The organism is Enterobacter sp. SM3 (assembly GCF_009811935.2).
GTDB classification, from domain to species: domain Bacteria; phylum Pseudomonadota; class Gammaproteobacteria; order Enterobacterales; family Enterobacteriaceae; genus Enterobacter; species Enterobacter asburiae_D.
In genome coordinates this window covers 2,346,830-2,808,202 of the sequence record NZ_CP099971.1, presented here as the reverse complement: position 1 = coordinate 2,808,202, position 461,373 = coordinate 2,346,830, and the positions used below count along the sequence as shown (strand labels likewise).

The following is a 461,373-nucleotide window of genomic DNA, read 5'->3' as shown; positions in this document are numbered from 1 at the left end:
TGGGTGCGTCAGTACGCCGGGGTGGAGTTTGAATGGGAAACGCGGGTGATCCTGCGTGAAGACGCGGTGCAGGGCACCACGCTCGGCAGCAATGGGCGATTAGGCTATAACACCTGGCTGGGCCTTCAGCCTCAGCCAATCCCGCGTGGCGATCTGGTGTATTGCGCAGAGCGATAATTTTTCTAACGCATTGTTATCAATGGAACCGAACATGTCAGAAATTAGCCGTGCCGTGCTTTTCGGCAAACTGGATACGCTGTTATTTACCTCTCTGGAAAGCGCCACTGCGTTCTGCAAGCTGCGCGGCAACCCCTATGTTGAGCTGGTGCACTGGCTGCATCAGCTGATGCAGCAGCAGGATGGCGATCTGCAGCAGGTCATCCGCCACTTTGCCCTTGATGAACAGCAGCTGACGCGCGATATCGTGGCGGCGCTGGATGTCCTTCCGCGCGGGGCGAGTTCCGTCTCCGATCTCTCCGAGCACATCGACAGCGCCGTGGAGCGCGCCTGGGTCTTCGGCTCGCTGAAGTTTGGCGTCAGCCGCATTCGCGGCGGCCATTTGCTGATCGGCATGCTCAAAACCTGGAACCTGGCGAACGTGCTGAAAAGCATCTCGTCGCAGTTCACCCGCCTTAACGTCGAGGTGCTGATTGAGCAGTTCGATACCATCTGCGCCAACAGTAAAGAGACGCAGCAGGCCGCTGCCGCCGTCGATGCCCCGGCGGGTGCGGTTCCGGCTGCGCAGGGGACGCTGGCCCAGTACGGCCAGGACCTGACCGCCCGCGCCCGCGACGGGAAGATTGACCCGGTTGTCGGGCGCGACGAGGAGATCCGCCAGATGGTGGATATCCTGATGCGCCGCCGCCAGAACAACCCGCTGCTGACCGGGGAAGCCGGGGTCGGCAAAACGGCGGTGGTGGAAGGGCTGGCGCTGCGTATCGCCGACGGCGACGTCCCGGAGCCGCTGCAAAACATTCAGCTGTGGCTGCTGGATATCGGCATGCTGCAGGCAGGCGCAGGCATGAAAGGCGAGTTCGAGGCCCGTCTGCAGGCGTTAATCAATGAAGTGCAGTCCAGCGCCACGCCAATTATTCTGTTTATCGATGAGATCCACACCCTGATTGGCGCAGGCGGTCAGCAGGGGACCGGCGATGCGGCGAACCTGCTGAAGCCTGCCCTGGCGCGCGGACAGCTGCGCACCATCGGGGCCACCACATGGGCGGAATACAAAAAGTACATCGAGAAAGACCCGGCGCTGACCCGTCGTTTCCAGACGGTGCAGGTTCACGAGCCGGACGAAGCGAAAGCCATTCTGATGCTGCGCAGCACCGTGTCGCCGCTGGAGACGCACCACCAGGTGCTGCTGCTCGACGAAGCGGTCAGCGCGGCGGTGAAGCTGTCGCATCGCTACATCCCGGCGCGTCAGCTGCCGGACAAAGCCGTTGCGCTGCTCGATACCGCCTGCGCCCGCGTCGCGGTTAGCCAGAGCGCGCCCCCTGCGCAGCTCGAAGACTGCCTGCGCCACCTTGCCGCGCTGGACGTGGAAATTGAGATCGCTGAACGCGAAGCGCGCGTGGGAGCCGGTGACGCCGAGCGCGTAACCGCTTTACTCGCCGAACGCGTCGCGTATGAAACAAAACGCGAAGCCCTGTCCCGGCGCTGGGAAGAAGAGCGCAGCCTGGTGCAGGAGATTATTCGCCTTCGCGCGGCGCTGTTCGCGGCGGGTGATGAAGATAACGCTGAGCTGCGCGGCCAGCTGGCGGAACAGCAGCAGGCGCTGAACGCCCTGCAGGGTGATGAACCGCTGCTGTTTGCGGCGGTGGATGAAAACGTGGTTGCCGCGGTGGTCTCTGACTGGACCGGGATCCCGCTGGGCCGGATGGTGAAAAACGAGATCGACGCGGTACTCAACCTCGCCGACACGCTGAACCAGCGCGTTATCGGCCAGCGTCACGGTCTGGATCTTATTGCCCGCCGCGTGAAAACCTCGCGGGCGAAGCTCGACGATCCCAACAAACCGGTGGGCGTCTTTATGCTGTGCGGCCCGTCCGGCGTCGGTAAAACCGAAACCGCGCTGGCGCTCGCCGAATCCCTCTACGGCGGCGAGCAGAACGTTATCACCATCAACATGAGCGAATTCCAGGAAGCGCACACCGTTTCCACCTTAAAAGGTGCGCCTCCGGGGTACGTAGGGTATGGTGAAGGCGGCGTGTTAACCGAGGCCGTGCGCCGCCGCCCGTACAGCGTGGTGCTGCTGGACGAAATTGAAAAAGCACACCCGGACGTCCACGAGATCTTCTTCCAGGTCTTTGATAAAGGCTGGATGGAAGACGGCGAGGGGCGCCATATTGATTTCCGTAACACCATCATTATTCTGACCTCCAACGTTGGCACCGACCTGATTAGCGCCATGTGCGCCGATCCGGAGCTGATGCCGGAGCCTGACGCGTTAAGCGGCGCACTGCGCCAGCCGCTGCTGGAGGTATTCCCGCCGGCGCTGCTGGGCCGCCTGCTGGTGGTGCCGTACTACCCGCTCAGCGACGAGATGCTGGGGCAGATTGTTCGCCTGCAGCTCAAGCGCATCCAGCGTCGTCTGGAAGAGAATCACAGCATTATTTCTGAGTTTGACGACAGCGTGGTGGAACAGATTGTTCAGCGCTGTACCGAGGTGGAGTCCGGCGGCCGCATGGTGGACGCTATTCTGACCAACACCTTGCTGCCTCAGATGAGCCAGATATTACTTACCGCCAGCCGCAGCGACGAGCAGTACCGACGTCTGCACGTCACCTGCGATCAGGGCGAGTTTCACTGTCAGTTTGCCGCGTAATAATCATCAAGAGAACTGTAAAAGATGACGGATAATGATAACAATCGGACTGTCCCAAACGCGCTCCCGGTCGGGTACCGCTTCAACGAGTTTGAAATCAAAGAGGTGATCGGCGGCGGCGGTTTTGGCATCGTCTATCGCGCGTGGGATCACCAGCTCGAACGCACTATCGCTATCAAAGAATTTATGCCTTCCTCGCTCGCGGTGCGCGGCGACGACATGACCCTGGTGCTGCGCAGCGAGCGCTTTGGCAAAGCATTTTCCGCAGGCCTGAACAGCTTCATTCAGGAAGCCCGTCTGCTGGCGCGCTTTAACCACCCGAACCTGCTGCACGTCCTGCGTTTCTGGGTGCAAAACGATACGGCCTACATGGGGACGCTGTTTTACAGCGGCACCACGCTTTCTCGCCTGCGCGAAGAAAAGCCGGAGCTGATCAACGAAGCCTGGATCCGCCGCACGCTGCCGATGCTGTTCGGTGCGATCAAGACCATCCACAACGAAGGCTACCTGCACCGCGACATCTCTCTGGATAACATTCAGATCCAGGATAACGGCCTGCCGGTGCTGCTTGATTTCGGCTCCGCGCGCCGCACCATCGGTAACCTTTCCGATGAAACGGAAACCATGCTGCGCCCGGGCTTTGCGCCGATTGAGCAGTACACCGACGATAACGAAAGCGAGCAGGGGCCGTGGACGGATATTTACGCCCTGGGCGCCGTGCTGCGTACCCTGATTGTGGGCTCTCCGCCGCCGGTCAGCGTGGTGCGCTCTATTCAGGATACCTGCAAACCGCTGGTGGAAATCATGCCGCAGGGCTATTCCATTCCGCTGCTGCAGGCCATCGACCGCGCGCTGGCGCTGCACATGGAGGACCGTCCGCAGTCAATCGACGAGTTCGCCGCGCTGATAGAGATGCCGGTCGCCGGGATCAACGACGTGCTGACGGCGAAAAAGCCCGGCACGATGCTGGTTCCGGTCGAAGACGAAAAACCGGCTTCGCTGCTCGACTGGCGTCGCTACAAGATCCCGGGCATGGTTGCTGCGGGCGTGCTGGTGGGTATTGTCGCCGGGGCGATGCTGTTCAGCGGCGGTAACGATGCACCTGAGCAGGCTGCACAGGCACCGGCAGAGACGCGCCCGGCTGAAACCGCCGCGAACACGCCAGACGTGAAGCCGGAAACGGCGAAGGTGAGCGAGCAGGCAACGGCCCAACAGACTCCACCGCCTGTCGACACCAGCCCGGTCGCGCTGGTCTATATCCGTATCCAGGACGGCGAAACGTTGAAAGTGAACGGCGAGCCAAAAGCACTGCGTCCGGCGACCAATGGCTATGCATCGCTCAAGCTGCCAGCCGGTGAAGTGAAGATTGAACTGCAGGGCAACGGAAGAACGCGTGGCCAGACGCTGGATATCACCAAGCCGGGCACCTGGCTGGTGAATCCTTAGAATTACGCTCAGTCACAGATGCGAACCTCTTTTCTGAATCGCATAAGCTAGATGGAATAAAGATTATGCTCAACCGAATTACCGTTCAGCTCCCGGTGGAGGGGCTTCTGTTCTGGAAACTGACGGGCCGCGAGGCGATGTCCGAGTCGTTCGCGCTGACGCTGACCGTGCTCGGCACGGACGCGCGCATCGACCGCAGCAAGCTGCTGGGCCAGCCGGTCACGGTGACCATCCCGACGCAGAATCTGCTGACCTCCCGCTATGTTAACGGCAAGATTACCCGCGTGGCGGTCAGCGCCGTTGAGCTGACGGGCACCCGCTATGCGGTCTACCAACTGACGGTGGAGCCGGACCTGTGGCCGATGAAGCGCGACCGTAACCTGCGTATTTTCCAGGGGCAGACGGTGCCGCAGATTGTGAAAACCCTGCTCGGTGAGCATCAGGTCAACGTTGAGGACAAACTCACCGGCAGCTACCGGGTGTGGGACTACTGCGTGCAGTATCAGGAGTCCAGCCTGGACTTCATCAGCCGCCTGATGGAGCTGGAGGGGATTGCCTATCACTTCAGACATGAGGCGGATAAACACACCCTGGTTCTCACCGACGCTGCCACGCAGCATCAGCCGTTCAGCGGCTATGAGGTCATTCCTTACCACCAGACGCCGTCAGGCGGCAGCACGGATGAAGAGGGCATCAGCCAGTGGGCGCTGGAGGACAGCGTGACGCCGGGGATTTACAGCCTCGACGACTATGACTTCCGCAAGCCGAACGCGTGGCTGTTCCAGGCCCAGCAGAACCCGGCGTCGCCGAAGCCGGGCAGCATCGACGTGTACGACTGGCCGGGGCGCTTTGTGGATAAAGGGCACGGGGAGTTCTATGCCCGTATCCGTCAGGAGCGCTGGCAGGTTGAGCATCAGCAGATTCAGGCCACCGCGACGGCGGCGGGGATTGCGCCAGGGCACACCTTCACGTTAACCAATGCGCCGTTCTTCAGCGACAACGGTGAGTATCTGGTGACGGCAGCGGGTTACCACCTCGAAGAGAACCGCTACGCCAGCGGCGAGGGGGAGACCATTCACCGCACCGATTTCACGGTGATCCCGTCGGCGGTGGTGTACCGTCCGGCGCAGACCACGGCGTGGCCGCGCACCTACGGCCCCCAGACCGCGAAAGTCGTGGGCCCGAACGGCGAGAGTATCTGGACGGACAAATACGGTCGCGTGAAGGTGAAGTTCCACTGGGACCGCCTGGCGAAGGGCGATGACACCAGCTCCTGCTGGGTGCGCGTGTCGAGCGCGTGGGCGGGCCAGGGCTACGGCGGGGTGCAAATACCGCGCGTCGGCGACGAGGTGGTGGTGGACTTTATCAACGGCGACCCGGACCGTCCGATTATTACCGGTCGCGTGTACAACGACGCGAGCATGCCGCCGTGGGCGTTGCCGGCAGCGGCCACGCAGATGGGCTTTATGAGCCGCTCTAAGGGGGGCTCCGTGGACAACGCCAACGCCCTGCGCTTTGAGGACAAGGCGGGCGCAGAGCAGGTGTGGATCCAGGCCGAACGCAACATGGACACCAGCGTTAAAAATGATGAAACGCACAGCGTCGGCGGGGCGCGCAGCCATTACGTGAAGAAAAATGAACTGCATCGCGTGGAAGCGAATCAGACCCAGGCGGTGAAAGGCGGGACCGAGATCCTGACGGGGAAAGGCAAGCTGGATGCAGCGGTGGAGCAGTATGTGATTGCTTCCGGGACGAAGCTGCGGCTGGTCTCCGGTGAAAGCGCGATTGAACTGAATGCTAACGGCAAGATTAACCTGATCGGCAAAGAGTTTAACTTCTTCGTGGAAGGGGATGGGTATATCACCACGGGCGGTAAGCTGCACCTGAATACCTCGGGAACCAAGCCGGGCACTACAGCACCGGGTTCTGAGCATAAAGGGGATATTGATGCGGCGGTGCAGGAGAAATTTGCGCCGGGAAAGGAGAGTAAGGCTGGTGTGGCTGCCAGCGCACCTGCCGAAACTTCTAAAAACGCTACGCCTCAAGCATCCAATGTTCCTTCAAGCGGATATGGAAAGGATGTTGATAGTCTTGTCGATAAATCACCTACTATGAAAAATGACATAGCTACGTTAAAGAAACGAGGCTGGACATTTGAAGAAGGTGAAGCAGGCAAGGGGACGTTTGCCAATCGTCAAAAGCGCGTTATTACCGTTGATAAAAATGAGCTCGGTAACCCGAATGCAGTCGTTCAGTCTCTGTCACATGAAAGTGGTCACGCTTTATATGAACCCAACATTGATTTTTCTTCGCGCGACGCCTATCTGAACAGCACACTCAGTGATGAAGGCGCTGCAACGTTGAACAATATCCGGGTCCAACGCGAAATCATAGCCAACAAGGGCGGGGATATCGGTATTGCAGGCAATCCAGCAAATCAGACACAATATAATCGTATCTATGATTCTCTCGAACGTGGGGCTATAAAGGAAAGTGAAGCGCGTACGCAGATAGGCCGTATCTTTGGCAAAGGCGAACAAACGTCTACCACAGGGCAATATTACGAAGATTATTATGGCGGTTGGTATGATAAAAATTATCCATAGTCTAAAAACGGGTGCGGTGCTTGCGGCTTTATTAACGACGGGAATGGCAGGTGGTAACATGCAGAAACAGGATCTTTGGCAGTTCATTTCAGAAATGAGCGCATCACTCAAAACGTTGTCCGTTAACAGTCTGGATAACGCTCCGTTGTCATTCAAGCTAACGAAACAGAATGAATATATCAATTTCTACAATGCCGACGATATCAAACTGGCGGATGGAACGAACATTACTGCAATTGATTTACGTTTAAGTAAAGAAAGTGACGGTATGGCGCCGTTACTGAATTTTTCACCGTCCGGCCAGTGCATCACTCTCGACACTGTTAAAAAACATTATCCGCAACTGACGTTAACTGATTATCCACGAGGCCGTTCGGAGAACGAAGTGACCAGTTATACAGCGCCAAAGGATATGAATGGACAAAAAGTAAGCTTCAGTTTCACGGTAAAAAAACCTGACTGCTTGGGTGGGGTCGCTATTAGCGCTGACTAAAAATGCCTATTTCATTACTCACCGCTTTTTAAAGTGGTGAGTAGCATAATATTTATCCAGCAAATGACGATTAACGTGAAAAAACGCCTTTCTGTCTCTCTTTTTTTTACCCTCATGTCTACCTTTCTGAGCAGTTATGAAGTAGTGGCTCAGACTATGCCGCCCATTCTGGCTAAAGAGGATTTTTCTCTGCAGATAAAAGACCAGATTGTGGCACTGGGCGATAGATGGACTTCTGAGGTTGCGCGTAAAATTGCAGTTTCTGTGGAAGGTAGTTTTGTCGGTGAGGTTCTTTTTGACGGAACGAACTATAAATTCTACCAGCATCAGAAGACTGGTTTAAAAATATTCAGTTCCAATCTCTGGTGGGATAAAACCGAGCGAAGTGTTGATGAATATATTGTGGCGCAGATAACGCTAACTGCTCCGGAAGGCAAAACAGTTCGCGGGATCCATATTGGTTCAACAATAAATGAACTTGATAAAGCTTATGGTGGTGGCCATGTCGAAAATGACTCCGGGGAGCAGTGGGTTTCGTATGAATTGGGTAAGAAAATACTCTCTTTTGAGGTTAAGGACAGTAAGGTTGTAAAAATAACAATGAATTACGATAATGGTTCTTCAGAGTGACTTATGACCAAAAAATATCTTGCAGTCGTATTGTTCACCGCTTTATTGACAGGCGTCGTTGAAACGTCAACAGCGCTTGAATTATCGCAATACAATAAGCTTGATACGGTAAGTCGCATCGTTAACGATAGCGAAGTGAAAGACAATCTCAGGAAGACGCTGGGAAATCATTACCAGACCTTTATTGATAACTTTGATGTCTTCGGTGAACCGCATACCACCACAGGTGGAGGATTGTTTGTCGAAGGCTGGCTAAAGGATCTCTACCAGGAGAATGCGTCAGCGCTGGTCATCAATCCTGACGGCAAAATCTTTGCGGCCTGGGTGGTTCCGGAGTCGGACGTTATTCATTACCAGTCTTCTGATAATAGCCCGGTTATTCATGCCGATATACAGCAATGGGCCGCCAGATTCAATGCGATGCATTTTGCAACGAACAGCCAATCAGGCCTCGCGTTTGACGGAGAATGGGCTGGCGAGTACGAGAACGACTCAACGTTAACCCTGCGGTTAGCTGAATCAGGCAACCGTATCACCGGGACTTATTGCTATATCACCCAGAGAGGAAACCGTATAGATTGCCCGGAAGATGATGAGCGTAATCTTAGCGGTACGATCGCAGGCAATCGTGCCAACGTTGAGTTCAACTCATCGTTTGGCGGCGTAGGCGGACGGGCTGTTCTGGAAATAAAGGGGAGTGAAATGGAATGGCGCTTAGTTACTCCTCCTCATAAAGGAAATTATTATGCTCCGCTGCGTTATACGTTACGTAAAGCCGCTTCGGTTCATAGCGCTGAAACCAGAAATCTCGACACCGAAAAGTTCTCTATTTCGCTGATAAATACGTGCGGTCATTTTGATAGCGAATGTAACCAGATGGCTTATCTCGGCGTGCGTAAAAGCGATAACAGTACGATCTCCTTAAGGGGAAAAACGTGGCACGACTCCGCAGGTAAAATAATCGGCTCAACGTACAAGAATGGCGAGACCGTTTACACCGTGACGTATGCACCCGCGAAATTGGTTGTCAGCAAAGGCAGCCATGTTTTAGTCGAACAGTCAGGCCAGTGGCTTAAATAATAAAAAAGCCAGCCAAAGGGCCAGCATGGATTGGCCTTCTTGTTTCTCACCATATTAATCATCCCGAGTTCACTTATGAAATACACCCTCCAGGAAGGTTCGTTTTCCCTTTTTCCTGCTGCCTGGCAGGATAACAGCATGAACATTATTCGCGATGACGAAAGCGGGCTGTCCGTGGTAGTCAGTCGCGGCGTTATCCCGGATGGCAGCAACTATGAACAAGAGTTTCACCGCCAGTGGGATGTGCTGCGTCCTCAGATGGGTGAAATTGCCCAGAGTGAATTCCGGAACGTAAAGGCCGGGCCTGACGGAAAAATTAACGGGCTGGAAGTTGAAACCACCTTTGACCGTAACGGCCAGCGCCTGTGGCAAAAACAGCTGGCCATTCAGACGCCGGGCAAACCGGTATTGATGATTTTTACCCTCTCGGCACTCAGAGCATTCACCGAAGAGGACGAGGTGCGCTGGAGCGCGCTTAAGCAGAGTCTGACGCTAAACGACAACCGGAATGTGTAAGGCATGAGCGATAACAACGCGGCCCGTAAGGGCGACGAGATTATTCACTCCAGCATTTTTGCTGACATCACCAGCATTGTTGCGGAAGGTGCCGCCTATGCGGTGATCGGCGCGGCGGTGGGCGCAGCAGCAACCGTAGCGGCGCCATTGCTGGGGGCGGGGGCAGCAGCTGCAGGCGTGGCAGCAATTGGATCCAGCTGTCTGTTAAGCGGCATCATTGGCGGCGTGCTGGCGAACGTCGCGGGGATCACCGACGATATCAGCAACGCCGCGGAAGGGTTAGGCAATGCGCTTTTCCCGCCGTCGCCTGCGGGTAAAATCACAACCGGTTCCAGCAATGTTCTCACCAACGCAATCCCCGCCGCGCGCGCGGCAGGCACGCTGACGCCCGCCGATACACCGTCCCCTGAGCCGCAGTCGCCGGGCAGCTTTGCCGATTACGCGGGCATGCTGCTTTCCGCCGCCGGACAGTTTGGCAGCGAAATGTGGCAGCCGAGCGTGGCCTCTGCCGCCGCGGGAACCTCGCCGCTGGAAGAAGACAAGGTGGCGTGCGAAAAGCACTCCGGGCCGCAGTATCTGGCGGAAGGCTCTAAAAGCGTCTTTATCAACGGGCAGCCCGCGGTGCGCGCGAAAGATCGCACTACCTGCGAAGGTACCGTTTCCGACGATGTCTCCCCGAACGTGATCATAGGCGGGGACACGCTCACGGTCCGCGATATCAAAAGCGGTAAAACGCCGGGTCTGGCGCTGGGGATGATTGCGCTCTCTCTGCTGCGCGGGCGTCCGGGCAAGATCCTGAAAAACATGCCCTGTGCACTGGCTTCAGCTGGCGGCGGGATGCTGGCCGATATGGCGGTAAATGCCGTGTTTGGCTCCTCGCACCCTGTTCACGCCGCCACCGGCGTGAAGGTGCTGAATGACGAAGACGAACTCGATTTCTCGCTGCCGGGGCGCTTCCCGCTTCACTGGCAGCGCAGCTACAACAGCCTGACCACCCGCGAAGGGCTATTTGGTCTGGGCTGGGCAACCACCTTTGACAGCTATCTGGCGCTGGAAGAAAACAATGCCACCTGGTTCGATGAAACCGGGCGCGAGCTGAGCTTCGAGCTGCCGCCTGTCGACCGCGCGTTTTACAGCATCAGCGAAGGCATCATTATCCGCCGTAATGAGAACGGCGACGTGGCGATTGCCGACGATGACGGTGCGGTATGGCGTCTGTATAAACCGACCCGGGCGAATCCATCCATCCTGCGTCTGGCCTCCCTCAGCGATGAATACGGCAACGCGCTGCTGACGGAGTGGGACGAGCATGGCAGGCTGGTTGGTCTTCACGACGAGCCGCGGGCGATAGACGTCACCCTGCGCTATGAAGATGAACGATTCCCGCAGCGCGCTACCGCTGCCAGCCATTTCGACGGCAACCAGACATGGCCGCTGATGCAATGGGGCTACGACGCGCGCGGCCAGCTGGCAAGCGCGACGGATGCCTCCGGCGTGGTGACGCGTGAATACCGCTATAACGACCACGGCCTGATGGTCTGGCACCGGATGCCGGGCGGCCTGGAGAGCGAATACCGCTGGAAAAAATTCGATCACTGGCGGGTGGTGGAAAACCGCACCAGCACCGGCGACGGGTGCCGCTTTAGCTACGATTTAGCTGCCGGGTTAACGATCGTTGAGCACTATGATGGTCAGACGCGCCGCCACTACTGGAACGCGCAAAATCTGATTGTCCGCTACGTTGACGAGCGCGGTGAAAACTGGCGCTACGAGTGGGATGACAACGAGCTTCTGACGCGTCGCATCGATCCGCTCGGAAACGCCGTCACCTTCGTCTATGACGAGATGGGCAACCGGGTCCAGGAGACCGATGCCGACGGCAATACCCGCACTACCACCTGGCTGGAGCACCGAGCGCTTCCTGCGGCCATTATCGAAGCCGACGGCAGCGCCACCCGGTTCTGGTACGACGAACATCACGGGCTGAAGCGCGTGATGGACCCGATGGGACAGACCACGCAGCTGCGCCGGGACGCGTTCGGCCAGGTCGTCGAAGAGGTCGATGCCGCCGGAAACAGCCGCTACCAGGAGTACAACGAGGCCGGGCAGATCGTTCGTGCGACGGACTGTTCCGGGCGTATTACCCGCTACCGCTATCATCCGCTGGGCTGGCTGGTCGCCGAGATGAGCGCAGACGGTGAAGAGACCCGTTATCGCTACGACGCCGCAGGGCGTCCGGTACAGCTCGATCGTCCGGAAGGCTGGACGGAATCGCTCAAATGGAACGAACGTGGCTTGCCGGTGAAGCATGCTGGCGCCGACGGTAAAGAAAGTGAGTTCAGATACGATGAGGCAGGGCGCTTAACCGCGACGCGCAATACCCAGGGCGAAGAGGTGCGTCGCCGCTGGGACAGCCGCGGGCGTCTGATTGCCCTGGAAAACGAAAACGGCGAAGCGTATCAGTTCCGCTGGGGCGCGGATTCGCTGCTGCTGGAAGAGGTAGGGCTCGATGGCGTAGCCTCGCAGTATCGCTACGACGCCTGCGGGCGCACGATAGCGCGCACGTTTGCCGCCGATCATCCGGAGGCCATTACCCACGCCTTCGTCTGGAGCGCGAGCGGCCAGCTGGTCGCCCGTACCACGCCGGAAGGGCAGACACGCTACCACTACACTCCGTCCGGGCTGTTAAGCCGGATAGGGCTGCATCCTGCGCTTTCAGTCGACGCGTGGACCACCGAGGCAGAGCAGGAGCTCGCCTTTGACTATGACGCGCTTGGTCGCGTCACGCGCGAGGCGGGCGATCACGGCGAGCTGGCGTGGGAGTATGACGCGCTGGGCAACCGCACCTCCGTCACGCTGCCCGATGGCCGCGAGCTGAAGCAGTTCTACTACGGCAGCGGGCATCTGCTCAGCATTGCTCTCGATAAGCTGTCGGTCTCCGATTTTACCCGCGACGAACTCCACCGGGAGACCAGCCGCACCCAGGGGCTGCTGACCACCCGCAGCGAATACGACCGCCTTGGTCGGCTGCATCGCCGGGATGTCTTTACCGGCAATGCCCAGCGCCCGTCGCCGCGCCGCTGGTCCCGCCGCTGGGATTACGACTATCGCAATAACCTGGTCAGGGAAGAGCGGGACGATAATCCGTTCAGCTGGTACCGCTGGCAGTACGACAGCGCCGGGCACCTGCTCGTTCAGGACGGGACGCTGCCCGGACAGGAGCAGTGGCGCTGGGACGCTGCCGGTAACCCGCTCGAAGGATCTGCTGAGAAGGTCACGCACAACCGCCTGACGCAGATGAACGGCATTCGCTGGCGCTATGACATCCACGGCCGCACCGTGGAGAAAGATAACGGCCAGACCCGCTGGCACTACCGCTACGACGGTGAACATCGCCTGACGGAGGTCATCAGCCAGCCGCGGGACCGCAACAAGCCGCAGACGCAGGTCAGCTTCCGCTACGATCCGCTTGGTCGCCGCATCAGCAAAACGCGACGCCAGATGCTGGGCGGACAGCCAACCGGTAAGCCAGTGACCACCCGGTTTGTCTGGGAAGGATTCCGCCTGCTGCAGGAAGTTCACGGGGATGTGCCGCTCACCTACGTCTACAGCGATCAGGACAGCTACGACCCGCTGGCGCGTATTGACGGCGTGGAAGCGCCGGAGATTTTCTGGTTCCACTGCCAGCCCAACGGCACGCCGGAGCGGATGACGGATATCGAAGGGCAGGTGCGCTGGGAAGGGGTGAACAGCGCCTGGGGCAAGCTACTGCGGGAAAGCGAGACGCAGTTATCAGGATATTCTCAGAACCTGCGGATGCAGGGGCAATACCTGGACCGTGAGACAGGGCTGCACTACAATCTGTTCCGGTATTATGACCCGGACTGCGGGCGGTTTACGCAGCATGACCCGATAGGGCTGGCGGGGGGGATAAACCTTTACCAGTTTGCGCCGAATGCGTTGGGGTGGGCAGATCCATTAGGTTTACGATGTGGGCGAACTAATACCTGGAATGATTTCCAGCGGCAGCATAAAGGTCGTTTCAAATCATCAACTGAAGCGGCTTCTGCTTATAAAAAATTAGTTAATGAACAATCGCCTTGGCCATTAAATGAACCTCCTTTAGATGCAACATTAGTTCCGGGGACTCGAGTTAAAATGGCCGTATCTCCAGGGCAGCCAGCGACAAGACCTGGAGGGTTTGCTACATTTGACGATATTCCTAATGCTTCATACGTTAGAAATGAGCTCGCTGTGAAGATGGAATGGAAACCTGATATTGATAGAGTAATAACGTATGAAGTTAAGAAACCATTACCAGTTAAAATTGGTGCAGTTGGACCTCAAGTTGATAAAGGTGCAAATGTGTATCTGCCTGGCGGCGGCTCACAAGTCGAAATGGCCGTGCCACCTGCAGAACGCATGAATTATTTGGAAATTATTGACGAATCGTTACTCAAGCCCTAATTTATAAAAAAGAGTTGAAAATGATTAACAAAATTATCTGTGATAAAGAAAAAAATACATTGCATTGGATATATAATGCGCACCAAGTCACTGTCACTATAGATGATTTAGATCTGGCAATGATAGATGAAAGGAGAGAATTAATTTTTGTATTGAGCAAACCATCACCATTACCAGTATTATTAACTATTTTAAATAATGACGGAGTTTTGCTTTCAACATTTACCCCTCCAGAAGGTGCATCTTTTTCTTACTTGACCTTAAATCATCAAAAAGAAGTTTTGATTGTTTGCTCCTTTTCTGAAAAGATGAATGGTTGGTATGATTGGCATTATTCTTTAGATTTGGATAGAAAAGAGTTAATAAGAATTGCTCCTTCTTATTAGAATCTGGTAAAGCAATTTTTAATTTTGCATTATAACCCATAAAACGCACGATAAGTGTGTTGGTTTTTGCAGTGCAAATAAAATATCTGATCAGCATGGCGTGGCAATTGACTCACCGACTGAGAATGTACCAATTGGTGAAAAGCCGATTCAATTCTATAAAAGTGCTATATAATATTTAGAAAGCATAGTTAACTATTATACTTACTAGGCCGGGACATATATTCTGGCCTTTTAGTTTTTTTGGGTGCGAGGGGCTGGGTTATTTATTCTATCGCAACGTGTGATGATTAGCTTTTAAAAGTATACGTTTAAAAAGACTGGGTGTCGGATGGTTATTTTCACTGTGCCCATTATTAAAAATTTGAAACTATCTGGGAAAGATCAACGGTTTCATTGCAAGAAAAAATAGAATAAATTACTTATCTGGAGATGCTGTGGAACCTTTGAAAAAATCCACAGTTATTGCTCATATTGTGAATAATAAAGGAAAATGGGGCAAAGGTTTTGTTCTGTCCCTTTCAAATAAATATCCTGCTGCAAAGAAACACTATCTCAGTAGCTTTAAAGAAAATAACATCCCAGAATTAGGGGTGATTGATTGTGCCAAGGTTGATGATCAAGAGTAAATATTTATTGCTAATATGTATGCGCAGGATGGTATAAAGAAAAATGTCAATGACAAAAATCAATGCGTATGTTATTCATCCCTGGATGTTTGTCTTGAAAAATTATCTGAATTTGCTTTGGTGCACCGGCTTTCAATACAAATGCCAAGGATAGGGGCAGGCCTCGGCGGAGGTGATTAGAATATAATAGAGGAATTAATACAAAAAAATATTTGCTATAAGATGATTGATTGCAATGTAATAAATTTATAATCTGCAATCAAAATTTAGCAATACACTTTATTATATTTGATTTTTGTTTAAGAAAAGATTTTTAATTTAAATGGGTAAGGGCTTTAGTATGCAAATATCTATAACAAATACAATTGAAAAAGGAAACGAGTTTCACGATAACCAAAAATACGCCGAAGCTTTAGAGCAATATCAAAAAGCCTGGCAAGCTCTTTCTGAGCCAAAGTTCGAATCGGAACTTGCTAACTGGATCGCTACGTGCATGTACAGCGTTTATTTTGATCTCGCGGATTATGCGGAGGCGAAGAAATGGGGAGAGGCGACGTTGCGCACACGTGGATCGGATATAGACACTGCACCCTTAATCGACCTCGGCATGGTTTGTTACGAGTTGAATCAATTCGATGAAGCGTATAAATATTTTAACGTTGCTTATAACTACGGCAAAGAGCGTGCGTTTAAGCATAGGCCTAAAAAATACCTTGAATTTTATTTATGCAAAAGAACGTGAAGTCCTCGCTGTTTTACATTATTTAGACAGAAAGAATAAGCGTGTTTAAAATAATTACATACGAAGAATAATCATTAAGCCACATACTCATGAATAATATCATTAACTGTGAAAAAAAGATTGGACGTGCAGATATTACTAAAACGGAAGAGAAATTATCTATTACTCTTCCGGATGATTTTGTTTCACATTATCTGCAATTTAATGGTGGCACTCCTGAGAAAAGTTGGTGGGACGGTGATGACGATTTTGAGCCAATAGAGGTGGCAGGGTTTAAACCGTTTGTTTATAATAGTCAGACAAATGATGACCCTAGATCTTTAATCGACGGTTGTTATATCAGCATGTTGGATAGGGAAGTGATTCCTAAAAACCTGCTCCCTTTCGCAAATGATTGGGGAGGGAATTTCTTCTGTCTAGATTTAGATAATTACTCAATTGTATATTTTGCTACAGATTCTTTTGATGAGGATTTGACTATGCAAGAGAATCACAGAAAACTTCAAAGATATCTGACAAATTCATTTGCCAATTTTGTTAACGGATTAGTAGCAGAAGAGGATCTTTCTTAAAGAATATTTAAAAATTTGATCGATTTATTTAATTCGATTGCTGTTATTTTGGTATTCATATTTTTAATAAAGCTCTGTGAAACAAATCATAGGGTTTTATTATAAAACAGCATGACAGGCTTGGTGATATGAAAGTACCTAGGATCCCATGTAGAATAAATCTGGTTAAAACATGAAGATATCCCAGTTAGCAATATGGAAGTTAAATAACATTAATTGGTTTGTTAATCTTGGTGTGGCGACAACACTCCCCGGGGTTATCCAGGCTCAGTCCTTTAGCTTATGTATAAAAGGCTTGAATAGCGATGAATGGGAAAATACCACCTTGGAGGCTGGTAATGAAATAACGGGTTATCTCGCAAAAAAACACACTAACAAATATCAATACTACTGGAACTCCTTGGTCAAAGAAGCTAAGAATGTTGTGGAAAATGATATTATCCCAAAAATAACCTTCCCGGAGTCTGAGAAAGGCTCAATGACTGAGAACTTAAAATGGGACCTTGTGAATTACTTACTTGAAGATGCGTATAGTAATTTTCTTCAAGAGCCATTCTTTTTTGACGGATTAATTAATGTTTATGAAGCTGGGCATATGCCCTGTGGATGGTCAGGTACTTGGCCAGTGGGCAAACTCGTTATCTATTGATAGATCACGCGCAAAAAAATCCACGCCTAAGCGTGGATTTTTTTCATTCAAAACAAATCAGACGTTAAACAAGAAGTTCATCACATCGCCATCTTTAACGATGTAATCTTTCCCTTCCGCACGCATTTTGCCTGCTTCTTTCGCACCTTGCTCACCCTTGTAGGTGATAAAGTCTTCAAACGCGATAGTCTGCGCACGAATAAAGCCTTTCTCGAAGTCGGTGTGGATCTTACCGGCCGCCTGAGGCGCAGTCGCACCCACAGGAATCGTCCACGCACGCACTTCTTTCACGCCAGCGGTGAAGTAGGTCTGCAGGTTCAGCAGCTCATAGCCTGCGCGAATGACGCGGTTCAGGCCCGGCTCTTCCAGACCCAGCTCGGCCATGAACTCTTCACGGTCGGCGTCGTCCAGCTCAGCGATGTCGGATTCAACGGCAGCGCAAACCGCTACAACTACAGAACCTTCAGCCGCTGCGATTTCGCGCACTTTATCCAGGTAAGGGTTGTTCTCGAAACCGTCTTCGTTAACGTTGGCGATGTACATGGTTGGCTTCAGGGTCAGGAAGCTCAGGTATTTGATCGCCGCCTTGTCTTCTTCAGTCAGGTTTTTCAGCGCGCGCAGCATGCCCGCGTTTTCCAGCTGTGGCAGGCATTTTTCCAGCGCAGCCAGTTCCGCTTTCGCGTCCTTGTCGCCGCCTTTGGCTTTCTTCTGCACGCGGTGAATCGCGCGTTCGCAGGTGTCGAGGTCAGAGAGCGCCAGCTCGGTGTTGATGACGTCGATGTCGTCAGCCGGATCCACTTTGTTGTTTACGTGGATGATGTTGTCGTTCTCGAAGCAGCGCACAACGTGGCCGATCGCTTCGGTTTCACGAATGTTGGTCAGGAACTGGTTACCCAGGCCTTCACCTTTGGATGCGCCTTTTACCAGGCCCGCGATGTCCACGAATTCCATGGTGGTTGGCAGGATGCGCTGCGGCTTCACGATTTCCGCGAGCTGGTCCAGACGCGGGTCCGGCATTGGCACAACGCCGGTGTTAGGTTCGATGGTACAGAACGGGAAGTTCGCCGCTTCGATACCCGCTTTGGTAAGCGCATTAAACAGGGTGGATTTGCCCACGTTTGGCAGACCGACGATACCGCATTTGAATCCCATTTCTAAATCACCTTAATATCTTGATAATCAATCCGTTAACGTTAACCGATTGATGAAAAGTAAATAACTACGCCTATTATACACGTAACCCGCATGACGCGCGGTAAAAAAGCCGTATCGGGCGGATTATTGCGCTTTGAAAGCGTGCAAGCGGTTTGTCGCTTTGGTTAACCCATCTTTCAGCCAGATTTCGGTGCAGCGCGCCGCTTCGTCTACCGCCTCGTCAATCAGTTTCTGCTCAGAAACCGGGGGCTTACCGAGTACGAAACCGACAACTTTGTTTTTATCGCCCGGATGGCCGATTCCTACGCGCAAACGGTGAAAATTCGGGTTATTACCCAGCTTGCTGATGATGTCTTTAAGACCGTTATGGCCGCCGTGCCCGCCGCCCAGTTTGAATTTTGCCACGCCGGGCGGGAGATCCAGCTCATCGTGGGCCACCAGAATTTCATCCGGATTGATGCGATAAAACGTTGCCATTGCCGCCACGGCTTTACCGCTCAGGTTCATAAAGGTGGTGGGCACCAGTAAGCGAACATCCGCGCCAGCAAGGTTGATACGTGAGGTATACCCGAAGAATTTAGGTTCTTCACGCAGGGGAGCACGTAACCGCTCGGCCAGCAGATCGACGTACCATGCCCCGGCATTATGGCGTGTGGCCGCATATTCTGCGCCCGGGTTGGCGAGGCCGACAATCAGTTTAATCGTCACGATTCAATTCCTAATGGGTTCCAGATCTGGCGCGTAGTTTACTGTCTGGCGCGCCGCTTGACAAAATTCTGCGATCTTCTCAGCGAAATACGAATAATTTCTGATTTGAACAATTAGAATTTCAAGCTGTTCAAAGTCTTATTTGTAAACTTTTGTTTGGGAGTTATCTGTAATTGTGATCATTCACGCAACTCATAAAAGGGGCGTTGTCTATACTTTACACACAAGGATTAGGGGCTTTTCCCCTGACAACCCAAAGTTCCGGAGGTGACACATGAAACGCAAAAACGCTTCGTTACTCGGTAACGTGCTGATGGGATTGGGGCTGTTCGTGATGGTAGCCGGCGTGGGTTATTCAATTTTAAACCAGTTACCGCAGCTTGACCTCCCGCAATACTTTGCGCATGGCGCGATATTGAGCATCTTCGTTGGTGCGGTATTGTGGCTGGCAGGGGCTCGCGTGAGCGGCCATGAGGAAGTCTGTGACAAATACTGGTGGGTGCGCCACTACGATAAACGCTGTCGTCGCGACCAGCATAAGCACAGCTAGTGCTACGATAAAGAACACCGAAACGGCTCCCGAGGGAGTCGTTTTTTTTTGCATCAAGGGTTGACCCTCACGTAACGTAAGGCTCCAGAGTGGCGCCACTGGCAAAGAAAAAGGAGCAGTTATGTTGATTCAGGTGGGTGAGCTGGCGAAACGTGCCGGGATCACCGTGCGGACTTTGCACCACTATGAGCAAACAGGGTTGTTGCTGCCTTCTGCCAGAAGCGCGGCAGGTTACCGGCTTTACAACCTGGCGGATGTCCAGCGTCTGCACATGATCCAGGCGCTGGCAAAAGCGGGGCTGGAACTTGCTGAAATCAGGGATTTCCTGGAACAGGAGTCGCTGTCGTTAACCGAGTTACTCGATGCGCAAATCACGCTGCTGGATAAACAGCTGCGCAGCATATATACGCTGCGCGACCGTCTGGTGGAGCTGCGGACCGGGCTTATCGACGATGCGACGCCGGATCTGGAATCCTGGCTACAGACTCTGGAGTTAATGAATATGTACGATCGCTGGTTTAGCAAAGAAGAGTTACAGCAGCTGCCGTTTGCGATGCAGAAGGATGCGCTGACGGCTATCTGGTCGGGGCTGGTTACAGAGGCCAAAACGCTTCTGGAGCAACATATACCCGTTATGGACGCGCGAGCCATGGACCTGGCGACGCGCTGGATGGAACGTCTGGAGCAGGACACGGCGGGCAAGCCGGAGTTTCTCACCCGGCTGAACGAGATGCACAGCGTTGAACCGCAGATGCAGGTGCAGACCGGTATCACGCCTGAGATGACGGATTACATCACGCGCGCGTTTGCGGAATCTAAGCTCAGCATATGGGAGAAGTATCTCACTGCCGAAGAGATGGCCTTTACCCGGGCACACTACTTTGACCGCATGATGGAGTGGCCGCCGCTGGTGGCGAAACTGCATCAGGCGCAGCGGGAAAATAGCGATCCTGCCTCGGAGGAGGCGCAAAAGTTGGCTGAAAACTGGCTGGTATTGTTCCAGTCTTACGCGGGCACGAACCCGGAGACCCAGCAAAAGTTTCGCACTGCCATGCAGCAGGAGGCGCACCTGATGAAAGGAACATGGATGACGCCTGCCGTGATTGCATGGCTCCAGCAGGCGATCGGGGTGATGATGCAGAGACGTTTCTCTGCATCAGGTCACTCACAGATCCGCTAACGCGGCTTCACGGTTAGGGTAGAAGGAGAGTCGGCCAGGGATAGGCTGCACGCCCGCGCGCGCCATGGTGCGCAGCGGCTGAAACTCCAGGTTACTCACCCGCAGCTCGCAGCCTTCCGGCAGACGTGCCACAAAGCGCTGGAAGGCATCCAGGCCGCCTGCATCCAGCACCGGTACAGCATCCCATTTCAGCACCGCAACCCGTTTGCCCGCGATGCGGGACTCCAGATCGCTAAACAAACCTTCCGCCGCGGCGAAGAACAGCGGGCCAATCACGCGCAGCACCAGCACATCGTCAGGCACCTCGACGTTAACCGGGGAAAGGCGCGTCATCTGCGCGATGCGGCGCATAAACAGCAGGGACGCCAGCACGATCCCGACGCTGATGGCGATAACCATGTCGAACAGCACGGTCAGCGACATGCAGATCAGCATCACGATGATGTCGTCTTTCGGCGCGCGACGCAGCAGGTTCACCACCTTATGCGCCTCACTCATGTTCCAGGCCACCATCAGCAGCAGGGCAGCCATGGCGGAAAGCGGCAGCCAGGAGAGCAGCGGGGCGAGGATCAGCAGGGCGAGGATCACCAGTACGGAGTGGATAACCGCCGAAACGGGTGAGGTTGCCCCCGCGCGCACGTTGGCAGCAGAGCGGGCGATGGCTGCCGTTGCGGTAATACCGCCGAAGAACGGCGCGACGAGGTTGCCTAATCCCTGACCGACCAGCTCGCTGTTGGCTTTGTGTTTGGTGCCGGTCATACCGTCCAAAACGACGGCACAGAGCAGGGATTCAATCGCCCCCAGCATCGCCATAGAGAACGCGGCGGGAAGCAGGGCACGGAGGGAATCCCAGCTTAGGGTGAAGCTGGAACCGGGCATGTCCCACGGGAGCACCAGCTGCGGCAACAGTTGCGGAATGCCGCTGCCCTGTGAACCGTCCGCCAGAACATAGTGAAACTGCGAGCCAATAGTCGCGACATGGCCACCGAACATATTGACGAGGGCCATCACCGCGCAGCCCAGCAGCAGAGCGGGTAAATGGCCCGGCAGACGGATCCCCAGACGTGGCCAGACGATCAGCGTACCCAGCGTTACAATCCCGATGGCGGCATCGCCCAGGTTGGCCGTCGGCAGCGCCATAAACAGCGCCCCCACTTTTTGCAGGTAGTGCTCCGGTACGTGGGACATCTGCAGGCCGAGAAAGTCCTTGATCTGCATGGTTCCGATGGTGATACCAATCCCCGAGGTGAATCCCAGCGTCACGGAAAGGGGGATGTACTCGATCAGCCGCCCAAAGCGTGCCAGGCCAAACAGAATCAAAAAGACGCCGGACATCAGGGTGGCGACCAGCAGGCCTGCCAGACCAAACTGCTGCGAAACCGGGTAGAGGATCACCACGAAGGCGGCGGTCGGGCCGGAGACGCTGAAGCGCGAGCCGCCCGTCAGGGCGATGACGATCCCGGCAACGGCCGAGGTGTACAGACCGTACTGCGGCGCAACGCCGCTGCCAATCGCCAGCGCCATCGCCAGCGGGATGGCGATAATGCCGACGGTGATCCCGGCAATCAGGTCACGTACAAAGCGTGACGAGGTATACTTCTCTTTCCAGCAGGCGTCGATGAGGGCGCGAAAGGGCAGAACATGTGAGGAGGTTACGTTTTTCACAATTATCTATCATCCGTATGCGCATCATCTGTCATGTGAATGGCAGGTGAAGGAGGCATTAATCATACAAATAAAACCCAGAGACAAAAAAACCCGCCGCAGCGGGTTTTTCGGCCGTGTTCGATTAGTGTTCGAACATTGCTGAGATAGATTCTTCGTTGCTGATACGACGAATCGCTTCGGCCAGCATCCCGGACAGGGTCAACGTACGCACGTTTGGCAGTGCTTTGATCTCGTCGCTCAGAGGGATGGTATCGCATACCACCACTTCGTCAATGACGGAGTTGCGCAGGTTGTTTACCGCGTTACCGGAGAAGATCGGGTGAGTTGCGTAGGCGAACACGCGCTTAGCACCACGCTCTTTCAGCGCTTCAGCGGCTTTACACAGCGTACCGCCGGTATCGATCATGTCGTCAACCAGCACGCAGTCACGGCCAGCAACGTCACCGATGATGTGCATCACCTGAGAAACGTTAGCGCGCGGACGGCGTTTGTCGATGATCGCCATGTCGGTATCGTTCAGCAGCTTAGCGATAGCACGGGCACGTACCACGCCGCCGATGTCCGGAGAAACCACGATTGGGTTATCCAGGTTCAGCTGCAGCATGTCTTCCAGCAGAATTGGGCTGCCGAATACGTTATCAACCGGGACGTCGAAGAAGCCCTGGATCTGCTCTGCGTGCAGGTCAACGGTCAGTACGCGGTCAACGCCGACGCTGGACAGGAAGTCAGCGACAACTTTAGCGGTGATTGGCACACGTGCGGAACGGACGCGACGGTCCTGACGGGCATAGCCGAAGTAAGGGATTACAGCAGTGATACGGCCTGCTGAAGCGCGACGCAGGGCGTCGACCATAACAACCAATTCCATCAGGTTGTCGTTTGTTGGAGCACAGGTGGACTGGATGATGAAAATATCACCACCGCGTACATTTTCGTTAATTTGTACGCTGACTTCGCCGTCGCTAAAGCGACCTACGGCGGCGTCGCCGAGGGAAGTGTACAGGCGGTTGGCAATACGTTGTGCTAGTTCCGGGGTGGCGTTACCAGCAAAAAGCTTCATATCAGGCACGAGAAGAACCTCAGGCATGCGTCCAGTGGTGGATAGCGTTCGCCGCAAACTGTGCGGGCCAGGCAAATGCTATCCAGGCGGTGTATTAAAGAGCGCGATGCAACGTCTGGAACAGGGTGACGTTGTCACCGAAACTCAGTCTGCGCCAGAATGGCCTGCTGTAGGGGGGAAATGTTCATCCCACGTGCTACAAAACCATGCAGCCAAACCGGCGCTTGCTCAAGCACCTGACGAGCGGCGGATTCGGTGTCAAATTCAGCAAAGACACAGGCCCCTGTACCAGTCAGGCGCGACGGCGCGTATTCTAACAGCCAGGAAAGCACCGCATCAACCTCGCGAAAACGTTTTCTTGCGATAACCTCGCAATCGTTGCTGAATTCACAATTTAATAACGTTTCTATTGACCGAACCGGGGTATTCCTTTTCAGGTCAGGATCTTTAAAGATGACCGGTGTCGGAATGCTCACGCCAGGGTGGGCAACCAGATACCATTTCTCCGGCGGTTCAGCCGGGGAGAGGATCTCACCCACGCCCTCAGCAAAGGCCGCATGACCGCGAACAAACACCGGGACATCAGCCCCCAGCGTCAGGCCCAGGGCTGCCAGTTCGTCCTTCGACAGCCCGCAGCCCCAGAGGTGGTTCAGCGCAACCAACACGGTGGCAGCGTTGGATGAGCCACCGCCCAGACCGCCGCCCATCGGCAGGCGCTTCTCGATACGGATATCCGCACCGCTTCCCGCAGGCAGACGGCCCGATTCCGCTGCGGCTTTCATCAGCAGGCGCGCGGCGCGCACGATCAGGTTGTCTTCATGCGCCACGCCGTCGACCGGCGTGAGCAGGCAAATCTGCCCGTCCTGGCGCAATTCGATGGAGATCGTGTCGCCATAGTCAATAAACTGAAACAGCGTCTGCAGGGTGTGATAACCGTCAGCACGCTGGCCGGTGATGTATAAAAAAAGGTTCAGCTTTGCCGGAGAGGGCCAGTGGGTCATCATTTAACGATCCAGTTGTCCATTTTCAGCTTGATACGCTGGCTGCCCTGAGTCAGTTCCATATTCGATGGCAGCGACGGTTTACTCTTACTGTCATAGGCGCTGTACACCACTTTCCAGGTTTTACCGTTCTGCGTGTAGTTCACCTGGCTCAGACGGTACTGGTCGTCAAGGCTGTAGTCAGTAGCCTCACCCGGCAGGCCAAGGATCCACTGGCGCAGGCTGTTGAGCGGGATAGGCATCCCGGTCAGCTTGCCAATCATCTCTTCGGCATCGGTCGCGGTATAGTGCTGGCCTTTGTTATCGGTGATCTGCGCTTCACCCGGTTTCGCGATAAGCTCCAGTTCGGTGCTGCCCAGCGGGTTCAGCAGCAACAGGCGATAGTTGTCCTGACCCGTCTGCTGCCAGAAGAAGCGGGCATAAACCTTTTGTTCGTCAGAGAGATAAGCGAAAGCGCCGCGGGTCTGGTACTGGTTCAAATTACGGACGTCCTGCTGGTGCTGACGCCACTGCGGTGAATCAGGGCTTTTGCCCGGGCCTTTTGGTTGAGTGACGGTACATGCGGTCAGAACCAGTGCTGCCAGCGGCAGCAGGCGAATCAGTCGGGTCATAATGAGGACAAATCCTTGAGATACGTTGCAGTTATAACTGTTAATGCTAGCGTCGAAGGGGGCTACCGTCTACGTTCAAATTATCTCAAAGGGTTGTATCTACCCTAAATAATTCAAGCTGCATGAAGGCGGCAAGAGAGTGAATCCCCATGAGCATAGATAACTATGTGATTGGGGTGAACGAGCGCAGCCAACGCGCATGCAGCTTGAAGTATGACGGGTATAAGCTATTACTCCGAAAGGGGGCAGTCCCTTTTATTGATCTCGCGCATCCTGTATGATGCGTTCTGCTAACCTTATTAACGCTGGTACTACTCCCGCTCAACATGACCCTATTAGCACTCGGCATCAACCACAAAACGGCTCCGGTTTCGCTGCGAGAACGCGTGACGTTTTCGCCGGATACGCTTGACCTGGCGCTGGACAGCCTGCTTGCACAACCGATGGTGCAGGGTGGCGTGGTGCTCTCGACGTGCAACCGTACCGAGTTGTATTTAAGCGTGGAAGAGCAGGACAACCTGCACGAAGCGCTGATCCGCTGGCTATGCGACTACCACAATCTCAACGAAGACGAGCTGCGCAACAGCCTGTACTGGCATCAGGACAACGATGCCGTCAGCCACCTGATGCGCGTCGCCAGCGGGCTGGATTCGCTGGTGCTGGGCGAGCCGCAGATCCTGGGGCAGGTGAAAAAAGCGTTTGCGGACTCGCAAAAAGGGCATCTGAAGGCCAGCGAGCTGGAGCGTATGTTCCAGAAGTCGTTCTCCGTGGCGAAGCGTGTGCGAACCGAAACCGACATTGGTGCCAGTGCGGTTTCCGTTGCTTTCGCGGCCTGCACCCTTGCACGCCAAATCTTTGAATCCCTGTCTACCGTCACCGTGATGCTGGTGGGTGCGGGCGAAACCATCGAACTTGTGGCGCGCCATCTGCGCGAACATAAAGTGAAAAAGATGATTATCGCTAACCGCACCCGCGAACGCGCGCAGGTGCTGGCGGATGAAGTGGGCGCAGAGGTGGTTGCCCTGAGCGACATCGATGAACGCCTGAAAGAGGCGGACATTATTATCAGCTCTACCGCCAGCCCGCTGCCGATTATCGGAAAAGGGATGGTGGAGCGTGCGCTGAAGTCCCGTCGCAATCAGCCGATGCTGCTGGTGGATATCGCCGTCCCGCGCGATGTTGAGCCGGAAGTGGGCAAGCTGCCTAATGCCTACCTCTACAGCGTGGATGACCTGCAAAGCATCATTTCGCACAACCTCGCCCAGCGTAAAGCGGCGGCGGTGCAGGCGGAAACCATCGTTGAGCAGGAAACCAGTGAGTTTATGGCCTGGCTGCGCGCGCAAAGCGTCAGCGAGACCATCCGCGAGTATCGCGGGCAGGCGGAGCAGGTGCGTGATGACCTGACTGCCAAAGCGTTAGCGGCCCTTGAACAGGGCGGCGACGCAAATGCGATTATGCAGGACCTGGCGTGGAAACTGACCAACCGCCTGATCCATGCACCAACCAAATCTCTTCAGCAGGCCGCCCGTGATGGGGATGATGAACGCCTGACCATTCTGCGCAACAGCCTCGGGCTGGAATAGCGCCCTATACCCATTTTCTAAGACAAGGTGCACTTACGCCTATGAAGCCTTCTATCGTCGCTAAACTGGAAGCTCTGCACGAGCGCCATGAAGAAGTACAGGCGCTCCTCGGGGATGCCGGGACCATCGCGGACCAGGAACGTTTTCGCGCGCTCTCGCGTGAATACGCGCAGTTAAGTGATGTTTCTAAATGCTTTACCGACTGGCGACAGGTTCAGGAAGATATTGAAACCGCGCAGATGATGCTCGACGATCCTGAAATGCGCGAGATGGCGCAGGAAGAGTTGCAGGACGCGAAAGCGCGTTCTGAAGAGATGGAGCAGCAGCTTCAGGTGCTTCTGCTGCCGAAGGATCCGGACGATGAGCGTAACGCGTTTGTAGAAGTGCGCGCCGGTACCGGCGGTGACGAAGCGGCCCTGTTTGCCGGGGATCTGTTCCGCATGTACAGCCGCTACGCCGAATCGCGTCGCTGGCGCGTGGAGATCATGAGCGCCAACGAAGGCGAACATGGTGGCTACAAAGAGGTTATCGCCAAGATCAGCGGCGACGGCGTGTACGGTCGTCTCAAGTTTGAATCCGGCGGTCACCGCGTGCAGCGCGTACCGGCCACCGAATCTCAGGGACGCATTCACACCTCAGCCTGTACGGTAGCGGTGATGCCGGAGCTGCCGGAAGCAGAACTGCCGGACATCAATCCGGCGGACCTGCGTATCGATACTTTCCGCTCCTCTGGCGCGGGTGGTCAGCACGTCAACACCACCGACTCCGCCATCCGTATTACCCACCTGCCAACCGGCATCGTTGTCGAATGCCAGGACGAGCGTTCACAGCACAAAAACAAAGCCAAAGCGTTATCCGTGCTGGGCGCGCGTATCCACGCAGCGGAAATGGCGAAACGCCAGCAGGCGGAAGCGTCTACGCGTCGTAACCTGCTGGGCAGCGGCGATCGCAGCGACCGTAACCGCACCTATAACTTCCCGCAGGGCCGCGTGACCGACCACCGCATCAACCTGACGCTGTACCGTCTGGACGAGGTGATGGAAGGGAAGCTGGATATGCTGATCGAGCCTATCGTGCAGGAATACCAGGCCGACCAGCTGGCGGCACTGTCCGAGCAGGACTAATGGATTTTCAGCGCTGGTTACGTGAGGCGGCCGGAGAGCTTGCAGAAAGCGAAAGCCCGAAACGCGATGCCGAAATTTTGCTTGAGCATGTGACGGGTAAAGCCCGTACGTATCTGTTGGCTTTTGGCGAAACCGAACTGACCGCTGAGCAGGAAGCGCAGCTCGCCGCGCTGCTTGCCCGTCGTAAAACCGGCGAGCCGGTGGCACACCTTGTCGGTGAACGTGAGTTCTGGTCGTTATCGCTGTACGTCTCGGCGGCGACGCTGATCCCGCGTCCGGACACCGAGTGTCTGGTTGAGCAGGCGCTTGCGCGTTTACCGGCGGCGGCCTGCAGCATTCTCGACCTCGGGACGGGGACCGGTGCTATCGCGCTGGCGCTGGCCACCGAGCGGCCCGACTGCGCGGTGACGGCGGTGGACGTAATGCCCGACGCGGTGGCGCTGGCGCAGCGTAACGTGGAACGTCTCGGGCTCCGCAACGTGACGGTGCTGCAAAGCAGCTGGTTTGCCGCGCTGGAGAATCGCTCATTTGCGATGATTGTAAGCAATCCTCCTTACATCGACGAACATGACCCGCACCTTGCGCAGGGAGATGTTCGCTTCGAACCGCTCACGGCGCTCGTGGCCGCCAACGCGGGATTAGCCGATCTTGATCACATAGTGACAACGTCACGGGAACATTTATTTCCCGGCGGCTGGCTGCTCGTGGAGCATGGCTGGACGCAGGGAGAAGCCGTGCGGGCACTGTTTACGCAAGCAGGTTACGCCGCAGTCGAAACCTGCCGCGACTACGGCGGCAACGAACGCCTGACGCTGGGGCAGTGGCCATGAAAACAGGCTATCTGCCATTTACTGATAAAGGCGCATGGCTGACTGAAAAGCTGTTTGGCGTTATCATCTACATCGTTTTGAGTTTTATCGCGCCTGAGCGTCATTGTTCGCTTAGTCGTTACTGGGGTAAGTCATGAGGTCCTTAGCCGATTTCGAATTTAATAAAGTGCCGCTTTGCGATGGCATGATCCTGATTTCTGAGATGATTCGCGACGATTTTACGTCGCAGTTTGTCTACGATGAGCTGGAGAATCTGGTCAGCCTGGCGCGTGAAGAGATTAATCAGGCTCGCCCGCAAGACTGGCAATTAGAGAAGCTGCTGGAGCTTTTCTACGGCGAATGGGGTTTCTGCGACACGCGGGGCGTATATCGCCTGTCTGACGCGTTATGGCTGGACCAGGTCTTAAAAAATCGTCAGGGCAGCGCCGTGGCGCTGGGCTCTATTTTGCTGTGGGTCGCGCACCGTCTGGATATTCCGCTGGTCCCGGTCATTTTCCCGACGCAGATGATCCTGCGCGCGGAGTGGCTGGACGGCGAAATGTGGCTCATTAATCCCTTCAACGGCGACACGCTGGATGAACATACGCTGGACGTGTGGCTGAAAGGCAATATCAGCCCGGTGGCTGAGCTCTTCAACGAAGATCTCGACGAGGCGGATAACGCAGAGGTGATTCGCAAGCTGCTGGATACGCTGAAGTCCGCGTTAATGGAAGAGCGTCAGATGGAGCTGGCGTTGCGCGCCAGTGAAGTGCTGCTGCAGTTCAACCCGGAAGACCCGTACGAAATTCGCGATCGCGGGCTGATCTATGCGCAGCTCGACTGCGAGCACGTGGCGCTGAATGATTTGAATTATTTCGTCGAGCAGTGTCCGGAAGATCCCATTAGCGAAATGATTCGTGCGCAGATCAACGCGATCTCGCACAAACAAATTACACTGCATTAATCTTAATTCCGATTCACACCTGAATAAGGCGATCCTATGAAACAAAAAGTGGTTAGCATTGGTGATATCAAGGTAGCAAACGACCTGCCGTTCGTACTGTTTGGCGGCATGAACGTGCTGGAATCCCGCGATCTCGCCATGCGTATCTGCGAACACTACGTGACCGTGACCCAGAAGCTGGGTATCCCGTACGTGTTTAAGGCCTCTTTTGACAAAGCCAACCGCTCCTCCATCAACTCTTACCGTGGCCCGGGCCTGGAAGAAGGGATGAAGATTTTCCAGGAGCTGAAGCAGACCTTTGGCGTGAAAGTGATCACCGACGTGCATGAAGCCTCACAGGCGCAGCCGGTGGCAGACGTGGTGGACGTGATTCAGCTCCCGGCATTCCTGGCTCGCCAGACCGACCTGGTTGCCGCGATGGCCAAAACCGGTGCTGTTATCAACGTGAAGAAACCGCAGTTCGTGAGCCCTGGGCAGATGGGGAACATCGTCGATAAGTTCATCGAAGGTGGTAACGACAAGGTGATCCTGTGTGACCGTGGCGCAAACTTCGGTTACGACAACCTGGTTGTCGACATGCTGGGCTTCAGCGTGATGAAAAATGTCTCCGGCCAGTCTCCGGTGATTTTCGACGTGACTCACGCCCTGCAGTGCCGCGACCCGTTCGGCGCCGCATCCGGTGGCCGTCGTGCCCAGGTTACCGAGCTGGCTCGTGCCGGTATGGCGACGGGTCTGGCAGGTCTGTTTATTGAAGCGCACCCGGATCCGGCAAATGCGAAATGCGACGGCCCATCTGCGCTGCCGCTGGATAAGCTGGAGCCGTTCCTGAAACAGATCAAAGCGATTGACGATCTGGTGAAGAGCTTCGACGAGCTGGATACCAGCAACTAATAAAAAAACCCGCTTCGGCGGGTTTTTTTATGGGGCATATTGCCGGGTGGCGCTGCGCTTACCCGGCCTACAAAACCCGTAGGCCCTGCAAGCGAAGCGCCGCTGGGCAAAAAAGGCTACGCAAAAATCGTCATCAAATAGGCAATAAACAACGCCATATGCGCCGCGCCGTTCAGCACGTTGGTACGCCCGGTAGAGAACGAAATCTGGCACAGCAGTAACGAGGCGACCATCACAATCATCTCCGGCGCGCCCAGCGCAAACTGCAGCTCGTTGCCCGTCATAAAGGCAATCAGCGTTACTACCGGTACGGTAAGTGAAATTGTCGCCAGTACGGAGCCGAAGAACAGGTTCATTGCGCGCTGCACCTGATTATTCAACACCGCTTTCAGCGCCCCCAGCCCTTCAGGGGACAGGATCAGCAGGGCCACCAGGAAGCCGGTAAACGCTACCGGCGCGTTCAGCTCGGTTAGCAGCGTTTCCAGCGGGTTGGCATTCATCTTGGTGACCGCAATCACCGCAATCAGATGCACGATCAGCCAAACCGTATGCCACGCGCTGCTGTGGGCTGACGGCTTGCCGTGGTGCGGGTCATCGTCGTCGCCGTCATCTTCATGCTCGTACACAAACAGGCTCTGGTGCGTTTTGGTCTGAATCAACAAGAACACGCCGTACATGGCGGCGGAAATGAGCGCAACCAGCAGCGCCTGACCGGTAGAGAAGTTTGCACCCGGCAGCGCCATCGGGAAGACCAGCACGATAATGGCCAGCGGGAAGAGGGCAATCAGATACTGTTTAATGCCGAACAGGTTCATATACTGGGTCGCGAACTTGCGGCCGCCCAGCAGCAGAGAGAAGCCCACCAGGCCGCCCGTCACAATCATAATGATCGAGTAGAGCGTGTCGCGCATCAGCGTCGGCGCGGCATCGCCGGTCGCCATGAGCGCGGAAATCAGGCTAACTTCGAGGATAACGACGGAAAGGCTGAGAATTAACGATCCGTACGGCTCGCCCAGACGGTGGGCCAGGACGTCCGCATGGCGAACGACGCTAAATGCGCTGGTTAAGATGCCGACCAGGGCAAGAATATTGATACCAACCACCACTGGCAGTGACTGACTGCTTCCCCAGAAGAGCAGCACAGCCAGTGCCAGAACCGGGAAAATGAGTGACGTCTCCTTGTGGCGGGTCTTTACCGCCTCGTGTGTTGCTGTCATGTGCTTCTCCATCAATGCAGGTGCTTGTAATTATAGATAGATTTTTGAGGTCATTAAACTAACAGATCTCTGTTAAACACCCTTTATTTTTTACTTAATTTTACCCTTTGTCATGATTTTTCTGTTTGATGTCTATAATTTGCTGTCTCTATTTAATATTCATTAAATAACAACGAATTATAAATAGTATGTATTCATAAATTATCGCGGAGTGGCACGCTGCCATATCGTCGTCCACACTTATCTCTTTAGCCAAAAGAGAGGTCAGTGATGCCCTATAAAACGAAACGCGAATTACCCGATAACGTGCAAAACGTGCTGCCCGCCCATGCGCAGGATATCTACAAAGAGGCGTTTAACAGCGCCTGGGATCAATACAAAGATAAGGACGATCGCCGGGATGATGCCAGCCGTGAAGAGACGGCGCACAAAGTCGCCTGGGCCGCCGTAAAACATGAATATGAGAAAGGAGACGACGATAAATGGCATAAAAAGAAATAGCCGTGAAATAATTCGCTGCCTTCATTTTGACTTTTCAGGCGGTTGAACTTCCGTTGTATTGCAACTGGTCCGCTAATTGCTTATCGTTATTTAACTGCTGGCAAAATGACCAGCACATAATGCCGGGAAGGCGAATTACAGATGTCGCAAGGAAGCATGCAGTGGCGGAGGTGGAAAGTGTTAACGCGTGATTTCTTAATGAAGGCAGATTGTAAGACGGCATTTGGTGCTATTGAGGAATCGCTTCTCTGGTCAGCTGAACAACGTGCGGCGTCACTCGCTGCCACGCTTGCCTGCCGCCCGGATGATGGCCCGGTATGGATTTTTGGCTACGGCTCCCTGATGTGGAACCCGGCTCTGGAATTTGTCGAATCGGCAACGGGCACGCTGCCTGGCTGGCATCGCGCATTTTGCCTGCGCCTGACGGCCGGACGCGGCAGCGCGTGCCAGCCGGGGCGCATGCTTGCACTGAAAGAGGGCGGGCGCACCACGGGCGTGGCGTATCGCCTTCCGGATACCACGCTGGAAGAGGAGCTCACGCTGCTCTGGAAGCGCGAGATGATCACCGGCTGCTATATGCCGAGCTGGTGCAAGCTGGAACTGGACGACGGTCGTACCGTCAATGCGCTGGTGTTTATTATGGACCCGCGCCATCCGCTGTATGAAGCGGATACCCGTACGCAGGTGATTGCTCCGTTGATTGCCGCCGCGAGCGGGCCGCTGGGCACCAACGCGCAGTATCTCTTCTCCCTCGATCAGGAGCTAACCCGCCTCGGCATGAAGGACGACTGTCTGAATGAGCTGGTGGTGAAGGTGAAGGCACTGCTGGAAGGGAACCCGCTCAACGGCACGCTGCGAGCAGGCTTTGCCTGATAATACGCCCGGCTCGCCGGGCGTTTAATCTTATGCCGCCACGTAGCTGACGGAATGCTCCAGCGACTGACTGTGGCTGTCGATCAGCACATCCCACGTGCCGGTATACGGTACGGTAAGCCACGCTTTATCATCCTGCACGGTCAGAATATCCGCCTGGGATTGTTTTTGTGCTTTCGCACTCATCAGATGAATACGGCAGCGCTCTGAGCAACGCACCACTACCGTATCCCCGCCAAACAGTTTCAAACTTGTTTTCACCAGTGCCATTTTTTACCCCGTCGATTTTGCCCATCCCGAGCGTGATATTGTTCACAAATTACTCATTGCATAACACCAAAGCGGGGGGCGAGGGATGATGATTTTGATCAAAAAATGGCATAACGTTTAAACAAAAATGACAAAATGCCTGAAAGCATTCAGCTGGCGCGGGTTTTACCCGAAAACCCGCGCCGGAATAAAATTAAATGCGGAAATGGCCGGCTGTTTCAGCAAGGTCGCCCGCCTGGCTCTGCAGGGCACCCGCGGCGGCGGCGGATTCCACCACCAGCTCGGCGTTCTGCTGCACCATGCGGTCGAGATGGGTCACCGCGTGGTTGATCTCGTGAATGCCTTTCATCTGCTCGCTGGTGGCGATGGAAATTTCGCGCATGATGCCAGAGACGCTGCCGATGCTGGAGCGGATCTCATCCATGCTTTCCCCTGCAAGATGCACGTAGCGGGAGCCGGTTGCCACGCTGTCGGTGGTGGAATCAATCAGCGATTTGATCTCTTTCGCCGCCTGGGCGCTGCGGCTCGCCAGGTTACGCACTTCGCCTGCGACGACGGCAAACCCGCGCCCCTGCTCACCGGCACGCGCCGCCTCGACGGAGGCGTTCAGCGCCAGAATGTTGGTCTGGAAAGCTATGCCGTCAATCACGCTGGTGATATCGCCAATTTTTGCCGACGCAACTTCGATGGACTGCATGGTGCTGATCGCCTGCGACACCACCTCGCCGCCGCGCGCCGCGGCCGCTGAGGCTTTGCTCGCCTGATCGTTGGCTTCTGCTGCAGATTCATTCGACTGGGTCACGGAGGCGGTGATCTGCTCCACGGCGCTGGCCGTCTCGCGCAGGCTGGATGCCGCCTGCTCGGTACGTCCGGAAAGATCCTGGTTACCCGCGGCAATCTCCTGCGCCGCGTTTTTCACCGATTCACTGGCATCCCGGAGCTGCACCATCACCACCGACAGCTTATCGCTGAAGGCGTTAAAGGCCTGGGCAATCTGCGCGACTTCGTCCTCGCCGCTGTCCGGCAGGCGCTGGGACAGATCGTTAGTCCCGTTGGCAATGTTGTGCATCGCGTCGCGAATGTCGGACAGACGCTTCAGCAAGCGGGCAATCAGGAAGTGAACAATGGCCGCGCTCAGGAGTGCCAGGATCACCAGTGAAATCGCCGATGCTTTGAGCAGGGAACGCATGCCGGAGGTGGCGTCACCGTTGTCGAGCGCGACGACTAACAGCCAGTTAGTGCCCGGTACGGCTGTCGCCACGAAGGTTTTTTCAGCGTCGTTCAGCGTTCCGTCGACGAGGTTACCGCTTTTCAACGCAGCAAAATCAATGCCTTTGATCGTCTCAGCAAAGGGTTTGAGCGTCAGGGCCGGATCGTTAGCCGCAATAACGCTGCCGTCGCTGTTCAGAAGCAACCCGCTGCTGGCCGGGGTAGGATGGATCCCGCGCACGTTAGCCACCACGCTGTCCATGGCCACATCGCCTGCCACAACCCCTTTCAGGGTGCCATTTTCCTTCACCGGCACGGCAAACGTCACCACCAGCTTACCGGTCCCCGCGTCAACGTAGGGTGCGGTGACAACTGGACCGTCCGTGCTGACCACCTGCTGATACCACGGGCGAATGGTCGGGTCATAATCCGCCGGGACGCCCGCCGGCTCAGAGAATTTCGCCGTTTTGCTGGCGTAGCCAACATAGACGTTGGTAAAACCACCCGCCTGCGCAAGTTGTTTAAACACCGGAACCGGATCGTCACTCAGCGCAACGGTCTGCGCAGAGGCAATCACCGTCATCTTGCTTTTGACCCAGTCGGCAATCGCCATGTTATGGCTGGCGCTGGTGCTGGTCAGGATATCGCGCTGAGACTGCTGGTTATCCTGACGTGTTACCTGAAAGTTAATAACGGTATTGAGGAGAAGGGCGACGACCAGACAGCCTGCCGTCGCAGCGATGATGCGTGCACGAATCGATCTGAACATAAGTGAAATACCTGCTGTGTTGTTTCCATGCCTATCGGCAACCCCGCAGGTAAACTTGATGCTGAAACCGCGTCCATAAGAAAATAATATTTTTACGAGTTTATTATTAAAAAGTTAATACTTTATCTGCGGACAGCGTCCACTCCGCCAGTTCGACCAGCGTTCCGATTTCCACGCCATCAATCAGCGGCAGTCCGGTAATGCCGCGCCCGTCGGTGCAGGTTTTGCACAGCTTCACCGGCACGTTTTGCGCGGTCAGAATCTCCAGCATCTGCTGAATGTTATACCCCTCTGCCGGTTTTTGACCCTTCAGCCCCGCGGTGACCGCATCCGACATTAAAAAGAGCCGTAACGCCAGGTCGCTCTCTTTTTCACGCAGCGCAATCGCCAGGCGCAGGCTGTTAAAAAGAGATTCGCTGCCGTAGGCCGCACCGTTGGCGACGATCACAATCTTCTGCATGTTGACTCCTGTTCTTATAAAGGCACGAATATTGCTTAATTCTTCCGAGTTTCGCTGTCCGGGAGAGTAAGCATGACATTAATGGCTGGCATTTCGCCAGGCGCTGCAGAATGGCTCACGCGCGCAAAAATGATGCGTCAGGAGCAGTTCAGCAAGCTGGCACAGCTGGGCGTACTTGTGCACGGCATTAGCCAACTGGTGCACATGTTACAGTGCGAGCGCGGGGCGTCCAACGTCTGGCTCTGCTCACAGGGTAAGCTGTACGCCCCCGAATGCAAAGCCAGCCGGGCGCTGGTGGATGAAAATCTCGCAGCCCTTTACGGCATTCTTGAAACACAGTCGCCGATCCCGGGAAGTACCGTCTGTGAACGCATCGGCGGCGCGCTCCTGAGTCTGGATACGCTTCCCGCGCTGCGTGACGGTGTGATTCAGCAAACGGTAACGGCACCGCAGGCGATGGAACACTACTCCCGCATGCTTCGCCATCTGCTCAGTATCGTGCCGCAACTCAATGACAGCATTGACGATCCGCAAATCGCAGGACGTTTTGTCGCGCTTTATAGCCTGATGCAGGGCAAAGAGCTGGCGGGACAGGAGCGGGCGCTGGGGGCGATTGGCTTTACGCAGGGCTTTTTCGATGAGGTGACCCGCCAGAGGCTGGTTGACCGCATTGACGGGCAGCAGGCCTGCTTTGAGATCTTTCTCTCGCACAGCTCCGCTGACGTTCAGACCACCTTTTCAATGCACTGTCAGCCCGATCGTGAAACGGAGCAGCTCCGGCGCGTGGCCTGCACCCGCCAGCCTGCCGCAGATGATGGCCTTACCGCGCTGAACTGGTTTGCTCTGCAAACCGCGCGCCTTGAGCATCTGCGCACGCTGGAGGAGACGATCATCGCCGATCTGATGGTCGCGGTGGACGAATGCATTCACCGTGACGATGAGTACGCGCTCCCCGCCGATGAACAGGATGACCCGCCGATCCGCTATCCGGAAAAACCGTTGCTCACCCTGGTTCGCCAGCAGGCGCGCGAGATAGACCAGCTCTCCCGCCAGCTGGCATCACTCCGCGATACGCTTGAAGAGCGCAAAATTATTGATAAAGCGAAAAGCGTGCTGATGACCCATCAGAATATGAGTGAGGAACAGGCCTGGACCGCGCTGCGCAAAATGGCGATGGACAAGAACCAAAGGATGGTGGATATCGCCCGCGCGCTGCTCATGGTGAAGAATTTGTGGCAGGTAACACCAAAGGAGTAACTGCACGGTCAGTGGGCATTTTCTGCATGATTGCGGTGCGTAAAGCCGAGGGAATTACGGTAAGCGCCGCAAAAAAACAGTGCGTTAAAACCTGGCATTTACTTTGCATTATCAGATTAACCATTTTTGACGATGCGCCAACGGCGGTGCATCCGTCTTCGGGATAAAGGCGTCCACTGGTGCTTCGGCACCGTGGGCGCTTTTTTTTGATTTTTTATCAGGAGTGGTCATGGCGGATTTGTCGAGACGGCGTTTTTTGCAGGCCAGCATGCTGGCGAGTGGCGCAATGCTGTTGCCGGGTGTCATGCAGGCCGCATGGGCGGCAGGCTCGGATAAACCGGAGCAGGAAACGGTGCGCATCGGGTTTATCCCGCTGACCGACTGTGCTCCGGTGGTTATCGCTGCGCTGAAAGGGTTTGATAAAAAATACGGTATTACCATCGTGCCCACCAAAGAGGCGAGCTGGGCGGCGGTGCGCGACAAGCTGGTGGCGGGCGAGCTGGATGCCGCGCACATTCTCTACGGCCTGCTGTACGGACTGGAGCTGGGCATCGCCGGTAAGCCACAGCAGATGGCTAACCTGATGACCCTCAACCAGAACGGTCAGGCCATTACGCTCTCCAGCGATCTGGCAGAGAAGGGCGTTCGCGATCTCGATGGGCTGAATAAGCTGATTGGGCAGCAGGCGCCCGGCACTTATACCTTCGCGCACACCTTCCCGACCGGGACGCACGCCATGTGGCTCTACTACTGGCTGGCCAGCGCGGGCATTAACCCCTTTGATGACGTGCGCACGGTAGTAGTGCCGCCGCCGCAGATGGTGATGAACATGCGTATTGGCAACATGGTCGGCTTTTGCGTCGGCGAGCCGTGGAACGCGCGAGCCATCAACGACCGCATCGGTTTTACCGCCGCCACGTCACAGTCTATCTGGGCCGACCATCCGGAAAAAATTCTCGGTACGCGTCGCGACTGGGTGGAGAAAAACCCGCACACCGCGCGGGCGCTGGTGAGCGCGGTGCTGGAGGCGGCGCGCTGGATTGAGGCGTCCCCGGAAAACAAACGCGAAACCGCGCAGATCCTCTCCCGCCGGGCGTGGCTCAACTGCAAGGAACAGTATCTCACCGGACGCATGCTCGGCGAGTACGACAACGGTCTGGGACAGCGCTGGCAGGATGCGCACCCGATCCGCTTTTTCAACGAAGGGGCCGTCAGCTACCCGTATCACTCCGACGGCATGTGGTTCTTAACCCAGTTCCGCCGCTGGGGCTTGCTCAAAGCCGCGCCGGACTATGCGGGCATCGCACAGCGCATTAACCAGACCGCGGTCTGGCAGGATGCCGCCACGGCGGTGGGGGGCATTACCACACCGGCTTCACCACTGCGCAGTAGCACATTGATGGACGGCACCGTCTGGAACGGTACCGACCCGGAAGGATACGCCAACCGTTTCGCCATTCATCGTAAAGGGGCCTGATTATGCCGCATCTGCAAAAGACGACATCACAAGAGACACCGGTGAGTGGGGAAGTCATCCCCCTGCCACCCGTGCAGGTTCGCCGCCGTACGCCGACGTTTGCGCGTCGGATCAACGCGGTCCTTCAGCGCATCATTCCGGCGTTTCTGGGGCTGGGACTGCTGGTCGTGCTCTGGCAGTTGGCGGCGATTAACAGCAAAGGCTTCCCGACGCCGCTCAGCACGCTCGATTCCGCCATTACCCTGTTCGCCGATCCGTTTTATCGCGACGGGCCAAACGACATGGGTATCGGCTGGAACGTGCTCGCCTCATTACAGCGTGTGGCGGTGGGCTTTGGCCTGGCCGCGTTCGCCGGGATCCCGCTCGGCTTCCTGATTGGCCGCTTCACCTTTTTTTCGCGCATGTTCGGCCCGCTGATCGCGCTGTTACGCCCGGTTAGCCCGCTGGCCTGGCTGCCCATCGGCCTGCTGCTGTTCCAGAAAGCGGAACCGGCTTCCAGCTGGACCATTTTTATCTGCTCCATCTGGCCGATGGTGATCAACACCGCCGAAGGGGTTCGCCGCATTCCGCAGGACTACCTTAACGTCGCACGGGTGCTGCAGCTTTCCGAGTGGACCATCATGCGCCGCATTCTCTTCCCGGCGGTGCTGCCCGCGGTGCTGACCGGGGTGCGCCTCTCCATCGGCATCGCCTGGCTGGTGATTGTCGCCGCCGAGATGCTGACCGGCGGTTTAGGGATCGGCTTCTGGATCTGGAACGAGTGGAACAACCTCAACGTCGAAAACATTCTCATCGCCATCGTCATCATTGGCGTGGTCGGGTTGCTGCTGGAGCAGGGGCTGATGCTGATCGCCCGCCGCTTTAGCTGGCAGGAAAAATAAGGAGCGAACATGAAACCATTAATTCAGGTCCAGGCCGTGAGCCAGCGTTTTTCCACCGCCAGCGGTGAGTTTCTGGCGCTGCAAAACGTCTCTTTTGATATCCACGAGGGCGAAACCGTCAGTCTGATTGGGCACTCCGGCTGCGGCAAATCGACGCTGCTGAACCTTATCGCTGGGATCACGCTGCCGACGGAAGGCGGGCTGATTTGCGACAACCGCGAAATCGCCGGGCCGGGTCCGGAGCGCGCGGTGGTGTTCCAGAACCATTCCCTGCTGCCGTGGCTCACCTGCTTCGACAACGTGGCCCTGGCGGTCGATCACGTGTTTCGCCACAGCATGAGCAAGGTGGAACGCAGAGAGTGGATTGAGCACAACCTCGACCGCGTGCAGATGGGGCACGCCCTGTATAAGCGCCCGGGGGAGATTTCCGGCGGCATGAAGCAGCGCGTCGGGATTGCCCGCGCGCTGGCGATGAAGCCGAAAGTCTTGCTGATGGATGAACCCTTCGGCGCGCTCGACGCCCTGACGCGCGCCCATCTGCAGGACTCGGTGATGCAGATCCAGCAGGCGCTGAACACCACCATCGTGCTCATTACCCACGACGTGGACGAGGCGGTGCTGTTCTCCGATCGGGTGTTGATGATGACCAACGGCCCGGCGGCCACCGTCGGGGAGATCCTGCGCGTGGATCTGCCGCGCCCACGTAACCGGGTACAACTGGCCGACGACAGTCGCTATCACCACATGCGTCAGCAGATCCTGCATTTCCTCTACGAAAAGCAGCCGAAAGCGGCGTAGCGAGGGGGCTTTGATGCGACTGGTCATTATCGGCAATGGCATGGCGGCTACGCGGCTGATTGCCGCGCTCACCGGGCGTGCCCCCGATCGTTTCGCTATCACCGTCATCGGTGACGAGCCGGAGCATGCCTATAACCGTATCCAGCTCTCGCCGGTGCTGGGCGGTGAAAAAGCGGCGGCGGGTATCTGTCTTCAGGATGACGACTGGTACCAGGCGCGCGGCGTGACGGTGCTGCGGGGCGAAAAGGCGATCGCCATGAACGTGGACACGCGCGAAGTGCGAACCACCGCCCGCACGCTGGGTTGGGATGCGCTGGTGTTCGCCATCGGGTCAACGCCCTTTATTCCGCCAATTCCCGGCTGCGATGCACCGCATGTCTTCACGTTCCGCACCCTGGAGGATACCCGGGCCATTCAGGCGATCGCCGGTCCGGCGGTGGTGCTGGGCGGCGGCGTGCTCGGGGTTGAGACGGCGGCAGCCCTGGCGCGTTCAGGTGACAACGTCACGCTTGTTCATCGCGGTCCGTGGCTGATGGAGCAGCAGCTGGACCAGCAGGCGGGCATGCTGCTCGAAGAGGCGCTGGCGGCGCGGGGCGTGCGCTGTGAGTTCGCCTCTGGCATTACAGCGATAAGCGAAAATAGCGTGACGCTGCTCAACGGGCGCAGCGTCGCCGCCGCTCGCGTGGTGCTGGCGACCGGCGTGCAGCCTAACGCTGCGCTGGCGCAGGCCAGCGGCATTCGCTGCGCGCGCGGCATCGTGGTGGATCACCAGATGCAAACCTCCGCGCCGGACGTCTACGCCATTGGCGAGTGCTGCGAAATTGACGGCCAGACGTTTGGCCTCGTCGCCCCCTGTCTGGCGCATGCGGATATCCTCGCCGCGCGGCTGGCCGGGGACGTCACCGCGCCGTTTGTCCTGACCGACAGCGGCGTGCGCCTCAAGGTGACCGGCGTGGCGCTGTTCAGCCTCGGTCGCGCGGCAGAGCAGGAGGGCGACGTGGTCTGGAGCGCATGGGATCCGCTGACCCGCCACTATCGTCGTTTACTGATCCATCAGGGGGCGCTGGCTGGCGTGCTGCTGATGGGGGACTGCCGCAGCGCGGCAACATTTACCGATTTACTGGCAACGGCTGCGCCCGCCCACGCGGATTGGCTGTTCGATCGTTTCACTACGCAACCGCAGGTTGCAGGACAGAACGCTATGACAAAACCTACTCTGGTGGTGGTTGGACACGGTATGGTCGGCCACCATTTCCTCGAAGACTGCGTTAACCGCAATCTGCATCAGCAGTATCAGATCGTTGTCTTTGGCGAGGAGCGCTATGCCGCCTACGACCGCGTGCATCTGTCGGAATATTTTGGCGGGCGCAGCGCGGAGTCTCTCTCGCTGGTGGACGGCGATTTCTTTGCCGACAACGGCATTGAGCTGCGCCTGTCGCAGCAGATTGTCGCAATCGATCGCGATGCGCATGTGGTACGTACCGCCAGCGGGCATGAAACCCACTGGGACAAGCTGGTGCTGGCGACCGGCTCATATCCGTTTGTCCCACCGGTGTCGGGCAACGATCTGCCGGGCTGTTTTGTTTACCGCACCCTTGACGATCTGGACAACATTGCGGCGCATGCGGAGGGCTCACGCCGCGGCGTAGTGATTGGCGGCGGCCTGCTGGGGCTGGAGGCGGCAAATGCCCTGAAGCAACTCGGGCTGGAAACTCACGTGGTGGAGTTTGCGCCCAATCTGATGGCGGTCCAGCTCGACAACGACGGCGCGGCGATGCTGCGCAAGAAAATCGAGGCGCTGGGCGTCGGCGTCCACACCAGTAAAGCGACGACGGAGATCGCCACCGCGGACGGCGGGCTGGTGCTGCGCTTCGCCGATGGCGAACAGCTGGAAACGGACATGGTGGTCTTCTCTGCGGGTATTCGTCCGCAGGACGCGCTGGCGCGCAGCAGCGGGCTGGCTGTCGGCGAACGCGGCGGGATTTGCATTGACGACGGCTGTCACACCTCCGATCCGGACGTGCTGGCCATTGGCGAGTGCGCCCTGTGGGAAGGGAAAATTTTCGGTCTGGTCGCGCCGGGTTATCAGATGGCGCGGGTGGCCGCCGCCGCGCTGGCGGGTGAGGAGAAAACCTTCACCGGGGCAGATATGAGCACTAAGCTCAAGCTGCTCGGCGTGGACGTGGCGTCCTTTGGCGATGCTCACGGGCGCACGCCGGGGGCACTGAGCTACCAGTGGACGCACGGCCCACAGCAAATCTACAAGAAAATCGTGGTCAGCCACGACGGTAAAACGCTGCTCGGCGGCGTGCTGGTGGGCGACGCCAGCGAATACGCCACGCTGGTGCAGATGATGCTTAACGGGATAGCTCTGCCAAAAGAGCCGGAAACGCTGATCTTACCTGCCTCGTCAGGCAGTGCGCCGAAAGCGCTCGGCGTGGCGGCGCTGCCGGAAAAAGCACAGATCTGTTCGTGCCATAACGTCAGCAAAGGCGATATCTGCCAGGCGGTGAGCGCGGGCGCTACGGATATCGGTGCCGTTAAGCAGTGCACTAAAGCGGCGACCGGCTGCGGGGGCTGCAGCGCGCTGGTGAAGCAGGTCATGGAGTTCCAGCTGGCGGCGCAGGGCGTGGAGGTGAAAAAGGACATCTGCGAGCACTTCCCGTACTCGCGCCAGGAGATTTACCACCTCGTGCGCGTCAACCATATCCGCACCTTTGACCAGCTCATCAGCCGCTACGGTCAGGGGCACGGGTGCGAAATTTGTAAGCCGCTGGTGGGGTCGGTGCTTGCCTCTTGCTGGAACGAGTATCTGCTGAAACCGGCACACCTGCCGCTGCAGGACACCAATGACCGCTACTTCGCCAATATCCAGAAGGACGGTACCTACTCCATCGTGCCGCGCATGCCCGCGGGGGAAGTGACCGCCGATGGGCTGATCGCCATCGGCCAGATTGCGAAACGCTACAGCCTGTACAGCAAAATCACCGGCGGCCAGCGTATCGACCTCTTCGGCGCCACCCTCGAACAGCTGCCGGAGATCTGGCAGGCGCTGGTGGAAGCTGGGTTTGAAACCGGGCACGCCTACGGGAAATCCCTGCGTACGGTGAAATCCTGCGTCGGGTCGACCTGGTGTCGCTACGGCGTGCAGGACTCCACCGGCCTCGCGGTCAGGCTCGAGCACCGCTACAAGGGCCTGCGCGCGCCGCACAAAATCAAAATGGCCGTCTCAGGCTGTACCCGCGAATGCGCCGAGGCGCAGAGTAAGGACGTGGGGGTCATCGCCACGGACAAAGGCTGGAATCTCTACCTGTGCGGCAACGGCGGGATGAAGCCGCGCCACGCGGATCTCTTCGCCAGCGATCTCGATGATGAAACGCTGATCCGAACCGTTGACCGTTTCCTGATGTTCTACATTCGTACGGCGGATCGCCTGCAGCGCACCAGCACCTGGATGGACAACCTGGAAGGCGGTCTCGACTATCTGCGGGAGGTGATCCTCAACGACAGCCTGGGCATCGCCCACGAGCTGGAGCAGGAGATGATCCGTGTGGTAGAGACGTATCAGTGCGAATGGCAAACCACGCTTAACGATCCCAACCGTCTGGCGCTGTTCCGCACCGCGGTGAACGTCGCGCCGTCGGATGAAAGCAAGCGCTGGCAGGAAATCTGCGGCATCGACGATATCCCGGAGCAGGCGGGAATCGGCGCGCGGCTTGGGCGTAAGCCGATCGCGCTGTTCCGCTTTGGCAAAACCGTCTATGCACTTGACGATCGGGAGCCGGGCAGCAGCGCGAACGTGCTTTCACGCGGCATTCTTGGCGATGCGGCGGGGGAGCCGGTGGTGATCTCTCCGCTCTACAAGCAGCGTATTCGCCTGCGCGACGGCTGTCAGGTGGAAAACGGCGAACCCGCGGTACGCGCCTGGCCAGTCAAAATTGAGAACGGCAAAGTGTGGGTTGGAAATGATGCCCTGGTGATACGTGCGGAGGCCTCATGACGGAAACCCGGACAACGTGCCCCTATTGCGGGGTCGGTTGCGGCGTGGTCGCCCGCGTGGAAGGTGAAGCGGTCAGCGTTCGGGGAGATGAAACCCATCCTGCGAACCTGGGTCGCCTGTGCGTGAAAGGATCGGCCCTGGGGGAGACGACGGGATTACAGGGGCGGCTTTTGCGCCCGGTCGTTGACGGCCTTGAAGTGGACTGGGCGCAGGCGCTGAACGCGGCAGGCGAGCGCCTCAAGGATATTATCGACAAATGGGGGCCGCAGGCGGTAGCGTTTTACGCGTCCGGGCAATTGCTTACCGAGGACTATTACGTCGCCAATAAGCTGATGAAAGGGTTTATCGGCGCGGCGAACATTGATACCAACTCCCGGCTCTGCATGTCATCGGCGGTCGTTGGCTATAAACGCGCCTTCGGTGAAGACGTCGTGCCTTGCAGCTACGAGGATGTGGAAAACAGCGATCTGGTGGTGCTGGTGGGATCAAACGCGGCCTGGACGCATCCGGTGCTGTATCAGCGGCTGGTGCAGGCAAAGCACAACAATCCGCAGATGAAAGTAGTAGTAATCGATCCGCGCAGAACCGCCACCTGTGATATTGCTGACCTGCATCTGGCGCTTGCGCCGGGGAGCGATGCCGGATTATTTGTCGGCCTGCTGAACCTGATTCAGGGAACGGATGAGTGGCCCGTTGAGCGCGTGGCGGCGTTTTGCGGCCTCTCGCCTCAGGATGTTGGCACGTTTTACGACTGGTTTATGACGGCACCCCGGGCCATCACGCTCTACACCATGGGAATCAACCAGTCCTCCAGCGGCAGCGACAAGTGCAGCGCCATCATTAACGTTCACCTTGCTAGCGGGAAATTTAACCGTTCGGGCTGCGGCCCGTTTTCGCTGACCGGACAGCCTAACGCGATGGGCGGAAGGGAAGTGGGCGGGCTGGCAAATCAGCTGGCGGCGCACATGAACTTTGAGCCGGACGATCTTTCGCGGGTGGCGCGTTTCTGGGGAACGGAACGGCTGGCGCAAACCCCGGGACTGATGGCGGTGGAGCTGTTTGACGCCATTGCCCGCGGCGAGGTGAAGGCGGTGTGGATCATGGGCACCAATCCTGCCGTCTCGCTGCCGGACAGCCACGCGGTGTGTCAGGCGCTGGCGAGCTGCCCGCTGGTCATTGTCTCTGAGGTGATGAACGATACCGACACCAGCCGGTTCGCCCATATCCGTTTTCCGGCACTGGGCTGGGGAGAAAAAGACGGCACGGTGACCAATTCTGAGCGGCGCATTTCGCGCCAGCGCGCGTTTCTGCCCGCGCCGGGTGAGGCAAAGCCAGACTGGTGGATCGTCGCGCAGGTTGCAAAACGGCTGGGCTACGACGAGGCCTTTGCCTGGCAACATCCGCACGAGATTTTTTGCGAGCATGCGGCGCTGACGGCCTTCGAAAATGACGGCGCGCGGGCGTTAAACCTTCATGACCTGGCTGCGCTAACCCGTGAGGAGTGGGAGCGGCTTGAGCCCTGGCAGTGGCCGACGGGGGATTTTCCGCGCCGAAACATTGTTCCCGTTAACCCTCTGCCGCACGGTGCGACGGTCAGCGCGTTATACCCGCTGATTCTCAACTCGGGGCGCATCCGCGATCAGTGGCATACCATGACGCGAACAGGGTATGTGACCAGGCTGATGCAGCATATCGCCGAACCGTTTGTTGAGGTTTGCCCCGGAGACGCCGTTCGGTTTTCCCTGTGCGACGGCCAGCTGGCGCGCATCAGCTCGCCGCGAGGCGTCATGGTGGCAAGAGTGCGCATCAGCGACGGCCAGCGTGAAGGGAACTCTTTTGTCCCGATGCACTGGAACACTGAGTTTGCCCGCCAGGGAAAGGTGAATGCGCTGGTGGAAGGGCGCTGCGATCCGGTTTCGGGCCAGCCGGAGAGTAAACAAACCGCCGTCAGAATCATGCCCTGGCAGCCCGCCTGGCAGGGGGAACTCTATGCTCGTGAATGGCCGGAAATTCCCTCTTCGGTTAACTGGTGGCGTAAAGCTTCACGCCAGACGGTGGCGTGCGATAAACCGCTGCTGTCGTGGGTAATGGAATACGCCAGCGGCCGGGGCTGGCAGCTGCAGGTTGCTCAAGCCGGTGAACGCAGCAGCGTGCTGGCCTGGCATGAAGGCCAGTTGATGCTGGGTTTCTGGGAAGGTACCGCGTTACCGGCGCTGGCGCATGCGGTGATTGAAGCCGCTTTTCATTCACCACCCGTGCTGCCCACAGAACGCCACGCCTTGTTGAACGGGCAGAGCGTCGGGAAGGTGGCGGATCCGGGACGCATTATCTGCAGCTGTTTCAGCGTCGGGGAAAAGGCGATACGGGAGGCTATTGCCGGAGGGTGTGACTCCGTCAGCGCGCTGGGGGTGAAGCTGCGCTGTGGTACGAACTGCGGCTCCTGCGTGCCGGAGCTGAAAGGGCTGTTTCAGGATAATCCTGAAATGTCCGCCAGGACTGTATTTCAAGGCTTATCGCGTTAACATAATAAGAGTTTATTCATAAACACAGGTTCTTATTTACGACGTTGATGGCTGTATCGTCCCGCATTCGTTTGCTGTTATTACTCCCCCTTCTTACGGCAGGAGCCGTTCACGGTGCGCCGAATTCCTTTATCCAGCAGGCACAACATCCCTTCGATAACAATGGGGATAGTTTGCCTGACCTCGGCATGGCGGTACCAACGGGCGAGGGGGAGAAGCATCTGGCCGAAATGGCGAAAGCCTTCGGTGAAGCCAGCATGACCGATAACGGCCTTACAACGGGCGAGCAGGCGCGTCAGTTTGCGTTTGGTCAGGTGCGCGACGCGGTGAGCGGCGAAGTGAACCAGCAGATTGAATCCTGGCTTTCGCCCTGGGGGAACGCCAGCGTGAACTTGCTGGTAGATAACGATGGCAAATTTAACGGCAGCAGCGGGAGCTGGTTTATTCCCTGGAACGATAACAACCGTTATCTGAGCTGGAGCCAGCTTGGCCTGACCCAGCAGACGGATGGGCTGGTGAGTAACGCTGGAATCGGTCAGCGCTGGGTCGCCGGAAAATGGCTGCTGGGTTACAACACCTTTTACGATAACCTCCTGGATGAAAACCTGCAGCGTGCCGGACTGGGTGCGGAAGCGTGGGGGGAAAATCTGCGCCTGTCAGCTAACTATTATCAGCCCTTTGCCGGCTGGCGCGACCGCTCCGACGTCCAGGAGCAGCGCATGGCGCGCGGATATGACGTCACCGCTAAAGCCTGGCTGCCGTGGTTCCATCATCTCAATACCAGCGTAAGCTTCGAGCAATACTTTGGCGATAACGTCGACCTCTTCAACAGCGGAACGGGTTATCACAACCCGGTAGCGGTGAATCTGGGGCTTAACTATACCCCCGTTCCGCTGGTCACCTTGACCGCCGCGCATAAGCAGGGCGAAAGTGGCGCGAGCCAGAATAACCTCGGATTGAAGCTCAACTATCGCTTTGGCGTGCCGCTGGTTAAGCAGCTTTCCGCCGGTGAAGTTGCCGCCACGCGTTCCCTGCGCGGAAGCCGCTATGACTCGCCGGAGCGCAATAGCCTGCCGGTGATGGAGTTCCGCCAGCGTAAAACGCTGTCCGTGTGGCTGGCAACGCCGCCGTGGGATTTGAAAGGGGGCGAGACCGTTATGCTGAAGCTGCAGGTTCGCAGCGCGAACGGTATTCGTCAGATCCACTGGCAGGGGGATACGCAGGCGCTGAGCCTGACGTCGCCGACTAAAAGCAACAGCAGCGACGGCTGGAGCGTGATTATGCCTGCCTGGGATGACCGCGAAGGGGCGACAAACCGCTGGCACCTGTCGGCGATGGTGGAAGATGAGAAAGGCCAGCGCGTCTCGTCCAATGAGATCGCGCTGACCGTCGTGCAGCCGCTGGTCGCATTGCCGGATAACGATCCGCGCTGGAAGCTTCTGCCGGAGGAGTAATCCCTAAAAAATACGTTCTTGGTGCACCCACACCGCGGCTTCAACGCGGGATTTGAGCTTCATTTTCTTCAGCATATGCTTCACGTGCACTTTGACCGTGCTTTCGGTGATGTCCAGGCGGCGGGCAATCATTTTGTTCGGCAGCCCCTGAGCAATGAGTTTGAGAATATCGCGCTCGCGCGGGGTTAACTGACTCACGTCACGGTCAGAGGTGGCGCGATTGGCGCGCAGGCTGGCGGCCAGCACCGGCGTTAAGGCTTCGCTGAGCACCATCTCGCCCGCCGCTGCCTGCTGCAGCGCCTTAAGCAAGTCTTCCGGCTCCATATCCTTCAGCAGATAACCATCCGCCCCGCGCTTCAGCGCCGTGACCACATCCTCTTCATGGTTTGATACGCTAAAGACGACGATGCGCCCGGAAAGCGATTTTTCCCGCAGCTTGTCGAGGGTTTCCAGCCCGTTCATGCCGGGCATATTCAGATCGAGCAGGATCAGATCGGGATCGAGAGATTCGGCAAGCTCAATGCCCTGTTCACCGTTGCTGGCTTCGCCAACCACGGTGATATCGGGTGCCATGCTGACCAGCTGTTTTACGCCAGTACGCAGCATCGGATGGTCGTCGATCAACAGGATGGATGCCGGTTCCTGATTAGTCATGGGTTTCTCCTTGAGCAGTTGTAAGCGGTTTCTCGGGAATAAAGGTGACGACAACTTCCGTGCCGCCCGTCTCTCTCCGGCGAACCTGGCAATCACCGCGCAGGCTTTGGGCGCGGTCTCGCATAATAATTAAACCATAGTGGTTAGTGCGTTCGGCATTTTCCGGCACGCCGCGGCCGTTGTCGTGAACCGTGAGCTTCACCTGATTGCCGTGCTGGCTAACGGTGACCGTTACCGCCGTCGCGCCGGAATGCTTGAGCACGTTGCTCAGCGCTTCACGGGCAATCTGCAGTAAATGTATGGCCTGGTGGGAGGGGACAAACCGCGGCGGTAGCTGGTAGTCCAGCTTCACCGGGAACCCCAGCCGGGCGCTAAATTCTTGACAGCTGGCCTCCAGCGCCGGGCGCAGGCCCGGCTCGGTCAGCTGCAGGCGGAAGGTGGTCAGCAGCTCGCGAAGCTGTATCCAGGAGGTGTTCAGCTCGTTGCGGATCTGGCTGAGCAGCTGCTTGTTGCTTTCTGGCATCTCCGCATCCTGCATCTGCAGGCAGCTCACCTGCATTTTCATACAGGAGAGCGACTGGGCGATGGAGTCGTGAAGCTCGCGGGCAATAGTCGCGCGCTCTTCCATGACGATCAGCTGCTGCTGCTTTTCCTGATGCCTGTCGAGCGCCAGCGTGGCCGTGAGCTGTTCGACCAGCGTATCAACCAGCTGCTGCTGGTCGTGGCTCAGGTGACGCCCGGCAGGCAGCGTTGCCAGCAGAATACCGTACTGGGTGTGGCTGTCGGTCAGGCGCCACTTCAGGGTGGTGCCGCCGGACGTCAGCGGCGGCAGGCCGCGAGGGCAAAGATGGCAGCCTTTGTCATCGCAGGACATATCCGACTGACAGGTAAATTCCTGATGGTTATCTTCGTCTTCCACGTCGTAGACGCGCAGCTCAAGATCGTGCAGCAGGGTCAGATTTTGCAGGCCGTTCAGCACCGGCGAGAGGCGTTCGCATAGCGGCACCTGCATGTGCAGACGACGGTTGGCCTGCCACAGGAAGGAGAGGATCTCGTTTTTCTGCTCCAGCCCGGCCGTTTTTTCCTGAACGCGCTGCTCCAGCACCGCGTAGCTCTCGGAGAGCTCTGCCGACATGGTGTTGAGCGCCTGGCCGAGCATGGCCATCTCGTTGCGCCCGCTGATGTGCGTGCGCTGGGTAAAATCGCGTGCGGTGACCGCGCGGGCCATTGCAAGCAGCTGTTTCCACGGGTTCAGCAGCCGCGCGCGGAGCCAGACGATGGTGAAAATCAGCAGCAGAGCCATAAACAGCGCCATCGCGCGGTGCACCATCACCACCCGATCGATGCGGAGTTCGGTGGTTTGGTCAAAAGAGGAGACCAGCGCATCAATGCGCGAGACGAATCCCGCCACGTCCTGCGCAACGGTTTCTGTGCTGCGCGCCTGTTTCAACCCGGGCTCTAGCTGGGCGTGCCAGTAGCCCTGAAGGGCATTAAGCTGGGACTGCTGACCGGCGCGGATGGCCGCGTTTTCCAGTTCGGGGCTGAAGACCGTGCGCTCCATTTCATCAATCAGGGGCCGATCGTCCTGCGTCAGGGGAACCGATGCCAGCAGGCGATAACTCTGCATGCGTAGCGAGCCTGCCTCGTTGATGGCATGCGCATTACCCTGTACGCCCTGCACCAGCCAGCCGGAGATCGCCATGCCGGTCACGCCAATGGCGGTGGACAGCAAAACAATCAGAGCGAGCTGATTCACGAGTGTCAGCGGAGATAAACATCTTTTTAACATAGAGGTGGCGTGCTCCTGACGTGGCCTGCTTGCAGGAATGGCGCTATTCTGGTGCATACCCTGGAGTATACCCATACCAATAAAGGATTACCCCTAAATTGCCAACGGAGTAGAGGGAAGGAGGTGGGGGTAGCCAGGAACCGTCAGTGCCGTGAAAAACCACGTCTTTTTTACCGAATTAGCCTACTCACTAAGGGTGAGGCCTTATTTTGCGCCGCAAATCCCCCCACTTTTCCTTTGATTTATATCAACTTACCGCCGCCCTAAAACCCTAATGTTTGCAGCATCATTCGAGAATCAGAGGTGTCTATGAGTCACTCATCCGCTCCCGAAAGGGAAAATGGTGCCGTTATTACAGACTGGCGTCCAGAGGATCCGGCGTTCTGGCAACAGCGCGGCCATCGTGTAGCAAGCCGGAATCTATGGATTTCCGTGCCGTGTTTGTTATTAGCATTTTGCGTATGGATGTTGTTTAGCGCGGTGGCGGTCAATCTGCCAAAAGTTGGGTTTACGTTTACGACCGATCAGCTGTTCATGCTGACCGCGCTGCCGTCGCTGTCAGGCGCGCTACTGCGTGTGCCTTACGCGTTTATGGTGCCGGTGTTTGGCGGTCGTCGCTGGACGGCGTTCAGCACGGGCATCATGATCGTCCCTTGCGTGTGGCTCGGCTTCGCGGTGCAGGATACCTCTACGCCGTTCAGCGTGTTCGTGATTATCTCCCTGCTGTGCGGTTTTGCGGGCGCGAACTTCGCCTCCAGCATGGCGAACATCAGCTTCTTCTTCCCGAAAGCGAAGCAGGGCGGCGCGCTGGGCATTAACGGCGGTCTGGGTAACATGGGCGTGAGCGTGATGCAGCTGATTGCCCCGCTGGCGATCTCGGTCTCCATTTTTGCAGCCTTTGGCGGCGGTGGCGTTGAGCAGGCGGATGGTTCTTCCCTCTATCTGCAAAACGCAGCCTGGATCTGGGTACCTTTCCTGGTGGTCTTCACCCTCGCAGCCTGGTTCTTTATGAATGACCTGTCCGCGTCGAAGGCGTCGCTGAGCGAACAGCTGCCGGTGCTGAAGCGTGGACACCTCTGGGTGATGGCGCTGCTGTATCTGGCCACTTTCGGCTCGTTTATCGGCTTCTCTGCGGGCTTCGCAATGCTGTCGAAAACGCAGTTCCCGGAGATTCAGATCCTGCATTTTGCCTTCTTCGGGCCGTTTATTGGCGCCCTGGCGCGTTCGCTGGGCGGCATGGTGTCTGACCGTCTCGGCGGCACCCGCGTGACGCTGGTTAACTTCGTCGTGATGGCAATCTTCTGCGCGCTGCTGTTCCTCACGCTGCCCGTCGACGGACAGGGCGGTAACTTCATCGCCTTCTTCGGCGTGTTTATGGTGCTGTTCCTGACGGCCGGGCTGGGGAGTGCGTCTACCTTCCAGATGATCTCCGTGATCTTCCGTAAGCTGACCATGGATCGCGTGAAGGCGCAGGGCGGGAGCGAAGAGCAGGCGATGCGCGAAGCGGCGACGGATACGGCCGCTGCGCTGGGCTTTATCTCTGCCATCGGGGCGATTGGCGGCTTCTTTATCCCGAAAGCGTTCGGTATCTCTCTGGACCTGACCGGCTCACCGGCCGGTGCCATGAAAGTCTTCCTCGTCTTCTATATCGCCTGCGTAGTGATTACGTGGCTGGTATATGGCCGAAATACTAAGAAAAATAAGTAAGTGTGATTATCCGTTTACGCGGCCTTCGGGCCGCGTTTTTTTTAGCCTGAATAATAGTTACAACATACTTACGGCTTTTACGGCAGACGCCTGCGGTGACACTGTGAACGCCATCGCTTTGCAGGTGGGTCTACCCCTTAATACCTGAGATGTTAAATTTTGACCTGCTTTTTGTACGATAAAATAAAAAATTCCCATATATTTCATATACATATGGATTTTTATAAGATACCGCTTTGGTGGTATTCGGTATAACCCCTCGCCTGAAAGTCCCTCCTCGTCTTGATCGTTATCAATTCTCCCCCTCTTTCAGGGCGTTACCTTCGCTGCAAATCAGCAATGTCGATTTAGAGAGCCACAGGCTCCACACAGGAGATACCCGATGAGCAAATTTTTGGACCGGTTTCGCTACTTCAAACAGAAGGGTGAAACTTTTGCCGATGGGCACGGCCAGGTTCTGGATACCAACCGGGACTGGGAAGACGGTTACCGTCAGCGCTGGCAACATGACAAAGTCGTCCGTTCGACCCACGGCGTGAACTGTACTGGCTCATGCAGCTGGAAGATATTCGTAAAAAACGGTCTGGTGACCTGGGAAATGCAGCAGACCGACTATCCGCGCACCCGCCCGGATATGCCAAACCACGAACCGCGCGGCTGCCCGCGTGGCGCCAGCTACTCCTGGTATCTCTACAGCGCTAACCGTCTGAAATACCCGCTGATGCGCAAGCGCCTGATGAAGATGTGGCGTGAAGCGAAAGTGCAGCACAGCGATCCGGTGGATGCCTGGGCATCCATCATCGAAGACGCGGACAAAGCAAAAAGCTTCAAGCAGGCTCGCGGTCGCGGTGGTTTCGTTCGCTCTTCATGGAAAGAAGTGAACGAGCTGATTGCCGCCTCCAACGTCTACACCGTCAAAACCTACGGTCCTGACCGCGTGGCGGGCTTCTCGCCAATCCCGGCGATGTCGATGGTCTCTTACGCCTCCGGGGCGCGCTATCTGTCGCTGATCGGCGGTACCTGCCTGAGCTTCTACGACTGGTACTGCGACCTGCCGCCTGCGTCTCCGCAGACCTGGGGCGAGCAGACCGACGTGCCGGAATCCGCGGACTGGTACAACTCCAGCTACATCATCGCCTGGGGCTCTAACGTTCCTCAGACGCGTACGCCGGACGCACACTTCTTTACCGAAGTCCGTTACAAAGGCACCAAAACCGTAGCGGTGACCCCCGACTACGCGGAAATCGCCAAGCTTTGCGATCTGTGGCTGGCGCCGAAACAGGGTACCGATGCCGCGATGGCGATGGCGATGGGCCACGTCATGCTGCGTGAATTCCATCTTGATAAGCCAAGCCAGTACTTCACCGACTACGTTCGTCGCTACACCGACATGCCGATGCTGGTCATGCTGGAAGAGCGTGAGGGCTACTATGCCGCTGGCCGTACGCTGCGCGCCGCCGATCTGGTGGATTCGCTGGGTCAGGAAAACAACCCTGAGTGGAAAACCGTTGCGTATAACAGCAATGGCGAGCTGGTGGCGCCAAACGGCTCTATCGGCTTCCGCTGGGGCGAGAAGGGCAAGTGGAACCTTGAGCAACGCAACGGCACCACCGGCGAAGAGACGGAGCTGCGCCTGAGCATGCTGGGCAGCCAGGACGAGATCGCTGAAGTCGGGTTCCCATACTTCGGCGGTGAAGGTTCAGAGCATTTCAACAAGGTTGAACTGAAAAACGTTCTGATGCACAAACTGCCGGTTAAACGCCTGCAGCTGGCCGATGGCTCTACCGCACTGGTCACCACCGTTTATGACCTGACCATGGCGAACTATGGTCTGGAGCGCGGTCTGGGCGATGAAAACTGCGCAACCGGCTATGACGACGTGAAAGCCTACACCCCGGCCTGGGCGGAGCAGATCACTGGCGTTCCTCGCGCGCACATTACCCGTATCGCACGTGAGTTCGCAGAAAACGCGGACAAAACGCACGGCCGTTCGATGATCATCGTCGGTGCGGGTCTGAACCACTGGTATCACCTCGATATGAACTATCGCGGTCTGATCAACATGCTGATCTTCTGCGGCTGTGTCGGTCAGAGCGGCGGCGGCTGGGCGCACTACGTGGGCCAGGAAAAACTGCGTCCGCAGACCGGCTGGCAGCCGCTGGCGTTTGCCCTCGACTGGCAGCGTCCGGCACGTCACATGAACAGTACCTCCTACTTCTATAACCACTCCAGCCAGTGGCGCTACGAAACGGTCACCGCGCAGGAGCTGCTGTCGCCGATGGCGGATAAATCACGCTACAGCGGCCACCTGATTGACTTCAACGTGCGTGCTGAACGCATGGGCTGGCTGCCGTCTGCGCCGCAGCTGGGCACCAACCCGCTGCGCATTGCGGAAGCGGCGAAGAAAGCGGGTATGTCACCGGTGGATTACACCGTGAAATCCCTGAAGGATGGCTCAATCCGCTTCGCGGCAGAACAGCCGGAGAACGGTAAAAACCACCCGCGTAACCTGTTCATCTGGCGCTCCAACCTGCTGGGCTCGTCCGGTAAAGGCCACGAGTACATGCTGAAATACCTGCTCGGTACCGAAAACGGTATCCAGGGGAAAGATCTCGGCAAGCAGGGCGGCGTGAAGCCGGAAGAAGTAGAGTGGAAAGACAACGGTCTCGACGGGAAGCTGGATCTGGTGGTGACGCTCGACTTCCGTCTGTCCAGCACCTGCCTGTACTCCGACATCGTGCTGCCAACCGCGACCTGGTACGAAAAAGACGACATGAATACCTCGGATATGCATCCGTTTATTCATCCGCTGTCTGCGGCCGTTGACCCGGCGTGGGAATCGAAAAGCGACTGGGATATCTACAAAGACATCGCGAAGAAATTCTCCGAAGTCTGCGTAGGTCACCTGGGTAAAGAGACCGACGTGGTGACGCTGCCAATCCAGCACGACTCTGCCGCCGAACTGGCGCAGCCGCTGGACGTGAAGGACTGGAAAAAAGGCGAATGCGACCTGATCCCGGGCGTGACCGCGCCGCACATTATTCCGGTTGAACGCGACTACCCGGCAACCTACGAGCGCTTTACCTCTATCGGCCCGCTGATGGAGAAAATCGGTAACGGCGGGAAAGGGATCGCCTGGAATACCCAGAGCGAAATGGATCTGCTGCGCAAGCTCAACTACACCAAAGCGGACGGTCCGGCGAAAGGCCAGCCAATGCTGAACACGGCGATTGATGCGGCAGAGATGATCCTGACCCTGGCCCCAGAAACCAACGGCCACGTTGCCGTGAAAGCCTGGGCAGCACTGAGCGAGTTTACCGGCCGTGACCACACGCACTTGGCGACGAATAAAGAGGAAGAGAAAATCCGCTTCCGCGATATTCAGGCGCAGCCGCGCAAGATTATCTCCAGCCCGACCTGGTCAGGCCTGGAAGATGAGCACGTGTCTTATAACGCGGGCTACACCAACGTTCACGAGCTGATCCCATGGCGCACCCTGTCCGGTCGTCAGTCGCTGTATCAGGATCACCAGTGGATGCGCGACTTCGGTGAAAGCCTGCTGGTCTACCGTCCGCCAATCGACACCCGCTCCGTGAAGTCCGTGATGGGGGCGAAATCGAACGGTAACCCTGAGAAGGCGCTGAACTTCCTGACGCCGCACCAGAAGTGGGGTATTCACTCCACCTACAGCGACAACCTGCTGATGCTGACCCTGTCGCGCGGCGGTCCGATTGTCTGGATGAGCGAAGCGGACGCCAAAGATCTGGGTATTGAAGATAACGACTGGATCGAAGTGTTCAACAGCAACGGTGCCCTGACGGCGCGTGCGGTGGTGAGCCAGCGCGTACCGGCCGGGATGACCATGATGTATCACGCGCAGGAACGTATCGTTAACCTGCCGGGGTCAGAAATTACCGAACAGCGCGGCGGGATCCACAACTCCGTGACCCGCATTACGCCGAAGCCGACCCACATGATCGGTGGCTATGCGCAGCTGGCCTACGGCTTTAACTACTACGGCACCGTAGGATCGAACCGCGATGAGTTCGTGGTGGTACGTAAGATGAAGAACATTAACTGGTTAGACGGCGAAGGTAATGACCAGGTACAGGAGAGCGTAAAATGAAAATTCGTTCACAAGTCGGCATGGTGCTGAATCTGGATAAATGCATCGGCTGTCATACCTGCTCGGTCACCTGTAAAAACGTCTGGACCAGCCGTGAAGGTATGGAGTACGCCTGGTTCAACAACGTGGAAAGCAAGCCGGGCACCGGCTTCCCGACCGACTGGGAAAACCAGGAGAAGTGGAAGGGCGGCTGGATCCGTAAAATCAACGGCAAGCTGCAGCCGCGCATGGGGAACCGCGCGATGCTGCTGGGTAAAATCTTCGCTAACCCGCATCTGCCGGGCATCGACGATTACTACGAGCCGTTTGACTACGACTACCAGAACCTGCACAACGCGCCGGAAAGCAAACACCAGCCGATCGCCCGTCCTCGCTCGCTGATCACCGGTCAGCGCATGGACAAAATAACCAGCGGTCCAAACTGGGAAGAGATTCTGGGCGGCGAGTTCGAGAAACGCGCCAAAGACCAGAACTTCGAGAACATGCAGAAGGCGATGTACGGCCAGTTCGAAAACACCTTCATGATGTATCTGCCGCGCCTGTGCGAGCACTGCCTCAACCCGGCGTGCGTGGCGACCTGCCCAAGCGGCGCTATCTACAAGCGTGAAGAAGACGGCATCGTGCTGATCGACCAGGACAAGTGCCGCGGCTGGCGCATGTGTATTACCGGCTGCCCGTACAAAAAAATCTACTTCAACTGGAAGAGTGGCAAGTCTGAGAAGTGCATCTTCTGCTACCCGCGTATTGAAGCCGGGATGCCGACCGTCTGCTCAGAAAGCTGCGTAGGCCGTATTCGCTATCTCGGCGTGCTGCTGTACGACGCGGACGCGATTGAAAATGCCGCGAGCACCGAGCACGAGAAAGATCTGTATCAGCGTCAGCTGGACGTCTTCCTCGATCCGAACGATCCGAAGGTGATTGAGCAGGCGCTGAAGGACGGCGTGCCGCAGAGCGTCATCGACGCGGCGCAGCAGTCTCCGGTGTACAAAATGGCGATGGACTGGAAGCTGGCCCTGCCGCTGCATCCGGAATATCGCACGCTGCCGATGGTCTGGTACGTGCCGCCGCTGTCGCCGATTCAGTCTGCCGCGGATGCGGGTGAGCTGGGCAGCAACGGCATTCTGCCGGACGTGGAAAGCCTGCGAATCCCGGTTCAGTACCTGGCTAACCTGCTGACCGCAGGGGACACCCAGCCGGTGCTGCTGGCGCTGAAGCGTATGCTGGCGATGCGTCACTTCAAACGTGCGGAAACCGTAGACGGTGTTACCGATACCCGCGCGCTGGAAGAGGTCGGTCTGACCGAAGCCCAGGCGCAGGAAATGTACCGCTATCTGGCGATTGCCAACTACGAAGACCGTTTCGTGGTGCCGAGCAGCCACCGTGAACTGGCCCGCGAAGCCTTCCCGGAAAAAAATGGCTGTGGTTTTACCTTTGGCGACGGTTGCCACGGGTCAGACAGCAAATTCAATCTGTTCAACAGCCGCCGCATCGATGCCATGGATGTGACCAGCAAAACGGAGCCGCACCAATGATTGAACTCGTCATTGTTTCGCGTCTGCTCGAGTACCCGGATGCTGCGCTTGCGCAGCATCAGCAGGAACTCTTTGATGCACTCGCGTCATCTGAAAACCTGGATAAAGACGATGCCCAGAAGCTGGGCGTCTTCCTCCGCGATCTGCTGGCGCGCGATCTGCTCGATGTCCAGGCGGACTACAGCCAGCTGTTTGACCGCGGGCGCGCTACGTCGCTGCTGCTGTTTGAACACGTGCACGGAGAGTCCCGCGATCGCGGTCAGGCGATGGTGGACCTGATGGCCCAGTACGAACAGCACGGCCTGCGGCTCGACAGCCGCGAGCTGCCGGATCATCTGCCGCTGTATCTGGAGTACCTGGCGCAGCTGCCGAAAGAAGAGGCGCTGGGCGGTCTGCAGGACATCGCGCCGATCCTGGCGCTGCTCGGCGCGCGTCTTCAGCAGCGGGAGAGCCGCTATGCGGTGCTGTTCGATCTGCTGGTGAAGCTGGCCAACGCCGCGGTCGACAGCGAAAAAGTGGCGGAGAAAATTGCGGATGAAGCCCGCGATGATACGCCACAAGCGCTGGACGCGGTCTGGGAAGAAGAGCAGGTGAAATTCTTTGCTGACCAGAACTGCGGCGAGTCTGAAATCTCCGCTCACCAGCGTCGTTTTGCCGGCGCGGTTGCCCCGCAATATTTGAATATCTCTAACGGAGGACGGCACTAATGCACTTCCTGAATATGTTCTTCTTTGACATTTACCCGTATATCGCGGGCACCGTGTTCCTGGTGGGAAGCTGGCTGCGTTACGACTACGGCCAGTACACCTGGCGTGCCGCCTCCAGCCAGATGCTGGATCGTAAAGGGATGCATGTGGGCTCTAACCTGTTCCACATCGGTATTCTGGGGATTTTTGCCGGTCACTTCCTCGGGATGCTGACGCCGCACTGGATGTATGAAGCGTGGCTACCGATTGAGGTGAAGCAGAAGATGGCGATGATCGCCGGCGGTGCCTGCGGCGTGATGACCCTGGTCGGTGGCCTGCTGCTGCTGAAGCGTCGACTGTTCAGCCCGCGCGTGCGTGCAACGACAACAGCAGCGGACATCCTGATCCTCTCCCTGCTGATGGTGCAGTGCGCGCTGGGCCTGCTGACCATTCCTTTCTCGGCGCAGCATATGGACGGCAGCGAAATGATGAAGCTGGTCGGCTGGGCGCAGTCCGTGGTGACCTTCCACGGCGGAGCCTCCGCGCACCTGGACGGCGTGGCGTTTATCTTCCGCGTTCACCTGGTGCTGGGGATGACGCTGTTTGTGCTGTTCCCGTTCTCTCGTCTGGTGCATATCTGGAGCGCGCCGGTAGAGTACCTGACGCGCAAATACCAGATTGTGCGCGCTCGCCGCTAATTCACCGTTTTGACACTCACCCCGCACTCGCGGGGTTTTTTTTCGCCCCAGCCCAGATTGTTGCCCGCTGCAGCAAACAGGATCAGCGCGCCGCCCGCGAGCTGCGTCAGGTTCAACGAGTGTCCAAACACCAGATTATCGACAACGATCGCCACCACCGGATAGATAAACGACAGGGAGCCGGTTATAGGCGTCGGCAGCTTCTGAATTGCGCTGTAGAGCAGCTGGTACATAATGCCGGTATGGACGATGCCCAGCGTCAGCAGGATCGGCCAGGGGAAATCACCGGAAAATGACGGCATGCTGGCAAACGGTAAAAGCATCACGACGCCCGTCAGCACCTGGATAAAGGCAATATGCTGCGGTGCGATTGTTTTCAGTTTGCGCGCAATAATTGCCGTCAGCGCGTAGAAGAAGGCCGCGGCCATGGCCAGACCGATTCCTGCCTGCCATTCAGTGCCGTGGGCGCCTGTCAGCTCGCTGGAGAGCAGTATTACAACACCGCCAAAGGCAAGGAACAGCCAGCCCCATTTCACAAGGCTGACGCGCTCGCCTAAAAACATCCCCATTAAGACCAGCATAAACGGCTGGGTGTTATAGACCACGGTCGAAAGCCCAATAGAGATCCGCTCATAGGCTGCGAAGAGCAGCAGCCAGTTCACCACTAATGCCACGCCGCCGAGAATGGCCAGCAGCAGCGTGGTGCGGGTGAGGGGACTAAAGGGCTTCTGACTTATCCGGATAAGAATTAAAAGCGCCATTGCCCCGATAAGACAGCGCCAGAACACCACTTCCGTTACCGGCAGACCGCTGAGTAAAACAAACGCACCGATAGAGCCGGAAATTAACATCGCCAGGCTCATTTGCCAGACGCCTTTATGTAAATCACGCATCATCCACCTCCTGATTAGTGACGCTATTGTCGAAAATAGCTGTCAGGTTTTACAGGGGTGAGATAAGGTAAAATACAGTAATGGGTTTTTAAAATTAGGTGAAAGCGATGGAATACCTTCTCGATGATATCGACCGACAAATTCTGGCCTGTCTGGTCGAGGATGCGCGCATGTCTTTGAAGGTGCTCAGCGGACGCATCGGTCTGACTTCCCCCAGCACGGCAGAACGCCTGAAAAGGCTGGAAGAGCGCGGTGTGATTCAGGGGTATGGCGCACGGGTGAACCTGGCGGCGCTGGGGTATACGCTGCAGGCGCTGGTGCGCGTGCGGCCTTTGCCGGGGCTGTTGCATAAGGTGGATAAGTACATTCAGGCGATGCCGGAATGCATTGAGAGCGACAAAGTCACCGGGGAAGATTGCTTTGTGATTAGGCTGGTGGTGCGGTCGATAGAGCAACTGGATACGTTGCTGGACGGTCTGGCAGAGCATGCCCAGTGTAATACGTCGATTGTGAAAAGTTCGCCGGTGAGGCGTCGTTTGCCTCCGATGTAGGTTTCTGTCGCCGGGTGGCGGCTACGCCTTACCCGGCCTACAACGACGGATTCGGTTTTTATGTTGGGGAAGGATTACTCGGCGCGTTGCGCCTCGCCCTTCGGGTCGTTGCCTGCGGCAACGCTTTCTCGCTACGCTCGAATCGAACCTTAGTCGAAGCTTCTCATCCTTCCCCGTTACGGAAATGCATGATGCCTGGTGCGAACAAAAGATTTGGAGTTATTTGGAAGTGATGGTGGTGGGGGAAGGATTCGAACCTTCGAAGTCGATGACGGCAGATTTACAGTCTGCTCCCTTTGGCCGCTCGGGAACCCCACCAGGGGTAATTCAAATTTTGAGGTCGTGCTGAGAGATGGTGGTGGGGGAAGGATTCGAACCTTCGAAGTCGATGACGGCAGATTTACAGTCTGCTCCCTTTGGCCGCTCGGGAACCCCACCACGGGGTAATGCTTTTAACTGGCCTGCTTCCTGCTGGAAGCGGGGCGCATCATATCAAATGAGACGCCCCTGTAAAGCATTCCTTTAGGGAAATGAAGCTGTTTGCCTGCTTTTTATCCGTAAAGGCGCAAAGCTAATCAATTCATTTTCCGAAAGATTAAAGAATGATGGTTCTGTTGCCGTAGACAAAGACACGCTGCGCCAGCACCTGATACAGCGCACGACTCAGCACGTTCTTCTCAACGTCACGCCCGGCGCGCATCATGTCCTCGGCCGTGTAGGTGTGATCCACGTGAATCACGTCCTGCATGATGATTGGACCTTCGTCCAGGTTGTCATTCACGTAGTGCGCGGTCGCACCGATGATCTTCACCCCGCGCTCGTACGCCTGGTGATAGGGACGCGCACCGATAAAGGCTGGCAGGAACGAATGGTGAATGTTGATGATCTTGTTCGGGAAACGCGCTACGAAGGATGGCGTTAACACGCGCATATATTTCGCCAGCACCACGTAGTCAGGGCTATGCGCTTCAATGGCCTGTGCCATCAGATCGTCGTGTTCTTCACGGGTATGGCCTTCGTGGCTCACCAGCTCGAACGGAATATCAAAACGCTCAACCAGCGTGCGCAGCGTCTCATGGTTGCCAATAACGGCTGCAATTTCAACGTCCAGACCGCCGTAGTTTGCTTTCATCAGCAGGTCGCCAAGACAGTGTGCTTCTTTGGTCACCAGGATCACGATGCGGCGTCGACCTGCTGGGGTCAGTTCGCGCACGGAACCTTCCGGCAGCGCGCTGTCCAGATCGGCAAGCAGGGTGGTGTCGTTGAAAATACCTTCCAGCTCGGTACGCATAAAGAAGCGGCCGGTACGGTGGTCAACGAACTCGTTGTTCTGCACGATATTCAGTTCATGTTTGTAGCAAATGTTGGTAATTCGTGCGATCAGTCCTTTTTGATCGGGACAGATGGTGCGCAGAACTTTACGTTGTAATGATTGCATCGCCGGGAAATCCTGTTTGTATTTGCGAAGTCTGGGCTGTCAGGCATTACTGCCCGCAACACTTTTTAAATTTTTTACCTGAACCACATGGGCAGGGATCGTTACGACCAAACTGTGGGCGCGTTCCGTCAATATAATACCACTGCCCGCTTTCCTTTAAGAACCGGGAACGCTCGATAATGGCACCAGGTTTATTATTCTCGGTAAAACGGGCAATAAAGCTGACGTAACCTTCATCAGCATGACTGCCTGTTGCGGATTCATAGACGGTAAGGCCGAGCCACTGCGTGTTCGCGAACCCGGCTTCGATGTCCTGTCTGAATTCGTCAGCGTGGCAGGAGGGATGCCAGGTTTTGAGCAGGTAGTCTGCGTCTTTGATCACAAAAGCAGTGTAACGTGAACGCATGAGGTGTGACGGGTCTGGTGCAACCTGATCGCCAGACAGATATCGCTGGCAACATAGGCTATACTCCAGAGCGCTACCACAGGGGCAGAGTTGAGACACGATTCTCTTCCTGGAACAAAAAATAAAGGCGTTAAACGCTTCGGGTAGCACTATGTTAACTGAGCTATTGCGTTGACGCTATGTCAGGAATCCAGGGGAAGTAAAACAGGACTAATGAGAAAGGTTAAAATTGGACTGGCGCTGGGCTCAGGTGCAGCCCGGGGATGGTCACACATCGGCGTTATTAATGCCTTAAACAAGATGGGCATTGACGTTGATATTGTCGCAGGGTGTTCAATCGGATCGCTTGTCGGCTCCGCCTACGCGTGCGGGAAGCTTCCGGAACTCGAGACGTGGGTGCGCTCCTTCAGTTACTGGGACGTGCTGCGACTGATGGACCTCTCGTGGCAGCGCGGTGGGCTGTTGCGCGGCGAACGCGTATTTAACCAGTTCCGCCAGGTTATGCCTCTCGAAGACTTCACTGATTGTCAGATGCCCTTTGGCGCCGTCGCGACGAACCTTAGCACGGGACGCGAACTCTGGCTGACCGAAGGGGATATTCACCTTGCCGTGCGTGCCTCCTGCAGTATGCCGGGGCTCATGGCGCCTGTCCCACACAACGGCTACTGGCTTGTCGACGGTGGCGTCGTGAACCCGGTCCCCATCTCTTTGACCCGAGCAATGGGGGCAGACATCGTGATTGCCGTCGACCTGCAGCACGACGCTCACCTGATGCAGCAGGACCTCATGCCGGTCAATCTCCAGAGCGAAGATGCCGAGGGCGAGAAACTGGCCTGGCATGAACGCCTGCGCGGAAGAATTGGGCGTATGGCCGCACGTCGATCGGTTGCTGCGCCGACGGCGATAGAAATCATGACCACGTCAATCCAGGTACTGGAGAATCGCCTTAAGCGCAATCGTATGGCTGGCGACCCGCCAGATATTCTTATTCAACCCTACTGTCCGCAAATATCTACCCTTGATTTCCATCGGGCTGAGGCCGCCATCGCAGCGGGCTCGTTAGCCGTCGAAAAGAAAATGGACGAGTTGTTGCCTTTTGTGCAAGCAGCACGTTAAGCACCTTTTTTTGATTACTTCAGCAAAATCTGACAGGCGATAGTGCCGATAGCATGCCACTATTTAGTTACTGTCAGCCAGGGGAGGAACCATGACGCAGCCATTGGCCGGAAAACACATTTTGATTGTTGAAGACGAGCCCGTTTTCCGATCTCTACTGGAATCGTGGTTATCCTCGCTGGGAGCAATCACTTCTCTGGCTGAAGATGGCATCGACGCCCTGGAAAAAATGATCAGCATTACGCCCGATTTGATGATTTGCGACATTGCGATGCCGCGCATGAATGGGCTGAAGCTGGTTGAACATCTGCGCAACGAAGGCAACCAGACGCCGATTCTGGTGATCTCTGCCACAGAGAATATGGCGGATATTGCCAAAGCATTACGTCTTGGCGTACAGGACATTCTGCTTAAACCGGTCAAGGATCTGAACCGGCTTCGTGAAACGGTCTTAGCGTGCCTTTATCCCAATATGTTTAATTCCCGGGTAGAGGAAGAGGAGCGTCTTTTTCAGGACTGGGATGCCCTGGTGAGTAATCCGCCTGCCGCAGCGAAACTGTTGCAAGAACTCCAGCCTCCCGTACAGCAAACTATTTCACACTGTCGCGTAAATTATCGCCAGCTGGTGACGGCTGACCAGCCAGGATTGGTGCTGGATATCGCGCCTCTGTCTGATTCCGACCTTGCATTTTATTCTCTGGATGTCACCCGGGCGGGGGATAATGGTGTATTAGCCGCGTTACTTCTTCGCGCGCTATTTAATGGTTTGCTGCAGGAACAGTTATCGCATCAGGGACAACGGCTGCCGGAGTTAGGCAGTTTACTCAAACAGGTAAACCAGCTTTTTCGCCAGGCCAATTTACCCGGACAGTTCCCGCTGCTGGTCGGCTATTACCACAGCGGTTTAAAGAATCTGATCCTCGTTTCAGCAGGTCTCAATGCTTCACTGAATACCGGTGAACATCATATTCAGGTAAGTAACGGTGTGCCGCTTGGGACATTGGGAACGGCGTATCTTAATCAAATTAGCCACCGCTGTTCCTCCTGGCAGTGCCAAATTTGGGGCGCCGGGGGACGGCTACGCTTAATGTTGTCCACGGAATAAGCAATTGGATCTTAATTTTAAGATTGCTTTACCTGTGTTTTGTGGGGAGTGCTACTATCGCTGCCCAGTTTCATGCGTATTTATCCTAATTGATCGGCAACGCGTTCTTTTCAGACCCGGACTGCGGGGCGAGGCTGATATACTCAACGCGTTATTTATTGCATAAAAGTTCAAAACTTGAACAGCTCAGGAGAATTTGAATGGCTGCCCTAAATTCGAAAGTCAGAAAGGCCGTCATCCCGGTAGCGGGATTGGGGACCAGGATGTTACCAGCAACGAAGGCGATTCCTAAAGAGATGCTGCCTCTGGTTGATAAGCCATTAATCCAGTATGTCGTTAATGAATGTATCGCAGCTGGCATCACTGAAATTGTGCTGGTTACGCATTCATCAAAAAACTCTATCGAAAACCATTTCGATACAAGCTTTGAACTTGAAGCCATGCTGGAAAAGCGTGTTAAGCGTCAGCTGTTAGAAGAAGTTCAGTCTATTTGCCCGCCACACGTTACTATTATGCAGGTTCGTCAGGGCCTGGCGAAAGGTCTGGGCCACGCTGTTATGTGTGCGCATCCTGTTGTGGGTGATGAGCCTGTCGCGGTAATTCTGCCAGACGTTATTCTGGACGAATACGAATCCGATCTTTCTCAGGATAACCTGGCTGAGATGATCAAACGTTTCGACGAAACCGGCAGCAGCCAGATCATGGTTGAGCCTGTTGAAGACGTGACGGCATACGGTGTGGTTGACTGCAAAGGCGTTAACCTTGAGCCGGGCGAAAGTGTGCCAATGGTTGGCGTGGTAGAGAAGCCTAAAGCCGACGTAGCGCCTTCAAACCTGGCCGTCGTAGGCCGCTACGTTCTGAGCGCGGAAATCTGGCCTCTGCTGGCGAAAACGCCTCCAGGAGCGGGTGATGAGATCCAACTGACGGATGCCATCGATATGCTGATCGAGAAAGAGACCGTTGAGGCTTACCATATGAAAGGTAAGAGCCACGACTGCGGTAATAAGCTCGGTTATATGCAGGCGTTTGTTGAATATGGTATTCGCCACAATACCCTTGGCGAAGAATTTAAAACCTGGCTCAAAGAGAGCGCTGGTTTTAAGAAATAAGCCAGGGCTGAAAATGTTCGAAACCGGTGAGGCGCTGCCCACCGGTATTTTTATGTCCAAAACACCCCGGAATCAGCGTGGTTGTAAGCGTTGTGAAATAGCCGAATAACACGTTATGACAGAGTGTAAGGGGATGTTTGCGACAAATTTTGGTTAAAAAAAATCCCGCATTACGCGGGATTTTTCTGAATGTGGCGTGATTAATCCTTGATCAGGAAATCATCCAGCTGTTTACCTTGCTCATCCATGGCTTTCTTGATAACAGCAGGAGTACGACCCTGGCCAGTCCAGGTTTTAGTTTCGCCGTTCTCGTCAACGTAGCTATATTTAGCAGGACGAGCAGCACGCTTGGCTTTGGTACCGGTTTTAGCGGCAGCCATGCTGTTCAGCAATTCATTTGGATCGATACCATCAGCAATCAGCATTTCACGATATTGCTGCAGTTTACGAGTACGCTCTTCGATTTCAGCAGCAGCAGCGCTTTCTTCTTCGCGACGTTCATTAACTACAACTTCTAATTTTTCCAGCATTTCTTCAAGCGTTTCGAGGGTGCATTCTCTTGCCTGCGCACGAAGAGTACGGATGTTGTTCAGAATTTTAAGTGCTTCGCTCATTGTAGTAATCTCAAACTTATAATGGGGGGTGGTTTGTTGACCTAATAATAGAGCCATAAATTCAGATGTGCAATAGCCAGGAATGTAAGGAATTCAAAAAATACTAAATAATGTCACTATTATTAATTACGCTAACTTAAATTTCATCACCCGACTGTCTCGCCTGATATCACGTTAACCTGCTCAACCCGGCCGATTGCATCTTTTTTTTGTGACATTTACCGCAGGAATTATAGTTGCGGCGGATAAATATCAGCCTTTTGTATTAGTTCCCACCCGTGATGTTAAGACTGAAATAGTTAATAAATGGTGAATTTTAATGAACGGTGATTCCACTATAAAAAGAAGTGTTATGTTTGGCTGAACATATAACATATTGACCTGGCTGAATGCGTTTACTTCATGTTTTAACGGATTATTTTCGCAAACAGTAGGCGCTGAACTCCGCGCTGAACCGCTTCCTCTGTGCGCTGTATCGCTGATGACCTGACAAAATATGGTACAATGACTCATCGGGAATATTACACATTGATTGGGGTTTTTACGGCCAATGGCACAACTTTATTTCTACTATTCGGCGATGAATGCCGGTAAATCCACCGCGTTGCTGCAATCCTCGTACAATTACCAGGAGCGCGGGATGCGTACCGTTGTTTATACAGCTGAAATTGACGATCGCTTTGGCGCAGGGAAGGTGAGTTCAAGAATAGGGCTCTCGTCGCCTGCCAGGCTGTTTAACCCGAAGACCGATCTGTTTGAAGACATTCGCACAGAACATGCTGCTCAGCCCATTCACTGCGTCCTGGTCGATGAGAGCCAGTTTCTGACGCGTGAACAGGTTCACGCCCTTTCTGAGGTGGTTGATGAACTCGATATCCCGGTGCTTTGTTACGGGCTGCGCACGGATTTCCGCGGTGAGCTCTTTGCCGGGAGTCAGTATTTGCTTGCCTGGTCGGATAAACTCGTCGAACTGAAAACGATCTGTTTCTGCGGTCGCAAAGCCAGTATGGTGCTTCGTCTCGACCAGGCCGGAAAACCTTATGCAGATGGTGAGCAGGTGGTGATAGGCGGTAATGAACGCTATGTATCGGTATGTCGTAAGCATTACAAAGAAGCGCTGTCTGTAGGCTCGCTGACGGCGATTCAGCACGACAACAGGAAATAAGGTTAGCCTTATTATTAAGACATAAAAAAACCCGCCATAAAGGCGGGTTTTTCATTTGCTGTCAGTTAAGCGCTTTTCTTCGCTTTCTTGTCAGCTTTGATGACAGGAACTTCTGTTTTCACAGCGGCAACGTCATTTTCTTTGAACTCACGACCGTAGAAGGTATCCAGCAGAATCTGTTTCAGCTCGGAGATCAGTGGGTAGCGCGGGTTAGCACCAGTACACTGGTCATCGAATGCATCTTCAGACAGCTTGTCTACGTGAGCGAGGAAGTCAGCTTCCTGAACGCCTGCTTCACGGATAGATTTAGGAATACCCAGTTCAGCTTTCAGGCTTTCCAGCCATGCCAGCAGTTTCTCAATCTTCGCAGCAGTACGGTCGCCCGGTGCGCTCAGACCAAGGTGGTCTGCGATTTCAGCATAACGACGACGCGCTTGCGGACGGTCGTACTGGCTGAAAGCAGTCTGCTTGGTTGGGTTGTCGTTAGCGTTATAACGGATAACGTTGCTGATCAACAGGGCGTTCGCCAGACCGTGAGGAATGTGGAACTGAGAACCCAGCTTGTGCGCCATAGAGTGGCAAACACCCAGGAAGGCGTTCGCAAACGCGATACCAGCGATGGTTGCTGCACTATGAACGCGTTCACGCGCTACAGGGTTTTTAGACCCTTCGTTATAGGACGCTGGCAGGTTTTCTTTCAGCAGTTTCAGCGCCTGCAGGGCCTGACCGTCAGAGAACTCAGACGCCAGAACAGAAACGTAAGCTTCCAGGGCGTGAGTTACCGCATCCAGACCACCGAACGCACACAGTGACTTCGGCATTTCCATGACCAGGTTCGCATCAACGATGGCCATGTCTGGGGTCAGTGCATAGTCAGCCAGTGGGTATTTCTGACCTGTTGCATCGTCTGTTACAACCGCGAATGGGGTCACTTCTGAACCGGTACCGGAAGTGGTGGTTACCGCGATCATTTTCGCTTTTACGCCCATTTTCGGGAACTTGTAGATACGTTTACGGATGTCCATAAAGCGCAGCGCCAGTTCTTCGAAGTGGGTTTCAGGATGCTCGTACATGACCCACATGATTTTCGCGGCGTCCATTGGGGAACCACCACCCAGTGCGATAATCACATCTGGTTTGAAGGAGTTAGCCAGCTCAGCACCTTTACGCACAACGCTCAGGGTAGGGTCAGCTTCAACTTCAAAGAACACTTCAGTCTCAACGCCAGCCGCTTTCAGCACAGAGGTGATCTGGTCAGCGTAGCCGTTGTTGAACAGGAAACGGTCAGTCACGATGAGCGCACGTTTGTGGCCATCAGTAATCACTTCATCCAGCGCGATTGGCAGTGAGCCACGGCGGAAGTAGATAGATTTCGGAAGTTTGTGCCACAACATGTTTTCAGCTCGCTTAGCAACGGTTTTCTTGTTGATCAGGTGTTTTGGACCAACGTTTTCAGAGATGGAGTTACCACCCCAGGAACCACAACCCAGAGTCAGGGAAGGTGCGAGTTTAAAGTTGTACAGGTCACCGATACCACCCTGAGAAGCAGGGGTGTTAATCAGGATACGTGCAGTTTTCATCATCTGACCGAAGTGAGCAACACGTTCTGGCTGGTTATCCTGGTCGGTGTACAGACAAGACGTGTGACCGATACCGCCCATGGCAACCAGCTTCTCGGCTTTCTCTACCGCGTCTTCGAAATCTTTCGCACGGTACATTGCAAGCGTTGGAGACAGTTTTTCGTGTGCAAACGGCTCGCTTTCGTCGACAACTTTCACTTCACCGATCAGGATTTTGGTTGTTGCCGGAACGGTAAAGCCTGCGAGTTCAGCAATTTTGTACGCTGGCTGACCCACGATAGCGGCGTTCAGCGCGCCATTTTTCAGGATGATGTCCTGAACCGCTTTCAGCTCTTTGCCCTGCAGCAGGTAGCCGCCGTGGCTGGCGAAACGTTCGCGAACGGCGTCGTACACGGAATCGACAACAACAACAGACTGTTCAGATGCACAGATCACGCCGTTATCGAAGGTTTTAGACATCAGTACAGACGCAACGGCACGTTTGATGTCAGCGGTTTCGTCGATAACAACTGGGGTGTTACCGGCGCCAACACCGATGGCAGGTTTACCGGAGCTGTATGCGGCTTTAACCATGCCAGGACCACCGGTCGCCAGGATCAGGTTAATGTCCGGATGATGCATCAGGGCATTGGAGAGCTCAACGGAAGGTTGGTCGATCCAGCCAATCAGATCTTTAGGTGCGCCAGCAGCGATCGCCGCCTGCAGGACAATATCCGCAGCTTTGTTAGTCGCGTCTTTCGCACGTGGGTGTGGAGAGAAGATGATTGCGTTACGGGTCTTCAGGCTAATCAGTGATTTGAAGATAGCAGTAGACGTTGGGTTAGTAGTCGGAACAATACCGCAGATGATGCCGATAGGTTCAGCGATGGTGATGGTACCGAAGGTGTCGTCTTCGGACAGCACGCCACAGGTTTTCTCATCTTTATAGGCGTTGTAGATATACTCGGAAGCAAAGTGGTTTTTGATCACTTTATCTTCCACGATACCCATGCCGGATTCGGCAACGGCCATTTTAGCGAGAGGGATTCGAGCATCTGCAGCAGCCAGTGCGGCCGCGCGGAAGATTTTATCAACCTGTTCTTGGGTGAAATTGGCATATTCACGCTGGGCTTTTTTAACGCGCTCGACGAGTGCGTTCAGTTCAGCGATATTAGTAACAGCCATAATGCTCTCCTGATAATGTTTAAACTCTTTTAGTAAACCAGCGCTCGATACGTCACACAGTATAGACAGAGCCGATACGACTTGCGTAACACAAAGTAAAACAAAGAGTTACTTTCTGCGTCAGCACACTAATTTACTAAAAGAGCCTTACCTTAGCATCATCCCTTTATGTCAGGCGATCTCCCTGGGGGCGTAACCAAGATTACTCACTTCTGAGTACGGAAATCATGATCTGCGTCAATTTTCCCCCAAGCTGATACCTTTCAGCAGGGTTATTTCGTTGAGATTTTTCCAGTGTTAAATAATTACGTAAGTATTGGAAGTGGCGCTATCATTGATTATACATATGTTTAACATCCTGAAATGATAACGTTTTGCCACAGATTTCGAGTGAAGTGTGCTAATAAAAAGGGTATCTTCAGCGCGATTTCTCACAACAAATTGTCAGTCCCGGGCATGTGTATAAGCGGAGCAAAACGTGATCCAAACGCTCTTTGATTTTCCAACGTATTTTAAATTTTTTATTGGTTTGTTTGCCCTGGTCAACCCGGTGGGGATCATTCCTGTCTTCATTAGTATGACGAGTTACCAGACGGCGGCGGCCAGGAATAAGACCAACCTCACCGCTAACCTGTCAGTGGCTATCATATTGCTCACCTCCCTTTTTCTGGGTGACGCCATTCTCCAGCTCTTCGGGATTTCGATCGACTCTTTCCGCATTGCGGGTGGGATCCTGGTCGTGACCATCGCCATGTCCATGATCAGCGGTAAGCTGGGCGAGGATAAACAGAACAAGCAGGAGAAGTCAGAAACCGCCATCCGCGAAAGTATTGGCGTGGTGCCGCTGGCCTTACCGCTCATGGCTGGCCCCGGCGCCATCAGTTCAACTATTGTCTGGGGCACGCGTTACCATAGCCTGATGCACCTGATTGGTTTTTCCATCGCCATTGCGCTTTTCGCGCTCTGCTGTTGGGGCGTATTCCGCATGGCACCCTGGCTGGTGCGCCTGTTGGGGCAGACGGGCATTAACGTCATAACACGTATCATGGGCCTGCTGCTGATGGCGTTAGGGATTGAATTCATCGTGACGGGTATTAAAAGCATTTTCCCCGGTTTGCTGCACTGATATTTCGTATGAAAGAACGGAGCGACGGCTCCGTTTTTTACGTCATTATCAGTAAATCCTATAACTAAAGTTGAAATGCTCACATATCATAATAAATTCTACTAATAATGTTCATTGCTTGTATTTCAACAAGTTATTAATTCCCCTAAAACCCGCCTGCGCAGAAAATCTGCGATCGCTCTGTTATTTTACTCACATGATACTCTTGGGCTTGCTGAGCGATAACCGAAATGATATTAGTAATTTCAACATTCCCCTAGATGAATGTGCTAAATAATAACCAGTTGTTAAATTTTTGTACAAAATCATTCGAAGATAGCGCAGCGACGCGCTTATAGAGAAAAATTTCTCTATCTCGTTGAATATCATGTTTTTTATGTGGTGTTCGATGTCCGGCAGGGCTGCCCTCAACGATGCGGTACTCACCGTAAAAGAGAATTGCTTAACAAATTTGCAAAATGTATTGGCGCGCGTTTACGCCATTTGATACTTTCCGGCCTAATATTTTGCAGCATAAAACAAGCAGATGAGAATTATTTTCATATAGTTCTCTTCTCAGATATCCAGCGCAGGTCTCAAACAGGGGAGGCCTGTAAAGAATCGACGCAAGACGGCCATACGAGCGGTCAGTAATAAAAAAGTCGGTGATAGCAAGCAGTAAAAGAAGAACCTGACAGCAGCAAAAAAAACTCCTGCGCTGTACAGGCCCCAACAGGGGATTACACAGCTGGCGAAGGCCAGTCATTATAATGAGTGGAGTACCAACACAATGTCCATCATCACAAAAAAAAATCTGGTAGCGGCGGGGATTTTAACTGCGCTAATCGCAGGCAACGCTGCAATGGCTGCGGACGTTCCTGCAGGTGTTCAACTGGCTGAGAAACAGACGCTGGTGCGTAACAACGGTGCAGAAGTTCAGTCTCTTGACCCGCACAAAATTGAAGGTGTTCCTGAGTCTAACGTTAACCGCGACCTGTTCGAAGGCCTGCTGGTGACAGACGTAGACGGCCACCCGGCGCCGGGTGTTGCAGAAAAATGGGAAAACAAAGATTTCAAAGTCTGGACCTTCCATCTGCGTAAAGATGCGAAATGGTCCGACGGTACACCGGTCACAGCCGAAGATTTCGTATATAGCTGGCAGCGTCTGGCAAACCCAAACACCGCCTCTCCGTATGCGAGCTACCTGCAATATGGCCACATCGCCAATATTGATGACATCATCGCGGGCAAAAAGCCGATTACCGACCTGGGCGTAAAAGCGATCGATGCTAATACCTTTGAAGTGACGTTGAGCGAACCTGTTCCGTACTTCTATAAGCTGCTGGTTCACCCGTCCGTCTCCCCGGTACCAAAATCCGCCGTGGAAAAATTTGGTGAGAAATGGACGCAGCCTGCCAACATCGTAACCAACGGTGCCTATAAGCTGAAAGACTGGGTGGTCAACGAACGTATGGTGCTTGACCGTAACCCGCAGTATTGGGATAACGCGAAAACCGTTATTGACCAGGTGACCTACCTGCCAATCTCTTCTGAAGTGACTGACGTTAACCGCTACCGCAGCGGTGAAATCGACATGACCTATAACAACATGCCGATTGAACTGTTCCAGAAACTGAAAAAAGAGATCCCTAAAGAAGTTCACGTCGATCCGTACCTGTGCACCTACTACTACGAAATCAACAACCAGAAAGCACCGTTCACCGACGTACGTGTACGTACTGCGCTGAAGCTGGCACTGGATCGCGATATCATCGTGAACAAAGTGAAAAACCAGGGCGACCTGCCGGCGTACAGCTATACCCCTCCATACACCGATGGCGCAAAACTGACCGAGCCAGACTGGTTCAAACAGACTCAGGAACAGCGTAACGCCGAAGCGAAGAAACTGCTGGCCGAAGCGGGCTACACCGCAGATAAGCCGCTGACCTTCAGCCTGCTGTACAACACCTCCGATCTGCACAAAAAACTGGCTATCGCCGTCGCCTCGATCTGGAAAAAGAACCTGGGCGCGAACGTGAAGCTGGAGAACCAGGAGTGGAAAACCTTCCTCGACAGCCGTCATCAGGGCACCTTTGATGTGGCACGTGCTGGCTGGTGTGCGGACTATAACGAACCGACCTCCTTCCTGAACACCATGCTGAGCGACAGCTCGAACAACACCGCTCACTATAAGAGCCCGGCGTTCGACAAGCTGATTGGCGACACGCTGAAAACCACTGACGAAGCACAGCGTACAGAACTGTACTCTAAGGCCGAGCAGCAGCTGGATAAAGATTCCGCGATCGTTCCGGTTTACTACTACGTTAACGCCCGCCTGGTGAAACCGTGGGTAGGTGGGTATACCGGTAAAGACCCGATGGATAATATCTACGTTAAAAACTTGTATATTATCAAGCATTAATGGCAATGAGTGGGGCGGGCGTGCTCGCCCCACGGTGTCTAACCAACGTCACATAATATAGGCACACGCCAGAAGGTACGGGCAATGTTGAAATTTATCCTACGTCGCTGTCTTGAAGCGATTCCAACGCTATTTATTCTCATCACGATTTCCTTCTTCATGATGCGCCTTGCGCCGGGAAGTCCATTTACCGGTGAGCGTACGCTGCCGCCTGAAGTCATGGCGAATATCGAAGCGAAATACCACTTGAACGATCCTATCTCCACCCAGTACTTCAATTACCTGAAGCAGCTGGCCCACGGCGATTTTGGACCGTCATTTAAATATAAAGACTATTCCGTTAACGACCTGGTTGCGTCCAGCTTCCCGGTTTCGGCTAAGTTGGGTGCTGCGGCATTTATTCTGGCCATCGTTTTCGGCGTCACCGCAGGCGTTATCGCCGCGCTCAGACAAAATACCAAATGGGATTATGCCGTAATGGGGGTGGCAATGACCGGGGTAGTGATACCCAGCTTCGTTGTCGCGCCATTACTGGTGATGATATTTGCCATCACGCTGAAGTGGCTGCCTGGCGGCGGCTGGAACGGCGGGGCATTGAAGTTCATGATTTTGCCGATGGTGGCATTATCTCTGGCGTACATCGCCAGTATCGCGCGTATCACCCGTGGTTCAATGATCGAAGTGCTGCACTCGAACTTCATTCGTACCGCGCGCGCTAAGGGGCTGCCGATGCGTCGGATTATCTTCCGCCACGCGCTCAAACCGGCGCTGTTGCCCGTGCTCTCCTACATGGGACCGGCATTCGTCGGGATCATCACCGGCTCTATGGTTATCGAAACAATCTACGGTCTGCCTGGCATTGGTCAGCTGTTCGTTAACGGCGCGCTCAACCGCGACTATTCGCTGGTACTGAGCCTGACGATTCTCGTCGGTGCGCTGACCATTCTCTTTAACGCTATCGTCGATGTGCTGTATGCCGTCATCGACCCGAAAATTCGTTACTAACGCTGGAGCACGCCATGATGTTGAGTAAGAAAAACAGCGAGGCGCTGGAAAACTTCAGTGAAAAACTGGAAGTAGAAGGTCGTAGCCTCTGGCAGGACGCGCGCCGTCGCTTTATGCACAACCGTGCAGCGGTTGCCAGTCTGATTGTTCTGGTGATCATCGCGCTGTTTGTGACCCTGGCGCCGATGCTGTCGCAATTTACCTATTTCGACACCGACTGGGGCATGATGTCCAGCGCGCCGGATATGGAATCAGGGCACTATTTCGGCACGGACTCCTCGGGACGCGACCTGCTGGTGCGTGTCGCTATCGGTGGCCGTATCTCGCTGATGGTCGGTATTGCTGCCGCGCTGGTGGCGGTGATCGTGGGTACGCTTTACGGCTCACTTTCCGGCTATCTTGGCGGCAAAATAGACTCGGTAATGATGCGTCTGCTGGAAATCCTGAACTCCTTCCCGTTCATGTTCTTCGTCATCCTGCTGGTGACCTTCTTCGGCCAGAACATCCTGCTGATCTTCGTGGCCATCGGGATGGTGTCCTGGCTGGATATGGCGCGTATCGTTCGCGGCCAGACGCTGAGCCTCAAACGCAAAGAGTTTATCGAAGCCGCGCAGGTAGGCGGTGTATCTACCGGGAATATCGTGGTTCGCCATATCGTTCCTAACGTGCTGGGCGTGGTGGTGGTCTATGCCTCACTGCTGGTGCCAAGCATGATCCTGTTTGAATCTTTCCTGAGCTTCCTGGGTCTGGGTACACAAGAGCCACTGAGCAGCTGGGGCGCGCTGCTGAGCGATGGCGCAAACTCGATGGAAGTTTCACCGTGGCTGCTGCTTTATCCGGCGGGTTTCCTGGTCGTCACCCTGTTTTGTTTTAACTTTATCGGCGATGGCCTGCGTGATGCCCTCGACCCGAAAGATCGTTAAGGAGCGCCGTCATGACAATTATTGAAACGGCCACTGCGCCACAGGTGCAACAGCAGAACAATCTTCTGCTGGATGTGAAAGACCTTCGCGTGACCTTTAAAACGCCGGACGGGGATGTTACCGCCGTCAACGATCTCAACTTTAACCTGCGTGCGGGTGAAACGCTGGGGATCGTGGGTGAGTCCGGTTCCGGAAAATCCCAGACTGCCTTTGCGCTGATGGGCCTGCTGGCCTCTAACGGCGTGATTGGGGGTTCCGCTAAATTCAACGGTCGTGAAATCCTCAACCTGCCGGAACACGAGCTGAACAAGCTGCGTGCCGAACAGATCTCGATGATTTTCCAGGATCCCATGACCTCGCTGAATCCGTATATGCGCGTAGGCGAGCAGCTGATGGAAGTCCTGATGCTGCACAAAGGCCTGGGCAAAGCGGAAGCCTTCGAAGAGTCGGTCAAAATGCTGGATGCGGTGAAAATGCCGGAAGCACGCAAGCGTATGCGCATGTTCCCGCACGAGTTTTCAGGCGGTATGCGTCAGCGCGTGATGATTGCGATGGCGCTGCTGTGCCGGCCAAAGCTGCTGATCGCCGATGAACCTACCACCGCGCTGGACGTTACCGTTCAGGCGCAAATCATGACCCTGTTGAACGAGCTGAAGCGTGAGTTCAACACGGCGATTATCATGATCACCCACGACCTGGGCGTGGTGGCGGGCATCTGTGACAAAGTGCTGGTGATGTACGCCGGTCGTACCATGGAATACGGCAAAGCGCGCGATGTCTTCTATCAGCCTGCGCACCCGTACTCGATTGGTCTGCTGAATGCGGTGCCGCGTCTTGATGCGGAAGGGGAATCCCTGCTCACCATTCCGGGCAACCCGCCAAACCTGCTGCGTCTGCCGAAAGGCTGTCCGTTCCAGCCGCGCTGCCCGCACGCGATGGAAATCTGCAACAGCGCTCCGCCGCTGGAAGAGTTTGCACCAGGCCGTCTGCGCGCCTGCTTTAAGCCGCAGGAGGAGCTGGTATGAACGCATTAGATGAAAAACGCAACGTGCTGCTCGAAATCGCCGACCTTAAAGTGCATTTCGACATCAAAGACGGCAAACAGTGGTTCTGGCAGCCGCCTAAGACCCTGAAAGCGGTGGATGGCGTCACGCTGCGCCTGTACGAAGGGGAAACCCTGGGCGTGGTGGGAGAGTCCGGCTGCGGTAAATCGACCTTTGCGCGAGCCATTATCGGCCTGGTAAAGGCTACCGACGGAAAAGTGGCCTGGCTGGGTAAAGATCTGCTGGGCATGAAACCCGACGAGTGGCGCGAGGTGCGCAGCGATATCCAGATGATTTTCCAGGATCCGCTGGCGTCGCTTAACCCGCGTATGACCATCGGCGAGATTATTGCCGAGCCGCTGCGAACCTATCATCCGAAGATGTCTCGTCAGGAAGTGCGCGATCGCGTTAAGGCAATGATGATGAAAGTCGGCCTGTTGCCTAACCTCATCAACCGCTATCCGCATGAATTCTCCGGCGGTCAGTGCCAGCGTATTGGTATTGCCCGTGCGCTGATCCTCGAACCGAAGCTGATTATCTGCGATGAGCCGGTTTCCGCGCTGGACGTCTCCATTCAGGCCCAGGTGGTTAACCTGCTGCAGAAGCTGCAGCGCGAAATGGGGCTGTCGCTGATCTTCATCGCGCATGACCTGGCCGTGGTGAAACACATCTCTGACCGCGTGCTGGTGATGTACCTGGGTCATGCCGTGGAGCTGGGCACCTATGACGAGGTGTATCACAATCCACTGCACCCTTACACCAGAGCGCTGATGTCCGCGGTGCCGATCCCCGATCCCGATTTGGAGAAAAATAAAACCATCCAGCTTCTGGAAGGGGAATTACCCTCACCGATTAACCCGCCGTCGGGCTGCGTCTTCCGCACGCGCTGCCCAATGGCCGGGCCGGAATGTGCGAAAACGCGACCGGTTCTGGAAGGCAGTTTCCGACATGCGGTTTCCTGCCTGAAAGTAGACCCGTTATAATCGCAAGGGCTGACATGATGTCAGCCCTTATTTTTTGCGAGGTCACTGTGTCGCGTTTATTCACGTCAGCCCGTCGGCGGCTATATCATTTTTTATTCGATCCTGAAACGGTAACCGGACGACGCTTCGAAGGTCTTTGCGGTTTATTTGCGCTCCTCAGCGTGGTTGTCATCTTTATTGAATCGGGTGCCGGGACGCAATACCACCTGACGTTTGATGAATGGCATATCTTTGTCTGGCTCGAGCTGGCGATTACCCTGGTCTTTACCGCTGAATATCTCCTCCGGGTAATAGCCTGGCCCAACCCGGCCAGATATGTTTTCAGCTTCTGGGGATTTATCGATTTAGCCACCATCCTGCCGCTCTACGTGATGTGGCTGTGGCCGGAGATCAGCCTGAGCTATGTCTTTGCCTGGCGAGCGATGCGCGTGATTCGGGTATTACGTATTCTGAAATTACTGCGTTTTATGCCGTCATTACGCGTGTTCTGGAGTGCCATCGTCAGCGCGCGGCATCAGCTTATTCTGTTCTACTCGTTTATTGCCATCGTCATGATTGTTTTTGGCGCGCTGATGTATTTAATAGAAGGGCCGAAGTATGGCTTTACGACGCTCAATGCGTCCGTCTACTGGGCCATCGTGACCGTCACTACCGTGGGTTACGGTGATATCACGCCCCATACGCCACTGGGTCGCATTGTGGCATCAGTGCTGATTTTGATTGGCTATTCGGTGATTGCGATCCCGACGGGACTGATTACCACGCACATGAGCAGTGCCTTTCAGAGCCGCAAGCAGCAGCGCAAATGTCCTCATTGCCAGCAGGGTGAACATGAACACAGCGCGCGATTTTGTTACCGCTGCGGCAGTGAATTGCCGGAGTAAATAAAAAAGGCTGCAATCGCAGCCTTTTTTATTATTCGCGCCAGAGTATATGACACAGCTTGTGGTCTTTCTCACGACATAGCAGGACGCGAGCGAAAATATCGTTAATTTCGCCGCCATCTTCATCGGCCAGCCCAATCACCACTTCGGCAAAGAAGTCCGGATTCAGGTCGAAATCCACATGCTCAGCCCAGTCTTCTGAAGGGTCGAACAATTCAGCGCCGCCGCGCTCTTCGAACTGCAGATTAAAGAGGATCACGTCTGCGGGATCGAGGTTATCAACCGCCAGTTCGAGAAAAATGTCATAGGCCTGCTCGAGCGTTTCGTCTTCGGTCAGGCGATTGTTCAGATCCATTTCCATGTTGACTACCTGTTTAACATCGTTGGGCACGTTTTACAGCAACGGACTAAAGAAGTAAAACAGTCGTTCGGCAATTCTCTGCCACAGCGGACGTTTTACCCACAGTCTGGCATCCAGTAGCCGCGAGCGGGAGATATAATCATCCTGCACCGCGGCGAGATCGCCGCCAAAGCCGGCATCATCAATGACCAGCGTAATTTCAAAGTTTAGCCACAGGCTGCGCATATCCAGGTTGACCGTTCCCACCAGGCTCAGTTCACCGTCGACGAGAACGCTCTTGGTGTGGAGTAACCCGCCTTCAAACTGGTAAATTTTCACCCCGGCGGCCAGCAGTTCGCTAAAGAATGCCCGGCTGGCCCAGCCTACCAGTAGGGAGTCATTTTTACGCGGCAAAATGATGCTCACATCGACACCGCGCTGCGCGGCGGTACAGATCGCGTGCAGGAGGTCATCGCTGGGGACAAAGTAGGGTGTCGTCATGATCAGATATTCACGCGCTGCGTAGGTTGCCGTCAGCAGCGCCTGATGGATTAAATCCTCCGGGAAGCCCGGCCCGGAAGCAATGGTATGAATAGTGTGCCCGCTGGCCTCTTCAAACGGCATAATATTGCCGTCCGGCGGCGGCGGCAGGATACGCTTGCCGGTTTCAATCTCCCAGTCGCAGGAATAAACGATGCCCATCGAGGTGGCAATCGGCCCCTCCATTCGCGCCATCAAATCTACCCATTGACCCACGCCCGAGTCCTGTTTGAAGAAGCGCGGGTCAACCATGTTCATACTGCCGGTGTAGGCAATATAGTTATCGATCATGATCATTTTGCGATGCTGGCGGAGATCCATCCGGCGCAGAAACACGCGCAGGAGATTGACCTTAAGCGCTTCAACCACTTCGATCCCGGCATTACGCATCATGCCCGCCCAGGGGCTACGGAAAAAGGCCACGCTACCCGCGGAGTCAAGCATCAGGCGGCAATGAATGCCGCGACGTGCGGCAGCCATCAGCGACTCAGCGACCTGGTCAGCCATCCCGCCGGGCTGCCAGATATAAAAAACCATCTCGATATTATGACGCGCCAGTTGGATATCGCGGATTAACGCCTGCATGACGTCGTCGGATGAGGTCAGCAGCTGCAGCTGGTTACCCTTAACACCGCCAATCCCCTGGCGGCGCTCGCACAGCTTAAACAGTGAGGAGGCGACGCTGCTGTTCTCCTCGGCAAAGATATGCTTGCAGGCTTTAAGGTCGTGGAGCCACTTCGCGGTTGAGGGCCACATGGCACGGGCCCGCTCGGCGCGGCGTTTACCCAAATGAAGCTCGCCGAAAGAGAGATAGGCAATAATTCCCACCAGCGGGAGGATATAAATGATCAGAAGCCAGGCCATGGCAGAGGGTACGGCTCTGCGCTTCATCAGGATGCGTAATGTCACACCCGCGATTAACAGCCAGTATCCCAAAATGACCAGCCAACTCACCACGGTGTAGAAGGTTGTCATAGGTAAAAAAATCCTTTTGAAAGCGTATTGTTATGAGTGTACGCATCAGGATTCATCTGGCAAATAAAAACGCCAGGTAAAAGCGCTGGTTTGCTGCCGGGTTGGGTTTATAATGGCGACTCTGTGAGTTAAAGAGTTGTAGACATGAAGCGCAGTAGAACTGAAGTAGGGCGCTGGCGCATGTTGCGACAGGTGAGTCGTCGCAAGGCTCGTTGGCTGGAAGCACAATCCCGCCGCAATATGCGTATTCACGCCATCAGAAAATGTGGAATGACCCGGCACCGTAACGCGTTGCTGTTCGCAGTCCAGGATATCTGAGTACCATGAGGGCACCGTAATGGTGCCCGCTGATTTTATAGCGTCTGATTTTTTGGGAATAGCGTATTTGCAGCGTTGTTCCTGCTGTGTTTAGCAAAAGGAGGGAGAAGTGTTTGCGGAGTTTGGCGTACTGAATTTCTGGACGTATGTTGTTGGTGCGTTTTTTATTGTGCTGGTGCCAGGGCCGAATACCCTGTTTGTGCTCAAAACCGGGATTGGTCACGGCGTTAAAAAAGGGTATCTCGCCGCGACAGGCGTATTTATCGGTGATGCGGTACTGATGTTTCTGGCCTGGGCGGGCGTCGCGGCATTAATCCAGACCACGCCGGTACTGTTCAATATCGTGCGCTATCTCGGGGCCTTCTATCTGCTCTGGCTGGGGGGCAAAATGCTCTGGTCGGTGGTGAATCGTCAAAAAAGCGCGCATGAGAGCGGCCCTGAACCTGCCAGTATGATCATGAAACGTTCGCTGGTATTAAGCCTGACCAACCCCAAAGCGATTCTGTTCTACGTATCGTTCTTCGTTCAGTTCATTGACGTGAATGCACAAAGTACCGGCACTTCTTTCCTGATCCTCGCCACGACGCTGGAGTTAATAAGCTTCATGTACATGAGCTTCCTGATCTTCTCCGGCGCGTTTGTCACACGTTACCTGAAAACCAAAAAGAAACTGGCAAAGCTGGGGAACGGTCTGATAGGGCTGTTGTTTGTTGGATTTGCGGCGAGGCTGGCATCGCTGCATTGATGAATGAAAGGCTCCTGAGGGAGCCTTTTTATTATGTTTGACAACCCCTCACCATTTAGTTGTATAGTACAACTAAATGGTGAGGACTGAACATGCACAGCGAAACCCCGGTAGTCAGTGTTATTCGACGTTCCTCGCGCCTGATGGTGCGAGAGTTAGGTTTTATGGCCTCGACCCTGGCCTCAACAAACTACTCCCCTTCGGCAGTCCATACCCTGGTCGAAATCGCCTTACGCAAAGAGATGACGGCGAGTCAGCTGGTGCAGCTGCTGGGCCTGGAAAAGTCCAGCGTCAGTCGGATGCTGGCTCGTCTGATTGCTGCGGGCGAACTTGAGGAGGTGACTTCACCTGAAGATGCGAGAGCGAAGAGTCTCAGGCTGACCGCGAAAGGTCATGAGACGGTCAGTAAAATTAATACCTTTAGCAATGAGCGCGTGGTCTCAGCAATAAAGCGTCTTGCTCCTGCCCAGCAGCAGACCATTTCTGAGGGACTCTCCCTCTATGCCAACGCGCTGCTGGCGTGCCGTGAAAAGGGCAATGACACGCGCCCCGACGAGCTTACGATAGTTAAGGGGTATATTCCCGGCATGATTGGCCGTATCGCGGAGATGCACGGGGTTTATTACGCGCGTGAGCACCATTTTGGCCGCTTTTTTGAGGCCAAAGTGGCTACAGGTGTTGCAGAATTTAGTGACCGCCTGGATAAGCCATGCAACCAGATCTGGCTGGCGGTGATGAACGACAGGATAGTGGGGTCGGTGGCGATAGACGGCGAGGATTTAGCGCCGGGTGAAGCCCATCTTCGCTGGTTTATTCTTGATGATGGCTGTCGGGGACACGGGGTGGGGAAAAAACTGCTGACCGAAGCGATGCGCTTTTGCGACAGCCTTGGTTTCTCTGCCGTGCATCTCTGGACATTCAATAAGCTGACCGCCGCACGACGTTTATACGAATCGTTTGGATTTACGCTCGTCAAAGAGTGGGAAGGCGACCAGTGGGGAAGCCTTATTACAGAGCAGCAGTTTACCCGGTATAAAGACGCCTAACCGCCGCGATAAAAAAGGCTCCTTTCGGAGCCGCTTTGGTATCAGAACACTTTCTTATACGGTCGAACCGTCACTTTCGCATACACACCTGCTGCAACATACGGATCTGCGTCAGCCCATGCCTGAGCGGTTTCCTGAGATTCAAACTCAGCAATCACGGTGGAACCGGCAAAACCGGCGGCACCCGGATCGTTGCTGTCTACTGCAGGCATTGGGCCGGCGGTCAGTAAACGACCCTCATCCTGGAGCAGCTGCAAACGTGCCAGATGTGCAGGGCGCACGGCCTGGCGTTTTTCGAGCGAATCAGCAACATCTTCAGAGTAAATCACGTAAAACACGGCGAAGCTCCTTAACCGGTAAAAGTGTCAGTTACGTTATGTGAAAGGGCAAACGACTGCAATGTAAAATAAAAACAATGTTAATACCCTGATCTGAATGCGCCTTTTTTGGCCTCTCATGCGCTAAAGTTGCGTCAGAACAAAGTGTCTTATTGAATATGATTGCTATTTGCATTTAAAATCAGGGTTCGGTTTTTTAACGTTGATGATTATGACTTCGATGACCCTTGATTTACCTCGCCGCTTTCCCTGGCCGACGCTGCTTTCTGTCGTGATTCACGGTGCTGTTGTTGCGGGTTTGCTGTATACCTCGGTTCATCAGGTTATTGAAATGCCCGCGCCCGCGCAGCCGATTTCGGTGACGATGGTCTCGCCAGCGGATCTCGAACCGCCGCAGGTTGCCCCTCCGCCGCCTCAGCCGGTAGCTGAACCTGAGCCAGAGCCCGAGCCTGTTCCGGCGCCACCGAAGGAAGCGCCGGTGGTGATCCACAAGCCTGAACCGAAGCCAAAACCTAAGCCGAAGCCAAAGCCGGTGAAGAAGATCGAGGAGCGTCCAAAACGCGAAGAACGTCCGGTTGAACCGCGCGCGACCCAGACGGTCGAGAATGCGGCGCCTTCGCGTCCGGTGATGAATAACACCGCAACAGCGCCTAAGCCGACAGTCAGTGCCCCGGCAGGCCCGCGCGCGCTGAGTCGCAACCAGCCTCAGTATCCCGCACGCGCGCAGGCCTTACGTATTGAAGGCCGCGTACGGGTAAAATTTGACGTCACTGCGGATGGCCGCGTGGATAACGTGGAAATCTTGTCCGCTCAGCCTTCTAATATGTTTGAGCGCGAAGTGAAATCGGCGATGCGCAGATGGCGCTATGAAGCCGGAAAACCGGGCAGCGGACTGATTGTGAATATTGTTTTCCGCCTGAACGGCGGGGCGCAGATGGAATAAAAAAAGCCTCCTGACGGAGGCTTTTTTTTGCCTGTCGATCAGGCCTGCGGAAGTTGACGAGGTTTACCCTGACTATCCACGGCGACATAAATAAACAGCGCTTCGGTGGCCTTATAACGCTGCCCAATAGGTTCAGAAGAGACTTTCTTAACCCATACTTCGATGTTGATTGAAATAGAGGTGTTGCCGCGTTTGACGCAGCGCGCGTAGCAGCAAACCACATCTCCCACGGCAACCGGGCGCAGGAAGGTCATGCCGTCCACTCGCACAGTCACCACGCGCCCGTGGGCAATCTCTTTTGCCAGAATTGCGCCGCCCATATCCATCTGCGACATCAGCCAGCCGCCAAAAATATCGCCATTGGCATTGGTGTCAGCGGGCATTGCCAGTGTGCGTAAAACCAGTTCGCCCTGCGGGGCGTTATTTGTTGTCATTGTTTTAACTCGTAACGGAAGACTTCAGGCGGGATGCTACTATGATTTCACAGCGGAGAGAATAGACCAGAACGCCAGTCGTTGACGTTCTGGTCAGTCATTACTCAGTGCTTGTCGTCCTGCGGCATGTGGCGATAGATGTATACACCGCTTAACAGCGTGAAGATAAGCGTCAGCGCGGTCAGGCCGAAGACCTTGAAGTTGACCCAGATATTCTGCGGCAGCCAGAAGGCGATATAGATATTGGCAAGACCACAGAGAATAAAGAAGACCGCCCAGGCGATATTCAGACGGGACCAGACTTCCTGAGGCAGCGTCAGCTCTTTGCCCAGCATGCGCTGGATCAGCGGCTTTTTCATGACCCACTGGCTGATTAACAATGCGCCCGCAAACAACGCGTAAATAACGGTCACTTTCCACTTAATAAATTCATCGTTGTGGAAGAACAGCGTAAGCCCGCCGAACACGGCGACCAGGACGAACGTTATCAGCGCCATCTTTTCGACTTTACGATAGCGCACCCAGCTGTAGATCAGTACAACAGCGGTCGCAACGATCAGCGCAGTGGTCGCGGCATAAATGTCATACAGCTTATAAAAAGCAAAAAAGACCACGAGCGGTAAAAAATCAAGAAACTGCTTCATTCTGTGATTCCATCTTCTGAGCGGGGCGGGAGGCTGCGATGCCCCCGCCTCAGGATTACTGACGAATTAACATATACAGGCGGAACAGATAGACCAGCAGTACCGCTGAAATCAGGTTGCTCAGCGTATTCGCCACTACCGCGCCAACATTTGGCGTTAATACCGCGAAATTCGGTGCAAACAGCAGCAGGAGCGTTTTGGCGAGCAGCCAGCCGATCACGGCGGGAGCCACCAGACGCATATTAGTCCACGCCAGTCTGATGCTGCTGCGCATCGCGGTAAAAATCCCCATCTTATCTTGCACGACCATCACAGGCGCGAATGAGAGCACGATAGCCAGTAATACGCCCGGCACCACAACAAGCATAATCCCCATTTGCACCAGCATGGTGGTTAAAAAGATCAGGATAAACAGCTTAGGTAAGACTGGCGCACTGGCACCAATCGCCCGTAAAGCGCTGACCCGGTGACCTGCCGATACCAGCTGAATCATCAGCAAAACGCCGCCCGCCAGAACCGCATTACCAATCAGGCCTGAGAACGTGGATGCGGCAGACGCCCGCAGCAGAATTTGCTGCTGTTCCGGCGTCATGTTTTGCACCAGTTCAAATAGCCCCACGCTTCCGGCAAGGTGGTCGCCCTGACTCAGGCTGGCAATCTGTTCATCACTCGGTGAGAAGGCATGGCCCAGCACCACCGTGATAAAGGCACATAGCAACGCGATCAGTAAAAAGGTTATGAACTGATTGCGGAAAAAGTTTCCCGTGTCACGGTAGACAGACTTCGCCGTGATAGACATGCACTCTCCTTGAGTATTGCAGGTGTTAATTAGCCGGCAATTGTACACCGGATGCGCCTGCTGTGGCAGCATCAAGGCTTGTATGGAAAAGCATATCTTTGTAAAGCGGCGGTAATCCAACGCGTGCCCGGGCGCGATTGCAGGCTACGTTGACCTGCCCATCTTCCCCCGACATGGCAAATTCCCGACACGGGCTGGGCCGATCCTCATAGATAGAACATCGGGTAGAGACCCCTGGCTCACCCTGTAGCGCGACGCAGCGGACCTGCTTTTGGTTGGTGCCGCTCATGCAGCGCAGAAAAGGCGTTAGCGGCTCTGTTAGATGAACCGGAACGGTACCGCCGCCATCGCTGGCTTCGGCCCAGTAGAAAGAGACTCGAAAATACGCACAACAGGCTCCGCACGTCATGCACGGGTTGATATCACTCATGGCACACCTGCTAAAGAAGAACGCATCAAATCAATTTGTGAGAGCGATAAATTATCCAGCCGCCTGAGGAAGAGCAAGAGGGGGAAAAGGGAAAATTTTGTAACTGTGAAATGCCAAAAATTGACATGGAAACAACTTATCGCTTTTGGATGCGTAACAAAAAATTAATCCAGATCAATGAATGTTAAGTTACTGGTTTTAATGTGATCTGTAGCAGATCACTTATTACTCATTTGTGAGTATATTCTCACCCGCGATTAAAACCACAACGATGGAGCGGATATGAAAAAATTAGCGGTGGCAGCCCTTGTATTAAGCAGTCTCTCTGGCGGCGCGTATGCGCATGAAGCAGGCGAATTCTTTATTCGTGCCGGTTCGGCTACGGTTCGCCCAACTGAAGGATCGGATAACGTGCTGGGTATGGGCGGTTTTAACGTCAGTAATAACACCCAGTTAGGGTTAACGTTCACCTATATGGCGACGGAAAACGTTGGTGTTGAGCTTCTGGCTGCAACGCCGTTCCGTCATCGCGTGGGTCTGGGCGCAACCGGTGATATTGCTACGGTTCACCATTTACCGCCAACGCTGATGGCGCAATGGTATTTTGGTGATGCCAGCAGCAAGGTGCGCCCTTATATTGGCGCCGGTGTGAACTACACCACCTTCTTTGACGAGAAGTTTAACGATACCGGTAAAGAGGCCGGTCTGACTGACCTCAGCCTGAAAGATTCATGGGGTATGGCGGGGCAGGTCGGTCTGGATTATCTGATTAACCGCGACTGGCTGATCAACGCCTCGGTCTGGTACATGGATATTGATACGGACGTACGCTTCAAGGCGGGCGGTCAGCAGCAAAGTATCAATACGCGCCTGGATCCGTGGGTGTTTATGTTCTCTGCGGGTTATCGTTTCTAATCCCACCGTTCAATGCGCCCCGACGGGGCGCATATCATTTATCACTTCTGAATCAAATAGCGAATGGTCGGGCCATCCTGCTGGATATCCAGCACCGTGTAGCCGTGGTTTTTTGCATCCAGCGGAATGTTGTTAATGGACTGCGGGCAGTCGCTGACCACTTCCAGAATTTCCCCTTTCTTGAGCTGCGGTAGCGCTTCAAGCGTGGCAACAGCCGGATAAGGGCAGGGTTCACCGACCATATCCAGACGGTAATCGGGCACGATCTCTTTCATGCAGCATTCTCCTGGGTTTCTGTTTTAACACTCGCACGACGGAAGAAGCGTTTCTCCTGCGCGACAACCAGTAAAAAAGCGACCAGCAGCAGGGCGTAGGTAACGAGCAGGCCGCCGAGGGGGCCGAAGGTGCTCAGCAGGTTGACCTTGTCCCAACTCGTGGCAAGCGCCGGAGACAGATCGTCCCAGAAGTACGCCAGGATCGTCGAGCCGATCACATTTCCCAGTCCCACCCACCAGTAATGCACCTGACCTTCAACGGCGCGGTACATCCAGCCGGTTTCGCATCCGCCAGCCAGTACGATCCCGAACCCGAACAGCAGGCCGCCAATGACCGCGTTAGGACCGGCCCACATGATTTTCGGTTCGACGCCGAGCTGAACATAGCTGAAGATACCGATGGCGCTGACCGCCATTCCGGCGATAATCGCCTTCGCCATCATCGTCCGACCGGTGATCCACATATCGCGAAACGCGGAGGTAAAGCAGATCTGCGCGCGTTCAATGAGCAGACCAAAACTCACGCCGAACAGCATCGCCAGGCCAAGTTTGGGCTGGTTCATCGCAGTGCACATTGCCCAGGCGACCATAGCAAAAAAGACCAGCATACCGAGGCGGAAACGGCGACGCGCCTGAGAGGGCTTTTGGGTTAACGGAGACGCTGCGCTGACTTTTGTCATTTTCACCGGAATGCGGAACAGCGGCAGCAGGGTGAATTTTGCGCCAAAGTAAGAGCCGATGGCCGTGGCGACAGCAAAAAACCAGGCGTGAAGCGAAAACTGAGGAATCCCCGTAAAGAAAGCGGCCAGGTTACAGCCCATCGCCAGACGGGCCCCAAACCCGGCAATGATACCGCCGACCACCGCCTGCATTATGCGAATCCGGCTTTTGGGCATACGCAACTTAACGTTGTTTGCCCACAGCGCCGCCGCGAAACAGCCGCCGAACATGCCGATGATCATCATCCCGTCGATGCGGGTAAGCGGCGTGCCGTCCAGATGAATGAGTTTAAAGTACCCCCACTCTTCGGTATGCACGCCAGCGAGCTGCAGCAATTGACCACCCCAGCGGGTGAACTCGCCGGTTACGGCCCAGAAGGTGCCGGTAATGCCGAAATAGAAGGTAGAGAGAATGCCTGCCGCGATAACGGCCGGAACGGGTGACCAGAACTTAACCAGGTAAGTCTGTTTGAAGTATTGCCATGACATGAATAAGCCTCTGAACTCAGAAGGATTAAAGATAAAAAAGAGTCCAGATCATACGCTTACATGACAGTTTGAAAAGCCATTCATACCGAAAATATCGAAAGGATCAATTTTGACGTAATCCTTTTTAGATGGTGGGGAAGAAAGGGTAACCGTCTGGCTGAGATGCCAGACGGCAGAAGGATTATGCTTTACGCGTCGCCGCTTTCATTGCGGTCACAAATGCTTTCAGCTCGGCCAGCATCTGCTCTGGCTTGTCCACGTTCTTTTCAATGATCTTCACAATCGCGGAGCCGGAGATGGCACCTGCCGCCTTAGCGTCAATCGCTGCGGTGACCTGATCCGGGGATGAAATCCCGAACCCCTGCAGCGGAGGTGCGGCATGGTACTCGGCCAGCTTCTCCACCAGATGATGCAGCGGCAGTGCGGCTTTATTCTCGGTACCGGTCACGCCTGCGCGGGAGAGCAGGTAGGTATACCCGCGTCCGTAAGAGGCAATCTGGCGCAGCAGTTCGTCATCAGCGTTCGGTGGGCAGATGAAAATCGGGGCGACGTTATGGCGCATTGCCGCCTGACGGAATGGCGCAGACTCCTCAACCGGCACGTCTGCCACCAGAACGGAGTCGACGCCCACGCGAGCGCACTCGGCGTAAAACTCATCAATACCGCGGTTGAACACCAGGTTGGCGTACATCAGCAGGCCAATCGGAATGGTCGGGTGCTTCTGGCGAATCGCCGCCAGCATCTCGAAGCACTGGGTTGGTGTTACGCCCGAAGCAAATGCGCGCAGCGTTGCGTTCTGGATGGTCGGGCCATCCGCCAGCGGGTCAGAGAACGGAATACCCAGCTCCAGCGCGTCGGCGCCGGCTTCAATCAGGGTGTCGATAATCTTCAGCGACTGTTCCGGGCCCGGATCGCCCAGGGTGACGAAGGGAACGAACGCGCCTTCCTGGCGGGATTTCAGCTCTGCAAATACATTATCGTAGCGTTCCATCAGATTTCCCCTCGTGCTTTCAGAATATCGTGAACGGTGAAGATATCTTTGTCACCGCGGCCGGAAAGGTTCACCACCAGCAACTGTTCTTTTTCCGGGTTTTCTTTAATCATTTTCAGCGCATGCGCCAGTGCGTGCGAAGACTCCAGCGCCGGGATGATCCCTTCGCTGCGGCACAGCGTTTTAAAGGCTTCCAGCGCTTCGTCATCGGTAATGGAGACATAGTCCGCGCGGCCGGTACTGTTCAGGAACGCATGCTGTGGCCCGACGGACGGGAAGTCGAGGCCGGCAGAAATAGAGTAAGACTCTTCAATCTGTCCCTCATCGGTTTGCATCATCGGGGATTTCATACCGAAGTAGATCCCTACGCGGCCATGCTTCAGCGGCGCGCCGTGTTCACCCGATTCAATGCCGTGACCGGCAGGCTCGACGCCAATCAGACCCACGCTGGTGTCGTCGATAAAGTCTGCGAACATGCCGATGGCGTTAGACCCGCCGCCAACGCAGGCGATCACCGCATCCGGAAGGCGACCCTCTTTTTCAAGGATCTGCGCTTTGGTCTCTTCACCGATCATGCGCTGGAATTCGCGCACGATAGTCGGGAACGGGTGCGGGCCCGCCGCGGTACCGAGCATATAGTGTGCGGTGTCGTAGCTGCCAGACCAGTCCCGCAGCGCTTCGTTACAGGCATCCTTCAGCGTGGCAGAACCGCTGTGTACCGGGATCACTTCTGCCCCCATCAGGCGCATGCGGAAGACGTTCGGAGACTGACGTTCAACGTCTTTCGCCCCCATATAGATGCGGCATTTCAGGCCGAGCAGGGCGCTGGCAAGCGCAGAGGCCACGCCGTGCTGACCTGCGCCGGTTTCGGCGATGATTTCGGTTTTACCCATACGCTTCGCGAGCAGCGCCTGGCCCAGCACCTGGTTAGTTTTATGCGCACCGCCGTGCAGCAGGTCCTCACGCTTCAGATAAAGCGTGGTTTTGGTGCCTTCCGTCAGGTTACGGCATTTGGTCAGCGCGGTCGGACGACCGGCGTAATTTTTCAGCAGGTCGGTAAATTCCGCCTGAAACGCCGGATCCTTCTGCGCGCTGACAAAGGCTTCTTCCAGCTGGCGCAGCGCGGGCATCAGGATTTGCGGGACGTACATCCCGCCGAACTCACCAAAATACGGGTTAAGTAATGTCGTCATCTTCTCTTCCTTAATATGCACGCAGAGTTTTAAAAACCGAGGCCAGCTTGTTGGCATCTTTAATACCCGGTTGGGACTCTACGCCTGAATTGAAATCGAGGCCTGCGCAGCCGGTTTTGGCGGCTTCTACGCAGTTATCCGGGCTTAATCCGCCCGCCAGCAGGACGTTGTCCAGTTTTTCGCCGTTCAGCAGCGACCAGTCAAAACGCTGGCCGGTGCCGCCCTGGCCGTTATCAAGGACGTATCTGTCCACATGGTTGAGGTTACGCGAGGGCAACGTATCGCCGACGCTTTGTGCTTTCCAGATCTGTACCTGGGGTGCCAGCGCGGCGCGCAGGGCATCGATGTAGCTCTGGTCTTCATCGCCGTGGAGCTGCACCGCGCTCAGGGATAACGCGTCGGCTTTGGCCGCAACGTCTGCAATATCTGCGTTGCGGAAAACGCCCACGTAGCTGAGCGGAGCCGCTGCGATGACCTTACGCGCCTGCTCTTCGCTGACCGCGCGTGGAGAGGAATCCACAAAGATCAGCCCGCCGTAAATCGCCCCGGCTTCATACGCGGCTTGGGCATCCTGTTCGCGGGTTAAGCCGCAGACTTTGTTTTCACCCAGCAGCACGCGTCGCACGGCCGCGTTGAGATCGTCATGCTCCATCATGGCGGAACCAATCAGGAAACCGTTGGCGAAGTGGCTCAACTCGCGCACCTGGGCATAGCTGTTAATGCCGGATTCGCTGATCACCGTCACGCCAGAGCCCAGACGCGGCGCCAGCTGGCGGGTACGATTCAGGTCAATGGACAGGTCACGCAGGTCGCGGTTGTTGATCCCGACCACTTTGGCTTCCAGCGCAATCGCGCGTTCCAGCTCCTCTTCGTTGCTCACTTCGGTCAGCACGCCCATGTTCAGGCTGTGCGCCACGGCGGAAAGCTGGCGATACTGCTCGTCGTTGAGCACCGAGAGCATCAGCAGGCAGGCGTCGGCCTGGTAAAAGCGCGCCAGCCAGATCTGATACGGGTCGATAATAAAGTCTTTGCACAGGATCGGCTGCGGCGCGATACCGCTGACGATCGGCAGGAAATCGAAGCTGCCCTGAAAATATTTCTCATCCGTCAGCACGGAGATGGCTGACGCATGATGCTTATAAATGCCGGCAATACGCGCCGGGTCGAAATCGTCACGAATAACGCCTTTAGACGGGGAAGCTTTTTTGCACTCAAGAATAAACGCGGTGCGTGCACCCTGCAGGGCATCATAGAAACGTCGTTGGCTTGGTACGACGTCATTCTGGAAACTGGCAAGCGGCTGCTGTTGCTTGCGGGCTTCCACCCAGATGGCCTTATCGGCAACGATTTTCGCTAAAACGGTCTGCATTCTTTACCCTCTTGCCGCAAGTGCGGTAACGCGATCGTAAGCTGCACCGGAGCGCAGTACATCCAGAACTTTTTGAACGTTGGCCTTCAGGTCTTCCTCACCGTGCAAGCGCATCAGCATGGCGACGTTGGCCGCAACGGCGGCCTCATGAGCGACCTCTCCCTTACCTTGTAATAAGCGCGTCAGAATGTCACGGTTTTCTTCCGGCGTACCGCCAGCCAGCGCTTCCTGGTGATACGGCGCGAGGCCGAAGTCGGCAGCGTCCAGCTGATAGCTGAGGATTTCACCATCGCGCAGTTCGGCCACCAGCGTCGGCGCATGAAGAGAAACCTCATCCATACCGCCGCTGTGCACCACGGCGGCACGTTGGTAACCCAGCACGCGCAGCGTCTCGGCAATCGGCAGAACCAGTTCCGGGCTATAGACGCCAATCAGCGCCAGCGGTGGATGCGCCGGGTTGATCAGCGGGCCGAGCACGTTAAACAGCGTGCGGGTTTTAAGCTGCTGACGAACCGGCATCGCGTGGCGGAAACCGGTGTGATACTTCGGCGCAAACAGGAAGCAGACGCCCAGGTCATCCAGCGCTTCACGGGAACGCTCGGCGTTCATATCGAGATTAATACCGAATGCGGCGAGCAAATCGGAAGAACCTGACCGGCTGGAAACGCTGCGGTTACCGTGTTTTGCGACCTTCAAACCACACGCCGCCGCCACGAAGGCGCTGGCGGTGGAGATATTGATGCTGTTACTGCCGTCTCCCCCGGTGCCGACAATATCGGCAAACTGATAGTCCGGGCGCGGGAACGGGGCGGCATTTTCCAGCAGGGCCGTAGCGGCACCGGCGATCTCCTGCGGGCTTTCGCCGCGCACCTTCATGCTCACCAGCGCGGCCGCCAGCTGTTCAGGCTTCAGCTCACCGCGAACCACGGCGGAGAAGAGCTGGTGGCTCTCCTGCTGGCTCAGGGTCTGCGCCTGGTACAGTTTTTCCAGAATCGGCTGCAGGGTATTGGTCTGCTCCAGCTTCTGTAACGCCCAGTCGAGCGTCTGCTCCAGCAGGCGGGCGCCGTGGGAGGTCAGGATAGATTCCGGGTGGAACTGCAGGCCGCAGACGCGGTCCGCATCGTGGCGCACCGCCATCACCATGCCTTCAAACGAGGCGTTGATGGTCAGCCCAGCTGGAATATTGCTGCCAACCAGCGAGTGATAGCGCGCGACCGGGAGCGGGTTCGGCAGCCCGGCAAACATTGCCTGGCCGTCATGTTCAATGCTGGACGCTTTACCGTGCAGGATCTCGCCCGCCTGGCCAACGTAGCCGCCATAGGCTTCAACGATCGCCTGATGACCGAGGCAGATGCCGATAATCGGCAGCTTGCCGCGCATACGGGTCAGCAGCTCCGGCATACAGCCCGCTTCGCTCGGTGCGCCTGGCCCCGGAGAGAGCATCAGCACCGGGTTTTGCATGGTGGCCAGACGGTCAATCAGGGTCTGCGCCGGTACGTGGTTGCGATAGATAACGACGTTATGGCCATTCGCACGCAGCTGATCTGCCAGGTTATAGGTAAAGGAGTCGATATTATCGAGCAGCAGAATGTCAGCCATCAGAAAATCTCCTGTGCATGGTGTGCGGTAGCAATGGCGCGAAGGACCGCACGGGCTTTACTGCGCGTTTCGTCAGCTTCAGACTGCGGAACAGAATCAAGGACAATCCCGGCACCCGCCTGGACGGTGGCAATACCGTCTTCAACATAGGCGGAGCGGATCACGATGCAGGTATCCAGGTCACCGTGGGCCGTGAAGTAACCCACCGCGCCGCCGTAGCTGCCGCGACGGCGTCCTTCAGCGGCGGCAATCAGCTGCATAGCGCGCACTTTCGGCGCGCCGCTCAGGGTGCCCATGTTCATGCAGGCGCGGTAGGCGTGCAGCACGTCGAGGTCGTGGCGCAGCTCACCGACCACGCGGGAGACCAGGTGCATCACGAACGAATAGCGGTCAACTTTAGTCAGGTCCGCCACGTAGCGGCTGCCTGGGGTGCAAATGCGTGCCAGATCGTTACGCGCCAGGTCAACCAGCATCAGGTGCTCGGAGAGTTCTTTGTGGTCGGTACGCATTTCGAGTTCGATGCGGCTGTCCAGATCGCGATCCAGGGAGCCGTCGGCGCGACGTCCGCGCGGACGGGTTCCGGCAATCGGGTAGATCTCAATCTGACGGCTGGTGGCATCGTACTTCAGCGAGCTTTCCGGCGAGGCGCCGAACAGCGTGAAGTCGTTGTCCTGCATGAAGAACATGTACGGGCTTGGGTTACTCTTTTTCAGCACGTCGTAGGCTGCGAGCGGTGACGGACAGGGAAGGGAGAAGCGACGGGAAGGTACGACCTGGAAAATTTCCCCGGCGCGAATTGCCTTTTGCATCTGGCGAACCACGGCGCCGTACTGGTCGTCAGTCTGGTTAACGTCGCATGTCATTTTTTCCACTCGCTGCACCGGAAGTGCAGGCGGCGCTTCCGTCATCTGCTGCTGCAGCTGAGCAATGCGGTGCTCAAGACGATTTTTCTCAGCGGGAGAGGGCGTGAACAGGCTTGCCTGGATGCGGGTGTATTGCTTCTGGTGGTCGATCACCAGCAGCGTTTCAGCCAGATAGAAACAATAGTCCGGGCAGCGATTACCCTGCTCGGTTTCAGGCAACTCTTCAAATCCGGCGACCAGGTCATAAGCGAACAGCCCACCAAAGAACATCGCCTCACGCTCGTCTTCCGGCACGGTGACCAGGTTCTGCAGCAGGCGGAAGGCATCGAAAACGGACAGGGAGCAGAGGCGCGCGTCTTCGTCCAGCAGCTGGCTCACCGGCGGGAAATGCAAAATGCGCATTTCTGGATGACGTTCGTTTTCAATGCCTGAAGGCAGGGCGGCATCCAGCAGCGGCAGCAGCGATGCGCCATTGTCTGACAGCGCCTTGATTGTGACGGTGTCACCTAGAGCGGTAATGCGCAGCGCGCTGTCGACCAGCAGCAGGCTCTTGAGATCGTCTTTACTGTCGATATCCGCAGATTCCAGCAGCAGCGTTGCCGGACGGGCACCGCAGACCTGATGAAACAGCGCGGTGGGGTTGTGGCGATAGGCCGCCTCGCAGGTCAGCAGTTCGAGGTGTGGTTTGGCTGTTTGCATTATTTTGTTCTCATTTTCTGTTCAAAAAAAAGCCCGCTTGGAAGCGGGCTGGGTATCTGTTTGCATTTCGCAGACGCGTGACACTGCCCGAGGATCAGGAAGTACGCCACCAACAGTGCAGAGTGAAGTGTGCTGTCATTTTCAGATACCTTTCTCGCGTGAACTTGTGTACTAGTTAACTAGTTCGATGGCGAGTTGTCAACCCTTGATTTCAGAATTTCGCGTTAAGTCGGTATCATGGTGTTTTCGGATGTCTCCAACCTGTTATGGGAAGTGCTTTGAGCGATACCACCTACGCCATTATTTATGATTTACACAGCCATACTCAGGCCTCTGATGGCCTGCTGACACCCGAAGCCCTGGTTCATCGTGCCGTTGAAATGCGCGTCGGCACGCTGGCGATAACCGATCACGATACGACAGATGCCATTCCGGCGGCGCGCGCCGAGATTGCCCGCAGCGGGCTGGCGCTGAATCTGGTTTCCGGCGTTGAGATTTCAACCCTCTGGGAAAACCATGAGATTCATATCGTTGGCCTGAACATCGATATAGACCATCCGGCACTGACGGCATTTTTGCAAGAACAAAAAACGCGCCGCACTCAGCGTGCAGAGATGATCGGCGAGCGTCTCGAAAAGGCGCATATTCCGGGCGCGCTGGAAGGTGCGCAAAAGATGGCGAACGGCGGGGCGGTCACTCGCGGTCATTTCGCCCGTTTTCTGGTAGAAGCCGGCAAAGCGACGAACATGGCGGATGTCTTTAAAAAGTATCTGGCGCGCGGGAAAACCGGATACGTTCCGCCTCAGTGGTGTACAATAAAACAAGCTATTGATGTGATTCATCATTCTGGCGGTAAGGCCGTGCTGGCCCATCCGGGACGGTATAATCTTTCTGCTAAATGGCTGAAAAGGCTGCTGGCACACTTTGCCGAATGCGGTGGCGAGGCGATGGAAGTCGCCCAGTGTCAGCAGGCGCCCAACGAGCGCGCGCAGCTCGCGACCTATGCCCGCCAGTTCGGCCTGCTTGGGTCACAGGGGTCTGATTTCCATCAGCCCTGCGCCTGGATCGAACTGGGGCGCAAGCTCTGGTTGCCCGCTGGCGTTGAGCCGGTCTGGCAGCTCTGGGAACAGCCGCAGCAAATTGAAGAGAGGGAAGTATGAGTCAGTTTTTCTATATCCATCCGGATAACCCGCAGCCACGTCTGATCAACCAGGCCGTGGAGATCGTCCGCAAAGGCGGCGTGATTGTCTACCCGACCGATTCCGGCTACGCGCTGGGCTGCAAAATTGAAGATAAAGGGGCGATGGAACGCATATGCCGTATTCGCCAGCTGCCGGACGGCCATAACTTTACCCTGATGTGTCGCGATCTCTCTGAGCTGTCGACCTATGCCTATGTTGATAACGTGGCGTTTCGCCTGATTAAGAACAACACGCCGGGTAATTACACCTTCATCCTGAAGGGGACAAAAGAGGTGCCGCGCCGTCTGTTACAGGAAAAACGTAAAACCATTGGCATGCGCGTGCCGTCGAACCCGATTGCGCAGGCGCTGCTGGAAACCCTCGGCGAACCGATGCTTTCTACCTCGCTGATGCTGCCGGGAAGTGAATTTACCGAGTCCGACCCGGAAGAAATTAAAGATCGTCTGGAGAAGGTGGTCGAGCTGATTATTCACGGTGGCTATCTCGGCCAGCAGCCGACCACCGTGGTCGACTTAACCGAAGATGCGCCGGAAGTGATTCGTGAAGGCGTGGGTGACGTAAAGCCTTTCTTGTAAATAAGGTTTTTAATGCCTGAAATTAAGGGAAGAGTAGAGGCTGGATCTCTCCAGCCTTTGTCAGTCATCTCACTTTCTTGAATATGAGCAGGATCAGAGGGACACAAAACACAAATCCGTAAATTGCTGCATCGAAAACTATGCCTGTGGCTTGAAGGATTGAATCAATCGAAGCATGGTATTCATTCAACGGTACAGGGTTAGAAAATTGCATACTTTCATTCTCGCTGAAAGCAGAAAATGAGAATGTAGCTAGCGCCAATCCGATAAAGTAGCAAAGTGATACAATGCCGATTCCGCCCCATCGGAGAATAGTCTTAGTTCTACTTGTCATCGTCATAAGAACCGCCTAATACTCCGCCCAGAGTGCCGCCTGAATATGGAGAAAATGAATCTCCAATAGCCGCACCATCTGCAACCATATGCTGAAATTTCCCACCGGGAGTTTCCTGGAATGGCTGCAAATTACCTGAATTAGGGTATCGCTCTTTAAATATACTTGTCATCTCAACGACAAGCATTGAGGACATGTCTCCACCTTTTGAGATGAGAAATCTTTGCAGTGATACAGGAATGGTAAAATCCTCCTCTGCATCGATAGGCAGCTGTGTCGTCGTCGATGTGTAACCTTGCTCGAATACCTTTGAGCCTGCAAACTTGATCCCTTCGACTGAATGTGTGGTGCAGTTTCTGCCAGTCACATCATACCCGTCAATGGTATGACCTCTTCTCCTGGTGGTTGCTTTCATGTTTGACGTTTGGATCGAGGGTTTACTGCTGTTCCATAGGTCTTCGAAGAACTTTCTTGTCAGTTCTGGATCAGCATCATCTATTTGGAAGACACGAGCACCCATTTCATAGAGTTCAGAACGATAGTATACTCTTGCATCCTCATCTTGCAGAAAGTTGAGAATGCCATCGCCCGTAAACCCTCCAGGATTGGTTCTACCGTAGCGTCCGTAGGTGTAAAGGTAGACATGATTATTCTCATGCACAGAAACGAAAGCGTGACCTGCGTTTTTTGTTTCAGTCCATATGTAAACGCCGTTCAGTAACGTGTTATCTTCTGGCTTGCAGGGGGCAGCAAAGCTATTTTGCTTCTTATCACCCTGTGCATAATGTTCAGGATCTGGTGCTGGCAGAAATGCTGATGGCAGTACCGCTGTTGTTACACTTGAATGTCTTAGGGACGAGACAGTTTCTTGTTCATAACAGTCGGGAATGGTAGGGATGAACCTGGCCTTGCACGGACAGGAACTGACGCTGTCCAGTGTTCCCGCCAGTCTTCTTCCATCGTTCCACATGTCAGATGTGCCACCCAATATTTTATATGTCCCCGGATGCTTGCCGCATGACACGAGGTCACCTTCTCGTGCTCCGGCTACACCATACCAACTTAGCGATTCATCCCCAGTCAGTATCTTCCCTTTGCAGGTAGTCGGATCACCTATCCTTAGATAGAAGCCTATTGCCATAAATCCCTCTACTTTATATGAATATAACCAACCTGACTATTTTACACGCAGTAATTTCATGGGCAATAATGATCGAACGAAAGTAAATTATATCAATGCCCAATTCACGCTTTTGGGCAAGAGGGATGTTTCGGGAAACCGGGTTCGTACTCAAGAACCTGATCCAGCTTGCCAGTTGCTGGACTTAAACTAAAGAAACGTGAAGAAGCATTCCTAACGAAGTTAATGTAATATGTCAGGCCACGTTTGTGTGGGTGTCCTAATTGTGATGCCCTTTAATGTAATAAGTACTTATATTACAATGAGATGCTTTTTAGCTGGCTCATTGTTTCATAAAGTACACCAGACGCCTGTGAAGGCGACACCTGAGGAAGCTCAATGAGCGAGAAGTTACAGAAAGTGCTGGCGCGCGCCGGCCACGGCTCACGCCGTGAAATCGAAGCCATTATTGAAGCGGGCCGCGTGAGTGTGGACGGTAAAATCGCCACGCTGGGTGACCGCGTTGAAATCGTACCGGGGCTGAAGATCCGCATCGACGGTCATCTTATCTCCGTGAAAGAGTCTGCTGAACAAATCTGTCGCGTACTGGCTTACTACAAGCCGGAAGGTGAGCTGTGCACCCGCAACGACCCGGAAGGTCGCCCGACGGTGTTTGACCGTCTGCCTAAACTGCGTGGCGCTCGCTGGATTGCCGTCGGTCGTCTGGACGTAAACACCTGCGGTCTGCTGCTGTTTACCACCGATGGTGAACTGGCAAACCGTCTGATGCACCCAAGCCGTGAAGTGGAACGTGAATACGCGGTGCGCGTATTTGGCCAGGTTGATGAGAACAAACTGCGCGATCTGTCGCGTGGCGTTCAGCTGGAAGACGGCCCTGCGGCGTTCAAAACCATTAAGTTTACCGGTGGGGAAGGCATTAACCAGTGGTACAACGTGACCCTGACCGAAGGACGTAACCGCGAGGTGCGTCGTCTGTGGGAAGCGGTAGGCGTCCAGGTAAGCCGTCTTATCCGTGTCCGTTACGGCGACATTCTGCTGCCGAAAGGACTGCCACGCGGCGGTTATACCGAACTGGATCTGACCCAAACCAACTACCTGCGCGAGCTGGTCGGCCTGACGCCGGAAACCACCTCAAAAGTGGCGGTGGAAAAAGACCGTCGTCGCATGAAGGCGAATCAGATCCGTCGTGCGGTGAAGCGTCACAGCCAGGTGAGCAGCAGCCGCCGCTCCGGCAGCCGTAATAACAACGGTTAATATAAAAGCCCGGTGAATTCACCGGGCTTTTTTCTTTTAGTAATCAACACCAATTTGCGCTTTGATGCCCGCATCAAACGCGTGTTTGACCGGACGCAGCTCGCTGACGGTATCGGCCATTTCCAGAATATCCCGATGACACCCGCGCCCCGTGACGATAACCGTCTGGTGTACAGGACGGTTCTTCAGAGCATCCAGCACGGCTTCCAGCGGCAGGTAGTCGTAGGCGACCATATAGGTGATCTCATCCAGCAGAACCATATTCAGCGAGGGATCGGCCAGCATTCTCTTTGCATGCTCCCAGACGGCGAGACAGGCGGCGGTGTCCGTTTCCCGGTTCTGGGTATTCCACGTAAACCCGGTCGCCATGACCTGAAACTCGACGCCGTGAGGCTCGAGCAAATTCCGCTCGCCGTTGGGCCATGTGCCTTTAATAAACTGGATCACGCCCACTTTTTGCCCGTGACCGACGGCGCGTGTCGCCGTGCCGAATGCGGCGGTGGTTTTCCCCTTGCCGTTGCCGGTAAAGACGATGACGATCCCACGCTCGTCCTGTGCCGCCGCGACGCGCGCATCGACCTGTTCTTTCAGACGCTGCTGGCGCTGCTGATGACGTTCTTCACTCATTGCGAAATTCCTGGTTTACGGCCCGGCTGGGCGTCAAAGGTCATCCCGGTTTTGCGGCGGCTGTCGTCGCCCATCAGCCAGAGATAGAGCGGCATAATGTCTGCCGGGGTTTTCAGCTTCTGCGGATCTTCGCTCGGGAACGCGCTGGCGCGCATTTTGGTGCGCGTACCGCCCGGGTTAATGCAGTTTACGCGCAGATGGCGGCTCTGATACTCCTCCGCCAGCACCTGCATCATGCCTTCGATCGCGAATTTTGATACGGCATAGGCTCCCCAGTTAGCGCGACCCTCACGGCCAACGCTGGAAGAGGTAAAGACCAGGGACCCTGCCTCGGATTTCAGTAATAAAGGAAGCAATGCCTGTGTGAGGAAAAACGTGCCGTTGACGTTGACCTGCATCACCTGCTGCCAGATATCAGGATCCTGTTCATCCATCGGACGCACTTCACCTAACAAGCCGGCGTTATGCAGCACGCCGTCGAGTCTCGGATAGTGGGCGCCGATGCGCTGGGATAACTCCTGGCACACCGCGGGCGTGCAGGTCAGCAAATCCAGTGTATACCACGGGGCCGGCGTGCCGCTTACAGCCTCAATCTCCTGAGCGACGTTTTTCAGTTTTTCTTCGTTGCGCCCAATCAAAATAACGTTTGCGCCGTATTCGGCGTATGTCAGGGCCGCCTCGCGGCCAATCCCGTCGCTGGCACCTGTGACAAGAATGATCCGGTTTTGCAGCAGATTTTTTTGCGGTTGATAATGCACGGTGACTCCTCAGGCGACCGGTAACGCAATGGCGCCTTTATGATGACTTTTCGGCTTTATGCCCGAATTAGCCTAATAATTCAATCAGTCTACAGGACGCATTACTGTAAAATTAACAATTTGCAAATATTTAAACTCCAGGGCGGGGATTCCTGAAGGCGGCTCGCAGAGGTAATGTCACGAGCGAGACGCATGGGCAGGGCTGTTGTACACTGCCGTGAAAGATTCGTGGTTAAATCAAGGTGGAACGCGTGGAATTACTTTCTCAATATGGGTTGTTTTTGGCCAAAATCGCGACGGTGGTGATTGCCATTGCGGTGGTTGCCGTTCTGATTGTCAACCTGACGCAGCGCAAGCGTCAGCGAGGGGAGTTACGCATCACCCGCCTGAGTGAGCAGTATAAAGAGATGCAGGAAGAGATGTCTCTGGCGCTGCTTGATAGTCATCAACAGAAACTCTGGCTGAAAGCACAGAAGAAAAAGCATAAACAGGAAGCCAAAGCGGCAAAGGCAAAAGCAAAGCTCAATGCGCCGCAGGATAAGGCTACGCCACGTGTCTATGTGCTCGATTTTAAAGGCAGTATGGATGCGCATGAGGTTTCCTCTCTGCGGGAGGAAGTGACTGCCGTTCTGGCCGTGGCGACGCCGCAGGATCAGGTTGTCGTGCGTCTTGAAAGCCCGGGCGGGGTGGTTCACGGTTACGGACTGGCCGCCTCACAGCTGCAGCGCCTGCGTGAAAAACAGATCCCGCTGACCGTGGCGGTGGATAAAGTGGCGGCCAGCGGTGGCTACATGATGGCCTGCGTGGCGGACAAAATTGTTGCCGCGCCGTTCTCCATTATTGGCTCGATCGGCGTGGTCGCGCAAATTCCGAACTTTAACCGCTTCCTGAAAAATAAAGAGATTGATATCGAACTTCACACGGCGGGTCAGTACAAACGTACCCTGACGCTGCTAGGGGAAAACACGGAAGAAGGGCGTCAAAAATTCCGTGAAGATCTCAACGAAACGCATCACCTCTTTAAAGATTTTGTGCACCGTATGCGTCCGACGCTCGATATTGAACAGGTCGCGACGGGGGAGCACTGGTACGGCGTCCAGGCGCAGGAGAAAGGGCTGGTGGATGACGTCGGAACCAGCGACGATCTGCTGCTCAACCTGATGGAAGGCCGGGAACTGGTGGGCGTGCGCTTTACCCAGCGTAAGCGACTCCTTGACCGCTTTACCAACAGCGCGGCGGAAAGCGCGGACCGCCTGCTGCTGCGCTGGCTACAGCGCGGACAAAAACCGCTGCTGTAAACAAAAACGCGAGGCACATGCCTCGCGTTTTGCATTAATCGACCAGGTGATATTTCTCGGAAAGCGTATGCGCCAGGTATTTGAACATGTTAAACACGGCGGTGCTTTTCGGGGTCGGCAACCCCTGCTCGTCAAGGAAGTATTCGCCGCTGAAAATCAGCACACCATTACGCTGCTCGACGCCGGTGGCTTCAATGCCAGCCAGCGTATCTTCATGGTCACGAATAAGCTTGTTTGCTTCGATAAGCAGAGAGGCTCGGTCAATAGGTTGGGTCGTATTCTGCATAATCCACTCCTTAAACAGTGACAATAGTCTACGCCGAGGGCGCTTTGGGGGCAAATTTTCCCTGTAATGTGAGGGGATAAGGTGCAGGGGCCTGGCTGGCGGGATTTGCTTTTGCATGCTAATAAAGTTGCGTAACGAATTTTATCAGGTAGAGTGTGCGCTTTCGTCATTCTGGCAACAGAATTGCTTGACATTCAACCGGGAATTCGTCACGAATTACACGAGATGTGAGAAAAATACCCGAAAACTCAATCACCTGGGCGTCTTTTCTTTAACGCCCGGTAAGACAAAGGGGTTGATATCTCCTGACGCAGTCGCAATATCATTGGCTCGTCGTCAGCGGAAGGGAAATCAACGTGCGGCGTATTCCTGGAAGAATTAAATTAGGTAAAGGTGAATATGGGTAAAGCTCTCGTCATCGTTGAGTCCCCGGCAAAAGCCAAAACGATCAATAAGTATCTGGGTAATGACTACGTGGTTAAGTCCAGCGTGGGTCATATCCGCGATTTGCCGACCAGTGGCTCAGCCAGCAAAAAGAGCGCAGACTCTACCTCCACCAAAGGGGCTAAAAAGCCTAAAAAGGATGAACGTAGCGCGCTTGTCAACCGCATGGGTGTGAACCCATGGCACAACTGGGATGCACAATATGAAGTGCTGCCCGGGAAAGAAAAAGTCGTTAACGAGCTGAAGCAGCTTGCTGAAAAAGCTGACCACATCTATCTCGCAACCGACCTTGACCGCGAAGGGGAAGCCATTGCGTGGCACCTGCGGGAAGTGATCGGTGGTGATGACAAACGCTACAGCCGTGTAGTGTTTAACGAAATTACGAAGAATGCGATTCGTCAGGCGTTTGAGAAGCCGGGCGAGCTGAATATTGACCGTGTAAACGCACAGCAGGCACGTCGCTTTATGGACCGCGTTGTGGGCTACATGGTTTCTCCACTGCTGTGGAAGAAGATTGCCCGTGGCCTGTCCGCAGGTCGTGTGCAATCCGTCGCCGTGCGTCTGGTCGTTGAGCGTGAGCGCGAAATTAAAGCCTTCGTGCCGGAAGAGTTCTGGGAAGTTGATGCGAATGTGACCACGCCGGGCGGTGACGCTCTGCCGCTGCAGGTCAGTCATCACAACGATAAGCCTTTCCGTCCAGAAAACCGCGACCAGACCATGGCCGCCGTAGCGCTGCTGGAAAAAGCACGCTATCAGGTACTGGAACGTGAAGACAAACCGACCAGCAGCAAGCCGGGTGCGCCGTTTATTACCTCTACGCTGCAACAGGCTGCAAGCACGCGTCTGGGTTATGGCGTGAAGAAAACCATGATGATGGCGCAGCGCTTGTATGAAGCGGGTTACATCACTTACATGCGTACTGACTCCACCAACCTGAGCCAGGACGCTGTGAATATGGTTCGCGGCTATATCAGCGACAATTTCGGCAAAAAATATCTGCCGGAAAGTGCGAATCAGTACGCCAGCAAAGAGAATTCCCAGGAAGCGCACGAAGCAATTCGTCCTTCCGACGTCTCCGTCCTCGCGGAATCGTTAAAAGATATGGAAGCGGATGCGCAGAAGCTGTATCAGCTGATCTGGCGCCAGTTTGTCGCTTGTCAGATGACGCCTGCGAAGTACGACTCCACAACGCTGACCGTCGGCGCGGGTGATTTCCGCCTGAAGGCGCGCGGTCGTATTCTGCGCTTCGACGGCTGGACGAAAGTGATGCCTGCGCTGCGTAAAGGCGATGAAGACAGAACGCTGCCGGCGGTGAACAAAGGTGACGAGTTGTCGCTTGTCGATCTGGTTCCTGCACAGCACTTCACCAAGCCGCCTGCGCGCTTCAGTGAAGCGTCCCTGGTGAAAGAGCTGGAAAAACGCGGTATTGGTCGTCCGTCGACCTACGCGTCCATCATCTCGACGATTCAGGACCGTGGCTACGTACGCGTTGAAAACCGTCGTTTCTATGCGGAAAAAATGGGTGAGATCGTCACCGACCGTCTGGAAGCTAACTTCCGCGAGTTGATGAACTACGATTTCACCGCGCAAATGGAAGACAGCCTCGACCAGGTTGCCAGCCATCAGGCGGAATGGAAAAAGGTACTCGACAGCTTCTTCAGCGACTTTACCGACCAGCTTGAAAAAGCGGAGAAGGATCCTGAAGAGGGCGGCATGCTGCCTAACCAGATGGTTCTGACCAGCATCGACTGCCCAACCTGCGGCCGCAAGATGGGGATTCGTACCGCAACCACGGGCGTGTTCCTTGGCTGCTCCGGGTACGCACTGTCACCAAAAGAGCGCTGCAAAACCACCATCAACCTGGTGCCGGAGAACGAAGTTCTCAACGTGCTGGAAGGTGACGATGCGGAAACTAACGCTCTGCGTGCCAAACGCCGCTGCAAAAAATGCGGCACGGCAATGGACAGCTACCTGATCGATCCAAAACGTAAGCTGCACGTCTGCGGTAATAACCCAACGTGTGACGGGTATGAGATCGAAGAGGGTGAGTTCCGCATTAAAGGCTATGACGGCCCGATTGTGGAGTGCGAGAAGTGTGGCTCTGAAATGCACCTGAAAATGGGGCGTTTCGGTAAGTACATGGCCTGTACCAACGACGAGTGTAAAAACACGCGCAAAATTCTGCGTAACGGTGAAGTCGCTCCGCCGAAGGAAGATCCGGTTCCGCTGCCAGAACTGCCGTGCGAGAAATCCGACGCGTACTTCGTGCTGCGTGACGGGGCTGCAGGTGTCTTCCTCGCCGCCAACACCTTCCCGAAATCGCGTGAAACGCGCGCGCCGCTGGTTGAAGAGTTGCACCGCTTCCGCGATCGTCTGCCTGAGAAACTGCGTTATCTGGCCGATGCGCCACAGCAGGATCCGGAAGGCAACAAAACCGTGGTACGGTTTAGCCGTAAAACCAAGCAGCAGTATGTTGCGGCCGAGAAAGAGGGTAAAGCGACCGGATGGTCAGCTTTCTTTGTCGATGGCAAATGGGTTGAAGGCAAGAAATAATCTTCCCTTACCGTAACTTACCTGTAAAAGGGCCGGATTTCCGGCCCTTTTTTATTGCCTTGTTATTATTTTTTGTTCCGTACTATACAGTCAGGCTATAAATGATATAGTGGTTATAGTTAACCTGTTTCTTATTATTAAATCGTCTTAAGCGATTGACCGCATGCGCTAAATCGGATGGTCTGGCATGAAATTACAGCAGCTTCGTTATATCGTTGAGGTGGTGAATCATAACCTTAACGTCTCTTCAACCGCCGAGGGGCTATATACCTCGCAACCGGGCATCAGCAAACAAGTTCGTATGCTGGAGGATGAGTTAGGTATCCAGATATTTGCCCGCAGCGGTAAGCATCTTACCCAGGTGACGCCTGCGGGGCAGGAAATCATCCGCATTGCGCGGGAAGTCCTCTCCAAAGTCGATGCGATTAAGTCAGTGGCAGGGGAACATACCTGGCCGGATAAAGGTTCGCTGTATATTGCCACGACGCATACCCAGGCGCGCTATGCGCTTCCCGGTGTTATCAAAGGCTTTATCGAGCGTTATCCTCGCGTCTCTTTGCATATGCACCAGGGCTCGCCAACGCAAATTGCTGAAGCCGTTTCCAAGGGTAATGCAGACTTTGCCATCGCCACCGAAGCGCTTCACCTGTATGACGATCTGGTCATGCTTCCATGCTATCACTGGAACCGTTCTATCGTGGTGACCCCGGATCACCCCCTGGCGAGCAAAGGGTCGGTCTCTATCGAAGAGCTGGCGCAATATCCGTTGGTGACGTATACGTTTGGCTTTACCGGCCGGTCCGAGCTTGATACGGCCTTTAACCGGGCAGGGCTAACGCCGCGTATTGTCTTTACCGCGACGGATGCCGACGTGATTAAGACCTATGTGCGGCTTGGTCTGGGGGTGGGCGTCATTGCCAGCATGGCGGTGGATCCGGTGTCAGACCCTGACCTGGTGCGTCTTGATGCGCACGATGTTTTCAGTCATAGCACCACAAAGATTGGATTCCGTCGCAGCACCTTCCTGCGCAGCTATATGTATGATTTTATTCAGCGCTTTGCCCCTCATTTAACGCGTGATGTGGTTGATACCGCCGTTGCATTACGCTCAAATGAAGATATTGAAGAGATGTTTAAAGACATCAAACTCCCCGAAAAATAATCACACCCGGTATCTTTCCCTTACGGAAAGATACCGAAATAACGCCTCAAAGCTAAATTAGAATTATCATCATCTACGCACTCCCTGTCATATAATGTCATTATCCATTTAACCTGTAAGGTTATAATGTCGTGAATTGGCGACAAAAGTAGAAACTAATTTACGCCTTCGCAAATTTTTCTTTTCAATTATTTATTTCTGGTCAAAAGATTGAATATTTCATACCTCCCGGTGCGTAAATTCACTGGCTTTTCGGCTAAAGTTTCTTTAGGATTTATCTCAACAGATGATTAATTGTACCAATTGTTTGGTCCTAAATGATAAGCGATATCGATTGTATGAGGTTAGCAATGCCTTCAGGAAGTGAAGAACCGCAAAGGGATCCTGCGCTCAAGCGTAAAGCCTGGCTGGCGGTCTTTCTCGTCTCTACCCTGTTTTGGGTGGTGGTTGCTCTCCTGGCCTGGAAATATTGGGGTTAAATATGGCAGTGACGGTACGTACAGAAACGGTTAAACAGATGTGTCAACATCGTGACAACGGCCACAGAGGGCGTAAAGCACCTGCGACTGTTGTACCCGCGTCCTGGAAACTGACGCCGCAGCAGCAAGCGTTTATTGATGTGTTCGCAGAAGACGAACCCAAAAAACAATAATTTAGTTAATTGCGTAATGATGCAAATAGTCTGAATATCGACTCTGCACTTTTGTACTCTTTAATAAATACACATCAGCAATATAGCACTGAGGACCCACCTCGGAACTTTTTATAAATAATGCCTGGTGTCCCTATGATGAATAACATGACGTCTCACAAATACTGGTCATGGATCGGCGTTTTTACCGTGTCGATTCTGTTCTGGAGTCAGCTCATCTGGTTGGCCCTCCACTAAATTGTAAAACCTCGCTACGGCGGGGTTTTTGTTTTCACATTCTGGACCAATCCTAAATTTATCAATTTGGGTTGTTATCAAAACGTTACGACATCTTTGTGTTATCTTTAATTACGGCCCTGATGATTGTCGGGGCATCTCTGTGATTAAGGAGGAGCTTATGTCGTTAACCCTACGCGAAGCCAGTAAGGACACATTACAGGCAGAAAACAAAACCTGGCATTACTACAGCCTGCCGCTGGCTGCCAGAACGCTTGGGGACATTTCGCGTTTACCCAAGTCATTGAAAGTTTTACTGGAAAATCTGTTGCGCTGGCAGGACGGTGACTCTGTCACCCTCGACGATATCCAGGCGCTGGCAGGGTGGCTTGAAAAAGCCCATGCCGACAGAGAAATCGCCTACCGCCCGGCAAGGGTGCTGATGCAGGACTTTACCGGTGTCCCTGCCGTCGTTGATTTAGCCGCGATGCGCGAGGCCGTTAAGCGTCTCGGCGGAGATACGGCCAAAGTGAATCCGCTTTCCCCTGTTGACCTCGTCATTGATCACTCCGTAACCGTTGACCGCTTTGGTGATGACGACGCCTTTGGCGAGAACGTGCGTCTGGAGATGGAGCGTAACCACGAGCGCTACGTGTTCCTGAAGTGGGGCCAGCAGGCATTCAGCCGGTTTAGTGTGGTCCCGCCAGGTACCGGTATTTGTCACCAGGTTAACCTTGAATATCTGGGTAAAGCCGTCTGGAGTGAATTGCAGGATAAAGAGTGGGTCGCCTATCCGGACACGCTGGTGGGCACGGACTCCCATACCACCATGATCAACGGTCTGGGCGTGCTCGGCTGGGGCGTTGGGGGTATCGAAGCGGAAGCGGCGATGCTCGGCCAGCCGGTGTCCATGCTTATCCCTGACGTGGTGGGCTTCAAGCTCACCGGCAAGCTGTCTGAAGGCATTACTGCCACCGATCTGGTGCTGACCGTCACCCAGATGCTGCGTAAGCATGGTGTGGTGGGCAAGTTTGTCGAATTCTACGGAGACGGACTGGATTCACTGCCGCTGGCCGACCGCGCTACCATTGCCAATATGGCGCCGGAATACGGCGCAACCTGCGGCTTTTTCCCCATTGATGATGTCACGCTGGAATACATGCGCCTTAGCGGGCGCAGCGAAGAGCAGGTCGCGCTGGTGGAGGCCTATACCAAAGCGCAGGGCATGTGGCGAAACCCGGGCGATGAACCGGTCTTCACCAGCACGCTTGAACTCGATATGGGGAGCGTCGAGGCGAGCCTCGCCGGGCCAAAACGTCCGCAGGATAGGGTTTCGCTGAGTGACGTGCCAAAAGCCTTTGCCGCCAGCAATGCGCTGGAAGTGAACGTGGCGCAGAAAGACCATCGTCCGGTCGATTATGTTCTGAACGGACATCAGTATCAGCTCCCGGATGGCGCGGTGGTTATTGCCGCCATTACCTCCTGCACCAACACCTCGAACCCCAGCGTATTAATGGCGGCCGGTCTGTTGGCGAAAAAGGCGGTAGAGCTTGGGCTAAAACCTCAGCCATGGGTCAAGGCCTCGCTGGCGCCGGGTTCCAAAGTGGTGTCGGATTACCTGGCGCAGGCCAAACTGACGCCGTACCTTGACGAACTGGGCTTTAACCTCGTGGGCTACGGCTGTACGACCTGTATTGGCAACTCCGGTCCGCTGCCTGAACCCATTGAAACGGCGATCAAGCAGGGCGACCTGACGGTAGGCGCGGTTCTGTCCGGCAACCGTAACTTTGAAGGGCGTATTCACCCGCTGGTAAAAACCAACTGGCTGGCCTCACCGCCGCTGGTGGTCGCTTATGCCCTGGCAGGGAACATGAATATCAACCTGGTGACCGACCCGATTGGCCACGATCGCAAGAATGACCCTGTCTACCTGAAAGATATTTGGCCATCTTCGCGTGAAATCGCGCTGGCTGTTGAAAAGGTCTCAACCGAGATGTTCCGCAAAGAGTATGCGGAGGTCTTTGAAGGCACGCCGGAATGGAAAACCATTAACGTTATTGGCTCAGATACCTATGACTGGCAGGATGACTCGACCTATATTCGTCTGTCGCCGTTCTTTGATGAGATGCTGGCCGAACCTGCACCGCTTAAGGATATTCACGGCGCGCGCATACTGGCGATGCTGGGGGATTCTGTCACAACTGACCACATCTCTCCGGCAGGGAGTATCAAAGCCGATAGTCCGGCGGGTCGTTATCTGCAAAGCCGGGGCGTCGAACGCCGTGATTTTAACTCCTACGGATCGCGTCGCGGCAACCATGAGGTCATGATGCGCGGGACGTTTGCCAACATCCGCATTCGTAACGAAATGGTGCCGGGCGTAGAAGGGGGCATGACGCGCCATCTGCCGGGAACGGAAGTCGTTTCGATTTATGATGCAGCGGTCAAATATCAACAGGAAGGTACGCCGCTGGCGGTGATCGCCGGGAAAGAGTACGGTTCCGGCTCCAGCCGCGACTGGGCGGCGAAAGGTCCGCGCCTGCTTGGCGTTCGCGTGGTCATCGCCGAATCGTTCGAACGTATTCACCGCTCGAATCTGATCGGTATGGGGATCCTGCCGCTTGAGTTCCCGCAGGGTGTGACGCGTAAAACGCTGGGGCTGACCGGGGAAGAGCAGATTGAAATTAGCGGTCTGCAAAACCTGCAGCCGGGTAAAACGGTGCCGGTGAAGTTAACGCGGGCAGACGGGAAAACCGAGGTGCTGGACTGCCGGTGTCGTATTGATACGGCAACCGAGCTGACCTATTACCAGAACGACGGCATTTTACATTATGTGATTCGTAAGATGCTGGACTGATGAAACAAGCCCGGCGCGCGTGCCGGGCTTTTAGCATCACTCTTTCAGCAGATGGCCCATCTTGGCGGCTTTGGTATCAAGGTAGTGAGCGTTTTTCGGGTTACGGCCGACAATCAGCGGTACGCGCTCGACGATGTTGATCCCCGCTTCGGTCAGGATCTCCACTTTTTTCGGGTTATTGGTCAGCAGACGAACTTCGTCCACGCCCAGCAGCTTGAACATATCGGCGCACAGGGTGAAGTCGCGTTCGTCAGCGGCAAAGCCGAGCTGATGGTTTGCTTCAACCGTATCGTAGCCCTGATCCTGAAGCGCGTAGGCGCGGATTTTATTCAGCAGACCAATATTACGACCTTCCTGACGGTGATAAAGCAGCACACCGCGACCTTCTTCTGCAATATGAGACAGGGCGGCTTCCAGCTGGAAACCACAATCACAGCGCAGGCTGAATAGCGCGTCGCCGGTAAGACACTCTGAATGGACGCGGGACAGCACCGGCGTCTGCCCTGAAATGTCGCCAAACACCAGCGCGACATGATCCTGTCCGGTTGCCAGTTCTTCAAAACCCACCATCAGGAAATCGCCCCATGGGGTTGGCAGTTTGGCTTCTGCCACACGTTTAAGCTGCATGTGATTCTCCAGAGTAGGCTGACACGTTTCGTGCCTTTGCCCTGTTTTGCTTTCTGTATCAGTTCATTTTGCCACAAGCTCAGCAGGTTCGCCTAATGGGCACCATGCTATATGAACGTTAAACGCACGATCCGACATATCCACCCAAAGGATTAATTTCAGTTATGATTGTGACGCTTAGCGAAAAAGGAGAAGACATGCTTTCAATCGCCAGACGTACGGCAGCAGGCGCGGCCATTTTACTGATTATGCCTTTGGCCGTTTGGGTATCCGGCTGGATGTGGCAGCCCGGGCAGAATGCTACGTGGCTTAAAACATTGTATTGGGTTACGGAAACGGTCACCCAGCCCTGGGGCATTATTACCCACGTCATCCTCTGCGGCTGGTTTCTGTGGTGCCTGCGCTTTCGACTGCGTGCGGCGCTGATGCTCTTTGCCATCCTCGGTGGGGCAATCGTTATTGGTCAGGGCCTGAAGTCATGGGTAAAAGACAACGTTCAGGAGCCAAGGCCGTTTGTCGTCTGGCTGGAAAAAGCACACCATGTTCCGGTGGATGAGTTCTACACTTTAAAGCGTAAAGATCGCGGCGCGCTGGTGAAAGAACAGCTTGCGGAACAGGAAGATATTCCAAAATTCCTGCGTAAACACTGGCAGAAAGAGACCGGGTTTGCGTTTCCTTCCGGTCATACCATGTTTGCGGCCAGCTGGGCGCTGCTGGGGGTCGGGCTGCTTTGGCCGAGGCGTCGCACGATCACCATCGCGGTGTTACTGGTTTGGGCGACAGGGGTAATGGGCAGCCGCTTGCTGCTGGGGATGCACTGGCCGCGGGATCTGGTGGTCGCCACGCTGATCTCATGGCTGCTGGTGACGCTGGCCACCTGGCTTGCTGAACGATTCTGCGGCCCGCTAACGCCACCGCCGGAAGAGAAAGAAGAAATAGCCGAAAGGGACCAAACCGACGCTTGACGGTTGATATTCCGCATTTTGCCCATAGATCCATGACCTGCGCGTCACTTTTTCCGTTTCGCGCTCGTCGCTAAAATGGTAGTTTATAAGGCTGATTGCGGTGAATTGAACACACTTTATTCGCTTGAACCACATAACGGGAAGTAATGTGAAATATTTACTCATTTTCTTACTGGTATTGGCGATTTTTGTCATTTCAGTCACGTTGGGTGCACAAAACGATCAGCAGGTGACGTTTAACTATCTGCTGGCTCAGGGTGAGTATCGCGTCTCGAGCCTGCTGGCGGTCTTATTTGCTGCTGGCTTTGCCATTGGCTGGCTGGTTTGCGGTCTGTTCTGGCTGAAAGTCCGTGTTTCTCTTGCGCGCGCTGAACGTAAAATTAAGCGACTCGAAAATAACATTGCCCCTGCGTCTGACATCCCGGAAAGCTCTGGTGTGCCGGTCGTGAAGGAATAATCGACTATGCTGGAGTTGTTGTTTCTGCTTTTGCCTGTAGCCGCAGCCTATGGCTGGTATATGGGCCGCAGAAGTGCGCAACAAACAAAACAGGATGAGGCCAACCGTCTCTCCCGCGACTACGTTGCGGGGGTAAACTTCCTCCTGAGCAATCAGCAGGACAAAGCGGTAGACCTGTTCCTCGATATGCTAAAAGAGGATACGGGGACGGTTGAAGCGCATCTCACCCTGGGTAACCTGTTCCGCTCGCGCGGCGAGGTCGATCGCGCCATTCGTATTCACCAGACCCTGATGGAAAGCGCCTCGCTGACCTACGATCAACGTCTCCTTGCGGTACAACAGCTGGGGCGGGATTACATGGCCGCAGGGTTGTACGATCGCGCAGAAGATATGTTCGCGCAGCTGGTGGACGAAACAGATTTCCGCATCGGCGCGCTGCAGCAGCTCCTGCAGATTTATCAGGCCACCAGCGACTGGCAGAAAGCCATTGATACCGCCGAACGTCTGGTGAAGCTGGGTAAAGATAAGCAGCGCGTTGAGATAGCCCATTTCTACTGTGAGCTTGCGCTTCAGCAGATGGGCAACGACGACATGGATAAAGCCATGGCACTGCTGAAGAAAGGCGCCGCCGCGGATCGCAACAGCGCGCGAATCTCCATCATGATGGGGCGCGTCTTTATGGCGAGTGGCGACTACGCCAAAGCCGTTGAAAGCCTGCTGCGGGTTATCGACCAGGACAAAGAGCTGGTCAGTGAAACGCTGGAAATGCTGCAAACCTGCTATCAACAGCTCGACAAGCAGGAAGAGTGGGTAGCATTCCTGCGTCGTTGCGTGGAAGAAAATACCGGCGCCACCGCTGAACTGATGCTATCAGACGTTGTTGAGCAGTATGAGGGAAGCGACACCGCGCAGGTTTATATTACGCGTCAGCTGCAGCGCCATCCGACCATGCGGGTGTTCCATAAGCTGATGGATTACCACCTGAACGACGCAGAAGAAGGGCGCGCCAAAGAGAGCCTGATGGTGCTGCGCGACATGGTTGGCGAGCAGGTGCGCAGCAAGCCGCGCTATCGTTGCCAGAAGTGTGGTTTTACCGCCTATACGCTCTACTGGCACTGTCCTTCCTGCCGCGCCTGGTCCACCATTAAGCCAATTCGAGGCCTGGACGGGCAGTAATTTTTTAAAACATCCCATTTTAGTTACAACATACTGATGGCTTTTACCACACGCCGTGCATCGTGCGGTTTGCCGGCCTGGCAGGCGCGTAAATGGATCCTGTCAATTTGCGGCGTCGGCAGGTAGAATGCTGGCCGTTTATCTGTTCCGCGCCGCTGCGCGCCCATAGACGAAAAGGGCTGGTCATGACGTCTGTTACATCCTCCACTTCCCGCGTAATTACGGATTCTCCTGTTGTTGTTGCGCTTGATTACAATAAGCGTGACGCCGCACTGGCGTTTGTCGACGGCATTGACCCTCGCGACTGCCGTCTGAAAGTTGGCAAAGAGATGTTCACGCTGTTTGGACCGCAAATCGTTCGCGATCTGCAGCAGCGCGGCTTTGACGTTTTCCTCGATCTCAAATTCCACGATATCCCGAATACCACGGCGCACGCCGTTGCCGCAGCCGCAGAGCTGGGCGTATGGATGGTCAACGTCCATGCATCGGGTGGGGCCAGAATGATGACGGCCGCCCGTGAGGCGCTCCTGCCGTTCGGTAAAGATGCACCGTTGCTGATTGCGGTCACCGTGCTGACCAGTATGGACGAAAACGATTTACGCGACCTGGGCGTGACGTTGTCACCCGCCGAGCATGCCGAACGTCTCGCGCGTCTGACGCAGCAGTGCGGCCTGGATGGCGTTGTTTGCTCCGCGCAGGAAGCGGTACGTTTCAAATCAGCGCTGGGCAAGGATTTTAAACTGGTCACGCCGGGGATTCGTCCTGCAGGCAGCGACGTGGGCGATCAGCGCCGCATTATGACGCCTGAGCAGGCGCTGGCTGCCGGTGTTGACTACATGGTTATTGGGCGTCCGGTGACGCAGTCTGCAAACCCGGCTGAGACGCTTAAAGCTATCAACGCATCGCTGAAAAAGGGGGCGTAATGACCGATTCCAACAGCCGTCTGGTCTATTCAACCGATAGCGGGCGTATAGATGAGCCGAAAGCGAAAGTGGAACGTCCTAAGGGAGACGGCATCGTTCGGATCCAGCGCCAGACCAGTGGACGAAAAGGGAAAGGGGTTTGCCTTATCTCCGGCATTGACCTGGATGATGCGGAACTGGCAAAGCTGGCGGCCGAATTGAAAAAGAAATGCGGCTGCGGCGGTGCCGTGAAAGACGGCATTATTGAAATCCAGGGCGATAAGCGCGATTTAATAAAATCTCTGCTGGAAGCCAAAGGGATGAAAGTCAAACTGGCAGGCGGCTAAAATAAATGAGCCACGGCAAATGCCGTGGCTCGTGTTATATACGTGCGTATGTCAGACCTGAAATGCGTTCAAATATCTCAATGCCGGGGAAGGCTTAGATAATAATTATTTGCCAACCTGGTGACCGATAATACCACCGACAGCAGCGCCACCTAATGTACCCAGCGTACTACCATCCGTTAATACTGCACCACCGAGAGCACCGGCACCGGCACCAATCGCGGTGTTACGGTCACGTTTAGACCAGTTAGAGCACGCGCTCAGGGACATTGCTACAGTGATTGCCAGAACAGCGGCGGCTAATTTTTTGCTGGTTAAGGTCATAATACTTTCTCCTGAATTATCGATTCACGGAAAGATGTACACGTTAAGTATAGACGAATCGAATACTTAATTCTGTTCTCCGTGAAAGCTGGTCGCGCAGGCGTTACGTAATCACGCAGGTGATAGTCACTTCCTGTTATATCGCTAACATTAATTTTACGACTTTAATGCAGGTTAAACAGGTAAAAACTCTTAAAGAAGTACCAGGAATCATCTCAGAGAAAGAAGGGCGTGTGCGCCCGAAATTCGGGCGCGGAGGGGACTCAGGCGGTCGTTTTAATAATATTGACGATCAGTCCGTCATCTTCCAGCTTATTACGGTGCGCGTCGCTCAATCTTTCGTCGGTAATCACGCGGCTAAAGCGTGAAACGGGGCCCATCGTATAAGGATGAACGGCGCCAAATTTAGAGCTGTCGGTGAGCACAATGGCTTCACACTCTTTTTCCAGCACGGCATTCACGACGTCAGAGCGCATCATATCCCGGCCGGTAAAACCTGTCTCCGGCTGCCAGCCGTCAATTCCGATGAAGGCCTTGCTGAAATGAACCTGCTGGACATACTGACGGGTCAGCGGGCCTACCATGCTTTCACTTTTTTTCTGGTAAATACCGCCGAGCAGAATTACCTCGCAGCGCGTCTCTTTGAGCAAATGCGCGATATAGCTGCTGACGGTAATGATAGTAACGTCCTTTTGATCGGCAAGCGTGCGCGCCAAAAGGGCATTACTGCTGCCGTTTTCAATAAAGACGGTCTCACCGTTGTTCACCAGGGACGCGGCAAACTCCGCCAGTTCACGTTTGAGAGCGTAGTTATTCATCATGCGCGTCTCCACGTCATCGCTGTCCAGCGGGACAGCATATCCGTGCGCGCGACGCAGGTAGCTCTGTTTTTCCAGCAGATTAAGATCCTGACGGATTGTGACTTCAGACACGCCGGTGGTTTTAGCGAGATCGACTACGCTTACGCGTCCCTGATCGATGACCATCTGCAAAATGAGTTGTTGTCGGGAATTCATAGCATCCATTTACTAAAGCGAAACGAGGTCGGAAACGGTGGGATTAAACTTCCCACGGCGCTTTTGGCTGTCTGTTTTCAGGCACATTGTCAGCACCATTCTGAGCAAGAAGTTCAGACTTCAGGATCTCGAGATTACGGATAGCAGAGTGATAATCGCCCGCCACCAGGATATCCAGCACGGTATCAATTCGTTGTGCTACAGCTTGTGCGTCAATAGTAGACATAATCTCACCCCAGGCGCGAAAAGTTAATATTTTCAATGATGCAGAAATTAGGTTCAAAAGAGAAGGGAAAAAATGCAATAACTAAATTACATAAACGTAAGTGATAAATTTATTCCCCCTCATGCAGCGGGCTTATTGAGTGGATTAGTCTAAAACTGCGCGCAAGGCGCTTTTTTATAAGAGGAATTAGACTATGACAGTTATCAATCAGCCTACCTGCACACTGTTTACCGATACTGAACGGTTCACGCAGCTGTCAGGGTATTACGAGGCGGAGCGTCACACGGTCTGGATGATGCTGCGGGCTCAGCCACGCCCTTGCTTTAACCATGCGTTAATTGAGGAGATCATGAACTTTTCATGGCTGGTTCGCCAGTCAGGTTTTGCGGTTGATTTTTGGGTAACCGGTTCGCTGGTTCCTGAAATGTACAATGTGGGCGGTGACTTACAGTTCTTCGTCGAGTGCATTCAGAACGGACGTCGGGAAGCGTTACGGGCGTACGCTCGCGCCTGCGTTGATTGCGTCCATACGGCCTCACGGGGGTTTGATACGGGGGCCATCTCTCTGGCAATGGTCGAAGGCAGTGCGTTAGGGGGCGGGTTTGAGGCCGCTCTGGCGCACCATTTCGTCCTGGCTCAGCGCGATGCCCGTCTGGGTTTCCCGGAGATTGCCTTCAACCTGTTTCCGGGTATGGGGGGATATTCCCTGGTTGCACGGCGTTCAGGCATGAAGCTGGCGGAGGAACTCATCTACAAAGGGGAATCCCATACGGCTGAATGGTACGAACAGCACGGGCTGGTGGATGTCCTGTTTGAACCCGGACAAAGCTATGTCTCCACCCGAACCTTCATCGATACGCTGCGGCCAAAACTGAATGGCGTCAGGGCGATGCTGCGCGCCCGTACGCGCGTTCTGCAATTGCCCCGCAGTGAACTGATGGACATCACGGAAGACTGGGTAGATGCTGCTTTCTGCCTGGAGCCGAAAGATATCGCCTACATGGAGCGTCTGGTCACGCTGCAAAACCGCCATCACGCGGCGGGCCTGCATAAAGCCAGTTAACGTTGATTTCGCGCTTGATATCGTTTTAGCCATCGCTCGAATGCGGCAGCGGGCATCGGCTTAGCAAACAGAAAACCCTGCCGTTCGTTGACGCCGTTCTTGGTGAGAAAGGCGTCTTCTTTTGCACTTTCCACCCCTTCGGCAATCACCTGCAGATTTAACGCCTGCGCCACCGCGACGATAGCACGCACCAGAGACTGGGAGATGGACTGCTTATGAATATCCCTGACAAAAGATTGATCGAGTTTAATGGCGTCGATAGGGAAGCGGGCCAGTTGAGAAAGGGAAGAGTAGCCGGTGCCAAAATCATCCAGATGAATTTGCGCCCCGAGTCGGCTGAACTGCTGGATCACGGACAGCGCCAGCTCTTCGTTCTCAATAAGACAGCTTTCGGTTAATTCGACGTCGACAGGGCAGTATTCAAAATTCAGATCCTTCAGCGCCTGCTTTAAGTCACTGAAGATGGTCTGGTCGGCCAGCTGGCGCGCAGAGACGTTCACCGCCACGCGCAGGTTTATTCCCTTATCGCGCCATTTCGCCACCTGGCGAACCACGTCGAGCATCACCCAGCGCCCCAGGGGCACAATCAACCCCGACTCCTCGGCATAAGAGATAAACTCCAGCGGCGGGATCAAACCGCGCTCTGGCGATTGCCAGCGGACCAGCGCTTCGAGGCTTCTGACTTCCCCGCGCCAGGTTATTTTCGGCTGATAGTGGATCAGAAGCTGATCGTTATCCAGGGCCTTACGCAGGTTGGTATCCAGCCAGAGATACTCAAACACGCGCTGGTTCATCTCGGGGGAGAAGACGCAGAACTTGCCCCGGCCGTTCTCCTTGGCGGTGTACATGGCGGTATCGGCGTTACGAATGACGCTTTCCCGGTCGTTCCCATGCTGCGGGGCGAGGGCGATACCCAGGGAGCAGCCGGTATAAATCTCAATCAGCCCGATTCGGAACGGCTGACGCAGACGGGTTAAAATGCGCGACGCCATCGCCTCCAGAGAGCCCTGCGAGGTATTGGTGGCCATGACGATAAACTCATCACCGCCAAGTCGCGCCAGCACCTGTTCCTCGTCCAGACAGCTTAAAATGGCGAGGGCGACGGCCTGTAACAGCTGATCGCCAAACATATGACCGTATGCGTCGTTGACCTTTTTAAAGTTATCCAGATCGAGATACACCACGCCCACCTGCGTGTCGCCACGGTTGTCGATGGCGTCAGAAATCAGGTCGTGGATCGCATTGCGGTTTGGCAGGCCGGTGATGGTATCGGTATTGGCCAGCACGCGCAGCCGCTCCTGAGCGCGGCGCTCCTCGGTAATATCGGTCCCGGAACAGATAAGGAAAATTTCATTTTTACCGCTGCCGCTGTGCACGAATTTGTTTCTGAACAGAAACAGACGCTGCCCTTTACGCGTTTTGATCCAGCGTTCGACTTCGTAGGAGCTGCCGTTGCGAAAAAAACCGGTAATGTTGCGCTTTGAAGCGGCCGCTTCGCTGCGGCTCATAAACAGCTTAAACACGTTCTGGCCAATGACTTCCTGCTCTTTCAGGCCGGTGTACTCTTCGCTAAGCCGGTTAAAACGCTGGATATTGCCGTGCCGATCGAGAATAACAATGACGGAATTAGCCTCAGAGACAACCTGTTCCGCAAATGAGAGCCCCTGGGCCAGATCGCGTGCCACGGAGGGCGTATCGTTCCAGGCGGAAGCGGTTCCGGCCCACTCGTTACGGGTAATTTTACGGCCCACAAGATGAACCGGAACATCTTCCCCGTACAGGGAGAGCGACATGGAAATGCTGGAGGTAATAACGGTTAAATGACGGATGAGATCGGCCTGTTCATCGCCCAGCGCCACGACCTGAGTGACATCGGCATTTTCGCTGGTGGAAAGGTGCAGAGCGTTGCTGTCGGCTGACAAGCGCCACCACGGGCTGTGAGTTCCCATGTAGCGAAACAGCAAATTCTGCTCCAGATCGTCCATCATGTTTTCTCCCGCAGCTTTCATTAGCGCACAAATTATTCATTTGCTGTCGACTTTTCCGTTGAGAAACAGCGGCAAAACCGAAGTGAACTTATTGTTTTTCCCTGTTTTCTTATAATAAAACGAGACAGGTTAAAAAGGATACTGAGCGTATAAAAATTCACGTAACCGAATATAACAACACTCTTTTACTGTAGATAATTATGGCGGGTTTGGGCGAAGGGAGGCTGAAAATAGTAAGGAAAAATAATGATTTTGTGGCGGGGGTAAAAAGAAAAATTGTCGGCCCTTCCGGAAAGGAAATGACCGACAATTGAACCGGTTATCAGGCGACAGGGCGCGCGATAATACTGCGGGTTTCCATGCGAACTTCAGCGATAGTTACGTCAATCACGTCGGTGACTTTGTAAACTGTTTCACCTTTAATTTGCACGGTACCGTTTTCCTGACTACAGACCATTTCGTCACGAACCGCATGCAGGAACGGCGCAGGAATAAACGCGACAGCACCGTTATCGACCAGGCGGACGCGCATGCCCCCGCGGCTGATATCGATGATCTCTGCGGCGAAACGGGTATCCGTACCGGCTTTATCCTGCAGGAAGCGTGCGTACAGCCAGTCTCCAACGTCACGTTCCGCCATGCGGTTCAGGCGGCGGCGATCGGCCATCTGCAGCGTGGTGTCCTCCTGAGGACGGGCAATGGTTTCACCTTTGATAATCGCTTTCAGCAGACGGTGGTTAACCATATCGCCATACTTACGGATCGGCGATGTCCAGGTGGCGTAAGCTTCGAGGCCAAGACCAAAGTGCGGGCCCGGCTCGGTACTGATTTCAGCGAAGGACTGGAAGCGACGAATGCGGCTGTCCAGGAAGCCCGACGGCTGCGCGTCCAGTTCGCGGCGAAGCTTGCAGAAGCCCGGCAGCGTCAGCACTTCTTCCGGATCGACGTGCACATCGTGATTCTTCAGCAGGGCCGCCAGCGCTTCGGTATTCGCCGGATCAAACCCTGTGTGGACGTTGTAAATGCCAAAGCCCAGCTTGTCGCGCAGCACGCGTGCGGCACAGATGTTGGCGGAAATCATCGCCTCTTCAACGATGCGGTTCGCAATGCGTCGCGGTTCGGCCACGATGTCCAGCACTTCGCCTTTCTCGCCCAGAACAAAGCGGTAGTCCGGGCGGTCTTTGAACACCAGCGCGTGGGTTTTACGCCACTCGCCGCGGTTCAGGCAGATGCGATGCAGCAGACGGATTTGCGCGGCAATGGCGTCGGATTCAGGTTTCCAGCTACCGGTATTTTCAAGCCAGTCGGAGACGTTATCGTAGGCCAGCTTGGCTTTCGATTCGATAGTGGCGGCAAAGAACTCGATGTCATCTTCAATCGCGCCATCTGCGGCGATGGTCATGCGGCAGGCAAGCACCGGGCGCACTTCGTTTGGACGCAGCGAGCAGAGATCGTCTGACAATTCGCGCGGCAGCATCGGAATGTTGAAGCCCGGCAGATAGTTGGTGAACGCACGGATTTTCGCCGCGTCATCAAGCTTGCTGCCTTCGGCAATCCAGGCGGTGGGATCGGCAATGGCCACGGTCAGATGCAGTTTGCCATCGGCGCTCTCTTCTGCGTACAGCGCGTCATCCATATCTTCGGTGCTGGCGCTGTCGATGGTGACAAACTCCAGCGAGGTGAGATCGCGGCGCGTCAGACCTTCGTCCTGCATCTCGGTCGCGACGCCGTTCGGCGCTTCTTTTTCAAGATTATGGCGTGCCAGCGTGACCCACCATGGTACGAAATGGTCTGCGCCAAAGGTGATGAACTGGGTCAACTCGGCATAAAAACCGCGATCGCCTTTCAGAGGATGACGGCGCATTTCTGCTACGGCCCAGTCACCTTCTTTAAAATCATGCTCAACGCCACGGGCGGCGCGGCAGGGAATGGCATCTTTCAGCAGGGGATGATCCGGCACGATAGAAAGACGATCGTTTTTTCCCTGCACCTTACCCACAAAACGGGTCAGGAACGGTTCGATCAGTTCTTCCGGCTCGGCAGACTCTCGGTCCTTCTCGGTATGAATGACGGCCATGACGCGATCGCCATGCATCACTTTCTTCATCTGCGGTGGCGGAATGAAGTAGCTTTTCTGCGCGTCAACCTCAAGGAAGCCAAAGCCCTTTTCCGTGGCTTTTACGACCCCTTCTGCACGCGGCGTCTGGGAATGCAGTTGCTGTTTAAGCTGCGCTAGCAGCGGGTTGTCCTGAAACATAATGTTCTATTTTCGTAGCCATTGAGCGGCTGACAGTTTTACGCGATTCTCACTGTCTCAGCAAGCGGTCTTTGGGTAATTAGTATGGTTATTCCTCTTTACCAAACGCGACTTTCAGACGATTGAGCCAGCCGTCAAACGCACTCTGGGTAAGCAGCGTGATGGCATGTTCGCCGGAGAGTCCTTGATCCGTGAGAGGGGTAAACTGCGCGGCGCTGAAGCGGTCCGGAGAGCGCGTCAGCAGTTCAACAGCAGCCGAAAGTGCGGGGGACGTCAGCGTGATCTCTTCACGGCTGTTTACCAGGATCTCTCCGGTCAGGTCGAGCAGCGACGGCTCATGGCAAAGGACCGGCGTCAGCGCCTCCAGCGCGGGTTCTGCCTGCCAGCGAGACAGCGACTCAAGCTGATGCGCACTCGCATAGCGCAGCTCGACGACGGGCAAAAGCGGCACCCACGCGGCGTGGCGCGCGGGCAGCGTGTGCGGCTGAATATGATGGCCTGGCAACCAGCGAACAGGATGTCCCAACAGCGCCTGAAAAATCGCGACGACGCGCGCCTGAAACCCGATAAACCCGATAATCTGGTTTATCACCACAATGTCATACGTTGACAGGCCCACCTCATCAAGCTGGCTCTGCGCTTTATCATCAATGACATCAGGGGAGCTGGCGAGCTGGCGGGCATACTGCGTAATTTGCGCCAGACGTCGGTTACTTTCGCGGGAGGAGTCCGGGCCGGGAAGCGGGGCGAGGAGGGCGGCGTAATGGTTACAGAGCCGCTGAACGCCACAGGCCTGTGCGACCGTTAGCGCGGTGCTGAGCCGATCGTAGGCGCTGAGCGTATGCAGGCGGTTCACGGGAATCGAGAGCGGAAACAGCTGGTGGCATAAGGCCCTGGCAGGGGTAAGCCAGCCAGAACAGGCGGCGACAATCTCATCAGGCAGGGCTAAATCGAGCAAAAAACGATCGTCGACGTTAGCGGCTTCGGGCACCAGAGGCAGAACATCTGTCTGCGCGTGGTTTGACTGGGTTTCGTGATACCAGTGGCCTTTGCCGGAAAAACGGCGTTGTTCCATGTGCGTTCCTTGATCTCAAAATGGCGATCAATATCCTGGCGTAAGGCAGATAAAGGGAAAAATATTGTTAGGTGATAACAAATAGCAGAACGGAATAACGAAGGGGTGGTGCGGGGGGAAAACTCTCTTCCCGGGCGGGAAGAGAGTCACAGCTTATTTGATTTCCAGCTCGTTCATTGCAGCGATGTTGAAGCCGCCGTCAACGTGAACCACTTCGCCGGAGATACCAGCGGAAAGGTCAGAGCACAGGAATGCTGCAGAGTTACCCACATCTTCAATGGTAACGGTACGACGAATCGGGGTAACCGCTTCGCAGTGTGCCAGCATTTTACGGAAATCTTTAATACCGGAAGCGGCCAGGGTGCGGATAGGACCTGCAGAGATGGCGTTAACGCGCACGCCTTCAGGACCCATTGCGTTCGCCATGTAGCGTACGTTCGCTTCCAGAGACGCTTTAGCCAGACCCATAACGTTGTAGTTAGGGATAGCACGTTCAGCGCCCAGGTAGGACAGGGTCAGCAGGGCTGCGCCCGGGTTCAGCATCGCGCGGCAGGATTTCGCCATCGCCACGAAGCTGTAGGAGCTGATGTCGTGAGCGATTTTGAAGCCATCACGGGTAACCGCGTTCACGTAGTCGCCGTCCAGCTGGTCGCCAGGAGCGAAGCCAATGGAGTGAACGAAACCGTCGAATTTCGGCCATGCTTTTGCCAGCTCAGCAAACATGCCGTCGATGCTTTCGTCTTGTGCAACGTCACATTCCAGAACAATGCTGGAACCCAGCTGCGCGGCAAACTCTTCAACACGGCCTTTCAGCTTGTCGTTCTGGTAGGTGAACGCCAGCTCAGCGCCTTCGCGATGCATTGCCTGTGCGATACCGTATGCGATGGACAGTTTGCTGGCAACGCCAGTTACCAGAATGCGCTTACCGGAAAGAAAACCCATAGCTTTAATCCTTATATTCATTGCTTATTTTGCCTTGTAATTCATAGCGTTACAGGCAGTATTTCAAAATCATTCGAAATTAGCTCGAAATTATAGCCCACTCACAGCCCCTTGTGTCACGATATTTCTCGCACTTCTCCGCAGACGCCAGCCCCGAAGAATGCACCGCGGAGTCGCGGGGGCTCAAAATTTCAGCATTCGTCCAGTATATCACCCGGCAACAGCTTCACCTCATCCAACCAGAGAGGGAGCGCGATTCCACCAGGGTATTCACGCTTTCCTGATGTTGTCGACAAAACGCGCAATGACGATAAAGAAAACCGGTACGAAAAAGATCGCGAGAAGCGTACCGCTGATCATGCCGCCAAATACGCCGGTACCGATGGCGTGCTGCGTACTGTCGCTCGCACCACTGGCCAGCATCAAGGGAACAACCCCTAAAGTGAAGGCTAACGATGTCATCAGAATGGGGCGCAGGCGCTGGCTGGCGGCGTGAACGGTTGCCGCCAGCAGGGGTTGCCCTTCGCGATGGAGCTGCCTGGCAAATTCAACAATCAAAATGGCGTTCTTGGCCGACAGGCCGATAAGCGTAATCAGGCCGACCTTGAAGAAAACATCATTCGTCATGCCGGCAACAGACACTGCTATCACCGCGCCGATAAGGCCCAGCGGAACGACCAGCATGACCGCAAAAGGAATAGACCAGCTCTCATACAGCGCGGCGAGAACCATAAATACGACCAGTATCGACAGGACGATAAGGCCCGGCAGCTGAGACTCCGATTTTCGCTCCTGCAATGAACTCCCGGCCCACTCGCCCGCCATACCCTGAGGTAAATCTCTGGACAAACTCTCCATAACCTTCATTGCGGTGCCGCTGGACTCTCCCGGGGCCGCACTTCCGGTAATGCGAATAGCAGAATATCCCTGGTAACGCGTCAACTGCTGCGGCGCAACGTTCCAGGAAAGCGTGGCAAACGTCGATACCGGTACCATCTGACCCATCCGGTTTTTCACTGATAACGTCAGTATCTGCTCAGGCTGCATTCGGTAGGGCGCATCGGCCTGAATGATCACCTGCTGAACGCGGCCGCTATTCGTATAGTCATTGACGTAATTTGAGCCCAGGGTGACGGAGAGCGTCTGGTTGATTTCATCAAATGAGACGCCCATCGCTTCCGCCTTTTCTCTGTCCACCTGGAGCGCAAGGCTTGTTCCTTCCGGAAGACCGTCTATATACACGTCACTCAGTTCAGGACGCTCATTGGCTTGCAGGACCAGCGCGTCGGCCGCGCGTTTTAGCGCCTCATAGCCCAGACCCGCTCTGTCCTGCACGTACCAGGTGAACCCCGAGGAGGTGCCCATATCCGAGATGGCCGGCGGGAGCAGGCTCATCGTGACGGCATCAGAGACGTTCGTCATGCTGGCCTGTATATGGTCGGCTTCGTTCTGGGCCGTCGAGCCCTGCCGGTTTTTCCAGTCCTTCAGCGTGGTGAACGCCATAGCCGAATTCGGCCCTGAACCTGAAAACCCAAACCCCAGGATCATAATGTTGCTTTCAATATCCGGCCGGGCTGCAATTTCCTCTTCAAATTTTTTAACCACGCTGAGGGTGCGCTGCATCGTGGCATCAGAAGGCAGCTGGATTGAGGACATAAAGTAGCCCTGATCTTCCTCAGGCAGAAAGGACGACGGTAACGAAGACAATCCTAAAAACAGCGCAGCACAAAGCGCAACGTACAGGAGCAGCATACGTCCGGTTCGCTTCAGAACGGCACCCAGACCTGCTTCGTAACAGACGGTGAGCGAACGGAAGCGCGCGTTAAACCTGGCCGCGAACCGTCCACTTCCGCTCTTTCCTGCCTTGTGCGGCTTGAGTAACGTTGCGCACAGGGCAGGGGTCAGCGTCAGGGCAAGAAACGCGGACAGCAGTATGGATACCGCCATGGAAATACAAAATTGTCGGTAGATAATCCCGACGGATCCTTCAGCAAATCCCATGGGGATAAAGACCGCGGTTAGCACCAGCGTGATCCCTATAATCGCCGGGGTGATTTCCTGCATGGCTTGCCGCGTGGCGTCACGCGGGGACAGGCTTTTTTCCTCCATCAGCCGTTCAACGTTTTCTACGACCACAATGGCATCATCAACGATAATCCCTATTGCCAGCACCATGCCGAACATCGTCAGAATATTGATGGAGTATCCGCTCAACAGCATCACCGTGAAGGTGCCAAGAAGTGCGACGGGAGCAACAATCGCCGGGATAAGCGTACAGCGTATCTTGTGCAGAAACAGCAGCATAACCAGGAAGACGAGGACCATCGCTTCCACAAATGTCTGAACAACCTTCACGATAGAAAGTTTCACAAACGGCGCGGTATCGAAGGGAACCGTAAACGTCATTCCGTCGGGTAACACCCGGGAAAGCTCGTCGATGCGCGCGCGCACGCCTGAAGCCGTACTCATTGCGTTGGCGCCTGGCGAAAGCTGAATTGCCGCCGCCGTTGCGGGCACGCCATTTTCGCGAATACCAAAGGCGTAGCTTTGCAGGCCAGATTCAATCCGTGCAATGTCGGACAGTTTCAGGCGGGCGCCGGATGCGTCAGATTTCAGGGTGATATTCCTGAACGCCTCGACCGAGGAGAGTTGTCCCTTCACGGTGATGGGATACGTTACCCCTTGTCCTGCAGCTGTGGGCTCATCTCCCGTTTTACCGGGCGAAACCAAGGCATTTTGCTGGCCAACGGCGGTAAGAACATCACTTACCGAAAGCCCATAGCTATGGAGCTTCATGGGATCCAGCCAGATGCGCAGCGCTTTTTCGCCACCAAACAGCTGAACTTTCCCTACGCCGGGCACGCGGCGAAGCTCGTCACTGACGTTTCTGGCAAAATAGTCACTTAAATCAGCTTCCTCAAATTGACCTGTCGTGGACTTCAGCCCCACCATCATCAAAAAGCCAGAGTTAGCGGCCTCGACGTTAATGCCGTTTTGTCTTACCGCCTGAGGAAGACGAGGCTCGACGATCTTAATCTGATTCTGCAGGTCCATCTGCGCCAGCTTGATGTCCGTGCCCGGTTTAAACGTGACGGTAATCGATGCCGAACCGGTTGTGTCACTGGATGATTCGAAGTAGAGCAAGTTATCGACTCCAGAGATTTCGCGCTCGATTAACGACACCACCGACGTATTCATGATATCGGGGCTGGCACCCGGGTAACTGACGGAAATAATGATTCCCGGCGGTGCCACCGCCGGATACTGCGCAACCGGTAAACGGGGAATAGACAGGAGTCCCGCCAGAACGATAAACAGCGCCACTACCCAGGCGAAAACGGGGCGTTCGATAAAAAAATGAGGCATTAAATTAACGTCCAGTTACGTGAATTTCATCATCAGTGGATACGCGTTTACCGATATCCCTGAGCTGCGAAAATTTCTCAAGAAGCTGCGGTGCGTCATCGAGGCTCGTCGCGAACATCCACATGTAGGTCATCACGGAATAAATATGCCCGGCGGTGATGCCGGTTGAGCGCGTCATCCAGACGATGGTCAGTGTAAAAAGCGCGGCAACAAGTACGCCAACCCACAAATAGCCCCACGCCTCGCGGTCAGATAATGCGATACGTAAACGCGCCAGCGTGGCGTAATGTCGGTGAAGGGTCGCCGTGCCAGCCTTATGAACATAATCCACTTCTTTTTCCAGCCGATTATTCAGGCGCATGAATAGCCATTCATTTTTACGGGCATATCCGGAGACAAATCCGAGCAGGATAAATACAATCGCAAAGCACATGACGCCGGCCCAAAATTCAATAAACAGCAACATGATGGCGGCACCAAAAAGTGAGCTCAGCGATGTAATCAGCAGGGGAAGGTGCATTTCAAAGAAATCCACATATTCGCGCGAGAGCGTGACTCTGGCGGCGATTGCCGAATGGTTTAGCTGATATTTGCGCTGTGCCAGGACGACGGATACCGCGAGTCCGGCATAAATGCGTGCAAACGTGCGCGTGTCAATGCTGCGTCTGGCCGCGCCGATGAACCACATACAAAGTACCATCAGGCCATACAGCGCGGCGTTAAGCGTCTCACCTGCGAGGATGGCATTTATCGCGATGCCTGCCAGAACGGGATAAAGTAAAAACGTCACGTTTTCGGCCACCACCAGGAAGAAAGTGACAGCCAGTTTTTTTCGGTGTCGTATCGCGAGTTTTTTAAGCGAGTGCATCACACCGGCAGGTTCAGAAGAACGAAGATTATTATTACGGTTCATCATTATGGGTAAGTCGTGTCAGACTTTTCAGTGAGTTATTTTTGTGCAAAAAAATGAGATAGAGAGTCTATCGCGAGCCTGTTTAGCTGACATGGGCGGTTTATGGAGGACGTGTGGAGCAGCGGCTCAAATCATTCTCATAATGAGGTACAGCGGTGCTCCGCCAAAAAAAATGATCAAATAACACTCGTAGTAAAAGACCAGATCCTCGAGATCGGGTATCGCGTTTAACAGCACGGTGAACGTAATAATGAGATAGACAAAAATCACTATTAGCCAGAAGGCGATGACAAGCAGCTCCGTCAACGCGCCAGCTTTATTTTGGATTATTAAAGAGACCACCGACAATGCGATGCAGCCATAGATAATAGGTGAAGAGAGCAGCGTCGAGGCGACTTTTTCATCCATTCTGTGCACCAGCACCAGCCAGGTATAAAGTAATCCCCAAGACAGCAGCAGAAACAGGGAATATATGCCCAGTTTTTTAGGAGAGAAATATTTTGAAAGTTCCATGTTCATTATTTCAGCCAACTTCATAAAATCTTTAAGAAACAGTGGTAATTTGCAACGCGCAATGCACAAAGGGCTATGCCTCAATAGCGATTATGAGCGGACATTGTCGAGTCTTTATTGACTGAATGTGTAGGCTGTGTGGAGAAATAACCGGGCATTTAAATCAACCAGGAAATTTTCGTGACCACGGCACTTTTTCGCGGAGGCTGTGTCTTATTGTGCTAAAGATATCTGATAGCGTGCTCAAAGGGATTTCACCCACGGAGATAAAATGCACAAAAATACGCTGATCCTTATTGTTGAAGATGAAGACGAAATCGCCGATATACTGATGAGCTACTTAGAGCGTTCGGGAATGAAAACGCTCAGAGCCAGGCAGGGCGAGCAGGCCATAACGCTCAATCGACTCCATAAACCGGATCTCATATTGCTGGACATTCACCTGCCCGTATGTGACGGCTGGAGCGTACTTACCACGCTTCGTCAGGAAAGTTCTGTCCCGGTCATTATGGTTTCCGCTCTCGATCAGGATGTCGATAAGCTCATGGGGCTGAGGCTGGGCGCGGATGATTACGTGATCAAACCCTTCAACCCTTCTGAGGTTGTCGCACGGGTTGAGGCGGTGCTGCGCAGAACAAAAACTGCGCTTCAGCAGGCGGGTTCCCTGCCGCTCAGAACGCCCTTTATTACGGTCTATCCGGATGATTTCTACGTGGAAGTCACCGTGGGAGAAGAGGTTATCTCCCCGGTATTAACAACGACCGAATTTAAATTACTTACCTGGCTGATGCGATATCCGCGAAAGGTCTGTTCCCGCGAAGAGTTACTCAACGCGTGTCTGCCGGAAGGTGACGCGCTCGACAGAACCGTCGACAGCCATATGAGCAAGCTGCGTAAAAAACTGGAGCTTGCCGGTCTTCACGGTGTTCCCGAGAGCATCAGAGGCATGGGCTACCGGCTTGGGGAAAAGAAATGAATAGAGAGTCTGTCCTGAGTCGTCAGATCTTAACGTATATGCTGTTGCTGACGTTTACGATAATTGCCATCGCCATACTCGGCTCCTGGTTTTTTTACTCCTTTATTCTGGATCACCTCCCGGGCGGCCCTGCTGCGGGCGATGACGAGCAGATGACGATGTGGGACTGGGTGTGGATTGGGACCGCGACTACGATCAGTATGATTATTGCCCTCTTTTTCACGGTCAAACTTTCATCGCGGATACTCACCCCGCTAAACGCGGTAGCGTCCAGCCTGAAAAGGATTTCTCAGGGCGATCTGGACGCCAGGGCATTTTGCGCCAGTTCCCGGCTGGGTGAGATCAATCACCTTGTGACGGATTTCAATGAAATGGCGGAAAAATTACAGACGCTGGATATTCAGAGGAAATCCTGGAATGCCGCTATTGCGCATGAGTTGAGAACGCCGGTAACGATCTTACGCGGACGGCTTCAGGGGTTGGTTGACGGTGTTTTTACCCCGGACCCGGTTCTGTTTAATAATCTTCTCAAACAGACGGAAGGGTTAACCCGTCTGATTGAAGATCTCCGGGTTGTCAGTTCGAATGGCGGGGCGGGATACACGCTGTGCCAGTCAAAAACGGATCTAAAAGGGACAATACAGAATGCACTCGATACATTCATGCCCGAGTTCAACCGTAAGGCATTTACCGTCAATACAGAACTGAGGGAGCAGCAATGCGTATTCGATCCGTTACGCATCAATCAGTGTCTGACCGTTTTATTTGACAATGCCTTACACTATTCAACCTCGCGCAAACTCATCGTGAAAAATGGCGTTTCTGATAAAGGCAATTATATCCTTATTCAGGACGGGGGACCGGGCATCCCCAGAGAGTTTCATGATTCCTTATTTCAGCCCTTTCAGCGCGATAATGGCGCCAGATGTGTGAACCCGGAAGGCTGTGGTTTGGGCTTGTCGGTGGTAAAAGCCATCATGCTGGCTCATGGTGGCGATGTTACCTATACCTTATCGACGCAAAACCACTCGATATTTAAGCTCACCTGGCCCGACTCGTGAGTTTCAGCTGCAGGTCAAATGCGCCTGCCGGCGATAAATGCCATATTTTTCCTAACTTAGCATCCCATTCCTGCGGGGTAATCGTCAGTTTACCGCGTCTCGGGCTTAGGGTTATTTCACTGAAATAGATTTCATCTTTCTTTAGCATCAGGTCAACGCGGCAGTAGTCAATTCCATCCGCCAGCTCCTGGGACGCCAGCAATGCCTGTCGGAACAAGACCGGTTCGCCTGGATCTGCTGAAGTATTCGGATATTCCATCTGAAAGGGTTGTAAGTTCCAGTGTCTGTCATAAACGTTGATAAAACCGTTGCCGTTATCATCCGTAAAATCCGCTTCAACATAGTGGGCAACGCCGTGAAAGCAATGGATCCGCAGCATTTCGGGCGTAGTGTTCCTGTCACCATCATCGAAGAGATCGACAAACGGCTCGCAAAGTATACTCGGCGTAATGTTTTTGTACTGCCATTCGCGCGTGGTGTAGTAAAGATTTTTCTTTAACGCGAGGCTCAGTTTTTTACACGCTTCCCTGTCATTAAATTGCGCTTTGTTTGTACATATTATTGTGCTGCCGCTGTCATGGTTGCACTTAAGGACGAATTTATCAGGGAGTACTGAAAAATCAATCTGCGACGGCCGGGAATAAACGCCAATTAATGGCACCGTTTTCACGCGCGTTGTTCTGGAGGAAACGTATGCCCGAACGGCGAGCTTATCGGCGAGCATCGTGTAGAGGTTATTATGGTCATAAACCAGACGATGACATATTTTTTCACTCAACGTCGTGGGTGATTGAATGTCAGGGGTTTTCCCGGATGTTTTCCTGAGCCTCACCGTATGAAAGTGCAGGTCCGTCATTAAAAATGAGCGGCATTTTCTGATGAGATACTCGGTGTATTTTAGAACGTAAGTGGTGGTGTTCATTTCTTCTCCTCCGTAATGTCCGGATATTCTGAAGAAGAACTGTTGATTTATTTTGCTTAGAATATGGAGCAGGAGTGGAGATGAAAAAGTTAAAGGATTAAACAGCGTGTAAAAGCTATTTAATCCTTATTGAACAGTGCAGCGTTTTTTTAACGGTCTTTGCGCCATGCATCGGCGGTTAATGCTTCGCCGAAATGACCGGCTATCAGTCGTTTCGTTAGCTCATGAAGCGGGGAGGCCATCACATCCGCCGTGCTGCCGCGCTCGACAACTTCTCCCTGGTGCATGACCATCACCTGATCGCTGATGTGCTTCATCATTCCCAGATGTTGGGTGACGTAGATATACGAGATCCCCTGTTTTTCCTGCAATTCCAGCATCAGGTTAATCAGCTGTGAGCGCATTGACATATCCAGCGAGGCAAGCGCTTCATCCGCAATGATCACTTTTGGCCGCAAAATCAATGCACGCGCCAGACCCAGACGCTGTTTCTGGCCGGGGGCCAGCATATGCGGGTAGTAGCTTTCGTGATCCGGTAACAGCCCAACCATACGCAGGGTTTCAAATACGCGCTTACGGCGCGCCTCCGGCTCCAGGTCGGTGTTCAGACGCAGCGGAAAATCGAGGATCTGCGAAATACGCTGGCGCGGATTAAGCGAGGTAGACGGATCCTGGAAGATCATGCGGATGCGCTGGCTGCGGAAAGAGTAATCGCCGAACGTCAGAGGATAATCGTCAATCAACACTTCGCCTGCAGTCGGTTCAACCATGCCGGCGAGCATTTTCGCCAGGGTGGATTTCCCGGAACCGTTCTCGCCGATGATCGCCAGGGTCTGTTTTTCACGCAGCGTAAAGCTCAGCGGCTTCACCGCATCGACAGTTTGACGATGAAACAGCCCCGTGCGGTAGCGAAAGGTCTTACTCAGGTTGCGAACTTCCAGTAAGGTTTCGACCATTTCACTCTCTCTCCATGTTCAGCGGGAAATGACAGGCGTAAAGATGATTTTTGGCACCGGTCAGGCGCGGCGTCTCGATACATTTACGCTGAGCATAAGGGCACCGCGGCCCCAGACGACAGCCTATCGGCAGGGATTCCAGCAGCGGGATCGCCCCCGGCAGGGTATTCAGGCGGCTTTTATGCGGCATGGCGCTGCCAAAATCCGGAATGGCGCGGATGAGCGCCTGCGTATACGGATGATGCGGGGCGTTAATCAGATCTTCACTCGGCGCGGTTTCGACCGTTTGCCCGCAATACATCACGTCAATTTTATCCGCCCATTTGCTGAGCATTTGCAGGTCATGGCTGATCAGCAAAATGGTGGTGTTGTTATTCTGGTTGAGGCGCGACAGCAGGCGGAAAATTTGCGCCTGCGTGGTGGGTTCCATCGCATTCGTCGGTTCATCCGCAATCAGCAGACGCGGCTGATTGGCCAGCGCGATGGCAATCATCACTTTCTGACATTCGCCGTCGGTCAGCTCATAAGGGAAGCTGCGCATCGCATCTTTGTGATCTTTAATCCCAACGCGGTGTAAAAGCTCAATGGCGCGACGCTTGCGCCAGCCAACGCGTTGCCACCAGCGGCCTTTATAGGTCCAGCCGGGAATGTTCTGCATAAGCTGCTTACCCACGCGTTCGGACGGATCGAGACAGGACTGCGGTTCCTGGAAAATCATCGAGACGTTATGTCCGACCAGCTTACGCCGCTCGCGGGGGGAGAGGCGCAGCAGATCGATATCATCAAAACGCATACGGTCTGCGGTCACGCGCCAGTTGTCTTTCGCCACGCCGCAGATAGCCTTGGCAATCAGGCTTTTTCCCGAGCCGGATTCCCCCACCAGCCCGCGAATTTCACCCTCCGCGAGGGTGATGCTGATGCGATCGACGGCTTTAACCCAGCCTTCACCGGTTTTGAATTCGATGGTGAGGTTGCGAATATCAAGAAGCGGCATTATTGCACCCCCGCGTTAATTGCACGGCGAATACCGTCGCCCAGCAGGTTGATGAGCAGCACGCTCACCATAATGGCCGCACCCGGCAGCATGACCGTCCACGGTGCCACGTAGATGAGTTCCAGCGCGTCGCCGAGCATCGCACCCCATTCGGGTGACGGCAGCTGTGCACCGAGGTCGAGGAAGCCGAGCGCCGCGATGTCCAGGATCGCCATCGACAGGGCGCGGGTGATCTCGGTGACCAGCCCGGCGGCGATGTTAGGCAGCACGGCAAACCACAGAATGTTGAAGGTCGTGGCGCCGTCCAGACGGGCTGCGACGACGTACTCTTTTTCCAGCTCATCATGCACCATGCTGTAAACCGAGCGCACGATGCGGGGCAGGATAGCCAGCCAGACGGCGAACATGGCATGCGACAGATGCGGACCGGCAAAGGCAACAACAATGATCGCCAGCAGCAGGGACGGGATCGACAGCAGCGTATCCAGAATGTGGTTAAGCACCGCCGAACGCAGGCCGTGCGTGGATCCTGCAAAAATACCAAGCGCCAGCCCACAGATCGTTGCCGCGAGCGTCACCACAAATGCGCCGCCCACCGTCGGGGCTGCACCGCTCAGCAGACGGCTCAACACGTCACGTCCAAGGTCGTCCGTTCCCAGGAAGAAAGAGACTTCGCCGTAGCGCGACCAGGACGGCGGCAGCAGCTGATAGCCAAGGAACTGCTGGTCGATGCCGTACGGCGCAAACCACGAGCCAAAGACGCAAAGCAACACCAGGCCGGCACAGCCGTAAAGGCCGATCATTGCGGTGGTATCACCATAGAATTTACGCCACACGGTGCGCAGCACACCGGGCGTGCGCTTTTCACTGTATACGCTATCGTAAGGCATACCATTCCTTATGCTTCAATGGGTTGGCCATGGCACCCAGAACATCGGACAACACGTTAACAATAATCACTAGCGAACCAATCACCATCACACCCGCAGAAATCGCGGCGTAGTCCTGCTGGCGGATGGCGTTAATCAGCCATCGCCCCAGGCCTGGCCAGCTAAAGACCATCTCGGTGATCATGGCCAGCGTCAGCATGGTGGAAAACTGTAATCCCAGACGCGGAATAACCGGCGGCAGCGCGTTGTGCAGGACGTTGCGGCGCAGTATGGTCAGGCGTGACAACCCGCGCGTGGCGGCGGCTTTGACGTAGTTCTGGTCAAATACCTCAATGGTGCTCAGGCGCATCAGGCGGATCACTTCAGTTGTCGGCGCAACCGCCAGGGTCAGCACCGGCAATACCATATGGCGCAGGGCGCTGACGATCATCTCATGGCGCCACACCGAATCGGACAGCCACGCGTCAATGATGGCAAAACCGGTCACCGTTTTAACCGTATAGAGCAGGTCAAAACGACCCGAAACCGGCAGCCAGCCCATCGTCAGCGAGAAGAACAGCGTCAGCAGCAGCGCCAGCCAGAAGACCGGGATGGAGAAGCCGAGCAGGGCGAGGGCGCTGATAAACTTATCCTGCCATTTATTGCGGTAGATCCCGGCCAGCATGCCCACGGGAATGCCAACCATCAGGGCAAATCCGAAGGCCAGAATGCACAGTTCCATCGTGGCCGGGAACACCTCTTTCAGCTGCTGGGAAATCAGCTGTCCGTTAATGCTGGACACGCCGAAATCCCAGTGCAGCAGCCCGTTAAACCAGAAGAGCCAGGCATCCCACAGGGACGACCCCTGGAGTGGGGCGTGGGGCGTGAAATAGCTCAGGCTGAAGCCGACAAAGTTCAGGAAAAAGAGCGTCACCAGCAGCAAAAGGAGCCGACGTAAGGTAAAAATAATCATGGTTTTTTCACCTCTTGTTCTTTTTCACGCGACACGCCGGCGAACGAGGCGTTGCCGAACGGACTCAGCACCAGACCTTTAATATCATAACGATAGGCCTGAAGACGCAGGGAAGAGGCCAGCGGCAGCACCGGCAGTTCCTGGGCAAGGATCTTCTGCGCTTCATCATAGGCGTCGATGCGTGAGGCCAACTGCTGGGAAGCCAGCGCTTTTTGCAGCACGGCGTCAAATTCCCGGTTACACCAGTGGGCGTAGTTGGTCTGCGAGTTTATCGCCGCACAGCTCAGCAGCGGCCGGAAGAAACTGTCCGGATCGTTACTGTCGGTCGCCCAGCCGGTCAGGGTTAAATCATGATTCATGTCCATCAGGCGCGCCTCCTGGAAACGGCCCTCAACCGGTACGATGATCACTTTCACGCCCACCTGCGCCATATCCGCCTGCAGCAGTTCGGCGGTCTTGAGCGGGCTCGGGTTCCACGCCTGGGAACTGGTTGGCACCCAAAGCTGCAGCGTGAGGTTTTCCGCCCCCAGCGCCTTCAGCTGTTCACGCGCTTTTGCCGGATTGTATTCCGTAATTTTAGCTTCACCGTCATAGGCCCACGAGGCGCGCGGTAAAATTGAGGCGGCGGTTTCCGCCGTGCCGTAGTAGATCGACTGCATCAAACGCTGGTTGTTAATCGCCAGCGCCAGAGCGTGACGAACGGCAGGATTATTCAACGGCGGCTTATCGGTGTTAAAGGCCAGATAAGCGATATTCATGCCGGGGCGCAACGTCAGACGCAGGCGCGGATCGTCGCGCAGAATGGTGAGCTGGCTGGCCGCGGGCCAGGCGAGCACGTCACATTCCCCTGTGAGCAGTTTCGACAGACGTCCTGTTCCACCTGAACCGAGATCGACTACCACCTGCGGCATCAGCGGGGTGCCGCGCCAGAAATGCTCATGGCGCTGCAGGCGAATATACTGCCCGGCGCGGTATTCGGCCAGCTGGAACGGACCGGTGCCGACCGGCTGACGATCGAGTAACTCCTGGCGATCCTTTTTCGTCAGGTTCGCGGCGTACTCAGCGGACATGACCGACGCATAGTGGGTCGCCAGGTGCCAGAGGAAAGAGGCATCCGGGCGCGTCAGCGAAAATTCTACCGTGCGGTTATCCAGCTTGCGCACGCTCTTGACGGTGTCGGCAAACTGCAGGCTGTCGAAATAGGGGAAGTTGCTGCCGTTAACGTTATGCCACGGGTGGTTGCGGTTAAAGATGCGCTGGAAGGTGAAGACCACGTCATCTGCGTTCAGCTTGCGCGTGGGGGTAAACCACGGTGTGCGCTGAAACGCGACGTCATCGCGCAGGTGAAAACGGTAGGTTGCGCCGTTATCCAGCACTTCCCAGCTTTCCGCAAGCTCAGGCACCAGACGATAGGTGTACGGGTCAACATCAAGCAGACGGTCGTAAAGCTGTGCGGCCAGGGTATCCACGATCAGGCCGCTGCCCGCTTTTTGCGGGTTGAAAGTATCCACCTGGCCGCTTACGCAATAGACGAAGCCGCTGTCACGAATGTCAGGCTGCGGAGTTAGCCCGGGCGCGGCAAAGGCCAGGCTGCTAAACAGACCGAGTGCAAAAAAGGACGATAAAACCAGACGCATAATTTTTAAGGTTTTTAGGTTCGATCTGCAAAGTGTATCGCACTTACGCCTGCTTCGTAAAAATGTCTGCGGGTAAGTGCTGATATTGTCAGCGCATTTGATGCTTTTTAAGCAATGCCCTTAACTGATGGTAGGTCAGACCCAGCAGTTCAGCCGCCCGTTTCTGGTTATATTTTGCCGTCTTCAGGCTTTGCTCCAGCAGCTGTTTCTCCTGGTCGTTCTGGAACTGGCGTAAATCAAGGGGGAGAGTAGAGAGATCGCCTGAAGACGTTGGTGCGGACAGCGGCGGCACGCTGCGCTGGAAAGGATCGATAATGATGTTGTCCAGCTCCGTCTCGCTGCTGCCGTGGCGATAGACGGAACGCTCCACGACGTTTTTCAGTTCGCGGATATTTCCCGGCCAGTGGTAAGCAAGCAGCGTCTCCTGTGCATAATCGCTGAAGCCGGGGAACAGCGGCAGTCCGAGCTCGCGGCACATCTGAATCGCAAACTGGTCTGCCAGCAGCATGATGTCGCTTTTGCGCTCGCGCAGCGGAGGAAGCTGAACGACGTCAAAGGCCAGACGGTCAAGCAGGTCGGCACGGAATTTCTCCTCCGCCACCATCTCCGGCAGGTTGGCGTTCGTGGCGCACACCAGACGCACGTTAACCTGCAGCGGCTGGCTACCGCCGACGCGCTCCAGCTCGCCGTACTCAATCACACGCAGCAGTTTTTCCTGCACCAGCATGGGCGCGGTGGCCAGTTCATCAAGAAACAGCGTACCGCCGTCGGCGCGCTCAAAGCGCCCGGGATGGCGCTTCTGGGCACCGGTAAACGCGCCCGCTTCATGGCCGAAGAGCTCGGTGTCGAGCAGGTTTTCATTCAGCGCCGCGCAGTTAAGGGAAATGAAGGGGCCGTCCCAGCGCCCGGATAAATAGTGCAGACGGTTGGCTATCAGCTCTTTCCCCGTTCCGCGTTCACCGATGATCAGCACCGGTTTGTTGAGCGGCGCCAGGCGAGAGACCTGTTCCAGCACTTCAAGGAAACTGTTTGCTTCACCAAGTAAATTGTCTTTGTATCCAGGCATGATGAAATTAACCACTCCTTAGCGATATTCACCAGGAAAGGATAGTTCTTCACTGCATGAAAATCAATCAGTGTCAGTGAAATCAATAAGATAAAAAGTTGGCATGATGTTTGTATTATCTGTACAGCAGGGCATAGCCCGATAACAGAACTATGAGGATTTGATTATGGGTATTTTTTCTCGTTTTGCCGACATCGTGAACGCCAACATCAACTCACTGCTTGAGAAAGCGGAAGATCCGCAGAAGCTGGTACGCCTGATGATTCAGGAGATGGAAGACACGCTAGTTGAAGTGCGTTCTACCTCCGCCCGTGCGCTGGCGGAGAAAAAACAGCTTACGCGTCGTATTGAACAAGCTACCGCTCAGCTGAACGAATGGCAGGAAAAAGCGGAACTGGCGCTGCGCAAAGATAAAGAGGATCTGGCCCGTGCGGCGCTGATCGAAAAACAGAAGCTGGCCGATATGGTCGCGACGCTCGAGCATGAAGTGACGCTGGTGGATGACACGCTCACCCGTATGAAGAAAGAGATTGGTGAGCTTGAAAACAAACTGAGCGAAACCCGCGCGCGTCAGCAGGCGCTGACTCTGCGTCACCAGGCGGCAAGCTCTTCCCGCGATGTGCGTCGTCAGCTGGACAGCGGTAAGCTTGATGAAGCGATGGCGCGTTTTGAATCGTTTGAACGTCGTATCGACCATATGGAAGCCGAAGCCGAAAGTCACGGCATCGGTAAGCAGAAGTCGCTGGATCAACAGTTCGCCGACCTGAAGGCCGACGATGAAATCAGCGAGCAGCTGGCGGCACTGAAAGCCAAAATGAAGCAAGACAACCAATAATAATTCCTGCGGCACCTGAGCGTGCCGCATCGTAAGACAAGGAGTACACATGAGCGCGCTTTTTCTGGCCATTCCCCTGACAATTTTCGTGCTGTTCGTTTTGCCGATTTGGCTGTGGCTGCACTACAGCAACCGTTCTTCACGGGGTGAACTTTCCCAGAGTGAACAACAGCGTCTGGTACAGCTCTCCGATGAGGCGAACAAAATGCGCGAACGCATTCAGGCGCTGGAAGCCATCCTGGATGCTGAACATCCAAACTGGAGGGACCGTTAATGTCTGGACTGAATCTGAACAAAAAGCTGTGGCGTATCCCCCAGCAGGGCATGGTGCGCGGCGTTTGTGCCGGACTGGCTCATTATCTTGATGTCCCGGTCAAACTGGTGCGCGTGGTCACGGTGCTATCGATCTTCTTCGGTCTGGCGTTTATTACCCTGGTGGCATACATCGTCCTGTCGTTTGTCCTTGACCCGATGCCGGAAGGAGAACTGGCTGCGGAAGGCGCCCCTACCAGCAGCGATCTTCTCAATGCGGTTGATGAGCAACTTGCCGCCGGTGAGAAGCGGCTACGGGAAATGGAACGCTATGTCACGTCGGATACCTTTACGCTGAGAAGTCGTTTTCGTCAGCTTTAAGAGAGAGATGAGATGAAACAACACTGGCAACAGGCCGGTCAGAAGGTAAAACCCGGCCTGAAAATCGCAGGTAAACTGGTCCTGCTGACCGCGTTAAGGTTCGGCCCGGCAGGTGTGGCGGGGTGGGCGATTAAATCCGTTGCCCGCAAGCCGGTCAGAATGGTGCTGGCCGTGGCGCTCGAACCGCTGTTGCAAAAGGTGGCAAAACGGCTTTCTCGTCGTTACTTATCCCAATAATTCCCGCTGGCGTTAGCCCTTTCCCTTCCGGGAGAGGGACTGGCGACGGTTAACCGCATTTCTCTTTTCCCCGTGCTTTCTTTGCGGCAGCTCACAATATTGCGCTGAGCTGCTTTGCAAACACCTTTTTCTCCTCCCTGGTCCGTTGACAGATATTTTTCATGGGAGTAGATTGCCACTCCGTGGGACCGCTACCATGGAAAATGAAATGAAGATAAAAATTAAAGATCTCATTAATCTTGTTTACGGGGAAACGTTTTCTGAAGCCCATCTTAATGCGCTTTTGGAAAATATTGAAAAGGCTGCTTCTGTTATTACAGAAAAACGTAAAATGGCCTGGGATGAAAAAGATGTTGTTCTGATTACCTATGCCGATCAGTTTTCAGCGAAAGGGGAGAAGGCACTGCCGGTTTTTACACGTTTTTATAACAAGTGGCTTTCTCATTCTTTTTCTCATGTCCATCTCTTGCCTTTTTATCCATGGTCTTCGGACGACGGGTTTTCTGTTATTGATTATCATGAGGTTGCACCTGACACGGGTACGTGGCGAGATGTTGCTGAGTTAAAACAGTCAGCCAGCTTAATGTTTGATTTCGTCTGCAATCATATGTCAGCCAAAAGCAAATGGTTCGCTAATTATCTGAAGCAAACGCCTGGCTATGACGATTTCTTTATTTCTGTCGATCCTGAAACAGACTTATCCGCGGTGACGCGTCCGCGTGCCTTACCGCTTCTTACGCCTTTCACGCTGCATGATGGCAGCGTGCGACACCTGTGGACCACCTTCAGCGAGGACCAGATTGACCTCAATTTCGCCTCTCCGCAGGTGCTGATCGCGATGGTGGATGTGCTTCTGCATTACCTGATTGAAGGGGCGCGGTACATTCGTCTGGATGCTGTGGGCTTCATGTGGAAAATACCCGGAACAAACTGCATCCACCTTGAGCAAACCCACCAGCTCATCCAGCTTTTCCGCGCTATTACCGAGGCTGTCGCCCCGGGAACGGTGATTATCACCGAGACGAACGTTCCGCATAAAGATAACGTTGCTTACTTCGGTGACGGTGAAAATGAAGCGCAGATGGTGTATCAGTTCTCTTTGCCCCCGCTGGTGCTGCATGCGGTGCATAGTCAGAACGTACGGACGCTGAGCCAGTGGGCAGCGTCGCTGACGCTGCCTTCCACCAAAACCACCTGGTTTAACTTCCTGGCCTCTCATGACGGAATTGGTCTGAACCCGCTACGCGGCATTTTGCCTGAGTCGGAAATCCTCTCGCTTGTGGAGAAACTTCAGGCTGAAGGGGCGTTGGTTAACTGGAAAAATAACCCGGATGGGACACGCAGTCCTTATGAAATTAATGTGACCTATCTGGATGCATTAAGTACGCACGACAGTCTTGATAGCCATAGGATTGCCCGGTTTATTCTGGCGCATGCCGTCCTCTTAAGCTTCCCCGGCGTGCCAGCGGTTTATATCCAGAGTATTCTCGGCTCGCGAAATGATTATGCAGGTGTTGAGCGCCTGGGATACAACCGCGCAATAAATCGTGAGAAATACGCTGCGGGACAAATTGATAGCGTGCTTGAGGATAAAAATAGCCTGCGTTCTCAGGTCTATTTCTCGTTAAGCCAGCTAATCGCGCTGCGTCGGGCGGAAAAAGCATTCCATCCTGACAGTGAGGCTTATTTTAGTGCGTCAGGTGAACATGTTTTAAAAATCGTTCGCGTGGCGAGTTGTGGCGAGAAAATAACGGCGCTGTTTAATTTCAGTGATGGCATTCAAACGGTGGAATCGGATATTCAATCCGGAACGGAGTTGATAGCCGGAAAAGATATTACAGATAAAACGCTGACCCTACATCCATGGCAGGTGTTGTGGATTAAAGAAAACTAAAAAGGACCTTAAAATGAAAATGCCCAAAATTGTGCTGATATCAGCGCTGGTTTCGTGCGCCCTGTTATCGGGCTGTAAGGATGACAAAAAGTCTGCTGTCACCATTGAGTTTATGCACTCATCGGTCGAGCAGGAGCGTCAGGCGGTTATCACGAAGCTGATTGAAAAATTCGAGAAAGAGAACCCCGGCATCACGGTGAAACAGGTGCCGGTAGAAGAGGATGCCTACAACACCAAGGTCATTACGCTCGCCAGAACGGGCGCGCTGCCCGAGGTGATTGAGGTCAGCCATGACTACGCGAAAGTCATGGACAAGGAACAGCTGCTGGATCGCAAGGCTATCAGTGAAGCCATTAAAGCGGTAGGTGAAGGCACCTTCTATGACGGCATTTTGCGTGTTGTTCGTACAGAAGACGGTTCTGCCTGGACGGGTGTGCCAGTCAGTGCCTGGCTATCCGGCGTCTGGTATCACAAAGATGCGCTTGCTGCGGCGGGTATCCAGGAGCCACACAACTGGGAACAGCTGCTGAAAGCCAGCCAGCGCCTTAACGACCCGGCCAAAAAACGTTACGGCATTGCGCTGCCCACCGCGGAAAGCGTGATGACAGAGCAGGCATTCTCCCAGTTTGCGCTTTCCGGCGGCGCGAACGTTTTTGATGCCAAAGGGAACGTCGACATCGATACCCCTGTAATGGCAAAGGCCCTGGCGTTTTATAAATCCCTGGCCGCGACCACCATGCCGGGTTCAAACGACGTCATGGAGATCAAAGATGCCTTCATGAACGGCTCCGCGCCGATGGCGGTTTACTCCACCTACATCCTGCCGGCGGTATTCCACGACGGAAACCCTGCCAACCTGGGCTTCGTCGTCCCAACAGAAACCTCTTCTGCTGTTTACGGCATGGTCACGTCGCTGACGATTACCACCGGTCAAACCGAAGATGAAACTCAGGCGGCTGAAAAGTTTGTCACCTGGATGGAGCAGGCTCAAAACGCAACCGACTGGGTCATGATGTCACCGGGTGCGGCACTGCCGGTGAACAAGCTGGTGGTGGGCACTGATACCTGGAAAAACAACGATGTGATTAAAGCGTTTGGGCAACTGCCTTACGAACTGATTGCGCAGTTCCCAAATGTGCAGGTCTTTGGCGCCGTGGGCGACAAAAACTTCACACGCATGGGCGATGTAACCGGGTCCGGCATCATCAGTTCCATGGTGCACAACGTCACGGTGGGGAAACACGATCTCAGCAGCACGCTTAGTGACAGCCAGAAGCGACTGACTGATCTGATTTCACAACGATAGGAGCGCTCTGCGGAAGGAAATTATGAAGACGTTGTTTTCTGGTCGTTCAGATATGCCTTTCGCCATGCTGCTGTTGGCCCCCAGCCTGATTTTGCTGGGGGGCCTGGTGGCCTGGCCAATGATTTCCAATATTGAAATCAGTTTCTTACGTCTGCCGCTTAACCCGCGTATTGATGCGGTGTTCGTCGGGCTCGATAACTACATCCGCATTCTCGGGGATGCTGCGTTCTGGCACTCGCTGTGGATGACGTTCTGGTACACCGCGCTGGTCGTGCTCGGCAGTACCGGGCTGGGGCTTGCCGTCGCCATCTTCTTTAACCGGGAGTTTCGTCTGCGGAAAACGGCGCGTTCGCTGGTGATTTTATCCTACGTAACGCCGTCCATTTCGCTGGTGTTTGCATGGAAATACATGTTCAACAACGGCTACGGCATTGTGAACTACCTGGGCGTTGACCTGCTGCATCTGTATGACCAGGCACCCCTGTGGTTCGACAATCCTGGCAGCAGCTTTGTACTGGTGGTGCTGTTCGCCATCTGGCGTTACTTCCCGTACGCGTTCATTTCGTTCCTGGCGATTTTGCAGACCATTGATAAGTCGCTGTATGAAGCGGCGGAAATGGACGGCGCGAATGCCTGGCAGCGTTTTCGAATCGTTACGCTGCCCGCGATTATGCCAGTGCTGGCAACGGTGGTGACGCTTCGCACTATCTGGATGTTCTATATGTTTGCGGATGTCTACCTGTTGACTACCAAGGTCGATATTTTGGGCGTCTACCTCTACAAAACGGCATTCGCTTTCAATGATTTGGGTAAAGCTGCGGCGATCTCCGTCGTGCTGTTCGTGATCATCTTCGCGGTGATTCTGCTGACCAGAAAAAGGGTAAACCTCAATGGCAACAAATAAACGCGTACTGAGCCGCATTGGTTTTTATCTGGGGCTGGCGGTATTTCTGATTATCACGCTGTTCCCGTTCTTCGTGATGCTGATGACGTCATTCAAGAGCGCGAAAGAGGCGATATCGCTTAACCCGACCATATTGCCGCAGGCGTGGACGCTGCAGCATTACGTCGACATCTTTAATCCGCTGATTTTCCCGTTTGTGGACTATTTCAAAAACAGCATGGTGGTGTCGCTGACCTCCTCGGTGATTGCCGTGTTTCTCGGCACGCTGGGGGCTTACGCTTTATCCAAACTGCGTTTTAAGGGCCGCACGACGATCAATGCGAGTTTTTACACCGTCTACATGTTCTCCGGGATATTGCTGGTGGTGCCGCTGTTCAAAATCATCACGGCCCTTGGGATCTACGACACCGAGCTGGCGCTGATTATCACCATGGTGACCCAAACGTTACCGACAGCGGTGTTCATGCTGCGCAGCTATTTCGACACCATCCCGGACGAGATCGAAGAAGCCGCGATGATGGACGGCCTGAACCGCCTGCAAATCATCTTTCGCATCACCGTGCCGCTGGCGATTTCCGGGCTCGTGTCGGTGTTTGTCTATTGCTTCATGGTGGCGTGGAACGACTACCTGTTTGCGTCCATTTTCCTGTCCAGCGCCAGCAATTTCACCTTGCCGGTCGGGCTGAACACGCTCTTTAGCACGCCGGACTATATCTGGGGTCGCATGATGGCGGCATCGCTGGTGACGGCGCTTCCGGTGGTCATTATGTACGCCCTGTCTGAACGTTTTATTAAAAGTGGTTTGACCGCCGGTGGCGTGAAGGGCTGAGGCGGCCAATTTTAACAAGGAGTCAGTCATGAAAAAATTAGTTGCGACAGCGCCACGCGTGGCGGCGCTGGTGGAATATGAAGATCGTGCTGTGGAAGCACATGAAGTGAAAATTCGCGCCCGCTTTGGCGCGCCGAAACACGGTACCGAAGTGGTGGATTTCCGCGCCGCCAGTCCATTTATCGACGAAGAGTTCAACGCTGAGTGGCAGATGTTTACCCCGCGTGAAGAGGGGACGGCCCGCGGGATCGAATTCGGTAAGTTCCAGCTGGGCAACATGATTGTTGGCGACATTATCGAATGCGGTGATGACGTCACTGAATATCAGATCGGCGACAGCGTCTGCTGCTACGGTCCGCTGCAGGAAACGGTCATCGTTAACGCGGTGAATAACTACAAGCTGCGCAAAATGCCGCAGGGGGCCTCCTGGAAAAACGCCGTTTGCTACGACCCAGCGCAGTTCGCCATGAGCGGCGTGCGTGATGCCAACGTCCGCGTGGGCGACTTTGTGGTCGTGGTCGGTCTGGGAGCCATTGGGCAGATTGCGATTCAGCTGGCGAAAAAAGCCGGTGCGTCAGTGGTTATCGGCGTTGATCCAATCGAACACCGCTGCGAGATCGCTCGTCGTCACGGTGCGGACCACTGCCTGAATCCAATCGGTACCGATGTCGGTCTTGAAATCAAGAAGCTGACCGGGAAGCAGGGCGCGGACGTGATCATCGAAACCAGCGGTTTTGCAGACGCGCTGCAGTCCGCGCTGCGCGGACTTGCCTACGGCGGCACCATCTCCTACGTAGCCTTCGCAAAACCGTTCGCGGAAGGATTTAACCTTGGCCGTGAAGCACATTTCAACAACGCGAAGATTGTCTTCTCCCGCGCAGGCAGCGAACCCAACCCGGACTACCCGCGCTGGAGCCGCAAACGTATTGAAGAGACCTGCTGGGAACTGCTGATGAACGGTTATCTGAATTGTGACGATCTGATTGACCCGGTCGTGACTTTCACCACCAGCCCGGAAAGCTACATGACGTATGTCGATCAGCACCCGGAACTCAGTATCAAAATGGGCGTCACTTTTTAAGCTAAGGAGAGCACATCATGAAGATCGCGACACAAAACCAGGCCTTTTTCCCAACCAACATCATGGAAAAATTCGAGTACATCAAAGCGATGGGCTTTGATGGCTACGAAATTGACGGCCGCCTGCTGGTGGAAAACCTCGACGACGTAAAAGCCGCTATCAAAGCCACCGGTCTGCCGGTGACAACGGCCTGTGGTGGATACGATGGCTGGATCGGTGATTTCATCGAAGAGCGTCGTCTGAACGGATTAAAGCAGATTGAACGCATTCTGGAAGCGCTGGCTGAAGTGGGCGGCAAGGGCATTATCGTGCCTGCCGCGTGGGGGATGTTTACCTTCCGTCTGCCGCCAATGACCTCGCCGCGCAGCCTCGATGGTGACCGCAAAGCGGTAAGCGCCTCCCTGCGCTGGCTGGATGAGGTGGCGGCTCGCACCGGGACGACCGTCTACCTGGAGCCGCTGAACCGCTACCAGGATCATATGATCAACACCCTTGCGGACGCGCGTCGCTATATCGAAGAGAACGGCCTGAAGCACGTGCAGATCATCGGCGATTTCTATCATATGAACATCGAAGAAGACTCGCTGACGGATGCGCTGCATCAGCACCGCGATCTGCTGGGCCATGTGCACATCGCAGATAACCACCGCTATCAGCCGGGCAGCGGCAGCCTTGATTTTGCCAGCCTGTTCGACCAGCTGCGTGCCGATAACTATCAGGGATACGTGGTGTATGAATGCCGTGTTCGCGCCGAGGATCCGGCTCAGGCATACCAGGACTCACTCATTTATCTGCGTGAATGCTAAGGATGACGAGCGTGATGAGTGCTTCTACACCTTCGCCTCTGCGCGTTGCCATCATTGGCGCCGGGCAGGTCGCGGATAAAGTGCATGCCTCGTATTACGCCACGCGCAGTGATGTTCAGATGGTGGCTGTCATGGACAGCCATCCTGAACAGGCTCGGGCGTTTGCGGAACGTCATGGTATTTCCTCGGCATGGCAGGATGTGCGAGAGATGCTCGAGGCGGTTAAGCCGGATGCGGTGAGCGTCTGTTCGCCTAACCGGTTCCATTTCGAGCACGTCATGGCCGCGCTGGAAGCGGGCTGCCACGTGATGTGTGAAAAACCACCTGCTATGACGCCACAGGAGGCCGATCGGATGCGCATGGCCGCGCGCAGCGCGGGAAAAGTGCTGGCGTATGATTTTCACCATCGTTTTGCTCTCGATACGCAACTGCTGCGTGAGGCTGTGATGAAGGGCGCGCTGGGAGAAATTTATTACACCACGGCGCAGGCGCTACGGCGCTGCGGGGTTCCTGGCTGGGGCGTCTTTACCAATAAAACGCTACAGGGCGGTGGGCCTCTGATTGATATCGGCATCCATATGCTAGACGCCGCAATGTATGTTCTGGGTTTCCCGGCGGTAAAACGGGTGACCGCACACAGCTTTCAGAAGCTGGGAAACCGTAAAAGCAGCGGCCAGTTTGGCGAGTGGGATCCCACGCGGTTTACCGTGGAAGATGCTCTGTTTGGCACCATTGAGTTCTGCAATGGCGGCATTCTGCGTCTGGACACGTCGTTTGCGCTTAACATCCGCGAGCAGTCGATCATGAACGTCGCATTCTGCGGTGAAAAGGCGGGGGCAACGCTCTTCCCGGCGCACATCTACAGCGACGAAGCCGGTGCTTTAGTCACCCTCACGCAGCGTGAAGAGGCTGACGACCAGCGTCATATGCGCAGTATGGATGCCTTCGTACGCCATGTGCTGGGAGAGCCCGCCACGATCGCTGATGCGGAGCAGGGGCTGGTTATCCAGCAGCTTGTCGCCGCGCTGTATGAATCAGCAGAAACAGGGGAAAGCGTGACGTTATGCTAAACGTGTCTGTATTAACCGACCCGGGATTTTGTCCACACAGCCTGAATAAATACGCCTCCATCATGGCCTGCGGTAATGGCTACATGGGGATCCGGGCTGCGCATGAAGAAGATTACACCCAGCAAACCCGAGGCATGTATCTTGCAGGTCTCTATCATCAGGCGGGTCGTAACGAGACCACTGAGCTGGTCAATCTGCCGGATATCACCGGTATCGATGTTGAGCTGGATGGCGTCAATTTCACGCTCCTGTCAGGCGAAATCCTCGAGTGGCAGCGCGAGCTGGCATTTGCCAATGGCGAACTTCGTCGCAGCGTCGTCTGGCGCTCGCCTGACGGGAAACGCTATCGTCTGGAAAGTCGTCGTTTTGTGTCGCTGGACCAGTTGCCTTTAGTGGCCATGCAGCTTTCGATCACACCGCTTGATGCCGCCACGCAGGCCGTGCTGAAAACCGGCATTGATGCAACGCAAACGAACAGCGGCAGACAGCATCTGGATGAAATGTCGGTCAGAGTGTTCGACCAGCAATACATGCAGGGCGTGTATGAAACGCAGGACCGTGCCTCAGAAGTTGTTGTTTCGGCGTTTTGTCAGCTCTCCGCGAAGAGCGACAGCTGCTTCACCGCCAAAAATCGTCGTCTCAGCGTTCATCATTCGCTGACGATTGCGATGGGTGACACTGTCACGCTCGAGAAAATCGTCTGGGTGACGCATCGCAGTGATAAAGCGCTGTCGCAGGCCTCTTTCGCCCGCAACGCGCTGGCCGATCTTAAAGTCTGTGCGGCAAGAGGCTACGACGCACTGCTTGAGAGTTCAGCGTATACCTGGAAAGAGGTCTGGCGTGACGCTCGAGTAGAAGTGGACTCTACGGAGTATCAGGATCAGATGGCGCTGGATTACGCCGTCTGGCATTTGACGACCATGACACCGGCCCATAATGAGCGAAGCAGTATCGCCGCCAAAGGGCTGACGGGCGAGGGGTATAAAGGCCACGTCTTCTGGGATACCGAAATTTTCCTGCTGCCTTTTCATCTGTTCACCCGCCCGAAGATAGCCCGCAGCCTGCTTCGCTATCGCTGGCTTAATCTCTCAGGCGCACGGGAAAAAGCCCGTCGCAACGGCTGGCCCGGCGCGTTGTTCCCATGGGAAAGCGCCGCCAGCGGTCTGGAAGAGACGCCGGAGTTCGCGGCTATTAACATCCGAACCGGCACGCGCCAGAAGGTGGCCTCCGCGCTGGCGGAACACCACATCGTGGCGGACATTGCCTGGGCCGTCGTCGCTTACTGGCAGGCAACACACGATGATGCTTTTATGCGGAATGAAGGCCTCACGCTGCTGATGGAAACCGCTGCGTTCTGGATGGGCCGCGCAACGGAAATCAATGGTCGTCTCGAAATCCATGACGTCATCGGACCGGACGAATACACCGAGCATGTGAACAACAACGCGTATACCAACTATCTGGCCTGGCACAACGTCGCCTGCGCTCGCCGGTTTATGGCGATGTTTGGGCGCGAGGATGACGGTTTTACGCAGAATGCCACACGGTTCCTGCCGCGCTTATGGCTACCGGAGGCCGACGCGGACGGTGTGATCCCCCAGGATGATACCTTCATGGCAAAACCTGCCATCGATCTGAGCCGCTACAAAGCCAAAGCGGGTAAGCAGACCATTCTGCTCGATTATTCCCGTGCGGAAGTTAACGAGATGCAGATCCTTAAGCAGGCCGATGTGGTGATGCTTAATTATCTACTGCCGGAGCGGTTTACACCGCAGCAGTGCGCCGCCAATCTGGCGTTCTACGAGCCCCGCACGATCCATGATTCGTCGCTGAGCAAGGCCATTCACGGCATTGTGGCCGCCCGCTGCGGTGACACCGAAGGTGCCTACGCCTTCTGGCGTGATGGCGTCGCCATTGATCTTGGTGATGACCCGCACAGCTGCGATGACGGGATTCACGCTGCTGCGACCGGCGCTATCTGGTCCGGCGTTATTCAGGGCTTTGCCGGTATGCAGATAGTGGAAGGGGAGCTGCATCTTTCGCCCAGGTTGCCGGCCCACTGGCGAAGGCTTGCTTTCCCCCTGCGCTGGCGGAACGCAGCGCTGCACTTTACGTATGAAAACGAGGTTTTAACCATTGAAGCTTCAGCACCGGTCACGCTGACGCTGTGGGGCAAAACGCTACTCGTATCGGGGCATAAAGTTTGCGCCTATAAGGACTTTCTTACACCTGTAAATGGGACCGCTACCACGGAGGTGCGCCATGACGCTTAAGGCTGTTGTATTCGATCTGGACGGTGTGATCACCGATACCGCACACCTCCACTTTTTGGCCTGGCGTGCAGTGGCGGAGGAGATAGGCATCACCTTCGATGAAGTCTTCAACGAACAGCTAAAGGGGATAAGCCGTATGGATTCCCTCCAGCGCATCCTGAAGCATGGTGGGAAAGAGGGGACGTTTAGCGATGAGCAGTGCCTCGCGCTGGCGACGAAAAAAAACGCGCTCTATGTCCAGTCTCTGGCGTCACTGACGGAAGATTCTCTGCTTCCCGGTATTCGCGACGTGCTGGCGGATATTCGTGCGGCGAACGTCAAAATTGGGCTCGCCTCCGTTTCCCTGAATGCCCCCGGCATATTGCGTGCCCTGGGCATTCAGCACGCTTTTGATTTTTGCGCTGATGCCTCCCTGATTATCTGTTCGAAGCCGGACCCGGAGATCTTCCTCGCCGCCTGTGCAGGCCTGAATGTGCGTCCTGAAGAGGCCATTGGCATCGAAGATGCACCTGCAGGCGTTGAGGCGATCAACGCGGCGGGAATGCTGTCGGTTGGGATTGGATCTGGCCTGAACCATGCGGGATTACAACTTCATTCAACGCGGGAACTGACCTGGAAATGTCTGACCGAGTTTTGGGCATCCCGGACGTATTGATAAGGAATTAACAATGGCTCAACTGTCTCTGAAACACATTCAGAAAATCTATGATAACCAGGTCCACGTGGTTAAGGATTTCAATCTCGAAATCGAAGACAAGGAGTTCATCGTCTTCGTCGGGCCTTCGGGCTGCGGTAAATCTACGACGCTGCGTATGATTGCCGGTCTGGAGGAGATCAGCGCGGGGGAACTGGTCATTGACGGAGTGTGCATGAATGACGTTCCCGCCAAGTCTCGCGATATTGCGATGGTGTTCCAGAACTATGCGCTTTATCCGCATATGACGGTCTACGACAACATGGCGTTTGGCCTGAAGATGCAAAAAATTGCGCCTGCGGTTATCGAAGAACGCGTTAACTGGGCGGCACAAATCCTCGGTTTACGCGAGTATCTCAAGCGTAAACCGGGCGCGCTGTCCGGCGGCCAGCGTCAGCGCGTGGCGTTAGGCAGGGCGATCGTGCGCGAAGGGGGCGTGTTCCTGATGGATGAACCGCTCTCCAACCTCGATGCCAAGCTTCGCGTGCAGATGCGGGCTGAAATCAGCAAGCTGCACCAGAAGCTCAACACCACCATGATTTACGTGACCCACGATCAGACGGAAGCCATGACGATGGCGACCCGCATCGTGATCTTAAAAGACGGCATTATTCAGCAGGTCGGTGCACCGAAGCAGGTGTACAACGAACCGGCAAACATGTTTGTCGCGGGGTTCATTGGATCGCCTGCCATGAACTTCATTCACGGCGCTATCGACGACCGCTATTTCGTCACGGAAACGCTGCGTCTTGAGATCCCGGAAGACACGCTCGCTTCACTGAATGCCGCAGGGTACCAGCGTAAAGCCGTGGTTTTTGGGATCCGTCCGGAAGATATTCTCACGCTGCAGAGCAGTGGTGAAAACATCGCGGCGAAAGTCAGCGTAGCCGAACTGACCGGTGCGGAGTTTATGCTCTACGCCACCGTTGGCGGCCATGAGCTGGTTGTTCGCGCTGGCGCCGCGAATGATTATGCCGCCGGGGATAATATCGACATCCAGTTCGATATGAATAAGTGCCATTTCTTCGACGCTGAAACCGAAGCGGCTATTAGATAAGAAAGGTGTTCGCCGAAAATGCAAATTTCCGGTTTTTTTGTTTGTTACTTATAAAGGGAATATTTAATGGGTACTCTACTAAGAAGTGCTGCGCTCGTTCTGTGCGCAGGGGTTAGCTGTGCACAAGCATCAGAAACAGCTAAACAGTGGGAATTTAATATTGGTGCAATGTATGAAATCGAAAACGTCGAGGGGCAGGGTGACGATAAAGATGGATTATATGAACCTTCCGTGTGGTTTAATGCAACCTGGGACGCGTGGACTATTTCGCTGGCGATGTATCAGGAGGGGCCGGTTGATTATAGCAGTATGACCCGTGGAACCTATTTCGACCGTCCTGAATTTGAATTACGCTATCGCTTTATCGGAACCGATGATTTTACTTTCGGTCTGACCGGCGGTTTCCGAAATTATGGCTATCACTTTAAAGATGAGCACGGTGCTAAAGACGGCAGCGCGAATATGCAGCGCTACAAAGTTCAGCCTGACTGGGATATTAAATTAACCGACGACTGGCGTTTTGGCGGCTGGTTTGCCATGTATCAGTTCGCCAACGATCTGGAAAAAACCGGCTATGCTGACAGCCGCGTCGAAACCGAAACGGGCTTTACCTGGACCATTAACGAAACCTTTGCGGCTAAAGTGAATTACTATTTAGAGCGCGGTTTCAATATGGACAGTTCCCGTAATAACGGCGAGTTTTCTACCCAGGAAATTCGTGCCTATCTGCCCATCTCGTTAGGTCAGACCACCCTGACGCCTTATACCCGCCTGGGGCTTGATCGCTGGTCGAACTGGGACTGGCAGGACGATCCTGAGCGTGAAGGACACGACTTCAACCGACTCGGTCTCCTCTACGCTTACGATTTCAACAATGGTTTATCCATGACGCTGGAATACGCCTATGAGTGGGAAAACCACGATGAAGGCGACAGCGACCGCTTCCACTATGCGGGGGTTGGCGTAAACTACGCGTTCTGACCGACGGCACGCCAGGGGCACTACGCCCCTGGTTTTAGCGAAGGGATGCAGCCAACAGAAAGTGGGTATCAACCAGCACTTTTTGCGGGGCGGGCTGACCGGCAATACGCCTGAAAAGAAGATCGCAGCTCTCTTCCCCCAGCTTTCGGGTGGGGATATCAAAGCCGCCAGGTGCGGGCGTTAAAATGAGAGAGAGCATCGGGTCACTGTATCCGGCTATCACCACCTGCTCCGGGATCATCAGATTCAACTCATCCGCCGCGCGATAGAGGCTGAGCAACTTCATGCTGTCGGTAGCAAATACCGCATCAGGCGGCGTGGGTGACGACAACAGTTCCAGAGCCGCCGCAAGCGCACTCTCATGGGTATAACCGCCATCCCTGATCCAGTCCGGGTTAATGGCAATTTGGTGCTTTTCCAGACTGGCTTTATAACCCGCCAGACGATCGATAGAAACATGATAATCAAGCGGCGCATGCAGGCAGGCAATTTTTCGGCGACCGTTTTTTATAAAGGTTTCGGTCAGCGTGGCGCTGTCATGGAAATTATCCGTGTCGACGGAATAAATATTCTGATACTCACCTTCAACTTTGCCGATAACCACTACCGGTACGCCATACGCATCCAGCGTGGTGAAAAAGGATTCATTTGCCGGTGAGCTCAGCATAATGATCCCTTTGATCATCTTCTGTTTTATTTTACTCACACATTTCAGCAGATCGTCTTCGCTGCTTTTTGAGGTCTGTAAAATAACGTCAAAACCTTCTTCTTCCGCTTTTGCCGTAATGGCATGAAGGACATCGGAGAAAAAAGGATTACCGGCGGTGGTTTTGGTTGATCGGGTCGAAATAACCATAATGGCATCGAAGCCAGAAGAGGTCAGGGCGCGGGCCAGTTTGTTGGGCTGATAATTTAATTCGTCAATCGCCTTAAGCACTTTTTCACGCGCTTCGGGAGAAATATTCGTTTGTTTATTCAGAACGCGGGAAACGGTTGATTTCGATACGCCCGCAACCCGTGCGATATCATAGATGGTGGGTGACATACACCTTACTCACTCCGGACTGACAGCAATGCCGTTCATCTTACTGGAGAGAAAACGGCAATAGCAATAAATAAGAATTGATAATCAACGATCTGCCCCCATTTATTGTATTCTGAAGCCATGCATTCAAGGCTTCCAGGCAACGAAGGACGGCGATGAAGCGACTTAAAAACGAAATCAATTCACTGGTGAACCGCGGCGTTGACCGTCATCTGCGTCTGGCCGTGACGGGGCTGAGCCGCAGCGGTAAGACGGCGTTTATCACCGCAATGGTAAACCAGCTCCTGAACCTGCACGCCGGGGCGCGTCTGCCGTTGCTTAGCGCGGTGCGGGAAGAGCGCCTGCTGGGCGTGAAGCGCGTACCACAGCGTGATTTTGGTATTCCACGCTTTACCTATGACGAAGGGCTGGCGCAGCTCTACGGCGATCCGCCTACGTGGCCGACGCCGACGCGAGGGGTCAGTGAGATTCGACTCGCGCTGCGTTTTCGCTCGAATGAATCCCTGATGCGCCACTTCAAGGATACTTCCACGCTGTACCTGGAAATCGTCGATTATCCCGGTGAATGGCTGCTCGACCTGCCGATGCTGGCGCAGGATTACCTCAGCTGGTCCCGTCAGATGACGGGCTTGTTGCAGGGGCAGCGCGCCGGGTGGTCGGCCAAGTGGCGACAGCTGTGCGAAGGTCTGGACCCGCTTGCACCGGCAGATGAGAACCGTCTGGCCGCCATTGCCGAAGCCTGGACGGCGTATCTGCATCAGTGCAAGCAGGAAGGGTTGCACTTCATTCAGCCGGGTCGCTTTGTCCTGCCGGGTGATTTAGCGGGCGCACCTGCGCTTCAGTTCTTCCCCTGGCCGGATGTGGATGGGGTGGGCGAGTCGAAGCTGGCGCAGGCCGACAGGCACACTAACGCCGGGATGCTGCGCGAGCGTTACAATTACTACTGTGAAAAAGTGGTCAAGGGATTCTATAAAAACCACTTTTTGCGATTTGACCGTCAGATTGTGCTGGTGGATTGTCTGCAGCCGCTCAACAGCGGGCCACAGGCCTTCAACGATATGCGCCTTGCGCTGACGCAGCTGATGCAAAGTTTTCACTACGGGCAGCGGACGCTGTTTCGCCGTTTATTCTCTCCGGTGATCGACAAACTGCTCTTTGCTGCCACGAAGGCCGATCACGTCACGGTCGACCAGCATGCCAATATGGTATCGCTGCTGCAGCAGCTGGTGCAGGACGCCTGGCAAAACGCCGCCTTCGAAGGGATCGGCATGGATTGCCTTGGCCTCGCGTCCGTGCAGGCGACGCAAAGCGGGTTGATTGACGTTAACGGCGAGAAAATACCGGCATTACGCGGGAACCGGCTCAGCGACGGTGAACCGCTTACCGTGTATCCGGGCGAAGTGCCCGCGCGGCTGCCGGGTCAGGCCTTCTGGCAGAACCAGGGCTTCCAGTTTGAAGCCTTCCGCCCGCAGGCAATGAGCGTCGATCGGCCATTACCGCACATCCGTCTGGATGCGGCGCTGGAGTTTTTGATTGGAGATAAATTGCGATGACGGAACCGTTAAAACCGCGCATAGACTTTACCGGAACGCTTGAGCAGGACCCTCAGGAGGCGTTCAAAACCGCGCAGAAGTTCAGCGGCACGCAGGCTGATAACTTTGCCCCGGCCCTGACTGAGGAGCCGGGCGTCGAGGACGGTCCGGCGGAGGCGGTTGTGGAAGCCGCTCTGCGTCCAAAACGCAGCCTGTGGCGCAAGATGGTCACTGCCGGTCTGGCGCTGTTTGGCGTAAGCGTGGTTGGGCAGGGCGTGCAGTGGACGATGAATGCCTGGCATACTCAGGACTGGGTCGCGCTGGGCGGATGTGCCGCGGGCGCGCTGATTGTGGGGGCGGGCATCGGGTCGGTTGCCACCGAGTGGCGTCGGCTCTGGCGATTGCGCCAGCGCGCGCATGAGCGTGATGAAGCGCGGGATCTGCTCCACAGCCACGGTACCGGGAAAGGTCGCGCATTCTGTGAAAAGCTGGCCAGCCAGGCCGGAATCGATCAGTCGCATCCGGCGCTTCAGCGCTGGTATGCCGCTATCCATGAAACCCAGAATGACCGGGAAGTGGTGACGCTCTACTCCCATATGGTTCAGCCGGTGCTGGATGCCCAGGCGCGACGGGAGATCGGCCGTTCTGCGGCGGAATCCACCCTGATGATTGCCGTCAGCCCGCTGGCGCTGGTCGATATGGCCTTTATCGCCTGGCGCAACCTGCGCCTGATCAACCGTATTGCGAACCTTTACGGCATAGAGCTGGGTTATTACAGTCGGCTGAGACTGTTCAAACTGGTCCTGCTCAATATCGCGTTTGCAGGGGCGAGCGAGCTGGTGCGCGAAGTGGGCATGGACTGGATGTCGCAGGATCTGGCGGCGCGTCTTTCTGCTCGTGCCGCCCAGGGTATCGGCGCGGGATTATTGACGGCGCGTTTGGGGATTAAAGCGATGGAGGTCTGCCGTCCGCTGCCGTGGATTGATGGCGATAAGCCCCGTCTGGGGGATTTCAGGCGTGAACTGATCGGCCAGCTCAAAGAGACGCTCAATAAAAAACCTGCTCCGTGAGGTTTTGTTCACTAATCGTGCTGGCTGTCAATATTTGTTGACAGCCATCTTCCGGATCACCGTGTTCTGACATATCATTTTACTGTTATTGGCTTAAAACGGTGAATTTCCCATGCGTCTTGAAGTCTTCTGTGAAGACCGTCTCGGTCTGACCCGCGAATTACTCGATCTTCTTGTTTTACGTAGCATTGATTTACGTGGCATTGAGATCGATCCTGTCGGGCGAATTTACCTCAATTTTGCCGAAATTGAATTTAATACCTTCAGTAGCCTGATGGCGGAAATCCGCCGTATCGCTGGCGTTACGGATGTACGCACCATTCCCTGGATGCCCTCTGAGCGTGAGCACCTGGCGCTGAGCGCGCTGCTGGAAGCCATGCCAGAGCCGTTCCTCTCCCTGGATTTGAAAAGCAAAGTTGAGCGCGTTAACCACGCGAGCTGCCAGCTTTTCGCACAGAGCCAGGAGAAGCTCAGCAATCACAACGCGGCGCAGCTGATCCCCGGCTTTAACTTCCAGCGCTGGCTGGACAGCAATCCGCAGAACACGCTTAGTGAGCATGTGGTGATTAACGGGCAGAATTTCCTGATGGAGATCACGCCGGTCTATCTGAAAGGGGAAGGGAATACCCGCGTGTTGACCGGGGCGGTGATTATGCTGCGCTCGACGTTACGCATGGGGCGCCAGCTGCAAAACCTCTCCAGCCAGGACGTTGGCGCATTCAGCCAGATTATTGCCGTCAGCCCGAAAATGCGCCACGTGGTTGATCAGGCGCGCAAGCTCGCAAGCCTGACCGCGCCGCTGCTGATTACCGGAGATACCGGCACCGGGAAAGACCTGCTGGCTCACGCCGTGCATCTGGCGAGCCCGCGTGCGGCCAAGCCTTATCTGGCACTTAACTGCGCCTCTATTCCGGAAGATGCCGTTGAGAGCGAGCTGTTTGGTCACGCGCCGGAAGGCAAGAAAGGGTTCTTCGAGCAGGCTAACGGCGGCTCCGTGCTGCTGGACGAGATCGGCGAAATGTCGCCGCGTATGCAGGCTAAGCTGCTGCGTTTCCTGAACGACGGAACGTTCCGCCGAGTCGGTGAGGATCACGAGGTGCATGTGGACGTGCGCGTCATTTGCGCCACCCAGAAAAACCTGGTTGAGCTGGTGCAAAAGGGGATCTTCCGCGAAGATCTCTATTACCGCCTCAACGTCCTGACGCTGAATATTCCCCCGCTGCGCGATTGTCCGCAGGACATCATGCCGCTAACGGAGCTGTTCGTCGCCCGCTTTGCCGACGAGCAGGGGGTGCCGCGTCCGAAGCTGTCTGCCGATCTCGGCACGGTGCTCATGCGCTACGGCTGGCCGGGCAACATTCGCCAGCTCAAAAATGCCGTTTATCGTGCGCTGACCCAGCTGGAAGGCTACGAACTGCGTCCGCAGGATATTCTGTTGCCTGATTACGACGCGGGGACGGTGTCTGTCGGCGAAGAGGCGATGGAAGGTTCGCTGGATGATATCACCAGCCGTTTTGAGCGTTCGGTGCTGACGCAGCTGTACCGCAGCTATCCCAGCACCCGCAAGCTGGCAAAACGTCTTGGCGTCTCGCACACCGCGATTGCGAACAAGCTGCGCGAGTACGGTTTGAATCATAAGAAAGGCGACGAATAACAAAAAAGCCTCTGCAAAGAGGCTTTTTACTTTACGTTTATTCCTTCGCCATCGGCGTGTTAACGATTTCTGTTTTTGTCTCTCCCTGAATCGACGCAATCCTGCTTTCCACGTCTTTCACCTGCTGCGGGTTGTGCAGCAGGGTATAGGTCAGGTCAAACTGCGCGCTGGCACCGGGCTGCAGCTGCTTAACCCGCTTCTGCTCGCGTTCAATCGTAACGGGGTAGGCGTAGCTGGTGCCTGGCTCAATGCCCGTGACGTAGCCCTGCTTCAGCGTGTCGGTGTTCTTCCATAAGGTCAGCACGGGCAGCTGGCGGGTATCAAACTGTATTGACGCGCCTTTATCTCGGGCTTTATTGACCACCGCCGCGAGCGTTTCGTGGTTATTGTCCGCGAGCGGCTTAATGTTAAAGACCATCTCATCAAAGCCTTTTGTCGGCCCGGCATAGGTTTGCCAGTCGTTAACGCCCGCTTTAGCGTAGTCATTGAATGGGCTCACGCTCACCGCAGGCGCCAGGAAACGGGCGCCTTCTTCGAGGATCGGCGTGCCGAAGTTGCTGTGATAGATGATTTGATAATCATGAGGGTAATCTGCATGGTTTGTCAGAACATCATGCAGGCTGAACTGGTTGGTTCCGGGAACGTAGCGCAGTTCGGTCATGGTTTGCAGATCCGCTTTTTTAAACGTGCTCTCTTTGATCAAACCGCGAACGCGGATCTCATGCGGGGCGGCATCGGCGATTTCAACCTCGACCTGCGAAACAGGGGTATTACCGGCCCTGCCGTGCAGGGTATAAATTTGCCCGTCCGCGGTGACCGGGTGCCCGGTCCACTCATAGCCACAGCGCACCATCATCTCGTTGAAACCATCCAGCCAGCCTAGACCGTTGCGGCTTTCAAGATTGATATAAGCCGGATTAACGACCTCTTTAACGGGGGAATTCCACCCCAGTCGGGTGCCAAAGCCTTCTACGTGCAGAAGGTTCATCCCGCGGGTCGGGCTCAGGGTAATGGTCAGGCCGTCTTTGCTGCTAATAATGATGACTTTGCTGCCTTCCTGTTTACCGCCGTGCAAGACTTTTTGCTCAATGCTGAACGTTTGGTCTTTAACTTTCAGCTCATCACTGGAAATCTTCCAGTTTCCTTTCTCTACGCTGCTTTCAGCGCTTGTCAGCACCCAAGTTTTGGCCGCTGCATGGCCAGAAATCAGTACCGCAAGGAGCGTAAAAGCGAATTTAATCTTCATATATTATCCTTTTTGCTGAAACGATTATTTTCTTTCGTAAGCAAATCTAATGTTTAGACAAAAAGGGAAATGTGATGCGCTTCACTGGGGATGAAAATAGGGAATTTTAACGATTATTATGCGTTATTGATCACGCTCATGTTACATATAGTCTAAGTTATTGCATGATTAATGTGACTTGTGCGTACTTTAGCTTTATCGATTCAGCTTTGGTGCAATAAAAAACCCCGCCGCGGCGAGGTTGAGAATAAGTTGTATAGAATGCTAAGTACTTATTATGCTTTCAGCACGTCCAGCGCGGCAGTGTAGTCCGGCTCGGTGGTGATTTCGTTAACCAGTTCGCTGAAGACGACGGTGTCGTTTTCATCAAGAACCAGTACAGCACGTGCTGCCAGACCTTTCAGCGGGCCTTCCGCGATGCTGACGCCGTATTTCTCGAGGAAATCTGCGCTGCGCAGGGTGGAGAGGGTAATCACGTTGCTCAGGCCTTCGGCACCGCAGAAACGGGACTGGGCAAACGGCAGGTCAGCGGAAATGCACAGCACAACGGTGTTGTCCATTTCAGTCGCCAGCTGGTTGAATTTACGCACGGATGCGGCACAAACGCCGGTATCAATGCTTGGGAAAATGTTCAGTACTTTGCGTTTACCCGCAAACTGAGCCAGTGTGACGTCAGACAGATCTTTAGCCACCAGAGTAAAAGCCTGTGCTTTGCTGCCAGCCTGCGGAATGGAACCTGCAACAGCAACCGGGTTGCCCTGGAAATGAACGAGTTGTGACATAGATATCTTCCTGTTTACATATAGTTAACGTCGTGGCTAGTGTATGCCATCAGCGGATAACACGGCAAACCAAATTTTTCGCCTTTCCGGGCCGCAAGGAGTCAGTGATGAGAAGCGTTAAGGTCTATGAAGAAGCCTGGCCATTGCATACCCCGTTTGTGATCTCCCGCGGCAGCCGAAGTGAAGCCAGCGTGGTCGTGGTTGAGATCGAAGAAGAGGGGGTTAAAGGCGTCGGGGAATGTACGCCTTACCCGCGCTACGGAGAAAGTCCTGCGTCGGTGATGGCGCATATCATGACCCTGGTGCCTGACCTGCAAAAAGGGCTCACGCGCGAGGCGTTACAGCAGCGTTTACCCGCCGGGGCAGCGCGTAACGCCGTCGACTGTGCGCTCTGGAACCTTGAGGCCGCTAAGCAGCAACAATCGCTGACGACCCTGCTGGGCGTGGCGCTGCCGGAGTCCGTCGTGACGGCGCAAACGGTCGTGATTGGTGAGCCGGAGCAGATGGCCGCCAGCGCAAAAGCGCTCTATGACGCCGGGGCCACGCTGTTAAAAGTGAAGCTCGACGATCGCCTGATCAGCGAGCGGATGGTCGCCATTCGCTCGGCGGTGCCCTCGGCCACGCTGATTGTTGACGCCAACGAGTCGTGGCATCCCGAGGGGCTTGCCGCACGATGCCAGCTGCTGGCCGACCTGGGCGTGGCGATGCTGGAGCAGCCTCTGCCAGCGAAGGATGATGCGGCGCTGAAGAATTTTATCCATCCGCTGCCCGTCTGCGCGGACGAGAGTTGCCATACCCGCGAGAATTTGAGCGCGCTTAAGGGGAGCTATGAGATGGTCAATATCAAGCTCGACAAGACCGGCGGGCTGACAGAAGCGCTTGCCCTGGCGGCGGAAGCGCAGGCGCAGGGCTTTTCCCTGATGCTGGGATGCATGCTCTGTACATCCCGGGCGATCGGCGCGGCGCTGCCGCTGGTCAATCAGGTCCGTTTTGCCGATCTGGACGGCCCGACGTGGCTGGCGGTTGACGTTTCACCTGCGCTTAATTTTACCAGCGGCGTGCTTCACCTTTGAGGCTGCCAGCGCAGAAGCTCCATCATCGCTTTTAGGTAAATTTCGCTGGCTTCGTCGGAGGATATCGGCGGGAATTCAGCGGTGATGCAGGGCAGGCTTAAATCGGCGCACCAGCTTCCGAAGGACCCGGGGGTTTCATAGCCCACGCTGGTGACGAGCGGCAGGGCGAAAGCCTGCGCCAGCCACGCGCCCAGTTCGGAGTGACGCGGATCTTCAATACAGGCCAGCGGATCGTGGAAGGAGACAACCCATGCAGGGTGGATCTTATGGATAAGTTGGCACAGCGCCTGCGTTTCTGGCTCGGAACCAGGCTTGTCTCCCGTCAGCAGCACCACGTCCCGCTCCTCGGCGGAGCTGTTCCAGCGATAAACCGTTTCTCCGGCGCGCCAGTTTGCCGCCGGGAAATTACGGTTCAGGTCGACCCCCCTCGCATTCGCCCGTAATCCAAGCTGACAGCCATCCGGATTGACGGCAAGAATCACATGATGGCGTCGCAATGACGGCGTCAGCGTCCGCAGCGCGCAGGAAAGGGTGACGATGGACGAGTTCTCATCTCCGTGCGTGCCGGCAATGACCAAACCGCTGTTGCGATCGGCATCGGGCGCCGGGAACCAGATCAGCGATGCGCCTAAAAATGAGCGGCCATATTGCTCAGCGCCCGGCGGAAAGGCGCCGCGTTCGGCTCGTGGTCGGGTGATTGCCATACGAAATCCTGATAAAGAAGTCTCTACTGGCAGTGTTGTGCAAAACTCGCTGTTAATCAAATAGTTTCCGTGAAGGCTGAGAATTGCCTCAAATCACTATTCCGGACGAAGGTATTTGCATTTCTCTGTTTCGAAACAAATAATTACGCATCTGCTTGTTACCTGAATTCATTAAAGGGGATCTTATGAAGCATCCTGTTTCGCGTCTCTGTGCTGCACTGTACCTGTGCGGACTCTCTACACTCTCGTACGCTGCTGATGTGCCACAGGGCACGGTACTGGCGCAAAAACAGGAGCTAGTCAGGCATATTAAAGACGAACCGGCTTCGCTCGATCCGGCAAAAGCAGTGGGATTACCCGAGATTCAGGTGATTCGCGATCTTTTCGAAGGGCTGGTAAATCAGAACGAGAAAGGGGAACTGACCCCGGGCGTGGCGACGCGCTGGCAGAGCAACGATAACCGTATCTGGACCTTCACCCTGCGTAACAACGCGAAATGGTCTGACGGTACGCCCGTCACCGCGCAGGATTTTGTCTACAGCTGGCAGCGTCTGGTTGACCCGAAAACCACGTCTCCGTTTGCCTGGTTTGCGGCGCTGGCGGGAATCAACAACGCCCAGGCCATTATTGATGGTAAAGCTGCGCCTGACACCCTGGGCGTGACGGCGGTGGATGCCAGGACGTTACGCGTCCAGCTGGACAAACCCCTACCTTGGTTTAGCAACCTGACGGCAAACTTTGCCTTCTATCCGGTGCAAAAAGCGAACGTTGAAAGCGGCAAAGAGTGGACGCGTCCGGGCGCCCTGGTGGGCAATGGCGCATACGTCCTGAACGACCGCGTGGTGAATGAAAAACTGGTTGTCGTTCCGAATACGCACTACTGGGACAATGCGAAAACTGTCCTGAAAAAAGTGACCTTCATTCCGATCAATCAGGAATCATCCGCCACCAAACGCTATCTGGCGGGGGATATTGATATCACCGAATCGTTCCCGAAAAACATGTATCAGAAGCTCCTGAAGGACATTCCGGGCCAGGTGTATACGCCGCCTCAGCTCGGAACTTATTACTATGCGTTTAACACGCAAAAGGGCCCGACGGCCGATGCCCGGGTTCGTCTTGCGCTGAGCATGACTATCGATCGCCGCATTATGGCAGAAAAGGTATTAGGTACAGGCGAGAAGCCGGCCTGGCATTTCACCCCTGACGTGACGGCGGGCTTCACCCCTGAGCCTTCACCGTTCGAGCAGATGTCCCAGCAAGAGCTGAATGCTCAGGCGAAAACCTTGCTCCAGGCCGCAGGCTACGGTCCTCAGCGTCCGCTGAAGTTGACTCTGCTGTACAACACCTCGGAAAACCACCAGAAAATCGCCATTGCGGTGGCGTCCATGTGGAAGAAAAATCTCGGGGTGGATGTCAAACTGCAAAACCAGGAGTGGAAAACCTATATCGACAGTCGTAATACCGGCAATTTTGATGTGATCCGCGCGTCATGGGTAGGCGATTACAATGAGCCGTCGACCTTCCTGTCTCTGCTGACCTCAACCCACAGCGGCAATATCTCGCGTTTCAATGAACCGGCCTACGATAAAATTATCCACCAGGCAACGCTGGAAACCACGGCGAAAGCGCGTAATGCGGACTACAACATGGCGGAGAAAATCCTCATGGAGAAAGCCCCTATCGCGCCAATTTACCAGTACACCAATGGTCGCCTGATTAAGCCCTGGGTAAAAGGTTACCCCATCGAAAACCCGGAAGACGTGGCGTATAGCCGGACAATGTATATTGAGAAGCACTGACGTTTAACGAGAACTGGCGCACTCGCGCGCCAGTTCTGCAGTACGCGGTATCGCTTCATCCGTTCTGCATGGCCGATGCCGGGTCTCTGTTATTCTAACAATGCACTGAACTTCGCCAGCCACTGCGGATGCGCGGGCCAGGCGGGAGCCGTCACCAGGTTGCCGTCTACATGGGCCTGATCGATGCCGATAGTGGCGTAGTGCCCACCCGCGAGGCGTACCTCAGGCGCACAGGCCGGATAGGCGCTACAGGTTCGTCCTTTCAGGACACCTGCGGCAGCAAGCAGCTGCGGGCCATGGCACACTGCAGCAATCGGCTTACGCGCGGCGTCAAATGCCTGCACCAGCTTTAACACGTCCTCATTCAGCCGCAGATACTCGGGCGCTCTCCCGCCCGGGATGAGCAGCGCGTCGTAATCCTGTTCCTTGACGGTGGAAAAATCGGCGTTAAGGGTAAACCGGTGCCCCGGTTTTTCGCTATAGGTTTGGGCTCCGTCAAAGTCATGGATTGCCGTCATGATGTAGTCACCCTTCGGTTTGTCGGGGCAGACCGCATCTACCTGATGGCCAATCATCTGCAAAGCCTGAAAAGGCACCATGGTTTCGTAATCTTCGGCGTAATCGCCAACCAGCATCAGGATCTTCTTGCTCATCATTCCTCACCTTTTTCAATAAAGATGATTAAGATATAGCCTGGCATGGCTGAATTGCCGGAAATAAAAAAGCCCGTCAGAGCACGGGCAACATAAGCAAATGAATAAGTGATTCGTTATCAACATTGTTGGAGGATAACGCCGCGTATTTTACGCGGCAGTAAGGGAAGCAGATACCCGACATATTCGGTAGGTGAAACCAGCGATTAAACGTGCGTTACGGTACGTCGAAGGTTGGGTAAAGGCTATTTTCAAGAAATTCGACGAGATACCAGATCTCTCCGCTAAAAATAAACCATAAGCCAAATATAATAAGGAGTAGAATAATTAAGGTGAGTATTATTTCGGTTTTTCCCATTGCAGCTTTAACCCACCTGAAGCTAATTGATTCGAGGTGGGCATTGTAGCGGGGCTTTCCTGGATACTCCAGTTTCATGCAGCAAGGACTTTATTGCGTCCATTATTTTTAGCGCGATATAGCGCATCGTCCACACGCTTAAACAGCTCGTCAATACTCTCCCCCTGATCGTGCCGCGCCACGCCAATGCTGACGGTAAAGCGCGGTAAGCCCGGGATCGTAATACGGGCAACGGCTGCACGGACTGACTCGGCAATCTGCATCGCGGTGTCGAGAGAGGTGCGCGGCAGCAGGATGACGAACTCTTCGCCCCCCCAGCGGAACACCATATCACCCTCCCGACTACAGGCTTCCAGCGTCCGGGAAAGGGCGATAAGCACCTCATCGCCTTTCAGATGACCGAACAGATCGTTAATGTTTTTGAAATGGTCGGTATCCACCAGCAGCAGGCTAAATTGCTGCTGCGCAGGAAGTTTATTCAGGTTGCTTTGATCGGTAATCGCGTAGAACTGGCGCCGGTTGAGTAATCCCGTCATGGAGTCACGTAACGCCGCATGTTCCAGCTCCTGCTCCAGCCTTTTTTGCTCGGTGATGTCGTGGATGATGCACAGCATCAGTTTGTCACCGTAGATCTCAATGGGCCCTGCATACGTCTGAACATGACGGGTGGAACCATCGGCAAGGCGGTGAACAAAATTGAGCGGCTTATGTCCGCCGGGCAGCGCGGCAATCGCAGTCATAATGGGCATCACATCACGCCCCAGGGTGTTGATTTCCCAGGTATGCTTACTGCACATGTCATCGTTTGAATAGCCATAAAAATTGAGCGCGGCCAGATTCGCATCGACGATTTGACCATCGCGGGCAGGATCGATTAGCAGCATCGGGGCGCTGTTGGTCAGAAAAAAGCGCGCATAAAAACCCTGTTTTTTCCGCCGGTAGGTGGCGGAACGGCTGGCCTTCAATCCTGAGAGTATTTGTTGGGAGACACCCTCGAAAACAATGACATCTCCCCAGGGCGCGTAGTGGGCAAGTGAGAGGCGACAGCTTAACGGCGTATCCTGTCCATCCCGGCTCGTTGTCCAGATTTCGACGATCTCCTGCTCCGTTTTCAGTTCAGGTACATACATCGACAGGAGGGTTTGCGCACTGGCAGAGTAGATCCCTTTGCGCAGGTCATCGAGCGTTTTATCCCCCATGACCTGCGCTGCGGCCACATTCGCAAAAATGATCTGTTCCGACACGGGTGAAATGAGCCACACGGGGGTTTTAATTACATTCAACGCATCAAAACAAGGTTGCGACATAGGCATTTCCTGTTCATTGGCACACTGTGGCCGACAGTCTTGACAGAATTGACTCGCGTGTACTCCTTTGAAACATACTCTACAAAATCCCGTCAGGCATGATTTTTTTGTGAAATAAATGCGGGGTCCGTTTGAATTTTATTGATGGGTATAATTTGCCTGTCGGAGTTTATTTGCAGAAGCAGCCACGGCACCTGTTCGGCAGGTAAGGGACGGGAAAAAAGGTAGCCCTGCAGGTAATCGCAGCCGAGACGGGTGAGGACCGACTGCTGTTCTTCCGTTTCGATCCCTTCTGCCACTACATTCATCTCCATGGTCCGGGCGATACTGATGATGGTTTCAACCAGCTTGTAGCTTTTTTCATTTTCCAGCATCGACGTTACAAAGCTTCTGTCGATCTTGAGTTCTTTAGCCGGAAGCACGCTAAGCATCAGCAGGTTGGAATAGCCCGTACCAAAATCATCAATCGAGACGACGATCCCCGCTTGATTAAACGCATTGAGCAACTCAATGCTGCGGTCGAGATTTTTAAGCGCGGTGCTCTCCGTTACCTCAAGGATCAGCCGCGACGGAGGCAGGTTATATTTTTCCAGCATCGACGAAATGATATGGAAAATGTCAGGCTGTTCGAACTGGACGGGGGATAGGTTGAGCGACAACGTCCACTGGCTGAACCCTTGTTCAGTCCAGAAATGAAGCTGTCGGCATGCCGCTTCAATGGCCCAGTTACCTACCGGAATAATTAAACCCGTTTGTTCCAGCGAGGGGATAAACAGATTAGGCAACACAACCCCTTGCTCAGGATGTCGCCAGCGCAGAAGGGCTTCAAAACCATGAATCGTTTTATCTTCCGCATGCCAGGTTGGCTGGTACCACAGTTCAAACTGATCGCGTTCAAGCGCCTGAGAGAGCTCCTGCAGGAAACCGGGTTTCGCCGGGATCGCCGTTGACATCTCGGCCCGGTAAATCGCCCAGCCGTTGCGGCCATCTTCTTTAACATGATGTAAGGCTGCATCCGCCTTGAGCTTCAGCTCGTGCAGCGTTTCCCCGTCCTGAGGATAGAGACTGACGCCCGCGCTAATCGTCGTGCTCAACGTATGCCCGCAGATAGACAGAGGGCGTCGAACATCCCCGAGCAACGCGGTGAGCAGGGCGTTGAGCTTTTCGTCATCACCTTCAGGCACCAGCAGGATAAAGGCGTCTCCTCCCAGCCTTGCCAGGGTCATCTCACGCGTGAGTCGGGCCGTGATGCGCTGCGCGACGGTGATCAATAGCTCATCACCGACGCTGTGACCCCAGGTGTCGTTAACACGCTTGAAGTGATCGACGTTCAGAAAAATAACGGCAAATGGCTTCTTGCTTAGCAGCGCGCTGCGCAGACAATCCTGCATGCGGAGATCCATCTGGTGGCGGTTTGCGAGCCCGGTGAGCGCGTCAAAACGCGCCTGTAGCTCAAGCTGGCGGTTGAGCTGCTGCAGATTATCCGTCAGCCGGCTGGTGCGCCGGTGGGAATCGATAAGTGAAATGATCAACATTACGCCGAGCAGGCAGAGCGTGGTGACTGAAACCCAGATGGATAACCCCAGCTCGCCAATCCCACCGGGGAGGGTGTGCGCCATTTCCTGAAACTGCGCGGCGCTCATGCCGGTATAGTGCATCGCGCAAATCGCGGCGCCCATGACGAAGGCCGCGAGAATGCGATCGATAAAGACGCCTTTGTGTTTATCCCGCAGGCGGAAAGCCAGCCACAGCGCGGTGCCGGAGGCAACAACGGCAATAATCACGGATACCGCCACAAGGCGGCGATCCCAGATGATGCTGCCATCCAGCATCAGGGCCGCCATACCGATGTAGTGCATACACACCACGCCAGCGCTCAGGATTGCCGTGGCGAGGATCAGTCGTAAGGGAGAACGTTTTTTGCCCGTGACGGCAATATTAAGGGCCGTGGCTGAAGCAACCACCGCGACGCCCAGTGACGCAAGAGTTAACCAGAGGTCATAGCTCATCATCATGGGCATTTGCATCGACAGCATGCCGATAAAGTGCATTGACCAAATGCCAATGCCCAGCGTAACCCCACCGGCAATGCGCCAGAACAGGGCAGCCTTGCGGCTGGAAAGGGGGATCTTTCCGGCGCTGTCCAGCGCCACAAAGGAGGCGATAAACGCCACCAGATAAGAGATAGCGATTAACACAGGGTCCCACGATATATTGAGCATTATGCAATCCCACGCCTGAGAGGGTTACCGATTTCGCCTGCCGGGTACATCTTTATTGGGCAACGAACATGCGCATTCAAACCATATTAGTTATTTATCGTGAACAATGACCAGTCATATTAAAACTCTAAAACTTATTAAGAATATAAAATATATTCTATTTGTTAATGTATTAAGCATTGCTTAACAAAAACGAATAACAGTAGCAAAGCTCCTTAAATATGAGGGCGATCGTATCGTCTCACCGCGGGCGATACTATCGCTTAAGATGGCGGGAGACCAGTATCACAGCATCCTGCGCAGAACATTTTTACTAATACGCTCTTTTTATCTGACTTAAGACAAATCCCAGGATGCTAACTGCGAAACCAAAAACAAGCGTCGTTTGCGATGAAAAACTTCTGAGCCAATGCTATAAGTCTTAATGCCGACCAAAATATAAAATGTGGGTATTATCATGCTAAAAAATATTAGTGTCAGGACCTTTATTATTGGGTTCCTTTTCTCTCTTTTTTTGGTGAATGCAGGTGTCGTTGTTCTATTTTCCAGCAATCCTTCTCTCTTTATTTCGCTTAATGTCATCAACTTCGTTGCGCTATTTTTGCTCTGGGTCTATATGACGAAGTATCTTGTGACGCCGATCAATACGGTGAAGAAAAGTATTGAAGAGGTGACAGCAGGTAACCTTGGCGTCTCTATCCCTGAGTTTGGCAATAACTGTGCGGGCCGACTCATCCCGGGGATCAATAGTCTTTCCGGCAACATTGCGACGCTGGTGCGTGAGATCAGGGCGTCATCGCAAACCGCTATGACCTTATCGGATCAGCTCTCGACACGGAGCGCTCAGCTTTCGGTGAAAACCGAACAGCAGTCTGCGTCTTTAGTACAAACCGCAGCCAGCATGGAGCAAATGGCCGCGAGCACCAGGAACAATGCCGATAACACCCGCCTGGCGAGCGAGCAGGCCACTGTGGCGACGTTACAGGCGCGAAAGGGCGGCGAGCTCATGGGGCAGGTCGCCAGCAATATGCAGTCCATTACCGAATGTGCACAGCAGATGACGGAGATTATTTCGCTCATTGACGGCATTGCGTTCCAGACGAATATTCTGGCGCTGAACGCGGCCGTTGAGGCGGCGAGGGCGGGCGATCATGGAAAAGGGTTTTCTGTCGTTGCCGAAGAGGTAAGACACCTGGCTCACCGCAGCGCAGAGGCCGCGAAGAATATCAAAACGCTGATAGACGTCACCAGCAGTAACGTCACCCAGGGGGCCAGCGTTGTGTCACAGGCAGAGAAAAATATGCATGAAATCGTGACCGGCTCGGGGAATGTCAGCCGGTTGATGGACGACATTTCCGCATCGACGTCAGAGCAGGAGAAAGGAATCTCTCAGATTACGCTGGCGCTATCGGAGCTGGAGCGGGTCACGCAAAGCAACGTGGCAATGGCAGAAGAACTCAACGGTTCCTCTGATGTACTGCGCAATCAGGTGATTGAGCTACAGGCCCGAACGCGTAATTTCAGGCTCGACCCGGGTTCCTCTTCCTTATCATCTACCGGCTCGTCATCCTTCCTTCAGCGGCCAGAGCACTCGCTCTGACAAAACCGCAATCATGTCGCCGCTTTTCTTGCCGGGTGGCGCTGCGCTTACCCGGCCTACACTCTGCAACAATATCAATACATTACCCCTTTCACAGTAGGCCCACGCAAGCGTAGCGCCGCCGGGCAAAACGCACAGCATGTACATTTCCTGAACGATATCAGCGCGATGGGATACATAGTTGTTGCTTAACCCCTGATGACAGCTAGACTGACACCGAAAGAGTTAAAAAGGTGGAGGCGCGGTGGAAAGCATTAAAGGATCTGAACTTAACGTTCCAGACGCAGTTTTTGCGTGGGTGCTGGATGGTCGCGGCGGTGCGCGACCGCTGGAAGATAATGATGTGATCGACAGTGCGCATCCCTGCTGGCTACATCTGAACTACACCCACCCGGACAGCGCTGACTGGCTGGCCTCGACTCCGCTCTTGCCTAATAACGTGCGCGATGCGCTGGCAGGTGAAAGCCTGCGGCCCCGCGTGAGCCGAATGGGGGACGGGACGCTGATCACCCTGCGCTGTATTAACGGCAGCACGGATGAACGTCCGGATCAGCTGGTTGCGATGCGTGTCTACATGGACGATGGGCTGATTGTCTCCACCCGGCAGCGTAAAGTTCTGGCGCTGGATGACATCGTCAACGATCTGAAAGAGGGCACCGGGCCGGTTGACTGCGGTAGCTGGCTGGTGGACGTCTGTGACGCGCTTACCGATCATGCGAGCGAGTTTATTGAAGAGCTGCACGACAAAATCATCGACCTGGAAGATAACCTGCTCGATCAGCAGATCCCGCCGCGCGGTTTTCTGGCCCTGTTGCGTAAGCAGTTGATTGTGATGCGCCGCTATATGACGCCGCAGCGAGACGTGTACGCGCGTCTTGCCAGCGAAAGGCTCAGCTGGATGAATGACGATCAGCGACGCAGAATGCAGGATATTGCCGACAGGCTGGGGCGCGGGCTGGACGAGATTGATTCCTGTATTGCCAGAACGGCGGTGATGGCGGACGAAATCGCGCAGGTGATGCAGGAGTCGCTGGCGAGAAGAACCTATACGATGTCCCTGATGGCGATGGTGTTTTTACCCAGCACGTTTCTTACCGGGCTGTTTGGCGTAAACCTGGGAGGAATTCCGGGGGGCGCGTATCGCTACGGCTTTACCGCGTTTTGTGTCATGTTAGTTGTTTTGATTGGTGGTGTTGCATGGTGGTTGCATCGTAGTAAATGGCTGTAAATTTACGCTTTTTTGTTCTTTTGCCGGGATCAAAACGCTCTTTTAATTGAGCGAAGTCAATAAACATCTACCCCGTAAGGTGCAATATTACTCCCGCAGGTGAATGCAACGTCAAGCGATGGGCGTTGCGCTCCATATTGTCTTACTTCCTTTTTTGAATTACTGCATAGCACAATTGATTCGTACGACGCCGACTTCATAGTCGGCTTTTTTTTGCCTCCTGATTCTCAGCGTCTACCCTAAAAGGGACGACAGCAAATTCTGGAGGGAATGATGAGCATCCTGAACGCTCTGCTAGTGCAACAATCGCGTCAATCCGATCCTATCCCCAGCGATCCGGTGCCAATGCCCGATCCCATCCCGCGCCCACAGCCGATGCCCGACCCGCCGCCAGATGAAGAACCGATTAAATTGTCGCATCGGACCGCGAGATCTGCGAGGATACGCGCCATCTGACCGCAAAGATGACCACGAGAGACTATTGTGACCGCTTTTTCTACCCTGAATGTTCTGCCCGCCGCCCAACTCGATAACCTCAACGAGTTGGGATACCTCACGATGACGCCTGTTCAGGCGGCCGCGTTGCCTGCCATCCTCGAGGGCCGTGACGTGCGCGTGCAGGCGAAAACGGGCAGCGGGAAAACGGCGGCATTTGGCCTTGGCCTGTTGCAGCACATCGATGCGGCGCTTTTTCAGACCCAGTCACTGGTGCTGTGCCCGACCCGCGAACTGGCAGACCAGGTTGCGGGTGAACTGCGTCGCCTGGCGCGTTTCCTGCCCAACACCAAGATTTTAACCCTCTGTGGCGGACAGCCGTTCGGCGCGCAGCGTGACTCACTCCAGCATGCGCCGCACATTATTGTCGCCACGCCTGGCCGCCTGCTGGATCACCTGCAAAAAGGCACCGTCTCATTGGACGCGTTACAAACGCTGGTGATGGATGAGGCAGACAGGATGCTGGATATGGGCTTCAGCGATGCGATTGACGAGGTGATTCGTTTCGCTCCGGCCGATCGCCAGACGCTGCTGTTCTCTGCAACCTGGCCGGACGCTATCGCCGCCATCAGCGGGCGCGTGCAGAAAAATCCACTCACCATTGAAATCGACAGCGTAGATGCGCTGCCCGCCATCGAGCAGCAGTTCTTTGAAACCTCGCAGCAGGGGAAAATCCCGCTTCTGCAGAAATTGCTGAGCCAGCATCAGCCTGCGTCCTGCGTGGTGTTCTGTAATACCAAAAAAGACTGTCAGTCGGTCTGTGATACCCTCAATGCCGCCGGGCAGAGCGCATTGTCGCTGCATGGCGATCTGGAACAGCGCGATCGCGATCAGACGCTGGTTCGTTTCGCAAACGGCAGCGCCCGTGTTCTTGTCGCAACCGACGTCGCTGCGCGCGGTCTGGACATTAAATCCCTTGAGCTGGTGGTGAACTTTGAGCTGGCGTGGGATCCTGAAGTGCATGTGCACCGTATTGGCCGTACCGCACGTGCAGGGAACAGCGGTCTGGCGATCAGCCTCTGCGCACCGGAAGAGGCGCAGCGCGCCAACATTCTCTCTGAGATGCTGCAGATTAAGCTCAACTGGATGAATGCCCCTGCTGGCGTCAGCCTGGTGCCGCTGGAAGCCGAAATGGCGACGCTGTGCATTGATGGCGGTAAAAAAGCCAAGATGCGCCCAGGGGACGTATTAGGCGCGCTGACCGGGGATGTGGGTCTGGACGGGGCGGATATTGGTAAGATTGCGGTCCATCCGGCGCATGTTTACGTAGCGGTTCGCCAGGCGGTGGCCCATAAGGCATGGAAGCAGCTGCAGAACGGGAAAATTAAGGGTAAAACCTGTCGCGTACGTCTGCTGAAATAAAGAATGAAGCGTCTCAGAAAATGTTTCTGAGACGCTAATCGCTTACTTCACTTCAAGCACGTTCAGACGCAACTCTTCAAACTGACTATCATCTTCTTCCGGCTGCCAGCCGGCAGGCTGCATGGGAATATCTTCCCGGTCAAACGCCAGATCGCCGCCATTCACCACGTCTGAGTCATGGTTGATGCCTTTGAAGTCGAACAGTTCAACATCCGCGAGATGGGAAGGGACAACGTTCTGCATCGCGCTGAACATGGTTTCGATACGACCCGGATAACGCTTATCCCAGTCGCGCAGCATGTCGCCAATCACTTGACGCTGCAGGTTCGGCTGAGAGCCGCAAAGGTTACATGGAATGATCGGGAATCCTTTAGCCTGAGAAAAACGCTCAATGTCTTTTTCACGACAGTAGGCCAGAGGGCGGATCACAATGTGTTTGCCGTCATCGCTCATCAGTTTAGGCGGCATGCCTTTCATCTTGCCGCCGTAGAACATGTTGAGGAACAGCGTTTGCAGGATATCGTCGCGGTGATGGCCCAGCGCAATTTTGGTCGCGCCCAGCTCCGTCGCGGTACGATACAGAATGCCGCGGCGCAGACGAGAGCAAAGTGAGCAGGTGGTTTTCCCTTCCGGGATTTTCTCTTTCACAATGCCGTAGGTATTTTCTTCGACGATTTTGTACTCAACGCCCAGCTTCTCGAGGTATTCCGGCAGAATATGCTCCGGGAAACCCGGCTGTTTCTGGTCAAGGTTGACCGCCACCAGCGAAAATTTCACCGGTGCACTTTGCTGAAGATTGCGCAGGATCTCCAGCATGGTATAGCTGTCTTTACCCCCTGACAGGCAAACCATGATGCGATCGCCTTCTTCAATCATGTTGAAGTCTGCAATGGCTTCGCCCACGTTACGGCGCAGTCGCTTTTGCAGTTTGTTGAGGTTGTATTGCTCTTTTTTGTTAATCTCTTGATTCTCTTGCATTGAGTACTACCTTCGGAGCCAGCAGGGGCAAAAATTGTATGCCGCGTATGGTACGGATTCCGGCGGCGAATACCAGCACGTTTTACAGCGGCGTAGAATCTGAAATTGATACTGGATAAAGCGTAGTAGGCTTTCTGTTAGCCATTACGCATCCGGGGCATGAAAACAACTCACAGCTCTGATGCTCTCCTGTGTGCCAAAGCGGGGGTAACTAACATTGTGCTACGTTATTTTATCGGGACGAGTTCAACGAAGGGATTATCTTCATGTAAGAGGAATTAAAGATGAATAGGACGGCATTACGATACGGAATGCGTAGTGTATGAGCCTAATATAGGTAAGCCTGCTGAGGTAGCAGATACAACTCTGCCACGTTATCTCAGCTTACAGCACCTCTACCAATTCAAATTCTTCTGCGATCAGTTCCATCTCTTCAGAAAAATGGCCTTCCCGAAAGAAAAACCGCTGATGCTCTTTCTGCCAGTATTCAAGGCTCAAATCACCTTCACCCTCTTTGCGAGCGAACTCCTCATTAACATCGCAAAAACGCACCAGTCGCATTGAAACCAGTCGGATCACACAGACCGGGATATTCTGGCCATCAAGAATTATGCTGTAGCCGCCTATCCCTGGAGTAGACATATCCTGCGAGAAAGACGCAAAAGATCCGCATGAGGCCGTTTTAATCCCTTGTTTAATCAATCGCGCAAGCTCGGTTGCCAGTTCCGGGCTGTCACCCATTTGGCAGGCATCTGCGCCGGGATATCTCCTTTTAATTTCCTCTACCTCAGACATCGAAACCCCTTCTTGTACATCGATGAAAAAAACGTTATACCGGATTTAATTTGAACTGTCCCGACATGAATAGTGATGCTTTTCTTAGGAAGCTATGGGCCGCTCGGTGACAGCATCGTTATGTCCGAACCAATTCACTACAGGGTGGGGCATTCATTTGTATTAGAACGCCACATTCGCAGAGGGACGGAATAATGACTGATTCACTACATGATAAACCTGCTGCGTTGTCATTAAATATTGGCAATAAGATAAGACGCCTGCGGCAGTCCCGGGGGATTTCTTTAAACGATCTGTCTAAATTGTCAGGGGTTTCAAAGGGGGCATTATCCAAACTGGAGTCAGGGGCCTCAAGCCCTCGCGATGATACGCTGGCAGCTATCGCCACCGCATTACGCTTACCGGTTGGCGATTTGCTGAGTGGCAGCAGCAGGATGTACCCTTGTTTTGAAAAATATCATTCCTCGCAAGACGAGTATTTGCAAATGATGAAATTCCGCATCGGCCCCGGAAATACCTCTGAAATTTGGTTACTACAAATGGATCCGCGGGTAACCATTCACAGTGCCGGACATTCAGACGGGACACATGAACATATTCTTGTTCACAGCGGGATCTTACTATTGCGCTTTAGCCAGCATGAGGTGATCAGATTAGAACCTGGGGATTTTTATGCCTTCTCCGCGGAGGTTGCGCATGCATACATCTCAACGGAAACGGCAATTAGCGCAACGGTGGTGATGTCCCACCTCGAGCCAGGCTAACTCCGCCACGCCATCCTCTTGCAAGGAAACGCAAGATAAAACGCCGGAGTTCCGAGTATTTGTTCACTTAAAGAAACAAAAGCGATGTTCTGAAACGAGGTGGAGAATTTTTTAAAATATAAAAACAATTGAATTCAATACATTGATTGCACGTAGATAAATTTCTGTTTACGTAACCAGGAAACCCGTTGTCCTGCGTGCGCGCTGACTGTATTGTTATTTCGAACAGCCTCATCGCTACATCAATCTTTATTTTTGCCAGGCATTCGACCGGGGAGTGGGCCATCAGACGACCGATTATTCTATAGTCCACTGGAGTCTCTTTCTTGGTCCTGAATATCGTCCTAAAGAATGAGCGACATGCAGTCCGTTATCGGCGCTTTTTTATGACAAAACATATCCACTCAGACTAAACATATAAGACGGAGATAAAGAATGCGTAAAGTTAATTTGAAAGAAAGTTTTAATCTTTTCAGCGAACATTGGAGTCCAAAAATTGTCGGTGATATTAATAACGAGTATGTCAAACTGGCTAAATTCTCCGGAAAGTTTGACTGGCATCATCATGAACATGAGGACGAGCTCTTTCTGGTTGTCAGCGGTCGTTTACGAATGGGATTAAGAACGGGTGATATCATTATTGATGAGGGTGAGTTTATTATTGTACCGAAAGGAGTCGAGCATTGTCCGGAAGCATTAACAGAAGAGTGCTGCGTCGTTTTATTGGAGCCCAAATCGACTCTGAATACGGGCAATATCGTTAATGAACGAACCGTATATGAGCTGGATAACCTTTAATCGTGGATCCTGACGCCATTCAGTGTACAACAAATCGAGATGATTCTTCACATTACCCACGGCGCGCGTCACAGAGTGCGCTGTGGTTTCAGGACCTCCTATAGCATCTTACTCGTACTGGTTTTCCATAATTGTTATATGACGGCAGGGAACTTATGTGGCATAAGAGCGTTAAACGAACATCAAAAAGGAATGACGTTATGCTGCTTTATGACCTCAAAACTGAAGCACTTGCAATACCCGAAACTTGGCACTCTCAAGTATTAGGCCGCATTGGAACTGCAAATCTCAAAGTTTTACGAATGGATGAACGCTCAGTGATTGAAGAGGTTCATGAATATGACGAGGGGTTACTGGTCATTGATGGACGTCTGGAACTGAGCGTGAAGGGTAAAAACATCTCTGTAACGTCTGGACAGCTTTATGTAGCCAAAGCTGGCACTCCCCATACTGTAGAAACAGGCAGTTTTGGCACACTGGTTATCATTGATTTACCCGAAGCGGAAGTAGCCTCACTTTAAGCGGCTTGCGATGAGGTCACAGATTGTCAGGATTGTTCGACGTGCTGATCCAAACTTTAATCAAACTCAACGTTATCAACCCCATCACAACGGCAACAGTGGTTACTACAATATAAGATGTCATAAAATAATCTTTTCTGGTAAGTGTCTTCATTTGACCCATTTCTTTTGCATTAGTTCCTGCAAAGAACAAAACTTTAATGAAAAGAAGTGTCGAGTTTTAGTCTGTGCTGTGTAAATAAAAGCGAGGCAGGGTATGATTTTAGGTTTTAAAAAAACGCCTGCATTTAGCAGGCTTTAATAGTAAGACCTTTTTATTATTTTAATTAAAAAGATAAATCCTAAAGGTGCTCTCTAAAAATACTGGCGATTTTACTGAGGTTTAGCCGGAAACGCATATCACAAATGGTTTCTTGCGGCATCAAGTATCTTCTGAGAGGTGAGTTCTCTATCAGAGGCAACGTAGACAAAGCTGCGATCGCCGGTTAAAGACGGGAAACCTGCAGACATAATCTGAAGGTATATTTCTTCTCCATCCGGATACTCCTGCCTTACGGACGTAACGCCTTGTTGTACCGTGACTACTTTACCAGGTTTCCCATTGAAAAAAACGATGACATTCTTCATAAACCACCTTGTGTTTTTTGGGCACATTCGAAAACTAAAGCAAGCATTTTTTAGCTTTAACGTGTATTGTGGCAATCCGTAAAATCAGGAGATGCCTATGTCTGGACGTAAAAATACACAATCCCATCGAAATCATTTAGTCAAATGTTCATGCCCAAATTGTTCTAAAGATTCAGAGCATAGTTTTAATCGCGTGCAAAAGGGCGCTCAACTTGTCTGCCCGTACTGCCACGCTTTGTTTAAATCTACTCAACGATTCTAAACCAAAGTAGTTGACAAAATGAGTTAGCGTTGAGTTTTAGACCATTCATGCAGCAGTTCTGCACTTCATCACATTGTTTAGCGCACTCGTTAAGAAAATATGCTGACTGTTGATATCAATAACAGTCATATAATCCAGGGCCCGTTTACTCAGAAAACCTCATTGGTAATCACGGGCCATTGATAATATTATCTGTCCAGAAGAATGACATTTGCAGCAGCAGGGCCTTTATCGCCGCTTAGAATCGCAAATTCGACTTTCTGACCTTCAAATAGTGTATTAAAGCTTTCTCCCTGCAGGGCAGAGAAACGAACAAGAACATCTTTACTGCCATCAAGCGGGGAGATGAAGCCAAAGCCTTTATCTTCATTAAACCACTTAACCAGACCTTGAATTCTTGAAGACATACATACTCCTTTTAAAGACTCTTTAAATGATAAGAAATGACAAAACGTATGGACTCAAAAGGAGGGGATATCAGCGATAGCGCCTGGTTATGAGGACTGCCGGGTAAAAAAGGGTATTCGGTATTGCATCGAACTAAATCATTAAGGCACGGACTGAATTGATAAGCAAATGTTATTTTAGCCATCCGGGTGGCTGCTTGGGCTCGTTACAGTCACGTTGAATCTGATGTCAATTCTCGATAAAAAGTCGTCGGCTTGATGTTCGTCTTTGCGAATCCGGGGCAGGAAAAAGGGTTGCACGCATTGACCTTGTGAATATATTTTGATTAGGCTATGTATGTTCGGCACCACGCTTTTTTTTAAAATTTTATCCCATTGGAAGGGTTTTACGTGTTCAAGCTTAATTCATCTCTACTGGCCTTTTTCCTGCTGTCAGGTTGTAGCTCTGATCTGGTTCTCAGTCCACCTCAACAACCCGAATACAAGGTTATGCCAGAAATAACCCAGTCTGTGACGCCATCACAGCAGCGTGCAATCATGGCTGGCGAGAGGCCTGACTGGTCAGAAAGAACGCCCGTCAACGCTCCAAAGCGCTATTAATAAAAACGTATCAGCAGGGCTGCCATTCGGTGGCCTTTTTGTTACCCCTCGATTATGTCGTTTATTGCGCCATGGGCGCGGACCCAATATTCTGGTCTGAACGAAAATTTTCGACGCCTGACATGGTAATTATGAGGTTATCTACCATGATTAAGAAGATGACAAATCAATCACTTCAGCATCGTTGAAGCGGTTACTACACGCTAATCGAGAACCCTAAATGCGCCATGCATCTATCCCCGTAGCTGCAGCCACGGCAATATTTTTGCTGGGCGTTTTTATCATCAATTTACAGGTTTGGTATTCTGCACGGGCTGACAGCCTTGCAGGGGCGCACTATGTCGTGCGGAACATGAATGTCATTCTTAAAGAAGCCCGTCATGCAACTCAGTTGGCGAAGCAACTTGCTGAGAATGAGTGTGATGCGGAAGGACAATATCGGCTAGGCACTGAGGCTGCATTACAGCCTCACCTGAGAACGATCGTTATTCTGAAAAATGAAGCGGTCTGGTGCTCTTCTTTACCAGGCAACCGCGTGTTGTTGGTCAACAGTTCAATACTGCCAGAATCATCATTGCTACTCGTCCCTGCGGGAAGTACCGTCAACGGCCTTCCTGTGCTTCTATACCAGGCCAATCACGCCGGAAGCCGAATCATCGTTAGCATCAGCGACAGCCATATCCGGGATGCACTGGATATGCCATTAAATGGCGTTGAATATTCACTTCGAGTAGGCAATACCGTTTTGGGCCTGACAGGCGATGTGGCGACGGCAGACCATTCGAAGAAAGAGGTATTGACGGTAAAAGCCTCTGCTTATCCTTTCGAGATACAGGTTAACTCTCCAGTCCTTTTCAGCCTTAAGAGATTGCTCAATCGAGCTGGCGGCGTGGTGCTATTCCTGCTGATAATATCGACCCTATCTGCTTATATACTTCAGCGATATCTCTCTAAAGATGTTTCACCAGAAGAATCACTGCGTACCGCCATTTACAGAAATGAAATTACGCCCTATTACCAACCGGTTGTTAGCGGCAGAGAGGGAACCTTGCGAGGTGTGGAAGTGCTGGCCAGATGGAAGCATCCGCAGTCAGGGTTTATTTCTCCCGCTTCATTTATTCCCCTCGCGGAGAAATCTGGCTTAATTATTCCTTTAACCCAGAGCTTAATGCGTCAGGTTGCTGCGCATATGAATTCAATTTCAACCTTGTTGCCAGAAGGGTTTCATGTAGGGATTAACTTCAGCGCTTCTCATATTGTTTCGTCCACCTTTGTGGAAGAGTGTCTCCACTACAAACACAGTTTTATTCGACAGGATCTTAACCTTGTCATTGAGGTAACCGAGCGCGAACCGCTCCACATCGATGAACATCTCGTCAGGACGCTGAATGAGCTGCATAACAACGGATTTGCCATTGCGCTGGATGATTTTGGCACGGGATATTCCGGTCTATCCTACCTGCAAGAACTGCATATTGATTATATTAAAATCGACCAAAGTTTTGTTGCCAGGGTTAACGCCAATGAGGATTCAACCCTGATCCTGGATTCGGTACTGGAACTGGCAAAAAAACTTTCAATTAGTATTGTGGCGGAAGGGGTTGAGACACAAGATCAACTTGATTACCTGATCCGCAATAACATCCGTTTTTTACAGGGGTTCTTCTTCTACAAACCTCTACCTTACAAGGAGCTGGTCAAAGTCCTCTTATCGAAGCCTAAAGTTAAAGTGAGGGTGGAATGAGGTTTATCCAGCACCTGACGAAGATAGGGTATAATGCGTATCCCAAAACCGCTCAACAACCCAGTGACGCATTCAATGACCCTCAATCGCTTTTGTTACTTACTCCTGATATTCGCTGCGCTCGGCAGCCTTTTATCGTCGAATCCTGTGGTCGTCTGGTTTCTGTTGATCAATGTGCTAACAATGGTCATATATGGTGCCGATAAAATGGCGGCGCGTAAGGGGATGCGCAGGGTTCCGGAAGCGACGTTGCTGGTATTTGGCCTGACCGGAGGCTGGCCTGGCGCCATTGCGGGGCAACAGCTTTTTCGCCATAAAACGCAAAAGCAGCCCTTTAAAACCTACTTTTTCTTAAGCATTGTCGTCAGCATCGCCGTGATGGCGGCGGTTTACCATTTCTCTCCTGTTTCTTCGTTATGAGGGTATTGACATCAAGTTAACTTGAGCTTTTAAGATGTCAGCACCACGTTGATAAAGGAGTAACATCTTAAAATGAAAGACATTGATGTAGGTTTCACTCATGTCGCGTTTATGGTCAGGGACTCTGGAAAAGAGTATTGCCTTCTATCGTCGCTATGCCGGTATGGAGGTCATTCATTGGCGTGAACCCGACATGCCTGATGCAAGAAAAGTAGCATGGCTTAGCGACTATACCCGTCCTTTTGCACTGGTTCTGGTACAAGCCGATACCGTGACCGACACGCCGCTGGGTAACTTCGGGCATCTGGGTATTGCCTGCGCGACCCGCGAAGAAATTGACAGAAAAACCGAGATGGCCACCGCTGAAGGTGTGCTTAGGAAGGCGCCTGAGAATGTAGGCGATCCCGTCGGCTACTATGTCTTTTTTGCCGATCCCGATGGAAATACGTTAGAGCTGTCATTCGGACAGCGCGTCGGCCTGGAAGCGATCCGAATGGCCAGTCGGAATAAATAAAGTGAACATACGTTAGCAACAGGAGACAGACCGCATCGCGTATCGTTAATTAACCCTCCATCACTGCCAATAGTAGTAGGACTATTCTTAAGTTGTTGCTGTTTTTTGCACAATCTGAATAATACGTGCAACACCACGGACGATGACATCCCATGAAAATAGTATCTATTATGCTGGCAGTGCTGGCGCTTTTTTCTGCGCCTGCCTGGTCCGCTTTTCAGGAGCGGGAATATAATACCTGGTATATAAAAAATGCGGTGCTTTACGATATGACGCAGACCTCGGCAGGTTATCCCGTCATGGTGAGCGTATCCCAGCCTGGAAGGAAATCCGCTAATTTGCTCGTGTCATATATTACGGAAGGTCGCTGTGGTGAGAATAATCTACCGCTGAATGTGAATGGTAAAGTGCTGCCCGCAAAATATAATTGTGTCCAGATAGGGCAAAACAGAATTGAGCATTTTTCAGTGGTGGATGCGGAAAGCGTCAATAGCATGGTGATGCACCTGAAATCTGATTTCACTATTCTCCTGCAAAATGATATCAAAATTTGGGCGGCAAATATCAAAACGCCAAAATATGGACTGGCACCGAGATTCTAGCTATGAAATGCCTGTATTACGACAGGTGTTTTTTTGGGGATGAAACGCAATCATCTCTAAGTTAATAGTTTTAATGCGTTACTAATCAATGTAAAGGGTAAGTGGCCCTGTTTGTTTACGTATTTAAATGAGCTGTATGCTAAACGGTACTAAACCGCATAAATAATACTTTCTGACGTTATGGATAAAGCGCATTACCAGACTTACGCTTGCTAACGGTGTTTTATCACTGGTAAGGAGCAGAAAATGTCGCAACGTAATAGTCTGGATTTACTAAGCCGTAAAGAAGGAATGTGTCTGTTAGAGCAAAGCATGGGTTTTGTCTGGCAGGCAGCGCTTCGGGCGGTCGCGGTATTAGGTGTCGCAGATCGTCTGGTTGAAGGAAAAAAATCCGTCAAGCAACTGGCGAAGGAATTGAATGTTGACGTTGACTATCTTCATCGAATCATGCGCTTATTGTCCTCTCGTGGAGTTTTCAACGAATTCTCTGAAACTGAATACAGTCTGAGTCATTCAGCACAATTCCTCTGTTCTGAGCATGAATTTTCCTTGCGTGCGGCGGTGCTCATGCTAACAGACCAAACATTCTGGCAGCCAGCGGCTAAAATGGATGAGATAGTGCAAGGTAAACCTGTTTTTAATGAATTGTTTGGCAGGCCTTTTTACGACTACTGGCAGCATGACGATAGTGGGGCTGACAGCAACATTTTTCATGCCGGTATGGCCTCTATGTCATCCGTAGAGAATGAAGTCATTGCGGATAGCTATTCGTTCCCTCAAAACGCTGTCGTTGTCGATATCGCCGGTGGGCTGGGGAATTTATTGCTGGCCGTTTTACGTCGAAATCCGACCTTAACGGGGATCCTTTTCGATCAAAAAGACGTGCTTGAGCGGAATCGACTGCACCTGTTAAAGGATAATCGTCGATGGGAGACCGTTGAGGGCAGCTTTTTTGAAGCCTGTCCTGTAGCGGACATTTACCTGCTTAAGTATATTTTGATGGACTGGCCTGATGAGAAGGCCATTCAGATCCTTCAATGCTGCAGAAAGGCTATGAAAGAAAACGCCCGACTATTAGTTTTTGAGCCGCTTATTAAAAAAGAAAATAATGAGTTGGGACGATTTGAAATTGACCTTCTTCTGTTAACAAGCTTTGATGGGGGACGGGCACGAACAGAGGCTGAGTATCAGGCCTTGTTTGAACAGAGCAATTTGAAGTTGAGCAAAATAATAGACACCCATTCGTATCTGTCGATTTTAGAAGTCGTACCTGTCTGAACTGTTTAAATAATATTCACAGAGCATGTGTCCCGCATTCCGTTTTACCGTATTCCTGCTACGCTTGTTTGTTGTACCAGGAGCATGAATATGAAAAACAAAGATGAACAAACCGGATTAGTGGGGCTGGCGATTGGGGCCGCCGTTATTGGGCTGGTTTCAGCGCAAAAACCGATCCATCGCAACAGCATTGTCGATGAGCTGGTCAGGCTCGGCAGGCAAAAAGGCGATGGTGTAGAAGACGAGGTTTTCGTGAAAGCCGCCGAGCTGGTGAGAAAAGGGGTATAGCCCATGGCTGAAAGACGTAATGCGAAGTGCCATTGCGGCACGGTGGCATTCACCGTTGAGCTTACCGATGGCCTGAACACCGCGCGGCGCTGCAGCTGTTCTTTTTGTCGAATGCGAGGCGCGGTGGTCGTCTCTGCGCCGCTGTCGGGGATTACGGTGACCAAAGGTGAAGATAAGCTCACCGAGTACCGCTTTAACACGGGAACGGCACGGCATTTCTTTTGCTCGGTGTGCGGAATTTACACGTTCCACCAGCGGCGTTCTAATCCTGATGAATACGGCGTGAACGTCGCCTGTTTTGAAAGCGTTTCTCCGTTTGATTTCCCGCAGGTAACCGTGATGGACGGTGTCAACCATCCCACGGATGGGGAAAGTGGAGTATTTGGCTATCTTACTTTTCGCGAGAAAGGGGAAGAGCAGGCATGATTGCCGCCTGGCCACTCTTTAATCAGCCTGGCTATAGTGGAGGGTGGTTATCTGAAACAGGAGAAACTATGCTTTGTGTTGAAAAAGACGATCCGCGTGAGGCCCCTGAGTCAGGGGATAAAAAGCCTCAGCCTGTGAAAAAATAACGCGACCTGTGCGTTTACCCGCCACCGGCACTGCTGGTGGCTTTTTGTTTCCAGGGATAATAGTTAACTACCATCCAGATGGTTTAACAGCGCACCGAGATGCCCGACAATATCACCAAAATCAAAAATTAACGCCATCCACAGCATGGCTAAAAGGGTTAGTACGGTAAGGGATATACGACCAAACAACGCAGTTATCCTTAGTGACGAAAGGGCTATCACCTGAGTTTAACCAGCATTCTTTCAACTTACCCTCAACCAATCCCTTTCTGAAACTGCCTTTTGTGACGGACCTCAAAAAAACAAGCGAGCCCGCATCATAATGCGGGCTCTGACAATCAGAACTGGTAAACCAGACCTAACGCTACGACGTCATCGGTGCCGATGCCGTTGTTTTTGTAGAAGCTGTCATCTTCATCCAGCAGGTTGATTTTGTAATCAACGTAGGTGGACATGTTTTTGTTGAAGTAGTAGGTCGCGCCTACGTCAGCGTATTTAACCAGATCCTGATCGCCCTGACCGTTGCCCAGGTCCTTACCTTTAGACTGCAGGTAGGAAAGGGTTGGACGCAGGCCGAAGTCGAACTGGTACTGCGCGGTCACTTCGAAGTTCTGAGTTTTGTTCGCCACGGCGTCGGTATTATCACCATACGGGGTCATATTGCGGGTTTCAGAATACATTGCCGCCAGGTAGATGTTATTGGCGTCATACTTCAGACCCGCCGTCCATGCATCCGCTTTGTCACCACCCGCTGTGGTATTCATCACCTGCTCGTTGGTTCGGTCAGAAGAGGTATAGGCTGCACCCGCAGTAATTCCCATGCCGAAGTCATAGGTGGTAGAAATACCGAAGCCATCACCATTCTCGTGACGCGTGTCGCGACCGTTGTTGGTGCCTTCCTGATTGTTGCTGGCATCTTCATTCTTGCCCTGATACTGCAGCGCAAAGTTCAGACCCTGCACCAGACCATAGAAGTCGGTGTTGCGGTAGGTTGCCACGCCGTTGGCGCGGCCCGTCATGAAGTTGTCGGCTTTGGTGTAGGAGTCGCCACCGAACTCAGGCAGCATATCGGTCCAGCCTTCCACGTCGTACAGCACGCCATAGTTACGACCGTAATCGAAGGAGCCGTAGTCGCCCACCTTCACACCGGCGAAGGCCAGACGCGTCCAGGACTGATTATCAGACCCTTCGGTGTTGTTGGCCTGAATGTTGTATTCCCACTGCGCGTAGCCGGTCATCATGTTGTTGATCTGGGTTTCACCTTTGAAGCCCAGACGCATATAGGTTTGATCCCCGTCAGCGCCTTTATCGTCGGAGAAATAGTGCAGGCCATCTACTTTTCCGTACAGATCTAATTTGTTACCGTCTTTATTATAAATTTCTGCTGCATGTGCAGAGCCAGCTATTAACAGAGCCGGAATCATCAGAGCCAGTACTTTTCTTTGCATTGTGATATTCCTTTGCAGTTGTTTTTATTTAATTACCTGTTGAACTTTCAGAATGAGAAAGTTGTCTCATGCTAAATCACTCCTGTGTAAGAGTAATAAAATATAATTGTTACGAACTAAGTAAAATCTAAACCGAATAAATCGGCGGAAATGATCATTGATTTGATGAATGATTTAAAGGTAACTATATTAAATTGAAATTATTAATCAGGCGCTAATTAAGGTAATCTTGCTGGCGTTATATGCCTTTAAGATGATTCATCCATAATTAACGTGAATGCTATTAAGGAAACTTAATAGATATTCATTGATTATCTGGATTCGCCCGGTGTGAATACGCCGGGCTTTTTTTATGGCAAAAAAATGCCCGGACAAGCCGGGCAGAGGAACTAGTCGCTGGTCGGTTTTTCGGCTTTACCCGCCATTTGCGCCAGGAAGTCATAGCGTTTTTGCAGATCGGCCGCCGCGTCTTTCCACAGCTGCTCAGCCACTTCCGGCTGCTGCGCGTTAAGGCGACGGAAGCGCTGTTCCTGCATTAACGTCTCGGCCAGAGCATCTGACGGCGGACGCGAATCCAGCGCCAGCGGCAATTTACCCTCGTCAGCACGACGTGGGTCGAACCGGTACAGCGGCCAGAAGCCGGTCGCGGTCAGCTGACGCATCTGGTCGTGGCTGAGCGCCAGGTCGTAGCCATGCTCTTCGCAAGGGCTATAGGCAATGATCAGCGACGGGCCTGGATACGCTTCCGCTTCCTGGATGGCTTTTACCGTCTGGTTAAGCTGGGCACCCAGCGAGATTTGCGCGACGTAAACGTGACCGTACATCATCATGCTCACACCGAGATCTTTGCGCGCCTTGCGTTTACCGTGCTCACCAAATTTCGTCACGGCGCCTAACGGCGTGGCTTTCGATGCCTGGCCGCCTGTATTGGAATAACACTGCGTATCCAGAACCAGGATGTTGACGTTTTCGGTCAGGCTCAACACGTGATCCAGTCCGCCAAAGCCGATATCGTAAGCCCAGCCGTCGCCGCCAATCAGCCAAATTGATTTTTCGACCAGGGCGTCAGCGTCGGTCAGCAGCTGTTCAGCTCCCGCCACGCCCTGAAGTGCCTGACGCAGCTCAGCAACCTGCTCACGACGTTCTTCTGGCGTCGCGACTGCATGAAGCGCGTCATTGAGCTCAGCAGGGATCTGCCCGGCAAACTGCTCCAGCAGGCGCATCACGCGCGCGCGGTGCTGGTCGACGGTCAGGCGGAAGCCCAGTCCGAATTCGGCGTTATCCTCGAATAACGAGTTTGCCCACGCCGGACCGCGACCATTCGCGTCGGTGGTGTACGGAGTGGAAGGCAGATTACCGCCATAAATTGAGGAACAGCCGGTTGCGTTGGCAATCAGCATCCGGTCACCGTACAGCTGGGTAAGCAGCTTGATATACGGTGTCTCACCGCAGCCGGAGCAGGCCCCGGAGTACTCAAACAGCGGCGTAATCAGCTGTGACGTACGAATATCAATACGTTCCAGTTTGCTGCGATCGATTTCCGGCAGATTCAGGAAGAAGTCATAGTTGACCTTTTCCTCTTCAACGTGCTCCAGACGCGACATCATATTGATGGCTTTGATCTCCGGATCCTGCCTGTCTTTCGCCGGACAGACCTCGACGCACAGGTTACAGCCGGTGCAATCTTCCGGCGCGACCTGCAGAACGTATTTCTGTCCGCGCATATCACGGGATTTCACATCCAGAGAATGCAGGCTGGCCGGTGCGGCTTCCATCTCTTCTGGTGACACCACTTTGGCGCGAATAGCAGAGTGCGGGCAGGCCGCCACGCAGTGGTTGCACTGGGTACACAACTCTTCTTTCCAGATGGGGATCGCTTCGGCAATGTTACGTTTTTCCCAGCGCGTGGTGCCCATCGGCCAGGTGCCATCCGGCGGGAGCGCAGAGACGGGCAGGGCGTCGCCCAGACCGGCCAGCATCGCCGCCGTCACGGTCTTAACGAAATCAGGCGCCGCATCGGACACCACCGGAGGGCGATTCGGACTTGCGGCATTCACCGGCTGCAGCGGTACCTCAAACAGCGATTCGCGTGCCAGCGCCAGCGCCTGCCAGTTTCGCTCGACCAGTTCCTGGCCCTTGCTGCTGTAGCTTTTAGCAATCGCCCCCTGCAGTTCCACCAGCGCGCTGTCGCCCGGCAGGATATTGGTCAGGTGGAAGAAGGCCATCTGCATTACGGTATTAATACGCGCAGCAAGGCCACATTCGCGGGCAATTTTTGCGGCGTTGACCACGTAGAAACGGGCTTTTTTCTGGTTCAGCACCGCCTGAACTTCCTGCGGCAGCCGCGCCCAGACTTCATCCGCGCTGTAAGGCGTATTGAGGAGGAAAATACCGCCGGGTTTCAGGCGCTCAGCCATCTGGTATTTATCGATAAACTGCAGCTGGTGGCAGCCAACAAAGTCCGCCTGAGAAATGAGATACGCAGAGCGGATGGGCTGTTCGCTCACGCGCAGGTGGGAAACGGTCAGGCCGCCTGCTTTTTTGGAGTCGTAAACGAAGTATCCCTGGGCGTACCACGGCGTTGAGTTGCCGATGATTTTGATGTTGTTTTTAGTCGCGGAGACGCTGCCGTCGCTGCCCAGACCATAGAACAGCGCCTCAAGTTTGGCGGTCGAGGGCAGAGTATTTTCCGGCAGCGACAGGGACAGGTTAGTCACATCATCATAAATGCCGACGGTAAAGCGCGGCTTGGGTTTCGCTTCGCTTAACTCGTTGAATACCGCCAGCACGCAGTCCGGTCCGAACTCCTTGGAGGACAAACCATAGCGCCCCCCAATCACGCGCGGCAGCGATTCACGTTCGCCCTGATTAAAGGCTTCTGCCAGGGCCGTCATCACATCCAGATACAGCGGTTCCGCCTGTGCGCCCGGCTCTTTGGTACGGTCGAGCACCGCCACAGCGCGGGCGCTTTCAGGCAGAGCCGAAAGCAGATGTTTAGCCGAGAACGGCCGATAGAGACGCACTTTAAGCACGCCAACTTTTTCGCCGCGCGTCAGCAGCTCGTCAACTACCTCTTCACAGGTCCCAATGGCTGACCCCATCAGCACAATTACCCGTTCCGCCTGCGGATGGCCGTAGTACTCAAACGGTTTGTACTCCCGGCCGGTCGCGGCGGCAAAGTCATTCATTGCCTGCTCAACATGGTCGTAAACCGCGTTGTACCAGGGGTTTGTGGCCTCGCGGGACTGGAAATAGGTATCCGGGTTCGCCGATGTCCCGCGAATAACCGGGTGTTCAGGATTCAGAGCCCGGGCGCGATGCGCGTCGATTTCCGCCTGCGGCAGCAGATTCAGGATAGTATCGTCGGCCAGCGGGACGATTTTGTTGATTTCGTGAGAGGTGCGGAAACCATCAAAGAAGTGAATAAACGGCACGCGGCTTTTGAGCGTGGCGATATGCGAAATTAAGGCAAAGTCCTGCGCTTCCTGAACGCTGCTGGCGCATAGCATCGCGCAGCCGGTCTGGCGCACGGCCATCACGTCAGAGTGATCGCCAAAGATAGAGAGCGCGTGGGTAGCAACGGTACGCGCGGCAACGTGCAGAACGAAGGGCGTCAGTTGACCGGCGAGTTTGTACAGTGTAGGGATCATTAACAGCAATCCCTGTGAGGAGGTAAACGACGTGGAAAGCGCGCCGGTCTGAAGCGCACCGTGTACCGTGGCAATCGCCCCGGCTTCAGACTGCATTTCAACCACTCTCGGGACATCGCCCCAGACGTTCTTTAACCCGTTACCCGCCCATGCATCTGCCTGCTCGGCCATGGTAGAACTTGGCGTAATCGGGTAGATGGCGATAACTTCACTGGTGCGAAACGCGACTGAGGCAACTGCACCATTACCGTCAATAGTTTGCATAGGACAACACCCTTACATTGCGCAAAAAATAGGGGTCTGTATAACGGCAACAAACCCTGAATATTATCAGTGTATTCTAGCAAATGCGGGATTTTACGATTTTCGCTTTTGTGTCCTTGGTATTCTCTCCATCAATGAGTAGATCAAACTTTTGGCGAAAAAATTGCGAGAAATTGTTTCTGGAGCGCATAAATACGCACTTCTGCTCTCGACGACACGGGATGTGATGCCTATTATGCATAGGTTTCGCATTATTCATGGGGGAGAGAGCATGCGCTCAGCATTTTTGGTAGGGTGTGCCGCATTATTGTTGTCGGCATGTAGCAGGGAGCCAGTCCAGCAGGCAACGGCAGCCCACGTGGCGCCGGGAATGAAAGCGGCGATGTCCAGTTCTGGCCAGGCCAACTGCGCAATGATTGGCGGTTCGCTGTCTGTCGCCCGCCAGCTTGATGGTTCTGCTATTGGGATGTGCGCCTTGCCAAACGGCAAACGCTGTAGTGAACAGTCGCTTGCCGTTGGAAGCTGCGGTAACTACTGATTATTCTGCACGCTTAAACATCAGCGTTTTATCGGCTGTCGCCAGCGTTAACTGGTCCTCAGTCAGGTCGACCTGCGCCCCTTTGCGCAGCATGTCGCCGATGGCCTGATCCAGCTCATTCAGCTGCGGTTCAGTACAGAGCTTGCGCGTCATGGCCAGCGTTTTAACCTTAAGCTCGCCTTCGGACAATTTCCCCTGTCCGTTGAAGCGGTTACACATCTGGCCAGAAACGCTGATGTTATTAACCAGGCTGATATCTGGCAGCGCGCTAAAACCGATCTCAGGTTGCGTTGTCGCGGTCTTCACGGCCTTACCGTTTACATTTTCCAGCACAAAGCGGTGGTTTTTAAGTTGCTCCGGCTGTACGGAGGCTTTACCCGGATTAACGCACCCGGTAAGGACAAGACTAATAACACTTAACGCAATGAGCTTTTTCATTTTTCTTCTCAAACTATAAATACTGTGAATCTTTTTCCAGTGTAACGATACTCTGCCGTGCGTTAATGGGGTTTATCTGAAAGTGCGGGGGGAAGTACCGGGCAACGCAGCGGTTGCCCGGAATGGCGTTAATGCGATTTAAATCCTGCCGCCGTCATCAGCATACGGAAGAGCATACTGACAGCAGCCAGCGCCAGTACGCTGCCGCCCCAGATAATGGCCAGCCACAGTAATCTTTTCCAGACCGGTTGTTGCATCAGTGATAACCCTCCCCATGCTGAACTTTGCCGCGAAACACGTAGTAGCTCCAGAAGGTGTAGACCAGAATAACGGGAATGATCAACAGCGCGCCCACCAGCATAAAGCCCTGGCTTTGCGTCGGTGCTGCGGCCTGCCACAGGGTGATCGACGGTGGAATAATATGCGGCCAGATGCTGATCCCAAGCCCGCTAAAGCCGAGGAATATTAGCCCCAATGTCAGGATAAACGGACGGCTATGGCTGTCGAGATTATTCAGGCAGCGCCACTGGTACAGGCTAAAAATCACTACCAGGGCGGGGACGGGCAGCAGATAAAACAGATTCGGCAGCGTAAACCAGCGCGCAGCGATGGCCGGTTGCGCCAGCGGCGTCCAGAGGCTGACCGCCGCAATAAACGCCAGCAGCACGATTAACAGCGTTTTCGATACCTCTCGCATCCGCTGCTGCAGCGCGTTTTCGCTTTTCATCACCAGCCAGGTAGAGCCTAACAGCGCATAAGCCACCACCAACCCCGCACCGCAAAACAGGTTAAACGCGGTAAACCAGTCAAAGGGGCCGCCGGTATAGGCCCGACCGGTGACGGTAAAGCCGTTAATGACGGCGCCTACCGTCACGCCCTGGGTAAACGTTGCCAGAATCGAACCGCCTATAAACGCCTTATCCCAGAAGGGGCGGTGGGCCGGCGTGGCTTTAAAGCGAAACTCAAATGCCACCCCGCGGAAAATAAGACCGATCAGCATTAACGTCAGCGGAATGGTGAGAGCATCAACGATAACCGCATACGCCAGCGGGAATGCGCCGAACAGTGCGGCACCGCCAAGCACCAGCCAGGTTTCATTTCCGTCCCAGACCGGCGCGACGCTGTTGACCATCACGTCGCGATCGTCGGCGTTCTGCGTTGCCGGGAAGAGAATACCGATCCCCAGATCAAAACCGTCCATCACGATATACATCAGCGTGGCAAAGACGATAATGACAAACCAGATAATGGAAAGATCGATACCCATTATGGCTGCTCCTTATGTTCAGTTGTGACGGCAGAAAGCGGGCGCGCCGGACGTCCGTCGGACTCGGTGGCGAATGATTCATGCGGCTGCGGGCCTTTTCGGATGAGGCGCACCATATAGCTGTAACCCACGCCGAATACCGAGGTATAGACGACGAAGAAGGCCAGCAGGCTCACGCTCATGTGCAGGTCACCATGGGCAGACACTGCATCCTTCGTTCGCTGGAGTCCGTAGACCACCCACGGCTGGCGGCCCACTTCGGTGGTGATCCACCCGGCCAGGATGGCAATCAGCCCGGTTGGCCCCATCAGCAGCGCAAACCACAGGAAAGGGCGTGACGAATACACGCGTTTTTTGTAGCGCAGCCAGAGTGCCGTTACCCCAAGCAGCAGCATCAGCATGCCCAGGCCTGCCATAATGCGGAATGACCAGAAGACGATGGTGGAATTCGGACGGTCTTCCTTCGGGAACTCTTTGAGGGCCGGAACCTGTTTATCCAGGCTGTGCGTCAGGATAAGACTCCCCAGCGCCGGGATCTCCAGCCCAAAGCGGGTCCGCTCCTGTTCCATATCCGGCCAGCCAAACAGCAGCAGCGGGGTAGGCTCACCCGGCGGATTTTCCCAGTGGCCTTCAATGGCGGCAATCTTGGCGGGCTGGTGCTTTAAGGTGTTCAACCCGTGCATATCGCCAACCATGGCCTGGATGGGGGCGACAATCAGCGTCATCCACAGCGCCATCGAAAACATCGCGCGGATAGCAGGGGTATTATTCCCGCGCAGCAGATGCCATGCCGCCGATGCGCCCACAAACAGGGCGCTGCTCAGGAATGCGGCTATCGACATATGCAGCAGGCGGTAAGGGAAGGAGGGGTTAAACACCACGGCGAACCAGTCCACCGGTACCACCTGTCCGTTGACGATCTCGTAGCCCTGCGGGGTTTGCATCCAGCTGTTCGACGAGAGGATCCAGAAGGTGGAGATTATGGTGCCCAGCGCTACCATGCAGGTGGCGAAGAAGTGCAGACCCGGCCCGACCTTGTTCCAGCCAAACAGCATCACGCCGAGGAACCCGGCTTCAAGGAAGAAGGCGGTGAGCACTTCATAGGTCAGCAGCGGGCCGGTAATGCTGCCCGCAAACTGTGAAAATCCGCTCCAGTTGGTGCCAAACTGGTAGGCCATCACCAGCCCGGAGACCACGCCCATGCCAAAGTTGACGGCAAAAATCTTCGACCAGAAATGGTACAGCGAGCGCCAGACCGGATTTTTTGTTTTCAGCCACAGCCCTTCGAGTACGGCAAGATAGCTTGCGAGACCAATGGTGATGGCCGGGAAAATAATGTGAAAGGATACGGTAAACGCAAACTGTATCCGTGCAAGGTGAAAAGCATCTAAACCAAACATGCACAGCCTCAATGTCAAACGGTGTGCTGTTATGGTATAGGGGCGAAGTTCGGACTATCAGACGCAGAAAAGTGATTTTTAACCATAACAGTTGGCATAAATTTCATGCTTTAACCATCTGATATACTTCGCACTGAGGAATAAAAACTGTATTTTTATGATTTTTACGCATAAAACCGCTTGCCTTGTCGTCTGCGCCGTGCGTTAATGGTCTTCTGGTTTTGAGTCCAAATAAATATCTGACGTAGTTTTATAAAGCAGTTCTCATCACGTTGTGCCTCTCCGCAGCCTCTCTTGGGTCTTTATCTACTTTCCGATTCGTTTTGTTTAAAACCATTATTGCCCAATCGGCCCATTAGTAATTTACGTTTTACGTTTCAGGAGAATCCTATGACTTCTTATATCCATTTTCGCTGCCCATGCTGTCATGGCTCGCAGTACCGTACCTCAGTCTTTGATATGTCTGAGAAAAACCCACTCGGCGCGAAATGCATCTTTTGCAAATCGTCGATGATTACGCTCGATCACCTGGCCGCTGCGCGTCAGGCGCAAAGCCACGTTACCGAGTACCGTAAGTAATTCATTTCGCGAACAATAACAGTTAGCTAAATCTTCTCTTTTTCTCCTGCTGATATACACTGTCGGTCATAAGGAGAATCTGATGAAAAAATACCAGCGTCTGGCGCAACAAATTATCTCGCAGATTGAGCTTGGCGTATGGCTGCCGGGCGATAAGCTGCCTTCGCTGCGAGAGCAGGTGGCGAGCAGCGGTATGAGTTTTATGACCGTTGGCCACGCGTATCAGATGCTGGAAAGTCAGGGGCGCATTGTCGCCAGACCGCAGTCGGGCTATTACGTTGCCTCGCGCCCGACCGCACAACAGCCTGCTCCACCTGCCCAGGTGATGCGTGACGAAGTGGTGGATATTAACACCTACATCTTCGACGTCTTACAGGCCAGCCGCGACCCGTCCGTTGTTCCTTTTGCCTCCGCGTTTCCCGATCCCCGACTTTTTCCGCTGCAGCAGCTCAACCGCTCGCTGGCGAACGTCAGCAAAACCGCGACGGCGATGAGCGTGATTGAGAACCTGCCGCCGGGTAACGTCGATCTTCGCCACGCCATTGCCCGTCGCTACGCGCAGCAGGGAATGAACATCTCCCCGGAAGAGATCGTGATCACCGCAGGCGCACTTGAAGCGCTCAATCTCAGCCTGCAGGCGGTGACCGAGCCGGGCGATTGGGTGATAGTCGAAAACCCGTGTTTCTACGGCGCGCTGCAGGCGCTGGAGCGTCTGAAGCTCAAAGCGTTGTCAATTGCGACGGATGTCCGCGAGGGGATTGACCTGAATGCCCTTGAACAGGCGCTGAATGAGTACCCGGTTAAAGCCTGCTGGATCATGACCAACAGTCAGAACCCGCTTGGCTTCACGCTGAGCGCGGAGAAAAAAGCGCAGCTTGTGGCGCTGTTAACGCAGCACAATGTCCCCCTGATTGAAGACGATGTCTACAGCGAGCTCTATTTTGGCCGCGAAAAGCCGCTCCCGGCGAAAGCATGGGATCGTCAGGACATGACGCTGCACTGTTCGTCCTTTTCAAAATGTCTGGTGGCCGGTTTTCGCATCGGCTGGGTCGCGGCAGGAAAACACGCGCGACGCATTCAGCAGCTGCAGCTGATGAGCACGCTCTCAACCAGCTCTCCCGTGCAGCTGGCGCTGGTGGATTACCTGGCGACTAAACGTTACGACGCCCATCTTCGCCGCCTGCGGCGGACGCTCGCCGAGCGAAAGCAGCAGGCCTGGCAGTCACTTCTGCGCCATATGCCTGCCGGCGTCAAAATCCACCATAACGACAGCGGCTACTTTTTATGGCTGGAGCTTCCGGCGCAGCTCGATGCGGGGCTACTGAGTGAAAAAGCCTTAACGCACCACATCAGCATTGCCCCCGGAAAGATGTTTTCCACCTCTGACGCATGGACACCGTTCTTTCGTTTTAATACCTCCTGGGCCTGGGGAGAGCGAGAAGAACAGGCGGTCATTCAGTTAGGAAAATTAATTAGCGCGATGATGGAATAATCTTTTCTGCGTTATTTAAATAATCAATTCTTATCCTGATGACGGCACGGCGAATATTTCGCGGTGTCCTGTCATAGGAAATCTGCATACCGTCTCTCGCGGCTAACTCCTTGTCTATAATCCAGTTAACGGGGAATGCGCCCTCTGTCACACCTTGATGAAATTTCCTGAAGCCGTACGGTGCGGCGCATTTGCGCGGTCTACGTTTAATAAAGGAGATATTTTTACGGCACGGCTGCCGCTAAATTTCATTGCGACAGGAGTAACTCTTATGAGCAAAAATTTTGCCCGCAGCAGCCTGTGTGCGCTCGGCATGACTATCATGACAGCGCAAGCCGCAGAACCACCAAAGGCCATTGGCGACGGGGAAGGTCGGCTGGATATTATCGCCTGGCCGGGATACATCGAACGCGGACAGACGGATAAAAATTATGACTGGGTCACCCAGTTTGAAAAAGAGACCGGGTGTGCGGTCAACGTCAAGACGGCGGCCACGTCGGATGAAATGGTCAGCCTGATGGCGAAAGGGGGATATGACCTGGTCACCGCCTCGGGTGACGCCTCGCTGCGCCTGATCATGGGGAAACGCGTTCAGCCCATTAACCCCGACCTCATCCCCAACTGGAAAACTCTCGACGCGCGGATTGTGAAAGGGGAATGGTTTAACGTCGGCGGTAAAGTCTACGGCACGCCGTACCAGTGGGGGCCAAATCTGCTGATGTACAACACCAAAACCTTCCCGACGCCACCGGACAGCTGGAGCGTGGTCTTTACCAAACAGGATCTGCCGGACGGTAAAACCAATCAGGGACGCGTGCAGGCCTACGACGGCCCGATTTATATCGCCGATGCCGCGCTGTTCGTCAAAGCCACGCAGCCGCAGCTGGGTATTAAAGACCCGTACCAGCTCACCGAAAAACAGTATGCCGCCGTGCTCAAGGTGCTTCGCGACCAGCACGCGCTGATCCACCGCTACTGGCATGACACTACCGTTCAGATGAGCGACTTTAAAAATGAAGGTGTCGTGGCCTCCAGCGCCTGGCCGTATCAGGCGAATGCCCTGAAGGCAGAGAACCAGCCCGTTGCTACCGTCTTCCCGAAGGAGGGAGTGACCGGCTGGGCGGACACCACCATGCTGCACGCGCAGGCAAAACACCCGATGTGCGCCTACAAATGGATGAACTGGTCGCTGACGCCGAAAGTGCAGGGCGATCTGGCGGCGTGGTTTGGCTCCCTGCCCGTGGTTGCAGAAGGGTGTAAGGCCAGCACGCTGCTGGGTGATAAAGGCTGCGAAACAAACGGTTATAACGAGTTCGACAAAATCATGTTCTGGAAAACCCCCATCGCAGAAGGCGGCAAATTTGTCCCTTACAGCCGCTGGACGCAGGATTACATCGCCATCATGGGCGGTCGTTAATTGCCCGGGAGCAGAACATGACGTACGCAGTAGAGTTTAACAACGTTTCCCGTCTGTACGGCGACGTACGGGCGGTGGATGGAGTCACCATTGCTATTCGTGACGGAGAATTTTTCTCCATGCTGGGGCCTTCGGGCTCCGGCAAAACCACCTGCCTGCGTCTGATTGCCGGCTTTGAGCAGCTGTCAGGCGGCACGATTTCTATCTTCGGCAAAGAGGCGAGCGAACTGCCTCCCTGGGAGCGGGATGTGAACACCGTCTTTCAGGACTACGCGCTGTTTCCGCATATGTCGATCCTCGACAATGTCGCCTACGGGCTGATGGTCAAAGGCATCGACAAGAAAAAACGCCATGCGCAGGCCCGTGATGCCCTGGAGAAAGTGGGCCTGAGCTTTGCCGTTACCCGCAAACCTTCGCAACTTTCCGGCGGCCAGCGGCAGCGTGTCGCCATCGCCCGCGCGCTGGTGAATGAACCGCGCGTCCTGCTGCTGGACGAACCCCTTGGTGCGCTCGATCTCAAACTGCGTGAACAGATGCAGTTCGAGCTGAAGAAGCTTCAGCAGGAACTCGGCATCACCTTTATTTTTGTCACCCACGATCAGGGCGAGGCCCTTTCCATGTCAGACCGGGTGGCGGTGTTCAATAACGGGCGCATCGAGCAGGTGGATACCCCGCGCGATCTCTACATGCGTCCGCGCACGCCGTTTGTCGCCGGTTTTGTCGGCACCTCTAACGTCTTCGATGCGAGCCTTGCGCAGAAAATATGCGGCATGGAGGGCAGCTATTCCCTGCGTCCGGAACATATTCGCCTTGATGAGGGCGGAGACGTTCAGGTTCAGGGTGTCGTGCAGGCCGTTCAGTATCAGGGGGCGGCCACGCGGCTGGAGCTGAAACTCGCCGACGGAGCCAAGCTGCTGGTGAGCCAGGCTAATCTCAGTGAAACCTCGCCGCTGAGCGGCATTGCGCCGGGGCAGGCCGTCACGGCGTCGTGGTCACGCGAGGCGATGATTCGCCTGCACGAGGAGAGGTGAAATGGATATGAGCGTTGCGCATCCTCCCGCCTCGCGCGGCCGCTTAAGCCGCATGACGGCGCTGTTCTGGCGTAAACCGTCGCTCGGCCTGTTCCTGCTTCTGCTCGCGCCGCTGATGTGGTTTGGCATCGTCTATTTAGGATCGCTTCTGACCCTGCTGTGGCAAGGGTTCTACACCTTTGACGATTTCACCATGGCCGTCACGCCGGATCTGACCCTGGCGAACATTCAGGCGCTTTTCAACCCGGCCAACTACGACATCATCCTGCGCACGCTAACGATGGCGATTGCGGTGACGATTGCCAGCGCCATCCTGGCATTCCCGATGGCGTGGTACATGGCGCGATACACCCGCGGCAAGTGGAAAGCGTTTTTCTATATCGCCGTGATGCTGCCGATGTGGGCGAGCTACATCGTCAAAGCCTACGCCTGGACGCTGCTGCTGGCGAAGGACGGGGTGGCGCAGTGGTTTCTCAACCATATGGGGCTGGAGCCGATCCTGACCTCACTCCTTACGCTCCCGGCGATTGGTGGCAACACCTTGTCCACCTCCGGGCTGGGGCGGTTTCTGGTCTTCGTCTACATCTGGCTGCCGTTTATGATCCTGCCGGTCCAGGCGGCGCTGGAACGCCTGCCTGCCTCGCTACTGCAGGCCTCAGCCGACCTTGGCGCGCTCCCTCGCCAGACCTTTCGCTACGTCGTTCTGCCGCTGGCGATCCCGGGTATTGCGGCTGGCTCAATATTCACCTTTTCCCTGACGCTGGGGGATTTCATCGTTCCGCAGCTGGTGGGGCCGCCGGGTTACTTCATCGGTAACATGGTCTACTCGCAGCAGGGTGCCATTGGCAATATGCCCATGGCCGCCGCGTTCACGCTGGTGCCCATCGTGCTGATTTCACTCTATCTGGCGTTCGTGAAACGTCTGGGAGCATTCGATGCACTCTGAACGCGCACCGCTGTTCCTGAAAGTGGCAGCCTGGGGAGGCGTTATCTTCCTGCACTTCCCGCTGCTGATTATCGCGACCTATGCCTTTAATACCGAAGACGCTGCCTTCAGCTTTCCGCCGCAGGGGCTGACGCTGAAGTGGTTTAGCGTGGCGGCGGGGCGCGGCGATATTATTGAATCCGTGACGTTGTCACTTCAGATTGCGTCGCTATCCACCGCAATTGCCCTTGTGCTTGGCACGCTTGCTGCAGCGGCGCTGTGGCGAAGCGAGTTTTTTGGCAAGAATGCGATCTCACTGTTGCTGCTGTTACCGATTGCGTTGCCGGGGATCATCACCGGCCTGGCGCTGCTGACAGCATTCAAAACGATCGACCTTGAGCCGGGGTTTTTCACCATCGTGGTCGGACACGCCACCTTTTGCGTGGTGGTGGTGTTTAACAACGTGATTGCCCGGTTCAGACGCACCTCCTGGAACCTGGTGGAAGCGTCGATGGATCTCGGGGCCGACGGATGGCAAACCTTCCGCTATGTGGTGCTGCCCAATCTGGGTTCCGCGCTGCTGGCCGGGGGAATGCTGGCGTTTGCCCTGTCGTTTGACGAGATAATCGTCACAACGTTTACGGCGGGACACGAACGCACGTTACCGCTGTGGTTGCTCAATCAGCTTGGCCGTCCGCGCGACGTGCCGGTCACCAACGTCGTAGCACTGCTGGTGATGCTGGTGACAACTATCCCCATTCTGGGAGCCTGGTGGCTAACCCGCGACGGCGAGAACATCGCCGGCAGCGGGAAATAACAGTGAATTCAACAGGAAAATGCTATGCAAACACAACTGCTGATAGAGGGAAAACTGGTAGCCGGAGAGGGAGAAAAACAGCCGGTCTATAACCCGGCCACTGGAGAACTCCTGCTGGAAATTGCCGAGGCGTCAGCGGCTCAGGTCGACGCGGCGGTTCAGGCGGCCGACCGTGCTTTTGTGGAGTGGGGACAAACCACACCGAAAACCCGCGCCGAGTGCCTGCTGAAGCTGGCGGATGCGATTGAAGCGCATGGGGAGGACTTTGCCCGGCTCGAATCCCTCAACTGCGGCAAGCCGCTGCACTGTGCTCTGGATGATGAAATTCCGGCGGTGGTCGACGTTTTCCGTTTCTTTGCCGGGGCCGCCCGCTGTCTGAACGGGCTGGCCGCGGGCGAGTACCTTGACGGCCACACGTCGATGATCCGCCGCGATCCGGTGGGCGTGGTTGCCTCTATTGCCCCCTGGAACTATCCGCTGATGATGGCGGCATGGAAACTGGCGCCCGCGCTGGCGGCAGGGAACTGCGTGGTGATTAAGCCCTCCGAGATCACGCCGCTGACCGCGCTGAAGCTGGGAGAGCTGGCAAAAGATATTTTCCCGGCAGGCGTTCTGAACGTCCTGTTTGGTCGGGGGAAAACGGTCGGCGATCAGCTTACCGGGCATGAAAAAGTCCGCATGGTTTCGCTGACCGGTTCGATTGCTACCGGGGAACATATCATCGGCCATACGGCGTCCTCTATTAAACGCACCCACATGGAGCTGGGCGGTAAAGCGCCGGTTATCGTCTTTGATGATGCCGACCTGGATGCGGTTGTCGAAGGGGTGCGGACGTTTGGTTTCTACAACGCCGGGCAGGACTGTACGGCGGCCTGCCGTATTTATGCCCAGAAGGGCATTTATGCCGCGCTGGTGGAAAAGCTGGGCGCAGCGGTCGCCAGCCTTAAAATGGGAGCGCCGGAGGAGGGCTCAACCGAACTTGGGCCGCTCAGCTCGGCCGCCCATCTTTCACGCGTCTGTAAGGCCGTCGATGACGCGAAAGCGCTCGGCCATATCCGCGTCGTCACGGGCGGGAGCAAAAAAGAGGGGGCGGGCTACTACTTCCAGCCAACCCTGCTGGCGGGGGCAAAACAGGACGACGCCATCGTTCAGCGCGAGGTGTTTGGCCCGGTGGTGAGCGTCACCGAATTTGACGACGAGGCGCAGGTGCTGGCCTGGGCGAACGATTCGCAGTATGGACTGGCGTCATCGGTCTGGACCAAAGACGTGGGCCGCGCCCATCGCCTGAGCGCGCGCCTGCAGTACGGCTGCACCTGGGTGAATACCCATTTTATGCTGGTGAGTGAAATGCCGCACGGCGGCATGAAATTATCCGGCTATGGCAAAGATATGTCGGTCTACGGACTTGAGGATTATACGGTTGTCCGGCATGTGATGATCAAACACTAAGCCCGTCATGCCTGGTCGTATTCGCGGCCAGGCGTTCGCCAGCCCGCCATGAGTGTTATGCATGATACTCAATTGTTATTATCCATGAATTTTAAGTGGTTATTCTGTAACGAAAAAACTTGATCTGTATCAACATATGACGCATATTGCGTGCGGTTATTTTTTCGGCTCTGGTATACAGAATGACGTTGTATCAAAAGATGTTGGTTTTTTACGCAATCATGGCTTCCATCTGCGCATTAATTACCTGGTTCCTCTCCAAAGACCGCAAACGTATCCGCCTGCTCAGCGCTTTTCTGGTGGGGTCAACCTGGCCAATGAGCTTTCCCGTTGCGCTGCTGGTCTCGCTTTTCTGAAGCACGCTTCCATTTTTAAAAGATGAATATGGCATTCCAGATACGATAACTGTATAAATACACAGTGCATCGTAAAAGGAGTGCTTATGAACAGTTTTTACTCGCAGCAGGCCGGTTGTACCGTGCGCTGGCATGACCTGCCCGGCACCGGCGATCCCGTTGTGTTCATCCACGGGCTGGGCTGCGCCTCTTCCTATGAATATCCCCGTGTCGTTCATGACCCGCTGTTTGGCTCGCGCAGAGCGATTCTCATCGATTTGCCCGGCAGCGGCTACAGCGACAAGCCTGAGCACTACAGCTATAAAACTACCGACCAGGCGCACGTTGTGGCGGAGCTGATTGACCACCTTAAGCTGGATGCCTTCTGGTTATACGGCCACAGCATGGGCGGCAGCATTGCTATCGAAACGGCGGGGCTGCTGGCAACGCGCGTGAAGGGGCTGATGGTGTCAGAGCCCAATTTTCATGCGGGTGGCGGGATGTTCAGCCGGTCTATTGCAGCGCAAACCGAGCAGCAGTTTCTGAACCAGGGCTATGACGCCATGCTCAGCGCGGAAAAAACGGCGTGGGCGGGGTGTCTGCAGAGCAATGCGCCGTACGCCGTCTGGCGGGGCGCATCGAGCCTGGTGGCGGGCGTGGAGCCCGAATGGGAAGCGCAGTTCCTGTCACTCCCTTGCCCGGTAACGTTGATTTTCGGCGAGCTGTCTCTGCCGGATGACGATGTGGACAATCTGAAGCAAAAGGGCGTTGAGGTAAAAATCATCCCTGCGGCGGGGCATTCAATGTCGTGGGAAAACCCGTCTGCGCTGGCAGAGACGTTAGCCTGGTGTATGGCAGTGTGATTATCGTGCAATTTATCATCGTTGCAAAATGTAGGCCGGGTAAGCGCAGCGCCACCCGGCAAGAAATGCGGCTACATTGTTAATCAGCGTTTAGCGTAATAATGCGTGCAAGGCCTGACGAGCGTCATGCTGAACATCATGCGGGTGCTGGTAATCAATGTTCTCTATCGCGCGGCTATAGAGGGCGACCAGCCAGTCGTAAACGTACGCGGTGGCCGCATGCACAGGCTGTTCCCCCAGGCGCGTCAAGCGGGGCTCGGCGCTGCTGACCACCGGCGTAACGAAGATTGCCTGGCCCTTGCGGATGCGGCTTGCCGGACGTCCCGCCACGGGCGTCTGGTCGTAACCCAGCCAGCCAATGAAATTGCCCATCACGGCATGCAGCTGTGCAGCGCTGCTTTTATCCGCTTCGACGATACGCTGAAGCTGTTGAGGCAGTTCAAGCCGGTAGCTGGTGACCACCAGGACATCCGCGATTTGCTGTAACACCGCAGGTTCCAGCCCAAGACGGGCGGCCGCGGCCTCATTGCGGCTCCACTGGCGCAGATGATTTATCCAGACTCTATGCGCCAGCCGCGCTTTGTCTTTTGTCTGGAACAGGCCGTTGCTTTCCTGCGCATTCTCGGCAAACAGGTCAATGGTGTCCGTAAACAGCCCGTTCACCTGCTCCTCGCGAGGCTGCTGAACGGCGAGCAGTGTTTCAAAGGCTTTCAGCGGCGGCAGCAGGCCTTCAAGCAGTTCGCCGTGGCGGGCGGCGCTGTTTTGCAACGTGCGCACCATGTTTTCGGCCTGAACACGTCTTGTCCCCGGTTCCTCAACCAGCGGCGCAAGATAGCTTTGCATCAGCGATGAGAGCTCCTGTCGCAGCAGGCCTTTCAGCGTGCTGAGACGCTTGTGTCGCTGCGCGGGCAGCGTGGCCTGAGAGAGCCACTCGATGACGCGCTGCATGCTGTGGCTGTCCAGCGCCTGCAGCGTGCCCCAGCGTAAACCCGGTTTCCCGAGCAGATGCTGTACGGCTTCATCGAGATTCTGCCGGGTGGTAAAGCGAGCGTCGTGAGGGGTAATTGCCCACACCAGACCCGGAAGGGCAGACTCTTCAGCAGGCTGCGTCTCCTTCACCCAGTTCATCAACACTTTTGCTTTTTTGGCCGTCTGTTCGTGCTGCGCCGTCGCATTACAAATCACCAGCACATCAGGCTGAAGCTGCTGACGGTAATGCTCGAGCAGCCACTGGGACTTCGCCTGGCGTAGCGGGTCGGCACGGTTATCTTCAAAAACTGGAATATCAATAATATCGACGTTATCCAGCGCGCCGCTCTCAACCGGCAGCACCAGCTCGCGGGTCAGGAAGGCCAGAACATCGACGGGGATACTGATGGCGTTAAGCATTTCACCGCTATTTAGCGGATGAAGCAGCGTCTCCTGCGCGTCCTGAAGGTCTAACGTGCCGTCGTGCGTCAGGAACCCTTCACCCGGCAGCCCAAAGCTGTCCACCAGCAGGCTAAGCGGGGCAGCAAGCTCACCGGCATGGCTGGTCTGGTGCAGCACATGGGCCAGTTTTAACCACTGCTGGGTCAACTCCTGCTGCTCGCCCCACAGCAGCGACCAGACGCTGGCCCGCGTGCTGAGATCGAGCGAGGGCACCAGCTGGGCAAATTCATGCCACAGGGCATCGTCAATTTGCTGTTTCGCGGCGGGTACGGTGCTTTGCCAGAAGCGGGCAATCGCACCCACTTCCTGACCCGTGATGCCGGGCACGCCCTGCGGCTGGCGCAGCCCGCGCCATTTCTCGAGACGTGTCTCAATGACCGCCTTATCCACCGCGCGCATCTGCGGATGCAGGGTCGTGCGGGCAATAAACAGCTGTACCAGCTCGGCCTCGGTGACCAGACGCAGACGCAGCGGGAACGCCTCATCGGCCAGCTCCGGGTTTTCCCGGGTGAAGCGGACGGCCATGTTGGTCAGGGCATGCCCCGGATTGATATGCGAAAAATAGTCAAATGTGCGCTGGCCCGGCGTCACGTTCAGGCGTCCATTACCGCTGCCGCACAGAGACAACAGCAGGTGTGCTTTCGCGCTCTGCGAATGACCGTACAGCCCAATGCTGCTCTGGCGGGACATGGCGCGTTCAATGGCCTGCTCCCGCGCCTGCGCCGCGTTGATGCGAGCAAGCAGGGCGTCAGCATCGTTATCCAGCACAGGGGCGTTCAGGCGCGTCTCATTAATCCACCCGATTAAGGCCTGAGTGGTGGTCGTCGTCGCTGTCATTTCAGGTATACGCTCCCGCTGTCGATCCAGTAGTGGCTACCGCTGTGTCGGCGATCGGCCAAAGTATTCAGTTTGAAGGTTAATGCGTCAGGCGCAACCGGCGTGCCGTCCTGCAGCCAGGCATCGCTCAGCTCGAAGGCCTCCGGGCCTTCCTGCTTGCTGCCGCCGCAGAGTTTCAGCCGCACGTTCAGCACGCCGTCACCGGCAATGGCTTTCGCCAGTTCAGCCGAGTTAATGCTGAGCGTGTAGAGCGGCGTGGCGGGCCAGCGCGCGTTCGCCAGCTGGCGGAAGCCGAGGGTGACGTTACCGCGCAGCGGGAAGTGCAGACGTGCGTCGAGCTTCGCGCCGGGTTTATCAAGATCGATATCCTGATACCAGACGTTTTCCTCGCGCAGGGTATTGACGGTGTTATCCAGCACGCCGAGATACCGCACGGTTGAATACGCGCCAATGTCCGCGGCTTTAAAGTTGAAGCGCGGCAGACGCAGGTCGAGCGCCAGGCTGCAGAGCATGGCTCCCACGGCGGCCGTCGATTTCGGGTTGCCAATGCGCCCCTGCTGGCTGAACGGATACCACTCGTGCACCTGGTATTTATCCAGCCAGACGATGCGATTGACCGGCACCGGCTGCAGATGACGAATGAGCGCCTGAACGCCAGGCAGGCAGCCGGGGCGTCCGGTGATCAGCAGAATATCGCAGCTGTAATGGGATATCGCCTCACACACCGCGTGGAGCGGTGAGGCCAGCGTAAACTGCCCGGCCAGCATCGCATCCTGCATTTCGCGGAAGTTCACGTGAAGCGGCACCGCGAACAGGTCAAACGCGTCTGAACCCGCCGGCAGGGCATGATCGATCGCCTGCTGCAGGTAATTCATCACGTTACGGGTCGGCTTCTGCCGCAGGAGATCGCCAAAGTTGGCATGCAGACCGGCCAGCGGATCGTCGACATCGCTCGATTCCCACGCGGCAAGAATGGCGTGGCCAATCGGCATAAAGAGCTGAAGCGCCGTTTGCTGGCGGAGTACGGCCTGGGTATCGATGCGCCCGGAGTCGCCGAACAGCGAAGCCATCAGCAGCGAGGCGTCCGCGATGCCGGATTTCTGCAGCTGCGTTTGCAGGGCGGGCAACACGTAGCGCTGAATCACGTCCAGAAGCGTATCGTCACCCGCGACCTTAAATCCTTCACGGAACAGCAGCTGCGGGGTGATCTTGACGTTATTCCCGGAACCGTCATCCAGCTGATAATGGGTGATCGCCATATCCGTTGTGCCGCCGCCGATGTCGATGGACGCGACGCGCAGCGCGCGGCCCGGCTGGCTACCCGGCTCAGGCTCACGGTCCGGGCGAGCCAGGGAGGCGAAGAAGGCTTCTGTCTGACCGCCAAAGCGGGAGATCGCTTCGTTATACAGCCAGACCAGTTGACCACAGCTGGCTTCATCCCACTCCATCTGGATTTCAGGCACCGGCACCACGCTTTTATCCTGCTGTTTGCGGGTGACAAAGTCCTCATCCTGCGGGTGCCATCCCATCGCTTTCCAGACGATGGCGATGGCTTCAAACATGCGGCGACGGAAAATCTCGCGCTCCTGCTTTGGCATGGCCGAGGGCAGCGTCAGGATCAGGGTGCGCAGCTGGCGCGGCGACGCCGGGAAGCCCAGACGCAGGCGCGTGGCGACGCTGTTGATCTGCCCCAGCGCCTGCGCCAGCAGCTCGCAAAGCATGTGCGTCATCAGGGTGCTGCGGCTGTACTGCGGCGAGAAGACCGGCAGCCGCTCGTCCTGCGGCAGCGTGAAGAGCGGCTCTCCGTCATCGTTCATCAGGTTCATCAGCGGAAACGCGGTGGCAAGCGGTTCACGCTGGGTTTTGCTGTTCATCTGGCTAAAGCGCCAGTCCTGCACGACCGGCGTTTCATCCCACAGGTAGCGGCGCGGGCTGGAGATGCCGCTATTGCCTTCCGTTCCCAGACGCTGCATCGCCAGCTTGCGGGCTTCATCACCGACGCGAACAATCGACGGCCAGACGAAGGCGTCTTCGCGACCGCTTTCAACCGAGAAGTGCTGCTTGCCAAAACGCGCTTCCGAAAACTCGAGACGGCTGGTGAACAGCGGCTCGTTCAGGAGCTGCGGCTCGCTTAACGAGCGGACCTGCAGCTCGGCGGTCTGGCGCAGCCCATCGTTGGCGTCGCCGTGGTCTTCAATAATGACGCCGCAGGTGTGGGTATTGCCCACGTCGAGGATCAGGTCGACCGGAATGGCAGGGGTGCTGAGCGTATGGGTAACAAATTTCACTTCAGGCACGGTGAGCTGTTCACCGAGCATGGTCATCAGGTTGAGCCAGTGGGCCTGGTATTCAAACCCGCGCATCGCCTGCTGGAGATCGCGTTCTGAGCGGTTTTCAACGCCGTCGGCATACTGGGTAAATGCCTCTCGCAGCCAGCCGTCAATCCAGGTCTGGTCGAGGAAACTTTCAACCTCATTGTCTCGCCAGGCCAGCGCGAAACGGGTCCCGTTCAGAATATCGTTTTCAACCGGGGACTGGGCTGACGTGGCGTGTTCAGCAATCTGGCTGTCGAGGGCGAGGGTCACGCGGTGCGTATTGCCTGCCGTATCGGGTGTATCCAGCCTGCGCACCTGAACGCGTGCCCAGTTATCCGGCCCCTCAACAAAGGTTCGCGGTGGGTTGAAGCGCAGGAACGGAACCGGAAGCCAGACGCCGTCCAGCACCGTCAGAGACTGATGCAGCGGGATGGTGGTTTCCGGTTTGACCACTTCAGGCTGCCCGCCGTTCGTTCCCGGCACGGTATAACGTCCGTTGACCAGGTCGAAATCGAGTCGCAACAGCGGCCCGTTCGCGGTTTTACGTACGAAGCGCCCGTTGCTGGCGGTGTCCTGCGGCGTCAGACCGAAATCAAGGAACTGCACGCCGCTGTTGGCAATAAGCGTGACGCTTTGTTTATAGTCGCAAAGATTAACCAGCATAGGATCAGGCACCTGCTTTCTTGAACGTCAGTGGGACGACGGTATTGGCATCATAACGAGCGCGACATTCTGCGATATCGCTGGCGCCTGCTTTACAGGCAACCTCCGGCATCGGGTAGCGGGAGCCGTCGGTGCAGCGGGCAGTACCGCGACTTTTAATCATCAGCTCGCCGTTGCTGTGCAGCCCGGAGAAGACCTCCGCGCGGCAGACAACGTTATCGCCATGGACAACCCGGGCGAAACCTTTATTGTTCTGGATCTGATAGCGCATTGACGGCGGCTTGCCGGTGACCGGATCTTTCACGTCGAGAACCGCACGCCAGGTGCCGTTCAGGAAACGCGTCGATCCCGCTTTCACCTGATTCGCTTCCATTACCATGGCATCTTTCGGGATGGCGACAATCACCACCGGAGCGGGCTGTGGCGCAGGAACGGGAGCCGGTTCTTTTTCTTTGCTTGCCAGGACTTCAGCCTGATGCAGCGGTAATTTCATTGCCAGCGGCTCAACCGCTTTGATCGGGTTAGGCGCAATCTCGACGGGCTGAGGTGCAGGCGCCGGGGCGGGCTCAGCGGAAGGGGACTGTTTTGGCCACAGCAGCGGTGCGGCAATGGCGGCAACGATTACGGCGGCAACCGGCAGCGTCCACAGGGGAACGCGGCGCTTTTTCGCGACGATCGGCACAGCCGGTTCCTGAACGGGTTGCGCAACGGCCGGGGCTGGCTCAGGCTCATACAGGTCTTCCGGCGTAATGCGCACCACCGTGGAAGGGGCGATCAGCGGCTCGTCGGCGTGTTCAAAGGCCACCAGCGGTTCTGGCTCGGGTTCTGGTTCAGGATCTTCAATGACAACGGGGGCAGGCTCAGGGACCAGCGATTCACGCAGGCAGTCGAGGACATCGTCGCGCGCATTCTCGTTCAGGTTTACAAACCCCCAGAAGCTGATGACCGGCTTTCCGTCTACCAGGAAGAGGAAGTTTTCACCCGGGAACTGAAACGCCTTCGACAGCAGAGAACCAAAAAGCTGCTGCGCGGTTTTGGGGGACTGGAGGCATTTCTTGCTTAACGACTCGACGCTGGCCAGCGTGTTTTCCAGATAGCGCAGGGCGCGATAGCGGTCATCTTCATCGGCCGCTTTCCAACTGGTTACGCTCCCTTCAACAGGGGAATACCAGTCCACGCGGTCACCGCTGTCGTTGACCTGAGGAATAGCCAGACAGTCGACGATGGCCTGTTGTTTGCGCAACCGGAGCGCTTCCCGGATTTGTAACGCTGATTCAAAAACGGCTTGTCCGCCGCCGCCAACGGCCTGAAAGTCATCCAGGTTACCGCTGCGTAAAAGAGTTTTTGCCACGATTTGATCCCATATACTTCTTCACACCGTTACTTTAACGAAACGAGGAAGCAACCAAACGGGGGAAGAGACGCTAAAAGGGCCGATTTCTTACGGCATAGAAAGTGACGGTTGTGCTTGACGAATAATGGCCCTTAAGGCAAATCACGATTTTGGGGCTGGCGGTTAAAACAGCAAATAACGCGGCTTTAGAATAACCTGATAGTGTTTCGTTATTTGCCAGGTCATACCGCCTGTGCTGTTATTACTGTCTTATATAATAAAACTGTCAGGGTTATAACCATGTCTACAGGGAAAACACTGCTCGCCCTTGCGCTGAGCGCTCTTCTACCAGCCGGTGCCGCATGGGCGGCAAATAACGACACGCTTATTTACTGTTCTGAAGCGTCCCCCGAGTCGTTCAACCCGCAAATCGCCAGCTCTGGCCCGTCATTTGTGGCCAGCTCTCAGGTGCTGTACAACCGCCTGATCAATTTCGATCCGGTGAAAAACACCCCGGTCCCGTCGCTGGCAGAGTCCTGGACGATTTCACCGGACGGCAAGACCTATACCTTTGCCCTGCGCAAAGGGGTGAAGTTCAACAGCAATAAATACTTCAAACCGACGCGCGACTTTAACGCCGATGACGTTATTTTCTCGGTCATGCGTCAGAAAGACCCTAAACACCCGTACCATAATATTTCGCAGGGCAATTACGAATACTTTAACGATGTCGGGCTCGATAAGCTGATTCAGGACGTGAAAAAGGTCGATGATTACCACGTCCAGTTCACCCTCAGCGAACCCAACGCCGCGTTTCTGGCCGACTGGGGGATGGATTTCGCCTCCATTCTCTCCGCTGAATACGCCGACGCGATGCTGAAAAAAGGCACGCCTGAAAACGTAGATACCTGGCCGATTGGTACCGGGCCTTATGTCCTGCAGCAGTACAAGGTGGATTCGCTGATCCGCTACGTTGCTAACCCGAACTACTGGGAAGGCGAAGTGCCGACGAAACATCTCATCTTCTCCATCACGCCAAATGTGGAAACCCGCCTGGCGAAGCTGCAGACCAACGAGTGCCAGATTATTCCTGCGCCATCTCCGGTGCAGTTTGACGCGATCAAGAACAACAAAGACCTGACGCTGCACTCGGTCGATGCGCTGAACGTCGGCTATCTGGCGTTTAACACCGAGAAAAAGCCGTTTGATAACGTGCTGGTGCGTCAGGCGCTTAACTACGCGACCGACAAGAAGGCTATCGTCAATGCGGTCTTTATGGGTTCCGGTACGGTGGCAAAATCGCCGATCCCGCCAAATATGCTGGGCTTTAATAAAGACCTGAAGGACTACAGCTACGATCCTGAAAAAGCGAAAGCGCTGCTGAAGCAGGCCGGGCTGGAGAAGGGCGCGGAAGTCACGCTGTGGTCAATGCCGGTTCAGCGTCCGTACAACCCTAACTCACGCCGTATCGCGGAGATGATCCAGAGCGACTGGGCGAAAGTTGGCGTGAAGGCTAAAATCGTCTCCTACGAGTGGGGCGAATACCTCTCCGGAATGCGCAAAGGCGAACATGACTCCGCGCTGTTTGGCTGGATGTCCGATAACGGCGATCCGGACAACTTTGCCGACGTGCTGCTGGGCTGCAACAGCATTAAAACAGGCTCCAACGCCGCGCGCTGGTGCGATAAAGGTTATGATGCTCTGGTGCAAAAAGCGAAGCTGACCAGCAGCCCGGCCGAGCGTGCGAAACTCTACGGCCAGGCGCAGGAGATCTTCTACCAGCAGGCACCGTGGATCGCACTGGCAAACGGGAAAACGTTCTATGCAACCCGCAGCAACGTGACCGGCTACAGCGTGAGCCTGATGGGCAGCGATTTCTCCAAAGCGAAGCTGAACTAGTTTGTTGCCCGGTGGCGCTGCGCTTACCGGGCCTACGGTTCCCCTGTAGGCCGGGTAAGGCGTAGCCGCCACCCGGCAATTAACAAGGAGTGACAATGTCACATTTAAACGACGTTACCGCCCGTGTGGATGCCGCCATCGAAGAGAGCGTGATTACCCACATGAATGAACTGCTGATTGAATTAAGCGATGACGCAGAGCTTAGCCGTGAAGATCGCTACAACCAGCAGCAGCGGCTGCGTACCGCGATTTCACACCACGGTAAGCAGCATAAAGAAGAGATGGACGCGCGGGAGGAACAGCTGACCAAAGGCGGCACCATACTGTAACGATCAAAACTGGCGTCGCGCCACCAGCCAGGCCCCGACGACCAGCATCACCGCGCCGCACACCGGGCCAATCAGGGCGCGCAGCGGAACGCCATTGCTTTTCAGCACGTCCATCACCAGCCCGCCAATCAGCTGGCTTGCCACCAGCACGGCGATAGTCGTCGCCGCGCCAACGTTCTGATACCCGCTAATGCTGGCAAACACGAAAAATGACCCCAGCAGCCCCGGAATAAGCGTCCACCAGCGTACCGTTGCGGCCAGTTCGCTAAACCCGGCGAAGCCCTGTTTCAGCAGCAGAATGCTGACAAACAGCACAATGCCGACCAGAGAGTTCAGCAGCATCGCGATAAGAATGGTGGAGGAGGACTGAGTGATACGCACCATTAAGGTGTTTTGCACCACCAGACCTATTCCCGCCGCCACCAGAAACGCCAGCGTCAGTGACTGATTCATGGGATGGCGTCCGGATCGCTGCGCTCGTCCAGCTGAAGCTGCATAAAGGTTAAGTCCAGCCAGCGGCCAAATTTGGTCCCCACCTGCGGCATCTGCCCCGTTGTCACAAAACCGAGCGTTTCATGGAGATGAATCGAGGCATGGTTTTGCGCTTCAATACCGGCCACCATCACGTGTTTACCGATGGTGCGGGCCTCGTTAATCAGCGCGTTCATCAGCGTGCGGCCAATACCTTTGCCCTGATGGTCCGGGTGGACATAGACCGAATGCTCAACCGTATGGCGAAAGCCGTCGAAGGCGCGCCAGTCGCCGAAAGAGGCGTAACCGGTGATCGCACCGTTTTCTTCACTCACCAGAACCGGGTAACCCGCGAGCGTGCGCGCCTCAAACCACGCGATGCGGTTATCGGTATCGACGGTTTTATCGTTCCAGATGGCGGCAGTATGCAGCACCGCGTGGTTGTAGATTTCTCCTATCGCGGCGCAGTCTTCTTTGCAGGCATGACGAACGATCATGATTAACCCTCTGTGTGTTGTTCACTATAGTATTACGTTATTCCTACGATATTACACAATGGCATTGCCCGAACGCTACGGCATAAGCCATATTTTTTTGTTATCAAAAGCCCATTGAAATGCCGTTCATACACTATAGTATGACGTCATGAACACCATAACAGACACGATGAATCAACGGATTAGCGCAAGAATTCGCCTTGAACGCGAGTCTCGCGGATGGTCCCTGAGCGAGCTTGCTGACCGGGCAGGGGTCTCGCGCGCGATGATCCACAAGATAGAACGCGGAGACAGCAGCCCGACGGCCACCTTGCTTGCCCGCCTGTCTGGCGCATTTGGCATCAGCATGTCCACGCTCATTGCCCGGGCCGAAATGCAGGAGGGCAAGCTGCTGCGCCTTGCAAACCAGCCCGTCTGGCGAGATCCACAGACGCACTACCTCCGCCGCCATGTATCTCCCCGTACCGATCTGCCCATCGACCTTGTTCAGGTGGAACTGCCTGCGGGCAGCGATGTTCCTATGCCCGCATCTTCTTACGCGCTGGCACGTCAGCTTATCTGGCTCCAGTCCGGTGAGCTGGTGTTTCAGGAGGGCGATACCCGGCACGAAATGCACGCCGGAGACTGTCTCGAGCTGGGGCCGCCAAATGACTGCCGGTTCATCAACGAAACGAATGAACCCTGTATTTATCTGGTCGTACGGCTTAACCAGTCTGCCTCGTAATGCTAATGCGATAACGCCGATCGTGAGCCAGGCTGTAATGACATGTGTACCAGAAGGAGATCCCGATGAATCAACCTGTTTCGCAAAATCGCCGCTGGGTACTGGCCTCTCGTCCACAGGGTGCGCCGGTCGCGGAAAATTTTCGTCTCGAAACGCAGCCTGTTCCAGCACCCGCTGAGGGGCAGCTTTTGCTGCGCACCGTCTGGCTGTCGCTGGACCCGTACATGCGGGGGCGCATGAGCGATGCGCCATCCTATTCACCGCCGGTTGAGCTGGGTGCGGTGATGGTGGGGGGAACGGTTAGCCGCGTTGAACAGTCAAATCATCCCGACTTCAAAGCCGGGGAGTGGGTGCTGGGCTACAGCGGCTGGCAGGAGTATGAACTCTCGGACGGCAGCGGCCTGGTGAAGCTGGGCGAAAATCCGTCACACCCTTCCTGGGCGCTGGGTATTCTGGGCATGCCGGGCTTTACCGCCTATATGGGATTGCTGGATATAGGGCAACCAAAAGCAGGTGAAACGCTGGTGGTCGCCGCGGCGACAGGCCCGGTTGGCGCGACCGTCGGGCAGATCGGCAAAATTAAAGGTTGCCGGGTGGTCGGCGTCGCCGGTGGTGCTGAAAAATGCCGCCATGCCGTTGAGGTTCTCGGGTTTGACCTGTGTCTGGATCATCACGCGGCCGATTTTGCCGAACAGCTGAAACGCGCCTGCCCGAACGGGATTGATGTCTATTATGAAAACGTCGGCGGGAAAGTGTTTGACGCCGTGCTGCCATTACTGAATACCTCCGCGCGCGTGCCGGTGTGCGGACTGGTGAGCGGCTACAATGCGACGGGCCTGCCCGAGGGGCCGGATCGTCTGCCGCTCCTGATGGCGACCATCCTGAAGAAACGCATTCGTATGCAGGGCTTTATCATCGGTCAGGACTACGGGCACCGCATTAAAGAGTTCCAGGACGCGATGGGACGCTGGGTGCAGGAAGGCAAAATTCACTATCGTGAACAGGTCACGGACGGGCTGGAGAATGCACCCGAGGCGCTGATTGGCCTGCTTGAAGGGCGGAACTTCGGCAAAGTCGTGATTCGCGTCGCGAGTGACAATAAATAAACAGCATTATGGCGGGGTTTCCCGCCATATTTATTTGTGAAGATACGATATATTGTCTTTAATTAATGGACATGGCATTTCGCGCCCGCATCACGGATGGGCCCGAAACCAATAAAAGAACAAACTTTGCTTTTTTTGATGTTTTTACGTACTTCCCACCACCAGGCATGACGATACAGGATATATCGGACCAGCGTCGTTTTATTAAAACTGGCGTTTAAAAATAGCATTAAGTTTTAGCTACAGGAATTGAACATGCTTGATTTGGATCACTTAGAAAAAGCCCAAAGGATCAGTCTTACCATGCAAGTTGAACTCAGTTTGAAAGGAGCGTTAATTACGGGCTCCCTCAAACCTGGGGCACGACTGATTACGAAAGAGATCGCCGATAAATTAGGAACCAGTATTACCCCGGTTCGCGAGGCGCTTTTGCGTCTGGTGTCATCAGGGGCGTTACACGCCACGCCCGCGCAGGCATTTCTGGTTCCGGAGGTGACGCTGGAGCGTTATAACGAGATTAACGCCATCAGAAAACAGCTTGAGCCGATGGCGGTTGCCGCAGCCTGCCAGAATATGTCTGAACAAAAGCTGGAGACGTTGCGCAAAATGTCAGAAGCATTCCATGAGGCCATGCGCAACGGAAACGTTCAGCAGGCGCTTCATGCAAATCGCGTCTTCCGCTTTACGCTTTATCAGTATGCGGAAATGCCGACGCTTAATGCCTTAATTGAACAGCTCTGGGTGCGCATCGGGCCCTGTATGAACTATCTGCATCAGGAGCTTAACGACATCAAAGCGTCGACATATCACTATGACGGACTACTTTCCGCCCTTGAGCGAAGAGATGTTGCTGCCTGCCAGAAGGCGATTGATAAGGTGATTGATGAAGCGAATTTGCTTTTACAGCGACAATATTTTAACTGAGAGATTATTTAACAGAGCGACTATATACCGCACCTAATTATTTATCTGGTGAATAACTCCTGATGGTTTATTGCCATCAGGAGAGTTATTTCATTAATAAAATAAACTTTTCTTTTTGCTTACTCGAAGCGATAAGAGACCGACAGCCCGACCCCGTAGTTACGGCCTGGTGCTGGTTCGTAATAACGACCGTTGGACTCGTTGACAATAACCGAGCCAACGTATTCTTTGTCAAACAAGTTATCGACGCGGCCAAAGACGTCCATGCCCCAGTTGCCATAGTTGAATTTATAACCGGTGTTCAGCCCGACCACCGTATACGACGGCGCTTTCGCCGTGTTCTCGTCGTCGGCCATGATATCGCTCATATAGCGCACGTCAGAGCCCGCGTACCAGCCTTCCTCCGGCTGCCAGCCAAACGAAGCGTAGCCCATGTTGCGGGCGATGCCCGGCATACGATTACCGTTACAGTCTGCGTCGCCGCAGACGTTGGTGCGGTAGGTCGCGTCCAGGTAGGTCCACGCCAGCTTCAGCTTCCAGTTTTCAGCAAACTGCTGGTCGAGGGAGATTTCCACACCCTGACGACGGGTTTTACCGGCATTTTTATAGCTGGTACGTCCGCCAGAGCTGGCATCCACCACGATCTCATCATCCGTATCGGTGCGGAACAGGGCGGCGGTCAGCAGGCCATTGCCAATGCGGGTTTTGCTGCCCACTTCGTACGTGTTGTTGGTGGACGGCTTCAGGCCAATGTTCAGACCGCCCTGGTTATCGGCACGATAGGAGAGTTCGTTGATGGTTGGCGTTTCGAATCCACGCCCTGCGGCAGCGTAAAGGTTCCATGCGTCCGTCACCGCATACTTCACGGAGCCTGCCGGGAGCCACTTGTGATAGCTCGCGTCACCGCTGTCATCGCCGTTGCCCGGCGTAACGTAATGGTCGTTGGAATCAAACCAGACCGAGCTGTAGCGCACTCCCGCATCCACAGACAGCTTCTGCGTCAGCTGCCAGCTGGTTTGCAGGTAAGGGTCAACGTTCCACATCAGGTTACGTTCGTTTCGACGCTTGTCACCCTTCACGCCATAGTCCGGCACGCCGTTGTTCATCACGAAGTTCTCGTATCCGCGACGATCTTCGCTCAGGTTTTCGTAGTTCAGGCCGGTGGTAAACGTCACCGGTACGAGCAGTTCGCCGCGGTGCGTCCAGCGGGTATCGATGCCCTGATAATGACGCTGCATATCAATCACCCCGCCGGAGTGGGAGGCTTTTAGCTGCGGCTGATAGGGAATCGACTGGTACTGCGTCATTTCACGCTCACCGGCGTACATCATCACGCTGAGGTCGTCCTGCGCGCTGAGCTGGCGATCGTAGCGCAGACCGGCCTGGGTCTGCTTGATGGTCTTGCGGGTGTTGTACTGATCGCCGCGCGGAGACTGACGCGGATTATTCTGCCACTCCTGATAGCTCAGTCCGCCCGGATCGTTGGCCTTCATGTCCACGCTGTTGAAAATCAGCGTCAGCTTGCTGACGTCATCAATCCGCACACCCAATTTGGCGTTGGCCAGGTTCTTCCGCGCGCCGCTGTGGTCACGGTAGCCTTTGGTGGTGAAGCGGGTGGTGGAAACGGTGTAATCCACATCGCCCGCGTGGGTGCCGTCACCCATCGCACCGGTGGCCTTCATGCCGTAGCGCCAGGTACCGTAGCTGCCGTAATAGCTGCTGGCTTCAATGGTCGGCGGCTGCTGCCCGGTCTGGGTGTTGATGTTAATCACCCCGCCAGAGGCGTTGCCGTACAGGGCAGAGAAGGGGCCGCGCAGCACTTCAACGCTCTCCACGCTGGAGAGATCGATATTGGAGGTCTGGCCCTGACCGTCCGGCATGGTGGCAGGGATACCGTCGACGTACATACGGATACCGCGCACGCCAAACGTTGAGCGTGCGCCGAATCCACGCATTGAAAGCTGGAGATCCTGAGCGTAGTTCTGGCGGTTCTGAATTTGCAGTCCCGGCACGCTGCCGAGGGATTCAGACAGGTTGATGCGAGGCGCGGCGTGGCGCATGTCATCGCCGTTGACGACGCTGACCGCGGCCGGGGTATCCAGCTCCGATACGGTTTGCGGCGTGGCGCTGACGATCATGGTCTGTTCCTCCGCGCTCATTGCGGTTAGCGGCGCGAAAGTAACGGGAACCAGCAGCAGCGGGAGAGAAGCCTTACGGGCAGAAATGATTTTCATGAATAAAACCGGTTGTGGTGTATAAACGAACCAAATGGAACATGTCCATACATGTTAAAGGTTTTGTAAATGTTTTGAAAACTATAACCGCACATTGCGTTAATGAAAGGCGAGACGCGAAAGAAAAACTCCACATTCCTCTCATTAATGATTACTATTCTCATTATCAAAAGGCAATGCCATGACGTTGCCTGCCGGAAGTGATGTCAGCGGAAACCCCTCTTTTCAGAAAAGGAATTGTTATGTCTTTACGTCATCTGTGCTCGCCGCGTCTGAGCCTGTCACTGCTGTCTGCCACTTTACTGCTTGCCGGGACGTTCCAGGTGCATGCCGCCGAAGAGGTGCTGCGTAAAGCGGTGGGCAAAGGGGCGTATGAAATGGCCGTCAGCCAGCAGGAAAATGCGCTGTGGGTGGCGACGTCACAAAGCCGCAAAACCGATAAGGGCGGGGTTATCTATCGCCTTGATCCGGTCACGCTGGACGTGACGCAGGCGATTCATAGCGATCTCAAACCCTTTGGTGCCACTCTCGACGGCGCGACGCAAACCCTGTGGTTTGGCAACACCATCAACGGCGCGGTGACGGCCATCGATGCGAAAACGGGCGACGTGAAAGGACGTCTGGTGCTCGATAATCGCCAGCGCAGTGAAACCGTCAAACCGCTGCAGCCGCGCCAGCTGGTGGCGGATGACGCGAGCAACACGATTTACATCACCGGTGTTGGCAAAGAGAGCGTGATTTGGGTAGTGGATGGCGCAACGCTGAAGCTGAAAGAGACCATTGCCAATACCGGTACCTATAGCACCGGCCTGGCGCTGGATGCGCAGGCGAAACGCCTCTATACCACGAATGCGGACGGCGAGCTGGTAACCATTGATACGGCCACGAACAAAATCCTGAGCCGTAAAAAAGTGCAGGATGACGGTAAAGAGCACTTCTATCTGAACCTGAGCCTCGACACCGCCGGTCAGCGTGCCTTCCTGACCGATTCAAAACAGCCGGAAGTGCTGGTGGTGAGCCTGAAAGACGGCAGCGTGATCGAGAAAATCGCCGCGCCGGAGTCCCTGGCGGTCCTGTTTAACCCGGCCCGCAATGAAGCCTATGTGACGCACCGTGAAGCCGGTAAGGTGAGCGTGATTGACGCGAAAACCTACAAGGTGAGCAAAACGTTCGATACGCCGGTTTACCCGAACAGCCTGGCACTCTCTGCCGATGGTAAAACGCTGTATGTGACGGTGAAACAGAAGTCGACTCGCCAGCAGGAAGCCACTCAGCCTGACGACGTCATTCGTATCGCGCTGTAAGATAAAAAAAGGGAAGGCATTTGCCTTCCCTTTTTAATGCTTTCCGGATGCTTAACGCGAGGTTTCTTCTACCAGCGGCGCGTCGTGTTTTTCATCATCGTGATGAACCGGCGCGGTGCTGTGGATCTCGTGAACGCGCTTACGCACGCCGAACCAGCCAGCAATCAGCAGTACCGCCAGCAGCGGAATGGTCGCGATGGTGTAGGTACCGTTCGGGTAGTCGAACGCCATCAGCACCAGCACGCTGAACAGGAACAGCAGGGTGAGCCAGGAGGTCACCGGTGCGCCCGGCATCTTGAAGCTCACATCAGCCGCTTTGCCTTCTTTGATCGCTTTGCGCAGACGCATCTGGCAGACCACAATAAAGGCCCAGGAGGCGATAATCCCCAGTGCAGCCACGTTCAGAACGATCTCAAATACGCGGGACGGCACCAGATAGTTCAGGAACACGCCAAAGACGTAAACCACCAGCGTTGCCAGAATCCCCGCATAGGGAACCTGCTGCTTGCTCATCTTCGACATGAACTTCGGCGCGGAACCGCCCATCGACATAGAGCGCAGAATACGACCGGTAGAGTAAAGGCCTGAGTTCAGGCTGGAGAGCGCTGCCGTCAGAACCACGATGTTCATGATGCTGCCAACGTAAGGTACGCCCAGCTTAGAGAAGAAGGTCACAAATGGACTCTGACCCGCCTGATAGGCAGTCCACGGCAGCAGCAGAACCAGCAGCACCACGGAACCGACGTAGAACAGACCGATACGCCAGATCACGCTGTTGATGGCTTTTGGCACCATCGTCTGCGGATCTTTACATTCACCTGCTGCGGTGCCTACCAGTTCGATGGAGGCGAAGGCGAACACCACGCCCTGAACCAGCACCAGCGCAGGCAGCAGACCGTGCGGGAAGAATCCGCCGTTATCGGTTATCAGGTGGAAGCCGGTGGCATTGCCGTCCAGCGGCTTGCCGCTGCCGAGGAAGACGGTACCCACGACCAAAAAAATCACAATGGCCAGCACTTTTACCAGCGCAAACCAGAACTCCATCTCCGCGAACCACTTCACGCCGATCATGTTCATGGTGCCGACAATCGCCAGCGCGCCGAGCGCAAAGACCCACTGCGGCACATCGCCAAACGCGCCCCAGTAGTGCATGTACAGCGCAACGGCGGTGATGTCGACGATACCGGTCATCGCCCAGTTGACGAAGTACATCCAGCCCGCAACGTAGGCCGCTTTTTCACCGAGGAATTCACGGGCGTAAGAGACGAAGCTTCCGCTGGAAGGGCGATGCAGTACCAGTTCGCCCAGCGCGCGTAGAATGAAGAAAGAGAAGATCCCGCACACCAGATAGACCAGGGCGAGAGCCGGGCCAGCCATTTGCAGACGCGCACCAGCACCTAAAAACAGACCCGTTCCGATAGCGCCGCCGATGGCGATCATTTGAACCTGACGGTTGCCCATCGCTTTGTGGTAGCCCTCTTCGTGGGAGTTCAACCAGCGACGTTTAGCAGCATGATGATCGGCTGCGCTTTTATTGCTTGTTTTCATTGAGTTACCTGTTTGCCTGTCTGAACCATTATCGTGATAGTCCTGCCTGGCAGAGCGCAATACAAACGATTGCTTCTGCGCAAACACATGTCGCCTTCCCAGTCATTCTGCGTATGGATAAGGCGAAACATGGCGAGGCATCCTACCTGCAATTCATAAGCGACGCAAAATATAACCGTGCCGAAAGTGATGCACGTCGAAGGAAATCGTGTGGTCAGAGCAGACGGCGATCACAACACGCTGAATCGTGGTGAGTTTTTAGACAAAACAGTTGGCGGGTTGATTATTTAATCATCAGATTTTCTTAATTATTACCAGGTGGTCAAGATTTTGATTGCTGCAGAGCATCTAGCAGTAACCTGAAAGCGGTAGTGTGCTGGCGACGGCTCGGATAATAAAGGTGATACCCCTCGAAAGTAGGGCACCACGATTCAAGGACCCTGACCAGCCGTCCGTCACTCAGCGCCCCCAGAACTGACGCCTCCGGTACGTAGGCGAGTCCGAGTCCACTCTCAGCGGCGTCGATGCGCTGCGACAGGTTGCTCAGCGTAAGCTGCCCCTCAACCCGCACGCGAAGCTCGCGCCCGTCGCGTTCAAATTCCCAGTGATACAAGCCCCCGCGCGTGGGCAGGCGCATATTGATACAGCGGTGGTCAGCGAGCTGCTCCGGCGTCTGCGGCACCCCAAAGCGAGCCAGATAATCCGTAGAACCGACCACTGCCATCCGCATATCCGGCGCGATCCGTACCGCAATCATATCTTTTGCCACTTGTTCACCCAGGCGTACTCCCGCGTCGAAACGGCCATCCACGATATCCGTCAGGCCGTTATCTGCCGTCACTTCGACGTTAATCTCAGGATACTGCACCATAAACGCCTTCAGTACCGGCCAGAGCACGGCATCCATGGCATGCTCGCCAGCGACGATGCGAATAGAACCTGCGGGTTTGTTGCGCTCGCTACGAAGCGCCGTGAGCTCCTGCTCAATCTCCAGCAAATGCGGGCTTAGGCGCGCAAGGAGCTGCTCACCCGCCTGGGTGGGAACAACGCTGCGGGTTGTGCGGGTTAAAAGGCGAACGTCGAGCCGCGCTTCAAGCTTGCGCATGGCATGACTCAGCGCCGATTGCGAGACGCCCAGCTGCGCCGCTGCGCGCGTAAAGCTGCGCTCGCGGGCGACTACCATAAAAGAGAGCAGGTCGTTGAAATTATCTTTTAGCATTGCGATTGCCTCTATTTATGAATTTCAATCATATTTCCTATCTGATTATGCACGCTAATGCTCCGGAGTGCTTTGCGCTACTGTTAACGCAACAGTAAATGAGGAGCATAAGATGAAAATTATCCGCAGCGGGTCATTACCTTCAGTACGAGGACCGGAAGCCTGGTTCACCGGCACCGTCCGTATTGACGCGCCATTTCAGGCGAGCGAACCTGCCAGCGTCGGCGGGGCAACCGTGACCTTTGAGCCGGGCGCGCGCACCGCGTGGCATACGCATCCCCTTGGACAAACGCTGATTGTGACGCAGGGGCGCGGCTGGTTACAGGAGTGGGGCAAAGCGGCGGAAGTATTGAATCAGGGGGATATCGCCTGGATCCCACCCGGCGTAAAGCACTGGCACGGCGCAAGCGCGCAAACGGCGATGACGCATATTGCCATCGCCGAATCCGTTAACGGCAGCCCGGTAGCCTGGCTGGAAAAAGTCACCGACGAGCAGTATCCGAACGGCTAACCGCCAAAAACGGCAATCGCCTGCTGCAGGCGCGTCGTGCGCTGCGTCAGGTGATTCGCGGCGTGAGCGACGTTATCCACCATCCCCGTATTGTTGTGTGTCATTGCGCCGATACGGGAGATGGATGCGTTGATGAGCGTCAGCGCCTGGGTTTGCTCCTGCGTGGCGTGGCCGATCTCCTTAATCAGGGAGGAGACCCGCAGCACGTTGTCGATCATAACCGTCAGCTGCGTTTCGGTCTGTTCCACTTTTTCAACGCCAGCGTTGACGCTGGCGACGTTTTTCTCAATCAGCGCTTTGATCTCTTTCGCCGCCGTCGCGGAGTGCTGCGCAAGATTGCGCACCTCGGCCGCCACCACGGCAAAGCCGCGCCCGGCTTCTCCTGCGCGCGCCGCTTCCACGGCAGCATTCAGCGCAAGAATGTTGGTCTGGAAGGCGATACGATCGATAACGCCGATAATATCGACGATCTGGCTGTTATCCTGCGATACGGATTGCATCATACCGATGGTCTCTTTCATCATTGCTTCACCGCAGTGGGCGCTGTCGCGGGTGCGATCCGCCATCTCCGTGGCTTCTTTCGCGGTTTCTGCCGTTTGCTTCACCGCGCTGGCGATCTCTTCCACCGCCGACGCGGTTTGCTGCAGAAAATCTGCGGTCTCTTCTGAACGCGTCTGCAGCGCTGCACCTTCTTTCGCGACCTGCTGGCTGATGGTGCCAATCCCGCTGATTTGCGCCCCGACGTCATCGACCAGCGAATTCAGGTTCAAACCAGATTGATTGACCAGGCGCATCATCAGCCCGATGTCATCGATCCTGTCAAAATGGTAATAGTCCGTTTTACGCCCTGAAACCACGCGCTGCATCTGCTGCACAATGGATTTTACCGGCCGGGCGATCTGCGCATGAAGATAATAAGCCAGGGAAGTAAACAGCAGTACCAGACTCCCCGACTGCACAACTTTATCAGGGAATAAATACACCGCCAGGCAGGAGAGTAACGCCGTCGTCACAATACCAAGATGGATTCGTTTGCCGGTGCTGAGACATTTAAAAAGCGACATAAACGAAAATAAACCGCGCCGAACCAGTAAGCCTTTATAAAAACGATAATGTTTTAATTCGTTATTACGCACTTTTGCATAGAGTTTTTCACTGGCCGCGATCTCTTCCCGCGCGGGTATATTTCGCACGGAAATATAGCCCGTCAGGGATCCACCCTGCCAGACCGGCGTCACGTTAGCCCGCACCCAGTAATGATCGCCATTATGGCGACGGTTCTTCACCAGCCCCGTCCAGGTCTCACCTTGCTGCAGGGTAAACCACATGTCGCCAAAGGCTTCGGCAGGCATATCGGGATGGCGGATGAGGTTATGCGGCTCACCCAGAAGATGTTCTTCTTTATATCCGCTGGCTTCAATAAAAGCGGAATTAGCATAGGTAATATGACTTTTTGTATCGGTGGTCGACATTAACGTCGAACCATCGTTAAGCAAATACTCGTTTTGTGTAACGGGAGTGTTACGCCTCATGAGTAACTCCATGATGATGTGCAAGAATAAAAAAGTCCGGAAAACGCTCCGGTAAGATGAATGTGATTATTTTTTTATAACTGTCCGCTGCTTATTCTCTCTGAAATTCTGACTGCCTGAAATACCCGTTGTACATTATTTTTAATCTGTTAACGCTAGCGAATGTAATAAAAATGAAAATATTTTCAGAGGTGTTTTTGGTGGGCGCTGCAAATAAACGACATAAGCCAAATTAAAAGGGGGAGATCGCCACTCCGATAAAATTGCCCGGCTGAAATAGCGTTTCGTTAACAGGATGAAAACGCTATCATTTGGTCAATTTTCGTTAACACAGTGAGGCTGAGGTGAAAATTAACGTCATCGGAACCAGCGGGAGCGGAAAAAGCACGCTGGCGAAGCAGATTGCGACCGAACTGGCTATTCCCTATATCGAGATGGACGGACTCTACTGGCGGCCCGACTGGCAGGGAACGCCGGACGATGTGTTTCAGGAAAAGCTGGAGCAGGCGCTACAGGCGTCGCCAGACTGGGTGCTTGACGGCAACTATAACCGCACGCGGCCCGTGAAATGGCGTAATGTCGACGTAGTGGTGTGGGTCGATTATGGCTTTACCCGCACCCTCTGGCAGGCCGTCAACAGGGCAATCAAACGGGCCTGGCATAAGCACGAGCTCTGGCCCGGAACCGGGAACAAAGAGAGTTTCCGTCGCGCGTTTTTCAGCAGAGAGTCCATTCTCATCTGGACGATGAAAACATGGCGTAACAACCGCACGCGTTATGAAGCCGATCTGCAAAACCCGCAATACGGGCATATTCGCTTCGTCCGCATTACCCGCCGCGGGCAGGCAGAAACGCTGATTGCCGACTTAAAGTCTTATTCTTAGCATGGTTTTATATATCTGATTTCCGGCAAACTAAATGTAAATTAATTGTTTCTCAGTGGTGAAATGCGCCTTTAATAATGTCGACATGTTAAGTCAAACGAGAACGCAACATGTCATGGCGAATCAGCATTCTGGATAAAAGCCCCATCGCTGAAAACGAAACGGCTGCCGATGCACTGGCGCGTACGCTGGCGCTGGCGCAGCAGGCAGAAAATCTGGGTTATCACCGCTTCTGGATTGCCGAACACCACAACACACCCCATCTTGCCAGCCCCTCACCGGAGCTGCTGATTGCCTGGATCCTCGGGCAGACAACGCGCATCCGCGTAGGATCCGGCGGCGTGATGCTCCAGCACTACAGCCCTTATAAAGTCGCCGAGAATTTCAACGTGCTGGCCGCGCTGGCGCCCGGTCGCGTGGATCTCGGCGTCGGGAAAGCCCCCGGCGGTTTACCGCTCTCAACGCGTGCGCTGCAGCAGGGCCTGAATCAAGAGGAAAAGGGCAGCTTCGCCGAACAGCTGGCCCAGCTCGATCGCTGGATCCGTCCTGAACATCCGTCAACGGAGGATGCCGTCCGCGCCACGCCTCTGCCGCCGTCGCCTGCAGAACGTTTTCTGCTGGGCGCGAGTACCGATAGCGCGCTGCTGGCCGCCAGGCTCGGCTGGCACTTTGTTTTTGCCGCGCATCTGAACGGTGACCCGGAACTGCTGCGCGAGGTGGTATCGACCTGGCGTAAGAGCAGCTCGCGGGACGTGATTGTGGCGGTACAGGCGATTGTCGCGCCGACGCAGGCCGAGGCAGAAACCCTGGCGCAAAAGGTCGAAGTGTGGGGCGTTGAGCTGGCAAACGGCCAGCGTGTCACCGTGGCCAGCGAAGAGCAGGCCTACGCCTTTGCGCGTCAGGCGGGCAGCGAGCCGGTGCGCATTGCACGCCGGGCGCAGTCGCTGCTGGCGGGTACGGCTGAGTCGGTCCTGGAACAGCTCAACGCGCTGCACCAGCAGTGGGGCATTGACGAATTTATCATCGACACGCCGGTAGCGGAGGGAGCAACACACGTCGCGTCGGTGCGCCTGCTTGCCGAGGCGCGTCTTAACAAGGAGGTCACCGTATGAGCTTTGGCGAACAGCTGATTGCCTGGCGTCGCGAGCTGCACCAGAACCCGGAGCTTTCCGGCCAGGAAGTGGAGACCACGACGCGCCTGCGCCAGTGGCTGACGAATGCCGGGATTACCCCGCAGCCTTACGACCTGTCGACCGGGCTGGTGGCGGAAATCGGCTCGGGCAGCAAACTGATTGCGCTGCGGGCGGATATCGACGCTCTGCCGATTGAAGAGCGCAGCGGCGTGCCGTTTAGCTCGCAGCGTGCAGGCGTAATGCATGCCTGCGGGCACGATATCCACACCAGCGTGATCCTCGGCGCCGCGTTAAAGCTGAAAGAGCGGGAAGCGTCGCTTAACGGCCGGGTGCGGATCCTGTTTCAGCCTGCCGAAGAGAACTTTGGCGGTGCGAAGAGCATGGTTCGGGCCGGTGCCCTGCGCGACGTCAGCGCCATCTTCGGCATGCATAACGAGCCCGGCCTGCCGGTCGGTGAGTTCGCTACCCGCGGCGGGCCGTTTTATGCCAACGTCGATCGCTTCGTGATCCGCATTACCGGTAAGGGCGCGCACGCCGCACGTCCGCACGAAGGCAACGACGCGATTGTGCTGGCGAGCCAGCTGGTGACGGCGCTGCAAAGCGTCGCCAGCCGCAACGTCAATACGCTGGATTCGGTGGTGCTGAGCGTGACGCGCATTGCAGGCGGTAACACCTGGAACGTGCTGCCGGAAAGTGTCGAGCTGGAAGGCACGCTGCGCACCCATCGCACGGAAGTGCAGCAGAACGTGAAAGCCCGCGTGGGCGAAATCGCCGCCGGGTTTGCCAGCGCCTTTAGCGCGCAGATTGATATCACCTGGTATGCCGGGCCCACCGCGCTGGTGAATGACGAGCGCTGGGCCGATTTCGCCACCTCGGTCGCCCGGGACGCCGGATACGAAACCCGACACGCCGAGCTGCATATGGGCGGGGAAGATTTCGCGGTCTATCTGCAGCAGATCCCGGGGGCGTTTGTCAGCATCGGCAGCAATAGCCCGTATGGTTTACATCATCCGGCCTTCAATCCGGATGAAGCCTTAATTGAGCCCGCTGCCCGCTATTTTGCAGAGCTTGCGGAAAAAGCCCTGCAACACGTTTAATTCTTAAGAGGTGAATATGTCTGCACATCGTCAACTGCGGCTGGGGACCATTTTGCATGGTGCATCCGGGAATATGTCCGCCTGGCGTCACCCTGAGGCCGTCGCCGATGCCAGTATCAATTTTGATTTCGTCAAAGCGACGGCGTTAAAGGCGGAGGAGGGCAAACTCGATTTTTTATTCGTTGCCGACGGTCTCTATATCAACGAGAAATCGATCCCGCATTTTTTAAACCGCTTTGAACCGCTGACGGTGTTGTCCGCTCTCGCCAGCATCACCTCGCGCCTGGGGCTGGTGGGAACCTTATCCACCTCCTATAGCGAGCCCTTCACCACGGCGCGCCAGTTCGCCAGCCTCGACCACCTCAGCAGCGGACGCGCGGGCTGGAACGTGGTGACTTCGCCGCTGGAAGGGTCAGCAAAGAACTTCTCTCGCGAAAAACACCCCGAGCATGCGCTGCGCTATCGCATTGCGGATGAGTATCTCGACGTGGTGAAAGGGCTGTGGGATTCCTGGGAGGGCGACGCCTTTGTGCGCAACAAAGAGAGCGGTCAGTTCTTTGATTCGGCCAAACTGCATACCCTCGACCACCACGGTGATTTCTTCCAGGTCGCCGGTCCGCTGAATATTGGTCGAACGCCACAGGGACGACCGATTGTCTTTCAGGCGGGCGCGTCGGACGATGGGAAAAAGCTGGCGGCGAAACATGCCGACGCCATTTTTACCCATCACGAAACGCTCGATGAGGCAAAAGCCTTTTACCGCGACGTGAAGCAGCAGTTGGAAACGAACGGACGCCGCGCGTCAGATTTACATATTTTCCAGGGCGTCAGCGTGATTGTGGGTAAAGACGCCGACGACGTGGAAAACCAGTATCAAACCACGGCGGCGCTGGTGTCGATAAACGATGCCCTCAACTACCTCGGACGCTATTTCGAACATCACGATTTCAGCCAGTATCCGCTCGACGAACCGTTCCCGGATATCGGCGACTTAGGCAAAAACAGCTTCCGCAGCACCACCGATGAAATCAAGCGCAATGCCCGCGAGCGCAGCTTAACCCTGCGTCAGGTAGCGCTGGAAGCCGCCTCGCCGCGCCCGCGCTTTTCCGGTACGCCGGAAGAGGTGGCCGACGGCCTGCAGGCCTGGTTTGAAGGCTATGCCGCAGACGGCTTCATCATTCAGGGCGGTACGCCGGACACCTTCCCGCGCTTTGTTGACCAGGTGGTGCCCGTTTTACAGGCCCGCGGTCTGTTCCGCACCGACTACCCGGGCACCACGCTGCGCGAAAGTCTGGGTTTAGACGAACCTAAAAACCAATACACACAACAATAAAAGAGAACAACGCTATGCAGAAAACATCGCTTATTCTGGCGCTCGCGCTGGCCTTTACCCCTGCCGTCTGGGCAGAGAATGTGAATATTAACGGCACCGGCGTGAGCATCGAGGCCAATAAAACGCCGGTTAATACCGCTAAAAACAATGATGCGGTGGCACAGCTGCCGAAAGATTACCGCTTCGCCGTGCCGGGGAAATTTACCGTGGCGGTGGCGGGCCTCAATCAACCGCCGCTGACGGTGTTTTCCGACGACAACAAAACGCTGCTGGGAAGTGAGGTGGACGTCGCCCGTCTGGTCGCTGACAGCCTGGGGCTGGAGCTGAACGTGGTGCCGACCTCCTGGGAAGACTGGCCGCTGGGCGTGGCCTCCGGGAAATATGATGCCGCCATCAGCAACATCACCGTTACCAAAGAGCGTAAAGAGAAGTTTGACTTTGCCACCTACCGTAAAGATTCCCTCGGGTTCTACGTGAAATCAACCAGCCCGATCACGTCGCTTGAAAAGGCTGAGGACATCGCCGGGCTGCGGATTATCGTCGGCTCCGGCACCAACCAGGAGGCCATCTTGCTCGCATGGAATGCCGAAAACCTGAAGAAGGGGCTGAAGCCCTTTACCCCGATCTATACCAAAGACGATGCGGCACAAACGCTGGCGCTGCAGTCCGGACGCGCGGATGCGTACTTTGGTCCGAACGTGATTGGCGCCTGGAAAGCGGCGCTGAACGGGAAAACCAAACTGGTGGGTAGCGTCGACGGCGGCTGGCCGAAGGCGGCGCACATTGCCGTAACGCTGAAAAAAGGCAGCGGGCTGGTTGAGCCGGTGCAAACCGCGCTGAACGGCGTCATCAAAAACGGCGATTACGACAAAGTGCTGAACCGTTGGGGGGAAGGGGTTGAGCGCATTCCTCAGTCAGAAGTGAACCCGGCTGGCCTGGGCGATTAAGGAGGCGCGATGAGCGAACGATTTCGTGACGTTTCCCCGGAAGACGCCGAGCTTCAGCCCATTATCGAGGGGCTGTTCGGCGAATATGCCGCCCGCTACGGGGACTACTTCTCCAAAGACGCGGAAGTTGAGCTTACAGAATGGTATTTAGCGCCGCAGGGGCTGTTTATCGTGCTGGAGCGCGACGGGAAGATTATCGCCACCGGCGCGTACAAACCTTTCGACGAACGCACCGCGGAAATCAAACGCATCTGGACGGACAAAACCCTGCGTCAGCAGGGGCTTGCCGGGCGCGTGGTGCAGGAGCTGGAGCGCAGGGCGGTGCTGGCAGGCTATAGCCAAATCTACCTGACAACTGGTTTTCGCCAGCCGGAAGCGGTCAGGCTCTATATTAGCCAGGGCTATCAGCCGCAGTTCGATCTGAACCGGGATCCGGAAGAGTACAGCCAGCCGCCGTTTGACGGTCGGCTGCGCTTCACTAAAACGCTGGTACGCGAAGCGTTCAGTAAAACCGCATGAGGAACGACGATGAGCAACGTTGAAACCATTAAGGTGGTCCCGGCGCGTTATCCGCTGCGGACCGTCGGCGCCGCGGTGGCGCTGTTTGTCCTTGCGGTCGTGATTCAGTCCGTGGCCTTTAACCCGCGCTGGGAGTGGGCGGTCTTCGCCCGCTGGTTCTTTGACCCGGTGATCCTGGAAGGTGTCGGGCAGACCCTGCTGCTGACGCTGATCGGCACCGCGCTGAGCGTGGTGTTGGGCGGCATGCTGGCGCTGGCGAGACTGTCCTCGTCGTGGCTTCTGAGCAGCCTGGCCTGGGCCTACATCTGGCTGTTTCGATCGCTGCCGCTGATTGTGGTGCTGATCGTTCTCTACAACTTTTCCTATCTCTACGACACGCTCTCGCTCGGCGTGCCGTTCACCGGCATCACCTGGGGCAGCTTTGAAACCATCAACGTGCTGGGGCAGTTTTCTACCGCCGTGGTGGGGCTGACGCTGGTGCAGAGCGCCTATACCGCCGAGATCATTCGCGGCGGATTCCTCGGGGTCGACCACGGGCAGTACGAGGCCGCCGCCGCGCTCGGCCTGCCGGCCTGGCGCCGCACGGTGCGGATCATTTTGCCTCAGGCGCTGCGCACCATCCTGCCGTCGGGATTCAATGAAATCATCAGCCTCGCCAAGGGCACGGCGATGGTATACGTCCTGGCGATGCCGGAGCTGTTCTATACCATCCAGATGATCTACAACCGCACGCAGGAGGTGATCCCGCTGCTGATGGTCGGTGCCGCCTGGTACCTGGCGATCACCACCGTCCTGTCCGCTATCCAGTATGGCGTCGAGCGCGCGCTTGCCCGCAGCGAACGCCGCTCTGCCGTTAACCAGAACCGTGCCGCCCGTCGTACCCGTTCTGTCACCACCACGCCAGCACAGGAGCCCGTCCATGCAAGCCTCTCCTGAAGGACATATTTCGATTACCGGCGTCAGCAAGTTTTTTGGCCGCCATAAGGCGCTCGACAACGTTTCGCTTGAGATCCCGCCCGGGTCCGTGACGGTCATCCTCGGGCCGTCCGGCTCGGGTAAATCGACGCTGCTGCGCACCATTAATCACCTGGAGCGCGTCGACGAAGGCTTTATCCAGATCGACGGGGATTACATTGGCTATCGTCGTCAGGGCGATAAGCTCTATGAGCTGAAGGAGAAGGAGATCCTCAAACAGCGCGTCAACGTGGGCTATGTGTTCCAGAACTTCAATCTCTTTCCCCATCTCACGGTGCTGGAAAACCTGATAGAGGCGCCCATCGCGCATAAAAAGCTCAGCAAAAAAGAGGCGGTGGAAAGGGCGTATAGCCTGCTGGACGTGGTTGGGCTGCGGGATAAAGCCGATGCCTGGTCACGCCATCTTTCCGGCGGTCAGCAGCAGCGTATTGCCATCGCCCGCGCGCTGGCGCTGCGTCCCCGCGTGATGCTGTTTGATGAGCCCACCTCGGCGTTGGATCCGGAGCTGGTAGGGGAAGTGCTGGACGTGATCAAAAAACTGGCCCGGTCTGGCACCACGCTGGTGGTGGTGACCCACGAGATCGGCTTTGCCCGGGAAGTGGCGGATCAGGTGGTGTTTATGGTCGACGGAAAAATCGTCGAGCAGGGAAGCAGTGACGAGGTATTAAACCGTCCGTCACATGCGCGAACGCGCCAGTTCCTCTCCAAAGTCTTGTAAGGAGTGCCAATGAAATATGGACTTCTGGCGGGGCTGGTCTTCACGACGGCGAGCCACGCCAGCATCGATCTGAAAGCCAACGAACAGCCGCTGCCGGTGACGGTGGATCGGCAGGCCGTGGCGAAAATCCCCGCCAATTACAAATTCGTTGAGCCGGGTACGCTGACGGTCGCCGTTTCGGCGCTGAATTCTCCGCCGCTGGCGCTGCTGGCCAGCGATAACCGTACGCGCATTGGCAGCGATCCGGATATCGCCCGCCTGCTGGCGGGCAGTCTGGGGCTAAAGCTGAAGCTGGTGCCGACGGCGTGGGAAGACTGGCCGCTGGGGATCGCCTCCGGGCGCTACGACGTGGCGTTGGTGAACATTGCGGTGACCGAACAGCGTAAAGAGAAGTTTGATTTTGCGACCTACCGCGTCGATTCGCTGGCGTTTTCGGTGAAATCCACCAGCGAGATCCAGTCAATCAAAAGCGCGGAAGATCTGGCCGGGAAAAGGGTGATTGTCGGCTCTGGTACCAATCAGGAGCGTATTCTGCTGGGCTGGAACGAAGAGAACAAAAAGGCGGGGCGGGCGCCTGCGCTGCCGGTCTATCTTCACGACGATGCCTCGGGCAATCTCTATATTCAGTCCGGCAGGGCGGACGTGTTCTTTGGCCCTCAGTCGGTTTCAGCCTACAAAGCGGCGCTCACCGGCAAAACCCGCGTGGTCGGTTTAGGGCCGAAAAAAGCCTATGTCGCGACCACCACCAAAAAAGGCAATGAGCTGGTGTACGCGCTGCAGGCCGCGCTGGACGGCGCGATTAAGCGCGGAGATTACCAGAAGGTACTGGCGCGCTGGGGCGAGCAGGGGGAAGCGGTGACGCAATCGGAGGTCAACCCGCCTGGGATAACCTACTAATGGTGCTCTACACTTAGGATTTTCACTCCTGAGGGGGCAACATGATTAAACTCTATGGCGTACCCGGCTGGGGCTCGGCAATCGGTGAAGTGATGCTAACCCTGGCTGATATCCCTTATCAATTTATCAACGTGGACGGGTTTGACCAGCCCGGTCCGCAGCGTGAGCTGCTGCAAAAGCTCAACCCGCTGTGCCAGGTCCCCACGCTGGAGCTGGAAAATGGCGCCATCATGACCGAAACGGCGGCGATTGCCCTGATGGTGCTCGACAGATGTCCCGATCTCGCTCCGCCCGTGGGGCAGGCCGAACGCCAGCAGTTTCAGCGTCTGCTGATCTGGTTTGTGGCTAACGTCTATCCCACATTTACGTATGCGGACTATCCCGAGCGCTGGGTGCCGGACGCGCCGGAACAGCTGCAAAAAAACTGCATCGAATACCGGAAGTCCCTCTATTTGTGGTTTGAAACTCAGCTCAAGGCTGCCCCGTTTGCGTTGGGTGAACGGCTGACGCTGCTGGATGTGTATATCGCGGTGGCGCGCACCTGGGGGCCACGCCATGACTGGTTTGCGACCAATACGCCGAAACTGACGGCCATCGCAGATACCGTATGCCAGCAGCCGGAACTGCACAAGGTGTTAAAGGCCAACGGTATTATCTGATAACGTGGAGCCATGACTCACAACTGGAAGCCTGCATATGCCACACGTAGATATCAAATGTTTTCCCCGCGATTTAAACGACGAACAAAAAACCGCCCTGGCCGAGGATATTGCTGAGGTCATTATTCGCCATTTCAACAGCAAAGACAGCTCGGTGTCCGTTGCGTTGAATCAGGTGAACCAGGAGGACTGGAAAGCGCAGGTCTGGGATACCGAAATAGGACCGAAGCTGGACGAGTTAATCAAAAAGCCAGGCTATTCAATGTAAGCGCAACTGCCGGGGGGATCGCTCCTCCCCGGTTTTTCCCCGCCTCGTCTTCCCGCTTTTTCGCAAAAATCGATAAAAATGCGTTTTATCTTATCCGCTACACTTACCGTTTCTGGCTGACATATTAATCCTTAGGAAAGATCTCCAACAGAATCAGTTAAGGACAGACACGTTAAAGGATAATTTTCTCATGACAAAATTACCCCGTTTTTCACTCGCCTTTCTTCATCCCCGTTACTGGCTAAGCTGGGCCGGCATTGCCGCCTTGTGGCTTATCATGCTGCTCCCTTATCCAATTCTGTTCAGAATCGGTCATGGACTGGGTCGACTGGCGATGCGCCTGCTTCCGCGCCGCGTCGAGATTGCCCGCCGCAACCTTGAACTCTGTTTTCCGGAGATGAACAAGGATGAACGCGAGTCATTGCTGCAGCGTAATTTTGAATCGGTAGGAATGGGGGTGATCGAAACCGGAATGGCATGGTTCTGGCCTGCATGGCGGGTGCGGAAATGCTTTACCGTGACGGGTTATGAGCATATGGAAAAGGCCAGGGCGCAAGGAAAGGGCGTAGTGCTGGTGGGGATGCATTTTCTGACGCTTGAGCTGGGCGCGCGGATATTTGGCATGCTTAACCCCGGTATTGGGGTGTATCGTCCCAATAATAATGCGCTGCTGGACTGGCTTCAGACGCGCGGACGCCTGCGCTCAAATAAAACCATGCTCGATCGTCATGATTTAAAGGGGATGATCCGCTCGCTGAAGCAAAATGAGATTTTGTGGTACGCCCCGGACCATGACTACGGCAAAACCAATAGCGTCTTTGTGCCGTTTTTTGCGGTTCCGGATGCCGCCACGACCGCTGGGAGCTATATGCTGGTCAAAAGCGCTAAGCCTGCCGTCATTCCCTTTGTGCCGCGCCGCAGGGCGGACGGCACCGGCTACGAACTGATTATTCTGGAGGATATCAGCGAGGCGCTGCAGGGGGGAGATAAAGAATCTGTAGCGACGCAGATGAACAGGGCGATTGAGCAGGCGGTACGGATGGCGCCAGAACAGTATATGTGGCTGCACCGGCGCTTCAAAACGCGTCCTGAAGGTCAGCCTGACCGGTATGCCCGCCGCAAGAGCGTGGCACCACGGGCTGATATCCTGTCCGCCGCCGATCTTTCCGACCGGTCAGGCGTCCAGCACTAAGACAGCAATCCTGCCCTCACCGTGCAATGAGGGCAGGCGCGAGGCTTACAGCGCAGATCTGCGGTACGGCGCGTAGTCCGCCTGCCACCAGGTCTTCTCGATACGCGCCATCAGCGTCTCATCATCTATCGCCGGAGCCATGCCCTGTTCAATCGCGGCTCGGGCGACTGCGGCGGCAATCTGGCGTGAGACCGTTTCAATCTGATCTACCGGCGGCAGCAGCCCACCTTTTTCCGTGGTGACCAGCGGAGACTGCGCGGCCAGGCTGCGGCTTGCTGCCATCAGCATCTCTTCCGTCACCCGGCGTGCGTTACAGGCCAGGACGCCCAGCCCCAGGCCCGGGAAAATATAGGCGTTGTTACACTGGGCGATCTCGTAGTGCGCATTCTCCCAGAAAACCGGGGCGAACGGGCTGCCGGTGGCCACCAGCGCGGCACCCTGAGTCCAGGCGATAAGATCCTGCGGCTGGGCTTCCGCCCGTGAGGTCGGGTTCGAGAGCGGCATGATGATTGGGCGCGGACAGTGGCGATGCATCTCTTTGACAATCTCTTCGCTGAACAGCCCCGGCTGGCCTGAAACGCCGATCATCACCGTGGGATGCGCGTTCTTCACCACGTCCAGCAGGGAAATATTTTGCGAGTCTACCTTCCAGCTGCAAACGGCGTCGCGCGCGGTAAGCAGGTTTTTCTGGAAATCGAGCACATTGGTCATGTCGTCGGTCAGCAGGCCGAAGCGGTCGACCATAAAGATCCGGCTGCGCGCTTCGGACTCGGTCAGGCCATCATCCACCATCAGCGCCACAATTTTTTCAGCTATCCCGCATCCGGCAGAACCGCTGCCCAGGAAGACCACGCGCTGATCGCGAATGCGCGTGCCCGCCGCATGCGCCGCCGCCATCAGCGTTCCGGCGGTGACCGCTGCCGTGCCCTGGATATCATCATTGAAGCAGCACAGCTGGTCGCGGTAGCGCTGGAGAAGTCGGGTGGCGTTTTTCTGCGCGAAGTCCTCAAATTGCAGGAGCACATTGGGCCAGCGCGCTTTAACGGTGCTGACAAACATATCCATAAACTCAGCGTACTGATCGTCGCTGATGCGCGGATGACGCCAGCCCATATACATCGGGTCGTCGAGGTGCTGCTGATTATTGGTGCCGACATCCAGCATAATCGGCAGGGTGGAGGCCGGATGGATCCCGCCGCAGGCGGTATACAGCGACAGCTTACCAATTGGGATGCCCATTCCGCCGATACCCTGATCGCCAAGCCCCAAAATACGTTCTCCGTCCGTCACCACAATCACGCGAACGTCGTTGCGCGAAAAGCTCTGCAGCATCTCATCAATACGATGGCGGTTAGGCCATGAAATAAACAGGCCGCGCGCGCGTCGATAAATCGTAGAGAAATGCTCGCAGGCTTCACCGACCGTCGGGGTATAGATAATCGGTAACGTCTCTTTGAGATGCGAACGCAAGAGGTTATAAAAAAGAGTTTCATTGGTGTCCTGAATATTTCGCAGGTATACATGACGCGAAATATCGCTTTTAAAATGGCAGAACTGCACCCAGGCGCGCTCGGTTTGTTCTTCAATAGTTTCAACGTTGTGCGGCAATAGTCCATGCAGATTAAAATTATCACGCTCTTCTTTAATAAATGCGAGCCCTTTATTTAGCAGCGGATTTTCCAGCAATACGGCCCCGTTATAGGGGGTGTAAAGAACTTCTTTCCTGGACATGGTTAACTCCTGGGTATTTAAGTAACAAAGATAAAAGGCGAGTAAAAACAGTGGCTTTACGGGTTGTAAAGACACGGTTTCTTGTGTGTTTGATTGGGGGTAATTTAGCGCTTAGCTAACGGAACAGGAGTGATAAAGTTCACATTCTTTCTGGTTTTATTAATTTCAAAAAGGAATGCATCGATCACCATGAATAACTTTAGTTACATAATGATGAATTAAATTATTTAAAAGGAAAGAGTTGTTGTGTTCACATTTCTCTGCGGGAGCACATGCTAATTTCACCCTGAGCCTGTTTTTAGAAAAGGCCGCATAAATCATTATTTATATTTAAGAACATTTTTTCGTATCAGGAATAGTTTCAGTTATTCCTTTCTCTGTATATCCGAACACAATTTCAGGTGATTATATGAAAGATAATCCTGTACCGACTTCTGAACTGTCTACCTCGCGTTTTGCCTTTGGGCTCAACAATACTGAGGTGGGCACGGTCCCGTTGATGCTGTTCGTCGGGATTGCCGCTATTGTGGCGACGTCCGCCTGGGCAGGGCTGTTGCCGAAAAATATGATAGGTGGTCTCGCGGTCATCATGACCCTTGGTTTCGCGTTTGCCAAAGTGGGGCGTCAAATTCCGGTGCTGAAGGATATCGGCGGCCCGGCGATCCTGTGCCTGATGGTGCCCTCCGTGCTGGTCTATTTTGGCGTATTCGGGAAACAAACCCTCGATACCGTGCATCTGCTGATGAAAGAGGCGAATCTGCTCTATTTCGTCATCGCCTGCCTGGTGGTCGGCAGTATTCTGGGAATGAACCGGGTGCTGCTGATCCAGGGGATGATGCGCATGTTTGTGCCGCTGGTGGCGGGAACTTGCATGGCGGTGCTGAGCGGCCTTATTGTGGGCTCACTGTTTGGCTATACGCCTTACCACACCTTCTTCTTCATCATTGTGCCCATCATCGGCGGCGGGATTGGCGAGGGGATTTTGCCGCTGTCCCTGGCCTATTCGGCAATACTGGGGCAGACGCCTGACGTCTACGTTGCGCAGCTGGCACCCGCTGCGGTCGTCGGGAATATCTTCGCCATCATTTGTGCGGGCTCGCTGGCGCGACTCGGCGCGAAACGTCCTGCGCTTTCGGGAAATGGCATGCTCACGCGGAGTAAAGACGACGCCAGCCTGTTTGCTGGGGCGCAAAGCACGCAGCAGACGGATTTTCATCTGATGGGGGGCGGATTGCTGATGGTGTGCGCGTTTTTCATCGTCGGCGGATTGTTTGAAAAACTGGTACACATTCCCGGCCCCGTGCTGATGATCCTGATTGCCGTTCTGTGTAAATACTTCAGGGTGATCCCGGCCTCAATGGAGCAGGGCGCGCACAGTTGCTATAAATTCGTCTCGGCTGCGCTGGTCTGGCCGCTGATGATCGGCCTCGGGATGTTATACGTGCCGCTTGAGAGCGTGGTGTCGGTCTTCTCGGTGGGATACGTGGTGGTATGCGGTTCGGTTGTGATTGCGATGGCGCTGAGCGGCTACTTTATCGCGTCGCGTCTGAATATGTATCCTGTGGAAGCAGCCATTGTGACATGCTGCCACAGCGGGCTGGGCGGAACGGGGGACGTGGCCATTTTATCCGCGTCTAACCGGATGTCGCTCATGCCGTTCGCGCAGATCGCCACCCGCATCGGCGGCGCGTCGACGGTGATTTTCGCCACGCTGCTGATGGGCTGGATTATGGCGCGCTGATCCGAAACGTCAGGATACTGAATTGCAACGACATTTTCAGGATGTCGCTGCGGTTCAGTCCTTTATAAATATCACCGTACTGTATAGAATTACCGCATCCACAGCGACGGGATACCACACGATGACCGCAAGAGTTGATTATCAGATTGAAAAATATCTCCTTACCGAAGCCGCCGAGCCGGAGCGTCTGACGCGCCAGTGGGCAGAGGTGATGGAGGAGTGTCGTGAGCAAAAGTCCGGTGCAGAGGAGCGGCTGCGCCTCGCGTTGCTTAATGTGGATTACGTCACCAGCTTCGAGCTGCCCTTCAGGCTGCTTCTTACCCGTGCGCCCCAGCTGATAGACGTTGTCAGAAAAGAGCTGCAGCTCAGTCAGAAAAATGTGCTGTTTAACGGCAAGCGCTTTGGCTGCGTCTATAGCCTGAAAAGGGATCTCGACGGAATACCTGACGAGTTTACCTATCAGCTTAAAACGCGGATCCAGCGCAGTGACGCGACGGGATGCAATGAATTACCTTACAGGCAAATAGCCCAGCAGGTTAAAGCCCCCCGCGAACGACTTAAGCTGGCGCTGGAAAATGGGTTAGCGGTAACGGCACTCGACGGGCTTTTCTGGTTTGGCATTCAGCGCATCGCGGCGGATGTACAGAGGTTAAGGAAAACGGGCGTGAGAATTGTGACGTCTGAGACCGAGGTCTTCGATACGCTTACAAAGACCAGCCGACGGATCCCTGTTTATAGCCTTGCTCGCCCGGAATGAGTATTCGCCGCTGACCGGTCGACGGCATTAAACATGACGGAAAATTGCGGCCAATTTTTTTACAGCGTCTTCTATTTCTCTCTCCGTGTAAGCGGCAAATCCCATTAAAAAACCGGTGGACGCGGGGGAGCCTGCATATAAATCGGTAAGCCCAAGTATATCAACACCCGCGCGGCGGGCGGCGGTGGCTATCTCTTTCTCGGATATTCCGTGCTTCAGGTGACAAGGCATTTGCATTCCCCCCGCTGGCGTTTCACAGGCAACATATTCGGAAAGATACGTTTCTATCATGCTTGCCAGCGTGTCACGACGAGCAACGTAAATACTCCGCATCTTTCGAACATAGGCGCCAAAATGGCCTCCCTCCAGAAATTTAGCCAGCGTCAGCTGGGTTATTGAGGCGGTGTGACCATCCATTAACGTCCTCGCCATGGTAAAGGGCTCTATCAGTTCTGAGGGAACGATGGTGTAGGCAATACGCAGCCCGGGGAAAAGAGACTTGGTGAACGTGCCGATATAAATTGTCCGGTTGTACGTATCAAGCCCCTGAAGACTGGCCATAGGCTTACCTTCGTAGTGAAACTCGCTGTCATAGTCATCCTCAATGATCCAGGCTCCGTAACGGTTTGCCCATTTAACAACGGCCAGTCGTCGGTCAAGAGAGAGCGTCACCCCGGTAGGGTACTGATGAGACGGCGTAAGGTAGATCGCCCTGGCTGGCTCGGTCAGAGAATTAAGACCGTCAACAGAGATGCCTTTTTCATCAAGAGGAACCGGAATACAGCGAAGGCCTGCAGCGTTGAACGCTTTGTGCGCCCCTTGATAGGAGGGGTCTTCAATGACAATGCCATCCCCGGCGTCCATCAGCACGTGGGAACAGAGCGCAAGCGCCTGTTGAGAACTTGTCAGAACGATGACCTGTTCTGCCCTCGCACGCGTTCCGCGCTCAAGGTTGACATATTCTGCAATGGCCCGTCGCAGGCGCTCTATACCCTGTGGTGGACTTTGCTCTAACGCCTGGTGCTGAAACTCCTTCATAACCTGTCGCTGAAGACGTTCCCAGATCGGAATGGGAAACATGCGGGTTTCAGGAATGCCGGGCGCAAGGGGGCGAGGGGCGGAAAACTCGCGGATCCCGCCGCTTTCATAAACGATCTTTCCCCGGACGCTGAGTTTTGCTTTTCGTATCTCAGCGGTTGGATGAGGCTGTCGAGGACGGGGCTTTAAAAAACGCGCGCTGGAAGAGACGAAGCTCCCTCTGCCTGTTTGTCTCTCAATAAAACCTTCGGCATGCAGGCTGGAGTAGGCCGCTTCTATGGTATCCCGGGAAACGCTGAGAGAAGCCGCCAGCGCTCGTGAAGCAGGAAGGGCCTTACCGTGAGATAGTACCCCTTCCAGTATCAGCGTCCGTATTGCTCTCTGGATCCTTTCATGAAGCGGTAGCGATCCGTTAGCGGGGTCGATAATCCATGCCTTAACCGTTTCAAGCTGTGCGTGCTTAAACATTATGTTGTCCACTTTCCCTCGTATTTCTTAATTCTAAAGGAATATTGCACGCAGCAGGATGAAAAATTGGTCTGCCTTGATGGCGAGAATTGGCGGGGAAAAACGTGCCATTCAGCGAATACACTCTTCCTGAAACGAATAAACGGGTGAGAGAAGAGGCACTATGAATAATACGAGCGTGACAATTGAGGCAGTTAAAGAACGTGATTTTGAAAGCTGGATGCCACTGTGGGGAAAATATCAGGCGTTTTACAACGTCGATCTGTCCGGGGCGATTACTGAACGAACCTGGCAACGATTTTTCAGCCCCGTTGAGCCGCTATACTGCGTGGTGGCACGATGTAATGGAGATATAGTGGGTTTTGCTCATTATCTCTTTCACCGTTCGACCTGGGCTGAGAGCGATTACTGCTACCTCGAAGATTTATACGTCTGCGAAGCCGTCAGGGGCAAACACATTGGCAAACAGTTAATAGAATATGTTCAGAGAGAAGCCAGAAAACACCACGCCAGTCATCTTTACTGGCATACGCATGAAGCCAACTATCGCGGGCAACGATTGTACGACTGGATAGCGAAAAAAAGTGGAATGATTGAATACCGTATGCAGGTAAGATAAATCCCTTAGCTGACGTAATGCCCCTTACATCTTTATGGGGCATTATCCGGGCAAAACGGGCATGTCCTTACGATTTAGCCTGTAAAAGTATCGCCATCAGCCCTGGAAAACGGGCATCCAGATCCTCTCTTCGCAACGAAATCATGTTTTCTCGTCCCTGTGGACGCTGCCAGATCACGCCGCTGTCGCGCAGCACGCGCCAGTGATGGGTCATCGTGGACTTCACCACATCTTCCGGGCGCAGCGCGTTACAGCTGAGTTCGCTGCCATCGGCCAGCCGACGAATTATCGACAGCCGGAGCGGGTTGCCGAGGGCAAACAGCACATTTTCCAGCAGTATTTGTTCAGTTTCAGGATGGTTTGGGATCATCGTTTTCCTGCGTTTGGCGTCAGATTGAGCTATATCAACAATAGGTCAACCGTTAAAAAATAGTTCGATAATACTCGTACAATGGGACTATTATAGCAAACGAACGAATGCACGACCATCCTGGTCGTCACAGACAAGTCATAAGACTTAAGGAAATATCATGCCCCGACCCATCCCTCTCGAACGTTATCGCAACATCGGTATCTCCGCGCATATCGATGCCGGTAAAACCACCACCACTGAGCGCATCCTGTTTTATACCGGGATGAGCCACAAGCTGGGTGAAGTACACGATGGCGCGGCAACCACTGACTGGATGGCGCAGGAGCAAGAGCGCGGGATCACGATTACCTCCGCGGCAGTCAGCTGCTTCTGGCCGGGTATGGACAGAGGCTATGAGCCGCACCGGATCAACATCATCGACACCCCGGGGCACGTGGATTTCACCATTGAAGTGGAACGTTCTATGCGCGTACTCGACGGTGCCGTGATGGTGTATGACTCCGTGGGCGGCGTGCAGCCGCAGTCGGAAACCGTCTGGCGTCAGGCCAATAAATATCACGTTCCGCGACTGGCCTTCGTCAACAAAATGGACCGTCCGGGCGCTGATTTCTTCCGTGTCGTACGCATGATGCAGGAACGCCTGAAGGCCAATCCGGTACCGATTGTCATCCCGGTGGGTGCCGAAGATCATTTCACCGGCGTGGTGGACCTCATCAAGATGCGCACCATTCTGTGGGACGATGCGACGCAGGGTATGGTATTTACCTATGCGCCCGTGCCGGACGATTTGGTCAGCACTGCCCGGGAATGGCGGGAGAAAATGGTCTCTGCGGCGGCGGAAGCCAGCGACGATCTGATGGATAAATACCTGGAGACGGGCGATCTCGACGAAGCGGAAATCATCAGGGGTCTGCGTATTCGCACCATCTCGGGCGAAATCCAGCCGATGCTGTGCGGCAGCGCGTTCAAGAATAAAGGCGTACAGCGCATGCTCGATGCGGTGATTGAGCTCATGCCGTCGCCGCTGGACGTGCCGGCCATTGATGGCGTGGATGAAAAAGGCCAGCACGCGGAGCGTCATCCAAGCGATGATGAGCCCTTCTCCGCCCTGGCGTTCAAGCTGATGAGCGACCCGTACGTCGGTCAACTGACCTTTATCCGCGTGTACTCTGGCGTGCTGCGCAAAGGCGACGCGGTGTACAACCCGGTGAAAGGGAAGAAAGAGCGTATCGGGCGTATCGTGCTGATGCACGCCAACGATCGCCACGAGGTGGACGAACTGCGCGCCGGGGATATCGCGGCCTGCGTGGGGCTGAAAGATGTCACGACCGGCGACACGCTGACCGACCCTAATGCCGTCATCACGCTTGAACGCATGGAGTTCCCGGATCCGGTTATCTCGCTGGCGATCGAGCCGAAAACCAAGGCCGATCAGGAGAAAATGGGGATTGCCTTGCAGCGTCTGGCGGCGGAAGATCCGTCTTTCCGCCTGCATACTGACGAAGAGTCCGGTCAGACCATTATCTCCGGAATGGGGGAGCTACACCTCGAGATTATCGTCGACCGTATGAAGCGTGAGTTTGGCGTCGAGGCGAACATCGGTCGCCCGCAGGTGACCTACCGTGAAACCCTGCGTAAAACGGTGAAGGATATCGAAGGCAAATTTGTCCGTCAGTCCGGCGGTAAAGGGCAGTACGGCCATGTGGTGCTGAGCCTGGAGCCGCTGGAGCCTGGAAGTGGTTTTAAATTTGAAGATGCCACCAAGGGCGGCGTGGTACCGCGGGAGTATATCCCGTCCGTTGAGAAAGGGCTGCGGGAAGCGATGAACAGCGGCGTGCTGGCGGGTTATCCGGTCGTCGATGTCAAAGCGACGCTGACGTTTGGCTCGTATCACGACGTTGACTCCTCGGAGATGGCGTTCCGCATGGCGGCGATCCTCGGCTTCAAAGAGGGCGCCCGCAGGGCGGAGCCGGTGATTCTTGAGCCGATCATGCACGTGGAGGTGGAAACACCGGAAGAGTACGCCGGTAACATTATGGGCGATCTCTCTTCCCGTCGCGGCATGGTGCAGGGGATGGCAGAGCAGTACGGTAGCCAGATTATTCGTGCTGACGTGCCGCTGGCAGAGATGTTTGGTTATGCCACGACATTGCGCTCGATGTCCCAGGGACGCGCGACGTATACGATGGAGTTCCATCATTTTGCGGAAGCACCGCGGAATGTTGCGGATGAGATTATTGCGCGTCGTGCGAAGTAATACGGTCACCCTCTCCCAATAGGGGGAGGGTTTTCTCAATCCAACGCCTTCACCATCTTCCCGCTCGCCACAAACGTCCCGGCCCCAAGATGATGCAGGGTATTCAGCTTATCCTCGTCAAACTGCCAGCGTCCGGCGATAAACGCGCGTTCATCGGCTGCCGCTGAAACCACTTCCCCAAACAGCGTATCGTATTTTTCTGCCGCGGAGGTGACGGGTAATAACCGACACTCCATCCATGCCAGACATTTTTCTTCAATCACCGGCAGGCCAAGTTCAGGACCGTTCACGACCGGGATCCCGTAGCAGTTGAATTTGTCTTCATCGCGCCCGCTGACGCTACCGACCGCGTATGTCCAGTTGGCCGCCGCCACGCCGGGGATGACGATGCCAAATTTCCCGCTGCGTTCAATCAGCTCACGTGACCAGGTACTTTTATCTACTACTATTGCGATACGCGGCGGCTCAAACTCAACGGGCATTGACCATGCGGCGGCCATCACGTTGCGTCTGTCGAGGCTTTCATCCTGACTGGTGATAAGCACAGTTGGGCCGTGGTTCAGCAGACGGCTGGCATGACGTAATTCAACAGGGCGAAAGTGGCTCATAGGATCTCCTCATCTACACCGATGAGTATGACGAAAAAGCACGGAAATCAAAGTGAGTGCGTAAAATTAGTTTATAAACAGAACATCACAATCAAAGGAAACTGATTCATGTCCCCATTCCTGACCGCCTATTTCGCCCGCATCGGCTGGACGCAACCGACACGGGTGGATATCGACACCCTGCGCGCGCTGCATTTACATCACAACTGTGCGATCCCTTTTGAGAATATTGATGTTGTTCTGCCGCGCGAAATCCAGCTTGACGATCGGTGTCTGGTCGACAAGCTGGTCACCGCACGTCGCGGAGGGTACTGCTTTGAGCAAAACGGCCTGTTCGAACGCGTATTGCGCGAGGTCGGGTTTACGGTGCGTAGCGTGCTGGGACGCGTGGTATTAGCGAGTCCGCCGCAAATGCCCCCGCGCACGCATCGCCTGCTGCTGGTGGAGCTTAACGGTGAGCGCTGGATAGCCGATGTCGGGTTTGGCGGCCAGACGCTGACGGCGCCGATTCGTCTGCTCGCTAATGAAGAACAAGAGACGCCGCACGGGCTGTATCGACTGCTGAGCGAGGGGAACGACTGGGTGTTGCAGTTCCGTCACCACGAGCACTGGCAGTCGATGTACCAGTTTGACCTGACGACGCAGTATTTCAGTGATTACGTGATGGGGAATTTTTGGTCGGCGCACTGGACGCAGTCGCATTTCCGTCATCATCTGTTGATGTGTCGCCACCTGCCTGACGGCGGAAAGCTGACGCTGACCAACTTCAACTTTACCCACTGGCAGAATGGCCATGTGGAGGAGCAGATCCACCTTCCGGATGCAAAGGCGCTTTACCAGCTGATGCAGGAACGCTTTGGACTGGGCGTTGACGATGCAAAACACGGCTTTTCTCTGGCGGAGCTGACGGCGGTAATGGCGGGCTTTGATACACATCCTCAGGCCGGGAAATAATGCGCAAAGGGGCACAGGCCCCTTTAACATTCGAGGGTTATAGCTGAGTAAACTTGCCGATCCAGGGGCTGTTGTTTTCGCCAGACCAAAGTTGAACAAGCATCTCTCTGAATTTTTCCGCAGCCGGGCTGAGCGGCGTTTCGCGGCGCTGCACGAGGCCCAGCGTTCGTCGTATCACGGGTTCAATCAGCGGACGGCTGACAAGGACATGATGTTCGTCGGTCGGCATCGCCAGGCTGGGAACAACAGACACGCCAAGACCCGCTTCCACCATCCCCAGCGACGTTGACAGATGGCGCACTTCATAAAACCAGTTTGGTTTCCAGGCCATTTTCTCGAACGCCTGATCGATAAGCGATCGGTTCCCGCTGGAGCGCCTCACTCCAATCAGCTTCATGCCCGCCAGATCGTCCCATGTCACCAGCGGTTTTTTCGCCAACTCGTTGTCCCGTCGGCATGCCAGAACAAAGGGTTCATTCACCAGCGGCGCAAAATCAATATTTGGATGTGTGACGTTTATCATATTTATGCCGAAATCTGCGTCGCCATTTAACACCGCTTCGAGACAATCGCTGGCACTGTGCTCAAGTATGCGGATACGGATGTTTGGGTAGTCATTGTTATAATCTCGTATCACTGAAGGCAGAAAATAGAACGCGGCGGTAGGGATACAGGAAACGGTAATCACCCCTGCCTGATGCGTCGCCATCTCTTTAATACTCAGGATCGCGCTTTCATAAAAATCGATTAAATTCTTTGCCTTAGGTAAAAATTCCCTTCCCACGGTTGTGAGCTTGACGCTGCGCGTGGACCGTTCAAACAGCGTGGTCCCCAGGCTCTCTTCGAGCTTCTGAATTCTGCGTGTTAAAGCCGGTTGTGAAATATGAAGAAATTGCGACGATTTTGTAAAACATCCGATTTCTGCAATTTTTACAAACGCTTGTATTCCCTGTAATTCATGCTGCATATCCGCACCTGATTATTGCTTTCCTATAACCACGATAACGCAAGGGCTATTAATACGTAAAGCGTATTAATCCTGCTTTTTTTGACATTAGAGTTATCAACGGGAGTGTGAAAACCTTATTGCGTTCCTGATAAACGCGAAATGAGAAAAAGACATGTTAAAGATCCCTTGCGTATTAATGCGTGGCGGTACCTCAAAAGGCCCGGTCATTCTGGCCAGCGATCTGCCTGCGGAAACCGAAGCGCGTGACGCGGTTTTACTCAGCCTGATGGGCGCAGGCCACGAACTCGAAATTGACGGCATTGGCGGTGGAAGCCCGCAAACCAGTAAGGTGGCGATCGTCAGTGCTTCCGACAGCCCGGACGCGGATGTGGATTACTTATTCGCCCAGGTGATGGTGAACGAACGTCGCGTCGATACCACGCCAAACTGCGGCAATATGCTCTGTGCCGTCGGCCCCTTTGCCATTGAAAAAGGGCTGGTGAAGGCGCAAAGCCCGGTGACGACGGTGCGTATTCGCAATCTCAACACCGGAACGCTAGTCGACGCAGAAGTGCAAACGCCTGATTATCGGGTCGTGTATGAAGGCGATACCCAGATAGACGGTGTGCCGGGTACAGCGGCACCGATTGGCTTAACCTTCCTGAATTCTGCGGGGTCGAAAACCGGGAAACTGCTGCCAACGGACAGCGTGACAAACGTGTTCGACGGTATCGAAGTTACCTGTATTGATATGGCGATGCCGATGGTCCTGATTGACGCTTCGGCGCTGGGCAAAACAGGCGGAGAGTCACCGGCAGAATTAGATGGCGACAGGGCGTTTAAGGAAAGGCTGGAGAACCTCCGCCGTCAGGCTGGCGCGGCGATGGGGTTAGGGGACGTGTCCAACAAAGTGATCCCTAAACCGGTTCTTCTTGGCCGGGCGCGTAACGGCGGAACGCTGCAGGTGCGCTATTTCATGCCGCATACCTGCCATAAATCACTGGCGATTACCGGCTCGATTGGTATCTCAACCGCGACGCTTATTGAAGGTTCCGTCGCCGCTAAAATTGTTGCCGATCGTCCAAAGGAGCGCTTTACCAACATTATTGATATTGAACACCCCAGTGGAAAAATATCCGTATCGTTGCTGAGGGACGGAAATAATATCGAAAATACCCGGGCAGCGGTTATTCGCACGTCACGAAAATTATTTGAAGGCGTCGTTTGCGTGCCAGTAAAAATGCTCTCTGAAGTTGATTAAGTAAAGTCTTAACTAAAAAGCTATCCATCTCACAAAAATATATTCTGTACCTTAACTATAATACTGAGGTTATTATGGCGTTAACGCATGCTAACAATACCCTGAAAGCCCCCGATCCGGTCAAAGCCAGCGCGCATATTCGCGTGATTCTGGCCCTGGCATTATCCGGGCTTGCGGAACTTGCTTCGTTGTTTTTTATTCAGCCGCTGCTCCCGACGCTCGCTGTGGAATATAATGTTCCGGTCAGTCAGGTGAGTATTATCTTATCCGCAGAAACGGCGTTGCTGGCAATTGGGCTGCTGTTTACCGGGACGTTATCCGACCACTATGGCAGAAAGCGGTTAATTATCGTCTCCCTCCTGCTGGGCGGCATTCTGACGCTGCTCTGCCCGCTGGTGGAATCCTGGGCGATGCTGGTGGCGCTGCGTGCGGTGATTGGTCTGGCGCTGAGCGGCATCGCGGCGGCGGCAACCGCCTACATCAGTGAAGAGGTCGCCCCGGTGGCGGCAGGCATCGTAACGGGATATTTTGTCTTTGGTAACTCGATGGGCGGTATGTCCGGGCGTATTGTTGCCAGCCAGCTTATCGATCACGTTTCCATCAATGTCATCTTTTACGGGTTTGCGGTCAGCCTGATTGCGGTTGCCATTCTGGTGAAGTTCCTGCTGCCGGAATCGAAGAACTTCACGCCTACGCAGAGTCTGAACGTGATGCGCATGGTAAAAGGGGCGGCATCGCATTTCAAAAACAAAAATCTGGCGCTGGCGTTTGTTATCAGCTTCATTATTTTCGGCGCATTTACCTCACTTTATAACTATCTGGCCTTCTTCCTGAAAGGCGAGCCGTTCCATATTTCACCGGCAAACGCGGGTCTGCTCTCATTTAGCTTCGCCCTGAGTTTCTTTACCGCTCCGCAGGCAGGTCGCTTATCGGCGAAATATGGCGCCATGAAAGTCCTGCGCGTGCTGTTCCTGGTAATGGCCTTAGGGATGCTGCTGACGCTGACGTCAAATGTCGTCACCTTTATTGTCGGCGCTGTGATTTTTACCGGCTGTTTCTTCGGTTGCCACTCTATCGGTTTAAGCTGGGTCAGTAAAAACGCAACGCATGCAAGAGGCCAGGCCGTCGCGCTCTATTTATTCTTCTACTACATGGGCGGTTCGGTTATTGGGTTTATCAACGGTTTTGTCTTCCACTCAATGGGCTGGCAGGGAATGACTGGATTTATTCTGGCATTACTGGGCGTGGGCGTAGTGGTGGCAACGTATCTGGCATCCGGCAATAAACAAATGCTGGTTCCAGCGCAGTCAGCTGAATAAATAGCATGGCAATGTGTTCACGCCTTGGGGCGTGAACACAGAATGAGCACGTCTATCAAACGGGTATTATTATGAAATTAGCAAGTTATATTCATCAGGGCCGTAAAAGCTACGGAATTTATACGCAGTCCGGCATTATCGATCTGGGTAATAAAATCGGCCATCACTATGCGACTTTAAAAGACCTTCTGCAATGGGATGCGGTTGACGTCGCCAGGCAATATCACGATTGCCCTGTGGATATGATGCCTGAAGACATTACCTTCCTGCCCGTGATAGAAGAGCCAGGAAAGATTTTCTGCGTTGGGATGAATTACGCTGAAAAAAGAAAAGAATTTGCCGAGACGAATAATGCCCCTACGCTGTTTATCCGCTTTCCTGATTCCCAAACCGGACATGCGCGGCCGGTTTTAAAACCGGTTCTCTCCAGCGAGTTTGATTACGAAGGCGAGCTGGCCGTGATCATCGGTAAACCCGGCTCCCGGATTGACGTCAATAACGCGCTCAGCCACGTTGCGGGCTACAGCTGCTACATGGATGGTTCCGTCCGCGACTGGCAGCACGCCTGGTTCACCGCCGGTAAAAACTGGAAGCAAACCGGTGCCTTCGGCCCGTATATGACCACGGCGGATGAGATCCCCGATCCTCACGCGTTGACCATCCACACTTGGCTGAACGGCATGCTGGTTCAGAATGACTCCACCGGCAGCATGATCCACAAAGTGGCGGATCTCATTGCCTATATCAGTACGTTCACCTCCCTTAGCGCAGGGGACGTCATCATTACCGGCTCGCCCGGCGGCGTCGGGAAAAAACGTAATCCGCCTCTGTTTATGCGCGATGGCGATCGCGTCGAAGTTGAAATCGAAAACATTGGCCGCCTGATGAACACCATCGTAGAAGCGCAACCCCAGCAGCAAGAATTAACCGTCTAAACGCTCAGGAGAGAGACGATGTACACCGCCACCACGCCAGAATTTGAGGTGATTAAAGCCGGTCACGCTCAGGCCAGAGAGGAGGTCGCCCGCTTCCTGGCCCGCAACGGTTTAGGCATTGATAACGATATTGAGCAATTTATCGTTGCGCGCTATCAGCGTCAGCTTGTCGGCTGCACCGGCATTGCGGGTAACACACTGAAATGCATTGCGGTGGATGCCGGATGGCGGGGCACGTCGTTAAGCCTGACGTTAATTCATGAGGCCGAGCTGCTGGCGGCACAAAACGGCGAACATCAGCTCTTTCTTTTTACCTGTCCGGATAACGTAAAGTCATTTCGCGGATGCGGGTTTTATCCCCTCGTGACGATCGAGAACTGTGCGGCGTTAATGGAGAATACGCCGGTCGGTATTCATCGTTACTGCAGCCAGCTGCGTCGCCATCATTTCGTGCCGGGGCAAAACACTGGCGCGATTGTGATGAACGCGAATCCGTTCACCCTGGGCCATCAATATCTTATCGAGCATGCGGCCAGCCGGTGCGACTGGCTGCATGTTTTCGTTGTGCAGGAAGATGTCTCCGCATTTTCGTTTAAAGAACGGTTTGCGATGGTCAGAGACGGAGCGCGGCATCTGCAGAATGTCACTGTGCATCCGGGGTCGGCATATATTATTTCTCGCGGCACATTCCCGGGCTATTTCTTAAAAGATAAGCAGGTCATTGATAAAGCCTATGCCGCCATTGACCTGATGCTGTTCAGAAATTACATCGCCCCTGCGCTGAATATTAATCATCGTTTTGTCGGTACCGAACCGTTCTGCCCGTTAACCGCGGAATATAACCGGGCGATGCACCGCTGGCTGGAAGACGAAACGTGTTCGGCGCCGCGTATCAGCGTACACGAAATAGAAAGAAGAACGGATGGCAATAATGTGCCGGTGTCGGCTTCAGCCGTTCGTCGTTTATTAAATGAAAACAAACTCTCTGCCGCCAGCCGCATGGTGCCGGCCACCACGCGCGCGTTTCTGAATAAAGAGGTACAGCATCAGCCCTGTTTATCCGAATCAATGTCGGCAGCGGTTTAACCGCATTATCACAGGAAAAATGATATGAAAATTGTGCAAGCCGCAATGGCGGGAACGCTGGAGTCCAGCGACCTGATGGTCAAGGTTAGTCCCGTCGAGAGCGGGCTGGATGTGGTCATCCAGAGCGAAGTGTATAAGCAATTTGGCGACAGAATTACTGAGGTGGTCAATGAAACCCTGGCCGCGTTCAACATCGAGCAGGGGCTTGTCGTAATTGATGATAAAGGCGCGCTGGACTGCGTGATCCGCGCCCGCGTGCAGGCCGCTCTGCTCAGAGGAATGGCCCGGGAAGACATTGCATGGGAAACGTTATAATGAAAAAGTTACGCCGCAGTATGTTATTTATTCCTGGTTCAAGTGCCGCCATGCTTTCAACGGCATTTATCTATAAACCTGATTCCATAATGTTTGATCTTGAAGATGCCGTCGCGCTAAAAGAAAAAGACAGCGCCCGCCTTCTGGTATTCCACGCCCTGCAACATCCGATGTACAGCGATATTGAAACCGTTGTCAGAATTAATCCGCTGAATACACCTTTTGGATTAAAAGATCTGGAAGCCGCCGTCAGGGCGGGTGTCGATGTCATTCGTTTACCCAAAACCGATTCCCCGGAAGATATTCATCAGCTCGAACGTGAAATCGTCCGCATTGAAGAAACCTGCGGACGTCCCGTTGGCTCAACGAAATTAATGGCGGCGATAGAATCTGCGGTTGGCGTGATTAACGCTGTCGCCATTGCGAAATCCTCCGACCGCCTGATGGGTATTGCGCTGGCCGCATTTGACTACGTGATGGATATGCAAACCGAGCGGGGCGACGGGACAGAGCTGTTCTATGCCCGCTGCGCCGTATTACATGCCGCGCGCGGAGCCGGTATTGACGCCTTCGACGTGGTGTACGCCGATGTGAACGACGAGGCCGGTTTCCTGAAAGAAGTGGATCTTATCCGCCGGATGGGCTTCAACGGTAAATCGCTGATTAACCCGCGACAAATTGAAATTCTTCATAACGCCTACGCGCCAACGCAGGAAGAGGTGGATTACGCGGAGCGCGTGCTTGCCGCCGCAGAGGAGGGTGAACGCAACGGACTGGGGGTGATTTCGCTGAACGGCAAAATGATCGATGCGCCAATCATCAACCATGCCCGCGTCGTGATCGAACGCAAAAATGCCTCCGGCATTCGTCAGTAACCCCCTTTACCGCAAGCGACAGGATGAAAAATGAAAAACCAAACTGAAACCCTGCACCACATTCCTGGCTCTCGCCGTGAGTACGTCGCCTTCAGCGGCGCTAACGCGACGACGCCTTATCTTGCTGACAGCCAGCAAAAGACTCAGCGCAAACTCTTTGCCAGCGTGGACGATGTGCTGGCCCGCTGCGATCTGCATGACGGCATGACCGTCTCTTTTCATCACGCCTTTCGCGAAGGGGATAAGGTCATCAATTACGTGATGGACAAGCTGGCCCAGCGCGGCCTGAAAGGCATCACGCTCGCCTCCAGTTCGTTAATGTCCTGCAATACGCCGCTTATAGATCACATTCGCAACGGCGTGATCGGCAAAATCTACACCTCAGGGATGCGCGGTGAACTGGCGGATGCGATTTCGCACGGGCTGATGGACGAGCCGGTGCAGATCCACTCCCACGGCGGGCGGGTGAATTTGATTCAGCAGGGCGAAATTGCCATTGATGTTGCGTTTCTGGCGGTCTCCTGCAGCGATGAATACGGCAATGCCAGCGGCAACGGCGGTACATCGCAGTGCGGCTCTCTCGGCTATGCGATGGTCGACGCGAAGTATGCCAGAAAGGTGGTCTTGCTCACCGAAACCCTGAAGACGTTCCCCAACCTGCCAGCCAGTATCGTTCAGGATCAGGTTGACTATGTTGTGCAGATTGAGAGCGTCGGCGACCCGGCAAAAATCAGCGTCGGTGCCGCCAGGGTGACCAGCAATCCGCGCGAGCTGATGATTGCCCGCTCTGCTGCCGACGTTATCGAACACTCCGGCTATTTCCGCAACGGCTTTTCCATTCAGACCGGTTCAGGGGCGGCGTCAACCGCCTGCACGCGGTTTATGGAAACCCGTATGCGCAAGCACAATATTGTCGCCCGCTTCGCGCTCGGCGGGATCACCGGCAGCATTGTCGATCTGCATCAGAAAGGGTTAATTGAAAAGATCCTCGATACGCAAAGCTTTGACGGCGCGGCTGCGGCCTCCATGGCGGTCAATCCCGACCACGTGGAGATCTCCACCAACGTGTATGCGAACCCGGCCGCAAAAGCCGCCTGCTGCGACAGGGTGGACGTGGTGATCCTCAGCGCGCTGGAGGTGGATATCCAGTTCAACGTTAATGTCCTGACCGGCTCCGACGGCGTGATGCGCGGCGCGTCGGGCGGACACTGTGACGTCGCCGCGGCGGCAAATCTCACCATCGTGGTTGCCCCGCTGATCCGCAGCCGCATTCCTACCGTCGTCAGGCAGGTCACCACTCTGGTGACGCCGGGCGAAAGTATTGACGTTTTGGTTACCGATCACGGTATTGCCGTTAACCCGGCGCGCCCGGAAATTCGCGAACGCCTGATTAACGCCGGGCTGGCCGTTGTCGACATCGACGCGTTGTATCAAAAGGCGCTGCTCATCTCGGGTGAACCTAAGCCTGTTGAGTTCACTGACCGTATCGTCGGCGTGGTTCGCTACCGCGACGGCAGCGTGATTGACGTGGTTCGTCAGGTGAAGGAGTAATCGTCATGACGGATAAAGCCTCGAACGCGAAAGTCTCTCTGGAACAGGTGTTGAGCGCCAGAGAGCAGCGAGCCCGTCGCCAGCAGGCGTGGCTGTTTCAGTCGGAGCATACGGTTGTGTCCGTCACGCTGGTCTGGCCGGGGGAGGTGAAGGATACCGACCTGGCCAGACGGGTGATGGCCGCCGCGAATCAGGCGCTCGGCGAGGTATTCCGCACCCATCAGTGGACGGTCTGCCGGCATCAGATCCTGCAGCCAGCCACCGGCCCCGAAGCGCTCTGGTCGGTGTCGGCTCCCGCGTGGATGATAAAACACGTCACGGCGCATCTGGAGGATAACCATCCTCTGGGGCGCCTGTGGGACATCGACGTGTTTTGTCCGAAGACGGGGCTGCTGAAAAGAAACGCCATCCAGCAGCCGATGCGCAGATGCTTTATCTGTCATGAACCGGCCCACGTTTGCTCGCGCGCGCGGCGTCATTCGCAGGCCGAACTCGCGCGCGTAATCGAGGATTTAACCGATGACTACTTCGCTTGCCAGATGTAATGCGCCAGACGTTCAGCGCACCTTCGCTGAGCTGGCTGCCGAGGCCATGTATCGGGAAATTCGCTTAACCCCGAAGCCGGGTCTGGTGGATCGCGTAAACAGCGGGGCGCATAGGGACATGGATTTTGCGCTGTTCATGACCAGCATCGCGGCGATTGCGCCCTGGTTCTCAACCTTCTTTAACGTTGGCAGAGAGACGGCTCGTCTTGCTGGTCCGCAAACGCTGCGGGCCATAAGACCGACCGGCCTGGCCTGCGAGCAGGCGATGTTTAGCGCCACCGGCGGGGTGAATACCCATAAAGGCGGGATCTTCTCGCTGGGGCTGCTGTGCGCTGCGGCGGGACGTCTGACGCAAAGGGATGAAGCGCTCACGCAGCGCAGTTTATGCGATGAGACCCGCATTATCTGTACCGGCATCGTTGAGCAGGAGCTAAAAACCACCGGCATCGCCAGAACGAAGGGCGAGCAGCAGTTCCAGGCATTCGGCTTTACCGGGGCGAGAGGGGAAGCGGCCAGCGGTTTTATGACCGTCCGCCTGGCGGGTCTCCCGCACCTGCACAACGCGTTAGGTCAGGGCGAATCCGAAGACGTGGCGCTCTTAAGGATGCTGTTGGGTTTGATGGCCGCGAATCCGGATACCAATCTGGTTTCCCGTGGGGGAATAGAAGGGCTGAACTACGCCAGACGCTATGCGAGGCGGTTATTAAAAATAAGACGTCTCCCGGCGGATAAATTGGTTAACGCGCTGCTCAGAATGGACGCGGAATTTATCAAACGCAATTTAAGCCCCGGCGGTAGCGCCGATCTTATTTCCGTTGGCTGGATATTGTCGCAGTTTCCACCCGAATAATCGCGAATAGCGTAACAGGAAAACGTCATGATTGAACAACGCCTGCAGCAGCTCAGTAAGGTTTACACCCTTGTTCTGGTCCCGGGTCTCAGAGACAGCGATGAACATCACTGGCAAAGCTGCTGGGGGCGGCGTTTTCCCTTCTGGAAACGGATCCAGCAGAAAAACTGGTTAGAGCCCGATATCGAAAACTGGGTCTCGGCCATTACCCGCGAGCTGGCAGTGTGCCCGCTGCCCGCCATCCTCGTCGGCCACAGTTTTGGCGCGCTGGCGTCATGTCGGCTGCTGCAAACGCGGCGGGTAAACGTAGCCGGGGTGGTGATGGTCGCACCGGCAGAGCCTGCTTTTTTTGGACTTGAAGAGGCCATTCAGCCAACGCCATTACCCGTCCCCTGCATCATATTTGCCAGCCGAAACGATCCTCTGATGCCTTTTGCGCGCGCTCACTATTGGGCCACGTGCTGGCGCGGCCATGTCGTCGATGTCGGTGAGGCTGGACATATTAATTCTGAGTCCGGTTTTGGCGAATGGCCATACGGGCTCGAACGATTAACCGAATTTTGCGAACAACTTTAGCTTTAACAGGAGAACCTATGTTAGATGATTATCATCAGCACCAGAAAGCGCGCGCTGAATCGGGTATTCCCGCGAAACCGTTAACGGCGGAACAAACCGAAGCACTTATTCATCGTTTAATAAATGATGCGTCCACACATCATCCACAATTATTGGCTTTATTAACCCACAGCGTTCCGCCGGGGGTAGATCCTGCGGCAAAGCTAAAAGCCGATTTTTTATTTAAGGTGGCGTTGCAGGAATACCGTGTTAACGGGCTTTCTTCCGACGCGGCTACAACGCTGCTGGGGTCCATGCAGGGCGGCTATAACGTCCAGCCGCTGATTGAGCTTCTTGACCATCCGAACCTCGCGCCGCTGGCCGCCGAGCAGCTTTCTTCTACCATCCTGATCTTTGAAAAATTCAGCCAGGTGGAAGCCAAAGCGAAGAGCGGCAACGTCCGGGCAAAAGAGGTGCTTCAGTCCTGGGCAAATGCCGAATGGTTCACGCGCCGTCCGGCCGTGCCTGAAAAAATTACCCTGAAGGTGTTTAAGGTTCCCGGTGAGACCAATACCGACGATTTGTCTCCGGCACCGGAGGCGTGGTCACGTCCTGATATTCCGCTGCACGCGCTCTCAATGCTCAGTAACGTCAGGGAAGGGGTAACGCCTGATGAACCCGGCGCACGCGGCCCTTTGCGCCAGCTGGCAGAACTGAAAGCGTCGGGCTGGCCGCTGGCGTACGTCGGTGATGTCGTGGGGACCGGATCCTCACGTAAATCCGCCACCAACTCCATCCTGTGGCACATCGGGAACGATATTCCGTACGTGCCGAATAAACGTAACGGCGGGTTTGTGTTTGGCGGTAAAATCGCCCCCATTTTCTTCAACACCCTGGAAGATTCCGGCGCGCTGCCGGTAGAGATGGATGTCTCCGCGCTGACGACCGGGATGCTGATCGATCTTTACCCGTACAAGGGCGAAATTCGTGAGACAGAAAGCCAGCGGCTGGTGACGACCTTTACCCTTAAAACCGAAGTGCTGCTGGACGAAGTGCGCGCCGGCGGGCGGATCCCGTTGATTATCGGACGCAGCCTGACGGCGAAAGCGCGGGAATCGCTGAAGCTTGAGCCTTCAGCGGTATTCCGCACGCCCGCATCACCTGCGCCATCCGCAACCGGCTTTACGCTGGCGCAGAAAATGGTGGGTAAAGCCTGCGGCGTGGCGGGGATCCGCCCTGGGCAGTATTGCGAGCCGAAGATCGCTACCGTCGGCTCTCAGGACACCACCGGCGGGATGACGCGCGACGAGCTGACCGACCTTGCCTGCCTCACGTTTTCAGCCGACCTGGTGATGCAGTCTTTCTGCCACACCTCTGCGTACCCTAAGCCGGTAGATGTCCAGCTGCATGAAACCCTGCCGCAGTTCATCACCCGCCGCAATGGGGTGGCGCTTAAGCCGGGCGACGGCATCATCCACTCCTGGCTTAACCGCATGCTGCTGCCGGATACGGTAGGCACGGGTGCCGACTCCCATACCCGCTTTCCGCTGGGTATCTCCTTCCCGGGCGGCTCTGGGCTGGTGGCGTTTGCCGCCGCAACCGGCATCATGCCGCTGGATATGCCTGAATCGGTGCTGGTGCGCTTTACGGGCGAGATGCAGAAAGGGATCACCCTGCGCGACCTGGTGCATGCCATTCCGCTCTACGCCAAAAAGCAGGGGCTGCTGACGGTCGAGAAAAAGAATAAGCGCAACGTTTTCTCGGGCCGGATCCTCGAAATTGAAGGCCTGGAAGCATTAAGCGCAGAGCAGGCGTTTGAGCTGGCTGACGCCTCCGCCGAACGGTCCGCCGCCGCGTGCGTTATGCGCCTGGCGGAAGAGAATGTCGCGCAATATCTGCGCTCCAACGCGGCTCTTCTGCGTTGGATGGTTAAGCAGGGGTATCAGAACGCCGCCACGCTTGAACGACGCATTGCTGAAATCGAGGCGTGGCTGGCTAACCCGTCGCTGCTCCGCGCCGATCCTGACGCGGAATATGCGGCAGTGATTGAGATCGATCTCAATGAAATCACCGAGCCGGTGGTCTGTGCCCCGAACGATCCGGACGATGCCCGGCTACTTTCGGAGGTTGCCAGCACTCCTGTTGAAGAGGTGTTCATTGGCTCCTGCATGACAAACATCGGTCACTTCCGCGCTGCGGGTGAAATCATGGCTGGTGCCAGCGAAAACCAGGCGCGCCTGTGGCTCGCACCGCCGACAAAAATGGATGCCCAACAGCTCTCCCGCGAGGGCTATTTTAATCAGTTTATTAAAGCAGGGGCGAGAATCGAGCCCGCGGGCTGCTCCCTGTGCATGGGGAACCAGGCGAGGGTCCGTGAAGGGAGCAGCGTGGTATCAACGTCCACCCGAAATTTCCCGCATCGCCTGGGAACGAATGCGAAAGTATTCCTTGCCTCAGCTGAATTAAGCACCGTCGCGGCCATGCTCGGGAAAATGCCAACCGTTGAAGAATATTTTAGCTATACGGATAAACTTCACGACGCGCATGAAAATATCTATCGCTATCTCAGTTTTGATACTCTGACCGAATATCAGTCCAGGGAAGGTGATAATATCAATATTGCTAGCGTGTCACTGTAAGTTATTTATTTGATAAATGCATTTAATCGGTGGAGGCTTCTCTCAGGAGCGGTCTCCGCTATTCAGGGACCCTTTTCTCATGGGTGAGATATGCTTAATTCCAATGTTTTAAAAACAATCTTACTTGCCGTAATAATATTATTATCAATATTTATTCCTCCGCCTGATGGATTAACCAAAGAGGCGTGGATACTGGCAGGCATATATCTTTCCGCTATCGTTGGGTTGGTCATTAAACCGTATCCCGAACCCGTCATCATGCTGGTCGCGGTGGCATTAACCTGTTTTACCGTAACAAAATTCCCGGATTCTCCTGTCAAATCAATGGATGTCCTGAGCGGATACGCCTCGGGCACGACCTGGCTGGTGTTTAGCGCCTTTACGCTGAGCGCGGCGTTTGTCACTACGGGGCTTGGGAAACGGCTTGCCTACTGGTTCATCCTCAAGTTTGGCAGCACGACGCTGAGGCTGGGGTATGTGACCGCCTTGCTGGATTTGGTGCTGGCACCCGCCACGCCCTCAAATACCGCGCGGGCTGGCGGCGTGGTTTTTCCTATTATTAACAGCATCGCGACGGTATTAGGTTCAACGCCAAAAGAGACGCCGTGCAGGGCAGGTCGTTATTTAATGGTCAATGTCTATATGGTGACTAAAACGACCAGCTATATGTTTTTAACGGGTTTTGCCGGAAACGCGTTAGCGCTACAGCTAATTTCCGACATCTTCCATATTCATATTAGCTGGATCGGCTGGATGCTGGCAGGGGCCCCGCTGGGGTTATTGATGCTGTGTATCATTCCCTATATTTGCTACCGGGTTGCTTCCCCGGAAATTAAACATATTGATAATATCGCCATTGCGACCAACGGCCTGCAAAGCCTCGGGGCAATGAGCATCAAAGAGAAGGGGTTGGTGGTAATTTTTATCGCCGCGTTATTAGGCTGGATCTTCTCTCGTCACCTTGGGCTTAATGAATCCGCCGTCGCCATTATCGCGATGGGGGCAGCGCTGCTGTTTAATATTATCGGCTGGAGCGACGTACAAAAAAACAAAGGTGGCTGGAATACCCTGATGTGGTACGGGGGTATCATCGGTCTGAGTGCCACGCTGAGCAAGGAGGGATTTTTCCGCTGGCTGGCTGATTTCCTGTCAGCGCACCTCGATTTTCTCAGCGCGGGGAATATGACCATTGTTATTATCGTGTTTCTCAGCGTGCTGGTTCGCTATTTCTTTGCCTCAGGCGGGGCATACGTCGCGGCGATGGTGCCGGTCTTTGCCACCGTGGGGCTGGTCACCGGAACGGCACCCGTTCTGCTTGCTCTCGCCATTCTGTTTTCCAACTCCTATGGGGGTTGCATCACGCACTATGGCGGCGCAGCGGGGCCGATTATCTTCGCCGCCGGGTATAACGACATCAGGTCATGGTGGACCATCGGCACGCTCGTGGCGCTGTGCACGTTTTTAATCCACATGTTCCTCGGCATTCCCTGGTGGGGTTTCCTGATGCAGCACGGCATGCTGCAGTCTTAACAGACCGGGAGTAGACAAAAGGTAGGCCGGGTAAGGCGTAGCCGCCACCCGGCAACATCACTACCTGGACGGGGTATTAAACAACTCGAGCGTGATTAATGTATCAAGATGATTGTTAAACGCGGCTTCGTCCATTTCGGGCATGTTTAAGATATACATTCCGTCAAGCCCGCACACCAGACCAATCAAGCGCCAGGCAATATTTTCCGCCCGATCGCCCGGATTCAATTCTCCGGCCTCCGTTCCCGCTTTGATTAGCGCCACCGTTTCCTGATGCCACATCTCCATGGTCATCACATAGGCGGCCTTAATTTCAGCATCACGGCTGGCGAGGATCTGCGCTTCACGCCACAGGCGAATATAGGGCTCAAACCTGCCGTCATCGCTGCCGAGCATGCCATGAAGCTGTTCCCGCCATCCGGCCTGTTTACCCGCGACGTCCGCATCCAGCAGCTCGCGAATCAACCGTACGAACGCCAGCGATTTTAGCTCCCCGCCAGACGTAAAGTGATGATGCACCTGGCCGGTGGCGACCCCGGCCTCGGCGGCAATACGGCGTACCGTCATGGCCGCCAGTCCTTCAGCCAGCGCCACGCGCATGGCGGCCTGTAAGATGGCTTCCCGCCGTTCATCCTTGCTTAGATATCGCATGTTTACTCACTCTCAATGGGAATGAAACGAGTGTAACAAAAAGCTGGACATGCGTTCAACTTTACGTAGGATCGCATCCTGGACATGTGTCCATGTTTTAAAAGAAAAGGAAATTTATGTTTCGTCAGTGGTTAGCGTTAGTGATTATCGTGCTGGTGTATATCCCGGTGGCGATCGACGCGACGGTGCTGCACGTGGCGGCGCCGACATTGAGCATGACGCTGGGTGCCAGCGGCAATGAATTGCTGTGGATCATCGATATTTACTCGCTGGTGATGGCGGGAATGGTGCTGCCGATGGGCGCCCTGGGTGACCGCATTGGTTTTAAGCGATTGCTCATGATTGGCAGCACGCTGTTTGGCCTGTCGTCGCTGGCGGCAGCGTTTGCCCCGTCAGCAGGGTGGCTGATTGCGGCGCGCGCCTCGCTGGCAATTGGTGCGGCGATGATTATTCCGGCTACGCTGGCTGGGATCCGCACCCTGTTTATCGACGCGCGGGATCGTAATATTGCGCTCGGCGTCTGGGCAGCGGTGGGGTCCGGTGGGGCGGCGTTTGGTCCGCTGATTGGCGGTATGCTGCTTGAGCATTTTTACTGGGGATCGGTGTTTTTAATCAACGTGCCGATCGTGCTGGTGGTGGTTTCGCTGGCCGCGCGTTTTGTGCCTCCTCAGCAGGGACGCCCGGAGCAGCCGCTGAATATTAGCCATGCCATTATGCTGATTGTGGCGATTTTGCTGCTGGTCTACAGCGCGAAAACCGCGTTAAAAGGCGCCCTGTCACCGTGGGTAGTCGCGTCCGCGCTGGTGACCGGCTCGGTGCTGCTGTTTATCTTCGTGCGTATTCAGCTCCGCGCTCGCGTACCGATGATCGACATGCGTCTGTTCTGCCATCGCATCATTTTGAGCGGCGTGGTGATGGCGATGACGGCCATGATCGCGCTGGTGGGGTTTGAACTGCTGATGGCGCAAGAACTGCAGTTTGTTCATGGCTTTACGCCGTTTGAAGCGGGAATGTTCATGCTGCCGGTGATGGTCGCCAGCGGGTTTAGCGGCCCGATAGCGGGGGTCCTGGTGGGACGTCTCGGCCTGCGCCTTGTGGCGGCAGGTGGAATGGGGCTCAGCGCCGTCAGCTTTATCGGCCTGTCGATGCTCGATTTCAGCACGCAGCAGTGGCAGGCGTGGGGGCTGATGGTGCTGCTCGGCTTCAGTGCCGCCAGCGCGCTGCTGGCCTCGACCTCGGCAATTATGGCGGCCGCGCCGAAAGAGAAGGCCGCCGCCGCAGGGGCAATTGAAACCATGTCCTATGAACTGGGCGCCGGGCTGGGGATCGCCATCTTTGGTCTGCTGTTGACCCGCAGCTTCTCGGCGTCGATTGACCTGCCGCAAGGGCTTAATGCCTCGCTCGTCGATAAAGCCTCGTCATCCATTGGTGAGGCGATGAAGGTGGCGCAGGATCTGACCCCGACGCTGGCGGAGTCGGTGATTGAGGCGGCGAAAAGCGCGTTTATCACCTCGCACAGCGTGGCGCTGGGCAGCGCGGGCGGAATGCTGCTGCTGTTGGCAGTGGGGATCTGGTTCAGCCTGGCGAAGGTCAAGCCGCAGTAATACAGGGCGATCGGTTGGCGCGGGCCGGGCAGATGGGCTATGTTTTTTATAGGATTATCTGACTCTTGCTGGAAAATATGAGCCCTCGCCACAGCAGTGAACCGTCCCAACCGCTCTCCCGGTTAACCCTGCTTGCAGGGGGGGCGCTGGGCGTCGTTTTTGGTGATATCGGCACCAGCCCGCTCTATACCTTCCGCACGGTGCTGTCGCTCTCTGAGCATGATCCAACGCCCGGCGTCATACTGGGCCTGCTCTCGCTGATTACCTGGACACTCATCCTGGTGACATCCATAAAATATGCCGCCTTCGCCATGCGAATTGATAATCATGGCGAGGGGGGCATCATGGCCTTGATGTCGCTTCTGGTTGAGAAAGGCAAAGGCGGGCGCTGGGTTATTTTTGCCGCCCTGATTGGCGCAGCGCTGATTTACGGTGACGGCGCGATAACCCCGGCAATCTCCGTGCTTTCTGCTCTTGAAGGGCTGGAGATGGTGATCCCTGAGTCCCAGCCGTACATATTACCCCTGACGGTGGCAGTATTGCTGGCGCTGTTTCTTATCCAGCCTTTTGGTACCGCCCGCATAGGGAAAATATTTGGCCCTGTCATGGCGCTGTGGTTTTTGGCGATTGCTGCGCTGGGCGTGCGGGGGATCGTCCAATACCCCTCAGTACTGCTGGCCCTCAATCCTGCGTACGGCATCGCGTTTTTGTTCTCGAACGGATATACCAGTTTCCTGGTCCTGGGGGGCGTTTTTCTCTGCGTGACGGGTGCCGAGGCCCTGTATGCAGACATGGGGCACTTTGGTAAAAAGCCGATCTGGCTTGCCTGGTACGGTATCGTCTTTCCTTCGCTGCTGCTCAACTATGCTGGCCAGTCAGCGCTGATTCTGGCCGGTGCCGACAGCAAGCAAAACCTTTTCTACACGCTCTGTCCGCCTGTGCTCCAGGTTCCGCTCATCATTCTTGCCGCGCTGGCGACGATCATCGCCAGTCAGGCGATTATTACCGGCGCGTTTTCCATGACGCGCCAGGCCATTCAGCTTGGCTGGCTACCCCGATTACGCATCAAACAGACGGCGGCAGAAAGCTACGGTCAGATTTATATCGGGATCATAAACTGGCTGCTGATGGTGGTGACCATCGGGCTGGTGGTGTTCTTCAAATCCTCCGATAAGCTCGCCGCTGCGTACGGCATCGCCGTGTCGTTAACCATGCTGATGACCACGGGGCTGTTGTTTGTGGCGATGCGGGAAGTGTGGCGCTGGAGCCTGGCCAGCAGCGCGGTGATTGCCCTCTGTTTCCTGGTGATTGATGCCACCTTCTTGTTTGCCAATCTGATTAAGGTCCTGGAAGGCGGTTATATTCCGCTGCTGATGGCCGCAGCGATTTGTACGGTGATGCTGATCTGGCACCGCGGCGTTAAGGCGGTATCCGCATCGGTGGGCGAGAAGGGCGTCAGCGTGGATGCGTTCTTTGCCCAGCTTCAGCAAAAGACGGTGCCCAGGGTGGCGGGCGCCGCCGTCTTTTTGACCCGTACGCAGAACAATATCCCGCCGGTCATGCGCTGGCATGTCGCGCGAAACCGGGCGCTACAGCAGGACGTGTTGTCGCTTACCATTGATATTCTGAATGTGCCCTATGTGGGGGAAGAGCAACGTATCAGGGTAGAGCAGCGCGCGCCGGGCTACTGGCACGGCGTGGCGCAGTATGGCTTTATGGAACACCCGGACATCCCGCATTTGTTGCAGGGTGTCAGCGAGATTAACGCGCTTTTTGCCACGGACGACGCCACCTGGTATGTCGGGCATGAAACCATTGTGGCAGGCGAGGGTGAGGCAGGCATGGCGGCCTGGCAACGGCACATATTTGCTTTTATGAAGCGCAACTGCACGCACGTCATCAACCACTATCACCTTCCCAGCGATCGGGTTGTCGAAATCAGCCGACGCGTTGCCGTGTAGATTCTGGCGAAAGCAGAGCTCGTCTGCTTTCGCACCGTTCTATCTCTCAAGGGCCGCAGACAGGACGCTATGCAATAACACATTCGCCCCTTTCTCCGACCACTCTGGCAGGATCCTTTCCGCTTCGTTATGGCTGATGCCTTTCACGCAGGGGATAAAGATCATGCTGGCGGGCGCAATTTTGCTGACATAGCAGGCGTCGTGTCCCGCACCGGAAACCATCGGTTTCGACGAATAGCCCAGTTCCGCTACGGCCTTCTCCGTACGAGCCAGGCATTCGGCATCAAACGCGATGGGCGCATAGTCAAAAATGCGTTCAACGGCAGCCGCGACGCCGCGCAATTGCAGGCTTTCAGCCACCTTATGCAGCGCCGCTTCCATGGCTTCCAGCGCCTGCTGCGCCGGATGGCGAAACTCGACGCTGCATTCCACGCGAGACGGCACGACGTTGCGCGAGTTTGGCGTAACCTTCGCCATACCGATCGTCGCGCGTCCGTCCGGCGCATGCCGATAGCCAATCTCTTCCACCTTCAGCGCCAGCTCGGCAAAGGCGGTCAGCGCGTCGCGGCGGCTGTGCATCGGCGTCGTGCCCGCGTGGGCGGCGAATCCGTCCAGCGTCAGGGAAAACCAGCGCTGGCCCATTGCCGCGCGGACTAACCCGATATCGATGACCTCATCTTCCAGGATTGGGCCCTGTTCGATGTGCAGTTCGTAGCAGGCGTGAACGGGAAACGCACAGGCAGAGGCTTCACCCCGGTAGCCAATGCTCTCCAGCGCTTCGCCCACGGTGATGCCATCGTTATCCGTGCGGGCATGCGCGTACGCTTCGCTAAACTGTCCCGTCCAGACCCCTGAAGAGAGCATGGCCGGCGCAAAGCGCGCGCCTTCTTCGTTAGTCCAGTTCACCAGCACAACGTCACGCTCGGTCTTAACGTTATGATCGTTAAGGGTTCGCAGCAGCTCCAGCCCGGCCAGCACGCCGTAAACTCCGTCGTAGTTACCGCCCAGCGGCTGGGTATCCACATGTGAACCCGTCATGACCGGGGCAAGCTGCGGGTTTTTCCCCGGTCGACGGATAAACATATTGCCCATGCTGTCGACGTCGCAGGTGAAACCCGCGTCCAGCGCCCAGTCGCGCAGCAGGTTACGCGCAATACGATCTTCCTCGCTCAGTGCCAGACGGGTCACGCCACCGGCGGGCGTGCCGCCGATCTGCGCCATCATCTCAAGCGTTGACCACAGCCGTTCGGCGTTAACGCAGATCATGTCTTGTCCTTACTGCTGCGGTAGCGGAAATCACAGCACGAACCGCCCTGCATGATGGTGGTGGTGCGGGTCAGCTTCACGTCCGGCGCATAGCCAACGATAAATTTTTCATCGCGCGCGCAGGAGAGCAGATGACCGATCTCGCCCAGCCCCATTTCATGATACATCTCCGCGTAGCGGCAGCGGATCACGTTGTAGTTGTACTGCTGGTCGTCGGCGTCGATCACCTTCACGTCCAGGGCGTTATCTTTTTCCCACAGATACTGCAGGGCGATGAAACTCTTGACGTCCGCGCCGTTGGGTTCTTTGCTGGCAAACGCTCTGCCTGCGTCAATCGCGGCCTGCTCGATAGCCTCGCCAATGACCGCCTGGGCGCGGGTTTTCCCTATCTCGCGCACCAGGATTTCATAAATTGGCTTAATAATTTCTGCTTCAATTTTGCGGCGGGCGAGAATGCCCAGCTCGTTATTATCACTCATCACATTGCCCTCACTGCGTTACTTCGCTTTTGCGCCACCCAGCACGGTCTGCGGCTGCCATTTGCCATCGACAACTTTGTAAACGGTGAAAGACGGCGATTTCAGGTTACCTTCTTTATCAAACGCGATCTGTCCGGTGACGCCGGAGTAGCTAATGGCGCGCAGGGCGGGCAGATAGTCGGACGGCTCAACGGAGTCTGCTTTTTCCATCGCCGCAACCAGCACGCGGGTGGCGTCATAGGCGAACGGAGCGTGCAGTTCGATATGGGTGTGGTAGCGTGACTGGTACGCCTGTTCGAATGCTTTACCGCCCGGCATCTGCTCAACCGGCAGGCCTGGTTCGAGGGCGACAACGCCTTCGCCTTCTTTCTGCGCCAGCTGCAGGAACGTCTGACTGACAAATCCACCTGCGCCCATCAGGGTGGCGTTCATGCCCAGCTGTTTGATACGACGCGCCAGCGGTGCGGCCTGGCTGTCGACGCCGCCGAAGAAGATCAGATCGGCGTTTTTACTGCGAATAGCGGTCAGCACGGCGCTGAAGTCCACCGTTTTGTCATCAACGTACTGACGATCGACAATTTTCACGCCCTGCGCTTCAAGCGATTTAATAAACTGGTCCGCCAGTCCCTGACCAAAGGCGGTACGGTCGTCGATCACCGCAATGCGTTTGGCTTTCAGGGTATTGACCGCGTACTGACCGGCAAACTGACCGCCGTCGTCGTCATGGCCCATCACGCGGAAGCTGGTATCAAAACCCTGTTTGGTATAGGCGTGACCGGTCGCAACCGGTGCCACCTGGGCGATACCCGCATCGTGATAGACGCGTGCGGCAGGAATGCTGGTACCGGTGTTCCAGTGACCGACCACGCCCGCCACGCCGCTATCCACCAGACGCTGCGCAACAGCCACGGCGGTGCGCGGGTCGGACTGATCGTCTTCGGACTGCAGTTTGAAGGTCACCGCTTTGCCGCCGATGGTCGGGTGCTGCTTGTTAATGTCGTCAATGGCCAGCTGCGCGCCGTTCTCCAGATCTTTACCAATACGGGCGGACGGGCCGGTGAGCGGGCCTGCCAGACCGATAACCACGGTTTCACCGTCGGCTGCCCACGCGGCCGTCGAGGCAAAACTGCCGAGGAGGATAGCGGCGCTGAGCGCACTGATTTTTACTGTTTTCATTGTATTTCCCTGATGTTGGCTGGTGTTGTTAAACGGGCATTTCGCCCAAATAAATCTGTGCAATCTGATCGTCCTTGAGCAGCGCTTTCGATTCGCCATGATGAACAATGCTGCCGCTGTCCATCACCCACGCGCTGTCGGTGACTTCCAGCGCGAGACGGGCGTTTTGTTCGATGAGCAGCAGGGCAACGCCGCGCTCGCGCAGGCCGGCAATGACGGCAAAAATGTTTTCGACCATCTTCGGCGCAAGGCCCATAGAGGGTTCGTCGAGGATCAGCAGCCGCGGGCGGCTGAGCAGGGCGCGGTTAAGGGCCAGCAGCTGTTGTTCTCCGCCGGAAAGCAGGCCGGCGAGCTGATGCTGGCGTTCTCCCAGGCGCGGGAAGCGTTCGAAAATGGCATTCATCTCTTGCTTAACGGTGACAGTGTCACGCCTGAGCCAGGCGCCCATCTGCAGGTTTTCCAGCACCGTCATTCGGGAGAAGATCCCACGTCCTTCCGGGACCATGACCAACCCGTCGCGGAGCAGGGTTTCGGGCCTGTGCTTACGTACCGCTTTACCGTTGAACTCAATACTGCCGCTAAAGTTTTCCAGCCCGGTAATGGCGCGCACGGTGGAGCTTTTCCCCGCGCCGTTAGCGCCGATCAGCGTAGCCTGTTCGCCCTCGTGCAGGGTAAAAGAGACATCGCGTACGGCCTGAATGCCGCCGTAATGCACGTCCACACGTTCCACTTTCAGTAATTCAGACATGGGCGTTGCCTCCAAGCCAGGCGGCGATCACTGCCGGATCGCGGCGCACGCTCTCCGGCGTGCCGCTGGCGAGCGTTTTACCGTAATCAAGCACCGTCAGGCGATCGCAGATGCCCATCACCAGCTTGACGTCATGTTCAATCATCAGCAGGGTTTTGCCGTCGTCGCGCAGGCGGATAAGCAGCTCGCCGAGCGCCACTTTTTCCGCTGCGTTCATCCCGGCGGCGGGTTCGTCCAGCGCCAGCAGCAGCGGTTCCGTTGCCAGCGCGCGGGCAATCTCCAGACGGCGCTGGTGGCCATAGGCCAGATCGCAGGCGCGGTAGTGGGCAAACTTCGCAATGCCGGTGTACTCCAGCCAGTGCCAGGCCAGCTCCCGGGTCTGCGTCTCTTCCGCGCGAGCGCGTTTGTGGCGGCTCAGCGCGGCCCACAGGCCGTTACGGGTGCGCACGTGGCGACCCACCATCACGTTTTCCAGCACCGACATGTCGTTAAAGAGGCGCACGTTCTGAAAGGTGCGCGCAATCCCGGCGGCGGTGACTTTCTCAATGTGCTTTGGAAAATAGGGCTTGTCGGCAATTGAAAATTCACCGCTGTCCGCCGGGTAAAGCCCGGTGATCAGGTTAAAACAGGTGGTTTTTCCCGCCCCGTTAGGACCAATCAGGCCGTAAATCTCACCCTTGTTCACGGCGATCGAAACGTCATCCACGGCGGTAAGCCCGCCGAAGCGTTTGGACATGTTGCGTACGGTTAACAGACTCATGTATTCACCTCCTTGTGGCGTACCGGCCAGATCCCGGCAGGACGCACCAGCATGACCAGCACCAGCGCCAGGCCGTAGAACAGCTGACGCAGCACTTCCGGGTCAATCAGTACCGTACCGAACAGCGCCTGCTGAACCGGGGCTGCCTGACTGCGCAGCAGTTCCGGCAGGGCGGTAAGCAGTATCGCGCCGAGGATCACGCCCGGAATATGTCCCATACCGCCCAGCACCACCATCGCCAGCACGGCAATGGATTCCTGTAACGTGAAGGATTCCGGGGAGACAAAGCCCTGAAACGCGCCGAAGAGGGCACCCGCTACGCCGCCAAACGAGGCACCCATCGCAAAGGCCAGCAGCTTATAGTTACGCACGTTGATGCCCATCGCGCGGGCCACATCCTCATCTTCACGGATGGCGTGCCAGGCGCGACCAATACGGGAATGCTGCAGGCGCAGGCAGACAAAAATAATCGCCACAATCACCAGCATCAGCAGGTAGTACCACAGCCACAGGGCGGGCACTTTGAAACCAAACCAGTGGTATACGCCGCTGAACTTCAGGCCGAACAGATTCAGCGTATCCACCCCGGTAATGCCCTTTGCACCGTTGGTGATGTTTACCGGACGGTCGAGGTTGCGCATCAGGATGCGGATGATTTCGCCAAAGCCGAGGGTCACTATCGCCAGATAGTCGCCGCGCAGCTTCAGCGTAGGAGCACCCAGCAAAATACCGCAAACCGCAGCGACGAGCGCAGCCAGCGGAATAATCAGCAGATATGACGTGTGCAGCCCGTCCGGGAACCAGACGCCGAGGAGTGGAAACACCTCCAGCAGGTGTGGCGAGGCCATCAGTGCAGCGAGATAGGCGCCGACCGCGTAAAAGGCGATAAACCCCATATCCAGCAGGCCGGTATACCCCACCACAATATTGAGCCCCAGCGCCAGCATGATGTAGAGCAGGGCGAAGTCGATAACACGCACCCAGTAGTTGCCGCCAAGCTGGGTGGCCACCACGGGAGCAACCAGCAGCGCGAGGCAGAACAGGACCATGCCTGACCAGAATTTGCGCGGCACCGCCGGGGTTTGTAGTTGAAGAGTAGTCATCTTTTTCCTTACGCCCTGTGCGCCACGCGCTCGCCCAGCAGGCCTGCCGGACGGAAGACCAGCACCAGAATCAGGACCATGAAGGCAAAAACGTCCTGATAGTTGCTGCCAAAGACGCCGTGGGTCAGTTCCCCCAGATAACCTGCGCCCAGCGCTTCGATAATGCCGAGCAGGATCCCGCCAATCATTGCACCACGAATGTTACCAATGCCCCCCAGCACGGCGGCGGTAAAGGCTTTGATCCCGGGCAAAAAGCCCATTGAGAAGCTGGCGTTGCCGTAGTTGCTGGCCATCATGACGCCTGCCAGCGCGGCAAATACGCCGCCAATGGCGAACGTCAGGGTAATAATGGCATTGGGGTTAACCCCCATCAGCGTGGCAACGCGCGGGTTTTCCGCCACGGCGCGCATGCCGCGGCCCAGGCGGGTGTATTCCACCAGCATCCATAGCCCTGTCATCACCGCAAGCGCCAGCCCCACGGTAACAATGCCGGTGACGGTCACAATGGCAGGGGGATGCAGTTCGCTTCCTGACGTCACGGCGATCGGCTCCATGGGCAGGATCTGCGGGAACATCAGCGGGTTGCGCGTCCAGATAATCATCGCCACGGTTTGCAGCAGGACCGAGACGCCGATACCCGAGATAAGCGGCGCCAGGCGCGGGGCGTTGCGCAGTCGGCGGTAGGCAAAGCGCTCCACGGCCATTGCCAGCAGGGCGCAAACGGCCATGGCAATCGCCAGGGCAGCGCCAAGCTGCAACAGCAGCGGCATGTGCGGAAAGGTGGCGTTCAGGGCGTTAATGGCGGAAAGCGTGGTGAGCGCACCGACCATCAGAATATCGCCGTGAGCAAAGTTAATAATGCGCAAGATGCCATACACCATGGTATAGCCCAGCGCGATCAGCGCGTAAATGCTTCCCAGCATCACGCCGTTGATCAGTTGTTGTATGAGTGTATCCAACGTCTGTACCCGCAAAGTGCTGTTTCTGCGGCTACCATCCGATAAATGAATTAAATTGTAAAATACACATATATTATTTCTTATGATAAACCGGTATTTCTATATCTTAATGATTTACATAAAGATAATGTAATCACGCTCCTGGCTAAAAAGCCTAAAGAAATCAACATATGAATAAAACAGAACAATCGGTGGGTTTGTCCGCGTATGCAGACAGTCGCCTGGCAAACGATCCGCCGCTTCGGGCTGTCCGTGCCTTTGAGGCCATCGCCCGGCTGGGCAGCGTCACGCTGGCCGCGCAGGAGCTGGATATCTCACCGTCGGCGGTCAGTCATCAGCTCAAAGTGCTCGAAGGGTATCTGCAAATGCCGCTGACGGAGCGTCAGGGGCGCAGGCTGGTGCTGAGCCAGCACGGACGTGAATATTACCGTTCGATCCGTGCGGCGTTTAACGTCCTGCGCCAGGCAACGGAGCATCTGTCTGAGCAGGCGCAAACGCGTCAGGTCACCATCAGCCTGATCCCGCTTTTTGGCATGGGGTGGTTTATCCCGCGTCTGCCTGATTTTATGCGTGCCAACCCTCAGACCGAGATCAACGTTGTGTATGCCAACCATCGTAACTATCTGAGCGATGCTTCGGATATGTCGATTCGTTTTGGTAACGGTCAGTGGGCGGGCTACCAGAGCGAAAAGCTGATTTCCGGACAGATGGTGCCGGTATGCAGCCGCGCGTTTTTGCGCATTCATGGCCATATCGACACGCCTGAGCAACTGCTGCAAATGCCGCTGCTGCATGATGAGGAGCGCACCACGTGGCCGCAGTGGTTTTTGCAGCAGGGGGTAAAACGGCCACTCCGGCGCAGCGGCCCTCTGTTTGAAGACGGGCTGTTAACGCTGGCGGGCGTGCAGGCCGGGCTCGGCTGCGCGTTAATGCGCGAGCCGCTGATCGCACCTTATCTTGAGAGCGGCGAGCTGGTGAAAATATTTGATTTACCCATTGATGACGGGCGCGACTATCACCTCTGCGTTCGTTCAGATTCAGAGATGACCGAGGACGGTAAGCTGCTGCAAAACTGGCTGCGTCGGGCGGCGAGCGGTGAGTCGTCAACAGGGTAAAAGAGACAGATAAAAAAAAGCCAGCTTATTCAGCTGGCTTTTGAACAGACAAGGTTTAGAACTGGTAGGTCAGACCCAGTGCAACGATGTTGTCGGTACCGATGCCTGCCTGGCGAGTGAACTGGTTGTCGTCGAGCAGGTTGATTTTGTAATCCACGTAGGTGGACATATTTTTGTTAAAATAGTAGGTCGTGCCAACATCGATGTATTTAACCAGATCCTGGTCGCCAAAGTTCTCGATATCTTTACCTTTAGACTGCAGGTAAGCGATGGATGGGCGCAGGCCAAAGTCGAACTGATACTGAGCCACAACTTCGAAGTTTTGCGCCTTGTTTGCAAAACCGTAGATGTCGCTGCGGTTACCGTTAGAGGTACCGAAACGGGTTGCGTTATAGGTCTGAGAGTACTGCGCAGCAAGGTAAATGTTGTTTGCGTCGTATTTCACACCACCGCTGTACACTTCAGCGCGGTCGCCTTCACCGTATACGCCAGCAGCATTCTGGTCAGCGGTACGACGTGAAGAGGACATTGCGCCACCTACGCTGAAGCCTTCGCCCAGGTCGTAAGTCAGGGACGCGCCGTAGCCGTCACCGTTCTGGTTCAGCAGGCTGCGACCGCTGGTGTTTTCACCGCTTACGCTGCCGTTTTTGCCCTGGTACTGCAGAGCAAAGTTCAGGCCGTCAACCAGACCAAAGAAGTCCTGGTTACGGTAGGTCGCAACGCCGTTTGCACGAGACTGCAGGAAGTTGTCGGCACCGTAGGTGTCGCCGCCGAATTCTGGCAGAACGTCTGTCCATGAGGTCACGTCGTAAATCACGCCGTAGTTACGACCGTAATCAAAGGAGCCTGCTTCAGCAAACTTCAGACCGGCAAACGCCACACGGGTCCAGGACTGGTTGTCACCTTCGTCTTTGTTACCCTGAATCTGGTATTCCCACTGGCCGTAGCCGGACAGCTGATCGTTAACCTGGGTTTCACCCTTGAAGCCGATACGCATGTAGGTTTTATCGCCATCTGCGCCAGCGTCATCAGAGAAATAGTGCAGACCTGTTACTTTACCGTACAGATCCAGCTTGTTACCGTCTTTGTTGTAAATTTCGGCAGCGTTAACAACGCCTGCTGCCAGCATGGAAGTGACTGCCACTGCAACTAATTTAAGTTTCATCTTAAATGTTCCTTATAATTTTTTTCGGTATTTCCTGAACCACTGTGAACGATTTCTAAACGAGGCTGCTCGTCAATGGCATGCTATTTTTAAAAATCTCGTAGTCTTATTTCAATAATAAGTTTCAAATTATTAGAGATAATTTCAATTAGTGTGATCTCGATCGTGTGAAAAGTCGATTATTCAAACAAAGCGACCGAATTTTATACGATTGACAATTATGTTATCTGCGGGACTATTGTCATTGCTATAATTTCTACGAGGTTTAGTCTATTGAGTTAGATTTCGGTATTCCCGATGCATTGAGGGGGTGGGTATTAGTGTTTTGGCTTAATAACAGTGGGTTAGGGTAGTGTTGTGACGTATATTGCGAATGTTCCTGTGAATGTGTCAGAAGTGAATTATTTCACTTAGCGCTATCCATGGCGTTAATATTTATAGTTGACTAATTTCATTCTGTTGTCAGTTTGTGTCAGTTATCTTGTGGGTCATTTACAGAAGGCATCAAATATAAACCGAATTTAAACGGATGCCCTATTATTATGATAAATATTCTGAGGTGCGATCACATTTTAAATTTATGTTAATTATGTTGCCGGGCTGAAATTCCCCCGGCCGTTGGAGAAAACATTATTGTCTTGTTGCGTACCAGCAGAGCAACGACCCGGCGCAGACCATCAGCGCGCCCTGCCAGAACGAGAATGAGAGGGGGGAACTCAGCACTACGGCGGCAAGCGCGGCTGAGAGGACCGGGGTGAAATAGGATACGGCAGCCAGTACCGTGACGTTACCGTGAAGGATGCCAATATTCCATGCGGCGTATCCTAACCCAAGCGCGATACCGCACATGACGAGTTTCACCACCACCGGAAGCGTGAACACCATCTCGGGCTGATCGCTCAGGGCATATTTCACCCACAGGCTCAGCGCGGTCAGCAAAACAAACAGGGTGATGCCGTTTTGTCCTTTCGCAAATTTGCTGGTGACCGTGCAGTAGGCGGCCCAGATAAATGCCCCGGCAAACGCCAGCGCGTAGCTCAGCGGGCTCGAAACGATATTGCGGGTTATTTCATCAAGATGTAAACCCTGTTCACCGCCCAATACCCAGCAGACGCCCAGCAATGAGACGGCTAAGCCGGGGATCACCCACAGGGTTGATTTCTGTCCGTTGAACAAGATGGCAAACACAATGGTCAGGCTTGGCCAAAGATAATTGACCATGCCCACTTCAATAGCCTGCGAACGCGTTGCAGCATAGCCCAACGACAGCGCCAGGCATATTTCGTAGCTGACAAATAAAACGCTGCCGGCAATAAGATAGCGGGGTGAAAACCGCCTGATATCAGGAAATCCTACCGTCACCAGACACAGTAATCCGCTCAGCGTGTAGATCATCGCCGCACCGCCTACCGGGCCTAATCCCTCACTCACGCTGCGAATAAGGCCTACCATGGTGCTCCATAGCAGTATTGCCGCCAGCCCAATTAGCGTTGCTTTTTTTCTGTCCATTACTTCGCCATTGCAATAAAAATCAGAGGAAAAATGTATCGCATTCATCCTGACGCTGTCGCCCATTATTCTCTTAAACCGTTAATCAAAAAGGGGTATTTAAATATACCGGGGGTGACTATTAAGGGGGGGAAGACAGATGACCTTGATTTGACGCAAAAAAATCAGGGGAGTAACTGCTAGTTTGCGGCGCGAAGTCTTATTCGAAAACGAGGACAACAATGGACGTCAGCCGCAGACAATTTTTCAAAATCTGCGCGGGCGGTATGGCCGGAACAACGGCAGCCATGCTGGGATTTGCTCCCAAAATGGCGCTGGCTCAGGCACGCAACTATAAGCTGCTGCGCGCGAAAGAGATCCGTAACACCTGCACATACTGCTCCGTAGGTTGTGGGCTTTTGATGTATAGCCTGGGCGATGGCGCGAAGAACGCCAGAGAAGCGATTTACCATATTGAAGGGGATCCGGATCATCCGGTGAGCCGCGGGGCGCTTTGCCCGAAAGGGGCGGGGCTGCTGGACTATGTACACAGCGAAAATCGCCTGCGCTACCCGGAATACCGCGCGCCGGGTTCTGATAAATGGCAGCGAATCTCCTGGGATGAGGCCTTCTCCCGTATTGCCAAATTAATGAAAGCCGACCGCGACGCCAACTTTATTGAAAAGAACGCGCAGGGCGTAACGGTTAACCGCTGGCTTTCCACCGGGATGCTTTGCGCGTCTGCGGCGAGTAATGAAACCGGCATGCTGACGCAAAAATTTGTGCGCTCTCTTGGCATGCTGGCGGTAGACAACCAGGCGCGCGTCTGACACGGACCAACGGTAGCAAGTCTTGCTCCAACATTTGGTCGCGGTGCGATGACCAACCACTGGGTTGATATCAAAAACGCTAACGTCGTGGTGGTGATGGGCGGTAACGCCGCAGAAGCCCATCCGGTGGGATTCCGCTGGGCGATGGAGGCGAAAAATAACAACGATGCGACGCTTATCGTCGTCGATCCGCGCTTTACGCGCACGGCATCGGTGGCCGATATCTATGCGCCAATCCGCTCCGGCACGGACATTACGTTCCTGTCTGGGGTACTGCTGTACCTGATCGAAAACAACAAAATTAACGCGGAATACGTTAAGCACTACACCAACGCGAACCTGCTGGTGCGGGATGATTTTGCCTTCGATGACGGGCTGTTTAGCGGCTATGACGCTGAAAAACGCCAGTACGACAAGTCTTCCTGGAACTACCAGTTTGACGAAAACGGCTATGCGCTGCGTGATGAAACGCTAACGCACCCGCGCTGCGTGTGGAACCTGCTGAAGCAGCACGTTTCCCGCTACACGCCGGACGTGGTGGAAAACATCTGCGGCACGCCGAAAGCGGACTTCCTGAAGGTCTGTGAAGTGCTGGCCTCAACCAGTGCCGCAGACAGAACTACGACGTTCCTGTACGCGCTGGGCTGGACGCAGCATACCGTCGGCGCTCAGAACATCCGCACCATGGCGATGATCCAGCTGCTGCTCGGCAACATGGGCATGGCGGGGGGCGGCGTGAACGCGCTGCGCGGTCACTCCAATATTCAGGGGCTCACCGACCTTGGTCTGCTCTCAACCAGCCTGCCGGGCTACCTGACGCTGCCGTCTGAAAAGCAGGCCGATCTGCAAACGTATCTTGAGGCCAATACGCCAAAAGCGACGCTGCCGGATCAGGTGAACTACTGGAGCAACTATCCGAAGTTCTACGTCAGCCTGATGAAATCCTTCTACGGCGACGCGGCGCAGAAGGAAAACGACTGGGGCTTTGAGTGGTTGCCGAAGTGGGACCAGGCTTACGACGTCATCAAGTACTTCAACATGATGGATAAGGGCAACGTCACGGGCTATATCTGCCAGGGCTTCAACCCGGTGGCCTCCTTCCCGGACAAAAACAAAGTCGTTCGCAGCCTGAGCAAGCTGAAGTACATGGTGGTTATCGATCCGCTGGTGACCGAGACCTCCACCTTCTGGCAGAACCACGGGGAATCAAACGATGTCGATCCGGCGTCGATTCAGACCGAGGTGTTCCGCCTGCCGTCCACCTGCTTTGCAGAAGAAGACGGATCTATTGCCAACTCTGGCCGCTGGCTGCAGTGGCACTGGAAAGGCCAGGATGCCCCGGGCGAAGCGCGTAACGACGGTGAGATCCTTGCCGGGATTTACCATCGCCTGCGCGAAATGTACCGCACCGAAGGCGGCAAAGGCGCTGAGCCGCTGCTGAAGATGGGCTGGGACTACAAGCAGCCCGATCGTCCTGAGTCAGAGGAAGTCGCCAAAGAGAACAACGGCGTGGCGCTGGCGGATCTCTATGACGCTAACGGCAACCTGGTGGCGAAGAAAGGCCAGCTGCTGAACAGCTTCGCGCTGCTGCGCGACGACGGCACGACGGCGTCGTCCTGCTGGATCTACACCGGCAGTTGGACGGAGCAGGGTAACCAGATGGCGAACCGCGATAACGCCGATCCGTCCGGGCTGGGCAATACGCTGGGCTGGGCATGGGCGTGGCCGCTGAACCGTCGCGTGCTGTACAACCGCGCGTCTGCAGACGTGAACGGCAAGCCGTGGGATCCGAAGCGCATGCTGATCCAGTGGAACGGGGCGAAGTGGACGGGGAACGATATCCCGGACTACAACACCGCCGCGCCCGGCAGCAACACCGGGCCGTTTATCATGCAGCCGGAAGGGCTGGGACGCCTGTTTGCCCTCAACAAGCTGGCTGAAGGGCCGTTCCCGGAACACTACGAGCCGATGGAAACGCCGCTGGGCACCAACCCGCTGCATCCAAACGTGATCTCCAGCCCGGTGGTGCGCATCTACGAAGACGATGTCCTGCGCTTAGGCAAAAAGGACAAGTTCCCGTACGTAGGGACGACCTACCGCCTGACCGAACATTTCCATACCTGGACCAAGCACGCGCGGCTTAACGCTATCGCGCAGCCGGAACAGTTTGTGGAGATCAGCGAGACGCTGGCGAAGGCGAAAGGGATTGCCAACGGCGACCGCGTGAAGGTGAGCAGCAAGCGCGGCTTTATTCGCGCGGTGGCGGTGGTGACCCGTCGTTTGCAAAGTCTGAACGTGCACGGGCAGCAGGTGGAAACCGTCGGTATCCCGCTGCACTGGGGCTTTGAGGGTGTGGCGCAGAAAGGCTACATCGCCAATACCCTGACGCCAAACGTCGGCGATTCCAACTCGCAAACGCCGGAGTACAAGGCGTTTCTGGTCAACATCGAGAAAGCGTAAGGAGCGATTCAATGGCGATGGAAACACAAGACGTTATCAAACGCTCCGCGACTAACCCAATAACGCCCGCGCCCCGCGCGCGGGACTACAAGGCAGAGGTCGCCAAGCTTATCGACGTCTCCTCCTGCGTGGGCTGCAAGGCCTGCCAGGTGGCGTGCTCGGAGTGGAACGATATCCGCGACGAGGTGGGGCATTGCGTCGGGGTCTACGACAATCCGGCGGATCTGAGCGCCAAATCCTGGACGGTAATGCGCTTTAGCGAAACCGACCAGAACGGCAGGCTGGAGTGGCTCATCCGCAAAGACGGCTGCATGCACTGTGAAGATCCGGGCTGCCTGAAGGCGTGCCCGTCTGCCGGCGCGATTATTCAGTACGCCAACGGGATCGTCGACTTCCAGCAGGACAACTGTATCGGCTGCGGGTACTGCATCGCGGGCTGTCCGTTTAATATCCCCCGCCTCAATAAAGAGGATAACCGGGTATACAAATGCACCCTGTGCGTGGACCGCGTCAGCGTCGGGCAGGAGCCTGCCTGTGTGAAAACCTGTCCGACCGGGGCTATCCACTTCGGCACCAAAAAAGAGATGCTGGATGTGGCGCAGGCGCGCGTGGACAAGCTGAAAGCGCGCGGCTACCAGAATGCGGGCATTTACAACCCGCAGGGCGTGGGCGGTACGCACGTGATGTATGTGCTGCACCACAACGACCAGCCGGAGCTGTACCACAACCTGCCGAAGGATCCGGCGATCGATACGTCCATCAACCTGTGGAAAGGGGCGCTTAAACCGCTCTCCGCGGCGGGCTTTATCGCCACCTTTGCGGGGCTGATTTATCACTACATCGGTATCGGGCCAAACAAAGAGGTGGATGACGACGAGGAGGAGCATCATGAGTAAGTCGAAAATGATAGTGCGCACGAAGTTTGTTGACCGCGCCTGCCACTGGACGGTGGTGATCTGCTTCTTCCTGGTAGCGGTGTCGGGGATTTCGTTCTTCTTCCCGACGCTGCAGTGGCTGACCGAAACCTTCGGTACTCCGCAGATGGGTCGCATTCTGCACCCGTTCTTCGGCGTGCTGATTTTCGTGGTGCTGATGTTTATGTTCGTGCGCTTTGTCCACCATAATATCCCGGACAAGCAGGATATCCCGTGGGTGAAAGGGATCGTCGAAGTCCTGAAAGGCAACGAGCATAAGGTTGCGAAGGTGGGGAAATACAATGCCGGACAGAAGATGATGTTCTGGACCATCATGAGCATGATTTTTGTCCTGCTAGTGACCGGGGTGATTATCTGGCGTCCGTATTTTGCGCAGTATTTCCCAATTCAGGTGATTCGCTACGCGCTGTTGATCCACGCCACGTCGGCCATCATTCTGATCCACGCCATCCTCATACATATGTATATGGCGTTCTGGGTAAAAGGATCGATTAAAGGGATGATCGAAGGGAAGGTGAGCCGCCGCTGGGCGCAGAAACACCACCCGCGCTGGTATCGTGACGTGGAACGTCTGGAAGCGAAACAGGAAAGTACGGAAGGAATGAAGTGAGCCTTGCGCCGTCGGCTTTGCCCGGCGGCGCTGCGCTTGCCTACCTGGCAGGCCTTAAGTCATGTATTTGTCAATAAACGATCAATTGCCGCTATAACGTCATGACGTGCGTTACGTAAATTACAAACAAAGTCTTTAGGGTCGATTTTTTGATTATTAATATTCGTGATCATTGGCGAATAAATCAGAAACGTTTCAAAATCGATATTAACGATTGGAGCCAACTGGCTCTGCCATAACGGTAACTTATTATTTCTCGCGAGCGGTACGATTACGCGTGTGGCAAGATCGTCGTAGCAATCATCCTGAATAAGCATGTAGTAAGGAAGTCTGTCCCGAGTTGCCGCAGACGTATTACGATAAACATTAAATTGTCTCAGCATTAAAGCACCCTGAAAAAATCATCATCAGTAATCGTTCCATGTTTCTCTACAAACTCATTCATTGCCTGCATAAATGCACGATCTTCTTCGGAAGGCTGATGCCGTCTGGCAGAGCGTTGTTCTGCATGGCACAAGGGCTTACGCGATGTGATGTTCTGGCCCGGTTTTGTTTCTGCGGTATGTTTCATCATTAGCTCCTTTGTTGGTGCGGTTATTATCAACCGCAGCCAACAAAAAACAATACTGTACCCCCTGGTAATCTGCATTCTGCGAGGCGTATTCCAGTAATTTCAGAACCGCTCCTCCACATACCGGAACGGGTATTTTGTGGGTTTGACTTTACCAATTTTGCGTTTCGGTAAATCCACCTTGTCTACGTGTATTTCTTTATAGGGGATCTGCGAAAGCAGGTGCGAAATAATATTCAGGCGCACGCGTTTTTTATCTTCTGAACGGGCCACAAACCACGGCGCCCAGGCGGTATCGGTGGCTTCAAACATAGCGTCGCGCGCGAGGGTATACTGGTCCCACAGGTTAAAGGATTTAATATCCATCGGCGATAGCTTCCAGATTTTACGACCATCGTTAATACGGTCGCGCAGGCGGCGCTCCTGCTCTTTCGGCGTCACCTCCAGCCAGTACTTCAGCAGGATAATACCGGCATCCACCATCGCTTTTTCCATCACCGGCGTGCCGTCCAAAAATTTCTCCACCTGTTCCTCAGTGCAGAATCCCATCACCCGTTCCACGCCCGCGCGGTTGTACCAACTGCGATCGAATATCACGATCTCGCCTGCCGAAGGCAGGTGCGGCACATAGCGCTGGAAGTAGAGCTGGCTTTTTTCTTTATCAGTTGGGGCAGGCAGCGCAACAACGCGAAACACGCGGGGGCTGACGCGCTCGGTGATCGCTTTAATGGTACCGCCTTTACCGGCACCGTCGCGTCCTTCAAAGACGATGCACACCTTTAGTCCCCTGGCGACGACCCACTGCTGGAGCTTAACCAGTTCAACGTGCAGGCGACGTAGCTCTTGTTCATACTCTTTGGTCTTTAACGGAGCATTCTTTACGACATCGACAGCGACACTGGTTTTCTTTTTGTTTCCCATGATTGTCATCCTCAAGTTGTCCGGCGCGGGAAAAGCGAGGCCGCACTATGAAGTGTAATTCACCTGAATTAATGGATTAACGTGTCAGCCAGCTGATTTGAACTGGCTCACCATACAAGATTATTCAATAATGCCCGTCGCGAGTGATTAACCAGTGGTTGAAGTATGAAAAAGACAATTTTTTCGTTGGCACTTGGCACATTTGGCCTCGGGATGGCTGAATTTGGCATTATGGGCGTGCTCACTGAACTGGCACATGACACCGGTATTTCGATTCCCTCCGCCGGGAATATGATCTCGTTTTATGCTTTCGGTGTGGTGATTGGCGCCCCGATTATGGCGCTGTTCTCAGGCAAGTTCTCATTAAAAACCACGCTGCTGTTTCTGGTGGCGATGTCCGCTGTCGGCAACGGTCTGTTTACGTTCTCAACGTCGTACTTCTGGCTGGCGCTGGGACGGCTGATTTCCGGTTTTCCGCACGGGGCCATTTTTGGCGTCGGGGCGATTATCCTGTCTAAAATTGCGCCGCCGGGTAAGGTGACGGTCGCGGTGGCGGGAATGATCGCCGGTATGACTGTGGCGAACCTGGTGGGCGTTCCGCTGGGGACCTGGCTCGGGCACCAGTTCAGCTGGCGCTATACCTTTTTCCTGATTGCCGTGTTCGACGCGCTGGTGATCCTTTCGGTTCTGCTCTGGGTGCCGGACATCCGCGACACGTCAGAAATCAAATTGACCGAGCAGTTCCACTTTCTGAAAAAACCAGAACCCTGGCTGATTTTTGCCGCCACCATGTTTGGCAACGCCGGGGTGTTCGCGTGGTTCAGCTTCGTTAAGCCGTTTATGGTCAACGTCTCCGGTTATTCAGAAGGGATGATGACGGCCATCATGATGCTGATGGGGCTTGGTATGGTGTTGGGCAATCTGCTGAGCGGTAAGCTCTCGGGGCGTTTTAGCCCGCTGCGCATTGCGGCCACCACCGACATGGTAATTGTCGCCTCACTGCTGCTGCTTTTCGCCTTTGGCGAACTGAAAACGGCCTCGCTGGTCATGGGCTTTATCTGCTGTGCCGGGCTGTTCGCACTCTCTGCGCCGCTACAAATTCTGCTTCTGCAAAATGCGAAGGGCGGTGAGATGCTGGGGGCGGCTGGGGGGCAGATGGCGTTTAATCTCGGCAGTGCGATTGGCGCGTATTTTGGCGGGATGATGATTACCTTCGGCTTTAGCTGGCGTTACGTCACGCTGCCGGCGGCAATACTCTCTTTCTCGGCCATGAGTGCGCTGCTGATCTACGGCCACCTGCGGACCAGACGGGCTCAGGCTAACGCTCGCGCGTTAGCCTGAAAGTCTTCAGGCAAGCCAGGGCTCACCCAGGGTCAGCATCAGGCGGTTGGCCCAGGCGAAGAACGCGGCGGACTGCACCAGATCAAGCTGCGCCAGGGTATCCAGCCCCTCTTTTTCCAGCGCGGCCAGGTGCAGCGGCGTGGTGGCAGGCGGCGTGACCGACAGCGCCGCCGCAAAATCGATTTCCGCCTGCCAGCGTGCGGATTGCCCCTCGCTGAGAGATTGCCCCGGACGCACCGCCAGCAGGGCCTCTACCGCCGCGTCATCCTTTGACAGCTGGCTGGCTTTACGCGCATGGACAGATGCGCAGTAAATGCAGCCGTTGATTTTACTGGCTACCGTTGCGGCCAGCTCGCGCTCGGCGCGCGGCAATCCCCCCGATGTATAAAAAATTCCTTTATCCGTCAACGTGCGCTGTTCAAGTACCGGCAGGTTGCGCCCCAGCAGGCGGAAGTAGTCGGAATCGGTATGGCCAAATTTTGCCAGGATGGCAACCTCATCGTCACGGAAGTCCGCCAGCGGTTTGGCCGCTATCCACGGTTCCCATCCCAGCTCCTGCTGGGTAAACGCGACGGGTGCCGCCTTCCCGGTGACCGTTGTTGCGGTCGTGTGCCAGATGCCTGCCGCCACCGGCGCATCGCTTTTGGCGGCGGGGTTGTCGTTCAGCAGCCGCAGCCCGGTGATGAGTCGACTCTGGAAGCTCACAAACGCGACGAGCTGCGCCAGGGTAACAATGCCTTCCTTGCTCCATCCCGCCTGGGTCAGCGCCCTTAACGCTGCGGGCGTCGCTTCGACGGGGGAGAACGTCAGCAGCCGCGCAAAATTCAGCGCCGGGGTCAGGCGTTCTGAGGTGGGGTCAGCCAGGCCAAACCCCGCATAGTGTGCGGCCAGCGCCTCCGCGCTGTGCCACCTGGCGACTTTTGCCGCCACGGCGAAGCGCTCGTCGAGTGCAAAATCATCATCCTGCTGGCTAAACAGGATTTCGTAGCTGCCCTGCGCGTGGCGCGTGGCGGCATCACGCGTGGCGCGCGCCTCTGCCAGAGGGGAACCGGGTTTAATTTCCGCCAGCTCGGCGAGAATGTCCTGACTTAATGACATAGGTGTCTCCTCAAAGGATGTGGGGGGCAATGCGTTCGGCAATCAGTTCGATGGACCGCAGCGTGTCGCGATGCGTAGGTTCGACCGAATGGACCTGGAATGAGATATCCGTGGCGCGCCTGAGAATGGAATCAGCATTCAGCGAATGCAGCACCGTATCGGGCGAACCAATATGCGCATCAAACTGACGGCGATATTCTGTGACACTGTCACCTTTAACCGTGTGCCCGGCAGCGCGATGCTGCTGGGCTTGTTTTGTGAGACCCGGCGTTGCGACCTTCAGCGCATAGTCGTCGCTGTCGGCGACGAACGCCGTACGGGAGGCCAGGATACGCGGGGCGATGCCCGCAGGCAGCGCATCGAGGTAGGCATCCACAATCGGGTTCTGGATCTCGTCGAGCGTTAGATCCAGCCGATCTGCCGGGCGCGGCTGCGTGCGGGAGAGCATTAAACCGTGTCCGTCCCGGGCGGCGCGAACGGCACCGTCAACGGAGAAGGTGGCAATCCAGATACGGTCAGCAAGCTGTGGCGCAGGCGGGTAAAGGTGGTTATCCGGATGGGAAAGTGAATCCCCGCGCCAGGCGCTTTGAATCACATGCAAATGGTCGGCAAAGGCCGCGCCGCGCTCCTCAAACGTCAGGCCGAACGGCAGAAATGAGGTCGGTGTGCCGCCCGAACCAAAACCGACTTCAAGACGGCCATCGGCGAGTAAATCGAGCACGGCGGCATCTTCTGCGACGCGCAGCGGGTTTTCCATCGGCAGGGTGATGATGGCCGTGCCCAGGCGGATGGTTTCGGTATGCGCGGCGACGTGCGCCAGAAACAGCAGCGGCGACGGCAGGCCGCCTTCACTTTCGTGGAAGTGGTGCTGCGCGATCCAGGCGCTGTCAAAACCGTGGCGTTCGGCGTGGCGGATCTGTTCAGTTGCCAGACGATAGCGCTCCTTCGGCGTAGCGTCGTCAAGCAGGCGGGTGAAAAATCCCAGGCGTTTTCGCGTCATGCAAACTCCTCCGTAGCGGGTGAAAAATGGGGAATGGCGTCAATCAGCTCGCGGGTATAATCGTTCTGCGGCGACGCGAATAAGGTTCCGACGTCGCCCTGTTCGACCACCTGACCGCTGCGCAGCACCGTGACGCTGTGGGCGATCCGGCGCACGGTAGACAGATCGTGCGTGATGAAGAGGTAGGTCAATCCCAGCTGCTGCTGCAGCTGCTGAAGTAGAGCCAGGATCTGCGCCTGCACGGTGACGTCCAGCGCCGAGGTGGCTTCGTCCAGCACCAGAATGGTCGGCTCGAGGATCAGCGCCCGGGCGATGGCAACGCGCTGACGCTGTCCGCCTGAAAGTTCCCGGGCGGTGCGGCTCAGGAGTTCGACGGGCAGGGCAACCCGCTGCGCTACTGTCTCCACCTGGACCTTTCGCTCCGCCTTACCGAGGCGAGAGAAATTCTTCAGGGGCTCTTCGATGATCTCGAACAGCGTCTGACGCGGGTCGAGAGAGGCAAACGGGTTCTGGTAGACAAACTGGATCTTCTGGCGCAGCTGACGGCGGGCCTCGCGGCTGAGCGCGGTGGCATCAATATCATCAATGACGACCTGGCCGCTGTCGGCCTGTTCAAAACCGAGCAAAATACGGGCGAGGGTGGTTTTCCCGGAGCCGGATTCACCGACCAGCGCATGCGTACTGCCGCGCCTGACGTCAAACGTCACCCGATCCAGCACCTGAAGCTGATGACCTTTGCCCAGGGAGAATTGTTTGCTGATGTCGCGGGCGCGAATGGCCGGTGACGCGAGCGGGCGGCCTGCCACCGGGGCGATGGTCAGGCGCTGGCCCTGGAGATCGCTCAACAGCTGGCGGGTGTAGGCGTGCTGCGGCGTGCGTACGATATCGGTAGTGTTGCCATGCTCCTGAACCTCGCCATCGCGAAAAACCAGCAGCCTGTCCGCGCGCTGTACGGCCAGCGCCAGGTCGTGGGTGACAAACAAAACGGCGGTACCCGATTCCCGGCGCAGGATATCCAGCAGATCGAGAATGCGTTTTTGCACCGTTACATCCAGCGCGCTGGTGGGCTCATCGGCAACGATCACATCCGGGCGCAGGGCAATGGCGATGGCAATCAACACGCGCTGTTTCATCCCGCCGGAGAGCTGGTGGGGATACTGCGTCATGCGCTGCTCGGGGTGGCTCAGGCCGACCTTTGTCAGCAGGGCGAGTACCTGCTCGTCGCGCTCGGCGCGGGTCACTTTCTGGTGTAGCTGAATGATTTCTCCGACCTGCGCGCCGATGGTTTTCACCGGGTTGAGCGAATTACCCGGATCCTGCGGGACCAGGCTAATTCGCGCCCCGCGGAGGGTATCGAGACGCCTGGCGGACCATCGGCTAATCTCCTCGCCGTTGAGCGATATTTTTCCCGCATCACGCCGGGCGTTGTCAGCCAGCAGACCAATGATCGCCTGCGCCGTGGTCGTTTTGCCGGATCCTGATTCGCCGACAAACGCCAGCATTTCCCCTCGCCCGAGCGTGAAGCTGACGTTATGCACCACCTCTCGCCACTGGCGCGCGGTACGGTAGCTAATCGTCAAATTTTCCACTGAGAGAACGGTCATTAGCGACCTCCGCTGAACTGTTGGCTGATACGGTTGGTGGCCAGCACCACGGCGATGACGACGACGCCGGGGAAGGTGGTGAGCCACCAGGCGGTAGAGAGATAGTTACGGCCTTCGGCAATCAATAAGCCCCATTCCGGCACGGGCGGCGGGGTGCCGTAGCCGAGAAAGCTCAGCGTGGAGAGCGCCAGGATGGCCTGGCCAAACTGCAGCGTGGCAAAGGCCAGAACGGCGGTTAAGGCGTTGGGCAGGATGTGTCGCCACAGCACGGCAAAAAACGTCCCGCCGCTGCCAAACGCCGCCTCGACGTAATCCGTGTGCCGGATGCGCACCACTTCACCGCGCGCGAGGCGGGCGAAGCTGGCAATGGAGGCCACGCCGACGGCAATCGCGGCGTTAACGGTGCCAAACCCGAGCAGAATAATCACCGTCAGCGAGAGCAGCAGAGACGGGATGGACAGCAGCACGTCGACGAAACGCATCAGCAGAGACTCGACGCGTCCAGCGAACGCCCCGGCAACCCCCCCTAAGCCGGTGCCTACCACCAGACCCATCGTCACGGCGGCCAGCGCCGCGCTCAGGGAGTGTGATGCACCATAAACAATACGCGTGTAAACATCGCGGCCAAGCTGATCGGTGCCGAGCCAGTGTCCCGCCTGCGGCGCCAGGCGTTGTGCCCCGGCGATGCCCTCAATCGGGCTGTAGTGGGTTAACAGACCGGGCGCCACGGCGGCAAAAGCGGCGAGAATAATCACCCCCCATGCCAGCCACAGTCCCGGTTGCCATTCCACGCCCTGCCAGGCTGGAACGCGTTTTCGCGCGGCGGCAGCGTAATCGACCAGACTCATGATGCACCTCCGGTAACGGTTTGCAGGCGGGGATCCAGCAGCGGCATCAGCAGATCCACCAGCAGATTGATCAGGACAAAACCGAGGGCGGAAATCATCACGACCGCCTGAAGTACGGCGATATCCTGGTTATTCACCGCCTGCTGGGTCAGCTGTCCGAGCCCGCTGCGGCCAAAAACGGTTTCCGTGATCAGCGCCCCGGCAATCAGCTCGCCCAGCAGCAGCCCGGCAATGTTCAGGACCGGCAGCAGGGCGTTGCCGGTAACGTGACGCCACAGGACGGCGGTTTCACTCAACCCTTTAGCACGGGCGACGGCGACAAACGGCTGCGTCGCCACCTGGTCCAGGCTGCGCATCAGAATTTGCGCCAGCGGGGCGGAGATCGGGATCGCGACGGTCACGATCGGCAGGATCAGTCCCTGCAGCGGCGTCGGGTTAATCACCGGGATCAGCCGCAGCTGAAAAGAAAAGAGCTGGATGAGGGCAATCCCCAGCCAGAACGTGGGTAAGGAGATAAACAGGACCGGCAGAGACTGGAGGGTATTACTCAGCCAGCGCAGACCCGGCAGACGCGATGCAAAGGCCAGCGCGAACGCCAGCAGGACCGCCAGTACAAACGCGGGCAGGGCGAGACTCAGGGTATCCGGCAGATTGCTGGCAATCAGCTCGCTGACCGGCACTCCGGCCTGTAGCGAATAGCCGAAATCCCCGCGCAGCATCGCCAGCAGCGTGTGGGCATATTGCTGCCACAGCGGGCTGTCCGCGCCGTAGGCCACGCGCATCTCCTCGATTTGCGCCGGGCTTAAGCCCAGGTCCGGGTTCTGAAATTTAATCAGCACCGCGTCGCCCGGCAGCACCTGGAGCAACACGAACGAGAGGGTAAAGGCGGCCCACAGTACGAGCAGCCCGTGCCCAAAGCGTTGAAGAAGTGCGTGGCGCATCGTCAGCTCCTCAGTGTTTCTCAATCCACGCGCCGTAGAACGACGGGCGTCCTACCGCTTCAAAATTGACGCCTTTCAGCCACGGCGCACCGGCAAAGACCTGCGGCTCTTCGAAAATCGGAATGACGTAGGCGTTATCCAGCAGGTAGCGCTGGGCGTCCCCCGCCAGCTGCAGGCGTTTTTGCGGATCGACCTCAGCCGAAATGTTCACCAGCAGTTCATTCAGCTTGTCGTCACGGAAGTTTTTGACCTTGTCGCTGGATCCGCCTTTTTGCAGCAGCGCGTCGCGGTTAGCCGGGTAGAACATGCTTTTCACCACGTCAGGATCGGCGCGGCCTACTTCGGAGACGGTTAACGGGGTTTTCAGCGGGTCAAGGTTATCCAGCGTGCGGCTGCCTGCGTCACCGGCTTTGACGCTCAGCGCCACGCCCACCTGGCGCCACTGCTGGGCAACCAGCTGCAGCACCTCTTTGTTTTGCGGCTGCGGCAGGGATTCATACACCGTCAGTGCCAGACGTTGGCCGTCCTTGGCGCGGATCCCGTCGCCGCCTGCTTTCCAGCCCGCGTCGTCCAGCAGCTGGTTAGCTTTTGCCGGGTTAAAGGTCAATTTGTCACTGAGGTCGACAAAGCCTGCGGCGGAATCGGCAATCACTGACTTCGCCTGCGGATAGTTGGCCGAGAAGAGGGTCTCAACCACCTGTTTTGCATTGGTGGCATGCAGCAGCGCCTGGCGTACGCGAATATCAGAGACCAGCGGGTTATCCGGGCGGAAGCTGATGCTGTCATTCACCCCGCGCGTCGGGGCGGCGTAGATCTTATAGCCCTGGTCTGTCGCCTGCTTTTCATCATACGCCTGCACCTGGCGTATAAAGTCGGCCTGACCGGCCAGCAGGGCGCCCACGCGCACGCTGTCTTCCTGGGTCACAATAAACTTGATGCCATCAAGATTGGCTGGCCCCTGTTGCGCCAGATTTTTGGGGCCCCACTGATAGTCTTTGCGCGCTTCGAGCGTCACTTCACGGCCCAGCTTCTCGTCCTTCACCACAAACGGGCCGGAGCCAATGATATGGCGGGCATCCCCCAGCTCTTCGAAGTTGCGCTTCAGCGTGCTGAGCGAGACCAGACCCGAGCCAATGGTGGCGGTGCCTTGCAGGAAGCCCGGCGACGGTTTTTTGATGTAGAACTTCACGGTCAGCGGGTCGATGACTTCGCTACGATCGTAGTTATTGATCACTTCTGACACCGGCAGGCGCTGCGCCTTATTGCCTAAACCGTAGGTATCAAAATTTTTCGCCACGGCGTTCGCGTCCAGCGGCGTGCCGTCGGAGAAGGTGATGCCGGGACGAAGCTTAAAGGTGTATTCGGTTTTATCGGCGTTGGTGGTCCAGCTTTCAGCCACCCAGGGTTCCACCTGCAGCGTCTTTGGGTTCTGCCACGTCAGTTTGTCGGTGATTTGATTCAGAATGCCGCCGTTCGGGTAAAAGCCACCGGCAGGCGGATAGAGGTTGGTGTGCGCCTGTTGCTCCAGATAAATCAGCGTGCCGCCTTTGACGGGCGCATCTGCTGCCCAGGCTGCGGTTGTCGCCAGAATCAGCGCCGTCAGCAGCGGCAGACGAAATGGGGTTTGCATGGTGAATTCCTTTGTTATCTTCTTGTTAGCGTCGGATTCATCATCGGGCGCGGGGGAAAACAAGGGAACAAAGGAATTAAGATAAGGATTGCCGGAAACTGGCTATAAAAAAACCGCTCCAGTGAGGAGCGGTGATGAATGGTGGACGATTATGAACGTAAGTCGATCACCATACGGCCGCGGATCTGGCCCTGTTCCATCTCTTTAAAGATGGCGTTGATGTCCTCCAGCGGGCGCATCGTGACTTTCGGTACGACCTTACCTTCAGCGGCGAACTGGAAGGCTTCCTGCAGATCCTGACGGGTGCCGACCAGCGAACCCACTACCTGAATGCCGTCCAGCACCAGACGCGGAATGTCGAGGCTCATCGCTTCCGGCGGCAGGCCCACCGCGACCACGCGGCCACCGGCACGCACGGCATCAACGGCTGAGTTGAATGCTGCTTTTGCGACGGCAGTGACGACTGCGGCATGCGCGCCGCCGGTTTTCTCCTGCACGATTTTCGCGGCATCTTCGCTGCGGGAGTTGATGGTTAAATCCGCACCCATGCTGGCCGCCAGCTTCAGCTGTTCGTCGTTAACGTCAAGGGCGATGACTTTGGCGTTAAAGACGTTTTTGGCGTACTGCAGCGCGAGGTTGCCCAGCCCGCCCAGACCATAGATTGCAATCCACTGGCCCGGTTTGATGCCCGAGACCTTCACAGCTTTGTAGGTGGTCACGCCGGCGCAGGTGATGCTGCTGGCCGCCGCCGAATCCAGGCCGTCCGGCACTTTTACCGCGTAATCCGCGGTAACGATGCACTCTTCCGCCATCCCGCCGTCAACGGAGTAACCGGCATTTTTCACATCGCGGCACAGGGTTTCGTTGCCGGTATTACAGTATTCGCAGTGACCGCAGCCTTCAAAAAACCAGGCCACGCTTGTGCGGTCGCCGACTTTCAGCGACTTCACGCCAGGGCCGACTTCTTTTACGATACCAATCCCTTCGTGGCCCAGGATAACCCCGGTTTTATCGCCGAAATCCCCGTTCTTCACGTGGAGGTCGGTATGGCATACGCCACAGCACTCCATCTTCAGCAGGGCTTCCCCGTGCTTAAGCGGGCGTAAGGTTTTTTCGGTGACGTTGACCTGATGATCCTGAGTGACAACAGCAGCCTTCATGTGTATCTCCTTGTTCATGATAAGAATCTGCATAGCAGGGTAATACCCCTTAAGGATTAATACATTAGCCTGGTAATGCAAGGCTGCGGCAACATAATGTCATCATTTAATTCGTTTTCAGATTAAGAAAAGGGTGTTCCTCTAATAATTTAGGGGGAAACTACTGGCCCGACGAGAGAGCCTCGCCGGGCGCAGCGTTACAGCTGTGCTTCTATCTCCTCAATCTCTTTACGCCATTGCGCCTGCAGCTGCGGCTTTTGATGCTTCGGCTTACGCGCCAGATCGTCTTCCAGCAGCGCTTCCAGCGCGACCAGCCGTTCGAGCAGATCGTCATACGGTGAGGATTGAACCGTCTCCGCATCCATGACTGGCGCGGCGGTGGTCACCAGCCCCGCGCTTTCACGCAGGCGCTCAAACACCGCTTCTGCATCGTGCCACTCGCTCAGTTTTCCCTCTTCAATCAGCCAGAAACGGTTGCAGCTTTGGCTAATTAACTGACGGTCATGGCTGACCAGCAGCACGCCGCCTTCGAACTGCTGGAGGGTTTGGGCCAGCGCCTCTTTGCCTTCCATGTCGAGGTGGTTGGTCGGCTCATCCAGCATCAGCAGGCTATAGCGGGCAAGCGTCAGGCCTACGAACAGCAGGCGCGAGCGTTCGCCACCGCTGAGCGTGCTGACCGTTTGCCCGTGACGCGCCCACGGGAAACCCGCGCTTATCAGCGCCATTTTGCGGTTCTGCGGATCCGGCGCGAATGGCTCCAGCGCGTCGAGCAGCGTGGCGTCATCCGGCAGCTGATGAAGCGTCTGGTCGTAATAGCCTGGCGACACGCGCGGATGAATTTTCAACCCGCTGTCTGCGGGCTCATCAGCAAACTGTTGCCAGATAAGCCTCATCAGCGACGATTTGCCGCAGCCGTTACGACCGACAATCGCCACGCGATCGCCGCTTTTCAGCCGCGCCATGTCGATGTTAAACAGCGGCGGTAGCCCCGGCGCAGGCGGGACGCTGAGGTTTTCCATCTCAAGCAGACGGTCTGCCCGCAGCGCGTCGCCTCGCAGGGTTAACGTCCACGGGCTGCCTGCCGTGAGCGCCGTCTGGCTCTCCTTCAGCCGTTCGACCTGTTTTTCCATCTGTTTGGCTTTGCGGGCCAGGTCTTCGTTGTCATAAACCTTGCCCCAGGTCGCCAGCCGCTTCGCGCTGGCGGTCACACGGTCGATCTCCTTTTGCTCCGCCTTGTGGCGCTGCGCATCGCTTTCATCCTTGGCTTCAAGCGCCTTGCGGGCGGCCGTGCAGGGAAGGGCGAAGTAGTGCAGCGTTTTATCGCGCAGGATCCAGCTGCCGTTGGTGACGGCGTCCAGCAGCTGTCGGTCATGGGAGACCAGCACGAAGCTGCCTGACCAGTTCTGCAGAAAGTGTTCCAGCCAGAGCATGGTCGGCAGGTCCAGGTGGTTGCTGGGTTCATCAAGCAGGAGCAGATCCGGCTCGTGAATCAGCGCCCGCGCCAGCAGCAGGCGGGTGTGTTGCCCGCCGCTTAGCGTAGCGGATTGCAGCATCATATCCTGCGGCGTGAAGCCCATGCTCGCCAGCAGCGTTTCGGCTTTCCAGCGCAGGCTATCGCGCTCGGCTAAAGGCAGCTGTGCGAGTACGGCATCCAGCATGGTCAGCGGGAAAATGGCATCCGGGAGATGTTGCTCCACGCGCGCCATCAGGCAGTGTCCGGCCAGCGCTACCGTTCCGGAGGCGGGGGAGTCAGTGCCGTCCAGCACCTTCAGCAGCGTGCTTTTTCCGCAGCCGTTGTCGCCCAGCAGGCCAATGCGGTCGCCTTTTTTCAGCGTAAAGGAGAGTGAGTCGAAGAGCGTGCCAAGCGCCGTATCAACGCGTAAAGATTGTGCAGTGAGTAAAGTGCTCATTGTTGCTTACCCAAGAGTTACAGGCATGTTTATGCCTCGTCAAACATCGCTGACGATAACTCAGTAAGCCCGAGAGAAGGGATTTCAGGGGTTGGTGTCTTCGCTCAAGCCGAAGTTATCGCAGCACGATACCGATAACGCTTGAGCTGGTGCGATCACCAAATGTATGTGAAACATTGAAAATTTCACGATACAGCATAATTGGCCTCCTTATATATTCAGTAGGTTAATGGATGAAGGGAGTGTAGCGGGGGAAAAGGGGTTTGGCTAGTGGGTATTCGATGGCGCGGTCTGTTGCCCTCACCCTAACCCTCTCCCACAGGGAGAGGGAAAACATCATGCCCGTAGGCCCGGTAAGCGAAGCGCCACCGGGCGATTGGGCCGCACCGCGTCTCCCACAGGGAGAGGAAACGGTCGTAGCGAATTAAATCGAGGTACGGCGATAGCTACGGTATTCAGGCTTCCAGAAGTTGTCGTCGATGGCCTGCTGCAGCGCGTCGGCAGAGGTTTTCACCGCCACGCCCTGCTGCTGCGCCATTTTACCTACCGCAAACGCGATGGCGCGCGACACCTTGTGAATGTCTTTCAGCTCCGGCAGCACCAGCCCTTCACCGTTGTTGACCAGCGGCGAGTAGCCCGCGAGGGTTTCGCTCGCCGACATCAGCATCTCATCGGTAATGCGGGACGCGCCGGACGCGATCACGCCCAGACCAATGCCCGGGAAGATGTACGAGTTGTTGCACTGGGCAATCGGATAGGTTTTATCCTTCCACACCACCGGATCGAACGGACTGCCGGTCGCAACCAGCGCGTTACCTTCGGTCCAGGCAATGATGTCCTGCGGCGTCGCTTCCACGCGGGAGGTCGGGTTGGAAAGCGGCATCACGATAGGGCGCTCGCAGTGCTTGTGCATCTCGCGAATGATCTCTTCGGTAAAGAGACCGGTTTGCCCGGAAACGCCGATCAGAATATCCGGCTTCACGTTGCGCACTACGTCCAGCAGGGAAAGGACTTCGTTGTCGGTATCCCAGTTTTTCAGGTTCTCACGTTTCTGCACCAGCTTGGTCTGGAACGGCAGCAGGTTTGGCATGCCGTCGGTCAGCAGGCCGAAACGGTCAACCATAAAGACGCGGGAGCGGGCCAGCTCTTCGCTCAAGCCTTCACGCTGCGTCTGGGCGATAATCTGCTCGGCGATACCGCAGCCCGCAGAGCCTGCACCCAGGAAGACGATTTTCTGGTAGCTCAGCTGGCTGCCGGCTGCACGGCTGGCGGCGATAAGCGTACCCACGGTCACGGATGCGGTGCCCTGGATGTCGTCGTTAAAGGAGCAGATCTCATCGCGATAGCGGTTCAGCAGCGGCATCGCGTTTTTCTGCGCAAAGTCTTCAAACTGCAGCAGCACGTCCGGCCAGCGGTGCTTCACGGCCTGGATGAAATCGTCGACAAACTGATAGTACTCGTCGTCGGTAATGCGCGGATGGCGCCAGCCCATATAGAGCGGATCGTTGAGCAGCTGCTGGTTGTTGGTGCCGACGTCCAGCACCACCGGTAGGGTATACGCCGGGCTGATGCCGCCGCAGGCGGTGTAGAGCGAGAGTTTACCGATTGGGATCCCCATCCCGCCAATGCCCTGGTCGCCGAGGCCGAGAATACGTTCGCCGTCGGTCACCACAATCACTTTGATATTGTGGTTAGGCACGTTCTGCAGAATATCGTCCATGTTGTGACGATTCTGATAAGAGATGAATACCCCGCGAGAGCGACGGTAGATCTCTGAGAAACGCTCGCAGGCCGCACCCACCGTCGGGGTGTAGATCACCGGCATCATCTCTTCGAGATGGTTCTGCACCAGGCGATAGAAGAGGGTTTCATTGGTGTCCTGAATGTTACGCAGGTAGATGTGCTTGTCGATTTCAGTTTTGAAACCCTGATACTGGATCCACGCGCGCTCCGCCTGTTCTTCAATGGTCTCAACCACTTCCGGCAGCAGACCAAGCAGGTTAAAGCTGCTGCGCTCTTCCATGCTGAAGGCGCTGCCTTTGTTGAGCAGGGGGAATTCGAGTAAAACCGGTCCGGCGTATGGGATGTATAAGGAACGATGTTTTTTCAGTTTGTTGTCCATGTCACTCACTCTTTTTATGAAGATCCGTCCCTGACACTGCTGTTTGTCATCTTTCTGGCCTGTGCGCTGGGGTGCGGTCAGGCGGTATTATAAAGGAGCTAAATATTAATTACCGCAACACATAAACAAAAACACCACCGGGATTACCGATGGTGTTCTGGATCTCAGTCTGGAACTTACTTGCCCGCGTGGCGTTTTCTGCCGGTGGCGTGAGTGACCTGCGTTTCATGGTCGCCTTCAATCACCACTTTACGCTGATTGGAAAGCTTGTAGTTCAGTCCCAGAATATGGCGTGCCTGACGGTTCGATTTCATGTTAACTCCTCAATCCTGTTGATAGTTTTAAGGACCAGTTTGCTTACGCAAACGAAATGTAACCCCTTAGGTTGCTGATCCAGCTTAGCAGGTTTTTACAAAGGTGCGTTTTGCCCGCTGACGACGTAGTTAATGGTCTGCTGGTAGATGTCACTGAGGATGTCATTATCCGTGGATTCCACCCATTTGGTGAGTTCCATCAAAATGTCATCTTCAGTCACAGCACCGTGCTCGGCGTGAAGACCCTGCGCAATCGCGTTAACGAGTTCAGGTTGTGCTGCTGTGGTATTAGCCGGGTAATAAGTAAACATGCTGCCTCCGTGTCGTTGTCTGTTTAATGGTACGGCTCGCAAAAAATTTAATTCACAAACAGAATGGCAAATATTTTCCCGGTTGTGGTTCAGATTCATCTTAGAAATAAAAATGACATAAGTGCATGCTTTTATGCGCTTTTAAACGGTGTGGCTATATCGACGGGTAACGGCGGGGATATTTTGGCGGTGCTCCTGCTATCACGGAAATATAGCAGGAGCTGTTTTTAAATTACCACTTCATTTCGCCGGTATTCACCTTCGCGCTTAATTCCAGCGAGCTCTCTTCCGCCAGACCCGGATACTGTTTTTTCAGGGTGCTGATGACGCCTGCGGAATCTTTGTGCGTGGATAAGGCCTTGTCAAAGCGCTGCAGGTAGTCGCGGGTAAAATCAATCGCGCCAGTCCCGGCGGGTGGCGTGCCAAGATAGTGGCCCGGGATCACGCGCTCTGGCTTGTGCGCGGCCATTTTCACAAGGGTTTCCTGCCACTGCTTGCGGCTTTCCGGCGTCTGGGTGTCTGCCGTCCAGACGTGAATGCCCCAGGCTACCCCGGTGCCGCCGAGGATCGTTTTTGCCGACGGGATCCACACATAGGCCGCGTAGCTGTCCGGCTGCTCGATATCGACCTTTTCCCCGTCAACCATGAACGTGGTGGAGGCAAGCACCTGCGGGACGACCAGCTCCGTTGGCGCGCCGTCTTTCATCTGCGGGCCCCAGTAGGCGAGCTTGGCATCTTTCGTCGCTTTAATATGATCAACCACGTGCTGTGTGGCCACCACTTTGGCATTAGGGAAGGCTTTGACCAGCGGCTGCAGGCCAAAATAGAAATCCGGATCGCCGGAGGTGATCACAATCTTATTCAGGGTTTTACCGCTGCGGCGAATTTTCTCTACCAGCGCTTCGCCATCCTTCACGCTGAACTGCGCGTCAAACAGCACGGCCTCTTTCGGGCCGGAAACCAGCGTGGAGGAGACCGCGAAAATGCCTTTATCCTGTGGGTTGTAGGTATCAACATTCAGCTGTGCGGCAAACGCGGCAGGCGTGATAAGGGCGGAAAGCAGGGCAAGGTGAGTGAGTTTCATGCTGTTGTCTCTGTTGTTCAGGAATGTGTCTATTGTACGGATATTCGCATTTGCCAGAATTCCTGAAACAAGACATGCTTAGTTTCATAAATCGAGCAAATGGAGCTTTTATGGATCGCGTTATCGCCGCTCAGGTTTACAACCGGATATGCGAGCTTGGCAGTTTGAGCGCGGCGGCCCGCGCGTTGGGCATTTCCCGACCGATGGTGAGCCGCTACCTTGAACAAATGGAGAAGTGGGCGGGAACGCGGCTGGTAAACCGCTCCACGCGCAAGCTGACGCTGACCGCGGCAGGGGAAAAGGTGCTGCAAAAAACGCGGACGCTCTCGCAAATTTCGCAGGAAATTGAAGGTCAGTCGGAGAAAGACTTGCCGTCCGGCACGCTGCGGGTGGCCTGCGCGCACTTTACCGCCATGCACCTGATTGCGCCGGTCCTGCCCGGCCTGCTCTCGCGTTACCCGCAGCTGCGCATTGAGCTGGACGTGAATAACCACCCGGTCAGCCTGGTGGGAGAGCGCATTGATGTCGCCGTGCGCATTACCGACAACCCTGAACCCGGCATGATCGCCCGCCGGCTGGGGGAGTGTCGGTCGGTGCTCTGCGCCTCGCCGGACTATCTTGCGCAGCACGGTAACCCCATCAGCCCCGAAGAATTAGCGCAGCACAACTGCCTGCACTACAGCTTTTTCGCCGGGCAGTCCTGGCACTTCCTGACGCCGGAAGGTGAAAGCCTGAGCGTGGCCGTCAGCGGCAACCTGAGCGCCAGCATCTCTTCGCTGTTGATGGATGCGGCGATTAAGCACTGCGGTATCGCCATGCTGCCGGAGCGCGAAGCCTCTGCCGCGCTGGAACAGGGATTACTGGTGCCGGTGCTGGAGGCGCTGGAGCCGAAACCGCTTGCCATCCATGGCATTTATCAGTCCCGGGAATACCAGCCTGCCGCGCTGCGCGTGTTCCTCGACGAACTGTCGCGCTACCTGGCATAAGAAGGGATTACTTCGCCTTTAGCCAGGGAGATGCCGTGCTCCAGAAAATAATATCGGCACCGAGATAACTTTCGCCGAAGCGGACAAATTCCGCTTTGGTGAACGGTTTTCCGGTCTGTGGATCCTTATAGGTCAGGGTCGGTTCCTGAACCGCCATGGCGATGAGCGGCAGCGTCTGTTTATTTTTATGGAAGAAGGGATAGGCATTCTTCATGTGCGCCTTGCGGTTGGGAACAATGTCTGGCCCGCCCAGACCGACATTGTTGGCGCTGGCATACGCAAACAGACGCCCCATGTAGTTGTGGTCATTATCCCATTCGCACGGCCAGAAGTTCACGTATTGCACCACGTGTGATTTCTGAAAAGCCTTTCGTGCAAAGGCCAGGTTTTCCATTTCACCCGCGAAATAGCTGTCGCAGGTAAACCCGGCGGGGGGATTTTTTTCGTCGATATCAATGGCGGTTTCGGGCAGGTTTACCCCATACACCTCGCCATCAAAGCGCTTCGCGAGGGCGGCCAGCAGCGCCTGATAGCGCTCGCGCACGGCAGGATCCCACTGACGCGCCACCCATCCTGAACCGACTGGCTTGCCTTCGCCGGGGTTATCGAACTGCGGCGCAATCCCGCCGCCATATCGCTTATCGTGCATCAGATAGTCCGGCACGTAGCGGGCGTCCGGCTCAAAGAAACGATCCTGGATTTGAATAAAGAGCTTTTTTCGGGCGGACTTAACGCGCGTCAGATCCTGTTCAATCCGCGAGAAGTCATAGCTGTCCTTCTCGGGTTCCAGCAGGCGCCAGTTGTAAACGATCTGCACGCCGCCGATATCGCTTCGCGCAACAAGCGGGAACGCCGCGTCGAGATCGCCCGAGCTAGTATAGATAAAGTTCTCCGGCGTTTTCGCCAGTGAAGAGAGCGACAGAGCCAGCGTGGTTAGGGCAACGGCGATCCTGATTTTTAGCGCCATATCATTATCCTTTTTGTCGGTACAGCAGGTGAAAGTCCTGGAATTGTCTGTGTTCCGGGGTGGGGCAGATGCGTAGTCTATACTTAACCCTTTGTAAGCCAAAAGGAGAGCAAGAATGACTATTCATAAGCACGGTTCGGCACACTGGTCTGGCGACATTAAGCGCGGAAAAGGAACGGTTTCCACCGAGAGCGGCGTTCTCAATCAACAGCCTTATGGTTTCAATACCCGCTTTGAGGGTGAAAAGGGGACCAACCCCGAAGAATTGATTGGCGCGGCGCATGCGGCCTGCTTCTCAATGGCGCTGTCGCTGATGCTCGGGGAAGCGGGCTATACCGCCGACTCCATTGATACTACGGCGGACGTCTCTCTGGATAAAACCGACGGCGGCTTTGCCATCACTAAGGTTGCCCTGAAAAGCAAGGTGACCGTTCCAGGCATCGCCCCCCAGCAGTTCGATGGCATTATTCAGAAAGCAAAAGCGGGCTGTCCGGTATCACAGCTCCTGAAAGCCGAGATTACCCTGGACTATAAGCTTAACTAAGCCCCAGCCGGGTTCGCGCCCGGCTACCCCTTCAGCGCGGCGGGGAACACCCCCGCCAGCCAGGCGATAAAGACCTTCAGTCTGTGCGTCAAATGCCGGTTCTGCGGGTAAACCACATGAAACGGATAGGCGGCAGGGCGCCAGTCGCCCAGGATCGCCGTCAGCGTTCCCGCCTGCAAATATGACTTTGCGGAATACTCAAAGGTCTGAACGATCCCCAGCCCCGCCGCGGCAGCCGCCAGATGGGCATTACTTTCATTGACGCCGAAATAGTGCGGAATGTTGATTTCCAGCGCCTCGCCGTTCTGTCTGAAGCGAAACGGAAATGCCCGCCCGGTGACGGGCGAAAGGTAGCTGATAAGCTTGTGGCCGTTGCACAGCTCCTGCGGATAGGCCGGGACGCCATGATTTTTCAGGTAACCGGGCGTCGCGCAGGTGACCATTTCGGCGTTACCGAGATGACGGGCGATGAGGGTCGAGTCGTCCAGCGGCCCGCCGCGGATCACGCAGTCTACGTTACCGCTGATGAGATCGACCGGCCGGTCGGCCACGCCAAGGTCAATGCGGATGTCCGGATAGCGCCGCATAAATTCCGGAAGCAGGGGGATGAGCACGTCCCGGGCGGTGGAGCCGCCCACGTCAACCCGCAAATGCCCTTTTGGCGTCGCGCGGGAAACGCGAAACGAGGTGTCGATATCTTCGATGTCAATTAGCACCCTGAGCGCTTTTTCATAATATTCCATCCCTTCAGGCGTCGCGACCACCCGGCGAGTCGTCCGGTGCAGGAGACGTATCTCCAGGTGCGCCTCAAGCGATTTAACCAGCTTGCTCAGCGTGGCGATCGGCATATTCAGCGAGTCCGCCGCGCGGGTAAAACTGCCGGACTCCACGACCCGCGTAAAAGCGCGCATTGCCATGAGCTGGTCCATGATGACCTCTGATTATTTCTGTGGGTGAATAGTCATTTTCATTTTTGCCTGTTTTTCACTAATGCTGCAAGGGCTAAAGTTTGTCCAACGCAAACCCAAAAAAAAGGTAAATGACATGAATACGACTCTCTCAGGAAAAATCGCACTGGTCACCGGCGGCAGCACCGGTATTGGTCTTGCCACGGCGCAGGAACTGGCGGCTCAGGGCGCGAAGGTGTACATCACCGGGCGTCGCCAGGCCGAGCTGGACGCGGCGGTGGCTGAAATTGCTTCAACCGCGGTAGGCATTCGCGCGGACGTCTCAAAGCTTGCCGATCTGGATGAGGTCTATGCCCGGATAGCAAAAGAAGAAGGCCGTCTTGATATCCTGTTCGCCAATGCCGGTGGCGGCGATATGCTGCCGCTGGGCGCGATCACCGAAGAGCAGTTTGACCGGATTTTCGGCACTAACGTTCGCGGGGTGCTGTTTACTGTGCAGAAGGCGCTGCCGCTGTTATCCGCCGGATCGTCGATTATTCTTACCGGCTCGACGGTGTCCATTAAAGGGACGGCCAACTTCAGCGTCTACAGCGCTAGTAAGGCCGCCGTGCGCAATTTTGCACGCTCCTGGGCGCTGGATTTGCAGGGCCGTGGGATCCGCGTCAACGTGGTGAGCCCGGGCCCGATCAAAACGCCAGGCCTCGGCGATCTGGTGCCGGAAGAACACCGTCAGGGGCTGTACGACGCGCTGGCCGCGCAGGTACCGCTGGGGCGTTTAGGCGCGCCGGGTGAGGTGGGTAAAGCGGTGGCGTTTCTGGCCTCCGACGCGGCCAGCTTTATTAACGCCACCGAGCTGTTCGTGGACGGCGGGATGGCCCAAATCTAATCCAGACTGCGCCAGCATCGGACGTTATGGCCCTCGCGTGAGGGCTGTAACGGTTGGGGACGCTCACACCCCTGCGTTGCCATCGGACAACGGTCGCGGAAAAAACAGCCTTCGGGCAGATGACGGTTGCCGGGAAGCTCCGTTTTGCGTAAGGCCAGATTTTCATCCAGCGGTTCACCGGTGCGGGGAACCGAGTCGAGCAACAGACGGGTATAGGGATGGCGCGGCTCGCCAAGCACCTGCGCGGCGCCGCCCAGCTCCACAATCTGCCCGAGGTACATCACCGCCACCCGGTCGCTCATGTGTCTGACTACCGAAACGTTATGCGAAATTAACACGTAGGTCAGATTACGCTGCTGCTGCAGGTTCACCAGCAGGTTGAGGATTTGCGCCTGCACGGAGATATCCAGCGCGCTGGTGGGTTCATCAAGCACGATAATATCGGGGTCAGACGAGAGCGCCCGGGCGATGGCAATGCGCTGGCGCTGCCCGCCGGAGAAGGCGTGCGGAAGCCTGTCGAGATATTCCGGGCGAATGCCAACCTGCAGTGCCAGATCCTCCGCCAGTTGACGGCGCACGCGCTCGCTGCTGCGTTTTTGCACCCACACCGGCTCGGTGATGATGCGCCAGACCGGCAATCGCGGGTCGAGCGAGGAGAGCGGATCCTGAAACACCATCTGCATGCCGCCCGCGTGGTGCGCCCGCTGGCATGCGCCGGTGCTGGGCTTAAGCATGCCCATCAGCAGCTGGGCCAGGGTGCTTTTCCCGCAGCCGGATTCCCCGACGATGCCGAGCGTTTCTCCCCGACGGATCTGAAGATCGAGCCCGTTGAGGGCATGAACCTGTTCCGTTACGCGGCCCAGCCAGTTTTTGCGCGCCGCAAAGTTCACGTGCACGCTGTCCAGTTCCAGCAGTACATCAGACATGGTGTTTCTCCCCTTGTGGATACCAGCAGGCAGCCTGTTGGCCTTCTGCACCAGTGGGCTGTAAGCGCGGCGTTTCGCTGCATTTCACCCCGGCGGCAAAACAGCGCTCGCGGAAGGCGCACCCCTGCGGAAGCTGGCTGAGGTTGGGCACTGTGCCGGGGATGGCGGGAAGCAGGTCGCGCGGCTGGCCGTTTTCCGGCGCGCACTGCAGCAGGCCGATGGAATAGGGGTGTACAGGGCGGTGGATCAGCGTTTGCGTGGCACCGCTCTCGATCACGCTGCCCGCATACATCACGTACATTCTGTCGCAAAGCTGCGATACCACGGCCATATCATGGCTGATAAACAGCACCGAGGTACCGCTGGCCCGCGCCTTATGCTTCAGCAAACGCAGCACCTGGAGCTGGACGGTAACGTCCAGCGCGGTGGTCGGCTCGTCGGCGATGATCAGCTCCGGCTCGCAGGAGAAGGCAAGGGCGATCATCACCCGCTGGCGCATGCCGCCGGACAGTTCAAACGGATAACGCTCCATGACCTGCTTCGCGTCCGGGATTTGCATCTCTTCCAGCAGGGTAATCGCCTTCTGCTGCGCCTCGCGCCGCGAAAGCGTCTGATGCTGGCGGATCACCTCCACCATCTGTTTGCCAATCCGCCGCGTCGGGTTGAGGGCGGTCATCGGCTCCTGAAAAATCATCGCCACTCGGGCTCCGCGCCACTGGCGAAGCTGCTTCTCGGACGCCGTCAGGACGTTTTCGCCGAGTAATTTCACCTGACCGTGGTGAATGCGGTAGCTCCCTTCCGGCAGCAGGCGCATGGCGAGCATGGCGGTCACGGATTTACCGGAACCGGATTCGCCCACCACGCCGACAATTTCGCCCCTGCCGATCTCCAGCGAGACGTGATTCAGCGCGTGAACCTCACCGCGAAAAATCGGGAAGCTCAGGTGCAGGTCTTCAATACGTAATACCGGTTCGGTCATCACTGTTTTCCTCCCGACTTCGGATCCAGCAGATCGCGGATACCGTCGCCAAACAGGTTAAAGCCCACGGCGGTAATTAAAATCGCCGCACCGGGAAAGGCGCAGTACCACCACTGGTCCAGCACGTAGTTACGGCCGACGGCCACCATCGCGCCCCATTCGGCGGTCGGCTGCTGCGCGCCCAGGCCAATAAACCCCAGCGTGGCGGCCATCAGAATGGCGCTGCCGATATCCAGCGAAGCCTGCACAATCAGCGGCGGCAGGGCGTTGCGCAGGATATGCCAGCGGATCAAATGCCAGCGGGACGCGCCAAACGTGCGGGCGGCCTGGACGTAGGTAAACTGGCGCACCACCAGGGTTTGCCCGCGCGCCAGGCGGACGTAAAACGGGATGCGGACAATCGCAATCGCCAGCATGGCGTTAAACAGGCTCGGACCGAGCGCGGCGGCCAGCGCCATGGTCAGCACCAGGGAGGGAATGGAGAGCATAATGTCCATCACCCGCATGATGATGGCGTCGCCGCGCCCGCCCAGTACGCCGGACAAACAGCCCAGCAGTGAGCCAATGCCGCCCGCAATCACCACGACCGCCAGCCCGGCGGTAATCGACTGCTGGCTGCCCGTCAGCACGCGGCTGAACAGGTCTCGTCCTACCTCATCGGTACCAAACCAGTGTTGCGCAGAAGGCGCCTGCAGGCGGGCGGTAAGATCCAGCGCGTTCGGGTCATGCGGCACAATCCACGGCGAAGCCACCATCAGAAAGAGCATCGCAATCATAATGACGCCGCCAACGATCGTGAGCGGGCTTTGACGCAGCATCCAGAACAGCTTTGCCCAGTTGATGCGTTGTCTTGCGGTTTTAACCGGGACGGGCGTTTCCTGCGTTAACATCATTCGGCACCTCCGCGCCCGATTCGCGGGTCAATCCACAGGTAAAGCAGATCGACCACCAGATTAACCAGCACGTAGGCCAGCGAAACGACGACGGCAAAGCCCATTACGGCAGGGAAATCGAGCGCCTGAATGGATGTCACCACCCAGGCGCCCATGCCCGGCCAGGCAAAGACGGTTTCGGTCAGCACGGCACCGTAAAGCAGATCGCCCAGCGCCAGCCCGAGGACGGTAATGGACGGGATCATCGCATTGGGCAGGGCGTAGCGCAGGACGATGTACCAGCCGGGCAGGCCGCTGGCGCGCGCGGTGCGGATGTAGTCCTCGCTAAGCTGCTCCAGCATCGCCGAGCGAACCTGGCGCGCCACAATCCCCAGGTGAACAAACGCCAGCGTCAGCGAGGGTAAAATCAGGTGCTGAAGCGCGTTGAAAAAGACCTCACCGTTGCCCTCCAGCAGCGCGTCCAGCAGATAAAACCCGGTGACGTGCGTCGGCGGATCGAGCCAGTCGTCCAGCCTGCCGCCGCCCGGCAGAATCTGCAGGTGCCCGTAGAACAGCACAATGACGCCCAGCCCAAGCCAGAAGGCCGGCGTGGAGATCCCGGTCATCGCCATTAAACGCACCAGATGATCCAGCCAGCGGTTGCGGTACACCGCCGATAAAATCCCCAGCGGCACGCCGATGACCAGCGCCAGCAGCAGAGAGCAAAAGGCCAGCTCCAGCGTGGCGGGGAAAAAGGCCCTCAGATCTTCGGCAACCGGACGTCCTGTACGGATGGACGTGCCTAAATCGCCGTGCGCCAGAGCGTCCACGTAGCGGCCAAACTGTATATACAGCGGCCGATCCAGCCCGAGCTGCTGGCGGATGTTTTGCACGATTTCGTCGCTGGCGCGATCGCCGGCCAGCAGACGGGCCGGGTCGCCGGGGATCAGGTGTGAAATAATAAAGGTGATAATACAGACACCGGCTACCACCAGGAGTAACCCCCAGCAGCGCTGGCGCACGATGCTCCAGAACGTCATACGCTTTCCCCCGGCGAGAACCGTTATTTGCTCATGGTGGCGATGTTGAACACCTGCTCGAGCATCGGATTAAATGTGAAGCCTTTGACCTCTTTGTTCATCGCCAGCTGGTAGTTCTTCTGGAACAGATAAACGTAGGCCGCCTCGTCGATGACCACCTTTTGCGCCTGCTGGTAATCTTTGGTGCGTTCCGCCTGATCGGTCGTTTTCAGCGCGGCCTGGAGCAGGGAATCAACCTCTTTGTTCTCATAGAACGAACGGTTGCCCGGCAGCCCTTTTTTGTCCGATTCGAACCAGTAGTTCATGAACATGTACGGGTCGGCAAAGTCCGGGCTCCAGTTGCCGATGGCAATGTCGTAATCGCCTTTGCCGACACGGTCGCGCATGGTGGCATTAGCCAGTTTTTCCAGCTTGACGTTAATGCCGATCTTGCCGAGGCTGGCCTGAGTGGAAAGGGCGATCGGCTCCCAGTTCGGGTCGTTATCCGAATAGAGGAAGGTCAGGCTGGCGGGTTTGTCTTTGACCTTCTCCAGCGCCGCTTTGGCTTTGGCCTCATCGAAGCTGTACTGCATTGCCGTGGCGTCAAAGCCCCACATGCCTTCCGGGATTGGGCCGCGCATCTGCTTGCCATTGCCGCTCAGAATGCCTTTCACCATCCCCTGGTAATCCGTCGCCCAGGAGATGGCCCGGCGTAAATCCACCTGATTGAGCGGCGCTTTACCGTTGTTGAGATAGAGGTAAGTCACGCGCAGGGACGGGTATTCCGCAACGGCGACTTTGCCTTCCTGCTTCAGGGCCGCAAGCTGATCGACCGGCAGGGCGTCGGCAATGTCCAGATCGCCGCGGGAAAGCTGCAATCGGCGCGAGGCGCTTTCACCGATAATTTTCACCGAGACGCGCTTAAAGTGCGGCTTCTCACCCTGCCAGTGGGGGTTAGGCACCAGGATCAGCTGCTGGCCTTTCTGCCAGCTTTTGAGCATAAACGGCCCGGAACCGGCGGTGTTTTGCGCCAGAAAACCGCGCGCATCGTCCGCCGCATTGGCCTTCAGCACCGCCGGGTTAATGATGGACGCCCCGTCGTTTGCCAGCGTATACAGGAAAGGCGCGAACGGCTGGCTGAGGGTGAACTTCACCGTATGGTCATCGACGGCATCAATTTTCAGGTCTTTCGGGAAGGCTTCAGACGGCCCCTGGCTGAGCTTCAGCAGGCGTTCAAAAGAGAGTTTTACCGCTTCAGCGGTGACCGGCGTGCCGTCGGAAAATTTCGCGTTATCCGCCAGGGTAAAGATCCACTCTTTCTGGTCATCGGACGCCTTCCAGCCCGTCGACAGATCGCCTTCCACCTCGGTAGAGCCCGGCTTGTACTTGACCAGACGCTGGTAGGACGGATAGGTCACGGTCCAGTCGTTGTTATCAATGGTGATGGCAGGATCGAGCGTTTGCGGGTCGGCGGCTTTGCCGATCGCCAGCATGTCTTTCGGGACGGCAGCCAGCGCCAGCGGTGCGCTCAGGGCCAGCGTGGCGGCGATCAGCGTCGAGATAAGCGATGTTTTCATGGCAGTGCTCCAGGTTTAAAGAGGGGTGTGCGTCAGTGGAAAACAGGCAAAACGGTCGTCAAGCAGCGGGTAGCTGGCGGCATTGGGCAGTTCGAAGTGCCACCATTCGCTGCTGATACCCACAAAACCGCCACCAAACATGATGGCGTTCAACAGCAGACGGTTGCGCTGGGCGTGCGGCGGCACGGAGGGGTGATACGGATGCGATCGATCATGCATCTCGTCAAAACCGGCCCCCATATCCAGCACGGCGTTATGTTCATCCATCAGGGTGACGTCGATGGCCGTACCGCGGCTGTGATTGGAGCCGATCGCCACGTCGACCACGTATTCCGGGTTCGGGCAGGCATCCCACAGCTGAGCCTGCGCCTGCTGAGGGCGATAGGCGTCGTACACCACCAGCTTCAGCCCGGCCAGGGAGGCAATGCTGATGGCTTTTGCCAGCGCGGTGGCGGCATCGGTATGCAGCAGGCACAGCGCCTCCTGATAGATCGGGCGGCCGGTGATGTTGTCGGCGGTGGCATACTTCAGATCGATATGCAGCGTGGGAAACGTCTTCGCCACATCAATCAGTTCACTCTCTTCGGGCATAGCTCCGCTCCTTTAGCGTTCGAATTGTCCAAACTCTTGTTGTAATTGTCGGTTGACCGCCAGTCGTGCCGGGAGCGCGTCACCCAGCGCTTCCACTACGCCCGACAGCAGCAGGTTGAACAGACAGCTTACGGGGGCAAGCGAATCCCAGAAATGACCGGTATCGGTTTTCACCTGCAGTAAATCAATCGGGTAATCCCGCGCCCACGGGCACCAGATGTCGGTGATTAAGGCCAGCGGAATGCCTTTCTCGCTGGCAACGCGGCAGTACTGGCGGGCCATTGAGGAGTAGGTGCGCGTGTCTGTCAGCACAACGTACGGGTGCGAAAACCCCGAGTTCAGGGATTCTACCCAGCTGCCGGACGCTCCCTCCGAATAGCTCACCCGCGGGCGGAGGTACTCAAGGTGGCTGAAGAAGGCGTTGGCAATCCCGCGCGTGGACTGGATCCCCAGCACAAAAACCGCGTCCGCGTGGGCGAGGTTGTGCACCACCTGACGGAAGGCGTCCGTTTGCGCCAGCTGGTACACCTGCGTGATGGCATCCACTTCCAGCGACAGGGCATGCTGAAGGCGGCTGGAAAGGGGGAGCTGCTGCTGCCAGGAGTCCAGCCGCTCGTTCATGCCCCAGGGCTGATACGGATCGCGCAGACTCTTTTTGGCATCTTCCAGGTTGCGATACCCCAGCTTGCGCAGGAAGCGTCCGACGGTAATTCCGCTGGTCCCGCTCGCCTGACCGACGCTCTCAGCCGTTTCAAACGGGATTTGCGCGGCGTGCGCCAGCAGCCAGCTCCCGACCCGCTTTTCGCTGGGCGTGAGCTGGCTGAACGTCGCTTCGATACGGCTTAACATCTCAGGTTTCGTCGTCATACCGCCTCGCTGTTAACAGGCTGTCAATGGCTGAGTTTGTGTTATCTGATTAACAATGCATGACGCGTGCCATGTTCACAGGGCGGGTTAAACCCGCTGTGCAGTAAACTTCATGCAATAATTGTTTAACCAATGATCAACATTTGTGCAGCGTAGTTCACTTTTGGTGCACTGTCTGACGCGGCAGGTATGAATTTGGTGAATCCGTCAGTCCGTTCACATTTTTGATAAGATAGATGTACTGTGAATATAAAAGGGATCCCGGCATGGCAAATCTGCCCTGGCGAGTCAGCGTGCGCCTGATGACGCTTGCAAAGAAAATAGGGATGGTCGTAGGGATCGTACTGGTCGTCCTGCTGGCGACTAGGGTCTATCTCTCGCAGCAGGGACCGGAACTGCACCTCTGGCATACCTGGCGGGCTGATGAGATGTCCGTGCGCGAGATGGATAACGGCAATTTTGCCGGGTATATCGCTCGGGAAAACGCTATTTTCGCCGATCTCGATCGCGCGGTGACGGCGAAAACAGAGGGCGAGGAACGTACTCCATTAAACCGCTTTTATCGCCAGAGCCTGGTGTGGCCCGGTCAGTTTGCACCCGATGCCAACCGCTCGTTTGTGCTGATGCCTGCCGGAAAGCCCCGCGGCGCGGTAGTGCTGCTGCACGGTTTGACGGACTCGCCTTACAGCGTCAGGCACCTTGCGGTGAACTATCAGCAACGCGGTTTTGTCACGGTAGTCCCGCGCCTGCCCGGGCACGGCACCGCGCCCGGCGCGCTGACGGACGTTGACTGGGAGATGTGGCTGGCGGCGACGCGCCTTGCGGTGCGGGAAGCCACGCGTCTGGCCGGAGAGGCAGTGCCGCTGCATCTGGTGGGCTACTCTAACGGCGGGGCGCTGGCGATGAAATATACCCTCGATGCGCTGGACGCGCCTGCGCTGCGTCGACCGCAGCAGGTAATACTGCTCTCACCGATGATCGGCGTGACGGCCTTTGCGCGCTTTGCCGGTTTCGCCGGGCTACCGGCGCTGCTGCCGGCGTTTGCTAAAGCGGCGTGGCTGAATATCGCGCCGGAATATAACCCGTATAAATATAACTCGTTCCCGGTGAACGCCGCCCGGCAGTCATGGCTGCTGACGAAGGCCCTGCAGGAGCAGATTGGCCGCGAGGCGCGGGAGAACAGGCTGGCGAATTTGCCTCCGGTGCTGGCGTTCCAGTCGGTGTTGGATTCCACGGTCAGCACCCGCGCGGTGGTGACCGGCCTGTTTGACCAGCTTCCGGCCAACGGCAGCGAGCTGGTGGTGTTTGATATCAACCAGGCGGCGAGCTTCCGCCCGCTGTTCAAGCCGTCGTCGTGGACGGCCACCTCGGCGCTGCTGCCAGTAGCGCAGAGACGTTACGGTGTCACGATTATTACCAATGCGGACGCTCACAGCTTCTCGACGGTAGCGAAAATCACCCCGGCTGGCAGCACCCGGGAGACGGTCGTGCCGCTGGCGCAGGCCTGGCCGCAGGATGTCTATTCCCTGTCGCACGTTGCGGTGCCGTTCCCGCCGGATGACGATCTCTATGGCCGTGAGCCTGGGGTGAAAAACCGCTACGGCATCAGCCTGGGGACAATTGCGCTGTGGGGCGAAACCTCCGTATTGAGCGTCGGAAAAGAGGCGCTGATGCGGGTCACCTCGAACCCGTTTTACGCCTATATGCAGGAGAGGATTAACAGCCGGATCGGGGATGCGGAAAAGTAACGTTCCCCTGTGGTGTGAATGTGTTAGGTCGCATTGATTAAGTATGTTAAATAATAGCTTCAAGGCACCTCTCTTTCTCATTGGAACCTATTTTTGTGCTGACGACTCTGATTTACCGAAGCCAGTTGAATTTATCCCGCCCCTCCACCGAGCTGCGGGAACTGGTGGAGCGCGCCCGGATCCGCAATGCTAATCTGAATATCACCGGGGTTCTGCTTGCAAAAGGCAGTGACGTGCTGCAAATCCTCGAAGGTTCGGAAGAGAGCGTGCTTAAGCTGTTCCATAAAATCCGTGACGACAAGCGGCACAGCGGGGTGGTTGAACTGATGCGGGATTACGGCCCGCGCAGACGCTTCGAAAACGTCGGGATGCTGCTGTTCGATCTGCAGACGCAGTCGCCGAAAGAGGTGCTGCAGTCGGTTCTGAATTACAGCAAGCTGGAAAGCTATCTTACATCCGATGACCGGGTGTTCAAATTTATCCAGACGTTTATCACAGGCAAACGTCCGGCCCTGTCGGGCGCCCGCTACGTCCCTGAAAAATGGACGCTGTCACCCGAGGCGTTGCCCTTTGGCGAACGTCTGGGGCTGATGGCCAACCAAACCTGTCAGTTTGCGCTCCAGCCCATCGTTGAGCCCTCGGAAGGGAAGATCAGTTCGCTGGAAGCCCTTATTCGCGGCAACGATGGCGGCAGCCCGGAGCATTTCTTCAGCACCCTCGACCCGGACAAAATCTACGAAGTCGATCTGCAGACGAAAGCGTATGCCTTTGCGCTGGCGGAAAAGCTGGGCATTGGTAGCCATAAGATTGCGGTAAACCTGCTGCCGATGTCGCTGGTGAATGTCCCCGGCGCAGTGGAATTTCTGGTCGATCAGATTAAAAAACATGGCCTTCAGCCGGAGCAGGTGGTCATTGAAGTGACTGAAAACGAGATGATCTCCGGCTTCAACCAGTTTAATAGCGCCATCAAGCAGCTTCGCGGTGAGGGCATTGGCCTGGCAATCGATGATTTTGGTTCCGGGTATGCCGGTCTTTCGCTGCTGACCCGCTTCCAGCCGGATAAAATTAAGATAGACCGGGAGATAGTCAGCGATATCCACCTCAGCGGCCCGAAGCAGGCGATTGTGCGCTCCATCATCAGCTGTTGCTCAGACCTCGAAATTACCCTTGTCGCAGAAGGTATCGAGAAAATAGAGGAGTGGTGCTGGCTCGAGTCTGCCGGGATCCGCCGTTTCCAGGGATTTCTGTTCGCCCGCCCGCAGCTTAATGGCGTCGGTGATATCCACTGGCCGCATCTGGTGCGTTAGCCAATTTTCCTCCCGCGTTATTTCCCCTTCGTCCTGCCTGTGCTTAAATAGCTAAAACGGTTTAATATAGTTTAGCTACGAGGATCACATGAAAAAAATCTGGGTACTTGGCGATGCGGTAGTGGATTTGCTGCCCGATGGAGAAGGCAGATTGCTGCAGTGTCCCGGAGGCGCACCGGCAAACGTCGCGGTCGGCATTGCCCGGCTGGGCGGCCAGAGCGCCTTTATCGGCAGGGTTGGCGACGATCCCTTCGGGCGCTTTATGGCGAAAACTCTCGCTGACGAAAAGGTCGACGTGAAGTCTATGCGCCTTGACCCGGCGCACCGCACCTCAACGGTGGTGGTCGATCTGGATGACCACGGCGAACGCTCGTTTACCTTTATGGTGCGCCCGAGCGCCGATCTGTTTCTGGAAACCGCCGATCTGCCTACGTTCAGCGCCGGGGAGTGGCTGCACGTCTGTTCCATCGCGTTAAGCGCAGAGCCGAGCCGTTCCGCGGCGTTTGAGGCGATGACCGCCATTCGCAAGGCGGGCGGCTACGTCAGCTTCGACCCCAATATTCGGCCAGACCTCTGGCCGGATGAGAACGCGCTGCGCCGCTGCCTGGAGCAGGCCCTGCAGAGCGCAGACGTGGTGAAACTCTCTGTCGAAGAGCTGGCGTTCTTAACCGGAGATGCAGAGGTGAACGTCGGTCTGCATGCGCTGATGGCGCGCTGCCCGGCGCGTCTGGTGCTGGTCACCCAGGGAAAAGAGGGAGTGATCGTCTGGCATGACGGCACCGTGAAGCACTATCCGGCCACCCCCGTTCAGTGCGTCGATACGACCGGCGCGGGCGATGCCTTCGTCGCCGGACTGCTCTACGGCCTGGCTGCCGGGCAGGACCTGACGCCCGTCATCGCCTTAGCCCAGCGCTGCGGCGCACTAGCCACTACCGCCAAAGGAGCAATGACCGCATTACCCTGGCAGCACGATCTGTAATTCCTTCCTTCACTGGCCGCCATCCGGCGGCCTGAATTGTCGCCTCGATCACACTTACTAAAACGGTTTAGCAAAAAAGATTGCCGATCCAAAATTCAGAGGTTTAGTATCAGCAACCTAAACCGGTTTAGCAATTTAGCACGTTTAATGACTTCTTTTAGGGATGCGACAAAATGTATAAAAAACGCAGACTTGCCGTGATGATAGGCATGCTGGCCGGAAGTACCTCTGTTTTTGCCCAAACGGATATGACAAGTATCGAAGCGCGTCTTGCCGCGATGGAGCAGCGACTCCAGGCAGCGGAAACGCGTGCGCAGGTGGCTGAGAAGCGCGCCACCGATGCGGAACAAAAAACGCAGCAGCTGGTTGCCGCCCAGCAGCAGACGCAAACGACAACCCAGGCGGTGGCGCAGCGCACCACCGCGCTGGAGAAGAAGGCGGATCAAAGCAGCGGATTTGAGTTCCACGGCTACGCCCGTTCTGGCCTGCTGATGAACGATGCGGCCTCCAGCAGCAAAAGCGGTCCTTATCTGACCCCGGCCGGTGAAACCGGCGGTGCGGTAGGGCGTCTGGGTAACGAAGCAGACACCTACGTTGAGCTGAACCTGGAGCACAAGCAAACCCTGGACAACGGGGCCACCACGCGCTTCAAAGCGATGCTGGCCGACGGGCAGAGAACCTATAACGACTGGTCAGCCGATACCAGCGATCTCAACATTCGTCAGGCCTTCGCGGAGCTGGGCAACCTGCCTGATTTTACCGGCGCGCTGAAGGGCAGCACCTTCTGGGCGGGTAAACGCTTCGACCGCGACAACTTTGATATTCACTGGCTGGACTCCGACGTGGTGTTCCTCGCCGGTACCGGCGGTGGCGTCTACGACGTGAAATGGAACGATTCGCTGCGCAGCAACTTCTCCATCTACGGCCGCAACTTCGGCAGCGTGGAGCAGACCGACAATAACGTTCAGAACTATATCCTCACCATGAACCACTTCGCCGGACCGTTCCAGCTGATGGTGAGCGGCCTGCGTGCGAAGGATAACGACGACCGTAAAGACACCAACGGCGATCTCATCAAAACCGATGCCGCCAATACCGGCGTTCATGCGCTGGTCGGGTTGCACAACGAGAGCTTCTACGGCCTGCGGGAAGGGACCGCTAAAACGGCGCTGCTGTACGGTCACGGGCTGGGTGCGGAAGTGAAAAGCATCGGCTCCGACGGCGCGCTGCTGCCTGAGGCGAATACCTGGCGCTTCGCAAGTTACGGTGTCACGCCGATCGGCGGTGGCTGGAGCGTTGCGCCCGCCGTGCTGGCGCAGAGCAGTAAAGATCGCTACGTCAAGGGCGATAGCTATGAGTGGGTGACGCTCAACACCCGCCTGATTAAAGAGGTGACGCAGAACTTCGCCCTGGCGTTTGAGGGAAGCTATCAGTACATGGATTTAAATCCGGAAGGCTATAAGGACCGGAACGCCGTTAACGGCAGTTTCTACAAGCTGACCTTTGCGCCGACGTTAAAAGCGAGCAAAATCGGCGATTTCTTCAGCCGTCCGGAGCTTCGTCTGTTTGCCACCTGGATGGACTGGAGCAGCAAACTGGATCATTACGCCAGCGATGATGCCTTTGGCAGCAGCGGCTTCAACGCCGGCGGGGAATGGAACTTTGGGGTCCAGATGGAAACCTGGTTTTAACCCATCACGCTCCCGCCTGGCGGGAGCGTTTCGCACATCATAAAAAGAAGTCAGGCAGAGGTATCTATGGATTTTAATCAAATCGCCCGCGAGCTCATTCCGCTGCTCGGTGGCAAGGAAAACATCGCCAGCGCGGCGCACTGCGCAACGCGTCTTCGTCTGGTGCTGGTTGATGACGCGCTTGCCGATCAGCAGGCTCTCGGCAAGGTCGACGGCGTAAAAGGCTGTTTCCGTAACGCCGGGCAGATGCAGGTGATTTTTGGCACGGGCGTGGTCAACAAGGTTTACGCCGCGTTTATTCAGGCGGCGGGGATTAGCGAATCCAGTAAGTCGGAGGCCGCGGACCTGGCGGCGCGCAAGCTGAACCCGTTCCAGCGCATTGCCCGTCTGCTCTCCAATATCTTTGTCCCGATCATTCCCGCGATTGTGGCATCCGGCCTGCTGATGGGCCTGCTCGGCATGGTGAAAACCTACGGCTGGGTCAATGCGGATAACGCCATCTACATCATGCTGGACATGTGCAGCTCCGCGGCGTTTATCATTCTGCCTATTCTGATCGGCTTTACCGCCGCGCGGGAATTTGGCGGCAACCCGTATCTCGGCGCGACGCTGGGCGGCATTCTGACTCACCCGGCGCTGACCAACGCCTGGGGCGTGGCCTCCGGCTTCCACACCATGAACTTCTTCGGCCTTGAGATCGCGATGATTGGCTATCAGGGCACGGTATTCCCGGTGCTGCTGGCCGTCTGGTTCATGAGCATCGTGGAGAAAAACCTGCGACGCGTGATTCCAGACGCGTTAGACCTGATCCTGACGCCGTTCCTCACCGTCGTTATCTCCGGTTTTATCGCCTTGCTGATTATCGGCCCGGCGGGGCGCGCGCTGGGCGACGGCATCTCCTTTATCCTGAGTACATTAATTGCCCACGCGGGCTGGCTGGCGGGTCTGCTGTTCGGCGGGCTGTATTCGGTGATTGTGATCACCGGCATTCACCACAGCTTCCACGCGATTGAAGCCGGGCTGCTGGGTAACCCGTCGATTGGCGTTAACTTCCTGCTGCCTATCTGGGCCATGGCGAACGTGGCGCAGGGCGGCGCCTGTCTGGCGGTGTGGTTCAAAACCAAAGATGCCAAAATCAAAGCCATTACCTTACCGTCGGCGTTTTCTGCGATGCTGGGCATCACCGAAGCGGCCATTTTTGGTATCAACCTGCGCTTTGTTAAGCCGTTTATCGCCGCGCTGATTGGCGGCGCGGTGGGCGGGGCCTGGGTGGTCTCAGTCCATGTCTACATGACCGCCGTTGGGTTAACCGCTATCCCGGGCATGGCCATCGTGCAGGCCAGCTCGCTGCTCAACTATATTATCGGCATGGTGATTGCCTTCGGCGTGGCGTTTACCGTCTCACTGCTGCTGAAATATAAAACGGACTCTGAATAATGACGTTACCTTCCCGCTGGCCTGCGATCCTGCAGGCCGTTATGAAAGGCCAGCCGCGGGCGCTGGCGGATAGCCACTATCCGCAGTGGCACCCCGCGCCGGTGACGGGGCTGATGAACGATCCCAACGGGTTTATCTGGTTTGCCGGCCGCTACCACCTGTTCTATCAGTGGAACCCGCTGGACTGCGAGCATCGGTTTAAATGCTGGGGGCACTGGAGCTCTGCGGATCTGGTGCACTGGCGGCACGAGCCGCTGGCGCTGATGCCCGACGAAGCGTATGACCGCAACGGCTGCTACTCCGGTAGCGCCGTGGATAACCAGGGCGTCCTGACCCTGTGCTACACCGGCAACGTCAAGTTCGATGACGGCAGCCGCACGGCCTGGCAGTGCCTCGCCGTGGAACAGCCGGACGGGACCTTTAAGAAGCTGGGGCCGGTGCTGGCGCTGCCGGAAGGCTACACCGGACACGTGCGCGACCCGAAGATGTGGCAGCACGACGGAGAGTGGTACATGGTGCTCGGCGCGCAGGATGTGCAAAAGCGCGGCAAGGTGCTGCTGTTTAAGTCAGCCGATCTGCACGCCTGGGCGTCCTGCGGGGAAATCGCCGGTCACGGGGTCAACGGCCTGACGGATGCGGGGTATATGTGGGAGTGTCCGGACCTGTTCGCGCTCGACGGAACGCACATCTTGATCAGCTGTCCGCAGGGGCTGGCGCGCGAGCCGCATCGCTATCTCAATACCTATCCGGCTACCTGGACGAGCGGGACGTTTGACTATGCAAACGCTGCGTTCGATCACGGCGATCTGCACGAGCTGGACGCGGGCTTTGAGTTTTACGCTCCGCAAACGACGCTGGCGGAAGACGGGCGACGCATTCTGATCGGCTGGATGGGCGTACCGGACGGGGAAGAGATGCTTCAGCCAACCCGGGCGCATGGCTGGATGCACCAGATGACCTGCCCGCGTGAATTACGCTATCGCGACGGCAGGCTCTGGCAGACCCCGGCGCGCGAGCTGGCGGCGCTGCGCGAAGATGAGCAGCGCTGGCAGGGGCGCGCCAGCGAGGCGCCATGCCTGGACGCGACGCGCCTGGAGTTTGAGCTGTGCGCATCGCAGGTGAATGTCGATTTTGGCGGCGCGCTGCGTCTCACGGTCGATGAGCAGGGTATACGTCTTGAACGCGCGAGCCTGAAAACCGGTGAAACGTTGACCCGCTACTGGCAGGGCGACGTCACTCATTTGCGCGTTCTGTGCGACCGCTCCAGCGTTGAAATTTTCATCAATCACGGTGAAGGGGTGATGAGCAGCCGCTATTTTCCTGACCATCCGGCCCGGGTGCGATTCGAAGGTGCGTCCGATATCACATTACGCTACTGGTCGCTGCGCGCCTGCATGATAGAATGAGGGTTTTGGCAGCCGGATCTAAGTCGTTGTGAGAAAAACAAAACGCGTCACCATTAAAGACATCGCGGAGCTGGCGGGTGTGTCAAAAGCCACCGCCAGCCTGGTCCTGAACGGGCGCAGCAAAGAGCTTCGCGTGGCGGAAGAGACGCGCGAGCGCGTGCTGGCGATTGCAAAAGAGCACCACTATCAACCCAGCATTCACGCCCGGTCGCTGCGCGATAACCGCAGCCACACCGTTGGTCTGGTGGTCCCGGAGATCACCAACTACGGTTTTGCCGTGTTTTCTCACGAGCTGGAAACGCTGTGCCGCGAGGCGGGCGTTCAGCTGCTGATCTCCTGCAGCGATGAAAACCCGGGGCAGGAGACGGTGGTGGTGAACAACATGGTGGCGCGTCAGGTGGACGGGCTGATTGTGGCCTCCAGCATGCTTAACGATGCGGACTACCACAAGCTGAGCGAACAGCTGCCCGTTGTCCTGTTTGACCGCCACATCAACGACAGCGCGCTGCCGCTGGTTATCACTGATTCCATTACTCCAACGGCGGAACTGGTGGCCGACATTGCGCGCCAGCATCCTGATGAGTTCTACTTCCTCGGCGGCCAGCCGCGCCTTTCTCCGACGCGCGACCGTCTGGAAGGGTTTAAGCAAGGGCTGCGTGATGCCGGTGTGGAACTGCGCCCTGAGTGGATCATTCACGGCAACTATCACCCGAGCTCCGGGTACGAGATGTTTGCTGAACTCTGCGCCCGTCTGGGGCGTCCGCCGAAAGCGCTGTTCGCCGCCGCTTGCGGGCTGCTGGAAGGGGTGCTGCGCTATATGGGCCAACACAACCTGTTGCAAAGTAATATCAGGTTAGCCAGTTTTGACGATCACTATCTCTACGATTCGCTGACGATCCCCGTGGATACCATTCGTCAGGATAACCGTCAGCTGGCGTGGCACTGTTTTGATTTAATTAGCAAATTGATCGAAGGGGAGACGCCGCAGCCGCTGCAACGGAAACTGGACGCTACCCTGCAGCGACGCTATAAGTCAGCGAAATAGCCCGGCTCGATACTTCAATAACTTTAATTAATTTAAGTTTTGGAAGCGCCGATAACCATAAGGAATAATTCTCCTTGAGGTATTGGTTTATGTCGTTGAAAAAGTCGTCCCTGATCGTCCTGTTCTCGCTGCTTTTCTTCTTTGTTGTCAGCACTGTGACCAGCGTTGGCCTCATCATTAAAAGTAATAATTCCCTGGATAACGTCAACAAAGAGATCCAGGTTGTTCTGTCCATTATTGACCCTATCAACCATAGCCGTACGCTGCGCGTTCGGGTGATGGAGTATGTGAAGATGGTGGAAGCGGGCAACTCGGCGGACGGGGCTGCAAAGCTAACCGCCGTGAAAGAGGCGCTGACTAAAGCGGACCACGCTTTTGCGGCCTTTATGGCTTCGCCGCGTCTGACGGATGAAGCGCCGCTGGTGACTGCCTATCAGGACGCCTGGCAAAACTACCGCAACCAGGGACTGGCGCCGCTGATCGATGCCGCCGAGGCGCACGATGTGGCCAAATTTAACGCGCTGATCCCGGAAGTCTCCCGCCTTGACCGTCAGTACGAGATCGTTCTCGACCAGGTCCTTTCCGTCCACCAGAAATACGCCAAAAGCCTGAATGAAGATGCGAGCAGTAACTTCGTCTCCGGCCTGGCGATCATTGCCGCTATCGCCAGCCTGTTTGTGGTGGTGATTGTCGCCGTCAGCCTGCTGATGAAGCGCTTTGTCTTTGCACCGGTCAACCTGGCGCGTGAGCACTGCAGCCAGATTGCAGCAGGCAAGCTGGACGTTCCGGTGCCGGTCAAGGGGAGCGCACATAACGAAATCGATCATCTTATGAGCTCGATGGAGCAGATGCGTCAGGCGCTGCTGGAGACCATCGCCCAGGTGCGCGACGCGAGCCATACCGTAACGCACGCGGCGCAGGAGATTGCCTCCGGGAATATCGACCTGGCGTCACGTACCGAACAGCAGGCTTCCGCGTTGACCCAGACGGCGGCCAGCATGGAAGAGCTGAGCGCGACGGTGGCGAACAATACCGACAACGTTTACCAGGCCGGTAAACTGGTACAGGACGCGGTGAAAAATGCCCACACCGGCGAAGCGGTAACCCGCGAAGTCATCGACACAATGAATACCATCGCGGCGAACTCGAAGCGCATCGAGGACATTACTAGCGTGATTAACAGCATCGCCTTCCAGACCAATATTCTGGCGCTGAACGCGGCGGTTGAAGCGGCGCGCGCCGGTACGCAGGGTCGCGGCTTTGCGGTCGTGGCCAGCGAGGTACGCACCCTCGCGCAGAAAAGCGCGGTGGCGGCCAAGGACATTGAGAGCCTGATTGCGCAGTCGGTTTCCAGCGTGAAAAACGGTGCGGAACTGGTGAACCGTTCGGGCGAGGTAATTGATTCGATTATTTCGTCGGTGAATAAAGTGAATACGCTGATGGAGCAGATCTCCGTCGCCTCCGAGGAGCAGAGCCGCGGGATCAGCCAGGTCGGGCAGGCGGTGACCGAGATGGATGGCGTCACCCAGCAGAACGCTGCGCTGGTGCAGCAGTCCGCTGCGGCAGCGGCCTCGCTGGAAGAGCAGGCGCAGCAGCTTTCACGGAGTATTTCGAGTTTTAGTTTGCCGGTGCAGGCTTGATGTAAGGTTTTAAGGCTCCTTAGGGGCCTTTTTTGGCTGGCGAGGTGGGAGCTAAACGCCCTGGCTCGTGGGGCAAGGGTGAAATGTGGTAATAAAAAATTCAGGTTTATCAATGAAGATGAGGGGCTTTTTTTCTTTTAGATTAGGTGGCATGTTCCAGCCGTGGTTGGGCTCCCCCAGAGGTTGAGAAAGAACATCAGTCACTGGTCAATCAGACTCATTTTCTATTAGAGCCATGCTTGGCAAATTTGAGGATATAATCGTACACTGTACATAAAAACAGTCATATCTTATGATACACTCGTAGAAAGTTATCTATGTCAGAATCAGGAATGTATTTTAATGAGTACAATCAAGAAATTAAAGGTCATCGATCTGTTTTGTGGTGCAGGCGGGTTGTCCTGCGGCTTCATGAAAGATGCAAATGGCGCTCATTTCGAAAGCATTCTTGCACTTGATAACGATAAAGCTGCGATAAAGACCTATAACGCAAACTTTGGTAATCATGGGATTGTTGCGAACATCGACGAGTGGATCGCTGACAATCCGATCCCCAAGGCCGACATTGTCATAGGTGGGCCGCCATGCCAAGGTTTCAGCTTGTTAAATAAAAACCGCGAAGGTGACCATCGTCGTGCACTATGGGAGCCGTATATGGATATCATTGAAAGGTCTTCAGCTTCAGTTTTTGTCATGGAAAACGTTCCAGGGTTACTGACGAGTGATGAGTTTGTAGATATCTGTGCTCGAGCAGAAAGTATGGGGTTTGTACTACTGAATCCTTGTGTGCTTAATACCGCTGATTATGGCGTTCCTCAGACCCGTAAGCGTGCTATTGCCATTGGGATAAAGAAACAACGATTTAATCTCAATACTATTCCTCGTTTTCCACCTTCGCCGTCTCATCAAAATCCGGAAAAGCCGGGTGTACTCCCTGCCTGGTTAACTGTAAAAGATTTCATCGATGATCTTCCTACGCCAGTAGGCACAGAAATTCGGGATGTTAAACCTCCATTAGATCTTCATTTTGGTAGAAATCCGACGGCACTATCGCAAGAGCGCTATCGTGCCGTTCCGTTAGGTGGCAACAGATTTGACTTACAAAAAAACAGGCCTGATATTACCCCTGCATGTTGGATAAAGAAAACATCTGGCGGCACAGACCTATTTGGTCGATTGTGGTGGGAACGTCCATCTGTAACCATTCGAACTGAATTTTTTAAGCCGGAGAAAGGACGCTATCTCCACCCAGAGGAACACCGTCCAATCACGCATCGTGAAGCTGCGCGATTAATGAGTTTTCCGGATAGTTTTGTTTTTAAGGGAACGAAAACAGAAATTGCTCGTCAGATTGGTAATGCTGTTCCACCTGTTTTTGCCCAAAGAATTGCTTCATATGTTATCAATTTAATGGAATGCAGAATTAAACATGGCGAGAAGATCGAAGAAGAGCGAACCGGAAACGCTGCGTAAACAGCTCTTAGCACTAATTACAGATTTCGAGCATAAGTTGCTAGAGGAATCCTTAAGGGAACAGGTACTTACCCTCGTTCCCGCAAACCATTTGTTACGCGATTTAGGCAGTTCTCTATTGAATGAGGAAAACTGCAATTCTGCACGAGATCGCATCTTAGCATACTTACTGAAATACCCCCGAGCCATCATTCACGGTGATGAATTAATGGTTGTCGCAGGTATAAGTGAATATGCCCGCAGAATCCGTGAATTGCGTGTTCAGTTCGGCTGGTCAGTTTTAAGTGGAACGACACTTAAAGAGATGATTGATCAGCAGGAAATCACTCTTGAAGAACTCAACATTACATCTACAAATTGCCTCAAAACCGACGTTTATGCTTTGGTGGCAACGGGGCAGGATAGAGAGGCTGCACTACGGTGGAATGAAGCAAATATACTTCGCCGCAGCAAAATCTCAACGAAAGACAAAATCCTTTCCTATCTTCGAAAAAATGTAGGCCGTCCTGTTACTGGTGAAGAGCTGCGTTACCTTGCAAACGATAGTAAGGAATGGGCTCGCCGAACCCGTGAATTAAGAACAGAAGATGGTTGGCCTATTGCTACTAAAAACTCTGGTCGTCCGGAGCTGGATGTAGGAGCTTATTTACTTGAAGAGGACCGGCAGGCGGAAGTTCATGATCGCAAAATTCCTGATCCCGTTCGTGTAAGTGTTCTTGAGAGAGATAACCACTCATGTAGAAACTGTCATTGGTCGCATAGCAAAAAAACGGCTAATGACCCCAGAACGTTCCTTGAGTTGCATCATATAGAACACCATGCCCATGGTGGTGACAACACGCTTGCTAACCTTATAACGCTCTGCAACGTCTGCCATGACGAAGTCCACAGGAAAAAGATTCCTAAGGAAGACTTAATTAAATTGCTACAATAATTTCTAAAAAGGCCGCTTGCGCGGCCTTTTTTCTCCTATAAAAAGATGTAGGCGCTACAGAAGTAGTGTCTCTTATCGTTACCACTGAAGTGATTAAATTTCGGGAATACAATGGCATTGCTTCTGCATTCAGAGTATGCAGATGTGGTCAATATGTGGATGTGGTGTGAGATAAATACTTTTATTTCATTGGGTTGAATCGTATTGAGAGCGGCTTAGATGCCTTGTTAGTCTACGAAGTAACCATTTCTAAATAATGTGGAATGTCTCTCTGAAGGAAGCAAAAATTCATCATTAATTATCACAAGGGAAAATTATGTTAATTATTTTTAGTGGGCTACCCGGCAGCGGAAAAAGCACTGTTGCAAAAATAGTCACTCAAAGGCTGGGGGCAGTATATCTGCGGGTTGATACCGTTGAGCAGGCCATTCGTTCGGTCTCTGAACCTGGGCAAAAAATTGGGCCGGAGGGATATTTTGCCCTCTATGGTTTAGCAAGCGAGAATCTTAAGCTGGGCTCCAACGTTGTGACCGATTCCGTTAATGATATTAACCTTGTACGAGATGCTTTCCGCAATATTGCTCTGTCGTTGAATGTCCCTTTCCTGGAAGTTGAAATTGTCTGCTCAGACGAAAAAGAACATCGTTATCGCGTAGAGAACAGAGTATCTGATATCCCGGGACTCACGCCTCCTGACTGGGAAAGGGTAAAAAACCGTGAGTATGAACCCTGGGAGAGAGAACATCTCATATTGGACACCGCCCTGTTATCAGCGGCAGAGTGTGCAGATAAAATCCTGGAAATTAAGAACGCTCTAAACCGGCCTTAAACGGTGAACAAGCGCCAGCAATGGTTTTCACGGGGCGTGTGAAAATACGCTCCCCGCAAAATTATTCATTCACCCCAGCAATATTTCCCTTCCTCATCCGTCTACCTCATCACAAGCCATAATCAGTTACTGTAAATGAGGTAGACACCATGAGAGATTTTGATATGCACGGCAGAGGTCACGGGCGCGGATTCGGCCGCCACCGTATGGGTAAGGGTTTAGTCATTGGCGCGGTGATTTTCATCGTGCTCGGCCTGGTGGTGATGACCCTGTGGAACGCCTTGCTCCCGACCATTCTCGGCGTAAAAGCCATTGGCTTCTGGCAGGCGCTGGGCATTCTGGTGCTGAGCCGCATTCTGTTTGGCGGGTTAGGTTTCCGCCCGGGGATGTTTGGCGCGCATCGCCGGATGCACGAGCGGTGGATGAATATGACGCCAGAACAGCGCGAGGCGTTTATTCAGCAGCGCCGCGAAGGGTTTGGTCGCCACGGCCGCGGCCACTGCGGCTGGCACGGTCATCGTGACGATAAACGCGACGACGCCACGCCAAAAGCGCCGGAAGCAGAGTGAGCGAAATGAAAGCCGGGGAGGCGGGCGGATCCATGCTGATGTCGGCGCTTAATGCCTGCCGAGCCCGGCTGAAAGCCTTCATTCGCGGGCGGACGTCCGTTCGCGATGATGCCGACGACATTTTGCAGGAAGTGACGTATCAGCTGATGAAAGTGGAGCAGCCGGTCGAAAACGTCGCCGCCTGGCTGTTCCGCGCGGCGCGTAACGAGATGACCGACCGGGCGCGTAAAAAGCGCGAGGTGTCACTCTCCGGCTATTTTACGGGCGTAGACGAAGAGGGGGGCCCGGAGGACGAGCTGGCCGAAACCCTGTTCGGCGTCCCGCACACGCCGGAAGAGGAGTACCTCAAAACGCTGCTGTGGGAAGAACTGGGGCAGGCGCTGTCTGAACTGCCGCCGCCGCAGCGTGAGGTGTTTGAAAAGACCGAACTCCACGGTTACAGCATTAAAATGCTGGCAGAGGAGACCGGCGCCAGCGAACAGGCGCTATTATCCCGCAAGCACAAGGCGGTGCTTTTTCTGCGTACGCGGCTGCGGGACGTCTATGACGCGCTGACGGGCGAATAGCGGCGACAGACAAAACCTTACACTTCCGGCACTTGTAGATTCATCACTATCGTTTATGATCGGGGCGTCTTGTTACTCTGGAATGTTATGCGCAACCGTCAGCTCCTCGGAAAATGGCTTTTGATCGTCACCTGTCTCGCGATGGCGCTTTGCCTCGTGCAGCGTGCGGTGATGCTCAACCATTTTTTACAGGGACTGGATCCGCAAATTTCTCTGAGCGCAGATGCCCCGGCTAGCAGCAGCACCGAGCAACCCGGCCCGTCGCCTTGTCAACTTGGCGCACACTCGCTGCTTTGCGCCCAGCCGCTGTTCTTCGACGGCGCGCTACCGGCCATTATTATCTTCTTCGCGCTGCTGCAGCTGTTTACGCAAGGGCGGGCATTTGCTCCCGCAGAACAGCCCGTTCAGGCACCACCTCCCCGAATACACCTTAAAAACTGCGTTTTCCGTGAATGAAAATCATCGTCCTCACACGATAATTTTCACTGTTCACGGAGTAAAACATGCTTAACCTCTTCAGGGGATTCGTCTTCCTGTGGCTGTCCTGCATCGGCATTGTCCATGCGGCGGACACAGGCTGGCAGGTTTCCCCACAAAACGATCACGCCCGCATCCGCTTTCAGGCGGAGAGGGAACAAACGCACATTAAAGGCCTGCTCACCGTTGAGCTGAAGCCCGGCTGGAAAACCTACTGGCGATCGCCGGGCGAGGGCGGCGTAGCGCCGAAAATCAGCTGGCCGGAAGGCGTGACGGATAGCTGGTCCTGGCCGGTCCCGTCGCGCTTCGATATCTCCGGCATGACCACGCAGGGCTATCACGATAAGGTCACTATCCCGATCGCACTCGACGGAGTGAAGGGCAACACGCTCGACGGAACGCTCACGCTCTCGACGTGCAGTAACGTCTGCCTGCTGACGGACTACCCGCTGCGTCTCGATTTTACCCAGCCGATGGACGAGGGCTTCAGTAGCGAGTTCGAGCAGGCGATGCGTGCCGTGCCCGGTACGTCAGGCGTATCCGCGGATCTCTCCGCCTGGCTCGCTGGCGACAAGCTGGTGATTACCGGCACGACGGACGGGAAGTGGGATAATCCGGGGATCTACTTTGACCCGCTGGAGGGTGACATTCTTCCCGGCGAGCCGGTCATTAAACACGACGGCAATACGCTTCGGGTGACGGTACCCGTGACCGACGAATGGGGCGATAAACCCGCCTCGCTGGAAGGCAAAACGCTGTCGTTTGTGCTGACCAGTGGCGGTCACGCGCAGCAAACCACCATGACCGTTGGCGCGACGCCAGCTACGCATTCTGCGCCGGAAGGGACGGGCAAAATGGTGCTCTTTGCGCTGCTGGGCGGGCTGATCCTCAACCTGATGCCCTGCGTGCTGCCGGTCATGGGCATGAAGCTTAACAGCATACTACAGGCGGGCTCGGACAGGCGCGCGATCAGGCTGCGGTTTCTGGCCACCAGCGCCGGGATCCTCACCTCCTTTATGCTGCTGGCGGGGATGGTGACCGCACTGAAACTTGCCGGGGCGTCGCTGGGGTGGGGCATTCAGTTCCAGAACCCGTGGTTTATTGGCCTGATGGTCGCCGTCACCTTCCTGTTTGCGCTGAACCTGTTTGGCGCGTTTGAGATGCTGCTGCCTTCAGCCGCCACGGGACGGCTGGCTACGGCAGGGGGATCGGGGATCGGCGGCAGCTTCTGCGAAGGAATGTTCGCCACGCTGCTGGCGACGCCGTGCTCCGCGCCGTTCCTCGGTACCGCGGTCGCCTTTGCTCTTGGCGCACCGCTGCACTCCCTGTGGCTGATTTTCCTGATGCTCGGCGTGGGCATGAGCCTGCCGTGGCTGTTTGTCGCTCTGGTGCCGAAAACGGCCATGCTGCTGCCGAAACCCGGCCGCTGGATGAACACGCTCAAAGTCATCCTGGGCCTGATGATGCTGGCCTCCAGCCTCTGGCTGGCAACATTATTGGGCGTGCATCTGGGTGAGTCGGTCAGCCAGATGGTGATGCTGGTGCTGATCGCCGTCGCGCTCGCGCTGTTCGCGCTGAAGGGGCAAAAATCCTCACCGCTGTTCTGGCTCGTGGTCATCGCGCTGTCGGCGTTCGGCGGGTATCAGGCGCGCGGGCTGCTTAACTCCCCGTCTGACGCCGTGGCGCAGAATGTCGCTCAGACTATCCCGTGGCAGCCACTCAGCGAGGAAGCCATCCAGCAGGCGCTGGCGCAGGGAAAACGGGTGTTTGTGGATATCTCGGCGGACTGGTGCGTGACCTGCAAAGTCAACGAGCATCGGGTGCTGAATCAGCCGGACGTTATTGCCGCGCTGCGCCAGCCGGACGTGGTGGCCCTGCGCGGAGACTGGAGCCAGCCGTCCGCGTTTATCGCGGAGTTTCTGGCGAAGCGAAACCGTTACGCCATTCCGTTTAACGCAGCGTATGGCCCCGGTCTGCCCGATGGCGAAATCCTCTCGCCGCTGCTGGACAAGCGCACCCTGGTCACCACCCTGAACAACGCAAAAGGCTAAACGTGTTATGAAAAAACTCCTTATTACGCTTCTGCTCCTGCTGGCCCCGGTTCAGGTGTTCGCTGCCCAGCCGCTGACGCCGGACCAGGAGCAGCGTGCGCAGAAGATGATCGCTGATTTCCTGTTTAACGATCCGAACTCACCGCGCATCGGCGCGAAAAACCCCAAGCTCACCCTGGTGGTGTTTACCGACTACAACTGCCCGTACTGTAAAAAATTCGATCCCTATCTGGAGAAGATTGTTGAGAAATACCCGGACGTCGCGGTGGTCTTTAAGTTCTTACCTTTCCGCTCGGAAAGCTCGCTGACCGCCGCGCGGGATGCGTTAACGCTCTGGCGTCAGGATCCCGGGCAGTTTATGAAGCTGAACCATACCCTGATGGCCAGGAAGGGGTACCACGATGACGCCAGCATTCAGGAGGCGCAGAAGCGGGCGGGCGTGAGCGTCACGACGCCGGACGAGGAGAGCCTGATGACGATCAAGCGCAGCCTGATCGTCGCGGAAAAAATGGGGATCCAGGGCACGCCCGCCACGCTAATCGGCGAGGGACTGCTGCCCGGCTGGGTGCCGTTTGAACAATTCGACGAAATGGTCAGTGACGCACTGAAAAACCGCTAACCTGAAGGGGGCGGAATGCCCCCGACAAACCGGAGAGGGAAATGAAAAAATTACTGTTACTTTCAGCGCTGGCGACGTCAGGGCTGGTACAGGCCGCTGATGCCATACCGGAGGTGGTGAAGCACTTCGGCGAGCAGCAGAACATTAAAATCATTAAGAAGCTGGATGCACCCGGCGGGGCACCGGCCTGGCTGGGGCAGTATCAGGACATGGGCGTGACGCTGTTTTTAACCCCGGACGGCAAGCACGTCATCTCAGGCTATCTGTACGATGACAAAGGGAAAAACCTCAGCGAAGGCTATTTCCAGAAAGAGATTTACGCCCCGATGGGACGCGAGATGTGGAAGAACCTCAACGCGGCGCATCCCCTGAAGGAAGGGGCGGATAACGCTCCGCGTAAGGTCTTTGTGTTTGCCGATCCGTTCTGTCCGTACTGCAAGCAGTTCTGGGCCGAAGCGCAGCCGTGGGTGAAGGCGGGCAAGGTTCAGCTCAACACGCTGCTAGTGGCGTTTCTCAACCCCAACAGCGGACGTAACGCCGCCGCGATTCTGAATGCGAAAGATCCGGTTTCGGCCTGGCGCGAATACGAGCTTTCCGGTGGGAAAAAGTTACCTAAGCCAGACGGCGAGGCTTCCCGTGAAACGGTAGCTATCCTGCAGAAGCACCAGACGCTGATGGACAGCCTGGGCGCTAACGCCACGCCGGCCATTTACTATCTGAATGCGGAAAATGAGTTGCAGCAGGTGGTCGGTATGCCGGATGCGCAGCAGCTTGAGGCGATGTTTGGGCCGAAGCCGTAAAAAAACAGGCAGAAACGGGGCGTTTCTGCCTGATAGTCTCTTAGCTTCCCCAGCGTCCTTTCAGGTAGTTCACCGCCTGCTGCGTCTGCGGCTGGTTCAGGTAATCTTCCCGAAACAGGATGGTGCCATTCACGTTGGGCAGCGAATCGTTGAGATCGAGCTGCTTTTTCAGCTCCGGCACGCCGCCCTGAACCGTCCAGTCCGGCTCATTTCTCGACGGCTCGCCCACCTTGTAGAACGCAATGCCGATATACAGGCGAGTGTGGGTCGGCTTCACGACGTCGGCCCACCATTTGGTCAGCACGTCGTAGCGCGCGGCATCCCGTGAGAAGGGCCAGTAAATCTGCGGAGCGATGTAGTCCAGCAGGCCCTGCTGCACCCACTGCCGCGTATCGGCGTAGGACTCATCATAGGCCGCGGCGCCGCGGGTATCAGAGCCTGCCGGGTCAAAGGAGCGGTTGCGCCACACGCCCGCCGGGCTGACGCCAAACTCAACGTCGGGCTTGGTCTGTTTAATCGCGCGGGACACCTGCACGATCAGCTGCTGCGTGTTGTGTCTTCGCCAGTCGGCCTTTGAGGCAAATCCCTGACCGTATTGCCGCCAGGTCTGTGCGTCATTGAGCGCTGAACCAGGCGTTTCGGTATAGAAGTAATCATCAAACTGCACGCCGTCTACCGCGTAGTTCGCCACCACTTCGGTCACCACGCGGGTGATCCAGTCCCGAACTTCCGGAATGCCGGGATCGAGAACAAAGCGGTCGCCCGAGATGCGCACCCACTCAGGGTGCTGGACATAGACGCTGGACGGGGTCTGATAGGCGGTCCGGTTCAGGGCGGCGATGGTTGACGGTTTGGTGTTGGTCGACACGCGGTACGGGTTGAACCAGGCATGGACCTTCATGCCGCGCTTGTGCGCTTCATCCAGCATAAACTGCAGCGGATCGTATCCCGGATATTCGCCGACGTTGCCCGTCAGCATATCCGACCACGGTAAAATTTTTGATGACCAGAGGGCCGTGCTGTCCGGCTTCACCTGGAAAAACACCGTGTTAATACCGAGGTGCTTAAGGTTGTCGAGCTTGCTGGTCAGCGCCTGCTTTTGCATCGCGATGCGCTGGTCCGCGCTGCGGCCGTTCACCGAGGCCACCGGCGGCCAGTCGAGACGAGAGACGGTTGCCAGCCAAATCCCGCGCATCGGCTCGTTTGCCTGCTGCGTCGGTTTGCTCGCGGTGGGGAGCGGGGTAACCAGTGATTTGGGTGGTTTTGAGGAGCAGCTCACAAGTAAAAGCGCGCAGCCAGCCAGCGCACCAATCCGTTTTACGTGTCGCGTCATTTGCGTATTAGCTCTTGATAATCCGACTGTTGGCCCAGGGATTAAAGGCGGGCTCCGCCTGTTCTGTGCTTGCCTCATCGTGGAGGGAGTCCAGATACAGGGCTTCCACTTCCGCGCGCGCCCACGGGGTGCGGCGCAGAAATTTCAGGCTCGATTTAACGCTGGGATCTTTTCTGAAACAGTTAATTTTGATGCGGTCGCCCAACTCGCTCCAGCCATATTTCGCCACCAGAGCGTTGACCATCATCTCCAGCGTTACGCCATGCAAAGGATCGTTAGAAATGTGTGCAGTCATAGGTGTCCGGATGTCTCAATGTTTGTGGGGGCAGGGTTACCGGTAAAAGGGTACAAGAAAGTGGAGGAAGCGGCAACAAACCTACCTTATTTGAGCGTCATGAATTTTAGCCAAAACGGTATAATAATGGTGGCTCAATAACCTGCAATTTGCGTTCAGGAAAAAATATGGAAAACGGTGGGAACCTTTTTGAATACTGGGAGACTTCAACGGAGTCCGTGGCGGCATGGAATCAAAAAAAAGCAGAAGTTGATGAGAAAAAATTAAGCAATAAGGAAAAAGGTATTAGCCAAAGGATCCTTTATCCCTCTTACGAAATTGCCTGCATTCATTATGCCAAACCGAAGGGCATGGAAAAACCGCAGGACAGATTTATAGCAGAAACGTCGTTTCTTGCTACACCTGGTGCGCTGGAATGTGGCTATTCGCAGTGTATAGACTGGACGGCTGACGGCATTTTAGATGAAAATGTTTACAAATGGATTGGTCGGTATACACGCGCCAGATTAAAACTTGCCGGGATATGCGTTGAAATAAGTCAGGGCAAGGCATTTAAAATGCGAAAATTTTATAAGTGCATTGAGACCTCCGAAAAATCCACTATATCATTTATCCTTGGTGGTTTTTTCTGCTTCCAGTCGGCAACTTATTGGCTCAGGTCCAGACATGAGCAGATAGAACATTTTATTCACGCCGGGTTGATTGAGAAAGCGTCTTTGCAATTTTACCCGGATAAGGATAGGCGAAAAACGCCTGATTATCTTATTCAGACCCACGCGGGTGAATGGCATGTATTCGAGAGTAAAGGGGGCGAGTATACCCCCCGATGGCAGAGAATAGAGGAGGCGGTAGCGCAATTAGACAGTGTGACTCATGTTGTCTGTAAAAATGGGCCGCCAAAAAAAATCAGGACCTTCGTCTGTACTCATACGTCGATCGATGCAGATAAGGATATTGTCATCAACGTCGTAGATCCGGTCCCGGATCTCGTGCAACCCATTATTATCAATCCCGACGTTTGCGTCCTACTCTCAAAACTCACGTTAATCAGTCTTTTCGATACGCTATCTGCTATCAAAACAAGCCGCATACAAAAGATACCCGGAATGGATGACTGGGTATTTGTGGGTGCACCTCAATATGATGATATCCATTATGGTATTCCAGAGATGTGCCTGGGTTTTAAGGATAAATTGAAATTAAGGCTTGGAGTATACCTTCTTATAAAGGAGGTCATTGATCTTAATCTTGCAAAAAACAAAGAGGGTGTAAACGTTGCAGAAGTTAACGAAAAACTCGCTGTATTACTTCCTTCACCAGTAAAACTGCGCAGAGTCATCGACGCATTGAGTCCCTTTATGCACCACAAAATATCCTATAGAAATTATGGCGATTACTTTAATTTATTATCGGAATATTTAGGCCTTCCAAAACTAACGAAAAAAATCCTGGAGGAAGAGAAACGATTAGTTAATGATTTACCGGAAATCATTAAGAAACACCGCTCGCCATGGGGTGGACTAACTCGCAAGGCTCCATTACCAGGCTATGACGATCCTTGGGAACTGGCGCATATCAATAAACAGAAAAAGCTGCGGATGAAACCCAAAAATCGATAAGGGTCTAACGATAAAGGCCACATTAACGTGGCCTTTTGTCATTATTTCTCGTTAAACAGTTCCGGCGCCCACGGACGCGGAACCACCTCCATAAACGGCGCGCGCTCGAAGCGGTCCTTCAGCGCCCACGGCACCGTGCAGTCGAAGATGGTCTTGCAGGAGATGCCGTTTGCGCGAATCGAGGTGCTGTAATCCGGCGACTGCGATGGATCCAACTGGTGGCCACGGATCCCCGGAATATTCGTGATGCTGACATCACCCTGCATGCGGGTGGTCATCGCCCACAGGATATCGTCGCTGTCGAAAATATCCACGTCTTCGTCGACCAGAATAATGTTCTTCAGCTCCGAATAGGTGGCTAAGGCAATCAGCGCCGCCTGGCCCTGACGTCCTTCGTCTGACGGCTGGCGTTTTTTCACCTGCAATATCCCGAGGAACTTACCGCCACCTGCGGTATGCGCATAGACGTTTTGCAGGAAGCCCGGGATCGCCTCTTCAACGGCATTGCGGATGCTGGCCTCCGTCGGCAAACCGGCCAGCGTGGTATGTTCTTCTCCCGGTCCCACCAGCGTTTGCAGGATTGCGTGGTTGCGCATGGTCACGGCTTTCACTTTGATCACCGGCAGAGACGGGTTAGCCTCGCCGCAGTAGCCCGGGAACTCCGGCATCGCGTGGCCGGTATTGGTGTGCTGATCTTCCCTTACGCGCACGCCCGGAAGCAGTTCACCTTCGATGATGATTTCCGCCCGCGCGATCGCTTTCTCTTTTACCGCCACGCCCTGCACCAGCTCGACCGGCTGCTGGCGCAGCGCCCCGGCGACGCCCAGCTCGTTGTAGCCAAACGGCGTGGTGGGGGCCTCAAAGCAGGCGCCGATATAGATGGCGGGATCGAGACCCATGTTGATCGTCACCGGCAGCGGTTTTCCGGCCTCTTCGGCTTTTTTGCGGAAGACTTCGATATGCCGACCGGCGGCAAGGAACATGGAAAGCTCGTCGCGCTCCTGGACGCAGAGGCGGTGAATGGTGACATCCGTCAGCGAGCTATCCTCAGGATCGCTTGCCAGCACCAGCCCCAGACAGAAGAACGGGCCAGCATCAATCGGCGTGTTTGTCGGTGCCGGAAGCAGCTTGCGCAGGTCGAAGTCAGGATCGTCCGCGTAGAAGACCTGTTCCTGACAGGGGGCCTGCGAGGCCGGAACGACAACCGGCGCAACCGGCTTTTTCACCGCCTGGCCGACGTGTTTTGCCAGTTCAGAAGGCTCGCAGCCCAGAAGCAGCGCCGCGCGCTCGCGGCTGGCGTGCATTCCCACCAGGATGCGGGAGTCCGGATAGCCCTTCACGTTGTTAAACATCATGGCCGGGCCCGTACGGGTGGGACGTTTTACCGTGCCGCCCGCGCCGATATGACGGTAGACTCCCGCCAGCTCCGCGTTGGGATCGACCGGATGATCGGTTTCAAGATACTGCCCTTCGTGGCGCTGAAGCAGGGCGATGGCGCTGCGGAGATCGTTGATCGGGTTTTCCATATTTTCCTCCCTCGTTTGAATACCTCCATTTTTATGGCAATGACCAATAGCATCAATTGCATCATTACTGCTAAATTGATAAGTAAATTCATATCAAAAAGGAGGCGTTCCGTGCAGTTTCGTCAGATGCGCCATTTCATCGTCGTTGCCGAAGAGCTCCACATGCACCGGGCCGCCGAGCGTCTGAACATGGCGCAACCGGCCCTGAGCCAGCAGATAAAGGCGCTGGAAGAACGTTTAGGCGTCACGCTCTTTAGCCGGGCGAACCGCCGCTTAACCCTGACGCCCGCGGGCGAAGCGTTTCTGGTGAAAGCCAGGCTCGCCATCTCCCTGACCGAGCAGGCGGTTCTCGACGCCAGGCAAACGGCAAGGGGCGAGCAGGGGGTGTTAAACCTGGGGTGCGTGTCGAGCGCGATGTTCGACGGCAGGCTGCCCGCCGCGCTGCGCCAGATGCATACGCGCTGGCCGGCCATTACCATGTCGCTGGTGACGGGAAACGTGCAGACGCTCTACGCGGCCGTGCAAAGCAACCAGCTTGATGTGGCCATCATCCGGGCGCCGCTGCCGTCGCTGCCTGACGATCTGCAAAGCCGCCCGTTTACCGCCGAGAAAACGGTGCTGGCGCTGTATCGTCAGCATCCGCTGGCGGGATCGTCCGCGCTGACGCTTTCGTCGGTGAAAGACGAAAAATGGATTTCCCTGCGCGACCCGGAGGGAATGGGGCTGGAACAGTACTTTTATGACGCCTGCAGCGGGGCGGGCTTTCAGCCGGACGTGGTGCAAAACGCGACCGACGTGCCCACGGTGATAAGCCTGGTTTCGGCTGGGTTTGGGCTTGCGCTGCTGCCTGCGTCGGCAAAGGCGGTGAGCGTCGAGAATGTGGTTTACGTGGACATCCTTGACCGGCTCCGTGAAAGCGAGCTGACGCTGGTTTGCCACCGGATTATTCGCTCAGAAGTGCTTAAAAAGTTTCTGGTTACGCTCGATCACACCTGACGTCCGGCCGCCTGCAGTAGCTGCTCGCGTAGCCAGGCGTTCGCCGGGTCCTGACTGTTTTTCGGGTGCCAGTACATGTAGATGGTTATGGGCTGGAGCGGCAGCGGCGGCGGAAAAATATCCAGCGAGCTGGCAAACTGTCGCAGCATCCGTTCCGGTAAGGTGCACACAAGGTCAGTACCGGCGACAAGCGCAGGCGCCATGGCGTAGCTCTGCGTAGACATCGCGACGTGTCGCTGATAGCCCAGCCCGGCCAGGGTTTGATCGACAAAACCGGTAAACGGATCCCCCGCCGACGACACTACCAGATGAGAAAGCGCGCAGAAGCTTTCCGGGTCTAACGCACCGGTTCCGCGCGGATGACCTTTGCGCTGGGCGGTGGCAAACGCGTCGTCGAGCAGTTTGCGCCTTACCCAGCCGTCATGGGCACCGGCGCTCACGCCGATGTAGATATCGACATCACCGTTTTCCAGCTGCTGCGGCAGCTCGGCCATCTCCGGCAGGGCGAAGCGCAGGCGGATACCGGGAGCATCGGTGCTCACCTGGTTAAGCAGCCCTGTGCCCAGCATCAGCGCCGGATTTTCATGCAGGGCGATCGCAAAGGTCCGGCGGCTGGTGGCGGCATCAAACGCGATGGGGGCAAACATCGCGCTGATGCCGCGCAGCACGCTCTCCACCTGAGGCTTGAGCGCTTCCGCTCTCGGCGTGGGCAACACCCCACGTCCATGTGGGGAGGGGATAAACAGCGGTTCGCCAAACAGCGTTCGCAGACGCGCGAGACGGGCGGAGAGCGCGGGCTGGCTGATGCCAAGCCGCGCGGCCGCATGGGTGATATTCCTGTCCTGAAGCAGGGCATCCAGGGTCAGGATCAGGTCTATGTCCATGCCAGAGAGGGGCGTCATCTTATTTCGCGCTGCTGGCGTCCCGGTTGGTATAGGTCACAGGGACCCAGGCATAGCCGCCGTTTTCGCCTTTGGTGACATAGCCGATACCAGGGAACGGCAGATGGGGCGCGGCAACCAGGTCTTTATATTTCACAAAGTCCGCAAACGCATGTTCGCGCACGCTTGCCGCTTTGCTCTGATCTTCATCGTAGGTAATGGTCACGTCAGGCTGCGGGAACTGAACCGCCGCGGCATGAATGATGTCGCCGACAAAGGTGATCTTCTCGCCTTTGCTTGTCAGCGTGTAGAAGGCTGAGCCTGGCGTATGGCCGGGATGAACCGTGCCGGTCAGCCCCGGGAGAATCTCAGATGTGCCGCTAAACGGCACCACTTTACCGGCGTCAAGATAGGGTTTTAAGGTCTTCTGCGCGACGACAAAGTAGTTCTTGCCGTAGCCGGTTTTTTTCTGATTCTCGTCGTTAAAGAAAAAGTCGACGTCCGGTTTGCCAACAAAAACGCGCGCGTTGCTGAACACCACCTTGCCGTCTTTCACCAGGCCGCCCGCGTGATCGGAGTGGGCGTGGGTCAGCAGGACTTCAGTAATGTCCTCGGGTTTAATCCCCTGCGTGGCGAGGCTCTCAATCAGACGTCCGCCGTTGCCGGGGCCAAAGAGCTGGCCTGAGCCCGTATCTACCAGAATTTTATGTCCGGGCATCGCAATCAGGAACGCGTTAATGGACACCTCAGGCGGGTTGGTCTGGAAATTTTTCGCGAGCAGCGCATCAATTTTTTGCGGCGTTGTGCGGCGCAGCAGCTTGTGTAGATCCTGCGCGACGGTCCCGTCGGTAAACGAGGTCACCAGAACGTCGCCAACCTGAACGCTGTATCCGCCCGCCGGTTGTTTAACGACGTGCTGAGGCGTCTCTGCCGACGCCTGAAGCGCAGGATAGAAAAGCAATGAACTGGAAATCAGCGTGGACAGGGCAAGTTTTTTCACGGTAAGCATACGAGTCTCCTTTGAAAGCGCTCATCTTACTTCTTCGTAAAATTATAAGAACCTGCCCAGAAATGATAGGACCTATAAACACAATGGATAGCTCAGTGAAGAGGCCGGATGGCGGTGATGCCTTTCCCGGCCTGTAAAACGTTATTTTTTCAGCGGCGCGTTCCAGCTGTCCGGCGTGGCTTTCGACCAGGAGCCATAAGCGGCATTAGGCAGCACAATCCAGTCGTTACCGAAGTGTTCCGCGCTGGCCTCAACCAGCTCGCGCTGCTGTTCGCTCGGTTTTTTGTTTTTAAACTGCACGGCGAAATCCGGCAGGCTGTCGCCAAACAGCATCACGATCTGCTGCTTTTTGAGGATGCTCTGGCGACGCTCTTCCTTGCTGACCGTATCCAGAAGCACGCTTTCATCGGACACCTGCGGAAGTCCGAGGGCTTTTAACGTCCTGAGCGTATCGGCTTTATTTTCCTGCATGCGGTCCGAGACGTAATAGATACGGACGTTGCTTTGATTCACATGGTCAAGAAACGCCTTCGCGCCCGGAATTAAGCCGGGTTTACCCTGTTTCTCCCAGTCGCTCCAGGTGTCCCATTTTGTAAAGTCGTGACACTGCTCGGTGTCGCGCACCAGCAGAGGGGTGTTATCCAGCACCGTTTCATCCAGATCCATTACCACGGCGTAATTTTCAGGCGTTTTCAGATCTTTTAACTTTTCGTTGAAACGCTCGGTGGCAAACCGATACGTCTGCAGCTGAAGAGCCATAATCTCTGCCGATTTCTGCTGATAGCGCAGCGCCATTTCGTACGCTTTGGGTTCACACAGGTCGCGCCCGGCGGCCGTCGCCGCTGCCGTTGCACTCAAAACAGGTAATGCCAGCAGTAATGCCTTAGCCATTGAATTCACGCTTTTTTCCTCAACACCCTGGTTAAAATCCCGAAAGCGTAATGAAATTCAATGACAGAAATATGAAGGCTGCGTTGCTAGACCAGCATGTAATACCAGAACAGGGCGACTTCGTCTTTTTCCGGTAAGGCGTTGTAGAGAAAACGATCGTATCCGCCCAGGGTGAATCCGTAGTTACGGTAGAACAGACAGGCAGAGACGTTCACATTTTGTGTTTCAAGCCGTAATCCCGGCGCGTTTACGCTGCGGGCCCAGACGTGGGCGGCGGCCATCAATTTTTGTGCGGCGCCGGTTCTGCGTTTTGTACGATCAACGGCGATATAATCCACTGAGATAAATTTATTCCAGCCAATTGAAGCGGTAATAAATCCGGCTATTTCACCGTCATCCGTTTCGGCGATAAGAAATATGGCGTCCGGATTAACGCAGTGGTTTTCAAGGGTTTGGATGTCGAGCTCGTAGGTTTTAATCCAGGGCTCGGTGACGGCTTCGATATGCAAATCACAGTGGATAAAGGGCTCTCGCGCAACGTGGCTAATGGTGAAAGAAAAGTCACAGCATTCAAGACGTACGAGGTCAGTATTTAATCCTTTTCGAATCTGCATAATTTTCCCGATAGTGAGTTATTTCATAAAGAATAGACGAAGCGGTTAAATCCGCTGGGCTAACACACTTTTAATCCTGAACTAAGCTTGTACTTCGTTCCGCGTAAAATGTGGGTCATTCGAGGACAATGAATGGAATTCAGGACATTTCAAAAGCAGTGGGGTGCTGAGTTTATTTCCGATGACGTAGTACGTTTTCGCGTCTGGGCAGAAGGACAGAAAGAACTTACGCTACGTCTGGCTACCGCCGACGTGCCGATGACGGCAACCGGCGACGGCTGGTTCCAGGCAGATGTACCCGGCGTCACGCACGGTGCAGAATATCAATTTGTTCTTCAGGACGGCATGACGGTGCCCGATCCCGCCTCGCGCGCGCAGAAGGGCGACGTTAACGGCCCCTCCGTCGTTATCGATCCCCAACGCTATCAGCCGGTCAACCGGGACTGGGCGGGGCGGCCGTGGGAAGAGACGATCATTTACGAACTGCACGTCGGCACCTTTACCCCGGAGGGCACCTTCCGGGCGGCCATCGACAAGCTGCCGTATCTGGCAGAGCTCGGTATTACCCAGCTTGAAGTGATGCCCGTCTCCCAGTTTGGCGGAACCCGCGGCTGGGGGTATGACGGCGTGCTGCTGTATGCCCCGCACGCCGCCTACGGCACGCCGGAGGATTTCCACGCGTTTATCGACGCCGCGCACGGGCTGGGGCTTTCCGTGGTGCTGGATATCGTGCTCAACCACTTTGGCCCTGAGGGGAACTATCTGCCCCTGCTGTCGCCCGCATTTTTCGATGCGGATCGGATGACGCCGTGGGGCAACGGCATCGCTTACGAGCGCGAGCCGGTGAGGCAGTACATCACCGATGCGCCGCTCTACTGGCTGACGGAGTATCGTCTGGACGGTCTACGTTTTGATGCCATCGACCAGATTAAAGACGCCTCAGAGACGCACATTCTGGAAGAGATAGCAGAGAAGATCCGCGAGGCAATTCCGCACCGTCACGTGCACCTGACCACGGAAGACAGCCGCAACGTGATTTTTCTGCATCCGCGCGATGAGCAGGGCAACACGCCGCTGTTCACCGCCGAGTGGAATGATGACTTCCACAATGCCGCCCACGTCTTTGCCACCGGCGAAACGCACGCCTACTACCAGGATTTTGCCTTTGAGCCGGAGAATAAGTTTGCCCGGGCGCTGGCGGAAGGCTTTGTCTACCAGGGCGAGATTTCGCTGCAAACCGGTGAATCCCGCGGGGTGGAGTGTCAGACCCAGCCGCCGCAGTTCTTCGTCGATTTTATTCAGAACCACGATCAGACCGGGAATCGCGCCCAGGGCGAGCGTCTTATCACCCTGGCCGGTGCCGATAAGACGCGAGTGCTGCTTGCCGCGCTGCTGCTTTCCCCCCATATCCCGCTGCTGTTTATGGGCGAGGAGTTTGGGGAAACGCATCCGTTCCTGTTCTTCACCGATTTTCACGGCGATCTGGCAAAGGCGGTGCGGGAAGGGCGCGCAAAAGAGTTTACCGGCCATGCCGGGCACGATGAAACCGTCCCGGATCCGAATGACGTGAACACCTTCGTTCGCTCAAAGCTCGACTGGAATAAGATTGCCACCGACGAAGGCAAAACGTGGCTGCGCTTCACGCGCCACCTGCTAACGCTGCGTCATCGCCATATCGTTCCGCTTCTGCGTCATGGCGGCACCGTTCAGGGCAAGGTGATCAAGACTGCGCCCGGCATGGTGGCGGTGAGCTGGCGCTTCCCGTCGGGGACGCTCTCTCTGGCGCTGAATATCAGCAATAAGCCCGTCGCGCTGCCCGATCTCGCGGGTGAGACGCGCTTTGCCTGGCCGGAAGTCACTGACGTTTTACCCCCGAACGGTATTGTCGTTCGCTTTGCTGATGGAGAAGCATCGTTATGATCCCTTCCGCCACGTACCGTATTCAGTTCCGTAATGGCATGACGTTTGACCGCGTTGCGGCGCTGGTGCCGTATCTGAAAGATCTCGGCATCAGCCACCTCTACGCGTCGCCCGTGTTTACCGCCACAGCGGGCTCCACCCACGGCTATGACGTCACCAACCCGAATGAAATTGACCCCGCGATCGGCGGACGAGACGGTTTCGACCGCATGGCCGCGGCGCTTAAGCAGGCCGGTATGGGACTGATTCTGGACATTGTTCCTAACCATATGTCGACCTCGCTGGAAAACGCCTGGTGGCGCGACGTGATCGAGCACGGCAGGCAAAGTCGCTACGCCCGCTATTTCGATATCGACTGGTCACGGCCGCTAACGCTACCGTTCCTCGGCGACACCTTTGAAGCGGAGCTGGAGAAGGGGGCCATCACCTTAAAACGTGACCCTGTCACTAAAAAAGCCGCGCTGGTCTACTATGACGCCGAGTATCCGCTCAACCCGGGCACGTACAGCGAGGATAAGAGCATCGCTGAACTGCATGAAGCGCAAAGCTGGCGGCTGATGTCCTGGCGGGAGGCGCCGAAGCAGCTCTCGTGGCGGCGCTTCTTTGAGATCACCGGGCTGGTCGGCGTTCGGGTTGAAGATGACGCGGTCTTCGACGATTCGCACCGGCTGATCCTTGAGCTGGTTCACGCGGGCGTGGTGGACGGCCTGCGCATTGACCATGTCGACGGCCTGGCCGATCCGCTGGGCTATCTGCAGCGCCTGCGGCAGGAGGCCGGATCCGACTGCTACATCACGGTTGAAAAAATTCTCGCCCGGGGAGAACAGCTTCCCGCAGACTGGCCGGTATCCGGCACCACCGGCTACGAGTTTATCGCCTCGCTGGCGGAAGTGCTGGTCGACGACGCTAACCTGCCGCGCCTGGAGACCATCCACGACGAGACGCTGGGAATAACGGTCGATCGCCACGCTGAGCTGCGTGATGCCAAAGGCCTGATGACCGACCGCAATTTTGAGGGTGAATTCACCACGCTGCTAAACCTTGCTGACGATCTGGCCCAGCGCAATGACGTTGCGCTGCCGCGCGACGAGATCCGCCACGCGCTGCGCGAGCTGCTTATCGCCTTTCCGGTGTACCGCACCTACGGCACACCCGAGGGATTAACCCCGCCGGACGTGGCGCTGCTCAACCGCGTGGTCGCCAGCGTGGAGACCTCCGAAGCGGCGCTGAGCCTGATTGTGCGCATTCTTACCGGCGACCTGCCGGACGCGTGCCGCGAGTCCGCTGCGCTTTTCAGAACCCGCTTCCAGCAGCTTACCGGGCCGCTGATGGCAAAGTCGGTGGAGGACACGCTGTTCTTTCGCCACAACCTGGAGCTGGCGCTTAATGAGGTGGGCGCCGACCCGACGCCGCGCGCGTTCTCGCTATCCCGCTTTCACCAGGAGATGCGCATTCGCCTTGCCCGCCAGCCCGACGCGCTGCTGGGCACCTCTACGCACGATACCAAGCGCGGGGAAGATGCCCGGGCGCGTCTCTACACCCTGACGGAAGCGCCGGAAAAATGGGGCGATAACCTGGCCCGCTGGCGACAGATGAACCAGACCCAGGTGCGTTTTCTCAATGACGGTACCGCGCCGAACGCCGCCGATACCTGGATGATCTATCAGGCGCTGGCGGGCGTCTGGCCCGCCACGCTGTCTCCGGACGACGCTGAAGGGCTTGCATCACTGGAAGCGCGTTTTATCGGCTTCCTTGAGAAAGCGCTGCGCGAGGCAAAACAGCGCACCGACTGGATCGACAGCAACGAGAGCTATGAGAGCGTGGTGCTGAACTACGCGCGGCATCTGCTTTCCCCGGATAACACTCTGTTCCTGCATGATTTTAGCGAGGCGATGCAGCCCTTTATCCAGGCCGGGCTGATGAACAGCCTCAGCCAGACGGTGATCAAGCTGACGGCTCCCGGCGTGCCGGATATCTATCAGGGCTGCGAGGCGCTCAACTTTAGCCTGGTCGACCCGGATAACCGACGGGAGCCGGAATTCCCGACCCTGGTGCACAACCTCAGCGCGGCGGATGCCTCGGTGTTTGACAACCCGGCCTGCTGGCGAGACGGGCGCGTTAAACAGTTCGTCACCGCCACGCTGTTACGGCTGCGTCCGCATTACGCCGCACTTTTCCGCTATGGCGACTGGCTGCCGCTTAAGGTTTCCGGCGAGCGCGAGGAGAACCTGATTGCCTATGCGCGCGTTAAGGACGACGAGGCGCTGATTGTTGCCGTGCCGCGTCTGGTTTTTGGTGTCAACGGCAACGAAACGCTGTGGGTTAATACCAGGGTAGCGATACCCGACGAACTGGCCGGGAAGCGCTATCGGGATCTGTTCAGCGGTGAAAGCCACCTTCTGCAAGAGAAGCTGGATTTAACGTCAGAAAAGGGATGTGTACTGGTTCTGCTTACCTGCGAATAATCGTGGAGAACGAAAATGGCAAAGGATACTACGTTTGAAATTCGGGCCGGTCATGGCCAACAGTTGGGTGCTAATTATGACGGAAAGGGAGTCAACTTCGCGCTGTTCTCCGCTCACGCCGAGCGGGTGGAGCTCTGTCTGTTTGACCCGTCCGGGAAAACCGAAATCGCCAGGCTGGAGCTGCCGGAATATACCCATGAGGTCTGGCACGGCTATGTGCCCGATCTGAAGCCCGGCGCGCTGTACGGCTATCGCGTCTACGGCCCTTACGACCCGGAAAACGGTCACCGCTTCAACCCGCACAAGCTGCTTATCGACCCCTACGCCCGCGAACTGGTGGGCGATATCGACTGGAACGACGCCCATTTCGGCTATGAGCTGGGGCATGATGAACTGGACCTCAGTTTTGACACGCGCGACAGCGCGCCGTTCACGCCGAAATGCAAGGTCATCGACCCGGACGCCTTTGACTGGCAGGACAACAGCCGGCCCAACGTGCCCTGGCCGCATACGGTTGTCTATGAGAGCCACGTGAAGGGTTTTACCCAAATGAACCCGGCCATCCCGCCCGAGCTGCGCGGCACATTTGAGGGGATGGGACACAAAGCCTCGGTCGACTACATCAAGAGTCTTGGCATCACCTCGGTGGAGCTGCTGCCGGTTCACTGGTTCCCGGACGACCAGCATCTGCTCGACCGTGGCCTGAAGAATTTCTGGGGCTATAACACGCTCGGCTTTTTTGCTCCGGCGTCGCGCTACTACGGCCCGGCGGGGATCCTGGGCTTCCGCGACATGGTACGCGCGTATCACGATGCGGGCATCGAGGTGATTCTGGACGTGGTGTACAACCACACGGCGGAAGGAAATGAGCTTGGCCCCACGCTCTCGTTTAAGGGGATTGATAACTACAGCTATTACCGCACCCTGCCGGACCAGCACAGGTACTACATCAACGACACCGGGACGGGAAATACGGTTAACACCTCGCACCCGCGCGTGCTGCAGATGGTGATGGACTCCCTGCGCTACTGGGCGGAGTCGATGCATATTGACGGTTTTCGTTTCGACCTGGGGACGATACTGGGGCGCGAGCCGGAAGGGTTTGACCCGCGCGGCGGTTTCTTCGATGCTATTTCTCAGGATCCGGTGTTATCGAGACTGAAGCTGATTGGCGAACCCTGGGATATTGGCCCCGGCGGATATCAGGTCGGCGGTTTCCCGCCGGGCTGGGGGGAGTGGAACGACAAATACCGCGATACCGTCCGCGAGTACTGGAAGGGCGATAACGTCTCTACCGATTTTGCCGCGCGTCTGCTCGGCTCCGGCGATCTGTACGACCTGCGCGGGCGTCGTCCGTGGGCCAGCGTCAACTTCATCACCGCTCACGACGGCTTTACGCTGAATGACCTGGTGTCGTACAACGAAAAGCATAACGCCGACAACGGTGAGGACAATAACGACGGGCATAACGATAATCGTTCGTACAACTATGGCGAAGAAGGGCCGACGGAGAACCCGGATATTATTGCCATCCGCGAGCGGCAGAAGCGTAATTTCCTGACCACGCTGCTGTTTTCCCACGGCACGCCGATGCTGCTGGCCGGGGACGAGTTTGGCCGCACGCAGAAGGGCAACAATAACGGCTACTGTCAGGACAGCGAGATCTCCTGGATCGACTGGAAGGGGCTTTCCGAAAACGACGCCGCGCTGCGCGAGTTCACCCGACGGCTCATTGCCCTTCGCGCATCGCAGCCGTTGCTGCGCCGTGAAAGCTGGCGCGACGGGCTGGAGATCCGCTGGTTCAATGCCGGAGGTGGTCCGCAGCAGGCCGAGCAGTGGGATGAAGGCTCGACGCTCGGCGTCTCCATCAGCAGGCCGGATCTCAGGCAGGAGGACGGCATCTGGCACGACGTGCTGATGCTGTTCAACCCGTTTGAAGGCACCGTGCCGTTCCAGATCCCGCAGTTTGGCGAAGGGGGATGGGTGCTGGAACTGTCTACGGCAGATGACGCTGCCGCCGGGACAGCGATCACCGACACCGTAGAGTACGAACTGGCCGGACGCAGTATTACCCTCTTCAGACGTCCTTAGCGTTAGAGTGATGCCGCCGCGCGGGCGGCGGTGTCATACAGGGATGAGATCGTGCGTAACAGCTGCGCGGTCTCGCCAATCGACTTCCCGGCAATGCCGCTCTCCGCGTGGATTGCGATCAGACACGCCTCCCGCACGTCCCGGTACTTCATGCACAACGCTTTCCCTTCTTCGGTGGTGGAGAAAAAGAGCTCTTTGCCCGCTTTCTCACTCGTCACGTAGCCCGCTTTGACCAGCTTTTTCAGGGCGTAGGTCACCACGTGGGTATCTTCCACATTGAGCACGAAACAGATATCGGCCAGCTTTTTCTTGCGGTCGCGGTGGTTCACATGATGCAGCAGCGAGACGTCAAATGCGCCCATATCCGGTTCACCGGCTGCGGCCATGCAGCGCACCATCCATTTATTGAACGCGTTGCTGGTCATGATCAGCGCGTACTCCAGCTCTGACAGTTCCGCGCAGCGCTCGGATACCAGATGGCGGGAAGAGACGATCCGGCCATCGTTGATATCGTCACGATCGGGTGAAGCACTCTTTTTCGAGGTCATAACGTTCCTTAGCCAGAAATGTAAACTCATCGATAAAATAAGAACATTTTATTGATAATTTGTTTACATGTTTTTGAGGTTCAGATATAGCTTTTTAGCGCAGGTTTTCCGAAACCTGACGAAAAACACAACATCGCTCGCCGCAAATTAAAAAAATAGCCGTCGGCGCGCAACGCTCACTTTGGATAGGGTAAACGTTATGGACGGTACTACGCTGTTGCCGCTGATCGGGATACCGATCGTGGTTATTGGTTTTGCACTGCGCTTCAACCCGCTGCTGGTGGTCGTGGTGGCGGGGCTGGCGACGGGTCTGCTGGTCGGGATGGATTTCGGGATGCTGCTGGAGACCTTTGGCGAAAAGTTCGTAAATAGCCGATCGCTGGCGACCTTCATCCTGATCCTGCCCGTGATTGGTCTGCTGGAATATTACGGGCTCAAGGAGCGTGCCCAGGCCTGGGTGGCGAAGATCGCCAGCGCCACCTCGGCGCGCATTCTGATGCTCTATTTTGTCGCCCGTGAAGGCACCGCCGCGCTGGGGCTGATGTCGCTGGGCGGTCATGCCCAGACGGTGCGCCCGCTGCTGGCGCCGATGGCCGAAGGGGCGGCGCTGAACGAATACGGCGAGCTGCCGCAGCACATCCGCGACAAAATCAAAGCCCATGCCGCCGCGTGTGACAACATCGCGGTCTTCTTTGGGGAAGATATTTTTATTGCCTTCGGTGCGGTGCTGCTGATTGACGCGTTCCTGAAGGAAAACGGGATCGAAGGGATCGAGCCGCTGCATATCGGCCTGTGGGCCATTCCTACCGCCATTGCGGCATTGATTATTCATATGACGCGCCTGCTGCGCCTGGATGCGAGCATCCGCCACGACGTCATGGCCTGGCGCGAAGAGCAGGGTACGCAGGGGGCCGCGCAATGATGACGCTTATCACCATTAACCGCGTGTATTACCTGATCGGCTTCGTCGTGATGCTGCTGGTTGTGATGACCCTGCGCGATCGCGCCAATCCGAAGCGTTTTACCACGGCGCTGTTCTGGTTTTTATTCGGTGGGATCTTCCTGTTCGGTGACCTGATGGTGCAGGAGCTGGGGAAATCGCTGGCGTACCGGATAATCGGCGGCGGCGTTATCGCTATCGCGCTGCTGGCGGGCTTTGGTCTTGTCGGGAAAGGGCACTATAAAATGTCCACCGAAGACGAACGTCTCGCGTCGTCAAACCGCCTTAAAAACTGGCTGTTCCTGCCCGCGCTGATGATCCCGGTGGTGACGGTTATCGGCACCCTGTTCCTGAAAGGGGTTTCGGTTGGCGGCGTGTTCCTGCTCGATCAGAAACAGCTCACCCTCGCGGCACTGTGCGTGGCCTGCGTCGCGGCGATCCTCACCGGCTGGTGGCTGACCAAGGGCACGCCGCTGCATGCCATTCGTCAGTCTCGTCGTCTTGTCGATACTATCGGCTGGGCGGTGATCCTGCCGCAGATGCTGGCCATGCTCGGCGGCGTATTCGTGGCGGCCAATACCGGTGATTCGGTGCAGAAGGTGGTGAGCCTGTTCGTTAACCCTGATAACCGCTTCATGCTGGTGGTGATTTACTGCGTGGGGATGGCGCTGTTTACCATGATCATGGGGAATGCGTTTGCGGCCTTCCCGGTGCTGAGCGCGGGGATCGCCTTGCCGTTTTTGATCAACGTGCATCACGGCAACCCGGCGCCGCTGCTGGCGATTGGCATGTACGCGGGCTACTGCGGCACGCTGATGACGCCGATGGCCGCAAACTTCAATATCGTTCCCGCCGCGCTGCTGGAGCTGAAAGATAAGTATCAGGTGATCAAGATCCAGATCCCGACCGCGTTAACCCTGCTGGTGGTGAACGTGTTCCTCATGTATTTCCTCGTGTTTCGCTAAGGAGCTGTTATGGAATTAACGCAACATCAGGCTGACGCGTTTGCCCGCATGCCTTTGACCTATTTGCGCCAGGAATACCCGAACCACATTATGCACCTGCTGAATGATGATGGCGACGTGCTGCCGCCTCGCGAACTTCACCCGATTTTCTACGGCTGTTTTGACTGGCATTCGGCGGTGCACGGCTACTGGCTGCTGCTGCGCTGCGTGCGACTCTATCCGGAACTGCCGAGCCGGGACGCGATCGTCGCGCTTGTCGACGAGCACCTGACGGAAGTTAACGTGGCGAAGGAGCTGGCCTATTTCACTGCCCCGTTCCGCGCCTCGTTTGAGCGCCCGTATGGCTACGGCTGGCTGCTGGCGCTGGCCCAGGAGCTAAAACAGTCGTCGCTGCCGCAGGCCGCAGGCTGGTACCGGACGCTGGAGCCGTTAACCAAGGATATTCGTAACCGGCTGGTGGATTATCTCGGCAAGCTCACCTATCCGATCCGCGTCGGGACGCACTACAACACGGCGTTTGCCCTCGCGCTGGGGCTGGACTACGCCCGCGCCGTAGAAGATAGCGCGCTTGAGCAGGCGATTGTGACGGCGGCGGAGCGGTTTTATCTCGCCGACACGCGCTATCCGGCCCACTACGAACCCGGCGGGGATGAGTACATTTCCGGCGCGCTGACGGAAGCGCTGCTGATGAGCAAGGTGTCGGAGGGTTTCCCGGCCTGGTTTGACGCGTTTCTGCCGGATGTCGGCTCCGTTGCGGCGCTGATGAACCCGGCGGAAGTGAGCGATCGTACCGACCCGAAAATCGCCCATCTCGACGGATTAAACCTCAGCCGCGCGTGGTGTATGAAGCATATTGCCAAAGCGCTTCCCGCTAACCATCCGGCGCAGCAGCCGCTGCGCGAGGCGGTGACGAAACACCTGACGGCAAGCGTTGAGCATGTGGTCGGCAGCCACTACAGCGGCGGGCACTGGCTGGCGAGCTTTGCGCTGCTGGCGCTGGAGTAAACAAGCGAGTCGTCCTTTTGCCGGGTGACGCTGCGCTTACCCGGCCTACAAATCCGTAGGCCCGTGCAAGCGAAGCGCCGCCGGGCGCAGCCTGCTCAGGCTAAACAACACCGACCCCGTCGAGGAGATGACGGCTATCCACAGCGCAAAATGCACGGCCCGGTCGTGGTCTGATTCGGTCGTCGCAAGCAGCACGCCCACCGCGGCGGCGCCGAGACACTGGCCGAATGTCCTCACAATCGACAACACGCCAGAGGCATAGCTGGCATATTCCCGCGCCACGTTAGAGAGCATTTCCCGGTTATTGGGGCTCTGAAAGCAGCCAAACCCAATCCCGCACACCAGACTGCGCAGGCAGATATTCCATGCGGAAGGGCTGTCCGGCAACGTCGCCAGCAGGACCAGTCCACCAACAAAAATCATCAGCCCGACTGTAGAGATCAGCGGCGCGGAAATCGTATCTGCCCAGCGTCCCGCATGCGGCGCGATCAGCACGATGCCGATCGGCCACGGGGTGAACAGCAGCGCGGAGACCACCGGGCTGTAGCCATACACGCTCTGAAACAGGAACGGCAGCGCAACAAAGGTGATGCCCTGGCTGACAAACGAGGCCAGCGAGGTCAGCGCAGCAAGGGTGAAGCGTCCGTTTTTGAACATGACGGGCGGCAGGATGGGACTTCGCGCACGCCGAATCCGCCAGATAAAGGCGAGGGCGCTGGTCAGCGTAAGAATCCCCCAGCCGAGGGCCTCCTGGCTAATGTGTTGCTCCACGCGCTGAAGGCTGTCGGCCAGCATAATCGCTGAGCCTAACAGCGCGGCGGAAAGCACGGCGCCAGGCGCGTCAAAGGATGAGCGGTCAACGGCCGACTCCCGCGGCAAAGCCCGCCACGCCAGCAGCAGGGCGACGCTGCCCGGAATAATGTTAATGGCGAACAGCCACTGCCAGCTCAGCGCGTCCAGTATGGTTCCGCCCAGCACGGGGGCAACTGCCGTGCTGGAGGCGATAAGCAGGGCGTGCAGCCCCAGAATGCGGCCAAGCAGTCGACCCGGAAAAACGGATCGCAGGATCGCCGGGGCGATACTCAGCGTGGCCGCACCGCCGATGCCTTGCAAAATACGCATGCCGATCAGCATTTCTGGCGTGGTCGCCAGCGCGCAGCCGATCGAGGTGAGCGTAAAGGTGGCAAGCCCGGCAAGAAACACCGGGCGATAGCCCACGCGCGCCGCCAGCGCCGCGAAGAGGGCTAACGTCATTGCCGCTGCCAGCAGGTAACCGTTGGCGAACCAGACCGCCACGTTCGCGGGGACCTGCATCGCCGTTGCCATGGAGGGCAGCGCGATGTTGATCATGGTGCCGTCAAAGACGCCCATCAGCGTGGTGGTCATGACGGCAGCCATGACCCGGGCGCGTTCATGCCCGGGCAAACCTTCATCGCCGGGCAGGTTTGAAAATAGCGTCATCGTCGTTACTCCGGATAAGAATAGTGATGACGAAACTATAATCATGCGGTATACAGGGCGGAAGACGCATCAGCTGCACTTAATCATTGCATATAACGCCTTATCTGAGGAGCCATCGTGTCCGATCCTGACTTTAACCTTCTGGTTGCACTCGACGTTCTGCTCGCAGAAGCCAGCGTGGCGGGCGCGGCGCGACGTTTGAACCTCAGCACCTCCGCCATGAGCCGCACCCTGAGCAGGCTGCGGGAGGTGACCGGCGATCCTATTCTGGTGAGGGCCGGGCGTCATATGGTGCTGACGCCCTGGGCCGAAGCCACGCGGGACCGAGCCAGAAGCGCCGTGCATGAGGCGAGGGCGGTGCTACAGCCCTCCACCGAGGCGCTGAAGGTGGAAAATCTCGAGCGGCTGTTCACCATCAGAGCTAACGACGGTTTTGTGGTGGCGTTTGGGCCGCTGCTTATTGCGGCGGTGGCGAGCGTTGCGCCCGAGGTGTGCATCCGCTTCTCGCCGAAACCTGAAAAAACGTCGCGCTATTTGCGTGAGGGGCTGGTCGACCTGGAGATCGGCGTGCAGAGCAATATGGGGCCAGAAATACGGCTGCAAAGGCTCTTTCAGGATCGGTTTGTTGGCGCGGTGCGCAAGGGGCATCCGCTGTCATTACGGCCTGACGTCAGCCTTGCCGATTATGTCGCGTGGGGCCACGTGGTGGCCTCACCGGACGGATCGTTACACGGGTTTGTCGATGACGCGCTGGCGGAACGGGGGATGAAGCGCAAGGTTGCCAGCGTGGTGCCCGGATTTCCGACGGCGTTATCCGTGGCGCTGGCGTCCGATCTGGTTGCCATGGTGCCGGCGCTCTACCTGCTCAATCAGCCGATGAACGAGCGCGTACACATCTTTGAGTTGCCGTTTAAAACCCGGACCATTACGGTGTCGCAGATGTGGCATCCTCGCATGGAACGGGACCCTGGGCATCGATGGCTCAGGGAAAAGGTACTGGAAGTGTGTCGGCCCGTGCGCTGACGCTCAGGCCACTTTTCCCGGAACGGAGAGGATGAAGCGTGTCGACACCTCATCCGATTCTACGCGGACTTTTCCGTGGTGCGCGGTGACGATGGACTTCACGATGGCAAGCCCGATCCCGCTGCCTTCGCCTTTGCGCTGTCTGGACGGGTCGACGCGATAGAAACGGTCAAACAGCTTTGGCAGATGTTCCTGAGGGATCGGCTTACCGGGGTTTTCTATCATCAGTTCAACATCGTTATCCTGATTTCTGATGAAAACCGTCACCGCTTTTCCTGGTGGCGTATAGCGCAGGGCATTGGAGAGCAGATTATTCATTGCTCTTCTGAACATCTGAGGATCGCCTTCTATCAGGCAGGGCATCCCGTTAAATTTCAGCGTGATGTTGCGTTCTTCCGCCCAGGCTTCGAAGAATTCGAAGACTTTCATGACCTCGGCACTTAAATCAAACATCACCCGGTCAGGGATTAGCTGGTTATTATCCGCCTGCGCCAGGAAAAGCATGTCGCTGACCATCCGGGTCATCCGGTTGTACTCTTCCAGGCTGGAGTACAGAACATCTTCCAGCTCTTTCTGCGAGCGGTTCTGGCTCAGCGCGATTTCCGTTTGCGTCACCAGGTTGGTGATGGGGGTTCTGATTTCATGCGCGATATCGGCGGAGAAATTCGCCTGACGGGTAAAGACGTCTTCAATCTTTTCGATCATATGGTTGAAGGAGATGACCAGCTGTTCCAGCTCAACGGGCACGCGGGACGGCTCCAGCCGCGCATCCAGGTTTTCTGAGGTGATATTTTTAATGGCGTTGCTGACGTTACGCAGGGGCAAATGTCCCTGACGAACCGCGATGCGGATGACAAGAATAATCAGCACGCTGATCGCCGCGGCAATCATCAGGAGATTCTTTTTCAGCGCCTCCAGGTAGTGCAGATGAAAATTAATGGAGAGCCCGATCAGCATGACGTAGCCCTGCGTTTTGCCCTGCAGCGTTGCCGTGCCTGAAGAGGCGATAATCCGGTACGTTTCCATGTTCATGTCGGACCCGGCGTGCACAGGCATGGCATGGCCTTCAACCGTCCAGTGAAACACATCCTGTGTGCGGCAGTGTTCGCTAAAGTCCGCCGTATTCATTGCAGGGCGCAGTGCCGCCCCTTGCGCCGAGCTAAACAGCGTATTTCCCTGCGGATCCAGGAGCAGGACGGCTACGTTGCGGTAGCTGGCGATCGACTCTTTGATCTTGCTGATTTTCTTTTGATCGGGGTCGACCGGCGATTGCAGTATGCGGTGCATCGCGGTGCTGATTTGCTGCAGATCGTTGATATCCTGCTCGGCGAAATGCTTTTCAACGGAATGGAGCATAAACCAGGTAAAGGCGAAAAAGGCCAGTATCGTGGAGAGACTGATAAAAAAGGTCAGCCGCAGGGCAAGCGAAAAAGGGCGCCTGGGAAGCTTAACGTGCATCCGGCACCTCCAGCATATAGCCCACGCCGCGCACCGTCTGGATCAGCTTCGGTTCATAATCGTTATCGATTTTCGCGCGAAGCCGCTTTACCGCCACATCTATTGCGTTTGTGTCGCTGTCAAAATTCATGTCCCACACCTGGGAGGCAATCAGGGAGCGGGGAAGCACCTCTCCCTGATGACGCATGAAAAACTCCAGCAGGCTGAACTCTTTGCTGGTTAACAGGATGCGACTTCCGGCCCGGCTTACCTTTCTCGACACGAGGTCAACCGTCAGGTCTGCCACCTGAAGCTGGCTTTCCGCGATCACCGTATTTCCGCGTCTTAACAGCGTCCTTACCCGGGCGAGCAACTCTGCAAAGGCGAAAGGCTTAATCAGATAATCATCCGCGCCAAGCTCAAGCCCTTTAACCCGGTGTTCAATCGTGCCGAGAGCCGTGAGTAACAGGATGGGCATCCCTTTGCCCGCAGAGCGGAGCATGCGGACTATGTCCCAGCCGTTCACGTCGGGCAGCATGATATCCAGAATCAGCAGATCGTATTCAGCGGTCATGGCGAGATGATAGCCGTTCAGGCCGTTATCCGCGTGGTCCACAACAAACCCCGCTTCAGTCAGCCCCTTACTCAGGTACTCACCGGTTTTAATTTCGTCTTCGACGATCAGTATTTTCATCATGCTCCCCTGACTGGCTGCTGATGACATTCTAGTGAGCCTGCGACCGTTAACAATGACTTACGCTAAAAATGACAACATTGTCATTATCCTGTCACCCGTCAAACAGGATGCGTTCCGTAGAGTAGCCCTAAACTACTCTGGACTTCATTTGAACCGTTATGTTCCTGTTAAAACGACTAAGCATCAGCACGGTATTTATTCTGGCAGGCTGCGTCTCGCTGGCCCCAGAGTACCAGCGACCGGAAGCACCCGTACCCCAGCAGTTTTCGCTCTCCCGTAACGGCCTGACGCCCGCAGCGGCTGGATATCAGGACACCGGCTGGCGACGTTTTTTTGTCGATCCTCAGGTTGCCGGATTGATTACGGAAGCCCTGAATAACAACCGCGATATCAAAATGGCCGCCCTGAAGGTCGAGGAAGCCCGGGCGCAGTTCAACGTGACGGATGCGGATCGTTATCCTCAGCTGAATGCCTCCTCGGGCATCACGTACAGCGGCGGGCTGAAAAGTGACAAACCCACCGCGCAGCAGTACGACGTGGGTCTTGCGCTGAGCTACGAACTCGACTTCTTCGGCAAACTGAGGAACATGAGCGATGCCGACCGACAAAACTTTTTCGCCAGCGAAAAGGCCCGTCGCGCGGTGCATATCCTGCTCGTCTCTAACGTGTCGCAGAGCTATTTCAACCAGCAGCTGGCGTATAAACAGCTGCGCATTGCGCGGGATACGCTGACAAATTACCAGCAGTCTTATGCGTTCGTTGAGCAGCAGCTGGTGACGGGCAGTACGAACGTCCTGGCGCTGGAACAGGCGCGGGGACAGATCGAAAGCACGCGGGCAGATATTGCGAAAAGAGAGGGGGAGCTGGCGCAGGCCAATAATGCCCTGCAGCTGGTCCTCGGCACGTATCGCGCGCTGCCGGGTGACGGCGGCATGAACGCCAGCGACGTTGCGCCGGTAAAACTGCCTCCCCATCTTTCCTCAGCGATACTGCTGCAGCGCCCGGATATTATGGAAGCGGAGTATCAGCTTAAAGCGGCCGATGCGAATATCGGCGCGGCACGTGCTGCCTTTTTCCCGTCCATATCACTCACCAGCGGGCTTTCAACCGGCAGCACGGAGTTGTCCAGCCTGTTCACGTCAGGTAGCGGGATGTGGAATTTTATTCCTAAAATCGACATTCCCATTTTTAATGCGGGCAGAAATAAGGCCAACCTGAAGCTGGCCGAAATTCGCCAGCAGCAGTCGGTTGTGAATTACGAACAAAAAATTCAGTCCGCCTTCAAACAGGTTGCCGACGCGCTCGCGCTGCGTGACAGCATTAACCAGCAGCTTGCTGCGCAGCAGCGGTATCTTGATTCGCTACGCGTCACCCTGCAGCGGGCCAGAGGATTATATTCCAGCGGCGCGGTCAGCTATATCGAAGTGCTTGACGCGGAACGTTCTCTTTTCTCCACGCAGCAAAATATTCTCGACCTTATTTATGCCCGGCAGGTTAATGAAATTAATCTCTTCACCGCGCTCGGCGGCGGTTGGGTCGAATAACGTTATTTAATTAAACAGGAAAATAAACATGCGCAATTCACTTAAGGCTGTTGTATTCGGTGCGATCTCCATTATGTTTTCTGCCGGCCTCCAGGCTGAGGTTCATCAGCACGAGGGGATGAGTGCTGCCAGCGAAGGGACCACAGAGCAGCTCATCACCGGGACCGGCATCGTGAAGGACATTGATCTCACGAATAAAAAAGTCACGATTTCTCATGAGGCTATCCCGGCGATTGGCTGGCCCGCGATGACCATGCGTTTCACTTTTATTCAGGCTGACGAGAGTATCAATGCCTTAAAAGTCGGCAGTCACGTTGATTTTTCGTTTGTTCAGCAGGGCAATATCTCTTTACTGAAGAGCATTAAATAGCGAGAAACGGCATGGCCTCATTAAAAATAAAATATGCTGCCATGATTGTCAGCAGCCTAATTGCGGGAGGGCTGATATCGGTGACGGCCTGGCAGGCTCTTCATTCATCTGAAAAAACGGAAAATAGTGCACCAGAAAGAAAGGTGCTTTTCTGGTATGACCCGATGAAGCCAGACGTTAAATTCGATAAGCCCGGTAAATCGCCGTTTATGGATATGGATCTGGTACCGAAATATGCGGATGAAAACGACAATAAAAGCAGTGCCGGTATCCGTATTGACCCGACACAGGTTCAGAACCTGGGATTAAAAACGCAAAAGGTGACGCGCGGAACGCTGAATTATGCCCAGACCATCCCGGCTAACGTCAGCTATAACGACTATCAGTTTGTCATTGTGCAGGCGCGCGCGGAAGGCTTCGTGGAGAAAGTGTACCCGCTGACGACGGGCGATAAGGTGAGGAAAGGCACGCCGCTCATTGATATTACCATTCCTGACTGGGTAGAGGCGCAGAGCGAGTTTCTGCTGTTATCCGGCACCGGCGGAACGCCAACGCAATTAAAAGGGGTTCTGGAACGGCTTCGGCTGGCGGGTATGCCGGATGAGGATATTCAGAGGCTGCGTGCGACCCGTACTATTCAAACCCGGTTTACCATCAAGGCACCGATCGACGGGGTGATCACGGCCTTTGACCTGCGTACCGGCATGAATATTTCCAAAGATAAGGTGGTAGCGCAAATTCAGGGGATGGATCCGATCTGGATCGGCGCTGCAGTGCCTGAATCCATTGCTTATCTGCTGAAAGATACCTCGCAGTTTGCTGTTTCGATACCGGCTTATCCGGATAAATCCTTCCCGGTTGAAAAATGGAGTCTTCTGCCGAGCGTGGATCAAACCACCCGTACGCTGCAGGTGCGCCTGCAGGTCGCTAACAAGGATGAGCTGCTGAAACCGGGCATGAACGCGTACCTGAAGCTGAATACCCAAAGTCAGGAGATGCTGCTGATCCCCTCCCAGGCCGTTATTGATACAGGCAAAGAACAGCGCGTGATTACGGTTGATGCGGACGGGAATTTTGTCCCGAAAAGCATCCACGTTCTGCATGAATCTCAGCGGCAGTCCGGCATTGGTAGCGGACTGGAAGAGGGGGAGTCGGTGGTGGTCAGCGGTCTGTTCCTGATTGACTCGGAGGCCAATATTACCGGCGCGCTGGAGCGCATGCGCCACGCTGAAACTGCTGACGACGCGCATTCTGGTCATTAAGGAGACGATGATGATTGAATGGATTATCCGGCGGTCAGTCGCCAACCGTTTCCTGGTCATGATGGGGGCGCTGTTCCTCAGCGTCTGGGGGACATGGACCATTATCAACACCCCGGTCGATGCCTTGCCCGATCTCTCTGACGTTCAGGTGATTATCAAAACCAGCTATCCCGGCCAGGCCCCTCAGATTGTTGAAAACCAGGTGACCTATCCACTGACTACCACCATGCTCTCGGTTCCCGGCGCAAAGACCGTGCGCGGTTTTTCGCAGTTTGGCGATTCGTACGTGTACGTCATTTTTGAAGATGGCACCGATTTGTACTGGGCCCGTTCGCGCGTTCTGGAATATCTGAACCAGGTTCAGGGCAAACTGCCTGCCGGCGTGAGCTCAGAAATCGGTCCTGATGCCACCGGCGTGGGCTGGATATTTGAGTATGCGCTGGTGGATCGCAGCGGAAAACACGATCTCGCAGAGTTGCGTTCGTTACAGGACTGGTTCCTGAAATTTGAGCTGAAAACTATCCCGAACGTGGCCGAAGTGGCCTCCGTCGGCGGCGTGGTGAAGCAGTATCAGATCCAGGTCAATCCGTTAAAACTGGCTCAGTACGGCATTAGTCTGCCGGAGGTTAAGCAGGCCCTCGAGTCGTCTAACCAGGAGGCAGGAGGATCGTCAGTTGAAATGGCGGAAGCGGAGTATATGGTCCGGGCCAGCGGCTATCTGCAGACGATGGACGATTTCAATAACATCGTCCTGAAAACCGGAGAGAGCGGGGTACCGATTTACCTTCGTGATGTTGCCCGCGTACAAACGGGGCCGGAAATGCGGCGCGGTATTGCCGAGCTGAACGGGCAGGGGGAAGTTGCGGGTGGCGTGGTGATCCTGCGTTCGGGCAAAAATGCGCGCGAGGTCATTACGGCGGTGAAAGATAAGCTGGAGACGCTGAAGGCCAGCCTGCCGGAAGGCGTTGAGATTGTGACGACCTACGATCGCAGCCAGCTCATCGACCGGGCAATCGACAACCTGAGTTCCAAGCTGCTCGAAGAGTTTATCGTGGTGGCCATCGTCTGCGCGCTGTTCCTGTGGCACGTTCGCTCTGCGCTGGTCGCGATTATCTCTCTGCCGCTTGGCCTGTGTATCGCCTTTATCGTCATGCACTTCCAGGGACTGAACGCCAATATTATGTCCCTGGGAGGCATTGCCATTGCGGTCGGCGCGATGGTGGATGCCGCTATCGTCATGATTGAAAACGCGCACAAACGGCTGGAGGAGTGGGATCACCAGCATCCGGGAGAGCAGATTGATAACGCCACGCGCTGGAAGGTGATCACCAACGCCTCTGTCGAGGTTGGCCCCGCGCTGTTTATCAGCCTGCTGATCATCACCTTATCCTTCATTCCTGTCTTTACCCTTGAGGGTCAGGAAGGGCGGCTGTTTGGTCCGCTGGCCTTCACCAAAACGTACTCCATGGCGGGTGCGGCCGCGCTGGCCATCATCGTTATCCCCATCCTGATGGGGTTCTGGATCCGGGGTAAGATTCCCGCTGAGACCAGTAACCCATTGAACAGGCTGCTGATTAAAGTCTACCATCCGCTACTGATTAAGGTGCTCCACTGGCCCAAAACAACCCTGCTGGTTGCGGCCTTGTCCATCTTCACGGTGATCTGGCCTCTCAGCCAGGTGGGCGGCGAGTTCCTGCCGAAGATCAACGAAGGCGATCTGCTCTATATGCCGTCAACATTGCCGGGCGTTTCTCCGGCAGAAGCAGCGGCGCTGTTACAGACCACGGACAAGTTAATCAAAACCGTGCCTGAGGTGGCCTCTGTTTTCGGCAAGACGGGTAAGGCCGAAACGGCTACGGATTCCGCGCCGCTCGAAATGGTGGAAACCACCATTCAACTCAAACCTGAGAATGAGTGGCGGCCCGGCATGACGATTGACAAGATTATTGACGAACTCGACAAGACCGTTCGTTTGCCCGGTCTGGCGAACCTCTGGGTACCGCCGATCCGCAACCGGATAGACATGCTTTCCACCGGGATCAAAAGCCCGATTGGTATCAAGGTGTCGGGTACCGTTTTGTCTGATATCGACGCCACGGCGCAGAGCATCGAGGCAGTAGCCAAAACGGTGCCGGGCGTGGTGTCTGCCCTGGCTGAACGTCTGGAGGGCGGGCGCTACATTGATGTCGATATCAACCGGGAAAAAGCCTCTCGCTACGGGATGACGGTGGGCGATGTGCAGCTCTTTGTCTCCTCGGCCATCGGCGGGGCGACGGTGGGTGAAACGGTGGAAGGCGTCGCCCGATATCCGATTAATATTCGCTATCCTCAGGACTACCGGAACAGCCCGAGCGCGTTGAAGCAGATGCCTATCCTGACGCCGATGAAACAGCAGATCACGCTGGGGGATGTGGCGGATATCAACGTGGTTTCCGGCCCCACGATGCTGAAAACGGAGAATGCCCGACCCGCGAGCTGGATTTATATCGATGCCCGCGGCAGGGATATGGTGTCGGTGGTGAACGACATTAAGACCGCCATCAGCCAGAACGTAAAGCTGAGGCCGGGTACCAGCGTCTCATTCTCCGGACAGTTTGAACTGCTCGAGCACGCCAACAAGAAGCTGAAGCTGATGGTGCCGATGACGGTGATGATCATCTTCATTCTGCTGTATCTGGCGTTCCGTCGCGTGGATGAAGCGCTGCTAATCCTGATGAGTCTGCCGTTCGCCCTGGTTGGGGGAATATGGTTCCTCTATTGGCAGGGCTTCCATATGTCTGTGGCAACCGGCACCGGGTTTATCGCCCTGGCCGGGGTAGCGGCAGAGTTTGGCGTGGTGATGCTAATGTATTTGCGTCATGCCATTGAAGCGCATCCGGCGTTGTCTCATCGGGAAACGTTCACCGAACAGGGGCTTGATGATGCCCTTTATCATGGCGCCGTGCTGCGCGTGCGGCCAAAGGCGATGACCGTCGCGGTGATTATTGCCGGTCTGCTGCCCATTCTGTGGGGTACCGGTGCCGGGTCAGAGGTCATGAGCCGGATAGCGGCACCGATGATTGGCGGGATGATCACGGCTCCGCTGCTATCGCTGTTTATTATTCCTGCGGCGTATAAGTTAATTTGGCTGCGCAGGTATAAAAAGCCATAAAAAAAACCGCCAGCGATGGCGGGTTTTTTACGGGACGAACGCTTAGCGCGCTGTTTTAGCACGCGTCTGGCTGAGAAGCTTGCGCCAGGCACGATTATGCAGAGTAAACAGCAGCATCTTATAGAAGGCGGTGGAAAGGATACAGCTGCCGCTAAGCAGTAGCATGACGATACTCACTAGCGCCGCGGTCAGACTGACGCCCGGAGCAGTGCTACCGCTCAGCGCGACCAGCAGATAGGCTGCCGTTAATACCAGGCTTATCACCGCGAGCGTAAGGTGTAACCGCACGGCGCGCATGCTGCCTTTGCCAATCATAAACATCGTCACGCCGTTAAGGCCAGCGAACAGAAGGGCGATCGGGACAACCCAGACGAATACGTGTCCCGCTGGCTGATCTAGTCCGGCGAGTACGCTATACCCCAGCCACAGCTGAGGAATAGCGAAACTGACAATCACCCCGAGGGTACTGATTGCCGCCGGAATCCCCATGGTGTGTAGGCCTACAGGTTTGCCCATTTCTTCAGCCAACTGAGTCTTTAGCTGTTGCAACTGTATCGTGGAGGCATTGCTTATGCTGGTAGCCACCTCGTTACAGTGTTGCAGTCGACGGGATACATTTCTAATTACCTGAATAATCAACGTTTTATATCTCTCATTCCTTGAGTGCCGGAACAGGGTGGTGAATAAGCCCATAGAGTGACAGAAATGTCACTCGCCAGTCATGCGATAAACAGCGGCCGGTTTTTATAATTCATTATAAAGAAGGCCACCAACTATTGGGCACTTTAACTTCGGAGATCCAACCATGAAAAAGATCCTTTTATCTGTTATTGCCATGCTCGCGGTTTCTGCATCCAGCTGGGCGGCAGAGACCAACAACAAACAGGCAGCCATGTCCCATGACATGATGCAAAGCAATACATCGGATTCGAGCCAGAGCATGGCGGAAATGCATAAGGGGATGTTCAAAACCGGTCCATGCAGTACTAACGAAACAGCGGCGTCGTTTTCCGCGATGAATGAACACGAGAAAGCGGCGATTGCACACGAGACGGCGAATAACGGCCAGTCTTCGGTCAGCCATCAGCAGCAGGCGCAACAACATCGTCGCCAGATGACAGAGAATTAATCCGCTGCTTAGCCGACAGGGAATGTCGCCTTTACGCTCCCTGTTCGGTCTGCCCGCGTTAAGCCATTATTATTTTGATAAAACCGATTATTACTTTGATAAAAACGGCGCGGCACGGGAATCATTCTCACGCAGCGCCGCTTTTGATGGACACATTTCACTCAACGGCGCGGCTTTTACGCGTGCACAATCACAAAAACGAACCCTGATGTTCACCTCGTTGATCTCTGGCACAAATCTTGGATTTGTACGTAGCGATGGGCTTTTCCCGTGGCTACTTACAGGATTGATAATAAGGGGAGCATTATGTGTGCTTTGCGTTCAGCGTCGCCAGGACGCGTGGATGGATTGGCGAAAGTCAAAGGAACCGCCCTATATGGCGATGATATTACACTGCCGGATATGCTCTACGGCGTTTGCCGCTATGCGGATATTCCCGCAGGCAAAATCGACGAGCTGGATCTCAGCGACGCGTTGGCGGTAGACGGCGTGGTGAGGATTGCCACCTGGCAGGATATTCCCGGCACGCCGGTGGTGGGCGTTATCGTTAAAGATTACCTGCCGATAGTCAAAGACGAGGTGGTCTTTCACGGCGACGTTATCGCCGTTGTCGCCGCGACCACCTATGAAGCGGCGTGCGAAGCAGCCGATAAAATCCACGTGCGCTACACGCCGTATGCGCCGCTCACCGACGTGGAAGCGGCGCTGGCGCCCAGTGCACGGCGAATTCACCCGGAGCGCGACGACAATATTGCCGCGCATCACCACACCATCAAAGGCGATATCGAAAAGGGATTTGCCGACTCCCGGCATATCCTTGAACGCGAATATGAGGTGGGCTTCCAGGAACACGCCTATATTGAACCGGAAGTGGTACTGACCTGGCTGGATCCTACTGACGGCAGCCTGATTATTTCCGGCTCTATTCAGAACCCGCACCGGGTGCGCGGCTTTGTGGCTAAATTTATGGGCTGCCCGCAGAGCCAAATCAACGTCAAGCGCGCGGTCATGGGAGGGTCGTTTGGCGGAAAGGATGACGTGATTGATCATCTTGCCTGCCGCTCCGCGCTACTGACGCGCTTGACCGGGAAGCCGATCAAGTTCGCCTATACCCGCGAACAGTCCATTATTGAAAGCTGCAAACGCCACCCCTACAAAATGAAATACAAAGTAGGGTTGAACGACGCCGGACGTATCCAGGCAATGAAAATCGATATTCTGGCCGACAGCGGCGGCTATGCGGCCTCATCGCCGTTTGTCACCTGGCGATCTTCCGTACAGGCAGCTGGCCCGTACGCGATCCCCAACGTTCATATCGATGTCAAGGCGGTGTACACCAATAACAGCTATACCTCCGCGATGCGCGGTTTTGGCTCGCCGCAGGTGGTTTATGCTAATGAATCATTGATGGATGAAATCGCTGAATATCTCAATATCTCACCGGTTGAAATTCGTGAAATCAATGCATTACGTCAGGGCGATACGTCCGTGACTGGCCAGGTTTTCGATCAGCATACGGTGTCAGCACGCGAGGTGCTGAAAAAGGCGGCCGCCTCGGCGGAATTTATGGCGAAGCGTGAGCATTACCACGTCCTGAACGAGCAAGGCGGCGTGTATCGCTACGGCATTGGGTTGGCGCTCAGCTATCGCGGTTGCTCCATTGGCGCGGAAGGGGTTGATACCTCAACGGCGCTGATTCAGGTCAACGAAGATGGTAGCGTTAATCTCTCTACGTCGGTATCGGAAAACGGTCAGGGCCTACAAACCACGATGTCGCTTATCGCCGCTGAAGCTTTCGGGATAACGATGACCGACATCCACTTCAGCGAACCGCCTACCTCAGTGATTGGCGACGGTGGCTCGACCGCCGCCACGCGCGGGACGATGGTCGGCGGCGGGGCGATTCTGGATGCCGCGGACAAAATTAAGCGGCGCATTCTGAGCGTGGTGGGAAAGACCATCGGCGCTACATGCCTTGAAGATACCTGCTGGCAGGACGGTTTTATCATCAATAAACAGGATGATAGCCAGCGCATAGCGTTTAAAGATGCGGTCAATAAAACCAAATGGGCCAGCGTCAGCCTCACCGAGTACGGCTGGTTTGTGCCGCCGCCAATCCACTGGGATGAAGAAAAAGGCTGCGGCAGCCCGTATTTCACCTGGGTATACGGCTGCCAGGTCGCGGAAGTACGGGTCAACACCAGCACCGGTAAGACCGACCTGCTGCACGTGACCGCCGCGCATGACGTGGGCCAGGTGCTGAACCCGGTAGGCTTTGAAGGCCAGGTATGCGGCGGCATCGCACAGGGCTTTGGCTACGCGCTGCTGGAAGATTTTAATATTGAACACGGGCAGGTGAAATCCGAGAACTTTGACAGCTACCTGCTGCCGACCATCAAGGACATTCCCCCCATTACGGTGATAGGGGTGGAAAACCCGGATAAAGCGGGCCCGCTGGGGGCGAAAGGCATTGGCGAACCGGCCACCGAACTGGCGGCAGCCGCCATCAACAACGCAGTAAGCTTTGCGCTGGGCACGCGTTTTAACCAACTGCCGCTGACGCTAGAGCAGGTGATCCTCGGCTATAACCTGAAAAAACCGGCGCGCCAGAGCGAGCTGATGATTGAGCAAGAGAACAAAAAGCAGGTGCTGCGGCTTACCGACGTCACGGTGACGCGACCGAAGAGTCTGAATGAGGCGCTGGCACTGCTGAAAAGTGACGGTGTCACGGCAATTGCGGGCGGTACAGACGTGATCGTGCAGGGGCGGCTGCAAACCAAACCGGTGAGGCTGGTTGATATCTCGCGCCTCAGCGAGCTGACCACAGTGACGGAAGATCCGCAAAGCCATGAAGTATCCATCGGCGCGGCGGTTACCTTTAACCGTATTACCGACCATCCGCTGCTGCGCGAACGCTATCCGCTGCTGGTGCAGGCCTGCCATACGGTCGGTTCTCACCAGATTCGTAACCGCGCAACCATCGGCGGCAATATCGTCAACGCCGCGCCGTGCGGCGACTCGATTCCGCCATCGATTCTTTACGATGCCAGCATCGAACTGCGTTCCCACACCGCCACCCGGCGCATGTCGCTGGCCGAGTTTCTGCTCTCGGGCTACAAAACGCAACGCCAGCCGGACGAGCTGCTCACTCGCGTGATTCTCCCGGCTCCGGCGCACCCTAAAGCGAAGGGGTTTTACCATCAATTGGGGCGGCGAAACGCGCTGAACATTACCCGTCAGAGCTTAACCGCGCTGCTGGAGTTCGCTGCTGACGGTACCGTCAGCTATTGTCGCCTGGTCGACGGCGCGTTGTTCAGCAAACCGCAGCGTCTGCTTGACATTGAGCGCTGTCTGCTGGGGCAGCGCATCACGCCGAAAACCATTGATAGCGCCTGCGAGGTGCTGGACAAGCTGATTTATGCCGCCATCGGCAAACGCTGGTCCGCCGCCTATAAGCAGCCGGTTTTTGTCAGCATGTTCCGCGACATGATGGCGCAGGCATCCGCTCAATAATCAGTGAAAGCAGGGCGCCTGGCGCCCTGTCGAGGACAAAACAATGAGTATCATTAAAGTGAAGGTTAACGGCAAGCTGGTAGAAGCCAAAGTCGAAGGCCATATGCGCCTGCTGGATTTGGTACGCAACACGCTGAAGTTAACCGCAACGAAGGAAGGCTGCTCTATTGGTGAATGCGGCGCCTGTACGGTGATGATGGACGGCAAAGCGGTCTGTTCCTGTCTGGTGCTGGCCGAACAGTGCGATGAAGCGGAAATCACCACCCTGGAAGGGCTAAACGACAACCCGATTACGCAAAAATTACAGCATGCTTTTGTGGAGAAAGGCGGCGTACAGTGCGGCTTCTGCACGCCGGGCGTGCTGGTCAGTACGACCGCGCTGCTGCAGGAAGTGCCACAGCCGAGTGACGAACAGTTGAAAGATGTACTGGAGGGGAATATCTGTCGCTGCACCGGCTACCAGCCGATTCTTGATTCTATCCACCACGCGTTAAAGCCATAACGCGATGATGGCGCGCCGGGGAGGTTCAGACCTCCCCAACAGCGCCGTTTACGCCTGACTCTCGCTGCATTCACGCAGCCGTGCTTTGAGCTTCGCATACTCTTCTACAACGTAGCGCTCTGCTGCCGCCTGGTCGGTAATCGCCTCTACCCGTACCGCACAGTACTTGTACTCCGGGGTCTTAGTGATGGGGCTGAGGTTTTCCGTGACCAGTTCGTTACAGGCGCCAATCCACCACTGGTAGGTCATGTAAATGGCCCCTTTGTTTGGCCGTTCGCTCACTTTCGCCCGGGTAATAATCCGCCCCTTACGCGAGCTCACCCACACCAACGCTTCATCGACAATGCCTAAACGCGCCGCGTCGGCGGTGTTGATCTGTACATAGCCCGGTTCATCCGCCAGCGTAGAGAGCGCCGAACAGTTTCCGGTCATCGAGCGGCAGGAGTAGTGGCCCACTTCGCGTACCGTGGAGAGCACCATTGGAAATTCCTCGGTCAATTTGTCGATCGGTGCCACCCAGTCGCAGGTGAAAAACTGCGCCAGCCCGTCTGGCGTGGAGAAACGATCTTCGAACAGCCATGAGGTTCCCATATCCGCTGGAGATTCATCGCGACACGGCCACTGCACGTACCCCAGCTCACCCATTTTCTCGTAGGTGGCGCCGAAGAAATCCGGACACAGATGGCGCAGTTCATCCCAGATTTCCTGAGTGTTACGGTAGTGCATCGGATAGCCCATGCGGGTGGCGATTTCGCTGACGATCTGCCAGTCGGTTTTCAGATCCCACTGTGGCTCCACCGCTTTAAAGAAGCGCTGGAACCCCCGGTCGGCGGCGGTATAAACACCTTCATGCTCGCCCCACGATGTGGAGGGCAGGATGACGTCGGCTGCGGCCGCGGTTTTGGTCATGAAAATGTCCTGCACAATCACCAGCTCCAGCGTCTCAAACGCCTTACGCACCGCCGACAGCTCGGCGTCAGTTTGCAGCGGATCTTCCCCCATAATATACGCCGCACGGACTTCGCCGTGTGCCGCGCGGTGCGGCAGCTCGCTGATGCGATAGCCGGTATGTGCCGGCAGGCTCTCAACCCCCCAGGCTTTAGCGAACTTCTCGCGGTTTTCGGCCACTTTTACGAACTGATAGCCCGGATAGGTATCCGGTAGGGCCCCCATGTCACAGGCCCCCTGCACGTTATTTTGCCCGCGAACCGGGTTGACGCCGACGCTCGCTTTGCCAAGATTGCCGGTCAGAATCGCCAGGCTGGTCAGCGCGCGTACCGTTTCTACTCCCTGATAGAACTGGGTGACGCCCATGCCCCATAAAATCGTGGCCGTTGCCGCGCTGGCGTACAGTCGGGCGCAGGCGCGAATGTCCTGCGCGCTAATGCCGGTAATCTCTTCAACCGATTCCGGCGGATATCCTTCGACTATTTTACGGTACTCCTTAAAGCCTTCAGAACGCCGGGCAACAAATGATTTATCGTAAAGATCCTCCGCAATAATGACGTGGCCAATGGCGTTCAACAGCGCGATATTAGAGCCGTTTTTGAGCGCCAGGTGCATATCGGCGATGCGGGCGGTTTCAATACGCCGTGGATCGCAGACGATAATTTTTGCGCCATTTCGCTTCGCATTGAGCACATGATTGGCGACGATAGGGTGAGAATCTGCCGGGTTGTAGCCGAAGATAAACACCAGTTCGCTGTTATCAATTTCAGTGATGGCATTGCTCATCGCGCCGTTACCGACCGACTGGTGCAGACCTGCAACCGAAGGGCCGTGTCAGACGCGCGCGCAGCAGTCAACGTTATTGGTTCCGATAACCGCGCGGGCGAATTTTTGCATCACATAGTTGGTTTCGTTGCCGGTACCTCGTGAAGAGCCGGTGGTTTGAATGGCATCAGGGCCATATTTCGCTTTAATCTCGCTAAGCCGCGTGGCGACATAATCCAGCGCTTCATCCCACGAGACCGCTTCCAGCCTGCCGCCGCGCTGGCGGCGTATCATCGGCGTTTGCAGGCGCGGCGTCAGAATGCGGGTATCGTGGACAAAATCCCAGCCGTAGTAGCCTTTCAGGCACAGCGTACCCTGGTTGTTTTTGCCCATCGCCGCCTCGGCGCGAACGATCCGCCCGTCCTCAACCACCAGTTGCAACTTGCAGCCAGCGGCACAGTAAGGGCAGACGGTGGTCACTTTTTTCATCATGGCTCTCCAGATAAGGGTGACATCCTAAAACAACAGCCAAAAATCAAAGCGGCTGCCGATCCCAAAAGCAATGGCCTGCTGGACGGCGGGAAGGGTCATTAACGCCAGCGCCAGCAACGCCAGTATGATTCGGTTTTGCATTATTCCCCCGCGCTGTGCTGTGGCTGTTGGCCCTTCTGCACCTTGCGCAGCAGCAGCCACATACGAACGGTCCGTACCGCCATATTTCGCGCCGCGGCGCTGGGCGGCAGCGGATCGGGTTCCGGAATATCGTGAGAAATACGCAGCGGCACGCTGCCGTTGAGCGTCAGGTTGGCGACGATTGCCGTGAGCGTCCCGATGGTAATACCGCTGTGGAGGAACAGCTGCATCATCGGCGGGAACTGGGTAAACAGGTTGGGTACCAGGACCGGCATCATGCCCAGACCCAGCGTCAGCGCTACCACCATGCCATTGTTATTGTTACGGTAGTCGACCTGGCCAAGGGTACGAATACCGGAGACGGCGACCATGCCAAACATCACGATCCCGGCGCCGCCGAGGATCGGTTTTGGGATCAGCACCACCAGCGCGGCCATTTTCGAGAACAAACCCATCAAAATGAGAATCGCCCCAGAGACCGATACCACAAAGCGGCTGCGAACACCGGTAAGGCCGATTAGCCCGACGTTCTGTGCAAAAGCGGCATAGGGAAAAAGGTTGAAGAAGCCGCAAATGGTGGTGGCCAGCCCGCAGGTGTTCAGGCCGTTGCGCAGCATGGTGGCATCCACTTTCTTACCGACGATATCGCCGGTGGCCATAATCGAGGACATGGTTTCCACCATCACCACGACCATGACCATGGACAGCAGGGCGACGGGAACGATATGGAACTCAGGGCGGGCAAACTGCATGACCAACGGTAGATGCAGCCACGGGGTGGCGTTCACCAGGTGAAAGTCGAGCGGCTTGAAGAAGCTCCATAGGATAGTGCCAATAATCAGCCCGATCAGCACCGCCGTGTTTTTCACCACCCCGGTGGCGAAGGTGTACAGGTTGAGAATGATGACCAGCGTAATCGCGGCCATCAGCAGGGAAAACAGGTCGCCGAAGCCTTCCATTTCACTGCTTCCGCCGCCGATCCACCCGCCGGCCACCGGCATGATCGACAGGCCAATCAGCGTGACAATACTGCCCATGACCACCCTGGGAAAGAAACGAATCAGGCGACTAATCCACGGCGCGCAGCAGAGGATAAAGATCCCCGAGACAATCACCGAACCGGAAATGGCACCAATACCGTACTCTTTGCCAATCAGCACCATCGGGATCAGCGCGGCGAAGGTGCAGCCCTGAATCAGCGGCAAACGGCAGCCGAGCCAGGGACGAATCCCCATCGACTGAACGATGGTTGCCGCGCCGCAGATAAACAGATCGGCGCTAATCAATAGAATGATGTGCTCGGCTGGCAGGCCAACGGCGTTGCCCACCACCAGAGGAACGGCCACCGCACCGGCGTACATCACCAGCACGTGCTGCAGTCCGTAGAGAATCATTTGCGTTACAGGCAAAACCTCATCGACCGGCGCGGTTGAGGCCGTAGAGGCCGTAGAGCGTGAGGCAGGAATGGCAGAATCTTTCATGAGGTGGTTATCTCCTTTACGACTTTCGCTCGGTTGAGGGCGGAAGTTACGATTCGAAGGCAGTTGCCTCCCTGAACTGATGTCGTCATCAGCGTGTTGCGCGCACGGCGATAGCTATGCGTAAGCTGTGCCAGAATTAACCGTTTAGCGGAGCAAAGAATATTTTTGTGAATGGAGTCACGACTTGTTGGATATAAAGACGGGGTGGTGAAGCAGGAATGAAAGGGTAATAAATGCCCGGCTATCACTATGAGAGTCACTCTCTCTCATTTTGGTATCGAATAAGATAATAGACGCCGAGGTTGCAAAATGAGAGTGGTTATTAATCAACTGATTTTATAGGTGTTATCGTATTTCAGGCAGGTTTATTTGACCTGCATCGCAAAAAATAATCCTGGCGGATGCGAAACCAAAAATGCGCCTGAATATTGCATCGCGGCCCTTAATGAATATCTGAATAATAAAAGGGAAGCCAATGAACCGATTTATTGTCGCTGATGCCGCCCGCTGTATTGGTTGTCATGCCTGTGAGGTTGCCTGCGTAACCGCCCATAATCAGGATAACTGGCCGCTGCAGCGCCGCGATTTCATGCCCCGCATTCACGTTGTTTTCCATCGTAAAGAGAGCCGTACCGCCACTTGCCACCACTGTAACGACGCACCCTGCGTGGCGTCCTGCCCAACGGAGGCGCTCTATTTCGCTAACAACAGTATTCAGCTGAAGCAGGAAAAATGTATTGGCTGTAAGAACTGCGTCATCAGCTGTCCGTTCGGGGCTATCGAAATGGTCGCCGCCAATGAAGACGCGCCGCAGCTGGCGCAGAAATGCGATTTGTGCAGCGAACACCCCAGCGGGCAACCGGCCTGCGTGGCCACCTGCCCAACGCAGGCGCTGTGCCTGATGGATGAGCAACAGCTTGAAAAAATCCGCCGTGAGCGCCAGACGCGTACCGTACTCGGGCAGACGGTGCAGGCGCGCCAGCCGAGCCATCGTGAAATGTTCCTCGCTAAACCCCCTCGCGTCGGGGCGAAAAAGGTCGACGCAGCGCTGCGCAAAACGCATTTCGAGGAGATTTACTACGGTCTGGGCTGCTCAGAAGCGGAATATGAGAGCGAACGCTGCCTGAGCTGCGCACAGAAAGCGTGGTGCAACTGGACCTGCCCGCTGCATAACCACATTCCCGATTTTATTCGCCTGGTTAATGAAGGAAAAATCATTGAAGCGGCGGAGCTGTGCCATCAGAGCAGCTCACTGCCGGAAATTTGTGGCCGCGTTTGCCCGCAGGATCGTTTATGCGAAGGGGCCTGCACGCTGAAAAAAGAGGGGGGCTCGGTGGCAATTGGCAACCTCGAACGCTACATCACCGACACCGCGCTGGCGATGGGCTGGCGTCCGCAGTTGGCTGGCGTGACGCCGCGCAAGGAGCGGGTTGCCATTATTGGCGCGGGGCCTGCGGGGCTGGGCTGCGCCGATATTCTGGCGCGTGCAGGGGTGCAGGTGGATGTCTTTGATAAGCATCCGGAAATTGGCGGCCTGCTGACGTTTGGCATCCCGCCCTTCAAGCTGGATAAAGGGATCCTTGGCATGCGCCGGACGATCTTCAGCGAAATGGGCATTCAATTCCATTTAAACCACGAAGTCGGGCGTGATGTCGACTTTAGCTATTTGGTCGCCAATTACGATGCGGTATTCCTCGGCGTCGGCACCTATGGCCTGATGGCTGCGGGGCTGGAAGGTGAAGACGCGCCAGGCGTGATCCAGGCGCTGCCGTTCCTGATCGCCAGCACCCGCGAGGTGATGGGGCTTGAAGAGAGCGCGGAGTACCCGCTTATTGATATTCAGGATAAGCACGTGGTGGTGCTGGGCGGCGGCGATACCGCGATGGATTGCCTGCGTACGGCGGTGCGGCGCGGAGCCGCGAGCGTGACCTGCGCCTATCGTCGCGATGAGCTGAGCATGCCGGGATCAAAAAAAGAAGTGGTCAACGCGCGGGAGGAAGGTGTGGAGTTCCAGTTCAACGTCCAGCCGCAGTATATCCAGCGCAACCGTAAGGGGCAGGTCAGCGCGGTCGGCATGATTCGCACCGACATGGGAGAACCTGGGCCGGATGGCCGCCGCCGTCCAAGGCCGATTGTGGGCTCCGGCTTTGAGCTACAGGCGGATGTGCTGATCATGGCATTTGGTTTCCAGGCCCACGATATGCCGTGGCTACGCGGCCATGGCGTACAGCTCGACCGTTGGGGGCAAATCCGTACCGGCGGCAGCGGTCGTGGCACAACGCAAACCAGCAACGACAAGATTTTTGCCGGTGGCGACGCGGTACACGGCGCTGACCTGGTGGTCACGGCGATGGTGGCAGGGCGTCAGGCCGCCAGTGAAATGCTGACGCTGTTTAACAGCAAGGAGGGGGTATGACTAGCTTTATCATGGCCAACCCGGCGTCCTGTATTGGCTGTCGCACCTGCGAGATAGCCTGCGCGCTGGAACATGCCACAGAACATGCGGCGTTCGCGCCGCGCTTAACGGTGCTGCGTCTGAATATGCTTAGCGTGCCGGTAATGTGTCATCAGTGTGAAAATGCCCCCTGCGTGGGGGCGTGCCCGGTGGGCGCATTAACCCTGGGGGACGAGCGGGTAGAAGCCGATGCCGCCCGCTGTATCGGCTGCCAGAGCTGCGTGGTGGCCTGTCCGTTTGGCGTGATTACCGTCGAGGTGGCCAAAAATCAGGCAGCGACGATTGTGAAGTGCGATCTTTGCCACGAGCGCGAGCGGGGCCCGGCCTGTATTGACGTCTGCCCAACGGCGGCGTTAAGTAAAATCACCGGCGAGGCGCTGGCGGAAATGCAAAAGCAGCGCAAGATAACCACCGCATTCTGACGTTATAGCCGGGCGTGGCCCGGCCTGATGTTGTGGTTCAGTCTAGTCCATCCATCCGTTTCCACATCTTCGCCGCCACCTTACGCGCTTCGGCAAAAATAGGCTCGCAGTCGAAGGTAAACTCGCGGTTTTCATAGACCATCACGCCGTTGACCATCACGCTGTGCACGCTGCTCGCTCCCATGCCAAAGGCGATATGCCCGGCGATGTTCTCCGCCACTAGCGGGGTAGGCGGCAGATAATCGCAGACGGTGAGATCCGCTTTATATCCCGCTGCAATACGGCCAAACTGCGCATTGAAGTTGCGGCTGAGCAGGGTATTACCGTTGCTGAGCGCCCGGGCAAAGCTGTCCGGCCAGAGCGGGCCTCCGGCGTCGCGGTGTTTGAAGAACGCGAACTTCAGCTCTTCAAACATATCGGAACCGATGCCGTCTGTGCCCAGCGCCAGGTTGCGGTAGGCGGTGAGCTTGTGGTTATAGCCCACGTGGTTATTCATGTTTGAACGCGCGTTATGCACCAGGAAACCGTCGCGTTCGTTCAGTAAGGCGATATCGGCGTCGGAGAGATACAAGCCGTGCGCGATCAGCGTCTTAGGGCCGATCAGGTCAAATTCCGCCAGGCGAACCAGCAGATCCTTAGCGTAGTGATGATGGCTATGCGAGACGTCATAACTGTCCTCCGCCGCGTGGATATGCAGCCCGCGACCGGTCACCTTCACCGCTTCGCTTAGCATCGATAAACCTGCATCGGTGACGGTAAACGGCGCATGCGCGCCGATATGCGCCTCGACCAGGTATGGCGCATTCCCCGCTTCGCGCGCGCGGTCTATTTCGCGAGCAAAGCGGATGTTTTCTTCGACGCTGGCCTGTAGCTCTTGCTGGCCACCGTTACGATCGGTGGTTTCAAAGCAGGTCATGCCGCGCAGGCCCACCTTCAGGAAAGCGTTACGCAGCTGGCTCAGCGAGCCGGCAATGTAGTTCGGCGAGGCATGATGATCAATGACCGCCGTGCAGCCGCTGCGAATCGCCTCCATGGCGCAGATAAGCCCGCTGTAGTACAGCGATTCTTTGTCCAGCGCGCGGTCCAGCCGCCACCATAGGTTTTTCAGCGTGGAGATAAAGTCCGGGCTCGGGGCGATATTGACCTGAATGCCGCGCGATAATCCCGAATAGAAGTGGTTGTGGGAACAGACCATTCCCGGCATCACCAGCTTGCCGTACATCTCCTTTATTTTTGCCTGCGGGTATTGATGACCGAGATCGTGCCCGACCGCGACAATGTCCGTATTTTCAATGACGATGTCGACATTTTCCTGCACTATCGCCGGATAGAGCTGGGCGATGGTGGCGTTTTTTAGCAGTAGCTGACTCATACTTCAACGGCCCCCAAAAGATAGTGATGATGGCGATAGACATGGCTAATGATGCGGCACATGGCTTCCAGCTGCGGTGGTATCTGGTTGAACTGCCCGCCATCGTCGAGCGTCAGCTGCCAGGTTTGATCGTTCTGGCGAATATCGACGCGATGCCCCTCGACCAGGAAGCCCTGATTGCTGCTGTTGCTGAAATCCTGCGGCAGGCTGAAGACGGTAATTTTGTCTTTATACGGTTTGCCCTGCCACGGACAGAACTGGACGCAGTTGCCGCATTCGTTGCAGTAGGCGTCGAGGTGCAGCGTCTGAAAGCGGTTTTCAAAGCCGGGGACGGCAATCGACACGTTGGCGCGGTTCGGGCAAACGTCCACGCATTTACTGCACACATAGTTGCATTCCAGGCAGCGTGCGGCTTCCTGAGCGACGAACGCGTCGCGATCGTCCTTGCCTACGTTGGCGACCACAATGGCGCCTTTACGCCGGTACACTTCAGCGGGATCAACGTTGTTCCAGTGCTTGTCGCCATGATGGCTGCGGATATTTTCCCGCGCCAGAATCGTATCCGCTGCCCGGCGGGCGTTGCCGATGGCGTAAACAATTGAAGACGGTCCGCGCTGTACGTCGCCAATCAGGAATACCCCCGGTTTGCGGGTTTCGCCATCGGCGTTCACTTCCGGCCAGCCGTGCGCGTCCAGCGGAATGCCCATCGCGGCCAGCGCAGCGCCGTCCTGTTGTTCGCCAATGGCGGTAATCAACGTGTCGACCTGTAACGTACAGGTTTCTGCTGTCTCTACCGGGCGGCGACGGCCTTTTTCATCGATATCGCCCAGCGCCATTACGCGTACGGTTAGCGTACCGTCGGCATCGAATCGCTCTGGATTATTCAGGAAGCGGAAGGTGACACCATCGTGTACGGCTTCTTCATACTCTTCACGCCAGGCTGGCATTTCCTGCTGCGAACGGCGGTAGATGACGGTCGCTTGCTCAACGCCCGGTACGCGTAAGGCCGCACGGGCACAGTCCATCGCGGTATTCCCCGCGCCAATGATGGCCACGTGCTTACCAAACTGCAGGTTTTCGCCCCGGTTAAATTCATGCAGGAAGGACAACGATTTGCGCACGTTCGGGTTATCGCCCTGGAGCTTCACGCCGCTGTTTTTATCGGTGCCGGTGCCGACCAGCACGTAGCGGAATCCCTGTTGCTGGAGCTTTTCCACCGTCAGGTGTGGGTCGCAGCCGTAGACAATATTGACGCCGTGACTCACCACAAAGTCGATATCCTGCTGGATAAGCTCTCCGGGGATACGGAACTGAGGAATAATGTTGCGCACCACGCCGCCCGCGTTAGCTTCGCGCTCGAATAGCGTGACGCTGTAACCTGCGCGCGCAAGGAAATACCCCGCGGCCAGACCTGCTGGTCCCGCGCCGATCACCGCTACCGGGTGCTGGGTACCTGAATCGGCGGGTTTATGCCAGCGCCGCTGATATTCATCCCAGCCTTTTTCGAGAGCGATTTTCTTCAGTTCACGAATGTTCAGCGCGCTGTCATAGTCGAGGCGCGTACAGTTGTACTGACACTGATGGTCGCAGATATGGCCGGTAATCGCCGGCAACGCGTTGCGTTGATAGATAAGCTCCAGCGCATCAACGTAGCGCTGCTCGCCCATGAGCCGAATGTACTCGGGGATATCTTGCTTGATAGCACACGCGCTGACGCAGGGGGCGACGTAGCAGTCGGTCAACGGCAGCTTTTCACCCACATCAATCCGGTCGTCCGGTTTCCAGTGCTTCTGGGTATACGCCATGCTGACCGCTTTTTCCGCCAGCGCGTTCAGGCGCTTAACGTCGACCTGCGTCATCTGCCAGCCGTCGGCCTGTTCCAGTTCGCGCATGCATTCGCTTAAGCGCAGGTAGCCGCCGGGTTTCAGCAGATCGGTTGCCATGGTGATCGGGCGAATGCCGGTCTCGAAAATATCGCGGATGTTGAGCTGGCTCGCGCCGCCGGAGTAAGAAATCGGCAGCTTGCCGTCAAACTCGCGCGACAGCAGGGCGGCGACGTTGATCGACAGCGGGAACAGCGCGCGCCCGGACATGTACATCTCGTCGCCAGGCAGCGCGCCTTTGTTGTTCACCGTACCAAGGGTATTGGTTAACTTCACGCCGAAGCCAAGCTTCTTGCTTTTAGCGAGCGACATCAGGCGCTTGAGCATCTCCAGCGCCTGGTCGATTTTCAGGTCGTGGTCAAACGACGCTTCGTTCAGACCAATATAGCCAAAGCCGCAGGTATCAAGAATTTCACGTACCCGTTTGAAGCCCAGCAGCGTCGGGTTGAGTTTTACAAAGGTATTCAGCTGCTTTTCTTCCAGCATATAGCGGCAGATCGCTTCAATTTCGTCCGGTGGGCAGCCGTGCATCGTAGAGAGCGTCACGCCCTGAACCAGTTTCGCCGGAATGCGGCTCACCAGCGCGGCTTTTTCTGGCTGATGCTGTCGCAGCCAGCGGGTCAGCGTGTCGCGATACTGGGTAAATTTCGGCTGTGATCCCGCGTTCATCATGTTGTCGATGAACTGCTGCATTGGCGGCTGCTTTATGCCCTCGAGGTTATAGCCAACGCTCATATTGAAGATAAATGACTTACCGTCTTTGACCGGCGTCAGCGGCAGGATCTCCTCCAGCAGGTGCAGAATAAACCACGCCTTCAGGTACTCATCCCAGGCTTTGAGCAGGGTAAATTCGGTGGACCATTCGGTGTTGAAGCATTCGTCTTCGGCATCAATACAGGGCTTTTCCAGCTCCAGACGGTCGAGGATTTGTACCGTTTTCAGTTCGATAAACCGCCCGCCGGTGAGCCAGGATGTAATAATGTTTTGCGCCAGCTGGGTATGCGGCCCCGCAGCCGGGCCAATCGGCGTGGCGCAGGTTTCACCAAATACGTTCACCTTATGCGGGGCGTTCGCTGAATAAAACTGCTGCTCCGGAATACCAAAGATGGAACGATGATTCTGGTATTCATCAACAATACGCGTTAAGAGTTCCTCAAACGGAACGGGACGCATGATATCGCCCATAATCCTCTCCTTAGACTTACCTGTTAATTCATGGTGGTCGGTATTGCGATAATTCCGACGGATAAGGGGAGCTGAGCAACAATCACACCAGAAATTGGATTCATAACGGAATGGGTGCAAAAATGTGAGGGAAGTCTAAAGTTAAAACGGCTTTAGAAAGAGAAATTGGGGGCATTGGTGAGAATTAAAATCACTCAACAGAAGTACATTTTTTATTTCTCAAAAACGGCAGCGCACTATCAAATTGATAATATCATTTTCGCAAATCTTTATTTTCATCCTTATTGAGTCGGCTAAAATCTTCCGGCGTATCAATATCGAGAACGATCGCTGGATTATTGAGCGGGATCTGTCGGCAGGGGCCGGTGAGCAGCGACTGGCGTACCGATGTCTGCTGTTCTGCGCTTAAACAGCGCCGCAAATTGCTGGTGGATGTGAGGATCGGGTGCCCCGGAACCCCGCCGTAATAGGGCATCAGCGTGCCTTCGAAGCGCTGTTCCCACAGGCCATGAAAAATAGCATCGTCAAGGCACGGCAGGTCTCCGTGGGTGATAAAACAATAATCATGACGTAATGCCTGAAGACCCGCTTTTACCGAAGAATAGAGCCCCTGGCGGAAGTCAGGATTTTAAACGAGCGTCAGGTTCGGGACCGATGAATAACGTGCCATTAGCTCTTGATGGCGAAATCCGGTCACTAAAATAATATGCGAGCAGCAGCGACGCGCATTTTTAATACTTGCATCAAGTATTGTGCCACCTTGCCAGGGTAACATCATTTTCCATTGTCCCATCCGGGAGGACAGCCCCGCGGCGGTAATAATGCAATCGACCTGCATTTTTGCTCCTGAATATAGAGATAATGCGTAACATGGAAAATATACCGCACGTTGACGAGCTGTTATGTGATTTAAACGCCACTGCCTGCCCTTTGCTGATCGCCGCCGTAGGGGCGGGCGGCAAAACCAGCACCTTATTCTGGCTGGCAGAACTGTTTCAGCAGGCAGGGCGGCGCGTGTTGCTGACCACCACCACCCACATGTTTGTCCCCCACACGCTGCCAGTAACCTTCTGTCGCGACCCGCAGGCGCTGCCCGCCGCGTTCTGGCAGCGGCCGCTGCAGGCGTGTTTTTCTGCCTGGCTGCCGGAAGCGGGAAAGGTCAGAGGCTTCACGCCAGCGCAGCTCGATGCGCTCATGGCGAGCGGCCAGCCGGACGTCGTGCTGGTAGAAGCTGACGGCGCTCACGGTTTTGCACTAAAAGCGCCGGATGTGCACGAACCTTGCATCCCTTATTCCTGTTGTTGCGTAGTTGCCATTACCGGAGCAGAGATGCTCGGGAAAGCAATTGGGCCAGCAGCTGTCCACCGCTGGCCACTTTTTTCCCGCATCACCGGCGTCAAGGCGCATGAGGCGCTGACGTGGCCGATGCTGCATCGCCTGGTTCAGCATCCGGAAGGGGCGTTTAAAGGCGCGCCGGCGGGCTGTCGGCGTATCTGGCTGCTCAACCAACTTTCTCAAAATGAGAATTTGCAGCCTGGAAATTTGATAATGAGAAAGGACGTTGACGCTATCTGGGCCGGTTCGGTCCAGTCGCGTCCGGCGATTACGCGCAGACGAGTGAGAAAGTGACTCCATTCTGGGGTAATGAAGGGATATCCATTTGAGGTTGTTATGAATATTTTCTCAGAAGCGGCAAGACTCGAAGCACAAAACCGTCCGTTCGCGCTGACACAGATCGTCGACAGCCGTGGTTCCACTCCCCGACATTCCGCACAGATGCTGGTTCGTGATGATGGCAGCATTGTCGGCACCATCGGCGGCGGCATGGTCGAACGTCGGGTGATTGATGAAGCGCTTGATGCCCTGCGTGAAAGGGCTTCGCGTATGTTTCATGGTCGAATGGCGCGCACCGGGTCCGATGCGGTGGGCTCGGACTGCGGCGGCGCGATGTCGGTTTACATCAGCGTTCATGGACTGCGTCCCAGGCTGGTGTTAATTGGTGCCGGGCATGTGAATCGCGCCGTAGCTCACAGCGCTGCGCTGCTCGGTTTTGAACTCGCGGTGGCGGATATTTATCCGGAAAGCCTCGATCCTGAACGTTTCCCGCCGTTAACCCAACTGGTACACGCCGAGAGCTTTGGCGCGGCCGTCTATAAACTGGCCGTTCAGCCAGATGACTATGTACTGATCGCCACCAATAACCAGGATCGCGAAGCGCTGGATAAGCTGGTCGAACTGCCTGCCGCCTGGCTGGGGCTGCTGGCCAGCCGTCGCAAGGTACAGGTGTTTTTACGCCAGCTGCGCGAAAACGGCGTCGCGGAGGAGCATATCGCCCGGCTGCACGCGCCGGTGGGCTACAACATTGGCGCTGAGACGCCGAATGAAATCGCCATCAGCGTGCTGGCGGAGATCCTACAGGTCAAAAATAACGCGCCGGGCGGGCTGATGGCCAGCGACTCTCCCACGCAGCCGCTGCGGGTAGCCATTCGCGGAGCGGGCGATATTGCGACGGGCGTAGCTCTGCGACTGTGGCACGCCGGGTTTAAAGTGGTGATGCTGGAGGTGGAGAAACCGACGGTGATCCGCCGTACCGTGGCCTTTGCCCAGGCGGTTTTTGACGGAGAAATGACGGTAGAAGGTGTGACCGCACTCCGCGTCGATTCCGTCCAGGAGGCGATTCAGGTGGCGGATAACGGTGTGATTCCAGTGTTGGTTGATCCGCTGTGTGAATCGCTGCGTGAGCTGAGTCCGGGCTGTGTGGTCGATGCCATCCTCGCGAAAGAAAATCTGGGTACCCACTGCGGGCTGGCACCGTCGGTCATTGCGCTGGGGCCGGGTTTTTGCGCGGGCACCGACTGCCATGCGGTGATTGAAACCAACCGTGGGCACTGGCTGGGTCAGGTTATCTATCAGGGCCGCGCGCAGGACAACACCGGCGTACCGGGTAACATTATGGGGCATACCGCAAAACGGGTGATCCGCGCGCCTGCCGCGGGGGTGATGCGCTCGCGCGTGAAGTTGGGCGATATCGTCAGTGAGGGCGACGTGATTGCCACCGTCGGCGAGACGGAGATTCGGGCACCGCTCAGCGGCATGGTGCGCGGGCTGCTGAGCGACGGTCTGGTGGTGGATATTGGTTTTAAAATCAGCGATATCGATCCACGCGGCGATAAGGCTGACTACACCAGCGTGTCGGATAAGGCGAGGGCGATTGGTGGTGGCGTGCTGGAAGCGCTAATGACGCTGACAAACCAGCGAATTAAACAGCAAAATCGTCGCCCGGTTGAGGCGTAAGCCAACGCCGGGGCGGCTTAAAGCCTGCCCCGGCGTCACTTCGTGCGGCCGGACGACGTTTACCCCTCGATAATCGTGCCGGTTTTTCCTTCTATACCTTCTTTCGCTTTGCTCAATACGGTAATCAATGCTTTACGCCCTGGACGAGAGCGGGCAAAGGAGGCGGCGGCCTCCACTTTCGGCAGCATAGAGCCTTTGGCAAAGTGACCCTCGGCAATAAAACGGTCGGCATCGCCTAAGGTGAGTTTATCCAGCCACTGTTCGTTGGGTTTACCAAAGTTAATGGCCACTTTCTCCACTGCGGTCAAAATGATGAGCATATCGGCATCAATCATCGCCGCCAGCTTCGCGCTAGCCCAGTCTTTATCAATGACCGCGCTGGCGCCGCGAAGATGATTCCTCTCGCGGATCACCGGGATCCCGCCGCCGCCGGCGGTGATGACCACATGGCAGGCATCTATCAGCGCCTTCACCGTCTCTTTTTCAATAATATCGATAGGCTGGGGCGAGGCGACCACGCGACGATATCCGCGCCCGGCGTCTTCTTTCAGGATATAGCCTTTCAGGGCCAGCTGTTCCGCTTCTTCTTTGCTAAAGAAGGAACCGATAGGCTTGGTTGGGTTGCTGAACGCCGGATCGTTGGCGTCGACTTCCACCTGGGTAATCAGCGTGGCGACCGGAATATGCATATTGCGCGACAACAGCTCCTCACGCAGCGCATTTTGCAGGTCATAACCGATATAGCCCTGGCTCAGCGCCACGCACACCGACATTGGCAGCATCGGGGTATGGGCATCGGTTTTGGCGGCCGCTTCAAACGCCAGGTTGATCATTCCTACCTGCGGGCCGTTGCCGTGCGTCACCACCACCTGGTGACCGTGAGCAATCAGGTCGACGATGGCCTGCGCGGTTTGTTTAACGGCCTGCATTTGCCCGGCCAGGTCGTCGCCCAGCGCGTTTCCGCCCAGCGCAAGTACGATTTTTTTACTCATGACATCCTCTCTTTAAAATGATATTCCGCTCATGGGGATCGGAGCGGAAGAAAAAGGGGCGCGACGCAGGAAACGGCCCTGTCCGGCGACGCCGCTAAAGGTCCCGTTGCTGAAAATCACCCGGCCGCGCGACAGCGTCTGACGAATGGAGCCCTGACAGATAAACCCTTCCCACGGTGAATAGTCGGCGTTGTCGTGCAGCATTTCGTGACGAATGGTGGTGGTGCGGCGCGGGTCGATAATCACCACGTCGCCATCTGCGCCGGGCGCCAGCACGCCTTTTTGCGGCCACAGGCCGAACAGTTTTGCCGGGTTGGCGCTGGTGAGCGCCACAAAATGCTCGGGCGTGATGCGTCCGGTCATTACCCCGTGGGAGAAGAGCAGCAGCAGACGGTTTTCCACCCCCGGCAGGCCGTTCGGGCAGCGGCTAAAATCGCCGTTCGATAAATGCTGGCGCTGGGCCATCGAAAAAGCACAGTGGTCTGTGGCCATCACATCGATCGAGCCGTCGCTCAACCCGCACCACAGCGCGTCATTGTTACTGGCGTTGCGCAGCGGCGGGCTGAGCAGATACTTCAGCGCATCCTCGCGTTCATAGCAGCGGTCATCGAGCAGCAGATACTGCGGGCAGGTTTCAACCCATACCGGCTGATGACGTGAACGCGCCAGCTTCAGGTATTCCAGCCCCAGCCCGTTCGACAGGTGCACAATGTACAGCGGCGCGTTACCGGCAAGCTGTGCGAGGTTAATCATGCGGGCAATAGCCTCTGCCTCGCACTCCAGCGGCCGACTAAGGGCGTGATAGCGCGGTGCGGTTTTTCCCTGCGCCAGAAACTCCGAGCGTTTACGGGCAATGGCCGCGTCGTTTTCCGGGTGTACGGTGGTGAGCGCGCCGGCGGCGTGCAGATGACGCATCGCCTGCAGCACATCGTCGTCGCTCAGTTTGTACTGGTAGGTTAAATAGAGCTTAAAGCTGCTGATCCCAGCATCGACCATCATGGGAATTTCATCGAGAATTGCGTGGTTGATATGCTGAATGACGCCGTGAAAGCTGTAGTCAATCACCGCTTTGTAGGCGGCGTAGCCGTGGTAGGTTTCCAGCTGGTGGCGTAATCGGCAGCCTGCCGGGCCAAATCCCATGTGATCGACGATGGTGGTCGTACCGCCGCAGGCTGCCGCGCGGGTGCCGGTAAAGAAATCGTCACAGCTGCGGGCCTGGCCGGTATCAATATTGAAATGGGTATGAACATCAACGCCGCCGGGCATTACGTAGCAGCCGCTGGCGTCGATCGCTTCGCAGGGTTGTTCAACGGTGATGTTATCGGCCAGTTGGCTAACAAGGCCGTTTTCAATCAGCAGGTCCTGTCTGGCTCGTCCGTTGGCGTTGACGACGATGCCGTTTTTAATCAGTACGCGCATTTTAACTCCAGACTCCCGCCGCGAACGGCGGGAGGAATAGCGGACTACAGTGACTCGGTGGCCAGCCAGCTCAGCGGAATAGCGGCATACATGGCGGCGCAGGTGACCAGGTGAGACTTCCAGGTTTTTTCGTTTGGCGCGTGGGCTTCGGGTTCTTTACCCGGGCCGAAACCAATCACCGGAATGCCGTGACGGCCCATGATTGAGACGCCGTTGGTGGAGAAGGTCCACTTATCCACTACCGGAGCCTTGCCGAAGAGTCCTTCGTACGCGTTGCTCAGCGCGCGGACGGTGAAGTGATTCTCTTCCACTTTCCAGGTTGGGAAGTAGCATTCGGTTGGATACACCAGCCCGGTCCACGATGGGCGGTCATAGTTGTACATGGAGACAACCGCACCGGCTTTTTGTACCGCAGGCAGGGCGCGAATTTCGTCCAGCGCGCCTTCCCAGGTTTCGCCCCAGGTCAGACGACGGTCGATGGAAACGGCGCAGCTGTCGGCGACCGCACAGCGGCTTGGCGAGGTGAAGAAGATTTCGGAGACGGTGAGGGTGCCTTTACCCAGGAATTCGTCGTTGCCCAGCTTATGGGAGAGATCCTGCAGCTCGTTGAGAATCGGCCCCATTTTAAAGATGGCGTTATCGCCGCGTTCCGGCGCGGAGCCGTGGCAGCTGACGCCAGAAACATCCACGCGGATTTCCATACGCCCGCGCTGGCCGCGGTAAATCTGACAGTCGGTGGGTTCAGTGCTGACCACGAACTCCGGACGAATACCGGACTGCTCGATAATGTACTGCCAGCATAGCCCGTCGCAGTCTTCTTCCTGCACCGTACCGGTCACCAGCAGGGTGTATTCATCTTCCAGCCCCAGATCCTTGATAATCTTTCCGGCGTAGACCATGGAGGCCATCCCGCCTTCCTGGTCCGACGCGCCGCGCCCGCCGATGAGTTCGTCGGTTTCCATGCCCTGGTACGGATCGAAGCTCCAGTTTTTGATATTACCGATGCCTACGGTATCAATATGCGCATCCATCGCCACCAGGCGCGGGCCGTGGCCAATATAGCCCAGCACGTTGCCCATAGGGTCGATTTCCACTTTATCGAAGCCGACTTTCTCCATCTCTTCTTTGATGCGGTGCACCACGCGTTTTTCGTCGCAGCTTTCGCTTGGGATGGCGATCATATCGCGCAGAAAGCGGGTCATGTCCTGCTGGTAGTGCCTGGCTTTTTCAACAATCAGTTTAAAAGGAATATGCTTAGCCATGAGGATGTTCTCCAGTTCTTAATTTGTGAGGGTTATTGTGCTGCTGGATGCTTGCCTTCCCAGACGATTTCCCGATAATGCTTCACGTCGGTATCGCCTTCGGTGCTGACGATCAGCACGACGGAGTGGCTATCCAGCTGCAGTTTGTTCATCAGCGCATCGCGCTGCGGGTGGTAGTGAACGGCGGCGAGCAAGCCAAGACCGACCGCGCCTGACTCTCCGGAAATAACGCGCGGATCGTGGCCGATCGGGTTGCCCAGCACTCGCATACCGAGTGCGGAAACCGCGTCCTGACACGAAATAAACTGGCTGGCGCAGTTGCGCAGGACTTCCCACCCGAGCGGGTTGGGTTCACCGCAGGCAAGCCCCGCCATGATGGTGGCCATATTGCCGCCGACGTTGACGATTTGCCCCTTCACCCCGGAGCGGTAGAGACAGTCGGCTAGCTCAGGTTCAACGATAACGGAATGCAGGTTACCCGCGCCGTAAACGTCGACCAGATAACCCAGCACGCCGCCGGCCAGCGCGCCCACGCCGCCCTGTAAGAAAACGTGCGTTGGGCAGGCGATGCCCATCGACGACATCTGTTCGACGGCTTCATCAGCCAGCGTGGCGTAGCCCTGCATAATCCAGGTGGGGATTTTGGTGTAACCATCCCATGCGGTGTCCTGGACTACCTCCCAGCCGTTTTTCTGCGCCGTCTGCATGGTGAAGCGCACGGTGTCGTCGTAGTTCATGTCGGTGACGATACATTCCGCGCCCAGACGTAGAATGGCGTCCACGCGTTCTTGTGCCGAACCTTTCGGCATATAAATCACCGCGTTTTGCCCAAGCTGCTGCGCTGCCCACGCCACGCCGCGACCGTGGTTACCATCGGTGGTGGTAGCGAAGGTCATTTTCTCTTTAATGCGTGATTTCAGGCCGTCCAGCGACAGTTCGTTGATATCCAGCTGATACTTTTCACACAGCAATTGCGCAATTGCGTAAGAACCGCCGAGCATCTTGAAGGCGTTAAGGCCAAACCGCTGAGACTCGTCCTTCACCAGAATTTTGCGCACGCCAAACAGGGCGGCCAGTTCATTCAACGCGTACAGCGGGGTCGGCTGATAGCCGCTAATTTTTTGATGAAAACGGCGCGCCTGTTGCGCAGGCTGGCGCGAGAACAGCGGCGACGCTTCGCCGGTGTAAAAACGGTTATCGGCAATATCCATTTTCAGTGAGAAAGCAGACATACTCTGTCCTTATTCGTCATTACGGGGAGTGATGCTGGCCCGCAGGCCAGCAGGGAAGGCTATTTGATGCGGTTTTGCGCTTCGGTCAGCAGTTGCTCCAGCAACATGCCCGGCTTCGCGTATTTACGGCAGAGGATCATGGCGGCGATGATGTACGGCTTCCAGCTGGCCTCTTTGTAGGTGGCGATACGGTATTTTTCGAACACGGCTTCGGAGACTTCGCCTTCATTGCAGGAGACGCCGGTAATATCCGCTGGCAAGCAGTGCATATACAGCGCCTCGCCGTCGTGGGTTTTTGCCATCATCTCTTCGGTGCAGTGCCAGTTTTTATGCTGGGCGTTCTGCGCCAGGCAGGCTTTCTCCAGCGCCTTCAGACCTTCGCGATCGTTAGCGCGCAGTAGCTCAGTACGCTGCTCCATGACCTGATACGGCGCCCAGGATTTCGGGTAGACGATATCGGCATCTTTAAAGGCTTCCGCCATATCCGTCACCTGGCGGAAGCTGCCGCCGGACGCTTTGGCGTTGTTTTTCGCCACTTCAATCACGTCAGGAATCAGGTCGTAGCCTTCCGGGTGGGCGAGGGTGACGTCCATACCGAAACGGGTCATCAGGCCAATAATACCCTGAGGTACGGAGAGAGGCTTACCGTAGCTTGGGGAGTAGGCCCAGGTCATGGCGATTTTCTTGCCTTTAAGATCCTCCAGCGACCCAAAGTGTTCACGCAACCACGCCAGATCGGCCATCGCCTGCGTAGGGTGGTCAATATCGCATTGCAGGTTAATCAGCGCCGGACGCTGCGGCAGCACGCCCTGCTTGTAGCCGTCATCCAGCGCTTCGCCAACCTCACGCATATAGGCATTACCCGCGCCAAGATACATGTCATCGCGAATACCGATAGCATCGGCACAGAAGGAGATCATGTTTGCGGTTTCACGCACCGTTTCACCGTGGGCAATCTGCGATTTACCTTCGTCGAGATCCTGCTGCGCCAGCCCGAGCAGATTCAGCGCCGAGGCATAGGAGAAGCGGGTACGGGTAGAGTTATCGCGGAATACCGAAATTCCCAGCCCGCTGTTGAACACGTTGGTGGCGATATTTTCCGCACGTAGCGTTTTTAGCGCTTCCGCGACGTCCAGCACCTGCTTGAGCTCATCCGGCGACTGCTCCCATGTCAGCAGAAAATCCTTATCATGCAGATTGGAATTCAGCGTGTTGATATCCTTAATCAGTTCGTTAACAGTTTTCATATTTAATCCTGGTCGTGAATGACGGGCTTATTGATTGCGGGTTACCGCTGCGGCAAATGCCAGCGCTGATATTTCACTAACAATAAGCGTGCCAATTTCAAAAAAGACCTGATTAACCGCGGATAAAACAGCTGGATTATGAGATGGCTGTCACGAAAAAGAAGCCGATGTGGCGATGGGTAATAAAAATGACGGCGAGCAGTTTTGTTATGTGTTTATTTGTACATACTGTGTTTCCGTGAAATAGATGACTTGCGTGAGAGAAGGGCACCAAATTGATAAAATCATCATCAAAATTATCACATTGATATAAAAATGTGATACCGCCTCCATAATTGACGCAAGAATCGAAAAAGAAAAGGCACCCCCATCAATTATTGCTAAGGGCTGCGGTAGTATCATTACAGAGAAATAAACGTTGTCTTTCACCCAGTTAGCTTTTAGTGAGTGATATTATGATACCTTCCAGTTCGTCATCTATTTTGATGCAGATTCAGCCAACCATTCAACGTTTTGCACGCATGCTCTCCAGCGTACTCCAGCTTGAAGTTGAAATTGTCGATAATAGCCTGTGCCGCGTGGCCGGTACGGGAAGTTACGGTAAATTCCTTGGCCGTAAATTAAATACAGACTCGCGACTTCTTCGTTACATTATTGAAACAAAAAAAGAGAAGGTGGTGGCCCATTCGCGTTTCGATCCCTTATGCAAAGGTTGTGAGAGTAAAGAAACCTGCAAAGAAAAGGCCTTCCTGGGTACACCGGTGATTTATCAGGAACAGTGCGTTGGCGTTATTAGTCTGATTGCCCTGACGCGCGAGCAGCAGGAAAGAATCAATGATAACATCACCGAGTTTTCCGATTATGTTCGTCACGTCTCTTCCATATTTGTCTCCCGTTTACTTGAGGATCAGAGCGGCGGCGACAATATCCAGAAAATGTTTTTAACGATGCTTGACAATATGGACCAGGGTGTACTGGTTGTAAGTCAGGAGCAGAAAGTCAAATTTGTTAATCAGGCAGCGTTAAAAATCCTTGGGGTGAGCCAGGGGAGTATGGTGGGTAAAGAGATTCACTTTCGGCCTCTGACGTTCGCGCAAAACTTTATTCGCGGTCACGTACAGCACGTCATTTCTATTGATGATAAGAAAGAGCTGATTATCGGTCAGCTACATGCCATTCAGGACCAGTGGCTGTTTCTGATGGCGTTTCATCAGTCGCACTCTTCGGCAGAGATTACCGCGCCGCAGGAAGGGCCGCAGATTGAACAGATGGTTGGCGAGTGTCGCCCAATGCGGCAGCTGAAAAAGCTGATTACCCGCGTGGCACCCAGCCCGTCAAGCGTGATGATTGCGGGGGAAAGCGGAACCGGTAAAGAGGTGGTTGCTCGTGCGGTGCACAAGCTGAGCGATCGCAAAGATAAGCCGTTTATCGCCATCAACTGTGCCGCCATTCCCGAACAGTTACTGGAAAGCGAACTGTTTGGTTATGTGAAGGGGGCCTTCACCGGCGCGTCAGCCAACGGTAAAACGGGGCTGATTCAGGCCGCTAACCATGGGACGCTGTTTCTCGATGAAATTGGCGATATGCCGCTCACTCTGCAAGCCAAGCTGCTGCGGGCCATTGAATCGCGCGAGATCCAGCCGGTCGGGGCTAGCCATCCGGTACCGGTGGATATTCGAATTATTTCCGCCACCAATCAAAACCTCGATCGGTTTATCGCCGACGGTAAGTTTCGTGAGGATCTCTACTATCGGCTTAACGTCATTCCGTTACGCCTGCCGCCGCTGCGTGAACGCCAGGAAGATATCGAACTGCTGATTCACTATTTCCTGCATCTGCATACCCGTCGGCTAGAGCTGGTGTACCCGGGCGTGGCGCCGGAGGTAGTTACGCTGCTGAAAAGCTACCGCTGGCCGGGTAACATTCGTGAGTTGAGCAATCTGATGGAGTATCTGGTCAACGTGGTCCCATCCGGCGAAGTGATCGATATCTCGCTGCTGCCGCCAAACCTGGTGAGCTGCGGTAAAACCGGCGAACGCGAAGAGGCGCCAGGGAAAACGGGGGGCAGAGCCGCAAAAGAGGAGGAGGGCGTAACCGGGCTTGAAGAGATGGAACGTCAGATGATACGCGACGCCTTAAGCCGTTATAGCAACAAGAAACAGGCGGCAGACGAATTGGGTATCGGGATTGCCACGCTGTACCGCAAGATTAAAAAATACGATCTGAATTCTTCACGCCTTGCTGGTTAATCAAGCTCGCCAAATCGCTATCCCTAAAATGTAATAAAAGGGAGGTATCTCAAAGAGACCTTTGGATGTCATTTAACATAATATACATTATGCGCACCAATATGAAGTAAGGCGAAATCTGGCGTTTTGTGGACATCCTTGACCTGATGATAATGGCCTCTGAGCGTGTCTTCTCAAGTGCTGTTATCGTCACGCTGATCGTCTCACAGTGCATGGCTTACCGTTTTGCCCTGTTGATATAAGCCTGTAAACCCTCAGCAAGAAAATCAAACACCGTTTTACAGGCCTGGCTGTGGCGTAAATCCTCATGCATCACCAGCCAGGTGTCGAGATGAAATGCAAAGAAATCAGGCATTATCCTCTGTAGCGGCGGAGAAAAATCGGCGAGCTGCACCTGACACATACCGATACCTGCTCCGGCGCGTATGAGGTTTAATTGTGCAATATCACTGTCGGTTCGCACGGTAAACAGTTCGCGGTTTAGCTGTGGGTACTGTTTAAGCGCTTGTAAAATAAAGGGCGTCATGTTGTCGAAACCCACGAGCGTATGGGTAAATAACTCATCAATATTTTCCGGTGCACCGTGTCGTGACAGATAGGCTGGCGCGGCATGCAGACCTATTTCTATCCTGCCCATCCGACGTGCAATCAATTGCTCCTGCACCGGTGTGGTCATGCGTACAGCAATGTCCGCTTCCCGGTTCAGTAAATCCTGAACGCGATTAGACAGAACCAGCTCAACGGTTATTTGCGGGTATTCTTCCTTTATGTGTGCAATCACCGGAGGCAGAACCTCGGTGCCGATGATTTCACTGGCGGCGACGCGCACCACGCCTCGTAATCCGGTTGCGCCGGAGCTGAAACTGGCAGCCGACCGCTCAATCATCATGGCCGTATTTTCCATCGCTTGCGCATGGCCCTTCAGCTCGACGGCTGCATCCGTTGCCTGCAATCCCGTCTGCGAACGGGTAAATAAAACAAGGCCGAGGGCTGATTCCAGTGCCGCAATATGACGTCCGGCAGTTGGCTGGGTAATTGCCAGCCTGCGTGCGGCCCCTGACAAAGACCCTTCTTTCATCACGGCCAAAAAGGTGCGATACCATTCCCACGGAATATTTAGCTTCATACAAATATGCATACCTGCTGGCTTATATTATGCAATTACATTTAGCCCGTGTGCTCATTAAGATGTCAAGCAGATAACCAACAAGGGTAAGACGATGAAAAGCACAAATAAGGTACTGATACTGGGCGCAACGGGTGGGAGCGGTGGCGAAATTGCCCGTAAATTGATGCGTGACGAATGGGATGTACGTGCATTGCGTCGCAGCGTTCCGGAAAATGACGCACACAGCAAAAGTATTACGTGGATAAGCGGCGATGCGCAGAATGCTGAGCAGGTTGAGGCAGCGGCGTCAGAATGCAGCGTGATTGTCCATGCCGTTAACCCGCCGGGTTATCGAAACTGGGAACAGCTGGTTTTGCCCATGCTGCATAACACCATCAGCGCAGCAGAGCGAAACGGTGCATTAATCGTTCTGCCGGGGACGATTTATAACTACGGCCCGGATGCTTTTCCCCTCTTACGCGAGGATTCCCTTCAGAATCCGGTTACCCGAAAAGGAGCCATACGCGTGCAAATGGAGAAAGAACTCGCAGCCTATGCACAGCGTGGCGGAAAGGTGCTGATTTTGCGGGCTGGCGACTTTTTTGGTCCCCATGCTGGTAACAACTGGTTTTCACAGGGATTAGTCCAACCGGGGCATCCACCGAAGGTGATTAAAAACCCCGGGAAAATCGGCGCAGGCCATCAGTGGGCTTATCTGCCGGATGTCGCCGAAACGCTCGCAGCACTGCTGGCGCGTCGGGATGAGCTCGAACCGTTTGCCAGTTTCCATATGCGTGGGCATTGGGATCCTGATGGGACAGCGATGACAGTAGCCATAAAGCACGTCGCGGAGCGTGCCGGCATTAAGGCGAAGGTGAAGCCATTTCCCTGGTGGCTTATCTCTGCGATGAGTCCCTTTAACGCTACGCTGCATGAAATGCGGGAGATGCGCTATCTTTGGGAGCAGACAATAGAGATGGACAATTCAAAACTGATTGCCTTTTTAGGCCATGAACCGCAGACCCCTCTTATTGAGGCCGTGCATTCCACATTAGCGGGTCTGGGCTGCATTTAACATAATCCTAACCTGCACGTTTAGAAAGAGTTGAACGATGTCTGATATACTTCAGCTTTTGAAAAACGCAGCCCTATGCAAATGGAAATTGAATTAAATAAAAGTATTAAAGAGAGAATCTTCCATGCCGTCATTTTTGAAGTGATAGCTAACGTTATCATAGCGCTGTCGCTTGCCTGGCTGATGAACGTGTCGATACTCCAGTCAGGCTCGCTGTCAGTGATATCTGCACTTACCGCAACGGCCTGGAATTTTGTATTTAATAAACTCTTTGATTCCCTGCAAAAAAAACATCAGTTTCAACGAACATTTCTCGTTCGTGCGATCCATGCGGTGGGTTTTGAAACAGGACTGATCGTCACCTTAATCCCTGTCGCGATGGTTATGCTGAATTTAACCATGACTGAGGCATTTTTCGTTGAGATTGGTCTGGTACTGTTTTTCCTGCCATACACAATGCTGTTTAACTGGCTATACGATTATCTTCGGTGGATATTTGTTGGACGGAAACGGGTTGCTAAAAACATTTATGAGCACCAGTAAATAGGTTTATTTCGCCAGTTCAAACCCTGACGTTTTAAATATGCCATTTGTCCGTTTCGGCATCGGAAAAGACTGCATAAATTGATGTCTGTCACATTGACGCGTTCTTTATCATGTTCGCCCCACTCTCCTTCTATACTCGTTATTTCTCCATCTTGTAAAGGAAGGAACCATGTTCGATCATGTGAAATTCGGCGTCAGTGATTATGAAAAAAGTAAAACCTTCTTTCTCCATGCGCTCAAGCCGCTTGGTGTAGAACTCATCGATGAAGGCACGCCAGACTATGGTGTCGAAATGAGCTCAGGCGACGTTTCGCTCTGTCTTTTTCAGACAAATGATAAACCTGCTCCTCTGCATCTGGCGTTTGTGGCCAACACGCGCCAGCAGGTCGATGCGTTTTACCATGCCGCCCTGCGCGCCGGCGGACGTGATAACGGCGGCCCGGGGTTGAGGTCATACGGTGAAAATTACTATGCCGCTTTTGTCATCTCGCCTGATGGCCATAACATCGAGGCGGTGTGCCATGCGCCGGAAAGTCAGTAGCTCAGCCCTTCTGTCAGAAACGATTAAATGATCTGTTATGCATCTTTTTGCACGATAATGCACGAAAGTGTTTCATAACGCGCTCACAATCCCGTATGGTATCGGCAGTAAGCGTGCAACTTCATGCAATAACACTGACAGAGGTACCTATGACACAACAGCTGATTTTAATTGCCGGCCCCTATCGCAGCGGAACCGAAGGCGTTCAGGCACGCATTGATGAGAATCTGGCGCGACTCGAAAGCGCAGCATTAGCCGTTTACCAGCGGGGTCACGTCCCGGTCATTGGCGAATGGCTGGCTTTGCCGTTGGCAAAAGCCTCTGGGTCGAAAGCGGTTGGTGATGAAATCAGTGAAGCGATGCTGTACCCCGTTGCTCACCGGCTCATAGCTAAATGTGATGCGATTTATCGTATTGCCGGTGCGTCTAAAGGTGCCGATATGGACATTGAGGTCGCCCGCAAATATGGCCTGAAGGTTTATACCGCCCTTGAGGGCATTCCTGAGGCTTAAGGTAGGCCGCCAGCCAGCCTGTGATCACTGGCTGGCTATCAGAGAGTGTCACTCTTTGAGGTCAACACGACGGAAACCCCCTTTTCCGATACCGCGCGGATCCACTCCTTATCGGTATTGTCTTCAACGACGATGGTGTTCACCGATGACACATCGCCAATCACAAACGAAGACGCTGTGTTGATCTTTTCCGGAGAAGCCAGCACAACCGTCTCCGCGGCTCTGCCGGAAAATGCACGTTTGATGCACGCTTCTTCGAAATCACCGGTGGTCAGCCCCGCGTCGGGGTGAATACCGGTCACGCCCATAAAGAACAGGTCTGCATGAATATTTTCGATACCTTCGATGGCCGCAGCGCCGACCGCAACGATAGAGTGCTTATACAAACGACCGCCGATCAGAATCACCTCAATGGACGGATGATCGACCAGCCCCAGGGCAATGCTCGGGCTGTGCGTTACCACCGTGATGCGTAGGTCTGCCGGTAAAAACGTAATCAGCTCCGAGGTCGTCGTGCCACCGTCGACGATCACCACCTGGCCTGATGAAATCAGCTGCGCGCCTTTGCGGGCGACCCGTTTTTTCGCATCCATTTTCACGGATTGCCGTTCAGCAAAGGGAACAATCGCGGAAGATGCCGGAAGCGCGCCGCCGTGAACGCGCTGCAAACGCCCTTCTGCCGCCAGCTCGCGCAAATCACGCCTGATGGTGTCTTCAGAGACGTCAAAGAACATGCTGAGCGCTTTTGACTGGACCTGACCTTCGGCGCCGAGCTTTTCGAGGATCAATTGTTTTCGCTGACTGGTGAGCATCATGAATTCCTGATGTTGCATGTTTTATCTTGAATGTGCACGATAATGCTGTTTATGATAATTACTCTACGTAAGGAGGAACAAACGTGCAATCAAAACGTGCAGATGTGCGCATCATTGACAGTGAAACGCTGTCAGATAACTGGTACGTTCTTAAAAAATACACCTTCGACCTGCAGCGGCGTGACGGCGAGTGGCAGCGTCAGCATCGGGAAGTCTACGACCGTGGGAACGGCGCGACGATTCTGCTCTACAACCGTGATAAAAAGACGGTGATCCTGACCCGCCAGTTCCGCTTCCCCGTCTTTATCAACGGCCATGAGGACGATTTAATCGAAGCCGCTGCGGGGTTGCTGGACAATATGGATCCCGAAAGCCGCATAAAAGCAGAGGCGGAAGAAGAGACGGGATTCCACGTTTCACGCGTGCAGAAAATCTTTGAAGCCTATATGAGCCCGGGTTCCGTTACGGAAAAGCTCTATTTTTATCTTGCCGAGTACCAGCCGAAAGACAGAACCGGCGCAGGCGGTGGGATCAAGGCGGAAGGAGAAGATATCGACGTGCTGGAAATGACGCTTGAAGAGGCATTACGCGGCATTGAAACGGGCAAGATTGTCGACGGGAAGACTATCATGCTGCTTTATCATGTTGCGCTGAAAGGCATTCTCTAGCGTGCCGTTCTTCGGACACCTGCCGCCGTGCAGGTGTCTGCCTGTGCTATTCTTGCAGAAGCCTGCAAAACGGAGAACCGAAAATGGCCGACTGGAACCCTTCTCTTTACCTGCAATACGGCGCGGAAAGAACGCGTCCTGCCGCTGAACTGCTCGCCAGAATTCCGCTGGATGAGGTCTCCACCATCGCTGATTTAGGCTGCGGGCCAGGAAACAGCACCGCGTTGTTGAAGCATCGCTGGCCATCGGCACACATCACCGGGGTCGATAACTCCCCTGCAATGCTGGAGGAAGCACGCGGCGCGTTACCCGACTGCCGTTTTGTTGAGGCTGATATCCGCCAGTACAAGCCTGGCCAGCCGCTGAACCTGATTTACGCTAACGCATCGCTACAGTGGATCCCAGACCATTACGATCTCCTGCCGCACCTTGTTTCCCTGCTCACGCTTAACGGCGTATTAGCGATCCAGATGCCTGACAACTGGCTTGAGCCCACTCACGTAGCGATGCGCGAAGTGGCGCTGGAGCAAGACTACCCTGACCGCGGCCGCGAACCTCTGCCGGGAGTGCATGCCTATTACGACATCTTGTCGGAGGCCGGCTGTGACGTGGATATCTGGCGGACAACCTATTTCCATAAAATGAGCTCCCACCAGGCCATTATTGACTGGGTAAGCGCCACCGGTTTGCGCCCGTGGCTCCAGGAACTGAATGAGAGCGAGCAGAAACGTTTCCTGAAACGCTACCATGTACTGCTGGAAGAGCAGTATCCACTCCAGGAAAACGGGCAGATACTGCTGGCCTTTCCGCGGCTGTTTATTGTGGCTCAGCGTCAGCCCTGAACGGGGCTATGAACGAGCCTCTTTGAGCAGCTGCTGAATAACTTTTTCCTGCTGCTCATAATCACCTTCACCAAAGGCGGTATAGCGCAGCTGGCCTTTTGCATCGAAATAGTAATGCGCTGGCCAGTACTGGTTCCCGAACGCGTTCCAGATTTGGTAGTTGTTATCCGTCACCACCCGGTACGGCAGCTGCCATTTATTTACCGCATTTTTCACCGAGGCGAGCGGTTTTTCCCAGGGATATTCAGGGGTGTGAACCCCTATCACGACCAGACCCTGCGACTGATACTTTGTGGCCCAGTCTCGCACGTGCGGGAGCGTATGCTGGCAGTTGATGCAATCCCACGTCCAGAAATCAATCAACACCACCTTCCCTCGCAAGGATTCAGACGTGACAGGGTCACCGTTAATCCACCCTGTCCCGCCGCTTAACGAAGGCAGCTGGCTGCTGGGCTCTGCCATCACGACCGGCTGGAGCTTCACCGGCGCGGCTGTTGGTTTCGCCAGCGTCAGGAGTTTTGTCTCCAGACGATCCGCAACGCCGTTTGCTCCTTTAAGAAGCGAGGTCATTCCTGTCGCGTTAAATACGACAGCCGCCAGCATCGCCACGCCCGCCCCCTGCCGCAGCTTTTCCATCAGCGCCGATTTTGCTCTTAGCGGCGCCATCAGCGTGCGGCCTCCTAAAACGAGCAGGCTTAACATCAGCGCGCATCCGCTGCCATAGGCCGCCAGCAGCGCGCCCGTCGCAATGGCCGAGTGGCCGGCGATATTAATGCTGAAAATGGCGCCCAGTATGGGCCCGGCGCAGGGAGACCAGAGCAGCCCAACCGCCAGCCCGGCCAGAAAAGCCGATGCCATACCGCGCGTTTTCCCGCTTCTGGCGTTGAGGACGTTTCCCGCACTGACGGCCGGACCCGCAATACGCTGGGCGACGGACGGAAAGATTAAGGCCAGCGCGGCCGCGGCCAGAATGACGAGGGCGATCCAGCGCCCGACGATGGTTGCCTCTGCGATCCACTCGCTGGCGACGGTGACGACCATCGCCACCAGGGTGAACATCACGATCATCCCCGCGAGCAGGGCCAGAATATGGCGTCGCTGCCCCTGAAAACCGGCGAACAGGAGCGGGATAACCGGGAGCGTACATGGACTGAGCAGGCTTATCATCCCGCCCAGAAAAGCGATTAACAGAAACATAGACACCTCACAATACAAGTCCTGCGACGCTGCAGTGAGACTATTTCATCGTGCGGATGTGTTCAGGATATGTGTAAAAACGCGGGTTTTGTCTGGCTCTGTATCGCCCTGACTGGGAGATACAAAGCCGTACAATTACCTAACGGCGCGGTAGCGTAATGGAGACGTCCAGCCCGCCTTCGGCCCGGTTCGTCAGGTTGAGCTTTCCTTCCAGCTGAGCGGTAAGCTGTGCGGCAATCGCCAGCCCGAGTCCTGTTCCGCCGGTATCGCGGTTGCGTGATGTTTCAACCCGATAAAACGGCTGTAATACCGCGTCAAGCTCGGCTTCGGGGATCCCCGGTCCGTCGTCCACAATGTGAATAACCACCTCGCTGTCGGACGAATCATCTATGGCAATCGCGGCATGCTCGCCGAACTTGAGGGCGTTATCCAGCAGGTTGGTCATCACCCGACGAAGCGCCTGCGGGCGCGTGACGATCGGTAAACGGACTTCACCTGCCTGAAACTGCACGTTTTTACCGATGTCCTGATAATCACAGGCGATGCTGTTGACCCATGCGTTCAGCTCCAGCTTCAGCGAGGTCTCTTCCAGAGATTCTGATGACCGGGCATATGCAATACCCTCCCGCACCAGACGCGACATGTTATCAAGATCGTTTAAGAGCTTGTCCCGCAGTTCAGGCTGCTCCGCCATTTCTACACGAAGCTTCATGCGGGTAATGGGCGTCTGGAGATCGTGAGAAATAGAGGCCAGGATCTGCGCGCGCTCCCTGAGATAAGCCTGAATGCGCGCCTGCATTGCGTTAAAGGCATGGGCTGCGCGCTGCACCTCCAGCGGCCCTTTCTCCGTCATCGGCGTGCTGGCCGCCGGATCCAGCGAGTCCACCGCGCGGGTAAATTGTGATAAAGGCCGTACCACCTGCCGCACGGCGATCCAGGAGCAGGCCGCCAGGAGCAGCAGCTGCAGGATGAGCACTACGGGCAGCCAGCTGGCGACCGGCGGCATGCGCGGGATGAGGTCAATGGTCAGCGGCGAGCCATCGCGTAACGTAAGATGCGCCTGGATGTGCGAAATGGCGCCGGGAACGGCGGTGAAGCTGAGCGGATACTCTGCCGCGAGCGTCGCTTTTAAGGTACGGATGGCATCCTGCGAACGCTTATCCGTCGGCGCTGCGCCGGGCTCCCCTGTGCCCAGAATATAGCGATAGTTACCCCGTTCAAGCCTCGGCAGCCAGGCCGCGCGCTCGCTGGCCGGTAACCGGTCTAAAATGGCGACGCTGGTTGCGACGTCGTTTTCCAGATTACCGAGCATCACCGTGCGGGCGCTGTGCATTCGTTCAATCATGACCAGCGTCAGGCTCAGCGCGTTAGCCAGCAGCAGACCGGGCAGCACGACGATCAGCAAACGGGCCAGCAGCGAGCGTGGCCAGAACCTCATTCGTTAACCTCTTTGATGGTCACCGGCATCGTAAAGACGTAGCCTTCGCTGCGCACGGTTTTGATATAGGCGGGCGTACGGGCATCTTCGTTCAGGCGCTGACGAACCCGGCTAACCAGCAGGTCTATAGAACGTTCAAACAGCTCGGCGTCGCGCCCCTGCGTCAGGTTGAGCAGCTGATCGCGGGTCAGCACCCGCTGAGGATGGTCAAGGAAAACGCGCAGCAGGCGATACTCCGCCCCGCTGAGCGCCACAATCACCCCTTCCGGATCGATTAAGTGGCGGGCGACGGTATCGAGCTGCCATTCACCAAACATCACCAGCCGCCCTGCTTCTGTCACCTGTAGATTGGGTGGCATCGTGCGGAAACGCCGTAAAATCGCTTTGATACGTGCCAGCAGTTCGCGGGCGACAAACGGCTTCACCACGTAGTCATCCGCGCCCATCTCCAGACCCAGGATCCTGTCCGTCTCCTCGTTGCGGGCCGTCAGCATCAGAATAGGCAGATCTTTGTGTTTGCCGCTGCGCAGCTGCCGACATAGCGTAAGCCCGTCGTCGCCGGGCATCATGACATCCAGCACCACCAGGTCGATATGCTGTTTATCCAGCACGGCGCGCATCTCTTTGCCGTTGGCCGCGCCCGTCGCGCGATAACCTGACTTAACGAGATAATCGACAATCAGTTCACGAATATCCCTGTCGTCATCGACGACAAGGATATGATCAATATGCTCCACCGAAATCTCCAGACCGAAGGGTAACGTACTGAAAATAGCACATTTCAGAGCTTGTCAGCGTCAACAACGGCCTTGACGAAATCCTGCGGATCTTCCTGAGGGGGATTGTGCCCCACGGTTGCTCCGAAGGTGCGATGCTCATATTTTCCGGTAAATTTACCCGCATAGGCCTGCGGAGCCGGATGCGGCGCACCGTTGTTCCCGCCTTCGATGGTGATCGTTGGAACAGTGATATTCGGCAGCGCGGCCAGTTTTTGCTCGTAGCCGTCGTATTTGCGTTCGCCTTTTTCCAGCCCTAAACGCCAGCGATAGTTGCTGAGCGTCACCGCGACGTGATCCGGGTTATCGAGCGATTTGGCGCTGGCGTTAAAAACAGCATCGCTAAATTTCCAGTCAGGCGAGGCCTGAGACCAGATCAAACGGGCGAAGTCATGCGTGTTTTTAGCATAGCCCTCAGCACCGCGCGCGGTGGCGAAATAGAACTGATACCACCACTGCTGCTCCGCTTTTGGCGGCAGCGGCTGTTTGCCAATCTGCTGGCTGCTGATCAGATACCCACTCACCGACACCAGTGATTTAACGCGCTCTGGCCACAGCGCCGCAACGATATCCGCCGTACGGGCACCCCAGTCATATCCAGCAAATACCGCCTGCTTTATATTCAGGGCATCCATCAGGTTGACAATATCTTTCGCCATGGCTGAAGGCTGGCCGTTGCGCGGCGTTTTGGCTGACAGGAAGCGCGTGGTGCCGTAGCCGCGCAGAGAAGGCACAATCACCCGATAGCCTTTTGCCGCCAGCGCGGGGGCGACCTCGGCATAGCTGTGAATATCGTACGGCCAGCCGTGCAGTAAAATAACCGGCTGGCCATTTTTCGGGCCGATGTCGACATAGCCGACATTCAGATCGCCGGCGTTAATTTGCTGTGGATGATCAAAGGCTGCCGCGACGTTTGTGCCGGTGACTTCGGCCTGACAGGCCATCACGGTGCCAAGAGAAACGGTCAGTGCAAGGGTTGAGTACGCGAGTTTGCTAAACATGTTGGTATCTCCGGTTGAGTACAATTCACGGGGATATAACAACACTGCAATGTATAGCGGATATGTGCGAAAGCGGGTTTATTGCAAGCCTGTGTATGTATCCGGGACGCTGATACAGTGTGATACAAACACAGGCGTGGACGCCTTAAAGGGAGAGTCGATAGCGGACGTAATCGTCAGCTTCACCATATTTATCATAGAGTTTACGCGCCGGGTTGTTCTCCCGGGTGACCCAATACAGTTTTGACCATCCTTCGCGCTTGCCTTCCTCAATCAGAGCATCAATCAGCGCCTTACCTGCGCCCGCCCCGCGTTCGTCGGCATCAACAAACAGATCTTCGAGGTAGCAGATGGGAGCCGTTGACCAGGTTCCTTCATGCAGAATGCACATCGCGAAACCGATGACCTTTTGGTCCTTCTCGACCACCCGGCAGAACATCGGTGAATGTGCTGAAAGCGCCCTTTCCCATGTCGATGCGGTGACGGATTCCTCGAGGTAGCAATCATAAAAATGGGTATAGCCATCCCACAGCGGTCGCCACCGGGAATAATCGTCATCGCATAGAGGTCTTACTGTGACAGCCATGAGTTCCTCACATTACAAATCGATCGCCATTTCGAAACAGCGTAAATCAACACCTGCTATACGCGAGTGATGATAGGTTTCGCTTAGCGTCACAAACCCCAGCTTCTGATAAAACGACTGGGCGTTAGGCGTTGCATCCAGCCTCAGGTGGGTTATCCCCCGACTGCGGGCCTCATTTTTTAGCGCCTCGATTATTCGGGTCGCCATGCCTTTACCGAATGCCGCGGGCAAGGTGAATATCGCCTCCAGACAGTGGGTATCAACATCCAGATAGCCGGTTGCCGTAATATCACCCTTTTCATCTTCCACCACATAAAAAGGGTATTCAACGATCGTCTGCCGAAAGCGTTCGGGCATGAGATCTGGCGTCCAGCGCGCAATGACGTCGGCGTCGTAGCTGGTTTTACAGCCGTGACGAATTGCCTGATTGCGAATATTCCAGAGTATTTCGGCTTCCTGTGGCTTAGCTTTTCGTAACGTCATAACCCCCCTTTAACGGCTTTTTAGCCGCATTTCCTGTGCCAGTCTGGCAAGACGCTGAGTACGACAATAGAGCGTAAACAGCACAAAGCCGCTGCTGTTCATCACCACCCGACAAAATAACAGCGCGAAGGATGCGATGACCAGCGGCCAAAGGCCTCCGTCATGCGAAAGCAGGATATGTAAAACCTGAACGAGGGTCGTTATCAGCAGAATGATGAACAACGCCCTAAATCCCAACAATCCCGACGTCTTACCACGTGCCAGGAGTACGCTTATCACAATGAGCGCGCCTGTCATCGTCAATGATGGTACGAAAAAGCTCATTGCATGATGTAAAGGTGACAACCCCTGCAACGCGCTGAGAAAAGGCAGAAGGTTTAATGCAAACGCCACTAAAAACAGAGGTAACAGCACCGCTACCGGATAAGGATTTTGACGCGGAAGCTCGCTGAGAGGACGCGAAAAATACCGTTCCAGTTCGGGCGTGGAATGATTCAAGAGACGGATATCACGATGAGCAATAGCCTCCTCTATCTCTTTGCCATGCTGCAGGAGATCCTGGAAAACCCGTCCGGTTAAAAGAGATACAAAGCTCATCAAAATTTCGCTATTAAAGAAATGATGCCCATTTCTGGTAGGGAATAAACCCAGCACGCTTCAACTGAATGTGATAGAGATGAAAATACCAGAACGCAAACAAAAGCATAACGCTTAAATATGGAGATCCGCGGATGACGATACCGACGCTCACGACAGAACGCCTGCTGCTAAAACCGCTGGTTGCCGAAGATGCGGCCCAGATTCAAAAGCTTTATCCGCGCTGGGAGATTGTCCGCTATATGGTCTCTTCCGTGCCCTGGCCCTACCCGGATAACGGCGCGGAAAACTATGTCAACAACGTGGCGCTGCCGGATATGGCGAAAGGGATTGCCTGGTTCTGGAGCATTCGTCTTCGCGAGGTGCCGGACGCGCTGATGGGCATTATCTGTCTGTACGATGTGGAAGATAACAACCGTGGATTTTGGTTGGCCCCGGAGTTTCAGGGCCAGGGATACATGCGCGAGGCCAGCATTGCCGCGACGGATTACTGGTTCAATACGCTAAACAAACCCGTATTACGCGCCCCGAAAGCCGCCGCCAACAGCCGATCCCGGCGTATTTCAGACAGTAGCGGCATGCGGCTTATCAGAACGGAACAAAAAGCCTACGTCAGCGGTATGCTGGATTCTGAGCTGTGGGAGATCACCCGCGACGAGTGGAACGCCCCTCAGGTCAGCTGATAATACTTATCCGGCATCAGCCTTTCCGGAATGTTCTCTTCATCGTTCATCTGCAGCAGATCGCGTTCCATCATGTTGCAGATGGCGTCCAGCGGCAAATCGTTATCCTCAGTACCGAACGGGTCTTCCAGCTCTTCCGCCAGGGTGTCCAGCGAGATAAAGGTGTAGGAGATCAGCGCCGAGACAAAGGGCGTCATGTAGTGCAGATCCACAACCAGCGCGAACGGCAGCATGATGCAGAACAGATACACCGTGCGGTGCAAAATCAGCGTATAGGCAAACGGCACCGGCGTTGTCGCAATGCGCTCGCACCCGGAAAGCACGATGGACATATCGTTCAGGCGGTTGTTCAGGCTGTGGAACAGGATGTCTGAGAGTTGCCCGTTACGCCGCCGCACGGCCAGCCACTCCCCCATGATCAGTAAAATACGGTTTGCCGGCGAGTTGGCGCTCATCACGTGACGTAAATCATCCGGAGCAAGATAACGAGAGAGCTGCTCGGCGTTCAGCTCCCGCCGAAGGGTCATGCGCAGGCAGTTAGCAAAAGCAATCTGCAGGCGGACAAATTCACCCAGGTGCTTATCGTCAGGTAACGTGTTTTTTACCTCGCGAAACAGCGAGCGTGCCGCTATCATCAGCTGTCCCCAGAGCAGGCGAGCCTCAACGTAGCGTGAATAACATGCGTTGTTTCTGAAACCCAGAAAGATAGCGATCGCCACGCCGAGAATGCTAAATGGCGCCACGGTAAATTTGATGCCCAGCGAGGTGTACCACGGCAGCATCAGGATAACGGCGATAGAAAGCAGGAAGTTGAGCAGCAATCGGGTGTAGATTTTGGGAAGTACCGAACCGTGCCAGACAAAAATCAGTTGTAGCCAGTGCTGTTTAGGACGAACAATCATAGTGAGTTTCAGGAAAGAAAAGAGCGAAGCTATTAAACGTGATCCCCCTCACAGTTGCAAGCATGTTAACGAAACATTGAATTTTCTCGCCTGCGTAGCAATAACCGCACGGTGCTGCATCTGGTTTTAAAAAAAGTGGCAAATAGTATGTTGTAACTAAATAAAGGTGTTGTTAAACCCGGCCGAAGCCGGGTCACGTGGTTAGCAAAGGGATTTAACCGCTGCGCGCATTCCTTTCAGCAGAATGGCATCCAGGTCCAGGGTGACCTGGTCAACAAGACCGGCGACCTGCGTCAGGTCCTGTTCCCAGTGCTCGCTCACGCTCAGCACTGACTGCACCAGGTCACGGGTACTGAGCTGCTGGTCGCGGTGCTGCGCCCAGAGCTGCTGATAACGTTCCAGCCAGAATGCGTCATCCTGCACCGGATAGTTTTCCCCGTTACGCTCCGCGCGATAAAACGCTATCAATGCAGCCAGAGCGAACGTCAGCCGTGCAGGCAATTGTCCGCCTGCCTTCTGCCCTGCCAGCAGCTGCGGGAGGATGCGTGTGCGGTATTTGGTCATGCCGTTGAGCGCAATGGAAAGCAGCTGGTGTCGGATGTAGGGATTACGAAAACGCCCTGTTACCGCACTGGCGAATGATTCCAGCTCGTCATGCGGCAGATCGAGGACAGGAATGATCTCCTGATAAATCGCTTTTTCGACGAATGCGCAGATCTCTACATCATTCATCGCCTCACCCACCGTATCCAGCCCGGCCTGGAATGCCACCGGCACCAGCGCTGTGTGTGCGCCGTTCAGGATGGCGACTTTGCGCTCTTTGTAGGGCCTGATGTCGTCGACAATCAGCACATTTAACGGGTACTTATCCAGACGGAGTTCCTGAGCAAGGGATGCCGGTCCCTGGATAACGAACAGATAGAAATGTTCAGCCGTATCCAGGAACCCATCGTGATAGCCCAGCTCGGCTTCCAGCGTGGCCGATTCATCGCGTGGGTAACCGGTCACGATTCGGTCAACCAGCGTCGAGCAGAAGCTGTTGGCGTCGTTTAGCCACCGGATAAAGGCCGCAGGCAGCGCCCACTCCTGGGCATAGCGCAGAACGAGTTCATGCAGCGCATCCCCGTTGTAGTCAATCAGTTCGCACGGAATGATGATCCAGCCTTTATCCGCTGCACCGTTGAAGTGGCTGAAGCGCTCAAACAACAGTCGCGTCAGCTTCGCCGGGTAGCTCGCCGCAGGGGCATCGTCGAATCGGTCACCCGCGTGGTAGTTGATACCCGCTTCGGTAGTGTTCGAGAAAACAAAGCGCATATCCGGGTTGTGTGCCAGTTTCAGAAACGCCTCATAGTCGTCGTAGACGCTGATTTCACGGTTAACCGAGCGAATAAGACGGCTCTCACTCACCGCTTCACCCTGTTCGTTCAGGCCGCGAATGATAGTGGTATACAAACCGTCCTGAGTGCTTAGCGACGGCGGGAAGTTGCTCTGAATAGGACGGACGATAACCACACCGGCGTTAAGATCGGTATGTTCATTTAACAGGTCAATTTGCCAGTCGACAAAAGCACGCAGGAAGTTGCCTTCGCCAAACTGAATGATGCGTTCTGGGTATTGAGCACCGGGAAAATCACGACGGTTGAGCGTGTTCACAAGGAGGTTCCTTTTATGATTAGTCATACAGCCTGATAAGATTGGTACGATAACTTATCAAAACTTAACGACCGGGAACCCTGTTTTGATCAATCCACGGCGTAGTTGTACAAAATAATCATAAGAACTTATAGAACACGGATGTGGCCGTCATGGCGCCGTCCGGCATCAGCGCATAGCGAGGGATCTCCCCCACCTTTTGCCAGCCGGCACGCTGATAGAACGTCTCGGCGCCGCTGCCGGTGGAGGTATCGAGTACCAGAACCGAAATGTTCCTGGCCCGGGCCTCAGCTTCAAGCGCTTCCATCAATGCCATCGCGGCCCCTTTACGGCGCGCTTTCGCATGAACCAGCAGCTTCGCCACATCGGCTCGATGCGGCTGGTTTTCAGGCTGGTCTGTGATTAGCTGCACCGTTCCGATGACGCCGTCCTGCGGGTCGACACAGGCCAGCACGAGGCGCTCGTTGCGCCCTACGCTTTCAGCAATGCCGCGCCAGAAAGAGCGACCCTTCTCCAGGCTAAAGGGAAGCATAAAGCTGACGGATGCCCCGCCGTTCACACAGTTTTCGAGGATCCCGGCCAGCGCATCAAGATGGGTGAGAATTTCGTCTCGGGTGAGATTTTTGATTTGCAGTGAGGTATTCATTGTTTTTCCTTACGTTGAATACCGTCACTGTGCATTTAACATCTTCTTAACGCAAACGGATCGGACATAGGCTTTTGTTATGTCACCGGGCGCGCTGGCGCTGCTGCTTCATGGCATACATCTTTTCATCGGCATCTTTTAACCACTGCTGCAGGTCGTTGCCGTTATGATCGAATTCACTTAGCCCCCACGAGAAGTGGAGCGACCAGGGGTGAAGCTTCCGGGCGTTATAGCTTTCGACCTGCTCGGCGAGATACTGCATGGCAATCCAGGCGCCCTGCTCATCCGTATCCGCGAACAGCACGGCGAACTCGTCTCCGCCAAAACGAACCAACAGATCCGCCTCGCGGAAAGAGGCACGCATCAGTTGCGCCATGGCTTTCAGCGCCTTATCCCCCTCTTCATGCCCGAAGCGATCGTTAATTTCCTTAAAGCGATCCAAATCCAGCCAGCCGAGCGTCAGCGGCTCGGCCCGGCGCCGGGCAACGGAAAGCGTGAAGCGCACGAGCTGATTAAAGCCCCGACGGTTGAATAGCCCGGTTAATTCATCCGTGGTCGCCGCGCTGATGGCTGCAAATTCATCTTCCGCCAGTGCGCCAAGGTCTCCCAGCACGGCGAGATCGGCGGCAGAAAACTCCCGGGGAGCGTAATCAATCAGGCACAGCGAGCCAACGCTAGCGCCGTCACGCAGGCGCAGCGGGAAGCCCGCGTAAAACCGCACGCGTGGTTCACCGGCCACCAGCGGGTTATCCGCAAAACGATCGTCCTGAAGCATATCCCCCACCACCAGCGGCGCTTCGGCGAGGATCGTATGCCCACAAAATGAGATGTTACGCGGAACGGTGCCGGGCGCCTGGCCGTCAGCCGACTTCACGATTAGCGAATGCTCATCAATGAGATTGACCATCGCCAGCGGCACCTGGAAGAAGCGTTTTGCCAGACGCGTTAGCCGGTCAAACGCCGGGGAACTGTCGATCTCAAGCAGACCTGATTCTCGTAGCGAGTTGAGTCTGTCTGTTTCATTTTCAGGGGTTGCAGGTGCTTTCATAATGTCTCCTGACGTAAAGCGTTACTAAAAGCGTAGCTTAAACAGAGACATTGTCAGTGTTCTGACAGCCTGTTAAGCCGCTTACTATTCACGTCAATGCCTTATGACGATTAACGCAGCTATGTTTCACTCCCGGAGGGCGCGGCAATTTGCTCGTCGGCCACCCGGGCGCTGGTGCGGTTTCGACCCGCTTTTTTTGAACGATAGAGATGATCGTCCGCTTCGGCCATGAGCTTGTTGAAGACCTCGGTCAACTGCCACGACTCAGCCTTTCCACTTCCGAGGCCAATACTGACCGTCAGAAAGAGCGTCTGTTGACGCCATGTAAAAGGATGGCTGGCAACGGTGGACCGGATACGTTCAGCCAGTTCAAAACCGTGCTGCGCGTCGCCTGAATGGACCACCACAGCGAACTCTTCCCCGCCCATGCGCGCCACCATGCCGTCTTCGCCAACCACCTGCTGAACCTGTCGGGCAAACGACGCCAGCACGCGGTCTCCGCACTCGTGGCCATAGTTATCATTAATGCTTTTGAAGTAATCAATATCCAGCAGCATGACGGTCAGAAAACGTGTATGCCGGTACGTCTCTTCATGCTTTAACGCCTCGTAAAGCCCGGAACGCGAGTAGACGTGCGTTAAAAAGTCATAATCCGCCCTGAGCGAAACCTGACGGATCAGGGAATTAATCGCCGCCATGCTGACGGAGACCATCACCGGGCAGATCGCCATCGTGGCGATGCCCAGCCTGGCTGAAAACATCATTGGCGTCGTAAACGGCGTCGCCACGGCAATATTAATAATCGAGTTGGCGACCAGAATGATTTCAGTGGCGCCCGTGATAAACGTCAGCAGACAGGTCGCAGGCAATGAGTAACGAACCGCACACCAGATAAGCGCGGGCAGAGGAAACGAGAGGCTCCCCGCTCCGCCAATCACCACCGACGCGACCACGGAGACGATCAGCGCCATCACCGGCAGCAGCTGCTCAAGACGTAACCTGAGTTCACGCCCGGGCATACGCAACGTGAGCATACAGGGCACAACAAGCACGCCGGTTGAGAACTGCTCGCTAAACCAGTCGGCAAACAGCGGCCAGAAGGTGTGACTGTCAATCCCGACCGACCCCACCGCGCCCAGCAAGGCACAAAGCAGCGCGGCAATCAGACAGTAGTTAAACAGGCGTAATGCGTTAAGCGGATCGGGGGTTTTCTTCATCAGCCGCTTGTCGCGCTGAACCAGCACGGCGACGACAACGATAAAGATCATGTTAGACAGGTTAATCACCACTGAGGCTATCCCCCAGTTGGTCGTCACCGCGTCGTACAACAGCATCGCGACATAACATACCGCATAGTAGTGCAGGCGATTCAGGTAAACATAGCGGGCGAAAATCCCTGCCATGACGCCATTCAGCGGCCAGAACAGCGACAGGGCCTCAACGAGCCGTAATTCCGCGCCAACAAAATAGAATAAGGTGGTGAGGATGAAGATCGTCGATGCATTTCGCAGCGGCGTGTCAACCTGGAACGGCCTGAAAGCGGTAAGAGCAGAACGCATTAAATATCATTCCATATGAAAGCTTATGGCAATTATTGCGGTCGTCAGCATGATCGGGACTAACTTGGGATGCATCTATAACACAAATACCACGGGAGCATAACTCGTCAAATTTAGGCGTTCATCTGCAGCACCAGCCAGTGGTGGATAACGCTGACGATATAATTTTGTTGCGGCGCGGTGAGCGTTACGCCCTGGGGAATGTTATGCCATTTCGCCAGACAGCCCCGACAACAGGTGGCGGTGGCATGCTGGGCGATAAACACCGGGTGACCACGCATAGGCGTCTGTTTACCGTCGTTTGCAGGGTGCGCGGGCGCAAGGCGCTTTTCGACAAAATCCGCGGCATGCTGGTCAATGGTTTCGGGGCCTTTATCCCAGCAGTACTGTCGTTCCTTATCGCCTAAGCGAAAGCGCGAGCGAAATGTCGATCGCGCCAGGCGGGAAAAGAGAGGATCCAGATCGGACATCAGTATACGGAACGTCCCAGACGCTGGGTCAGTTTCTCCAGAACCGCCACGCCGGCAAGCGAATTTCCCGTTTCATCCAGTTCCGGGCTCCAGACGGCTATCGCCATTTCATGCGGCACAATCGCCACGACCCCGCCGCCGACGCCCGATTTAGCCGGAAGCCCAACGCGCCAGGCAAACTCGCCGGCGTTTTGATACATCCCGCTGGTGGCCATCAGCGCGTTAACCTGCCGGGCCTGAAGCGGAGAAACGACCTCCTGGTCGAGATGCGGCGCATGCCCCTGATGCGCAAGGAACAGGAACGTCTGAGCCAGCTCAACGCAGCTCATTTTCAGGGCGCAGTAATGGAAGTAGTTTTGCAGCACGGTAGCCACGTCGTTGTGGAAATTACCGAAGGATTTCATCAGCCACGCGATAGCCGCGTTACGGGCGGAGTGTTCAAACTCCGAGCGTGCCACCACTGCATCATAGGCAATATCGTCAACGCCCGAGAGCTGGCGAACAATCTCAAGCATTCGTTGGCGCGGTGCGCTGAGGCGGCTTTGCAGCATATCGCAGACCACCAGCGCCCCGGCATTGATAAAGGGATTTCGCGGTTTACCCTGTTCAATCTCAAGCTGAAGCAGCGAGTTAAAAGGCTGGCCGGAAGGATCTTTACCGACACGCTCCCAGATCTCGTCTTCTTCATACTGGCGCATCGCCGCCACCAGACTCAGCACTTTCGAGATGGACTGAATGGAAAAACGTTCCGTTGCATCGCCTGCCTGGTATCGCTGTCCGTCGATGGTACAGATAGCAATCCCCAGCTTATTCCCGCTCACCGAGGCAAGGGCCGGTATATAATCGGCAACCTTCCCCTTTCCAATTAACGGACGAACCTGCGCCAGAATCTCGTCCAACATCTCATTATGGATGACCGCAGCCACACTTTGCTCCTTGCCCTCAGGCTAAAACGGGCTGCGAGTATAACAGAGGCTTATGTATTGCGTCAGGCGCTAAGACGAAAACGCGAAACGGCCTGCAATAAAAGATCGGATTGCTTTTGCAGCCGCTCAGAGGCATCCGAGGCGTCAGAGACCAGCAGATCCGTCTGTCGGGAGACCTGATTTAGCGCCTGAAGCTGACGCGTCATCTGGTGAATACTGTCTCCCTGACTGAGCGTGGCGGTGGAGATCTCATTCAGCAAACTGCTTAAATTGCCCACCAGACCGGTGACCTGCTGCAGATTCTCTTCCATCAGGGTAACGGCACGCGAACCGTCTTCAATGCCCTGCAGCGAGCGGTTAATAAGCTCCTGAATAGTCTGCGTCGAGTGACTGCTTTTTCTGGCCAAAAGCCCGACTTCCCGCGCGACGACGGCAAAGCCGCGCCCCTGGTTTCCGGCATGGGCCGCCTCGATGGCCGCATTCAGCGCCAGGATGTTGGTCTGAAACGCCACGCTGTCGATCATCGCCACGATCCCGCGCATCTCAGAAGATCGGTCGACGATCGCCTGCATGGACGCATTCAAGGTAGACATCATCTGGTCGCCGCCCACGGCTGCCTGGCGCGCTTCATCGGCCCGCGAGCTGGCGAGCCTGGCATAGCCGGTATTCCCTTCCACATGGCTTTCCAGCGACGCGATATGCGCCGTCACATCCTCAAGCTCTTTCGCCTGGCGCGCTGACTGCTGATACAGCTTCTGGTTACCCTCCGCCAGGGAGCCAATATTCTCCACCATGGTGGCGGTGGCATGGCTGACCTGCGTCACCAGTTGCTGCAGACCGTGCTGCATCGTCGCAATACTGTCGCTAAGCTGCCCTATCTCCCGGTTGAAGCGCATGACGTCCGGCGGCGTGCCGGAGAGATCCCCTGCCGCCAGCCGGTTAATATGCGCAATCAACCGACGCAGCGGCGAGATCACCCATCTGGACATGCCGAACCAGACGGCAACCGCGATGGCGAGCAGCAGCCCCGGCGCAAACAGGAACAACGTTTGCAGACCGGAGAGCTGTGCCATTAGGCTCTGGCGCCCCTGCATGGCCTGCTTCTCGCTTGCCTGCTGATAGCGCGCATAGTTGTCGTTAAAATCAGACTGAAACGCCTGAGCCGGTACGGCAAAAAAAGCGTCGATGGTGTTGGTCTTGAGAAGCCCTTCAGCCTGCTCGTTGATCGCGCCGTAGAAAAGCTGATAGCTGTTCACCAGGGCGTCATCTTTCGGCGGATTGAGCGCCAGCCAGGCCTTCCACGCCTGCTGAGAAACCGTCATCGCCTTTTGCGCATCGTCCATCAGGCTATGCCAGCTTCCGTCGGAGCCGGTCTCTTTATCCTGCATAAACCAGACGCCGGACCGGTTAAGCAGATCGCTTGCCGCCAGCAGGGAAACGCGGGCCAGATCCAGCTTGCTCTGCTGCTGCCAGGCCAGCAGGTTTTGCTGCTCGTTACGCTGGGCGTCGTTCAGGGAGGCGTTAAGCAGGAATGATGAGGAGAGCTGCAGCGCGGAGAAAAGGCCAATAATGCAAAAGATACCCGTCAGCAGGCCAAAGTGACGAGGGGTGAGACGCTGCGCAATACGGCGAAAAATTTGCGTTAGGTTCATAATTATCTTCATTAACAATGCGTTAGACGCGTGCGAGTCTACGAAATGAAAATGACAGAACCATTGCAGATAAATGACAACGGCCCTCGTGATGAGGGCCGAAATCACAGGCGGCGATAAATTACACGCGATCCTTCCAGACCGTCTGCACGTTGCAGAACTCGTGCAGCCCAAAGTGGGAAAGCTCGCGGCCAAAGCCGCTTTTCTTCACGCCGCCGAAGGCCACGCGAGCGTCGCTGGCGCTAAAGCCGTTGATAAACACGCCGCCGCACTCCAGTTGGCGGGAGAATTTATCCGCCAGCGCTGCGTCAGCGGTGAAGACGGTGGCGGACAGGCCAAAGTCGCTGTCGTTGGCAAGCGTCAGGGCGTGCGCCGCGTTTTTCGCAACAGAAATGGCCGCGACCGGACCAAACAGTTCCTGGCGGAACGCCGTCATCGACGGGGTGACGTTCGACAGCACGGTTGGTGCGTAGTAATTGCCCTCTCCGCCGATCTTCTCTCCGCCCAGCAGCAGCGTTGCCCCTTCAGCCAGAGTGGCCTGCACCTGCTGATGCAGTTCGTCGCGCAGGTCAAAACGCGCCATCGGGCCAATAAAGTTCTCTTCCCGATCCGGTGCGCCCAGCTTAAGCGCAGAAACGGCCTCGACAAAACGCCGGGTAAAGGTCTCTGCGATACCCTCCTCGACGATAAAACGTTTCGCAGCCGCGCACACCTGCCCGGTATTCTGGTAGCGACCCGCCACCGCCGCCTTCACGGCAAGGTCCAGGTCGGCATCGTTGAGGACGATAAACGGGTCGGAGCCACCCAGCTCAAGAACGCATTTTTTCAGCGCGGCTCCCGCCTGCGCGCCAATGGCCGCACCGGCACGCACGCTGCCGGTGACGGTCACGGCCGCAATACGGCGATCGTTAATCGCCTGGCTTACGCCGTCATTGGTGGCATTCACCCAGCCGAATACGCCTTCAGGGAAACCGGCATCCGCAAAGATCTGCCCAATAAGATCCGCAGAGCCGAGCACGTTTGGCGCATGCTTAAGCAGATAGCTGTTACCTGCCAGCAGGATCGGCACCGCGCCGCGCAGCACCTGCCAGAGCGGGAAGTTCCATGGCATCACCGCAAGAATCGGTCCCAGCGGACGGTATTCAATGACCGCGTTGTGGTTTTCCACCAGCGTAGGCTCCGCACGTAGCATCGCCGGGCCGTGCTCGGCATACCAGTCGCACAGACCGGCGGATTTTGCCACTTCCGCCCGCGCCTGCAGGATGGGTTTCCCCATTTCACGGGAGATTATCTGCGCCATCTCTTCCGCGCGGTTTCGCAGTGCGGCACCGAGATCCCGGAGTTTCTGCGCCCGGTGGGAGACGCTTTCGCGTCGCCACTGGCGATACCCCGCGTCAGACTGAGCAATCGCGCGTTCAACCTCTTCCGGCGTCGCCCAGGGATACGCAGCGAGGGTTTCTCCCGTTGCTGGGTTAACAGAGAGGGCATGTGTAGCAGATGAATATTTCATGATGTTCTCCACGCATTTCGGTTGATTCATTGTGGCTCACTCTGCTATTTCTTAAAAATGAATAATACTAACCACCTTATTCACGAAACGAGAATGCTATGGACTTAACCCAGCTTGAAATGTTTAACGCCGTCGCGCTGACGGGCAGCATTACCCAGGCGGCGCAGAAGGTGCATCGCGTGCCGTCCAACCTGACGACCCGCATCCGCCAGCTGGAAGCCGATCTTGGCGTTGAGCTGTTTATTCGTGAGAACCAGCGTTTACGCCTATCCCCCGCCGGGCATAACTTCCTGCGCTACAGCAGGCAGATCCTCGCCCTGGTGGATGAAGCGCGCATGGTCGTCGCGGGTGATGAGCCGCAGGGGTTATTTGCCCTCGGCGCGCTGGAAAGCACCGCCGCGGTGCGCATTCCTGAAACGCTGGCGCAGTTTAACCAGCGCTATCCGCGCATCCAGTTTGCCCTTTCTACCGGGCCTTCCGGGACGATGATTGATGGTGTACAGGAGGGAACGCTAAGCGCCGCATTTGTCGACGGGCCCCTGTCGCACCCGGAGCTGGAGGGCATGCCGGTCTACAGGGAAGAGATGATGCTGGTCACGCCTGCCGGGCATGCGGAGGTGACGCGCGCCACGCAGGTCAGCGGCAGCGACGTTTATGCCTTTCGCGCGAACTGCTCGTACCGTCGACACCTGGAAAGCTGGTTTCATGCGGACAGAGCTACGCCCGGCCGCATTCATGAGATGGAGTCCTATCACGGCATGCTCGCCTGCGTTATTGCGGGCGCGGGCATCGCGCTGATGCCGCGCTCGATGCTGGAGAGTATGCCGGGACATCATCAGGTTGAAGCCTGGCCGCTGGCGGAAAACTGGCGCTGGCTCACTACCTGGCTGGTGTGGCGACGCGGGGCGATGACCCGTCAGCTGGAAGCCTTTATAGCGCTGCTAAACGAACGTCTTCAACCAGCGCCTTCTCCATAAACAGGCTGAGCGGGTCCTCAGCGTACGGGGCAAATGCCGGACGCAAATCGTACCCGCACTGCTCATACAGACGAACCGCGGCGCGCTGTTTGATGCCCGTCTCCAGCCTTACCGTGTGGCAGTGACGGCTCAGGGCTTCATCTTCCAGGGCGGCCAGCAGCGTCTCGCCGAGATGCTGCCCCCGATGGGCCGGATCGATATAGACCCGCTTCATCTCCCCCGTTCCGTCACCGTTGAGCACGATGGCTCCGCAGCCCACGGCATGCAACTGCTGGTCGCGAATGACCATCAGGATAAGTGAGGCTTCCGGCAGCACGGCGAGGTCGAGCAGATGATTGCTTTCGGCGGGATAGAGCTCGCTCTGATAGCGGTCAAGCGCCGCGATCAGTTTGAGAATGTCCGGATGACGTGCAGATTCAGAGGTAATGGAATACATGGCAGGCTCCTTGCTTTTTTATGTGAGGCTAAATTTCAAGATAGCGCAGGCCTGCCGGGGTGCTACATAGTATTAACTTATGTCATGACGCCAGCGTCAGCTGGACATCTAACGCCCTCAGCCCGGCCTGTGTCGTCTCATCCAGCCTGCTGTCCGTCACGATATCCGTCAGGGTATGAAGATGCGCCACGTTAAACAGTGACCAGGCGCCATACTTGGAGCTGTCCGCCAGCAGCACGCGGCGTTTAGCGTTGGCAATTAAATCGCGCTTAAGCGCGGCCTTCTCTTCCGTCGGCGAGGTTATGCCGCGGGTGATATCCCATCCGTTACAGCTGACAAAAGCCACGTCCGGCCAGACGTTTTGCAGCAGGCGACGGCCATGTTCACCGATGCAGGACTGGCTCGAATCATCGATACGCCCGCCGATAATCGTCACTTCAATCTGTCGGAATTCCGAGAGAAACAGCGCAATGTGCAAATCGCTGGTGATCACGCGAAGCGGCAGATGCGTCAGCTGACGAGCGAGTTCAATCATCGTGGTACCGGCATCCAGCACAATGGCGTCCCCTGCTTTAACAAAGCTCGCTGCCGCGCTGGCGATAGCGTGTTTTTCCGCCAGACTGCGCTGCATTTTTTCATGCGTCGTGGGCTGGGAAGGAATAAACCGGTTAAGGGTGACGCCGCCATGGGTACGGCTAATCACACCTTCCTGATCGAGCTTAATCAAATCCCTGCGGATCGTTGCCGGAGAGGCATCGGTAATTGCCACCAGCTGATCCACCGTCACCAGATTATGCCCCTTCAGGTAATCCATTATCTGCTCTAACCGGTTATATCCCTTCATATCATTCCCGTGTAATTTGCATAGCCAACTGGATAGACACCGTCATGCTCTCAGACTTCGCTTTACCGGTCCAGGCAATATCGAACGCGGTTCCGTGGTCTGCAGAGGTACGGATAAACGGCAACCCGGCGGTGATATTCACCCCGTCATAAAAGCCGAGCAATTTTAGCGGAATATGCCCCTGATCGTGATACATCGCAACGACCATGTCATACATTCCTTCGTGGCATTGCATAAACACCGTATCCGGTGGACACGGTCCGGTGACGTTTAACCCTTGCGCTTTCATTGCCTCAACGGCCGGGCCGACAATTTTGATCTCTTCGTCACCAAACAGGCCATTCTCACCCGCATGCGGGTTTACACCGGCAACGGCAATGCGAGGATGCGCGAACCCGACGCGTTTCAGGAAGCTATCCGCAATACCAATCACGGTTTTTACCCGATCCTGATTGAGCGTATCAAGGAATTTGCGCAGCGCAATGTGGGTGGTGATGTGGATCACCTTCAGCTTATCCGTATACAGCACCATGGCGTAATCTTTGCTGTCGGTCAGATGCGCCAGCAGCTCGGTGTGGCCCGGATAGAGATGACCGGCCAGATGCAGAGCCTCTTTATTCAGAGGAGCCGTCGCAATAGCCTTCACCTTGCCCGCCATCGCCAGTTCGGTGGCTCGCTTCACGCAGCGATAGGCCAGATCCCCTGCTGCTGCCTGAACGATACCCGGCTTTAACGCATCAGGTTCGGCCAGCGGTTCGTCCAGCACGTTAATCACGCCAGGGGCAAATTTCGCGTCGCTCACCGCATCGATAAGACGTATATCCACCTGCCCGACGATTCCTTTATCCAGCACCCGCTGCAGCGTTCTGGCGCAGCCCACGACAACAACAGGCGCCCCTGAAAGCTCGCCTTCGGTGAGGGATTTGATAATGATTTCCGGGCCAATGCCAGCCGGGTCACCCATGGTTACAGCAATGATTTTAGTCACTCAGTCTCTCCTCGATAAAATGCAAAACCTCAAGCAGCGTCTCTTCCTTTCCGAAGCCCCCTGCTTTGGTCATTACCGGCTGCTGCCAGCCGCAACCCAGAAATTTTCCGTAAGGTACGCACTGTGCAACGCACCCTGCGATCTCAAACCCCCGCGCACCAAGTGCCCTGGCAACGGCCATCGCCACATCGCCACCGGAGACGTACAGCGCGTCAGGCGTCTGCACCGCAAGCACCTGTCGGGTCAGTTCGCCCAAAAACGTACAGATTTTTTCGCCCAGGCCAGCCCGGGTGACGTGATGCTGCCGACAGAGTTGTTCGACCTGATGTCGAGCATCGTTGCCCGCGCAGGTATGAACAATGCAGTGATGCCCAGCCTGTAGCACCTGCGCAATCCGGGCGAGATACCCGGCCGTAACGCCGCGCAAAACGTCATTCACATCAATGAATACCGACGAGACGCCGGAAGCACCTGTGGCCAGTGCGACCTGGCGTTGAGCGATCTCACTCATCGACCCCACCACGGCCAACATCTGCTTGCGTCGCGCCGGGGCCAGATGACGGGCCAGCGCATCGCATAGCCCGGCAGAGCCCACCAGCAGCGGCATCTGCGCGCAGGTCATTGCTGCGGCGATAATGGCGTCCAGCTCCTCGTCGGTCTGCGCATCAACAAAGATCCACTCCGTTCCCTGCGCCAGTGCGGCTGCCAGCGTCTCCGCGGTCACGTTTTCACCGCTCACGTCGCGAAAAAGGTCAGCAATCGCGGCTGACGGAACGGGCGTTTTGGGATCGCTGGCAAATTCGGTTTCGTCCACCGGAATGCCGTTTACCAGACATCTGCCGTTCCGCGTGATCCGCCCTGCCGCTGGGTATGCCGGGGCAACGATCACCTGGCGCTTGCCGCTTAATGTCTTCAGGGCCTGTGACTCGGCCCCCGCGTTGCCGCGCAGCGTCGAATCCATTTTTTTGATGAGCCAGCGGGCATCCGCGATATCCGCCCCGAGTGCGGCCACCTTTTCGGCCGCCTCCCATGCCGACAGCGCCCGGGAATCGGTATTGACGATCAGCGCATCGGTCGTCTGGGTAAAAGGTGTATGAAACGCCACGCTGACTTTTTTGCCGCACAGCGCCAGGCTGACGCCGGCATCGTTAGCACCGGTAAAGTCATCTGCGACGACCACGACCTCTCTGTACAGATTGTTCACTTTCATCCCCACTCCGGGTTCGCCTTTCCTGTTAATGATTATATTCAATCATGATTGATTATATGTGAGCAAGATCAAGTTAATCAGTTTGCGAATAAATTATAAATTTAGCCACGCGATGACCATGAAGCGTCTTATTTGAGCGAAATCAATCATGGGCAAAGAGACAGGAGAAAAGCGTGGTTACGATCAACAGCACCATTATTAGCGGCGCGAATGCCATCGCCGCCATCAGGCCGTTACTCACTGATAAAACGCAGCTGCTGCTGGTGACGGACGGCAACATTGCGCGTCTGGAGGCAGCAAAGCAGATCCGCGCGATCCTCGAAGAGGACAACCGCCGCGTCATGATTATTGACAGCGTACCGCCTGAACCCTCCCACCACGATGTCAGCCAGCTGCTCGCGGGGTTAAACGGGACGTTTGGGCTTGTCGTGGGGATCGGCGGCGGTAGCGTACTGGATGTGGCCAAACTGCTCTCAGTGCTGTGCCATCCGCTGTCACCGGGGCTGGATAACCTTCTGGCGGGTATAAAACCTGAGGCACGCATCCCCTCTCTGCTGATCCCGGCTACTGCCGGAACCGGCTCGGAAGCGACGCCGAATGCCATTCTGGCGATTCCGGAGCAAAACACGAAAGTGGGCATTATCTCCCCCGTGCTGCTGCCCGATTACGTCGCCCTGCTGCCGGAGCTGACCACCAGCATGCCCGCGCATATTGCCTCATCTACCGGGATTGATGCGTTGTGTCATCTGATTGAGTGTTTCACCTCAACGGTCGCCAACCCGGTCAGCGATAACGCCGCGCTGACGGGACTGGCTAAGCTGCTGAACAACATTGAAACGGCCTGCGCCGAACCGGGAAATCTGCTGGCGAAGCTGGAGATGCTGTGGGCCTCTTACTACGGCGGGGTTGCCATTGCGCATGCAGGCACGCACCTGGTTCACGCTCTTTCCTATCCGCTCGGCGGTAAATATCACCTGCCGCACGGCGTCGCTAACGCCATTCTGCTGGCCCCCTGCATGCGAGCGGTTCGGCCCCACTGCCTGAAGAAATTTGCACAGGTATGGGATTTGGTGCCCGGTGCGGATACGGCGCTGTCAGACGAAGAAAAATCCCACGCGCTGGTGGACTACTTTGCCGCGCTGGTTCGAAGGCTCAACCTGCCGGACAACCTGGAGGCGCTGGGCGTACCGCGCGACGACGTCCCCTCCCTGAGCGATGCGGCCCTTAACGTTAAGCGGCTAATGAACAACGCCCCTTGTCAGGTCAACCACGACGAGGTGCAGGCGATTTACCGGACACTGTTTCCCAACATGAATAGCCAGGGAGTGAATCATGCATAACAACATCAGGGGCGTACTGACGGCCATCGTGACCCCCTTTGATACGGAAGGCGCGCTGAACCTACCGGGCCTTAAACTACAGATCGATCGTCAACTTAATGCTGGTAACGGCATCTTCTGCGGCGGCACAAACGGCGAGTTCTTCGTGCTGAACGAAGAAGAAAAAATCGCCGTTACCCGTACCTGTGTGGAAACGGTTGCCGGGCGAGCCCCGGTAGTGGCGCACATTGGGGAAATCTCGACCCGTGAAACCATCCGCCTCGGAAAACAGATCGCCTCGCTGGGCGTCGACGCCGTTTCCGTCATTACCCCTTACTTCGTTCCGCTGAAGCAGGCTGAACTCGTCTCACATTACACCGCTATCGCCGACGCGCTAGCCGTCCCGGTATTTCTGTACAACATTCCGGCGCGTACCGGCAACACCATTGAGCCCGCTACCGCACGCGCGCTGGCCGAACATCCGAACATTATCGGAATTAAAGACAGTGCCGGAAGTTACGAGAGCCTGAGCGGATTCCTCAATGCGGTGAGCGACATTGGCGGATTCGACGTGCTGAACGGCCCGGATTCGCTTATCCATCAGGGCTTCGTCGACGGATGTTCGGCCTGTATTTCCGGGCTGGCGAACGTGGCGCCGGAGGCCATCAACGCCATCTGGTCACGCTTTAACGCGGGTGATATTGACGGTTCTCGTCTGGCGCAGGAGCGCGTCACCCAGCTTCGTACCGAGCTTTACAACGTGGCGTTTTCGCCTGCCGCAGTCAAAAAAGCGCTGCAGATCATGGGGGAAGACGTCGGAGAAAGTCGCTATGCCGTGGCGTTTAGCGACCAGCAGTGCCAACAGATACGCCGAATAGTGACGACGTCACTTAACTAAACGGCGTTTGTTTCGTCAATAAGAATACCGGGTGCCCGAGGTGCCCAGGATTCACTCGCCCTGAAGAGAGGCAAAGATGAATAATTTTACCGCTGAAGATACCCTAATCATTGTGGGCATAGTCATTGTCTACATCCTGTTCACGACCTGGCTAACCTTCCGGATCCGCAGTAAAAACTCCGGGGACTTTATGGAAGGCTCCCGCGCGATGCCGGCGTTTATTGTCGGGATCCTGCTGATGTCCGAGTATATCGGCGCCAAATCCACTATCGGCACCGCGCAGGCGGCGTTTGAAGACGGTTTTGCTGCGTCCTGGTCCGTCATCGGGGCCGCAATTGGCTTCCCGCTCTTTGGCCTGCTGCTGGTAAAACGCATCTACAGCACCGGAAAAATCACCATCTCTGGTGCGATTGCTGAAAAATACGGTAACAGCACCAAAAACATAATCTCCATCATCATGATCTATGCCCTGCTGCTGGTTAACGTGGGGAATTACGTCAGCGGCGCGGCGGCTATTTCCACGGTACTGAAAGTAAATCTCCCCGTTGCCGCCTTTATTACGGCCATCGTCAGTACCTTCTATTTCGCCTTTGGCGGCATGAAGGGTGTGGCCTGGGTGACGGTGCTGCACAGCGCGCTGAAATACTTCGGCATTCTGGCCATCATGGGCTTTGCGCTGTCTAAGACGGGCGGCTTCGCGCCAATGATTGAAAACATGCCGGACTTCTACTGGACCTGGGATGGCAATATCGGCGCGTCGACCATTTTCGCCTGGCTCATCGGCACCATTGGTTCCATCTTCTGTACCCAGTTTGTGATTCAGGCAATCTCCTCTACCAAAGACGTGAAATCGGCCAAACGCTCTACCTGGGTTGCGTTCTTCTTCTGCCTGCCGATTGCGCTGGCCATCGCGGTAATCGGCGTGGCGGCTAAATACCTGCACCCGGAGATTAACAGCCTGTATGCGATGCCGATTTTCCTGCAGGATATGAACCCGTGGCTGGCCGGTCTGGTCACCACCTCTCTGGTGGCATCTATTTTCGTCAGCGTCAGTACCGTTGCGCTGGCTATCGCCTCCCTGGTGGTAAAAGACTTTTACGTGCCGATGCGCAACCCGACGCCTGAGCAGGAATTTAAGGCCACCCGCTGGATCTCCCTGCTGATTGGTTTCCTGCCGCTGATTTTTGTTCTGCTGGTGCCTGAAGTCCTGAAGCTCTCCTTCTTTACCCGCGCTATTCGTCTGTCGATTTCAGTGGTGGCCGTTATCGCCTTCTACGCCCCGTTCTTCCGCAGCACCCGTGGTGCCAATGCGGGCCTGATTGGCGCCTGCGTCGTGACCTCCGTCTGGTATCTGCTGGGCGATCCTTTTGGCATCAACAATATGTACATCGCCCTGCTGACCCCTGCCGTCATCATGGTGATTGACCGTCTCATTCCGGGAAAAGCGCAGGGTAAAGCGCCAACCCCCGTTGAAAATAATGGAGTCTGATATGTCTTTAACCGTAACCCTCGACGGGACAGTTCGCCCGCAACAGGATGCCCGCACGGAGGCCGCCATGCTGCCTTCCTCTTGCCCACAAAACCACGCGGCGAATCTGCTGCCGCTCCCGGATGGCTCGCTGATGTGCGTCTGGTTCGGTGGAACCCAGGAAGGTATCGCGGATATCTCCGTATGGGGTTCACGCCTTGCGCCTGGCAGCCAGCAGTGGAGTGATGCGGTAAAACTGTCGGACGATGCCACGCGTTCCGAACAAAACCCGGTTCTGTTCCTGGCCCCGGACAACGTGCTGTGGCTGCTGTGGACCGCACAGATTTCCGGTAATCAGGACACGGCTATTGTTCGCTATCGCCAGTCTCGCGATCTGGGGAAAACCTGGGGGGACATCGCAACCCTGCTCGATAAACCTGGCACGTTTATTCGCCAGCCCATTGTCGTGCTGGACAACGGCAGCTGGCTGCTGCCGGTATTTTACTGCCGCACCCGGCCGGGAGAGAAATGGGTCGGAAACGACGATATCAGCGCGGTAAAAATTTCCGCAGATGGTGGCAAAACGTGGCGCGATGTCGAGGTGCCGGAAAGCCTGGGCTGTGTACATATGAATATTACCCCGCTTCACAACGGCACCCTGGTGGCGCTGTTCCGCAGCCGCTGGGCGGACAATATTTATTACAGCCAGTCGACGGATAACGGCGAAAGCTGGTCCGTACCGGAGCCGACGGAGCTACCCAATAACAACTCCTCTATTCAGGTAACAACCCTTGCCAGCGGTGAACTCGCGCTGGTCTTTAACGCCATGAGCGCCGCTGGCGCGAGTGAACGTCGCGCATCGCTATACGATGAAATTGACGATGGTGACGGTCGTAAAGAGCCGGTGGTCACCAGCGGTCGGACAGCCTTCTGGGGCGCGCCGCGCGCGCCGATGACCGTCGCCATTTCGCCGGACGGCGGGAAAAGCTGGCCGTGGCAGCGTCATCTGGACGAAGGGGATGGTTACTGCATGACCAACAACTCCATGGAAAAACTCAATCGCGAATTCTCCTATCCCAGCATCAAGCAGGGACCTGAGGGCAATCTTCATATCGCTTACACCTACTTCCGTCAGGCCATCAAATACGTGCGGGTGACGCCAGAATGGGTTAAGGGGGTCATATGATTATCGGGCATCTCAACGCCCTGCCGCTGGCAGGGCTACCGTCGGCGCTATACGCCCTGCTTTCCCGCCCGGACTGTACGCTGAAGGCCCTCTGCGAACGCGATGACGGACGCTGGCAGCCTGAGAATGCGCCGTGGTTTTGCCACATTGGTCCGGCGCAGACGCAGCCGCGCGCCGAACGGCATACGGAATACCATCATCAGTGGGCGGACATCCAGATTGTGTTGGCGGGTGAAGAGCATATTTATGCTGGAGCGCTTCCCACAGGCAGAGCGGGAGATGAAGAACGTAAACCGGATCTCTTTATTGCTTCAACAGCCGAACATAGCGTCAGGATCCGGCTTGCCGAGGGTGTCTTTGTGGTCTTTTATCCCGGAGAACCTCACCAGGCGCTATGCGCCGTAGAGGCGCCGATAATGGTCCGCAAAGCGGTGTTTAAGGTTCCCCGCGCGATGCTGGAGGTCTGACATGCGTCACGCCGTCGTCACCGGGGCCAGCTCCGGAATTGGTGAGGCCATCGTTAAGCGATTACTGGCGGAGGGCTGGCAGGTCACCGGGCTCAGCCGCCGAGCCGTGAAGCTGGATACGCCTGGCTTCACCAGCCTTCGCGTTGATATCACCGATCCTGATGCGTTGTGCAACGCCCTGCACACCATCGCCGCGCCCCAGGCAGCGATCCATGCCGCCGGGATGATGGCCGCCGCGCCGTTGGGCCAGCTGGAAAGCCGCGTTAGCGCCTCACTGTGGCAGCTCCACGTCCGGGCCTGTGAGGCATTGTTTAACCATTTTGCGCCCTCTATGGCTGCCGGCGGACGCTTTGTGGCGATAGGCAGCAGAACCTCTCGTGGTGCAGCAGGACGATCGCAGTATGTTGCCACAAAAGCAGCGATGGTAGGAATGGTCAGGAGCTGGGCGGCGGAACTGGCCCCGCGCGGGATCACGGCTAACGTGGTCTCGCCTGGGGCCACCCAAACGCCGATGCTCAGCGCCCCAGGGCGGGAAACCTCGCCCCCGAAATGTCCGCCAATCGGACGTTTAATCGCGCCAGAAGAGGTGGCCGCACTGGTGAGTTTCTTGCTGAGCATTGACGCCGCCGCCATCACCGGCCAGGAGATGGTGATATGCGGCGGTGCCTCCCTCAGCTAGCGCAGGAAGATACGCCCTTTCAGATACAGAGTCGCCTGGCCGCCAATCAGCACGCGATCGCCCTTCAGCTCGCAGCGCAGATCCCCGCCACGGTACGACACCTGGCGGGCATTGAGTGACGTTTTGCCCAGCTTTTCGCTCCAGTACGGGATCAGCATGCTGTGGGCGGATCCGGTGACCGGATCCTCCGGCACCCCTTCGCCCGGGCAGAAGAAGCGGCTGACGAAGTCATATTCCTCTCCCTGCGCCGTCACGCAGACCATTTTATCCAGCGGAAGCATTGCCCCAATATCTGGCGTTAACGCTTCCACCTGCTGCTGGCTCTCCAGCACCACCATGTAATCCCGCCCCACGCGCACCTCTTTTGCCGCCGTGATGCCCAGCGCGCTAAACAGCACCTCGGGAGGATTCTCCACAACCTCCGTCGACCATGCGGGGAAGTTCAGCGTCAGCCAGTCGCCGCTGCGTTTAACCGTCAGTTCACCCACGAAGCGGGTGGTGAAGGTGATTTCGGTATGCGGATAATCAAGGTATTCGAAAATGACGTGTGATGCGGCAAGCGTAGCGTGACCGCAGAGGTTAATTTCATCCAGCGTGGTGAACCAGCGCAGCTCAAACCCGCCGTCAGTGCGCACGAAAAAGGCAGTCTCAGACTGGTTATGCTGCTGCGCCATTTTGAGCAGCATTTCGTCCGGCAGCCACTCTTCCAGAGGACATACCGCTGCGGCGTTGCCGCCAAAGGTTTTATCGCTGAAGGCATCCACCAGATAAAAATCAATTTCCTGCATTGTCTCTTCCTCTCTTGTTATGGCTATTTAGCGCAGAAAAACTGTGCCTTTCAGATAAAGTGTGGCCTGCCCGCTCATCAGCACGCGCGAACCTTTCAGCTCACAGCGCACATCGCCGCCGCGCGCTGAAACCTGACGGGCAAACATCGTTGTTTTACCCAGCTTTTCGCTCCAGTAGGGGATCAGCATCGTGTGCGCGGAGCCGGTGACCGGGTCCTCCGGGACGGAAACGCCCGGGGAGAAAAAGCGGCTGACAAAATCATATTCCCCCTCACCGCGCGCCGTAACGCTCACCTTATGCTCGCCCGGCGTCATCGCCGAGAAGCGTGGCGCAAGCGCTTCAACCTGCTGACGATTTTCCAGCACGATCAGCCAGGCGCGCCCTTTACGGGCTTCAACGTAGCGGCTGATACCCAGAGCCGAAAGCATCTCCGGCGGGGGCGTCTCTTCATGGGTTGGACATGCCGGGAAGTCCAGCGTCATCCACTCCCCCTCCCGGCTGACCGTCAGGCGGCCAGAGGCGGTATCAAAGTGGATGCGCGAATCCGGGTAATCCAGCTCGGTAAACAGCACGTGCGCAGCCGCCAGCGTAGCGTGGCCGCAGAGATTGACTTCGGTGAGCGTGGTAAACCAGCGTAGCTCAATGCCCCCTTTACTGCAGACGAAAAATGCGGTTTCCGACTGATTATGCTGTTGCGCCATTTTCAGTAAGGTCTCATCGGGCAACCACGCTTTCAGCGGGCAAACGGCTGCCGGGTTGCCGCCGAACGAGGTATCGCTGAACGCATCTACCAGATAAAAATCAATCTCCTGCATTGTCTTACCGCCTGTTTTTATTGTGTTGTTCTTTTATATTCAATGAAAACAGCGTTCCCGGCTACCGCTTTCATAAGGTAAATATTGAGATCTGTGTCACATAATGGTTGAGTTTTCGCCGTACGACGTTTTAAGATCGTCACCTCTTCTTTTCAGCAACGAATCTCCGACTTCCCTATGACAACGAACACAGTTTCCCGCAGGGTTGCGTGGCTACGCGTGGTCACGCTGGCCATTGCCGCGTTTATTTTTAACACCACAGAATTTGTTCCGGTTGGGCTGTTGTCTGACATCGCTGAAAGTTTCCAGATGGAAACGGCTCAGGTGGGCATTATGTTGACCATCTACGCCTGGGTAGTGGCGCTGATGTCCTTGCCGTTTATGCTGCTGACCAGCCAGATGGAGCGGCGCAGGCTGCTGATTGGCCTGTTTGTGCTGTTCATCGCCAGCCATGTTCTGTCATTTATGGCGTGGAGTTTTACGGTGCTGGTCATTAGCCGCATCGGCATTGCCTTTGCCCATGCGGTGTTCTGGTCGATCACCGCGTCGCTGGCGATACGCCTGGCACCGGCGGGGAAACGCGCGCAGGCGCTGAGCCTGATTGCCACCGGTACCGCACTGGCGATGGTGCTAGGGCTGCCTATTGGCCGCATCGTGGGGCAATACTTCGGCTGGCGTACGACGTTCTTCGCCATTGGTATGGGGGCGCTGGTTACGCTGGTGTGCCTGATTAAGCTGCTGCCCGCGCTGCCGAGCGAGCATTCCGGCTCGCTGAAAAGCCTGCCGCTGCTGATGCGTCGCCCGGCGCTGCTGAGTATCTACCTGCTGACCGTCATTGTGGTGACGGCCCATTACACGGCGTATAGCTACATTGAACCCTTTGTGCAGGTGGTGGCGGGCTTTAGCGCCAACTTTGCCACCGTCCTACTGCTGATCCTCGGCGGAGCAGGCATTATTGGCAGCGTGCTGTTCGGTAAGCTGGGTAACCGGCACGCCTCGACGCTGGTAAGCAGCGCTATCGGTCTGCTGCTGGCCTGCCTGCTGCTGCTGATGCCTGCCGCAGGCAGTGAGAGCCACCTGGCGATCCTCAGCCTGTTCTGGGGCGTGGCGATCATGATTATTGGTCTGGGCATGCAGGTGAAAGTTCTGGCCCTGGCACCGGATGCAACGGACGTCGCTATGTCGCTGTTCTCCGGGATTTTCAATCTGGGGATTGGCGCGGGCGCGCTGGTGGGAAATCAGGTAATACTTCACGTATCGATGTCAGCGATTGGCTATCTTGGTGCCATTCCGGCACTGGTGGCGCTGGTCTGGTCGGTGCTCATCTTCCGTAAATGGCCGGTGGCGTTGGAGGAACAGGGGCAGCACGGGTGAGCCTTCTTGCCGGGTGACGGCTTCGCCTTACCCGGCCTACAAAACCCGTAGGCCCGTGCAAGCGAAGCGCCGCCGGGCAAAACATCAATGATAGGTCTTAATAATTTCCAGCACGCCGTTAATAATAAACTGCACGCCCATACAGACCAGCAAGAAGCCCATCAGGCGGGAAATCGCCTCGATACCGCCCTTGCCTACCCAGCGCATAATGGCGCCAGAGCTGCGCAGCGACGCCCACACGATAATCCCGATAATCGCAAAAATCAGCGGTGGCGCTACCGTCAGCACCCAGTCCGGGAAGGTTGCGCTATCGCGCACCGTGGATGCGGAGCTGATGATCATCGCGATGGTACCCGGCCCCGCCGTGCTCGGCATGGCGATCGGCACAAAGGCGATATTCGCACTCGGTTCGGTTTCCAGCTCTTCCGATTTGCTGGCCGCTTCCGGCGACTCATGCGCTTTTTGCGCCGGGAACAGCATGCGGAAACCGATAAAGGCCACAATCAGCCCCCCGGCGATACGCAGGCCAGGGATGGAAATCCCGAAGGTATTCATCACCACCTGTCCGGCATAGTAAGCCACCATCATGATGGCAAACACATACACCGAGGCCATCATCGACTGATGGTTGCGCTCGGCGCTGTTCATATTCCCTGCCAGCCCGAGGAACAGCGCCACCGTCGTTAACGGGTTAGCCAACGGCAGCAAGACCACCAGCCCAAGGCTGATTGCTTTTATTAAATCCAACATAGTGCGTTGTCGTCCTTATCCATATTTAACACAGCAATTATAGGGTGAAAGTGTGACATTGAGCCATGGGCGCAACGTAACGATTATTTTCCTCCTGGAATGATAACTGACAGTTATCTATATGATTTGAAAGGCCTCAAAAAAAGTTCATGAAACGTTTTAGCAATTCGTGGCATCGGCTGACTCATTCAGTTGACTTATACTTGCCTGAGCAATAATATCTGCCGTGACTAACTACTTGCCAGGGCAACCATTGTGAAAAGCACCAGTGATATCTTTAACGACGTTGTTCCGCTGGGTCGTCTTATTCATATGGTAAATCAGAAAAAAGATCGCCTGCTCAATGACTATCTGTCACCGCTGGATATCACCGCAACACAGTTCAAAGTGCTGTGTTCCATTCGCTGCGAAGTGTGTATTACACCGGTTGAGCTTAAAAAGGTGCTCTCTGTCGATCTGGGCGCGTTAACCCGCATGCTCGATCGTCTCGTTTGCAAAGGATGGATAGAACGAAGCCCTAACCCGAATGACAAACGCGGCGTACTGGTGAAGCTGACCAGCGATGGCGCGGCCATGTGCGAGCAATGTCATCAATTAGTAGGACAAACACTGCATCAGGAACTAACAAAAAACTTAACGGCAGATGAAGTGGCAACCCTTGAGCTTTTGCTTAAGAAAATACTGCCGTAAACAGAAAAAGAGGTATGACGATGTCCAGACGCAATACTGACGCTATCACCATTCATAGCATTTTGGACTGGATCGAAGATAACCTGGAATCGCCGCTCTCCCTTGAAAAAGTGTCAGAGCGTTCAGGTTACTCCAAATGGCACCTGCAACGGATGTTCAAAAAAGAGACCGGTCATTCATTAGGTCAATATATTCGCAGCCGCAAGCTGACGGAAATTGCCCAGAAACTGAAAGAAAGCAATGAACCGATCCTTTATCTGGCGGAGCGTTACGGATTTGAATCGCAACAAACCCTGACGCGTACGTTCAAGAACTATTTTGACGTGCCGCCTCATAAGTACCGAATCACCAGCGTGCCGGGCGAATCCCGATACCTGTATCCGTTAAAACACTGTAGTTAATCATCGCCTGTAACAGACGTAACCGAGGAAATCATGAAAGTTACCGCCTCCGCCGCCCTCGCCTTGCTGGTGCTGTTCTCCAGCCAGACCTTCGCGGAGCAAACCCCTCGTGCAACGCAGCAAAATAATCCTGATACGATGATTTTGCCGTCAGCACATGACCAGTCGCCTTATGATTTCAACCATATGGGTGCTGGTAGCGACAAATCCGACGAATTAGGCGTGCCTTATTATAATCAGCACGGCCTCTGATTCGTTTTTGCCCCGCAGACGCGGGGCTTTTTTTATGCCTTTCTTACCCGCGTCGCCCAACGCACGCGCAGGCCAAAGACGTTAATGTAGAGCCCGGCCATGATCAGCACGGCACCCAACAGCTGCAGCGCGCTCAGCGTTTCATCCAGCAATATCGCCGCACTGGCAAGTCCTACCACCGGCACCAGCAGGGATAACGGCGCGACGCGCCAGGTTTCATAGCGCCCCAGCAGCGATCCCCAGATCCCGTAGCCCACAATGGTGGCGACAAAGGCCAGATAGACAAGAGAAAGGATGGTGGTCAGGTCGATCTCGACCAGGCTGTTGAGCATGACGGCCGGACCATCCAGAATCAACGCCGCGACCATAAACGGTATAACAGGGATCAGCGCGCTCCAGACCACCAGGGACATCACCTGCGGGCGCGCCTCGTGCTGCATAATCAGCTTGTTAAAGATATTCCCGCAGGCCCAGCTCAGCCCCGCTGCCAGCGTCAGCATAAAGCCGAGCAGCGCCACATGCTGGCCATTCAGGCTGGCCTCTATCAGCACCAGTACGCCAAACACCGCCAGCGTGATCCCCGCCAGCTGTTTGCCCTGCAGGCGTTCGCCAAACACAAACGCGCCGAGAATAATGGTAAAGAACGCCTGTGCCTGTAAGACCAGCGAGGCCAGACCGGCTGGCATACCGAACTTGATGGCGCAGAAGAGAAACGCGAACTGGCCGAAGCTAATGGTCAGACCGTAGCCCAGCAGCAGCTTTAACGGGATCTTCGGACGAGCGACAAAGAAGATGGCCGGGAACGCAACCAGCAGAAAACGCAAACCGGCCAGCATCAGCGGCGGCATATTGTGTAACCCCAGCTTGATGACCACAAAATTGAGCCCCCATACTACGACCACCAGCAACGCCAGCAGCCCGTCTTTACGCGTCATACCCTGCCCCTGAATTATTAATTATTTGTTAACACTTCAAGGTAACAGAAAAAAGCGGGCGGCGAGAAGATCATTAATTCTGGCAGTCAGGCGAAGCACTTAGGGATAAATTAGGCGCTATACAAGCCCCTTATGTCGTGATAATCCTTTTAGGACACAACATAAAAAGCATAAGCATTTGTCGGGCAGGAATATGAAACCATCTCTCAGGCGCTCAACCGCAGCGCTGCTGGCATCGTCATTGTTATTAACCATTGGTCGAGGGGCAACGCTGCCGTTTATGACCATTTATCTCACGCGCGTCTATAGCATGAGCGTCGAGAATATTGGTTATGCCCTGACGATTGCGCTGACTATCGGCGTGGTGTTCAGCCTGGGATTTGGCATTCTTGCCGATAAGTTTGATAAAAAACGCTACATGCTGATCGCGATCGTGGCCTTTATCGCCGGGTTTGTCGCGATCCCGCTGGTTGATAACGTCACGCTGGTGGTGCTGTTCTTTGCGCTGATCAACTGCGCCTATTCCGTCTTTTCGACGGTGCTGAAGGCCTGGTTCTCCGACGTGCTCACCACGAGCCAAAAAGCGCGCGTCTTCTCGCTGAACTACAGCTTCCTGAACATTGGCTGGACGATCGGACCGCCGATTGGCACCCTGCTGGTGATGTACAGCCTGCAGCTGCCGTTCTGGCTGGCGGCCTTCTGCGCCGCGCTGCCGCTTGGATTTATCCATTTCTTTGTGCAGAAAAGCGTTGCGCTGGATACCGCCGAGGAGAAGATGCCCTGGCAGCCGTCGGTATTGCTGAAAGACCGCGCGCTGTTCTGGTACACGCTGTCCGGCCTGCTCGCGTCGTACGTCGGCGGATCGTTTGCGACCTGCATTTCACAATATGTTCTGGCCGCGCATGCAGACAGTGATTTCGCCGAAAAGGTGGTCGCCGTGGTATTGCCCGTCAACGCCGCCGTCGTGGTAACGCTGCAATATGCGCTGGGTCGTAAGATCTCTGCCAGCAATATTCGCCCCCTGATGACCCTCGCCACCCTGTTTTTTATCGTGGGGCTGGGGGGCTTTATGCTCTCCGGGGAAAACCTGGTTTACTGGGGCATCGCTGCCGCGATTTTTACCCTGGGTGAGATTATCTATGCGCCGGGCGAATACATGCTGATCGACAACATTGCCCCGCCGGGGATGAAGGCAAGCTATTTCTCCGCGCAGGCGCTGGGCTGGCTGGGCGCGGCGGCAAACCCGATGATCACCGGCATTATCCTGACCAACCTGCCGCACTGGTCGCTGTTTGTCATCATGATGGTCGCCATCGTCATTGCGTGGCTGATGATTTTGCGTGGCATGAGCGTGAAGGCGTGGTGCGAGTCGCCCAAAGCGGCGTAGCAAATGTAGGCCGGGTAAGGCGCAGCCGCCACCCGGCAATAAAGCATCAGTGGTGCAACATCTCCTCCACCACCTGCTTTTTGTACATCTCATTCGGATAATAGGTCGGCCAGTTATCCATCTCTTTCAGCAGCGCCTCGTGGGAGGTGTTGCCCATGAAAATATGGAAGTGGGAAGAGGCCTTCGGCGCGATGGTATGGTCGCTGAACTGCACGAACTTCGGTGTCTTGCTGCTGGCGTCCTTACACTCAAACAGGTAGCGAACGCCTTTTTTGCCCGATGCGTAGGTCAATATTTTGTAGCCGCTGTAATCATAATGACAGCGGCTGACCGCTTTGCCCTTATGAAATTCCATCACGTTATTTTCGATGCCGATGGCATCCACGTCCGTCGCATAACCTGTCCGGTAGTACGCTTTAACCTCGTCAAAGGTTTTGCTTTTGTCTTTCTGCGCTTTCTGCTTAAAGACCGGATCCAGCGAGCCGTCCAGCAGGAACGGATAGACCGACTGCCAGGTCCCGTCCCAGTCAGACAGCGATCTGTCCTTCACGTCCTTATCCTCAAACACGCCGCTCGCCGCTTTTTGTTCCGCTTCGGTCATCTGGTGGCCGTGCGAGTGTGCAAACAGCTGGCCGCTGACCAGCAGCGCCCCCAGAGTCATGGCAAATTTTCCAATATGTGCAGTCAACATAACATCCTCATTCCGCTTGATAAGAATGCGGATGTTATATTATAACATTTCAGATCGCAACCAGCCCGCGAACGCCCTCCTGCTCCATGTTCTCACCCCGTCCGCGCTGAATAATCGTGCCGCGCGACATTAGCAGGTAGCTGTCGGCCAGCTCGGCGGCAAAGTCGTAAAATTGCTCAACCAGTAGGATCGCCATATCCCCCCGGTCCGCCAGGGTGCGGATCACCTGGCCAATCTCTTTAATTACCGACGGCTGTATGCCTTCGGTTGGCTCATCCAGAATCAGCAGCTGCGGACGGCTCGCAAGGGCGCGACCAATCGCCAGCTGCTGCTGCTGTCCACCGGAGAGGTCGCCCCCGCGGCGGTGCTTCATCTCTTTAAGCACCGGAAACAGCTGCCAGATCTCTTCCGGCACCTGCTTCGCCTCGCGGGAGGAAAATCGCGACATCCCCAGCAGAAGGTTCTCCTCCACGGTCAGGCGCGGGAAAATCTCACGGCCCTGCGGAACGTACGCCACGCCAGACTGCACCCGCTGATGCGGCCTGCTGTGGGTGATCGTTTTACCCTGCCAGACAATCTCCCCGGTTTTCGCCGGGATCAGCCCCATCAGACACTTCAGCAGCGTGGTTTTCCCGACGCCGTTGCGTCCCAGCAGGCAAGTGACTTCTCCGGTGACGGCCTCAAAGCTCACGCCGCGCAGGATATGGCTGCCGCCGTAGTACTGATTCAGTTCATTGACCTGTAGCATCACCCCTCCTTAACGTCCCAGATATACCTCAATCACCTGCTCGTTGGCCTGCACCTCGCGAAGCGAACCTTCCGCCAGCACGCGTCCCTGATGCAGCACCGTGACGTGGTCGGCGATAGTCTCAACAAAACCCATATCGTGCTCCACCACCATCAGGGAGTGCTTACCCGCCAGCGTTTTGAACAGCTCGGCGGTGTATTCCGTTTCCGCGTCTGTCATCCCGGCGGCCGGTTCATCCAGCAGCAGCAGGTGCGGGTCCTGTACCAGAAGCATACCGATTTCCAGAAACTGTTTTTGCCCGTGCGAAAGCAGCCCCGCGCGGCGGTCGCGCTCGCCGCTAAGGCGCAGCAAAACCAGCATCTCATCAATGTGGTCGCGCTGTTCACCGTTGAGCGTTGCCCGCAGGCTCGCCCAGACGGATTTATCGGTTTTCATGGCGATCTCCAGGTTTTCCCACACCGTCAGCGCTTCAAAAACGGTGGGTTTCTGGAATTTACGCCCGATCCCCTGGCGGGCAATGGCCGCAGGCTCCAGCGCGGTCAGGTCGATGGACTGATCGTAAATCGCTCTGCCGCTCTTTGGCCGCGTTTTGCCAGTGATAACGTCCATTAGCGTGGTTTTACCGGCTCCGTTAGGGCCAATCACGCAGCGCAGCTCACCCACGCCGATATTCAGCGAGAGATCGGTCAGGGCCTGAAACCCATCAAAATTGACGTTAATGGCCTCAAGCTGAAGCACCGGGTCGGTCTGTTCACGGTAACGATCGCCGGGCAACTGGCGGGTAAATAACCCTTCGGCTGGCTGCATTATTTATCTCCCTTTCGAAACAGACCATAGACGCCGCGCGGTAAAAACAGCGTGACAGCGATAAAAATCAGCCCCAGAAACAGCTGCCAGTATTCCGGCATCGCGACGGTGAAGAAGCTCTTTGCACCGTTCACCAGCGCCGCGCCAATCACCGGACCGATCAGCGTGCCGCGCCCGCCCAGCGCAACCCAGATGGCCGCTTCTATTGAGTTGGTTGGTGACATTTCACCGGGGTTGATAATGCCCACCTGCGGGACGTAAAGCGCCCCCGCCAGGCCGCACAGCACGGCAGAGAGCGTCCATACCAGTAGCTTGAAGCCGCGCGGATCGTAGCCGCAAAACGTCAGGCGATTTTCGGCGTCGCGAACGGCGGTCAGGATGCGGCCAAACTTGCTCTTCGCCAGCGCAAATCCGGTGCCTAACGCCAGGATCAGCAACAGCACGGTTGCCAGAAACAGCGCGATACGGGTGGTCGTTTCGGTCACCGAAAAACCGAGCAGCGTGGTGAAGCCGGTAAAACCGTTATTACCGCCAAAACCGGTTTCGTTGCGAAAGAACAGCAGCATCCCGGCATAGGTTAGCGCCTGGGTCATAATCGAGAAATAGACCCCTTTGATCCTGGAGCGGAAGGCAAACCAGCCGAACACCAGAGCCAGCAGGCCCGGCACCATCACAATCAGCACCAGCGCCCAGGCAAAATGCTGGGTTCCCCACCAGAACCACGGCAGTTCACTCCAGGAAAGAAACGACATAAACGCGGGCAGACCGTCACCCGAGGCCTGGCGCATCAGGTACATGCCCATCGCATAGCCGCCCAGGGCGAAGAAGATGCCGTGCCCGAGAGAGAGCATCCCGGCATAGCCCCACACCAGATCCAGCGCCACCGCCACGATGGCATAGCAGAGGATCTTGCCAATCAGCGTCAGCATCCAGGTCGACAGCGCCAGCGGATGCGTCGCAGGCAGTAAGGCGAAAAACGGTAATATCAGCAGACACACCACCAGCAGGCTGCCTGCAAGTTGCGTTGTGCGCGGCGCTTTGCGCGCCAGCGTTAAGGTCAGCGGCTGGCTCATCAGTCAATCACCCTCCCTTTCAGCGCAAACAGCCCCTGGGGGCGTTTCTGAATAAATAGCACGATCGCCACCAGAATCACGATCTTGCCCAGCACCGCTCCCATCTGCGGTTCAAGAATTTTATTGAAGATGCCCAGACCAAAAGCCGCGGCTACGCTGCCTGCCAGCTGTCCTACGCCACCAAGAACGACCACGAGGAAAGAGTCGATGATATAGCCCTGGCCCAGCTCCGGCCCGACGTTACCGAGCTGCGATAATGCCACGCCGCCTAACCCGGCAATCCCTGAGCCAAGCCCAAACGCCAGCATATCGACGCGACCTGTCGGTACCCCGCAGCAGGCGGCCATGCTGCGGTTCTGCGTCACCGCGCGCACGTTCAGCCCCAGACGGGTTTTATTCAGAATGAGCCAGGTAAAGAACAGCACCAGCAGCACGAAGCCCAGCACCACGATGCGGTTCCACGGCAGCGTCAGGTTGGCAAAAACCTGCACCCCGCCGGAGAGCCATGCCGGGTTGGCCACCTCCAGATTCTGGGCGCCAAACGTCATGCGCACCAGCTGGATAATCATCAGGCTGATCCCCCACGTCGCCAGCAGCGTTTCCAGCGGACGACCGTACAAATGGCGGATCACGGTGCGCTCCAGCACCATCCCGATACCCGCCGTCAGGCAGAACGCGACCGGAAGCGCGATAACGGGATAGAGCGCCAGCCACTGGGGCGCAAGCCCGGCCATCGCCTGCTGCACCATCCACGTGGCATACGCGCCCAGCATCAGCATCTCACCGTGCGCCATATTAATGACGCCCAGCAGGCCGTAGGTGATGGCAAGCCCCAGCGCCGCCAGCAGCAGTACCGACCCCAGGGACAGCCCCATAAACGCCTGGCCCAGCAGATCGCCCCACATAAGTCGATGCTGGATCTGGCTAAGGCTCTCCTGCGCGGCGGCGCGCACCCCGGCATCCGGCTCTGTCTGAGCCTGGGTAAACGGGGTTAGTCTGGACTCCACGTCCGGATCGTCTGACTGCCCTAATAACTCGACGGCCTTGCGGCGCACCTCTGCCTGAGGGCTGGCTAGCTGGAGATTCGCCACCGCCAGTAAAAGCGCCTGACGTGCCACCGCGTCCGTTTCATCGTTTACCCGCTTTTCCAGAAAGGCGAGCATTCCGGGCTGGGCATCCCGCTGAAGCTGACGAGCCGCCACCCGCCTTTCTGTGACACTGTCACTCACCAGCTGATGCGTAGCGATAGCCGTGGCGGCCAGCACGCGCAGCCGGTTGGTCAGTCGAACGGCTTTGGCTGGCCCTTCTGCCGCCTTAGCGTCACCGAGCGAGACCATTTGACCGTTGCGCTGCGCAAAGGCGTGCTTTTGACTGTCGGCATAGAGGTTTTCTTTTTGCAGTGCCTGCAGCAGCGGGAGCCTCGAGGCGTCCGGCGCGGCGGCCCACTGCGTCAGCAACTCTGCCTGCTGGCTGCGGCTGGCGGCAACAAAACGATCGGCATCCGATGCCTGCGCCATCCCTGGCAGCAGTCCGGAAAGCCATACAAGAGCGATGAACATGCGCATGGCGTTCATGACGTTTCTCCCTGCGGTGATGGCTTAGTTGCTGGCGGTTTTCATCGGCTGATCGGGCTTTTTATCGTTTCCGGCGATGAACGGGCTCCACGGCTGGGCGCGTACCGGCTGCTCCGTCTGCCACACCACGTTAAACTGGCCGTTGCCTTCGATTTCGCCGATCATGACCGGTTTATGAAGATGGTGGTTGGTGGCATCCATGGTGAGCGTAAAGCCAGACGGTGCCTTAAAGGACTGGCCAGCCATCGCCGCACGCACTTTATCCACGTCGGTGGTCCCCGCTTTTTCCACCGCCTGCGCCCACATATGAATACCTACGTAAGTGGCCTCCATCGGGTCGTTGGTCACCACGGTATCGGCGTTCGGCAGCTTATGCGCTTTGGCATAGGCTTTATAGTCCGCCACAAAGGCCTGGTTGGTCGGGTTATCGACGGACTCAAAGTAGTTCCACGCGGCCAGGTTGCCGACCAGCGGTTTGGTGTCGATCCCGCGCAGCTCTTCTTCGCCCACGGAGAACGCCACCACCGGCACGTCGGTCGCCTTCAGCCCCTGGTTAGCCAGCTCTTTGTAAAATGGAACGTTGGAATCGCCGTTGATGGTCGACACCACGGCAGTTTTGCCGCCTGCGGAGAATTTCTTGATGTTGGCGACGATGGTCTGGTAGTCGCTATGGCCAAACGGGGTATAAACCTCCTCGATGTCCTTATCCTCGACCCCTTTCGAATGCAGGAATGCGCGCAGTATCTTGTTGGTGGTGCGCGGGTAAACATAGTCCGTGCCCAGCAGGAAGAAGCGTTTCGCCGCGCCGCCGTCTTCGCTCATCAGGTATTCCACCGCCGGGATGGCCTGCTGGTTCGGCGCCGCGCCGGTATAGAAGACGTTTGGCGACATCTCTTCGCCTTCGTACTGGACCGGATAGAACAGCAGACCGTTCAGCTCCTCGAAGACCGGCAGCACGGATTTGCGCGATACCGACGTCCAGCAGCCGAACACTACCGCCACTTTATCCTGACTCAACAGCTGGCGCGCCTTCTCAGCAAACAGCGGCCAGTTTGAGGCCGGGTCTACCACCACCGGCTCCAGTTTTTTACCCAGCACGCCGCCTTTCGCGTTGATCTCGTCGATGGTCATCAGGGCGACGTCCTTCAGCGGGGTTTCGGAGATGGCCATGGTGCCGGAAAGAGAATGCATGATCCCCACTTTGATGGTATCGGCCGCCTGCACGCCAAAACTCATTCCCATTGCCACAACGGACGCGGATAACGCAAAGGCTTTTAATAAAGTACGACGCTGCATATTTTCACTCCTGAAAAAGAACGCTGTGCGAAAACGTCCGTTACGGCATGGACGCGGAAATAAAAGTGTCAGCGAAGCAGGAGCAAAAAGGATGCCAGAATGGAGGAAGCGCTATTGCAGGCGGTGGAACGCAGGATGTAAAGAGAACGTCTCAGAATCGCACAGCGCTGCACTTTTATAATGCAGCGCTGAGGAGGAGGTTTTACCAGACTTCGCTGGCGATCTGCGTGACCAGACGGATTTTGTCCCACTGCTGGGTTTCGCTCAAGCTGTTGCCCTCTTCGGTAGAGGCAAAGCCGCACTGCGGGCTGAGGCAAATTTGCTCTTTTGCCACGTATTTCGCCGCCTCTTCCAGGCGGGCTTTAACACCCTCAGGGTTCTCCAGCTCGCCGTTTTTGGTGGTAATAAGACCCAGCACCACCTGCTGCTTGCCCGGGCGAACAAAGCGCAATGGCGCGAAATCACCGCTGCGGTCGTTATCATATTCAAGGAAGAAGGCGTCAACGTTAACCGTGCCGAACAGCACTTCCGCCACCGGCTCGTAGCCGCCTTCGGAAATCCAGGTTGAACGGAAGTTACCGCGACAGACGTGCAGCCCGATGGTCAGATCGTCCGGCTTGCCTTCCAGCGCCTTGTTCAGGACGCGGGCATAGATGCGTGCCAGCTCATCGGCATCATCGCCGCGATCGCGGATCTGACGGCGCTGGTCGTCCGAACACAGATAGGCCCAGACGGTGTCGTCCAGCTGCAGGTAACGGCATCCCGCGTCGTAGAAGGCACGGATGGCGTCGCGCCAGGTGATCGCCAGATCGTCGAAATAGTCATTCAAGTCCGGATACACTGTGGCATCAATATCTTTACGGCCTCCGCGGAAATGCAGCACGCTCGGGCTGGGAATGGTCATTTTCGGCTGAGCATTGCCGCTGATGCTTTTCAGATAACGAAAATCTTCCAGCATCGGATGGTCACCAAAGCCCAGCTTGCCGGTCACGCGCACGCCGTGGGCTTTGGTTTGTACTCCATTGAACTGTATGCCCTGCTGTGAATCGTAACGCTCAACGCCCTGCAGACCGTCGAAGAAGTCGAAGTGCCACCAGGCACGACGAAACTCGCCGTCGGTGACCACATGCAGACCGCACGCACACTGCTGCTCAACAACGTGGCGGATGGCGTCATCCTCTACCGCGCGAAGCTGTCCGGCATCAATTTCGCCGCTGGCGAACTTCAGGCGAGCCTGCTTGATGGCATCCGGGCGTAAAAAACTGCCTACTACATCGGCGCGGTACGGGGCATGGTGTCGTTGCATGGAAATCTCCTCGGTCTGCCGGTATTAATTACCCGCAGTGATAATTCACTATTTGAATTTTTAGACTTCTGGATGTCTAAATGTCCAAAAAAGATGTCATACCTGTCCTGTTCCGGCAAACGAGAAAATTTCACGAGTGTTGAAAAAAATTCATGTTCACAGCGCGGCGGCGGTTTCGCTGCTGGCAAAGGCGAACTTTTCATCTTCCCAGCCGGTGATGCCCCCGAGCATGATTTTGACGGGCAGCCCGAGGCGCGCCAGCTTGAGCGCGGCTCTGTCTGCGCCGTTGCAGTGCGGCCCTGCACAGTAGACAACGAACAGCGTGCCTTCAGGCCATTGGGCCATGCGCTCGGCGGTAATCTGGCTCCGCGGCAGGTGCAGTGCGCCAGGCACGTGACGGCGGGCAAACTGCTCCGGGCTTCCCACCACGTGCAGCAGCACGAAGTCCTGCTCATGGTTGACGATGGCGTGATGCACATCGGCACAGTCGGTTTCGACGCTCAGGCGACGCAGAAAATGGGTAACGGCTTCCTGCGGCTCGGCAGCCGGAAATTCAGTAACATAGCTCATGATCCTTCCTCATCTTTGGCGTTTGTGTTAACACTACTCTATCCACAAATTCAGCCCGTGAATGCGCTCGCTTATGCCAGAAAACAGCAAAAAGATGACAAACTTAAGACAAATTGCCCGCCCGAAAGTGGTCGTGCTGGCGTATGACGGTCTGTGTACCTTTGAGTTTGGTGTAGCGGTGGAGATCTTCGGCCTGCCGCGCCCCGAGCTGGGCGACGAATGGTATCGTTTTGCGGTGGCGAGCGTTGACAGCGGTGAACTTCGGGCGACAGGTGGGATCCGCATCATCACCGACGGCGATATCACTCTGCTTGAGTCTGCCGATCTGATCGTGGTTCCGGGCTGGCGGGGGCTGGACTCACCGGTTCCGGATGCACTCTGCGGGGCATTGCGTCAGGCCAGCGCGCGCGGGTGTCAGCTGCTCTCTATCTGCTCGGGCGTATTTGTGCTGGCCGCATCGGGGCTGCTGAACGGACGTAAAGCCACGACGCACTGGCGCTATATTGACGCGCTGAAAGCCCGTTACCCTGACATCGACGTAGTTGAGGATGTGCTCTACCAGGACGAAGGCAATATACTGACCTCCGCGGGCAGCGCGGCGGGGATCGATCTCTGTCTGCACGTTGTGCGTCGTGATTATGGCATGGAAACCGCCAACAGCGTGGCGCGTCGGCTGGTCATTCCCCCTCACAGGGATGGCTCTCAGCCGCAGCAGCTGAGCCGCCCGGTGGCGCAGCTTCGCGAGAGCCAGCGTCTCGGCCAGCTGTTTGATTTCCTGCACACGCATCTTATCGAGTCGCACAGCGTCGACTCGCTGGCGCGTCGGGTTGGAATGAGCCAGCGCACTTTCCTTCGTCGCTTCGAAGCGGCGACGGGGACAACGCCCGCACGCTGGTTGATCAATGAGCGCCTGCTGAGAGCGAAAGATTATCTGGAAAGCAGCCGGTTAAGCATCGACAGCATCGCTGAACAGACCGGGTTTGGTCAGGCATCGACATTGCGTCACCATTTTCGCCAGCAGTTCGCGCTTTCCCCGGCCCAGTATCGCAAACAATTTTCACGTCCCGGAACTGCCCGCTAACGGTTGAGGGTTCCCCACAAAATAATGCCTGCACGGACGACCCCCTCTCCCTTGAGGGAGAGGGCTGGGGTGAGGGGGAACATACGGCTCTGGTGGTCATTCCGTTCACTTTATGTTCCTTGCTATTCTTTAACGACATAACCTGTGAACGTGCCAGGGTGGCTCAATCGCCACCACCCTGGCGACCCGGGCTCCCGGCGGTAAATCGCCGCTTCGCGGTGCCCTCAGCTTATTCCTTCAGGCTATCGGGTCGGGCATGAGCCTGCATCCCTGCAGGCCACGCCCTTCTCGGCGCATCCCTGCGCCTCGCCCCGGCCTTACGGAAACGCTTCGGCGATTTACAGCCGGACCAGGGCATCGCTGTAAGTCAGTCATTATTCTGAAGACAGTCTTATTGCTTCAGAATACACGTTTACAAAGGGGCCCCTCTCCGCTAAGAGGAAGATTCATTTTTCAATTTTCGTAATACGGAGCAGCTGATGGTTACCACACACGTTTTTATCGCGGTCAGTCTTGATGGCTACATCGCCAGACAGAATGACGATATCGACTGGCTGCTGCAGCGCGACGATCCGGCGGAAGATCATGGCTATGAGGCGTTCATCGCGGACAAAGACTACATCGTGATGGGACGAGGGAGTTATGAGAAGGTACTGACCTTTGACGCATGGCCTTACGATCGTCCCGTGCTGGTACTTTCCCGACATCTGGCCGATACGCCCGTGCCGGAGGCGCTGAGGGGCAAAGTGCAGTTCTCATCCCGCCCGCCAAAGGAGGTGCTTGAGGATCTCGCCGCGCAGGACGTTCATCGCGTCTATCTTGATGGCGGACAGGTGATCCAGTCGTTCCTGCGCGAGGGACTGGTAGCCGATATGGTGCTCACGACCGTTCCTGTCCTGCTCGGGTCGGGAAAACCGCTGTTCGGAACGTTGTCCCAGGATATTGATTTGACCCTGGTATCAAGCCGCAGCTTCCCTTCGGGCCTGGTGCAGTCGCACTATCGGTTGACGCCATAAACTCACCGCGACGGCCTTCACGCAAAAAAAACCGCCAAAAATGGCGGTAAATGCTTGCATGGATAGATTTGTATTTTGGTCTCTACGTCCCGACACTCCATGGCCGGGCTGCGGATCCCTTACAACCTAACACCTCTTGCCTTAACGAACGCTAAACAACCTTATTAACCTGCATGGGTATTAATCTGCAAATAACGCATAAGGCCCTGCTCAGCGCTCTGTTTTGCGTCATCATTAATGGCTTCAAGATAAAAGGAGCGTGCGACACCATAAGGTGCTTTTTCAGAGGGATACACCGCGAACTGGAAGGTTTTTCCTCTTGCCTGATGAGTGCAATCTAATTCCCAACGCTGATCGTTCACTTTTTTGCTGGCACAGGAAACGCCACCATAATCGCTGGTTAAATAGGAACCCACGCGAATTTCTGCAGACTGAATATATTCTGGTTCGTCATTACCTGCATAACGAACCCCTGCAACGGCTACAACAGCCACCGCCAGAAGCGCAAGCGCGACTATTTTTTTCATTTATAAATGACCTGTTCCTTAGCTCAAGATAACTATTATATAAGATTAATCCTTAATACAAACATCCAATTGTGGACCAGAAATGGGAGTTTACAAAGATTCAGATGAATTTTAGGAAATATCCTAATCACCATTCTGAATCCACATTATTTGACATTTTCTTTGCGCTAATTTTAATTTTTGAATAATAACCCTAAAAAATAATCAACATGATAATCCAGCATTATTTTTCAGCGGAGAATCCATGATTAAAAAAGGGTTATCTTTCGTGATGCTTATCTGTGCGCTGTTTTCTGGCCAGCTTATGGCCGGGCACAAAGGACATGAATATTTATGGGTAAAGAATGTGGGGCATCAGCTTCGTCATGAAGCCGACAGCGATGAGTTGCGAAGCGCTGCGGAAGAGTCGGCGGAGGGTTTGCGCGAACACCACCTGTGGCAGAAATCGCGCAAACCGGACACGCACGTTCGGTGATTAGCTGCCCTTGCGTTTTGGCAGGGTTTTCATCAGGTCGTCCGGACTGACGGACGCCACGATACTGCCGGGCTGTGGCATTTTGAAGATGTGATTTTTCATCTTGCCAATCACATGCATTTCGCAAGGACGGCAGTCGAACTTAAGGGTCAGAATTTCGTCACCGTTTACCAGCTGCATGGGGGTGGCCTTCCAGCTCTTAATGTTCCCTTTCGCCTGCTTAGGACACAGGTTAAACGCAAAGCGGAGGCAGTGCTTGGTGATCATCACCGGCACATCGCCCTTCTCTTCATGCGCTTCATAGGCGGCGTCGATCAGCTGCACGCCGTGGCGATGATAGAATTCACGGGCTTTATGGTTGTAGACGTTGGCGAGGAAGGACAAATGGGTGTCCGGGTATACTGGCGCAGGGACGGCTTCCGCTTTACGGCTGCCGCGCGGATACTGCGCCAGGCGCGCGGCATCCAGCATCTCTGCCGTTTCACGGCGGAACGCGTTAAGCAGGCTGTTCGGCACGAACAGCGCGTCCGGCAGATTCACGTTGATAGTGCGCGCGTAGTAAATCGTCTGGCCCAGCTTCGCCACGCCATCCTTCAGGCTGTTAAGCGCTTTTTCCGCGTTGTTTGCCACCTCGAAGAGGCCATCGAGCGTATGCGTCACGCTGATGCCGTCTTCACAGGTCATGGTCAGAATCAGCTGCTCTTCCCAGCCGCCCAGCTCAATATCCACGGCGATACGACGTTCGCTTGAGGTTTTCAGCAGCGCCTGCTGCCAGTTATGATCGAGGTTACGGTTAAGCGCCGCGTTCGGCCGCGCCTTGTAAAGATCGGCGGGCATTTCATTCGGCCATACGCGGTAGCGGTTCTCGCCGGTTTTCTCGACCGTATTGGCGCGGAAGCCCACGACTTCACGCTTAATCATCACGTTAAGGCCATCGCCGTTCGCCAGCGGTTCCGTCACTTCGACATCAAGGTGATCTTTCGCCACTTTCAGCACTTCACCGACCGGTAAACCGATAAACTTCGGTGAGTCAAACGCGCCGATATCCCCTTTACGGGCATTCACAAAATAGTCCGTGCTGCCGCGGTGGAACGTTTTGTCCGTCGACGGAATAAAGAAATGCTCGGTGCGACCGGCCGACGCGCGCGCCAGGTCGCCGCGATCTTCGATGATGGCGTCGAGCATCTGGCGATAGTGCGCGGTGATGTTCTTCACGTAGCTCATATCTTTGTAGCGCCCTTCAATCTTGAAGGAACGCACGCCCGCGTCGATCAGCGCGCCCAGGTTGGCCGTCTGATCGTTATCCTTCATGGAGAGCAGGTGTTTTTCGAACGCCACGACGCGGCCCTGATCGTCTTTCAGGGTATACGGCAGACGGCAGGCCTGAGAGCAGTCGCCGCGGTTGGCACTGCGGCCGGTCTGCGCGTGGGAAATATTGCACTGACCGGAATACGCCACGCACAGCGCACCGTGGATAAAGAATTCAATCGTCGCGTCTGTCGCCTGGTGAATATCGCGGATCTGATTCAGGTTCAGCTCGCGCGCCAGAACGATCTGCGAAAAGCCGACATCGGAAAGAAACTTCGCCTTCTCAACCGTACGAATATCACACTGGGTACTGGCATGGAGCTCAATGGGCGGAATATCCAGCTCAAGCACGCCCATGTCCTGAACGATCAGGGCATCAACGCCGGTCTGGTAGAGATCGGTAATCAGACGTTGCGCAGGCTCCAGCTCATCATCATGAAGAATGGTGTTCAGGGTCACGAACACTTTCGCCCCGAAACGGTGGGCGAACGGCACCAGTTCAGCAATATCGCTCAGGCTGTTGCTGGCGTTATGGCGGGCACCAAAGCCAGGGCCACCAATGTAGACGGCGTCAGCGCCGTGAAGGATCGCTTCACGGGCAATGGCGGCGTCGCGGGCCGGGCTTAAAAGTTCAAGATGATGGGATTGCAGGCGCATACTTCGTCGTTATCCGTTATGGTCAAAATGGCGGCTATTGTAGTCAGAAGTATGCGTCAGCGAAACAGTTTTGCGTAGCCTCAGCGGGGATAATGAATCAGGGAGTGAAAATGCACCGTCCGGTCGCTGCTGTTGCGATAGGCGTGCGGTTTATCGCCGGCAAAACGGACGCCCGAATCGGCAGAAATCGTCTGCCATTTGCCGTCAAGCTTCATCTCCAGCTCGCCGCTGACCACCACCACATGTTCAATCACCCCGGCCTCATGCGGCGTGGATTCACTCAGCGCACCGGGTGCCAGCGTAATGGAGAAATAATCAAACCCGAGCGTCTCGTCCCACGGAAAGAGCGGTTTGACTACCATCGCCTGCTGCTGCGGGTCAAACACCGCCTGCCGATCCGCCTCCGGCGTGATGAACGCGGAAAACGGGACGTTCAGCCCGGTAGCTATTTTCCACAGCGTCGACACCGTCGGGCTGGATTCATTGCGCTCGATTTGCCCGAGCATCGCTTTTGACACGCCAGTCTCGTCCGCGAGCTTCGACAAACTCCAGCCGCGCGCCTGGCGCAGCGTTTTCAACGTTGTTGCTAGATGTAGTGTGATGTCCATGTTCCCTCCTGATGGCGCTCAGCATACCACTTGTACGCTATAGCGCACAGTGTTACCTTATGCCGGACGCTATAACGCACAACGGAGTTTTCATGCGCCCTTCCTCTCACCTTGTTCCAGTCGCACTGGCTGGATTTGTCGCCGTGTTGGTCGGTTACGCCAGCTCGGCCGCCATCATCTGGCAGGCCGCCGCTGCGGCAGGCGCCAGCGCACAGCAGATTGCGGGCTGGATGACCGCGCTGGGGATTGGGATGGGTGTCAGCACGCTGGCCCTTTCCTGGTGGTACAAAGCGCCGGTCCTGACCGCCTGGTCGACGCCCGGCGCGGCGCTGCTCGCCACCAGCCTGCACGGTGTGACGCTGGCTGAGACGATCGGCGTGTTTATCTTTGCTAACGCGCTCATTTTACTTTGCGGCATCACCGGGCTCTTCGCCCGTCTGATGAGGCTGATCCCCCATTCGCTTGCTGCCGCCATGCTGGCTGGGGTGTTGCTGCAGTTTGGCCTGCATGCTTTTGCACATCTTGAGGGACACTTTCTGCTGTGCGGCAGCATGATTGCGGCGTGGCTGCTGGCTAAAGCGCTGGCGCCGCGCTATGCCATCGTGGTCACGTTGCTTGCAGGCGGTATCGTGGCATGGGCGGGAGGTGACGTTGTCACCGATAAGCTCACGTTCTCCCTTGTGATGCCTGAGTTTATTGCGCCCACGTTCACCTTCACCAGCCTGGTGAGTATCGGCGTGCCCTTCTTCCTGGTCACCATGGCATCGCAAAACGCGCCGGGTTTCGCCACGATGAAGGCCTCAGGTTACCCGCTGTCGGTTTCGCCGCTCATCATCGTTACGGGTGCGCTGGCACTGCTGCTTTCCCCTTTTGGCGTTTTTTCTATCTGTATCGCGGCCATTACTGCCGCCATTTGTCAAAGCCCGGATGCGCACCCGGACGCCGATAAACGCTGGCTGGCGGCCATCGCTGCCGGAGGGTTTTACCTGCTGGCGGGGATTTTCGGCGGTTCGATTACCGGGCTGATGGCCGCTCTGCCGCTCAGCTGGATCCAGACGCTGGCCGGTCTGGCGCTGCTGGGCACCATCAGCGGGAGTTTATATCAGGCATTAAGCCACGAGGCGGAGCGCGACGCGGCCATCGTGACGTTTCTGATGACCGCAAGCGGCGTCACGATCCTCGGCATCGGTTCGGCATTCTGGGGGCTGGTGCTGGGCGGCGTATGCTATGCCCTGTTTTCACGCGCTCGCCGCGCGTAGCTGCGAAGGCGTCATGCCCGTCACGCTGCGAAAGCGGTTGCTGAAGTGGCTGGCGGAGTTAAACCCGCAGGCAAGGGCGATGTCCGTCAGCGGCGTTGAGGTGTGCTGCACCAGGGCTTTCGCTTTTTCCATTCTCCTTTGCATCACGTACTGATGCGGCGCCAGCCCCGTCGACTGGCGGAACATGCGGGCAAAATGGTATTCGCTGAGGGCGGCCTGCGCCGCCAGTTCGGCCAGCGTCAAAGGCTGGCCCAGGTTCTCTTCGATAAAGGCCAGCACGTTGCGCAGAACAAACGGCGATAGCCCGCCGGTGACGACCGGTAGCTTCCACTGCACGTTTGAGTAGTTTTGCAGCAGATGGATCAGGAGCAGCGTAGAGGCCGTGCTCAGGGTGAGCTGGTTGGCGTGCTGCTGCCAGTCGCAGCCAAGCAAAAACTGGCGATACAGCGCGGTGATCTTCGGATCGCTACCAAAAATGCGCTCGTCCAGCGTCAGCGAGAGCGGCCGCTTGTCCCAGATCTTTTCCCCCACATCGCGCAGATGTTCATCGGTGCAGTAGAGATGCACAAACGACAGGTCGTCACGGATATCCCACGTCGATTCGCTCTCTTTTGGCATCAAGCAGAAACGGTCCGGTCCCCCGCCGTTCTTCCAGCCGCCCGGCGTTTTTTGATAGCTTTCGTAGCCGTCCGCCACGTACAGGCTGAGGGTATGATGGTTACTTTTTACCGTGATCGTATCGTGCTTGTTGTACCACGCTGCCAGCTGAATGCCCGAATTCAGCGAGACGGTTTCCCGCAGGACCGCATTCTGTTGGCAAAGCGTTTCAAAGGTATCGTAAGCGTGAGACATGACCGTTAGCGTGTGATTGACTGGAATATCAGTCTAAGAAGAGTTGTCTCCCGTTGCCAGCCCCCGCGGAAGAAAAAAGCGCAAGATTTTGCAAGTCATCCGCAAGCCGGTGAAAGCCCGTCGCGGATCTCAACGTCATACTGCGGGCTTCCGTGGTTTGAGAAGAGAAAAAGTATGAACGCATTATTATACGGACTGGTGGTGGTCATCTGGGGAACCACCTGGATTGCGATTTTCCTGCAGCAGGGTCCCGTAGCCGCGCCCGTCTCTATTTTCTGGCGTTTCGCCGTCGCCAGCCTCACGATGATGGTGGTGTTAGTCGCCCTGCGCCGCCTGCGCAAGCTGGCGCGGCGGGATCACCTCTTTTGCATGCTCCAGGGATGCTGCGTTTTCTGCTTTAACTTCTGGTGCTTTTACGCCGCAGCCTCGCACATCAACACCGGGCTTGAATCGGTGATCTTCTCCATGGCCGTGCTCTATAACGCCATTAACAGCTTTATTTTCTTCGGGCAGCGCCCGCCCGCGCGGTTCTGGACGGCGGCGGCACTGGGGCTCGTCGGGATCGTCACCCTCTTCTGGGACGATCTGCTGGCCAGCGGCTGGAGCGCGTCGCTCCTGACCGGGATTGGGCTTTCCGCGCTCGGCACCTACGGCTTCTCGCTGGGCAATATGATCAGCATGCGTCATCAGCGCAGAGGCCTCGAAACCATGACCACCAACGCCTGGGCGATGCTTTACGGCACGCTGGTGATGGGCTGCATTGCCCTGTTCAGAGGCGACAGCTTCGCGCCTGAGTGGACCATCAGCTACGTTGGCGCGCTGCTTTATCTGGCCCTGTTTGGTTCGGTCATTGCCTTTGGCGCCTACTTCACGCTGGTGGGACGCATTGGTCCGGGCAAAGCGGCCTACAGTACGCTGCTCTTCCCGCTGGTGGCGCTGTCCATCTCCACGGTGTATGAAGGCTACGTCTGGCATATCAACGGTATTGTGGGGTTAGTGCTGATTCTGGGGGGAAATATGGTGATGTTTACCAAACCGGAAACCTGGTTCAGACGATTACGAACGGCGTAAATAAAAAGGCCTGCATTACGCAGGCCGTTTTATGTTATTTAGCGGTTTTTTTCACATCAAACATGGTGGCGTCCGTCGCCATATCATCAACAACCTGCTTCAGCGTCGCAAAGGTCATTGGCGTACTTTCGTTATTCAGATCTTTACCTTCGCCTTTACGCACCACCTTCATGACCGGTTTGTTGGTAGCCGCATCGATCAGCTCGCCTTCAAAGAAGAGATGCGTGTCCATGGTGCGATGCCCGGTTGCCATCTGCGTACCCGCCACCACCAGCGCGACCGGCACCACTTCATAGAACTGCAGACCCTCTTTCTGCGAACTCACCCCGGTAATTGCACCGCGGAAAATCAGGCTGTGTTTACCCGGCGTGGTCACCACTGGCTTACGCGTACCAATAGCCGTTTTCATTTTGTTATTGGTGTAATTCAGCAGCTCATCAAGCGTTTTTTGCCCAATTTGTGTCGTTGGTTTAGGCGCAGGATAATAAGTAATCGGCGTCCAGAGAATACTGTCGTAATTAGCTTCGTTATAGGAAGGATCAACCCAACGCAGCGTTGGTTTGCCCGTCGCCGAGGTCGTTTGCTGCAAGCCTGAATAATCTTTTAAAAAGCCGGAGTATTGTTCTGGCGCGGCGACTTTTGAAGAACAGCCCGCCAACGCCAACAGACCAGTAAGCACTGCAACTTTAAAAAAAGTTTGAGTACGCATGATAGTTTTCCATGTTATCTGCAAGTATGCATTTGAAGTTATAGCAAAAGACGGGCGGGTTTGTTGTGACAAAAAATGATGCGGGGAGCACAAATTGCGAAAAGACTGCCCGGAGACGTGCCGGGCAGTGAAAAATTACTGATTTATATCCAGTTGCCAGAACAGATGTTTGCCAAACGGGTCGATTTCATAGCCCGTCACCTCCTTGCGCACCGGTTCGAAAATGGTTGAATGCGCAATCATCACCGCGGGCATCTGGTCATGCATCATCTGCTGAGCCTCTTTATACAGCGCCACGCGTTTATCGCGATCGGTCGTTGATTTTGCTTCCGCAATAATTTTATCGAAGGGCTTATAGCACCATTTCGCCGAATTTGAACCGCCGTTTGCCGAGGTACAGGTAAATAGCGGACCAAAGAAGTTATCGGGATCGCCCGTTGCGGTCGTCCATCCCATCAGCGCGGCCTGATGTTCGCCGCCCTTCACGCGCTTGAGGTATTCGCCCCATTCGTAGGTGACGATTTTGGTCTGTACGCCGATTTTCGCCCAGTCGGCCTGAATCATCTCCGCCATGCGTTTCGCGTTCGGATTGTACGGACGCTGCACCGGCATCGCCCACAGGTCGACGCTCACGCCGTTGGCAAAACCGGCCTCTTTCAGCAGCGCTTTCGCCTTTTCGGGATCGTAATCGTAATCTTTAAGCTCGCTGTCTGCGCTCCAGACGCCCGGCGGCAGCAGGTTCTTCGCCGCGGTGCCGGTGCCGTGGAACACCGCGTCAATAATGGCCGGTTTATTGATGGCCATCGCCAGCGCCTGACGGACTTTTACGTTATCCAGCGGCGGCTTTTGGGTATTGAAAGCCAGAAAACCGGTATTCAGCCCGGCTTTGCTCATCAGGTTGATGTCTTTGTTCGCCTTCATGCGCGGCAGGTCCGCCGGGTTCGGGAACGGCATCACCTGACATTCGTTCTTCTCAATTTTGGCAAAACGCACGGAGGCATCGGGTGTGATGCTAAACACCAGCCGATCCAGCTTCGATTTCCCCTGCCAGTAGTCGGCGAACGCCGTAAACAGGATCCGCGAATCCTTCTGATACTGCGCCAGCTTAAACGGCCCGGTGCCGATGGGCTCCATATCCACCTTCTCCGGCGTGCCCGCTTTTAGCATCGCGTCGGCATACTCCGCGGAAAGGATCGAGGCAAAATACCATGCCAGATCGGCGACAAACGGCGCTTCCGGGTGCGCCAGGGTAAAGCGCACGGTGTGATCATCAACTTTATCAATGCTCGTTATCAGGCTGCCAAACTCCAGGCTTTCGAAGTTGGAGTAGCTGCCGTTAGAGACGTTGTGGTAGGGATGGTTCACGTCTTTCTGCCGCATAAACGAGAAGATCACGTCGTCGGCGTTAAAGTCGCGGGTCGGCGTGAAGGATTTATTGCTCTGGAATTTGACGCCTTTACGCAGATGGAAGATATAAACCTTGCCGTCGTCGCTCACCTCCCAGCGCTCCGCCAGGCTCGGCACCAGCTCCGTGGTGCCGGGTTTGAAATCGACCAGCCGGTTATAGACCGGCACGGCGCTGGCGTCCACGCTGGTTCCCGAGGTGTATAACTGAGGATTAAAGTTTTCCGGCGATCCTTCGGAGCAATACACCAGCGTTTTCGCGGCAACGGTGGAACTGACCGCGAGTGCAGCGAGTGTCAGCGCTAAAGTTGTGAGTTTGCTTTTCATCATTTATTCCTGTCTTTTTAATTCGACGGCTAATTAATTCTTTTGCCATTGCATAAATAACATTAAAGTGAGATGGCAAACACCTGAAAAATAAATAAGGAACAAATCACTATGGGCTCGCCGATTTCCAGACAATTAACGCACCGTTTTTTCCGCTATCTCGCTATCACCAGCCAGAGCGATCCCAAAGTCAAAACCCTGCCCTCAACGCCGGGCCAGCACGACATGGCGCGCGAGCTGGCGCAGGAGCTGGCACGGCTGGGGTTAGACGACATTGTGATTGATGAATTCGCCACGGTGACGGCGGTAAAAAAAGGCAACGTGCCCGGCGCGCCGCGCATCGGCTTTATTACCCATATTGATACCGTGGACGTAGGATTATCACCGGATATTCATCCACAAATATTAAACTTTACCGGTGAAGATCTCTGTCTGAATAAAGAGAAAGACATCTGGCTGCGGGTGAAAGAGCATCCTGAAATTCTGGCTTATTCGAATGAGGAGATTATTTTCAGCGACGGAACCAGCGTATTGGGCGCGGATAATAAATCGGCGGTCACGGTCGTTATGACGGTGCTGGAAAACCTGACGGCGGAGCATCAGCACGGGGATATCGTCGTGGCATTTGTGCCTGATGAAGAGATCGGCCTGAACGGTGCAAAAGCGCTGGATCTTAAGCGCTTCGACGTCGACTTTGCCTGGACCATTGACTGCTGCGAGCTGGGGGAAATTGTCTACGAGAACTTTAATGCGGCAGCCGCTGAGATCCGCTTTACCGGCGTAACGGCGCACCCGATGTCCGCCAAAGGCGTGCTGGTGAATCCCCTGCTAATGGCGACTGACTACATCAACCATTTTGACCGCCAGCAAACGCCAGAGTGCACCGAGGGACGTGAAGGCTATATCTGGTTTAACGGCATTCAGGCCAGCCAGAACGAGGCCATTCTTAAAGCCAATATCCGGGACTTTGACAAGGACAGCTTTGCCGCCCGCAAGCAGCAGATTGCCGACGTTGCCGCGCTGATTGCCGCCCAACATCCAACGGCCACGGTCGATTATCGCATTGAAGATACCTACAGCAATATTAGCAATGCGATTGGCGAAGACCGACGCGCTATCGATCTGATGTTTGCGGCGATGGAATCACTCGGCATCACGCCGAAACCGACGCCCATGCGCGGCGGGACCGACGGCGCGGCGCTCTCGGCAAAAGGGCTGCTCACACCGAACTTCTTCACCGGCGCGCATAACTTCCACTCGAAGTTTGAATTCCTGCCGCTGTCGTCGTTCGAAGCGTCTTACAACACCGCGCTGCAGATCTGCCTGCTGGCCGCGCGTTAAGCGTGCTTGCGTGCCAGCATAGTGGCAAAGCGCAGCTTGATGCGGTTGCCGTTTTCATCGGTGCGGTGCAGTTCGCCAACGTCTTCGTTGTATTTGAGCAACTCCCAGCCTTCGTAGTAGTTGCTCAGCTCACCGCTTTTAAACGCAAACGGGAAGCCGACGGTGCACGGATAATCCGCCGTGTCCATCGCGGCAACGATCAGGTTGTAGCCGCCCGGCTTTGTGCAGCGCTGCATGTTGGCGATAAGTCCCGGGATGGTTTTTGACTCCAGGAACATCAGCACCACGGTGGAGAGAATGAAATCGTATTCGCCGTCAAAACTCAGGTTGTTGAGATCTTTAACTGCCGTGTGGAGGTTATCGATCCCTTCTTCCGCCTTGATGCGCTCGATATTATCGATGCTCAGCGGGTTCTTATCCCACGCGGTCACCTCGTAACCGTTGGCCGCCAGAAAAAGGCTGTTACGGCCATTGCCGCAGCCCAGATCCAGCGTTTTACCCGGTTTAATCTTTTGCGCACTGAACAGCACCTCCGAATGGGTGCGGGTTAAGCCATATTTCTCTGTGAAGTAATTCTCATCGACGGTCATTATTTTTTCCTGAGCCTGCATACGTTTAAAGTGCATCCTGAATGCCATTTTAAGGCGTTTACCGTCTGGTTGCCAGTCGTTCGAAAACCGAAAAATTTGCTACGTTTAGTTATGACGCTTATCAGAGACATAAAGATGAACAAATATCGCCTTAGCGACGAGACACGCCTCTGGCAATGGAAAAATGGCGACACTACCCACTCCGTCACGCTGCGGCAGATTATCGCGACAGTGGATTTTAGCGATGTGACGGCCGGTACCAAAGGCGGCTGGATTGACGACGAGCGCGCCCTCGCGCAGGACGGCGACTGTTGGATCTACGACGAAAACAGTGTGGTATTCGCCGGTGCCGTCGTGTCCGGCAACGCGCGTCTTACCCTGCCGTGCATCGTCAGCCATGATGCCCGTATCGGCGACAGCTGCTGGCTGGACGGCGCGGAGGTCAGCCACGGGGCGCGCATAAGTGACAACGTCACCATTCAGCAATCCTGCGTGCGCGGCGAGTGCCATATTTTCGGCGAGGCTCGCGTACTGCATCACAGCGTGGTGATCGCTGCCAAAGGGCTAACGCCGGACCATGAACAGATCCTGCAAATCTACGATAAGGCAACGGTGAGCCAGTCGCGCATTGTGCACCAGGCGCAAATCTACGGCGAGGCGATGGTCAACTTTGCCTTTGTTGAGCACCGCGCCGAAATATTCGACAGCGCCATCCTCGAAGGTAACGACGTGAACAACGTCTGGGTGTGCGACTGTGCAAAGGTCTATGGCAACGCCCGCGTGATTGCCGGTTTTGACGACGATGCCATCCCGACGGTGCGCTACAGCTCGCAGATTGCGGAGAACGCCGTGGTGGAAGGAAACTGCGTCATCAAGCACCACGTCCTGATTGGCGGTCAGGCCTGGCTGCGCGGCGGGCCGATCATGCTGGATGACAAAGTGGTGATTCAGGGACGCGCGCGGATAAGCGGGGATGTGCTCATCGAGCACCGGGTTGAAATCACCGATGATGCGGTCATCGAAGCCTTTGCCGGGGAGAGCATTCACCTGCGCGGCGAAAAGGTGATTAACGGCGACCAGCGCATCACCCGCACCCCGCTGCTGGGGGCGTTATAGGGTAGCGATCTTCCCGTAGATATTCACATCGTCAAAGCGACCGTTCAGGTATTCGGCTTCCCGCAGGCACCCTTCCAGCGTAAAACCGTTGCGCACGGCAACGCTGTTGCTGTGCTGATTCGCCACCCGACACTTGATCACAAAACGGCGGATCTCCCCGCGTTCGACGTAGTAGCGCATAAACGCCTGCAGTGACCGGGAGAGAATGCCCTGCCCCTGATGGCCTTCATCCAGCCAGTAGCCGATGTACCCGGCCTTGTTGGCAGGCTCAATCGTATTGAACGACAGCACGCCAACCAGTTCATCACCCGCGAAGATCAAAAACATTTTGGCGTAGCCGCGCTGGTGCAGCATCTGGTTACTCTGCACGTTGCGGCGGGTATCCTCTTCGCTGCCCACGTGCTGCGCCCAGTCAAAGGCGGTTTGCAGAAAGGTTTTGTTTTTGACGACGAGATTGTGCAGGTCGGTGGTGTAACGCTCTTCGACGGCGCGAAGCTCGATATCCTGGGTAACGGGGATGATTTCTGAAGACATATAGTGCCTCGTCATTACCGGGTGGCGGCTTACTCTGGATGCATTTGTAGGCCGGGTAAGCGCTAGCGCCACCCGGCACAATCCCACAAGGGTTAACGCATTACCCTGTCGTCAACGTAATGACGTTTATCCGGCGCCGGTGGGAAATACTGATACAGCCAGGTTTCGCTGATGGCATCGCCCTGGCAGCGCAGGAACAGGCGCATATCCACCGGCTCCGTCGAATCCGAGGTTGGATACCAGTCAAACAGAATGCGATAGCCGTCAAACGGCTCTACGTAGAGGATCTCAACCTGCTTCGCTTCACCGCTGGAGAGCGTGATCACCGGCTCAATGCCTTTTGGCGCAGCGGCCTTCAGGTCGCCGCCGACGAAGTCGATGGCAAAGCGACGGGCCCACACTTTCGGATAATTTTCGCCCGGAGCCCAGCCTTCCGGGAACCCGCCCATACCGGTACGGGTAGCGAAGACGTTGGCCAGCGGAGAACGCACCGGCGGCATGGCGCTCCAGTACAGACGATATTTAAAGTCGAGCTCGTCGCCCGCTTTCACCGCTTTTTCCGGCTGCCAGAAGCAGACCACGTTATCCAGCGTTTCACCCGTGGTCGGGATCTCCATCAGGCCAACCGCGCCTTTACCCCAGTCGTTACGCGGTTCAACCCACAGGCTTGGGCGTTTGTTATACCAGCCCATCACGTCCTGATAGTGCGAGAAATCGCGATCGAGCTGCAGCAGGCCGAACCCTTTCGGGTTTTTGTCCATGTAGGCGTTGAACTGCAGCTTCTGCGGGTTGTTCAGCGGACGACAGATCCACTCCCCGTTGCCGCGCCACATTGCCAGGCGATCGGAGTCATGAATTTGCGGGTGAATGGTGTCACACATGCGGCGTTCGTTATTGCCGCAGCTGAACATACTGGTCATCGGCGCGATGCCGAGCTGCTTGATGTCCTTACGCGCATAGAGATGGTTTTCCACCTCCATGATCACCTGGCTCTTCTCGCAGTGGATCACGAATTTATAGGCACCGGTAACGCTCGGGCTGTCCAGCAGCGTATAGACAGTAAAGGTCGTGTCGCCGGGTTTGACGGTTTCAAACCAGAAGGAGGTAAAGTCCGGGAACTCTTCCGGCGTGTCGGTAAAGGTATCTACCGCCAGACCGCGGGCAGACAGGCCGTACTGGTAGGTGTCATCCACTGCGCGGAAGTAGCTCGCGCCCAGGAAAGAGACGATATCGCGACGCGCCAGTTCAGGAGCCTTAAAGGCGCGGAAGCCCGCAAAGCCGAGATCGCTTTGCCCTTCCAGCTGCCTGGTATCCACACCCGTTTCGCCGTAGCTGAACAGCTCCGGACGGAAGTGGATCTCGCGCGCCATAGAGGTAGACTGGTCCAGCGAGAACATCCGCACGCGGCGGCGGAACCCCATCCCCATGTGGAAGAACTGCACGTCCAGCTGACGCCCTTCAATGTTGTTCCACAGTGACTGTTTTTCATCGTAGCGGATAGCGTTGTACGCCTGCGGCGTCATCGTTGCCAGCGTCTCCGGCAGCGGACGCGGCGCGCCACCCCACGGGGTTTTCGCCAGATCATGCGCCATGGATTGCAGTACGGAGAAGTCAAAACGACGGCTCTGGCCGTCAGCAATGTCAGAGTCGGCAGCGTACGCCGCTTTGGAAAACAGGGAAGCAAGGCCAGATGTGCCACTCAGGGCTGCCACTGCCAGCGAGCCTTTTAGAAAACGTCTGCGATTCATGCCTGGAAAAACGTCCTTATGGTCGTGTGAATGTGTTTCGCGCTCGGCGAAATGACGGCAAGAAAGAACGCACAGCCTAAACAAAAATGGTTAAGAATCCAATTGTTGGCCGGTGATTATCTGAACAAAGTGAGAAATATTTTCTGTCGACCAGAACGGCCCGAAAGTGGTGTAAAGAAAGCCTGGAAAATGTGTAGAAAAATGCCCCGGCGCGACATCGTTCGCCGGGGCTAATGAGGCGGTTATTTTACGCTGACATCGATACCCGGAAAGTACTTATCAGCGAGTTTAGCGATCGTGCCGTCGGCACGTACTTTATCAATCGCGGCATCAAGCTGCTTTTTGGTGGCCTCATCACCTTTACGCAACCCAAAACCGATCCCACTGCCGAGGATAGTGTCGTCAGACACCGGTTTGCCGATGAAGCCAAACCCTTTCCCCTGCGGCTTGCTGAGGAAACCTGCCTGCCCGGCCGCGGACATGACCAGCGAGGCGTCGATACGGCCATTCAGCAGATCGCCCCAGGCCATATTCTGATCTTTATAAGACACCACGGTGACACCCTGCTTTTCCCAGTGCTCTTTCGCATAGGTTTCCTGAATGGATCCCTGCAGCACGCCGATGGTTTTACCCTTCAGCCCTTCTGGGGTGGCCTCAACCGCCGTACCGGCCTTGCCGACCAGCTGCGACGGAATACGGTAGATCGGCTGGGTAAAATCAATGCTCTTGCGGCGCTGCTCGGTAATGTTCATCGCCGAGTTGATGGCGTCAAATTTCTTCGCCACGAGGCCCGGGATCAGCGCATCAAACGAGGTTTCAACCCAGCTACACTTCAGCGCAGCCGCTTTGCAGATGGCATTCCCCAGCTCAACGTCAAACCCTTCCAGTTCGCCTGCCGCATTGCGGCTCTCAAACGGCGGGTATTCCGCTTCCAGACCGTAACGCAGCTCGGTAGCCGCGAAGGAAGAAAAGGTACACAGCAATCCCATGCCGACAACTAACGCGCGTAATTTCATCTAATACTCCTCAGCGTGGTTTAACCCGACACAGGGCCTGGGCACCTGCCCGTAACGTCGCCTCATCTTTGGCAAAAGAGAGACGAATCAATTTATTATCCGTGCCGTCGGCATAAAACGCCGACAGCGGAATGGTGGCAACGCCGTACTCAACGATCAGCCGTTTCACCAGCTCGCTGTCGCGCTCGTCGCTGAACTGGCTGTAGTCCGCCAGCATGAAGAACGAACCGGCGCTCGGCAGCAGCGTAAACGGCGAATCGGCCAGCAGGCTGTGCAGCAGATCGCGCTTGCGCTGGTAAAACGCCGACAGCGAGAGCCAGGTTTGCGGGTCCACCATATGTTCAGCAAACGCGTGCTGCATTGGCGTATCGGCAGAAAACATTAAAAATTGATGGACTTTACAAATCTCGTCCATCAGTACCGCCGGTGCAACACAGTAACCCACGCGCCACCCGGTGACGTGATAGGTTTTTCCGAAAGAGGAAATAATCACGCTGCGCTCCGCCAGCTGCGGGTGCGTGGCCATCCCGTGGTGCGGCTCATCGTCAAAAACGACGTGTTCGTACACTTCGTCAGACAAAATAATGATGTCGGTATTGCGCGTCAGCGCCGCCAGCTGTTCCAGGTCATTGGCGGAGAAGACCTGGCCGCTCGGGTTATGCGGCGTATTGATGATGATCATGCGCGTGCGCGGGGTGATCGCAGCGCGAACCTCATCCCAGTTGACGGCAAAATCCGGCACGGTGAGCTTGATGGCAATCGGCGTTGCCCCCTGCAGACGGACAATCGGCGCGTAGCTGTCAAAGGACGGCTCAAAGTAGATCACCTCATCACCCGGATGCACCAGCCCGCTTATTGCCGAATAGAGCCCTTCGCTGGCGCTGGCGGTCACCAGCACCTCGCTGGCAGGGTCATACTGCGTGCCGTAGAGCGTGGCGATTTTATCGGCAATACGTTCCTTAAGCGGCTGCAGGCCGGTCATTGACGCATACTGGTTATGCCCCGCCTCCATGGCGCGCGTGACGCCCGCAATCAGCTTCGGGTCGCAGGAAAAATTCGGTGCGCCCTGAGAAAGGTTAATCGCGTTATGCTGCGCCGAGAGCTGGCCGATAACGGTAAAAATGGTGGTTCCCACATCCGGCAGTTTGGAGCGCGTTTGCACAGGCGTTCGTAAAGTCATCCTCTTTCCCTTCTCATGGACATTGCATAACTATTCAAACAACATCTGTACTGTCGGGACAATCGAATTGTTGTCATAATAGCCATGATAAAAATGCATAGCTGAGGTGTTTTATATGTCGCGCCGTTCGCTCCCCCTTAATGCCATCGACGCATTTTTAGTCACCGCGCGTCACCTCAATCTTACCCATGCCGCCGCCGAACTGTGTCTGACGCAGGGGGCCGTGAGCCGTAAGATTGCCTCCCTTGAGGCGTGGTTTGGCTTTCCGCTTTTTGAACGCCACGCGCGCGGGCTACGCCTCTCGCCGCAGGGCAGCGCCCTGCTTCCGGAGCTGCAGTCCGCTTTCGAGCAGCTGCTGTCCGTGGCTGACCAGGCCCGCAGCCAGCACACCGTGATCCGGCTTAAGGCCCCCACCTGCGCCATGCGCTGGCTGGTACCGCGCCTGCTGGAGGTGGAACGCGAGCATCCGGATCTGCAAATTGCGCTGACCACCACCACCGATCACAACGTCAATTTCAAAACCGAATCTTACGACGCGGCCATTGTGTTCGGCACGCACATGAGCGCAGGCGATCTGCTGTTCGAAGAGGCGCTCACCCCGGTGATAAGCCCGGTGCGGGCAGGCGCAGCGCTGGGCTCGTTAACGTTCCTTCACCCCACAAGGGATAAGACAGACTGGTCGCTGTGGCTGACGAAACAGGAAGGCCCTGGCTTTGTCATGCACAAAAATCAACACTTCGATACGATGGATCTCGCCATTACGGCCGCCATTCAGGGGCTGGGCGTCGCCATCGCCGACGAAACGCTGGTGGCAGAAGATGTTCACGCGGGCAGGCTGATGCGGCCCTATCAGACAAGCATAAAAACCGGCGCAAGCTACCGGCTGGTGCTGCGCGAAACGCCTGGCGAGGAAAATGGTCTCGCGGCGTTTCGCGCCTGTTTGCTTAATCGAGGCTGACGTGGTGCTTCATCACCCGTTTGAAGAGGCTCATGCGGGCACGCATAAAGCGGTTTTCAAGCCTGAAAGCTGCATGTTTATTCACACCAATGCGTAACAGAACGTCCCGCCCTTTACGACACGCGGGCCAGTGCGTCGGACCGGGCAGGCTGTCGCGACGACCCGCGTCACGCGCGAAGCTCACCCAGTAATCCGCCACCTGAGCAGCAAACTGCAGGTCCCGCTCATTGACGTACTGACGCGAAGGCTCTACCTGACCGAGCGTATCAAAGACGTAGGGAACTTCGTTGCCGTGCCAGGCGCCGTTGATATACGTGCCATGTTCCGCTTCGGCGACATAGTCAAACCAGTAACGCCAGCACAATCCACCGACGCGCTGCTGGGCCTGCATCACCACGTAGCCCATGGTGGTAAAGGCCATATCGCGGCACACCTGCCTGCCCAGCTCTTCATCGCCCTTCACGCCCGGATAGAGCAGCTTAATCAGCCCCAGTCCGAAGCGACGCTCCCGGCGAAGCTTCTGAATTTGTCCTGCGAGATCGATGCCAAACACCGCCATCACGCTGGCTTCATCGCTGTTGGAACCAATCATCACCGGCACCGGATGCTGACGGGCGGCAAAAAAGACGTCCAGCATGGCTTCCGGTAGAACACAGTCTCCAGCGATGGGCGCCGGGGCGACGTTCAGCGGCGCGGTGAGCGGCCAGAACGCGTCTGGCGGAATGGCGCGTAGCTGCCCGGCGGTCGCATTTTCCAGACCGAAATGGGCGGCCAGCGCTTCTCCTTTTTGCAGCGCCTGCTCGCGCGGCGTGTCCGGCAGGGTGTATCCGCTTTGTACTATCGCCTTATGAAACAATCCTGCCGCCAGCGGCGAGGCCAGCAGAGAGAGCACGCTGCGCGCACCGGCGGATTCGCCAAACAGGGTGATATTGGCAGGATCGCCACCAAACCCGGCGATATTATCCCGCAACCATTCGAGGGCGGCTATCTGATCCAGCAGGGCAAAATTATGCACTACGCGCCCTTCCTCGCCTTCCAGCGCGGGATGGGCGAAAAAGCCGAGATGACCGAGACGGTAGTTGAGCGTCACAACAACCACGCCGCGCGTGGCCAGCGCTTTGCCGTTATACGGCGGTAAGCCACCAGCACCAATCGTAAACCCGCCCCCGTGCAGCCAGACCATAACAGGAAGCGGCCCGGCGCGCTCTGTGGGGGACCAGACGTTAAGGTAGAGACAATCTTCGGAAAACTGGCCCGGATCGCCGCCGCCTAGCTCCTGACAATACTCGCTGCTTTGCCAGCTTGAGGGCGAGAAAGCCGTGGCCTCGCGCAGGCCATCCCAGCGTTCAGGGGGCCGGGGTGAGCGCCAGCGCCACTCCCCCACGGGCGGTGCGGCGTACGGAATACCGCACCAGAGGTGAACGTTTTCATCGGTTAAACCAGTTAGTGCGCCCTGGCGCGTTTCAACCACAGGGGCGGAAGGATTTTGCATAACAACCTTATTTTTTCCATCACACCCCAGCAGAGTAACGATTTCAGAGCAAACCGCAACGCTGTTTGCTGCGCGTTTCAGCCTCCTGGTAGAGCGTAAACTCGTCATACACCTGGCAGCCCAGCGCGTCTTCAAATGCATCGCGGCTCGCGTTACCGTGGCTACGGGCCTGGGTTTCGTTCCCGAGATTGGACTGGAAAATCCCCGCGGCGCTGACCGGGAGGAAATCTTCGTAGGTGATCGGCTGGGCAACCACCCATCCGCGCTCAATCAGCGGCTGCGGATCGTCACCCGGACGGAACGCATGACGATGGGCTTCCCCGGCTGGCGTCAGGCGGTAGCGGAAATAGGCCAGCTCCTGACGGCGCATGAGCATTTCGCTGTCCGGGAAGGCGCTAAAAATCTCCCGCAGATGCAGCTGGTGCGTGAGGTTATCTTTACCGGTTCCGGCCTGAGCGAGGAGGCTGTCGTACAGTTCCCGGCCTTTCGGGGTCAGCGCCACGCCGCGCTGTTCAATCTCACCGAAGCGCGCGGTGTGGGTGCCTTTATGTTCACCGGCAAACAGCACCGGCTCTTCCAGCGCCTTGAAGCTGGTTTGACGCAATAAGACGGGCACGTCGCGACGCGGCGGTCCTTCGATCAGAATTTTTGGCTCGATACCGTACTTCGGCATCAGCTCCTGCACCCGGTCAATATCCAGCGTGCGCGGCGTGAGGTGGTTAATATGGCAGCCCGGGAAGCAGACCACGTCGGCAATCAGGCGATGTTCGTTGCTCAGTGCCAGATAGGTTTCCTGATCGACCGTCGCATGGCGGTGCCAGCGGAAGGTTTCTAACGCTTCTTGCACAAACTCGTGAGCCTGCGCGTCAGTAAAGTGCCCTTCCGACTCATGGAGGTCGATCAGTTCCAGACAGCGGGGGGTAAAGATGTTCCGGTGAGACAGGATCTCTGCGGCACGCTCGCGCAGCGCGACGTTTTCAATCAGCTCAAGACGCAGCAGCGAGGTAAAGATACGAAACGGATTTCGACACAGGGCCGCATCATCAACCGGGCGAAACGCCGTTGAGTGGACCGGCACCCCCGCCTGCGAGAGATCGTAATAGCTGACCGGGTACATGCCCATAATCGCAAACATACGGCGCAGGGTTGAAAGTTCCTGTGCCGTGCCGACGCGGATCGCCCCGTGACGCTCAACGTTCAGGCGCGCAAGCTCATCGGCGTTCGCCAGTTGTTCATGTAGTAGTGGATTATTTTCCAGAACCGCCAGGTTTACGTCCGCAACCAGTTCGAGCAAGGTGCCGTACTGCGGAACTTCCTGCTGGTACATCGCCGACATAGCCTGCGAAAAGCGTTCCCGAATGTCATCAGCCGTGATGGTGTTCGCCATGATGTCATGCCTCCAGTGAATATTACCTGGAGTGTAGAGAAACCCGTTCCTTCCGGGGGGAAGAATTTCTGAATTGTGATCTTAAGACGACAGTGGTTAAACCGTGTGCTACGGGCCCCGGAACAGACCCGAACGGAACCGCCCTTTCGACCTGGCCGTTTTTATCCAGGATTTTCCTTATAATTATTTAGGGTTCCGCTGTCTAGCTATAAAGAAGTATTTATTGGCTCTCTCCTGAATACAAATTAACCGATTTGAGCACGTCATTATTTTTATCCTCACCTTTCAAATTTTTAGCTCTAAGTTAGGATTAATCTGAATGGTTGTTTACAAGTCCTTCCTGCCTATCCATATTTCCACTTTAAGCGAAGCGCAAATTTACAAATATTTAAAAATAACGCAACCGCAAATAGCCAAACGCATTTGACGGATGCCGCGCAGCGACTAGAGTTATTACTCGAACGACGAGTGATACGGAAATATTTTCGTATCGTACTGACATAACCAATATATGACTATGAGGTTTAATATGGCAGAGCATCGTGGTGGTTCTGGTAATTTCGCTGAAGACCGTGATAAAGCATCAGAAGCTGGACGTAAAGGTGGCCAGCATAGCGGTGGGAATTTTAAAAACGATCCGCAACGCGCATCTGAAGCGGGTAAGAAAGGAGGCCAGAACAGTCACGGCGGAGGCCGTAAATCTGATAACTCCTGATCTTATTTAAAACTCTTTTAATAAAACCAGAGAGCATGCTGCGGGCTGAAAAGCTCGCAGTACCCTTTCTTTATTTTACCGGAGCGTAATTATTATGAATATGAAAAGCGTTGAGGATGTCTTTATTCATCTTCTGTCGGATACCTACAGTGCGGAAAAACAGCTTACCCGCGCCCTGGGCAAGCTTGCCCGCGCCGCCTCCAGTGAGAAACTGAGCGCAGCCTTTACCGCACACCTTGAAGAGACGCAGGGTCAGATCGAACGTATCGACCAGATCGTCGAACAGGAAGACGGTATCAAAATTAAGCGCATGAAATGCGTGGCGATGGAAGGCTTAATTGAAGAAGCGAATGAAGTCATTGAAAGCACGGAAAAAAATGAAGTGCGTGATGCCGCGTTAATTGCCGCTGCGCAAAAAGTCGAGCATTACGAAATTGCCAGCTACGGTACCCTTGCAACATTAGCAGAACAGCTGGGCTATAAAAAAGCCGTTAAACTTCTCGCCGAAACGCTGGAAGAAGAAAAAGAAACCGATATTAAACTCACCGACCTGGCCGTAGGAAATATTAACCAAAAAGCGCAGAAATGACGCAATAACACAGGTTAAATAAAATGAGCATCAGTCCCAGGACAATTAAACGGTGCCATTTAACGGCAGCCATAATATGGTTCATTCTCGCTATCCCCTCCGTAATATGGTGGAAGAACAGCGTGCTATGGGTCATTATCATCAGTATTTACGCCAATATTGTCGGCCATTTATCCGGCTACAGTGCCGCGCGTGCCGATCAGGCTGCTGAAAGTGAGACCAAATAAGCGAACCCCTAATGAGGATACAATGATGAATCACGTAGAACACTACCATGACTGGCTACGCGATGCCCATGCGATGGAAAAGCAAGCCGAATCTATGCTGGAATCCATGGCCAGCCGTATCGATAATTATCCTGATGTTCGCGCAAGAATTGAGCAGCATATTAATGAGACAAAACGGCAAATCACATTGCTGGAAGAAATCCTCGACCGTAATGATATTTCTCGTTCGGTTTTAAAAGATTCGATGAGCAAAATGGCGGCGCTGGGACAGTCCATCGGCGGCATGTTCCCGTCGGATGAGATCGTGAAGGGTTCGATCAGCGGCTATGTTTTCGAACAGTTTGAAATAGCCTGTTATACCTCCCTGCTCGCGGCGGCTAAGAAAGCAGGCGACGTCGCCTCGGTACCCGCCATCGAGACGATTCTTGCGGAAGAGCGCGAAATGGCCGACTGGCTTATTCGTCATATTCCGCAGACCACGGAACAGTTCCTGCTGCGTTCAGACGCATCGGGCGTCGAAGCAAAAAAATAATCCGGGAGAATCGCCATGTTCCGACACGTCAAACAGCTGCAATACACGGTTCGCGTTTCTGAACCCAACCCTGGCCTCGCCAACCTTTTACTGGAACAGTTCGGTGGGCCGCAGGGCGAACTGGCTGCCGCCTGCAGGTACTTTACGCAAGGATTGAGCGATGACGATCCGGGCCGTAAAGATATGCTGATGGATATCGCCACCGAGGAGCTGAGCCACCTCGAAATCATCGGTACCCTGGTCGGCATGCTGAATAAAGGCGCTAAAGGCGCGCTGGCGGAAGGGGTGGAAAACGAGGCTGAACTGTATCGGTCCATGACCGAAAACGGCAATGACAGCCATATTACCTCCCTGCTCTACGGTGGCGGCACCCCGCTCACCAACTCTGCGGGCGTGCCCTGGACGGCGGCCTACGTCGACACCATCGGCGAGCCGACGGCGGACCTGCGCTCGAACGTGGCAGCGGAAGCCCGAGCGAAAATCATCTATGAACGGCTGATCAACGTGACCGACGATCCCGGCGTAAAGGATGCGCTGGCGTTTCTGATGACGCGCGAGGCGGCGCATCAGCTCTCCTTTGAGAAGGCGCTGCAGTCCATCCGTAACAATTTCCCGCCGGGAAAATTGCCGCCAATCGAGGAATTCACCAACAAGTACTACAATATGTCTGAAGGTGGAGAGGTTCGCGGAAGCTGGAACAGCGATAAACATTTCGATTACGTTGAGTCCCCCCAGCCTGCGGTTGATGGCGGCGATGGCAGCGCAAGCGTCACGCTCACGACCGAACAGGCAACCCTGGTTAAGGCGATGTCCGCCCGCACGAAGTCCGATCCACATTCCGACCCGCTGACCGGTGCCGAGCTGGGTGCCGGTAAGACTAAACCGTAATCGGTTTTGCCGGGCAGCCATAAACTGCCCGGCAATTCTCGTGCCCCATCGTTTCAGAGGTACGGACCATGTTCGAACTCGACGCGTTCCATCTGGCCAGAATTCAGTTCGCTTTTACCGTCTCGTTTCATATCCTTTTTCCTGCGATCACCATCGGCCTCGCCAGCTATCTGGTGGTGCTGGAGGGTATGTGGCTGCGCACCAAAAACGACGTCTGGCGTTCGCTTTACCATTTCTGGCTCAAGATATTTGCCGTTAACTTCGGGATGGGTGTCGTTTCCGGGCTGGTCATGGCGTACCAGTTTGGCACCAACTGGAGCGGGTTCTCACAGTTCGCGGGCAGTATTACCGGCCCACTCCTGACCTATGAGGTGTTAACCGCCTTCTTCCTCGAGGCCGGTTTCCTTGGCGTCATGATGTTCGGCTGGAATAAGGTCGGTCCCGGCCTGCACTTCTTTTCAACCTGCATGGTGGCGCTCGGCACGCTGATGTCGACCTTCTGGATCCTCGCGTCCAACAGCTGGATGCATACGCCGCAGGGTTTCACTATCGAGAACGGACAGGTTATCCCGCAGGACTGGCTGGCCATCGTCTTTAACCCCTCCTTCCCTTACCGCCTTATTCATATGGCTATCGCCGCGTTTCTGAGCAGCGCGCTGTTTGTCGGCGCGTCGGGCGCATGGCACCTGCTGCGCGGTAACGATACGCCCGCCGTGCGCACCATGTTTTCCATGGCGATGTGGATGGCGCTGCTGGTCGCCCCCATCCAGGCGGTCGTGGGCGATATGCACGGCCTGAACACGCTTGAGCATCAGCCAGCCAAAATTGCCGCCATCGAGGGGCACTGGGAAAACCCGCCCGGCGAGGCCACCCCGCTGCTGCTGTTTGGCCTGCCGGATATGGACGAAGAGCGCACCAAATACGGTCTTGAGATCCCCGCGCTCGGCAGCCTTATCCTGACACACAGCCTGGACAAGCAGGTCCCGGCGCTGAAAGACTTCCCGAAAGAAGATCGCCCAAACTCGACCATCGTTTTCTGGTCGTTTCGCGTCATGGTTGGGATGGGGCTGCTGATGATTACTCTCGGTCTGATTGGCGTCTGGCTGCGCTATCGTCATCGGTTTTACCACTCTCGCCCGTTCCACTGGTTTGCCCTCTGCATGGGGCCTGCCGGGCTGCTGGCGCTACTCGCTGGCTGGGTGACCACCGAAGTGGGCCGCCAGCCGTGGGTGGTCTATGGCTATCTGCGCACCATCGACGCGGTATCGCTGCACAGCACCCTGCAGATGAGCATCAGCCTGCTGGCGTTCTTCGTCGTCTACTCATCGGTGTTTGGCGTGGGCTATGTTTACCTTATCCGGCTGATTAAGAAAGGGCCGCAGCCTGTCGATACGCTAACGTCAAACACCTCGGGCACGCCCGCCCGTCCGCTGTCTGCCGCTGAGTCTGTTCCTGAAGAGGAGAGAACCTGATGGGCGTCGATATCTCAGTTATCTGGTTTGCCATCATCGTCTTTGCCACGCTGATGTACATCATTATGGATGGCTTTGATTTGGGCATCGGCCTGCTGTTTAACTTCGTGGGGGATGCGAAGGAGCGGGATGTGATGGTCAACAGCGTGGCGCCGGTCTGGGACGGTAACGAAACCTGGCTGGTACTCGGCGGCGCGGGCCTGTTCGGCGCATTTCCGCTGGCCTATGCAGTGATCGTGGATGCATTGACCATTCCCCTTACCGCCATGCTAATTGGCCTGATCTTTCGCGGTGTGGCGTTCGAGTTTCGCTTTAAAGCCACGCCGTCACACCGAAAGTTCTGGGACTACTCCTTTGCGGGCGGTTCGCTGCTCGCGACCTTCAGCCAGGGCATCGTCGTGGGCGCAATGATCAACGGCTTTGACGTTGAGGGCCGACGCTTTGTCGGCTCCGCGCTTGACTGGCTCACCCCCTTCAACCTCTTCTGCGGTATCGGTCTGGTCGTCGCCTACACGCTGCTGGGCACTACCTGGCTCATTATGAAAAGCGAAGGCGCGCTGCAAATCCGCATGCGCGAGCTGACCCGCCACGTGCTGCTGGCGCTGATGGTCGTCATCGCCGTGGTGAGCATCTGGACGCCGCTTGGCTGGCAGTACGTGGCCGACCGCTGGTTTACCCTGCCCAACTTCTTCTGGTTCCTGCCGGTTCCGCTGCTGGTAGGGCTTTTCAGCGTGCTGATCTGGCGCCTGACTCGCAACCCGAACAGCCACTCCCGCCCCTTCCTGCTGACGCTGGGGCTTATTTTCCTCGGGTTTAGCGGGCTTGGTATCAGCCTCTGGCCGAACATTATTCCGCCGCGCATCACCCTGTGGGAAGCCGCGGCCCCGCCTGCCAGCCAGCTGTTTATGCTGGTAGGCACGTTACTGATTATTCCGGTGATTCTGGTGTACACCGCGTGGAGCTACTACGTCTTCCGGGGCAAAGTGTCGGATACTGAAGGCTATCACTGAGGAACGCTATGACCGACTGGCATACACGAGCCATTATTTATCAGATCGATACCGCGCTATTTTATGATTTGAACGGCGATGGCTGCGGGGACATCGCCGGGATAGCGGCCAAGCTGCGATATATACGCCGCATGGGGGCGACGGTTATCTGGATCACCCCGTTTTACCTCACGCCCTTTCTCGATGAAGGCTACGACGTCAGCGACCACCTCCAGGTGGATCCCCGCTTCGGAAAACTGGCCGATATCATCGCCTTTATCGAACAGGCCCGCGAGCTGGGCATGCAGGTGATTATCGAGCTGCTCATCCAGCACACCTCGGACGCGCATCCCTGGTTCCAGCAGGCGCGCCGCAGCCCGGCGTCACCCTATCGTGATTACTACCTCTGGTCGGATAACGACGAGGACGATACGCCTCCCATGTTCCCCGGCGTGGAGAAGAGCATCTGGACCTGGGACGACGAGGCGGGACAATATTACCGGCACATGTTTTATCGCCACGAGCCGGATCTGAACCTCACCTCGCCCGCGGTGCTAAAAGAGATTGAGAACATTATCCTCTTCTGGCTCAAGCTGGGCGTGTCGGGATTTCGCCTCGA

General features: G+C 55.7%; 419 protein-coding genes, 2 tRNA genes, 1 other RNA gene, 5 pseudogenes and 1 other annotated feature (2 of these 428 only partly in view). Of the genes and pseudogenes, 234 read left to right on the top strand and 193 right to left on the bottom strand.

Annotated elements, in window-relative coordinates; all coding sequences use genetic code 11:
• The 14 genes from tssG to GVO84_RS13145 all read left to right on the top strand — a co-directional run.
• Positions 1-177 carry the 3' end of a type VI secretion system baseplate subunit TssG gene (gene tssG, locus GVO84_RS13210; RefSeq protein ID WP_121424085.1) on the top strand. It extends 867 nt beyond the left edge of the window, so 177 of the gene's 1,044 nt are visible here — the last part of the coding sequence; the start codon falls outside the window, past its left edge; it ends in the stop codon at positions 175-177.
• Between the two features lie 34 nt (positions 178-211).
• Positions 212-2,827: a type VI secretion system ATPase TssH gene (gene tssH / locus GVO84_RS13205; protein WP_159514390.1), complete on the top strand. Its 2,616-nt coding sequence runs from the start codon at positions 212-214 to the stop codon at positions 2,825-2,827.
• Between the two features lie 24 nt (positions 2,828-2,851).
• Complete coding sequence (locus tag GVO84_RS13200) at positions 2,852-4,273, top strand: serine/threonine protein kinase (RefSeq protein WP_159514389.1); 1,422 nt, start codon at positions 2,852-2,854, stop codon at positions 4,271-4,273.
• A 65-nt stretch (positions 4,274-4,338) separates the two neighbouring features.
• Positions 4,339-6,879 (top strand): type VI secretion system Vgr family protein, encoded by a 2,541-nt coding sequence (locus GVO84_RS13195; RefSeq protein WP_159514388.1) that lies wholly within the window; start codon positions 4,339-4,341, stop codon positions 6,877-6,879.
• Positions 6,860-7,372, top strand: a complete 513-nt coding sequence (locus tag GVO84_RS13190; protein WP_236545848.1) for a hypothetical protein — start codon at positions 6,860-6,862, stop codon at positions 7,370-7,372. Before GVO84_RS13195 ends, GVO84_RS13190 begins: the two co-directional genes overlap by 20 nt.
• 75 nt (positions 7,373-7,447) lie before the next feature.
• Positions 7,448-8,002: a hypothetical protein gene (locus tag GVO84_RS13185; protein WP_236545847.1), complete on the top strand. Its 555-nt coding sequence runs from the start codon at positions 7,448-7,450 to the stop codon at positions 8,000-8,002.
• A 3-nt stretch (positions 8,003-8,005) separates the two neighbouring features.
• Positions 8,006-9,082, top strand: coding sequence for a hypothetical protein (locus GVO84_RS13180; protein WP_159514386.1), 1,077 nt, complete (start codon positions 8,006-8,008; stop codon positions 9,080-9,082).
• A 75-nt stretch (positions 9,083-9,157) separates the two neighbouring features.
• The gene (locus GVO84_RS13175; protein ID WP_159514385.1) at positions 9,158-9,598 is read left to right on the top strand and encodes a DcrB-related protein; all 441 of its coding nucleotides are present in this window, start codon (positions 9,158-9,160) and stop codon (positions 9,596-9,598) included.
• A 3-nt stretch (positions 9,599-9,601) separates the two neighbouring features.
• A complete protein-coding gene (locus GVO84_RS13170; RefSeq protein ID WP_236545846.1) occupies positions 9,602-14,065 on the top strand; it encodes an RHS repeat-associated core domain-containing protein in 4,464 nt (1,487 codons plus the stop codon).
• Between the two features lie 20 nt (positions 14,066-14,085).
• Positions 14,086-14,451: a hypothetical protein gene (locus GVO84_RS13165; RefSeq protein WP_159514384.1), complete on the top strand. Its 366-nt coding sequence runs from the start codon at positions 14,086-14,088 to the stop codon at positions 14,449-14,451.
• Between the two features lie 437 nt (positions 14,452-14,888).
• A complete protein-coding gene (locus tag GVO84_RS13160; protein ID WP_236545844.1) occupies positions 14,889-15,080 on the top strand; it encodes a hypothetical protein in 192 nt (63 codons plus the stop codon).
• Positions 15,081-15,420: 340 nt separating this feature from the next.
• Positions 15,421-15,822, top strand: a complete 402-nt coding sequence (locus GVO84_RS13155) for a tetratricopeptide repeat protein (protein WP_236545842.1) — start codon at positions 15,421-15,423, stop codon at positions 15,820-15,822.
• Positions 15,823-15,911: 89 nt separating this feature from the next.
• Entirely contained in the window at positions 15,912-16,394 is a 483-nt protein-coding gene (locus GVO84_RS13150; RefSeq protein WP_159514382.1) for an SMI1/KNR4 family protein, read from the top strand.
• Positions 16,395-16,566: 172 nt separating this feature from the next.
• Positions 16,567-17,043 carry a hypothetical protein gene (locus tag GVO84_RS13145; protein WP_159514381.1) on the top strand — a complete coding sequence of 159 codons (477 nt, stop codon included), beginning with the start codon at positions 16,567-16,569 and terminating at the stop codon, positions 17,041-17,043.
• A 57-nt stretch (positions 17,044-17,100) separates the two neighbouring features.
• On the opposite strand, the gene ychF is transcribed toward GVO84_RS13145, so the two are convergent.
• Together ychF and pth are read right to left on the bottom strand one after the other, a co-directional pair.
• On the bottom strand, positions 17,101-18,195 hold the full coding sequence (ychF, locus tag GVO84_RS13140) for a redox-regulated ATPase YchF (protein ID WP_010432886.1): 1,095 nt from the start codon (positions 18,193-18,195) through the stop codon (positions 17,101-17,103).
• A 126-nt stretch (positions 18,196-18,321) separates the two neighbouring features.
• Complete coding sequence (pth, locus tag GVO84_RS13135) at positions 18,322-18,906, bottom strand: aminoacyl-tRNA hydrolase (RefSeq protein WP_023336005.1); 585 nt, start codon at positions 18,904-18,906, stop codon at positions 18,322-18,324.
• Between the two features lie 274 nt (positions 18,907-19,180).
• Between pth and ychH the strand changes: the two genes are divergently transcribed.
• The gene (gene ychH / locus GVO84_RS13130; RefSeq protein WP_032656663.1) at positions 19,181-19,456 is read left to right on the top strand and encodes a stress-induced protein YchH; all 276 of its coding nucleotides are present in this window, start codon (positions 19,181-19,183) and stop codon (positions 19,454-19,456) included.
• Positions 19,457-19,577: 121 nt separating this feature from the next.
• Positions 19,578-20,636, top strand: a complete 1,059-nt coding sequence (locus GVO84_RS13125; protein ID WP_159514380.1) for a MerR family transcriptional regulator — start codon at positions 19,578-19,580, stop codon at positions 20,634-20,636.
• On the opposite strand, the gene dauA is transcribed toward GVO84_RS13125, so the two are convergent.
• The 4 genes from dauA to lolB form a co-directional block, all read right to left on the bottom strand.
• Positions 20,622-22,301 carry a C4-dicarboxylic acid transporter DauA gene (gene dauA, locus GVO84_RS13120; protein WP_159514379.1) on the bottom strand — a complete coding sequence of 560 codons (1,680 nt, stop codon included), beginning with the start codon at positions 22,299-22,301 and terminating at the stop codon, positions 20,622-20,624. The genes GVO84_RS13125 and dauA overlap by 15 nt on opposite strands.
• Before the next feature lie 124 nt (positions 22,302-22,425).
• On the bottom strand, positions 22,426-23,373 hold the full coding sequence (gene prs, locus GVO84_RS13115; protein ID WP_003856663.1) for a ribose-phosphate diphosphokinase: 948 nt from the start codon (positions 23,371-23,373) through the stop codon (positions 22,426-22,428).
• Positions 23,374-23,498: 125 nt separating this feature from the next.
• Positions 23,499-24,368: a 4-(cytidine 5'-diphospho)-2-C-methyl-D-erythritol kinase gene (gene ispE / locus GVO84_RS13110; protein ID WP_159514378.1), complete on the bottom strand. Its 870-nt coding sequence runs from the start codon at positions 24,366-24,368 to the stop codon at positions 23,499-23,501.
• Complete coding sequence (gene lolB, locus GVO84_RS13105) at positions 24,365-24,976, bottom strand: lipoprotein insertase outer membrane protein LolB (RefSeq protein ID WP_023336000.1); 612 nt, start codon at positions 24,974-24,976, stop codon at positions 24,365-24,367. The genes ispE and lolB overlap by 4 nt, the downstream gene beginning before the upstream one ends.
• Before the next feature lie 326 nt (positions 24,977-25,302).
• Here lolB and hemA point away from each other — a divergent pair, with 326 nt between their 5' ends.
• The 6 genes and pseudogenes from hemA to kdsA all read left to right on the top strand — a co-directional run bounded on the left by hemA (position 25,303) and on the right by kdsA (position 30,347).
• Positions 25,303-26,559, top strand: coding sequence for a glutamyl-tRNA reductase (gene hemA / locus GVO84_RS13100; RefSeq protein ID WP_023335999.1), 1,257 nt, complete (start codon positions 25,303-25,305; stop codon positions 26,557-26,559).
• A 41-nt stretch (positions 26,560-26,600) separates the two neighbouring features.
• Positions 26,601-27,683 (top strand): peptide chain release factor 1, encoded by a 1,083-nt coding sequence (gene prfA, locus GVO84_RS13095; protein ID WP_023335998.1) that lies wholly within the window; start codon positions 26,601-26,603, stop codon positions 27,681-27,683.
• A complete protein-coding gene (gene prmC, locus GVO84_RS13090; RefSeq protein WP_159514377.1) occupies positions 27,683-28,513 on the top strand; it encodes a peptide chain release factor N(5)-glutamine methyltransferase in 831 nt (276 codons plus the stop codon). The genes prfA and prmC overlap by 1 nt, the downstream gene beginning before the upstream one ends.
• Positions 28,514-28,515: 2 nt before the next feature.
• A pseudogene (locus tag GVO84_RS13085) lies at positions 28,516-28,605 on the top strand (siroheme synthase); the annotation flags it as partial.
• A 41-nt stretch (positions 28,606-28,646) separates the two neighbouring features.
• Complete coding sequence (gene sirB1, locus GVO84_RS13080) at positions 28,647-29,456, top strand: invasion regulator SirB1 (RefSeq protein WP_023312124.1); 810 nt, start codon at positions 28,647-28,649, stop codon at positions 29,454-29,456.
• 36 nt (positions 29,457-29,492) lie between these two features.
• Positions 29,493-30,347: a 3-deoxy-8-phosphooctulonate synthase gene (gene kdsA, locus GVO84_RS13075; RefSeq protein ID WP_029741601.1), complete on the top strand. Its 855-nt coding sequence runs from the start codon at positions 29,493-29,495 to the stop codon at positions 30,345-30,347.
• 116 nt (positions 30,348-30,463) lie between these two features.
• On the opposite strand, the gene chaA is transcribed toward kdsA, so the two are convergent.
• Positions 30,464-31,564, bottom strand: a complete 1,101-nt coding sequence (gene chaA / locus GVO84_RS13070) for a sodium-potassium/proton antiporter ChaA (RefSeq protein ID WP_023312122.1) — start codon at positions 31,562-31,564, stop codon at positions 30,464-30,466.
• A gap of 270 nt (positions 31,565-31,834) precedes the next feature.
• Between chaA and chaB the strand changes: the two genes are divergently transcribed.
• Together chaB and GVO84_RS13060 are read left to right on the top strand one after the other, a co-directional pair.
• Positions 31,835-32,065 carry a putative cation transport regulator ChaB gene (gene chaB, locus GVO84_RS13065; RefSeq protein ID WP_008499518.1) on the top strand — a complete coding sequence of 77 codons (231 nt, stop codon included), beginning with the start codon at positions 31,835-31,837 and terminating at the stop codon, positions 32,063-32,065.
• A 177-nt stretch (positions 32,066-32,242) separates the two neighbouring features.
• Positions 32,243-32,938, top strand: a complete 696-nt coding sequence (locus tag GVO84_RS13060) for a gamma-glutamylcyclotransferase (protein WP_159514376.1) — start codon at positions 32,243-32,245, stop codon at positions 32,936-32,938.
• 30 nt (positions 32,939-32,968) lie between these two features.
• Here GVO84_RS13060 and GVO84_RS13055 read toward each other — a convergent pair whose 3' ends face one another.
• The 3 genes from GVO84_RS13055 to GVO84_RS13045 all read right to left on the bottom strand — a co-directional run bounded on the left by GVO84_RS13055 (position 32,969) and on the right by GVO84_RS13045 (position 35,646).
• On the bottom strand, positions 32,969-33,208 hold the full coding sequence (locus GVO84_RS13055) for a DUF1883 domain-containing protein (RefSeq protein WP_013096243.1): 240 nt from the start codon (positions 33,206-33,208) through the stop codon (positions 32,969-32,971).
• Positions 33,209-33,401: 193 nt separating this feature from the next.
• A complete protein-coding gene (locus tag GVO84_RS13050; RefSeq protein ID WP_159514375.1) occupies positions 33,402-35,186 on the bottom strand; it encodes a methyl-accepting chemotaxis protein in 1,785 nt (594 codons plus the stop codon).
• A 106-nt stretch (positions 35,187-35,292) separates the two neighbouring features.
• Entirely contained in the window at positions 35,293-35,646 is a 354-nt protein-coding gene (locus tag GVO84_RS13045) for a DsrE/DsrF/TusD sulfur relay family protein (protein ID WP_008499522.1), read from the bottom strand.
• A 72-nt stretch (positions 35,647-35,718) separates the two neighbouring features.
• Here GVO84_RS13045 and nasR point away from each other — a divergent pair, with 72 nt between their 5' ends.
• The 7 genes from nasR to GVO84_RS13010 all read left to right on the top strand — a co-directional run bounded on the left by nasR (position 35,719) and on the right by GVO84_RS13010 (position 48,035).
• Complete coding sequence (nasR, locus tag GVO84_RS13040) at positions 35,719-36,903, top strand: nitrate regulatory protein NasR (protein WP_159514374.1); 1,185 nt, start codon at positions 35,719-35,721, stop codon at positions 36,901-36,903.
• Positions 36,904-37,132: 229 nt separating this feature from the next.
• Positions 37,133-38,380, top strand: a complete 1,248-nt coding sequence (locus GVO84_RS13035; protein WP_159514373.1) for a CmpA/NrtA family ABC transporter substrate-binding protein — start codon at positions 37,133-37,135, stop codon at positions 38,378-38,380.
• Between the two features lie 2 nt (positions 38,381-38,382).
• On the top strand, positions 38,383-39,261 hold the full coding sequence (ntrB, locus tag GVO84_RS13030) for a nitrate ABC transporter permease (RefSeq protein WP_121424052.1): 879 nt from the start codon (positions 38,383-38,385) through the stop codon (positions 39,259-39,261).
• Between the two features lie 9 nt (positions 39,262-39,270).
• On the top strand, positions 39,271-40,059 hold the full coding sequence (locus GVO84_RS13025) for an ABC transporter ATP-binding protein (protein WP_159514372.1): 789 nt from the start codon (positions 39,271-39,273) through the stop codon (positions 40,057-40,059).
• Positions 40,060-40,072: 13 nt separating this feature from the next.
• Positions 40,073-44,059, top strand: a complete 3,987-nt coding sequence (gene nirB / locus GVO84_RS13020) for a nitrite reductase large subunit NirB (RefSeq protein ID WP_159514371.1) — start codon at positions 40,073-40,075, stop codon at positions 44,057-44,059.
• The gene (locus GVO84_RS13015) at positions 44,056-46,581 is read left to right on the top strand and encodes a nitrate reductase (RefSeq protein ID WP_159514370.1); all 2,526 of its coding nucleotides are present in this window, start codon (positions 44,056-44,058) and stop codon (positions 46,579-46,581) included. The genes nirB and GVO84_RS13015 overlap by 4 nt, the downstream gene beginning before the upstream one ends.
• Before the next feature lie 47 nt (positions 46,582-46,628).
• A complete protein-coding gene (locus tag GVO84_RS13010; RefSeq protein ID WP_159514369.1) occupies positions 46,629-48,035 on the top strand; it encodes a YchO/YchP family invasin in 1,407 nt (468 codons plus the stop codon).
• A gap of 3 nt (positions 48,036-48,038) precedes the next feature.
• Here GVO84_RS13010 and narL read toward each other — a convergent pair whose 3' ends face one another.
• Together narL and narX are read right to left on the bottom strand one after the other, a co-directional pair.
• Positions 48,039-48,689, bottom strand: a complete 651-nt coding sequence (narL, locus tag GVO84_RS13005) for a two-component system response regulator NarL (protein WP_008499531.1) — start codon at positions 48,687-48,689, stop codon at positions 48,039-48,041.
• Positions 48,682-50,478 (bottom strand): nitrate/nitrite two-component system sensor histidine kinase NarX, encoded by a 1,797-nt coding sequence (gene narX, locus GVO84_RS13000; RefSeq protein WP_159514368.1) that lies wholly within the window; start codon positions 50,476-50,478, stop codon positions 48,682-48,684. The genes narL and narX overlap by 8 nt, the downstream gene beginning before the upstream one ends.
• Before the next feature lie 309 nt (positions 50,479-50,787).
• On the opposite strand from narX, the gene GVO84_RS12995 reads away from it, so the two are divergent.
• From GVO84_RS12995 to narI, 5 genes are all read left to right on the top strand, one after another.
• Positions 50,788-52,185 (top strand): NarK family nitrate/nitrite MFS transporter, encoded by a 1,398-nt coding sequence (locus GVO84_RS12995; protein ID WP_032656681.1) that lies wholly within the window; start codon positions 50,788-50,790, stop codon positions 52,183-52,185.
• A gap of 382 nt (positions 52,186-52,567) precedes the next feature.
• Positions 52,568-56,311: a nitrate reductase subunit alpha gene (locus GVO84_RS12990; RefSeq protein ID WP_159514367.1), complete on the top strand. Its 3,744-nt coding sequence runs from the start codon at positions 52,568-52,570 to the stop codon at positions 56,309-56,311.
• Positions 56,308-57,843 (top strand): nitrate reductase subunit beta, encoded by a 1,536-nt coding sequence (gene narH, locus GVO84_RS12985; protein ID WP_023312109.1) that lies wholly within the window; start codon positions 56,308-56,310, stop codon positions 57,841-57,843. Before GVO84_RS12990 ends, narH begins: the two co-directional genes overlap by 4 nt.
• Positions 57,840-58,550 carry a nitrate reductase molybdenum cofactor assembly chaperone gene (narJ, locus tag GVO84_RS12980; RefSeq protein WP_159514366.1) on the top strand — a complete coding sequence of 237 codons (711 nt, stop codon included), beginning with the start codon at positions 57,840-57,842 and terminating at the stop codon, positions 58,548-58,550. Before narH ends, narJ begins: the two co-directional genes overlap by 4 nt.
• Positions 58,550-59,227 carry a respiratory nitrate reductase subunit gamma gene (narI, locus tag GVO84_RS12975; RefSeq protein ID WP_023312107.1) on the top strand — a complete coding sequence of 226 codons (678 nt, stop codon included), beginning with the start codon at positions 58,550-58,552 and terminating at the stop codon, positions 59,225-59,227. The genes narJ and narI overlap by 1 nt, the downstream gene beginning before the upstream one ends.
• Here the strand turns inward: narI and GVO84_RS12970 are convergent.
• Complete coding sequence (locus GVO84_RS12970; protein WP_159515644.1) at positions 59,224-60,120, bottom strand: DMT family transporter; 897 nt, start codon at positions 60,118-60,120, stop codon at positions 59,224-59,226. The genes narI and GVO84_RS12970 overlap by 4 nt on opposite strands.
• Positions 60,121-60,227: 107 nt before the next feature.
• Here GVO84_RS12970 and GVO84_RS12965 point away from each other — a divergent pair, with 107 nt between their 5' ends.
• On the top strand, positions 60,228-60,671 hold the full coding sequence (locus tag GVO84_RS12965) for an Lrp/AsnC family transcriptional regulator (protein WP_121424396.1): 444 nt from the start codon (positions 60,228-60,230) through the stop codon (positions 60,669-60,671).
• Between the two features lie 57 nt (positions 60,672-60,728).
• On the opposite strand, the gene GVO84_RS12960 is transcribed toward GVO84_RS12965, so the two are convergent.
• From GVO84_RS12960 to GVO84_RS12940, 5 genes are all read right to left on the bottom strand, one after another.
• A non-coding RNA gene (locus tag GVO84_RS12960) (RtT sRNA) lies at positions 60,729-60,859 on the bottom strand.
• Positions 60,860-60,904: 45 nt separating this feature from the next.
• Positions 60,905-60,989: transfer RNA gene (locus tag GVO84_RS12955), tRNA-Tyr, on the bottom strand.
• A gap of 35 nt (positions 60,990-61,024) precedes the next feature.
• Positions 61,025-61,109, bottom strand: a tRNA-Tyr gene (locus GVO84_RS12950).
• A gap of 157 nt (positions 61,110-61,266) precedes the next feature.
• Entirely contained in the window at positions 61,267-62,109 is an 843-nt protein-coding gene (purU, locus tag GVO84_RS12945) for a formyltetrahydrofolate deformylase (protein ID WP_159514365.1), read from the bottom strand.
• Between the two features lie 46 nt (positions 62,110-62,155).
• On the bottom strand, positions 62,156-62,614 hold the full coding sequence (locus tag GVO84_RS12940; protein WP_121424031.1) for a YchJ family protein: 459 nt from the start codon (positions 62,612-62,614) through the stop codon (positions 62,156-62,158).
• Positions 62,615-62,728: 114 nt separating this feature from the next.
• Here GVO84_RS12940 and rssA point away from each other — a divergent pair, with 114 nt between their 5' ends.
• The 3 genes from rssA to galU all read left to right on the top strand — a co-directional run bounded on the left by rssA (position 62,729) and on the right by galU (position 65,845).
• Complete coding sequence (gene rssA / locus GVO84_RS12935; protein WP_121424029.1) at positions 62,729-63,631, top strand: patatin-like phospholipase RssA; 903 nt, start codon at positions 62,729-62,731, stop codon at positions 63,629-63,631.
• A 91-nt stretch (positions 63,632-63,722) separates the two neighbouring features.
• Positions 63,723-64,736, top strand: a complete 1,014-nt coding sequence (rssB, locus tag GVO84_RS12930; RefSeq protein ID WP_159514364.1) for a two-component system response regulator RssB — start codon at positions 63,723-63,725, stop codon at positions 64,734-64,736.
• Positions 64,737-64,936: 200 nt separating this feature from the next.
• Entirely contained in the window at positions 64,937-65,845 is a 909-nt protein-coding gene (galU, locus tag GVO84_RS12925) for a UTP--glucose-1-phosphate uridylyltransferase GalU (protein WP_121424025.1), read from the top strand.
• Between the two features lie 200 nt (positions 65,846-66,045).
• On the opposite strand, the gene hns is transcribed toward galU, so the two are convergent.
• A complete protein-coding gene (gene hns, locus GVO84_RS12920) occupies positions 66,046-66,459 on the bottom strand; it encodes a histone-like nucleoid-structuring protein H-NS (protein WP_008502781.1) in 414 nt (137 codons plus the stop codon).
• Between the two features lie 550 nt (positions 66,460-67,009).
• Here hns and tdk point away from each other — a divergent pair.
• Positions 67,010-67,624: a thymidine kinase gene (tdk, locus tag GVO84_RS12915; RefSeq protein WP_023335977.1), complete on the top strand. Its 615-nt coding sequence runs from the start codon at positions 67,010-67,012 to the stop codon at positions 67,622-67,624.
• Between the two features lie 65 nt (positions 67,625-67,689).
• Here tdk and adhE read toward each other — a convergent pair whose 3' ends face one another.
• Positions 67,690-70,368, bottom strand: a complete 2,679-nt coding sequence (adhE, locus tag GVO84_RS12910) for a bifunctional acetaldehyde-CoA/alcohol dehydrogenase (protein ID WP_121424021.1) — start codon at positions 70,366-70,368, stop codon at positions 67,690-67,692.
• A 478-nt stretch (positions 70,369-70,846) separates the two neighbouring features.
• Between adhE and GVO84_RS12905 the strand changes: the two genes are divergently transcribed.
• The 7 genes from GVO84_RS12905 (at position 70,847) to GVO84_RS12875 (ending at position 78,733) form a co-directional block, all read left to right on the top strand.
• Positions 70,847-71,494, top strand: coding sequence for a YchE family NAAT transporter (locus GVO84_RS12905; protein ID WP_023335975.1), 648 nt, complete (start codon positions 70,847-70,849; stop codon positions 71,492-71,494).
• A gap of 769 nt (positions 71,495-72,263) precedes the next feature.
• Positions 72,264-73,895: an oligopeptide ABC transporter substrate-binding protein OppA gene (gene oppA, locus GVO84_RS12900; protein ID WP_121424019.1), complete on the top strand. Its 1,632-nt coding sequence runs from the start codon at positions 72,264-72,266 to the stop codon at positions 73,893-73,895.
• An 84-nt stretch (positions 73,896-73,979) separates the two neighbouring features.
• Positions 73,980-74,900 carry an oligopeptide ABC transporter permease OppB gene (gene oppB / locus GVO84_RS12895; protein WP_008502786.1) on the top strand — a complete coding sequence of 307 codons (921 nt, stop codon included), beginning with the start codon at positions 73,980-73,982 and terminating at the stop codon, positions 74,898-74,900.
• A 14-nt stretch (positions 74,901-74,914) separates the two neighbouring features.
• Positions 74,915-75,823 carry an oligopeptide ABC transporter permease OppC gene (gene oppC / locus GVO84_RS12890; protein ID WP_047061029.1) on the top strand — a complete coding sequence of 303 codons (909 nt, stop codon included), beginning with the start codon at positions 74,915-74,917 and terminating at the stop codon, positions 75,821-75,823.
• Positions 75,824-75,834: 11 nt separating this feature from the next.
• Complete coding sequence (locus GVO84_RS12885) at positions 75,835-76,848, top strand: ABC transporter ATP-binding protein (RefSeq protein ID WP_029741727.1); 1,014 nt, start codon at positions 75,835-75,837, stop codon at positions 76,846-76,848.
• Positions 76,845-77,849 carry a murein tripeptide/oligopeptide ABC transporter ATP-binding protein OppF gene (oppF, locus tag GVO84_RS12880; RefSeq protein ID WP_023312094.1) on the top strand — a complete coding sequence of 335 codons (1,005 nt, stop codon included), beginning with the start codon at positions 76,845-76,847 and terminating at the stop codon, positions 77,847-77,849. The genes GVO84_RS12885 and oppF overlap by 4 nt, the downstream gene beginning before the upstream one ends.
• 14 nt (positions 77,850-77,863) lie before the next feature.
• Positions 77,864-78,733, top strand: a complete 870-nt coding sequence (locus tag GVO84_RS12875; protein WP_201283064.1) for an ion transporter — start codon at positions 77,864-77,866, stop codon at positions 78,731-78,733.
• A 31-nt stretch (positions 78,734-78,764) separates the two neighbouring features.
• Here GVO84_RS12875 and GVO84_RS12870 read toward each other — a convergent pair whose 3' ends face one another.
• The gene (locus GVO84_RS12870; RefSeq protein WP_006810881.1) at positions 78,765-79,094 is read right to left on the bottom strand and encodes an HI1450 family dsDNA-mimic protein; all 330 of its coding nucleotides are present in this window, start codon (positions 79,092-79,094) and stop codon (positions 78,765-78,767) included.
• 33 nt (positions 79,095-79,127) lie between these two features.
• A complete protein-coding gene (gene cls, locus GVO84_RS12865; protein ID WP_159514362.1) occupies positions 79,128-80,588 on the bottom strand; it encodes a cardiolipin synthase in 1,461 nt (486 codons plus the stop codon).
• 144 nt (positions 80,589-80,732) lie between these two features.
• On the opposite strand from cls, the gene GVO84_RS12860 reads away from it, so the two are divergent.
• From GVO84_RS12860 to GVO84_RS12850, 3 genes are all read left to right on the top strand, one after another.
• Entirely contained in the window at positions 80,733-80,906 is a 174-nt protein-coding gene (locus tag GVO84_RS12860; protein WP_021240326.1) for a YciY family protein, read from the top strand.
• Positions 80,907-81,015: 109 nt separating this feature from the next.
• Positions 81,016-81,651 carry a leucine efflux protein LeuE gene (gene leuE, locus GVO84_RS12855; RefSeq protein ID WP_159514361.1) on the top strand — a complete coding sequence of 212 codons (636 nt, stop codon included), beginning with the start codon at positions 81,016-81,018 and terminating at the stop codon, positions 81,649-81,651.
• Positions 81,652-81,743: 92 nt separating this feature from the next.
• A complete protein-coding gene (locus GVO84_RS12850; RefSeq protein ID WP_159514360.1) occupies positions 81,744-82,697 on the top strand; it encodes a bifunctional helix-turn-helix transcriptional regulator/GNAT family N-acetyltransferase in 954 nt (317 codons plus the stop codon).
• 41 nt (positions 82,698-82,738) lie between these two features.
• Here GVO84_RS12850 and GVO84_RS12845 read toward each other — a convergent pair whose 3' ends face one another.
• Complete coding sequence (locus GVO84_RS12845; protein WP_032656697.1) at positions 82,739-83,035, bottom strand: YciI family protein; 297 nt, start codon at positions 83,033-83,035, stop codon at positions 82,739-82,741.
• Positions 83,036-83,255: 220 nt separating this feature from the next.
• Here GVO84_RS12845 and tonB point away from each other — a divergent pair, with 220 nt between their 5' ends.
• The gene (gene tonB, locus GVO84_RS12840; protein ID WP_121424015.1) at positions 83,256-83,978 is read left to right on the top strand and encodes a TonB system transport protein TonB; all 723 of its coding nucleotides are present in this window, start codon (positions 83,256-83,258) and stop codon (positions 83,976-83,978) included.
• A gap of 38 nt (positions 83,979-84,016) precedes the next feature.
• Here the strand turns inward: tonB and yciA are convergent, their stop codons facing one another.
• From yciA to GVO84_RS12820, 4 genes are all read right to left on the bottom strand, one after another.
• On the bottom strand, positions 84,017-84,412 hold the full coding sequence (yciA, locus tag GVO84_RS12835; protein ID WP_121424013.1) for an acyl-CoA thioester hydrolase YciA: 396 nt from the start codon (positions 84,410-84,412) through the stop codon (positions 84,017-84,019).
• Positions 84,413-84,516: 104 nt separating this feature from the next.
• Positions 84,517-85,056 (bottom strand): septation protein A, encoded by a 540-nt coding sequence (locus tag GVO84_RS12830; RefSeq protein WP_023312088.1) that lies wholly within the window; start codon positions 85,054-85,056, stop codon positions 84,517-84,519.
• 55 nt (positions 85,057-85,111) lie between these two features.
• Positions 85,112-85,855 carry a YciC family protein gene (locus GVO84_RS12825; RefSeq protein WP_159514359.1) on the bottom strand — a complete coding sequence of 248 codons (744 nt, stop codon included), beginning with the start codon at positions 85,853-85,855 and terminating at the stop codon, positions 85,112-85,114.
• Between the two features lie 25 nt (positions 85,856-85,880).
• Entirely contained in the window at positions 85,881-86,285 is a 405-nt protein-coding gene (locus GVO84_RS12820; protein ID WP_121424010.1) for a YkgJ family cysteine cluster protein, read from the bottom strand.
• A 282-nt stretch (positions 86,286-86,567) separates the two neighbouring features.
• Between GVO84_RS12820 and ompW the strand changes: the two genes are divergently transcribed.
• Positions 86,568-87,200, top strand: a complete 633-nt coding sequence (gene ompW, locus GVO84_RS12815; RefSeq protein ID WP_023312086.1) for an outer membrane protein OmpW — start codon at positions 86,568-86,570, stop codon at positions 87,198-87,200.
• A gap of 41 nt (positions 87,201-87,241) precedes the next feature.
• Here ompW and yedF read toward each other — a convergent pair whose 3' ends face one another.
• From yedF to GVO84_RS12780, 7 genes are all read right to left on the bottom strand, one after another.
• Positions 87,242-87,475, bottom strand: a complete 234-nt coding sequence (yedF, locus tag GVO84_RS12810; RefSeq protein WP_003856774.1) for a sulfurtransferase-like selenium metabolism protein YedF — start codon at positions 87,473-87,475, stop codon at positions 87,242-87,244.
• Complete coding sequence (gene yedE, locus GVO84_RS12805) at positions 87,472-88,683, bottom strand: selenium metabolism membrane protein YedE/FdhT (protein ID WP_159514358.1); 1,212 nt, start codon at positions 88,681-88,683, stop codon at positions 87,472-87,474. The genes yedF and yedE overlap by 4 nt, the downstream gene beginning before the upstream one ends.
• A gap of 181 nt (positions 88,684-88,864) precedes the next feature.
• A complete protein-coding gene (trpA, locus tag GVO84_RS12800) occupies positions 88,865-89,674 on the bottom strand; it encodes a tryptophan synthase subunit alpha (RefSeq protein ID WP_159514357.1) in 810 nt (269 codons plus the stop codon).
• Entirely contained in the window at positions 89,674-90,867 is a 1,194-nt protein-coding gene (gene trpB, locus GVO84_RS12795; RefSeq protein WP_047647557.1) for a tryptophan synthase subunit beta, read from the bottom strand. Before trpB ends, trpA begins: the two co-directional genes overlap by 1 nt.
• Before the next feature lie 10 nt (positions 90,868-90,877).
• Positions 90,878-92,236 carry a bifunctional indole-3-glycerol-phosphate synthase TrpC/phosphoribosylanthranilate isomerase TrpF gene (trpCF, locus tag GVO84_RS12790; RefSeq protein ID WP_159514356.1) on the bottom strand — a complete coding sequence of 453 codons (1,359 nt, stop codon included), beginning with the start codon at positions 92,234-92,236 and terminating at the stop codon, positions 90,878-90,880.
• A 3-nt stretch (positions 92,237-92,239) separates the two neighbouring features.
• On the bottom strand, positions 92,240-93,835 hold the full coding sequence (trpD, locus tag GVO84_RS12785; protein ID WP_159514355.1) for a bifunctional anthranilate synthase glutamate amidotransferase component TrpG/anthranilate phosphoribosyltransferase TrpD: 1,596 nt from the start codon (positions 93,833-93,835) through the stop codon (positions 92,240-92,242).
• The gene (locus GVO84_RS12780) at positions 93,835-95,397 is read right to left on the bottom strand and encodes an anthranilate synthase component 1 (RefSeq protein WP_159514354.1); all 1,563 of its coding nucleotides are present in this window, start codon (positions 95,395-95,397) and stop codon (positions 93,835-93,837) included. The genes trpD and GVO84_RS12780 overlap by 1 nt, the downstream gene beginning before the upstream one ends.
• Before the next feature lie 23 nt (positions 95,398-95,420).
• Positions 95,421-95,515: a sequence feature (Trp leader region), on the bottom strand.
• A 160-nt stretch (positions 95,516-95,675) separates the two neighbouring features.
• Here GVO84_RS12780 and rnm point away from each other — a divergent pair.
• Complete coding sequence (rnm, locus tag GVO84_RS12775; protein ID WP_159514353.1) at positions 95,676-96,557, top strand: RNase RNM; 882 nt, start codon at positions 95,676-95,678, stop codon at positions 96,555-96,557.
• The gene (locus tag GVO84_RS12770; RefSeq protein ID WP_003856793.1) at positions 96,554-97,174 is read left to right on the top strand and encodes an L-threonylcarbamoyladenylate synthase; all 621 of its coding nucleotides are present in this window, start codon (positions 96,554-96,556) and stop codon (positions 97,172-97,174) included. Before rnm ends, GVO84_RS12770 begins: the two co-directional genes overlap by 4 nt.
• A 323-nt stretch (positions 97,175-97,497) precedes the next feature.
• On the opposite strand, the gene GVO84_RS12765 is transcribed toward GVO84_RS12770, so the two are convergent.
• Positions 97,498-98,649 (bottom strand): PAAR domain-containing protein, encoded by a 1,152-nt coding sequence (locus GVO84_RS12765; protein WP_159514352.1) that lies wholly within the window; start codon positions 98,647-98,649, stop codon positions 97,498-97,500.
• 378 nt (positions 98,650-99,027) lie between these two features.
• Between GVO84_RS12765 and rluB the strand changes: the two genes are divergently transcribed.
• Positions 99,028-99,903: a 23S rRNA pseudouridine(2605) synthase RluB gene (gene rluB, locus GVO84_RS12760; RefSeq protein WP_023312076.1), complete on the top strand. Its 876-nt coding sequence runs from the start codon at positions 99,028-99,030 to the stop codon at positions 99,901-99,903.
• 36 nt (positions 99,904-99,939) lie between these two features.
• On the opposite strand, the gene cobO is transcribed toward rluB, so the two are convergent.
• Together cobO and GVO84_RS12750 are read right to left on the bottom strand one after the other, a co-directional pair.
• Complete coding sequence (gene cobO / locus GVO84_RS12755; RefSeq protein WP_024907116.1) at positions 99,940-100,530, bottom strand: cob(I)yrinic acid a,c-diamide adenosyltransferase; 591 nt, start codon at positions 100,528-100,530, stop codon at positions 99,940-99,942.
• Complete coding sequence (locus GVO84_RS12750) at positions 100,527-101,288, bottom strand: YciK family oxidoreductase (protein ID WP_159514351.1); 762 nt, start codon at positions 101,286-101,288, stop codon at positions 100,527-100,529. The genes cobO and GVO84_RS12750 overlap by 4 nt, the downstream gene beginning before the upstream one ends.
• Before the next feature lie 251 nt (positions 101,289-101,539).
• On the opposite strand from GVO84_RS12750, the gene sohB reads away from it, so the two are divergent.
• On the top strand, positions 101,540-102,586 hold the full coding sequence (gene sohB / locus GVO84_RS12745; RefSeq protein WP_121423982.1) for a protease SohB: 1,047 nt from the start codon (positions 101,540-101,542) through the stop codon (positions 102,584-102,586).
• A 34-nt stretch (positions 102,587-102,620) separates the two neighbouring features.
• Here the strand turns inward: sohB and GVO84_RS12740 are convergent, their stop codons facing one another.
• The gene (locus tag GVO84_RS12740) at positions 102,621-102,872 is read right to left on the bottom strand and encodes a YciN family protein (protein WP_023312072.1); all 252 of its coding nucleotides are present in this window, start codon (positions 102,870-102,872) and stop codon (positions 102,621-102,623) included.
• Between the two features lie 399 nt (positions 102,873-103,271).
• Between GVO84_RS12740 and topA the strand changes: the two genes are divergently transcribed.
• From topA to acnA, 5 genes are all read left to right on the top strand, one after another.
• Entirely contained in the window at positions 103,272-105,869 is a 2,598-nt protein-coding gene (gene topA, locus GVO84_RS12735) for a type I DNA topoisomerase (protein WP_029740526.1), read from the top strand.
• A gap of 187 nt (positions 105,870-106,056) precedes the next feature.
• The gene (gene cysB / locus GVO84_RS12730) at positions 106,057-107,031 is read left to right on the top strand and encodes an HTH-type transcriptional regulator CysB (protein ID WP_159514350.1); all 975 of its coding nucleotides are present in this window, start codon (positions 106,057-106,059) and stop codon (positions 107,029-107,031) included.
• A 338-nt stretch (positions 107,032-107,369) separates the two neighbouring features.
• Complete coding sequence (locus GVO84_RS12725) at positions 107,370-107,510, top strand: YmiA family putative membrane protein (RefSeq protein ID WP_213327741.1); 141 nt, start codon at positions 107,370-107,372, stop codon at positions 107,508-107,510.
• 311 nt (positions 107,511-107,821) lie between these two features.
• Positions 107,822-107,920, top strand: coding sequence for a small membrane protein YmiC (ymiC, locus tag GVO84_RS12720; RefSeq protein ID WP_032623144.1), 99 nt, complete (start codon positions 107,822-107,824; stop codon positions 107,918-107,920).
• A gap of 160 nt (positions 107,921-108,080) precedes the next feature.
• Positions 108,081-110,756 (top strand): aconitate hydratase AcnA, encoded by a 2,676-nt coding sequence (gene acnA / locus GVO84_RS12715; RefSeq protein WP_159514349.1) that lies wholly within the window; start codon positions 108,081-108,083, stop codon positions 110,754-110,756.
• Between the two features lie 36 nt (positions 110,757-110,792).
• Here acnA and ribA read toward each other — a convergent pair whose 3' ends face one another.
• Positions 110,793-111,383 carry a GTP cyclohydrolase II gene (ribA, locus tag GVO84_RS12710; RefSeq protein ID WP_121423974.1) on the bottom strand — a complete coding sequence of 197 codons (591 nt, stop codon included), beginning with the start codon at positions 111,381-111,383 and terminating at the stop codon, positions 110,793-110,795.
• 197 nt (positions 111,384-111,580) lie between these two features.
• On the opposite strand from ribA, the gene pgpB reads away from it, so the two are divergent.
• The 5 genes from pgpB to yciH all read left to right on the top strand — a co-directional run bounded on the left by pgpB (position 111,581) and on the right by yciH (position 115,230).
• On the top strand, positions 111,581-112,348 hold the full coding sequence (pgpB, locus tag GVO84_RS12705; RefSeq protein ID WP_121424395.1) for a phosphatidylglycerophosphatase B: 768 nt from the start codon (positions 111,581-111,583) through the stop codon (positions 112,346-112,348).
• 148 nt (positions 112,349-112,496) lie between these two features.
• Positions 112,497-112,805: a LapA family protein gene (locus tag GVO84_RS12700; protein WP_023312067.1), complete on the top strand. Its 309-nt coding sequence runs from the start codon at positions 112,497-112,499 to the stop codon at positions 112,803-112,805.
• 6 nt (positions 112,806-112,811) lie between these two features.
• Positions 112,812-113,981, top strand: coding sequence for a lipopolysaccharide assembly protein LapB (gene lapB / locus GVO84_RS12695; RefSeq protein WP_023312066.1), 1,170 nt, complete (start codon positions 112,812-112,814; stop codon positions 113,979-113,981).
• A 185-nt stretch (positions 113,982-114,166) separates the two neighbouring features.
• Positions 114,167-114,904 carry an orotidine-5'-phosphate decarboxylase gene (gene pyrF, locus GVO84_RS12690; protein WP_159514348.1) on the top strand — a complete coding sequence of 246 codons (738 nt, stop codon included), beginning with the start codon at positions 114,167-114,169 and terminating at the stop codon, positions 114,902-114,904.
• Positions 114,904-115,230, top strand: a complete 327-nt coding sequence (gene yciH, locus GVO84_RS12685) for a stress response translation initiation inhibitor YciH (RefSeq protein WP_023312064.1) — start codon at positions 114,904-114,906, stop codon at positions 115,228-115,230. Before pyrF ends, yciH begins: the two co-directional genes overlap by 1 nt.
• 105 nt (positions 115,231-115,335) lie before the next feature.
• Here yciH and osmB read toward each other — a convergent pair whose 3' ends face one another.
• The 3 genes from osmB to GVO84_RS12670 form a co-directional block, all read right to left on the bottom strand.
• Complete coding sequence (osmB, locus tag GVO84_RS12680; protein ID WP_008501216.1) at positions 115,336-115,554, bottom strand: osmotically-inducible lipoprotein OsmB; 219 nt, start codon at positions 115,552-115,554, stop codon at positions 115,336-115,338.
• A gap of 263 nt (positions 115,555-115,817) precedes the next feature.
• Positions 115,818-116,570: a DNA-binding transcriptional regulator YciT gene (locus GVO84_RS12675; protein WP_023312063.1), complete on the bottom strand. Its 753-nt coding sequence runs from the start codon at positions 116,568-116,570 to the stop codon at positions 115,818-115,820.
• Positions 116,571-116,613: 43 nt separating this feature from the next.
• Entirely contained in the window at positions 116,614-116,796 is a 183-nt protein-coding gene (locus GVO84_RS12670; RefSeq protein ID WP_159514347.1) for a hypothetical protein, read from the bottom strand.
• A gap of 193 nt (positions 116,797-116,989) precedes the next feature.
• Here GVO84_RS12670 and GVO84_RS12665 point away from each other — a divergent pair, with 193 nt between their 5' ends.
• Positions 116,990-117,859, top strand: coding sequence for a crotonase/enoyl-CoA hydratase family protein (locus tag GVO84_RS12665; protein ID WP_159514346.1), 870 nt, complete (start codon positions 116,990-116,992; stop codon positions 117,857-117,859).
• Here GVO84_RS12665 and pdeR read toward each other — a convergent pair.
• From pdeR to GVO84_RS12630, 7 genes are all read right to left on the bottom strand, one after another.
• Positions 117,856-119,847: a cyclic di-GMP phosphodiesterase gene (pdeR, locus tag GVO84_RS12660; RefSeq protein WP_159514345.1), complete on the bottom strand. Its 1,992-nt coding sequence runs from the start codon at positions 119,845-119,847 to the stop codon at positions 117,856-117,858. The two genes, GVO84_RS12665 and pdeR, sit on opposite strands and share 4 nt — an antisense overlap.
• 322 nt (positions 119,848-120,169) lie before the next feature.
• Positions 120,170-122,104 (bottom strand): exoribonuclease II, encoded by a 1,935-nt coding sequence (locus GVO84_RS12655; protein WP_159514344.1) that lies wholly within the window; start codon positions 122,102-122,104, stop codon positions 120,170-120,172.
• A gap of 88 nt (positions 122,105-122,192) precedes the next feature.
• Positions 122,193-123,179 (bottom strand): CMD domain-containing protein, encoded by a 987-nt coding sequence (locus GVO84_RS12650; RefSeq protein WP_159514343.1) that lies wholly within the window; start codon positions 123,177-123,179, stop codon positions 122,193-122,195.
• Between the two features lie 153 nt (positions 123,180-123,332).
• Positions 123,333-124,121, bottom strand: a complete 789-nt coding sequence (gene fabI, locus GVO84_RS12645; RefSeq protein WP_003856831.1) for an enoyl-ACP reductase FabI — start codon at positions 124,119-124,121, stop codon at positions 123,333-123,335.
• A gap of 270 nt (positions 124,122-124,391) precedes the next feature.
• Positions 124,392-127,487, bottom strand: coding sequence for a multidrug efflux RND transporter permease subunit (locus tag GVO84_RS12640; RefSeq protein WP_159514342.1), 3,096 nt, complete (start codon positions 127,485-127,487; stop codon positions 124,392-124,394).
• A gap of 4 nt (positions 127,488-127,491) precedes the next feature.
• Positions 127,492-128,403, bottom strand: coding sequence for an ABC transporter six-transmembrane domain-containing protein (locus tag GVO84_RS12635; protein ID WP_121423961.1), 912 nt, complete (start codon positions 128,401-128,403; stop codon positions 127,492-127,494).
• A 123-nt stretch (positions 128,404-128,526) separates the two neighbouring features.
• Positions 128,527-128,937 (bottom strand): transporter, encoded by a 411-nt coding sequence (locus tag GVO84_RS12630; protein WP_159514341.1) that lies wholly within the window; start codon positions 128,935-128,937, stop codon positions 128,527-128,529.
• 247 nt (positions 128,938-129,184) lie between these two features.
• On the opposite strand from GVO84_RS12630, the gene GVO84_RS12625 reads away from it, so the two are divergent.
• Positions 129,185-129,889, top strand: coding sequence for a response regulator (locus tag GVO84_RS12625; protein ID WP_159514340.1), 705 nt, complete (start codon positions 129,185-129,187; stop codon positions 129,887-129,889).
• Positions 129,886-130,950 carry an ATP-binding protein gene (locus GVO84_RS12620; RefSeq protein ID WP_159514339.1) on the top strand — a complete coding sequence of 355 codons (1,065 nt, stop codon included), beginning with the start codon at positions 129,886-129,888 and terminating at the stop codon, positions 130,948-130,950. Before GVO84_RS12625 ends, GVO84_RS12620 begins: the two co-directional genes overlap by 4 nt.
• On the opposite strand, the gene GVO84_RS12615 is transcribed toward GVO84_RS12620, so the two are convergent.
• The 7 genes from GVO84_RS12615 to pspF all read right to left on the bottom strand — a co-directional run bounded on the left by GVO84_RS12615 (position 130,931) and on the right by pspF (position 138,367).
• Complete coding sequence (locus GVO84_RS12615) at positions 130,931-131,872, bottom strand: ATP-grasp fold amidoligase family protein (RefSeq protein WP_159514338.1); 942 nt, start codon at positions 131,870-131,872, stop codon at positions 130,931-130,933. The genes GVO84_RS12620 and GVO84_RS12615 overlap by 20 nt on opposite strands.
• Before the next feature lie 149 nt (positions 131,873-132,021).
• Entirely contained in the window at positions 132,022-132,828 is an 807-nt protein-coding gene (sapF, locus tag GVO84_RS12610) for a putrescine export ABC transporter ATP-binding protein SapF (RefSeq protein ID WP_159514337.1), read from the bottom strand.
• A 1-nt stretch (position 132,829) separates the two neighbouring features.
• Positions 132,830-133,822 carry a putrescine export ABC transporter ATP-binding protein SapD gene (gene sapD / locus GVO84_RS12605; protein ID WP_023335931.1) on the bottom strand — a complete coding sequence of 331 codons (993 nt, stop codon included), beginning with the start codon at positions 133,820-133,822 and terminating at the stop codon, positions 132,830-132,832.
• Entirely contained in the window at positions 133,822-134,712 is an 891-nt protein-coding gene (sapC, locus tag GVO84_RS12600; RefSeq protein WP_032656751.1) for a putrescine export ABC transporter permease SapC, read from the bottom strand. The genes sapD and sapC overlap by 1 nt, the downstream gene beginning before the upstream one ends.
• A complete protein-coding gene (sapB, locus tag GVO84_RS12595) occupies positions 134,699-135,664 on the bottom strand; it encodes a putrescine export ABC transporter permease SapB (RefSeq protein WP_159514336.1) in 966 nt (321 codons plus the stop codon). Before sapB ends, sapC begins: the two co-directional genes overlap by 14 nt.
• Positions 135,661-137,301, bottom strand: coding sequence for an ABC transporter substrate-binding protein SapA (gene sapA, locus GVO84_RS12590; protein WP_159514335.1), 1,641 nt, complete (start codon positions 137,299-137,301; stop codon positions 135,661-135,663). The genes sapB and sapA overlap by 4 nt, the downstream gene beginning before the upstream one ends.
• A gap of 88 nt (positions 137,302-137,389) precedes the next feature.
• The gene (gene pspF, locus GVO84_RS12585; RefSeq protein WP_159514334.1) at positions 137,390-138,367 is read right to left on the bottom strand and encodes a phage shock protein operon transcriptional activator; all 978 of its coding nucleotides are present in this window, start codon (positions 138,365-138,367) and stop codon (positions 137,390-137,392) included.
• A 166-nt stretch (positions 138,368-138,533) separates the two neighbouring features.
• Here pspF and pspA point away from each other — a divergent pair, with 166 nt between their 5' ends.
• The 15 genes from pspA (at position 138,534) to GVO84_RS12510 (ending at position 152,967) form a co-directional block, all read left to right on the top strand.
• Entirely contained in the window at positions 138,534-139,202 is a 669-nt protein-coding gene (gene pspA, locus GVO84_RS12580) for a phage shock protein PspA (RefSeq protein WP_029740507.1), read from the top strand.
• A gap of 49 nt (positions 139,203-139,251) precedes the next feature.
• Positions 139,252-139,476 (top strand): envelope stress response membrane protein PspB, encoded by a 225-nt coding sequence (gene pspB / locus GVO84_RS12575; protein WP_023312045.1) that lies wholly within the window; start codon positions 139,252-139,254, stop codon positions 139,474-139,476.
• Complete coding sequence (gene pspC / locus GVO84_RS12570) at positions 139,476-139,835, top strand: envelope stress response membrane protein PspC (protein ID WP_023617934.1); 360 nt, start codon at positions 139,476-139,478, stop codon at positions 139,833-139,835. The genes pspB and pspC overlap by 1 nt, the downstream gene beginning before the upstream one ends.
• Positions 139,836-139,847: 12 nt before the next feature.
• Positions 139,848-140,072 (top strand): phage shock protein PspD, encoded by a 225-nt coding sequence (gene pspD / locus GVO84_RS12565; RefSeq protein WP_023312043.1) that lies wholly within the window; start codon positions 139,848-139,850, stop codon positions 140,070-140,072.
• Positions 140,073-140,268: 196 nt separating this feature from the next.
• Positions 140,269-141,966: a sugar phosphorylase gene (locus GVO84_RS12560; protein WP_159514333.1), complete on the top strand. Its 1,698-nt coding sequence runs from the start codon at positions 140,269-140,271 to the stop codon at positions 141,964-141,966.
• Between the two features lie 13 nt (positions 141,967-141,979).
• Entirely contained in the window at positions 141,980-143,272 is a 1,293-nt protein-coding gene (locus tag GVO84_RS12555) for an ABC transporter substrate-binding protein (protein ID WP_159514332.1), read from the top strand.
• A gap of 22 nt (positions 143,273-143,294) precedes the next feature.
• Positions 143,295-144,176, top strand: a complete 882-nt coding sequence (locus GVO84_RS12550) for a carbohydrate ABC transporter permease (RefSeq protein WP_028013373.1) — start codon at positions 143,295-143,297, stop codon at positions 144,174-144,176.
• Positions 144,163-145,005, top strand: coding sequence for a carbohydrate ABC transporter permease (locus GVO84_RS12545; RefSeq protein WP_159514331.1), 843 nt, complete (start codon positions 144,163-144,165; stop codon positions 145,003-145,005). The genes GVO84_RS12550 and GVO84_RS12545 overlap by 14 nt, the downstream gene beginning before the upstream one ends.
• A gap of 28 nt (positions 145,006-145,033) precedes the next feature.
• Positions 145,034-146,086: a zinc-dependent alcohol dehydrogenase gene (locus tag GVO84_RS12540; RefSeq protein ID WP_159514330.1), complete on the top strand. Its 1,053-nt coding sequence runs from the start codon at positions 145,034-145,036 to the stop codon at positions 146,084-146,086.
• Between the two features lie 17 nt (positions 146,087-146,103).
• On the top strand, positions 146,104-146,892 hold the full coding sequence (locus tag GVO84_RS12535; RefSeq protein ID WP_121423940.1) for a sugar phosphate isomerase/epimerase family protein: 789 nt from the start codon (positions 146,104-146,106) through the stop codon (positions 146,890-146,892).
• Positions 146,893-146,903: 11 nt separating this feature from the next.
• A complete protein-coding gene (locus GVO84_RS12530) occupies positions 146,904-147,962 on the top strand; it encodes a Gfo/Idh/MocA family protein (protein WP_159514329.1) in 1,059 nt (352 codons plus the stop codon).
• Positions 147,956-150,235: a glycoside hydrolase family 65 protein gene (locus GVO84_RS12525; protein ID WP_159514328.1), complete on the top strand. Its 2,280-nt coding sequence runs from the start codon at positions 147,956-147,958 to the stop codon at positions 150,233-150,235. Before GVO84_RS12530 ends, GVO84_RS12525 begins: the two co-directional genes overlap by 7 nt.
• Positions 150,225-150,890 (top strand): beta-phosphoglucomutase, encoded by a 666-nt coding sequence (gene pgmB / locus GVO84_RS12520; protein ID WP_159514327.1) that lies wholly within the window; start codon positions 150,225-150,227, stop codon positions 150,888-150,890. The genes GVO84_RS12525 and pgmB overlap by 11 nt, the downstream gene beginning before the upstream one ends.
• Positions 150,891-150,903: 13 nt before the next feature.
• Positions 150,904-151,986, top strand: a complete 1,083-nt coding sequence (locus tag GVO84_RS12515) for an ABC transporter ATP-binding protein (protein WP_159514326.1) — start codon at positions 150,904-150,906, stop codon at positions 151,984-151,986.
• Between the two features lie 66 nt (positions 151,987-152,052).
• A complete protein-coding gene (locus tag GVO84_RS12510) occupies positions 152,053-152,967 on the top strand; it encodes an OmpG family monomeric porin (protein ID WP_159514325.1) in 915 nt (304 codons plus the stop codon).
• A 34-nt stretch (positions 152,968-153,001) separates the two neighbouring features.
• Here the strand turns inward: GVO84_RS12510 and GVO84_RS12505 are convergent, their stop codons facing one another.
• The gene (locus tag GVO84_RS12505; RefSeq protein WP_121423930.1) at positions 153,002-154,012 is read right to left on the bottom strand and encodes a LacI family DNA-binding transcriptional regulator; all 1,011 of its coding nucleotides are present in this window, start codon (positions 154,010-154,012) and stop codon (positions 153,002-153,004) included.
• A 155-nt stretch (positions 154,013-154,167) separates the two neighbouring features.
• On the opposite strand from GVO84_RS12505, the gene GVO84_RS12500 reads away from it, so the two are divergent.
• From GVO84_RS12500 to tyrR, 3 genes are all read left to right on the top strand, one after another.
• On the top strand, positions 154,168-155,565 hold the full coding sequence (locus GVO84_RS12500; protein ID WP_159514324.1) for a YcjX family protein: 1,398 nt from the start codon (positions 154,168-154,170) through the stop codon (positions 155,563-155,565).
• Entirely contained in the window at positions 155,562-156,614 is a 1,053-nt protein-coding gene (locus GVO84_RS12495) for a YcjF family protein (RefSeq protein WP_159514323.1), read from the top strand. The genes GVO84_RS12500 and GVO84_RS12495 overlap by 4 nt, the downstream gene beginning before the upstream one ends.
• 112 nt (positions 156,615-156,726) lie before the next feature.
• On the top strand, positions 156,727-158,268 hold the full coding sequence (tyrR, locus tag GVO84_RS12490) for a transcriptional regulator TyrR (RefSeq protein WP_023312028.1): 1,542 nt from the start codon (positions 156,727-156,729) through the stop codon (positions 158,266-158,268).
• Positions 158,269-158,305: 37 nt separating this feature from the next.
• Here tyrR and GVO84_RS12485 read toward each other — a convergent pair whose 3' ends face one another.
• Both GVO84_RS12485 and tpx read right to left on the bottom strand, forming a co-directional pair.
• Positions 158,306-159,514, bottom strand: coding sequence for an aldose 1-epimerase family protein (locus GVO84_RS12485; RefSeq protein ID WP_159514322.1), 1,209 nt, complete (start codon positions 159,512-159,514; stop codon positions 158,306-158,308).
• Between the two features lie 275 nt (positions 159,515-159,789).
• On the bottom strand, positions 159,790-160,296 hold the full coding sequence (tpx, locus tag GVO84_RS12480) for a thiol peroxidase (RefSeq protein ID WP_023335907.1): 507 nt from the start codon (positions 160,294-160,296) through the stop codon (positions 159,790-159,792).
• Between the two features lie 107 nt (positions 160,297-160,403).
• On the opposite strand from tpx, the gene ycjG reads away from it, so the two are divergent.
• Positions 160,404-161,369, top strand: a complete 966-nt coding sequence (gene ycjG / locus GVO84_RS12475) for an L-Ala-D/L-Glu epimerase (RefSeq protein WP_159514321.1) — start codon at positions 160,404-160,406, stop codon at positions 161,367-161,369.
• On the opposite strand, the gene mpaA is transcribed toward ycjG, so the two are convergent.
• Positions 161,360-162,073 (bottom strand): murein tripeptide amidase MpaA, encoded by a 714-nt coding sequence (gene mpaA / locus GVO84_RS12470; protein ID WP_159514320.1) that lies wholly within the window; start codon positions 162,071-162,073, stop codon positions 161,360-161,362. The two genes, ycjG and mpaA, sit on opposite strands and share 10 nt — an antisense overlap.
• A 185-nt stretch (positions 162,074-162,258) precedes the next feature.
• On the opposite strand from mpaA, the gene GVO84_RS12465 reads away from it, so the two are divergent.
• Positions 162,259-163,875, top strand: coding sequence for a peptide ABC transporter substrate-binding protein (locus GVO84_RS12465; RefSeq protein WP_121423919.1), 1,617 nt, complete (start codon positions 162,259-162,261; stop codon positions 163,873-163,875).
• An 89-nt stretch (positions 163,876-163,964) separates the two neighbouring features.
• Here the strand turns inward: GVO84_RS12465 and GVO84_RS12460 are convergent, their stop codons facing one another.
• The 4 genes from GVO84_RS12460 to GVO84_RS12445 all read right to left on the bottom strand — a co-directional run bounded on the left by GVO84_RS12460 (position 163,965) and on the right by GVO84_RS12445 (position 168,415).
• Positions 163,965-164,528 carry a DJ-1/PfpI family protein gene (locus tag GVO84_RS12460; RefSeq protein ID WP_159515643.1) on the bottom strand — a complete coding sequence of 188 codons (564 nt, stop codon included), beginning with the start codon at positions 164,526-164,528 and terminating at the stop codon, positions 163,965-163,967.
• Between the two features lie 217 nt (positions 164,529-164,745).
• The gene (locus tag GVO84_RS12455) at positions 164,746-164,886 is read right to left on the bottom strand and encodes an Ecr family regulatory small membrane protein (RefSeq protein ID WP_159515642.1); all 141 of its coding nucleotides are present in this window, start codon (positions 164,884-164,886) and stop codon (positions 164,746-164,748) included.
• A gap of 74 nt (positions 164,887-164,960) precedes the next feature.
• Complete coding sequence (locus GVO84_RS12450) at positions 164,961-166,193, bottom strand: sensor domain-containing diguanylate cyclase (protein WP_159514319.1); 1,233 nt, start codon at positions 166,191-166,193, stop codon at positions 164,961-164,963.
• 92 nt (positions 166,194-166,285) lie between these two features.
• On the bottom strand, positions 166,286-168,415 hold the full coding sequence (locus tag GVO84_RS12445; protein ID WP_159514318.1) for a putative bifunctional diguanylate cyclase/phosphodiesterase: 2,130 nt from the start codon (positions 168,413-168,415) through the stop codon (positions 166,286-166,288).
• A 457-nt stretch (positions 168,416-168,872) separates the two neighbouring features.
• Between GVO84_RS12445 and GVO84_RS12440 the strand changes: the two genes are divergently transcribed.
• From GVO84_RS12440 to dbpA, 4 genes are all read left to right on the top strand, one after another.
• Complete coding sequence (locus GVO84_RS12440; RefSeq protein WP_159514317.1) at positions 168,873-170,015, top strand: methyl-accepting chemotaxis protein; 1,143 nt, start codon at positions 168,873-168,875, stop codon at positions 170,013-170,015.
• Positions 170,016-170,259: 244 nt separating this feature from the next.
• Entirely contained in the window at positions 170,260-171,243 is a 984-nt protein-coding gene (gene zntB, locus GVO84_RS12435; RefSeq protein ID WP_121423909.1) for a zinc transporter ZntB, read from the top strand.
• Between the two features lie 270 nt (positions 171,244-171,513).
• The gene (locus GVO84_RS12430) at positions 171,514-171,699 is read left to right on the top strand and encodes a hypothetical protein (RefSeq protein ID WP_423257738.1); all 186 of its coding nucleotides are present in this window, start codon (positions 171,514-171,516) and stop codon (positions 171,697-171,699) included.
• 27 nt (positions 171,700-171,726) lie between these two features.
• Positions 171,727-173,100 (top strand): ATP-dependent RNA helicase DbpA, encoded by a 1,374-nt coding sequence (gene dbpA / locus GVO84_RS12425; protein WP_121423905.1) that lies wholly within the window; start codon positions 171,727-171,729, stop codon positions 173,098-173,100.
• A gap of 42 nt (positions 173,101-173,142) precedes the next feature.
• Here dbpA and ttcA read toward each other — a convergent pair whose 3' ends face one another.
• From ttcA to GVO84_RS12410, 3 genes and pseudogenes are all read right to left on the bottom strand, one after another.
• A complete protein-coding gene (gene ttcA, locus GVO84_RS12420) occupies positions 173,143-174,078 on the bottom strand; it encodes a tRNA 2-thiocytidine(32) synthetase TtcA (protein ID WP_121423904.1) in 936 nt (311 codons plus the stop codon).
• A gap of 35 nt (positions 174,079-174,113) precedes the next feature.
• Positions 174,114-174,245 (bottom strand): annotated as a pseudogene (locus tag GVO84_RS12415) (site-specific integrase); the annotation flags it as partial.
• Between the two features lie 217 nt (positions 174,246-174,462).
• The gene (locus GVO84_RS12410; protein WP_121423902.1) at positions 174,463-174,873 is read right to left on the bottom strand and encodes an ASCH domain-containing protein; all 411 of its coding nucleotides are present in this window, start codon (positions 174,871-174,873) and stop codon (positions 174,463-174,465) included.
• 194 nt (positions 174,874-175,067) lie between these two features.
• Here GVO84_RS12410 and GVO84_RS12405 point away from each other — a divergent pair, with 194 nt between their 5' ends.
• The 3 genes from GVO84_RS12405 (at position 175,068) to GVO84_RS12395 (ending at position 176,956) form a co-directional block, all read left to right on the top strand.
• Positions 175,068-175,637, top strand: a complete 570-nt coding sequence (locus GVO84_RS12405; RefSeq protein ID WP_159514316.1) for an XRE family transcriptional regulator — start codon at positions 175,068-175,070, stop codon at positions 175,635-175,637.
• Between the two features lie 435 nt (positions 175,638-176,072).
• A complete protein-coding gene (locus tag GVO84_RS12400) occupies positions 176,073-176,435 on the top strand; it encodes a cupin domain-containing protein (protein ID WP_159514315.1) in 363 nt (120 codons plus the stop codon).
• Between the two features lie 200 nt (positions 176,436-176,635).
• Entirely contained in the window at positions 176,636-176,956 is a 321-nt protein-coding gene (locus tag GVO84_RS12395) for a cupin domain-containing protein (RefSeq protein WP_159514314.1), read from the top strand.
• 16 nt (positions 176,957-176,972) lie between these two features.
• Here GVO84_RS12395 and GVO84_RS12390 read toward each other — a convergent pair whose 3' ends face one another.
• The gene (locus tag GVO84_RS12390) at positions 176,973-177,080 is read right to left on the bottom strand and encodes a YnaM/YnfT family protein (RefSeq protein WP_353511636.1); all 108 of its coding nucleotides are present in this window, start codon (positions 177,078-177,080) and stop codon (positions 176,973-176,975) included.
• 275 nt (positions 177,081-177,355) lie between these two features.
• Positions 177,356-177,583, bottom strand: a complete 228-nt coding sequence (locus tag GVO84_RS12385) for a hypothetical protein (protein ID WP_159514313.1) — start codon at positions 177,581-177,583, stop codon at positions 177,356-177,358.
• A gap of 91 nt (positions 177,584-177,674) precedes the next feature.
• Between GVO84_RS12385 and GVO84_RS12380 the strand changes: the two genes are divergently transcribed.
• Entirely contained in the window at positions 177,675-177,845 is a 171-nt protein-coding gene (locus GVO84_RS12380) for a YnfU family zinc-binding protein (protein ID WP_306432126.1), read from the top strand.
• 188 nt (positions 177,846-178,033) lie between these two features.
• Here the strand turns inward: GVO84_RS12380 and GVO84_RS12375 are convergent, their stop codons facing one another.
• Positions 178,034-178,252: a cold shock domain-containing protein gene (locus GVO84_RS12375; RefSeq protein WP_032656808.1), complete on the bottom strand. Its 219-nt coding sequence runs from the start codon at positions 178,250-178,252 to the stop codon at positions 178,034-178,036.
• 820 nt (positions 178,253-179,072) lie between these two features.
• Here GVO84_RS12375 and GVO84_RS12370 point away from each other — a divergent pair.
• The 8 genes and pseudogenes from GVO84_RS12370 (at position 179,073) to GVO84_RS12335 (ending at position 184,270) form a co-directional block, all read left to right on the top strand.
• On the top strand, positions 179,073-180,596 hold the full coding sequence (locus GVO84_RS12370) for an EAL domain-containing protein (RefSeq protein ID WP_159514312.1): 1,524 nt from the start codon (positions 179,073-179,075) through the stop codon (positions 180,594-180,596).
• Between the two features lie 75 nt (positions 180,597-180,671).
• A complete protein-coding gene (locus tag GVO84_RS12365; RefSeq protein WP_159515641.1) occupies positions 180,672-181,016 on the top strand; it encodes a DUF1294 domain-containing protein in 345 nt (114 codons plus the stop codon).
• Positions 181,017-181,088: 72 nt separating this feature from the next.
• Positions 181,089-181,530: pseudogene (locus tag GVO84_RS12360) on the top strand (VOC family protein).
• 152 nt (positions 181,531-181,682) lie between these two features.
• The gene (locus tag GVO84_RS12355) at positions 181,683-182,132 is read left to right on the top strand and encodes a hypothetical protein (RefSeq protein ID WP_159514311.1); all 450 of its coding nucleotides are present in this window, start codon (positions 181,683-181,685) and stop codon (positions 182,130-182,132) included.
• 246 nt (positions 182,133-182,378) lie between these two features.
• A complete protein-coding gene (locus GVO84_RS12350; protein WP_159514310.1) occupies positions 182,379-183,410 on the top strand; it encodes a methyltransferase in 1,032 nt (343 codons plus the stop codon).
• Between the two features lie 90 nt (positions 183,411-183,500).
• Entirely contained in the window at positions 183,501-183,698 is a 198-nt protein-coding gene (locus GVO84_RS12345) for a hypothetical protein (RefSeq protein ID WP_023312007.1), read from the top strand.
• A 3-nt stretch (positions 183,699-183,701) separates the two neighbouring features.
• On the top strand, positions 183,702-184,124 hold the full coding sequence (locus GVO84_RS12340) for a GFA family protein (protein ID WP_159514309.1): 423 nt from the start codon (positions 183,702-183,704) through the stop codon (positions 184,122-184,124).
• Positions 184,125-184,192: 68 nt separating this feature from the next.
• Entirely contained in the window at positions 184,193-184,270 is a 78-nt protein-coding gene (locus GVO84_RS12335; RefSeq protein ID WP_223239581.1) for a hypothetical protein, read from the top strand.
• A 338-nt stretch (positions 184,271-184,608) separates the two neighbouring features.
• On the opposite strand, the gene ompC is transcribed toward GVO84_RS12335, so the two are convergent.
• Together ompC and nifJ are read right to left on the bottom strand one after the other, a co-directional pair.
• A complete protein-coding gene (ompC, locus tag GVO84_RS12330) occupies positions 184,609-185,718 on the bottom strand; it encodes a porin OmpC (protein WP_159514307.1) in 1,110 nt (369 codons plus the stop codon).
• A gap of 389 nt (positions 185,719-186,107) precedes the next feature.
• Positions 186,108-189,632 (bottom strand): pyruvate:ferredoxin (flavodoxin) oxidoreductase, encoded by a 3,525-nt coding sequence (nifJ, locus tag GVO84_RS12325; protein WP_159514306.1) that lies wholly within the window; start codon positions 189,630-189,632, stop codon positions 186,108-186,110.
• A 271-nt stretch (positions 189,633-189,903) separates the two neighbouring features.
• Between nifJ and GVO84_RS12320 the strand changes: the two genes are divergently transcribed.
• Positions 189,904-190,170, top strand: a complete 267-nt coding sequence (locus GVO84_RS12320; protein WP_159514305.1) for a putative hemolysin — start codon at positions 189,904-189,906, stop codon at positions 190,168-190,170.
• On the opposite strand, the gene hslJ is transcribed toward GVO84_RS12320, so the two are convergent.
• The 4 genes from hslJ to GVO84_RS12300 form a co-directional block, all read right to left on the bottom strand.
• On the bottom strand, positions 190,171-190,608 hold the full coding sequence (hslJ, locus tag GVO84_RS12315) for a heat shock protein HslJ (RefSeq protein ID WP_159514304.1): 438 nt from the start codon (positions 190,606-190,608) through the stop codon (positions 190,171-190,173).
• 128 nt (positions 190,609-190,736) lie between these two features.
• A complete protein-coding gene (locus GVO84_RS12310) occupies positions 190,737-190,865 on the bottom strand; it encodes a DUF2474 domain-containing protein (RefSeq protein ID WP_008501283.1) in 129 nt (42 codons plus the stop codon).
• Positions 190,865-191,875 carry a cytochrome d ubiquinol oxidase subunit II gene (gene cydB / locus GVO84_RS12305; protein ID WP_159514303.1) on the bottom strand — a complete coding sequence of 337 codons (1,011 nt, stop codon included), beginning with the start codon at positions 191,873-191,875 and terminating at the stop codon, positions 190,865-190,867. Before cydB (GVO84_RS12305) ends, GVO84_RS12310 begins: the two co-directional genes overlap by 1 nt.
• Positions 191,875-193,275 (bottom strand): cytochrome ubiquinol oxidase subunit I, encoded by a 1,401-nt coding sequence (locus GVO84_RS12300; protein WP_032647488.1) that lies wholly within the window; start codon positions 193,273-193,275, stop codon positions 191,875-191,877. The genes cydB (GVO84_RS12305) and GVO84_RS12300 overlap by 1 nt, the downstream gene beginning before the upstream one ends.
• A 390-nt stretch (positions 193,276-193,665) precedes the next feature.
• On the opposite strand from GVO84_RS12300, the gene GVO84_RS12295 reads away from it, so the two are divergent.
• The 9 genes from GVO84_RS12295 (at position 193,666) to GVO84_RS12255 (ending at position 202,183) form a co-directional block, all read left to right on the top strand.
• Positions 193,666-193,854 (top strand): hypothetical protein, encoded by a 189-nt coding sequence (locus GVO84_RS12295; RefSeq protein WP_023335881.1) that lies wholly within the window; start codon positions 193,666-193,668, stop codon positions 193,852-193,854.
• 82 nt (positions 193,855-193,936) lie between these two features.
• On the top strand, positions 193,937-195,346 hold the full coding sequence (locus GVO84_RS12290) for a PLP-dependent aminotransferase family protein (protein WP_121423877.1): 1,410 nt from the start codon (positions 193,937-193,939) through the stop codon (positions 195,344-195,346).
• Between the two features lie 271 nt (positions 195,347-195,617).
• Positions 195,618-196,763 carry a putative ABC transporter substrate-binding protein YdcS gene (ydcS, locus tag GVO84_RS12285; protein WP_121423876.1) on the top strand — a complete coding sequence of 382 codons (1,146 nt, stop codon included), beginning with the start codon at positions 195,618-195,620 and terminating at the stop codon, positions 196,761-196,763.
• Positions 196,764-196,780: 17 nt separating this feature from the next.
• Positions 196,781-197,794 carry an ABC transporter ATP-binding protein gene (locus tag GVO84_RS12280; protein ID WP_159514302.1) on the top strand — a complete coding sequence of 338 codons (1,014 nt, stop codon included), beginning with the start codon at positions 196,781-196,783 and terminating at the stop codon, positions 197,792-197,794.
• Positions 197,795-197,801: 7 nt separating this feature from the next.
• Entirely contained in the window at positions 197,802-198,740 is a 939-nt protein-coding gene (locus GVO84_RS12275) for an ABC transporter permease (RefSeq protein ID WP_370686477.1), read from the top strand.
• Complete coding sequence (locus GVO84_RS12270; RefSeq protein ID WP_159514300.1) at positions 198,730-199,536, top strand: ABC transporter permease; 807 nt, start codon at positions 198,730-198,732, stop codon at positions 199,534-199,536. The genes GVO84_RS12275 and GVO84_RS12270 overlap by 11 nt, the downstream gene beginning before the upstream one ends.
• 24 nt (positions 199,537-199,560) lie before the next feature.
• Complete coding sequence (gene patD / locus GVO84_RS12265) at positions 199,561-200,985, top strand: aminobutyraldehyde dehydrogenase (protein WP_159514299.1); 1,425 nt, start codon at positions 199,561-199,563, stop codon at positions 200,983-200,985.
• Between the two features lie 182 nt (positions 200,986-201,167).
• Positions 201,168-201,341 (top strand): GhoT/OrtT family toxin, encoded by a 174-nt coding sequence (locus GVO84_RS12260; protein ID WP_013096478.1) that lies wholly within the window; start codon positions 201,168-201,170, stop codon positions 201,339-201,341.
• Positions 201,342-201,427: 86 nt separating this feature from the next.
• Entirely contained in the window at positions 201,428-202,183 is a 756-nt protein-coding gene (locus tag GVO84_RS12255; protein ID WP_159514298.1) for an alpha/beta fold hydrolase, read from the top strand.
• 90 nt (positions 202,184-202,273) lie between these two features.
• Here the strand turns inward: GVO84_RS12255 and GVO84_RS12250 are convergent, their stop codons facing one another.
• The 3 genes from GVO84_RS12250 to GVO84_RS12240 are packed head-to-tail and all read right to left on the bottom strand — an operon-like array spanning position 202,274 to position 208,780.
• The gene (locus GVO84_RS12250; RefSeq protein ID WP_159514297.1) at positions 202,274-204,451 is read right to left on the bottom strand and encodes a virulence factor SrfC family protein; all 2,178 of its coding nucleotides are present in this window, start codon (positions 204,449-204,451) and stop codon (positions 202,274-202,276) included.
• Positions 204,448-207,429, bottom strand: a complete 2,982-nt coding sequence (locus GVO84_RS12245) for a virulence factor SrfB (RefSeq protein WP_159514296.1) — start codon at positions 207,427-207,429, stop codon at positions 204,448-204,450. Before GVO84_RS12245 ends, GVO84_RS12250 begins: the two co-directional genes overlap by 4 nt.
• Positions 207,430-207,433: 4 nt before the next feature.
• Positions 207,434-208,780, bottom strand: a complete 1,347-nt coding sequence (locus tag GVO84_RS12240; protein WP_159514295.1) for an SrfA family protein — start codon at positions 208,778-208,780, stop codon at positions 207,434-207,436.
• 282 nt (positions 208,781-209,062) lie between these two features.
• On the opposite strand from GVO84_RS12240, the gene GVO84_RS12235 reads away from it, so the two are divergent.
• Positions 209,063-210,661, top strand: a complete 1,599-nt coding sequence (locus tag GVO84_RS12235) for an ABC transporter substrate-binding protein (protein WP_159514294.1) — start codon at positions 209,063-209,065, stop codon at positions 210,659-210,661.
• Between the two features lie 95 nt (positions 210,662-210,756).
• Positions 210,757-210,990 carry a YdcY family protein gene (locus GVO84_RS12230; protein WP_121423868.1) on the top strand — a complete coding sequence of 78 codons (234 nt, stop codon included), beginning with the start codon at positions 210,757-210,759 and terminating at the stop codon, positions 210,988-210,990.
• Between the two features lie 3 nt (positions 210,991-210,993).
• On the opposite strand, the gene GVO84_RS12225 is transcribed toward GVO84_RS12230, so the two are convergent.
• Positions 210,994-211,443, bottom strand: coding sequence for a DMT family transporter (locus tag GVO84_RS12225; protein ID WP_121423867.1), 450 nt, complete (start codon positions 211,441-211,443; stop codon positions 210,994-210,996).
• On the bottom strand, positions 211,440-211,958 hold the full coding sequence (locus GVO84_RS12220) for a GNAT family N-acetyltransferase (protein WP_159514293.1): 519 nt from the start codon (positions 211,956-211,958) through the stop codon (positions 211,440-211,442). The genes GVO84_RS12225 and GVO84_RS12220 overlap by 4 nt, the downstream gene beginning before the upstream one ends.
• Positions 211,959-212,106: 148 nt before the next feature.
• Here GVO84_RS12220 and GVO84_RS12215 point away from each other — a divergent pair, with 148 nt between their 5' ends.
• From GVO84_RS12215 to GVO84_RS12205, 3 genes are all read left to right on the top strand, one after another.
• Complete coding sequence (locus GVO84_RS12215) at positions 212,107-212,682, top strand: helix-turn-helix domain-containing protein (RefSeq protein ID WP_063142657.1); 576 nt, start codon at positions 212,107-212,109, stop codon at positions 212,680-212,682.
• 65 nt (positions 212,683-212,747) lie between these two features.
• The gene (locus tag GVO84_RS12210) at positions 212,748-213,788 is read left to right on the top strand and encodes an NADP-dependent oxidoreductase (RefSeq protein WP_159514292.1); all 1,041 of its coding nucleotides are present in this window, start codon (positions 212,748-212,750) and stop codon (positions 213,786-213,788) included.
• A 255-nt stretch (positions 213,789-214,043) separates the two neighbouring features.
• Positions 214,044-214,712, top strand: a complete 669-nt coding sequence (locus GVO84_RS12205; RefSeq protein WP_159514291.1) for a GntR family transcriptional regulator — start codon at positions 214,044-214,046, stop codon at positions 214,710-214,712.
• A 119-nt stretch (positions 214,713-214,831) separates the two neighbouring features.
• On the opposite strand, the gene pqqU is transcribed toward GVO84_RS12205, so the two are convergent.
• A complete protein-coding gene (gene pqqU, locus GVO84_RS12200) occupies positions 214,832-216,946 on the bottom strand; it encodes a TonB-dependent receptor PqqU (RefSeq protein WP_159514290.1) in 2,115 nt (704 codons plus the stop codon).
• Between the two features lie 242 nt (positions 216,947-217,188).
• Here pqqU and GVO84_RS12195 point away from each other — a divergent pair, with 242 nt between their 5' ends.
• The gene (locus tag GVO84_RS12195; protein WP_159514289.1) at positions 217,189-218,250 is read left to right on the top strand and encodes a YncE family protein; all 1,062 of its coding nucleotides are present in this window, start codon (positions 217,189-217,191) and stop codon (positions 218,248-218,250) included.
• Between the two features lie 51 nt (positions 218,251-218,301).
• On the opposite strand, the gene ansP is transcribed toward GVO84_RS12195, so the two are convergent.
• A complete protein-coding gene (gene ansP / locus GVO84_RS12190) occupies positions 218,302-219,798 on the bottom strand; it encodes an L-asparagine permease (RefSeq protein WP_047651051.1) in 1,497 nt (498 codons plus the stop codon).
• Between the two features lie 322 nt (positions 219,799-220,120).
• A complete protein-coding gene (locus tag GVO84_RS12185; RefSeq protein ID WP_159514288.1) occupies positions 220,121-221,017 on the bottom strand; it encodes a LysR family transcriptional regulator in 897 nt (298 codons plus the stop codon).
• A 112-nt stretch (positions 221,018-221,129) separates the two neighbouring features.
• Between GVO84_RS12185 and GVO84_RS12180 the strand changes: the two genes are divergently transcribed.
• Positions 221,130-221,528, top strand: a complete 399-nt coding sequence (locus GVO84_RS12180; protein WP_121423860.1) for a (R)-mandelonitrile lyase — start codon at positions 221,130-221,132, stop codon at positions 221,526-221,528.
• Here the strand turns inward: GVO84_RS12180 and GVO84_RS12175 are convergent.
• Complete coding sequence (locus GVO84_RS12175) at positions 221,525-223,060, bottom strand: methyl-accepting chemotaxis protein (protein WP_159514287.1); 1,536 nt, start codon at positions 223,058-223,060, stop codon at positions 221,525-221,527. The genes GVO84_RS12180 and GVO84_RS12175 overlap by 4 nt on opposite strands.
• A 344-nt stretch (positions 223,061-223,404) precedes the next feature.
• On the opposite strand from GVO84_RS12175, the gene GVO84_RS12170 reads away from it, so the two are divergent.
• The 11 genes and pseudogenes from GVO84_RS12170 to GVO84_RS12120 all read left to right on the top strand — a co-directional run bounded on the left by GVO84_RS12170 (position 223,405) and on the right by GVO84_RS12120 (position 233,682).
• Positions 223,405-223,944 carry an AAA family ATPase gene (locus GVO84_RS12170; RefSeq protein WP_159514286.1) on the top strand — a complete coding sequence of 180 codons (540 nt, stop codon included), beginning with the start codon at positions 223,405-223,407 and terminating at the stop codon, positions 223,942-223,944.
• Positions 223,945-224,054: 110 nt separating this feature from the next.
• Positions 224,055-225,056 carry an LLM class flavin-dependent oxidoreductase gene (locus GVO84_RS12165; RefSeq protein WP_159514285.1) on the top strand — a complete coding sequence of 334 codons (1,002 nt, stop codon included), beginning with the start codon at positions 224,055-224,057 and terminating at the stop codon, positions 225,054-225,056.
• Complete coding sequence (locus GVO84_RS12160; protein WP_159514284.1) at positions 225,053-226,174, top strand: M20 peptidase aminoacylase family protein; 1,122 nt, start codon at positions 225,053-225,055, stop codon at positions 226,172-226,174. The genes GVO84_RS12165 and GVO84_RS12160 overlap by 4 nt, the downstream gene beginning before the upstream one ends.
• Before the next feature lie 16 nt (positions 226,175-226,190).
• A pseudogene (locus GVO84_RS12155) lies at positions 226,191-228,454 on the top strand (NtaA/DmoA family FMN-dependent monooxygenase).
• A 9-nt stretch (positions 228,455-228,463) separates the two neighbouring features.
• Positions 228,464-228,973: a GNAT family N-acetyltransferase gene (locus GVO84_RS12150; RefSeq protein WP_159514281.1), complete on the top strand. Its 510-nt coding sequence runs from the start codon at positions 228,464-228,466 to the stop codon at positions 228,971-228,973.
• Between the two features lie 9 nt (positions 228,974-228,982).
• Positions 228,983-229,909, top strand: coding sequence for an amino acid ABC transporter permease (locus GVO84_RS12145; RefSeq protein ID WP_121423853.1), 927 nt, complete (start codon positions 228,983-228,985; stop codon positions 229,907-229,909).
• A complete protein-coding gene (locus GVO84_RS12140; RefSeq protein WP_023335851.1) occupies positions 229,893-230,666 on the top strand; it encodes an amino acid ABC transporter ATP-binding protein in 774 nt (257 codons plus the stop codon). Before GVO84_RS12145 ends, GVO84_RS12140 begins: the two co-directional genes overlap by 17 nt.
• 9 nt (positions 230,667-230,675) lie before the next feature.
• Complete coding sequence (locus tag GVO84_RS12135; protein ID WP_159514280.1) at positions 230,676-231,563, top strand: ABC transporter substrate-binding protein; 888 nt, start codon at positions 230,676-230,678, stop codon at positions 231,561-231,563.
• Between the two features lie 41 nt (positions 231,564-231,604).
• Positions 231,605-232,222: a glutathione S-transferase family protein gene (locus GVO84_RS12130; RefSeq protein WP_159514279.1), complete on the top strand. Its 618-nt coding sequence runs from the start codon at positions 231,605-231,607 to the stop codon at positions 232,220-232,222.
• A 37-nt stretch (positions 232,223-232,259) separates the two neighbouring features.
• The gene (gene pptA, locus GVO84_RS12125; protein WP_023335848.1) at positions 232,260-232,490 is read left to right on the top strand and encodes a tautomerase PptA; all 231 of its coding nucleotides are present in this window, start codon (positions 232,260-232,262) and stop codon (positions 232,488-232,490) included.
• A gap of 190 nt (positions 232,491-232,680) precedes the next feature.
• Positions 232,681-233,682 (top strand): Kdo(2)-lipid IV(A) acyltransferase, encoded by a 1,002-nt coding sequence (locus GVO84_RS12120; RefSeq protein ID WP_121423850.1) that lies wholly within the window; start codon positions 232,681-232,683, stop codon positions 233,680-233,682.
• A gap of 45 nt (positions 233,683-233,727) precedes the next feature.
• Here the strand turns inward: GVO84_RS12120 and GVO84_RS12115 are convergent, their stop codons facing one another.
• The gene (locus GVO84_RS12115; protein ID WP_159514278.1) at positions 233,728-235,413 is read right to left on the bottom strand and encodes an NAD-dependent malic enzyme; all 1,686 of its coding nucleotides are present in this window, start codon (positions 235,411-235,413) and stop codon (positions 233,728-233,730) included.
• Positions 235,414-235,822: 409 nt separating this feature from the next.
• Between GVO84_RS12115 and GVO84_RS12110 the strand changes: the two genes are divergently transcribed.
• On the top strand, positions 235,823-237,154 hold the full coding sequence (locus tag GVO84_RS12110) for a 2-hydroxycarboxylate transporter family protein (protein WP_159514277.1): 1,332 nt from the start codon (positions 235,823-235,825) through the stop codon (positions 237,152-237,154).
• Between the two features lie 121 nt (positions 237,155-237,275).
• Positions 237,276-237,911 (top strand): helix-turn-helix domain-containing protein, encoded by a 636-nt coding sequence (locus GVO84_RS12105; RefSeq protein ID WP_159514276.1) that lies wholly within the window; start codon positions 237,276-237,278, stop codon positions 237,909-237,911.
• A 27-nt stretch (positions 237,912-237,938) separates the two neighbouring features.
• Here GVO84_RS12105 and GVO84_RS12100 read toward each other — a convergent pair whose 3' ends face one another.
• On the bottom strand, positions 237,939-239,417 hold the full coding sequence (locus GVO84_RS12100) for a PLP-dependent aminotransferase family protein (RefSeq protein WP_159514275.1): 1,479 nt from the start codon (positions 239,415-239,417) through the stop codon (positions 237,939-237,941).
• 163 nt (positions 239,418-239,580) lie between these two features.
• Between GVO84_RS12100 and GVO84_RS12095 the strand changes: the two genes are divergently transcribed.
• Positions 239,581-240,036 (top strand): GNAT family N-acetyltransferase, encoded by a 456-nt coding sequence (locus tag GVO84_RS12095; RefSeq protein WP_159514274.1) that lies wholly within the window; start codon positions 239,581-239,583, stop codon positions 240,034-240,036.
• Between the two features lie 67 nt (positions 240,037-240,103).
• Here the strand turns inward: GVO84_RS12095 and GVO84_RS12090 are convergent, their stop codons facing one another.
• On the bottom strand, positions 240,104-240,406 hold the full coding sequence (locus GVO84_RS12090; protein WP_024909591.1) for an ArsR/SmtB family transcription factor: 303 nt from the start codon (positions 240,404-240,406) through the stop codon (positions 240,104-240,106).
• Between the two features lie 160 nt (positions 240,407-240,566).
• On the opposite strand from GVO84_RS12090, the gene fusA reads away from it, so the two are divergent.
• Positions 240,567-242,666 (top strand): elongation factor G, encoded by a 2,100-nt coding sequence (gene fusA / locus GVO84_RS12085; RefSeq protein WP_159514273.1) that lies wholly within the window; start codon positions 240,567-240,569, stop codon positions 242,664-242,666.
• Between the two features lie 35 nt (positions 242,667-242,701).
• Here fusA and GVO84_RS12080 read toward each other — a convergent pair whose 3' ends face one another.
• Positions 242,702-243,274, bottom strand: a complete 573-nt coding sequence (locus GVO84_RS12080; protein WP_159514272.1) for a flavin reductase family protein — start codon at positions 243,272-243,274, stop codon at positions 242,702-242,704.
• Between the two features lie 108 nt (positions 243,275-243,382).
• On the opposite strand from GVO84_RS12080, the gene nhoA reads away from it, so the two are divergent.
• Positions 243,383-244,228, top strand: a complete 846-nt coding sequence (nhoA, locus tag GVO84_RS12075; protein ID WP_159514271.1) for an N-hydroxyarylamine O-acetyltransferase — start codon at positions 243,383-243,385, stop codon at positions 244,226-244,228.
• 37 nt (positions 244,229-244,265) lie between these two features.
• Here the strand turns inward: nhoA and GVO84_RS12070 are convergent, their stop codons facing one another.
• A complete protein-coding gene (locus GVO84_RS12070; protein WP_121423841.1) occupies positions 244,266-245,195 on the bottom strand; it encodes a LysR family transcriptional regulator in 930 nt (309 codons plus the stop codon).
• A 154-nt stretch (positions 245,196-245,349) separates the two neighbouring features.
• Here GVO84_RS12070 and GVO84_RS12065 point away from each other — a divergent pair, with 154 nt between their 5' ends.
• From GVO84_RS12065 to GVO84_RS12010, 12 genes are all read left to right on the top strand, one after another.
• Positions 245,350-246,438 (top strand): 4-oxalomesaconate tautomerase, encoded by a 1,089-nt coding sequence (locus GVO84_RS12065; RefSeq protein ID WP_159514270.1) that lies wholly within the window; start codon positions 245,350-245,352, stop codon positions 246,436-246,438.
• 74 nt (positions 246,439-246,512) lie between these two features.
• Entirely contained in the window at positions 246,513-247,757 is a 1,245-nt protein-coding gene (locus tag GVO84_RS12060) for an MFS transporter (protein WP_159514269.1), read from the top strand.
• Positions 247,758-247,828: 71 nt separating this feature from the next.
• A complete protein-coding gene (locus tag GVO84_RS12055) occupies positions 247,829-248,692 on the top strand; it encodes a fumarylacetoacetate hydrolase family protein (protein WP_121423838.1) in 864 nt (287 codons plus the stop codon).
• Between the two features lie 18 nt (positions 248,693-248,710).
• Positions 248,711-249,778: a [citrate (pro-3S)-lyase] ligase gene (gene citC, locus GVO84_RS12050; protein WP_159514268.1), complete on the top strand. Its 1,068-nt coding sequence runs from the start codon at positions 248,711-248,713 to the stop codon at positions 249,776-249,778.
• Positions 249,779-249,802: 24 nt separating this feature from the next.
• A complete protein-coding gene (citD, locus tag GVO84_RS12045; protein ID WP_023335831.1) occupies positions 249,803-250,093 on the top strand; it encodes a citrate lyase acyl carrier protein in 291 nt (96 codons plus the stop codon).
• Complete coding sequence (citE, locus tag GVO84_RS12040; RefSeq protein WP_023335830.1) at positions 250,093-250,968, top strand: citrate (pro-3S)-lyase subunit beta; 876 nt, start codon at positions 250,093-250,095, stop codon at positions 250,966-250,968. Before citD ends, citE begins: the two co-directional genes overlap by 1 nt.
• 30 nt (positions 250,969-250,998) lie before the next feature.
• A complete protein-coding gene (citF, locus tag GVO84_RS12035) occupies positions 250,999-252,519 on the top strand; it encodes a citrate lyase subunit alpha (protein ID WP_159514267.1) in 1,521 nt (506 codons plus the stop codon).
• Between the two features lie 5 nt (positions 252,520-252,524).
• Entirely contained in the window at positions 252,525-253,064 is a 540-nt protein-coding gene (citX, locus tag GVO84_RS12030; protein WP_159514266.1) for a citrate lyase holo-[acyl-carrier protein] synthase, read from the top strand.
• The gene (gene citG, locus GVO84_RS12025; protein ID WP_159514265.1) at positions 253,039-253,914 is read left to right on the top strand and encodes a triphosphoribosyl-dephospho-CoA synthase CitG; all 876 of its coding nucleotides are present in this window, start codon (positions 253,039-253,041) and stop codon (positions 253,912-253,914) included. Before citX ends, citG begins: the two co-directional genes overlap by 26 nt.
• A gap of 27 nt (positions 253,915-253,941) precedes the next feature.
• Entirely contained in the window at positions 253,942-254,490 is a 549-nt protein-coding gene (locus tag GVO84_RS12020) for an RBBP9/YdeN family alpha/beta hydrolase (protein WP_159514264.1), read from the top strand.
• Positions 254,491-254,507: 17 nt separating this feature from the next.
• Positions 254,508-257,108 (top strand): bifunctional aconitate hydratase 2/2-methylisocitrate dehydratase, encoded by a 2,601-nt coding sequence (gene acnB / locus GVO84_RS12015; protein ID WP_159514263.1) that lies wholly within the window; start codon positions 254,508-254,510, stop codon positions 257,106-257,108.
• 90 nt (positions 257,109-257,198) lie between these two features.
• Positions 257,199-258,638, top strand: coding sequence for an anion permease (locus GVO84_RS12010; protein ID WP_159514262.1), 1,440 nt, complete (start codon positions 257,199-257,201; stop codon positions 258,636-258,638).
• A gap of 60 nt (positions 258,639-258,698) precedes the next feature.
• Here the strand turns inward: GVO84_RS12010 and GVO84_RS12005 are convergent, their stop codons facing one another.
• On the bottom strand, positions 258,699-259,289 hold the full coding sequence (locus GVO84_RS12005; RefSeq protein WP_159514261.1) for a TetR family transcriptional regulator: 591 nt from the start codon (positions 259,287-259,289) through the stop codon (positions 258,699-258,701).
• Between the two features lie 116 nt (positions 259,290-259,405).
• On the opposite strand from GVO84_RS12005, the gene GVO84_RS12000 reads away from it, so the two are divergent.
• On the top strand, positions 259,406-260,893 hold the full coding sequence (locus tag GVO84_RS12000) for an MFS transporter (RefSeq protein WP_159514260.1): 1,488 nt from the start codon (positions 259,406-259,408) through the stop codon (positions 260,891-260,893).
• A 77-nt stretch (positions 260,894-260,970) separates the two neighbouring features.
• Positions 260,971-262,854, top strand: coding sequence for a potassium transporter Kup (locus GVO84_RS11995; protein WP_159514259.1), 1,884 nt, complete (start codon positions 260,971-260,973; stop codon positions 262,852-262,854).
• A gap of 39 nt (positions 262,855-262,893) precedes the next feature.
• Here the strand turns inward: GVO84_RS11995 and GVO84_RS11990 are convergent, their stop codons facing one another.
• The 7 genes from GVO84_RS11990 to GVO84_RS11960 are packed head-to-tail and all read right to left on the bottom strand — an operon-like array spanning position 262,894 to position 269,345.
• Positions 262,894-264,120 (bottom strand): Zn-dependent hydrolase, encoded by a 1,227-nt coding sequence (locus GVO84_RS11990; RefSeq protein WP_159514258.1) that lies wholly within the window; start codon positions 264,118-264,120, stop codon positions 262,894-262,896.
• Positions 264,117-264,599, bottom strand: coding sequence for an L-2-amino-thiazoline-4-carboxylic acid hydrolase (locus GVO84_RS11985; protein ID WP_159514257.1), 483 nt, complete (start codon positions 264,597-264,599; stop codon positions 264,117-264,119). Before GVO84_RS11985 ends, GVO84_RS11990 begins: the two co-directional genes overlap by 4 nt.
• Before the next feature lie 18 nt (positions 264,600-264,617).
• Entirely contained in the window at positions 264,618-265,775 is a 1,158-nt protein-coding gene (locus GVO84_RS11980; protein WP_159514256.1) for a branched-chain amino acid ABC transporter substrate-binding protein, read from the bottom strand.
• A 28-nt stretch (positions 265,776-265,803) separates the two neighbouring features.
• Complete coding sequence (locus GVO84_RS11975) at positions 265,804-266,523, bottom strand: ABC transporter ATP-binding protein (RefSeq protein ID WP_159514255.1); 720 nt, start codon at positions 266,521-266,523, stop codon at positions 265,804-265,806.
• Positions 266,516-267,283, bottom strand: coding sequence for an ABC transporter ATP-binding protein (locus GVO84_RS11970; protein ID WP_121423824.1), 768 nt, complete (start codon positions 267,281-267,283; stop codon positions 266,516-266,518). The genes GVO84_RS11975 and GVO84_RS11970 overlap by 8 nt, the downstream gene beginning before the upstream one ends.
• On the bottom strand, positions 267,280-268,386 hold the full coding sequence (locus GVO84_RS11965; RefSeq protein WP_159514254.1) for a branched-chain amino acid ABC transporter permease: 1,107 nt from the start codon (positions 268,384-268,386) through the stop codon (positions 267,280-267,282). Before GVO84_RS11965 ends, GVO84_RS11970 begins: the two co-directional genes overlap by 4 nt.
• An 8-nt stretch (positions 268,387-268,394) precedes the next feature.
• Entirely contained in the window at positions 268,395-269,345 is a 951-nt protein-coding gene (locus GVO84_RS11960; RefSeq protein WP_159514253.1) for a branched-chain amino acid ABC transporter permease, read from the bottom strand.
• A gap of 170 nt (positions 269,346-269,515) precedes the next feature.
• On the opposite strand from GVO84_RS11960, the gene GVO84_RS11955 reads away from it, so the two are divergent.
• Positions 269,516-270,460 carry a LysR substrate-binding domain-containing protein gene (locus GVO84_RS11955; protein WP_159514252.1) on the top strand — a complete coding sequence of 315 codons (945 nt, stop codon included), beginning with the start codon at positions 269,516-269,518 and terminating at the stop codon, positions 270,458-270,460.
• Positions 270,461-270,515: 55 nt separating this feature from the next.
• Here the strand turns inward: GVO84_RS11955 and GVO84_RS11950 are convergent, their stop codons facing one another.
• Positions 270,516-271,625, bottom strand: a complete 1,110-nt coding sequence (locus GVO84_RS11950; RefSeq protein WP_033145646.1) for a porin OmpC — start codon at positions 271,623-271,625, stop codon at positions 270,516-270,518.
• A gap of 630 nt (positions 271,626-272,255) precedes the next feature.
• Positions 272,256-273,134, bottom strand: a complete 879-nt coding sequence (gene yddG, locus GVO84_RS11945; RefSeq protein ID WP_159514251.1) for an aromatic amino acid DMT transporter YddG — start codon at positions 273,132-273,134, stop codon at positions 272,256-272,258.
• A 221-nt stretch (positions 273,135-273,355) separates the two neighbouring features.
• Here yddG and fdnG point away from each other — a divergent pair, with 221 nt between their 5' ends.
• Genes fdnG through fdnI form a run of 3 tightly spaced genes read left to right on the top strand, consistent with a single transcriptional unit; the run spans position 273,356 to position 277,948 of the window.
• A complete protein-coding gene (gene fdnG, locus GVO84_RS11940) occupies positions 273,356-276,403 on the top strand; it encodes a formate dehydrogenase-N subunit alpha (protein WP_159514250.1) in 3,048 nt (1,015 codons plus the stop codon).
• Between the two features lie 11 nt (positions 276,404-276,414).
• Complete coding sequence (gene fdxH, locus GVO84_RS11935; protein ID WP_159514249.1) at positions 276,415-277,299, top strand: formate dehydrogenase subunit beta; 885 nt, start codon at positions 276,415-276,417, stop codon at positions 277,297-277,299.
• On the top strand, positions 277,292-277,948 hold the full coding sequence (gene fdnI / locus GVO84_RS11930; protein WP_063437952.1) for a formate dehydrogenase-N subunit gamma: 657 nt from the start codon (positions 277,292-277,294) through the stop codon (positions 277,946-277,948). Before fdxH ends, fdnI begins: the two co-directional genes overlap by 8 nt.
• A gap of 59 nt (positions 277,949-278,007) precedes the next feature.
• Here fdnI and GVO84_RS11925 read toward each other — a convergent pair whose 3' ends face one another.
• The 3 genes from GVO84_RS11925 to ppk2 form a co-directional block, all read right to left on the bottom strand.
• The gene (locus tag GVO84_RS11925; protein WP_159514248.1) at positions 278,008-278,331 is read right to left on the bottom strand and encodes a CcdB family protein; all 324 of its coding nucleotides are present in this window, start codon (positions 278,329-278,331) and stop codon (positions 278,008-278,010) included.
• Positions 278,331-278,522, bottom strand: a complete 192-nt coding sequence (locus tag GVO84_RS11920) for a type II toxin-antitoxin system CcdA family antitoxin (RefSeq protein ID WP_159514247.1) — start codon at positions 278,520-278,522, stop codon at positions 278,331-278,333. The genes GVO84_RS11925 and GVO84_RS11920 overlap by 1 nt, the downstream gene beginning before the upstream one ends.
• Positions 278,523-278,621: 99 nt before the next feature.
• A complete protein-coding gene (gene ppk2, locus GVO84_RS11915) occupies positions 278,622-279,440 on the bottom strand; it encodes a polyphosphate kinase 2 (RefSeq protein ID WP_159514246.1) in 819 nt (272 codons plus the stop codon).
• 165 nt (positions 279,441-279,605) lie between these two features.
• On the opposite strand from ppk2, the gene araJ reads away from it, so the two are divergent.
• Positions 279,606-280,781, top strand: coding sequence for an MFS transporter AraJ (araJ, locus tag GVO84_RS11910; RefSeq protein ID WP_159514245.1), 1,176 nt, complete (start codon positions 279,606-279,608; stop codon positions 280,779-280,781).
• A 6-nt stretch (positions 280,782-280,787) separates the two neighbouring features.
• On the opposite strand, the gene GVO84_RS11905 is transcribed toward araJ, so the two are convergent.
• The 12 genes from GVO84_RS11905 to GVO84_RS11850 form a co-directional block, all read right to left on the bottom strand.
• Positions 280,788-281,879, bottom strand: a complete 1,092-nt coding sequence (locus GVO84_RS11905; protein ID WP_159514244.1) for an alkylhydroperoxidase domain protein — start codon at positions 281,877-281,879, stop codon at positions 280,788-280,790.
• Between the two features lie 10 nt (positions 281,880-281,889).
• A complete protein-coding gene (locus tag GVO84_RS11900) occupies positions 281,890-282,879 on the bottom strand; it encodes a putative FMN-dependent luciferase-like monooxygenase (protein ID WP_159514243.1) in 990 nt (329 codons plus the stop codon).
• Positions 282,876-284,483 carry a dipeptide ABC transporter ATP-binding protein gene (locus GVO84_RS11895; protein ID WP_159514242.1) on the bottom strand — a complete coding sequence of 536 codons (1,608 nt, stop codon included), beginning with the start codon at positions 284,481-284,483 and terminating at the stop codon, positions 282,876-282,878. The genes GVO84_RS11900 and GVO84_RS11895 overlap by 4 nt, the downstream gene beginning before the upstream one ends.
• Positions 284,483-285,331, bottom strand: coding sequence for an ABC transporter permease (locus GVO84_RS11890; protein ID WP_159514241.1), 849 nt, complete (start codon positions 285,329-285,331; stop codon positions 284,483-284,485). The genes GVO84_RS11895 and GVO84_RS11890 overlap by 1 nt, the downstream gene beginning before the upstream one ends.
• Positions 285,328-286,272 carry an ABC transporter permease gene (locus tag GVO84_RS11885; RefSeq protein ID WP_159514240.1) on the bottom strand — a complete coding sequence of 315 codons (945 nt, stop codon included), beginning with the start codon at positions 286,270-286,272 and terminating at the stop codon, positions 285,328-285,330. The genes GVO84_RS11890 and GVO84_RS11885 overlap by 4 nt, the downstream gene beginning before the upstream one ends.
• A gap of 10 nt (positions 286,273-286,282) precedes the next feature.
• A complete protein-coding gene (locus tag GVO84_RS11880; protein WP_159514239.1) occupies positions 286,283-287,902 on the bottom strand; it encodes a TIGR04028 family ABC transporter substrate-binding protein in 1,620 nt (539 codons plus the stop codon).
• Between the two features lie 149 nt (positions 287,903-288,051).
• On the bottom strand, positions 288,052-289,062 hold the full coding sequence (gene adhP, locus GVO84_RS11875; RefSeq protein WP_148241713.1) for an alcohol dehydrogenase AdhP: 1,011 nt from the start codon (positions 289,060-289,062) through the stop codon (positions 288,052-288,054).
• A gap of 197 nt (positions 289,063-289,259) precedes the next feature.
• Positions 289,260-290,972, bottom strand: a complete 1,713-nt coding sequence (locus tag GVO84_RS11870; RefSeq protein ID WP_159514238.1) for an ABC-F family ATP-binding cassette domain-containing protein — start codon at positions 290,970-290,972, stop codon at positions 289,260-289,262.
• A 424-nt stretch (positions 290,973-291,396) separates the two neighbouring features.
• Positions 291,397-293,094: an NAD-dependent malic enzyme gene (locus tag GVO84_RS11865; RefSeq protein WP_159514237.1), complete on the bottom strand. Its 1,698-nt coding sequence runs from the start codon at positions 293,092-293,094 to the stop codon at positions 291,397-291,399.
• A 176-nt stretch (positions 293,095-293,270) separates the two neighbouring features.
• Positions 293,271-293,408, bottom strand: coding sequence for a stationary-phase-induced ribosome-associated protein (gene sra / locus GVO84_RS11860; RefSeq protein WP_008501714.1), 138 nt, complete (start codon positions 293,406-293,408; stop codon positions 293,271-293,273).
• 95 nt (positions 293,409-293,503) lie between these two features.
• Positions 293,504-293,719: a biofilm-dependent modulation protein gene (gene bdm / locus GVO84_RS11855; protein WP_023335793.1), complete on the bottom strand. Its 216-nt coding sequence runs from the start codon at positions 293,717-293,719 to the stop codon at positions 293,504-293,506.
• Between the two features lie 232 nt (positions 293,720-293,951).
• Positions 293,952-294,803, bottom strand: a complete 852-nt coding sequence (locus GVO84_RS11850; protein WP_159514236.1) for a Vmh family MBL fold metallo-hydrolase — start codon at positions 294,801-294,803, stop codon at positions 293,952-293,954.
• A gap of 110 nt (positions 294,804-294,913) precedes the next feature.
• Here GVO84_RS11850 and GVO84_RS11845 point away from each other — a divergent pair, with 110 nt between their 5' ends.
• Positions 294,914-295,789: a LysR family transcriptional regulator gene (locus GVO84_RS11845; RefSeq protein WP_159514235.1), complete on the top strand. Its 876-nt coding sequence runs from the start codon at positions 294,914-294,916 to the stop codon at positions 295,787-295,789.
• A 7-nt stretch (positions 295,790-295,796) separates the two neighbouring features.
• Here GVO84_RS11845 and GVO84_RS11840 read toward each other — a convergent pair whose 3' ends face one another.
• The gene (locus tag GVO84_RS11840; protein WP_159514234.1) at positions 295,797-296,756 is read right to left on the bottom strand and encodes a hypothetical protein; all 960 of its coding nucleotides are present in this window, start codon (positions 296,754-296,756) and stop codon (positions 295,797-295,799) included.
• A 115-nt stretch (positions 296,757-296,871) separates the two neighbouring features.
• Here GVO84_RS11840 and GVO84_RS11835 point away from each other — a divergent pair, with 115 nt between their 5' ends.
• Entirely contained in the window at positions 296,872-297,300 is a 429-nt protein-coding gene (locus tag GVO84_RS11835) for an OsmC family protein (protein WP_023311893.1), read from the top strand.
• A gap of 23 nt (positions 297,301-297,323) precedes the next feature.
• Here GVO84_RS11835 and GVO84_RS11830 read toward each other — a convergent pair whose 3' ends face one another.
• A complete protein-coding gene (locus tag GVO84_RS11830; RefSeq protein ID WP_159514233.1) occupies positions 297,324-298,229 on the bottom strand; it encodes a LysR family transcriptional regulator in 906 nt (301 codons plus the stop codon).
• Between the two features lie 115 nt (positions 298,230-298,344).
• On the opposite strand from GVO84_RS11830, the gene GVO84_RS11825 reads away from it, so the two are divergent.
• Positions 298,345-299,094, top strand: a complete 750-nt coding sequence (locus GVO84_RS11825; protein WP_008501706.1) for an SDR family NAD(P)-dependent oxidoreductase — start codon at positions 298,345-298,347, stop codon at positions 299,092-299,094.
• On the opposite strand, the gene GVO84_RS11820 is transcribed toward GVO84_RS11825, so the two are convergent.
• From GVO84_RS11820 to GVO84_RS11790, 7 genes are read right to left on the bottom strand one after another with little or no spacing between them, the layout of a single operon-like run.
• Positions 299,091-300,020 carry an oligopeptide/dipeptide ABC transporter ATP-binding protein gene (locus tag GVO84_RS11820; RefSeq protein ID WP_159514232.1) on the bottom strand — a complete coding sequence of 310 codons (930 nt, stop codon included), beginning with the start codon at positions 300,018-300,020 and terminating at the stop codon, positions 299,091-299,093. The two genes, GVO84_RS11825 and GVO84_RS11820, sit on opposite strands and share 4 nt — an antisense overlap.
• Positions 300,013-300,999, bottom strand: a complete 987-nt coding sequence (locus GVO84_RS11815) for an ABC transporter ATP-binding protein (protein ID WP_159514231.1) — start codon at positions 300,997-300,999, stop codon at positions 300,013-300,015. Before GVO84_RS11815 ends, GVO84_RS11820 begins: the two co-directional genes overlap by 8 nt.
• Positions 300,999-301,892, bottom strand: a complete 894-nt coding sequence (gene ddpC / locus GVO84_RS11810; RefSeq protein ID WP_047647662.1) for a D,D-dipeptide ABC transporter permease — start codon at positions 301,890-301,892, stop codon at positions 300,999-301,001. Before ddpC ends, GVO84_RS11815 begins: the two co-directional genes overlap by 1 nt.
• A complete protein-coding gene (locus tag GVO84_RS11805; protein ID WP_159514230.1) occupies positions 301,889-302,911 on the bottom strand; it encodes an ABC transporter permease in 1,023 nt (340 codons plus the stop codon). The genes ddpC and GVO84_RS11805 overlap by 4 nt, the downstream gene beginning before the upstream one ends.
• 23 nt (positions 302,912-302,934) lie before the next feature.
• The gene (locus tag GVO84_RS11800; protein ID WP_159514229.1) at positions 302,935-304,467 is read right to left on the bottom strand and encodes an ABC transporter substrate-binding protein; all 1,533 of its coding nucleotides are present in this window, start codon (positions 304,465-304,467) and stop codon (positions 302,935-302,937) included.
• Between the two features lie 15 nt (positions 304,468-304,482).
• Positions 304,483-305,058, bottom strand: a complete 576-nt coding sequence (gene ddpX, locus GVO84_RS11795; RefSeq protein ID WP_024909540.1) for a D-alanyl-D-alanine dipeptidase — start codon at positions 305,056-305,058, stop codon at positions 304,483-304,485.
• Between the two features lie 12 nt (positions 305,059-305,070).
• On the bottom strand, positions 305,071-305,925 hold the full coding sequence (locus tag GVO84_RS11790) for a MurR/RpiR family transcriptional regulator (protein WP_159514228.1): 855 nt from the start codon (positions 305,923-305,925) through the stop codon (positions 305,071-305,073).
• Positions 305,926-306,191: 266 nt separating this feature from the next.
• On the opposite strand from GVO84_RS11790, the gene GVO84_RS11785 reads away from it, so the two are divergent.
• The 17 genes from GVO84_RS11785 (at position 306,192) to dsbG (ending at position 325,496) form a co-directional block, all read left to right on the top strand.
• Positions 306,192-307,673, top strand: a complete 1,482-nt coding sequence (locus GVO84_RS11785) for an alpha/beta hydrolase (RefSeq protein ID WP_159514227.1) — start codon at positions 306,192-306,194, stop codon at positions 307,671-307,673.
• 95 nt (positions 307,674-307,768) lie between these two features.
• Entirely contained in the window at positions 307,769-308,980 is a 1,212-nt protein-coding gene (locus GVO84_RS11780; protein WP_159514226.1) for a diguanylate phosphodiesterase, read from the top strand.
• A gap of 88 nt (positions 308,981-309,068) precedes the next feature.
• Complete coding sequence (locus tag GVO84_RS11775; RefSeq protein ID WP_159514225.1) at positions 309,069-309,959, top strand: aminoimidazole riboside kinase; 891 nt, start codon at positions 309,069-309,071, stop codon at positions 309,957-309,959.
• Between the two features lie 173 nt (positions 309,960-310,132).
• A complete protein-coding gene (locus GVO84_RS11770) occupies positions 310,133-311,650 on the top strand; it encodes a carbohydrate porin (RefSeq protein ID WP_159514224.1) in 1,518 nt (505 codons plus the stop codon).
• Positions 311,651-311,716: 66 nt separating this feature from the next.
• The gene (locus tag GVO84_RS11765; RefSeq protein ID WP_159514223.1) at positions 311,717-313,087 is read left to right on the top strand and encodes a sucrose-specific PTS transporter subunit IIBC; all 1,371 of its coding nucleotides are present in this window, start codon (positions 311,717-311,719) and stop codon (positions 313,085-313,087) included.
• Entirely contained in the window at positions 313,087-314,493 is a 1,407-nt protein-coding gene (locus GVO84_RS11760; protein ID WP_159514222.1) for a sucrose-6-phosphate hydrolase, read from the top strand. Before GVO84_RS11765 ends, GVO84_RS11760 begins: the two co-directional genes overlap by 1 nt.
• Before the next feature lie 28 nt (positions 314,494-314,521).
• On the top strand, positions 314,522-315,538 hold the full coding sequence (locus GVO84_RS11755) for a LacI family DNA-binding transcriptional regulator (protein WP_121423793.1): 1,017 nt from the start codon (positions 314,522-314,524) through the stop codon (positions 315,536-315,538).
• Positions 315,539-315,627: 89 nt separating this feature from the next.
• Positions 315,628-317,178 carry a methyl-accepting chemotaxis protein gene (locus GVO84_RS11750; RefSeq protein WP_159514221.1) on the top strand — a complete coding sequence of 517 codons (1,551 nt, stop codon included), beginning with the start codon at positions 315,628-315,630 and terminating at the stop codon, positions 317,176-317,178.
• Between the two features lie 342 nt (positions 317,179-317,520).
• Positions 317,521-318,651 carry a DNA cytosine methyltransferase gene (locus GVO84_RS11745; protein ID WP_159514220.1) on the top strand — a complete coding sequence of 377 codons (1,131 nt, stop codon included), beginning with the start codon at positions 317,521-317,523 and terminating at the stop codon, positions 318,649-318,651.
• Entirely contained in the window at positions 318,608-319,585 is a 978-nt protein-coding gene (locus tag GVO84_RS11740) for an HNH endonuclease (protein WP_159514219.1), read from the top strand. Before GVO84_RS11745 ends, GVO84_RS11740 begins: the two co-directional genes overlap by 44 nt.
• Positions 319,586-319,901: 316 nt before the next feature.
• Positions 319,902-320,414 carry an AAA family ATPase gene (locus tag GVO84_RS11735; protein WP_159514218.1) on the top strand — a complete coding sequence of 171 codons (513 nt, stop codon included), beginning with the start codon at positions 319,902-319,904 and terminating at the stop codon, positions 320,412-320,414.
• Positions 320,415-320,563: 149 nt separating this feature from the next.
• The gene (locus GVO84_RS11730) at positions 320,564-320,983 is read left to right on the top strand and encodes a hypothetical protein (protein ID WP_121423790.1); all 420 of its coding nucleotides are present in this window, start codon (positions 320,564-320,566) and stop codon (positions 320,981-320,983) included.
• Positions 320,984-320,988: 5 nt separating this feature from the next.
• Positions 320,989-321,549 (top strand): RNA polymerase sigma factor, encoded by a 561-nt coding sequence (locus tag GVO84_RS11725; RefSeq protein ID WP_159515640.1) that lies wholly within the window; start codon positions 320,989-320,991, stop codon positions 321,547-321,549.
• Positions 321,550-321,636: 87 nt separating this feature from the next.
• Complete coding sequence (locus tag GVO84_RS11720; protein ID WP_159514217.1) at positions 321,637-322,005, top strand: hypothetical protein; 369 nt, start codon at positions 321,637-321,639, stop codon at positions 322,003-322,005.
• Positions 322,006-322,052: 47 nt separating this feature from the next.
• A complete protein-coding gene (locus GVO84_RS11715) occupies positions 322,053-324,077 on the top strand; it encodes a protein-disulfide reductase DsbD family protein (protein WP_159514216.1) in 2,025 nt (674 codons plus the stop codon).
• A gap of 7 nt (positions 324,078-324,084) precedes the next feature.
• Positions 324,085-324,696: a DsbA family protein gene (locus GVO84_RS11710; protein WP_159514215.1), complete on the top strand. Its 612-nt coding sequence runs from the start codon at positions 324,085-324,087 to the stop codon at positions 324,694-324,696.
• Between the two features lie 41 nt (positions 324,697-324,737).
• On the top strand, positions 324,738-325,496 hold the full coding sequence (dsbG, locus tag GVO84_RS11705; RefSeq protein WP_121423786.1) for a thiol:disulfide interchange protein DsbG: 759 nt from the start codon (positions 324,738-324,740) through the stop codon (positions 325,494-325,496).
• A gap of 40 nt (positions 325,497-325,536) precedes the next feature.
• Here dsbG and GVO84_RS11700 read toward each other — a convergent pair whose 3' ends face one another.
• Both GVO84_RS11700 and GVO84_RS11695 read right to left on the bottom strand, forming a co-directional pair.
• Positions 325,537-326,829: a glycoside hydrolase family 10 protein gene (locus GVO84_RS11700; RefSeq protein WP_121423785.1), complete on the bottom strand. Its 1,293-nt coding sequence runs from the start codon at positions 326,827-326,829 to the stop codon at positions 325,537-325,539.
• A gap of 7 nt (positions 326,830-326,836) precedes the next feature.
• A complete protein-coding gene (locus GVO84_RS11695; protein WP_023335765.1) occupies positions 326,837-327,124 on the bottom strand; it encodes a VF530 family DNA-binding protein in 288 nt (95 codons plus the stop codon).
• 167 nt (positions 327,125-327,291) lie between these two features.
• Between GVO84_RS11695 and GVO84_RS11690 the strand changes: the two genes are divergently transcribed.
• Positions 327,292-328,743 carry a hypothetical protein gene (locus GVO84_RS11690; protein WP_159514214.1) on the top strand — a complete coding sequence of 484 codons (1,452 nt, stop codon included), beginning with the start codon at positions 327,292-327,294 and terminating at the stop codon, positions 328,741-328,743.
• A gap of 41 nt (positions 328,744-328,784) precedes the next feature.
• On the opposite strand, the gene GVO84_RS11685 is transcribed toward GVO84_RS11690, so the two are convergent.
• Positions 328,785-330,269 (bottom strand): UbiD family decarboxylase, encoded by a 1,485-nt coding sequence (locus GVO84_RS11685; protein ID WP_159514213.1) that lies wholly within the window; start codon positions 330,267-330,269, stop codon positions 328,785-328,787.
• Positions 330,270-330,380: 111 nt separating this feature from the next.
• Between GVO84_RS11685 and GVO84_RS11680 the strand changes: the two genes are divergently transcribed.
• Positions 330,381-331,265, top strand: a complete 885-nt coding sequence (locus tag GVO84_RS11680; protein WP_159514212.1) for a LysR substrate-binding domain-containing protein — start codon at positions 330,381-330,383, stop codon at positions 331,263-331,265.
• On the opposite strand, the gene GVO84_RS11675 is transcribed toward GVO84_RS11680, so the two are convergent.
• The 4 genes from GVO84_RS11675 to GVO84_RS11660 form a co-directional block, all read right to left on the bottom strand.
• Entirely contained in the window at positions 331,256-332,167 is a 912-nt protein-coding gene (locus tag GVO84_RS11675) for a LysR family transcriptional regulator (RefSeq protein WP_159514211.1), read from the bottom strand. The genes GVO84_RS11680 and GVO84_RS11675 overlap by 10 nt on opposite strands.
• Position 332,168: 1 nt before the next feature.
• Positions 332,169-333,155 carry an MBL fold metallo-hydrolase gene (locus GVO84_RS11670; RefSeq protein WP_159514210.1) on the bottom strand — a complete coding sequence of 329 codons (987 nt, stop codon included), beginning with the start codon at positions 333,153-333,155 and terminating at the stop codon, positions 332,169-332,171.
• A gap of 141 nt (positions 333,156-333,296) precedes the next feature.
• A complete protein-coding gene (locus GVO84_RS11665; protein ID WP_286088526.1) occupies positions 333,297-334,046 on the bottom strand; it encodes a 5'-nucleotidase, lipoprotein e(P4) family in 750 nt (249 codons plus the stop codon).
• A gap of 86 nt (positions 334,047-334,132) precedes the next feature.
• Entirely contained in the window at positions 334,133-334,660 is a 528-nt protein-coding gene (locus GVO84_RS11660) for a GNAT family N-acetyltransferase (RefSeq protein WP_159514208.1), read from the bottom strand.
• A 132-nt stretch (positions 334,661-334,792) separates the two neighbouring features.
• Between GVO84_RS11660 and treZ the strand changes: the two genes are divergently transcribed.
• From treZ to glgX, 3 genes are read left to right on the top strand one after another with little or no spacing between them, the layout of a single operon-like run.
• The gene (treZ, locus tag GVO84_RS11655) at positions 334,793-336,580 is read left to right on the top strand and encodes a malto-oligosyltrehalose trehalohydrolase (RefSeq protein ID WP_159514207.1); all 1,788 of its coding nucleotides are present in this window, start codon (positions 334,793-334,795) and stop codon (positions 336,578-336,580) included.
• The gene (treY, locus tag GVO84_RS11650) at positions 336,577-339,045 is read left to right on the top strand and encodes a malto-oligosyltrehalose synthase (RefSeq protein WP_159514206.1); all 2,469 of its coding nucleotides are present in this window, start codon (positions 336,577-336,579) and stop codon (positions 339,043-339,045) included. The genes treZ and treY overlap by 4 nt, the downstream gene beginning before the upstream one ends.
• 15 nt (positions 339,046-339,060) lie before the next feature.
• Entirely contained in the window at positions 339,061-341,136 is a 2,076-nt protein-coding gene (gene glgX / locus GVO84_RS11645; RefSeq protein WP_159514205.1) for a glycogen debranching protein GlgX, read from the top strand.
• Between the two features lie 2 nt (positions 341,137-341,138).
• On the opposite strand, the gene GVO84_RS11640 is transcribed toward glgX, so the two are convergent.
• Positions 341,139-341,684: a winged helix DNA-binding protein gene (locus tag GVO84_RS11640; RefSeq protein ID WP_023335754.1), complete on the bottom strand. Its 546-nt coding sequence runs from the start codon at positions 341,682-341,684 to the stop codon at positions 341,139-341,141.
• 199 nt (positions 341,685-341,883) lie between these two features.
• On the opposite strand from GVO84_RS11640, the gene GVO84_RS11635 reads away from it, so the two are divergent.
• From GVO84_RS11635 to GVO84_RS11625, 3 genes are read left to right on the top strand one after another with little or no spacing between them, the layout of a single operon-like run.
• Positions 341,884-342,606, top strand: a complete 723-nt coding sequence (locus GVO84_RS11635; RefSeq protein ID WP_159514204.1) for a DUF969 domain-containing protein — start codon at positions 341,884-341,886, stop codon at positions 342,604-342,606.
• Positions 342,603-343,589 (top strand): DUF979 domain-containing protein, encoded by a 987-nt coding sequence (locus GVO84_RS11630; RefSeq protein ID WP_033145579.1) that lies wholly within the window; start codon positions 342,603-342,605, stop codon positions 343,587-343,589. Before GVO84_RS11635 ends, GVO84_RS11630 begins: the two co-directional genes overlap by 4 nt.
• Positions 343,590-343,598: 9 nt before the next feature.
• Complete coding sequence (locus GVO84_RS11625) at positions 343,599-344,594, top strand: DUF2891 domain-containing protein (RefSeq protein WP_121423772.1); 996 nt, start codon at positions 343,599-343,601, stop codon at positions 344,592-344,594.
• Positions 344,595-344,639: 45 nt separating this feature from the next.
• On the opposite strand, the gene GVO84_RS11620 is transcribed toward GVO84_RS11625, so the two are convergent.
• The gene (locus tag GVO84_RS11620; protein ID WP_159514203.1) at positions 344,640-346,055 is read right to left on the bottom strand and encodes an MFS transporter; all 1,416 of its coding nucleotides are present in this window, start codon (positions 346,053-346,055) and stop codon (positions 344,640-344,642) included.
• A 117-nt stretch (positions 346,056-346,172) separates the two neighbouring features.
• Between GVO84_RS11620 and GVO84_RS11615 the strand changes: the two genes are divergently transcribed.
• Positions 346,173-347,078, top strand: coding sequence for a LysR family transcriptional regulator (locus GVO84_RS11615; RefSeq protein WP_159514202.1), 906 nt, complete (start codon positions 346,173-346,175; stop codon positions 347,076-347,078).
• 3 nt (positions 347,079-347,081) lie between these two features.
• Here the strand turns inward: GVO84_RS11615 and GVO84_RS11610 are convergent, their stop codons facing one another.
• Both GVO84_RS11610 and GVO84_RS11605 read right to left on the bottom strand, forming a co-directional pair.
• Positions 347,082-348,536, bottom strand: coding sequence for a Cu(+)/Ag(+) sensor histidine kinase (locus GVO84_RS11610; protein WP_159514201.1), 1,455 nt, complete (start codon positions 348,534-348,536; stop codon positions 347,082-347,084).
• Positions 348,526-349,209: a copper/silver response regulator transcription factor gene (locus GVO84_RS11605; RefSeq protein ID WP_159515639.1), complete on the bottom strand. Its 684-nt coding sequence runs from the start codon at positions 349,207-349,209 to the stop codon at positions 348,526-348,528. The genes GVO84_RS11610 and GVO84_RS11605 overlap by 11 nt, the downstream gene beginning before the upstream one ends.
• Positions 349,210-349,370: 161 nt before the next feature.
• Between GVO84_RS11605 and GVO84_RS11600 the strand changes: the two genes are divergently transcribed.
• Genes GVO84_RS11600 through silA form a run of 4 tightly spaced genes read left to right on the top strand, consistent with a single transcriptional unit; the run spans position 349,371 to position 355,539 of the window.
• Complete coding sequence (locus GVO84_RS11600) at positions 349,371-350,756, top strand: efflux transporter outer membrane subunit (protein ID WP_159514200.1); 1,386 nt, start codon at positions 349,371-349,373, stop codon at positions 350,754-350,756.
• A gap of 28 nt (positions 350,757-350,784) precedes the next feature.
• Entirely contained in the window at positions 350,785-351,126 is a 342-nt protein-coding gene (gene cusF, locus GVO84_RS11595; RefSeq protein WP_159514199.1) for a cation efflux system protein CusF, read from the top strand.
• Between the two features lie 11 nt (positions 351,127-351,137).
• Positions 351,138-352,388 carry an efflux RND transporter periplasmic adaptor subunit gene (locus GVO84_RS11590; protein ID WP_159514198.1) on the top strand — a complete coding sequence of 417 codons (1,251 nt, stop codon included), beginning with the start codon at positions 351,138-351,140 and terminating at the stop codon, positions 352,386-352,388.
• A 10-nt stretch (positions 352,389-352,398) separates the two neighbouring features.
• Positions 352,399-355,539, top strand: coding sequence for a Cu(+)/Ag(+) efflux RND transporter permease subunit SilA (gene silA / locus GVO84_RS11585; RefSeq protein WP_159515638.1), 3,141 nt, complete (start codon positions 352,399-352,401; stop codon positions 355,537-355,539).
• Positions 355,540-355,581: 42 nt separating this feature from the next.
• On the opposite strand, the gene GVO84_RS11580 is transcribed toward silA, so the two are convergent.
• Positions 355,582-356,055 carry a hypothetical protein gene (locus GVO84_RS11580; protein WP_236545837.1) on the bottom strand — a complete coding sequence of 158 codons (474 nt, stop codon included), beginning with the start codon at positions 356,053-356,055 and terminating at the stop codon, positions 355,582-355,584.
• Positions 356,056-356,344: 289 nt separating this feature from the next.
• Between GVO84_RS11580 and GVO84_RS11575 the strand changes: the two genes are divergently transcribed.
• From GVO84_RS11575 to GVO84_RS11565, 3 genes are all read left to right on the top strand, one after another.
• On the top strand, positions 356,345-356,668 hold the full coding sequence (locus GVO84_RS11575) for a Silver-binding protein (protein ID WP_159514197.1): 324 nt from the start codon (positions 356,345-356,347) through the stop codon (positions 356,666-356,668).
• A 306-nt stretch (positions 356,669-356,974) separates the two neighbouring features.
• Positions 356,975-360,181, top strand: coding sequence for a molybdopterin cofactor-binding domain-containing protein (locus GVO84_RS11570; protein ID WP_159514196.1), 3,207 nt, complete (start codon positions 356,975-356,977; stop codon positions 360,179-360,181).
• A gap of 43 nt (positions 360,182-360,224) precedes the next feature.
• The gene (locus tag GVO84_RS11565; protein WP_159514195.1) at positions 360,225-360,683 is read left to right on the top strand and encodes a (2Fe-2S)-binding protein; all 459 of its coding nucleotides are present in this window, start codon (positions 360,225-360,227) and stop codon (positions 360,681-360,683) included.
• A gap of 48 nt (positions 360,684-360,731) precedes the next feature.
• On the opposite strand, the gene fdhF is transcribed toward GVO84_RS11565, so the two are convergent.
• Together fdhF and GVO84_RS11555 are read right to left on the bottom strand one after the other, a co-directional pair.
• The gene (gene fdhF, locus GVO84_RS11560; protein ID WP_159515636.1) at positions 360,732-362,885 is read right to left on the bottom strand and encodes a formate dehydrogenase subunit alpha; all 2,154 of its coding nucleotides are present in this window, start codon (positions 362,883-362,885) and stop codon (positions 360,732-360,734) included.
• A 143-nt stretch (positions 362,886-363,028) separates the two neighbouring features.
• The gene (locus GVO84_RS11555) at positions 363,029-364,510 is read right to left on the bottom strand and encodes a nucleobase:cation symporter-2 family protein (RefSeq protein WP_159514194.1); all 1,482 of its coding nucleotides are present in this window, start codon (positions 364,508-364,510) and stop codon (positions 363,029-363,031) included.
• A 460-nt stretch (positions 364,511-364,970) separates the two neighbouring features.
• Between GVO84_RS11555 and ygfT the strand changes: the two genes are divergently transcribed.
• Positions 364,971-366,926 (top strand): formate-dependent uric acid utilization protein YgfT, encoded by a 1,956-nt coding sequence (gene ygfT, locus GVO84_RS11550; protein WP_236545932.1) that lies wholly within the window; start codon positions 364,971-364,973, stop codon positions 366,924-366,926.
• Positions 366,923-367,387, top strand: a complete 465-nt coding sequence (locus GVO84_RS11545; protein WP_159514192.1) for a 4Fe-4S dicluster domain-containing protein — start codon at positions 366,923-366,925, stop codon at positions 367,385-367,387. Before ygfT ends, GVO84_RS11545 begins: the two co-directional genes overlap by 4 nt.
• A 37-nt stretch (positions 367,388-367,424) precedes the next feature.
• Here the strand turns inward: GVO84_RS11545 and ssnA are convergent, their stop codons facing one another.
• From ssnA to GVO84_RS11530, 3 genes and pseudogenes are all read right to left on the bottom strand, one after another.
• The gene (gene ssnA, locus GVO84_RS11540; RefSeq protein ID WP_121423756.1) at positions 367,425-368,759 is read right to left on the bottom strand and encodes a putative aminohydrolase SsnA; all 1,335 of its coding nucleotides are present in this window, start codon (positions 368,757-368,759) and stop codon (positions 367,425-367,427) included.
• The gene (gene ygfK / locus GVO84_RS11535) at positions 368,756-371,827 is read right to left on the bottom strand and encodes a putative selenate reductase subunit YgfK (protein ID WP_159514191.1); all 3,072 of its coding nucleotides are present in this window, start codon (positions 371,825-371,827) and stop codon (positions 368,756-368,758) included. The genes ssnA and ygfK overlap by 4 nt, the downstream gene beginning before the upstream one ends.
• Before the next feature lie 253 nt (positions 371,828-372,080).
• Positions 372,081-372,665: pseudogene (locus GVO84_RS11530) on the bottom strand (NTP transferase domain-containing protein).
• 32 nt (positions 372,666-372,697) lie between these two features.
• Between GVO84_RS11530 and yqeC the strand changes: the two are divergent.
• The gene (gene yqeC / locus GVO84_RS11525) at positions 372,698-373,456 is read left to right on the top strand and encodes a selenium cofactor biosynthesis protein YqeC (RefSeq protein WP_159514190.1); all 759 of its coding nucleotides are present in this window, start codon (positions 372,698-372,700) and stop codon (positions 373,454-373,456) included.
• Positions 373,457-373,498: 42 nt separating this feature from the next.
• Positions 373,499-375,121: a selenium-dependent molybdenum cofactor biosynthesis protein YqeB gene (yqeB, locus tag GVO84_RS11520; protein WP_159514189.1), complete on the top strand. Its 1,623-nt coding sequence runs from the start codon at positions 373,499-373,501 to the stop codon at positions 375,119-375,121.
• A gap of 59 nt (positions 375,122-375,180) precedes the next feature.
• On the opposite strand, the gene arcC is transcribed toward yqeB, so the two are convergent.
• Genes arcC through ygeW form a run of 5 tightly spaced genes read right to left on the bottom strand, consistent with a single transcriptional unit; the run spans position 375,181 to position 381,273 of the window.
• On the bottom strand, positions 375,181-376,113 hold the full coding sequence (gene arcC, locus GVO84_RS11515) for a carbamate kinase (RefSeq protein ID WP_159514188.1): 933 nt from the start codon (positions 376,111-376,113) through the stop codon (positions 375,181-375,183).
• A gap of 12 nt (positions 376,114-376,125) precedes the next feature.
• Entirely contained in the window at positions 376,126-377,532 is a 1,407-nt protein-coding gene (gene hydA, locus GVO84_RS11510) for a dihydropyrimidinase (protein ID WP_159514187.1), read from the bottom strand.
• 44 nt (positions 377,533-377,576) lie between these two features.
• Positions 377,577-378,794 carry a YgeY family selenium metabolism-linked hydrolase gene (locus GVO84_RS11505; protein ID WP_121423750.1) on the bottom strand — a complete coding sequence of 406 codons (1,218 nt, stop codon included), beginning with the start codon at positions 378,792-378,794 and terminating at the stop codon, positions 377,577-377,579.
• Between the two features lie 32 nt (positions 378,795-378,826).
• Positions 378,827-380,026 carry a diaminopropionate ammonia-lyase gene (gene dpaL, locus GVO84_RS11500; protein ID WP_121423749.1) on the bottom strand — a complete coding sequence of 400 codons (1,200 nt, stop codon included), beginning with the start codon at positions 380,024-380,026 and terminating at the stop codon, positions 378,827-378,829.
• Positions 380,027-380,085: 59 nt separating this feature from the next.
• Positions 380,086-381,273, bottom strand: a complete 1,188-nt coding sequence (gene ygeW, locus GVO84_RS11495) for a knotted carbamoyltransferase YgeW (RefSeq protein WP_159514186.1) — start codon at positions 381,271-381,273, stop codon at positions 380,086-380,088.
• 455 nt (positions 381,274-381,728) lie between these two features.
• On the opposite strand from ygeW, the gene GVO84_RS11490 reads away from it, so the two are divergent.
• Positions 381,729-383,522 (top strand): sigma-54 interaction domain-containing protein, encoded by a 1,794-nt coding sequence (locus tag GVO84_RS11490; protein WP_121423747.1) that lies wholly within the window; start codon positions 381,729-381,731, stop codon positions 383,520-383,522.
• A 217-nt stretch (positions 383,523-383,739) separates the two neighbouring features.
• Here the strand turns inward: GVO84_RS11490 and GVO84_RS11485 are convergent, their stop codons facing one another.
• The gene (locus GVO84_RS11485; RefSeq protein ID WP_159514185.1) at positions 383,740-384,648 is read right to left on the bottom strand and encodes a LysR family transcriptional regulator; all 909 of its coding nucleotides are present in this window, start codon (positions 384,646-384,648) and stop codon (positions 383,740-383,742) included.
• 94 nt (positions 384,649-384,742) lie between these two features.
• On the opposite strand from GVO84_RS11485, the gene GVO84_RS11480 reads away from it, so the two are divergent.
• From GVO84_RS11480 to GVO84_RS11465, 4 genes are all read left to right on the top strand, one after another.
• Positions 384,743-385,705 carry an NAD-dependent epimerase/dehydratase family protein gene (locus tag GVO84_RS11480; protein ID WP_159514184.1) on the top strand — a complete coding sequence of 321 codons (963 nt, stop codon included), beginning with the start codon at positions 384,743-384,745 and terminating at the stop codon, positions 385,703-385,705.
• Positions 385,706-385,786: 81 nt separating this feature from the next.
• Positions 385,787-386,248 (top strand): PACE efflux transporter, encoded by a 462-nt coding sequence (locus GVO84_RS11475; protein WP_159515635.1) that lies wholly within the window; start codon positions 385,787-385,789, stop codon positions 386,246-386,248.
• A gap of 172 nt (positions 386,249-386,420) precedes the next feature.
• The gene (locus GVO84_RS11470) at positions 386,421-386,792 is read left to right on the top strand and encodes a VOC family protein (RefSeq protein ID WP_159514183.1); all 372 of its coding nucleotides are present in this window, start codon (positions 386,421-386,423) and stop codon (positions 386,790-386,792) included.
• 149 nt (positions 386,793-386,941) lie between these two features.
• Positions 386,942-387,304: a DUF4406 domain-containing protein gene (locus GVO84_RS11465; RefSeq protein WP_159514182.1), complete on the top strand. Its 363-nt coding sequence runs from the start codon at positions 386,942-386,944 to the stop codon at positions 387,302-387,304.
• A gap of 38 nt (positions 387,305-387,342) precedes the next feature.
• Here the strand turns inward: GVO84_RS11465 and GVO84_RS11460 are convergent, their stop codons facing one another.
• Positions 387,343-388,116 (bottom strand): DeoR/GlpR family DNA-binding transcription regulator, encoded by a 774-nt coding sequence (locus GVO84_RS11460; RefSeq protein ID WP_159515634.1) that lies wholly within the window; start codon positions 388,114-388,116, stop codon positions 387,343-387,345.
• A gap of 86 nt (positions 388,117-388,202) precedes the next feature.
• On the opposite strand from GVO84_RS11460, the gene GVO84_RS11455 reads away from it, so the two are divergent.
• Together GVO84_RS11455 and tam are read left to right on the top strand one after the other, a co-directional pair.
• Positions 388,203-388,787: an NUDIX domain-containing protein gene (locus tag GVO84_RS11455; protein ID WP_159514181.1), complete on the top strand. Its 585-nt coding sequence runs from the start codon at positions 388,203-388,205 to the stop codon at positions 388,785-388,787.
• A gap of 83 nt (positions 388,788-388,870) precedes the next feature.
• Positions 388,871-389,629: a trans-aconitate 2-methyltransferase gene (tam, locus tag GVO84_RS11450; protein WP_159514180.1), complete on the top strand. Its 759-nt coding sequence runs from the start codon at positions 388,871-388,873 to the stop codon at positions 389,627-389,629.
• A 6-nt stretch (positions 389,630-389,635) separates the two neighbouring features.
• Here the strand turns inward: tam and GVO84_RS11445 are convergent, their stop codons facing one another.
• The 7 genes from GVO84_RS11445 to GVO84_RS11415 form a co-directional block, all read right to left on the bottom strand.
• Positions 389,636-390,826, bottom strand: a complete 1,191-nt coding sequence (locus GVO84_RS11445; RefSeq protein ID WP_159514179.1) for a cytochrome c biogenesis protein/redoxin — start codon at positions 390,824-390,826, stop codon at positions 389,636-389,638.
• Positions 390,827-390,965: 139 nt separating this feature from the next.
• Positions 390,966-392,264 (bottom strand): ATP-binding protein, encoded by a 1,299-nt coding sequence (locus tag GVO84_RS11440; RefSeq protein ID WP_159514178.1) that lies wholly within the window; start codon positions 392,262-392,264, stop codon positions 390,966-390,968.
• On the bottom strand, positions 392,261-393,001 hold the full coding sequence (locus GVO84_RS11435; RefSeq protein WP_121423736.1) for a response regulator: 741 nt from the start codon (positions 392,999-393,001) through the stop codon (positions 392,261-392,263). Before GVO84_RS11435 ends, GVO84_RS11440 begins: the two co-directional genes overlap by 4 nt.
• A gap of 44 nt (positions 393,002-393,045) precedes the next feature.
• On the bottom strand, positions 393,046-394,041 hold the full coding sequence (locus GVO84_RS11430; protein WP_121423735.1) for an alpha/beta fold hydrolase: 996 nt from the start codon (positions 394,039-394,041) through the stop codon (positions 393,046-393,048).
• Positions 394,042-394,186: 145 nt separating this feature from the next.
• Positions 394,187-394,627 carry a GNAT family N-acetyltransferase gene (locus GVO84_RS11425; RefSeq protein WP_121423734.1) on the bottom strand — a complete coding sequence of 147 codons (441 nt, stop codon included), beginning with the start codon at positions 394,625-394,627 and terminating at the stop codon, positions 394,187-394,189.
• Between the two features lie 12 nt (positions 394,628-394,639).
• On the bottom strand, positions 394,640-395,110 hold the full coding sequence (locus GVO84_RS11420; RefSeq protein WP_159514177.1) for a GNAT family N-acetyltransferase: 471 nt from the start codon (positions 395,108-395,110) through the stop codon (positions 394,640-394,642).
• A gap of 9 nt (positions 395,111-395,119) precedes the next feature.
• Positions 395,120-395,707 carry a hypothetical protein gene (locus GVO84_RS11415; RefSeq protein ID WP_159514176.1) on the bottom strand — a complete coding sequence of 196 codons (588 nt, stop codon included), beginning with the start codon at positions 395,705-395,707 and terminating at the stop codon, positions 395,120-395,122.
• 134 nt (positions 395,708-395,841) lie between these two features.
• On the opposite strand from GVO84_RS11415, the gene GVO84_RS11410 reads away from it, so the two are divergent.
• On the top strand, positions 395,842-396,390 hold the full coding sequence (locus GVO84_RS11410) for a GNAT family N-acetyltransferase (RefSeq protein ID WP_159514175.1): 549 nt from the start codon (positions 395,842-395,844) through the stop codon (positions 396,388-396,390).
• Here GVO84_RS11410 and GVO84_RS11405 read toward each other — a convergent pair.
• The 9 genes from GVO84_RS11405 to sad all read right to left on the bottom strand — a co-directional run bounded on the left by GVO84_RS11405 (position 396,378) and on the right by sad (position 406,756).
• Positions 396,378-397,292 carry a bestrophin family protein gene (locus GVO84_RS11405; RefSeq protein ID WP_159514174.1) on the bottom strand — a complete coding sequence of 305 codons (915 nt, stop codon included), beginning with the start codon at positions 397,290-397,292 and terminating at the stop codon, positions 396,378-396,380. The genes GVO84_RS11410 and GVO84_RS11405 overlap by 13 nt on opposite strands.
• A 201-nt stretch (positions 397,293-397,493) precedes the next feature.
• The gene (locus tag GVO84_RS11400) at positions 397,494-398,945 is read right to left on the bottom strand and encodes a tagaturonate reductase (protein WP_159514173.1); all 1,452 of its coding nucleotides are present in this window, start codon (positions 398,943-398,945) and stop codon (positions 397,494-397,496) included.
• Between the two features lie 118 nt (positions 398,946-399,063).
• Entirely contained in the window at positions 399,064-399,591 is a 528-nt protein-coding gene (locus GVO84_RS11395) for a GNAT family N-acetyltransferase (protein WP_159514172.1), read from the bottom strand.
• Positions 399,592-399,673: 82 nt separating this feature from the next.
• Positions 399,674-400,639: a sensor domain-containing diguanylate cyclase gene (locus tag GVO84_RS11390; protein WP_159514171.1), complete on the bottom strand. Its 966-nt coding sequence runs from the start codon at positions 400,637-400,639 to the stop codon at positions 399,674-399,676.
• A 119-nt stretch (positions 400,640-400,758) separates the two neighbouring features.
• Complete coding sequence (locus GVO84_RS11385; RefSeq protein ID WP_159514170.1) at positions 400,759-402,198, bottom strand: sensor domain-containing diguanylate cyclase; 1,440 nt, start codon at positions 402,196-402,198, stop codon at positions 400,759-400,761.
• A 113-nt stretch (positions 402,199-402,311) separates the two neighbouring features.
• Entirely contained in the window at positions 402,312-402,668 is a 357-nt protein-coding gene (locus tag GVO84_RS11380) for a DUF4186 domain-containing protein (RefSeq protein WP_063142784.1), read from the bottom strand.
• Complete coding sequence (gene glsB, locus GVO84_RS11375) at positions 402,668-403,594, bottom strand: glutaminase B (RefSeq protein WP_121423726.1); 927 nt, start codon at positions 403,592-403,594, stop codon at positions 402,668-402,670. The genes GVO84_RS11380 and glsB overlap by 1 nt, the downstream gene beginning before the upstream one ends.
• A 62-nt stretch (positions 403,595-403,656) precedes the next feature.
• Positions 403,657-405,246, bottom strand: coding sequence for a methyl-accepting chemotaxis protein (locus GVO84_RS11370; protein WP_159514169.1), 1,590 nt, complete (start codon positions 405,244-405,246; stop codon positions 403,657-403,659).
• 121 nt (positions 405,247-405,367) lie between these two features.
• Positions 405,368-406,756, bottom strand: coding sequence for a succinate-semialdehyde dehydrogenase (gene sad, locus GVO84_RS11365; RefSeq protein ID WP_159514168.1), 1,389 nt, complete (start codon positions 406,754-406,756; stop codon positions 405,368-405,370).
• A 98-nt stretch (positions 406,757-406,854) separates the two neighbouring features.
• Here sad and ptrR point away from each other — a divergent pair, with 98 nt between their 5' ends.
• On the top strand, positions 406,855-407,733 hold the full coding sequence (gene ptrR / locus GVO84_RS11360; protein ID WP_029741251.1) for a putrescine utilization regulator PtrR: 879 nt from the start codon (positions 406,855-406,857) through the stop codon (positions 407,731-407,733).
• On the opposite strand, the gene GVO84_RS11355 is transcribed toward ptrR, so the two are convergent.
• The 4 genes from GVO84_RS11355 to dtnK form a co-directional block, all read right to left on the bottom strand.
• Positions 407,687-408,169 (bottom strand): GNAT family N-acetyltransferase, encoded by a 483-nt coding sequence (locus tag GVO84_RS11355; protein ID WP_159514167.1) that lies wholly within the window; start codon positions 408,167-408,169, stop codon positions 407,687-407,689. The two genes, ptrR and GVO84_RS11355, sit on opposite strands and share 47 nt — an antisense overlap.
• 82 nt (positions 408,170-408,251) lie before the next feature.
• Complete coding sequence (locus tag GVO84_RS11350) at positions 408,252-409,013, bottom strand: DeoR/GlpR family DNA-binding transcription regulator (RefSeq protein WP_023335711.1); 762 nt, start codon at positions 409,011-409,013, stop codon at positions 408,252-408,254.
• A gap of 1 nt (position 409,014) precedes the next feature.
• The gene (locus GVO84_RS11345; protein ID WP_159514166.1) at positions 409,015-410,001 is read right to left on the bottom strand and encodes a D-threonate 4-phosphate dehydrogenase; all 987 of its coding nucleotides are present in this window, start codon (positions 409,999-410,001) and stop codon (positions 409,015-409,017) included.
• A complete protein-coding gene (dtnK, locus tag GVO84_RS11340; RefSeq protein WP_159514165.1) occupies positions 409,994-411,211 on the bottom strand; it encodes a D-threonate kinase in 1,218 nt (405 codons plus the stop codon). The genes GVO84_RS11345 and dtnK overlap by 8 nt, the downstream gene beginning before the upstream one ends.
• Before the next feature lie 173 nt (positions 411,212-411,384).
• On the opposite strand from dtnK, the gene GVO84_RS11335 reads away from it, so the two are divergent.
• The 6 genes from GVO84_RS11335 to GVO84_RS11310 all read left to right on the top strand — a co-directional run bounded on the left by GVO84_RS11335 (position 411,385) and on the right by GVO84_RS11310 (position 417,228).
• On the top strand, positions 411,385-412,551 hold the full coding sequence (locus GVO84_RS11335; RefSeq protein WP_023335708.1) for an iron-containing alcohol dehydrogenase: 1,167 nt from the start codon (positions 411,385-411,387) through the stop codon (positions 412,549-412,551).
• Positions 412,544-413,428 carry a dihydrodipicolinate synthase family protein gene (locus GVO84_RS11330; RefSeq protein ID WP_159514164.1) on the top strand — a complete coding sequence of 295 codons (885 nt, stop codon included), beginning with the start codon at positions 412,544-412,546 and terminating at the stop codon, positions 413,426-413,428. The genes GVO84_RS11335 and GVO84_RS11330 overlap by 8 nt, the downstream gene beginning before the upstream one ends.
• 76 nt (positions 413,429-413,504) lie before the next feature.
• Positions 413,505-414,917 (top strand): sodium:solute symporter family protein, encoded by a 1,413-nt coding sequence (locus GVO84_RS11325; protein ID WP_023335706.1) that lies wholly within the window; start codon positions 413,505-413,507, stop codon positions 414,915-414,917.
• 1 nt (position 414,918) lies between these two features.
• A complete protein-coding gene (locus GVO84_RS11320; RefSeq protein ID WP_159514163.1) occupies positions 414,919-416,082 on the top strand; it encodes a sialidase family protein in 1,164 nt (387 codons plus the stop codon).
• Positions 416,079-416,549, top strand: a complete 471-nt coding sequence (locus GVO84_RS11315; RefSeq protein WP_159514162.1) for a YhcH/YjgK/YiaL family protein — start codon at positions 416,079-416,081, stop codon at positions 416,547-416,549. Before GVO84_RS11320 ends, GVO84_RS11315 begins: the two co-directional genes overlap by 4 nt.
• Before the next feature lies 1 nt (position 416,550).
• Positions 416,551-417,228 carry an SDR family NAD(P)-dependent oxidoreductase gene (locus GVO84_RS11310; RefSeq protein ID WP_159514161.1) on the top strand — a complete coding sequence of 226 codons (678 nt, stop codon included), beginning with the start codon at positions 416,551-416,553 and terminating at the stop codon, positions 417,226-417,228.
• Here GVO84_RS11310 and GVO84_RS11305 read toward each other — a convergent pair.
• Together GVO84_RS11305 and GVO84_RS11300 are read right to left on the bottom strand one after the other, a co-directional pair.
• The gene (locus GVO84_RS11305) at positions 417,225-418,016 is read right to left on the bottom strand and encodes a PhzF family phenazine biosynthesis protein (RefSeq protein ID WP_159514160.1); all 792 of its coding nucleotides are present in this window, start codon (positions 418,014-418,016) and stop codon (positions 417,225-417,227) included. The genes GVO84_RS11310 and GVO84_RS11305 overlap by 4 nt on opposite strands.
• A gap of 27 nt (positions 418,017-418,043) precedes the next feature.
• Positions 418,044-418,832 (bottom strand): PhzF family phenazine biosynthesis protein, encoded by a 789-nt coding sequence (locus GVO84_RS11300; RefSeq protein WP_159514159.1) that lies wholly within the window; start codon positions 418,830-418,832, stop codon positions 418,044-418,046.
• 177 nt (positions 418,833-419,009) lie between these two features.
• Between GVO84_RS11300 and GVO84_RS11295 the strand changes: the two genes are divergently transcribed.
• The gene (locus GVO84_RS11295) at positions 419,010-420,206 is read left to right on the top strand and encodes a sugar transporter (RefSeq protein WP_121423713.1); all 1,197 of its coding nucleotides are present in this window, start codon (positions 419,010-419,012) and stop codon (positions 420,204-420,206) included.
• Positions 420,207-420,290: 84 nt separating this feature from the next.
• Here the strand turns inward: GVO84_RS11295 and GVO84_RS11290 are convergent, their stop codons facing one another.
• Positions 420,291-420,956 (bottom strand): MarC family NAAT transporter, encoded by a 666-nt coding sequence (locus GVO84_RS11290; protein ID WP_047647729.1) that lies wholly within the window; start codon positions 420,954-420,956, stop codon positions 420,291-420,293.
• 255 nt (positions 420,957-421,211) lie between these two features.
• Here GVO84_RS11290 and marR point away from each other — a divergent pair, with 255 nt between their 5' ends.
• The 3 genes from marR to marB are packed head-to-tail and all read left to right on the top strand — an operon-like array spanning position 421,212 to position 422,299.
• The gene (gene marR, locus GVO84_RS11285; RefSeq protein ID WP_008502236.1) at positions 421,212-421,646 is read left to right on the top strand and encodes a multiple antibiotic resistance transcriptional regulator MarR; all 435 of its coding nucleotides are present in this window, start codon (positions 421,212-421,214) and stop codon (positions 421,644-421,646) included.
• Positions 421,647-421,666: 20 nt separating this feature from the next.
• Positions 421,667-422,047, top strand: coding sequence for an MDR efflux pump AcrAB transcriptional activator MarA (gene marA / locus GVO84_RS11280; RefSeq protein ID WP_008502237.1), 381 nt, complete (start codon positions 421,667-421,669; stop codon positions 422,045-422,047).
• Between the two features lie 33 nt (positions 422,048-422,080).
• Positions 422,081-422,299 carry a multiple antibiotic resistance protein MarB gene (gene marB, locus GVO84_RS11275; protein ID WP_029741246.1) on the top strand — a complete coding sequence of 73 codons (219 nt, stop codon included), beginning with the start codon at positions 422,081-422,083 and terminating at the stop codon, positions 422,297-422,299.
• Positions 422,300-422,331: 32 nt separating this feature from the next.
• On the opposite strand, the gene eamA is transcribed toward marB, so the two are convergent.
• Positions 422,332-423,234 carry an O-acetylserine/cysteine exporter gene (gene eamA / locus GVO84_RS11270; RefSeq protein ID WP_159514158.1) on the bottom strand — a complete coding sequence of 301 codons (903 nt, stop codon included), beginning with the start codon at positions 423,232-423,234 and terminating at the stop codon, positions 422,332-422,334.
• A gap of 193 nt (positions 423,235-423,427) precedes the next feature.
• On the opposite strand from eamA, the gene ydeE reads away from it, so the two are divergent.
• Positions 423,428-424,621 (top strand): efflux MFS transporter YdeE, encoded by a 1,194-nt coding sequence (gene ydeE / locus GVO84_RS11265; protein WP_121423711.1) that lies wholly within the window; start codon positions 423,428-423,430, stop codon positions 424,619-424,621.
• A gap of 46 nt (positions 424,622-424,667) precedes the next feature.
• Here the strand turns inward: ydeE and zinT are convergent, their stop codons facing one another.
• From zinT to GVO84_RS11225, 8 genes are all read right to left on the bottom strand, one after another.
• Positions 424,668-425,309, bottom strand: a complete 642-nt coding sequence (gene zinT, locus GVO84_RS11260) for a metal-binding protein ZinT (RefSeq protein ID WP_159515633.1) — start codon at positions 425,307-425,309, stop codon at positions 424,668-424,670.
• Positions 425,310-425,361: 52 nt separating this feature from the next.
• Entirely contained in the window at positions 425,362-426,060 is a 699-nt protein-coding gene (gene urtE / locus GVO84_RS11255; protein WP_159514157.1) for an urea ABC transporter ATP-binding subunit UrtE, read from the bottom strand.
• A gap of 9 nt (positions 426,061-426,069) precedes the next feature.
• Complete coding sequence (urtD, locus tag GVO84_RS11250) at positions 426,070-426,867, bottom strand: urea ABC transporter ATP-binding protein UrtD (protein ID WP_159514156.1); 798 nt, start codon at positions 426,865-426,867, stop codon at positions 426,070-426,072.
• Complete coding sequence (urtC, locus tag GVO84_RS11245; protein WP_032642989.1) at positions 426,867-427,940, bottom strand: urea ABC transporter permease subunit UrtC; 1,074 nt, start codon at positions 427,938-427,940, stop codon at positions 426,867-426,869. Before urtC ends, urtD begins: the two co-directional genes overlap by 1 nt.
• Positions 427,940-429,514 (bottom strand): urea ABC transporter permease subunit UrtB, encoded by a 1,575-nt coding sequence (urtB, locus tag GVO84_RS11240; RefSeq protein WP_159514155.1) that lies wholly within the window; start codon positions 429,512-429,514, stop codon positions 427,940-427,942. The genes urtC and urtB overlap by 1 nt, the downstream gene beginning before the upstream one ends.
• A gap of 24 nt (positions 429,515-429,538) precedes the next feature.
• On the bottom strand, positions 429,539-430,810 hold the full coding sequence (gene urtA / locus GVO84_RS11235; RefSeq protein ID WP_014883816.1) for an urea ABC transporter substrate-binding protein: 1,272 nt from the start codon (positions 430,808-430,810) through the stop codon (positions 429,539-429,541).
• A 202-nt stretch (positions 430,811-431,012) separates the two neighbouring features.
• On the bottom strand, positions 431,013-432,116 hold the full coding sequence (locus GVO84_RS11230) for a cobalamin-independent methionine synthase II family protein (RefSeq protein ID WP_121423708.1): 1,104 nt from the start codon (positions 432,114-432,116) through the stop codon (positions 431,013-431,015).
• 156 nt (positions 432,117-432,272) lie between these two features.
• On the bottom strand, positions 432,273-432,686 hold the full coding sequence (locus tag GVO84_RS11225; RefSeq protein ID WP_023335689.1) for a rhodanese-like domain-containing protein: 414 nt from the start codon (positions 432,684-432,686) through the stop codon (positions 432,273-432,275).
• A 73-nt stretch (positions 432,687-432,759) separates the two neighbouring features.
• On the opposite strand from GVO84_RS11225, the gene ftrA reads away from it, so the two are divergent.
• Both ftrA and GVO84_RS11215 read left to right on the top strand, forming a co-directional pair.
• The gene (gene ftrA, locus GVO84_RS11220) at positions 432,760-433,767 is read left to right on the top strand and encodes a transcriptional regulator FtrA (RefSeq protein WP_159514154.1); all 1,008 of its coding nucleotides are present in this window, start codon (positions 432,760-432,762) and stop codon (positions 433,765-433,767) included.
• 479 nt (positions 433,768-434,246) lie between these two features.
• Complete coding sequence (locus tag GVO84_RS11215; protein ID WP_159514153.1) at positions 434,247-434,783, top strand: dihydrofolate reductase family protein; 537 nt, start codon at positions 434,247-434,249, stop codon at positions 434,781-434,783.
• 164 nt (positions 434,784-434,947) lie between these two features.
• Here the strand turns inward: GVO84_RS11215 and GVO84_RS11210 are convergent, their stop codons facing one another.
• Positions 434,948-435,310 (bottom strand): hypothetical protein, encoded by a 363-nt coding sequence (locus GVO84_RS11210; RefSeq protein WP_121423705.1) that lies wholly within the window; start codon positions 435,308-435,310, stop codon positions 434,948-434,950.
• Positions 435,311-435,554: 244 nt separating this feature from the next.
• On the opposite strand from GVO84_RS11210, the gene GVO84_RS11205 reads away from it, so the two are divergent.
• The gene (locus GVO84_RS11205) at positions 435,555-435,785 is read left to right on the top strand and encodes a DUF2554 family protein (RefSeq protein ID WP_023311760.1); all 231 of its coding nucleotides are present in this window, start codon (positions 435,555-435,557) and stop codon (positions 435,783-435,785) included.
• Here GVO84_RS11205 and GVO84_RS11200 read toward each other — a convergent pair whose 3' ends face one another.
• Together GVO84_RS11200 and GVO84_RS11195 are read right to left on the bottom strand one after the other, a co-directional pair.
• A complete protein-coding gene (locus tag GVO84_RS11200; protein WP_159514152.1) occupies positions 435,786-437,750 on the bottom strand; it encodes a peptidase U32 family protein in 1,965 nt (654 codons plus the stop codon).
• A gap of 80 nt (positions 437,751-437,830) precedes the next feature.
• Positions 437,831-438,358, bottom strand: coding sequence for a helix-turn-helix domain-containing protein (locus GVO84_RS11195; RefSeq protein ID WP_121423703.1), 528 nt, complete (start codon positions 438,356-438,358; stop codon positions 437,831-437,833).
• A 59-nt stretch (positions 438,359-438,417) separates the two neighbouring features.
• On the opposite strand from GVO84_RS11195, the gene GVO84_RS11190 reads away from it, so the two are divergent.
• Positions 438,418-439,617, top strand: coding sequence for a benzoate/H(+) symporter BenE family transporter (locus GVO84_RS11190; protein ID WP_159514151.1), 1,200 nt, complete (start codon positions 438,418-438,420; stop codon positions 439,615-439,617).
• Here the strand turns inward: GVO84_RS11190 and GVO84_RS11185 are convergent.
• The gene (locus GVO84_RS11185) at positions 439,597-440,469 is read right to left on the bottom strand and encodes a helix-turn-helix domain-containing protein (RefSeq protein ID WP_159514150.1); all 873 of its coding nucleotides are present in this window, start codon (positions 440,467-440,469) and stop codon (positions 439,597-439,599) included. The two genes, GVO84_RS11190 and GVO84_RS11185, sit on opposite strands and share 21 nt — an antisense overlap.
• A 174-nt stretch (positions 440,470-440,643) precedes the next feature.
• On the opposite strand from GVO84_RS11185, the gene GVO84_RS11180 reads away from it, so the two are divergent.
• A complete protein-coding gene (locus tag GVO84_RS11180) occupies positions 440,644-441,540 on the top strand; it encodes a DMT family transporter (protein WP_159514149.1) in 897 nt (298 codons plus the stop codon).
• Between the two features lie 34 nt (positions 441,541-441,574).
• On the opposite strand, the gene GVO84_RS11175 is transcribed toward GVO84_RS11180, so the two are convergent.
• Positions 441,575-442,249 carry a DUF3313 domain-containing protein gene (locus tag GVO84_RS11175; protein WP_033145514.1) on the bottom strand — a complete coding sequence of 225 codons (675 nt, stop codon included), beginning with the start codon at positions 442,247-442,249 and terminating at the stop codon, positions 441,575-441,577.
• Between the two features lie 135 nt (positions 442,250-442,384).
• Positions 442,385-443,980: an ABC transporter substrate-binding protein gene (locus GVO84_RS11170; RefSeq protein ID WP_159515632.1), complete on the bottom strand. Its 1,596-nt coding sequence runs from the start codon at positions 443,978-443,980 to the stop codon at positions 442,385-442,387.
• A 111-nt stretch (positions 443,981-444,091) separates the two neighbouring features.
• On the opposite strand from GVO84_RS11170, the gene pepT reads away from it, so the two are divergent.
• Positions 444,092-445,321 carry a peptidase T gene (gene pepT / locus GVO84_RS11165; protein ID WP_159514148.1) on the top strand — a complete coding sequence of 410 codons (1,230 nt, stop codon included), beginning with the start codon at positions 444,092-444,094 and terminating at the stop codon, positions 445,319-445,321.
• Here the strand turns inward: pepT and tehB are convergent.
• Positions 445,318-445,932 (bottom strand): tellurite resistance methyltransferase TehB, encoded by a 615-nt coding sequence (tehB, locus tag GVO84_RS11160; RefSeq protein WP_159515631.1) that lies wholly within the window; start codon positions 445,930-445,932, stop codon positions 445,318-445,320. The genes pepT and tehB overlap by 4 nt on opposite strands.
• Positions 445,933-446,046: 114 nt before the next feature.
• On the opposite strand from tehB, the gene ydcK reads away from it, so the two are divergent.
• Positions 446,047-447,027: a YdcK family protein gene (gene ydcK / locus GVO84_RS11155; protein WP_159514147.1), complete on the top strand. Its 981-nt coding sequence runs from the start codon at positions 446,047-446,049 to the stop codon at positions 447,025-447,027.
• On the opposite strand, the gene rimL is transcribed toward ydcK, so the two are convergent.
• The 4 genes from rimL to GVO84_RS11135 all read right to left on the bottom strand — a co-directional run bounded on the left by rimL (position 447,022) and on the right by GVO84_RS11135 (position 451,505).
• Positions 447,022-447,561, bottom strand: a complete 540-nt coding sequence (gene rimL / locus GVO84_RS11150) for a 50S ribosomal protein L7/L12-serine acetyltransferase (protein WP_159514146.1) — start codon at positions 447,559-447,561, stop codon at positions 447,022-447,024. The two genes, ydcK and rimL, sit on opposite strands and share 6 nt — an antisense overlap.
• Positions 447,562-447,653: 92 nt before the next feature.
• Positions 447,654-449,309 carry a glucan biosynthesis protein D gene (locus GVO84_RS11145; RefSeq protein ID WP_159514145.1) on the bottom strand — a complete coding sequence of 552 codons (1,656 nt, stop codon included), beginning with the start codon at positions 449,307-449,309 and terminating at the stop codon, positions 447,654-447,656.
• Between the two features lie 242 nt (positions 449,310-449,551).
• Complete coding sequence (locus tag GVO84_RS11140) at positions 449,552-450,325, bottom strand: transporter substrate-binding domain-containing protein (protein ID WP_025756391.1); 774 nt, start codon at positions 450,323-450,325, stop codon at positions 449,552-449,554.
• A gap of 10 nt (positions 450,326-450,335) precedes the next feature.
• A complete protein-coding gene (locus tag GVO84_RS11135) occupies positions 450,336-451,505 on the bottom strand; it encodes a pyridoxal phosphate-dependent aminotransferase (RefSeq protein ID WP_121931526.1) in 1,170 nt (389 codons plus the stop codon).
• A gap of 115 nt (positions 451,506-451,620) precedes the next feature.
• On the opposite strand from GVO84_RS11135, the gene GVO84_RS11130 reads away from it, so the two are divergent.
• Positions 451,621-452,463: a LysR family transcriptional regulator gene (locus tag GVO84_RS11130; protein WP_121423692.1), complete on the top strand. Its 843-nt coding sequence runs from the start codon at positions 451,621-451,623 to the stop codon at positions 452,461-452,463.
• Here the strand turns inward: GVO84_RS11130 and GVO84_RS11125 are convergent.
• Positions 452,450-453,955, bottom strand: coding sequence for a carboxylesterase/lipase family protein (locus GVO84_RS11125; protein ID WP_159514144.1), 1,506 nt, complete (start codon positions 453,953-453,955; stop codon positions 452,450-452,452). The two genes, GVO84_RS11130 and GVO84_RS11125, sit on opposite strands and share 14 nt — an antisense overlap.
• Before the next feature lie 43 nt (positions 453,956-453,998).
• A complete protein-coding gene (hglS, locus tag GVO84_RS11120; RefSeq protein ID WP_159514143.1) occupies positions 453,999-455,342 on the bottom strand; it encodes a 2-oxoadipate dioxygenase/decarboxylase HglS in 1,344 nt (447 codons plus the stop codon).
• A 529-nt stretch (positions 455,343-455,871) separates the two neighbouring features.
• Between hglS and GVO84_RS11115 the strand changes: the two genes are divergently transcribed.
• From GVO84_RS11115 to GVO84_RS11080, 8 genes are all read left to right on the top strand, one after another.
• On the top strand, positions 455,872-456,057 hold the full coding sequence (locus tag GVO84_RS11115; RefSeq protein ID WP_004136767.1) for a general stress protein: 186 nt from the start codon (positions 455,872-455,874) through the stop codon (positions 456,055-456,057).
• A 94-nt stretch (positions 456,058-456,151) separates the two neighbouring features.
• Positions 456,152-456,646: a ferritin-like domain-containing protein gene (locus tag GVO84_RS11110; protein ID WP_159514142.1), complete on the top strand. Its 495-nt coding sequence runs from the start codon at positions 456,152-456,154 to the stop codon at positions 456,644-456,646.
• Between the two features lie 23 nt (positions 456,647-456,669).
• Positions 456,670-456,873 (top strand): hypothetical protein, encoded by a 204-nt coding sequence (locus GVO84_RS11105; RefSeq protein ID WP_013096662.1) that lies wholly within the window; start codon positions 456,670-456,672, stop codon positions 456,871-456,873.
• Between the two features lie 25 nt (positions 456,874-456,898).
• Positions 456,899-457,405, top strand: a complete 507-nt coding sequence (locus GVO84_RS11100; protein ID WP_024908416.1) for a ferritin-like domain-containing protein — start codon at positions 456,899-456,901, stop codon at positions 457,403-457,405.
• A gap of 15 nt (positions 457,406-457,420) precedes the next feature.
• Positions 457,421-458,293 (top strand): manganese catalase family protein, encoded by an 873-nt coding sequence (locus tag GVO84_RS11095; protein ID WP_159514141.1) that lies wholly within the window; start codon positions 457,421-457,423, stop codon positions 458,291-458,293.
• A gap of 68 nt (positions 458,294-458,361) precedes the next feature.
• Positions 458,362-459,765 carry a cytochrome ubiquinol oxidase subunit I gene (locus GVO84_RS11090; RefSeq protein WP_121423688.1) on the top strand — a complete coding sequence of 468 codons (1,404 nt, stop codon included), beginning with the start codon at positions 458,362-458,364 and terminating at the stop codon, positions 459,763-459,765.
• Positions 459,765-460,775, top strand: a complete 1,011-nt coding sequence (gene cydB / locus GVO84_RS11085; RefSeq protein ID WP_133548910.1) for a cytochrome d ubiquinol oxidase subunit II — start codon at positions 459,765-459,767, stop codon at positions 460,773-460,775. The genes GVO84_RS11090 and cydB (GVO84_RS11085) overlap by 1 nt, the downstream gene beginning before the upstream one ends.
• Positions 460,776-460,783: 8 nt before the next feature.
• Positions 460,784-461,373, top strand: partial view of an alpha-amylase family protein gene (locus GVO84_RS11080; protein ID WP_159514140.1) — the start only. Its footprint extends 1,036 nt past the window's final position; only the first 590 of its 1,626 coding nucleotides appear in the window; its start codon is at positions 460,784-460,786; its stop codon lies off the right edge, out of view.

What these genes read in the sequence shown, in the direction of transcription:
- tssH (WP_159514390.1), top strand. Translation starts at nt 212, where the DNA reads ATGTCAGAAATTAGCCGTGCCGTGCTTTTCGGCAAACTGGATACGCTG.
- GVO84_RS13200 (WP_159514389.1), top strand. Translation starts at nt 2,852, where the DNA reads ATGACGGATAATGATAACAATCGGACTGTCCCAAACGCGCTCCCGGTC.
- GVO84_RS13195 (WP_159514388.1), top strand. Translation starts at nt 4,339, where the DNA reads ATGCTCAACCGAATTACCGTTCAGCTCCCGGTGGAGGGGCTTCTGTTC.
- GVO84_RS13190 (WP_236545848.1), top strand. Translation starts at nt 6,860, where the DNA reads ATGATAAAAATTATCCATAGTCTAAAAACGGGTGCGGTGCTTGCGGCT.
- GVO84_RS13180 (WP_159514386.1), top strand. Translation starts at nt 8,006, where the DNA reads ATGACCAAAAAATATCTTGCAGTCGTATTGTTCACCGCTTTATTGACA.
- GVO84_RS13175 (WP_159514385.1), top strand. Translation starts at nt 9,158, where the DNA reads ATGAAATACACCCTCCAGGAAGGTTCGTTTTCCCTTTTTCCTGCTGCC.
- GVO84_RS13170 (WP_236545846.1), top strand. Translation starts at nt 9,602, where the DNA reads ATGAGCGATAACAACGCGGCCCGTAAGGGCGACGAGATTATTCACTCC.
- GVO84_RS13165 (WP_159514384.1), top strand. Translation starts at nt 14,086, where the DNA reads ATGATTAACAAAATTATCTGTGATAAAGAAAAAAATACATTGCATTGG.
- GVO84_RS13155 (WP_236545842.1), top strand. Translation starts at nt 15,421, where the DNA reads ATGCAAATATCTATAACAAATACAATTGAAAAAGGAAACGAGTTTCAC.
- GVO84_RS13150 (WP_159514382.1), top strand. Translation starts at nt 15,912, where the DNA reads ATGAATAATATCATTAACTGTGAAAAAAAGATTGGACGTGCAGATATT.
- GVO84_RS13145 (WP_159514381.1), top strand. Translation starts at nt 16,567, where the DNA reads ATGAAGATATCCCAGTTAGCAATATGGAAGTTAAATAACATTAATTGG.
- ychF (WP_010432886.1), bottom strand. Translation starts at nt 18,195, where the DNA reads ATGGGATTCAAATGCGGTATCGTCGGTCTGCCAAACGTGGGCAAATCC.
- ychH (WP_032656663.1), top strand. Translation starts at nt 19,181, where the DNA reads ATGAAACGCAAAAACGCTTCGTTACTCGGTAACGTGCTGATGGGATTG.
- GVO84_RS13125 (WP_159514380.1), top strand. Translation starts at nt 19,578, where the DNA reads ATGTTGATTCAGGTGGGTGAGCTGGCGAAACGTGCCGGGATCACCGTG.
- ispE (WP_159514378.1), bottom strand. Translation starts at nt 24,368, where the DNA reads ATGATGACCCACTGGCCCTCTCCGGCAAAGCTGAACCTTTTTTTATAC.
- lolB (WP_023336000.1), bottom strand. Translation starts at nt 24,976, where the DNA reads ATGACCCGACTGATTCGCCTGCTGCCGCTGGCAGCACTGGTTCTGACC.
- hemA (WP_023335999.1), top strand. Translation starts at nt 25,303, where the DNA reads ATGACCCTATTAGCACTCGGCATCAACCACAAAACGGCTCCGGTTTCG.
- prfA (WP_023335998.1), top strand. Translation starts at nt 26,601, where the DNA reads ATGAAGCCTTCTATCGTCGCTAAACTGGAAGCTCTGCACGAGCGCCAT.
- prmC (WP_159514377.1), top strand. Translation starts at nt 27,683, where the DNA reads ATGGATTTTCAGCGCTGGTTACGTGAGGCGGCCGGAGAGCTTGCAGAA.
- sirB1 (WP_023312124.1), top strand. Translation starts at nt 28,647, where the DNA reads ATGAGGTCCTTAGCCGATTTCGAATTTAATAAAGTGCCGCTTTGCGAT.
- kdsA (WP_029741601.1), top strand. Translation starts at nt 29,493, where the DNA reads ATGAAACAAAAAGTGGTTAGCATTGGTGATATCAAGGTAGCAAACGAC.
- chaA (WP_023312122.1), bottom strand. Translation starts at nt 31,564, where the DNA reads ATGACAGCAACACACGAGGCGGTAAAGACCCGCCACAAGGAGACGTCA.
- chaB (WP_008499518.1), top strand. Translation starts at nt 31,835, where the DNA reads ATGCCCTATAAAACGAAACGCGAATTACCCGATAACGTGCAAAACGTG.
- GVO84_RS13055 (WP_013096243.1), bottom strand. Translation starts at nt 33,208, where the DNA reads ATGGCACTGGTGAAAACAAGTTTGAAACTGTTTGGCGGGGATACGGTA.
- GVO84_RS13050 (WP_159514375.1), bottom strand. Translation starts at nt 35,186, where the DNA reads ATGTTCAGATCGATTCGTGCACGCATCATCGCTGCGACGGCAGGCTGT.
- GVO84_RS13045 (WP_008499522.1), bottom strand. Translation starts at nt 35,646, where the DNA reads ATGCAGAAGATTGTGATCGTCGCCAACGGTGCGGCCTACGGCAGCGAA.
- nasR (WP_159514374.1), top strand. Translation starts at nt 35,719, where the DNA reads ATGACATTAATGGCTGGCATTTCGCCAGGCGCTGCAGAATGGCTCACG.
- GVO84_RS13035 (WP_159514373.1), top strand. Translation starts at nt 37,133, where the DNA reads ATGGCGGATTTGTCGAGACGGCGTTTTTTGCAGGCCAGCATGCTGGCG.
- ntrB (WP_121424052.1), top strand. Translation starts at nt 38,383, where the DNA reads ATGCCGCATCTGCAAAAGACGACATCACAAGAGACACCGGTGAGTGGG.
- GVO84_RS13025 (WP_159514372.1), top strand. Translation starts at nt 39,271, where the DNA reads ATGAAACCATTAATTCAGGTCCAGGCCGTGAGCCAGCGTTTTTCCACC.
- nirB (WP_159514371.1), top strand. Translation starts at nt 40,073, where the DNA reads ATGCGACTGGTCATTATCGGCAATGGCATGGCGGCTACGCGGCTGATT.
- GVO84_RS13015 (WP_159514370.1), top strand. Translation starts at nt 44,056, where the DNA reads ATGACGGAAACCCGGACAACGTGCCCCTATTGCGGGGTCGGTTGCGGC.
- GVO84_RS13010 (WP_159514369.1), top strand. Translation starts at nt 46,629, where the DNA reads ATGGCTGTATCGTCCCGCATTCGTTTGCTGTTATTACTCCCCCTTCTT.
- narL (WP_008499531.1), bottom strand. Translation starts at nt 48,689, where the DNA reads ATGACTAATCAGGAACCGGCATCCATCCTGTTGATCGACGACCATCCG.
- narX (WP_159514368.1), bottom strand. Translation starts at nt 50,478, where the DNA reads ATGTTAAAAAGATGTTTATCTCCGCTGACACTCGTGAATCAGCTCGCT.
- GVO84_RS12995 (WP_032656681.1), top strand. Translation starts at nt 50,788, where the DNA reads ATGAGTCACTCATCCGCTCCCGAAAGGGAAAATGGTGCCGTTATTACA.
- GVO84_RS12990 (WP_159514367.1), top strand. Translation starts at nt 52,568, where the DNA reads ATGAGCAAATTTTTGGACCGGTTTCGCTACTTCAAACAGAAGGGTGAA.
- narH (WP_023312109.1), top strand. Translation starts at nt 56,308, where the DNA reads ATGAAAATTCGTTCACAAGTCGGCATGGTGCTGAATCTGGATAAATGC.
- narJ (WP_159514366.1), top strand. Translation starts at nt 57,840, where the DNA reads ATGATTGAACTCGTCATTGTTTCGCGTCTGCTCGAGTACCCGGATGCT.
- narI (WP_023312107.1), top strand. Translation starts at nt 58,550, where the DNA reads ATGCACTTCCTGAATATGTTCTTCTTTGACATTTACCCGTATATCGCG.
- GVO84_RS12970 (WP_159515644.1), bottom strand. Translation starts at nt 60,120, where the DNA reads ATGCGTGATTTACATAAAGGCGTCTGGCAAATGAGCCTGGCGATGTTA.
- GVO84_RS12965 (WP_121424396.1), top strand. Translation starts at nt 60,228, where the DNA reads ATGGAATACCTTCTCGATGATATCGACCGACAAATTCTGGCCTGTCTG.
- purU (WP_159514365.1), bottom strand. Translation starts at nt 62,109, where the DNA reads ATGCAATCATTACAACGTAAAGTTCTGCGCACCATCTGTCCCGATCAA.
- rssA (WP_121424029.1), top strand. Translation starts at nt 62,729, where the DNA reads ATGAGAAAGGTTAAAATTGGACTGGCGCTGGGCTCAGGTGCAGCCCGG.
- rssB (WP_159514364.1), top strand. Translation starts at nt 63,723, where the DNA reads ATGACGCAGCCATTGGCCGGAAAACACATTTTGATTGTTGAAGACGAG.
- galU (WP_121424025.1), top strand. Translation starts at nt 64,937, where the DNA reads ATGGCTGCCCTAAATTCGAAAGTCAGAAAGGCCGTCATCCCGGTAGCG.
- hns (WP_008502781.1), bottom strand. Translation starts at nt 66,459, where the DNA reads ATGAGCGAAGCACTTAAAATTCTGAACAACATCCGTACTCTTCGTGCG.
- tdk (WP_023335977.1), top strand. Translation starts at nt 67,010, where the DNA reads ATGGCACAACTTTATTTCTACTATTCGGCGATGAATGCCGGTAAATCC.
- adhE (WP_121424021.1), bottom strand. Translation starts at nt 70,368, where the DNA reads ATGGCTGTTACTAATATCGCTGAACTGAACGCACTCGTCGAGCGCGTT.
- oppA (WP_121424019.1), top strand. Translation starts at nt 72,264, where the DNA reads ATGTCCATCATCACAAAAAAAAATCTGGTAGCGGCGGGGATTTTAACT.
- oppB (WP_008502786.1), top strand. Translation starts at nt 73,980, where the DNA reads ATGTTGAAATTTATCCTACGTCGCTGTCTTGAAGCGATTCCAACGCTA.
- oppC (WP_047061029.1), top strand. Translation starts at nt 74,915, where the DNA reads ATGATGTTGAGTAAGAAAAACAGCGAGGCGCTGGAAAACTTCAGTGAA.
- GVO84_RS12885 (WP_029741727.1), top strand. Translation starts at nt 75,835, where the DNA reads ATGACAATTATTGAAACGGCCACTGCGCCACAGGTGCAACAGCAGAAC.
- oppF (WP_023312094.1), top strand. Translation starts at nt 76,845, where the DNA reads ATGAACGCATTAGATGAAAAACGCAACGTGCTGCTCGAAATCGCCGAC.
- GVO84_RS12875 (WP_201283064.1), top strand. Translation starts at nt 77,864, where the DNA reads ATGATGTCAGCCCTTATTTTTTGCGAGGTCACTGTGTCGCGTTTATTC.
- GVO84_RS12870 (WP_006810881.1), bottom strand. Translation starts at nt 79,094, where the DNA reads ATGGAAATGGATCTGAACAATCGCCTGACCGAAGACGAAACGCTCGAG.
- cls (WP_159514362.1), bottom strand. Translation starts at nt 80,588, where the DNA reads ATGACAACCTTCTACACCGTGGTGAGTTGGCTGGTCATTTTGGGATAC.
- GVO84_RS12860 (WP_021240326.1), top strand. Translation starts at nt 80,733, where the DNA reads ATGAAGCGCAGTAGAACTGAAGTAGGGCGCTGGCGCATGTTGCGACAG.
- GVO84_RS12850 (WP_159514360.1), top strand. Translation starts at nt 81,744, where the DNA reads ATGCACAGCGAAACCCCGGTAGTCAGTGTTATTCGACGTTCCTCGCGC.
- tonB (WP_121424015.1), top strand. Translation starts at nt 83,256, where the DNA reads ATGACCCTTGATTTACCTCGCCGCTTTCCCTGGCCGACGCTGCTTTCT.
- yciA (WP_121424013.1), bottom strand. Translation starts at nt 84,412, where the DNA reads ATGACAACAAATAACGCCCCGCAGGGCGAACTGGTTTTACGCACACTG.
- GVO84_RS12830 (WP_023312088.1), bottom strand. Translation starts at nt 85,056, where the DNA reads ATGAAGCAGTTTCTTGATTTTTTACCGCTCGTGGTCTTTTTTGCTTTT.
- GVO84_RS12825 (WP_159514359.1), bottom strand. Translation starts at nt 85,855, where the DNA reads ATGTCTATCACGGCGAAGTCTGTCTACCGTGACACGGGAAACTTTTTC.
- GVO84_RS12820 (WP_121424010.1), bottom strand. Translation starts at nt 86,285, where the DNA reads ATGAGTGATATCAACCCGTGCATGACGTGCGGAGCCTGTTGTGCGTAT.
- ompW (WP_023312086.1), top strand. Translation starts at nt 86,568, where the DNA reads ATGAAAAAATTAGCGGTGGCAGCCCTTGTATTAAGCAGTCTCTCTGGC.
- yedF (WP_003856774.1), bottom strand. Translation starts at nt 87,475, where the DNA reads ATGAAAGAGATCGTGCCCGATTACCGTCTGGATATGGTCGGTGAACCC.
- yedE (WP_159514358.1), bottom strand. Translation starts at nt 88,683, where the DNA reads ATGTCATGGCAATACTTCAAACAGACTTACCTGGTTAAGTTCTGGTCA.
- trpA (WP_159514357.1), bottom strand. Translation starts at nt 89,674, where the DNA reads ATGGAACGCTACGATAATGTATTTGCAGAGCTGAAATCCCGCCAGGAA.
- trpB (WP_047647557.1), bottom strand. Translation starts at nt 90,867, where the DNA reads ATGACGACATTACTTAACCCGTATTTTGGTGAGTTCGGCGGGATGTAC.
- trpCF (WP_159514356.1), bottom strand. Translation starts at nt 92,236, where the DNA reads ATGCAGACCGTTTTAGCGAAAATCGTTGCCGATAAGGCCATCTGGGTG.
- trpD (WP_159514355.1), bottom strand. Translation starts at nt 93,835, where the DNA reads ATGGCTGACATTCTGCTGCTCGATAATATCGACTCCTTTACCTATAAC.
- GVO84_RS12780 (WP_159514354.1), bottom strand. Translation starts at nt 95,397, where the DNA reads ATGCAAACAGCCAAACCACACCTCGAACTGCTGACCTGCGAGGCGGCC.
- GVO84_RS12770 (WP_003856793.1), top strand. Translation starts at nt 96,554, where the DNA reads ATGAGTCAGTTTTTCTATATCCATCCGGATAACCCGCAGCCACGTCTG.
- GVO84_RS12765 (WP_159514352.1), bottom strand. Translation starts at nt 98,649, where the DNA reads ATGGCAATAGGCTTCTATCTAAGGATAGGTGATCCGACTACCTGCAAA.
- rluB (WP_023312076.1), top strand. Translation starts at nt 99,028, where the DNA reads ATGAGCGAGAAGTTACAGAAAGTGCTGGCGCGCGCCGGCCACGGCTCA.
- cobO (WP_024907116.1), bottom strand. Translation starts at nt 100,530, where the DNA reads ATGAGTGAAGAACGTCATCAGCAGCGCCAGCAGCGTCTGAAAGAACAG.
- GVO84_RS12740 (WP_023312072.1), bottom strand. Translation starts at nt 102,872, where the DNA reads ATGCAGAATACGACCCAACCTATTGACCGAGCCTCTCTGCTTATCGAA.
- topA (WP_029740526.1), top strand. Translation starts at nt 103,272, where the DNA reads ATGGGTAAAGCTCTCGTCATCGTTGAGTCCCCGGCAAAAGCCAAAACG.
- cysB (WP_159514350.1), top strand. Translation starts at nt 106,057, where the DNA reads ATGAAATTACAGCAGCTTCGTTATATCGTTGAGGTGGTGAATCATAAC.
- GVO84_RS12725 (WP_213327741.1), top strand. Translation starts at nt 107,370, where the DNA reads ATGAGGTTAGCAATGCCTTCAGGAAGTGAAGAACCGCAAAGGGATCCT.
- ymiC (WP_032623144.1), top strand. Translation starts at nt 107,822, where the DNA reads ATGAATAACATGACGTCTCACAAATACTGGTCATGGATCGGCGTTTTT.
- acnA (WP_159514349.1), top strand. Translation starts at nt 108,081, where the DNA reads ATGTCGTTAACCCTACGCGAAGCCAGTAAGGACACATTACAGGCAGAA.
- ribA (WP_121423974.1), bottom strand. Translation starts at nt 111,383, where the DNA reads ATGCAGCTTAAACGTGTGGCAGAAGCCAAACTGCCAACCCCATGGGGC.
- pgpB (WP_121424395.1), top strand. Translation starts at nt 111,581, where the DNA reads ATGCTTTCAATCGCCAGACGTACGGCAGCAGGCGCGGCCATTTTACTG.
- lapB (WP_023312066.1), top strand. Translation starts at nt 112,812, where the DNA reads ATGCTGGAGTTGTTGTTTCTGCTTTTGCCTGTAGCCGCAGCCTATGGC.
- pyrF (WP_159514348.1), top strand. Translation starts at nt 114,167, where the DNA reads ATGACGTCTGTTACATCCTCCACTTCCCGCGTAATTACGGATTCTCCT.
- yciH (WP_023312064.1), top strand. Translation starts at nt 114,904, where the DNA reads ATGACCGATTCCAACAGCCGTCTGGTCTATTCAACCGATAGCGGGCGT.
- osmB (WP_008501216.1), bottom strand. Translation starts at nt 115,554, where the DNA reads ATGACCTTAACCAGCAAAAAATTAGCCGCCGCTGTTCTGGCAATCACT.
- GVO84_RS12675 (WP_023312063.1), bottom strand. Translation starts at nt 116,570, where the DNA reads ATGAATTCCCGACAACAACTCATTTTGCAGATGGTCATCGATCAGGGA.
- GVO84_RS12670 (WP_159514347.1), bottom strand. Translation starts at nt 116,796, where the DNA reads ATGTCTACTATTGACGCACAAGCTGTAGCACAACGAATTGATACCGTG.
- GVO84_RS12665 (WP_159514346.1), top strand. Translation starts at nt 116,990, where the DNA reads ATGACAGTTATCAATCAGCCTACCTGCACACTGTTTACCGATACTGAA.
- pdeR (WP_159514345.1), bottom strand. Translation starts at nt 119,847, where the DNA reads ATGATGGACGATCTGGAGCAGAATTTGCTGTTTCGCTACATGGGAACT.
- GVO84_RS12655 (WP_159514344.1), bottom strand. Translation starts at nt 122,104, where the DNA reads ATGTTTCAGGACAACCCGCTGCTAGCGCAGCTTAAACAGCAACTGCAT.
- GVO84_RS12650 (WP_159514343.1), bottom strand. Translation starts at nt 123,179, where the DNA reads ATGGAACAACGCCGTTTTTCCGGCAAAGGCCACTGGTATCACGAAACC.
- fabI (WP_003856831.1), bottom strand. Translation starts at nt 124,121, where the DNA reads ATGGGTTTTCTTTCCGGTAAGCGCATTCTGGTAACTGGCGTTGCCAGC.
- GVO84_RS12640 (WP_159514342.1), bottom strand. Translation starts at nt 127,487, where the DNA reads ATGCCTCATTTTTTTATCGAACGCCCCGTTTTCGCCTGGGTAGTGGCG.
- GVO84_RS12635 (WP_121423961.1), bottom strand. Translation starts at nt 128,403, where the DNA reads ATGATGAACCGTAATAATAATCTTCGTTCTTCTGAACCTGCCGGTGTG.
- GVO84_RS12630 (WP_159514341.1), bottom strand. Translation starts at nt 128,937, where the DNA reads ATGAAGTTGGCTGAAATAATGAACATGGAACTTTCAAAATATTTCTCT.
- GVO84_RS12625 (WP_159514340.1), top strand. Translation starts at nt 129,185, where the DNA reads ATGCACAAAAATACGCTGATCCTTATTGTTGAAGATGAAGACGAAATC.
- GVO84_RS12620 (WP_159514339.1), top strand. Translation starts at nt 129,886, where the DNA reads ATGAATAGAGAGTCTGTCCTGAGTCGTCAGATCTTAACGTATATGCTG.
- GVO84_RS12615 (WP_159514338.1), bottom strand. Translation starts at nt 131,872, where the DNA reads ATGAACACCACCACTTACGTTCTAAAATACACCGAGTATCTCATCAGA.
- sapF (WP_159514337.1), bottom strand. Translation starts at nt 132,828, where the DNA reads ATGGTCGAAACCTTACTGGAAGTTCGCAACCTGAGTAAGACCTTTCGC.
- sapD (WP_023335931.1), bottom strand. Translation starts at nt 133,822, where the DNA reads ATGCCGCTTCTTGATATTCGCAACCTCACCATCGAATTCAAAACCGGT.
- sapC (WP_032656751.1), bottom strand. Translation starts at nt 134,712, where the DNA reads ATGCCTTACGATAGCGTATACAGTGAAAAGCGCACGCCCGGTGTGCTG.
- sapB (WP_159514336.1), bottom strand. Translation starts at nt 135,664, where the DNA reads ATGATTATTTTTACCTTACGTCGGCTCCTTTTGCTGCTGGTGACGCTC.
- sapA (WP_159514335.1), bottom strand. Translation starts at nt 137,301, where the DNA reads ATGCGTCTGGTTTTATCGTCCTTTTTTGCACTCGGTCTGTTTAGCAGC.
- pspF (WP_159514334.1), bottom strand. Translation starts at nt 138,367, where the DNA reads ATGCCTGGATACAAAGACAATTTACTTGGTGAAGCAAACAGTTTCCTT.
- pspA (WP_029740507.1), top strand. Translation starts at nt 138,534, where the DNA reads ATGGGTATTTTTTCTCGTTTTGCCGACATCGTGAACGCCAACATCAAC.
- pspB (WP_023312045.1), top strand. Translation starts at nt 139,252, where the DNA reads ATGAGCGCGCTTTTTCTGGCCATTCCCCTGACAATTTTCGTGCTGTTC.
- pspC (WP_023617934.1), top strand. Translation starts at nt 139,476, where the DNA reads ATGTCTGGACTGAATCTGAACAAAAAGCTGTGGCGTATCCCCCAGCAG.
- pspD (WP_023312043.1), top strand. Translation starts at nt 139,848, where the DNA reads ATGAAACAACACTGGCAACAGGCCGGTCAGAAGGTAAAACCCGGCCTG.
- GVO84_RS12560 (WP_159514333.1), top strand. Translation starts at nt 140,269, where the DNA reads ATGGAAAATGAAATGAAGATAAAAATTAAAGATCTCATTAATCTTGTT.
- GVO84_RS12555 (WP_159514332.1), top strand. Translation starts at nt 141,980, where the DNA reads ATGAAAATGCCCAAAATTGTGCTGATATCAGCGCTGGTTTCGTGCGCC.
- GVO84_RS12550 (WP_028013373.1), top strand. Translation starts at nt 143,295, where the DNA reads ATGAAGACGTTGTTTTCTGGTCGTTCAGATATGCCTTTCGCCATGCTG.
- GVO84_RS12545 (WP_159514331.1), top strand. Translation starts at nt 144,163, where the DNA reads ATGGCAACAAATAAACGCGTACTGAGCCGCATTGGTTTTTATCTGGGG.
- GVO84_RS12540 (WP_159514330.1), top strand. Translation starts at nt 145,034, where the DNA reads ATGAAAAAATTAGTTGCGACAGCGCCACGCGTGGCGGCGCTGGTGGAA.
- GVO84_RS12535 (WP_121423940.1), top strand. Translation starts at nt 146,104, where the DNA reads ATGAAGATCGCGACACAAAACCAGGCCTTTTTCCCAACCAACATCATG.
- GVO84_RS12525 (WP_159514328.1), top strand. Translation starts at nt 147,956, where the DNA reads ATGCTAAACGTGTCTGTATTAACCGACCCGGGATTTTGTCCACACAGC.
- pgmB (WP_159514327.1), top strand. Translation starts at nt 150,225, where the DNA reads ATGACGCTTAAGGCTGTTGTATTCGATCTGGACGGTGTGATCACCGAT.
- GVO84_RS12515 (WP_159514326.1), top strand. Translation starts at nt 150,904, where the DNA reads ATGGCTCAACTGTCTCTGAAACACATTCAGAAAATCTATGATAACCAG.
- GVO84_RS12510 (WP_159514325.1), top strand. Translation starts at nt 152,053, where the DNA reads ATGGGTACTCTACTAAGAAGTGCTGCGCTCGTTCTGTGCGCAGGGGTT.
- GVO84_RS12505 (WP_121423930.1), bottom strand. Translation starts at nt 154,012, where the DNA reads ATGTCACCCACCATCTATGATATCGCACGGGTTGCGGGCGTATCGAAA.
- GVO84_RS12500 (WP_159514324.1), top strand. Translation starts at nt 154,168, where the DNA reads ATGAAGCGACTTAAAAACGAAATCAATTCACTGGTGAACCGCGGCGTT.
- GVO84_RS12495 (WP_159514323.1), top strand. Translation starts at nt 155,562, where the DNA reads ATGACGGAACCGTTAAAACCGCGCATAGACTTTACCGGAACGCTTGAG.
- tyrR (WP_023312028.1), top strand. Translation starts at nt 156,727, where the DNA reads ATGCGTCTTGAAGTCTTCTGTGAAGACCGTCTCGGTCTGACCCGCGAA.
- GVO84_RS12485 (WP_159514322.1), bottom strand. Translation starts at nt 159,514, where the DNA reads ATGAAGATTAAATTCGCTTTTACGCTCCTTGCGGTACTGATTTCTGGC.
- tpx (WP_023335907.1), bottom strand. Translation starts at nt 160,296, where the DNA reads ATGTCACAACTCGTTCATTTCCAGGGCAACCCGGTTGCTGTTGCAGGT.
- ycjG (WP_159514321.1), top strand. Translation starts at nt 160,404, where the DNA reads ATGAGAAGCGTTAAGGTCTATGAAGAAGCCTGGCCATTGCATACCCCG.
- mpaA (WP_159514320.1), bottom strand. Translation starts at nt 162,073, where the DNA reads ATGGCAATCACCCGACCACGAGCCGAACGCGGCGCCTTTCCGCCGGGC.
- GVO84_RS12465 (WP_121423919.1), top strand. Translation starts at nt 162,259, where the DNA reads ATGAAGCATCCTGTTTCGCGTCTCTGTGCTGCACTGTACCTGTGCGGA.
- GVO84_RS12460 (WP_159515643.1), bottom strand. Translation starts at nt 164,528, where the DNA reads ATGAGCAAGAAGATCCTGATGCTGGTTGGCGATTACGCCGAAGATTAC.
- GVO84_RS12455 (WP_159515642.1), bottom strand. Translation starts at nt 164,886, where the DNA reads ATGGGAAAAACCGAAATAATACTCACCTTAATTATTCTACTCCTTATT.
- GVO84_RS12450 (WP_159514319.1), bottom strand. Translation starts at nt 166,193, where the DNA reads ATGTCGCAACCTTGTTTTGATGCGTTGAATGTAATTAAAACCCCCGTG.
- GVO84_RS12445 (WP_159514318.1), bottom strand. Translation starts at nt 168,415, where the DNA reads ATGCTCAATATATCGTGGGACCCTGTGTTAATCGCTATCTCTTATCTG.
- GVO84_RS12440 (WP_159514317.1), top strand. Translation starts at nt 168,873, where the DNA reads ATGCTAAAAAATATTAGTGTCAGGACCTTTATTATTGGGTTCCTTTTC.
- GVO84_RS12430 (WP_423257738.1), top strand. Translation starts at nt 171,514, where the DNA reads ATGATGAGCATCCTGAACGCTCTGCTAGTGCAACAATCGCGTCAATCC.
- ttcA (WP_121423904.1), bottom strand. Translation starts at nt 174,078, where the DNA reads ATGCAAGAGAATCAAGAGATTAACAAAAAAGAGCAATACAACCTCAAC.
- GVO84_RS12410 (WP_121423902.1), bottom strand. Translation starts at nt 174,873, where the DNA reads ATGTCTGAGGTAGAGGAAATTAAAAGGAGATATCCCGGCGCAGATGCC.
- GVO84_RS12405 (WP_159514316.1), top strand. Translation starts at nt 175,068, where the DNA reads ATGACTGATTCACTACATGATAAACCTGCTGCGTTGTCATTAAATATT.
- GVO84_RS12400 (WP_159514315.1), top strand. Translation starts at nt 176,073, where the DNA reads ATGCGTAAAGTTAATTTGAAAGAAAGTTTTAATCTTTTCAGCGAACAT.
- GVO84_RS12395 (WP_159514314.1), top strand. Translation starts at nt 176,636, where the DNA reads ATGCTGCTTTATGACCTCAAAACTGAAGCACTTGCAATACCCGAAACT.
- GVO84_RS12390 (WP_353511636.1), bottom strand. Translation starts at nt 177,080, where the DNA reads ATGACATCTTATATTGTAGTAACCACTGTTGCCGTTGTGATGGGGTTG.
- GVO84_RS12385 (WP_159514313.1), bottom strand. Translation starts at nt 177,583, where the DNA reads ATGAAGAATGTCATCGTTTTTTTCAATGGGAAACCTGGTAAAGTAGTC.
- GVO84_RS12380 (WP_306432126.1), top strand. Translation starts at nt 177,675, where the DNA reads ATGCCTATGTCTGGACGTAAAAATACACAATCCCATCGAAATCATTTA.
- GVO84_RS12375 (WP_032656808.1), bottom strand. Translation starts at nt 178,252, where the DNA reads ATGTCTTCAAGAATTCAAGGTCTGGTTAAGTGGTTTAATGAAGATAAA.
- GVO84_RS12370 (WP_159514312.1), top strand. Translation starts at nt 179,073, where the DNA reads ATGCGCCATGCATCTATCCCCGTAGCTGCAGCCACGGCAATATTTTTG.
- GVO84_RS12365 (WP_159515641.1), top strand. Translation starts at nt 180,672, where the DNA reads ATGACCCTCAATCGCTTTTGTTACTTACTCCTGATATTCGCTGCGCTC.
- GVO84_RS12355 (WP_159514311.1), top strand. Translation starts at nt 181,683, where the DNA reads ATGAAAATAGTATCTATTATGCTGGCAGTGCTGGCGCTTTTTTCTGCG.
- GVO84_RS12350 (WP_159514310.1), top strand. Translation starts at nt 182,379, where the DNA reads ATGTCGCAACGTAATAGTCTGGATTTACTAAGCCGTAAAGAAGGAATG.
- GVO84_RS12345 (WP_023312007.1), top strand. Translation starts at nt 183,501, where the DNA reads ATGAAAAACAAAGATGAACAAACCGGATTAGTGGGGCTGGCGATTGGG.
- GVO84_RS12340 (WP_159514309.1), top strand. Translation starts at nt 183,702, where the DNA reads ATGGCTGAAAGACGTAATGCGAAGTGCCATTGCGGCACGGTGGCATTC.
- GVO84_RS12335 (WP_223239581.1), top strand. Translation starts at nt 184,193, where the DNA reads ATGCTTTGTGTTGAAAAAGACGATCCGCGTGAGGCCCCTGAGTCAGGG.
- ompC (WP_159514307.1), bottom strand. Translation starts at nt 185,718, where the DNA reads ATGCAAAGAAAAGTACTGGCTCTGATGATTCCGGCTCTGTTAATAGCT.
- nifJ (WP_159514306.1), bottom strand. Translation starts at nt 189,632, where the DNA reads ATGCAAACTATTGACGGTAATGGTGCAGTTGCCTCAGTCGCGTTTCGC.
- GVO84_RS12320 (WP_159514305.1), top strand. Translation starts at nt 189,904, where the DNA reads ATGCGCTCAGCATTTTTGGTAGGGTGTGCCGCATTATTGTTGTCGGCA.
- hslJ (WP_159514304.1), bottom strand. Translation starts at nt 190,608, where the DNA reads ATGAAAAAGCTCATTGCGTTAAGTGTTATTAGTCTTGTCCTTACCGGG.
- GVO84_RS12310 (WP_008501283.1), bottom strand. Translation starts at nt 190,865, where the DNA reads ATGCAACAACCGGTCTGGAAAAGATTACTGTGGCTGGCCATTATCTGG.
- cydB (WP_159514303.1), bottom strand. Translation starts at nt 191,875, where the DNA reads ATGGGTATCGATCTTTCCATTATCTGGTTTGTCATTATCGTCTTTGCC.
- GVO84_RS12300 (WP_032647488.1), bottom strand. Translation starts at nt 193,275, where the DNA reads ATGTTTGGTTTAGATGCTTTTCACCTTGCACGGATACAGTTTGCGTTT.
- GVO84_RS12295 (WP_023335881.1), top strand. Translation starts at nt 193,666, where the DNA reads ATGACTTCTTATATCCATTTTCGCTGCCCATGCTGTCATGGCTCGCAG.
- GVO84_RS12290 (WP_121423877.1), top strand. Translation starts at nt 193,937, where the DNA reads ATGAAAAAATACCAGCGTCTGGCGCAACAAATTATCTCGCAGATTGAG.
- ydcS (WP_121423876.1), top strand. Translation starts at nt 195,618, where the DNA reads ATGAGCAAAAATTTTGCCCGCAGCAGCCTGTGTGCGCTCGGCATGACT.
- GVO84_RS12280 (WP_159514302.1), top strand. Translation starts at nt 196,781, where the DNA reads ATGACGTACGCAGTAGAGTTTAACAACGTTTCCCGTCTGTACGGCGAC.
- GVO84_RS12275 (WP_370686477.1), top strand. Translation starts at nt 197,802, where the DNA reads ATGAGCGTTGCGCATCCTCCCGCCTCGCGCGGCCGCTTAAGCCGCATG.
- GVO84_RS12270 (WP_159514300.1), top strand. Translation starts at nt 198,730, where the DNA reads ATGCACTCTGAACGCGCACCGCTGTTCCTGAAAGTGGCAGCCTGGGGA.
- patD (WP_159514299.1), top strand. Translation starts at nt 199,561, where the DNA reads ATGCAAACACAACTGCTGATAGAGGGAAAACTGGTAGCCGGAGAGGGA.
- GVO84_RS12260 (WP_013096478.1), top strand. Translation starts at nt 201,168, where the DNA reads ATGACGTTGTATCAAAAGATGTTGGTTTTTTACGCAATCATGGCTTCC.
- GVO84_RS12255 (WP_159514298.1), top strand. Translation starts at nt 201,428, where the DNA reads ATGAACAGTTTTTACTCGCAGCAGGCCGGTTGTACCGTGCGCTGGCAT.
- GVO84_RS12250 (WP_159514297.1), bottom strand. Translation starts at nt 204,451, where the DNA reads ATGACAGCGACGACGACCACCACTCAGGCCTTAATCGGGTGGATTAAT.
- GVO84_RS12245 (WP_159514296.1), bottom strand. Translation starts at nt 207,429, where the DNA reads ATGCTGGTTAATCTTTGCGACTATAAACAAAGCGTCACGCTTATTGCC.
- GVO84_RS12235 (WP_159514294.1), top strand. Translation starts at nt 209,063, where the DNA reads ATGTCTACAGGGAAAACACTGCTCGCCCTTGCGCTGAGCGCTCTTCTA.
- GVO84_RS12230 (WP_121423868.1), top strand. Translation starts at nt 210,757, where the DNA reads ATGTCACATTTAAACGACGTTACCGCCCGTGTGGATGCCGCCATCGAA.
- GVO84_RS12225 (WP_121423867.1), bottom strand. Translation starts at nt 211,443, where the DNA reads ATGAATCAGTCACTGACGCTGGCGTTTCTGGTGGCGGCGGGAATAGGT.
- GVO84_RS12220 (WP_159514293.1), bottom strand. Translation starts at nt 211,958, where the DNA reads ATGATCGTTCGTCATGCCTGCAAAGAAGACTGCGCCGCGATAGGAGAA.
- GVO84_RS12215 (WP_063142657.1), top strand. Translation starts at nt 212,107, where the DNA reads ATGAACACCATAACAGACACGATGAATCAACGGATTAGCGCAAGAATT.
- GVO84_RS12210 (WP_159514292.1), top strand. Translation starts at nt 212,748, where the DNA reads ATGAATCAACCTGTTTCGCAAAATCGCCGCTGGGTACTGGCCTCTCGT.
- GVO84_RS12205 (WP_159514291.1), top strand. Translation starts at nt 214,044, where the DNA reads ATGCTTGATTTGGATCACTTAGAAAAAGCCCAAAGGATCAGTCTTACC.
- pqqU (WP_159514290.1), bottom strand. Translation starts at nt 216,946, where the DNA reads ATGAAAATCATTTCTGCCCGTAAGGCTTCTCTCCCGCTGCTGCTGGTT.
- GVO84_RS12195 (WP_159514289.1), top strand. Translation starts at nt 217,189, where the DNA reads ATGTCTTTACGTCATCTGTGCTCGCCGCGTCTGAGCCTGTCACTGCTG.
- ansP (WP_047651051.1), bottom strand. Translation starts at nt 219,798, where the DNA reads ATGAAAACAAGCAATAAAAGCGCAGCCGATCATCATGCTGCTAAACGT.
- GVO84_RS12185 (WP_159514288.1), bottom strand. Translation starts at nt 221,017, where the DNA reads ATGCTAAAAGATAATTTCAACGACCTGCTCTCTTTTATGGTAGTCGCC.
- GVO84_RS12180 (WP_121423860.1), top strand. Translation starts at nt 221,130, where the DNA reads ATGAAAATTATCCGCAGCGGGTCATTACCTTCAGTACGAGGACCGGAA.
- GVO84_RS12175 (WP_159514287.1), bottom strand. Translation starts at nt 223,060, where the DNA reads ATGAGGCGTAACACTCCCGTTACACAAAACGAGTATTTGCTTAACGAT.
- GVO84_RS12165 (WP_159514285.1), top strand. Translation starts at nt 224,055, where the DNA reads ATGTCATGGCGAATCAGCATTCTGGATAAAAGCCCCATCGCTGAAAAC.
- GVO84_RS12160 (WP_159514284.1), top strand. Translation starts at nt 225,053, where the DNA reads ATGAGCTTTGGCGAACAGCTGATTGCCTGGCGTCGCGAGCTGCACCAG.
- GVO84_RS12150 (WP_159514281.1), top strand. Translation starts at nt 228,464, where the DNA reads ATGAGCGAACGATTTCGTGACGTTTCCCCGGAAGACGCCGAGCTTCAG.
- GVO84_RS12145 (WP_121423853.1), top strand. Translation starts at nt 228,983, where the DNA reads ATGAGCAACGTTGAAACCATTAAGGTGGTCCCGGCGCGTTATCCGCTG.
- GVO84_RS12140 (WP_023335851.1), top strand. Translation starts at nt 229,893, where the DNA reads ATGCAAGCCTCTCCTGAAGGACATATTTCGATTACCGGCGTCAGCAAG.
- GVO84_RS12135 (WP_159514280.1), top strand. Translation starts at nt 230,676, where the DNA reads ATGAAATATGGACTTCTGGCGGGGCTGGTCTTCACGACGGCGAGCCAC.
- GVO84_RS12130 (WP_159514279.1), top strand. Translation starts at nt 231,605, where the DNA reads ATGATTAAACTCTATGGCGTACCCGGCTGGGGCTCGGCAATCGGTGAA.
- pptA (WP_023335848.1), top strand. Translation starts at nt 232,260, where the DNA reads ATGCCACACGTAGATATCAAATGTTTTCCCCGCGATTTAAACGACGAA.
- GVO84_RS12120 (WP_121423850.1), top strand. Translation starts at nt 232,681, where the DNA reads ATGACAAAATTACCCCGTTTTTCACTCGCCTTTCTTCATCCCCGTTAC.
- GVO84_RS12115 (WP_159514278.1), bottom strand. Translation starts at nt 235,413, where the DNA reads ATGTCCAGGAAAGAAGTTCTTTACACCCCCTATAACGGGGCCGTATTG.
- GVO84_RS12110 (WP_159514277.1), top strand. Translation starts at nt 235,823, where the DNA reads ATGAAAGATAATCCTGTACCGACTTCTGAACTGTCTACCTCGCGTTTT.
- GVO84_RS12105 (WP_159514276.1), top strand. Translation starts at nt 237,276, where the DNA reads ATGACCGCAAGAGTTGATTATCAGATTGAAAAATATCTCCTTACCGAA.
- GVO84_RS12100 (WP_159514275.1), bottom strand. Translation starts at nt 239,417, where the DNA reads ATGTTTAAGCACGCACAGCTTGAAACGGTTAAGGCATGGATTATCGAC.
- GVO84_RS12095 (WP_159514274.1), top strand. Translation starts at nt 239,581, where the DNA reads ATGAATAATACGAGCGTGACAATTGAGGCAGTTAAAGAACGTGATTTT.
- GVO84_RS12090 (WP_024909591.1), bottom strand. Translation starts at nt 240,406, where the DNA reads ATGATCCCAAACCATCCTGAAACTGAACAAATACTGCTGGAAAATGTG.
- fusA (WP_159514273.1), top strand. Translation starts at nt 240,567, where the DNA reads ATGCCCCGACCCATCCCTCTCGAACGTTATCGCAACATCGGTATCTCC.
- GVO84_RS12080 (WP_159514272.1), bottom strand. Translation starts at nt 243,274, where the DNA reads ATGAGCCACTTTCGCCCTGTTGAATTACGTCATGCCAGCCGTCTGCTG.
- nhoA (WP_159514271.1), top strand. Translation starts at nt 243,383, where the DNA reads ATGTCCCCATTCCTGACCGCCTATTTCGCCCGCATCGGCTGGACGCAA.
- GVO84_RS12070 (WP_121423841.1), bottom strand. Translation starts at nt 245,195, where the DNA reads ATGCAGCATGAATTACAGGGAATACAAGCGTTTGTAAAAATTGCAGAA.
- GVO84_RS12065 (WP_159514270.1), top strand. Translation starts at nt 245,350, where the DNA reads ATGTTAAAGATCCCTTGCGTATTAATGCGTGGCGGTACCTCAAAAGGC.
- GVO84_RS12060 (WP_159514269.1), top strand. Translation starts at nt 246,513, where the DNA reads ATGGCGTTAACGCATGCTAACAATACCCTGAAAGCCCCCGATCCGGTC.
- GVO84_RS12055 (WP_121423838.1), top strand. Translation starts at nt 247,829, where the DNA reads ATGAAATTAGCAAGTTATATTCATCAGGGCCGTAAAAGCTACGGAATT.
- citC (WP_159514268.1), top strand. Translation starts at nt 248,711, where the DNA reads ATGTACACCGCCACCACGCCAGAATTTGAGGTGATTAAAGCCGGTCAC.
- citD (WP_023335831.1), top strand. Translation starts at nt 249,803, where the DNA reads ATGAAAATTGTGCAAGCCGCAATGGCGGGAACGCTGGAGTCCAGCGAC.
- citE (WP_023335830.1), top strand. Translation starts at nt 250,093, where the DNA reads ATGAAAAAGTTACGCCGCAGTATGTTATTTATTCCTGGTTCAAGTGCC.
- citF (WP_159514267.1), top strand. Translation starts at nt 250,999, where the DNA reads ATGAAAAACCAAACTGAAACCCTGCACCACATTCCTGGCTCTCGCCGT.
- citX (WP_159514266.1), top strand. Translation starts at nt 252,525, where the DNA reads ATGACGGATAAAGCCTCGAACGCGAAAGTCTCTCTGGAACAGGTGTTG.
- citG (WP_159514265.1), top strand. Translation starts at nt 253,039, where the DNA reads ATGACTACTTCGCTTGCCAGATGTAATGCGCCAGACGTTCAGCGCACC.
- GVO84_RS12020 (WP_159514264.1), top strand. Translation starts at nt 253,942, where the DNA reads ATGATTGAACAACGCCTGCAGCAGCTCAGTAAGGTTTACACCCTTGTT.
- acnB (WP_159514263.1), top strand. Translation starts at nt 254,508, where the DNA reads ATGTTAGATGATTATCATCAGCACCAGAAAGCGCGCGCTGAATCGGGT.
- GVO84_RS12010 (WP_159514262.1), top strand. Translation starts at nt 257,199, where the DNA reads ATGCTTAATTCCAATGTTTTAAAAACAATCTTACTTGCCGTAATAATA.
- GVO84_RS12005 (WP_159514261.1), bottom strand. Translation starts at nt 259,289, where the DNA reads ATGCGATATCTAAGCAAGGATGAACGGCGGGAAGCCATCTTACAGGCC.
- GVO84_RS12000 (WP_159514260.1), top strand. Translation starts at nt 259,406, where the DNA reads ATGTTTCGTCAGTGGTTAGCGTTAGTGATTATCGTGCTGGTGTATATC.
- GVO84_RS11995 (WP_159514259.1), top strand. Translation starts at nt 260,971, where the DNA reads ATGAGCCCTCGCCACAGCAGTGAACCGTCCCAACCGCTCTCCCGGTTA.
- GVO84_RS11990 (WP_159514258.1), bottom strand. Translation starts at nt 264,120, where the DNA reads ATGATCTGCGTTAACGCCGAACGGCTGTGGTCAACGCTTGAGATGATG.
- GVO84_RS11985 (WP_159514257.1), bottom strand. Translation starts at nt 264,599, where the DNA reads ATGAGTGATAATAACGAGCTGGGCATTCTCGCCCGCCGCAAAATTGAA.
- GVO84_RS11980 (WP_159514256.1), bottom strand. Translation starts at nt 265,775, where the DNA reads ATGAAAACAGTAAAAATCAGTGCGCTCAGCGCCGCTATCCTCCTCGGC.
- GVO84_RS11975 (WP_159514255.1), bottom strand. Translation starts at nt 266,523, where the DNA reads ATGTCTGAATTACTGAAAGTGGAACGTGTGGACGTGCATTACGGCGGC.
- GVO84_RS11970 (WP_121423824.1), bottom strand. Translation starts at nt 267,283, where the DNA reads ATGAGTCTGTTAACCGTACGCAACATGTCCAAACGCTTCGGCGGGCTT.
- GVO84_RS11965 (WP_159514254.1), bottom strand. Translation starts at nt 268,386, where the DNA reads ATGACTACTCTTCAACTACAAACCCCGGCGGTGCCGCGCAAATTCTGG.
- GVO84_RS11955 (WP_159514252.1), top strand. Translation starts at nt 269,516, where the DNA reads ATGAATAAAACAGAACAATCGGTGGGTTTGTCCGCGTATGCAGACAGT.
- GVO84_RS11950 (WP_033145646.1), bottom strand. Translation starts at nt 271,625, where the DNA reads ATGAAACTTAAATTAGTTGCAGTGGCAGTCACTTCCATGCTGGCAGCA.
- yddG (WP_159514251.1), bottom strand. Translation starts at nt 273,134, where the DNA reads ATGGACAGAAAAAAAGCAACGCTAATTGGGCTGGCGGCAATACTGCTA.
- fdxH (WP_159514249.1), top strand. Translation starts at nt 276,415, where the DNA reads ATGGCGATGGAAACACAAGACGTTATCAAACGCTCCGCGACTAACCCA.
- fdnI (WP_063437952.1), top strand. Translation starts at nt 277,292, where the DNA reads ATGAGTAAGTCGAAAATGATAGTGCGCACGAAGTTTGTTGACCGCGCC.
- GVO84_RS11925 (WP_159514248.1), bottom strand. Translation starts at nt 278,331, where the DNA reads ATGCTGAGACAATTTAATGTTTATCGTAATACGTCTGCGGCAACTCGG.
- GVO84_RS11920 (WP_159514247.1), bottom strand. Translation starts at nt 278,522, where the DNA reads ATGATGAAACATACCGCAGAAACAAAACCGGGCCAGAACATCACATCG.
- ppk2 (WP_159514246.1), bottom strand. Translation starts at nt 279,440, where the DNA reads ATGGGAAACAAAAAGAAAACCAGTGTCGCTGTCGATGTCGTAAAGAAT.
- araJ (WP_159514245.1), top strand. Translation starts at nt 279,606, where the DNA reads ATGAAAAAGACAATTTTTTCGTTGGCACTTGGCACATTTGGCCTCGGG.
- GVO84_RS11905 (WP_159514244.1), bottom strand. Translation starts at nt 281,879, where the DNA reads ATGTCATTAAGTCAGGACATTCTCGCCGAGCTGGCGGAAATTAAACCC.
- GVO84_RS11900 (WP_159514243.1), bottom strand. Translation starts at nt 282,879, where the DNA reads ATGACGCGAAAACGCCTGGGATTTTTCACCCGCCTGCTTGACGACGCT.
- GVO84_RS11895 (WP_159514242.1), bottom strand. Translation starts at nt 284,483, where the DNA reads ATGACCGTTCTCTCAGTGGAAAATTTGACGATTAGCTACCGTACCGCG.
- GVO84_RS11890 (WP_159514241.1), bottom strand. Translation starts at nt 285,331, where the DNA reads ATGAGTCTGGTCGATTACGCTGCCGCCGCGCGAAAACGCGTTCCAGCC.
- GVO84_RS11885 (WP_159514240.1), bottom strand. Translation starts at nt 286,272, where the DNA reads ATGCGCCACGCACTTCTTCAACGCTTTGGGCACGGGCTGCTCGTACTG.
- GVO84_RS11880 (WP_159514239.1), bottom strand. Translation starts at nt 287,902, where the DNA reads ATGCAAACCCCATTTCGTCTGCCGCTGCTGACGGCGCTGATTCTGGCG.
- adhP (WP_148241713.1), bottom strand. Translation starts at nt 289,062, where the DNA reads ATGAAGGCTGCTGTTGTCACTCAGGATCATCAGGTCAACGTCACCGAA.
- GVO84_RS11870 (WP_159514238.1), bottom strand. Translation starts at nt 290,972, where the DNA reads ATGAGCACTTTACTCACTGCACAATCTTTACGCGTTGATACGGCGCTT.
- GVO84_RS11865 (WP_159514237.1), bottom strand. Translation starts at nt 293,094, where the DNA reads ATGGACAACAAACTGAAAAAACATCGTTCCTTATACATCCCATACGCC.
- sra (WP_008501714.1), bottom strand. Translation starts at nt 293,408, where the DNA reads ATGAAATCGAACCGTCAGGCACGCCATATTCTGGGACTGAACTACAAG.
- bdm (WP_023335793.1), bottom strand. Translation starts at nt 293,719, where the DNA reads ATGTTTACTTATTACCCGGCTAATACCACAGCAGCACAACCTGAACTC.
- GVO84_RS11850 (WP_159514236.1), bottom strand. Translation starts at nt 294,803, where the DNA reads ATGAAACTCACTCACCTTGCCCTGCTTTCCGCCCTTATCACGCCTGCC.
- GVO84_RS11845 (WP_159514235.1), top strand. Translation starts at nt 294,914, where the DNA reads ATGGATCGCGTTATCGCCGCTCAGGTTTACAACCGGATATGCGAGCTT.
- GVO84_RS11840 (WP_159514234.1), bottom strand. Translation starts at nt 296,756, where the DNA reads ATGGCGCTAAAAATCAGGATCGCCGTTGCCCTAACCACGCTGGCTCTG.
- GVO84_RS11835 (WP_023311893.1), top strand. Translation starts at nt 296,872, where the DNA reads ATGACTATTCATAAGCACGGTTCGGCACACTGGTCTGGCGACATTAAG.
- GVO84_RS11830 (WP_159514233.1), bottom strand. Translation starts at nt 298,229, where the DNA reads ATGGACCAGCTCATGGCAATGCGCGCTTTTACGCGGGTCGTGGAGTCC.
- GVO84_RS11825 (WP_008501706.1), top strand. Translation starts at nt 298,345, where the DNA reads ATGAATACGACTCTCTCAGGAAAAATCGCACTGGTCACCGGCGGCAGC.
- GVO84_RS11820 (WP_159514232.1), bottom strand. Translation starts at nt 300,020, where the DNA reads ATGTCTGATGTACTGCTGGAACTGGACAGCGTGCACGTGAACTTTGCG.
- GVO84_RS11815 (WP_159514231.1), bottom strand. Translation starts at nt 300,999, where the DNA reads ATGACCGAACCGGTATTACGTATTGAAGACCTGCACCTGAGCTTCCCG.
- ddpC (WP_047647662.1), bottom strand. Translation starts at nt 301,892, where the DNA reads ATGATGTTAACGCAGGAAACGCCCGTCCCGGTTAAAACCGCAAGACAA.
- GVO84_RS11805 (WP_159514230.1), bottom strand. Translation starts at nt 302,911, where the DNA reads ATGACGTTCTGGAGCATCGTGCGCCAGCGCTGCTGGGGGTTACTCCTG.
- GVO84_RS11800 (WP_159514229.1), bottom strand. Translation starts at nt 304,467, where the DNA reads ATGAAAACATCGCTTATCTCGACGCTGATCGCCGCCACGCTGGCCCTG.
- ddpX (WP_024909540.1), bottom strand. Translation starts at nt 305,058, where the DNA reads ATGCCCGAAGAGAGTGAACTGATTGATGTGGCGAAGACGTTTCCCACG.
- GVO84_RS11790 (WP_159514228.1), bottom strand. Translation starts at nt 305,925, where the DNA reads ATGACGACGAAACCTGAGATGTTAAGCCGTATCGAAGCGACGTTCAGC.
- GVO84_RS11785 (WP_159514227.1), top strand. Translation starts at nt 306,192, where the DNA reads ATGGCAAATCTGCCCTGGCGAGTCAGCGTGCGCCTGATGACGCTTGCA.
- GVO84_RS11775 (WP_159514225.1), top strand. Translation starts at nt 309,069, where the DNA reads ATGAAAAAAATCTGGGTACTTGGCGATGCGGTAGTGGATTTGCTGCCC.
- GVO84_RS11770 (WP_159514224.1), top strand. Translation starts at nt 310,133, where the DNA reads ATGTATAAAAAACGCAGACTTGCCGTGATGATAGGCATGCTGGCCGGA.
- GVO84_RS11765 (WP_159514223.1), top strand. Translation starts at nt 311,717, where the DNA reads ATGGATTTTAATCAAATCGCCCGCGAGCTCATTCCGCTGCTCGGTGGC.
- GVO84_RS11760 (WP_159514222.1), top strand. Translation starts at nt 313,087, where the DNA reads ATGACGTTACCTTCCCGCTGGCCTGCGATCCTGCAGGCCGTTATGAAA.
- GVO84_RS11750 (WP_159514221.1), top strand. Translation starts at nt 315,628, where the DNA reads ATGTCGTTGAAAAAGTCGTCCCTGATCGTCCTGTTCTCGCTGCTTTTC.
- GVO84_RS11745 (WP_159514220.1), top strand. Translation starts at nt 317,521, where the DNA reads ATGAGTACAATCAAGAAATTAAAGGTCATCGATCTGTTTTGTGGTGCA.
- GVO84_RS11740 (WP_159514219.1), top strand. Translation starts at nt 318,608, where the DNA reads ATGGCGAGAAGATCGAAGAAGAGCGAACCGGAAACGCTGCGTAAACAG.
- GVO84_RS11735 (WP_159514218.1), top strand. Translation starts at nt 319,902, where the DNA reads ATGTTAATTATTTTTAGTGGGCTACCCGGCAGCGGAAAAAGCACTGTT.
- GVO84_RS11730 (WP_121423790.1), top strand. Translation starts at nt 320,564, where the DNA reads ATGAGAGATTTTGATATGCACGGCAGAGGTCACGGGCGCGGATTCGGC.
- GVO84_RS11725 (WP_159515640.1), top strand. Translation starts at nt 320,989, where the DNA reads ATGAAAGCCGGGGAGGCGGGCGGATCCATGCTGATGTCGGCGCTTAAT.
- GVO84_RS11720 (WP_159514217.1), top strand. Translation starts at nt 321,637, where the DNA reads ATGCGCAACCGTCAGCTCCTCGGAAAATGGCTTTTGATCGTCACCTGT.
- GVO84_RS11715 (WP_159514216.1), top strand. Translation starts at nt 322,053, where the DNA reads ATGCTTAACCTCTTCAGGGGATTCGTCTTCCTGTGGCTGTCCTGCATC.
- GVO84_RS11710 (WP_159514215.1), top strand. Translation starts at nt 324,085, where the DNA reads ATGAAAAAACTCCTTATTACGCTTCTGCTCCTGCTGGCCCCGGTTCAG.
- dsbG (WP_121423786.1), top strand. Translation starts at nt 324,738, where the DNA reads ATGAAAAAATTACTGTTACTTTCAGCGCTGGCGACGTCAGGGCTGGTA.
- GVO84_RS11700 (WP_121423785.1), bottom strand. Translation starts at nt 326,829, where the DNA reads ATGACGCGACACGTAAAACGGATTGGTGCGCTGGCTGGCTGCGCGCTT.
- GVO84_RS11695 (WP_023335765.1), bottom strand. Translation starts at nt 327,124, where the DNA reads ATGACTGCACACATTTCTAACGATCCTTTGCATGGCGTAACGCTGGAG.
- GVO84_RS11690 (WP_159514214.1), top strand. Translation starts at nt 327,292, where the DNA reads ATGGAAAACGGTGGGAACCTTTTTGAATACTGGGAGACTTCAACGGAG.
- GVO84_RS11685 (WP_159514213.1), bottom strand. Translation starts at nt 330,269, where the DNA reads ATGGAAAACCCGATCAACGATCTCCGCAGCGCCATCGCCCTGCTTCAG.
- GVO84_RS11675 (WP_159514211.1), bottom strand. Translation starts at nt 332,167, where the DNA reads ATGACGCCCCTCTCTGGCATGGACATAGACCTGATCCTGACCCTGGAT.
- GVO84_RS11670 (WP_159514210.1), bottom strand. Translation starts at nt 333,155, where the DNA reads ATGCTTACCGTGAAAAAACTTGCCCTGTCCACGCTGATTTCCAGTTCA.
- GVO84_RS11665 (WP_286088526.1), bottom strand. Translation starts at nt 334,046, where the DNA reads ATGGCTAAGGCATTACTGCTGGCATTACCTGTTTTGAGTGCAACGGCA.
- GVO84_RS11660 (WP_159514208.1), bottom strand. Translation starts at nt 334,660, where the DNA reads ATGCAGATTCGAAAAGGATTAAATACTGACCTCGTACGTCTTGAATGC.
- treZ (WP_159514207.1), top strand. Translation starts at nt 334,793, where the DNA reads ATGGAATTCAGGACATTTCAAAAGCAGTGGGGTGCTGAGTTTATTTCC.
- treY (WP_159514206.1), top strand. Translation starts at nt 336,577, where the DNA reads ATGATCCCTTCCGCCACGTACCGTATTCAGTTCCGTAATGGCATGACG.
- glgX (WP_159514205.1), top strand. Translation starts at nt 339,061, where the DNA reads ATGGCAAAGGATACTACGTTTGAAATTCGGGCCGGTCATGGCCAACAG.
- GVO84_RS11640 (WP_023335754.1), bottom strand. Translation starts at nt 341,684, where the DNA reads ATGACCTCGAAAAAGAGTGCTTCACCCGATCGTGACGATATCAACGAT.
- GVO84_RS11635 (WP_159514204.1), top strand. Translation starts at nt 341,884, where the DNA reads ATGGACGGTACTACGCTGTTGCCGCTGATCGGGATACCGATCGTGGTT.
- GVO84_RS11630 (WP_033145579.1), top strand. Translation starts at nt 342,603, where the DNA reads ATGATGACGCTTATCACCATTAACCGCGTGTATTACCTGATCGGCTTC.
- GVO84_RS11625 (WP_121423772.1), top strand. Translation starts at nt 343,599, where the DNA reads ATGGAATTAACGCAACATCAGGCTGACGCGTTTGCCCGCATGCCTTTG.
- GVO84_RS11620 (WP_159514203.1), bottom strand. Translation starts at nt 346,055, where the DNA reads ATGACGCTATTTTCAAACCTGCCCGGCGATGAAGGTTTGCCCGGGCAT.
- GVO84_RS11610 (WP_159514201.1), bottom strand. Translation starts at nt 348,536, where the DNA reads ATGCACGTTAAGCTTCCCAGGCGCCCTTTTTCGCTTGCCCTGCGGCTG.
- GVO84_RS11605 (WP_159515639.1), bottom strand. Translation starts at nt 349,209, where the DNA reads ATGAAAATACTGATCGTCGAAGACGAAATTAAAACCGGTGAGTACCTG.
- GVO84_RS11600 (WP_159514200.1), top strand. Translation starts at nt 349,371, where the DNA reads ATGTTCCTGTTAAAACGACTAAGCATCAGCACGGTATTTATTCTGGCA.
- cusF (WP_159514199.1), top strand. Translation starts at nt 350,785, where the DNA reads ATGCGCAATTCACTTAAGGCTGTTGTATTCGGTGCGATCTCCATTATG.
- GVO84_RS11590 (WP_159514198.1), top strand. Translation starts at nt 351,138, where the DNA reads ATGGCCTCATTAAAAATAAAATATGCTGCCATGATTGTCAGCAGCCTA.
- silA (WP_159515638.1), top strand. Translation starts at nt 352,399, where the DNA reads ATGATTGAATGGATTATCCGGCGGTCAGTCGCCAACCGTTTCCTGGTC.
- GVO84_RS11580 (WP_236545837.1), bottom strand. Translation starts at nt 356,055, where the DNA reads ATGGGCAAACCTGTAGGCCTACACACCATGGGGATTCCGGCGGCAATC.
- GVO84_RS11575 (WP_159514197.1), top strand. Translation starts at nt 356,345, where the DNA reads ATGAAAAAGATCCTTTTATCTGTTATTGCCATGCTCGCGGTTTCTGCA.
- GVO84_RS11570 (WP_159514196.1), top strand. Translation starts at nt 356,975, where the DNA reads ATGTGTGCTTTGCGTTCAGCGTCGCCAGGACGCGTGGATGGATTGGCG.
- GVO84_RS11565 (WP_159514195.1), top strand. Translation starts at nt 360,225, where the DNA reads ATGAGTATCATTAAAGTGAAGGTTAACGGCAAGCTGGTAGAAGCCAAA.
- GVO84_RS11555 (WP_159514194.1), bottom strand. Translation starts at nt 364,510, where the DNA reads ATGAAAGATTCTGCCATTCCTGCCTCACGCTCTACGGCCTCTACGGCC.
- GVO84_RS11545 (WP_159514192.1), top strand. Translation starts at nt 366,923, where the DNA reads ATGACTAGCTTTATCATGGCCAACCCGGCGTCCTGTATTGGCTGTCGC.
- ssnA (WP_121423756.1), bottom strand. Translation starts at nt 368,759, where the DNA reads ATGAGTCAGCTACTGCTAAAAAACGCCACCATCGCCCAGCTCTATCCG.
- ygfK (WP_159514191.1), bottom strand. Translation starts at nt 371,827, where the DNA reads ATGGGCGATATCATGCGTCCCGTTCCGTTTGAGGAACTCTTAACGCGT.
- yqeC (WP_159514190.1), top strand. Translation starts at nt 372,698, where the DNA reads ATGGAAAATATACCGCACGTTGACGAGCTGTTATGTGATTTAAACGCC.
- yqeB (WP_159514189.1), top strand. Translation starts at nt 373,499, where the DNA reads ATGAATATTTTCTCAGAAGCGGCAAGACTCGAAGCACAAAACCGTCCG.
- arcC (WP_159514188.1), bottom strand. Translation starts at nt 376,113, where the DNA reads ATGAGTAAAAAAATCGTACTTGCGCTGGGCGGAAACGCGCTGGGCGAC.
- hydA (WP_159514187.1), bottom strand. Translation starts at nt 377,532, where the DNA reads ATGCGCGTACTGATTAAAAACGGCATCGTCGTCAACGCCAACGGACGA.
- GVO84_RS11505 (WP_121423750.1), bottom strand. Translation starts at nt 378,794, where the DNA reads ATGGCTAAGCATATTCCTTTTAAACTGATTGTTGAAAAAGCCAGGCAC.
- dpaL (WP_121423749.1), bottom strand. Translation starts at nt 380,026, where the DNA reads ATGTCTGCTTTCTCACTGAAAATGGATATTGCCGATAACCGTTTTTAC.
- ygeW (WP_159514186.1), bottom strand. Translation starts at nt 381,273, where the DNA reads ATGAAAACTGTTAACGAACTGATTAAGGATATCAACACGCTGAATTCC.
- GVO84_RS11490 (WP_121423747.1), top strand. Translation starts at nt 381,729, where the DNA reads ATGATACCTTCCAGTTCGTCATCTATTTTGATGCAGATTCAGCCAACC.
- GVO84_RS11485 (WP_159514185.1), bottom strand. Translation starts at nt 384,648, where the DNA reads ATGAAGCTAAATATTCCGTGGGAATGGTATCGCACCTTTTTGGCCGTG.
- GVO84_RS11480 (WP_159514184.1), top strand. Translation starts at nt 384,743, where the DNA reads ATGAAAAGCACAAATAAGGTACTGATACTGGGCGCAACGGGTGGGAGC.
- GVO84_RS11475 (WP_159515635.1), top strand. Translation starts at nt 385,787, where the DNA reads ATGGAAATTGAATTAAATAAAAGTATTAAAGAGAGAATCTTCCATGCC.
- GVO84_RS11470 (WP_159514183.1), top strand. Translation starts at nt 386,421, where the DNA reads ATGTTCGATCATGTGAAATTCGGCGTCAGTGATTATGAAAAAAGTAAA.
- GVO84_RS11465 (WP_159514182.1), top strand. Translation starts at nt 386,942, where the DNA reads ATGACACAACAGCTGATTTTAATTGCCGGCCCCTATCGCAGCGGAACC.
- GVO84_RS11460 (WP_159515634.1), bottom strand. Translation starts at nt 388,116, where the DNA reads ATGCTCACCAGTCAGCGAAAACAATTGATCCTCGAAAAGCTCGGCGCC.
- tam (WP_159514180.1), top strand. Translation starts at nt 388,871, where the DNA reads ATGGCCGACTGGAACCCTTCTCTTTACCTGCAATACGGCGCGGAAAGA.
- GVO84_RS11445 (WP_159514179.1), bottom strand. Translation starts at nt 390,826, where the DNA reads ATGTTTCTGTTAATCGCTTTTCTGGGCGGGATGATAAGCCTGCTCAGT.
- GVO84_RS11440 (WP_159514178.1), bottom strand. Translation starts at nt 392,264, where the DNA reads ATGAGGTTCTGGCCACGCTCGCTGCTGGCCCGTTTGCTGATCGTCGTG.
- GVO84_RS11430 (WP_121423735.1), bottom strand. Translation starts at nt 394,041, where the DNA reads ATGTTTAGCAAACTCGCGTACTCAACCCTTGCACTGACCGTTTCTCTT.
- GVO84_RS11425 (WP_121423734.1), bottom strand. Translation starts at nt 394,627, where the DNA reads ATGGCTGTCACAGTAAGACCTCTATGCGATGACGATTATTCCCGGTGG.
- GVO84_RS11420 (WP_159514177.1), bottom strand. Translation starts at nt 395,110, where the DNA reads ATGACGTTACGAAAAGCTAAGCCACAGGAAGCCGAAATACTCTGGAAT.
- GVO84_RS11415 (WP_159514176.1), bottom strand. Translation starts at nt 395,707, where the DNA reads ATGAGCTTTGTATCTCTTTTAACCGGACGGGTTTTCCAGGATCTCCTG.
- GVO84_RS11410 (WP_159514175.1), top strand. Translation starts at nt 395,842, where the DNA reads ATGACGATACCGACGCTCACGACAGAACGCCTGCTGCTAAAACCGCTG.
- GVO84_RS11405 (WP_159514174.1), bottom strand. Translation starts at nt 397,292, where the DNA reads ATGATTGTTCGTCCTAAACAGCACTGGCTACAACTGATTTTTGTCTGG.
- GVO84_RS11395 (WP_159514172.1), bottom strand. Translation starts at nt 399,591, where the DNA reads ATGAATACCTCACTGCAAATCAAAAATCTCACCCGAGACGAAATTCTC.
- GVO84_RS11390 (WP_159514171.1), bottom strand. Translation starts at nt 400,639, where the DNA reads ATGAAAGCACCTGCAACCCCTGAAAATGAAACAGACAGACTCAACTCG.
- GVO84_RS11385 (WP_159514170.1), bottom strand. Translation starts at nt 402,198, where the DNA reads ATGCGTTCTGCTCTTACCGCTTTCAGGCCGTTCCAGGTTGACACGCCG.
- GVO84_RS11380 (WP_063142784.1), bottom strand. Translation starts at nt 402,668, where the DNA reads ATGTCCGATCTGGATCCTCTCTTTTCCCGCCTGGCGCGATCGACATTT.
- GVO84_RS11370 (WP_159514169.1), bottom strand. Translation starts at nt 405,246, where the DNA reads ATGAACCTAACGCAAATTTTTCGCCGTATTGCGCAGCGTCTCACCCCT.
- sad (WP_159514168.1), bottom strand. Translation starts at nt 406,756, where the DNA reads ATGAAATATTCATCTGCTACACATGCCCTCTCTGTTAACCCAGCAACG.
- ptrR (WP_029741251.1), top strand. Translation starts at nt 406,855, where the DNA reads ATGGACTTAACCCAGCTTGAAATGTTTAACGCCGTCGCGCTGACGGGC.
- GVO84_RS11355 (WP_159514167.1), bottom strand. Translation starts at nt 408,169, where the DNA reads ATGTATTCCATTACCTCTGAATCTGCACGTCATCCGGACATTCTCAAA.
- GVO84_RS11350 (WP_023335711.1), bottom strand. Translation starts at nt 409,013, where the DNA reads ATGAAGGGATATAACCGGTTAGAGCAGATAATGGATTACCTGAAGGGG.
- dtnK (WP_159514165.1), bottom strand. Translation starts at nt 411,211, where the DNA reads ATGAAAGTGAACAATCTGTACAGAGAGGTCGTGGTCGTCGCAGATGAC.
- GVO84_RS11330 (WP_159514164.1), top strand. Translation starts at nt 412,544, where the DNA reads ATGCATAACAACATCAGGGGCGTACTGACGGCCATCGTGACCCCCTTT.
- GVO84_RS11325 (WP_023335706.1), top strand. Translation starts at nt 413,505, where the DNA reads ATGAATAATTTTACCGCTGAAGATACCCTAATCATTGTGGGCATAGTC.
- GVO84_RS11320 (WP_159514163.1), top strand. Translation starts at nt 414,919, where the DNA reads ATGTCTTTAACCGTAACCCTCGACGGGACAGTTCGCCCGCAACAGGAT.
- GVO84_RS11315 (WP_159514162.1), top strand. Translation starts at nt 416,079, where the DNA reads ATGATTATCGGGCATCTCAACGCCCTGCCGCTGGCAGGGCTACCGTCG.
- GVO84_RS11310 (WP_159514161.1), top strand. Translation starts at nt 416,551, where the DNA reads ATGCGTCACGCCGTCGTCACCGGGGCCAGCTCCGGAATTGGTGAGGCC.
- GVO84_RS11305 (WP_159514160.1), bottom strand. Translation starts at nt 418,016, where the DNA reads ATGCAGGAAATTGATTTTTATCTGGTGGATGCCTTCAGCGATAAAACC.
- GVO84_RS11300 (WP_159514159.1), bottom strand. Translation starts at nt 418,832, where the DNA reads ATGCAGGAGATTGATTTTTATCTGGTAGATGCGTTCAGCGATACCTCG.
- GVO84_RS11295 (WP_121423713.1), top strand. Translation starts at nt 419,010, where the DNA reads ATGACAACGAACACAGTTTCCCGCAGGGTTGCGTGGCTACGCGTGGTC.
- GVO84_RS11290 (WP_047647729.1), bottom strand. Translation starts at nt 420,956, where the DNA reads ATGTTGGATTTAATAAAAGCAATCAGCCTTGGGCTGGTGGTCTTGCTG.
- marA (WP_008502237.1), top strand. Translation starts at nt 421,667, where the DNA reads ATGTCCAGACGCAATACTGACGCTATCACCATTCATAGCATTTTGGAC.
- marB (WP_029741246.1), top strand. Translation starts at nt 422,081, where the DNA reads ATGAAAGTTACCGCCTCCGCCGCCCTCGCCTTGCTGGTGCTGTTCTCC.
- eamA (WP_159514158.1), bottom strand. Translation starts at nt 423,234, where the DNA reads ATGACGCGTAAAGACGGGCTGCTGGCGTTGCTGGTGGTCGTAGTATGG.
- ydeE (WP_121423711.1), top strand. Translation starts at nt 423,428, where the DNA reads ATGAAACCATCTCTCAGGCGCTCAACCGCAGCGCTGCTGGCATCGTCA.
- urtE (WP_159514157.1), bottom strand. Translation starts at nt 426,060, where the DNA reads ATGCTACAGGTCAATGAACTGAATCAGTACTACGGCGGCAGCCATATC.
- urtD (WP_159514156.1), bottom strand. Translation starts at nt 426,867, where the DNA reads ATGCAGCCAGCCGAAGGGTTATTTACCCGCCAGTTGCCCGGCGATCGT.
- urtC (WP_032642989.1), bottom strand. Translation starts at nt 427,940, where the DNA reads ATGAGCCAGCCGCTGACCTTAACGCTGGCGCGCAAAGCGCCGCGCACA.
- urtB (WP_159514155.1), bottom strand. Translation starts at nt 429,514, where the DNA reads ATGAACGCCATGCGCATGTTCATCGCTCTTGTATGGCTTTCCGGACTG.
- urtA (WP_014883816.1), bottom strand. Translation starts at nt 430,810, where the DNA reads ATGCAGCGTCGTACTTTATTAAAAGCCTTTGCGTTATCCGCGTCCGTT.
- GVO84_RS11230 (WP_121423708.1), bottom strand. Translation starts at nt 432,116, where the DNA reads ATGCAACGACACCATGCCCCGTACCGCGCCGATGTAGTAGGCAGTTTT.
- GVO84_RS11225 (WP_023335689.1), bottom strand. Translation starts at nt 432,686, where the DNA reads ATGAGCTATGTTACTGAATTTCCGGCTGCCGAGCCGCAGGAAGCCGTT.
- ftrA (WP_159514154.1), top strand. Translation starts at nt 432,760, where the DNA reads ATGCCAGAAAACAGCAAAAAGATGACAAACTTAAGACAAATTGCCCGC.
- GVO84_RS11215 (WP_159514153.1), top strand. Translation starts at nt 434,247, where the DNA reads ATGGTTACCACACACGTTTTTATCGCGGTCAGTCTTGATGGCTACATC.
- GVO84_RS11210 (WP_121423705.1), bottom strand. Translation starts at nt 435,310, where the DNA reads ATGAAAAAAATAGTCGCGCTTGCGCTTCTGGCGGTGGCTGTTGTAGCC.
- GVO84_RS11205 (WP_023311760.1), top strand. Translation starts at nt 435,555, where the DNA reads ATGATTAAAAAAGGGTTATCTTTCGTGATGCTTATCTGTGCGCTGTTT.
- GVO84_RS11200 (WP_159514152.1), bottom strand. Translation starts at nt 437,750, where the DNA reads ATGCGCCTGCAATCCCATCATCTTGAACTTTTAAGCCCGGCCCGCGAC.
- GVO84_RS11195 (WP_121423703.1), bottom strand. Translation starts at nt 438,358, where the DNA reads ATGGACATCACACTACATCTAGCAACAACGTTGAAAACGCTGCGCCAG.
- GVO84_RS11190 (WP_159514151.1), top strand. Translation starts at nt 438,418, where the DNA reads ATGCCGGACGCTATAACGCACAACGGAGTTTTCATGCGCCCTTCCTCT.
- GVO84_RS11185 (WP_159514150.1), bottom strand. Translation starts at nt 440,469, where the DNA reads ATGTCTCACGCTTACGATACCTTTGAAACGCTTTGCCAACAGAATGCG.
- GVO84_RS11180 (WP_159514149.1), top strand. Translation starts at nt 440,644, where the DNA reads ATGAACGCATTATTATACGGACTGGTGGTGGTCATCTGGGGAACCACC.
- GVO84_RS11175 (WP_033145514.1), bottom strand. Translation starts at nt 442,249, where the DNA reads ATGCGTACTCAAACTTTTTTTAAAGTTGCAGTGCTTACTGGTCTGTTG.
- GVO84_RS11170 (WP_159515632.1), bottom strand. Translation starts at nt 443,980, where the DNA reads ATGAAAAGCAAACTCACAACTTTAGCGCTGACACTCGCTGCACTCGCG.
- pepT (WP_159514148.1), top strand. Translation starts at nt 444,092, where the DNA reads ATGGGCTCGCCGATTTCCAGACAATTAACGCACCGTTTTTTCCGCTAT.
- tehB (WP_159515631.1), bottom strand. Translation starts at nt 445,932, where the DNA reads ATGCAGGCTCAGGAAAAAATAATGACCGTCGATGAGAATTACTTCACA.
- ydcK (WP_159514147.1), top strand. Translation starts at nt 446,047, where the DNA reads ATGAACAAATATCGCCTTAGCGACGAGACACGCCTCTGGCAATGGAAA.
- rimL (WP_159514146.1), bottom strand. Translation starts at nt 447,561, where the DNA reads ATGTCTTCAGAAATCATCCCCGTTACCCAGGATATCGAGCTTCGCGCC.
- GVO84_RS11145 (WP_159514145.1), bottom strand. Translation starts at nt 449,309, where the DNA reads ATGAATCGCAGACGTTTTCTAAAAGGCTCGCTGGCAGTGGCAGCCCTG.
- GVO84_RS11140 (WP_025756391.1), bottom strand. Translation starts at nt 450,325, where the DNA reads ATGAAATTACGCGCGTTAGTTGTCGGCATGGGATTGCTGTGTACCTTT.
- GVO84_RS11135 (WP_121931526.1), bottom strand. Translation starts at nt 451,505, where the DNA reads ATGACTTTACGAACGCCTGTGCAAACGCGCTCCAAACTGCCGGATGTG.
- GVO84_RS11130 (WP_121423692.1), top strand. Translation starts at nt 451,621, where the DNA reads ATGTCGCGCCGTTCGCTCCCCCTTAATGCCATCGACGCATTTTTAGTC.
- GVO84_RS11125 (WP_159514144.1), bottom strand. Translation starts at nt 453,955, where the DNA reads ATGCAAAATCCTTCCGCCCCTGTGGTTGAAACGCGCCAGGGCGCACTA.
- hglS (WP_159514143.1), bottom strand. Translation starts at nt 455,342, where the DNA reads ATGGCGAACACCATCACGGCTGATGACATTCGGGAACGCTTTTCGCAG.
- GVO84_RS11115 (WP_004136767.1), top strand. Translation starts at nt 455,872, where the DNA reads ATGGCAGAGCATCGTGGTGGTTCTGGTAATTTCGCTGAAGACCGTGAT.
- GVO84_RS11110 (WP_159514142.1), top strand. Translation starts at nt 456,152, where the DNA reads ATGAATATGAAAAGCGTTGAGGATGTCTTTATTCATCTTCTGTCGGAT.
- GVO84_RS11105 (WP_013096662.1), top strand. Translation starts at nt 456,670, where the DNA reads ATGAGCATCAGTCCCAGGACAATTAAACGGTGCCATTTAACGGCAGCC.
- GVO84_RS11100 (WP_024908416.1), top strand. Translation starts at nt 456,899, where the DNA reads ATGAATCACGTAGAACACTACCATGACTGGCTACGCGATGCCCATGCG.
- GVO84_RS11095 (WP_159514141.1), top strand. Translation starts at nt 457,421, where the DNA reads ATGTTCCGACACGTCAAACAGCTGCAATACACGGTTCGCGTTTCTGAA.
- GVO84_RS11090 (WP_121423688.1), top strand. Translation starts at nt 458,362, where the DNA reads ATGTTCGAACTCGACGCGTTCCATCTGGCCAGAATTCAGTTCGCTTTT.
- cydB (WP_133548910.1), top strand. Translation starts at nt 459,765, where the DNA reads ATGGGCGTCGATATCTCAGTTATCTGGTTTGCCATCATCGTCTTTGCC.